This window comes from Thalassotalea sp. HSM 43 (genome assembly GCF_004752005.1).
In the GTDB taxonomy this organism is placed as follows: Bacteria; Pseudomonadota; Gammaproteobacteria; order Enterobacterales; family Alteromonadaceae; genus Thalassotalea_A.
This window is the reverse complement of sequence record NZ_CP038493.1, coordinates 2,593,410-3,054,782: the sequence shown is the minus strand read 5'-3', so window position 1 is coordinate 3,054,782 and position 461,373 is coordinate 2,593,410. Positions and strand designations below refer to the sequence as shown.

Genomic DNA, 461,373 nt, shown 5'->3' with positions numbered 1-461,373 from the left:
TACAAGGTCAGGGCAAGCGTTAAATATTCGACTGCTCACGCGACAGCGCGCAAATAACAATGTCACCCTTACCGTTAAGCAACTTAATAACCAACAAAAGACATTTGCGGTTGGCCAAGCAGATGAGCAATTTCTCGCTCAATGTGAGTTACTGATCTGTTGTGTTAAATCCTATGACGTGCTTACTGCTTTGACGCCACTTAGTAAGGTGTTAAACCCTAAATGTGCGATAGTGTTGTGTCATAATGGTATGGGTACAATTGATGCTATCAATAGCACACTAAAACTGCCGCAACCGATTCTTACCCTACTAACCACAATGGCAGCCAAACGTTTGACTGACAATGTGATCCAACATACCGGTGTTGGCAATAATCATCTTGGCTTAGTTCAAGGGCAATTACATACAAACCAAGCCAATGATATAAAGCAGCTTTTAAAAAACGCACTTCCATGTTTTGAGTTCAGCGATAACATCATCACACAGCAGTGGCTCAAGCTTGCTATCAATTGTGCGATCAACCCTTTAACAGCGATTAATGACGTCGATAATGGTGAGTTGGCAAGTGACAAATATCAGCCCCAAATAAAAGCCTGCCTAGAAGAAGTTGTTGCGGTTGCCGCCAGTCAGAATGTGACTTTCAATATTGATAGCTTAATGAAGGTTGTGAACGATGTGATAATCAAAACAGCTAACAACAGCTCATCAATGCGTGAAGATGTGAGCAATGGACGAGCTACTGAAATTGATTATATAAATGGTTACATAAAGACCTTAGGGCAGCAAAACGATATTGCCACCCCAATCAATGAGCAATTATACCGAGAGGTAGTTGCGACTAGTCATTATCCGCAGTGATCGCTGATAACGCAGGTAGTAACTTATCTTTAAGCGATTGCAACTGTTCGTCGCTGTAGGCTTGTAATGGGTGCTTTCCCCAAATAGGAGCCGGCCAAGCCGGATCATCACTGTAGCGTACGATATGATGAATATGCAGTTGCGGGGTAACATTACCTAATGCCGCTACATTCATTTTCTCACCTTCGAATACTTGCATTAGCACCTCACTTAAGGCGCTAGATTCATTCATAAATTGTTGTTGGTCTTGCCAATTTAGCTCATAAAGGTCTTTCACCCCTTCTCGCATAGGCACCATGATAAACCATGGGTAGTGATTATCATTGCATAGAAGTAATTTACAAAGAGGAAAATTAAACAGTTCGATACCATCTCGCTGCAAGTCCGAATGTAACTGAAATTGTTCTGTCATGAGGATCTTCCTTTTTAGCGTTTTTTCTTTTTCGGTTTATTTTTGCGACCTCGGCCGCGGGCTGTTTTTTTCGCTTCGCGTTCGGCAAGCTTTTTCTCATAAAGCTCAGCAAAATGAATGTTTTCTCGTTCGACTATATCAGGTGTTTCAAGAGTAATTTTACCCAGCGTTTTATCTCTGATTTCATTAACCAGAATTTCTGATGCTTTATGAAAATCAACGTGTCCACCGGCTCGAACACAACCGCGTTTACGTCCTAATTCTTCTAAAAATTCCACTTCTTGCTGTGGCAGTTCGTCAATCTTATAACGTTCTTTAAGTCGCTCAGGGTATGCCTCTAATAGATATTCAGCGGCAAAACAGGCAATCTCTTCATGATCAAAAGCGGTATCTTTCACCCCGCCGCTTACCGCCAAACGATAACCACTGTTTTCATTTGCTATGCGAGGCCATAACATGCCTGGGGTATCGTACAGATATACCCCTTCTTCTAAACGGATACGCTGTTGCGCCTTCGTCACCGCCGGTTCGTTACCAACTTTAGCCTTGGTTTTACCGACCAAGGAATTAATCAACGTCGATTTACCAACATTAGGAATGCCCATGATCATGGCATTTATTTGTTTGCCTTCTTCATCTTTATTGGGTACTAATTTTTTAATTAATGCGGCGATATTTTTTGCACCACTAGGGTCTTCAGTGGTCAAGGCGATTGCTTTAACATTATGTTGCGACTGATAATAATCAATCCACACTTTGGTTAGACGATCATCTGCCAAGTCACTTTTATTGAGGATTTTTATCAGCGGTTTATCACCGCGTATTTCGGTGATCATTGGATTTTCGCTGCTAAAAGGCAGACGTGCATCACACACTTCAATAACCACATCGATTAAATGAATTATCTCTTTAATTTCTTTCTGGGCTTTATGCATATGCCCAGGGAACCAATTGATTGCCATATAGATTTATAAACAAGGTAAGTTAACAATATTCTAGCAACTTGCTTGCGTATATACATTATTTAAACGCTTTATTTTGTGGAGAAAATTACTTTTCTAGGCTTGTCGCTGAGTTAACGTTTTATTCGAATTATTGGTTAGAGGTTAATTTAGTGGAAGTAATAGCTTAAAGCAGGCACCACTGCTCACTTTACTGCGCTCAATGTCTATCTGACCTTTATGCATAAAGACAATTTTTTGGGTTATGGCCAAACCTAACCCGTAACCGGGTTGATGTTTGTTCTTTTCAGAGCGAACAAACGGTAAAAACAGTGTCTCGATATCAGAACTTTCGACTCCTGTGCCATCATCATCGATTTGCAGAACAAGGTGGGTATCTGTCGTATATTGATGAACTCTAACACTCTGCTTAGAATACTTAATGGCATTATCAATGAGGTTTTTAATGGCTCTGCAAATATATCGTTCATTTAAATCGATACTTATATCGGCATCATTTTGATAAGAAATTTCTTTACCAGAAAAGTGTTCAACTTGCTCGATATATTCCTGCACTATAGGTGATATATAGCCGGGCGCTAAGGCAATGGTCTGTGACTGATGCTCCTGTTTGGAAAAATTTAGATGCTCTTCGACTAAAAGTGACAACTCTTCGACATCATTAGCCAATTTTTGTTTAAATTCATCGATATTATCTCTATCTAGTACAGCTACGTTAAAGTTCAAACGAGAAAGTATGGTATTGAATTCATGGGCCAAGGTATCGGAAATATCTTTTTGTAGCGCAATTAACTTGGCTATTTTATTGGTCATCCAATAGAACGCTTCATTAACCGGTTGAAAGTATTTTGACCGAGATAATTGTAGAGAATTGAGGTCACGACTATGAGCAAACTCTACGCTGGCGTTTTTTAAGCGGTACATGTCACTGAACAAAGGATATAAACCAACAAATACCAAAATGACAAAAATTCCGTAAAATACAATAGTATACCAATGGACACCGTTATGTTGATCTGCTGCAAACGGGCCTATTCGCAACAGGGTTTGTTCATTAATTTGCTTAAAATAGTAGGCCGTCTCATCATTGTGAATAACAGTGAGGATGTCACCACGATTCAACGTAGCGCTGCTCGATTCCGACATGGCAATGTCGGCAACAGGCATAATAGACAAACTTTCAAATGGTAATGCCTGCTCAGACTGGCATGAATAGTTTTGACAATATTCGTCAACCATCTGAAATGCTAAGGTCGACATGGAGTTGGCGTTATCGTAACTTTCATTCTGATACAGGTAATCGGCAATAAATATAAAACTAAAAAAACTTGCCAATAGTATGCAGTAGTAACGAATGAAGTTCTTAAGCATCGTTAACTCCCTTCAACCGAAAGCAGATAGCCTCGTCCCCACATAGATTTAATGAGTAAGTTATTATCAGAAATGCGTTGCAATTTTTTACGTAAACGACTTACCCGACCATCGACGGTTCTATCAAAACCGTCGTATTCACGACCTACAGTATTTACAAACAAATATTCACGACTGACGGTTTGCCCTGGCTTGTTAACCAGTAGCCATAACAATTCAAACTCGTAACGAGATAACTTAAATGGTTCACCCTGATATGTGACAAGACGATTTTTTTTGTGCAGCTGCAATTGACCGATGCTAACGGAATTATCTTTGGGTTTAAGTTTATTGAGTCGCAAGCTTGCATTGATTCGGGCATACAGTAAATCTGGTATTACAGGTTTACGGATGTAATCATCGGCACCTAAAGCAAAGCCTTTAAGTTCACTTTCAACATCGGTTAATGCCGTAAGAAAAAGGTAAGGACCATCAAATTCATGACGGATTGTTTCTGCTATCTCGAAACCACTTGTACCTGGCAACATCACGTCACACAAAATAAGTGAAACATTGCCACTGGAGATCAAACATTTTAAATTATCGCCGCGATCAAAATGAGTGACCGTAAACCCTTTCATTGTTAAGTATTGAGCTATGGATTTGGCCAGCTGAATATCATCTTCAATTAATAGAATGTGTTCATCTTGGTGACTCATTAGAAGACACTCCAAACACGCCTACGCACCTTACGAACATCAACACCGACAACCTGCACTAATACCTTTTGTTGCATCTCATCTTGGTCACTGACCAATCTAAATAATGTGTCATGCTCCAACTGCAATGCCAACTCAACTGACGATTTTTTTGCTAATTGGTTGCAATAAATTTTGTGTTCAACATCCTCCAACACCATAAATATGCACATATTTTTTGCCGTAGATAGGTGCCAACTGAAGATAAAGGTTTGCTCACAAGTCTCGCCTTCATCAACAATGCAATGCTTAGGCGTGATGTTGAAATACCTTTCCGACTCTCCAGCATGGCTTTCCAAGCTAATCACAGTCACTATCAAAATAAATATCAATCTATTCATATCGGCAACCTAATAAACAAACTTCATACCTAGAAAGTATGTCTGAGTATATTCTTCGGTTACGATTGGACTGTTGTATATTTCAGAGTCCAGCTTTTCAAGTTTGTAGCTACTAACCAAATACATGTGTTGGTTGATCGGATACATAGCGTCGATTTTAACATGCAGGTTAAGGGCTGCGTCAGGGCTGTAGTTAAAGAGCTCAAAGCCTTCGTCATACTCGACAGCAAAATAATACTGATTTACATCTGCGCTAAAATAACTAGCTCCTAGTTCCAATTGAATAGCAAATTCATCAAATTTGGCCGCTTGATACAGGGCGGCTTTGAGTACAAAGCCATGATGTACGTTACTAATGTCCTGACTGGCAGATAACATTGCGTCAACAAAACCATAATAGTTATATTCAACTCCCCCCATATAAGAGAGCGATCGATGCTCTATCTCAACTTCAGGCCGGGCAACTTCGTCAATTGGTAGGATAAAGTGTGACGACGAATGGCTACTAAACTGTGCAGAAAAATCTCGGTGTGACCCCGGAAACATAAGGCCAAGTAAATTTTGACGACCTATAACGTTGAACACATGACGCTGTGATTCATGCAAGCTGTACGAAACATTAAGATTTTCGATGCTAAGGTTTTTACCCAAATAGCGAATATCAGGTATAGCGATGAGGGAAATATCATCTCTTGTTTGTATATAATTTTCTATTTTTCCATAACCTAACGATACCCCGAAAAACCATTGCTCTGCAGGTAGAATCCGTTCGTCATTAGAATGCTCTGAATCGGCTGTTGCCGACACGTTTAATGAGTATACAAAAGTGACTACAGTTATTAAAAATAACACTACTTTTTTCATAGATAATTAAAAACTTTTTTTCATTTTATTAGCATAATAATTGGCCAGACTATAATGTTCGGCATTGATTGTCTACCTCTAAATCAAAATATCCAAACGCAGGCAAACCCCTTATTTTTATTGACCTACAGCGCTATTATTTTTTGTACAAATTCGTACAACTTCAGCTTTTTAATTGTGAAAACATCAGTAATTGCTTTTGTTAATACAAATGCAACATAACTATTACAAATGTTTAAAAAACATAATTTAAATTGCTTAATCTCAGAGAGAAAAAGATGATTAAAAACAAAGTAGCTATGGCTGTTTTTTATGCCGCTTACGGTCTTGGAACTGCAACTGCAGCATCCGATTCAGGGGCGACAGTTCATGCGGTGGATATTGATTCACAGCAGATCAGCCAATACACCAAGAAAGCATCTAATCAAAATACGATGTTACAAAATGATGGTCTCAATGTTCAGGTATTTAGCCAGTTAAATAAATTCAACGAAGAAGAAGGTATAACGGGTGAGCATGTCTATATTGTTCGCCTTATACAACAACCGGTGACAGTCGCAGCGCAAAATCAAAACTCAAATATCGCTCGCGCCATGAAAGCATCCGGTCAGCAAAAGCTATTTGCCCATGGCCAACCTGCTTTAGCAGAAGTACTAACCTATGAAAATGCCCTAAAAGCTAAGCAAAATGAGGTGATCAAAGATGCATCGGCTTTATTAGGTCACATTGATGTACGCTCTCAATTTACCAAAGCCATTAACGGCTTCTCGGTAAAAGTCAGCCAACAACAAGCAAAACAAATTTCACGATTGGATAATGTTGCCAATGTGGTGCGAGCCAAAAACTATGACTTGCTAACCGATCAGGGTCCAAAAACCATATCTGCCGATAAAATCTGGAGCGGTGAAGCGACTACAGACAACATGGCCTATAAAGGTGAAGGACAAATCGTCGCGATCATAGATACCGGTATCAACTCCGATCACCCGTCGTTTGCTGATGTTGGTGGTGACGGCTACGATCATATCAACCCTTGGGGACCTGGTAATTATGTTGGAGATTGTGCTGTTGAAGAACGCGCCGAGTTTATCTCATGTAATGACAAACTCATCGGTATTCGTTCTTATGAAGTGATTACCGGTGAATACAAAAACATGGGCCTGCCGATGTATGACGATGAAGGCAATCAACTCATCGACAATTGGACAGGCATGCCAATTTACACGTATCGAGACGTGCCAGAAACGGGCGAAGATTATCAAGGCCATGGGTCACATACGGCAGCGACTGCCGCTGGTAATGTGCTCATTGATGTCGATTATGTTCTTCCCGCTCCAGGCGATGAAAACGGTAAGTCTGATGGCACAATCATTAAAGAAGATTTGTTTCCTACCATCTCTGGCGTCGCTCCTCATGCAAATATCGTCGCTTATCAGGTTTGTTACCCAAATAACGAAGTAGGTATCGGTGGCTGTCCTGGTGAAGCCTTAGTTTCTGGTATTGAAGACGCTATCGCTGATGGTGTTGATGTTATTAACTTTTCGATTGGTGGCGCAGACAGTGATGTATGGTCTGACCCGGTGCAACTGGCTTTCTTATCTGCACGTGACGCTGGCATCAGTGTTGCAGCAGCAGCTGGAAATGGTGGTCAAGCATGTGGTGAAGAATGTTTAGGTGCGTTAGATAACTCATCCCCTTGGTTAGCACAAGTTGCAGCGACCACACATTCTCGTGAAATTGCCGTTGAAACACCAATTGACTATGCAGGGTTTATTGACCCAATGTTAGGTTCTTCAATACCTCCTGGCATTGATCACCCCGTTATCGCTGGCTCGATCAATGAAACCGAAATCACTGGTGTTGTTGTTTGGGCAAAAGATTACATCAGTAGTATTGGTTATAAAGACTGGGCAGGTTATTGTGCAAATGATTTTCCTGCAGGTACCTTTGATTTCTTCCACGATGGTACACCTATCCCTGGAGCTGCTGAAGGTGACACTAATGTTATCGTGGTTTGTCAACGAAACTACCCTACCGATCCAAATGCCGTTGCGAGGGTAGCAAAAGTTGCCAACGTTAAAGCCGGTGGTGCAGACGGTTTCATCATGTTTAATGCCGACCGAGCTCAAGGCACACCAGCGGTTTCTTACGAATTACCATCAGCTCATTTTACTTATGAGCAATGGGAAGGGAAAACCATTTGGTACGGCCACCCGGACAATACGGACGGTCTAGCAGACTGGTTATACTCTGGTGAAATGGGTCATCAAATTACCATCAAGCAAACCATGATCGAGCAAAAGTTCGATGAACAACGTGCAGATTGGTTAGCGCCGTTTTCATCACGTGGTCCATCGTTTTCTAATATTGAGATCTTAGCACCTACTATGTCTGCACCGGGTGTTGACATTTACGCAGCATACTCAGATGAACAGCCATTTGTATCTGCTCCTTATGGCACAGATTATGTGGCTATCAGCGGCACATCGATGGCATCACCACATGTTGCCGGTTCAATGGCATTACTTCGTCAAGCCCACCCTCAATGGTCTGCTGCTGAAGTACAATCTGCCTTGTCTATGACTGCAGATAACGTTGTGAAATATAAACGCCTTAATCGCGACAGTGAGCCAACCGGTCATGCAGAGATTTATCGTGCCGGTGCAGGCCGAATCAATGTTGCTAAAGCCGTTAAAGCGGGCTTGGTTATGGACGAGACAACCGATAACTTCATGTTAGCTAACCCATATAACGGCGGTACACCTCACAAGTTAAATCTACCAAATATGGTTGATTTCACCTGTGCTCCTACGTGTACTTGGATACGAACGGTTAAGGCAACTAAAGACGGCACTTGGAGCGTTGATTCAGAAGCAGTGAAAAGCTGGCACATGGACATGAACCTGCAAACTGAAGAAAACGGTATCGAGATTGAGGTTACTCCGAAAAACTTCACATTGAAGAAAGGTGAAACTCAAACCTTGGTGATTAAAGCTTCCATTATGGAGTCGCAAAACGTCTGGGGAGGATCCGAAGTTGAACTGCACTCGGCATTGACATTAACCAGTGACGATGAAGACACTCCGATGGCAAGAATGCCAATGGCATTTAAATATGATGGCGGCGATTTGCCAGCCAATATAGAAACAGTTGCGCATCGTGACAATGCGAGTTATCAGCTTAACGACATATATGTGCCAAAATCCGACGCTATAAATACGCGTATTTATGCACCAACTAAAGGTGACGTGGAAATTATCGCCCTACCTAAAGATGATGACTCACTGTTGCCTTGGGAACTAAATAATAGCGACACATCAAATCGAGACTTACGAATTGATGAAGCAACGTATGTGAAAATGATGGTCGTACCTGAAGGTGCCAAACGACTTGTTGCTGAATCACTAGGTACTCACTCCTCTGATTACCTAAATACTTTCAACGAAGGTCACATTCGGATATTCGTAGGTAAAGATTACAATATGGATGGTGTGGTAGATCCAACCACTGAAACAATCTGTGTATCTACGCACTGGTCGTCAGATAACATGTGTGCCATCAATGACCCTGAACCAGGAACATACTGGGCAATTTTCCACAATCAAGCAGCCGATCCATGGGCTGACGAAGAGGTTAAGTCTGCCGTAGAAGAGTTTAAAATATCGACTGCAGTCGTTACTGGTGAAATTGCGACCAACATGTCATTAGAAGCACCTTCTAGCAACGGTAAAGACCCTATCGACATTGAAGTTAAGTGGGACTTCGAAATGGACAAAGACGACATTTACTATACCGTTTTTGATCTAGGTACATCGGAAGTTAACCCAGGGAATATAGACGAAGTTGGTTTTCGACTAACTCGTGGCGATAATGATGTAACACTTAATGTATCGCAAGATCGTGCAAAAACCGGTGATATGCTTGACCTTAACTTTAGCGTGTTAGCAAACAAGTCAGGTAGTGATCGTATGTTTACCATCACAACCCAATTGCCTGAAGGCGTTGATTTAACAGCCGAAGACTTTATCTCTTCAAGCGATAACGTAGAAAGCATCACGGTTGATGGTACGCAACTGATTATCACGGGTACTCAGCCGAACACCGAAAACCAAGCGGTTGCATATGAAGTAACAACTAATGCTACTGATGAAATGTGTATGACACCAACCATCAATGACAATCCTAATCCGGGTGGTTATGTCGACTTGGCCAACTGGGGTATACCAAAAGTATTTAGTGGTTTTGATGAACTTGGTGGTCAAACGAATGCAGGTTGGAACGGAGTTGGCAACACCATCCCTACATCTGTTTTGTTTGGCGGAATGACCGATACCTACTCTTTATATGGTAATACCGAAGCTTGGAATGAAAAAGTAACGGTAATCCGAGGTAACGGTACGCTAGCATTTGATACCATGCCGATGTTCTTTGAATTCTATGCGCCACTACCTTTTAACTCATTCCCAAATCAGATCATTGCACCACTATGGCGTGGTCCAAACTGGGGTTTAACAATGGATTCATTCAATACAGAGTTAAGCTGGGAATCGGGTATATCTCTAGCCTACCTGAACAGTGGTTGGGCTATTGTTGAGTGGGATAATGCGGCGGATTACGGTTACGCAGGATCTGACTTTATTACTGGCATGACCTACTGGGATAAACGCGACAATAGTATCGACTTCCAAACGTTACTTCACAAAGATATTCGACATGGCAAAGGTGAATTTGAAATCATCATGGCTTATGACAATATTGACTGGGGTACAACAGATGGTCGTGGTTCTGTTGGTTTACAAGGTTTTGTAGGTCCACAAACATCATTCGGTCCACTATATGGCCACTTAGGTGAGCAATATGGTTTAGATGATTTACAAGATAAATTATCTGATGATTTGGTAGTTTGTTATAACTATGTTGGCCCAGAATCTTCACAGTTTACCGTATCGACTGTTGTTGACATACCGCATCATTTTTCAGGCCGTACATTAGAATTCACTTCAGTGTCTCAGATTGAAGGCATGGCTGATATAGAGATGAATCATACGGTTACCGTTGCTAGCAATATCACACTTGTTGAAATTGCAGATATGGAAGTCGATGAAAACCAATCGTTTACTGTAGATGTGACTTTTATCGATGAACATGATTCAGCCAATATGGTTTCTGTAATGGGTGAAGCTATTGCAAGCTATGAAGTGACAATGACGGATACCGGCGCACAAGTTGTTATCACACCGGTTGAAAACTACTATGGTGAGTCAATGGTCGAATTAATGGTTAGTGATATCGAGAACCCACATGATAGTGCCAGCACATCATTTGCGTTATCGGTAATTTCTGATGGTGAAGAACCTGCACAGAAACTACCTGAAGAAGAGACTGAAGAAGATGATAGTTCAGGCGGATCATTAGGTATTTTATCATTGATGCTACTTATGCTAATTCGCTTTAAGCGTCAGTTCTAATACTAAAGCTTATAGACAATTAGTTACTTGATCAAAAGCCGCTCTGGAAACAGAGTGGCTTTTTTGTGTGTGCTATGACATGCCATTATTCAAGCAAGTTCGTGACGACAGGAGGTTACGGCCTTCGCCGTAATGACGTGCAGGGACGCACTAATGCCGCGGGTGCATGGATGCACAGGAGCGGTGACGTACATGGATGTACTAATGCCGCGGGTGCATGGATGCACAGGAGTGGTAACGTATATGGATATACTAATGCCGGCAGGTTCAGGATGAACGTTTTATGCCGGTGACGTACATGGATGTACGAATGCCGGCAGGTTCAGAAAGAACGTTTTATGCCGGTGACGTACATGGATGTACTAATGCCGGCAGGTTCAGGATGAACGTTTTATGCCGGTGACGGTGCTTATTAACAGGTGAAGTTATATACATTATAGAACCTGCTCTCCGTCATCCCACAATGCTGTTGTGTGGGATCTTTATCAGGTTAGAGGTGTCTTGATTATCAAAGCTCGTTGTAATTCATAGCGGTGCGTTTTGTAAAACCACCTCGAGACGAATCGAGGTTGCGGCCTTCGCCGCAATGACGTGCAGGGACGCACTAATGCCGGCAGGTTTAGGATGAACGTTTTATGCCGGTGACGTTTATCTGTTTTAGAAAATGTGCGCCGTCATTCCGGAATCGCCACCGGCGATGTCCGGAACCTCCTTCAGGTTCGAAGAGGTTCGCAGATATAATGACAACGGGTGAACGCGGGTTACTGTTTAAAAGCACGTTATAACCTGATGGGGGTCCCGCACAAAAACACTGCGGGATGACGGTGATTTTTTCTGATAATTGTTATACGACAGAAAACGAAAAAGCCCCTAGCGTAAGCTAGGGGCTTTCTTGAATTGGAAGCCTGGCGATGACCTACTCTCACATGGGAACTCCCACACTACCATCGGCGCTACTTCGTTTCACTTCTGAGTTCGGCATGGGATCAGGTGGTTCCAAAGCGCTATTGTCGCCAGACAAAAAACGTTAAACAATTTGAAAGTGATATTAAATTCTTACTCAATTCTTATGATGCGTGACTTATATCAAACACATACAAAACCGCTTGGGTGTTGTATGGTTAAGCCTCACGGGCAATTAGTATCAGTTAGCTCAAGGCCTCACAACCCTTACACACCTGACCTATCAACGTCGTAGTCTCCAACGACCCTTTAGGGGACTTAAAGTCCCAGTGAGAACTCATCTCAAAGCCTGCTTCCCGCTTAGATGCTTTCAGCGGTTATCAGTTCCGAACATAGCTACCGGGCAATGCCATTGGCATGACAACCCGAACACCAGAGGTTCGTCCACTCCGGTCCTCTCGTACTAGGAGCAGCCCTCTTCAATTCTCAAACGCCCACGGCAGATAGGGACCGAACTGTCTCACGACGTTCTAAACCCAGCTCGCGTACCACTTTAAATGGCGAACAGCCATACCCTTGGGACCGACTTCAGCCCCAGGATGTGATGAGCCGACATCGAGGTGCCAAACACCGCCGTCGATATGAACTCTTGGGCGGTATCAGCCTGTTATCCCCGGAGTACCTTTTATCCGTTGAGCGATGGCCCTTCCATTCAGAACCACCGGATCACTATGACCTACTTTCGTACCTGCTCGACGTGTCTGTCTCGCAGTTAAGCTGGCTTATGCCATTGCACTAACCGTATGATGTCCGACCATACTTAGCCAACCTTCGTGCTCCTCCGTTACTCTTTGGGAGGAGACCGCCCCAGTCAAACTACCCACCAGACAGTGTCCCCAAGCCCGATTAGGGCCCCAGGTTAGAACATCACGCATACAAGGGTGGTATTTCAAGATTGGCTCCACTCAAACTGGCGTCCAAGTTTCAAAGCCTCCCACCTATCCTACACATGTAGGAGCAATGTTCACTGTCAAGCTATAGTAAAGGTTCACGGGGTCTTTCCGTCTAGCCGCGGGTATACGGCATCTTAACCGCAATTTCAATTTCACTGAGTCTCGGGTGGAGACAGTGTGGCCATGATTACGCCATTCGTGCAGGTCGGAACTTACCCGACAAGGAATTTCGCTACCTTAGGACCGTTATAGTTACGGCCGCCGTTTACCGGGGCTTCGATCATGAGCTTCGCTTACGCTAACCCAATCAATTAACCTTCCGGCACCGGGCAGGCGTCACACCGTATACGTCATCTTACGATTTAGCACAGTGCTGTGTTTTTAATAAACAGTTCCAGCCACCTGGTTACTTCGACCGACCGAGGCTTAGAGAGCAAGTCTCATCACCCTAGCCGGCGTACCTTCTCCCGAAGTTACGGTACTATTTTGCCTAGTTCCTTCACCCGAGTTCTCTCAAGCGCCTTAGTATTCTCTACCTAACCACCTGTGTCGGTTTGGGGTACGGTTCCTATATATCTGATGCTTAGAAGCTTTTCCTGGAAGTATGGCATCAACAACTTCAACTCCGTAGAGTCTCGTCTCGTATCTCAGCCTTAAGAGAATCCGGATTTACCTAAATTCTCAGCCTACATACTTTCACATGGACTACCAACGCCATGCTTGCTTAGCCTGCTCCGTCCCTCCTTCGCAATATATAGAAGTACAGAAATATTAATCTGTTTCCCATCGACTACACCTTTCGGTCTCGCCTTAGGGGCCGACTTACCCTGCCCTGATTAACATGGGACAGGAAACCTTGGTCTTTCGGCGGGGGAGTTTTTCACTCCCCTTATCGTTACTCATGTCAGCATTCGCACTTCTGATACCTCCAGCATGCTTTACAACACACCTTCAACGGCTTACAGAACGCTCCCCTACCACTTGCGCTATTGCGCAAATCCGCAGCTTCGGTGCTATGTTTAGCCCCGTTACATCTTCCGCGCAGACCGACTCGACTAGTGAGCTATTACGCTTTCTTTAAAGGGTGGCTGCTTCTAAGCCAACCTCCTAGCTGTCTGGGCCTTTCCACATCGTTTCCCACTTAACATAGACTTTGGGACCTTAGCTGGCGGTCTGGGTTGTTTCCCTTTCCACTTAGGACGTTAGCACCCTAAGTGTGTCTCCCGGATAGCACTCATTGGTATTCGGAGTTTGCAAAGGGTTGGTAAGTCGGGATGACCCCCTAGCCTTAACAGTGCTCTACCCCCAATGGTGTTCGTCCGAGGCTCTACCTAAATAGATTTCGGGGAGAACCAGCTATCTCCCGGCTTGATTAGCCTTTCACTCCGACCCACAGGTCATCACCGCATTTTTCAACATACGTGTGTTCGGTCCTCCAGTTGATGTTACTCAACCTTCAACCTGCCCATGGGTAGATCGCCGGGTTTCGGGTCTATGCCCTGCAACTAAACGCGCAGTTAACACTCGCTTTCGCTACGGCTCCCCTAATCGGTTAACCTTGCTACAGAACATAAGTCGCTGACCCATTATACAAAAGGTACGCAGTCACCCCGAAGGGCTTCCACTGCTTGTACGTATGCGGTTTCAGGTTCTATTTCACTCCCCTCACAGGGGTTCTTTTCGCCTTTCCCTCACGGTACTGGTTCACTATCGGTCAGTTAGGAGTATTTAGCCTTGGAGGATGGTCCCCCCATATTCAGACAGAATTTCACGTGTTCCGTCCTACTCGATTTCACGGTAAGTTTATTTTCATGTACGGGGCTATCACCCTGTATCGCTGCCCTTTCCAGAGCATTCCACTAACTTACAAACCGCTTAAGGGCTAATTCCCGTTCGCTCGCCGCTACTAAGGAAATCTCGGTTGATTTCTTTTCCTCGGGGTACTTAGATGTTTCAGTTCTCCCGGTTCGCCTCGTTAAGCTATGTATTCACTTAACGATACCCAACTTACGTTGGGTGGGTTTCCCCATTCGGACATCCCAGCCTATAACGCCTTTTATCGGCTTAACTGGGCTTTTCGCAGATTAACACGTCCTTCATCGCCTCTAACTGCCAAGGCATCCACCACATACGCTTAGTCACTTAACCATACAACCCCAAAAAGTTTCGAGTGCCTTGGTGACAAAACCAAGACCAAATGTATGTCTGACATTTTCACGCATTCAATAAGAATGTTGATAACTTACGTTATCAAACTCAAATGTTGCCATTTGAGCCTTGAGTAAGAACAACTAACACAACGAATAGTGTTAGTTATAATTTGAAACGCTTTAACACGTTTCGGTTGATAAACAACAAGTTGTTTATCGTGGTAACTTATTCAGCGCTTACGATTGGAGGTCGTAAACATAAGTTACCGGGTTTAATATCAGCTTTCCAAATTGTTAAAGAACAGAGAGTTAAAAAACTCAAACATAAACGTTACCGCTTATGTTTGAGTTTTCAGAGAAGTGCAAAATTGGTAGGTCTGAGTAGACTTGAACTACCGACCTCACCCTTATCAGGGGTGCGCTCTAACCAGCTGAGCTACAGACCTACTGTTTTGGTTCAGTAAATGGTGGAGCTAAGCAGGATCGAACTGCTGACCTCCTGCGTGCAAGGCAGGCGCTCTCCCAGCTGAGCTATAGCCCCACTACTGAGATACTTCTCTTCTAATTCGTTATCGATGCAATTTGTGTGAACACTCAACAAGTAAGCGTTTTACTTAAGGTAAGGAGGTGATCCAACCCCAGGTTCCCCTAGGGTTACCTTGTTACGACTTCACCCCAGTCATGAATCACAAAGTGGTAACCGCTCTCCCGAAGGTTAAGCTAGCTACTTCTTTTGCAACCCACTCCCATGGTGTGACGGGCGGTGTGTACAAGGCCCGGGAACGTATTCACCGTGGCATTCTGATCCACGATTACTAGCGATTCCGACTTCACGGAGTCGAGTTGCAGACTCCGATCCGGACTACGACAAACTTTGTGGGATTCGCTCCACCTCGCGGTCTTGCTGCCCTCTGTATCTGCCATTGTAGCACGTGTGTAGCCCATCCCGTAAGGGCCATGATGACTTGACGTCGTCCCCACCTTCCTCCGGTTTATCACCGGCAGTCTCCTTAGAGTTCCCGCCCGAAGCGCTGGCAAATAAGGATAGGGGTTGCGCTCGTTGCGGGACTTAACCCAACATTTCACAACACGAGCTGACGACAGCCATGCAGCACCTGTCTCAGAGTTCCCGAAGGCACTAAACTATCTCTAGTAAATTCTCTGGATGTCAAGGGATGGTAAGGTTCTTCGCGTTGCATCGAATTAAACCACATGCTCCACCGCTTGTGCGGGCCCCCGTCAATTCATTTGAGTTTTAACCTTGCGGCCGTACTCCCCAGGCGGTCAACTTAGCGCGTTAGCTACGCTACCCACAGATCAAGTCTACAGACAGCTAGTTGACATCGTTTACGGCGTGGACTACCAGGGTATCTAATCCTGTTTGCTCCCCACGCTTTCGTGCCTCAGCGTCAGTATTTGTCCAGGTGGCCGCCTTCGCCACTGATGTTCCTTCCAATCTCTACGCATTTCACCGCTACACTGGAAATTCCACCACCCTCTACAATACTCTAGCCTGCCAGTTCGAAATGCAGTTCCAAGGTTGAGCCCTGGGCTTTCACATCTCGCTTAACAAACCGCCTACGCACGCTTTACGCCCAGTAATTCCGATTAACGCTCGCACCCTCCGTATTACCGCGGCTGCTGGCACGGAGTTAGCCGGTGCTTCTTCTGTCGCTAACGTCACAGTAAGCAGTTATTAACTACTTACCTTTCCTCACGACTGAAAGTGCTTTACAACCCGAAGGCCTTCTTCACACACGCGGCATGGCTGCATCAGGGTTTCCCCCATTGTGCAATATTCCCCACTGCTGCCTCCCGTAGGAGTCTGGGCCGTGTCTCAGTCCCAGTGTGGCTGATCATCCTCTCAAACCAGCTAGAGATCGTCGTCTTGGTAGGCCATTACCCCACCAACTAACTAATCTCACTTGGGCTAATCTAAAGGCGAAAGGTCCGAAGATCCCCTCCTTTGGTCCGTAGACATTATGCGGTATTAGCAGTCGTTTCCAACTGTTGTCCCCCACCTCAAGGCATATTCCCAAGCATTACTCACCCGTCCGCCGCTCGACGCCAGAGTAGCAAGCTACTCTTCGTTTCCGCTCGACTTGCATGTGTTAAGCCTGCCGCCAGCGTTCAATCTGAGCCATGATCAAACTCTTCAATTAAAAAGTTGTTTGAAACAAATGTTTCGACTCAATGAATTCTGTTGCTGTTTCTCTTACGAAAAACATTTTTGACATAAATTGTCGTTTGCATGAGAACTCATCAAGTAAAGTCTTAAAAAGACTTAATGGTAAAACCATCTTATCTTGTGAGTGCTCACACAAATTGCATGATAACTAATTGTTAAAGAATTAAGCATTAGACGCATTCGCTAGTGCTTGTTGCTTCTGGGCTTGCCCGAAGCAGGATGTGCATTTTACCCATCCCAGATTTGTTGTCAACCGATTAATTTAAAAAACTTCAAATTAATTTGTTGTCGTTTGTCATTGTTAATTCCTAACTCTGACAAACTGCAAATCTCACTTCTACCGGTGACTGGCCGTTGGCGCATTCCCCTGTGGAAGTGGAGGCGCATTTTAGGGATTTCTGAGCTGAGGTCAACACGTTTTTTAAGTTTTTTTGAAAAAACCGTTCAAGCGGTCAACAAATAGACAAAAGTGTTGTTTTACCGCGCCAAAATGTAACTTTATGTAACCCTGCACAACCCTCACGTACAAAAATTGAACGTAGGTGGCTAGCCAGACCAGTTAATGATCTTTATAATGGCAGCTATAACTAAGGAGTTATTCTATATATAAAGTTAAAAAACACTATATAGATACTACGGAAGGCATTACACGTTTTATATTGAAGGATTCATATGACCAGTGCTTTAATAAATATATCTGCGCTTTTAGCGCTAACTATAAGTGTCACAGCGTTTGCTCAAGATGTGACGGTCTATCGCTGGGTAGATGAAAATGGTGTGGTCCACTATGGGCAACACGAACCTATCAAAGAAGATTATGAAGAAGTAAAGGTGGCAACATCCTACTCGCCGGTTAAATCACCAATGAAAGAAGTGAAGAAAGAAGGCGATGAGCAAACACCTGACTTAGCGCAAGCATCAAGCATTAATTGCAAAAATGCCCAAGCAAACCTACGTACATTAACCGAATTCGATAAAGTTGAGATGACCGATGCTGATGGTCGCTCCCGATTGCTTACCGATAAAGAACGATTAGATCGAATCGCATTAAGCGAAAAAGAAGTGGAGATTTACTGCCAGTAAATCTCCATCTTTGTTATAACGACAATTGTTAACTTAGCCCTATTCGATGGTCAGATTGCCCGCTTCATCCACATCGAGCACAATGCTGCTTTCCGGTACGAACTTACCCGTTAATATTTCCTGAGCTAATGGGTTTTCAATCTGATGTTGAATCGCTCGTTTTAACGGTCTCGCACCAAACACCGGATCAAACCCAGCTTCGGCTACCTTAGCAATAACCTTTTCGCTAATTTGTAAATCGAGTTGTTTGTCTTGCAAACGTTTCGCCAATTGACGAATTTGAATCTTAGCGATTTGCTGTATTTGCTCGGCATTAAGTGGGTGAAATACCACTGACTCATCGATACGGTTAATAAATTCCGGTTTAAAATGTTGCGCGACCACCGCCATAACCGTCTGGCGCAGCTGCTCGTAGTGTGCTTCGCTCGCCATTTCCTGAATAATATCGGAGCCCATGTTCGAGGTCATAATAATTACCGTGTTTCGAAAATCAACGGTGCGTCCTTGACCATCGGTTAAACGACCATCGTCTAACACCTGCAATAATATGTTGAAGACATCCGGATGTGCCTTTTCAATTTCATCCAACAGTATCACCGAATAAGGTTTACGACGCACGGCCTCAGTAATATAACCGCCTTCTTCATAACCAACATAGCCTGGAGGCGCACCGATTAATCTGGCAACCGAGTGTTTCTCCATAAACTCTGACATATCAACACGAATTAACGCATCTTCACTATCAAACAAAAAGTTCGCCAACGCTTTGGTTAGCTCTGTTTTGCCCACCCCTGTCGGACCCAAAAACATAAAAGAGCCGATCGGTTGATTAGGGTCAGCAAGTCCAGCGCGAGAACGACGGATTGCATTAGAGACAGCTTGCAAAGCTTCTTGTTGACCAATAACCCGTTTTTGCAGGTCTTGCTCCATATGCAATAACTTGTCGCGCTCTCCTTCAAGCATCTTAGCGACAGGGATCCCGGTGGCCTTGGATAAAACTTCGGCTATTTCTATATCGGTTACACGATTCTTGAGCAAAGTAAGTTCGCTTTGTTCGGTATCGACCGCGCCTTGCAGTTGCCTTTCCAATTCGGGGATTCGACCGTACTGCAACTCCGACATACGGTTTAGATCGCCAGAGCGTTGTGCCATTTCCAAATCAAGACGTGCTTGTTCTAAATCGGCTTTAATGGTTTGCGCACCATAAAGAGAGGCTTTTTCATTTTTCCAAACTTGTTCGAGTTGATCATAATTGCTTTGCAAACTGGCGATTTCGTCTTCCATCAGTTGTAAGCGCTTTTTAGATGCGGCATCGGTTTCCTTTTCGACCGCTTTTTGCTCAAGCTTGAGTTGGATAAGACGGCGCTCCAATCGATCAAGATCTTCTGGTTTGGAGTCCATTTGCATGCGAATACTCGATGCGGCTTCATCAATGAGATCGATGGCTTTGTCCGGCAACTGACGATCACTGATGTAGCGATGCGATAAACTGGCCGCCGACACTATCGCCGGATCGGTAATATCCACACTATGGTGTAATTCATAACGCTCTTTTAGGCCACGCAATATCGCTATGGTATCTTCTACGCTTGGCTCTTCTACCAAGACCTTTTGAAAACGTCGTTCTAACGCTGCGTCTTTTTCAACATATTGACGATATTCATCTAACGTTGTTGCGCCAACACAATGCAATTCACCACGGGCTAACGCTGGTTTTAACATATTACCCGCATCCATGGCACCATCGGCTTTACCGGCGCCGACCATGGTATGTAGCTCATCGATAAATAAGATGATTTGACCTTCTTCTTTGGCCAGCTCATTAAGCACCGCTTTTAAGCGCTCTTCAAATTCGCCACGAAACTTTGCGCCGGCAATCAACGCGCCCATGTCTAACGATAAGACATGTTTGTTTTTCAAACCTTCCGGCACTTCGCCATTGACAATGCGTTGTGCCAATCCTTCAACGATGGCGGTTTTACCAACACCTGGCTGACCAATTAACACGGGGTTGTTTTTGGTGCGGCGTTGCAACACTTGCACGGTACGACGAATTTCTTCATCACGACCAATGACCGGATCTAATTTGCCTTGTTCGGCACGCTCGGTGAGATTAACGGTATATTTTTCCAGCGCCTGTCTGGTATCTTCAGCATTCGGATCATTAACGGCTTGACCACCACGGGCTTGCTCAATTGCCGCTTTGATTTGCGCTGGCTTAATATTAACTTGCTTGAGGTAGCTGCCTAAAGGGCCTTTATCTTCTATAGCCGCTAATAAAAAGATTTCCGATGAAATGTATTTATCACCCTGCTTTTGCGCTAATTTATCGCACAGATTTAATAATGAGGCGAGTTGGTTAGAAACCTGAATTTCACCGCCGACACCATCGACCTGCACCAATTGCGCTAACATGTCATTCAATTTGCCACGTAACGCACTGACATCAACACCAGATTGTTTGAGAATAGGCAAGATGCTGCTGCCGCTTTGATTTAACAGCGCCAACATTAAATGTGCAGGTTCAATAAATTGATGATCTTTACCTAACGCTAAACTTTGTGCGTCAGCTAAAGCCTGTTGAAATTTTTGGGTAAGCTTATCTATTCGCATAAATTACTCCTAACAATAACCATAATTTTGCTAAGGTCTTGTTACTTAGATAAGAATTAAAACGAATGATTTCAAGGGGTGGTGGCTAATTTTATTTTTTCGCTTGCTTAACGCATGGCGATAAAGCTGGCCATTCGTCCAGTTTGCTGGTCTCTTCGATAAGAAAAATATTTGTCCGCAAGGGTGTATGTACAATCACTATTGCGGCTAATTTGACTAACACCAAGACGATTTAATTGCTGCTCGGCGATGGCATGCAAGTCAGCTAAATATTTGTTGTCAGACGTTGCGCTGAAACACGCCGTAAAGTCGGCGGACTGTGTTGCAAATATGCTCAATACTTCGGCGCCAACTTCAAAACAACGAGGTCCAATACATGGCCCTAGCCAAGCATAGATCTCATCGTTATCACAGCTAAAGCAAGCCAAAGTATTGGCAATAATGTTAGCAGACAAAGGACGCCAACCACCATGAATTGCCGCAATTTCAGTGCCTTGTTTGTTAATCAATAAAATTGGCAAACAATCGGCGGTCATTATTGCCAATGCGATATCGGCTTTGTTAGTAAAGGCGGCGTCAGCGGTTAATGGTTCTATTGATACGGTGTCAACACGAGCGACATCGGCAGCATGAACTTGGTTTAACCACTGTATTTGTTTACCTGGCAGTAATGGCGCAATCGTTTGCCGATTTTCGGCAACGCAGTTTGCATCATCACCGACATGATAGGCCAAATTTAAACTCGCAAACGGTGCCGTTGAACAACCACCATCACGTTGCGTGGTGAAGGCATAACTTAATGACTTTCCCTGCCAATCAAGGTTAATTGCCGCCAAAAAACACTCCTAATACTCTTCCTGATGATGCAATTGGGCATCAAGCTTTAACGCATCACATACCGAAATCATGTCATCCGGTACAGGCGCATGCCAAGTCATTAACTCGCCATTAATCGGGTGATATAGAGATAACATGGTTGCATGCAACGCTTGGCGTTTAAAGCCACGTAACAAATCAAGTAAGTCTTGTGATGCGCCTTTTGGTGGACGCGGTCGACCACCATACACAGGATCACCAACCAATGGATGAGCAATATGTGACATATGCACACGAATTTGATGGGTACGCCCTGTTTCCAAGCGCAAACGCAGTCGAGTGTGGTTGCGATACTTTTCCATCACTCGATAATGCGTTACCGATGGACGACCTGACATGGTCACTGCCATATGAGTTCGTTTTGTCGGGTGACGGCCAATCGGTTCATCAACCAATCCACCGGCAGTCATAACGCCATTAGCGATTGCTTCATATTCACGAGTAATTTCTCGAGCCTGCAATGCATCAACCAAGGCTGTCTGAGCAGCAATGGTTTTCGCGACAACCATTAAACCGGTCGTGTCTTTATCTAATCGATGAACAATACCAGCACGAGGCAATAACTCTAATTTAGAGCAGTGATGCAGCAATGCATTTAACACCGTACCATCAGGGTTACCGGCGCCTGGATGCACCACCAAACCTGCTGGTTTGTTGATTACTAGGATATCGTCATCTTCATAAACAATATTTAATTCAATATTTTGTGCTTCATAATGAACTTCAGCTTCAATTTGTGCACTAAGATGTATAGATTCACCGCCCAACATTTTTTCGCGGGCTTTGGTGATTACGTCGCCATTTACCTTAACGTTTCCAGCCAGTACCCATTCTTTTAGTCGTGAACGAGAGTACTCCGGAAATAGCACTGCTAAGGTTTGATCAAGGCGTTTACCCAAACAAGAATCAGGCACAATTTGTTGATGTTCTATAATTTCTGTCATTAATGTCTCTTTAAGTTTGTGAAAATCACAAAAGCTAGGTTAGAATGCCAACATTAGAAAATTAAAGCTATTTTACCCGTATCGGGCATCGCTTTCATAATTATTTTTAAGGTTTTAATCCCAATTACTATGAACAAGTTTACATTAAAAATTGCTGCCTTAGCGCTGTTTCTAGGATTAGCCGGTTGTTCTTCTTCACCTGACGATGTTGAAAAGGTGCCAGATAAATCAGCTCAAGCTTTGTATCAAGACGCTCGTAGCGCCTTAGATAACGGCCTTTACCAAAAAGCCATTCCGATTTTATCGGCTATCGATTCACGTTACCCATTTGGCGCAATTTCGCATCAAGTACAACTGGATCTTCTCTATGCGTATTACAAATCAGGTGATTCTGCCCAAGGTACCGCCTTAGCAGAACGCTTTTTACGCTTAAACCCAAATCACAAAAACGTTGATTACGTCCACTATATTCGTGGTTTAATTAACCAGTCGTTGGAAGAAAACCTATTTCAGGAAATGGCGGGCATTGACCGTTCTGACCGTGATCCACAACACGCACGTGCAGCATTCAATGATTTTAGAACCATTTTAACTCAATATCCTGAAAGTAAATACGCCAAAGATGCACATCAGCGCATGTTAGCGATCAAAAGTCGTTTGGCTGACTATGAGTTATCCGCTGCAAGATTTTTTATGAAGCGTAAAGCTTACGCCGCGGCAGCAAACCGAGGTCGTTATATCGTTGAGTATTTTGGCCCTGGCCCACAAGTAGAATTTGCTCTAGAGATCATGATTGAAGCATACGGTAAACTTGGCCTTACTGACTTACAAACCAACGCACGCCAGGTAATGACATTGAATTACCCTAACAATCCAAATGTAAAAGGCTTGTAAGCCTTGCTCTGAGATTTGAATATTGACACAAAAAGCCCGCATTAAGCGGGCTTTTTTATGCTGATTGATTTAAGCAATTGCCTAACAGATCTGACAAAGACATATGATTAAGACATATGATTAAGACATATGATTAAGACATCTGCCTAGGACATCTGATATGTAACGTGCTTATTTTTTATATTCGATGGTGTTGTTGGCATTTATCTCATCAAACCAAAGGTTATGATGCTGTTTCGCCCAATTCTCATCAACATAGCCTGTGGTCATTGCCGACAATGTGCCGGGTGCGAGTACGGTTGCCATAAAAATATGCACTACCGCAAAGGCTGCAATAACCAATGCCGAACTGGCATGAACGATGAGCGCTAACACACTGAGTGTTCTACTGACATCCAATTGTGCTGGAAACATTAATACAATCCCCGAAGCAACCAACAACACACCCGCTAATGCCAAACACCAGAACCATATTTTTTCGCCCGCGTTTACAAAGCCTGAATCTGGATGCTTGCCTTTCATTGGCCCAAAGTTAATATAACCACCGCCGGCCTTAAACCAGCTGATATCGTACAGTTTTGGCCATTGGTCTTTTAACCAACTAACGCAAATTAATAGCCAACCAATAACAAAAGGGTAAACCAAAACATCGTGAGATGCCTTGGCGTAATATATCATCGAATCCCAGGTGCTATTGCCGACATTCGGTTCAATATAGTAACGACCCGCTAATAACGTCATGCCCGAAAAGATCAATAAAATACAGGGTAAGGCACACAGCCAATGAATAAAGACATCATACGTTGACCAACGTTTTAGCGATTTGCCACTCATGCCCCCTTGCACTTTCGCAGCGCCATTGATAACCGAAAATAAGGTAAATACAACGATCATGCCAAAAAACGCGACAATAAAACCCGGCGCCAGCATATCACTGCGCAAATTAATTAATCGCAAATCATATGGATTAATCGCTTGTGGATGAAACACACTTTGCGACACCGTGAAGCCTGTGGTCGTGCTGCCCAACGCCGACCAATCCTGTACTTCTGTTACCCCAGTGCTTTCTAATACCGCACGTATTTCAGGGGAAATTGGCGGGTAGTTGCTCTCTGATGCCGTTGCAGTTTGCCCTGACTGTCCTTGGCTAGAGGTTTGCTCTGCCGCCAATAACACATAGTTTTCAGGCTGCTGTTGATTATTTTGTGCGTAACAGATATTGCCAAAAAGTGAGAGAATACATAACGTCTGTATCAACATCTTGCTGACAATGTTGCCTATGTTGTTCATACATCCTCCAATGTGGTGCAATGTGGTTAACCCACATTTTTAGCATTTCGAAAATTTACTCGTTGCTCAAATATGTCGCCTATGATCTTCGCGTCGCCAGCTAATAATGCTTTGGTTGCGCAAAATTCAGCACATAATGGCAATTTACCTTCGGCGATACGATTGGCGCCGTATTTCTCTTTCTCGGCCTGACTGTGATCTTCTTCTGGGCCGCCTGCGCAAAATGTGCATTTATCCATTTTACCGCGGTTGCCAAAATCACCATCTTGTTCAAACTGAGGAGCACCGTAAGGGCAAGCATACAAGCAATAGCCACAACCAATGCAGCCATCTTTGTCGTGTAAGACGATACCGTCATCCGTTTTGTAGATGACTTTAACCGGGCAGACTTGCATGCACGGCGCATCATCACAATGCATACAGGAAATACTAATCGACGCTTCACCGGGACCGCCTTCGTTGAGTGTGACCACTCGCCGACGTTGAATGCCCCATTGCAAGGCCGTATCGTTTTCATTTTTGCACGCCGTGACGCAACCGTTACATTCAATGCAACGTTCGGTATCACATAAGAATTTCATTTTCGCCATGTTACATAGCCTCTGATTTACCTGCTGTTACGCTTTTTCTATTTGGCATAACGAGCATTTGGTTTCTTGCATTTGAGTTACCGGATCATAACCATAGGTTAATGCCGTGTTGGCTGACTCACCGAGCACATAAGGAGCAGTACCATCAGGATATTTATCAATAAGATTTTCACCGCTCATGAAGCCGGCAAAGTGAAATGGCATCCACGCTAAGCCTTCTCGTACGCGAGGTGTGACCATGGCTTTGATTTTAATACGGCCACCTTCGGCCCCTTCTAACCAGACATCATCCCAATTATTTATATTGCGAGCGGCAGCATCTGTTGGGTGAATTTCAACAAACATCTCTTGTTGTAGCTCCGCTAACCAAGCATTGGTTCGAGTCTCTTCGCCGCCCCCTTCGTATTCAACCAAGCGACCAGAGCTGAGCTGAAGAGGGTATTTATCGGTAAAGTCCTGCTCTTGAATGGAGCGATACAAGGTCGGTAAGCGATGTACGCGCATATCTTCATAGGTTGGATATTTCGCCACCAAATCGCGACGCGGAGCATAAAGAGGTTCGCGATGAATCGGCACAGGATCAGGAAATGTCCAGACCTTACAGCGTGCTTTCGCATTACCATAAGGTGAGCAGCCATGCTCGAGGGCGACACGTATGATGCCGCCGGACAGATCGGTTTTCCAATTACGACCTTCGGCCTGCTGTTGTTCCTGTTCGGTTAAATCATCCCACCAACCCAATTGTTTGAGCATATCCGCACTAAACTCGGGGTAGCCATCCTTAATCTCTGACCCTTTTGAATAAGTGCCATCGGCTAACAAACTCTTGCCTTGATACTCAACGCCAAACCTAGCTCTGAAATTTGAACCGCCGTCTTTAACATGTAAATTGGTGTTATAAAGAATGGTTGAGCCTGGGTGGCCAATGTCTGGCGTGCCCCAACATGGCCAAGGTAAGCCGTAGACCTCACCTTTTGCTTCACCGCTGCTGGCGACTAAATCGTCATAACTGAACTCACCCCAATGCATGGTATGGTATTTTAACCGTTCAGGACTTTGCCCCGACATGCCAATGGTCCACATACCTTTATTGAATTCTCGGGTTATGTCTTCAATTAGAATGCCGGTATCGGTCTTGGCAATGTTTTTGGTGAACTGTTTGTCAAAACCCAAGTGTTTTGATAATAAATACATGATTTCAGTATCGGGTTTCGATTCAAAAATCGGTTCAATGACTTTTTCACGCCATTGAATACTGCGACTGGTATTGGTCACACTACCGTATGATTCATAGCAGGTACAGGCCGGTAATATATAGACCCCGTCTTTACGATTGTGTAATACCGAGGCCATGGTTGGATACGGGTCTACGACCACAATGGTTTCCAGCTTATCGAGTGCCTCTCTGACTTCATTTTGACGGGTTTCGGTATTAACTGACTGCCCCCAAAAGAACGCCAATCGAATGTTATCGGCTTGAGCGATGTTTTTCTTTTCTTCAAGCACACCGTCGTGCCATCGAGAACAAGGGATCCCTGGGCTGGTCATAGGTTGGCGACCTAGATATTCGCCTTGATTAAAGTTACCTTTTACCCACTCATAGTCTAGCCCCCATACGCGACTCCAATGCTGCCACGATCCGGTTGTTAAACCGTAATAACCAGGTAACGTATCAAATAACACGCCCAAATCTGTGGCGCCTTGCACGTTGTCGTGACCACGCAAAATATTGGCTCCACCGCCGCTGACACCTAAATTTCCTAATGCCAATTGCAAGATACAATACACTCGAGTATTGGAATTACCGATATGATGCTGCGTGCCGCCCATACACCAAGTGATGCCACCAGGGCGGTTTTCAGAAATGGTCTTAGCCGCCTCAAATAGCGTTTTTTTATCAACGCCGGTTATATCACTGACCGTATCAGGATCGTAATTTTTCACCTCTTCGCGTATATCTTCCATCGCGAATACACGGGTTTTAATAAATTCATCGTCTTGCCAGTTGTTATCAAAAATATGCCAAAGTAATCCATAAATAAATGGGATATCCGTACCGGGTCTTAATGGGCAATAAAGGTCTGCATGCACGGCGGTGCGGGTAAAACGCGGATCGGCGACGACGATTTTAGCGCCCCTTTCTTTGGCAATTAAAATATGTTTCATCGCGATAGGATGTGCTTCAGCCGGGTTTGAACCGATAAGCAAAATCGATTTAGCGTTATGCATATCATTTAAAGAATTGGTTTGCGCACCATAGCCCCAGGTATTAGCGACACCGGCAACGGTGGTTGAATGACAAATTCGAGCCGAATGATCGACATTATTGGTCCCCCACATTGCCGCTAGTTTGCGATAAAGGTAGGCACTTTCGTTAGAGAATTTGGCGCTGCCCATAAAGTAAATCGAGTCTGGTCCGGATTGCTTGCGAATCGACTTCATTTTGTCGGTCACTTCCGACAAAGCCTGCTCCCATGATAATTTCTGCCATTTGCCATCGATTAATTTTAGAGGGTATCTGACTCGACGCTTGCCTTGACCATGCTCTCGTTCAGCGGCGCCTTTGGCGCAGTGACTGCCTTTTGATATTGGGTGATCAAACGCAGGTTCTTGTCCGGTCCATACGCCATTTTGTACTTCGGCGTAAATACCGCACCCCACCGCGCAAGCACTACAAATGCTGCGTTTCACTTGTGTAGGAACATCGTGACTTACATATTCGCTCGCTTGGCTTTTGCGCATCATTGACGGTGCAAACGCAGCAGCGGTCGCCACACCCGTTGCGGTGATACCGGCTGACTTGAGAAATTGACGTCTACCCATACCCTCATCATGGTTTTGCGGGTCAACCTTGGGCGCTACCTTTCTGGTTAATTTCATCGGTGACACTCCGAATTAGTGGTCTTGTAACGACCGATAGAATTGTCGTATATGTTCCGTTTCGTGGTATCCGCTTTGAGGCGTGTTGTTATTTTTAGGCTGGGGGTCGACAACGGTTGCCGATAATTTTGGTGCGACCACGCTGGTGGCACCGGCGATACCCAAGAGTTTAAGTAAACTGCGACGTTGGGCACGTTCTGACTTTTTCATACGACCTTCTTAACCTTTACTGTTATGACTTGCATGACAAGCCTACAAATTAAGAAACCTGTAAAATACCGCCATAATCGTCACTGTATTGGCGTTAGAGGTTTAGTTTATCGACACCTGTATCCTCAGGTGATCCAACAAGGTTTGCTCTTGTTGCAAAAACACAGACGCCAGCTCACCAACACTGGCATAAAATGGACTTAAACGATTTTCGCTCAGCTTGTTACACAGCGGCTCAAACCATGGTGCGATATGTTGTTCAAAGAAGACAATCTGCTGATGCTCTGCTTTGTCCTGTATAAGTATAGCCATGACTTCACAAAGCGCTGAAATATGATCTTCGGGTTCTTTTACCTGTTCTTCACGACTAATACCAAGTTGTTGTAAATCAGCCCGTAGCCTCAATAAGGTATTCGACATCAGTTTGTTTTCACGATACCAACTGCCATAAGGGTTGATCTCCCCTTGTGATAAGCCAATAAACAACTCGAAGAAATGATGTTGCAGTTGCTCTATGTCGGCCATATTGGCTTGCTGCTTCAATCGAGCAAAACAGTTTAATAAAGCAGTATTGCGCGCTTGCTGTGTTTCTATGTGCAAGTTACCGAGCAATTGCAGCATGTCTGTTTGTGGCTCATTGCGCATTAAGGCTGCAAGCAATTGATACACATCGATTCGAAACTGGCGATCATTAAGGTATATGGTTGAGTTATCAGGCATGGTATTTATCTTAATTGTTTGTTCGGGTCATCAATGACATCTTTAACCATGTCCCTGACACGGCAGTCACCGCACATTTTCAAACGTTGCGATTGCCCTTTAAAGGCATCATGTTCAGACAACATGGTTAACATGCGCTTGACCATAGACTCGGTAGCAAACGGTTTGCCACAACTAATACAATGAAATGCAGGCTCTTGCTGCAATAATTGCGCTTGCCTGCGTTGCTGATGCTGCAAATTAATTTGCCCCTGTAAGTTAATCACTTTTTCAGGACAGGATTGCTGGCATAAACCACACTGCACACAGTTTTGCTCAACAATGCTTAATGATGGTGTGTCATTACCGGCAACCAATGCGGAAGTTGGACAGGCAGATACGCAGGCCATACACAAGGTACAATCGTTATCGACGGTGATGGTGCCAAAACTGCTGTGTTTTACCTCAATGACGCGCTCTAATTGCAAGGTTTGATGATTGATGTGATCCAGTGCTGCAAAAAACAATTGGCGTTTATTATCCGCGCCAAAATCAGCGATAGCTAATGCATTAATGACCTCGTCTTGATAGACGTATGCTGCCAAGTTGGCAATATTGTTATCATTGCATAGAGCGTTCGAGTCGATAACTTCTATACAGTTGTTTAATGACAGATTTAGCAAAAGCTCGTTTACCAAGTTGACCTGCCGTTGCAGAGCCTCGGTTACCGAAACCATTTCGGCTTCGCTATTGACGATCAGCACACGCGCCGCGCCCCAGGCTATGGCAGCGAGACAATGCTCAGCCCCAACGACACCAATCTCTTCAACCGCAATTGGCAAAATATGGCTTGGTAATTGTTTTGTCAGCGTTGCCGATTGATGTTGCTGGGCATGAAACAACAACACAGGTTTGATCTTCGTGTGTTGTATGTAGTCAGCAACGACATTCTGGATATAGGTTTGCAATGGCATAGGAGGTGGCAAGTCATATTCTATCGCTGAGGTGGGACACACACTTGCACAACTGCCACTGCCATGACATAGGTATGGGTCAATTTCGATACGAAAATCAACGCTACTGATTGCCTCCGCTGGACACACCTCAAGGCAACGTTGACAGCCTATCAAGTCGTTATTGGAGTGAGCGCACAGTTGTGGGTTTATTTTGGCATAACGTGGCTTTTCAAAATCACCGATAAAATCCGGTAGATCCTGAACCACTTGCTGCAATGTCGACTGTTGTGCTCCGACATAAAAATAACCCGCAGGCAATAGATCTTGTTGCAAAATAGGTTGCCGACTTAAGTCAATGATCAAATCAAAATGCGGTTGCCTAATGGCCACACGAGCAAGCTCGATATCCTGTTGCTGTTGATTTACGCTGACTTGAAACTGACCTAGAAACCCTTTGACGCTATTGAGTTTGCCGTAATAGACCTGACAGTGTTGGCTAACGTCCATGGCCTGTTGCAAGTGCGCTTGATCTTGATTGGTGATGGCCTCGGTAGCTAAAATGGTAACCTTGTATTGATTACTCAACAATGCGCTTGCCAAACGCGCACTATCTTCAGGACCAATCAGTAAAATATATCCTTGGGTTTGGTAAGATACGGTCGCAGGGATTAAATTTTGATAAGGCTGATGCCGTTGATACACATTTTCTCTTATTTTTTGAAAATCCAATGTCATCTCTACTCCAAGCATGACCTATGTAAATAAACCCCAAGTCCGCTTTAGTTGTAAGCTATTGAAATCTAAGTATAGACAGCTTATGGCAATTCTCTATGGCAATATATTTCTGACAATTCTTTAAGGCAGAGCAATCATTCGCTTAACTTTGTTCGTTGTTATCACTGGGTTTGCCAACATTGGTTAATTTAGATTCATGCGCAGAATTCGCTGTAGCCTCTGACTGTGATTCTGGCGTATCGATATTTGCCAAATGCTGATCTTTTGAGTCATCACCGAGTTGAGCATCGCTTAGCGCCTGGTGCTGCTGTTGTTCTTGCTTTAGCTCTTGTTGTTGCTTTTGGCTTGGCTCAGGCTCTTCTTCGACCACATAACGATAGATTTGATCCAATAGCTTTTGCTTTTCATTGGACGACAACAGTGGCTGATTTGAAAAGTCTTGGTCGCACTGCTCTAAGCCATCAAGTTGCTGAAATTGCGGTTGTTGCCAAAGTACTTTTAACGCATCAGCTTGTTGTTTAGGATCTATATCACCTCCCATAAAACAGGCAAAACTGCCGCCTTGTTTGATCGATTTAGGATCGGGTAAGGGTGCTTGCGCAGACGGTTGTTCAGCAAGCGGTTTATGCTCACTATCAACGTCTTTATCAATGTCTGTATCTATCTCTGTATCAACGTCAAGCGGCGAGTCAGCAAAGCTCGCTTGACCTGCGTTTGCAGCTGGGTTGCTGTTTTGCTTGTCGCTTAGATTGCTGTTTTGACGATTGTTTTCACTAGGTTGGTCAATGTGTTGTTTTTTTTGCAGCCAACGTCGCCAGCGCTGTCGCATCGACGTCATCGTCGTCTCCTAACACTGCCATTGCTTTGTTCTTTTTTGCGATTAACGTGTTTGCGTCGATGGGCGCAAATTTCAACTTCACCATGCAAGGTAATAAAGGCTTCAATCCAACATGCTATGGCATCAGGCATATCTAACGATAGTACCGGCGTATCGGACTCAAGGCAGGCGGTCGCGATACTCTGCTCTGCGGTCACAGACATTGGCAACCATTGGCCATCCGCTAATTCATCACAAACGATAAACAATTTCGGTTGGTCGAGATCTAAGTTAAGACGATAACTGGCACGCTCATCTTGAAACAACTCAAGGAAAACTAATTTTGCGCCCTCAGGTTTGGCCTTATCGGCACTGATAAAGGCGTCGAGTTGCCAATGAATATTGGGCCAACCTTGAAAAGTCGAGGTTTGCTTTTGCAATGATACATACAACGGCCAAACGTTATTGGTTCTTTGCATTCTATGCCCTTTTTTTAATCCAACAGTGTCGCTGAATCATATGCCTTAGATGTGAGTAGGTTGTTCTGATTATAGTAAATCAGCGATAAACATGATGTTGACTTTATGCCCCTGTTTTACGCTTTCGGTTTCAGGTGGTAATACGATGATGCAATTAGCCTGAACCATGGAGGTTAATATGCCAGACCCTTGAGGCCCGGTTAATGCAACATGCAACTGCCCATCATCACTGAGGCTATAACAGCCTCGTAAATATTCATGACGTCCCAAACGACTGCGCATCGAGCTACTCGCGGTAGCCGCAAACAAAGGCTGTTGCCAGTTTTGCTCGCCAGCCATCTTACGGATCGCAGGCTGTACAAACACCATAAAACAAATCATCGCCGCGACGGGGTTACCCGGTAAACCAAAAAATAATGCGTCATGCAATTTACCGAACGCTAACGGCCGGCCTGGGCGCATCTGCACTCGCCAGAAATCAACATTGCCAACGGCATTAATACTGTCTTTAACAAAGTCGGCATCACCAACGGATACGCCACCGGAGCTGATAATGATATCGGCTTGTTGGCTGGCTTTGACAAGGGTGTCTTGCAGACTCTGTTGGTTATCTTCGATGATACCAAAGTCGATAATGTTACAATTCAATTGTTGCGCTAACGCCATTACGGAATAGCGATTTGCATCATAGATACCGGCCTTTTGCAATTGCTGACCCGGTTGCGATACTTCATTACCGGTAGAAAACAGCGCAATGGTTGGTGCCGATGTTACCTTTAAATTAGCGAAACCCAATGATGCTAACAACCCCAAACGGGCAGCATTTAAACGCTCACCTTCGGCAACCGCCAGCTCACCTTTGGCAATATCTTCGCCATACTGGCGGATATTTTGACCAAGTTTTCCCATGTCGCTGAATGAGACTTGGGCGCTATCTGAGGTGATATCCTCTGTCGCTAGCTCTTTGGCAATAACGCTATTGGCGCCTTCTGGCAGCGGTGCGCCAGTCATAATGCGCACGGCTTGGCCTGGCTGCAATAGGTCTGAAAAAAGCTGGCCTGCAAACACCTCACCAACAATGTCATAGACACTTAATTGTTGGCTATTTTTACTCTGGTGCAATGTTGGCGCATGAATGGCGTATCCATCCATCGCTGAATTAGTATGTTGTGGCACATTGATGGTTGAATAGATATTTTCCGCTAAGACATAACCTAAGCATCGCTCTAACGCTAACGTTTCAATGTTTTGCAATCGCTTGGTTTGTGCTTCTATCGCTGTTACCGCTTGTTCTACCGATAAAGTACCCGCTGGTAATGCACCACAACTGCTTTTTTCTGCGGCAGTTGATGTCAGCTTGGTATGGGACAGAATAAAGCGGCCGATCTGTTCAATATCATCAAGGGATAACTGAGTTATATGGGTTGCTAGTTGATTGCTATCTAAAACGCTTTGCTGACAACTCGCAATAGCGACCACATTGCCATCATTAGGATATATCAAAGGGGCGCCTACCGATTGCCGGTGCAATTCGATTTTATCAAATGCGACGTGTTTAAAACCTTCCACCAAAATCAAATCGACGCTATCGCAGTCAATTCGAGCAAGCAGGCTTGGCAAATCAGGTGATTGCGTCTGCAGGTTTTCATACATATGGGCATAACGTACCTCAGAGGCAATTAACAATTGCTGAGCACCAGCTTGGCGCAACAAAAAACTGTCTTTACCCGGCTTATCAACATCAAAATTATGATGAGCATGTTTGATCACCGCCACGCGAATGCCCTGTGTTTTCAACCAAGGTATCAGTGTTGTAAGTAAGGTTGTTTTTCCTGTTCCACTGTACGCACAAATACCCAGTACTGGTACCGCCATTGTATGAATCAACTCACGGCTCATGTTTTACTCTTTAATATTTTATTGTTGTCTAGATTAGAGACTTGATCGGCACTAACGTCTCGCGGTTTTGCACAAATCGTTAATTGTTTATTCGCGAGCAGCCAATGTTGTTTACACAAGGCGGTTAAACTGTTGCTTTGATGGCTTACAATCATCAGCCCCGTCCCTTGTTGCTGCAATTGCTCGACCATGGCCAATACCAATTGTTGCGATACCAAGTCCATATTTGCTGTTGGTTCATCGAGCATTAACAAGGCCGGTTGCACTAAATAGACACGCGCTAATGCCAATCGTTGTTTCTCACCACCAGAGAGTTCAGCAGCATCTGCGGCAAGTAAATGACCTAATTGCGCCATCTCAATTGCCATTGCTAATCGCGCTTTTGCCGACGCTGAAAACCGCCAAAGTAATGGCGTTGCCATTTTTAAATTAGCCAGCACAGTACCACTATAAACGTAGGGTGACTGATGCAAATACGTAGCCTTGCCAATCAGTTTTTGACGACCTGTAAAACGCGTATTGCCTGCTGCTCGATGCTGTAGATTGCCAAATTCTGGTTTAAGTAAACCTGCTAACACTTTCATCAAACTGGTTTTACCGGCACCATTAGCGCCTTGCAGTAAAATGCTATCGCCTTGTCTAAAACTAAGCGCTTTAATATTAAAAATAATCTGTTGTTTAAAGCTGACAATAAGATTTTGACCATCAATGCGTGCCACATTGTCCTCATGTGGTGGGCTTGGTTCAATAGGAACGGTAGGCGATTCAGTCATATCAATAACTCCTCACCAAGGCTTTACCGCGCAAAGATGCTAGCGACAAGTTCAGCAATAGGCTTAAAATCAATAACACCATGCCTAAGGCTATGGCTTGTGCAAACTCGCCCTTACTGGTTTCAAGAGCGATAGCGGTTGGGATATTCCGTGTCGCGTTAAGAATGTTGCCACCGACCATCATAGAGCACCCGACTTCGGTGATGATTCGACTGAATGCGGTGATAACTGTTAGCAGTAATGGCACTTTTAGCTCTCGACAGCATAGCAACATGGTCGACAGGACATTACGCCCTAACGTGCGAGAGGTTTCCCATACGCGTTTGTCAATGTGGGTAAATGCGGCTTGTGATAGAGAAATTAAAATGGGGATGCAAATTAACATTTGCCCTATGATCATCGCTTTTTGTGTAAACAGCCAATGCAAATCTCCAAATGGGCCTTGTCGAGTTAATAAAATATAGACCAACAAACCAATAACCACGGTTGGTATTGATTGCATAGTGTGAATCAAAGACGTAATTAACCAGCGCCCTTTAAAGCGACTAAACGCCAAAATAAAACCCGCGATAACCGATGGAATAAGGGTTAATAATAATGCCATCAAAGACACACTGAACGAGACAAAGATAATTGACCACAGGGTTTTATCGAACGATAACAATAACGTAAACGCTTGGGTAAATAATGTCAGCCAACCTTCATTCATTCGCTGTAATTTGCCTTAAATAACTGCTGACCTTTAACCGTATAGTTATTGATTAACTGCTGGCCAGTTTCACCAATTAGCCAATCGCTAAGACGCTTGGCGCCTTGGTGGTTTAATTCGGGGTACTTTTGTTGATTAAGGAGAATGATTTGGTACGGGTTGGCAAGGCTTATCCCGCCTTGATAAATAATCGACAAGCTCAATTTATCGCGATAGGTGATAAAGGTACCACGATCACTCAGGGCATAAGCCTGCATTGAGTCAGCCATCATTAAGGTTTTGCCCATCCCTTGACCAACGGCTTTATAGTTTTCAAATTGATTTGAGACACCGGAGCGTTGCCATATTTGTAACTCTTTTTGCTCTGTTCCAGAGTCATCACCTCGAGAAATAAACAAGGCATTTTGCTTGGCAATCCATTGAAAAGCCTGCTCAGGGCTGGCGACATTAGCAATACCCGCAGGATCATCATCGGGGCCGACAATAATAAAGTCATTCTCCATGAAGCGCCGAGCCGAGATGCCATACCCTTGGGCGAGAAATTGCTTTTCGGCTTCTGGCGCATGGGTCATTACCACATCAACATCACCAGCGCGCGCCAAACGCAAGGCATTACCGGAGCCGGTGGCGATGACATGAACCTTGTAACCACTTTGCTGTTCAAAAATAGGCAATATATACGACAATAAACCGGAGTTTTCAGTACTGGTGGTGGTGGCCATTTTTATAATTTGTTGCGCCATCGCAGGCATTGTAAGCAACCAACCAAGCCATACAAATGCTAAAACTTTAGCCAAAGCCACGCCCCTTTTCTGTTATTTTCCAACCACCTAATGATGATTCTGGGTAAGAAGTTAATGGCTTAAGTATGATAGGCAGCGATTAAATTGCAAAAACCATGACGTTTTTCTGTGGCGTAACAAGATAACCAAGGTGAAAGGGATGCAAAGATGCTACAAGTTGTGCAAACAGCAGCGGTTAACGCACCTAGCCAATAACTGAATAACGAGTCTGGCGATGTGTTTTTGATGTGACTAAATATGGCTGAGGTTTAATATGGCTGAGGTTAGCTATGAACGACAATATTACACGCCTTTGAGGCGCCATCCACCATGATAGACATTAAAGCCTTTGCCCGAGACAAAACCGATCAAGGTGATATTAAAACGTTGAGCCACGGATATCGCCAGAGATGATGGTGCACCAACAGCGACAATCACCGGGAAACTCGCCATAAGGGCTTTTTGCACCAATTCAAAACTGATGCGCCCGCTTAAAACCACCACACGTTTACTTGATTGTTGGGTGGCGGGCAGATACAAGGACGCGCCAATCAATTTATCCATGGCGTTATGGCGGCCGACATCTTCTTTTAGCAATACCAATTCGCCATCTTCACTAAATAAGCCAACAGCATGAACCCCGCCTGTTTTTTGAAACTGCACTTGTTGTTTGCGCATGCTATCGCTTAATGCCAATACGGTATTAATATCAAGCCACGCCGGATCGGCATCTAATTTAGGTGGGCTTTTCAGTTCCAATGATTGCAATGAGGTTTTGCCACAGATACCGCAACTTGATTGCATGGTTAGGTGGCGTTGATATTGTCCCCAATCCGGTACGATACCAGCGGCGAGTTCAACATCAATTTGGTTGGCGCTTTGCTGTTCGCCATTATCTTGGTGTGTGGCACTGACGATATGCTCGGCGCGGCTGATAATCCCTTCACTGTTTAACAAGCCTATTGCCAATTGCGGGTCATTACCTGGGGTGCGCATGGTAATGGTAAATTCCTTTTCTTGGCTTTCATTGTCACTATCTTGCCAAATTAGGTTTATTTGCAAAGGTTCTTCGACGCTGACAATGTCTCTATTGGCGGTTTTGCTGGCATGTTGCTCGCCGATACTAATGCGGAACTTATTGACTTCACTGACACCGTTATGGGTATCGACCACGAAATCAGGCTCGGTTGGGGGGGCAATATCCTCAGCTGAGTGTTTGTTATTCATTGTCTTACTCCAAAACCAATATCAACGCCTTAATCATAGCCAACAGAAGCCATAAGCAGATGTTCTACCATTCTGATATTAATACAAAAATTACTAAAAGACAGGTTCGGTAAAGGAAATTAGCCTATTGCATGGCAAGATTTATTGTTGGCGATCAAAAAAGGACCCTGAGTGGATCCTTTTTTTAAATGATAAAACATCACAGATATTCTATATTGCCGCTTCGTCTTCTTCGCCAGTACGAATACGGATAACACGTTCAACTTCCGTGATAAAAATTTTACCGTCGCCAATCTTACCCGTTTGTGCGGTTTCAACGATGGTGTTGACACAACGTTCAACGTCAGCATCGCTAACCACAATTTCCAATTTCACCTTAGGTAAAAAATCGACCATATACTCGGCACCACGATACAACTCAGTGTGGCCCTTTTGACGACCAAATCCTTTCACTTCTGAGACGGTCATACCGGTAATATTAACCTCTGCCAACGCCTCACGAACATCATCCATTTTAAATGGTTTGATTATCGCTTCGATTTTTTTCATTGCCATACACCTATTCGTTGTTAATAACGTTGTTTTTATCTGAGTGAGTAAGTTAATTTTACCCGCAAAAGGCAAACTAGCGCCAGTTATTTTCAATAAAGCGCGCATAAATGAAAAAATTTAAACTGTATTCATTCGCAAATTTAAAAGCGTGTTGTTAAACTAGCTTTTTTTCTTCGGGATTGAGGTTGCGTATGAACCGCCAGGCAATTATCAACGAAATGAAAGTGTTGCCAACAATTGATGCGAAAATGGAAATTACTCGTCGCGTCAATTTCATTAAAGAACAATTAGTCGCATCAGGATTAAACCATCTTATTTTGGGGATCAGTGGCGGCGTAGACTCATCGACCTGTGGTCGCCTTGCACAACTTGCCATAAATGAACTTAATGCAGAGCATGGTGGTGGCTACAAGTTTATCGCTGTACGCCTGCCTTATGACGTGCAAGCCGATGAAGATGATGCGCAAATGGCGTTGAAATTCATTGAACCTAGCGTGCAAGTTTCGACCAATATCATGGCTGGCGCAGACGGTATTCATCAAGAAGCCGTTAGCGTGCTAGAGCAACAAGGGTTGCTGCAAGCAGATAACCATCGCCTCGATTTTTCTAAAGGTAATGTTAAAGCCCGCTCTCGTATGGTGATGCAATATCACTTAGCTGGTATTTTAGGTGGTTTGGTTATTGGCACCGACCACAGTGCGGAAAACATCACTGGCTTTTATACCAAATGGGGTGACGGGGCTTGTGATATGGTACCTCTGTTTGGCTTAAGCAAGCGCCAAGTTCGTCAACTTGCTAGTGCACTTGGGGCGCCAGAAAAATTAATCACCAAAGCGCCTACGGCGGATTTGGAAGAATTAGAGCCTGGTAAACCCGATGAAACCGCATTAGGTCTTAGCTATGATCAAATCGACGATTTCTTAGAGGGCAAAGATGTGGCAGACAATGTTGAACAAACACTGATCAACATCTACTTGAAAACCCAACATAAACGTCAGCCGATCCCAACCATTTACGATTAAGGTGCCTAACTCGCTAAACGGCTGTATTGAGCCATAAAAAAACGCCCTGCTGGGCGTTTTTTATTATCCGATTTGGATATGCTTTGGGGCAAGCTTATGGTTTAGCGTGTTACTCAGTATCTTGCGCAGCTTGTTGCTTAACTTTGGCAAAATCACCGGCAGTAAATACGTTGTAATCTAACTTACCAATATATTTAATAAAGGCTTGCTGCACGTCTTCTTTGGTTAACGCGTTAACTTGTGCGATCTGCTCATCATAAAACGCAAGATCAACCTTTGCTTTACTCGAGTTGTTAATCACACCAGCGATGGCTGCATCACTTGCCCAAGAACGTGTACGGTTACTGATAAACCCTTTTACAGCGCGTTCAAGCTCTTCATCGGTGAACCCATCGGCAACCACTTTTTGAACTTCTTCATTAAAGGCGGCGATTACCGCTTCCATGTTTTCTGGTGCTGAAATAGCCACAGCATAGAAGATACCGGTTTGGTCCAACATGTTAGCTTGCAGACCTGCACCAACAGAATAGCTGTAACCTTCTTTAACACGAATGCGAGCACCGATACGTGAGGTGAATGGGTCACCACCAAAAATGCTATTGGCGATACTCAATGCAATGTAATCCTCATCTTTAACATTCATCTGAACCGGGTTGATGATGTAAAGCTGAGCATTGGCTTTATCTGGCGTTTCCGTTTTAACTTCAGCACCTTCAATATCTTTTAAGTCTGTCGCCATATGTTCGTATGGTGTGTCATTGGTGTACGGCGCTAATACTTGATGCAGCTCGGCAGAGATCTGCTCGGCATCGACGTCGCCAACCACAGTGATATGACCGTTATTGATATTAAAATGTGTCTTATACAGGTCTTTTAATTGAGCTGAATTCACTTCTTTGATTTTAGCGATTTGCTCATCTAATTCCATATAGGCTTTCGGATGGCCTTTCGGGTAGTTGTATAAGGTTTTACGGAAGCTGTTCGAGGCGATAGCCTGCGGATCGTTACGTTGCGCTTCGATACCGGCGATGCTTGAACGACGAATAACCTCAAGCTCTTTATCAGGGAAGGTCGGCGCCGCTAATAGTTCACCTAAAAAGGCGACGGTTTGTTGTAAATTGGTTTTATCAGTTTTGATATTGATGTTGGTTGAACCAGCACCGGTACCGATAGAGATAGAGCTTTTTAACTCATCCAGTTTGGTGGCTATTTGCTCTTTGCTGTAATTGCTGTTGCCTAATTTAATCAGCGCGCCAACAAAGCCGATAGCCTGACTTTGGTTAGCCAAGGTTTGCGCTGTACCGGATGGCAAATGCATGGTAATGATAACTTCTTCACCACGTAACTGCTTCGGATACACGTTAACCTTGGTACCTTCTTGCCATTCTATGGTTTGTAAGCGTTGCTTAATATTTGTCACGGTGTTGTCAAACACTTCACCGGCAGCAATAACCGCTTTGCCTTTATAATCTTTTAGCACGTCATCCATATTTGGCGCGACAGGTATTTCAGCACGCACTGGCTTTTCGGTTGGAATAAAACGCCCCGTGGTACGGTTTGAGGTGACAAAGTACTTCTCTGCCGCAGCTTGTACTTGCTCAACCGTAACTTTTTCGACTTGATCACGGAAATAGAATGTTTGGCGATAATCACCTTTGGCGATATATTCAGACAACTCCATACCAACACCAGTCACATCACGCATCGATTGTTCAGCTTGTTTGGCTAGCTTTAATTTGGCCAGTTTTACTTCTTCTGCACTAATCGGATTGCTTTCGATGTCTTCAACAAGGCTGATCAGTTGCTGTTCCATCTCTTTGGTATCTTTGCCCTTTTCGCCTTGGGCGAATAAGAAATATTGCGAACTATCTTTAAGCATGAAGCTCATATTAAACGCTTGTGTGGCAACACCAGGTTCTACCAACTTCTTCTGCAAACGGCCACGAGTATAATCGCCAAGGATTTCTTGTAATACACGCAATGGTGCGGCATCAGGGTGCAAGCCACTTGGCGTATGATAAGCCAAACCAACGTAAGGGATATCACCCACACGACGCAGGTTTACTTCACGTTCACCATCTTGTGTCGGCTCTACCGTATACAATGGTTGGATTGGTGTTTTTGGCTTCTTAATGGCACCAAATTTTTCTTCGATATGTTTAATGGTTGCTTCTTTGTCAAAGCGACCTGCGATGGTTAACACCGCATTATCTGGACGATAGTGCTTTTTATAGAATTCACGCAAACGCTGAAATGGAAAGTTTTCCACATCTGAACGAGCACCTATGGTTGAGTTACCGTAGTTGTGCCATAAGAACGCCGTTGATGACATACGCGCCAATAACATACGAATAGAATCGTTTTCGTTACGCTCCATTTCATTGCGAACAACGGTCATTTCACTTTTCAATTGCTCTTCGGTAAACGTGGCATTGACCATACGGTCTGCTTCCATACCGATTGCCCATTGCAATGTATCAACATTGGCATCGAACACTTCGAAATAATTGGTGCGATCCAACCAGGTCGTTGCGTTCGTCGACATACCACGCTTTTTAAATTCCGTATCAATCTTCGGGTAGTTTTCAGAACCTTTAAATAGCATGTGCTCAAGTAAGTGCGCCATGCCAGTTTCACCATAATATTCGTGTACCGAACCGACTCGATAAGTCACATTAACCAAGGTTTTTGGTTGTGATGCATCGGCAAAAAGTAGTACTTTCAGGCCATTTTCTAGCGCGTATTCTTCGATACCTTCAACGGTACGAACATACGTCAATTTTTTTGGTTGAGCCGCTTGAGCTTGTTGAGCATAGGCTTCAGATTGAGTTGTATCAGTTAATGTACAACCTGACAGGCCCAGTGCCAACGACACTGACAGACCAAGAATAGTAGGCTTTAAAGATTTCATTGATTAACCTTTTCGTTTTCTTCGATACAACAGTCTTGGTTTAAAACAAGATAAGTTTAGAGTAAAAACTGCTGTGATATCGGTGAGTCCAAATGCACGTAATCGATAACCGCGCTTGGATCATTGTTATTTTTAAGTGTCGCGAACATTAACGCAGTTAAAGGTTTGCTGACAACGTATTAATTGTTAAAAACTATTAAATTCAGCGTAAATAGTTTTTGAGAATAAATTAAAATCCATCATAACTATAATTAGCCACTGATTTCTATACAAAATATTTTTTCGCAGAGATTATTTAGGCGACTCAATAATAGTCTAAATATGAGTTTTTTGCGTATCAATAAATTGCTACAATTTGTCTCTCGATTAGGAAATAACAGATAATTATGACGCTACTGGAAAAAATACGTTGCCTCTTTACCTTTGGCCAAGGTGTGGCATTGCCATTGCCGGCAATACCTGAGGATAAGAATCCGTTCGAACTGTTTTCGCAATGGTTTGAAGACGCTAATAAATCGGGGATTTTACTACCTGAATCAATGTCAGTATCAAGCTGTGATAGTGAAGGACAACCCTCTTCTCGGATGGTTTTATTAAAATCGTTCGATCAGGATGGCTTTGTTTTTTATACCAACTATGGCAGTAGAAAGTCGCAAGAACTGCAACAAAATCAAAAAGTAGCGTTATTATTTCATTGGGGCGTATTGCAGCGTCAAGTGCGTATTGAAGGCGTTGTTGAAAAAACCTCACAACAACAGTCACAACAATATTTTCATAGTCGTGGACGCGGCAGCCAGATTGGTGCCTGGGCGTCAAAGCAAAGCCAACGCTTGCAACACGCCGATGAATTAAGCCAACGTGAAGCGCGTTATGAAGAAAAATTCAAAGGCCAACAAGTGCCGTTACCAGAGTTTTGGGGCGGCTACCGAGTCAAACCCCATGCCATTGAGTTTTGGCAAGGCCGGGCCAATCGCTTACACGATAGATTATGCTTTGAACAAAGCGAAAACGGCTGGCAAACCTTCCAGTTGCATCCGTAATACAGGGTAACGGTATTGGTTAAGATATTGGCGAGCTTTGTTCGCATTGCTCGCGATATTTTGTGTACAGCGTTTGAAATTCCATTTCTTCTTCTGATGTCACGGTGCCATCGATAATTTTGGTGGCCAAATCATTCAATCGTGTTTTATTTAACTCAGACATAATTTAAAACAATGTTGTTATCTCAATATTGCTTATAGCAAACCATGACCTTAGAACAAACAACTAAATTGCTATTTAACAAACAATTAAACAATTGTTGAGTTTGATTTAACGGCGGCCACATCTAGTTAATAAACCGCTGCCCTGCTGACCTATACAAAGTGCCTGACAAATAAAAAGCACCTGACAAATAAAAAGCACCTTTGCAGGTGCTTTCTTATTAAGGTGTTTTGTATCTAGCAGCTTTATATAGCTGCTTAGGCGTCGTAAACGACAACCTAGGCTTGTCTGCTACATGTTAGGGTAGTTCGGGCCGCCAGTACCTTCTGGTGTAACCCAGGTAATATTTTGACTTGGGTCTTTAATATCACAGGTTTTACAGTGCACACAGTTTTGTGAATTAATCACAAATTGTTTTTCTCCGGCTTCATCTTCGGAAATCTCATAGACACCGGCTGGACAATAACGCTGCGCTGGTTCGTCATACTTACCCAAGTTGACTTTAATTGGGATGTCTTTATCTGCCAACTTCAAGTGGCATGGCTGCTCTTCTTCGTGGTTGGTATTAGATAAGAATACGCTGCTAAGCTTATCAAAACTCAACACGCCATCCGGTTTTGGATAATCAATTTTTTGACTTTCACTGGCCAGCTTTAATTGCTCGTGATCAAAACTGTCATCTTTAAATTCAAATGGTAATTTACCACCGAAGATATTTTGATCTAGGGTATTGTATGCACCCCCCCAGAATGTGCCGAGTTTATGCATCACCGCACCAAAGTTACGAGTATTAAATAACTCATCATACAACCAAGAGTCTTTAAACTTATCAGTAAAGGCTGTTAAGTCATTACCGCCTTGATCGTCTGCTGCTAGTGCTTCAAATATCGTTTCCGCCGCCAGCATACCTGACTTCATTGCGGTGTGATTGCCTTTGATCTTCGCGAAGTTAATCGTACCAGCATCACAACCTACCAATAAGCCACCAGGCATGGTCATTTTCGGTAATGAGTTAAAGCCACCTTTGGCAATAGCACGAGCACCGTAAGAAACACGTTTGCCGCCTTCAAGATACTGGGCATATTTTGGATGATGTTTTAAGCGTTGAAATTCATCAAACGGGCTAAGATGCGGATTTGAATAATTAAGGTCAATAATCAAACCAACAAACACTTGATTGTTTTCTGCGTGATATAAGTAACCACCGCCGGTCGTGTCACTTTCTAGCGGCCAACCTGCCGAATGCACAACCAAACCTTCTTGATGCTTTTCAGGATCGATATCCCAAATTTCTTTAAAACCGATACCATAATGTTGTGGTGATTTATCGGCATCAAGATTAAATTCTTTAATAAGTTGCTTACCTAAGTGACCACGACAGCCTTCGGCAAACACCGTGTATTTAGCACGAAGCTCCATACCCGGCATGTAAGAGTCTTTCTGGTTGCCTTCGCTATCTAATCCCATGTCACCAGTAACAACACCAGCAACCTTGCCGTCTTCAATGATCAGCTCTTGGGCTGGGAAGCCAGGGAAGATCTCAACGCCCATGCTTTCCGCTTGCTCTGCCAACCAACGACATACATTACCCATAGAGACAATATAATTGCCTTCATTGTGCATTGTTTTTGGTACCGCAATACCCGGTAACTTAGTACCTTTATTGGCATCGTTAAGTAAATAAATATCATCACCGGTGACCTTGGTATTTAATGGTGCACCAAGTTCTTGCCAGTTAGGGAACAATTCATTCATGGAGCGAGGTTCGAAAACCGCACCAGAAAGAATATGAGCGCCCACTTCGGAGCCTTTTTCGACGACACAAACCATTAATTCTTGGTCTTTTTCTTGTGCCATTTGCATTAATTTACATGCTGTTGATAATCCTGATGGGCCTGCGCCAACTATCACAACATCAAATTCCATAGATTCACGTTCCACGCTAATCCCCTTAAGCTTTTATTTCTGTTACCTTTTTAACAAGGCTTATCAAATTTTAATGCATTATTTATAGCACTTATGCGGTGTAAAACCTATGCATAATGGGCATTAATATTGCCATTTATCATAGAAAGGTCAATTTGCCATTGACCTTTGAACGGCCAGTTAGTAGTCTTTCCGGCAACTTTTACATACGTTTGAACAATCACTTTAAACAGTAAATTCAAACAAGCGTTTGACTATTATCTACAAATAAGTTTATAAATAAAGCTCTCAAGCGTAATTAACGATAAAAAAATATATATACAACAGGAATTCCCGTAACGGGAATCTTACAAGAGGTTGCTATGAAAGTACTTGTTCCTATCAAGCGCGTAATCGACTATAACGTCAAAGTACGTGTTAAGCCTGATAATTCAAATGTTGATCTGACCAACGTAAAAATGGCGATCAACCCATTCTGTGAAATCGCTGTTGAAGAAGCGGTTCGATTGAAAGAAGCAGGCGTTGCTACTGAAGTTGTTGCTGTCTCTATCGGCGACAAATCTTGCCAAGAGCAACTTCGCACCGCATTGGCTCTTGGTGCCGATCGTGCGATTCAAATCGACACAGATCAAAACTTAGATTCACTAAACGTTGCTAAGCTTCTACAAAAAGTTGTTGAAGAAGAGCAGCCGCAAATTGTATTGCTAGGTAAGCAATCTATCGATTCAGACAACAACCAAACCGGTCAAATGCTAGGTGCATTGACGGGTATGCCACAAGGTACATTCGCATCTGAAGTGAAAGTTGACGGCGACAAAGTGTCGGTAACTCGTGAAGTTGATGGCGGTTTGCAAACCGTTGCGTTAAACCTTCCTGCGATCGTAACAACCGACCTTCGTTTGAACGAACCTCGTTATGCATCATTACCAAACATTATGAAAGCAAAACGTAAACCGCTTGATGTTAAGAGTGCTGCAGACTTCGGTATCGACCTTAGCTCACGTACAAACCTTATCAAGGTAACACCACCAGCCGAGCGTCAAGCGGGCATCGTGGTTGAGACTGTTGGTGAATTAGTAGAAAAATTAAAGAATGAAGCGAAGGTGATCTAATGTCTATTCTAGTTATTGCAGAACATGATAATACAAGCCTAAAGGCTGAAACTTTAAAAACAATTGCAGCCGCTGTTGCAATTGGTGGCGACATTGACGTGCTAGTTGCTGGTAGCAACTGTCAAGCGGTTGCCGAAGAAGCGGCCAAAGCCACTGGAGTGGCTAAAGTATTGGTTGCCGATGATGCTGCTTACGAATTTCAGTTAGCAGAAAACATCTCATTGCTAGTGACTGAACTTGCCGGTGATTACTCTCACATTCTAGCTGCCGCTTCAACAACGGGTAAAAACTTTATGCCTCGCGTTGCAGCCTTGTTAGATGTTGCGCAAATTTCTGACATCATTGCCGTTGAAAGTGCCGATACATTTGTTCGTCCAATCTATGCAGGTAACGCTATCGCGACGGTTCAATCTCTAGATAGCACTAAGGTTATTACAGTACGTGCGACAGGCTTCGATGCTGTTGAAGCAACAGGCTCAGCTGAGATTGTTAGTTTGTCTATGGTCACTGATGCGGGTACCTCAAGCTACGTTGGTGCCGAATTGACTGTCTCTGAGCGTCCTGATCTTGGTGCCGCAAGCGTGGTAATATCTGGTGGTCGTGGTATGCAAAACGGCGAAAACTTCCAATTACTCGATGGTATCGCTGATAAACTTGGTGCTGCTATTGGTGCATCTCGTGCCGCTGTTGATGCGGGCTTTGTACCTAACGACATGCAAGTTGGTCAAACCGGTAAGATCGTTGCTCCAGATTTGTACATCGCAGTTGGTATTTCAGGTGCTATCCAGCATTTGGCTGGTATGAAAGACTCTAAAGTCATTGTTGCTATCAACAAAGACCCTGAAGCGCCTATCTTCCAGGTTGCCGATTACGGTCTAGTTGCCGATCTATTTGACGCCCTACCTGAGCTAGAGCAAGCGTTATAACCCAACGCTGTTTATAGTCAGTAAAAAGCCAGCATTTATCGCTGGCTTTTTTGTATCTCAAATTCAAGACATTTGTTAAAATGGCTTATATAGATTGAATTAGTCAGGCAAGAGATATTATGTCGTCATTACAGGATCAACTGTCACAACTGGTGTACTCAACCGATAAAGGTCGCATCAAAGAAGAGAAAAGCGAAGCGGATGTTACCCCAAGCGATGGGTTTGCTTACGTCCGACGTGAAACTAAAGGTCGCAAAGGCAAAGGCGTCGTCACCATTACTGGTTTAGGATTAGACCCCAAAGAGCTAAAAGCGCTAGCGAAAAAGCTCAAGCAAACCTGTGGTACTGGTGGCACCGTGGTGGGTGAAACCATAGAAATCCAAGGTGATAAACGCGATGTAATTAAAGCCGTATTAGAAAAGCACAATTATAAAGTTAAGTTTATTGGTGGCTAAACCAGCTAAGCGATGTGCGTCAGGACAGTGTTAAGACGCTGTCCATTGTGCACGAACCAACTCTTTATCCTGCTCGAAAATACGCCCTGTAAAACATGCCCCCGGCATAACCTTACCAACACCTTTTGGCGTTCCTGTCATCACAATATCACCGTCTTGTAACGGTAAGAATGTTTGTAGTTCGATAAGAATATCGTGCGGTTTATACATCATCAAAGACACCCCACCCTGTTGCATCAGTTGCTCGTTGATGGTGAGCGATAACGATAACTGCTCAAGGTTGTCAAATGCTACAAAATCGCTGAACAACGCCGACCCTACGAACGCTTTAGCTCGCTCCCACGGCAGACCTTTTTGTTTTAAGCTTGATTGCAACTGACGCTTAGTCAAATCTAACCCAAACGCTACCGCAGTAAACCGACCTTGCTGGTATAAAAAACACAGCTCGCCCTCGTAATGCAAAGGCTCTTGATGCTGACTTTGTAATGTTTCGGTTAAGCTCGAGTTAGGCTTAATAAACACCACCATATCGTCAGGAATGTCATTGCCTAGTTCTTTAATGTGTTCAACGTAATTGCGACCGATACAAATAATTTTCGACGGCGCTATGGTTTGCTCGGCAAACTTTATGGTGTTTATCATAAAATGGTTGTGACCTATTTATTGGCTTGTAAAACGAGTTGACTGTAGTCATCGCCGCTAAGTTTGGCTTCAACGATAACCGGTTGATTCATTGTAAACGCTTGACGTAACGTATCAGCAAAATCTTGTTGATTATCAACGCTTAACACCGGCACAGCAAACAAGCTGGCTTGTGTGGTTGGCAAATTAACGCCTTGTTCAATGCCATAATTTGGCAGCTGTTGTTTATCTTGCTTAATACGTATTAACGCCAATTCATCATCACTGAACAAAACAAAAACAATGGCTAAGTTTAAGCGTTTGGCAACGGATAATTCATTGGCTGTCATTAAAAATCCACCATCACCCAACACTGCACATACCGGTTTGTCTGGGCATGCAAGCTTTGCGGCGATAGCACTCGGTATGCCGTAGCCCATTGAAGACCAGCCATTACTCATCAGCTGCAACATAGGCTCGTTTACCGACCATAATTGACCAATAAGATGAGTATGAGCACCAACATCGCAGGTCATAATGCCATCGCTGGGCAATATTGAACGCAAGGTTTGCAACGCACTCACTGGACCAAAATGATCATTATATTGCTCAAACTCAAGGCTCATTGCCCGCTGCAAATCCGTTATTTGTTGAGGTTGCCAATGATGCTCTGGTAATTGCTTGTTGATACGCACCACAAGCCGATTGAGCAGGGCTGCTATGGGCTGCTGATATTGCGCAATCTCAGTATCGCTAAGGCCATCAATGGTTGTTGATACGCTATCGATGCTGATAAGTTTGGCGGCGCTAAGCCATTGAGAATAATTAAATTCAACTTCGTCATAGCCGATGGCAACAACCACATCCGCCTGTCGATAGATGTCGGCTACGCGATCGCTTAAGGCGTGAAACAGCACCCCGGCGTAACTGCTATGCTGTTCGTTTATAGCCCCTTTCGCCATAGGCGTAACCACCACGGGAATCGCCAAAATTGTCGCTAATTGTTCGATTGCTTGTCTTGATTGTTGGTCGAGTGCGCGCAAACCTATCGCCAAAAGAGGCTTCTTCGCCGCCATTAAATGCCGATGTATTGCAATGGCATCTGCGCTTATGGTTGCCTCATCGCGACGGTTGCAATCCACATCATCAGGGAGATTACTCGCTGGCGTATTTGCCCTAGCAGTTTGAGTATTTTCTGCGACGACAATGTGTTTACTGATATTGACCGGTAGGCCAATATGAACTGGGCCGGCAATACCTTGAGTTGCGATAGCAAATGCGCGTTCTATCTGCTCAGCAATATTGGCAGCACACAAACGCCAACTGGCTTTGGTTAGTGGCCCAAACAAGGCTTGATGGTCAATGTTCATCTGCATTGTCCGGCCGATATTATCATCGGCAACTTCATCGGTAAGGGCGATAACAGCTGAACGGTCAAGGAGTGCACTGCCGACGCCAGTACTTAGATTGGTGGCGCCTGGGCCAAAGGTGGCAAAGCACACCCCAGGAGTCGCCGTCAATTTGCCCATCGTTGCCGCCATAAACGCCGCCCCGCCCTCATGTGCCGTTAATACAAACTCAATGCCGTCAATATCATTGATGGCTTGCAAGTAGGGTAAGAAACCGCCACTAGGAACACCGAATATATAGCGTACGCCACGTTGCTGTAACGATTGGATTAACTGATAAGCAACACTGTGTTTTTCGATCATGGTATTTATTCGCTTGTTTTGATGCCGTATGCGCGAAGTTTCATCGCAATTTTATTATGAGATACCTGTAATCGCTCTGCCAATTTACGCGTGCTTGGATACAGGGGATATAAACGCGACAACAATTGGCGTTCAAAGTCTTGTTGTGCACACTGCCATGACTCTTGCTGTTCAACATTGCTAAATAATGCGTTGTTTGCCTGTGGCTTATTTTGCAAACTCTTTTTGTCTTGTAAAAAATGCGCGGGAGCATCAATGATATCGTTATCGGTTTGCGCCGCTAAGCGAAATATGGTGTTTTGCAATTGTCTGACGTTCCCGGGCCAATGGTAGGCAACGAGTTGTGCTTTGGTTTGTTGCGACATTGCCAATTCAGGTTGATTAACCTGCATCGCCGCATTTTTAAGAAAATGTTCAACCAACAGCTCGATGTCACCATGACGGTCTCGAATCGGTGGCAGGTCAATTTGCAACACATTGAGACGATAATATAAGTCCTCACGAAATGTTTTTTGCTCAACCATCTCATCAAGGTTGCGGTGACTGGCACTGACAATACGCACATCCACTTGCCGGTCTTTGACACCGCCAAGTCGGCGTATTTTCAAATCTTGCAGAAATCGCAATAGCTTTGCCTGCAGAGCGGTGTCCATTTCAGCAATTTCATCGAGAAATACCGTACCGCCATCGGCCAATTCCAACAAGCCGGGTTTGCCACCGCTTTTGGCGCCTGTAAATGCGCCAGCGGCGTAGCCAAACAGTTCAGCTTCTAGCATATGTTCTGGCATCGCTGCACAGTTTATGGCTAACATCGGCTTACTGGCGCGTTGGCCATTATCATGCAGCGCCTTGGCAAGTAGCTCTTTACCTGTACCGGTTTCGCCGCTGATCAGTACTGGCAAATCATTGCTGGCGTACTTGCGGGTTAGCTCTTTGATTTCCAGCATCGCCTGAGACTGGCCGATGATGCTATCAAAGCCACTGTACACCCCTTGTTGATATTGACTTAAGTGGCGACCGACATTGAGTAAGCTGCGCAAGACGATAACGGCACCACTGACTTCCTGCTCTGAGCGCACTGGCGTGATATCAGCATAATACGGGTTGCCAGCGAAGTTGATTTCCTGTGTGGTGGATTGGCCACTCAAATAAATACGCAGTTTTTGCTGAATAAACGATTGTAATGGTTGACCGACAAATTGTTCTATCGGCAATGCGACTTGAGTTAACGCCGCTCGATTGGCATTGATAATAAAACCTTTATTATCGATATCAATGATTGGCTCAGGGATATTGGCAAACAAGGCTTGCAATTGTTGTGCTGTTTTTTCACCTGGCAACAATGTAACCGGGTCGATTTTATGAACACCCTCAATGGTTAATATTTGCTTGCTGAGTTGTGTATACGCTACGCCATTATCTTTGATGTGCACATAGGTGTGATTATGTGCGACTTCCATAGCAATGATGTCACATTTCGCCTCGGCAATGACCGTTAATATTTGCTGAGTGATCCCCAGTCTGTTGGTCGATATAACATTTAGACGCATTAGATCAATTCCGAATCACGGTTAACTGGCTCGCCGTATGACGCTGCCAACAACAAATACAGCAAACAACGGACAAGGCAAACAAGCGTAATAAAATAATTACACGTAATAAATTTATTACAACCACTAAAAAAGTCAAGTAAAGATGCAATAAACAGGCGATAAAACAGTCTAAGTAAGCAGGTAAAGGTAAACGATATACATCGCCAAGCCGATTTAATCGACAGATAACAAATTTAATGTAATAAAAATATTACAAAACAATAACTAACCACTTCTAAAACAAACAACACAAACGATTAAGCCATTGAAATTATTAACAATTAAATAATCGGTAAGCATCTTGCAGTAATTACGTCAATAAGCAACGCACATAGATGTACTGGCTACTCGGCCGTTTGATAACAAACACAACAAAAAACAACACAACCGGCTAATACGAAAACCAGTGCAAACAATTGCAACAAATAATGGGGATGATGATGAAGAAACAAATGAATATGGCAACCCGCGCCATTCACGCGGGTAAGCAACACTCTGATCAATACGGAAGTCTAGCAACACCTTTGTACCAAACCTCAACCTTCGTATTCGATTCAGCAGCGCAAGGCGCAGAGCGATTTGCCGGTGAATCACAAGGGTATATATACACACGTTTAGGTAACCCAACAACCCGTGAACTCGAACTTAAAGTCGCCGCACTTGAAGATATGGATGACGCTGCAGCTACGGCAACAGGCATGGCGGCGGTATCCGCGGCGCTGTTAGCGAATGTTAGCGCCGGTGACCATCTGATTGCCAGCAAGGCTCTGTACGGCTGCAGTTACGCCTTTATTAGCCATCAGCTTACCCGTTTTGGCGTAGAGGTCAGCCTCGTTGATATGAGTTGTGCAGAGAACATCAAACAAGCGATTCAGGACAATACCAAAGCAATATTTTTGGAAACCCCTATTAATCCCAATATGGCGGTCATCGATTTGCAGATGGTTGCCGACATTGCCAAGCAACATAACCTAGTCTCTATCGTCGACAACACCTTTTTAACGCCAATGTTGCAACAACCAAAACAGTTTGGCATTGATGTCGTGATTCACAGTGCAACTAAATACCTTAACGGCCATGGTGATGTCGTTGCCGGCATAGTGTGCGGTAGCAACGAGATGATTGAACATATTAAATTGACCATTTTAAAGGACTTTGGTGGCACCATTAGTCCGCATGATGCATCGCTGATCATTCGCGGTTTGAAAACTCTTAACCTGCGCATGGAAAGACATTGTCAAAACGCGCAGACGGTTGCCGAGTTTCTGCAACGCCAACCTCAAGTTCGCAGCGTTTATTACCCTGGCTTGGCTAGTCATCCAGATCATAAATACATCGGCACGCAAATGCAGGCTGCCGGTGGTGTGATAGCGTTTGAGCTAGCAGGCAGCATTATCGATGGTGAACGCTTTATTAATAGCATGCAGCTGTTTTCAATTGCGGTAAGCTTAGGTGATGCAGAGTCATTAATTCAACACCCAGCATCGATGACCCACTCTCCCTATAGTGAAGAAGAGCGTCGCGATGCCGGTATTAGCGATACATTAATCCGAATCTCAGTGGGTTTAGAGTCCGTTGACGACATTATTGACGACCTAAAACACGCGTTGACAAAAATTGCCCAACCAACGCCGCCAAATGTTGTGAACTTTTAGTCGTTTTCACCATCATACGTAGTGGTGCCTCGAATGCATTGTCTCCCCCGCGTTCAGGCACCAAACTTTTTCTACCATTCTTGTTCTAGCTATTAACATTTACCATTAGAAGCTAATTGGCTCGCCACTTACTATTTGCATAAGGAATGGTGTTAAGCCAATGACACCAATTATCATTAACATAGTTAATATAAACAGCACCGCAGCAGCGACGATTTTTAGATTGGCATTAGGACGAGTAGACGCATAAAAATAAAGTTGCGCAGCCGCCAGTGGTAAAAGAAAACAAGCAAAGGTCCAAATAGTAAAAAATGGATCGCCAAATGCAGGTTTGGCTCCTAAAACGGTCCCTGTGATCATATAACTGAACACGCCTACACGCAGAAACCACTGTGCATTGGAGACAAGAAATAATCGTATAGCCCATTGTCTATGAGTGGCGATGTCTCTATTTATGGCATGTTTAACGGCAAGGAAGGCGAACCCCAAAATAAGAAAACCATTTATACTTGTTCCTATCGCCGACACCGTATCGGGACTCGCGCCGCGAATCCAAGATAAATAGAAGCCTGACATGGCCAAGCAAAACACGGTCGCTAGATAGATATAACCATTTATCTTGTGAAACCTTGGCGCAACCGCCCGCACTTTGGGGATCAATTGCAATGCACCGCCAAAGGCAACAATGCCAGCCCCAATAGTATGCGCTGCAAAAACCAGATTTCCGGCACTGTCACCAGCTTTATATGGGCTACTGCCTAATGCCTCCCAGCGATTCCAGATTTCCATATTATCGTTGATCACTGAAAAGCCGTAAAAGGATAAAATATAATAAAAGAACAACCATTGGCCTGCCATTATCGCCAAAAACCAAAATATTGCGGAGTACTTTAATAGATTATTGGCTAAGGCTAATGTCGATTTTTTCGTTAGCTGGTCGCTCGAAACGCTTTTTTGTTGTTCGCTTGATAACGAAATATTTTTTGATGTTGTTTGCAAATCAAGTTTCTCTATTACATGAAAAGTGTCTGCAAAGTTTCTAAAAAAAGGCCATTAATGTCGTCCGAATGGGCACATTCGGTCTAATTAGTCCGTTAACCGTCTATTATTTCGCCTACTTTTAGATTTGTGGTGCTTTTTTAAACGCGGTCGGGGTGGTGCCTACGATTTTTTTAAAAGCCGAATTAAAGGTCGATTTTGATTTAAAACCCACTTCATAGGCAATCGTTGAAACCAACATGTCGCTATCCATTAGTAGCTTTTTCGCTTCTTCAACTCGGTAGCTATTGACGAATTGAAAAAAATTGGTATTGAGAAATTGTGACAGTGTTTCTGAAATATAATTCTCACTTACTGCAATTGACGTTGATAAGCTATTTAACGATAACTCATCGTCTCTATAGAGTTGCTTTTCTGCCATGGTAGCCGATAACTTCTCAGCGATTTGATGCATTTTTTCCGGCGGAATCACCGTTGTTCTTTGTTGGGTTTGTTGAGCACTGCCCTTTTCCGACTCTCTCAGCTCCGATTGATTAAGAGCAAGGTGCGTAAATGCGATTAAGATTAACAATTCAAATAATGGCAACAGTGTAGCGACAGCAAACCATTTAACGCCAATAAACGTTGCAGCGTAGTTAGCTGCGTAAACAAGCCAAGCTAGCCCCCACAAAATCAACACAACTCGAAACCAATCCATTGAGCGTTTTTCAATGGCAGAGTATTTATCCATTAACTGCTTGCGATGTTGTGCGTGCAATTTTAACGCTGCAAACAAGTATGCAAAGGTAAAGAAAATAAAAGCTACTGCAGAAAACAAGCAGGTATATATGGCTATCTGCCATAGCTCTGGATCACGGGTTGCAGGATCCGCCAAGGCTAGTTTCTGCTCGGCAGTCATGGCGAAAATAAACGGTAACATAGCAACAATAACAACAAGCGGCCCGAGTAGCGCGGTTAAATAACTTCGCACAGAGCGTTTGCTGTCTGCTGACATCGCCGCATAGGCATAAAAATAAAGAGCCGGCCCCAATAGCATTCGAATAGGTAACTGAAAGCCAGCTAACCCAGGTGCAAATCGGTAAGCACCAGAATATATATAGAGCTCTCCTAAAATATGAATGATCAACAGTACTAACAGCCCAGACAAATACATTGTCTGTTTATGCTTAGGTTTGCTAGTGGCTTGAACAAGTGCCGATATAACGACCCCCAACATGCCTGAGTAAAGCACCGTTGGTACTACATCAATTGCCATATTAAATTCCGAATGCCTATTTTCGTGTCGATAAAGTTAACACATCAAGATGATAAACATAATTGCGAGCATAGTTGCAAGCATAGTTGCGAGCATTGATTTGGGATTGGCTTGCAACGTTTTAATATGCAAAGTATGCCATTAATAATCGTCGCGTTACAGTGACAAATATTGCTGTTCTGGTAATTGGTAACTGTAACGTTGATTTTGAAAATCAAACGCCAATGCAACGGCTCTTAACTGCAAATCGCAGGCAAAGGTTGTTGCATCGCCATATAAACGATCACCTAGAATGGCCATGTTTAGCGACGCAAGGTGTTTGCGTATTTGATGTTTACGGCCGGTATCAATTTTAACCGAGACTAAGGCTTTATTATTGATTACATCGTTTTGCAAAAGCGTAATGTGACTGACGGCATGTTTGCCATCGACATCCAAGTCGACGGTCACCTTATCGTCAGATAATTGCCATGCGGTTGAGACCACCGCTTGATAGATCTTTGCCGTTAAGCGTTGTTCAAACGCTGTCGACAACTCTCTCGCCGCGGCTTTACTATGAGCCATGACCATGATGCCGGTTGTTGCTTTATCAAGGCGATGAACAATAAATGCCGGGCGTTGCGGCTTAAGGTGGGTTTCGGCAAAACGATTGATGGTCGTGTGGTCGCCCCACTTAGACCCTTGGCACACCATGCCATAAGGCTTAAACCAAACACTGAATGCAAGCTGATCATCAATCAATATGGCGTCATCAACCTCTTGGTTGAGCACTTGTGAGTTATAATAAAAGTGTATTTCATCACCTACTTGCAAGGCTTTTTTGCTGCGCCTCAGACGCTGAGTATGCTTATTGCGCGTATGCCAAACGCAACCTTTTTGCATTGCTTGCTTAACCCATTGCGCCGACAAGCCACTGGCATTAGCCAGTAAATTTACCGCGTTATGATCAGCGCTGCTGACTGTGACGTGCCACTGCTCAGGCGTATCCATATCATTTTATTAACAATTATTGATAGAAGTGTAAGTGTACCTTGTTGTTAGGTTTTACGCGACAACAAGCGAGCAAAGGACAGGCTTTTTAGTGCTTTAAGCCAAGGCTTAAACTTGCGCTGGCGAAACGATAGCAACACCAATAACACTAAAATATAGATAGAAGGTTCAATCAGTTCGGATTTGACTGACCAATAAAAGTGGATAGTCACCAACGCCGTTAACAGGTAATTATAATTATGCAGCTTTTGCCAACTGCGGCCCATTTTACGACGAATTCGACTCCATGAGGTAATTGCCAATGCTGCGATCAATACAAACGCAATCATACCGACGGTGATATACGGCCGCTCAATAACTTCAGCAATGAATAAGCTAAAGTCCAACTGTAATTCAAATAGAAAAAAGTTAGCCACATGAAGCAATGCGTAAAACGCAGCATAAAGTCCTAACAGGCGCCTGACATTAAGCAGCCACGGCTGTTTGAAATATTTCGCAACAGGCGAGACGGCTAAGGTAATCAATAATAAATTCAATGCGCCAATGCCGGTAAAATGAATGATCGCCTCAACCGGATCTGCGCCAAATTGATCACTAATCGCGAGATAATAATAGTACACCGCCACAGGTAAAGCGGCGATGTGGATCAGCGCTTTAAGCAACCATATTTTCGTTCTATTCATCGCCATAGTTAATCGAATACCGTATTAATAATACTTAGCCAAATCCATGTTTTGGTACATCTGCGCTACCTGTTCGCCATAGCCATTAAACATTTGTGTGTCGATGCGATTGCGACTAAACAGTCCCCCGGAGGTGATTCGGCGCTCGCTTTTTTGTGACCAGCGAGGGTGATCAACATTAGGGTTAACATTCGCATAAAAGCCATACTCTTTAGGTGCCAGTTTACTCCAGGTTGTCGCGGGTTGTTGCTCGGTAAATTCTATTTCAACAATCGACTTAATGCTTTTAAACCCATACTTCCACGGTAACACCAAGCGAATCGGCGCGCCATTTTGTCGTGGTAAGGTTTTACCATAAAGCCCCACAGCCATAATAGTGAGTGGGTTCATGGCTTCATCCATGCGCAAACCTTCTTGATACGGGTACTTTATACCGCCACCTAAATAGCGATTGGCTTGTCCTGGCATTTGTTTCGGATCGTACAGGGTTTTAAATTTTACGTATTTTGCCTTGCTGGTTGGCTGTGCCAGTTTAATCAAATCGCTTAATTGGAACCCTAACCAAGGCACAACCATCGACCACGCTTCAACGCAACGTAAGCGGTAAATGCGCTCTTCTATGTCAAAGCGACTGAATAAGTCGTCATAATCTAAGGTCAGTTGTTTTTCTACTTCACCGCTTATTTTTAATTGCCATGGATTGACCTTAAACTTTTGCGCGAGCTCGGCAGGTTGGTGTTTTTGCGCACCAAATTCGTAAAAATTATTGTGCGTCGTCACTTTTGACTCAGGGGTGAGTTTTTCACTAATCGACGCTTTGTTGGTTTTGGAGAACGCTAATTCACGCAAACTGAATTCGTTTGATTCTTTGCCATTGGCCATGCTTAGGCCTGCATAAGGGGCTAATAGTCCGGCAGCGCCAACATAGCCTAACTTTTTCAACAACTGGCGACGTTGCTGATAAATTTTTTCATCGGTAACTTGGCTTTCTTTGCAGTTAAACTGCTGCTTCGATAATTTTGCCATAACGGTACTGTGCCCCAAATATAGGTTAACTTTAAACTAGGACAGATGATACGAACATAAAATTTCCTCAGTTCATCATATTCAACAACAAATATTTGTGTAAGTCATGCTATGGCTGCAGAAATACTATTAGACGATGATATGTCGAGAAGCCACGCACTCGTTGCATAAAATTACTGACAGTTCATCTCATTTACTCTTGCCAATCGACTTTTTACCAAACCACAGACACAAAAAGGCCGGAGAACCAAGCTATTGACCTTTCGTGTGCATAATACGAAAGGCCTTTTTTGGCGATTTGACATATTGCTATTAATGGGTAGATTAACAGTCTGGCAGCGGATGTTAAACTTCCGCTTTGAGCGATAAGCGGCTATACACTGTCTCTCAAAAATAACACCGTCATTGGCTCAAAGCTGCCCTTCAAAGTCACTTCGAACCTGATGGAGGTTCCCGCCTTCGCGGGAATGACGGTGCAACTTTTCTAATTATGTGCGTACTTCTTTGGTGATTTTTTAATATGTATTGTGACCGTCTCTGAATGGCACTGAGCGGACGTAAAGAACCATCCATATCCTAATAAAAAGCCTCGGCCAAATATTTGGCTGAGGCTTTTTATTTTGTATAGTTTATTGCTTAAGACCTATTGGCGATAAAATAAACACGAACGGTCAATAGCTTGCCGGAGCACCGGCTTTTTGCTGACGATATAACTATCATTGCGCGGATTTAACTTACGCGGCTTTGGCTGCCACATCATCAAGATACTTGATGATCGCAGATGACTCGTACATCCACTGACTGCTGCCATCTTGATTATCTATGCGCAGACACGGTACGGTGCGCTTGCCACCGCTTTCAATCAAGTGTTGTAAGTTATCATCTTGTTTAATGTCGACCAATTTAATGTTTAAGCCCTGACGCTTCATTGCACGACGTACTTTGACACAAAATGGGCAAGCATTAAGCTGGTACAAACTAAAACTATCGGTTGTTTGATCTAATTTTTGCTGACTGTCACTGTCACGCTGCACCGACTTTGGTGAAAAAATAAAATTAAACAATAAAATCAAACGGCCCAAAATAAAACGAATTACCGCCATTTACTACTCCTCAAAAAAATATTTAAAACTTGGCTTACCACATCAAATCATCTGGGATTTGATAATCGGCATATGGATCATCTTCATCGACCATATCATCGGCTTTGTCGTTACTAAGCAAAACCACTGACTCGTCAATCTGCGCCAGTTTCGCTGCTGTCTCCGCGGTCACCACAAAGCTATTACCATTCATCGCACAAATCGCCAAACGGCCATTAATTAACGCCTTTTGCGTTTGCGCATTAATGTACAACTTTTTCACCTTGCCGTGCTCGGTATAGTTGTACTCAAGTTCACCATCAATGTCTTTGATATGGTGATGTTCTAATATCTGCAAAATACGATGTTGCTGCTCTTTCTCGGCAAGCTGTTGCTGCTTTTGCTGATTCAGTGCTTTGTCTTTCTCAGCTTTGTCAGATTTCGCTTTGGCAAGATCTTGCTGCACTTGCTCTTGCAACGTGGCTTCAACTTTAACGCCACTGTTTTTTTGTTTTTTCTTTTTACGCCTATCGGTATTGGCTTGACGCGCTTTTTGCTTAGTCGTCAACCCAGCCTTTAGCAATTGATCTTGTAAAGAAGACATCGTTCACACCCAGTTAGTAAGTTCAATAGCATATAAATGGCGCTATCTTAACAGATTTCAAGTTTTTCGTTGACAGTTTTCCTTAAGGTTAATAGAGTAAAACCATGAATAAATTCACCAGCCGCTTCTTTTTTATCTTTTTTACCGACTGACGTTGGGGATTTTTCGTAAATAATTTTCACGAAACCTCCCCAAGCGGAGGTTTCTTTGTTTTTGCCTTTGGACAATTTAAGGTGTTGTCATGACCGACAGTTTGGATTTAAACGTAATTAGAGAACAGATCACCGATCTTGATCAGCAACTGCTTGAGCTATTTGCCGAGCGCCGAGCTTTAACCTTAAATGTGGCGAAAAGTAAGGCTCATCAGGTGCGCCCAGTGCGTGACCAACAACGCGAACAAGAACTATTAGTTCGCCTCATTCAAATAGGTAAAGAAAAAGGCCTTGATGCGCACTATGTGACCAGTGTTTTCCAAACCATTATTGAAGACTCGGTATTAAACCAGCAAGCATTTTTGCAGCAACTTAAAAACCCAAATATTAAAACACCTAGAGTTAGCGTTGCTTTCCTAGGGGATAAAGGCTCGTATAGTTATTTGGCATCCTATCGTTATTTCTCTCGCCGTGCTGAAGAAATCACTGAATATGGTTGTGACAGCTTTGCCGAAATCCTCAATCAAGTGGAGTCTGGTAACGTTGATTACGGTGTATTGCCAATTGAAAATACCAGTTCGGGTTCGATAAATGAGGTATATGATTTACTGCAACACACCAACCTTTCCATCGTCGGCGAGCTATCACAGCCAATCGATCACTGTTTGCTGACCTCGGTTAACAGTAAGCTGGAAGATATCAAGGTTATCTACGCCCATGCGCAACCTGCGGTACAATGCAGCAACTTCTTGCATAAGCAAGATGGCATTCGCATTGAGTATTGCGACTCCAGTGCGCAAGCAATGCAAAAAGTGGCACAAACCAAAGACCAAAACATTGCGGTTATTGGTTCTGAGGAAGGTGGTAAGTTATACGATTTATTGCCATTGGTAAAATCCATTGCTAATCAACAAGAAAACCATAGCCGTTTTATTTTAGTGGCGAGAAAGCCGGTTGATGTAGCAGAACAAATCCCAGCGAAAACCACGTTTATTATGGCAACGGATCAAAATCCTGGGGCGTTGGTGGACTGTTTGATTGTCTTAAAAGAATACGGCGTCAACATGACCAAACTTGAATCGAGACCGATTCAAGGGCGACCTTGGGAAGAGATGTTCTATATTGACGTTGAAGCCAATTTGCAAACGGCAGCGATGCAAGAAGTGTTGAATAAGCTGACCAAGCTGACCCGTTTCATCAAGGTACTGGGTTGTTATGCCAGTGAACAAATCAAACCGACGCAAGTTCCCGTAGAGGCATTGAAAAAATAGTCGAGGACTCTTGGTTAATTCGATTTGCCGTTAGCCAAGAGTGCATAACCTTGTTAGATAATAAACAGTTAAGCCAACCAAGACTGGTGCGCTAACTGTTTTTTATTGCCTGATTTTCGACTCGAATTGATTTTTTGCCTTTAAAGTCGTCATACAGTTGCTGGTGCGCACGATATGAGAATGTATCATCACGACGTGTATAGGCTGAAATCCAGTCTATCAACATCGCTAAATTTTCATCTTGCGCTTGTTTTGATGGGTATTTATGAGGTTCCCATGGGCGACGTTTGGCGTTTTCAATACAGGCGTGAATAGGTAAGTTTAAGAAAATCACCTCGTCAGCATCAGCCATCACCATGTCTAATAAATCCGCGTAACAGCCTTCAATCACCCAATCTTGATTACGCGCTAAAAATTCATCAATCAATTGCCGAGACTGACTAAGCGGTTTGCGTTGTGGCGGCACCACAGCTTGCCAAGCGATAGTATCTAAGTCTAAGTGTGCACACGCACAGCTATCGCGTAGCTGTTTTGCCAGCGTTGATTTGCCAGAGCCTGAATTGCCAAAAACCACGACTTTAGTCATTAACGACCCTTTGTATTTTAAATTATCGAATTAGCAAATGAGTAAGTTAGCGCAACAAACCGCGACAGCCCCATATTACTTGTATGATGATGCTCACTTACGACTTCTTAACGAACTTAGCGGTCACCATCATTTCGCCGGCACCATCGACCTTACAGTCGAGTTGATGATCTTTGCTGTCTTGAATACGTCTAATCAATACTTTTGTACCAATCTTAATAACCTGTGAACTGCCTTTAATTTTTAAATCTTTAATGACCGTTGCTTTGTCACCCTCATTAAGCTGTGCTCCATTGGCATCTTTAACGATGACCGCGTCGTCATCAATGACCGCCTGTTCGGGGTTCCATTCGTGGCCACATTCAGGACAAATTAATTGATTTTGATCTTGGTAAACGTATTCAGATTTGCATTCAGGGCAAGGAGGAAAAGACATAATATTGGCTTCTTTTGACGGCTAAAATATAAACATTTGGCATCCATCTCAGTCTAGTTTAAAGGCTGCAATGCCGTTGTCATTATAGGGAAAATTAATGACAGCTCAAATAAAAACGCTTATCACGCAGATAAAAAAAGCCGCACCTATTAACCGTGCGGCTTATTCGTTATGTAACAGAGATTAGCGGTTAGCTTTGCTCATCGATTTGCTTGGCGATAAATTCTGGTGATTTGGTATTACGACACAACCAGTAGTACGCGCCCGGAACAACAAACAAGGTAAAGATAGTGGCGATACTAACCCCAGCAAAAATAACCACACCAAGTACCATGCGGCTTTCCGCACCAGGGCCTATGGCAATAACCAAAGGAATAGCACTCATTACCGTGGTAAACGATGTCATCACAATAGGTCGTAATCGTTGCTGCGACGCTTGTACAATGGCGTCACTAAACTCGATTCCTTTATCACGTAATTGATTGGCAAATTCAACAATTAAGATACCGTTTTTCGCCGCCAAACCAATCAACATCACAATACCAATTTGACTGTAAATGTTAAGACTCATGCCCATGAGGTATAAACCTAATAGACCACCAACCAAAGCAAGCGGTACGGTCAGCATGATCACAAATGGGTGCACAAAGCTTTCAAACTGTGCAGCTAGAACCAAATAGGTAATCAACAATGCCAAAGCAAAAATGAAGGTCATCGAACTGGCCCCTTCTTTTAGCTTCAATGATTGTCCTGTGTAATCAACGGAGGCTTCAACAGGCAGCTCTTCCTTAACCACATTATTTAAAAAGTCTAATGCTTCACCTAAGGTATAACCTTCAGCTAAATTACCTTCCAGGGTAATACTGCGCAGTCGGTTATGGCGGTTCAGTTGTTTGGAGCGGGCATTTTCAGAAAAGCTGATCAAGTTAGACATAGGGATCAGCTGATCTGTTGCTTTTGAACGCACATAAATATTATCAATGGCGCTAGGGCTACGATAATCACTTTCGTCACCTTCTAAGATGACATCGTATTCCTCACCGCGATCAATGTATGTTGTAACTCGACGATTACCCAACATGGTTTCCAGGGTTTTACCGATATCGCCAACAGAAACACCTAGATCGGATGCGCGCGTGCGATCGATGTTCACCAATAACTGTGGCGAGGTTTCTTTATAGTCGCTTTCTAAGCCGATGATACCTGGGTTTTGTTGCGCACGAGTCATAATGATGTCGCGCCAGCGCGCCAACTCTTCATAACTATTACCTTGCAGAACAAAACCGATTGGACGACCACCGCCACCACGACCACCTAAACCACCACGACTCATCACAAAGGCACGTACATCGGTTACCGTCGATAGCTCACGGTTGAAATCACTGATAAACTCTTGAGTAGAGATGTCACGCTGATCCCAAGCCGGCAGACCAATAATGGCGATACCACCGGTATCTCGAAAACCGGGAACACGAACAATAACGCGTTCTAATGTACCTTCTTGATAATGACGTAATAGCTTCTGCTCAATTTGACGCATATTACTGACATTACTTTCGTAACTTGCCCCTTCAGCCCCACTCATAATCAAAAAGGCGCCGCCACGATCTTCTTTTGGCGCGTATTCATTCGGCAACTTATTGAAAATAGTCACCAGTAACGCAAATGCTAAGATCATAATAAAGGTCAACATAACCGGCTGTTTAATGGTCGAATGCAATAAGTTGGCATAGCCCACTTCAAGCTTGGCAAAGCCTTTATCTAACAGTTGTCCAAATGACGAGCTACGTTGGCGATGTTTCAATAATTTTGAACACATCATTGGTGTCAATGACAGTGCGGTGAGACTGGAAAAGATAACCGCTGCAGCAATGGCAAGGGCAAATTCGGTAAATAAACGGCCGATATCGCCAGACATAAACACCAATGGCACAAATACCGACACCAATACCAAGGTTGTTGCAATAACCGCAAACGCCACTTCACGGCCACCATTGTATGCCGCCAGCAAAGGCGCTTCACCGTTTTCAATTCGACGGTAAATATTTTCGAGCACAACAATCGCATCATCAACCACCAAACCTATGGCAAGCACCAACGCCAGTAAGGTTAACAAGTTAATGGAAAAGCCAAAGGCACTGAGCACCATCATTGAGCCAATCAAAGCAACTGGAACCGTAACCGCCGGGATCAAGGTTGCCCGAATATTACCAAGGAAGATAAAGATAACCAGCACCACCATAAACATGGCAATACCTAAGGTATTGTATACTTCGTCGATAGACTCTTTGATAAAAATAGACGAATCATAGCTTGGTACGATAGTGGTACCGGAAGGCAGATTGTCTTTGATGATATCCATTTCCTTGCGCGCCGCATCAACCACAGAGATGGTGTTCGCGGTAGATTGCTTGATAATACCAAGACCAACCATGTTTCGGCCATTGCCTTTAAACATGGTTTCATCGTCTTCGGCCATGACCTTGACCTGAGCTACATCAATTAGACGTACCAATGAATTATTATCACCACGGGCAATAACCATATTGGCAAAGTCTTGTTCGTTCTTATAGCTACGTGCAACACGGACGCTAAAATCTCGGTCGACCGATTCAATTTCACCGGCAGGTAATTCAACGTTTTCTGCTCTTAAGGTATCTTCTACGTCAGTTACGGTGATATTACGTGCCGCCATGGCTTTGCGGTCAAGTAATATTTTCATCGCATAGGTTCGGCCACCACCGACCATCACTTCGGCGACACCATTTACCGTGGCGAAACGATCGGTAATATAGCGATTGGCGTAATCGGTTAATTCAAGTGTGTTAAACACATCACTTTGCAAGGTAAACCAAGCGATAACATCGCCATCATCATTGGCTTTTAGCACCTCTGGCGGATCGGCTTGATCTGGTAAGCGTCGTACTTCCGCTGAAATCTTGTCACGCACATCATTGGCAGCACCATCAATATCGCGACCTAGTTCAAATTCAATGGTAATACGCGAACGACCATCAGTTGATGTCGAGGTGATTGATTTAACCCCTTCGATACCGCTAATTTTGTCTTCCAACAATTGCGTTATCTTGGTTTCGACAATAGCGGCGGATGCGCCAGGGTATGACGTCTGTACCGTTACCACTGGTTTGTCGGTATCTGGGTATTCACGTAACGGTAAGGTTAAGAAGGCAACGATACCAAACGTAACGATCAATAGGTTAAGTACGGTTGCAAAAACCGGACGTTTAACTGATAAATCCGATAAAATCACCCGTCGTTACTCCGTATCCAGCTGCGTTTTGATCATCGCGCCATCGCGCAATTTCAACGCACCTTCAATAACAATTTGCTCACCTTCAGCAATGCCCGAGAGAATTTCAACGGAACCCGGTTTACGACGACCAATAACCACGTCAATTCTTTTAGCCACACCGTCACGGGCGATAAACACAAAGTGCTTATCTTCAAAAGGAATAATGCCACTTTCAGGTATTTGCAATAACTGCTCAACATCACGCTGTAAAATGATGCTCATCAACATGCCCGGTCGTAGCTGTTTTTGTGCATTTGGAATTTCAGCGCGAATTTGTACGGTACGAGTTACCGCATCAACACGTGGTGAAATACCGGTCACTTTACCGACGAACAATTTGTCAGCGAAAGCAATATTACTGGCACTGATTGACTGACCTAATTCAATGGTATTGATAAAACGCTCTGGAATATTAAAATCGACTTTGATTGTGCTTATATCGTCAAGGGACGTGATTTCTTCGCCTTGTGAGACCAAGGCACCCGCCGAGACTTGACGAAAACCTAGTTGCCCGTCGAAAGGCGCTTTAATGGTTAAATTTGAGAGTATCGCTCGCGCACTTTTTAATTGTGCTTCTAATGCTTTAACCTTGGCTTTTTGCTCGTCACGTTGTGATACCGAACCAACGCCCTTATTTAATAGTTCGCGGTAACGCAATAATTGCGCTTCAGCAATTTCTAAGTTGGCTTGCAACTCAGCAATTTTTGCCTCTTCTTCATCTTTAGACAGTTCGACCAATATCTGGCCTTTTTTAACTTCATCACCGTCATTAAAATGCACCGACTTAATAATGTCAGTGTACTGTGCGGTTAATACCACTTCCTCGTTGGCTTTGGCGGTACCCAATGCTTCAAATTCGTCACTGAAATCGGCCATCACAACCGGTGTGGTGATGACATTAATAATACGCGCACCACGAGATGCCTTGTTTTGCTCCTGTGGCCAATTAATGTAGGCTAGTAAGGCAATCAAAACGAGCGCTAGAAATATAATCGGCCAACGCGAAATTTTATTATTTTCCATGAAAATCAGATATCCAAAGTTACAGCTAGGTTAAATTAGCGGCACTATATACGAATTTACATCCCTATACGATTTCTAAACGTTGAATTACACATTTTTCAGGTTAAATAAAACGCAAGCATGTCTATAATAAAAACATAGATATAAAATGTGTTAACTAAGCTTAGGAAAATTATGAATAAACTTGCAATTGTAGCTGCCACCTTGTTGTTGATCTTTGGTGGTGTGTTGTGGTTTCTCGCCTCAGTCGACTGGAATGGTTTTATTCGCAGTCAAATTGAAATCGTCGGCAGCAAACTGACCGAAAATACCGTGACCGTTGATAAGGTCGATTTAAAACTTACCCAAGGTTTTGGCGGTATTTACGGTATCGCCTTTAATAACCCAAGTAAGTATCAGCAAAAAAATGCTTTTTATCTTGGCGAAGTGTCGTTAGATATCGACCTAAAAACCATCACCAAGCAACCTATCGTATTGGAGTCGGTTAAATTAATTGACCCGCAAGTGTTTGTTGAATTTGAAAAAGATGGCAGTAACAACATCAGTGACTTGATGAAAATTATCAACAGTAAGTTTGATAAAAATGGCCAGCCTAATGAAGATGTACAAACTGATCGCCCTGCCAAGCAAGGCGAAGAAAAGCGCATTGCCATCTCTAACTTGGAATTGGCAGGTATCGCCTTAACGCTTGATTTAACCAAAGTTAACGGTAAAACCATGGACGTTGAAATTCCAGCGTCTAAGCTCGGTAATATTGGCGGTAGCGAAGGTTTGCCGGCGAGCCAAATTGGCGCCGTGGTTGCCAAAGAAGTGTTTAGTCAAATCAGCAAAGAAACGAAAAAGCAGTTCGAAAAGGCCGCGAAGCAGCAATTAAAAGACAAAGTTGAAAAAGAAACCAAGGGCTTCCTCGATAAGTTGCGCGGTAAAAGCAAAGATGAAGAACCGGAAAAGCAAGGCAGTTAAGCCGTTATTCTGGCAACCGTTATGACGTCCAATAACAAAACACAAAGTTTTGGCCAACAAATTAAACAGCACATGATAGCAATAATCTCGATGATTATTGCTATCACCTCTTTGTCTTATAATACCTGGCGTAATGAAGTTACCGAACATAACCGTAATGTCAGAACCTCGTCGTTTGAAATACTTAAATCACTGGCCGATCTGCAACTTTTAGTCGACAGTGCGTATTACGATAAAACCCCACTGGATAACATTCGTGGCTGGCGCTTTGTTTTGTATATCAATGATTTATCAAAAACAGTTAATGTCGCCGTAGAAAGCGACGCGGCACAGTTGCACAATCTATGGGGTGATCATTGGCAGCATTTAGAAACCAAGTCAGACAGTAACGAGCAGGTTAATAAAGCGATAGAAGAGGTGCGCTCAGAAGTTCTGAGCACACTGAATGAGTTGGATTAGCTATTTTGCTTGGGCAAAAATAGCAAGAATATCTTCACCATTGGTCGTCTTTGGTCTTTCCACAACACGGCCAATTTCCTGACCATCTTTGATAACCACAAAAGTCGGCGTGAACTTTATGTTAGCCGCTTTAGCTTCACCGTGAGCATCAGACTTTTTAGTATCCAATGCGATTAAACGAATCTTTGCCGGTGAATCGACAAATGCTTTTAAAAATCTTGGTACTTCACGTTGGCTGTCATGGCACCATGAACCAAAGTAAACATCAATACTGACATTATCAGCAATCTCGGCAACAGCCGTTAATTCTGTTTCTGACGGTGTATAGTTTTGATAGTTTTCAGCAAATTCAGGCTGTTGCTCTAGCAACACCTTGGCTGAAATTGGTCCCGTTGATTCATGCTCGCCAGCAAAAGATTCATCCATATACAAGGCCGCGGCGAACACAATCCAAGCGATGATGGCAAGTGCCATAATCTGCTTTTTGTATTTGCTTAAAAAACCAATTTTATTATCTTCTTGCTCGCTCATTATTCACGCTCTTTTGCTTTATCTAACATTATCGATGACTCTTCAAGAAACGCTTTGGCATCGTCTCCAAACCAATTCGCCACTTGATTAAACTTTTCAATAAAGCCTTGTTTATCATTGGCTTTAACATCAACAAGCATATCACGAAAACGGTCAATAAAACGTTCCATCATGGCGACATTATCTGCATTGGAAAATATGATATCAGCGTAAAGCTGGGGATCTTGAGCAAACAAGCGCCCTACCATTGCAAGCTCCAAACGATAGATTGGTGAACTCATCGCCAACAACTTTTCCAAGTCTGCCTGCTCATGCATTAAATGATAACCGTAACAGGCGGTAGAGAAATGTCGCATGACCTGAACCATGGCCATGGCATTGTCATGCTCTGCGGCCTCTACCTGATAATTATTCGCGCCCCAAACCTGAAACTGCTGCAATAGCCATTGGTATTTATCGGCCATACGACCATGACAAATAATAATGGTTTGCTTGATAAAACCGGTTACACCAGGACCAAACATCGGGTGCAAGCCCAATACAGGCCCTTTGTGCACCGCAAGCATGGCCGCCAAAGGCTGCTCTTTGATACTGGTTATATCCGCCAAAATACATTGCTCTGGCAAATAAGATAATTGCTTAATGATTTCGTCGGTGATGTTGATTGGCACCGCAACGATAACCAAGTCGGCATCCATCAATATCGCTTTCGCCTGCTGCCATTGGTGTTTTTCAATAATGTGCACCGGATAGCCAGTGCGGGTAAATAAATCAACAAATACCGAGCCTAATTGGCCGCCACCACCGATGACGACGACCTTATTGATGTCGGGATTTACACAGCGGTAACCTTGTTCATCTTGCGATTTATAAGAATCACGCATAATGCGACGAAATACGTCTTCAACCAATTGCGGGTTTATTGCTTTGGCGTCGGCTCGTTGTTTTAAACTGTCTAACAGCTGTTGCTCACGCTCTGGGGCAAAAATTGGCATACCCACTTGGCTTTTCAATTCGCCAACACGCTTGGTCACCTGACGACGTTTGACCAATAGTTCAAGCAATTGCTTGTCTATTTGGTCTATTTCGTCGCGACATTGCCCTAGTCGCTGTTCAAAATCCTTCATATTTGCAGATTACTCGTAGTCTATTCGCCACTGATTCGCTCAGGTAATACCGAGCGCAGTTTATGGTATGTATTGTCCATCAAGGTTGCAGTTGTTTGCCAGTCAATACATGCATCGGTTACCGATACACCATATTTTAATTGGTGCTTAGGCAGGTTAGTACTCTGATTGCCTTCATGCAAGTGACTTTCCAACATCAAGCCTATGATAGAAAGGTTACCTTCACAAATTTGATTAACCACATTATCCGCCACCAAAGGTTGGCGATTATGATCTTTGCTTGAATTAGCGTGCGAGCAATCGACCACTAAAGCTTGAGGTAAATTGGCCTTTTGCAATTGCTGCTCACATAACGAGACATTAACAGAATCGTAATTTGGTTGCTTACCGCCACGCAAAATTACGTGACCATCTGGATTACCCGAGGTTTTAATTAAGGCCACCTGACCTTCGCGGTTTATGCCCATAAAACGGTGTGATGAAGCCGCTGATTGCATAGCATTAATTGCCACATCTAACGAGCCATTGGTACCATTTTTAAAGCCGATTGGCATCGACAAACCACTGGCCATTTCACGATGCGTTTGCGATTCTGTGGTTCGCGCCCCTATGGCCGACCAACTGAATAACTCAGCCATATATTGTGGTGAAATTGGATCCAATGCTTCGGTGGCCAAAGGCAAGCCAAGCTCGGTTAAGTAAATCAGCAATTCACGAGCGGTTTCAAGACCATTGCTGACATCAAAGCTGCCGTCCATATTTGGATCGTTAATCAGGCCTTTCCATCCGACAGTGGTTCTTGGCTTCTCAAAATATACACGCATAACGATATACAAACTGTCTTGATACTTGTCATGCAATTCTTTTAACTTGCGACCGTATTCTTTTGCCGCATCCACGTCGTGCACTGAACACGGACCAGAGATAACCAATAAGCGATGGTCCTGCTTGTGAATGATGTTGGCGATGTTTTGTCTTGCTTGCAAAATGAATTCACGGTTCGCGTCAGTAAGCGGTAACTTCGCCTTTAGCGCATTAGGTGTAATCAGTACTTCTTCGGAGTTAACGTGAATATCGCTAAGCTTAATCGTTTGCGTCGTCATAATAAAATGATCCCAGTTTCTTTTTAATGTGTGTTTGTTAGGTGTTGCGAGTGTGTTTTTTATCTGCCGGGCAAGGCAAGGGTTACCAGATGTTTCTAGTAATAAAGATAGGTGTAGCGATAATATCGAAAAGAAATTGCTAGTAGTGTCATACTTTTATCGCAAAAAGAAAAAAATAATGCAAGGCCGCTGTTTTGTGGTTTCAGCGATTACTTGCTGCCCTATGCAGTTATTTGTAACAGCTATGGCTTCTGTTTGGCAAGTACTAATTTTCAACAATTTGTTATCTTTTATAACAAAAGCGACAAATGCCCATTTAAAAGCGATTAATTACCGGTAAGTTCCCACCTTGAACAAGATAATTGCCCGGTGAGAACTTATCGATGCGTTCACTAGAAGTAATGACGCACACCTATCCAGGCTTGGGTTTGCCATTCACTTGGGACACTACGATTGAATACATCCACTTCGGTTTTACTGACATCGTAGCGGGTATTTAGCCACCAACTTCGGCCTTTATTTAAAGGCACATTCAGTGAGGTTTTTACCGATAAACTGTGCATGTCGATATCATCACCTGTTAAGTCTTGCCACTCAGGGACAACCGTTACATAGGCGCCATTTGTACCAAGGTATTTTGCGCTTATGACACTCAAAGAGTACCCCATGACATCGTCATAGCCGTCGGAGACACCGTTCACTTTCATGGTGCCTGTGGTTAGACCAAACCTTGGGTATAGCAATAAACCAGAGGTGTGCTCTGGATTAATGGCAAATACACCACCAATTGATAATAAGTCGGTTTTTATCTCGCTATTGGTTTTGATGTAATCAACAGAGATGCCGACCTTGGGAATATCTTCACTGTTGGCATCAAACACATGAAAATATTGCAAACGACCAGCGCTAAAGCGCGTGCCAAACTCATTATCGTCGCGCTGCGCAACGTTTTGTTCATCGGTTAACGTTAGCTCGCCTAACAGGGCAAATTGACGTCCATCTTCGAGACTGCCAGAGAATTGCCCTTGCAGCTGCGTATCAGAGCTGCCGTTTAGCATAATAGCGCCTTGGGTATAGACGTTAGTCACATCCGCGGGATCGATTTCCTTGCTTTGCGTTGCCAACACAGGCGCAGCGAAAAGCAGTGCCATAGGCACCAATAAAGTAAATTGTTTCATAATTAAAAAGCTTAAGAAGTGCTTCGTCCCTGAAGCGAGTTAAATAACGGTTAGAATTGACGTTCTAAGGTGATAAGAGCCTTACTTACCAGCGAGTTGTTTGGCTGCTGAGCGCATTAGTGCTGGCGCCTTACTTTCACCAAAGCCCGAATGGTAAGGATTGGTTGAGAACACCACTCCGACAAAGTCTCTATCTGAGTCTATGTATAGGAATTGCCCCAAGTTGCCGCTTTTACCAATGGCGCCATCAGCGAAAATAAAATCAAACTGATAAGACTGTGACGATGTCATTTCATTGAAGATACCGACAGAACTTAACTGTTTAGATGAATTTTCATGGGTTTTCTCGTCACCACTTGTTTTAATGGTGTGCAACACATCTGCCGATACCACTTGCTCAGTGGCCACCGCAGGCCAACTTGGGGTGAACAACGTGCCATAACGCGCCATGTCCTCCAATGTGGTAGACATCAAGCCTACAGGCAGCGCCATGCCATCTGGTGTTAGGTTAAACAACGCCGGTTGTCTGGCGGTCATTTTGCTCCACACACGATCTTCAAATACTTTAACCCAGCTGGTGTTTTCAATATTCTCGACCATTTGCGTTAATACCGTGGTGTTCAATGAGGCGTAACGAAAATGCTCGCCTGCTTTTTCGCCGGGCAGTTTCTCGGTATCTAAAGCAACATCCATCCAGCTTTCCACTTGTCCTGTGGAATGTCTTGGCGAACCAAATCCAGCGGCAAAAAAGCGCACCACAGGGGAGTCTGGATTTAAGATAGATTGCAAAGTCTCTTCATTGTCTAAACCTGTGGTGTGGTTTAGTAAATCTAACACCCTGACATCTTCCCATACCGTGCCTTTAAGCTCCGGTACATAAACCGGCACCGGCTTTTGTGGGTCGATCTTACCCTCATCGACAAGTTGTGCGACCACTAGCCCTACGCTGGTTTTTGCTGCCGAAGTCCAGATATGACGATCGCTTGGTTTCATACCCGGGTAGCTTTCATAAACCACCTCACCTTTGTGAATGAGCATAAAGCCTTGGGTACGAAACTGTGGATCAGCTAAGTACTGTGCCATTGTCATTTCGCCTTTAGCACTGGTTTGCACTTTTAAATCGTCAAGTTCGGCATTAATGTTTCTTGGCAAAGGCTTGTAATCAACATGTGGTGAGGCGATAGCCGTTGGCATAAACTCGTTCATGTGCATGTTGTAATACAAGGCGTGATCGCCACCCATTTGCCAGTGAAAGTTACTGAAATTTGCACGTGCTGCATCAATAAACTCTGGCGTGTAAGCATGTTTTGCTGCTTCAACACTGAGGTTGACTTTGGCACCATCGACTTGCAGCGCTGCCTCCATTGGGTTTTGTTCAGCCAGTGCTTTAACAATAAAGAATGAGCTTGATGCGACAATAATTGATGTCAGTAGTGATAAACGTTTGATGTTCATAATGGTCTCCTAAATAAGTTGAGCACATTATATTGAGCTACACTGATATCGTTAGGTCATTTCACGACATTTGCTATGCATTGACATCTGGCTTGGCAGAATATGTCGACAAGGAGCTATATGAAATCCACGGCTGCAACGAGCCAATTGCTGATATCGTCGACGGTTAACATTAAGCCGTTTATAGACTACTGCCAGCGCCATAAACTCGACTGGCAAGCTTTGGCAAAGGAGTGTCGGTTGCCGTTAGATTTAATGGCAACGGATAACTGGTTACCAACCAGAGACTTATTAAATTTTATTGCCGCAATCGATCGACATTATGGTTATCAAGTTGCCATTGATGTTGGCCGTTTGGTCACGGTTCGTCATTTATCCGTTGAGTTGGATGAAAAACTCGACCAATGCCAATCATTAATTCAGGGCATATCAACGCTAATCGATGAAATGCCTCAGCTCAGCAACCACGTAACCATATGGGTCGAGCGATTTGAACAACAATGCTGGTTATGCCATCGCAGCGCATATCGGCCAACCCTACCGGGATTTGAACAAGCCGAGTGGTTTCGCACCTTGGCGCTTATTAACTTTTGCCGAAAATATTTAGGCCAAGCATGGCGACCAGACAAAGCTAAGCTGATCTCATCAGATAAAAACCAAGACAGGTTACCTATTCACTTTAAGCAGTCAGAGATACAATTTGGTTATTTATTTGGCGCGATAAGCATTGACCTGAACGATGATTATCCGCTGCATAATGTCGTCAATAACACCCCAAACTGGCACGATGCCATGGTCAAATTAATTCGCACCTACGCGACACTGCCTTGGTTTAGTATCGAATGGTTTGCCGATAGATTGGGTATGACCTCACGCACATTGCAGCGCAACCTCAAGCAAAAAGATATCACCTTTAAAGACGTCAAAGAGCAAACAAAACGCGATACAGCACTGGCGTTATTAGCAGACGCGCAATACAGCATTGATGATATCGCCTGGCAAGTCGGCTATAACGATCTGAGTAACTTCAATAGAGCCTTTAAAAAATGGACAGGGACAACGGCGCCGGCATATCGACGCTCACTTATTGGCAATTGAATCAGCGAATTTTATCGATAAAGGCATGTAAAATGCCTGCAAGAAAAACATGTATCATAAAAAAACCGAGGCTAAGCCTCGGTTTTTTCATACACAGCGAGCGTATATAGCACTAACGAATCAGACGTTGTTCAATCAGGTTTTCAACAACACTCGGGTCAGCTAACGTTGTGGTATCACCTAAGTTTGTTAACTCGTTCTCAGCAATCTTACGCAAAATACGACGCATTATTTTACCTGAGCGTGTTTTAGGTAACCCCGGCGCATATTGAATCAAATCAGGTTTAGAGAAGCTGCCTAACTCTTTTGCGACCAACGCTCTTAAATCACTGATTAGCGCATCACTTTCTTGTTCACCTTGCATTAACGTGACATACGCATAAACACCTTGGCCCTTAATATCATGTGGGTAGCCAACAACCGCCGCCTCTGAAACAGCTGGGTGTAACACCAATGCACTTTCGATTTCAGCAGTACCTAAGCGATGGCCAGATACGTTCAGTACATCGTCCAATCGACCTAAGATCCAGTAGTAACCATCACTATCGCGTTGTGCGCCGTCACCGGTAAAATAATAACCGTCAAATTGGCTAAAGTAGGTTTGATGAAAACGTTGATGATCACCATACACAGTGCGCATTTGGCCAGGCCAACTGCCTGACATCACCAAACCGCCACGGGCTTCACCTTCAAGAATCTCACCTTCTTTATTGATAATGGCTGGCTTAACTCCAAAGAATGGCAAGCCTGCGGCACCAGGTTTACTGCCAGCAGAACCAGGCAAAGAGGTGATCAGTACACCACCGGTTTCGGTTTGCCACCAAGTATCGACAATTGGGCATTTTTCTTTACCAACAATTTCATAATACCAATGCCATGCTTCTGGATTAATCGGCTCGCCAACGGTGCCAAGCAAACGCAAAGACGATAAGTCTTTATCATTGACAAAGTCATCACCTAAGCCCATTAACGCGCGAATCGCAGTAGGTGCGGTATAAAACACATTGATTTTATGACGCTCAACCATATCCCAACAGCGTGAGGCATCAGGGTAAGTTGGCACACCTTCAAAGACTAATGTGGTTGCGCCATTGGCAAGAGGCCCATAAAACACGTAGCTGTGACCGGTGATCCAGCCTGCATCTGCCGTACACCAGTAAATGTCACCATCACGATAATCAAACACGTATTTGTGCGTCATCGCGGTATACAAGATATAACCACCGCAGGTATGCAGTACCCCTTTCGGACTGCCTGTCGAGCCAGAGGTATAGAGAATAAATAACGGGTCTTCGGCGTCCATTACCTCAGGTTCGCACTCTGCAGATACGGTTTTCACAATGTCATCGTAACGAACGTCAATATCATCATTCCAGGCAACATCGGCGCCGGTACGGTTAACAACGATTACAGAATGAACATTGGCACAATCGGCGACAGCGGCATCAACATTAGCTTTCAATGGAATAATTTTGCCACCACGAACACCTTGGTCGGCGGTGATCACCACCTGACAATCCGCATCGAGAATGCGAGACTTAATGGACTCGCTACTAAAACCACCAAACACAACAGAATGCACGGCGCCGATGCGAGCACAAGCCAACATGGCATAACCGGCTTCAGGCACCATTGGCATATAGATACAAACACGGTCGCCTTTTTTAACGCCACGAGCTTTTAATACATTGGCAAACTTACACACCTGTTGGTGCAGTTCGTTGTAACTGATGTGACGAGTATCATCAACTTCGTCACCTTCAAAGATGATCGCTGTTTGTTCACCTTTGCTGGCTAAGTGACGATCAATACAGTTATAGCTGACGTTTAATTTACCGCCCTCAAACCAATTAATATTGGCACTATGAAAGTCCACTGAGCTGACTTTCTCAAACGGCGTAAACCAGTCGATGTGCTGTTTCGCCTGCTCGCCCCAAAAACCGTCGGGATCTTCAATAGATTGCTGGTACATGGCTTTATAGGTGTCGGCGTCAAGATAACTGCGGCTTGCTGCCACATCTTTTACTGGATAATACTTTTGTAATGGATTCATAGTGTTGCCTGGTTTTATTAGAATAATTTTTACTTTATTTAACTAATTTATTTAACTATCAATTAGGGCCAAAAGGCAAGATGCTTACTGTCTAAGTTATACACCTTTTCCGCAAATTCGCCTATAGAATTGACTTAATAGGACAAATAAAAACACAAAATGACAGCGCTGTCATCTATTTATTTAACATTTTTGCAAAATATCAGCATTACGCAACTACGTACCTATGAAGGCTGTTTGAGCAATATGCACTCCAACTCCCCCGCCATTCTCCTATATAAATCATTGATTTATAATTGAATAACTTTAATATTAACGAGATAACAAAACAGACGACTATCTGCTAACAGCTGTAAGTTCAAGCGATGAACATCAATAGCATCACAGTTTTTATCAAGTGCAGCTAACAAGTAACTAAAAAAATAAAAGGAAATTCGAATGAAAACGATAAGTTTATTATTATTAGCAACTTTTGTGTTTAGTGTACAAGCGGCGACAATAAAAGCGGTGCAATGCGGATCTAAATTTGTACGAGTTTCAGATGATAAATTTATGTTGCTTGAACGATGTGGAGCGCCAAAAAGTTCTGAAAAAATTTCAGGCGATTCTGAAGAGTTAGTCGAAAGAATGTATTACACATTACCTAATAAAGCGCCGATGGTGTTTACCGTAAAGCAAGGCAAGATAGTAAAAATAGAAGAGTTACGATAGAGTTTAGTTATTGAGTTTGTGGCAAACAGTTATACTCAAAGGCTGTAATGAGCGAATTGCAATCTAATCAAGTTCCGAACATTCGTACTGTTATTCTGGCGCTATTTCGGTAGTCTTGTGTGCGCATATAACTGGCAAATAACTGGCAAATAACTACAGAAACAAAAAAGGCTGCCCGTGGGCAGCCTTTTTTATGAGTAAGTAATAAATTACTTAGCCAACTTTTCCTTGATACGCGCTTTCTTACCAGAAAGTTCACGTAGGTAGTAAAGTTTAGCTTGACGTACATCACCGCGACGCTTAACGTCGATTTCCGCTACTAACGGGCTGTGTGTCTGGAATACACGTTCTACACCTTCACCGTTTGAGATTTTGCGAACAGTGAAAGAAGAATGCAAACCGCGGTTTTTCTTAGCGATTACAACACCTTCAAAAGCCTGAAGACGTTCTTTGTCGCCTTCCTTAACTTTTACTTTAACTACTAAAGTGTCACCAGGGCCGAACGCTGGTACGTCTTTTTTCATTTGCTCTTGTTCAAGAGCATTGATGATATTACTCATAATATTACCTTTTTTTCCTAGATTACACCGAACCGATCAAGAGTTATGTTTGGCCTTAATGGCTTTTAACATTGTCTCCTGCTCCTCAGTCAGAGCTAGGTTTTCTAAAAGTTCAGGACGTCGAGTCCAAGTTCTCTGTAATGACTGCTGCATGCGCCATTGACGTATGTGTTGGTGATTACCGCTTAGCAACACTTTTGGTACAGACTTATCATCTAATACCTCTGGCCTGGTGTAATGTGGGCAATCAAGTAAGCCATCAGAAAATGAATCCTGTTCAGCTGATTGATTGTGTCCTAATACACCGGGCACAAATCGTGCTACCGCGTCGATTAAGGTCATCGCTGGCAATTCACCACCGGTTAACACAAAATCGCCGATTGACCATTCTTCGTCAACTTCTGACTCGATCAATCGTTCATCTATCCCTTCATAACGGCCAGCAATTAATACCAGCTTTTTATGTTGAGACAGTTCACGTACACCCGCCTGGTCAAGCTTTCGTCCCTGCGGTGATAGGTAAATCACATGAGCATCATCACCTGCTGCCGATTTGGCCGCATGAATCGCATCACGTAAAGGTTGAACCATCATCAGCATCCCTGGGCCACCGCCATAAGGTCGGTCATCCACAGTACGATGTCGATCATGGGTAAAGTCCCTAGGATTGATACAATTAAAATCAATCAGGCCTTTACGAATCGCCCTACCAGTCACCCCAGACTCAGTGATTGCAGTAAACATTTCTGGAAACAGGCTTATCACCTCTATCCGTAATTTACTTTCACTCATTGAGTTAGAAACCTGGGTCCCAGTCCACGTTAATCTGTTTAGACTCAAGTGAAATATCTTTAATCACTTGGTCTTCTAAGTAAGGAATCAAACGTTCCTTTTTGCCAAACGCATCAGTGCGATTAGCTTTAACAACTAATACATCATTAGAACCGGTTTCCATGATGTCCGTTACTTTGCCAAGGTTATAACCCGACTCATTAACCACATCCATACCGATCAAATCACGCCAGTAGAACTCGCCTTGCGGAAGTTCTGGCAAAACGTCACCTGTTACCGTAATTTCCGCACCAGTGCGTAACTGGGCATCATTGCGATCACTAATATCAGCAAATTTGACGATTAAACCGTTATTATGACGGCGCCATTCACTGATTTCGACGTTTAGTTGTTTGCCATTGAGATTTAACACCCAAGGGCTGTATTCAAATATTGCTTCAGGATTTTCAGTATAAGAATGAATCTTCAACCAACCTTTAATACCGTAAACGGCACCAATTTTTCCAAGGATTACGTTGTTTTCCATCTTTATCTAAATCTCTCTCAACAATGACCAGTTAATTAAGCTTGCGCGTCTTTAACTAGCTTAGCTACACGATCAGAAACGTTAGCGCCTTGACCAACCCAATGGTTGATACGATCTAGGTCTAAACGAAGCTTCTCAGCGTTGCCTTGTGCAGTTGGGTTGAAAAAGCCAACTTTCTCGATGAAACGACCATCGCGAGAGTTGCGGCTGTCAGCGACAACTACTTGATAAAATGGACGCTTCTTAGCGCCACCACGAGCTAAACGAATGGTTACCATACCGTCCTCTATATGTAAGTTATAAAACGAATTTTCCAGACACTTTCCTAACCCACAGGGTTGGAAAAGCTCGCAGATTTTACGCTTTTACAGGGAAAATGCAACCTTAATAGAAAAAATCGACTAAATTATTCCAAAAAATTCGGGCTAAACCACAATTTCTGCGCTAAAATCGCGCTCCGTTTACAGGTTTATCCATAATTAAGCCTATATATTAACAGATCCCCTTTTAACAGGACACTACATCGATGTCGGCATCATCTAGTAATAACATGACAGGTTTGCTGTTAGCTTTGGTTACCGCAGTCATGTGGGGCTTACTGCCGTTAGCCTTAATGAGCGTTTTGCAATTAATGGACTCTTATACCATTACTATGTACCGCTTTTTGTTTGCTGCTGTCTTTGTTTCTTTCATATTGTACAACAATAAAAATATCCCAACGGCGATTTTCAAAAACAAAGGTTTGTTTAAACGTTTATTTTTTGCCGCCATATTTTTGTCGCTAAACTACATACTGTATTTATCATCACTGTACTTTGTGCCTGCTGAAACCGCGCAGATGTTAATTCAAATGGCACCGTTTATGATGCTGATTGGTTCTGTTGTGTTTTTAAAGGAAAGTTTTACTCGCGGACAAATGGTCGGTTCGGTTGTCTTGATCAGTGGCTTATTGTTGTTCTTTAACCAGCAATTCAGTCAAGCTGGAGATATTGCTAATGATGACTTTATTACTGGCTTTATTATTATGCTTGGCGCCTCATCGACCTGGGCTATTTACGCCATATTACAAAAGAAGATGCTTAACCACTTTAGCTCAAACCAAATCATGTGGTTTATCTATCTTTTCTCTAGCCTATTCTTTTTGCCACTGTCAGCACCGGCGGATATCGGTAGTTTAAATATTGTGGCTTTATTATTGTTGCTGTTTTGCTGTGCTAATACCTTAGTGGCCTATGGCACGTTTGCCAAAGCAATGGAGTATTGGCCTGCCAGCAAAGTAAGTGCGGTATTGGCTATTACGCCATTATTAACCGTGTTGTTTGCGACCATCGCTGAATCTATATGGCCACACCTGTTCTCTGCACAAGAATTAAACGGCTTGGCGTATATCGGTGCTTGTCTGGTGGTAACCGGCTCGATGTTAACGGCATTGGGTAATAAAATCTTAACCAAAGAAAAGTTTCGTTCGTTAAAACGTATGGTGCGATTGTAATAACCAAACCGTTAAAACCTTATCCACTAAAAAGGCGGTAATTACCGCCTTTTTTTATCTGCGTAATTTAACTCATTAACCATGCGGTAAGACAATATTCCAATTTAAATGAATGCTGTCTTTCGCCATGTCAGGGCTATTTTTTGCCGGCGACGCGACCACAAGCTTTTGCCCGTCACCTAAACGTTTAAAGATGATGTCTTCTTTATTACCCGGCTCATCCGGGAAATACATTTGCGTCACTAAGCGATCGACCTTGCCTGCCACATCAAAATGAATATGAGGAGGACGTACATTATCAGGGTTGACAGGGTTTATTGGGTAAGCCCCCGGTTTAATGGTTTTAAAACGATAGCGTCCCTGTTCATCGGTGATTTGCTCGCCATAGCCCTGAAAGTTTGGATCCAGTGGCGCAGGATTTATATCACCCTTATGATCATAGCGCCCATTGACATTGGCTTGCCAAACTTTAATCACCGCATTAGCTACGGGTTTACCTTCACTGTTAACCACTTGGCCACTTAGTTCAATCACTTGTCCTTTGGCGACACCATCTTTACCTTTAACTTGAGTCAGGTCCATATCACTATCAAGTGGACGAGCGACAGGAAAAAATGGCCCCATGGTTTGTGATGGTGTGGAATGTTCAAACGGTGATGCTTTGGCTTGAGCCAGTACCGACAAACTGGCTACCGATGCGATTAACTTTAATGTTGTACGTTTATCGCCTGGCTTGGTTGGGTCACTCATGATGCACCTTTGCAGGGGTTACTGGTGCTTATTAATATTAGTCCAACGAGATTAATTTGCTGATCTTTATCATAAAAAAGCCGTTATGCGATATCACATAACGGCTTTTTTTGACGCTATAAATAGGCTTAATTAGCCCAATCAATATACTCAGGATGCGAGTTAAGTGCTTTTTGTGAGCCTTTTAATGAAAAGTTATAACCACATAAACCAAAATTGCCGCGACGTGCTAACAAGCTAACAACTTTTGCACTGTCTAATGGCGAGAAGTTAGCATAGTAATCACCACTGTTTTCGACGGTAACGTTTATGGTTCGGATTTTATCGCCTTTATTAAATTCGATTATTTGACAACTATCATCACCTTGAGCGGTTAATTGCGACCATATTTCACCATCTGTGGTGCGATCCGCTTTCCAGTGGATAATCAAACCGTGATTATCATCAAGTAACAGATAATAATCATCTGGCATCGACAATTTATGCGCTCGTTGAGTATTGGCAGCAACAACCATTTTATTCGCTTGTTGCGCCTGCTCAGTGACCACCACTTGCTCGGTCGTTGTCGACAATAACATTGGTAACGCAACAGAGCTGATTGCCATTAGCGCCGATATAGCAACAATGGCCTTGGTCGCGCCATGATTATGCTGCATCCAGCGCTGTAACAACTCAGCAAAATCATTCTTTGCCAATTTAGCTTGTAATGAGGTGGTCACAGGGACTTGCTGTGCTTGAGCAGCAGCGTGTGCATCGTCAGCGTCTAACGATTCACCAAATAAACTTGGTTCAACTCGGCGATTCACCTGTTGACGTTCGTTTTGCTCAATTTTGGTTAACTCAGTCAAATCGACTGGCCCTTGGTAACCGGTAATATAGATACGCGCTTGCTGTGATGGTCGAGCAAATAAAAACAAACTTAATAAAAGAGGTAATAATACACTCAGCAGACTTAGCTTACTGTCAATGAAGCTAACAATCAGCAAGGTGAGTAACATGACCGCTGATACGGCAATGGCATTATATGAACGCATGCCGCTGTCACGGCAACGACGTATCGCTGAGGTGAAAAATATGGCGAAAGACAAAATCGCAAAGACGACTTTCGCGACCGTTGACTCTAACAGTAACGCATTGATAAAAAAGCCGCCAAATAACGCACTCAAAGACAAGGTTAAAAACCTGTCGGCATTATCGTGACCACGTAAACAGAATAAAGACTTGATGAACTGCACGAACGATTTCCCTTTATTATTATTGTTCGCTAAAACGTAAAACAATTTTCACTGCATGCTAACCTCGAGCTAGGTTACATATACAAGTGTACTAAAACGATATTAACCAAGGGGCGGGTTGAGCACAATAAAAAAGCCAGATAAATCTGGCTTTTTCGTCATTTTTTTCATTATCGGCGGAACATTCCGCCCATACCACCGGCGCCACCTGGTGGCATCATGCCTTTCATTGAGCGCATCATTTTCTGCATACCGCCCTTACCAGACATTTTTTTCATCATCTTCTGCATTTGCGTAAACTGCTTAAGCAACTTGTTGACGTCTTGAATTTGCGTTCCAGAACCCGCAGCGATTCGACGCTTACGCGAACCTTTGATGATATCAGGTCGGGCTCGTTCAGCTGGTGTCATCGAATTGATGATGGCTTCCATACGAACCGTGAGTTTATCATCTAACTGGCCTTTTACCTGTTCTGACATATTGCCCATGCCCGGCAATTTATCCATTAGCCCCATCATGCCGCCCATGCTTTTCATTTGCACCAGCTGCTCACGGAAGTCTTCTAAGTCAAATCCTTTACCAGATTTTACCTTCTTCGCTAACTTTTCCGCTTTTTGTTTATCAACTTTATGCTCGACTTCTTCGATAAGTGACAAAACATCACCCATACCAAGAATACGACCAGCAACGCGATCAGGGTGGAATGGTTCTAATGCGTCGGTTTTCTCACCAACACCTAAAAACTTAATCGGCTTACCGGTAATGTGACGAATAGATAACGCCGCACCGCCACGTGCATCACCATCAGTTTTGGTAAGAATAACACCGGTTAAAGGCAATGCATCGTCAAACGCTTTCGCCGTATTGGCAGCATCTTGACCGGTCATGGCATCAACAACGAATAAGGTTTCTACCGGCGTAATGCTGGCATGCAATTCCTTAATCTCGTCCATCATTTCGCCGTCGACATGCAGGCGACCTGCGGTATCGACAATAACAACGTCTATAAATTGTTTTTTAGCGTGCGCTATCGCCGCATCGGCAATGGCTTTCGGCTTTTGACTAATGTCACTTGGGAAAAACTCTACGTCAATTTCATTGGCGAGGGTTTCCAACTGTTTGATCGCTGCTGGACGATAAACGTCAGCACTGACCACTAACACTTTTTTCTTTTCACGCTCTTTTAGAAACTTACCGAGTTTGGCAACAGAGGTGGTTTTACCGGCACCTTGCAAGCCCGCCATCAAGATGACCGCTGGTGGTGTCGCTTTTAAATCAAGCTGCTCATTGGCTTGACCCATAGCCGATTCAAGTTCAGTACGAACGATTTTTACGAATACTTGGCCTGGGGTTAAACTTTTACTGACTTCTTGGCCAACTGCGCGCTCTTTAACTTTGGCAACAAACTCACGAATAACCGGAAGTGCCACATCAGCTTCAAGTAACGCCATGCGCACTTCACGCAACGTTTCCTTGATGTTGTCTTCAGTAAGGCGACCACGGCCACTGATATTCTTCAACGTTTTCGATAAACGGTCAGATAAATTCTCAAACATAAATTTCTTTCTTGCTCATTGCTAAGTCTGACATTGCAGACCTGATGAAATCGGAATCTGGCAACATTATACCCCGACCGGAGTACAGTAAAAGCATAATTTGCCTAATATGACGATAAAACGCCTGTTTTTTGTAACCATATGCAAAACCCCAGGGTAATTATTGGGTCGTTGCAATAACTAGGTTACAATAGCAATCTGATACCGATAAAGTTTTTCGTTACCGTTGCAGGTAGTACTGATATGGATACGCTGGTGATATTTTTCAACAACTTACTCGATCTAACCAATGAAGCGAGCCCTTGGCTATTGCTTGGTTTGATTATTGCCGGGTTGATGAAGTCGTTCGTGCCAACCAAGATACTCAGCAAGCATCTCGGCGAAGGTCGTTTCGCCGTGGTAAAAGCGGCGTTTATTGGCGCGCCGTTACCGTTATGCTCCTGTGGCGTCATTCCGGTGGCAACACAATTGAAACGCTCTGGTGCCTCATCGCCGGCAACCTCATCATTTTTAGTGGCGACGCCAGAAACCGGCGTCGACTCGGTAAGCGTGTCTTATGCCTTGCTTGGCCCTATTATGGCGATTTATCGTCCTATTGCCGCAATAAGCTCAGCGATCATCACCGGCATGCTGGTCAGCACGGATAAATCTGCCTACGTAAGTGCTGCCCAACAACATGAGTCATGTTGCACTAAGCAAGCGCAAAAACCCAGTTGTTGCGCCAGCAAGCAACAAAGCGCCAGCGAGCAATTCTTTGCTAAGCTAACTACTGGGGTACGGTATTCGTTTACCCAGTTAATCGACGACTTAATCAAGTGGTTGGCATTGGGTCTGTTGTTTGCGGCGTTAATTCGCACCTTTGTACCGACGGAATTTTTAACCCAATACGGCAGTGGCCTGCCAGCCATGATGTTGATGATAGTGATATCCGTGCCGATGTATATTTGCGCTACGGCCTCTACCCCTATCGCCGCAGGTTTTATCTTCGCAGGCATCTCGCCTGGCACCGCTTTAGTCTTCATGATGGCAGGACCGGCAACCAATATTTCTACCTTAGGTGTGATTAAAACAGAAATGGGTACAGGGGTATTGATACGCTACTTAGCTGGGCTGATTCTGTCGGCTGTCGCGTTTGGTTTTTTACTGGATTATTTATTAGCGGCATATCAAATAAACATCATTGACCAGATGAGCCACTCTCACCAAATGCTGCCTGGTTGGTTCGCCTATTTATGTTCGGCAATTCTCGTCTGTGCGGCGATTAAGCCACTGCGCTCGTTGATACTGAAATAGCGCTAGCGACAGCCGCTAAATTTTTGTTAGTATTGGTAAATCAAAATAAAAACCGAGCAATAAAGGAGTAAAGTATTGGACTTGGTAAACATCCTGACACTGTTGGCCGTTACCTTTTATTTAGGCGCCGCACTGTCAATATCACTGAAGCTATTTGATGCTCAGGGACCAAATCCCAAACTTTACCTAAGCCTAGGCACCTTCGCGGTACTTTGTCATTGTGTATTATTGTCGAATAATTTTTATTTTCAGCAACAACTCGACTTCAGTCTAATAAATGTTGTGTCCTTGGTAGCGGTGAGCATTTCTGGTGCGGTAACGGCCATCTCGTTGCGCTATAAAACCAATTTAATATTACCTGTGGTTTATGGTTTTTCAGCGGTTTTACTGGCTATTTTGTTTTTTCTACCTGAAAAACGACACCTAGTTATTGATACCAGCACCATGGTTTTAGTCACCCATATCACCTTTGCTTTGCTGTCCTATGGCATATTGGTTATTGCGACTTTGTATTCATTCCAGGTGAACTACATCAACTTTAAATTGAAGTCGAAAAACATAGCCGCGGTTAATCACTTACCGCCATTGATGCAAGTTGAAGGTCAATTGTTTGCCATCATGTTTACCGGCACCGTGTGTTTGGCGCTATCGCAGTTGATTGGCATGATGTTTATTGACAACTTTTTTGCCACCGAAAACGTTCATAAAACGGTATTATCTGTGATTGCCTTGGTGATGTATTCGGTGATCCTTTGGGGCCACTTCCGTCTTGGCTGGCGCGGTCATCGGGTGATGATATTGTCGATTATTGCAACCACAGTGCTTACTTTGTCGTACTTTGGCAGTAGATTTGTAAAAGAAGTTCTTTTATCTTAAGAAATGCTGTATATATACAAACTGTGAATTAAGTAATAAAGGATCCCCTTTTTGGACGACATATCAACCAGTACGCTGCTCAGCATACTTGGTATTCTAATTTTCATTTCCGCTTATTTTTCTGGTTCTGAAACAGGCATGATGTCACTTAATCGTTATCGATTACGACACATGGAAAACAATGGCCATAAAGGTGCTCGTCGAGTCAGTAAATTGCTCGATCGCCCTGATCGTCTTATCGGCTTGATCCTTATCGGTAACAACCTTGTCAATGTATTTGCCTCACTGGTCGCGGGTGTTATATTTTCGCGTTTCTATGGTGATGCCGGTATCTTTTACGCCGGCTTAGTATTAACCCTTATCATTTTGATTTTCGCCGAAGTTACGCCAAAAACATTAGCGGCATTGCATCCTGAGCGCATCGCGTTTCCGAGCTCGATCATATTAAGCGTGTTATTGAAGATCCTGTTACCGTTTGTCATTGCCGTGAATTGGATAACCAATGGCTTGTTAACCTTATTACGCATCAGTCCTGAAGATAGACAAGAACATAGCCTGAGCAGTGAGGAGCTGCGCACGGTGGTAAATGAATCAACCGCATTGCTGCCTGAAAAAGATCAGGATATGTTGGTCAGTATTCTTGATTTAGAAAAAGTCACCGTTGAAGACATCATGATACCGCGCAGTGAAATCCAAGGTATCGATATCAACGATGACTGGAAAGTCATCCAGAAACAATTAACACAAGCCAACCATACCCGCGTTATTTTGTATCGTGACAGCATTGATGATGTTGTTGGTTATGTGCATATGCGTGACGCAGTGAAAATGCTATCTAAAAGCCAGTTCACCAAAGCGACGTTGCTAAGAGCGGTGCGTGAAATGTACTTTATTCCAGAAGGTACACAACTCAATGTGCAGCTTTTGAAATTCCAACACGCCAAAGAACGATTAGGTTTAGTTGTTGATGAGTATGGTGATATTCAGGGGCTGGTAACCTTAGAAGATATTCTCGAAGAGATTGTCGGTGATTTTACCACGACGATGGAACCAACGCCGAGCGAGGAAGTTCACAAGCAACCGGATGGCAGTTATTTGGTTGATGGTAGTGCAAACGTGCGAGACATAAATAAAGAGATGTCTTGGCATATGCCTATCGATGGGCCAAAAACAATGAATGGATTGATTTTGGAGTACCTAGAAGATATTCCTGAGCCGAACATAAGTATGCGTATAGCTGGGTATCCAATGGAAATCATTGATGTCACCGAGAACATGGTGAAAACCGTTCGCATCATGCCTGAGCATTATCGCAAATCAAGAACTGAATAAGAAAAGCCCGCTTAGCGGGCTTTTTTGTATCGAGCAAATGTTATTGCGATGTCATCATAGACATTAAAGAGCGAGTTAATAAAACAAGGCTCGCCATAACCAGCTGCTGTCGAGCTCTTCCTCGCAGGTCTTTAATTGACTGCCATAAATTTTGGCTCGGCTTTCTACTTTGCGTGCAACTTTTGCTAACCAAGCTTTTTTGGTGTAAGTCTTGCGTTTATAACCGCCCCAACCTTCATGGTAATTTAGATATTGGTTATATGGGTCCCATTTCGACACGCCATTGACCTTTTGCGTCTTATATATAAACCAGCCCATAAAATCGATGGCATCATCAAAATCATCACGATCTGCGCCGCTATTGTCGGTCTCACGGGTATAGTCATCCCAAGTCAGGGTTTTCGCCTGAGCAAAGCCATAAGCACTGCTGACACGCCCCCAAGGAATAAAACCAAACAGATAATCTCTAGGCGGTAAAGCGTCCCCCCGGAACGAGCTCTCTTGATACATCATGCTCATTGGCACATGTATAGGCACGCCCCAGCGTTCCTGCATATCCTTAGCGCCTTCATACCAAGAATGATGCTCACGGAAAATATCACAGATATTTTCTGGATTTTCAGGTGGTGGCGCCATGCATCCCGCTAAAGATGTGGTTAAAACCAACGCTGTAATACTTGTTTTTATTTTCATAACAGAGTTTTAATGTGTGTTGTTAGAATCAGTGTGCCAGATTTTTTAAATTTTTTTAATCAGTTTTGAACTTTTTTACGTAATCATGCTCTTAACTTATGAAGTTTTTATTTCTCCTTGGATTATTTATTTTTGAGCACCTCATTTAGGTGCTCTTTTTTTTGCCTGTAATTTATTGCCTGACCAGACAAAGTCAGACGTTTAAAGCTAATTTAATGTTCGATTTGGCAGAGTTGGTTTGGTAGAGCTAATAAGGGATGCGACAGATAATTGTGCTCAAATAAGCAGCGCCACTAAATTTTGGGCAAAAAAAAGCGCGTTACCACTAATACGCGCTTATAGAGTCAAAAGCAGTCCAGGGAAAAATTGCTTTCATTAAATAGGACGCGCCAATAATCAAAAGGTTCAAAAAAATTCTAATATTTTTTTAACAAATCGATTTCTTTAGCGTAAAGCCAAGTTAATCCACTGAATTTTATACAGTAAAAATAATAATGTTTTTTCAACCAATCTTTAAATACTGGGCAAAACCTGCCATGTCAGCCGCTAGACAGTCACCAAACGAAAAACCGAGCAAGCAGCAATTAAATCAAGCAGTAAAGCATCAACTGGAAAAAATTAATGATGCGGCGATGGCCATCATGATCAGACCAACAACAAACTCTAAAACCTTCCAAGCTTTGGCTCGAGCAAATATAGGCGCTAAAAATCGAGCGCCATAGCCAAGACTGAAAAAGAACACAAAAGATGCCGAGACAGCGCCAAAACCGAAGGTGAACTCTTCACCTGGGTATTGGCTGGATATAGAGCCGAGCAACACTAAGGTATCAAGATAAACGTGTGGGTTTAACCAAGTAAAGGCAAGACAAATACTGGCGGTTTTAAACGCTGAGCTAATGTCACTACCTGCAGCTTGTAACGCATGATTTTTGGTGAATGCGGAATAAAAACTTAAGATGCCATAAACAAACACAAAGGCCGCTCCACCGTAACGAGCCCAAACTTCTAATTGAGGATACTTTTCAACGACGATGCCAAAACCGCCGACGCCAAGGGCAATTAAGAAGGCGTCAGACACCGCGCAAATAGCACACACTAAAAATACATGGTGTTTTTTAATGCCTTGTTTAAGAACAAACGCATTTTGCGCACCGATGGCAAGAATCAAAGAAAGGCCTAGCAAGAAACCGCTAACAAAAGTCATCATAAACAGCAATACTCTATTAGATTAACCGCTTATAACTCTTTGGCGGCAGTACATTTATTCAAATATGAATAACACCTAGCATTATCTTAACTGAAAAAAAAAGCGCATCCAAGATGCGCTTAAAAACGTGTGTCATTCATAAGGAATTTAAATGTCTTACCTTCCTTATGAGTCTCAACTAAGATGAAAGTTCCAAAAAACGTGATTATTTTATTTACTAAAGTAATCCGCTAAAAAGTCATCGAAATTGAGGGTATCGGATTGTTCTATTTGCTGTTGTTGTTGCAACGAGGTCTGTGCCATGTCTTTAAAGCACTGCTCACTGAAAACCTGATATGGCTGTGCTTGAGTTTGCTGCATAAAGGCGCTGGCTTTAATTAAAGACCAACCAACAATACCGCGTTCGCCATTGACCAAATCATCTAAGATTTGCGCCGAAGGTGTTTTGCTCGCATCGTTTATTTTCGCTAGCTCTATCGCCAAAGCCGTTTGATAATCATTGTTTTGATGCGCTTGATCAAACAAGTCTGCAATATGCTGCAATTCCGCAAATATTTCGTTGCCCCATTGCTCAATGGTCTTATCTGTTCCCTTATCGTTCAACAACAATCCCGGTCTACGCCCTTCAAGAATCACCTTGTCGGTATTGTCAGTGAATACCTGCATTTCTTGCGCACTGGTTTGCGGGCTATCTTGCAACAAACAATAAGTTAAAAACAAATCCAAAAATTGCATCTGCTGCTTACTGATGCCGGTACTCACAAATGGATTAACATCCATCGCGCGAACTTCAACGTATTCAACTCCACCATCTTTGAGTGCTTGTGACGGTTTCTGCCCCGATTTAGCCACTCGCTTAGGTCTGATTGGCGCGTACAGTTCGTTTTCGATTTGCAAAATATTACTGTTAAGTTGCTGGTAATGACCGTCAACTTTGACACCTATCTTGGCGAATTCGGGGGATGGCAAAGAAATCGCGTTTTCTACCGACTCGACATAGCTTTGCAATGAGTTATTGCATATCTGCAATGCCGACTGTGACGAATTAGTATAGCCCAAATCACTCATCCGCAACGATGTTGCGTATTCAAGATACAAACACCCTTTGGGCGCTTTCTTAAAGGGAATTTGATGCTCTCTGCCCTGCAAAAATGTCGGACATAACGCTGGCGAACTGCCAAACAAGTATGGAATTAACCAGCCGTAACGTTTGTAGTTACGTATCAAGGCAAAGTAACGTTCGGAAATAAACTCTTGCAATGGTTGCTGATCGTTGCTGATCGTTTGCAAGCTAGCAAAAAATTTCTGCGGAAAAGAAAAGTTAAAGTGAATGCCGGCAATCACCTGCATCATTGAACCATAACGATTCTTTAAGCCTTGACGATAGACTGTTTTCATTCGACCAATATTGGATGAACCATATTGTGCCAATTGAATTTGCTCTTCATCCTCAACCACACACGGCATACTCATCGGCCAAAACCAATCACCATCAATATTTTCTAAGGTGTATTTTTGGATATCTTGTAATTGTGCCAGTGTGGTGTCGATTGATTCTGTTGCCGGCGTAATAAACTCCAACAAACTTTCAGAATAATCGGTTGTGATGTAATCATGGGTTAGTGCGGAGCCAAGTGCCGCATTATGGCCTTGGGTAGATAATTTACCATTGGCTTGAATGCGTAAGGTTTCCCGTTCAACTCCACGTTTAATTGAGGTCAGAGACTCTGGGTTTTCCTTGCTCAATGCCAAGGTAAGATCTGCAATAGTTAAAGCCAAAATTGCTCCTGCAAGCGTTGCTAACAAAAACGACCAAGGAAGACTGACAGTCAATCTGTGCCCTGAGCCTTTGTTTTGCAATTATAGTCGGTAAACTCTATATGCGACTAAGTATACAGAAATTCAATTGTTTCAAATACTTTTTTTTGAACAGGCGACAGCAAGGGCGAATACATGGCAAGATTAATGGTGATTCGGGCTATGCCTGTTTAACATTACCATTGTCTAAGCCAGCAACAATCGCATAACAATTGCACAACCCTGCTCTTAACAGCGTATCAGTTTGTAAATTAAGCGATAAAAACTCAACTATACTTTGAACTTATCTTTTAGCCCTTGTAGAGTTAGCACTATTATTTGTTAATCATGTCTTAATCTATGCAGGAATCAGCGTTATCTTTAATCCCACCTTTTGCGGCGATTGCCATTGCGATCTGGCGTAAAAACGCCACGTTAGCGCTTATTTGTGGGTTATTCCTTTGCTATCTATTGGTGGGTATGTACAACCCTTTCACCGCTGCGGTTGATAGTGGTCTTGGCATAGCAACCATCTTTACCTCGACTTACAATGCACAAATTATCGCCTTTAGTTTATTAATAGGTGCATTGGTTGAGTTAATGAACCGCTCTGGAGCGGTACAAGGCTTTATTGATAACTTGGCACAATTATCCTTAGTTAAAACCCGTCGTCAGGCAAGTTTATTGCCTACCGTGGTTGGCACCAGTATTTTTACCGATACCAACCTGAGCATGTTTTCTGCCGGCATGGCGTCGCAAAAGCTATTCGACCAACACAAGCTAAGCCGAGCCAAGCTGGCGTTTTTGCTTGATTCAACCTGTTCACCAATCAGTGTGTTGTTTTTAATCAACGGTTGGGGCGCTTACCTACTCGGGTTGCTTGATGGCTATAATTTATCCGATCCCGTTGGTGTATTAATTGGCACCCTAAGCTATAACTTTTATGCCATTATTGCCGTTCTGATTGCCTATTACACTGCTTATACAGGCAAGCTGTTTGGACCAATGGCACAAGCAGAAGCTAAAGCTTTAGAGCAAGTCAGTGACGATCACATCACCCCAGCCAAAGCCCGTGTGATGTGGTTACCTATGTTGACTCTATTAGGGCTGACATTGACCATCATGTACATTACAGGTAACGGTGATATCCGCCGTGGTTCAGGTGCCTTTTCAGTATTTACCTCGATTTGTACGGCAATAACATTGCTGGTGATCATGATCTTGACCTATCGATTGATGACAGCAAAAGAAATAGCCAAAGGCTGTGTCAAAGGCATCAAAAATATGGTGCCTGCGGTAACGATCTTAGTATTATCATTCGCCTTTGGTGACGCCATTAACGCGTTAGGTACGGGCACTTATGTAAGTAACCTATTAAACCCTGACTTTCCGGTGATATTTATCGCGCCATTGATATTCCTTGCTGCGGGTATTATGGCATTCTCAACGGGCACCTCATGGGGTACCTTCGCCTTACTTATCCCTATTGCCGTGCCGATCGCCCTTGATGCGAATTTACCGGTCTCGTTCTTGGTTGCCGCGGTATTAAGTGGCGGTGTGTTTGGCGACCACGCGTCACCGATATCTGACTCAACAGTCGTCGCCTCGATTGCCTCGGGTTGTGATCACTATGAACACGTCAAAACGCAGTTGCCATACACCATTGTTGCTGCCGTATTAACCATCATTGGCTTCTTAATTGTTGGCGCTACCTTTTAGCGCCAATGGCTGACCATTTTAGTCATATGCATATTGATATCGTATTTGAACACGCAGATTTCCTGCTGATTAATAAACCCGCTGACAGCAATTTTCACGACGAAGGCGCGTTAGGCCAAGGTGTATTCAATCAAGTCAAAAAGCAATGCAACTTAGCTGAGCTTTACCCTGTGCATCGCCTCGATAAAATGACATCCGGTTTGTTGCTGTTTGCTAAAACAAGCGACGCGGCAAGTCAGTTTGGTCAATTATTCAGTAAGCGACGTATAGATAAATATTATCTGGCGATCAGCAAAATCAAGCCAAAGAAAAAACAGGGCTTGATCCAAGGTGATATGGAAAAGAGTCGTCGTGGCAGTTTTAAGCTTTTGCGCACCTGTCACAACCCTGCGAAAACGCGATTCTTCAGTTATAGTCTTGGCGCAGGTCTGCGCTTGTTTGTATTAAAACCGCTTACTGGCAGAACCCACCAGTTACGTGTTGCACTTAACAGCTTAGGCAGCAGTATTGCTGGTGATCCTTTGTATAACAGTCAGGATCAAAGCGATCGGGGCTACTTGCATGCCTGGGGCTTGCGCTTTCATTATCAAGGTGAGGCGTTTGAGTTTATTTGCCCGCCGGATCAAGGCGAGCTGTTTGCCAGCGCCAACTCACGATTGCAAGAAATTGCTAAGCCTTGGTTATTAGACTGGCCGGGTGCCTAGCTAGCGATTACCCGCTAACTTATATCGACAATCCTTAATCACTTAATGAGGAACACATGAAGACATTAATAACCATGGCCACTGGCGCTGTTTTATTTGCCTCACTCAACACAATGGCAGAGGAAAAGTATCAACACTTTGCCTCACTCGATGCGCCAAATACTGAAGTCGCCTTGTGTAATCTGCAACAGTTTAACGCCAAATTAGCGGCATTGACGAGTAAGCAGCAGTTAACGGCAGAAGATATGGTGAAAGTGCATGAATTGACCTACACCCTTGAAAATGCGGTTATTCGCTTACAAAAAGACTTAGATAACATTGCCGTAGAGCTTGAGAAAGTGCACTTAGCGTCGGAAAGCTTAGATCAGAAAACGATTCAAGCGTCTGGTGATAAATATCTTAATGCAACAAACTTAATTATCGCACCGTCGAGCTGCGAATAGACAAAAAAATCCCCGCACAGATGCGGGGATTTCATCAATCTTTCTAACTCGACAAATTACTTATATTTTTGCAATACAAGTGTTGAGTTAGTACCACCAAAACCAAAGCTGTTAGACATTGCTAAGTTGATTTCAGCGTCTTGCGTTGCAGTTACGATGTTTAAGCCTTCAGCTTTCTCATCCAATTCTTCAACGTTTACTGATGGCGCGATGAAGTTGTGCTCCATCATCAGCATAGTATAAATCGCTTCATGAACACCTGCAGCGCCTAAAGCGTGACCAGTCATCGCTTTCGTTGCAGAGATAGCTGGAGAGTCATGACCGAATACTTCTTGAATAGCGCCAAGCTCTTTAACGTCACCAACTGGAGTCGATGTACCGTGTGTGTTTAAGTAATCAATCTTACCGTCAACACCTTCCATCGCTTGTTGCATACAACGAACAGCGCCTTCACCACTTGGGGCAACCATGTCGTAACCGTCAGAGGTCGCACCGTAGCCAACGATTTCAGCATAGATATGTGCGCCACGAGCCAATGCATGCTCAAGTTCTTCAACGACAACCATACCGCCACCGCCAGAGATAACGAAACCGTCACGGTTTGCATCATAGGTACGTGAGGCATTTTCAGGGTTGTCATTATACTTAGTCGATAATGCGCCCATGCCATCAAACATCATAGCCAATGACCAATCTACTTCTTCACCACCACCGGCGAAAACGATATCTTGCTTACCTAATTGGATCAATTCAGCAGCGTGACCAATACAGTGTGCTGATGTCGCACATGCAGAGCTGATAGAGTAGTTATTACCTAGAATCTTGAACGGTGTCGCCAAACATGCAGAACATGTTGAAGACATTGTCTTAGGCACGGCATAAGGACCAACGCGCTTTACGCCTTTGTTGCGCAAGGTGTCAGCTGAATTAACAACATTCAATGACGATGCACCACCAGAACCAGCAATAAGACCTGTACGATAGTTAGATACTTGATCGTCCGTTAATTTTGCGTCTTTAATTGCTTCTTCCATAGCAATATATGAATAGCCTGCTGCATCACCCATAAAGCGGAAAACTTTACGATCGATATGCTCTTTTGGCTCGATGTTTGGTTTACCCCAAACTTGAGAACGCAAACCATACTCAGCGAAGCTCTCTGAACGAGAGATACCTGAACGACCTTCTTTAAGTGAAGCCAGTACTTCTTCGGCGTTGTTACCAATACTAGAAACAATACCTAAACCTGTAATTACGACACGTTTCATTAAAAAATAACCATGTTAATTGATTGAACTGGGGCTATGATACACCGTTTACAGTAACATCTGGTCTGTCCAGTGTACAGGTGTACGCTGTTTTTACAAAACAGCCACTGGCATATCATTTTCCAAGTCTATAAAATAGCAGCTCATTATGAACTATTTATGATAATAGAGTTTATCCTGTGTCAGATAAAGCCACTGAAATTAAAACCGCTAAGGTCAAATTCGATGAATTTGGCGCGCCCTATTCAGATCAGTTTGATGACATCTATTTTGACAACAAACATGGCTGCCTACAAAGTGAACAAGTGTTCATCGAAAACAATGGTTTACCTGATCGTTGGCATCAATTTGACGGCAAAAGCTTTGTTATCGCCGAAACCGGATTTGGCACTGGACTAAACTTTTTAATTACCGCCGCTAAGTTTACCGAATTTAAAGCCAATACCAAATCAGACCTCCAGTTAAATTTCATCACAGTAGAAAAATTCCCGCTGAGTAAAGACGATCTTTGCCAGGCACTCAAACTGTGGCCACAATTTAGCGATATCAGTAATTTATTATTGCGTGATTACCAACTTGAGCAATCCCAACTGAACATTCGCTTTGCCAATGACATCACCCTTACTATCTATTTTGCGGATGCACTGCAAAGCTATCGGACGTTAGCGGATGATAATGGCGCCATGATCGATGCGTTTTTCCTCGATGGCTTTGCGCCGCGCAAAAATAGCGATATGTGGTCAGAAACCTTGTTCGCAGAATTCGCGCGACTTGCCAAACCAGACGCCACGCTTGGCACCTTTACTGTTGCCGGCTTTGTCCGCCGAGGGCTTGAAGATGCAGGGTTTAAGGTCAGTAAGCGCCAACATCGCAACCGTTTAACTAACGATGTAGAGCAAAACCCAGTTAAAGCTGAATCGCTTATGGCCAATTACGTGGGTAAAGATAAGGCAAAGCCGATTAATGGCTTTAAAGTGCGCAGTAAAACCGAAGCCTCGCAACATGCGACAATAATCGGCGGCGGTTTAGCCAGTGCCTGTGTCGCCCATGCGCTGGTCAGCAAAGGCATTCGTGTAACTTTATACTGTAAAGATGAGCACCTTGCTCAAGGGGCATCATCCAATGCTATTGGGGCGATTTATCCGTTATTGCATGTTCAGCGCGACAATATTAGCGATTTTTATCAGCAAGCATTTGATTTCGCCATGCCGTTTTATCAGCAACTATTAGACAAGGGTTACCAATTTAGCCACGGTTTTGATGGTTTGTTAGAGGTCGCATATAAAGAGCCGTTAATAAAACGTCAGCAAAAATTTGCCGAGCAACAAAGCTGGCCTGAAGATCTAATACGCAGCGTTTCGCCAACCCAAGCGAGCGAGCTGAGCAATATAAGCCTCGAATACGGTGGCTTATTTATGGAACGCGCCGGCTGGGTTTGCCCACCGGAATTGGTTAATGCCATCAGTAAGGCAGCTATCGATACAGGGTTGCTGACCATAAAGTACAACCGTCACCTTAAACACGTTAAGCAAGCTGATAGTGGCCGTTGGCATATCACCACAAACAAAGAAAGCAAAACGGTGCAGAATCTTATTTTTTGTATCGGTGCGGATTCGCTAAATATCGACATCCTAAACGATTTGCCATTGACGGCAGTTCGCGGTCAGGTCAGTCAAATGCGCAGTAACGAGGTTATAAAACCGCTAAAAACCGTGCTCTGTCATAAGGGGTATGTCACCCCAGAGCACAATGGTAGCCATTGTATCGGTGCTACATTTGATAAACATAGCGTCGAACAAACACCAAATCGTCACGATGACATCTTTAATTTAACGACGTTAAATAGCTGTCTTGGTGAATTTCATCGCTGGCAACAAGCTGATGTGGTCGCCAGCAAAGCGAGGTTAAGGTGCTGTACACCGGATCATTTGCCTATGGCAGGACGTATGCCAATCATGGAGCGACATATCGACGCCTATGATCATTTACGTTATGACAAAAATTGGTTTTTCGATACGCCTGCGCCACTAAAATCAGGATTGTATGTATTAACAGGATTGGGCGCGCGAGGGTTATGTTCGGCGCCGTTGCTGGCCGACATCATTGCCGCAGAAATTAGCAATAGCGACTATCCGGTAGACAATGACATGCTATTTAATCTCAGTCCAAATCGATTTATCGTTAGAAATCTGATTCGAGGTGACGTTTAAATTAGGCGAATGCTGGTTGTAACGTTTGCCAAAAATGACTGACGATTTGTTGATCATTTGGGTTTAATTCTGAACGGGCAATTTGCAACTGCTCACTGACCTTTTGCGCTAAGCGTTCGCTTAACGGCTGCTCATCATCGCCAAAATCGACTGCGGCGACCTCAATAAAACCGCGTAAATAACTGCTGGCAAATAACAAGTCATCGTTTTCTAATTCAACGATGCTGTCAAAATACTGGCTTAACTGTTCCAGTGTGTTTACATTTTCTAAAAGCATAATTTTTCTATTAGCGCTAAGCGCCCTTTCATTTGTTCGTTTGTTATTCAAGCCCTGGACTGGCTACTGGATATAATACTTGATCATGGAAACCGGTAATAACCGGTATATAACCACTAAGCTCGGCATCCAATTGTTTGTCACCGGTATCCACTATCAATGGCCGTTGCTCAAGCCCCTGAAGTTTGGCTTTGGTCGCCACCACAATAATGTTTTCTTTACCGATTGCGCGGATAACTCTAGGGCTAAGTTGTTGATTGCCTCGACCAAATATATGGCCTTGCCCACCAATCACGGTAATGACCAGTTTCACGCCGTGCTCAGCTTGTTCAATCGATTGCATAATTTGCGACTCAATTACGTCGATGGCGAGTAATTCTTGCTCTTGCACTAAGTCGACCCCTAATAGGGTATTATCAAGCGCCAATTCGTCCATGACAGCAGCAACTGTCGAACCAGAGCCAATGATAAACAGCTGTTCTTCCATCAGCTCAATAACATGTGCGGCGATATCCATAAGCAGCAACTCATCAGATTCTTTGCCGCCAGCTTTTACCGCTTGAATGTATTGCAATTGGCTTGGGATCTGCATTTCACCATAACGACGGGCTTTAACCACACCGCTGCGAAATGCTTGCTCGTCTATATCCATCACATCGGCGTCAGTAAAAGAGACCAATTCATTATTGACCATTTGCTCAACCACTCGGCCAGCGGCACTTGGGGTTAAGGCATAGACACCTGAATGTATTTTACAGCCCGCAGGAATACCCAACACCGGAAAATAACCATCAACCTGATGACTGACATTACGCGCCGTGCCATCACCGCCGGCAAACAACAGCAGGTCGACCCCTTGTTGTTGCAACAATTGCACTAACTGCTCACTGTCTTGAGGTGTGGTTTGCGCGTTATCCGTGTGATAGACGACCTCAACATCAAATCCTAATTGTTTGGCACAAGACTCGCCCATGTCACCACTGGCGGTATATATTTTAATACGATCTTGGTAAGGGACTAACACTTCCAGCGCTAACGCCGCGCGTAAATTTGCCTTGGGCTTCGCCCCTAATGCCAGAGCTTTTTGCGGTGTATCAATACCGTCGCTGCCTTTAAGGCCAACGCTACCACCGATACCGGCAACCGGGTTGACTAAAAATCCAAGTTTAAACTGCGTCATAATGATGAAAATTCTTGTTGTCTTGAAGCTGTAATGGATTTGCAAACGCAAAGTCCTGCTCGGTTAAAGTGGCCCCAGGTCGATAATGGCCTAGTAACGCATCAATAAACATTTGTGCTCGCTTAGGAAAGCCATGCTGTAAAAAGCTCATGACTTGCTGATGCACTCGACTTTGAAAACCATAACGGTCAACATCGATACCCGATAGATTATCCGCCGAAACATTGAACTGAAAACCACTGGCGACACAAAACGCCCATTCGATTGCTTGCGGTTTAATTTCAACATTTTCAAATTCCACTTGCTGCTGCGCATCACGACCATCCGGCGCATACCAGTAACCGTAATCCTCGAGCAAACGACGCTGGGCGCCGGCAATACACCAATGCGCGATTTCATGAAAAGCACTGGCATAAAAACCATGAGCGAATACCACTTGATGGTACTCGGTCTGATCAGACGCCGGTATATATATTGGCTCATCCGTGCCTTTAACTAAGCGCGTATTGTAGGTCTGAGAAAATGTATTCGAAAAAATTCGAATCAAATCTTCATAACAATGTATCGGTTGCACCATCATCTTAACGTTTTGCGGAAATTGTCGATATTTTAACGAATATACGCAGTAAAATTAATCTAATATTCGGTTAATACGTTATTTTTTACTAAATAATTTTATAGCGGACTGATTTTTTGGATATAGTAGATAGATTAACGACAAAATAACAAAAGCAATGACATGAAAAAACTCGATGACATTGATCAGCAAATTTTAACTTTATTGTTTAAAGATGCAGATATCACCAACAAAGACCTTGCAGCACACATTGGTATCGCACCATCAACCTGCCTCGAGCGGGTAAAGCGCATGAAAGCCTCAGGTGTTATAAAAGGCTCTTTTATTGATGTGAATTACAACACCATCGGAGGCAACATTCAGGCCATCGCAGCGATTCAGTTGCAGCCGTACTCCGAGCAAATCGTCAATAATTTACGCGATGAGTTATTGCCATTACCCGAAATCGTTTCGATGTTTCATATGGGCGGCGCGTTTGACTTCTATATCCATATGTCAGTAAAAGACACTGAACATTTGCGTCGCTTTGTGTTTGAAGCGATTACCTCCCGAGATGAGGTCACCAACGTCGAAACCGCTTTGGTATTTGAGCACAGTCGAAGTCCAGTCATTCCTAATTTTAGTGAATAAAAAAACGGGCTAATGCCCGTTTTTATTTATCATTGTCAATTGAACTAACTTATCCGCGACGCCAAGTCGTCTTGCCGGCACTGTCTTCAAGAATAACATTCATTGCTTTTAACTTGTCTCGGGCATCATCCGCTGCCGCCCAATCTTTATTGGCGCGCGCGCTGTTGCGTTGTTCAATCAATTGCTCAATCAAAGCCGCATCATCGTCTTGTGCATCACCCATAAAGAAGCTTTCTGGATCATTTTGAGCGATACCAATAATCGCGCCAAGTTTGATCAGGATATACGCAAGTTGCGCCGCTTTAACCGGTTCCGCTTGTTTAATACGATTCACTTCTTTGGCTAATTCAAAAATAACCGGCAACGCTTCTGGGGTATTAAAGTCATCGTTCATCGCTTTTTCAAAACGATTAACATAGTCATTACCGTTTAACTCAACCGCAACAGGCTCAACACCTCGTAACGACGTGTAAATACGCTCAAGAGACGATCGCGCTTGGCCAAGATTTTCTTGAGAGTAGTTCAGCTGACTGCGGTATTGGCTTGAAATCAAGAAATAACGTACTGTCTCAGCATCGTATTTTTGTAATACATCACGCAAAGTAAAGAAATTGCCTAATGACTTAGACATTTTAACTTTATCTACCTGTACCATACCGCCGTGCATCCAATAATTTACATACGGGGTATTAAAAGCACAGCAAGATTGTGCGATTTCATTTTCATGATGTGGAAACTGTAAATCACTGCCACCACCATGAATATCAAAATGCGGACCTAAGTGTTTAGAGTTCATTGCCGAACATTCAATATGCCAGCCTGGACGGCCTTCACCCCATGGCGATGACCAGCTTGGTTCACCTGGCTTGGCCATTTTCCACAACACAAAATCAAGTGGGTTACGTTTGGCATCGTCAACATCCACTCGGGCGCCGGCTTGCAACATATCGAGATTTTGCATGCTTAATTGACCGTAATCTTTATACGATGACACATCAAACATCACATCACCGTTGGTGGCGACGTACGCATGTTCATTAGTAATTAAACGCTCGACGATTGCGATGATCTCTGGCATATGAGTGGTAACAGTCGGTGCGATATCCGGTCGCTCGACATTTAGCGCATCCAAATCGGCGTACATTTCGGCGGTCATGCGATCAACTAACGACTCACAGGTCTCATTATTTTCTGCGGCACGTTTAATGATCTTGTCATCAACATCGGTAATGTTGCGCACATGCGTCACGTCATAACCTACATGGCGCAGGTAACGAGTTATCACATCAAATGCAACATAGGTACGCGCATGACCGATATGGCACAAATCATAAATGGTAATACCACAAACATACATACCCACCTTACCAGGATTGATAGGTTTAAATTCTTCCTTTTGACGGGTTAATGTATTGTATATCTGAAGCATCGTATCTCTCGTTTGATAAAGTTAATTAAGGTGCGTGTTACACTATAAATTCGCTGGCAATTCTACCGTAACTGGATTGATTTCACTAGTTTAAGGCGCGACTTTCACATTGTATCTGTTCTAGAGGCTAGATATTGTGACAGATTCTTTATATTTCAAGGCTCTGCCCTTTACAGAGGCGCTTAAAAGGTTACAATTTAGCGGTAATGTTAAGACAAGAATCTGTGTAGGAAGAAAAATGATCACATTTAAGACCAACTTGGGTGATATTAAAATTGAATTGGATTTTGATAATGCCCCAAAAACGGCAGCAAATTTTAAGCAGTACTGCGAAGAAGGATTTTACAACGGTACGATTTTTCATCGTGTAATCAAAGGTTTCATGGCTCAAGGCGGTGGTTTTGAATCAGGCATGGGTGAAAAGACAACGCGTGCAGCTATCGATAACGAAGCCAACAATGGCCTAAGTAACGTTCGTGGCAGCCTAGCCATGGCACGTACGCAAGACCCTCACTCAGCATCAGCGCAATTTTTTATTAACTTGGTAGACAATAACTTCCTTGATTTCAAAAATGAAAGCATTCAAGGCTGGGGTTACTGTGTATTTGGTAAAGTTGTCGAAGGCATGGATGTGGTTGATAAAATGACACTTGCTGAAACCGGTCGTTACGGTTTCCACGATGACGTACCAAAAGAAGATATCGTTGTTGAGTCAGTTGAGGTAGCGTAATTGCTCACCTATTTTATTGCTGATTTGCATTTAACTCAGGAGCGTTCGGACATCACCGAATGCTTCCTGAGCTTTATCGAAGAGCAAGCTCCCATTGCCGACCGCCTGTATATACTCGGAGATTTTTTTGAGTATTGGATTGGTGATGACGATGACAATCCCTACGTGTTAAATATTGCCGCAAAGCTGAAACAACTCAGTGAAAAAGGCACCGAAATATTTTTCATTGTTGGTAATCGTGACTTTCTTATTGGCGAGCGCTTTGCAGCTAATTGCGGCATGACGCTCTTGCCTGACAGCAAAGTCATCGACTTATACGGTCAGCGTGCGCTTATCATGCATGGTGACACCTTATGCACCAATGATATTGAGTATCAAAAGTTTCGTAAGAAATCTCGCTCTTGGTGGTGGCAATTTATTATTAAATCCCTGCCATTAAAGACTCGTCGAAAAATGGCGCAAAACTACCGTCAAAAGGCCGACAGTAGCGAAAAGATGCAAGCCAAAGAGATCATGGACGTCAGTCAAAGCGAAGTGGAAGCACAAATGCGCGAGCATGACATCGACTTATTGATTCATGGTCATACTCATAGACCAAATGTACATCAATTTGAACTAGACGGTAAACCAGCAACGCGCATTGTCTTGGGTGACTGGTACGAGCAAGGTGCGTGGTTAAAGTATACCGAACAAGGGTTTGAGTTGCTCAACAGACCGCTATAAACACTCGCTAATTATTAACAGAGCTGTTTAGTAGACATAAAAAAAGGAAGGTTACCCTTCCTTTTTTATTGGCTAATGCACAGCCTTAGCTTTGCTCTTTAACCCATGTTTTAACGCGACGTTCAAGTATGTCTAACGGCATAGCACCACCACCAAGAATGGTATCGTGGAAACCGCGGATATCGAACTTATCACCTAATTGTTTTTCAGCGTAAGCTCTTAGCTCTTGAATCTTCAGCATACCAATCTTATATGCGGTCGCTTGGCCAGGCCATACGATATAACGACGCACTTCAGAGACAACCGCCTCTTCAGCAACTGGCGCATGCTTTTTGAAATACTCAACCGCTTGTGACTCGGTCCAATCTTTAGAGTGTAGGCCGGTATCAACCACCAAACGCACAGCACGCCAAATTTCGGTGATTAGACGACCAAAATCTGAATATGGGTCTTTGTAGGCACCCATTTCTTTGGCCAGTAGCTCAGCGTATAAACCCCAACCTTCAGAATAGGCGGTAAAGCCCGCTTGAGTACGAAACTGTGGTACTGAGGTCAGCTCTTGAGCGATAGAGATTTGCATATGGTGCCCTGGGTTACCTTCGTGATAGGCGATGGCTTCCATTTCATTTTTCGGCATTGCTCGCATGTCTGACAAATGCGCGTAGTACACACCTGGGCGTGAACCGTCAGGCGTGCCTGAGCTGTAGTGCTGTGCCGCACCGTCTTGCTCTCTAAATGGTTCTACACGTTTAACCACCAAATCAGCTTTTGGCAAAATGCCGAAGTATTTAGGTAGTTGCTCATTAATGAAGGCTAGATACGTCTCGGTATCGGTGATGTAACCTTGACGACCTTCATCGGTATTCGGGTAGTAGAAACGGTCATCTTCTTTAATGAACTTGAAGAAGTCCTGCAATGAACCTTCAAAACCCACTTGTTTTTTAATCGCTTCCATTTCACCGGTCAAACGTGCCACTTCATCTAAACCGATTTTATGAATTTCATCGGCGGTTAAGTTGGTGGTTGTGCTTGCCGCTAAGCGGAAGTTATAAAAGTCAGCGCCGTTTGGCTGTTTGCCAACACCGGTTGGGTTTTCGGCGGTATTGCTGATGTCTTTTTCAAACCAAGCAATCAAGGCTTGATAGGCTGGACCCCAGTCTTCTTTCAATGCTTTCTCAGTACCGGCAATAAGTTCATCAGCGGTTTTCTGATCGATTGTTTCGGCTGTTAATAATGCATCAACTTTGCGTTTAGCATCACCATAAAGCGCTGATGGATCGCCTTCGGTAAATGGGGCACCGGTAACCAGGTTACGCGCTTGCTCAATGACACCTTCGTAGGCAAACCTTGGTGGTCTAACGCCTTTTTCAGCATGCAATTTGGCACGCTCTAATAAAGTAGAAATAGCATTTGCCATACCACTCACGCGCTTATTATATGCCTGCATATCAGCTACATCATCAACACGATGGAAGCTAATTAAAAATTGTGCCGCCAATGCTTGCATACCCTGCATCTGCGTGAATACATAGTTATTATGACGGAAAGGCATGCCTTGTTTGGCTTGCTCATATTGGTAAATCCAAATGTCATAAGATATTTTCGCTTCATCGGTCAACTTGTCGTAATCAAAGCTGGCTGTTAGCTCTTTAACCGACTGCTCACGCCATGCAAAATCGATGTCTTCAGCTTGCTCTGATACATCGTCAATTTGGTCGTATTTATCTTTACGCCCCAACATGGTCATCCATAAAGGACTGCGTTGTAATTGCTCTTCATACTTGGCCGCAAACCATTGGTTTAAACGTTCTGTTTCTGAAATTTCGGCTTCAGTTTCAACGTATGGGGTTTCTACGGCAGGTGCGCTGGCTTCAGCGGTAGTGAGGGTTTCAGCTTCTTGCTCTGAACAAGCAAATAAAGCAACGCTAAGCATTAGCGCAATCGGTGTCTTTTTCATTTGGATCCCTGTGCTTATTATTATTAACCGATCAAATAATAAGCACAGTGAAAGAAAAACGCAAAATTTGTCAATGACTTATTTTGTTTCAAAATGATGCAGGTGTGCCGCTGTGAAATTTAAAGTCGGTATCAGGGCTGCTGATAAGCTCCGCTTCAACCTGACCAAACATAGCAACCCGTTCGCTAATATCAACGTCAGAGATTTGCTGTGCCAGTTCAAGATAATCTTGATAGTGGCGTGCTTCAGAGCGTAATAAGCTGACGTAAAACTTGTTCAGTTCATCATCTAGAAACGGCGCCAGTTTGGCAAAACGCTCGCATGAACGTGCTTCTATATAAGCACCGCAGATCAACTTATCAATTAAGGTATCCGGCTCATGGGTTTTCACATGGCGCATCATACCTTTCGCGTAGCGACCCGCGCTGATGTTTTGGTATGGAATATCGCGATTATGCATAATTTCCAACACTTGATAAAAGTGATGCAATTCTTCCTTTATAAGCAAGACCATCTTATCAACCAAATCTTGGCCATATTGCGACTGTGCTTTCGGCACTATAGCTTTGGATAACTTATTGGCCTTGGCTAAATCGGTGATACTGCCATTCTTTTTATAAATAAATTCTTCAAATGGTTTTAACCAAGCCAATAATGCATCGCCACTGTCTTTATCTACCGCGTATTTACGAATCAGCCACATCGCAGTTTGCGCCGCTTTAAGCTCGCATACCATGTGGTCTGTCAGCAATACTTGCAGGTTTTCTGGCTTTTTCGCTTGCTCAATCCATGACTCAGGCGTTTCACATTGTAAAAATTCTTTTATAGGGGCTAATAATTGTTCGTACATCAGCATAATTACCGCAAAAATTTATGGCGCAAGTGTAGCATAGAGGACGATGAAAATGTGTATTACATCGATTTTCATTGGCTAATAACTAATTTTCATAAATTATGAAAAAACGGTTATAAAATGTCGAATTATGTTGACAAACAGCACGGTTCTAGTACGTTTGTACAGTGAAAATTATTTGCTAAATTCAATTGTAACATTTATGTTAACCGCTTAATCGTTAAGCGTATGCAATTCTCATTGCAAGCAGTTGAAAAGCACGGGAAATATATGGAAGCAGTTAAAGTAACACGACGCGCCAAAGGTGAAAAAACTCGCGAAAAGATTCTAAAAGCGGCTATAGAAGTTATTGCCTCGGTTGGAATTAAAGGGACTACGCACCGAGCTGTCGCTAAAAAAGCCGACGCTCAACTATCGTTAACGACCTATTACTTTAAAGACATCAAAGAGTTAATTCGCGAAGCTATCATATTGAGTTCGACTATTTTTATTGAAAGCTCGTCAGGTATTTGGCACAAGGTTTTCGCTTACCTAGATGAATTTGATGCTACGTCGATGCGCAAAGTCACCACTCGCGAAGAGATTTGCCACAAGGTTACTGATGCCGCGACACAGCATATGTATGAAAATATTATTCATCGCCCTGTCGGCCTCGCTGTTGAACAAATATTTTTCACCGAAATGATGTACCAGCCAGAATTGCAAGATTTGGCAATAGCACACGTTGAAAAGTTACGTCAGCCGTTTATTAAACTTGCTTCATATTTTAATAAAGTTGACCCGGAAATTGACGCAGAATTGGCCTTGATGACCATCACCCGTATTCAGTATCAATGTTTGTCACAAGACAAAAATGACGTTGATATCGAACAAATTCGCAAGCTTGTATACCGTCAACTTGCGTGGGTATTAAAACTCAAGCGCTAAGTAACCATAATTGGGAATGAAGTTTGAACTACCAAGCGATACTTGATGGCCAAAAAGCCTACTTTAATAGCAATGTCACTCGTGACTATCAATGGCGTAAGCAACAGCTTTTACAAATTAAAAAGTTGGTTGTTGAAAACGAACAGCAGATCCTAGCGGCAATTAATGCAGATCTTAACAAGCCTGCGCAAGAAGCTTGGACCACAGAGCTGTCTTATATAACCGGCGATGTTGATCATGTCATTGGCAAATTAAAAAAATGGATGAAGCCGCGAAAAGTACGTACGCCATTGGTCGTTCAACCTGGTAAATCCTTTGTCCAGCCAGAACCTGTTGGCTCTGTGCTTATCATGGGGGCTTGGAATTATCCGTTTCAATTAGTCTTTGCACCGCTCGTTGCGGTGATTGCCGCTGGTAATTGTGCGGTATTAAAACCATCAGAGCTCGCTCCCTCAGTATCAAACATTATTGCCCAGTTGGTACCTCAGTACCTTGATAAGCAAGCATTTACGGTTGTCGAAGGTGCGATTCCTGAAACCACCGCATTGCTCGAGTTACCTTGGGATCATATTATGTATACCGGTAATGGCATGGTGGCGCGCATCGTAATGAGTGCCGCAGCAAAACATTTAACACCGGTAACCTTAGAGCTCGGCGGTAAAAGCCCAGTTTATATCGACAACTCTGCTAACCTAGCGATCAGTTGTCAGCGTATTGCCTGGGGTAAATGGATGAACGCAGGGCAAACGTGTATTGCACCTGATTACATCATCACCACAAAGGACATGGTTGAACCAATAGTCGCCGAGCTGAAGCAGCAGATCACCGCGATGTTCGGTCAAGACCCGCAGCAAAGTGACAGTTATGGGCGTATTGTAAATGAACGTCATACCAGTCGCATTGCCGCCTATCTAGAACAACAAAATGTTGTTGCTGGTGGCAAGGTTGATATTGAAAATAAATACATAGAGCCAACGATCGTTGTCGATGCAGCATTAGATTCGGCAATAATGAAAGAAGAGATTTTTGGTCCCGTAATGCCGATAATTATCGTCGACAATTACCTGCAAGCAAAAGACCATATCATCGCTGAAGATAAACCTTTAGCGGCGTATTTGTTTACTAAGAACACGGTTCAACAGCAAGATTGGATACACACCATCAGCTCTGGTAGTCAATGTATTAACGATGTGATCATGTTTAATGCGGTACCGGAATTGCCTTTTGGTGGCACCGGGCCAAGTGGCATGGGCCAATACAGTGGCAAAACAGGTTTCGATAATTTCAGTCACTTAAAGTCGGTTTTAAAACGTCCATTCTTAAAAGACTTACCGGTACGTTTTGCCCCCTATACGGATTTAAAATTCAGTTTGCTGCGCAAAATACGATAGCTTGCTGAAAACATAAAAGGGCCTAATGAGGCCCTTTTAATATTTTGGAGTGTACCCTTAATGGATAAAGACAACAAAAAATTGTTGGCCAATCACGACAAGTTGGTGCATAGCGAAAACCGTAAAGTAGTTTCTCATGTGCAGCGCCAAGATGGTGAGTGGTTTCTAAATACTATTATGCTCGAAGGCATTGATACACCATTTAAGTACAAACGTAAAAAAGCATATCAGACTCTGCAAGGTAGCCGAGTTAACCTTACCTATTACCCTGACAGTGAAGACATTGCAGGGCTGCAATTTGAATACATGAAAGTGGTGCGTATACGTCGCAGTTAGACGCCAAGATATCCCTTTTATTCCCCTTGTAGTAGACATGCAACTGGCGTTGCTGAATTGCCACATTTAGTACTCTCTGGACAGATAGATGTCCACAAACCTCAATATTAACAACCCATTTACATCGAATAGATCAATATTAGTGATTATTTTTCACTCAAGTCTTGACGAATAGTTCAACATATTACATAACTAGATCAAGCAACTTAAAAAATAATAACAAAAACAGATCGTAAGTTGTCTAAAAAACGTTCAAATAATAACATCTATAATGTTTTTTTGAACATGGGGATAGCGAAAGAGGAAGTGAAAGATGATACTAAATCATATCTGGGGATTGTACGCTCACCCGAAAGACGAGTGGACTGAAATAGATAATCGTCACGAAAACATGATGTATGGCCTAAGCCATATATTGCTTGTGGCGCTCATTCCTGCCATTTGCGGTTATTACGCAGCAGCCCACATCGGCTGGAGCATTGGTGCAGGCGATCCAATTAAAATTACCGAACAAAGTGCCTTACTGTTGGCGATGAGTATGTATGTTGCCATCATTGGAGGCGTATTTTTACTGGCTTATCTGATCCAATGGATGGCTATCACATTTGACTCAAAACCCACCTTTACACAATGTATCGAACTGGCAGCCTATGCAGCGACACCGGTACTGATGGTTGGTGTTGCAGCATTATATCCAGTGCTATGGTTTGTCGCCTTGGCAGGTTGTGCGGCCATCGCTTACTCAGTCTACCTATTGTATTCAGGTATTCCGATTATGATGCATATTCCTGAAGAGAAAGGCTTTATTTACTCGAGCTCAGTGGTAACTGTTGGTTTGGTTTTATTGGTCTGTGTATTAGCAGGTACTGCTATTCTTTGGACTAACTTCGGTTTTATCCCTGAATTCAGATAAGCAATTCAAATATAAACATCAGATAAAATAAACTGAATGAAACAAAAAAGGCCGCTGATGCGGCCTTTTTATTTGTCTTTATAATCTGACTCGATTAGTAAAGTTGTGCCGGAGCACTTGTTAAATTACGAGTTATTTCAGATTTTTCTTTTAAGTTAGCAACATAACTTTCTAATGCTGACTGCGCTAATTGCGACATTTGCATTTGCTTCATGCGCTCATCCAATTCTTCAACAGAACCTTCATTTACCGCTTGAACTTGAATAACAGCATAGTCACCATTTTGCAGCACAGTACTGGCTACAGAAGCAGACTTTGAGCTTGGGTGTGCCATAGTAAATGCTTGCGAAGCGATATTTCTGTCAACATCGGCACCATTACGAGCCAACGCTTTCACTTCAACAAACTCAGCGTTGTTAGCCGCCAACAAGCTTGCGGTATCAGAGCCAGTATTAACTGCTGCAACCAACTCATCAGCTGCAGCCTTAGCCGCTTCAGATGCTTTCTTAGCAATAAGTTGCTCAGAGATTTGCGCAGATACTTCAGCAAGTGGCTTAGTCGTAGCAGGCTTATGCTCAGCTAGACGTACAACCATAACCATTTCATCGCTAGCCACTTCAATCACATCTGAATTTAGGCTATCTAGCATAACTTCATCAGAGAATGCCGCTTCAACTAGACTGCTGTTATTAAATGGAGCTGGGTTATTAGCACGAGAAATCCAATCACTGGTTTGCACTTGTGCATTTGCAACGGTAGCGACTTCGTCAAGAGAATCCGGAGATTCAAATGCGATGGTTGCCATCTCACCTTGCATTGCATAGAACTTTTCAAGAGCTTCATCAGTCACTAACTGTTCACGAATTTCGTCAGCAACTTCAGCGAATTCTTTGGTTTTCACTTCTTCGATGTCGGTAAGTTTGATGATATGGAAACCAAAATCAGACTTAACCACACCAGATACTGCGTTATCCATTGTTAACGCAAACGCTGCATCTTCAAAAGCTGGGTCCATGACACCACGGTCAAACCAATCAAGGTCACCACCATTCTCACCTGAGAACGTATCAGCAGAATGTGCTTTGGCTAGCTCAGCGAAATCTTCACCGGCTTGAATTTTTGCTAACAAATCTTGTGCTTGCTGCTCAGCCGCTGCTTCATCATCGGCAAACTCAATTAAAATATGAGAAGCACGACGACGCTCTTCCGTTGAATATGAGGCTTTATTGTCTTCATAGTACATTTCAACGTCTGCATCACTAATATCGCTCTCAGCGCGTAATTTAGCGATATCTAGCACCACATATTGCAACTTAACTTGCTCAGCAACAGCAAAATTGCTCTTATTCGCTTCGTAGTACTCACTAATTTCACTGTCTTCAACAGTAACTGTCGCTTTAAATGGTTCTGAAGCGATAGTCGCATAACGTACATCACGGCTTTGATTGCCAAGCTTGGCAGCCAATTGCTGTTGATATGGTAAGCTAAATTCGGTCGCCATTACGCCAGATTGCAATTGACGACGCGCCATATCGGTACGCAAGTAATCACGAAATGCAGACGGTTGGTAAAAACCAGCCTGATTAATAAGCATGATGTAGCGATCATTATTGAACTGACCATCTACCTGGAACTCAGGCATGGTACGAATAGCTTGCTTGATCTGCTCGTCGCCTACCTTAATTTTTAGCTCGGCTACTTGCTGATCCATCAATTCTTCATTGATCAATTGCTCAAGTACATTAGTGCGAAGCGATTGCATGTATACGTCATTGTTTGCTAATTGGGCAAACATTTCACCGTATTGCTGCTCCATACGAGCGCGTTGGTTACGATAGGCAGTTTCAAACTGTTGTTGAGTGATTTTTTCACCATTAACAATTGCTACCGACGTATCAACCGAGTTGTTGTATGTGCCTACACCAGCAAATACAAAAGTCAGGATTACTAATCCTAGGATCGCTTTTGCAGTATAGCCTGTAGAGCCTTCTCTTATTCTTTCTAACATGTGTCTCTCGTTAAAACATCAGGACATAAATTTTCGATGCCCGATTGTAACAGACCCACGCCCTACCTTGAAGTTAATTTAAGCAAAAATAAATGAAAAATAACGGAGTGTGGAATGGCGTGGCTAAAACGAAAAAAGCTGGCAAGAGCCAGCTTTTTTAAACAAGAATCTAATTCTTAGTTTACAGCGTCTTTAAGAGCTTTACCTGCTTTAAACGCTGGAACTTTAGCTGCTGCAATTTCAATAGTCGCACCAGTTTGTGGGTTGCGGCCTGAACGTGCTGCACGGTCACGTACTGAAAAAGTACCGAAACCAACAAGAGCAACTTGCTCACCAGCTTTTAGTTCATCAGAAACTGCGTCGATAAAAGAATCTAGTGCACGACCAGCTGCTGCTTTAGAAATATCTGCGCCTTCAGCGATTTTTTCGATTAGTTGAGACTTATTCACTATGTCTTCCCCTTTAATTGTTATTATTTGGAGCTTGTCAAAATTTGCTCGATTAGTTTTATAACAAGCATTTTTAACAACTGCAAGCCCCGAACCAGCAAAATTGAAAAAAATGTTAATAAATTTGCAAAACCCTTGCTGTTATTAGCCTGTAGAGCAGTTTTGCTAACTTTCGATATCCAGACTACCACAGTTTCAGCGTTTGAAAACCCCTTAATTGCGTTTTTTTTTGATTTTTTTTCACTTTTTTGTTTAAAAAACCAACAAACACGCCTTGAAGGGTGCATTTTAACTAGCGACTGACCACTTTGATGGTGACTCAGCTAAAGCCAGTTCAAGTACTTCATCTATCCATTTTACCGGGTGAATTGACAAATCGGCCTTCACATTTTCTGGAATTTCTTTCAAATCACGCTCATTATCCTTTGGAATAATGACGGTTTTGATGCCACCTCGATGCGCCGCTAACAGTTTTTCTTTCAAACCGCCGATCGCAAGTACTTCACCACGAAGGGTAATTTCACCTGTCATCGCCACATCAGCACGCACAGGATTACCTGTTAGACTTGAAACTAACGCCGTACACATGCCAATACCAGCGCTTGGACCATCTTTTGGTGTCGCACCTTCAGGAACATGGACATGAATATCACGTTTTTCATTAAAATCGCTATTAATGCGCAATCCTTCGGTACGACTGCGAACAACCGTCATCGCCGCCTGAATGGACTCTTGCATTACTTCACCTAATGAACCAGTAAAGCTTAATTTACCTTTGCCTGGTACCGATGCAGCTTCAATGGTAAGTAACTCACCACCGACTTCGGTCCATGCTAAACCGGTTACTTGACCAATGCGATTCTCATCTTCGGCTTTACCGTAATCAAAACGCTGTACACCAAGGAACTCTTCAAGATTTTCTTGATTAATGGTAACCGCTTTAATGTCATCGCTTAGCAAGATTTTCTTAACCGCTTTACGACATAGTTTTGAAATTTCACGTTCAAGGCTACGCACACCCGCTTCCCGGGTGTAGTAACGGATAATGCCAATAATGGCGCTATCTTCAATCTCAATTTCTTTCGCTTTAAGACCATTACGCTTAATTTGTTTGGTCATCAAATGACGTTTAGCAATATTAAGCTTTTCATCTTCGGTGTAACCCGACAAGCGAATGACTTCCATACGATCCAATAATGGCCCAGGAATATTCATACTGTTTGAGGTGGCGACAAACATTACATCAGATAAATCGTAATCGACTTCTAAATAATGATCGTTAAAGGCATTGTTTTGCTCTGGATCCAACACCTCCAGCAATGCAGACGCAGGGTCACCGCGCATATCAGACGACATCTTATCAATCTCATCTAATAGGAATAGAGGGTTCTTAACCTCTGCTTTCGCCATTTTTTGAATAAGCTTGCCTGGCATAGAGCCAATATAGGTTCGACGGTGACCGCGGATTTCCGCTTCATCACGCACACCACCTAACGCCATACGCACATATTTACGACCCGTTGCACGAGCAATTGATTGCCCTAGTGAGGTTTTACCAACACCTGGAGGACCAACCAAACACAAAATAGGACCGCGTAACTGAGTAACACGTTGTTGTACCGCTAGATACTCAATAATGCGTTCTTTAACTTTTTCTAGGCCGTAATGATCTTGCTCAAGAACATCTTCAGCCAATTTTAAATTACGTTTTAATTTACTGCGTTTTTTCCATGGCACAGAAATCATCCAGTCGATATAGCTGCGCACAACAGTCGCTTCTGCCGACATTGGCGACATCATTTTCAGCTTTTGCAACTCCGCCATGGTTTTCTCTTTGGCTTCCGCTGGCATTTGTGCTTCTTCGACTTTCTTGGTCAACTGCTCGCCTTCATCAGGCACGTTGTCCATATCGCCAAGTTCTTTCTGAATCGCTTTCATTTGCTCATTCAGATAGTACTCGCGTTGCGATTTTTCCATTTGTTTTTTAACGCGACCACGGATTTTCTTCTCAACCTGTAATAGATCGATTTCGCCTTCCATTAACGCCATTAAATATTCAAGACGCTCAGCCACATTGGTAATTTCTAAGACATGTTGTTTGTCTTGCAACTTCAATGGCATGTGTGCTGCCATGGTATCCGCCAATTGCTCGGCGTTATCGATGCCCGACACAGAGGTTAAAACTTCTGGTGGGATCTTTTTATTCAGTTTCACATAACCTTCAAATTGCGATACCGCTGAACGAACCAATACTTCGTGGTTTTCAACACCACTATTGTCTGCCTCTATAAAGTCGACATTGGCAATAAAAAAGTCATCGGTTTCAGTAAAGTCAGCAATTTTCGCACGCTGCATACCTTCGACTAATACCTTTACGGTACCGTCAGGCAGTTTCAGCATTTGCAAAATCGTCGCCACTGTACCGATTTCAAATAAATCAGTCTCTGCAGGGTCATCTACCCCGGCGTCTTTCTGCGCTACTAAAAATACTCTTTTATCGCTTTCCATAGCTTGGTCTAAACAGCGAATTGATTTTTCGCGACCAACAAACAGTGGGATCACCATTTGTGGATAAACAACGACATCACGCAAAGCGAGTACGGGGGTTTCAATCTGTCCTGAATGCTCTTTAGTCATGGGAAAATCTCTTGAAAGTGATGTGCTTCATTCAGAATGTTTTTATCATTATTCTGAATCGTATAACTCAGTATATGGGGATTGAAGTTTAAGATTCAACAGCTAATTGCTAAAAGCTGCTGTTGATAACGCATGGCCCCAATAATTGATTATTTAAAAAGCAAAAACCAGCATCGACAGCTGGTTTTTTGATTATATGAAAGCAATCAAGCAAACCGATTATTCGTTTGCTTGTTTTTCTTCTGGTGCTTCAAACAAGATAATTGGGTTCGATTCACCTTTAATAACAGATTCATCGATAACCACTTTGGTCGCGTCAGTTAATGACGGTAACTCGTACATGGTTTCCAATAACACGCCTTCAACAATCGAGCGTAAGCCACGCGCGCCGGTTTTACGGATCATCGCTTTGTTGGCAATCGCTTTCAGTGCATCTTCTCTAAACTCAAGTTCGACACCTTCCATATCAAATAGCGCTGTGAACTGCTTAGTCAGCGCGTTTTTCGGCTCTTGTAAGATTTGGATTAATGCACCTGCATCGAGTTCGCTTAACGTTGCTACGACAGGTAAACGACCAATGAACTCAGGGATCAGGCCGTATTTCACCAAATCTTCAGGCTCAACTTCTTGGAAACGTTCGGTTAGCGACTTTTCAGCGTCTTTACCTTTAACCTCGGCACCAAAACCAATACCGGTACCCGTCACCACACGTTGCTCGATGACTTTGTCTAAGCCAGCGAAAGCACCACCACAAATAAACAGTATCTTTGATGTATCAACTTGCAAGAATTCTTGTTGAGGGTGCTTTCGGCCACCTTGTGGTGGTACCGCAGCAATCGTGCCTTCAACCAGTTTCAATAATGCTTGTTGTACACCTTCACCAGACACATCACGAGTGATGGATGGGTTATCTGACTTACGTGATATTTTGTCAATCTCATCGATATAAACGATACCACGCTGAGCTTTATCAACGTCGTAATCACATTTTTGCAGAAGTTTTTGAATGATGTTTTCGACATCTTCACCTACATAGCCTGCTTCTGTTAGCGTCGTCGCGTCTGCCATTGTGTAAGGCACATCAAGCATACGCGCTAATGTTTCTGCTAGTAAGGTTTTACCTGACCCAGTAGGTCCGATAAGTAGAATATTCGATTTTCCTAGCTCAACACCATTATGGCTATCGCCATTTTTAAGGCGCTTATAGTGGTTATAAACCGCAACACTAAGCACTTTTTTGGCATGTTCCTGACCGATTACATAATCGTCAAGGTGAGAGCGAATCTCCTTCGGCGTCGGTAACTTTTCCGTATCAGCCTTCGGTGAAATATCTTTTATTTCTTCGCGAATAATATCATTACAAAGCTCGACACATTCATCGCACACAAACACAGATGGACCTGCAATAAGTTTACGCACTTCATGTTGGCTCTTGCCGCAAAACGAGCAATACAATAACTTTTCGTTGTCACCGCTACCTTTTATTTCATCGGTCATACGGTATATACCTCAATATTCATTCTTTCTGATTCAATTAGCAGTCAGGATTGATAATTAATTATAGCCCTAATTATCGGGCTAAATGCCGGCCACTTTAAATTAGCTGAAAATCCTCTCAACACATTGGCGCCGGCATCGGATGTTTTAGCGCTTGTTTAAAATACCATCAACCAAACCGTAGTCGATTGCATCTTGTGCACTCAAAAAGTTGTCACGGTCAGTGTCTTTAGCAACTTGCTTCAGGTCTTTACCTGTGTGCTCAGCCATCAAACGATTCAACTTGTCTTTAATAGACAGGATTTCTTTCGCATGAATTTCAAAATCCGATGCTTGCCCTTGGAAACCTCCAAGCGGCTGATGGATCATCACGCGAGCATTTGGCAAACAAAAACGCTTACCCTTTTCACCTGCAGATAATAGGAAGGCACCCATACTGGCTGCTTGTCCCATACAAACCGTACTAACGTTTGGCTTGATAAATTGCATGGTGTCATAAATTGCCAAACCAGCGGTTACGCTGCCACCTGGCGAATTGATGTACAAATAGATATCCTTTTCAGGATTTTCTGATTCCAGAAACAAGAGTTGGGCAACGATAAGGTTTGCCATGTGCTCTTCTACCTGACCGCACAAAAATATCACTCGCTCTTTCAACAAGCGCGAATATATATCATACGAACGTTCGCCCTTGGAAGTTTGCTCAACCACCATAGGTACTAATGCATTTTCAATTGGTGCGTTATTATTGGAATGAATCAATGAAAATATCCTTAAAAAAATAAAAATGGCTTATATGATCCCATATAAGCCATTTAAGCCATTGCCATTGATATTGTCAATGGATAAGACGTGTAAAACCGCTAATTATTGTTGATTTGCGCAACAATTAAGCTTGTGGGTTCATTACATCTTTAAAAGCTGTTTCTTTTTCAGCTACATCAGCGTTAGCAAGAATGAACTCTACAGCTTGCTCTTCTAGAGCAACATGCTGCATTTGTTGGTTCAATTCTTGGTTGTTCATGTAGTAATCAACAACTTCTTGCGGATCTTCGTATGCAGATGCAGCCGTTTCGATCAACGCTTTCACTTTGTCTTCGTCAACTTTCAATTCGTTAACTTTGATTACTTCACCTAGAAGTAGACCAACTTTTACACGACGCTCAGCTTGTTCAGTGAACATTTCAGCTGGAAGCTGTGGCATGTTGTTTGGATCAACTTGGTTGCCAAAGCGCTGCATTGCCTGTTGACGTAATACGTCAACTTCTTGGTCAACAAGTGCTTTTGGAAGGTCAAGATCGTTTGCTTCAACAAGGCCGTTAAGAACTTGCTCTTTAACCTTACCTTTAACAGCTTGGCTAAGTTCACGTTCCATGTTTTTCTTAACTTCTTCACGTAGTGCGTCAACACCGCCGTCTTCAACACCGAACAATTTCGCGAATTCGTCATCGATTTCAGGAAGTACAGGACCTTCAGTCTTGTGAACTGTGATTTCGAACTCTGCGTCTTTACCTTTCAGGTTTTCAGCGTGGTAATCTTCAGGGAAAGTAACTGTGATAGTTTTCTCTTCGCCAACTTTCATACCAGTGATTTCTTTTTCGAAACCAGGGATCATGCGACCTGAACCTAGTTCAAGTTCAAAACCTTCAGCTTTACCGCCTTCGAATTCTTCACCGTCAACACGACCTAGGAAATCGATAGTAAGCTTGTCACCTTTTTTGGTTTTACGCTTATTTTCTTTCCAAGTTTTGTGTTGGTTTTGCAAAGTCTTGAACATTTCTTCAAGATCTGTATCGGTTACGTCAACAACTGGCTTCTCAACTTTAATTTTGTCTAAACCAGAAATAGCTACTTCTGGGTAGATTTCAAATGTTGCTTCGAACGCTAGCTCTTTACCTTCTTCATTGCTCTTAGCAACGAACGCAGGACGACCTGCTGGGTTTAGTTTCTCAGCAACGATAGCTTCAACAAAGTGACGCTGCATTAGCTCACCAGCTACTTCTTGACGAACAGATGCGCCAAAACGCTTCTGGATTACATTAGCTGGAACTTTACCTGGACGGAAACCTGGTGCTTTATAAGTCTTAGCGAATTGACGCAGACGGTTTTTAACTTCTACATCTACTGTTTCGGCAGGAACGGTAATAGAAACCTTGCGCTCCAAACCTTGAGTAGTCTCAACTGAAACTTGCATTTTTATACCTCAATTTACGGCGTGTTTCGCCTTTAATGCATCTCTATATTCACCAGTAAACAATCTGTTTACCGTCTTATCACCACCTGAATCAGCTTGAATCAGGCTGTGACCTAAAGCCATTTCCACAGCTTTAGTCTAAAAAGATGGTTCTAGGCCCAATAAATATGGGCTCAATTTAAATGTGACGCGGAATTATAGCGGTGTAGTCGGTTGCTGTAAATACCTGTTGAGCAACAATTACACGGTTAATAAAAAGCCAAGCGGTTGGACATCAAACGTCAGCAAGGCACAGATGCCCTAAGCGCAGACTAAAACGCTGATAGATAACAACAATTATTGGCGTTTATATGGATAACACAGCGGCATTTAGCGGGTTAAAAGCAGTACACAAAAAATCGCATTAATTTGTAATCAAATCGCTAAAATTAGCGCAATAGGCTTCGCCTTAATGACCTATAAACACCCGACTTATGGCTAAATTGACGCGGTAATATTGTTAATAAAACGACTTTATTAGCTGAAAAGGCGCATCTTAAAAGATTGAGATACCTGTTTTGCTGGTGAATAGTTCCAATGCTTTGGTGCCTACCAAAGAGTTGCCATTATTATTTAAAGCAGGCGAATATACCGCTATCGACATCTCTCCAGGTACGATGGCAACGATGCCGCCGCCCACACCACTTTTGCCTGGTAAACCAACGCGAAACGCAAAATCCCCTGATGCGTCGTAATGACCACAGGTTAACATTATCGAATTGATACGCTTTGCTTGCGCTTCGCTGATAAAGGTTTTCCCTGAGATTGGGTCAACACCATCGTTGGCCAAATACAGCATAGAACGTGACAATTGGCTGACATTCATATCCGCAGAGCATTGTTGAAAATAGGTCTGTAACACCTGATCGATATCGTTATCGATATTACCAAAGCCTTTCATCAAATTGGCCAAGGCAAGATTACGAAAGCCACATTGCATTTCCGACTCGGCGACGGTGTGATTAATCGCGATGCTATGGTCATCACAGCATTCTCTGATAAAGGTCATGATGTCATGCAAAGCTTTTTTCGGATCGGCAAAATGCGATATCAAGCTATCACAGACCACAATCGCGCCGGCATTAATGAATGGATTGCGGGGGATGCCATCTTCGTATTCTAATTGCACTAACGAATTGAATGGATCGCCGGATGGCTCTCGCCAAACACGTTTAAAAAGCTCATCTTGGTAATAGCGTAGCGCCAAGGTATAACTAAACACTTTAGAAATACTTTGAATTGAAAACGGTTTTTCGAATGAGCCGACACCAAAAGACTCGCCATTGGTTAAGGTGACCGCCATGGCAAACTGATTTGGATCGACTTTGGCTAACTCAGGAATATATTGAGCAACCGTACCCTGCCCGAGTAAAGGCGTAACCTCTTGTTGTACTTCATTTAAAACCGCTAACACATCCATAATTGCAACTCACATTGGCAAATCAATCACGCATTGTAACTGTAGCAAAGGTAACCACCAATCGATACGTTAGATCAAAAACAGCTAACCTAGCTAACCGAATTGCTTTGTTATTGGACTTATATTGAGGGGCTAAGGAGCTAGGGACTAGGGGCTAAGGACTAAGGACTAAGGACTAAGGACTAAGGACTAAGGACTAAGAAGTATTTTAAAAATTTGAGAGTTTTGAAAAGAGAGAAAGTGGTCGGTGATGCAGCAATCAAACCTGCGACCCGTTAGATCTAGAGCACCCAAACCAATTGGTTTGCGATTAGGCGTTTAGGCGTTTATTGAGAAACTAGAAAGAAAGAGAAAGTGGTCGGTGATGCAAGATGAATCAAATACATCCTGTATTTTCCCCTTCGGGCGAACTTCGTTCGTTAAAAATTGTTCCATACAATTTTTTAAAACTTGCTTCGCAAGTTCGAATTCAGAATTAAGTTAAGAAATTTGAATACTGTGAAGTTTTAGAAATTGGGGAGAAAGTGGTCGGTGATGCAAGATTCGAACTTGCGACCCCTTGGACCCAAACCAAGTGCGCTACCAAGCTGCGCTAATCACCGACTATATAAGGATAAGTGGGGTGGCTGATGGGATTTGAACCCACGACAACCGGAATCACAATCCGGGGCTCTACCAACTGAGCTACAGCCACCACTGAATGGCACGCCCTGCAGGAGTCGAACCTGCGACCTACGGCTTAGAAGGCCGTTGCTCTATCCAGCTGAGCTAAGGGCGCACAACACCTTACAGGTTATATCAACTTATCTAAGATGAAAAGTTAATAATGCTAATGCAAGAGAAAGTGGTCGGTGATGCAAGATTCGAACTTGCGACCCCTTGGACCCAAACCAAGTGCGCTACCAAGCTGCGCTAATCACCGATTTTCTCTAGTGTTGGAAACACTGTTGTGTCTCTCAACGGATGCGCATATTACCTATGTGTTCCGAGGTCGTCAATTGTTTTTTGCGATATTTTTATCGTTCGTACAATTTTACATCATTTAATAAAAAAAGGCGCAAAAAATAGCCATAAAGTCATATTCTATTAACGATCATGGTATTAACTCAGATCAGTTATTTATGCTTTGCACATTTTTATTTAGTGATTACGAATGTAAGCACTACACGGCATGTCGAAATTATGAGAAAATAGCGCCGAATTTTATGCCAATTACTGTTAAAAGAACCTATGTCTGCGAAAATTATTGATGGTAAAGCCATCGCCCAGCAAATTCGTACCGAAGTGAAACATAAAGTAGCGCAACGTCTGAGTGAAGGTAAAAGAGCGCCCGGCCTTGCTGTTGTTCTTGTCGGTCAAGATCCGGCCTCTCAAGTCTATGTCGGCAGTAAACGTCGTGCATGTGAAGAAGTAGGCTTTATCTCTAAGTCATATGACATGCCTGCTACAACCACACAAGATGAGCTTTATCAGTTAATTGATAAACTTAATAACGATGCTGAGATCGACGGTATTTTGGTGCAATTGCCACTACCAGAAGGCTTAGATGCCAACTTGATTATTGAGCATATTCACCCTGACAAAGATGTCGACGGTTTCCACCCATCAAATGTCGGTAAACTGTGTCTACGTCAACCGGGTCTGCGTCCATGTACACCAAAAGGTATCATGACGTTAATTGAGTCAACCGGTGTTAAGCCACACGGTTTAGAAGCCGTCGTTGTAGGCGCTTCAAATATTGTTGGCCGACCAATGACGTTAGAATTGCTACTGGCTGGCTGTACAACAACAACAACACACCGCTTTACCAAAGACCTAGAGCAAAAAGTTCGTAATGCGGATTTGGTAGTGGTTGCGGTTGGTAAACCAGAATTTATTCCTGGCAGTTGGATCAAAGAAGGTGCGATTGTCATCGATGTTGGTATTAACCGTCTTGAAACAGGCAAACTTGTCGGTGATGTAGAGTATCAAGTAGCAAAAGATCGCGCTGCATACATTACCCCTGTACCAGGTGGTGTAGGACCAATGACTGTGGCCAGCTTGATTGAAAATACATTAATCGCCTGTGAGCAATTCCACAGCTAATCGCTGGCAATAGCTCGCACACAAAAACGCAGCCATGAGCTGCGTTTTTTTATGACTCGTTACTAAGGTTTCTCTCGCGGCTTCTCTCGCGGCGTCTTTCGTAGCTTCTTTGCCAGTTTTTGGGGTGGCATTATGGGTAGATGATTATTAAGCTCATATTGCCTTGCTTGTATAACGCCAAGAAGCAGGCATACTATGGCCTATTGAAGATGATATTTTCAAATCATATAACACTGTGTAAATAAGGATGATTTATGGCTGGCACCAGCCTACTGGCACTGATTGATAAAATAGCAACGGCACTCGACGACGTTGCGTTAATGACTAAGGTCGCAGCAAAGAAAACCGCTGGCGTGTTAGGCGATGATTTGGCTCTAAATGCACAGCAAGTTTCCGGGGTAAAAGCCGACCGAGAATTACCCGTCGTTTGGGCTGTGGCAAAAGGCTCTTTTATAAATAAGCTGATTCTCGTGCCATCGGCATTGTTGATAAGCAGCATTGCCCCATGGCTAATTACGCCGTTATTAATTGTCGGTGGTTTGTTCTTATGCTTTGAAGGGGTCGAAAAAATCGCCCACAGTATGTTTGCCGATAAAGCGCAAACCGACAGCGAGCATCAACAAGACTTAGCGGCCTTAGCGGATGAATCCGTGGATATGGTCGACTATGAAAAAGATAAGATTAAAGGCGCGATAAAAACCGACTTCATTTTGTCGGCAGAGATAATCGTTATTGCACTTGGCACAGTGCAAGATAAAGCCTTTGTTGACCAAGCCAGTGTTATTTCATTAATCGCGGTACTGATGACCATAGGTGTATATGGTTTGGTGGCGGCGATTGTTAAGCTCGATGATCTAGGCTTACACCTTATTAAAGATCAAGCGACAACCGCCATGGCAGGATTAAAGCGCAGTATTGGTCGGGGCTTATTAGCATTTGCGCCAAAACTAATGAAAACGTTGGCGATTGTCGGTACTGCCGCGATGTTTTTAGTGGGTGGTGGCATCATAGTTCATGGCACGCCGATACTGCATCATGGCTTGCAGTGGTTAAACTCACAGGTGTCCGGTTGGTCATTGCTTATTGACCCGCTATACAACGGCGTCAGTGGTGTCATTGCGGGCGCAATCGTATTAGCGGTCGTCAGCATGGTACAAAAGCTACGTGGCAAAACCGCTTAGACTGTTATCTTGAGCTACTAAAAATAGATATAAAAAAGCCGGATTAAGTCCGGCTTTTTGTTGTTAACGATATACGTTTTGCTATTCAGCAATATACTCAACGATTTCTAAACCAAAGCCGCCTAATGAATGGTACTTGGTTTGCGACGTTAATAAGCGCATTTTGCCAACACCTAAATTAGCCAGAATTTGTGATCCGACACCGACATTGCGTGAACCAACGTGTTTGATAATCTCATTGACTTCTTCGCCTGAATCTTGAATCGCATATTTCTTCACTTGCTCAAGCAACTGTTGCGGCGATTCATGTTTACCAAGCAATACCAATACACCGCCTTCGTTGCCAATTTTTTCTAACGCATTGTGAATTGGCCAGGTATTTTTGCTGTCTCTGGTAGAGAACAGTAAATCACGGAAGGTGTTTTCAAGATGAACACGCACTAACGTTGGCTGATCGGCATTGATCTCACCTTTGCTTAGTGCAAAATGTGTCATGCCATCGATGGTATCGGTAAATGCAACAAGGTCAAACTCACCGTATTGAGTTGGCAGTTTGCACTCACTAACGCGACTGATGGTGGTTTCAGTCTCATTACGATATTCGATAAGGTCGGCAATGGTACCCATCTTCACATCATGCTTTTCGGCGATGACTTCTAAGTCTGGGCGACGTGCCATGGTGCCGTCTTCATTAAGAATTTCAACAATCACCGCCGCAGATTCGTAACCAGCCATGCGAGCCAAATCAACACCGGCTTCGGTGTGCCCTGCACGATTTAATACGCCACCGTCTTTGGCGATTAACGGGAAGATATGCCCAGGTTGGACAATAGAGCGATGGTCCGCTTCTGGATCACAGGCGGCAAGTACTGTTGTCGCACGGTCCGCAGCGGAAATACCGGTAGTGACACCGCGAGCGGCTTCAATAGATACCGTAAAGTTGGTGGTAAACTGAGCGTCGTTCTTATCAACCATCAAAGGTAACTTCAGCTTTTCACACTTTTCACGTGACATTGGCATACAAATCAAACCACGACCATGAGTGGCCATAAAGTTAATCGCCTCTGGCGTTACTTTTTCTGCTGCCATGATGAAATCGCCTTCGTTCTCACGATCTTCATCATCCATCAAGATAACCATTTTACCCTGTTTGATATCTTCAATGATTTCTTGTGGTGTATTTAACTTCATAAATTTAACCTTTCATAAAACCGCTGTTGATCAGCAATTCTTCTGTTACGCCAGAGGTTTTGCTTGCTGATTCATTTTGACAAAACAGCAAACGTTCTAAATATCGAGCAACCACGTCAACTTCAAGGTTCACCTGGCTACCAACTTGATAGCTACTAATAATAGTCTCTTCAATGGTATGCGGCACAATTGTTAAGCGAAATTGATTATCTGCAACTGAGTTAATGGTCAATGAGGTACCATCAACAGTAATAGAGCCTTTCTCTGCCGCATATTGTTTTAGGCTATGTGGCAATTCGAGCCAATATTCGGTTGCGTTGCCAACTTGCTGTATGCTTTGAATGGTGGCAACACCATCGACATGCCCACTGACAATATGGCCACCGAATCGGGTGGTCGGTAACATCGCTTTTTCAAGGTTTACCTTATCGCCAGCTTGATAATGAGCAAAGCCAGTTCGCTTTAATGTTTCCATAGAAACATCGGCACTGTAACTTTGTTTGTCATAGTCAACCACAGTTAAACAAATGCCGTTGGTGGCGATTGAATCGCCCAGTTTGACATCACTCATATCCAATTTGCCGACATTAACTTTAATGCGAGCACCTTGTGAGTTAACGCTAATCGAAGCAATAGATCCTATGGCTTCAATAATTCCGGTAAACATACTATTTCCTAATAAATTTCGAAACTAAGCTGTTAAATTAGTCTTTAACAATATGGCAAATAAAACGTACATCCTGGCCTATTTTACGGATGTCTTTGATATTAAGATTTATCGCCGCTGACAACGAGTTCAAACCCGGAATCTGCAATAATCCCATCGCATCATCCGATAGCAATTTAGGTGCTTGATACAGGATCAGTTCATCAACCAGATTTGCCGCAAAAAATGCGCCGGCTAAACGCCGTCCGCTTTCGAGCCAGATTTCATTTAAGCCACGCTCTGCAAGCTTTAGCATCAGATCAGACAAATCAGCAAAGTCATTAGCTTTCTTAACTTGCATCTGTTCAACAAAATGAGGCCAGTTGTGCCCAGTTTCAAGCTCTGTACGAATTAAAATTATTGGTGCATCAATGGAGAATAACGCTAAATCAGGCGTTAAACGATGCTTTGTGTCAATGATGACTCTTACAGGTTGCCTTAAATCGCTATCATTTGAGCCATTAACGTTGCTAAGCTCCTGATAACGTACATTTAATCGCGCATTGTCGGTAATTACCGTGTCAGCACCACTAATGATGGCACAACTTTGTGCGCGATAAGATTGCACATCACGGCGCGCCGCAGGTGAGGTTATCCATTGACTTTCACCACTGGCCATTGCGGTTTTACCATCAAGGCTTGCGGCGAGTTTGCAACGCACTAAGGGTAACCCTTGGGTCATGCGCTTTATAAAGCCTGGGTTAAGTTGCTGAGAGGCGTGTTCAAGTACCGGGCCGATACAATCAATACCGGCTTGTTGCAGCATCTTAATGCCGCGACCACTAACCAAGGGATTTGGATCCTGCATGCCAAACACCACCTGACGCACACCGGCGTCAATCAAACCTTGCGCGCACGGTGGCGTGCGGCCAAAGTGACTGCAAGGCTCTAAGGTGACATAAGCCGTTGCGCCGGAGGCTTTATCGCCGGCATCTTTAATGGCGTTAACTTCGGCATGACCAAGACCCGCTTTAACATGGAATCCTTGACCAACAATTACCGAGTCGCGCACCAATACACAACCAACTCTTGGGTTTGGTGATGTGGTGTATCGTCCTTTGTCGGCAAGCTTTATTGCCAACTGCATGTAATATTCGTGGCTATCTATCATGATTTGATAAGTGTAGGTTATTACCCTGAATTTTTATCATCACCTAAACGAGCAATCTCTTCGCCAAACTCTCTAATGTCCTCGAAAGAACGATAGACAGAGGCAAATCGTACATAAGCGACCTTATCCAGCAGCTTTAGCTCATCCATAATGATGTTACCGAGCAATTCACTGCTCACTTCGCGCTCGCCTGTTGCTCGCAATTTTGACTTAAGTTTGTTAATTGACGCTTCAATTTCTTCAATGCTAACTGGGCGCTTTTCTAATGCACGTAATAAACCACTGCGCAATTTGTCTTCGTTAAAAGGTTCTCTTGAACCATCACGTTTAATGATTCTTGGCATCACCAGTTCAGCCCCTTCAAAGGTGGTAAACCTTTCACGGCATTCCAAACATTCACGACGGCGACGTACCTGATGGCCATCACTGACCAAGCGTGAATCAATTACCTTAGTTTCTGTAGCGGAACAGAACGGACAATGCATAGTTTTCCAGAATTATTTAGAGTTATAACGACACTTTAACAAAATAAAAAATGGTCGCAAAGTGCGACCATTTTTTTATCACGATTTACGACAATTTATGCGTAAACAGGGAAACGAGAACAAAGCTCGATCACTTTCTCGCGAACCGCATCAATTGTTTGCTCATTATTGATGTCATCAAGAATGTCACAAATCCAACCGGTCAGCTCTGCAGTTTCTGCTTCAGCAAAACCACGACGAGTGATTGCTGGTGTACCTAGACGCAAACCAGAGGTTACGAATGGTGAACGCGGGTCATTTGGAACCGAGTTCTTATTCACAGTGATAAACGCACGACCTAGTGCCGCATCAGCGTCTTTACCAGTAATGTCTTTGTCAATTAGATCTAACAACAATAAGTGGTTTTCAGTACCGTTTGATACCACCTTGTAACCACGTTCTTGTAAAACACGAACCATAGTTTTGGCGTTATCTAATACTTTTTGCTGATATTGTTTAAATTCAGGCTCAAGTGCTTCTTTAAAAGCAACAGCTTTGGCAGCGATGATGTGCATCAAAGGACCACCTTGACCACCAGGGAATACCGCTGAGTTAAGCTTTTTGTAAATAGCTTCATCACCACATGCAGAAAGAATAAGACCACCACGAGGACCGGCAAGAGTCTTATGGGTCGTTGTAGTAACAACGTGTGCATGTGGAAGTGGGTTCGGGTATAGACCCGCAGCGATAAGACCAGCAACGTGAGCCATATCAACCATAAGGTAAGCGCCAACTTTGTCAGCGATCTCACGGAAACGAGCCCAATCAACGATACCAGAGAATGCAGAGAAACCTGCAACGATCATTTCTGGCTTGTGTTCAACCGCTAAACGCTCAACTTCGGCGTAGTCAATGTCGCCAGTTTCTGGGTGCAAACCGTATTGGATTGGTTCGTATAATTTACCAGAGAAGTTAACACCACTACCGTGCGTCAAGTGACCACCGTGTGCAAGGCTCATACCTAACACTTTGGCACCTGGCGTACACAATGCCATGAATACGGCAGAGTTTGCTTGCGAACCAGCGTGTGGTTGTACATTGGCATAATCGGCATCGAATAATTCACAGGCACGTTTGATGGCTAACTCTTCTGCGATGTCAACAAACTCACAACCACCATAGTAACGCTTGCCCGGGTAACCTTCGGCGTATTTGTTGGTTAATTGTGAACCTTGTGCTTCAAGAACGCGCGGACTGGTGTAGTTTTCAGACGCGATCAACTCAATGTGATGCTCTTGACGCTCTACTTCATTAGTCATTGCTTCGTACAATTCTGCATCGAAATCAGCAATGTTCATATCACGAGTTAGCATGGAATTTCCTCTGATAATTTGGATAGAAAAAAAATTGGCTTTATTTTGCCCGAATGAACCGTTGTTGTACACGGTCTTTTTAGACTTATTTAGCGAAAAAATGCGCTTTTTGTGATGAAAGCGGCAAGTTCGACAAAAAATACCTTTTTTAACAAACAATACAAACAATAAAGGCCCTTTCGGGCCTTAATAAACAGTTTGCTTTACGTACCGGCTAGCTAGTGATTTTCAGACACCATATTCACCGTGTATTTTGGTATTTCAACAACCAAATCTTCATCGGCAATAATGGCCTGACAACCCAAGCGAGATTCAGGCTCTAAGCCCCATGCTTTATCAAGCATATCGTCTTCAAGTTCATCGCTTTCTTGCAATGAATCAAAACCTTCACGGATGATCATATGACAGGTTGTACAGGCACACACTTTTTCACAAGCGTGTTCTACTGGGATGTCGTTTTTTAGCGCGACATTTAATACCGTCTCACCGGTATCAGCTTCGACTGCTAAACCGTCTGGACATAATTCCTCATGAGGAAGAAAGATAATTTGTGGCATGATTAAACCTCATCTACCGAATGGCCAGCCAACGCCTCGCGAATGGACGAGTCCATGCGACGTTCAGCAAATATGGCCGTAACTTTATCAACCGACTCAATTGCTGCTTCAATGGCGGCAATATCATCACCTTGACTGATTTTAATTAATTCGATTAATGCTCCGTTGATGGCATTTAGCTCATCTTCGGACAGTAATCGACTCGCATCTGCGGCTACCGCGGCCGTCACGCTCTCGTGTACTCGGGCAGCTTCGACTTGCTGTTCTTTCAGCATTCGTGCGTCCATATCCCCTTTGGCGTGAGCCATAGAGTCTTTTAACATTTGCACGATGTCATCTTCTTGCAAACCAAACGAAGGTTTCACTTCAATAGACGCTTCAACACCGGTCGATTTTTCCATGGCGCTAACACTTAGCAAACCATCCGCGTCGACTTTAAAGGTGACACGAATATGTGCGGCACCGGCGGTCATTGCCGGAATATCACGCAATTCAAATCGCGCTAATGAACGACAGTCTTCAACCAGTTCACGCTCACCTTGAACAACATGAATCGCCATCGCCGTTTGACCATCTTTGAAAGTGGTAAATTCTTGTGCTCTAGCAACCGGAATGGTGGTATTGCGAGGAATAACCTTCTCAACTAATCCACCCATGGTCTCTAAGCCTAAACTTAATGGCGTCACATCAAGCAATAACATGTCGCTTTCAGGTTTGTTACCCACTAAGATATCTGCTTGTATCGCCGCACCTACCGCGACCACTTTGTCTGGGTCAATCGAGGTTAAGGGTTGGCGTTGGAAAAACTTGCCGACTTCTTCACGCACCAATGGTACTCGTGTTGAACCACCAACCATAACGACTTCAAGCACTTGCTCATTGCTAACGCCGGCATCTTTTAATGAACGACGACAAGCACGCAAGGTTTTGCTGACCAAAGGTTTGACTAGCTCATCAAATTGACCACGAGTTACCTCAAATTGACACGACTCGCCGTTTTCTAAGGTAAGCTGGCATTCGGTCACAGGTGCTGCAGACAAACGCTCTTTTACCGACGTTGCTTGCATCAATACCTGACGTTCCATTTCATGTGAAAGTGGACGGGTTAAACTAGCTTGGCTGACAATAAAATCAGATAAAGCATGGTCAAAATCATCGCCGCCTAGCGCAGAATCACCGCCGGTGGCCATCACTTCAAAGACACCTTTATTTAGGCGCAAAATGGAAATATCAAATGTACCACCACCAAGGTCATAAACGGCAATAACGCCTTCTTGACCACTATCAAGACCGTAAGCGACGGCAGCCGCCGTCGGTTCATTAAGCAGTCGCAGTACATTTAAACCCGCTAGGGTTGCTGCATCTTTGGTACTTTGTCGTTGCGCATCATCAAAGTAAGCAGGCACGGTAATAACCACACCTTGTAATTCACCGCCTAACGACATCTCGGCACGTTCAGCCAAGGTCTTTAATATGTCAGCCGATACCTGCACAGGGTTTTTGATCCCTTGGCGGGTTTCAATTGACGGGTGAGATGCATCGCCACAAAAGTTATATGGCAATGATGGATACTTTTGCTGAATATCTTGCAACGAGCGACCAATCAAGCGTTTCGCCGAAACAATGGTGTTTTGTGGGTCATTAATAGCTTGTGCTTTGGCTTTATCACCAACCAAAACACCTTTGCTTTGATAGCTCACAATCGACGGTAAGATATCGTTTCCTTGGGAATCAACCAAGGTCTTCGGTAGACCACTCATAACACTGGCGACCAGTGAATTCGTCGTACCTAAATCGATACCTGCTGCCAGTTTGTGTTGATGCGGAACACTGCTTAGTCCCGGTTCAGCGATTTGTAATAATGCCATAGCTAATATTCGTACTCTTTGCCGTTCTAATCGAACAGCTTGTCTTCAATTCGTTCAAGCTCTATCTGTAATTTTTGATAAAACTTTAGCTTTCTCAGGGTTTCAGCCGCTGCTTTGTTATCGCTTTCGCTGTTGCTAACAATGCTCGCCTTAAGCTGCTGCCATAAACTTTGTGATTGGATATCGAGCGTTTCTTGTGCGGCAAACAACGCCGAATCAGGATCACTGGCGTGTTCGACCTCACCAAGCATTTCCCTTAGCTCCATTTGCTGCATCAAAAATTCAACATCAGCAAAGCTTTGTTGTTCCGACGGCAGTTCGACACCACGTTGGGTCAGCAAATATTCACCGCGAGCAATAGGTTGCTTTAAGGTTTGGAAAGCATCATTGATTTCTGCAGACTTTTGCACCGCAATCATTTGTTCTTGTGCAGACGAATGTGCAAAACGGTCCGGGTGGACCGTTTTTTGTAGTGCTTGATAAGTTGCAGATAGCTCTGCCAGATCGAGCTCAAAGTTGGCCTCAAGACCAAACAATTGAAAATAATCCAAAGTGTTATTCTCTTTTACAGAATAAAATCAACTGAAAGTTGCGATTTCATTACACGCTGAAGCTTTCACCACATCCACATTCGCCTTTGGCGTTTGGATTGGTAAATTTAAAACCTTCGTTCAAACCTTCTTTGACGAAGTCTAATTCAGTACCATCAAGATGAACTAATGACTTACCATCAATGATGATTTTAACGCTGTCTATATTAAACACAGCGTCATCTGGGTTAACTTCATCAACAAACTCCAACACATAGGCCAGACCTGAACAGCCTGTCGTTTTTACACCAAGACGCAGGCCTACACCTTTGCCTCGGTTTAGCAAAAACGTTTTTACGCGCTCAGACGCCGCTGGCGTCATTGAAATTGCCATAACTTAGTCTTCTTTCTTCGCTTTGTAATCGTCGATTGCTGCTTTGATTGCATCTTCGGCTAAAATCGAACAATGAATTTTAACTGGTGGTAACGCTAATTCTTCAGCGATTGCGGTGTTTTTGATTTCCGCAGCTTCGTCAATAGACTTACCTTTAACCCACTCAGTAACCAATGAGCTAGAAGCAATAGCAGAACCACAACCGTAGGTTTTGAATTTTGCGTCTTCAATGATACCTTGCTCATCAATTTTTAATTGCAACTTCATTACGTCACCACATGCTGGTGCGCCTACCATACCGGTTGCAACGCTAGGGTCGTTTTTATCAAATGAACCTACGTTACGTGGATTCTCGTAATGATCGATAACTTTTTCACTATAAGCCATAATTTACCTCTGAATTCTTTTCACTAATTACCTAGTGACCAACCCACTCTACTTTGTCTAAATCAACACCGTCTTGGAACATTTCCCATAGTGGTGACATGTCACGTAAGTGATTAATTGCATTTTTAATAAGTTCTATTGCGTAATCCACTTCTTCTACCTTGGTGAACCGACCAAAGCTGAAACGGATTGAACTGTGTGCTAATTCGTCGTTAAGACCAAGAGCACGCAGTACATAAGATGGTTCTAAACTTGCTGACGTACAGGCTGAACCTGACGATACTGCCAAGTCTTTCAATGCCATAATTAATGATTCGCCTTCAACAAAGTTAAAGCTCACATTCAGGTTACCTGGGTAACGTTGACTGAAATCACCGTTAACGAATACTTGGTCCATTTCTTTGATACCAGCCCATAAACGATCACGCATAGCCGTTACATGCTCAAGATCTTGTTGCATATCTTCTTTGGCAACTCGACATGCTTCACCAAAACCAACGATTTGGTGAGTCGGCAATGTACCACTGCGCATACCACGCTCGTGACCACCACCGTGTGTTTGTGCTTCTAAACGGATACGAGGCTTACGACGAACAAACAATGCACCGATACCTTTTGGACCGTACATTTTGTGTGCCGAAATCGACAGTAAATCAACTTTCAATGCTTGCATATCTACCGGAATTTTACCGACTGATTGTGCCGCATCTACATGGAATACGATTTTACGAGAACGACATAACTCGCCAATTGCTGCGACGTCTTGAATGACACCGATTTCATTGTTTACGTGCATGATAGAAACAAGCACGGTGTCATCACGCATTGCCGCTTCTAACTTAGCTAAATCGATTAGACCATCAGCTTCTGGGTCTAGGTAAGTTACTTCAAAACCTTGACGCTCAAGTTCACGACAGGTGTCAAGTACGGCTTTATGCTCAGTTTTACAGGTAATAACGTGCTTACCTTTTTTGCTGTAAAAATTAGCAGCGCCTTTAATCGCTAGGTTATCTGATTCTGTTGCACCAGAGGTGAATACAATTTCACGAGGATCGGCATTGATTAAATCAGCAATTTGATTTCGAGCGATATCAACTGCTTCTTCTGCTTGCCAACCAAACTTGTGCGAGCGAGACGCTGGGTTGCCAAAAATGCCATCATTGGTCATGTATTGCACCATCTTATCAGCAACACGTTTGTCTACTGGCGTTGTTGCTGAATAATCTAGGTAAATAGGTAACTTCATCAAAAATTCTCTCTTACGTAAACGGGTGTATTACCACTCGTTAATAATGCTTTTCGTTGATATCACGGTTCCGACGGGTTTTTGCTGGTGATTACTAATGTATTCAGCATCCTGACGTTCCGAAACTTGCTGTACATCGCCTTGATTTACGAGCTCACTTAAGGTGATACCGCTTAGAAAATCGGCAATGCGTTCACTTAAATCGTTCCACAAATTGTGGGTTAAACATTTATGGCCGCCTTGACAGTTGCCTTGGCCTTGACATCGAGTCGCATCGACACTCTCATCAACGGCACTTATCACATCGGCAACAGCAATCTTTGCTGAACAGCGACCTAGGCGGTAACCGCCACCAGGACCTCGCACACTGCTAACCAAGCCATGTTTACGTAGCTTTGAAAACAGCTGCTCTAAATAAGACAGCGAGATACCTTGCCTTTCAGATATATCCGCCAAAGGCACAGGACCACTTTCAGCATGGATAGCAACATCCAGCATAGCGGTAACGGCATAGCGACCTTTAGAAGTCAGTTTCATGTTCTCAACCTGAAGTAAAATGCTCTAACCATAGCAATTTTGCTATTACATTATTGTTACAGTTAAAGGGGGTATTTAGCGCAAAAAATGTGGCAAAATGTAGCCTGTATGTATTAATCACAGCGCATTTTACTTATCCATACAAAATAGTCAACTAAATACCCACATAAAATAGTCAAACTAATACCTGACTATTTTACTAAGGAATTATTGTTACGGCAAGTTTAAATTTTAGGATCAAACTTTTCTTGTTCGGATTGACGACGTTTGGCGGCACTCTTTTCAGCTTCGGCAAACTCGGTGACATGTAATTCAGGCAGTTCGTCTTCGCAAACATTACCACCTAATTTATTTAATTCGCAGGTCATTTCCTGCAATTTTGCGTCCATCAGATTGACGTGATCAAGCACTCGACCAATGGCTTTGGCAACCGGATCTGGATTATCTTCTGATACAGCGTAGGCATCAAAACCATATTTACTGGCTAACTCATTACGCTTGTCTTGCTCGGCATCATGACCATTGCTAACCACACGCCCGGGAATACCGACCACGGTCGCGCCGCTTGGCACATCTTTAACAACCACGGCGTTAGAACCAATTCTGGCATTCGCGCCAACACTTAACGGCCCTAAGACTTTTGCGCCAGCACCAATCACCACATTATTACCTAAGGTAGGATGACGTTTACCGGCATCCCAACTGGTACCACCTAACGTGACGCCATGGTAAATCGTGCAATCATCGCCAATCTCAGCGGTTTCACCAATAACGATGCCCATGCCGTGATCAATAAAAAAGCGACGACCAATGGTTGCACCTGGGTGAATTTCGACACCGGTAACCCAACGTATTAGCGTTGAAACTATGCGCGCCAGTAATTTAAGATTTTTTTGCCATAACCAAGACGATAGACAATGCCCCCAAATGGCATGAAGCCCCGGATAGTTGGTAAGCACTTCAAACGTGGTTCGAGCCGCTGGGTCGCGGTCAAATACGCTTTTTATATCTTCTCTGATTCTAGCAAACATAGTTGTCCTAATTTAGTTGCTGCTTATTTTACCGACTTATCGATTGACGCTAAAATGCCGCGAAGCATTTTTAGCTCTTTGCCATCAGGTCGGGCACGGTTAAACAAACGACGTACTTTCGTCATGATCATGCCTGGATGCTTCGGCTGAATAAAGCCGGTCTTTTCCATCGCTGATTCAAAATGCTGATAAAAACGTTCCGTTTCATCGACCAAAGGATACTGCTCTTCGCTGTCTTGCTCTGGCTTAGGTTGATGCTGAGCGTCAACACTTTGCAAATAGTTCACGCGCACTTCATAACTTAACGTTTGTACTGCCATCGCTAGATTCAATGAGCTGTATTCAGGGTTTGCCGGAATACATACATGATAATGACAAAGTTGTAATTCATCATTGGTTAAGCCACTGCTTTCGCGACCAAACACCAAAGCGACAGGGTATGTCTGCCCTTCTTCGACCATTTTGGCACCGCACTCTCTTGGCTCAAGCATAGGCCAAGGTAAGGTGCGCGAGCGAGCACTGGTGCCAACAACCAAACCACAATCGGTGATTGCTTCTTCCAATGTGCTTACCACTTTAGCATTGGCTAATACATCTGTCGCACCCGCCGCCAAAGCTTGCGCTTGGCCGTTCGGCATCTCCATAGGGTCAACCAAATACAGGTTTTTCAGGCCCATGGTTTTCATCGCCCGAGCAGCGCTGCCCATATTGCGGCAATCAGAGGTGTTTACCAGTACAATTCGAACGTTATCTAACATAATTTGTTTCTTGATTTGGAAAATTGCCGCGATTTTAACACAGCACAAGATTTCCTGTCGTTAAAATTAGCATATTTCGTTAACAAAAAAGATCAAAATTATTTGCTCTTATTAGAGCATTTATTTATGACACCTTGCTTTTGTTTATAAAAAGTAAAAGCCTTGTTAGCAAAGGGGTTAAGTTGAAAATAGCTATGATTGAACTATAACTATTAGCCAACTTCCAACAGTTTTGATCCTCTATCGCTTTTTTAATTCGCATTTGTTATACTGCGCGCCGTTTTGCAGACCAGCGAATGAGACTGGTCAAAATTGTTCTTTCTAAAATAAGGTAGTCACACATGCATCCAATGCTGAATATCGCTGTGCGCGCTGCGCGTAGTGCCGGTAACGTTATTGCTCGCACTTTTGAGCAAACGGACAAGATAGAAATAGAAGCCAAAGGTAGCAACGATTTTGTTACTAATGTTGATACACAAGCTGAGCAGATCATCATCGATACTATTTTAAAGTCGTATCCTGATCATTCTATTATTTCCGAAGAACGCGGTATTATTGCGGGTAAAGATGCTGACTACCAATGGGTCATCGATCCTCTTGATGGTACCACCAACTTTGTTAAAGGCATTCCTCACTTTGCCGTATCTATTGCCCTTAAAGTTAAAGGCAAACTAGACCAAGCCGTTATTTACGATCCAATCCGTGGTGAATTATTCACCGCCAGCCGTGGTAAAGGCGCACAACTAAATAATGTGCGTATTCGCGTAAACAATATGAAAGAATTAAACGGTACCGTATTGGCTACCGGCTTCCCTTTCAAGCAAAAAGCCAGCATTGATGCCTACCTTGGTATGTTCAAAGACTTATTCGCGAAAACCGCTGACATGCGTCGAGCAGGTTCTGCGGCGCTTGATTTAGCTTATGTTGCGGCAGGTCGTATTGACGGTTACTTTGAACTTGGTCTAAAACCTTGGGATACCGCTGCTGGTGAACTATTGGTTATTGAAGCGGGTGGATTGGTTTGCGACTTTGCCGGTGGCAACAACCACGCTAAAAGTGGTAATACCGTTGCAGCAAACGCTCGCGTATTAAAGAATATCCTAACCGATATTCGTCCTCACCTTACGCCGGCGATGAAAAAGCTGTAATCACAAAATAGATTCAATAAAAAAGGCTGCATCTGCAGCCTTTTTTTTATTTGTAGTTAATTAAAATTAGATTGTTTTGCCTTGGCACCAAATACTCAACTTTATCGCCATTATAAAAAGCGTTTTCTTCGAGCATTATCATCACGTCTTTTTGCCACTCCTTAACAAAGGTTGTGACATTCAATTCAATTGAATACGCCGCATCAGGATATATCTTACGGTCGCCATCGCCCGCGACACCATGCTGAGAATCCCACTTGCCTATAGTGGTACCTGCACCATGGCCATGATAGCCAATTGGATGGGTATAGATCATAGGGCGCAAGCCAGCAAGTAAAGCCTGTTCTCTAGCACGGGATAAAATTTCATTACCACTGCGACCGGGTTTAAATTGCTTTAATAACAGGTCTTGTAATTTATTGCCTTCTCCCAGCGCCTGCTTTAGGTATCGCGGCGCGGTTTTTTCTTGCGCTTTTAATACATAGGCATGTTGCTGAATATCGCTGTTGAGGCGTAAATAATGAATACCAAAATCTACATGCAACAAATCACCTGGCATAATGATTTCGTCAGGGTCTTGGCTTACCCCCATTTTTTTGTATTTGCGCTGCAAACGAATCGCAGGTTGAAACCAAGTATCGAGCCCTAAACCATTTACGCGCTCACGAAACCACCAGACTAAATCACCAATGGTGGTTTTACGTGGACGTATGACCTTGGTCGAAAAGCCCTCATGAATAATCGCCTTGGTTAAGCCAACCAAATTGCGATGCATTTCGACCTCTTCATCAATACGGGTATCTAGCCAGCTCACCGCCAACTCTTCTGCCGATACCAAACGTTGCGATAAATTCGCGGGTAAATGACGCTGCAATAATTGTTTATCACTTGCTGCTAAACCATCGGCAAGACCATATGTATCTGACACATTAATACCAATGCGATTTGGTTGATAGCGGTCTATCAGTTTTACCAGCGCTTGCATTTGATTGGGCTCGGTGGTTTTATCCCATGCCTTTTTAAACACCCCTGATACATCATAGGTAGATATCGCTTCAGCACGCACGCCCTGCTCTTTACCTAGGTCGGTAAACACTAAAATGGTTCTGCGACGGGCACCAAACCAATCGCCCGGTAGCATGGTTTCTAAAACAGGATCTTCGTTATATTCACGAGAGATTAATACCCACATATCAATATTTGAACGGCGCATTAATTGTGGCAACAAGGTATCAACGCGTTTTTGCAAGATTTGATCAACCACTTCAGCGCGTTGCTGTAATGGCAAGATGTTGAATTTCTTAACTAAGTCATCACTTTGCTGGGCTATGGAGATAAAACTAAGTGTCAGCAAAGCAACGACACTTAATAACTTTTTAACATATAAAAGCACAATACGATTCTTTATGGTTATTAATATCAAGGTATAGTTACCCCAAGATTAACAACTTCAACACATATTGCAATGACCGGCACCGCATAGCCTGTCTTAAGATGACTAATGGATTCATTAACTAAAATTCAGGCTAAATCACAATTTGTTGCTGGCGAAGTCGCACTGATAGGTGCCGGCCCAGGCGACGCCGAATTATTGACCATAAAAGCGATGCGTTTTTTGCAGCAAGCTGACGTCATTATTTATGATCGTCTGGTTAGTCGTGAGATTGTCAATTTGACCCCAGCCAATTGCCAGCGTTTATACGTAGGCAAGGCGGTACACAAGCAATGTGTGAGTCAACAACAGATCAACGACACGCTACTAACCAAAGCCAAGCAAGGCCTCAAGGTTGTTCGCCTTAAAGGCGGTGATAGCTTTATTTTTGGACGTGGCTCTGAAGAAATTGATCATCTGCTCGAGCACGATGTGAACTGTCATGTTATCCCGGGTATTACCGCCGCAAGTGGGGCAACGAGTTATGCTGGTATCCCTTTAACGCATCGCGATGTTGCCTACAGCTGCAGTTTTATCACTGGCCATTTTAAACACGACGGTGAACTTGATTTACCTTGGCATGAATACGTCAATAGTAAGCAGACGCTAGTGTTTTATATGGGTATAGGCAATGCCGGCATTATAGAATCTAAATTGCTAGAGCACGGGAAAAGCCCTGATACACCCGTGGCGATTGTTTATCGAGGTACACAAAACAGTCAACAAGTGTGGCGCACCACACTTGCAAAAATCAACCAGTGCATTGATGACAACAACATCAAAGCACCAAGCCTTATCGTGATGGGTGCGGTTGTAGACGTTTTACAACAGCATCAACTATCAAGCAAACAACCAGCATACTTTTTAAGTAAAGAGGCTGAACACGCCAAGAACAGAACTTCCAAAATCGCATCAATGAAAAATTATGCGTAACTTTTTGCCAGGGTATTAACCCTGGCTTTTTTTTATACAGGGATGTATTTATGCCCGGAAGGCAGGATAGCCTGAGAGGGTATTTATCAGGGATGTATTTATGCCCGGAAGGCAGGATAGCCTGAGAGGGTATTTATCAGGGATGTATTTATGCCCGGAAGCAGAACAAATAGCACCGCCACAAAGACACAACCTTCATCCATGAAGCCAATTGCATTGGCACATCCTGTGCGTCATCTAATATAGCCCCCCTAAGTACTTACTCTCATAAAGCTGTTAAAACGGAAAATGAATAGATAACACAATAAATACTGACGCGAGTAGCAGGATTTTAACCATTAACGGCATGATAAATCGTAACCAAGCGATGTAAGGTACTCTGCCTAATGCAAGTCCGCCCATAAGAAGAGCACTGGTTGGTACAAACATATTCGTAAAACCATCGCCAAACTGAAATGCCAGCACCGCAGTTTGCTGTGGGACACCTGTTAATGTAGCGAGAGGCGACATGATTGGCATGGTCACAAACGCCTGACCAGAGCCCGAAGGAATAAAGAAATTACATAGCGATTGCACAAGTAACATGCCAATACCTGATACTTCAGCCGGAACACCCTGCAGTAATTGCGCAACACTATTTACAATACTATCGAGAATTTGCCCATCGGCTAAAACTACGGATATGGTGCGGGCAAAACCTACAATTAAAGCTGCACCAATCATAAGACTTGCACCTTTGAGGAAAGCTTCACTGGTGTTTGTAGCACCCAATCGACCTATCATTGCTGCAACTAAACCAATACCTAAGAATATGGTATTTAACTCGGTGATATACCAACCATATTTAGCGGAGCCCCAAATAAAGAGCCCTATTCCAGCCATAAAAACAATGAGTATCATTGTTCGTGTAAGATTCATTTTGGTGTCATCGGGCGGTGTAAAACCTTCGTCATAATTAACGTCGCTAAGTAGGCTTTTACTGGGATCATTTTTAACTCGCATGGCATAACGATAAGTATGATGAAATCCCAGAGCCAAGAAAGCCAACATCATTAAAGCACGAATTTCCCAACCTGATGTTAATGGGATACCGGCAATGTTTTGCGCAATTAATACATTAAAAGGGTTTATACCGGCACAGCCCCAGCCTATACCATAAGGGATCCAAACCATCGCCATTGCGACCATCGCATCCATTCTCATCACCAAAGCCATAGATACAAGAATAGGTATTAATGGTACATATTCCTCCCCCATACCTATGGTAAATGAACCAAGACCAAACATGGCAAAACAGCCCAATATTAATACACTTGGATTGTGTCCCATCTTGTGAACAGCCGACATTAATGCTGCATCGATGGCGCCGGTTTTACGTACCACTTCAATCACGCCACCGACAATAAAAATCAAAAATATAATGTCTTGTGCTTCAGCCATTCCCTTAGTAATCGCATCCAGAAAATGCCATAAAGGTAAGCTTACATGCTCATCTGCTGGCAGCATATCATAGGTACCAGCGACGACAATTTCATGGCTAGGATTCTTTGCAAATGGTTCACGCTCAAAGCTGCCTTGGGGAATAACAAAGGTGAGTAACTGGGCAAAAATAATAAAGGAAAAAATTAGAACCAAAGAGTCTATTTTAATGCCTGTAGCTTTCATAGTTATTCCAATGACTGTGCGTAATTTATAATTATTAAATACACTATACCCACCATAATCATTGTGTAACAAGCTTTACTTGGACTGCTATCATGAAGCCATTTAAATTAGCGTTAGCACATCCTGTGCGTCACCCGTCTTATTTTTGGGTCGGTTCTTCATCAGATTTGAGGTGATTTTGAAGGGAAGCTTAGTGCCAAAGGAGGTCATTCACTTTACCTATTATTTTCACCGTCATTGCGGCGAAATTCAATGTTTAGTCCTTTAACTAATAGACTCTTGGTGAAGGAAACTTCAATAAAATTGGAGTGTAGTTTTTAAAAGTACCTGACTCTTCCAAGATAGAGTTCACTTTAGCGATATATTCCAATGAATCATCACTTTCATACAAGAAAGTAATACGAGCATTATCACACCCCTTAGGCAGAGATTTTAATATTGAGACTAAATAATCTTCCGTAATAATTGAGTTGTATGCATACATCGTATTATGCAGATCTATTGTTAGGCGAATAGGGAGGACTTTATTTTCACCTGCGCACGAGTTATTAGAATCGAATAACTTATCTACGTTAGACAAGGAACGCTCGTTCTCGCTTGCGGTTTGTTCCAGTTTCGCTTTAGTGGATTTATCATTTGTATCAACTGAATCGCAACCAATTAAATTGAGTGTCCCCACTAACAAAAGAAAAGCTAGAGTAAAATCTATTTTATTCATTTCATATCCTTGATGTCGGTAACTACCCGACAGCTCACCTCTCTTACGATACACTAACTTTTTCAATAAGTTATCGTCAATACCGAGTTGAACACAGGCATTTCATGGCAGACAAAACCATTTACATTTAATCTTTGAATATCGATGCAGCTATCAAGTACAGTAAAGGTAATACAACATTAGGTCTTAGATGCTCATTATGGACAACAACAAAAATACAATTTATCTCGTCACCACTGCTAGTTTCATCTATATCTGGTCGACCTTGTTATGGCAATATTTTAATGGCGGCATCGAAGCTCATTACTTATTACACAACAAAGACTTACCAAGAATATCAAATGCTTGGGGTGGTATCGTCTTACCGTTAATCACCTATGTGTTGATGAATTTAATTTATAAGCGGACCCCAGTATCAAAATACGTGTGGTGGCAAGCCACTGCGGCGTTTATCTATGGAGTGATTTTATCGATTACCTTTAGTATGGGCTTAACCGCCATATCTTCGATGTTGGCGCCGCTCATTTTTGCTATCGCTATCTTTGTGCCTATCTATAAACCGCAGTTTATACTGGGTTTTATCCTTAGCATGTCGTTCACCTTTGGTACCATATTACCTGCCATATTTGCCACGGTGTTTGCGCTATCAGGCTGGGTTATTTATAAACTTGTGCGGTTCGTTTGGTCTAAACTGACGGCAACTAAACAGGCTTAGCCTGTTAATGCATTGCAGGTAACTTGATATGAAAACTGTCGGTTTATTAGGTGGCATGAGCTGGGAAAGTACGCAAACCTATTATCAGCTCATTAACCAGGGGATTAAACACCAGCTTGGTGGCTTACATTCGGGCAAAATCATTTTATACAGCGTCGACTTTGCCGAGATTGAAGCACTACAGCACAGCGGTGATTGGCTGCAAGCTGCCAAGCGTCTTAGCGATGCCGCGATGGGTGTGCAAGCTGCCGGTGCCGACTTTTTAATGATTTGTACTAACACCATGCATAAAGTGTTTGATCAGGTGCAAGAGAGCATCGATATCCCAATGTTGCATATTGCAGATGCTACCGGTGAGCGCTTAACGGCTATGGGCATTGATAAAGTGGGCTTATTAGGTACGGCATTTACCATGGAGCAAGATTTTTATAAATCGCGACTTACCAATAAGTTCGCCATTGATGTGGTGATACCCGATAAAAACCAGCGGGATTTGGTACACAATGTCATTTACCAAGAACTGTGTCAGGGCATTATCAACCATGATTCCAAACAGCAATACTTGCGCATTATCGAAGACTTAGCGAAACACGGTGCACAAGCAGTGATTCTCGGCTGTACGGAAATAGGTTTACTGATACAGCAAGACGATTGCAACACCCCTCTGATAGATACCACAGACGTGCATGCTAATGCGGCAATAACAGCAATGCTGACACCATAATCGAATACATTTAAGTCTGCCTATATAACTTTAAGCTATTGACAATTAACTGCTTTCAAACGAATATGAATGAGAATTATCACTAATACAATAACACACGGATGTCGTTCAAAAAGCTTATTTCAATTTGCCTTTGCTGCACTATCAGCCTATTAAGTGGCTGCGTATCTTCGTCTTATGTCGCCAGTTTTGGTGCCAAATCATTACATGGTTCAGTGCTAAACGATGAGCCGCAACAAAGCATTGAAATGGCCATCAAAGATTCCGACCGGAAAGTTTCTGGATTTCTGTTTGCACACGGTCATTTTTTTCCGTACAGCAACCTCATTCATGAGCAAGACGGTGAGCGAGTCGGCACACTTGAATTTGGATACGACGATATTGTCTGGTTATCAGACAGCAAAGGTTATTTATTAACAGAGCTAAACAGTAAGCCTATTCGCTTTGAAGTGATTAAAAGCGGTGCTCGACTGCAATTTATTCATGATTATCGCGCTTGGCATGGATACCCGGCACAAAGCTTAATGTTATTTACTATACCCGCAGATATCATTTTTAGTGTTGCTGTTGTGCCAGCGATGATTATTGCCACTCCATTTATCGATGAAGAGTCATCAAACCCGCCACAAAGTTAATTAAAGGATAAACAGATGTTAGATGTTAAACACAGTCGCTATGCTGTGCTTTTAGCCGTGTTATTAATGACAGGATGCTATGCAGAGAAAAAAGATGTTGAAGACATTAAAGAAGATGACAGCGTACATCTAGATTGGCAAATTAGTCGTGTCTACGACAGTTCAACTAATCAACAACAAGATCAACAACAAGATCAACAACAAGAGCAACAACAAGAGCAAGAGCAAGAGCAAGAGCTGGATGAAATATCCTTTTCTTTTAGAGTCGAAATAAAAGTAGGCAGCTTATATGTAAATGCCTACCTCAATGATGGTTTGCTGTTGCATTTAGATGACCAACAAATCGATCTTGGTAAATACAACGTCAACGAACCGTATGATGATTATGTTTATTATGAAGTTGCCATCGACGATGCTGATGATTTTGAGCATGTCGAGATTTCGTTAAAAACACCAGAGAAAACATTTCGCAGTAAACTTAAATTACCTGAACGGTTTACTGTTGAAAACTCAGCAACGGCGGAAAGTTATGACCCTATATTGGATGATATTCATTTAACTTGGGATTCTGAGTTACCCTTTGCAACCGTTAAAGGGAAATTACATTACCAATATGAGCAAGGTGTTGTTGGTTGTGAGCGAGAGGAATTCAGTGACGCAATCGAAAGCGGCAATGCCTACAGCATTATGATGGAAGATTTGCACACAGGTTGCGACATAAAGGACTTATATACGGAAAATATCCGTACCAGTATTAGTCTCGGTGGTGGTGACACGTTAACACCACAAATTAATGACTTTGAATACTATATCATTGATTTTAAACAAGGTTATAACTGGACTCGTAATATCCCAATGGATTAACCTTATTGCATTATAAAAAAACGGCCTGCTGGCCGTTTTTTTATATGCGATGATTCATTAGCCGCCTACGCTCACGGTGGTAAATTGAAATATCACTTGCGAATTAAGGTTTTCATTAATTTTCATTAATGTTTTGCGCTGTGCATTAACCAAATCGGCAGAACATAGGTTACCTGGCGTTGTATCATTAACAAAACGCTTAACGGTTAACACATTACCTTCTTGTTCATAGCTTGCCTTAAACTCGATGTGGTTCTCATTGATGGCAAAGTTGTCTGGTTTTGCTAAAATTTTCAAGTTTTGTGGTAACTCATACACTAACTCTTCCTCAGAAAAACCATTCATACAGGCGATAACGTCTGTCACCAGCTCTTCTTGTGAATAATCTAAGTAATTAAATAACGCTCCAGAGGTTAGCACGAACGGGTACACATGAAAGCCACCGGCACCTGAACTTTGGATAAATTCTGGGCGTTCAAATTCAAAAGAGTAATTGAAATCGCTCTTCAGCGGCTTCGGATCATCTTTTGTAAGGGTCGCTTTACCAAGTTGGTTACGAGAACTAAAGGTACGTTCTAACCACTCTTTTTCTTGCTGCTCGGTGATCATCCGAAAGCTCGCGCGCAAATCTATAGCGGCTCGACCTTGGGCGGAAATTTGCAAATCGCCAGTTACCGAACCATTGGCATTAATGGTCATTTTTGAGGTGAGCGATTGCTTGTTTTCACCAACTTTTGTCGCTGGCGTTTTCGCAACTTTATAACGCTCATCAATCATGATCACCGGTTTATCAGCAATGTTAAACGCTAAGCTTTCAAATGGCATGTGTGGGTTAGTTGAATCGATGAACATGTCCCACTCTGGTAAATAAGTAATTACGTGATTCACCGCAGATACCAGCGCCACATCAGGTAATACATATTGATTACCTGAGTTGATTAAAGCTTGGCTGCTATCGATGCCTTTGGCTTTGTAAAATGCCTCTAATAAAGTGGCATGGTCTTTACAATCCCCCATACGATTATCAAGGATAAAATTGACATGATGTGGCACCACAGCGCCAACACCAATACAGTTTCCGGCATAAGAAATATTAGTAGCTACCCACTCATACAGAGCTTTCGCCATTTGCTTTTTATCAACTAAATCGGCGGTAATTTCATCCGCCAGCTTTTGTACTCGATCGGTCACTTCAGCTTGCGGTAAGGCTCTTTTGGCATAGGCATCTGCAACCTCTTGGTAAGAGGCAAACGTTGAAACAATAAAGCCTTTCGATGTATTGGCGTTCCATGTTGAATAGTCGTTGCGTTTGCCTTTAATCGGCTTAGGGTTGCTGTAGCTGACACGAATCACTTTGCTATCCCCATCTTTACTCACTGACTTTTCAACACCGTTAAACTGTTGATAAATGACGACATCATCCGGCATGCGAATGGTGATATTCAGTTCATCGTATGCGGTATGATCCCAAACACTCTCGGCAATGGCAAAATGCCCCGGAAACATAGGTTCGATTTCAACTATTTTCGATTTGACGTAAATTGCATCATTGGCGTCTAACTCAGGAAAGACAACGGTTAGCGAGGTGCGATCAGAATATATTGCCTGGTTGTCATTGTGACCGCGATTGATGCTTTCCTGATAATTGCCTTCAGGAACCATAACTTCACTGCCATCAGCATTGATGGTCTTGGCTTCAATGACCTTTAATTTTTCAATACTGGTACTGTAGTTAAAGCTATAATTTTTCAATTCTTTAGCGACATTATCATTTAATGCCACCACTTCAAGTTCAGTCGTACGCTCAACAGTAAAGTCTTCATTTACCGTATACTCGACGTTCAGCTTTTTAATTTTTGACTGTAATTCAAGGTATTCAACAGGCTCTGCAGCAAGACCAAAGCTAGCGCTCAAGGTAAGCGCACAACATAGCTGGGATTTTTTCACGTTTGCATCCTTTCTTATTGTTATTATTGCTAAATCAGCATATAACGCGGGTGCTTATTTGAAAAGCCAAAACCGTAAAATCCATAAGATTTTTGTACTTAACAGCAATCGAATTTCTTCACCGTCGCACCATTCATCGCTACAGCCCTCATATAACAGGCATAAAAAAACCAGCGCAAGCGCTGGTTTTTGGCAATCAATTGGGCTTATGCCTATAACCGTTGGTTATAGTGGAAAGCCTTCTTGGTCTTCGCCTTCTTTCTCGATAACTTCAGGGATCAGATCTTCTTTAGAAATACCTAAACCTAACGCTACGGTTGAAGCAACGTAAATTGATGAGTAGGTACCAATGATGATACCGAACAATAACGCTGTCGCAAAACCGTGAATCAAGGCGCCGCCTTTAAAGAACAAGGCCAACAATACCAAGAACGTGGTCAATGAGGTGATCATCGTACGTGATAGAGTCTGGGTCAGTGAAATATTAATCACTTCCTCAGGAGTGCCTTTACGAAGTTTACGGAAGTTTTCACGAATACGGTCTGATACAACAATGGTATCATTCAATGAATAACCTATTACCGCCAACACCGCCGCCAGTACGGTCAAATCAAACTCTAAGCCCAATATTGAAAACAAGCCTAAGGTTAGAATCACGTCATGTGCCAAGGCCGTTACCGAGCCCAAAGCAAAACGCCATTCAAATCGAAACGCAACATAGATAAGAATACAGATAAGTGCCGTTAGCATCGCTAAGCCACCTTGTTCTGTTAACTCTTCACCTACTGACGAACCAACAAACTCGATACGACGCATTACCAATTCTTGGCCTGTGCCTTCGTTTAACATGTCCATGATTTGATTGCCTAGCATTTCTGCTTTGACATCATCACGATAACCTAAACGAATAAGTACATCATTTGAACTACCAAATAGTTGTACTACCGCATCGTCATAACCGCCAGCTTCTAATACGCTGCGGACTTGTTTCAAGTCAGCAGATTGTTCAAAACCAACTTCAATTAATGTACCACCAGTAAAGTCGAGTCCCCAGTTAAGCTTGTTAACAGACAGAGACACAAGTGATGCCACAACCAGCAGTAGACTGATCACTGACGTCACCTTACGGTAGGACATAAAGGCCACGGTTTCTTTAAGTTTTAATAATTGCATAACTTACTCCAGGCCTATATCGACAATTTATTCAAACGCTTACCACCCCACACGGCATTGACGACAGCGCGTGTACCAACGATAGAAGTAAACATTGAGGTGATAATACCGATAGATAGGGTTACCGCGAATCCTTTAATAGGACCGGTACCCACGGCGAATAAAATAATGGACGCAATCAAGGTGGTGATATTGGCATCAAGAATTGTTGAGAATGCCGAATCATAACCACGATGAATCGCTTGTTGTACTGATTGCCCTTCGCGCAGCTCCTCTCGAATCCGCTCAAAGATCAGTACATTGGCATCAACCGCCATACCAACGGTCAAAACAATACCTGCCATACCCGGTAAGGTTAGCGTTGCGCCAGGAATAAGTGACATGACACCAACGATAAGAATCAAGTTTGCCGCCAATGCCGTATTGGCAACTAAACCAAACTTTCTGTAGTAAATGACCATAAACGCCAAGACCAGTACAAAGCCCCACATGATGGCTTGCATACCTAGTTCAACGTTTTCGGCACCTAGAGATGGACCAACAGTACGCTCTTCAACAATAGCAATCGGTGCAATCAAGGCACCTGCACGAAGCAATAATGCTAGGTTATGTGCTGCAGCCGGAGACTCTTGACCGGTGATACGGAAACTCTTACCAAGACGAGCTTGAATTGTCGCAACACTGATCACTTCCAATTCTTTTTCAAACTTGATGCTGCCATCTGGGTTTTTACCCACGGCTTTACTTTCAATAAATACCGTTGCCATAGGCTTGCCGATATTATCTTTCGTCGCATTTGAAAATAAGCTACCGCCTTTGTTATCCAAGTCGATGTTTACTTGTGGGCGGCTGGTTTCTTGGTCTAGTGATGATTTGGCGTTAACAATGTGCTCACCACGCAACATAATGCGCTTTTTAAGCAATTGTGGACGACCATCTTGATCGTTAACTATAAACGAGCCTGGCGGTACACGACCATTGACCGCAGACATAACGTCGCGCTCCTGATCAACCATATGGAATTGTAGGGTTGCTGTTGCACCCAAAATTTCCTTGGCGCGTGCAGTATCTTGAATACCCGGTAATTCAACAACAATGTGCTTAGCACCTTGACGTTGTACCAAAGGCTCCGCAACACCCAATTCGTTTACACGATTACGGATGATGGTGATGTTTTGCTGTAGTGCATACTCACGAGTTTCTTTTAATTTGGCATCGCTCATAGTCACTTTTAATGACATACGATCTTCGTTATCAGAAAACAAGTAGTCAGCGTAAGTGCGCTTTATTACCGTTTCAGCACGTTCGATATCTTCAACATTGCGAAATACAATTTCAACGCCGTTGCCAGATTCTTTGACACTACGGTAGCGAATTTTTTCAGCACGTAATTGAGTGCGGAAATCACCAACCATATTTTCCTGCGCACGGCTCATCGCCGTCGCCATGTCAACTTCCATCAAGAAGTGAACACCACCGGATAAATCCAGACCTAGTTTCATTGGCGCGCCGCCAAGGCTTGCCAACCAATCAGGTGTTGCAGGTGTTAGGTTTAATGCCACTGAGTATTCACGGCCAAGATGCTCGGCAAGTGATTCATTAGCAACTTGCTGATCGGTGTAATCGCTAAAGCGCACCAATACTTGACCATTTTTCAGTGCCGCACTTGAATAGGCTATGCCCTGCGAGTTTAGATGCTCAGTTACCGCATCCAATGTCGCCGCATCGGCTTGCACACCTTTGGTACCAGAAACCTGTACCGCTGGGTCTTCACCGTAATAGTTGGGCAACGCATACAGAGCTGCGATGGCGACGATAAACACCACCATCAAGTTTTTCCATAATGGATATTTGTTTAACACAACAAGTCCTTATAGAGACTTCATAGTCCCTTTTGGTAGTACAGCTGAAATTGCCGCTTTTTGTACTGTAAGTTCAATGCCATCAGCAACACTAACAATAACGAAATCTTTTTCTGCAGAAACTTTGCTGATTTTACCAACAACACCGCCTTGGGTTAGGACTTCATCGCCTTTTGATAGAGCTTCCATTAGGTTCTTGTGCTCTTTCACACGCTTAGCTTGTGGGCGGTAGATCATAAAGTAAAAAACCACACCGAAGATCAAAAGCATAATAAGCATTTCAAAACCACCACCTTGTTGTGGGGCGTCTGCTGCGTGTGCCTTACTGATTAAAAAGTCCATAAATTCCTCTTACTACTTATATTAAAATTTAAAATGATGCCTTTAAAAGACTATTGTTGTTCTTTTTCGGCTTTTAAAGGTGGCACTTCCATATCTCGAAGAGCATAAAAGTCTGCCACAAATTCGTCTAATTTACCCTGCTCAATGGCATCACGCAAACCCTGCATTACACGTTGATAAAAACGCAGGTTGTGCATGGTGTTTAATTGCGAACCAAGTATTTCATTACACTTGTCCAAATGATGCAAATAAGCTCGGGAATAATTGTTACAGGTATAGCAATCACATTCTGGATCCAATGGCCCTGTATCTGTTTTATGTCTAGCGTTGCGTATTTTAACCACACCGGTGGTTACAAACAAATGACCATTACGGGCATTTCGGGTCGGCATAACGCAATCAAACATATCAATACCGCGGCGCACACCTTCAACCAAGTCTTCAGGCTTACCAACTCCCATTAGATATCGGGGCTTATTTTCAGGAATCAAGTCAGGTGTGTGATCCAATATGCGAATCATCTCATCTTTTGGCTCACCGACCGATAAACCACCAATTGCGTAGCCGTCAAAATCAATGTCTTGTAGACCCGCAGCAGAGATTTCACGAAGATCTTCATACATGCCGCCTTGTACGATACCGAACAACGCATTCGAGTTACCCTGATGCGCTTTTTTCGAACGTTTAGCCCAGCGCAATGATAGCTCCATTGACTCTTTGGCTTCCTGATGTGTCGCTGGGTATGGCGTACACTCATCAAATATCATCACAATATCAGAGCCAAGGCTGCGTTGAACTTCCATTGAACGTTCAGGGGTAAGCATAATTTTTTCGCCATTTACCGGCGAACGAAACTCTACACCTTTTTCGGTGATTTTGCGCATTTCGCCCAAACTGAATACCTGAAAACCACCGGAGTCAGTCAAAATTGGCTTATGCCAATTCATAAAGTCATGCAAGTCACCATGCTGTTCGATGATTTCAGTACCAGGACGCAACATTAAATGAAAGGTATTACCGAGTAGGATATGCGCACCTGTCGCCTCCACTTCATCGGTGGTCATGCCTTTCACGGTGCCATAAGTACCAACGGGCATGAATGCCGGTGTTTCAACCACACCGCGATCGAAAACAAGACGGCCGCGACGCGCTTTACCGTCTTTTGTCATTAATTCGTATTTCATATCTATCCTTTGTTGCAGCGAAACAGGCCACAAGCAGTATTTAAAGGTTAACCACAAAGAATCTGTCTAAGTATTAACCATAATGCTAATAATGCCTTTGATGGCAGCATCAGCGTACGTTATTTGCTTTCCTGACGGGTCAGGAACATAGCGTCGCCATAAGAAAAGAAGCGATATTTTTGTTCAATCGCAATCTTATAGCCCGACATAATATTGTCATAGCCGCTAAACGCACTCACCAGCATCAATAATGTTGATTCTGATAAGTGAAAATTAGTAACCAAGGCATCAATCAATTCAAATTGATAACCTGGGGTAATGAAGATGTCGGTATCTCCATAAAAGGCAGTCAATGGTTGGTCATTATCTTTGGCATGTTTTGCCGCGCTTTCTAATGAACGAACCGAGGTAGTACCTACGGCAATAACCCGATTACCGGCAGCTTTAGTCGCCTTGATTTGCTCGACAACCTCATCACTCACCTCAACGTATTCAGAATGCATGATGTGCTCATCAATATTATCAACACGCACAGGCTGAAACGTGCCCGCACCAACATGCAGAGTAATAAACGCTAAGTTAACGCCTTTCTCTGTTAACTGTGCTAATAATTGCTTTTCAAAATGCAGACCTGCCGTTGGCGCGGCTACCGCACCAGGCTTTTCATTATAAACGGTCTGATAACGTTCTTTGTCTGAGTCTTCATCGGGGCGGTCGATATAAGGTGGTAGCGGCATGTGACCGATTTCTTCGAGCACCTCAAGCACACTTTGCTCGGTGTTGAACTGCAATTCAAATAAAGCATCGTGGCGGGCTAGCATGGTTGCCTTAACTTTACCTTCCAAAAGCAATTCGGCACCTGGCTTGGGCGTCTTAGATGCACGCACATGCGCCAGCACTCGATTGTCTTCTAAAATACGTTCAACCAGAATTTCGACTTTGCCGCCGGTAGACTTGGTAGCAAAAATGCGAGCAGGAATAACACGGGTGTTATTAAACACCAGTAAATCACCGGGATTAATCTTGTCGATTATTTGATTGAAGTTTAAATGCTCAATAACGCCACTATTACCATCGACACTCATCAGGCGACTCGCAGAGCGCTCAGCCTGAGGGTAACGAGCAATTAACTCGTCTGGTAATTCAAATGAAAAATCGGAAACTCGCATGACCGTGCTGTTAACCTTGTCCAAAGCCTAAAAAAAACGGCTAATTTTAAAACCGTGGCGGGCAATAGGCAAGGAAATTCACCAAGTTCAACACTTGGTTACAGGTGAAATGGCATAAAATACCGGAAATAAAGCAAGAATCGACACATTCATTGAATTTTAGGCATCAAAAAAGGCCGCTACTGCCGCCTTAAGTAATTCATCTGTATTGTTGCTAAAGGGTAAAAATAGCTTAAGCGATTTCCGTTTCAGATTGCTTTTGTTTATCGCAATCCATTTTTTGTTCAGCTGTTGCTGCGTCTTCTGATTCGCCAAACACACTATCTGCATGGGCATAACTTTGAACGTAATTTAAATCAACCTGAACTTTTTTATTTTCTGTTTTTGCTGGTTTGGCAAAAAACTTGGTCACGGCTTTGATTATCTTCACACTTAAACTCCTTTTAAGTTGATTGCTGTCATCGAAAAACGTCTTCGTTCAAGCAATGCATATTATTGACTCATGTCGCAAGCAATCATCTTAGTAATACATTGACTAAAATTCAATCACTAAGCGTTATAAATGTAAACAATTTGTTATTTGCAAAGCTGTAAACTGTTGATTCGTTCCACTATAGCGCAATAAAAATCGAGGTTTTCGCTAATTTTTTGTTAATATTGTTGATAATTTATCCATTTAAATATTTTTTTAAAAATTCCTCTTTACAGGCGATCAAGCATAGGTATAATGCTCAGCCATTGCAGGGGTGTAGTTCCAATTGGTAGAACGGCGGTCTCCAAAACCGACGGTTGGGAGTTCGAGTCTCTCCACCCCTGCCATCTTCCTTCTCTTTCTTTGTAAATCTCCATTTTTAAATCTGTTTTCATTAAATAAGTTCGCCGCATCTGCTTATATATTTCAGCCTTATGCGCACCGTTTTCAGTTAGACGTTGCTAATAGCTGCGGCTAGTGTTTGAGTCAGTTAACACAATCTGTCATCATAGTCTTACGTCGTCAGGCCATACCGCTAGTTAACGCTTGCACGCTAAAACAGCATACAAAAGCAAAAAAATGACATTAACCGCAAAACAGTTTTCACATTTATCGCATATGGGCATTGCCGTTTGGCAGCGTCGTCAAGGTGCGTTTGCTGAACCATCACAGGCAGAAACGGTGGTTCAACAGCCAGCCCAGCCGTCAGAGCAAGCACCTAAACAACAAACAGAAACCCCAAATGATGCGCTAACAACGGTTGAGTCAACACACGATGCCGCGCCACAAACGGCAAAAACGGCGCACATTGCACAGGCAGCGCAACAACCTCAACAGCCAGAAAAAGCAGAGCCGGCGATAAACCTGCAGATGCTATTGGCTAATCGATTATTGACCGATGTACTTCACGTATTGCAAGTCCAAACCCAAGACATTGCTCTTCAACAAGACGGTCTACAATTGCAAAAGCTCACTTGGAAATTTGCCGACAATGCAGATGTGAGCTATCAGCAGAACACCCTAATAACACCCGATATCAATAATTTAGAGTCCTCTTCGACATTAAAGCGAAAGCTGTGGCAGGCTTTGTGTCAGCACATTTCTGGCCAGAACTAAGATGACATCACACAGCCATTGCATTAGCGACTTTACTAAAGATGATATCGAGCCTGTATACGCCATAGAATTGGCCAGTAACCAACACCCTTGGAGCAAAAAAATTCTTGCCAGCTGTATTGGCGGGCGCTATCAGTCGCGACAAATACGTGACAATGAGCAGCTTTGCGGGTTTTATGTTGCCGACGTGGTTATCGATGAAATGACCTTAATGGAAATCTGTATCCACCCAGATGCACAAGGTCAAGGCCTAGGTCAGATATTGCTTGATGACTTACTCGATATTGCTAAGCACAAGCAGGTCAAAACCATTCACTTAGAAGTACGCGCCAGCAACTTAGCAGCTCATATGTTGTATATTAAAAATGGTTTTACTGAGACCCACCGACGCACCGGCTATTACCCATGTGCAACGGGTTACGAAGATGCCATTGTTATGCAGCGTCGCTTATAACTGCCCCACTGATCGATATTTCCAGCCAAAAAGCTGAAAAAAATACAAATTTTATCCGCAAAGATACTGCTCTTAATGGTTGTTTTCTGTATAATGTTGCGCCTTTGCACAAGTGCAAAATTTAACCGTCGACGCCAGCTACAATTTGTTGCGTCACGGCCAATATATTAATCTAGATTTTTTGGTAAGCGTAACGTATGTCAATCCAACAGCAGGAAGTAAACAAGCGTCGAACATTTGCGATCATCTCGCATCCCGATGCTGGTAAGACAACCATCACAGAAAAAGTACTGTTATTCGGTCAAGCGATTCAATCCGCAGGTACCGTAAAAGGTAAAAAATCAGGGCAACATGCCAAGTCTGACTGGATGGAAATGGAAAAAGACCGTGGTATTTCAATTACTACCTCGGTAATGCAATTTCCATATGACGATTGTTTGGTCAATCTACTTGATACTCCAGGTCACGAAGATTTCTCGGAAGATACCTATCGTACGCTTACCGCCGTTGACTCTTGTTTGATGGTTATCGACACCGCTAAAGGTGTTGAGGATCGAACCATTAAGTTGATGGAAGTTACCCGCTTGCGCGACACGCCTATTATTACCTTTATGAACAAGATGGACCGCGATGTGCGTGATCCTATCGAGGTAATGGATGAAGTCGAAGACGTCTTAAAAATAAAATGTGCGCCAATTACCTGGCCAATCGGTATGGGTAAAGAGTTTAAAGGCGTCTACAACCTGCTAACTGACGAAACCATTTTATACCAAACAGGCCAAGGCCATACGATTCAAGAACGCATCGTCATTAAAGGTTTGGATAACCCGGAACTTGATCAACGCATTGGTCATTTCGCCGAAGATTTCCGTGAAGAAATGGAGCTAGTGCAAGGTGCTTGTCACGAGTTTGATCTTGACGAGTTTTTAGCCGGTGAGCTTACACCTGTCTATTTCGGTACCGCATTAGGTAACTTTGGTGTCGACCATATGCTAGATGGTTTGACCGAGTGGGCTCCTGCACCACAATCGCGCCAAACCAATACTCGCACCGTTGAAGCCGCTGAAGAAAAGTTCTCAGGTTTTGTGTTTAAAATACAAGCCAACATGGATCCAAAACATCGTGACCGCATCGCCTTTATGCGTATTTGCTCTGGTAGCTACAGCAAAGGCATGAAAATGCGCCAAGTTCGTATTGGTAAAGATGTCAAAATAGCCGATGCCGTAACCTTTATGGCTGGTGACCGCTCCAACGTAGAACAAGCGTTTGCCGGTGACATCATTGGTTTGCACAATCACGGCTCGATTCAAATTGGTGACACCTTTACCGATGGTGAAGAAATGAAGTTCAGCGGTATTCCAAACTTCGCACCGGAAATGTTCCGCCGTATCCGACTGAGAGATCCGTTAAAGGCCAAGCAATTACAAAAAGGCTTAATTCAGTTATCTGAAGAAGGTGCTGTGCAAGTGTTCAGACCTTTGGCTAACAACGACATGATTGTTGGTGCCGTTGGTGTGCTACAGTTTGAGGTGGTTGTACACCGCCTAAAAACCGAATATAACGTTGATGCGATTTATGAACCGATTTCGGTTGCTACTGCACGTTGGGTTTATTGTGATGATGACAAGATCATGGCGACTTTTGAGAAGAAAGCATATGATAACCTAGCCTTAGATGGTGGCAATAACTTAACCTATATCGCGCCTACTATGGTTAACCTGAACTTGACTCAGGAACGTTACCCGGAAGTACAATTCCAGAAAACCCGTGAACATTAATGCCATCGCAATATTTGCATTGAGAGATTATTAAAGACAATGAACATTCGTCATTTACTAACTGAAAAAGTACACGCAGCAATGATTGCTGCCGGTTTGCCTGAAGAGACTAACCCAGCGGTGAGCATGTCATCTCGCCCACAGTTTGGTGATTACCAGGCCAATGGTGTCATGGGTGCCGCGAAAAAGTTAAAAACCAACCCAAGAGAGCTTGCACAAAAGGTTGTTGAAAACCTTAATCTTGAAGGCATTGCCGACAATATTGAACTAGCAGGCCCAGGTTTTATCAATATTCACTTAGACAAAGATTGGTTAAGTGCACAACTTGGCAGCGTCAGCAACGACGCAAAATTAAACGTTAGCCAAGCCGAAACACCAAAAACAGTTGTGGTTGATTACTCAGCGCCTAACTTAGCCAAAGAAATGCACGTTGGTCATTTACGCTCCACCATTATTGGTGATGCCGTGGTTCGCGCATTAGAGTTTCGTGGTGAAAAAGTTATTCGCCAAAACCATATGGGTGACTGGGGTACTCAGTTTGGTATGTTGTTGGCACACTTAAGCGATAAGCTTGCCAGTAATGAAGTGGCAGAAACCGCGCTTGCTGACTTAGAGAACTTCTACCGTGAAGCAAAAGTGCGTTTTGATGAAGAAGAAGGTTTTGCTGATCGCGCCCGTGATTATGTGGTGAAACTGCAAGGTGGTGACGCTGACTGTTTGGCCTTATGGCAACAGTTTATCGATATCTCTATTCATCATTCAGAAGAAATTTACGACAAACTAAACGTCACCTTAAGCCGTGATGACATCATGGGTGAAAGTGCTTATAACCCAGATTTATCGGCAGTGATTGACGATTTAATGGCGAAACATATCGCTGTTGAAGACCAAGGTGCAAAAGTTGTATTTATTGAAGAGATGGCCAATAAAGCCGGTGATCCTTCGGTATTTATCGTGCAAAAATCTGGTGGTGGTTACTTGTACGCAACCACAGATTTAAGCGCTTGTCGCCATCGTGCTGGCACGCTTGGTGCCGATCGCATCATCATCTTTACTGATGCTCGCCAAGCCCTGCATTTTAAGCAAGTAGAAATCACAGCTCGTAAAGCCGGTTATTTACCAGAGACGACTGCCTATGATCATTGCCCGTTTGGCATGATGATGGGTGATGATGGTAAGCCATTTAAAACCCGTACTGGTGGCACCGTTAAATTAGCGGAGCTATTAGAAGAAGCAGTAACTCGTGCCGAGCAATTGATGGCCGACAAAATTGCGGATTTTTCTGAGCAAGAACGCAAAGAAGTTGCCCGTAAAGTTGGTATCGGTGCGGTTAAGTACGCTGATTTATCAAAAAACCGTACCTCAGATTACATCTTTAACTGGAAAACCATGTTGAGCTTTGAAGGCGCTACCGCACCTTACTTACAATATGCGTTTACCCGTGTGCAAAGTATTTTCAAAAAAGCCGGTATAGATGCAACATCTATTACGAGTGATATTGTCGTTGCACAACCACAAGAAAAAGCCTTAGCGGTTAAGTTACTGCAATTTGAAGAAGTACTTGATCAAGTTATCGCCGAGTGTACGCCTAACTTATTGTGTAGCTACTTATATGAATTAGCCAGCTTGTACATGAGCTTCTACGAAGCCTGCCCTATCTTAAAAGATGGCATTGACGAGTCAGTTAAGTTATCTCGCCTACATTTATGCCATGTTATTGCTCGTACATTAGAGCAAGGCTTGGACTTACTTGGCATTGAAGTGATGGATCGCATGTAAGCCAAATACCACATCAACACATTAAAGGGTAAGCTTAGCTTACCCTTTTTTTTGGGCGGTTCTAATTAAGTTAATTGTTGCTCGATGTATTTGGTTTGACTTTAAGCTTTTAATCGGTAAATTACGAAAGATGTAGAGGATGCAACTTCCGTATTGAGCGAGCAGCAGGCATAAAGGTGTTAACTTTGAAATTAAATGAAACCCATTTTTATTACATATTAATGTTTGGTTCTATGGTTGGTTTTATTGCTAGCCTCCAACTCGGTTGGTATCTTTCAGAAACAAACGATTGGTTTTTCACAGTATGGGATGAATCTACCTTTAATCGCATTTTCCTCGCAGCTATAACAACCTTTATACCTCTATATTTTGCCTATAACTTTTATTCTTACTACTGGGGAGCGAAAAAAAGAATCCGAACTTTTAAAGAAAGAGAGTTAGTAAGTTTATCTAATTGTAAGTCAGGCGAAATAGTCCGCATCCAAAATAAACTTATTCCTTTGTCAGATGATCTAACCTCACCTATTACAAATCGGTCATGTAGTGCCTATATTGTTACGGCCAAACAAGAAGTCGAACGGGTTTCCCATAATGGTAATAATGTAACTACAAATACAGGATGGGAAACAATTAAAACCGTCAATAAAGGGGTGAACTTCATGATCGAATGCGGCGAGCATTTTGCGTATATTTCATACGAAAACGCAAACGTAAGTATCCACAATGATCATCACTACGAAAAGTTATCATGCCAATCTTTTAATCCCAAAGACAAAGAAATGGCCATAAATACGTTAAAAGAAATGGATGTCCTGCACCATTCATTTATTAATTATCATGAAGCAATTCGTTTTGATGAAGGTGTTCTTGAGCAAGGAGAACAAGTAGCTGTCGTTGGTGCTGGTAATTGGAAAAATACAGACGATATTGCAGATTTCCCAAGCAATTTGGAGCACATAAAAAAAGTGTTTTTTATTACGGCTACTGAAAGTAAGCCTGTTTATATCAGCGACTCAAAAGATATATTAGAAAAACAATATTAAACTGCACTTAATTGAATGCTGCGATTGGCACAAAGTCGGCATTTATGCCCACAAGCCAGGATAGCTCTATGAGTGGTTAAGCAAGCGAAAAATTTTGTGCTAGCTTTATAGATAGTTATTTTAATTAACCGAACCAATCTATAAGAGGCCGATTTATGCTAGGTGAAAGCCACTCCTTGAAGAATGAATTCCCAGAATATCTAGATACATTAAAATCACTGATCAAAAGCGATGCAAAATTTGCCGCTGATGCGCAAAAATACGACCAACTCGATAAAGAAATTCGTGAGCTTGAACTTAATGCGGCACCGATTGATGACGAAAATATGCATCAAATGAAGCATGATCGTGCGGTATTAAAAGACTATTTATACGCAAAACTCAAAGACGCTTAACGCTCACTTAAAAAGTTTACTTATTGTTAAGCAAAATAAACTCGCGTTTATTGGGCATGGCTTTGTTGGCATCAACTTGGCGACCTGAGCGATTGGCCAACTTGCTGAAGTAGCCAAGCCAATACTCAACAGGTGGCTACGATGATCTTTGGATGATCAATGCCTGCCAAACATCTTTTGCCGATGCATTGCTCTTAGCTCTTAGTTCTTAGCCCTTAGTTCTTAGCACTTAGCTCTTAGTTCTTAGTTCTTAGTTCTTAGTTCTTAGTTCTTAGTTCTTAGTTCTTAGCTCTTAGCTCTTAGCTCTTAGTTCTTAGTTCTTAGCTCTTAGCTCTTAGCCCTTACTCACCAACCACAGAAACAATTTGTCACCAACAAATTGAACACAGAACATATTATAATCCGCTGATTTTATTATAATAAATACAAAATAATGTGGCATAGCAAACGACATTTTACCGCTTTACTGTCGAGAATGGTCAGTCTTTGCTACATTGAAACAATAGCCTTTATCTTGCCGGAGTTCGCCATACACTATGTTTACCGATAGCCATTGCCACCTAGATTTTAGAGAATTCGATGATATTCGCGATGACCTTATGTTTCAGTGCCAACAATTGGGCATTAAACGCTTTATCGTCCCTGGCATCACCCGTAAACGCTGGTCGCGCGTTTTGGGCTTGGCGCAACGCTATCAAGGCATTACCCCATGTTTAGGCTTACACCCTTGGTGGATAGAAAAAGCCACAGAGCAAGATCTTTGGTTATTGCAAGAACTGGCGGTTGAGCATAACATCGCCGCGATTGGTGAGATAGGTATCGACGGTGCCGTAGAGCATCTGGAAAAACAACAGGAGTATTTTGCAGCGCAACTGGCTATCGCCAAGCAGCTCAATTTACCGGTAATCGTTCATCATAGAAAAAGTCATCACTTGATAATGCCTCATTTGCAACGCACCGGATTAGAAAAAGCCGGTATTGTCCATGCATTCTCAGGAAACTACCAGCAAGCCAAAGCCTATATTGATTTAGGCTTTAAGCTGGGTATTGGCGGCACCATTACCTACGACCGTGCGGCGAAAACGCGTGATGCCGTAAGTAAAATTCCACTGCAGCACATTGTATTGGAAACTGATGCGCCAGCAATGCCATTACAAGGTTTTCAAGGGCTCGATAATTCACCTAAGTATCTACCCAAGGTTTTTGAACAACTGCTCAGTTTGAGAAGTGAATCAGCCGAGGTGATCGCCGAGCAAATCGAGGCGAATGTTAATCAATTTCTTGGGGATTAATACCAAGTTGCTGTTTCGCTAAAGCGACAATATTGTCATCTACCGGCGGCGGACTGATATCAACGCCTGCTGATAAGGTATCGACTAAGTACTTAAGCACACTGATGCGTGCGCTCCATTTATGATTACCACTGATCACTTGCCATTGGCTGTGATTGGTGGATGTTTGGCGAAACATGTCATTTATCGCCTGATGATAGTCAGGCCACTTTTCCCGATTACGAATATCTTCTTCGGTTAATTTCCAACGTTTATACGGGTTTTGTAAACGTTCTTCAAAGCGCTTTAGCTGCTCATCTTCACTTATGTGCATGAAAATCTTAATAATGCGAGCACCGTCATCGCTTAGTTGGCGTTCAAATTCATTGATTTCCTGATACGCTCGTTGCCATTGCTTTTTACTGGCAAAGCCTTCGACTCGCTCGACTAACACGCGTCCATAATAAGAGCGGTCAAAAATGCCAATACGCCCAGCAGGTGGCAGTCGTTTTTGGAAACGAAACAGGTAATGCTTGCTCTGCTCTTCCTGATTTGGTGCAGCAATGGGATATACGCGAAAGCCACGCGGGTCGAGCTTCTCAGTAACGCGTCTGATCGCGCCACCTTTACCGGCCGCGTCCCAGCCTTCAAACACCAATATGGCTCGATGGCCTTGATGAAAATAGGCTTGTTGGACGATCAACAATTGCTTTTGCAGTTTGGCTAAGGTTTTTTGATACTGTTTTTTACCGTCTTCAAAGCTGTTATTTAAATCAACATCTTCTAAGCAGGCAGGGTTGTCTATTAACTGAATTGGTGATGGTTTATGCATACTATTCTCTTATTCGAATACATACATAAACCATAGTAGACAATTGACAACTAAGGGGAGTTTCTCTGGCGAGATTTAATCGGCAAACGTAGGCCGTGACGTGAAAATCGACTTAAGCCGCGAGTTAATAAGAAACCGGCCACAACCGCTGTAATCAACATGATGCGAAACAATTCAAATTGCGAATAAATCTGACCTTGCATCTGTTCAGTGACGTTTTGCTTAACCAAATTCATGCGCAAATAGCCATACAACTTTTGCTCACGAATTTCTTCTATAAATGGCACATAGTCAGCGGCTTGAGACTCGCTGCCAAGTGACAAACCGTACAATTGTTGGATACTGGTTTGATTGTCAGAACTGGCAATCGCCTCACCTTTACTGTCATACAGTACCGCTTGCTCGACAAAGTCAGCGTCGGCTAGAGAACTGACAAAGGCTTGTATTTGTTGTTTGTTTTTATCCGCCAATAACACCTTACTGGTGTTGACCGCTTGCAGTAGATGTTGCTTGGCAACCGCATCAAAATGCTTGTCTAACAAATCTTCACTATCATCGACGCCCATAACCGATAGGTTAAGGATCATCAACAGCAAAATAACAGCTACGCCAATTTGCATTAATTTGACGTAGATCGGCGTGACTTGTGGGTAAATTATTTCGTTTGGATCGTCCATTACAGCTTAACTATTAAAAAGTTATAATTATTTCGATAAAGCTCTATACACTATAGAGGGTTATTTGCGATTATAGAATCAATTTTTTAGTATTACTGTAAATATAACATGTCTGAATTTGCCGCTCTTTCCCGAATCGAGTTTAGTCAATCACAACTCATCGACCAGGTTTTTAACCAGTTTAGCCAAGCCGTTAATCTGCCGTTTGACTTTGATGTTACCCAAGATGAAATCGTCTTTAGTGACGTTGCCATCAACAGCGACGTTGAGTTGGTATTATTTGCAGATACCAGCATGGAAGATTTTGTCGAACTGATTAATCTGTTGCAAATCGATCAGCTTAGCTTGGTCGCCTGCAATGACCGCGGCGGAAGAGTCAGTTACCGTTTTAAAGTCGACGCCATCGCGCTCGATAAAAAAGCATTGCTTAATGATTTTGCTCTCGATGCTGGGCTAGAGTTAGCGCTAATAGAGCACGCACCAAGTATCGATGAGCCAGGTCTTTTGGTTATGGATATGGACTCAACCACCATTCAAATTGAATGTATTGATGAAATTGCCAAACTGGCAGGCGTTGGTGAAGAAGTCAGTGCGGTCACCGAACGAGCAATGCAAGGTGAACTAGATTTTGCTGAGAGTTTACGTGCCAGAGTGTCAACCTTAACAGGCGCCAGCGAAGACATTCTCGCTCAAGTTGGTCAAAACCTGCCATTAATGCCGGGGCTTGAGATCTTAATTGCTGAATTGCATCGTCGTAATTGGAAAGTCGCGGTTGCTTCAGGCGGCTTTACTTACTTCACCGACATTCTCAAGCAGCAATTGAGCCTAGATGCGACACAAGCCAATGTTCTGGAAATTGAAAACGGCTTACTAACCGGTAAAGTGGTTGGTGATATTACCGACGCTCAGGTTAAAGCGGATACCTTGGTTAAGCTTGCCGAGCAGTACCAATTACCAATTGCGCAGACGGTTGCCATGGGTGATGGCGCCAATGACTTACTGATGATGAATGCCGCCAATCTTGGTGTCGCTTTTGAAGCCAAGCCTATCGTATTGCAACAAGCAAGTGCAGCGATTAACACCTCAGGTCTCGACACACTTTTACATTACTTAAAGTAACTTCTTTTGCCAGTTATGCGCTCGAGCTTGCCAATGGGTAAGCTCGGCAGTACACTGTATATTTATACATAACAACGAAACACAATACTCATTATGGCTAAAACAAAAACAGCATATGTATGTAATGATTGCGGCGCTGATTTTCCTCGTTGGATGGGGCAATGCACAGAGTGCAAAGCTTGGAATACAATAAGTGAAATCCGCTTAGCGAAAGCGCCAGGGCGCAATGGTAACTTAGCGGGTAACTTGAGTGGTTATGCCGGTCAGACCGAGGCAAAAGTTCAAGTATTAAACGCTATAGACCTTACCGATTTACCACGTTTTAGTTCGGGTTTCGTTGAATTTGATCGTGTATTGGGTGGCGGTATTGTACCAGGTAGCGCCATTTTGATTGGTGGTGAACCTGGAGCCGGTAAATCGACCTTATTATTGCAAACCATGTGCGAATTAGCCGATAGCATGGGTGCCTTGTATGTCACCGGTGAAGAATCACTGCAACAAGTTGCTATGCGTGCCAATCGTTTAGGTTTGAAGACCGATAAATTGAAAATGCTATCGGAAACCTCGGTAGAAAACATTTGTAATATTGCCGAAAAAGAAAAACCTAAACTGATGGTTATCGACTCGATTCAAGTCATGCATATGAGCGATATCCAATCGGCACCCGGCAGTGTCTCGCAAGTTCGAGAATCGGCAGCCTACCTAACACGATTTGCCAAACAACATCATGTGGCCATGTTAATTGTTGGTCATGTCACCAAAGATGGCTCGCTCGCTGGACCAAAGGTTTTAGAGCATTGTATTGACTGTTCTATCATGCTCGAAGGCAGCACGGATTCACGCTATCGTACTTTACGAGGTCATAAAAATCGCTTTGGCGCGGTTAATGAGTTAGGCGTGTTTGCGATGACCGGTGAAGGATTAAAAGAAGTCAAAAATCCATCGGCAATATTTCTCTCGCGCCAAAATGAACAAGCCCCCGGTTCGGTGGTTATGGTGTTATGGGAAGGTACTCGCCCCTTGATGGTGGAAATCCAAGCACTGGTTGATTATTCCGCACTGGCGAATCCACGCCGAGTGGTCGTAGGCGCAGAACAAAACCGTTTGTCGATGTTATTGGCGGTACTAAATCGTCACGGCGGGCTGCAAATGAATGATCAGGATGTATTCGTCAATGTCGTCGGTGGTGTTAAAGTCAGCGAAACCAGTATCGATTTAGCCCTTATTTTGGCGTTAGTTTCAAGCTTTCGCGATCGCGCTCTTCCTCGGGATTTGATGGTGTTTGGTGAAATAGGCTTATCTGGTGAAATACGCCCAGTCCCATCTGGGCAAGAGCGTATCAATGAAGCTGCAAAACATGGCTTTACCAAAGCTATCGTGCCGCAAGCGAATATGCCTAAAGACGCCATTGAAGGCATGGAAATTATAGGCGTGACGAAATTAGTTGAGGCACTCGAAGCGATATAACGGTGCCAGTGATTGGCGCAAATTCTCAATCGTTTAATTATGGTTACAATTTTTATCGGCAAAACCGTTACCAAATTGTAATCAAGTTTCGACAGTATGTATTTGGCAGGGTAGAATATCGGCAATTTATTTTGACGAGAATTTTACCTTGGCACAGATTCATACCTATGTGCGTCGCCTGCTTAGCACGGTGGCTATTGCCGCTTTTGCAAGTTCAACGGCCGCACAAGACATGTATGCCACTGAAGAAGTGGACACAGAGCAAAAGCAAGCTCTCAATAACCCTATCAGTATCGAACGCATCTATTCGGCGCCTTCTTTACAGGGCCCAGGCACCAAACAGCTAAAGTACAGTCCTGATGGCAGCAAAGTCACTTACCTAAAAAGCAAGGACAGTGATAGCAATCGTTATGACTTGTGGCAATACGATATCGCCAGCAACAAGCATTCTTTGTTGGTAGACTCTGATTCGATTCACAGCGGTAAAGAAGAACTCAGCGACGAAGAAAAAGCCCGTCGAGAACGCATGCGCGTCTACGGCTCAGGCATTATGGAATATGTATTGTCAGCAGATGGTACGCAAATTTTGTTCCCGATCAACGGTGATTTATACCTATACACCCTTGCCAGCGGAAAATCTCGTCGTTTGACCTTAGACCAAGCCTACGAAACCGACATTAAGTTCTCGCCGACTGGTCGTTACGTATCTTTTATTAAAGATCAAGATATCCATATTATCGACCTGCAGGAAAACCGCGAAAGTAAGTTAACCGAAGACGGTGACGGCACCATAAAAAATGGTATGGCGGAGTTTGTGGCGCAAGAAGAAATGGATCGCATGACGGGCTACTGGTGGTCACCAGATGATAAGCATATCGCGTTTCTAAAAGTCGATGAGTCAGAAGTGAAAACCGAACTGCGCAATGAGATATATGCAGAGCAAATCAAACTTTATGAGCAACGCTACCCCGCGACCGGCACCAACAACGTTAAAATATCCCTGCACAGCGTTAAAGTAAGCAATGGTAAAATCAGTAACTATAACTTGGGCTCAGAACAAGACATTTATATCGCTCGGGTAAACTGGACACCTGATTCAAAGAGTATTGTCTATCAATGGCAAGACCGTTCACAGCAAACCTTAAAACTGGTTTTGCAAAGTTTAAAGAGTAAGCGTGGTCGCACGATTGTTGAAGAATCATCAAAGCATTGGATCAACCTGAATAATGATTTGAGATTCCTTAAAAAAAGCAGACAATTTATTTGGGCCTCAGAAAAAGACGGATTTAAACATCTCTATTTATATAACTACAGTGGCGAGCAAATAGCGCGATTAACGCAAGGTAATTGGGTTGTCGACGAAGTTGTCGCGGTAGACGAAGATAAAGGCTTTGTTTACTTCACTGGTCGTGAAGATACACCACTGGAAAAGCACTTATATAAAGTGACCCTTGATGGTAAGTCGCCAGAGCATGCCATTCGCATCAGTAAGCGCAATGGATTTCATAAAATCACCTTTGCCAGTGATAAGAGCAGCTACATCGATAACTTCAGCAATATTGATACGCCGCCGCAAGTAAGTTTGCATTCGCTTAATGGCAATGTAAAAACCTATTTGCAAGAAAACAAACTGGACAGCAGCCACCCTGCTTTCCCGTACATTGATGATATGGTGAAACCTAAGTTTGGCTCAATCAAAGCCAGTGATGGTGAAACCGCCTTATATTACAAACTGTATCAACCGAGCAATATGCAACCGGGCAAGAAATATCCGGTCATTGTTAAAGTGTATGGTGGTCCACACGCACAACGTGTCACCAATAAATGGGAAGGTATGGACTTTACCCAATATCTTGTGCAACAAGGTTATGTGGTATTTCAGCTCGACAACCGCGGTTCAAATTACCGTGGCACCGCGTTTGAATTTGCGATCCACAAGCACCTCGGTAAAGTAGAGCTTGAAGACCAAATTAGTGGTGTTGAGTTTTTGCATACCCAGCCGTTCGTCGACAAAGAACGCATTGGTATTTATGGCCACAGTTACGGTGGTTACATGGCCATTATGGCAATGTTTAAGGCCGGTGATTACTTTAAAGCTGGCGTAAGTGGCGCCCCGGTAACTGATTGGTTGCTGTATGACACCCATTATACTGAGCGTTATTTATCTCACCCGAACAGCAATGCACAAGGTTATGAAGACAGCTCTGTATTCCCTTATGTGAAGGATTTTGATGACAACAATGATGCTCTATTTTTGTATCATGGTATGGCTGACGACAATGTGTTGTTTACCAACACCACAAAGTTAATCAAAGCAATGCAAGATGAGAACAAGCAATTTGAATTGATGACCTACCCTGGCAGCAAGCACAGCATGCGTGGCAAGGCAGTTAAAACACATTTAAATTATTCAATCGTTGATTTCTTTAATCGCCGATTAAAACAATAATCCATAGTTATTGTTAATAAAAAAAGCTCCGCAATTAGTGACCTAACTGCGGAGCTTTTTATTGTTATGCTTAGCGTGGTTATTTATCCAAATCGCTAATTAAGGTCTTGAGCCAACGCTCTTCGGTGATAAAATTCCAACCCCAGTCTTTGTATTCCTCACCAATACCATAGGCAAGAATGTCTTCACTGGTTGCGCCTTCTTTTAAAGCCGCTTCAACTTTGTTAACTGAAAATTCAATCATATCAATAAAGCGCTGTAGCTCTTTCTTATCGCTTAGCACACCATGACCTGGAATAATCGCCACATCATCTGGAAACGACTTGGCAATGGCCTTGATATTAGCCAAATAGCCTTTCACGCTACCGCCACCTTTTAAGTCCACATATGGAAAACGACCTTGAAAGAATAAGTCTCCCATATGCAATACATTGGCATTTTTAAAATAAACCACCGAGTCGCCATCGGTGTGACCGCTAGGTAAATGTTTTAATTGAATGGTTTCGCCGCCTAAGTAGATGCTTACACCGCTATCGTAAGTAACGACAGGCAAATCAGCTTCAGTTTGTTTTTCGTTTGCGGCGACACGCTTACGAACATTTTCATGGGCAAATATTGGTGCTGATTTACCAAAGTGGGCATTAGCACCGGTATGATCACCATGATAATGGGTGTTAACCACATACTTAACAGGCTGATCTTTAATTGACTTCATCGCTGCTTCGATTTTTGCTGCCAGCGGTGCAAACTGGTCATCAACTAAGACCAAACCCGCATCTGTTGCCAACACGCCAATGTTACCGCCTGAACCTTCAAGCATATACACATTGCCAGCAACCTTGGTTGTTTTTATTTCTACGTTTGAAAAATCTCGAGCAGCTTGCGTTACAAAACTACAAAGTGATAAACAAAACGCAATTAACGTTAATCTTTTCATAAACTTATTCCCACTAAAAATGACACATTAAATATGACTGTTTGTGCAGAAAAGATCAAAGATATCGTTATTATTTTAAATCGAATGACAATTGCGGTTCATTTATCTGTACCACCTGTTGCGATTTAAAGCCCATATGTAAGCCAATTAGACGCACTTTTTTGCCCTCGCCTCGCTCTAAAGCTTTGTGCAATTGCGTTGCTAACATGCCCTGTTGCAATTCATCGCAGCTGTTTTCAACGGTGGTTTGGCTAAAGTCATCAAATTTCACTTTAACCCCTTGAGATTTAATTTGCCGATCTTCGACTTTGCTTAAGCGTTCTTTGAATTTTGGTAGCAGCTTTTCCACCACTTGCATGCATTGCTCAAAACTTTCGATGTCTTCCATTAACGTGGTTTCTATGGCTAACGACTTACGTTCACGTTCAGTCTCAACTTGACGATCATCAATACCGTGCGCACGGCGATACAAGCTAGTACCAAACTTACCGAATTGACGCACCAGTGTTTTAATATCCGCTGCACGCACATCGGCGCAGGTATTAAAGCCTTTGCGGTTGAGCTTTTGCAGGGTCTTGGGGCCAACGCCAGGAATTTTTTTGAGCGGCAAATGTTCAACGAATGACTCTACTTGATTGGGGGCGATAACACACTGTCCATTAGGTTTGTTTTCATCAGACGCTATTTTGGCTAAAAACTTATTGGGTGCGACCCCAGCAGATGCGGTTAACTGCAACTCATTGAATATATCTTGCCGAATTTTCTCAGCTATTCGTGTCGCACTGCCATTGCATAAACTGCTATCACTGACATCGAGAAACGCTTCATCGAGCGACAGTGGCTCTATCATTTGTGTATAACGACTGAATATCTCTCGAATTTTTTGTGATGCTTGTTGGTATTGCGCCATTCTTGATGGCACCAAGGTTAAATGCGGACAAAGCTGCAATGCTTTTTTCACCGACATCGCCGAGCGCACACCGTATTCCCGCGCAGGATAATTACAAGTAGAGACGACACTGCGTTCACTGCGGCCGGCAATTGCGATAGGAATATTGCGCAAACTGGGATCATCACGCATTTCAACCGCTGCAAAAAAGCAGTCCATATCTATGTGAATAATTTTTCTGCTACGTTGTACTATTTTCATGAATTATACAACCTAATTCTAATATTGAACTCTTTAATATAAAATACTCAACACCAATAACCAATAACCAATAACCAACAATAAGAGGTACTGTATATGCGTACAGTGACAATAACATCAATCCAGTAATAATTCCATACCAACGGGTAAGCTCAATGCGTCAGGTGTCTGGTGATGGCTCAGATGGCATCGCGCGCCAAAAGAGAAAAACTCTAGAGTCTGCGCAACGTCTGGCCGATGAACATGGGTATGAGATTCTCTCGTCTGTTACTGATTCTGGTATATCCGCATTTCACAAATCTAACTTTGATGGTGAAGCTGGCATGGGGCTAATACGTTCCATGGTCTTGAATGGTGAAGTAGCTAAAGGGTCAATAGTCGTATTTGAACAATTTGATCGCTTTTCTCGTGGAGAACCAATGTGGGTACTCCGACAGATGAGTGATTTACTTGAGAACGGCTTACATATTCACATCGCTCATATGGATAGAACCTTTACGTACGAAAGTATGAACTCAGACATGGGTCAACTCATGATGGCAATTGCTTTTATATGTGCCGCTCATGCGGAGTCCTTGACTAAGCAGAAGCGTACTAGAAGTTCCATTGCTCATCAGGTTAAGCTGGCTAAAGAACAAGGAATTCCAGTGACGTTCGGTATGCACCCACCTTGGCTTCGACGTACTCCAACTCATTGGGAAGTAATACCAGAACGAGTTGAGTTGATTAAACGTTGGGCTGAGTTGACAGTTCAAGGTTATGGTGGAACTAAAATTGCTGGCATTATGAATGATGAGAATCAGCCAACATGGGACAATAAGCGCAAGGTTAAGCCTAAGAAGTGGTACAACAAAATAATTCTGGACACATTGGCGTCAGACTCATTGATAGGAGTTGCACACTTCAAGACTCACGATGGTGATACTACTATCAATGGTCACTACCCAAAAATCATTACTGATGAGCAATACGCATACATTCAAAGTCAAATAGCTAAGCGTAAACATAAGACTATCAATGTCGGTGGCTCTAAATCTGGGTATGTTTCATTCGTCACTGGGATTGGCGTCACGTTCTGTCCGTACTGTGGCTCATCGATGATTGCTAAACAAATGAAACGCAAGCTAAAAAGTGGTGAAGCTGTTATTGACCGTTTCGTTGCATGCTCAGGTGCTCATCAACAATACACAGATTGCACTACTTCACGCTCGCTTCTTCGAATAGTGGAAAGAGTACTAGTTGAATTTTGCTCTGACCGTATCAACTTTGAAGATGTTTTTGGTCAAGCAAATCCTAGAAATGAGATTAAGGAGTTAATAGCAAGCAAAGAGCAAGAGTTGGCCATATTGACTAAATCGCGAAAGAGGTTAATGAAGCTGTTTGCCATGATGGACGAAGACGAAGACGATACCGAATTAGAAGAACAGATAACTGACAATCGTAGAGAATCGAGGATACTACATGATTCACTTGACGAGCTTAATAAAGAGCTGCTTTCAACCAAAGATTCAGTCGGTGATGAATTCCTGTTACTGGTGCAGCAGGTTCGAGACAATGACATTCATGAGGATATTAGGCTCCGACTGCGGGAACTGATACCAATGTTCGTAGAACGGATTGAGATTGCTAATCGCGGATTCCACTGGGTTAGAGCGCCTGAACGTAAGGCCAAGCTTGATAAACTTTTGTCAATTATGGGTGATGATGTAGATTATGACTTTCTGGCAGAGTTCAAGGCAAAAATGGAGTCTACGAGTTTGAATAATTTAAGTTACGGCATTCGGTTCAGGTCTGGTGCTTATAGGTATTTTGCGGTTAATCGTAAATCTGGTGATTGGCAAGTTAAGACTGATATCGGTGGCGGTTAGGAATATTATGCAGGGTATAGATGTTCCAGTGGATACCTTTTTCATCTGGACGGTCGAGAGCCACTAACAGCAGGCACGGCAGGGAAATATATATTACAGGGTATAGATGTTCCAAAGTGACATTTTTGGCTCTGGATGGTTAGGACTGCTCTGGATGGTTAGGACTGATTAGGTCAATGCCAACCGCGGGCAAAGTGTCAAAAACCCGTCTGGTAAATACTGACCCTAAAAACGTCTGACGCCCAGAACCTGTAATAAATTTGCCGATGTCGGTGGCGCTACGCGCTCTAGTATTCATAGCGACGACCTACGTAACGCTTGACGCGTCGAAATCGATTATACGTTTAACTGTAGTAGCGTACCATTTACCTTTTCCAGTAGTTGGTACTCCCAATCCATTGAGCATATCAGCGACTTGAGACATAGTGCGGCCTTGATTGTAAAGTGATTTCACTTGTGGCTGTAGGTGTGCCATCCTAGCAGCTTTATTCTGCTTGACCGTTTGAACACCACGTTGAGCATCTTCTCTATTGAATGTGCGACGACGTTTGGTTCGGTTACCACATTTAGCTCCATTAGCAATGGCGTTATTGACTCCATCTGATATGCGTTTACGGATAGTAGCTAATTCCCATTGTGACATTAACGCTCTCATTCCCAACATAATGTTGTCTGCATCTGGCATATCAGCTGATTTCAAATCAACCGTATCTGCAATTATGTGGTAGTCCTTAGCTGAGCGAGTGAGTCTATCTAATTTAGCTATAAGCAAAACTGCGTTGTGGCGCTTACAGTCGATAATCGCTTGCTGGAGCATTGGCCTCTTATCGATAGATGCTCCACTAAACTCTTCCTCATATGAGTTTACGATATAAGCGTCAGGTGCAGTGTCTAAGTATGATTTGATTATGCGGTCTTGGACTTCAAATGAATGCTCTTGGATTTCTCGTTTGGTGGATAATCGCTTATAGATAATGAACTTCTGCTTCATTGCTGCTCCTGTAACCTTTTGGTCATTCTGAACCACATGGAATGTAGGTTTGTTATAAGAATTTTGGTATAAGGTTATTATATCAAACGGGTAATGCATTGACACATAAGGTTATTTTGATTGTTGATGGGCGCGTACGCGCCATTATGAGTTAGAAGTGGGTTCTGATTCGTCGAATGGCCTTGGTGTGTTGGTGTAACTGTCACATTTGGATATAACGTGATTTTGCTTGGTATCTAACTAGCCAATACTAACCACCCAATTATCAGGTTCCTCGAATGACCATTTGATGTGAGTCGGATGGCAGTTAGCAAAAAAAAAGGCCAGCCCATTTAGGACTGGCCTGTGTTGTACGTTACGTAATCATTATATTGGGTTTATGTTCAATAATGTCTTTAAGTCGTCGCTGATTACCTTGGCCCAATTAGTTGCTTCGGCAATGTTGAAATTGTATATGATTGCAGTTAAGTCGAGCCATTCGAGTTCATAAAATTCGGTTGGTCGTCCGTCTAAGTCGTTGTCGTATGGACGGGCTGAATCTAATGTTGCTTCAACGTAAAAATATTTCTGGCACTTTGATATTTTGATGTAGATACAAGCAGTTGAGTTCATAGTTGAGTTTGAGCTTTCGTTCGTAGTGTCAATGGACATTAGGTAGCGAATTAATGCTTCAGGATCACGGTTGAACTTTACGTGGCTTAGTGGAGTTAAGTCACATTCGGACGTACCAAAACTTACTCTTGGTTGGTTGTGTTCATGCTTGGTTCCTTATTAGGTTGATGTCAGTTAATGTGATTGCGTTAGGTCATACGTCGATCGGAGCGCCCTTATGGGCTTCAGACTGGGCTTAGAAGTGAATTTGCTGTTCTAGGTGAATTTGGAAGATTGATATTGTCAGTAAATGGTTTTTGACGTTGATTTGGCTGTATCGCGTATTAGTCGTTGTGGGCTTAGTAGGCTTTAGCCGTGTTTGCATTTTAATTTACTGCTCTGGCTATATATAGGTGACTGATATTAAGTTGTAAATTCAAATTGTATAGGTGGGTATAAGCAGGTTTATATATTTAGGTAGGATTTACATTAGGGGTAATAGCAGGTTTATAGATAGGGGTAATAGCAGTTGCAGTAAGCGAAGAAATGATAATAACCAGATTGGATCGCCAGAATTGAAATGTGGACCGTTTGACGACAAAGAAGCGGACTGGTAGCACTAAGTGTACATTTTGATCGACTTGGGGCCTTTAGGACCTGAGTACGCTAGAAAAGCTGATATTGTCGATTAGTTGTGATCGTTGGGCGTTAACAATGTATCCAGTGTATTACCCTGTATACACTCTATTTACTGGGGCTTGGATTGACTTTGATGTGTTTGTACTGGCTTGGACGAGTTATTGTCTCAGGTAAAACTTGCATCATCAGGGCTGTTCTGGACTAATGGCACATCACATTTGCTTACCGTAATGTTTTCGTCGCTTAGCGATGAGTGTCTGCAATGATATGTTGGTGTCGACGGGTTAGGGATTTCAGGTCGTGTCGGACGTATGATGCTGGCTTTAAATAGGCTTTAGCCATGTCGGGTGCTATTCCAAGGATTTTAGCTGCGGTTGTTAGTGAGTCAGTGAATCCTACTAGTCGGTTAAATTTGTAGCAGGTGTATCTATGATTGGTAGATGGATTTTGTATTTGTGAATTTAATATTTGTGTCATTGATTAAGTCCTTATTTAAGTTGGTTAATAGCGGAATTATAGATTTGGGTTATAGATTGAGTAATAGCTGAATCAGCAAAGGAAGAAATGATAATAACCAAATTGGATTGCCAGAATTGAAATGCTGGCCTTTGGATAGGCTTGGGACTACTCCAAGCCCTTGTTGGTGGCTAAGAGTATATTTTGCTCAGATGGTCAGCTTCAGACATTAATGCGCTCGCGATACTGTCCAGTATTTTGCTAAATGTTGAGTTAGAATTTTTGTCGGTGAATGTTAGTCCTGAATTTTTACTGTTAGACTGAAACCAGGTTTTACATTCACTAAATACGATGGCTTTTTCACGAAGTTGCTGCTTGTATTGAGTTATGGCGGTTGTATCAACTGCATTCGATTCCACTAGAGTCACCAACGCGGTCGTAGTCCGTTTGATATTGCCAATATAATTAGTAGTAAAACCTGCTTGTATGTCTATCGGCATTGTACCAAATACGTCTGTTATCCAGTTGTGCCATTGGTTGGTTGTGCTCATTCTGCTGTACCGTCTAAAAGTTGCTGCTGATACTGAGTTAATGACACTTTAATTCCTCGATTTGAAAACCATGTGATAGCGCCTTTGAGATATCTTCGTTGGTTGAAACCATCTCCTAATTCCACAGTTGCTACACCAACATAATCTGGAAGTTTTGATTGACGGTATTGAGTTCTAGTTATGTGTCTAGTTTCAGTTCTTGGAATGCCTTGATTGTCCATTGGTTATCCATTAGTTGATTAAAAAAACAATAGTAATCAATGGGTTCATCATGTACATATATCGTTGGACCTAAAATCCCTGAAAGCTAAAGTTTGGTATACGTTCAGGGGAAAAGTTCTTAAAATGCCCCAAAAACAGCCAAAAAAGTGTAATAGTGGTAATAACTTAGGAACTTATATTTGAGCGTAAATGCCACTTTTGGCTAACAGGGTATAACTATACTGTCAGTGTTCTTTTTAGTTGCTTTTGAGCGTTAGGTTGAGGTTGGTCCCCTCATTCGAGGGGAACCGTAATTAACAAGTGGTTGCAAATGGGTTACGTCGAAGTTCACATTTACGCTTCAAATCATCAGTCCAACAACGTGGCTTTTGAATTGATGCGTCAAGACCCATTGATTCCAGCTTATCTTTAAGAAGCGATAGTAAAACTAGGTCACTTCCTGAGATAATTGGATTGTCACCATATCCAGAAATCAAATTTACTGATAGCTCGATTTCAACGTCAAGGGCCGTTACGCAAAATATTCGTTCGCAATCCTCAACATCAACTAATTGAGTGCCAGTCATAATTGAATGCCATTCGGTTGAGATTGATTTTGCAATATTGTTAATTTGTTGATTTACAGATAATGAGTTTGTAGTCATAGGAAGTTCCTAAATACCACTAACACCATTGTTAGTGGGCCTGTTTTGGCCCCAACAGTTAAATGGTATCAGGAAATTCCTGAATTGAAACTGAATCAGTGTAAAGAGTTGTTACTGATCACAGCGTTTAACTAGCTTTTGATATTGAGTATGGAGTAAACCAAAAAGATTAATAACTAAAATAGATATTTATGATTAAGCTAGCAGAGACAATGCAACTCAGCGATATCTCAGCTAAAAAATAGCCCTAAACAATGCTAGGGCTATTTTTGATAATCTAGAATAATTGGGGAGAATCGTAAACCAAATTATTGACTGTGCTTTGTGCTAAAGCCCTTGCATCTAGGTCGCTCATTCGAAGGCAAGAGGCTACAGATAAAGCTGTTGAGCATGCAATGACGAATTTATCACCCATGCTTAAATGACGATTAACCAGTCCAAAGCGTTCTACATAACTATTGAACCGGCTCTCAATCTCAGTATTAGCATCTTCAATTACTGGAGGTGTTCTTTCCTTCTTGCATACAAGAATTGCATCTAAATTAATTGGTTCTTTAGATAAACTCTTAGGCGTAGCAACTGCCATTTCAGCTTTAACAGGGTGAGCTGCCACTATATCAAAACCAGCTTGGGTCACTGCACTGTAAACAGCCATCCAGCCATCAATGGTTGAATGATGGTAGCTAAAGCTCATTAGTCCTTCATTAACTAATACCCTATGGCATTCTTCGAAAATACTCTGAATCTTTCTAGCAAAACTAGCATTATCTTTATCTTGAACCTCATTCTCATGTGATGAATCAGGTCTTGCAAGATATACATATTTATCGCCAAGGGCATTACTCAACCAAGCATAGAAGAAGTCACTTAACTCACTGTAATGAACAAAGTCAAAATACGGAGGATCGGTAACTACTGCATCAACTGAGTTACTTGGTATTGGTAAGTTTGAACTATCGCCATTAAGAACTAATGCGGCTCTGTCATGCTGAACAAAATCTTCGTATTCAGAGCACAATGCGTGGTTAATTGGATCGCTGCATACTTTCTTTGAACTCTTCTTCTTTCCATCAGTTTCTTCTATCACGATATCAAAGGGAGCATCCAAATAAGTTTTTGCTTTGATGAGGCGGCTCTTAAATAGGCCAGAGAATGAACCACTACTTTTACCATTAACGCCCCAAACAGTATTCTCAAGAGGTGTGCGTTCAGGCTTTAAAATATGATTAGAGAACATATGGCGCACTGCACCTGTTCCTTCTCCTTTGAACGAGCAAAATAAGTTATTGAACTCAAGCGTTCCACTGAATAAGCAGACAAAGTGGTCACGTATAACCACATCTTCAATTTGTAAGATTCGTTGCAGTAAAATACCAAGAGTCAGTAACTGACGTTCATTGAAGAATTCTCTCCAATGGTTATAGTTATACCCTTTTGCTTGGTTAGTATTGTGGCCTGCTCTAACCTCCATTGTAGGTAATGGAAGTTCATGATCTAGTTCAGCAAGTCTAGTTGAAGCTTGATTAAGTAAGTCGAAATCATACTGAGTAGGCTTAATGTAAACCTTCTCTCCATCAGCGTTCAGAGCCATAATTGCATATAGCTTATGCTCTGGTGCATGGTCGGTAGCTTTTATTAAGTCCCTAATTTTATGCTTATTGCCTTGACTGTCAGTTACCGTAGTTCGTTCTACAGGTCCAATCTGAGGGTTAAAATGCTGTTCACAACCGGGACATATCTCATCTATTGAGTCATACCTTGCCGTGAATACTTCACCGCAATTTGGGCATAAAATCTGTGCTACGGGCTTCTTCTTAACATAAGCGTTTTTACTAAACACGTAACTACTGAGTAAAGGAATTCGTTCACCTGTTGGCGTGACTACTTCTTTAACCCAGAAATAATATAAGGCTTGTGTGGGTTCATTTGAACCAGGAACCATTGTCGTGTAGAAACCGAGTATTTCATCTCGCACATCTGCTTCAATTGAATTGAACTCTTGCTGAAGAAGTTCTGTATCTACATTGGTAAGAGCTTGGCGAACAAGAAACGTACTGACAGGGTTTACATCACAACCAATGACTTTAGCGCCAAGTTTTGCTGCTTCACCCAAAGTCGTACCAGAACCCATAAATGGGTCTAGTACCACTGAGTTTTGGTAATTTTGGTTTGTATGGAAATCTGGCCATTCACCTTGTGCTAGTGAGCCAGACACAATAGAGCGAAAAACACTACCTAGCCTCTTGGCCCACCACTTGTGGATATGATAGATCGGTCGATTGATCTCTTTCCTATAACTTTCATTTTCAGCAATTGGGTCTATGACCTCAAATGGAAAATTATTCTCTATAACTTTCATTAAATCTCATCAAGGACAACCATTGAGGCAACATTCCTATGCTTAGGCTTTCGTGCCTTCACTTTATCAAATAGGTCGTCAATCTCTCTAATGTTGTCGTTATTTGTAGGTTTATCATTATCCAGAACCGTAAAGCTGAACTGATTACCTTGGATATCTTTTCGTATTATAATCTCACTAGTCAAATCATCATAGGACAATTCGCTTGCAGCCTGTGTTGGCATGACCAAAACTCTCCGCTCAAAGAAGCAATCAAGTTTACTATTCAATGGATTTGCATATGTGTACATTGCTCTGTGGCGAACTGAACCTTCACCATATGAACCATGACCGTACTCACTCTGGTTAGCTAATTTTGCATGCTTATGCAGATCAAAATCATTATTGATAAAGTCACCATCAATAATCGAAAGAGTTTTAATGCTAGTGCTATCGTTCGACAGTAATGCAAAGAAGTAGTAAACAGGTATTGCCGTTACTTCATTGCCAACTTTAATCTCCATTGTTCCACATGGTAAGCAGCTATTATAATCGATTGTTAATCCACGAGAATCAGCGCCATTAGCCTTCTGAATCAGTTTTTTAACTTCTAGTCCAACAATAACGCCTGTATTTCGATCACGAATTACAACATCAGGTGTTGTTAATTTGCCTGCACTTACGACTTCTAAATTTGGGAAGGCATTTTTAATGGTATCCAGAATTAGATTATCGAACGGGTCATCTTGTGTTGTACCTACTATAGATGGCGCTCTTAAATTAATTGGAATTTCACCATTGACTGCCATTCCATGAAATAAGTCATATACCGATTTTACGATTGAGTGTACTTGTGTAGCCATTACCTTTCCTTCACTTCAGTTACGATGTACACAAATCGTAACTGAGAACCCGGCAAAGATAAAGGCCGTTATCTTAAAATAAAGGCCGTTATTTAGAGTAATTTATCATAAAGGCCGCTATTTTTACACAGCTTGGTTATAACGGCCTTTATTTTTTACTAGGATATATCAAATACCTATCATAGAATAGGTGGTAAGATTTAATCAATTTACGAACAATTCAGACTGGAAGTTACCCAGTTAAGGCTAGTTATGAACATAAATTTAGTACAAGGCGAAAAGCTAGAGCTTGGTGATGGAAAGATTCCTGAAGTCACTATGAGTGATGACGAAATCAATAAGAAGTATCTTGACGGTGAAATCCGCATAGTTACTGAGCAAGCACGATACCCATTGAATGCGATAGCTTCAATGGTGAAAAACACTGAAGAGTATAAGATGAACCCTGAATACCAGAGGCGTCATCGTTGGTCTAATGAAAAACGGTCAGCATTGATTGAGTCGCTAATAATGAACGTCCCATTACCACCAATTTTTCTATATGAGTATGACTATTCGTGTTATGAAGTTATGGACGGGCTTCAACGGCTAACAGCTATTTCATCTTTCTATGAAAATGAATTTGCTCTTGAAGGGTTAACTAAATGGCCTGAACTAAACACGAAACGTTACCATGAATTACCAGAGAAAGTTCAAAAGGGTATCGACCGTCGATATATTTCAGCAATCATTCTTTTGAAAGAAACAGCTAAAACTGAAGTACAAGCTGACCAACTAAAACAGATGGTCTTTGATCGAATTAATAGTGGTGGAGAAAAATTAGAACCTCAAGAGAAGCGCAATGCGAACTTTGACGGCAAGTTAAATAAGCTATGCATTAAACTTTCTGAAAACGAGTCGTTGAGCAAAACTTGGGGAATACCACCTCATATTGATGGAGCTAACGGTATACATACAGAGCGAGCGGCCAACAAGCTATTTAAAACTATGTACGATGTTGAATTGGTTTTACGTTTTTTTGCTTATCGTCAAAAACATGAATTGCATTCAGGTTCACTTGAAAGTTATTTAGATCGTTACCTTGAGCAAGGTAATTATTTCGAAGACGAAGTCAGAAATGCTTTGGCTGATTTGTTTAATCAAACTATTGACCTTGCATATGAGTTGTTTGGTGAACAGGCATTTTATATGTATAGAGAACGCCAGGGGAAATGGGCTTGGTATGAACGAGCGACTGTTGCAATCTATGACCCTATGATGTTAGTTCTAAGCCAAAACCTTGATAATAGAGTAAACCTTATCGCCGCTAAAACCGATATCCAAGCAGCACTAGAAGAGTTTTACCAGACAAATTATGATGCCTTTGGTGGTCGTAATGTTAACGAGGCAGCACTTAAAGAGCGTGAAGAACTATTAGCTAATTTCATTGCAAGGTTTATCTAATATGTTCACATGCAGTGGTGAGTTTTCTGGCAACATAGATGAGCTGATACTACATCTTAATTATGAGAAACAAAAGAAATCGTTTTTTCTTCAGATAGTAAAGGAGTCTGATGCTGATAATCCGCTAAATGATATGATTCTGGCTCAATTTGAAAACGTTGTGAAGCCTTCAAATACATCATCAAAAGAGTCAACATTTACTAACTCGATCATTTCATTATATGGATATCTTGAAAGTTATCTAGAAAAACTAGCAGAAGAATTCATAACGAAAATAAATGAAGCTAATATACCAAAATCAGCTTTGCCACCTGCTATCCGAGGGCGGCATCTAGAACTATCAATGAGCTATCTTCAGAGAGTTGCTAGGTATAAGTTGAAAGAAGGGGCCGATAAACTCGATTGCGAGAAAGAGGTTATTGCAGGTCTTTATTCATTCTTGCAAGAAGAAGAAGAAAGTTACACTCTCAATAGTAAAGCATTCTCTGCCCATACCAACTTCAACTATGACTCTATTCAGAACTTCTTTGCCCAAGTCGGTATCGAGAAAATCACAGATAGAGTCATTGGTTTTGAAAGCGTTACAGATCAACTTGCTTTAAGGCAGCAACAAGAACCAACTGAAGATAATACAGTTCATAAAGGTTGGCTCGAATCTGAATTGCGAGACCTTGCTCAATTGAGAAATGAAATTGCTCATGGTGCTTTTGAAGGTCCTTATGATAGCACTGAACTCATTATTGAACGGGCTGAGTTCCTAAAGTCTTTTGGTCTTGCTATAGCCGAAATATTGCATCGTACGTTTGATGAAATAGTTTTTAACTGTAAGGATCGAAATACTTTGGGAAAGCCTAAGCACGCCTTTGCTGAGCATAACTGCTTTGGCTTTTTAGGGCGTGCATTAGATGGAACGGAAGAGCGATTTACAATTAAGGCTGGTGATGAGATTTTTGCAAAAAACCAAACCTCATTAATTAGTGGATACATTGATTCGTTGATGCTTGATAGAAATCCAGTTGATGAGGTTCAATTCCCAAGTGAATTAGATATTGGCATCAAAGTAAATTTTGATGTGACCAGCTCTATGACTCGTCGTGAAATATCTGTAATACGGTAATTGATATTTGATGCCTAGTTCAACCCTGCTTTTGACTGGAACTAAACCGCCCATGGTTGAACTAGCTAATTAAAAATAGTCTTAATTAATAATAGATACCCTAACTCCATCTAATACTAACTGAGAATATTACCTAATCAGCAGATTCATTCTCAATAGCTCCGTTCAACCGCAGTTAGACTCGGCAAGCCGTTCGGCAATGATGCTCCACTTTGAAAACATTTTATTCTTTATGGATTACGGTCGCATACTCAAGCCCATATCTAGCATCAAATTTACTTTCAATCTCGTACAGAACATTATCTGATATCGGTTTAGCTGTAACAGTAAACCCATCGTGGATAATTGCGGCTAGCTCTATTCCCATCTCACGTATAATTGTGATTACGTCTGCTTCGAGTTGAGTTAGGATAAATGCACGTCTTGACCGTAATCGTTCGGCTCGTCTGAATTCTGGTAATTGATCGTCATCTGATATAGATTCTGGGTATTCCAGACTATGAAAGTTATGATTACTCCACCATATTTCCAACATTGGCGTGAATATATCAATCTCAGTTTTTAACCCTTGTAGGAATGACGTTGTTTTTGCATCTAGTGATTCCATTATTTCGTCGATCGGTCTAATCGAGTAAATTGGCATAGTTTCAATATATTCGTGCTCAGAATCAAATGAAACAGCTTTTGCTGCTGGGCCTTTATTCAGTCCCTTGCCATAGATTATTGACGTTACTAGCGACTTAGCCTCGTTCATTGTTATTTTGGCAGTATTAGCAATATGACGTCGAACACCATGTTTGTTTTGAATAAGTTGCTCCCAATGGGGTAAACGCATGCCCATGGACTTAGCTATAGCCACTAAAAACCTTGGGTGAGCAGTACTTAAATCGTAACTATAGTGACCTGACAGTAGAGCTTTGCGTAGTTCACGTTTAATAGTGTGCAGGTTGAAATCATTACCTAAGAGGTTTAATCGGCCAAATTGGTGTCGCCAATATGTCCAAGTGTATGAGCCATTGTTTTCAGCTAGGATTCGGCAATAATAGTCATATTGTTCCAATAGAATGTTATTGGTTTCTCCGTTTGACGTGATTGTCTCAATGAATATGTCTCGGTAACGTTTCAGATGTTCTATGTCAAAATCAATTGTGCATGTAACCGTTTCGTCGTTGTATTTGGCAAGTTTATTGACTGCTGGGCTGTACGTTGAACGGTCTGGCTTGAAGTTAGCATTTGAAGTAAACATAGGCTCTCCTGATATTTGAAACAATGGGTTTAGTTTGATTATTGAAACGGTATGGCCTTTGGCCGCTAGTTTGCGCTTTGGTAGAGGCGGAAGTAGTTCGGAGCCACTAACAGCAGGTATAGTAGGAATATTATTACTAGGTATAGATGTTCCAAAGTGACATTTTTCAGCTGATGGCTCGCCTGAAGCTCCACTAACAGCAGGTATAGTAGGAATATTATTACTAGGTATAGATGTTCCAAAGTGACATTTTTGGTTCCAATCTCTAAGTTGTTTCTTACTTGGTGCGTCAGCGCCTAACCGTGAACTTAGATATTGATTGACCTCTTTAAGCCCAATCAGGGCAACGGTATGGCCACCATTAACCTGAACTTCATATATCTGCTCAGCTGTCAATCTTACTCTTTGCTCTAACTTTGGATGATACTGCCCATTCAAATCTGACATTACTGCTTCAAGCTGAGAATCAGGTTTGTACTTTATGCCAGCACACCAACCATGGGTTTTGCTGGGTTCGAATATACTGAAAGTTTGACGTATGACATCATCCGAAAGCACTAAGCCACCATTCTTGGCATTGCCAAAAATCTGCCTCATAGTTGTGCCATTGATTGCAGCATATGATTTATCTTCGTTGTGACGTTGACCTGTACCGACGTGCTGAATTAATTCCATAAGTCCAAGCCAATTTACTGCACTTAATCCATCTGGAAGTTCAACTGAACCGAGCATTGATGAGCGAATATCATAAGTTTTATGCCGGGCTTGGTTGCCTCTCTTACTTTGCTGTGGCTTTGGTGCGTTTGATAAATTCATTTAATGAGTCCTTATCGGCTGTAACCGTGTCGAGGAAATATTGATTAATGTGGTACTGAATTTGCGACAGAGTCATATCTGCTAATTCTGGCAACGCGTTGCCTATCGATGTCGCTTGAGCTGGTTGAAGTGATACTTTTGGTCTTTTATCTTTGCCTGACATAGGTATGTCTCCTGTTTGATTTTTGAACAACAAAACCTCGTACAGGTAAATTCTGCACAAGGTCAAGGTAGGTAAGTTAAAGTTGTAGTTAGTTGTAGCTAATCAGGGTTCAGCTACGTCACGAAAACAATTGTGCCAGCTGGCTTGCCGTCTGAATCTACTGGGTCTGTACTGCTCACGACGTACTCAGGCGATGTAACTTTAAAAGCTCGATCTAGACCTGATACTACGACTTGAGAAATGACTGCATCAGGCACATCTAGACCAACTGAGTAATGATGCTCTGGTAATGTACGAATGGAACCAACTGGTGCGTCAATAACGGAAGCTATATCACCATCAGCCATTCGCCCGACGTCGGGTACTGCACCACCAATAAAACCAGTGACGAGTGATATACTTGAAGCTTCGACACCATTGCTGAGTACTACGACTCCACCGTCGGCAGAAATTGAGTTGTCAGTACCTCTGCTTTCGACTGGTTGAATACAAAGTGTCGGCAGTAAAGTATCATCGACCAAGCTAAATTGGATTAAAGTGTTAGCTTGAGTGATGAGCACGTTTATTAGCGTTTCAATTTCATCTGCATCAGGAATATCAGGGTTAGAGAATCTTTCAGCAATCCAAGTATTTCTTAATTCGGCTAAGCCGTCAGAGATCGATTGAACGCTAGAATAGCAATTAGGATAAAACATAATTTTTGCTGACTCTAACGCTTCAAACGTCTGCGGAATTGATTGCTCAAACTTGGAAATCATGGCCACGTAGTCAAGTGCTACCTTTTTAGTTGAACGTTGGATATTGCGGTTAATCATTAGCTACGCTCCCAAATGTTGATGTAAGTACCATTAGCGTCTTTGACAAATGCCTTTTGCGCAGGAATTAAAGCACCTGATTGATATGTTTGAATATCAGTAGGAATTGCATATGTGACGTCATTAACTTTGTACGTTAGATTTGCAAAGGCACCACCAGCGTCAGGCTTCAGACTTCTGATTAGACCCGTTTGCGACGTACTATATGTGTCGTCGTAAGCGTCAAAAGCTAAAAGCTCATGCGGAGTAGATAACAGATACCCAAACTGAGTCGGTGATACATATCCACGTGGGTTATATATCTCACCAACAGCCTCAAAGTCACCCGTATCGAGGTTACGGCCTAATACTAGAATTGAGTTTGCCGTGTCGGTTGTGGCAACAGTAGTTCTAACAAAAATATATCCGTTATGATAAGCAGAGTGCCATTGAGTATTAGACGATGTAACAGAGTATGGGTCTAGCGCGTTAGAGTTAACTCGCGTCAGTTCATATTCAGCACCGTTAAAGGACCACTCTTCCAAATCGTCTGAGGACAGGATAACGAATGAATCTGTAGCATCGTCGAAAATACACTGGCTAACGCTACTAAAATTAATGTCTATTTTTTGCTTTTGAGACCATGTACCTGCTCCGTCGTTGGCAAAAACAAACAATGTATCGGCAGTGCTACCGTCAACGTCGGCAGTGAACAGTAATTCGCCTTTTGGAGATTTCATAAGCTTGGTAGCAAATCCATCGTTGCCGTGGATATTTGATACAGTTAAGTCGTTAGCTCTATTCCATACGCCTGCTCCGTCTCGTTCATAGTGATAAATCAACTGGTCGGTGTCGTTATTATACGGGTCATAAGTGATAAAAAGGCTATCGCCGATAATTACAACCAAATCACCGAAGTGATATGGATACGTAGTTCCAGCTGGGTGTCTATTATGTAATTTTGCTTCGAGCATATAGTTTGCTGCTGATACTCGACGATATACTAGAACCACACCATCCTCGTACGTCGATTCGGTGGCGGTATGCATTGAAACAGCAATGTAATTACCTGATATGTCAATGTGCGATGGCGATCCGTCGTAGCCTTCGGCGCTGTAGTCGAGCAAGCCTTCAAACTCATAACTAGTGCCGTTGTGAAAATAGATCGGCAAGTAATCTCTATAATCTACATAGCCAGAGCGTTGAGCGACTGCAAGCAAATCTCCATCAGCTGCGGATATGCCATAGTCTCCTAGATTATCAATGAATCTGTCATAGGGAGTTCCACTTGGGTACGGTAATTCATCCCAACTGACTGGAAGCTGGAGTTGAGGTTTTATTTGGGACATGATGTTGTCTCCTGTTGAATTTGTGAATTAAAGTGCCTAGAGCCGTCTCGAAATTTTTGGGCGCACTAATCCCAACTGCCTAGGCGGTGCTATAACTGGTTCAAGTAAAATTTATTTAATGATGTGCTTGTGGATGCTATTGCTGGTTCCTGACGAGTATCAGGTTTAATAGAAATGGCTTAGATATGGTTATATAAGTACGTTTTTCTGTGTATCAGAGGTTAACCTAGGAATTCCATTAACTGGTTCGTCGGTGGATTGTGACGTAGCTTGATCATTGGCTCGGCTAGATATTCAAAGTCGCCATCGCCTATCGCAACGTACAGATTGAAAAACTCAACGAGTAGTTGAACCTCATCTGGTGACGGTAACCTGTAATCCAACTTCTTGGCCCAATCCGTTGCGCTATGATTTGACATTAGAACGTCGGTGAACCAAGGTGTGGAATCGGTATGGCGGTTGAACCAAGAGCTGAGACCGTTACCGTTAGAGCTAACTTTGCCAGGTTCACCCATTGCGGATAGAAACCAGTTGGTTACCCAGTTCAGTTGATGACAAGATGATGACTCATCGTTGGCCATAGTATTTACACGCTTTAAATTATTTGGATTAGAACCGTCTGATATTTCTTCATGGCGTCCATGTCTGATTTCCGTCTCATTGTAAATATTCCACAACGTTGGAGCTAAATAATATTGCATCAGTTGGTGACGTTGCTTACACATACCATGGTTCCAAGGCGCTTTGGCTTGGGTAGAGCCATTCACTGGAACTCTATTAATCAGCTTATGCCCGTAGCGACGCATTAACTTATGGCACTGGTGCTCTAAATGATAAACCGTCACTGGATCGTCAGGTGTCTCATAGTGATTGAGACCTTTGATCACGCCTACCACAGCCCATTTACGTCTAGGATCGTAGTAAGCGTCAGTACGTCCTTTAGCTTCAACATCCGTTGCTCGTTCAGGGTTTGAGACTGCATTGTTGGCACCTAAGTAATATTCGTCAAAAACTGAATCGTAATGCAGATACAAGCAACCGACGTTGAGATAGTTTAGCTCATCACTATTAACGGCAAATGAGTTAAAGATGGCCTCGGCACTCGGAATAGGGTCTCCGTACAGGTCAGTTTGGCTTGAGAGTGGGTCTAAATTTAATTTAGTCATTGCCCTGCTCCTGCTTGGTGGTATCAGCCGTTAAATCTGTCATAACGCGTTTATACGTCAATAGGCCGACGCAGTTGCTCTCTTCGTATGCTTTTCTCACCTGAAGCATAAAGGCAGCAGACGGTCTGTAAATCTCAGAAGTGAGTCCATTTGGCATGCGCTGACATACGTAGCCGCTGGAACTAAATAGTAGATTGATATTGTCTTTCTTCGATGAAGTGTTAATGACTTCGGCAAATTCATCGAAAGATAGGCGGTGCACTAGCATTGTCACCGCCACAGCGGTGGCTACGGTGTTAAATCTCATCTGTCTCATTTTGTTTCTCCTAATAGAGGGTATATGTGGTATATGTACCAGTTAAAAATCCAGTACCTTACGGGTATCTATTAGGTATATTTAATAAAAGAATTGAGAGTGTGAGTGGGCCAGAAAATTGAAAATGCAACGGGTAAACAATGCACATATTACATTTTTGACTGCCAGATATGAGAATAAAATTGCCGATGTTGGTGGCGCTAGCGCGCTAAGTGGATCGATGTCAGTCGATGTGGCTCTGAATAGCTTGAGCCAATGGAAGTTATACAACCTATAACGATAACAATTATCTTGCGCATAAGATGTTAACTCGGCACCACTAACTGTATGTATAAACAGTGTAATCATACTGACAGACAAATGACATGGCAAGTAACTTTAGTAATGATAAATCTGTGACTATTATTTATCTATCACTTACAATAACGACAAAATCTATTGTTTGACTTAATTTTCCAATAAAAACAATTACTAACTGCGTTATTAAAGGCTGGGTATGTACCATTATCTAAAACTGTTAACAAAACGACGTCGCAAAGTATTCTTTAATGAATTCACTGTCGACTATGACGTTAACGGCATAAAAGACAAACATTTAAGCGCGTTTCGCCGCTTTTACAGCCTCGAAGAGCAACAAACCTTGCCTGTAAGTTATGCCTTTATCGCGGGCTTTAAGCCGATGATGAAGGCACTCGGTCACAAACATTTTGCCTTCTCACCGATAGGGCTTATTCACCTAACCGCAGATTTTCGCCAATCCAAGCCCATAGATTATCGACGCCCATTTAAAGTAGACATCAAAGTGAAGCAAAACCGTCGACATCCTTTGGGCAAGTTAATACAGGTAGAATCTAAGTTTTATCAAGACGAGCAGCTATGCGTGATCAATACCAACAGCATGCTGAAAAAGCTCAAAACCATGGATAACAAAGCGGCCAGTAAAAACATGCAAAGTTTTAACGAGCCAACGAGTATGCATATAAACGCTGACTTAGCACGTAGTTACGCCAAGATAAGTTACGACTATAACCCGATCCACATCAGTAAACATTTGGCGAAGCTATTTGGTCTGCCAGGGACCATTATGCACGGTATGTATTTTGCGCATTTATTGCTTATTAACCATGATGTTGATAACAATCGGGTTAAATTTGAATTTAAGAAGCCATGCTTATTACCTACCGATATTGGCTTTGCCAAAGTTGATGAGCAATATCAGGTATTCTCTGGCTGTGATGATTTGCACTTAAACCTAAAGCTGTTTAGCAGCAGCTAGGCGTCGTCCAACTTAGGTTTATAGAAAGTGAGGTTTTCATTGACCAACAATTGATTAATCGCAGCAATGTTTTTGATGTAAATCTTACCTCGCACCAATTCAATATACTGTTGTTTTTCAAAATCCTTTAAAACCGCATTTACTCGTTGCCGAGTAACATCAGATAGGTTTGCTAATTGTTGTTGGGTGATCTCAAGCATGATCATAGTGCCAGCCGGTGTGGTTTGTTTACTGGCTAAATCCAATAAGGTGTATGCGACTTTTATCGCCACTGAGAACTTTTGATTAAGTAAGCCTTTTTGCAGTAATGGTAAGGTACGCATCTTCAGCAATGAGAACATGAATTTATAAAATTCCGGTTGTTGCTCACTCAGTCGTATAAGGTGTTGCTCCGATAGTTTTAACATCTGGCAATCTTGCAATACTTCGGCGGCAATAGACTCTTGCAAACGATAATCAAAAAATTGTCCGTAATAGAGGAAGTCGTCTTTACCTAACAACTTATAAGTAAAATGATCAAAATCAGAGGTACGAATGGATAAAATTAAACTGCCCGTAAAAAGGTAGTTTAGGCCGTCTTTGGTGTCTTCTGTAGAGAGAAAATAATAGCCTGCCTTTAATGACTGAATACTGCCCGCCGACAAGAATGCACGCTTGAATTGTTCAGATAACTGACAAGGCCAGTCTATTTTTTGTTCTAATTCGACAATTTTTAACTTAGTTAATGGCAATGGTTACCTCCCCTCAAAAGTTAATGTGATACTATCACACCCGTATTAACAGAAGATCACAAGCCATTACAGCTAACATCATATTAACATTTACAAGTGTCCTGTAGAGGACAAAACTCGCCTTCATATTCTTCAATAATAGCTCCATCAAAACACGGCGCAAATTAAACACTTTGTTCCGTCTAAGTTTTTAAGCTTAATTTAGGAGCTAATCATGACATTGAAGAACCTTACTAAAGTTGCAGCATTTGTTTCTGCGGCATGTTTATCAACCGCAGCAATCGTGCCTACAGCAATCGCAGCTGGCGGCAGTGCTCCTGCTGTAGATCAAAACTTTAAAGTTGAAGCAAGTACCACCTTATTTAAAAACGTTAACGTATTTAATGGTACTGACAATAAGCTTTACAAAGGTCTTAACGTTTTAGTTGAAGGTACCACCATTACCAAAATCAGTGATGACGATATCACCGTTAATGGCGATGCTCGTATCATCGATGGTCAAGGTAAAACCTTAATGCCAGGCCTTATTGATGGTCATGCGCACATCATGATCAACAACAACTTTGGTAACGTTGAAAGTGATATGGACTTAACCGATATGTCTTATCGTGCGTCGATTGTCGCTGAACGTTTTCTTATGGATGGCTTCACCACAGTGCGTGACATGGGTGGCCCAGCATTCGGACTGATGCGTAACATCAACTCTGGTCATATCATCGGCCCTAAGATTTTCCCTTCAGGCACTTTTATTTCGCAAACCTCTGGCCACGGTGATTTTCGTGACCGCGGTGATGCCGGCTTCTCACCGACCAGTGCACACGATGCATCAAACTTCGAACACTTTGGTATTGGTGCGGTAGCTGATGGCCAAGCAGAAGTATTAAAAGCAACGCGCACCAACTTACGTAACGGTGCGACACAAATTAAGATCATGGCAGGTGGCGGTGGCTCATCAAAGTATGACCCAATCGATACAGTACAGTTTTCTAAAGAAGAAACCTGTGCCATCGTTGAAACCACCAAAGACTGGAATACCTACGTCGGCGCCCATGTATTTAACGACCGTGCGATGAACCGTCTAATGGATTGTGGTGTGAAATCATTCGAACATGGCTTTTTCATGAACGAAGAGACCATGAAGCGTATCTCTAAAGAAGGTGTCTATGTGGTACCGCAAATGTGGGGTCTGTCACCGGATCTAGCGAAAAACCCGCTAATGCCAAAAGACAAACTGCCGCTAATCAAGGTACTTCGTGAAAAATACGGTAACTACGGTAAGCAACTACTTGCTAACAACGTAAAAGTTGTCTTCGCATCGGACTACGTTGGTACCTTTGCTGACGCGGAACGTGCGCGTCGTTACGAAATCTGGTGGCGTGGTGAAGCGTTCGGCGATAACTTCGAAGTATTGAAGCAAATGACCTCAACCGCTGGTGAATTAATGGCTTTATCAGGTCCACGTAACCCATACGCTGCATCAGGTAAACTCGGTGTGGTTGAAGTAGGCGCTGCCGCTGACCTTATTCTTGTCGACGGTAACCCACTGAAAGACTTAAGTGTTATTGGTGGTAACGACAAATGGTTCGACGCGGATCCTGAATACAAGAAAATCGACACACTTCACATTGTTATGAAGGACGGTGTTATCTACAGAGACGAACTAAAGTAAATTGATAAATCTGGATAACTCCCTTAAAAAAACAGCGGCATTAGCCGCTGTTTTTTTATCTATAAATGGCAAGACATCTATAATTTATCTATACCTAATGTTGAAGATAAATAATAAGGTGCTGTTATGAAAGCTGTTTTTGTACATTTTTGGGGTCCACTGCTGGTGGGTTTGATGCTATTAACCGGTTGTAAATCAACACCATCGAACGTTGATTACGATACCGAGACGAATTTCAGTCAGTTTAGTTTTTATCAATTCGTAGACTCCAAAGAAGAACAAGCTGCTGAACTTGATGATTTAAGTAAAGATCGCATTGAACAAGCGATCAGTAGCGAGCTGAGTAAAAAATCGTTAAATGCCACCGATGATGCTGCCGATCTGCAAGTCAGTTTTTACACCACCGAAGAGCAAAAAGAGAATAAGTCATCGTTTAGCATTGGCTTTGGCGGCACCAATTACGGCGGCAATTCGTCCACCGGTGTTGGCGTCGGCACCACCATTCCAATCGATCGTGGTTATGATGTCTACACGCAAATTACTATCGACTTTTATCATCAAGGCAAAATGATTTGGCGCGGCTTTGATGGGTTCACCGCCGAACCTGATATGACACCGGAACAACGTCAAGTGGAAGTGAATAGCGTGGTCAGTAAAATTCTGAGTCAGTACCCACCAAAATAAGGCAAGCAAAGATTATCTAAATCGGTTGGTAAATACATATAACCAACTAATATAAATAACCGGCCTGATATGCTCTATCATTATGCTTCGACAGAAAAGCATACGTGGAGCGTATTTTGGCCCAAACCGATGTAAACAACACATCCCCTTTAAAGCAGCTTTATGAGTTGTGGCAACGAGCAAGTATTGTCCTTGCCTCGGTATTTATGACAAGCATAATCGCAACTCTAATTTGTGCCGCATTAGGTGAAGCCAATACCTTGGTGATTGTTAGTGCGCTGTTATTGGGTATTGGTCACGGATTAAGAGCATTACGTAACATAGAAGCAGGCATTGGTTTGCAAAAACACCTGCAAAAACGTAAAAAGTTCGACATTTAGCCACACCATCTGTAAAGATAATGTTGCATATTCCAGCCTATTTAGGGCTGCCAACCGAGCAAACCCACTCACCTTGGATTTTAGCGACATATACCCACCTATTCACCTAACTTATCGACATTTAAAAGCTGTTCCCGACAGAGACCTCTAAAGTTTAACGAGTTGTACTTATTTGTCAGATTATGTATATTCACTCGAAATTTTGCTTTAAAGCCAATAGAGTTGTTAGTCTTGAGCGTGCGTCTGCAGATCTAAACAGCCTTGACGGTTAATTTTGAACTAACAACAATAATTCTTCATCATTGGCTCTGCAGTAGAAATAAACCCAGAAGTTAGGAAGTAAGATGTCGAACGATTTAGTGCAAGAACAAAAGGAGCCACCAAAGCACTCCTCCGCCTTTAATCGCTTTTTAGCGGGCGTGGAATGGCTTGGTAACTGTTTACCGCACCCTATCACCCTATTCGCGTTATTTTGTGTATTTATCATTGTTATCAGTGGTGTTGCCAGTTTATTCGATTTAAGTGTTATTGATCCCCGCCCTGAAGGCACCGCGGGTCGCGCAGCAGATGGCGTGATCAGTGTTGTTAATTTATTCAGTGGCGACGGTTTGCAGATGATTGTCGCAAACTTGGTCACCAACTTTACCGGATTTGCGCCATTAGGAACCGTTTTGGTCGCCTTATTAGGTGTCGCTATTGCCGAAAAGTCAGGACTACTTGAAACCGCAATGCGCACACTTGTGATGGGCTCATCAAAGAAGATGGTGACATTCACTATCGTCTTTGCCGGTATCATTTCTAACACCGCATCCGAACTTGGTTATGTGGTTTTAATTCCACTTGCGGCGATGATCTTCCACTCGTTAGGTCGCCACCCATTAGCAGGCCTTGCAGCAGCGTTTGCCGGCGTATCTGGCGGATACAGCGCCAACTTATTACTAGGAACCGTGGATCCGTTACTCGCTGGTATCACCACCGCGGCAGCGCAACTTATTGAGCCAGGTTACAATGTCGGTCCAGAAGCAAACTACTACTTTATGTTTGTCTCAGTATTTCTTATCTCTGGTGTTGGTACCTATGTTACCGAGAAAATCGTTGAACCTCGCCTTGGCAAATACAACGAGCAAGAAGCATCTATAGACCTTAACGCTCAAAAGATTACAGAAGTTACCGCGAAAGAGAAAAAAGCGCTGAAAATGGCTGGTATTGCCTTTGCTGTGCTATGTGGTGTGCTAGCGTTGACCATCGTTCCAGAATGGGGCATTTTACGTCATCCTGAAACCGGAGAAGTGAAGAACTCGCCGTTTTTAAAAGGTATCGTTGCCTTTATCTTTGTCACATTCGCAATCCCAGGTTATGTCTACGGCCGTTATGCTGGCACGATGCGTACTGACCGCGATGTCATTAAAGCCATGAGTGACAATATGGGCACCATGGGTATGTATATTGTATTGGTATTTTTTGCCGCACAATTTGTTGCCCTATTCAAATGGTCAAACTTAGGTACCATCCTTGCCATCAAAGGCTCGCAACTGATTCAAGCCATGGGCTTAGCGGGTCCTGAGCTGTTTATCATCTTTATTTTAATGTGTGGTTTTATCAACTTAATGTTGGGAAGTGCCTCGGCACAATGGGCCGTAACCGCGCCGATTTTTGTACCCATGTTGATGTTGGTAGGTTACTCACCAGAAGTCATTCAAACCGCGTACCGTATTGGTGACTCGGTAACAAACCTGATTACCCCAATGATGAGTTATTTTGGCTTAATATTGGCGGTTGCGGTGCGTTACAAGAAAGACTTGGGCATAGGTACGTTAATTGCCACCATGCTGCCTTACACAATATTTTTTGTGATTGGTTGGTCTACCCTGTTCTATTTATGGGTGTTCTTATTCGGCATGCCTGTGGGGCCTGGTTCACCGACCTTCTACCCAATCGGCTAAAACCAATGACTCTCGAAAAAGGCTTAACCACTAGTGCAGTGGTTAAGCCTTTTTTATTGCCTCTGACTCTCACTTTATCGCGTTCAATGGCACGTACTAACGCCACGTACTAAAGTCTAGTAGTGCTTAGTAGTGCTTAGTAGTGTTTACATTAATTGGCGCAAAACCCGCTATAACGAATACCGCTTAACTTTGCCATGTCATGATGCCACGTGGCTAAATCATCGCGGTTAAATTTTGACAATGCGTTGTGCCCACAAGCTTGTGCCATTACCTGCATCAAAGAGACCGAGGCTTTGACTTCATCAATCGACTGCGACAACATCAGGACCTTCTTTACCTTTATCACTGGCATTGAATTGCTTATGTGAGCCATCACAAAATGGCGGGTTCAAGCTGTGTTTGCATTGGCAAAAGTATTGGTCACCATCTTGCTCAGCAGTATAACGCTGAGGCTTAAACGACGTACCGGCATGCGAGCCATCACAAAACGGTTGCGATTTAGAACGACCACAAGTGCAGAAGAAATAATCGCTATCTTTTTCAAGCTCTACTTTGATTGGTTTATTGTCGGCGATAACGGGCTTGGACATTTGCCCCCCAGAGTTAAGTTACTTGGATTCACTTAACTATAGGTGGGCAATAACACTTTAGACAAATTAACGGGGCAACTGCGTGTTCACCCTATTTAACACCTAAAGAAGTTAATAATAAGCGCTATGATCAGCGATCCCATTCAGTATCTAGCCAAGTATACATAGTCAGACCGTAACTCGCGGCTAGCAACACCTGTTTTGCGTCTTCCGTTAAATCGTCTTTTAACCAAATTTTGGGGTCACCGACCAAAGATATACTTGCCAATTGTTGCTGGTCTTTAAAAACATTTAAGCCGGCGTAGGGTTGCACAAAATCAGGAAAGGAATGCTTCTCGATACCCTGTTGCCCTTGTACCAAGGCGATTCGCTCATCGACACCGCTTACATTGAACGCTTGTTGCTCACTTTTTAAGGCGACCTGCAACTCTTGTTTGGCACCATGGTTTAATGTTAGTTGCCATTGCTTGTCTTGTTGATTAATCAAACAAGATAGAGTGGTTGATAAACGTTGTTCACTTGTGGTTTCCCTATCAAGAGCATCACCATTTTTATCGAGATGTTGCGCATTTACGTCTTTTGATAATATATCGCAAGTTACATCAATTTGCGCTTGCTGAAATTTACTCAACGCAAAGGAAAATGTTTGCTCAGTCATAACCTGTTGCTTTTTAATAAAGTAAGCACTATCGCCGTTAAGCATTGACAGCACGAGGTTTACTTGTGCCTCATCAATATCTTCATGAAGGGGCGTTATCTTACTTTCCCCATCTTTGTGCTCTCGGCTGCTCACTTGCGCGTTACTTATTGCGTATATATCACTCAACTGAGTATTGTAAACAGAGTCAGGAACTCGCCATGTCGGGGTCTTAAAATGATACAGCTGAGATTGATTTTGCATTTCTGCAGTTAAAGGGATGGTGATATCTATGACATTGGCGCAACCTGAAACCAATGTTAACGCGGCGGCAATGACGCTCGTTCTAATCATCGTTATTCCTTATTATTATCCGATGTTGGTAATCGCGGAGGCGTTATTACCTGTTTCAATCCTTGAGGATGATTTCGATAATCATATCGTGATTAGCTCAGCAATATCAAATTGGCGGTGAAGCTTTGTTTGGACATAAAAAAAGCCCAGATAAACATGTTTATCTGGGCTTTCTCATTAACGAATAATTAGATGTTTTTTACATCAATAGCATTTTCTTTAAGTGCCGCTTTACGCTCGCGCTCTTGACGCTTTTCGCATGGATTGTCGCAATTACACTCTTTGTCGATACCAACCGTAGCTAAACCACCACAGCTACCCGCCAAGGTTTTTTGTTGAACAATATAACCAACCGCCATAGCCGCGGCGATAACCACAAAAAAACCAAAAGTTAATAAAAATAATGTCATCACTTTTCTCTCTTTACTTTAACCAAGAGCGAGCTTATTTCTCGGCTAAATACTGCTTAAACTGTTCTGTCATTTGTTCAGTAAAGCCATCGTCCGACTTACTGATCAAATACACCGCAACATTTTGTTGCTCGGCAAACGCTAGGCCCTTGTCTGGGCCCATGACCTCAATCGCTGTCGCTAAGCCATCGGCGGTCATCGCTGATGGATGCAAGACTGTAACCGAGACCAGTTTGTGATCAATAGGCCAGCCTGTGTCAGGATCTATGGTATGAGAATAACGTACACCGTCTTCTTCAAAATAATTGCGATAATCACCTGATGTCGCTACCGCATTATCGCCGGGAATTATAACCTTTTGTACGGCTCGTGTCCCAGAAATTGGCTTCTCTACGGCAATTCGCCAATCCTTACCGGATAGCTTATTGCCTTTAAGGCGCATTTCGCCCCCTATATCGACAATATAGTCGTTATAACCTTGTTGTTCCAAATAGTCTGCGACCATATCAACCGCAAAACCTTTCGCGATTGCCGAAAGGTCGACATAGACTTTGACATCATTCTTGGCAAGCTTACCGCCTTCAAGAGAGATCTTGTTTATACCAATATGCTGTTTGGTACTGGCAATAAGCTCTTTCGCAGGAACAGACTCAGGACGCTTTTCTGGACCAAAGCTCCATAAATTAACCAGCGGGCCGACGGTAACATCAAATGCGCCATCCGTTATCTTGGCCAGACGTATAGATTCGGTCAGCACGCGATCTAGCTCAGCGGAAATGTTGCGACTCTCCATGCCTTGATATCGATTGAATTTAGACAATTCCGATTCGGCATCGTAAGTCGACATTTGTGCGTTAATTTTCTTCAGTAATTTATCAACATTTTCAGCCAGCATTTGTTGCTCAACGCGCTGTTTTTCACCAACAACTTTTACGGTGTAAACAATGGGCCCCATTGTACGCCCGGTTAACACGAGCTCTTCAACACCTTGTGTTGCCTGAAGCGTTTGTGCCGCTTGTTTATCGGCTTCACCGCAAGCAATAACGGCTAACGACATAACAGATATAACAAAATACTTTACTGTTTTTCTCATCTGAAGGTTTATCCTGATTAAAAACTGCCCGCATTATACAGACTTCAAAGGGTCAGATCACTTGAAACTAGCTCAGTTACCCGTTAATTCACTGCTTTGCTGCTTTGCAATAAGCTGGTAGAAACAAAAAGAGCGCCAATTAGGCGCCCTTTAATTAGCAGATGTTTCGATTAACCACCGAAGTCATCTAGCATGATGTTTTCGTCTTCAACACCCAAATCTTTTAGCATACCGATAACAGCAGCGTTCATCATTGGAGGACCACACATGTAGAACTCACAATCTTCTGGTGCTTCGTGGTCTTTCAGGTATTGTTCAAACAGAACGTTGTGAATAAAACCAGTTAGGCCATCCCAGTTATCTTCTGGTTGTGGGTCAGATAGAGCCACGTGCCAATCGAAGTTATCATTTTCATCCGCAAGCATGTTGTAATCATCTTCATAGAACATCTCACGCAATGAACGTGCACCGTACCAGAAGCTCATCTTACGCTTAGACTTAAGACGTTTAAGTTGGTCAAAGATATGAGAACGCATTGGCGCCATACCTGCACCACCGCCGATAAATACCATTTCAGCATCAGTGTCTTTGGCGAAGAACTCACCAAATGGACCTGAAATCGTTACTTTATCGCCTGGCTTAAGGTTAAAGATGAACGATGACATTTTACCTGCAGGTAAGTGTAAACGACCAGGAGGCGGCGTAGCGATACGCACGTTAAGCATGATAATGCCTTCTTCTTCCGGGTAGTTAGCCATTGAGTAAGCACGTAATGTTGGCTCATCAACTTTTGACTCTACGTCGAAGAAACCAAAGTGTTCCCAATCGCCACGGTATTGCTCTTCAATATCAAAATCAGAGTATTTAACGTGATGTGCAGGTGCTTCGATTTGAATGTAACCACCAGCGCGGAAAGGTACTGACTCGCCATCAGGGATACCAAGTTTAAGCTCTTTAATGAAGGTAGCTTTGTTATCGTTAGAGATAACTTCACATTCCCATTGTTGAACACCGAAGATTTCATCTTCTACTTCAATATCCATGTCTTGCTTAACAGCAACCTGACATGATAAACGACAACCTTCTTTGGCTTCACGTTTAGTAATGTGACCCATTTCAGTAGGAAGAATATCACCACCACCTGAATGAACGTGTACACGACATTGGCCACACGTACCACCGCCACCACAGGCAGATGGTATGAAAATACCTTGGTCAGCTAATGCGCCAAGGAGCTTGCCACCCGCAGCAGTTGTTACTGCTTTTTCAGGGTCGCCGTTAATTGCAATTGTAACATCGCCTTCCGCTACTAGTTTTGACTTGGCAAATAAGATTACCAATACCAAAGCAACAACGATTGCGGTGAACATGCCTACGCCTAGAATAATCTCTTGCATAGTTGTTTTCCTTTAATACTTGATGCCTGGGAGTTTTCACTCCCAGAGCGCATTAACCTTATAACGAGATACCACCAAATGATAAGAAGCCAAAAGCCATCAAACCAGTGGTGATAAACGTAATACCTAAACCTTTCAAACCTGCTGGTACGTCAGAATACTTCATTTTCTCGCGTAAACCCGCAAGTAAAACAATCGCCAACGCCCAACCACAACCTGAACCAAGACCATAAACAACTGACTCACCTAACGTAAGGTTTTTAGCTACCATGAAAGATACCGCACCAAATATTGCACAGTTAACTGTGATAAGTGGTAAGAAGATACCTAATGCTTGATACAAAGCTGGGAAAAATTTATCTAGTACCATCTCAAGGATTTGTACTAACGCCGCGATAACACCGATAAAGGTAATGAACGACAAGAATGATAAATCGACAGTCTCAGTCGGGTCTGTGATACCTAACATGCCGTCAAGTGCACCAGGCGCTAAGATTGCTTGGTAAATGATTTGGTTAACAGGAACCGCAATACCTAGTACTACAATTACCGCTACACCAAGACCCATCGCCGTGCTGACTTTCTTAGATACCGCTAAGAATGTACACATACCTAAGAAGAAACTTAGGGCAATGTTTTCGATAAAAATCGTTTTTACAAATAAGCTAATGTAATGTTCCATGTGCTTAGTCCTTCTCAACTTGCTCTGGCTTGAACTGGCGAATTGCCCAGATAATCAAACCAATGATGAAGAATGAGCTAAATGGTAATACAAGAAGACCATTAGCTTGATACCAGCCGCCATTTTGAATTAGAGGTAAAATCTCAATACCAAATAGCGTGCCGAAACCTAGAAGTTCACGGAAGAATGCAACTAGCATAAGGATAAGACCGTAACCTAAACCGTTACCGATACCATCCATAAAGCTCACTACTGGCTTCTCTTTCATCGCGAATGCTTCAGCACGACCCATTACGATACAGTTAGTAATGATTAGACCAACGAATACCGATAGCTCTTTTGAAAGCTGGTAAGAGAATGCTTTAAGCACTTGGTCAACAACGATTACAAGTGATGCAATGATTGCCATCTGTACGATAATACGAACACTAGATGGAATATGATTACGTATAATAGAGATAAACAGGTTAGAAAACGCTGTTACCAAGATTACCGCAATAGTCATAACCAATGCGTTAGCCATTGAGCTGGTTACAGCTAGCGCTGAACAAATACCCAATACTTGCAATGCGATCGGGTTGTTATCAACGATTGGTTTCGTTAATACATCTTTTGAAGATACTTCACTCATTAGTTAAGCCCCTTTTCGCGAGTTTTAGCGATGAACGGACCATAGCCCTCTTCACCTAACCAAAAGTGGATTGTTTTCTCAACACCAACACTTGTTAACGTTGCACCAGATAGACCATCAACACCGTGAACGTCATCTGCTTTAGCACCGCCTTTAACCATGCGAATCGCAATGTCACCATTGTCGTTGAACATTTTCTTACCAGGCCATAAAGCTTTCCACTTAGGGTTCATAACTTCCGCACCTAAGCCCGGAGTTTCTTTATGATCTGAGTAAACAACAGACTTAACTGTGTTTAAATCTGATTCAAGACCGACAAAACCGTACATTAAGTCCCAAAGACCTGAACCTACGATTGGCAGAATAACTGTTTCAATAGTACCTGCGCCGTTCTTTACGAAGTAAACAACTTGCGTATTTGCACGACGGTTGATGCCAGCGATATCATTTACAGGCTTAGACGATTTGTTTGCATCACGAGCATCACGACGCTCGTCAAACATGTCTGGGTTGCCGTCAATGACTTCACCGGTTGCTACGTCAATCATTTTTGCTTCAACAAATTGATTGTAGGTAGCAACAATGTTGTTACCAGCCATATCTAATAGGCCAGCAGCTTCAAGAATTTTCGTTTGCTTATCAAGTAGCTTGTTTGCCGTTTGTAAAGGCTTAAGCTGAACAGCAGAAACTGATACTAGCGCCGCACAAACCAAACATACTGCTACAACAAAACCAACGGTTTTGCCAAAAGTTTCTTTTTTACTAGACACGTGCAAGTCTCCGTTTGATGTTTGACTGAACGACGAAGTAGTCGAATAGTGGGGCAAACAAGTTAGCGAAAAGAATTGCCAACATCATGCCTTCAGGGAACGCTGGGTTCACAACACGAACCAGAACAACCATGACACCAACTAAGGCACCAAAGAAGTATTTACCGGTGTTGGTGAATGACATCGTTACAGGGTCTGTTGCCATAAACATCATACCAAAGGCAAAACCACCTAATACTAAGTGCCAGTACCAAGGCATAGCAAACATAGTGTTGGTGTCAGAACCAATCGCATTGAACAAGAATGCTGTTGCAACCATACCGCCGAACACACTCAAAACGATACGCCATGAAGCGATTCCTTTATAGAGGATGTACGCGCCGCCAAGGAAAATCGCTAACGTCGATACTTCACCTACAGAACCTGGGATGAAACCGTAAAATGCGTCTAACCAAGCTTGCGAGAAGATTGGTGCGTATTCTAGAGCGCCAGTCGCCGCTGCACCTAGTGCTGTTGCACCAGAGAAACCATCAATAGCAACCCAAACGGTGTCGCCTGAGATTTCAGCTGGGTATGCAAAGAATAGGAATGCACGACCTGCTAATGCCGGGTTAAGGAAGTTTTTACCTGTACCACCAAAGATCTCTTTGGCGATTACAACACCAAAGGTAATACCTAGCGCAGCCTGCCATAAAGGAATGGTTGCCGGTAAAATCAATGCAAATAAGATTGAGGTTACAAAGAAACCTTCGTTAACTTCATGCTTACGAACAGCTGCGAATAGTACTTCCCAAAAACCACCTACAATAAACACTGTTATGTAGATAGGTAGGAAGAAAAAGGCACCATAGGCCATTTTCGCAATCCAGCCGGATTGAGCCGTTAGCTCACCACCAAATAAGCTAAATAAGCTTACTTGCCAGCTATCAGGTAGTGCATAACCTGCCGCTAATGCATCAACAGCTTGATGACCGATATTGAACATACCAAAGAACATGGCAGGGAAAACCGCTAGCCATACAGTGATCATGATACGTTTCAAGTCGATACTGTCACGAATGTGAGTTTTACCCTTGGTTACATAACCTGGGGTAAATAAGCCCGTAGCAACGGCTTCGTATAACGCGAACCATTTCTCGTGCTTGCCGCCTTTCTCAAAATGCGGCTCAATGTCTTCAATAAACTTTTTCAAGCCCATGACTAACCTTCCTTCTCAATAATGGTTAGGACGTCACGCAACATTACGCCGTAGTCTGTTTTACCAGGACATACGAATGTACATAATGCTAAATCTTCTTCGTCAAGCTCTAGCGCACCAAGCAATTGTGCACTGTCAGAGTCTTTCGCGGCTAAATCGCGCAATAACAACGTCGGAAGAATATCAAGCGGCATAATGCGCTCGTAGTTTCCGATTGGCACCATCGCACGAGGAGAACCATTGGTGGTGGTCGTCATGCTGAATAGCTTGCCTTTAAAGAAGTGTGACATGTAAGCACGGGTAACCGAGAATTTGTTCGGACCTGGGTACATGTAACCGATGAATTCTTTTTCACGGCCTTCTAAAAGCGCTACGACTTGTACGTGGTAACGACCTAAGAATGCGTGAACACCTGCTGCCGTAACACCTTGAAGAGGTGAACCAGAAATAACGCGTACATCGCCTTGTTCCAATTCGCCGGCAATCAACTCATTGGTATTAACACCTAACACAGTGCGTACCAAACGAGGATTCTTTACCGCAGGACCCGCTAGAGCGATAACACGAGTAGAGTCAAGCTTACCAGTAGTGAATAACGTACCGATGGCAATAACGTCTTGGTAACCAACATGCCAAGCCATTTTCTCAGCAGATACTGGTGCTAAGAAATGAATGTGCGTACCAACAAGACCTGCAGGATGAGGACCGGCAAATTCATTTACCGCCGCATTACCCGCTGGGATATCAGCACCAGGTGCTTTTGATACGAACACTTTGCCTTCGGTTAGGGCTGACAATACAGTCAAACCATTAACAAAAGCATCTTTTTGCTCAGCGATGACGACTTGTGGATCAGCGGCTAATGGGTTGGTGTCCATAGCACTAACAAAAATGTTAGTTGCAACACTGCCTAAGGCAGGGATTTTGCTGTATGGACGCGTACGCAAAGCAGTCCACAAACCAGAGTTAACTAGGTTTGTTTCAGCATCTTCGCGAGATACAGACGCTAGCTGATCCGCACTGTAAGCACTAAATGTTTCTTCTTCGTCGTCATTGATTTCAATAACAACAGATTGCAAAACACGCTTTTCACCACGGTTAATTTCTTTAACAACACCAGAAGCCGGAGCTGTGAATTTAACGCCAGGGTTTTTCTTGTCTTCAAAAAGAACCTGACCTTTTTTAACGCTGTCACCTGCTTTTACAAACATGGTTGGGCGCATACCCACAAACTCTTCGCCTAGTGCCGCAACGGTTTTGATGGCCGTACCATCATGGATTACTTGCTGGGGAGCCCCTTTTACAGGAATATCCAGACCTTTTTTTATTGTAATCATAAACACATGCACTTGTTGACAGGAGTTATAGTCACCGAAAATCAACGGCGACCCAGTTTCTTGCCCTGGTAAATTGCTACAACAATTTCCTTTTGGGCAAGGCTTTTAGTTCAAAATTTTTTCGGCGCGAATTTTATCACATAAGGCTATGCAATTTCTATTGATTTGGTGACAATAAGTAACATTTTCGCATCGGACACAAATAACTTTCCTCAGTACGCAAAAAAAACCAATAAAAACAGTAGCTAAGAGAATTGTAATTTTAGTAATAAATTATAGTAGAAAATGAAAAAATAAACGCCCAAAATCGTCAATTTAACGACCTTGGGCGAATATTAAGAATTGAGTAAGAAAACTTATAACAAGTTGTTAATTGGCGCTAGAGGGCTAACGTCAGCGTCGTAATCAACACCATCAACTTCAAAGCCAAACAATTTCATAAATTCATGGTTATAACCAACATAATCGGTTAATTCATCAATAGAGTCCGTATCAACCTGGTCCCAAATCGCTTGCACACGATCTTGTACCGAGTCTTCAAGCTCTTTTAAATTTTGCATGATGCGATTGTGCTCATCCAAATCACGAGACGCTGAATATAGGTTATCGCGGAACAAACCTTGAATTTGCTGAATTGGGTTTTCCTGAGTGCCATCTTGCTTCATCACCTTGAACAGGCCAGAGATGTACAACGGCATAATTGGAATCGCAGAGCTTGCTTGGGTAACAACCGCGTTAAGCGATGTGACAAAAGCTTCACCATCAAGATCAGCCGTTACGTTGCGGATTTCAGTTGCCGCGCGGTCAAGATCTTCTTTGGCACGACCGATAGTAGCTTTACCATATAACGGCCATGTTAATTGCTTACCAATATAGGTGTATGCCACGGTTTTACAGCCTTGAGCAAGAACACCGGCCTCGGTAAGAGCTTTCATCCAAAGCTCCCAATCTTCGCCGCCCATGACTTTGATGGTGCCGTCAATTTCTTCTTCGCTGGCTGGCTCTACTGCCACTTCTTCGATAACACGTTTTGATGTGTTTAACGACTTGGTGGTAAAACCATTGCCGATTGGCTTAAGCGCTGACGCGTATACTTCACCGGTTACAGGGTCAGTACGACGCGGTGCTGCTAGTGAATAAACAACAAGGTCTACTTGGCCAAGATCTTCTTTGATGGTCGCAATGGCACGTTCTTTCAATTCATTTGAGAACGCATCACCGTTAATGTTTTTAGAATAAAGGCCAGCGTCGTCTGCTGCTGCTTCAAATGCAGCGGTGTTGTACCAACCTGCAGAGCCGGTACGTTTTTCAGTAGGTTCTTTTTCAAAGAAAATACCTAATGTTGATGCACCGCCACCGAATGCCGATGTAATACGAGATGCCAGACCGTAACCCGTTGACGCACCGATAACCAATACTTTTTTCGGCATGTTGTCAGCTTGCGGCTGAGACTTTACATAATCGATTTGCTCTTGAACGTGCTGAGCACAACCCGTAGGGTGAGCATTTGTACAAATAAAACCACGTACTTTTGGCTTGATAACCATAGTTAAACCTTTTATTTATTCCGTTACAGGTGACAAACATTGCCACTTATATAAAAAATTGCCGCTATTGTACCTGAAAATCATCGAAATGAGGTCAGAGCAGCAATGGTTTTCATTATTTCATGTGCATCAGATGCTAATCCGGCTACTGACGATTTTGCAGATACGCTTGCTCACTGATTTCATGATAACTCTTGATTGAGTCATAAAAACGCTTATATGAGGTCCACACTTCATTGACCTGTTCGTCATTTGCCGCCATTTCCTCGATAACCACTTTGGTGGTGCTTTTTAGCACTTCAATGACTTGCGGAGGAAAGGTTTTCACTTCGACGCCATGTTCTTCAACCAAGGTTTTTAGTGCCGCGCTGTTACGCGCGGTATATTCACTAAGCATGTCGTCATTAACCGCTCGGGCAGCGACAAGCACGATTTCTTGAAGGTCAGATGGTAAACCATTAAACGCTTTTTCGTTGATTAAAAACTCTAAGGTTGCCGTCGGCTCTTGCCATGCAGTGGAATAGTAATATTTAGCGGCTTTGTAAAAACCAAACGCTAAATCATTGTACGGGCCAACCCATTCCGATGCGTCCAATGCGCCGCTTTGCAGCGATGGGAAAATTTCACCACCCGGCATAGTTACCGGTAACGCACCTGCTCGACTCATAACTTCGCCACCGATGCCACCGATGCGCATTTTTAAGCCTTGTAGATCTTCAACCGAGTTGATTTCTTTGTTGAACCAACCCGCAAACTGCGCGCCGGAGTTACCGCCAGCAACAGGAATAATACCAAACGGTTTATACAGTTGTTGCCAAAGCTCTAAGCCACCGCCGTAATGCAACCAGGCATTAGTCTCTACGGCGTTCATACCAAATGGTACCGCGGCAAAAAATGATGCTGCGGGGATTTTGCCTTTCCAGTAATAGGCACCAGAGTGGCCCATTTCAGCCGTGCCTTCTGCAACGCTGTCGAATACTTCAAAGCCAGGGACTAATTGACCTGCACCGAATACCTCAATGGTTAGACGGCCATTACTCATTTTATTGACATGTTGTGCGAATTTTTCTGGGGCAATGCCTAATCCAGGGAAGTTTTTCGGCCAAGACGTGACCAGTTTCCACTTAAATTTTTGTTGTTTAACTTGAGCTTGCGAGGTTTCGCTTTTCTCTCCACAGGCACTGATAAACAGCAATGAGGTTGCCATCAACACGATACGACTGAATGCTTTCATAATCTCCCTTTCCACACTTACGCATTAAAATTACACTGCATTACGCTGCGCCGAGTCGTCATCCGTCAGTCCACACTAATGCACATAACGGCAAGACCTAGGCAACGTTGCATGTTTTATTGAATATGTATTAGTACCATACTTTTATGGATAAATCTTATCAGGTAGCCAAGTCACTAACTCAGGCCAAATTGACAACGCCAACAGCAATAACAACTGCATAACGATAAACGGAATCACCCCTTTATAGATTTCAGCGGTTTTGATTGCTTTATCGGCGACGCCGCGCAAATAAAATAAAGCAAAACCAAAAGGTGGTGTTAAGAACGAGGTTTGCAGATTTACCGCGATCATGATGCCCAACCACAATGGATTGATATCCATCATCAATAAAATCGGTGCAACAATTGGGATCACCACAAAGGTAATTTCAATAAAATCGAGAATAAACCCCAATAAAAAGATAACCACCATCACCACCAGCATGGCACTAACGGCTCCGCCGGGCAGTTGGTTAAAGAAACTCTGTATTAACTCTTCACCACCGAGTCCGCGAAATACTAAGGAAAACAAACTGGCGCCGATCAGTATTAAGAATACCATGGAAGTTATTTTTAAAGTCGATGTCATAACCGCCTTTAAATTCGTCAGAGTCAATGCGCCATTGAGGGCCGCTAAAATCAACGAGCCAAATGCGCCAACGCCAGCGGCTTCAGTTGGTGTTGCATAACCACCTAAGATAGAGCCTAACACCAAGACAATAAGAATAAGTGGTGGTAACAAGGCGCGCAATAAGCGGCCAATCTGAAGCTTTTCCTGCTCATTACTCACGGTTATGTTGCCAGGACGTAATAGCGTAACGGCAATAGAATAAACAATATACATCGCCACTAAAATCAAACCTGGGATGACCGCGCCGGCAAACAAATCGCCAACACTGATGGTGTCAGGGTTGAAGTTACCTTGCTTTAGCTGAGCCAGTTGATACGAATTCGATAATACGTCGCCTAACAATATTAAGGCAATGGAAGGTGGGATGATTTGCCCTAACGTGCCAGTCGCACAAATAATGCCAGTTGAAAATCGTTGATCGTAACCACGTTTGATCATGGTCGGCAATGACAAAAGCCCCATGGTGACCACCGTCGCGCCAACAATGCCGGTACTGGCGGCTAACAACATCCCCACTAAGGTAACCGATATGGCTAAGCCACCACGAAAGCGACCAAATAACTGTGACATTGAGGTCAGTAGCTCTTCGGCAATTCTAGCCCGTTCTAAGACGGTGCCCATAAACACAAACAAAGGCACAGCCAATAAGGTTTGATTGTTTAAAATACCATAATAGCGCGATGGCAATGCCGATAAAAATGAGCCATCAAAAGCACCAAACACGCTGGCAACAGCAGCAAAGATCAACGCCGTACCGGCCAAAGAAAACGCCACTGGGTAGCCCAGCAGCAACACCAAACAGACGCAAACAAACATCAACAAGGCGAGATATTCCATTACAATAGCTCCTTGTTGGCTGCGCTGTTATTGTGGCGGTCAGCATCACCCTGATGATCTGCACCATTTGCGTTTTGGTCGCATATAATCAACCAATTTCGACCTATTTCGGCCAATCCTTGCAGCGTCAAGGTGAGCACTAATAACCAAATAAGGGTTTTATTGAGATACACCGCCGGCAAACCACCTGGCTCTTTCGAGCTCTCTAATAGCTGCCAAGACAACAAGACGTAATCGATACTAACGTAGAATACAAACAGGCAAACCGGTAACAACAAAAATACCGTACCGAGTAAATTTACCCAGGCTTTTTGTTTAATAGAGAATTGTTGATAGAAAATATCGACCCGCACATGGGCATCATGTTTTAGGGTAAACGCGGCGCCGAGCATAAATACCGCACCATGGGCGTAGAGCACCATTTCTTGCATGGCTATCCAGCCAAGATTGAAACCATAGCGCAACAACACAATCGCAAATGTTAGTACCACAACCACGACAGTTAACCACGCGATTAACTTACCAGTGTATTCCGTGAAGACATCGGCGAGAGAAACAAACCGCCGAACTGCATCTAACTTCATGACGCCTCAAAACCAATATTGTTATTATTATAAAAGCCTATTGATAACAAAATTTTAACCATTAAACCATATCAAAATTACCTGAGCAGCATGTAAAAACGCAAAAAGGAGCCACTGAGGACTCCTTTTTACTGCAAGGCTAACGATTAGCGTTTGCTGCCACCCAAACAATCAGGTGAGTTAGGCACGGCTTGCGCATTCATTTGCTGCCACTGCTCGAGTGTATAGGTGTGCATCGCCAGCGCGTGAATGGCATTTTCTAATTCATCACTTAACACACTGTTGACCTGACGGTGACGGGCAAGCAATCGCTGACCATCAAATTTATCGGAAACAACAACCACCTTAAAATGCGACTCGCTGCCTTCTGCGACGTTGTGCATATAGCTTTCATTGATCACTTGCAGATGGTGAGGCTGAAAATATTCGTTTAGTTTTTTCTCGATAATGGCTTGCACAGTCATGTAAATAGTTCTCTCGTATTATTCGTCAGCGGGTTGTTTAATCATGCGGTACGTTAAATTGATGCGCCCAGCCATGGCTTTAGTTGATTTTGGCACAGCGTGTTGCCATTCGTTTTGCACATTACCGCGCATCAATAACAGACTTCCTGATTTTAAAGCTATTTGCAGCTTTTCACCACTGCTTTTGTTGCGTAAACAAAAGCGACGTGGATGACCAAACGACAAAGAGGCAATAACCGGTTTGTCACCCAGTTCTTTTTCATTATCACTATGCCAGCCCATCGAATCTTGCTGATGACGATACCAATTGGCCAACACCGAATTAAAGCGACATTTTGCCACTTGCTGGCATTGTTCTTTTATTCCCACCAAACTCCAATGCCATGGATGCGGTTGCATTATCACCCCAGAATATTTATATCGCGCATCGGCGTCACCATACCAAGCTTGCAACCTAGGAATGGTGACCATCTTACCAAACATCTTGATTTGCCACTCTTGCCAAGCCAACTGTTGTTGCAACAACTGATAGATAGACTCGGCATTGGTGGCGAAAAAATTGGGGAAATAAAGCAACTGGCCATCCAATAAGCGCAAACAATCGGACACATCAGGGCTAATAGCGTTAAGCTTTTCTGGCGTATCTATAGTTAATTTGTCATAGGTTTGCGATAATACACTCATCAAACTTTTACCATTTAATTACGTCGAATATTAATCATGCTAAGCCCATTTATTGTTAATGACTCGCCGGTTCACTTACATCGTTTCCCATTAGCCCAGGTTAATCGTAGCCTGCAAGCATGGGACGCGGCAGATGAGTATATCATTAACCACCTTAAAGATAGTGGCACACTCGAACGACCATTAAATATTGTCATTTTTAACGACAGTTTTGGCGCACTAACGTTGAATTTAACCGAGCATACACTGCAATTGGTGAATGACTCTTATATTTCCCAACAAGGAATCAAATATAATCTAGCGGATAATAACTTGGACCATAGCAAGGTCAGCTTGTTGTCTAGCATAGACGATATTAGCCAACCGGTAGACTTGGTGTTATTGAAAATCCCTAAGACCAATAGCTTGTTAGAATTTCAATTGCAGCAAATTCAACAAATCGCCAGTAAAGAGACGCAAGTTATCGCCGCTGCGAGAGCCAAGGATATTCATACCTCAACGTTAAAGTTGTTTGCCAAACACCTTGGTGAGACAACAACCTCATTAGCGGTGAAAAAGGCACGATTGGTGTTTAGTAAGGTTGATAACGCTAAAAAAACAGCGCCAATTGCTGATAAAGTCTGGCCACTACCGGGCTTTGATATGCACATAAGTAATCAAGCCAATGTGTTTTCAAGAGATAGCATCGATATCGGTGGGGCATTTTTATTACAACACTTGCCGACCTTAAAAGCCGGTGACCAAGTCGCGGATTTGGGTTGTGGTAACGGTATACTAGGTTTGGCCTTATTAGCCCAAAATGATGGTATTAAAATGGGCTTTTTTGACGAGTCTCATATGGCCATTTCCTCGGCAAAACAAAATGTTATGAACAATCTGCCAGAGCAGCTGTCAAACTGTCGATTTGTGGTAGGTGACTGCCTCGAAGGTTGCCCTGAAAACAGCTTAGATTTGGTTGTTTGCAACCCACCTTTTCATCAACAACAAGCAGTTACCGATCATATTGCTTGGCAAATGTTTAAAGAGTGTTACAAAACTTTGAAAAAAGGTGGCGAATTAAGGATAATAGGGAACAGGCAGTTGGGATATCATATAAAACTCATGCGACTGTTTAATAATTGCCAAACATTGGCAAGCAATAAGAAATTTGTCATTTTATCGGCCAAAAAATAATGAAACAGAATATAATTGCCGTTGCGCTATCGGCACTGTGCCTTGTAGCTTGCGCTCAAGAGCCAAATACAATCAGTTTAAATCCAAAAGTGAATGCACACGCAAATAAGGTATATGACGACCTGAATGCGAAGATTTCAGTTTACGATCTACGCTCTACTGCACACATCGTTGAAGTGCTTTCAGCCGATCGACCATCAACCTTGATCAGCAGTGCAGACTCACTGAAAGACGTATTGAATAGCGAATTTAGTGATCAACTGGCATTGCAGGGACTGAAATTAAATAGTGGTTCTGATTTACAGGTGCAATTTCAAGTTGAAAGAGCTCGTACCTATGTCAATCAGGACGTTTTAGATTATCGTGCTAATACCATCATTAAATTGCGCGTCAAAGTAGAGAATCCGGCACAAACCTTGTCGAAGACTTTTACCTTGCGAGCAACCACTCGTGGTGCGTTATCAGCAGATATCGATGAATTGCAAAAAGACTTTAACGTGCAATTGGCTAAGTTGATCATCCAAGTGGTCGAAGATGAACAACTGCAACAGTTTATAAAAGGTTAATTTATGGTTCGCACCCTAGTCGCGCTGATGCTGACATTATTGATGTCGGCACATGTTATGGCAGCTAAACAAAAAATTATTGATGCCAATAATTTGTACCCTCAGGTTAAATTAGAAACCTCTATGGGTGTGATCATCATTGAATTAAATCGAGTGAAAGCTCCGCTGGCAGTCAATAACTTTCTTTGGCATGTGGTGAGTAAGGAGTATGACAACACCATATTCCATCGTGTCATCGAAGATTTTGTGGTTCAAGGTGGCGGTTATGACGCCAACTTTATCCCACGAAAAGAACGCGACTCGATTTTCAATGAATCCGGTAATGGCTTAAAAAACACTTATGGTACTGTAGCAATGGCTCGTCAGCATGATCCACACAGTGCGAAACGCCAATTCTTCTTTAACGTTGGCGAAAATACCGAACTAGATCCTGGTCGCAATTGGGGTTATACGGTTTTTGCTCATGTGACATGGGGCGATGAAGTTCTTGAAAAAATGGCGATGGCTGAAACCGACTTTCACGAAGGTCAAAGCTGGCCTGACGTACCAATTGAACCCATTATCCTGATCAGTGCATCCTTGCTACCTGCCGACTACATTCACGAACCATAAAATTAATTCAGGCGCTATAGGCGTCTGATTTATTTTGACATTTTTGATCGTTTCGTTTTATTATTCTGCAACTTTTGCTTGGAAAATTGTCCAAGTATTAACTAGATTTAAATTAACGTAATTTAAAAGAAGTCTTAAACACGGAAGAGACAATGCTAACAAGGATATGAAAGCATTTGGAGTTGTTGTGTACGTGGAAAGCTTTATTAATGACAAAATTTCACAGCTGGTTTATTACCTACAAGCGCTATTAAAAAATTCAGTTCATTACACTGAAGTTGATAACTTTATTTGGGATTGTTTAGAAGAATGGTCACAGTTAAACGTAACTGATGACACCCCTTCGAGTGCCAAAGAACGTGTCTTTTGGCATTTGATTCATGAGATCAAATTATCGTCATTGGTTAATCTCCAAAAGGACTTACCACTATTCGCGGAAATCCAGACCTGTCTAGATTTTTTAACGGATAGAGGCAGTTACCCGATCCATTGTGTTGGTTGGCGTCCAGTCGCAGATTTTTAATCTGCGATTCGCTTTTTTTAAATCTTCGATTGGCTTTTTTTAATGCCCGCTATCTGTTAGCCTAGCGCCATAACAACAAGTTTTAGGTCGCTGTTTCATGCCCGCCTCAGAAGCGCATCAACAAGATTCTCCCGGTATCATAGATACCATTTTCAACAAACGTATGCTGATCTGCATATTTACCGGCTTTAGCTCGGGCATGCCGCTATTTTTCCTTTATCAGTTATTACCTGGTTGGTTAAGAAACGAAGGCGTCAGTTTGGCCGAGATAGGTTTGTTTTCCCTTATCGGCATTCCCTATGTATGGAAGTTTATTTGGTCGCCAGCGATGGACCGATATACCTTGCCATTTTTGGGGCGACGACGTGGCTGGATGTTATTAACGCAAGTGGCATTATTGGTGTCTATAGCGATGTTTGCCTACATAGACCCGACCATGGATATCTGGGCAGTCGCCTATTTAGCCGCAGCCGTCGCATTTTTCAGTGCCAGTCAAGACATCGTACTCGATGCCTATCGACGAGAATTATTACCAGATCATGAGCTTGGCTTGGGCAACTCCATTCACGTGCAAGCGTATCGTTTATCCGGTTTGGTGCCGGGTTCACTCGGCTTTATTCTTGCCGATCAAATGCCTTGGTCTATGGTGTTTATCGTTGTCGCCGCGTTTATGCTAATCGGTGTGGTGATGACATTATCGGTCAAGGAAGCCCGCATAGAAGCCAATGCGCCTAAATCATTGCATGACGCGGTGGTATTACCTTTTAGAGATTTCATCGATCGCGAAGGCGTGAAATCGGCGCTGCTAATTTTATCATTTCTGTTCTTATATAAGCTTGGCGACAATATGGCAACGGCTTTGCAAACGCCGTTTTTTATTGACCTAGGCTTTAGTAATACTGAAATCGGTGGTATTGCTAAAGTCGCGTCTTTGGTCGCCATGACCATAGGGTTAGCGGTTGGCGGCATCATCATGATCAAGTTATCAATCAATCGCGCCTTGTGGATATTTGGTGTCGTGCAAATCGTTTCGATTTTAGGATTTGCGGCGCTGTCAGAAATAGGTAACAACAATTATGCCTTGGCATTTGCCATGGGCTTTGAATATTTAGGGGTCGGGTTAGGCACCGCCGCGTTTACCGCATTTATTGCGAAAAACACCAATCCAACCTTTGCTGCAACCCAATTTGCGCTATTTACCGCGCTAACCGCGTTGCCACGCACCATTGCCAATGCCGGTACTGGCTTTATTGTTGAGCATATAGGCTGGACACCGTTTTTCCTAGTATGTACCGCACTGGCTGTCCCTGGAATGTTGATGCTATTTAAAGTCGCCCCTTGGCATGAAAAGCACTAACTCGAGCAAAGCGTAAATATGGCATTAACAAGATAGCGAAATTGTTCTATAGTAAAGAGCATAAACCGTTCCACTTTATTAATAAAAATCAAAAGGTTTGCCATGTTGTTACGTTTATTTTTCATACTACCTGTGATTATGTGCCTGATTTGGTGGTGGTATTTAAAATCGAACAATTACAGTATGAAGCAAGGGCTTAAAGGTTTTGCTTACATAATCGCCTTTAACCTTATTCTGGTGGGCTTTTTCTCGATAATGATCCACATTACTCGCTGATCGTTCGCTAATTAATCGCTACTTTGATTGCATAGACCTACACTATACTGTACATTGCGCTCGCCCTCGGCTTAACCTTGAATATAGGCTAAGCCATTAATTTTCCAGCAATCAGAGAGTGACTATGAGTTTTGAAACTCTAGGCTTAAGCCCACAAATTTTATCTGCACTACAAGATAAGGGTTACACCACCCCATCGCCTATTCAAGAAAAAGCCATTCCAGCGGTATTATCTGGACAGGACGTTATGGCGGCCGCGCAAACCGGTACCGGCAAAACCGCAGGTTTTACCCTACCGATATTGCAAACTCTAGATAATGGTAAGCAAGTCAAACCAAATCACATTAGAACCTTGATTCTAACCCCGACCCGAGAGCTTGCAGCACAGGTCGGTGATAATGTTGCGACCTATTCAAAGAATCTCAATCTCAGCAGCTTTATCATTTACGGTGGCGTTAAAATCAATCCGCAAATGATGCGTCTAAGAAAGGGTATAGACATTTTGGTTGCCACCCCTGGACGTTTACTGGATTTGTATCAACAAAACGCAGTGAAGTTTAGCCAGGTTGAAGTCTTGGTGTTGGATGAAGCGGATCGTATGCTGGACATGGGCTTTATCAATGATATTGAAAAAATTATTAGACTATTGCCGAAGAAACGACAGAACTTATTATTCTCTGCGACATTCTCCGATGATATACGTGCATTAGCCAGAGGCTTGGTTAAAGATCCGGTGGAAATTTCCGTTAGTCCGGCCAATACCACCGCTACCACCGTAGAACAAAAGATTGTCACCACCGATAAGAAGAAGAAGCCGCGCTTATTATCTTATTTAATTGGTCATAATAACTGGCAACAAGTGTTGGTATTCACGAAAACCAAACACGGTGCCAATCGCTTAACCCGTCACTTAGAAGAAGATGGTATCAAAGCGTTAGCCATTCACGGCAACAAAAGCCAAGGTGCGCGCACCAAAGCGTTAGCGCAATTTAAAGATGGCGGGATCCGCGTCTTGGTTGCCACCGATATCGCAGCTCGTGGCATAGACATCAATGAATTAGAGCAAGTGGTGAACTTTGATTTGCCGCATGTTGCTGAAGATTACGTACATCGTATTGGTCGTACCGGTCGAGCGGGTAAAGACGGTAACGCCATCTCATTGGTGTGCTCTGATGAGTACAAACAATTGGTTGCCATTGAACGACTCACGCAAAAGCTGTTAGAACGTGAAGAAGTGGCAGGCTTTGAAGCGGCTAACCCGGTTCCTAAGTCGCACGACATCAGACCGTTTAAAGATAAAAAACCAAAGAAACCGAAAAAGCCAAAAGCAGAACACCATGACGGGCAAAAAAGTTCTGACAATGCGCGTGGGCATAAGCCGGTCGGTAAGAATAAACGCCATACCAGTAAAGATAACCCTTACGCGAAAAACACCAGCGGTAAAGCGAGACGTCGTCCGGCAAAATCATCAAACCAAAAGTCGTCTAGTTCGAACTCATCTAAGCAAAAATCGACTGGTCAAGGCCGAGGCGGAAGTCGCGTCGCAGGATAAAAACCTCGTTAATGATCAGCCAGCGCATCGCTTGACGACGTCGTTGAACGATGCGCATTGTCAGGAACATTCAGTGCAACAAATGATTATTTAACTATCAGTAGATGGCACAAACAACAATTTGTGGAACCTACTCGGGTGTATGTGACTTGGTAATTGCATACCAAACAGTTCCAGCATCACCTGTCGATAATCACGTTCATCGCTAATATCTCGGCGTGTTTTTTGGCCATTTTTAGTGATGATCAATTGCCCATTAGATAGCGTTTGTCGGCCAGTTGCATTGGCAATAGTACATACCGAACTGGTGGAAAAATGTGATTCAGGCGAGGTTTGCTGATACACACACATATCGTTAAACGCACTAATTGGATAAGGCGTTAGGGTGAATTTATATTGTTTGAAGCATTCGCCTTTAACCTTGGTTTGCCGCAGCACGTAAAAACCGTGTTGTTGTCTCAGTTGATAACGATTAAACCCATCATCAACGCTACTGCCAGACAAAGGTACTAGCGTTCTAAAACTGTCACCAAAGCCAACATCAACGATAAAATCTTGATCACAAAGACTAACTTGCAATAATAAATGGTCAAAATCAGGGCCGTAGCTATCCTTTGACCACACATTGGCCGCCAACATTTTTGCGTCGTAACCTAAGCCAGTAAGCAATTGATAAAACATATAATTTAGTTCATAACAAAAACCACCTCGGCGGTTTTCGACGATTTTATGATACAAATCAGGCAAGCTCAGAGAAATCCCGTTATCTAAAGCAATATCTAAATTTTCAAACGGGACATGATACAAGTGAGCGGTAAAAAGTTGCTGTAAATAGGCTTGATCAGTAGTCTCAGGCGCCACCATCCCTATGCGCTGCAAATAACAGTCTAGTTGTTGTTGTGTTAACGCTTTCATTGCTGAATCGTTTGGCAAGTGTGTCTCCTTCAATTTAATCAGGGCGCCGGCCATTAATACGCCGGCTTATGTTTACATAAGTCGGCATGCTACAACCTCAAGCTAAGTTGAGGTCAACAGTTTTTTGCCACTGCTTTTTCCACTACTCTGACCAAATAGCCAGTTCGTTGCCACCGGGGTCACAAAAATGAAAACGTCGGCCTCCGGGAAAGGAAAATATTGGTTTTACAATAACCCCACCGTGGTTAATCACTTTTGCCAAAGATTCTTCTAAATGACTGGAATATAGCACCACTAAAGGTGCACCTTGTTGATAGCTGGCGGTTTTATCGTGCAGGTAAAAGCCACCATTAAATGAGCCGTCGTTAAACGCCGTATAGTCCGGGCCATAGTCAGTAAATTGCCATTGAAATGCCTGGCTATAAAACTGTTTAACTTTGCTTATGTCTGTGGTTGGTAATTCGATATAATTGATTGTTTCCGCTACCATTATTTGCTCTCCTGTTTGCTGGCAACTTTTTGATAGCAAACATCAAGATTGCCGTTTCCTTTGTGATGGTAAAAGTCATGGGAATACTTGCGGCGTTGCGCTAATTTGTTTTGAAAATAGTCGCTTGTAGTATCTTCGATGAGCCAATGTTGCTGCTCATTTTTTGCCAATTGAGAGCCAAGATATGCCTTGATAATAAAACTTGGCTGTTTTGCATCACTAAACGCACCACTCAATAAGTCATCGCCTCGCTCTATTTTATACAGCGCTTGCCAACCATCAATAACCCGGCCAAACACGCTCATATTGCGATCAAGATGACGCGGTGAGACGCCAAACATAATGGCAAAGTCTGTGGTGCCAGAATGAATGTTATTGCCCCGGGCTAAGTTGATCACCCCTGGACAATGTATTAACCATTCTTTGTTTTCACTGACAGAGCGCCCTACCGCAAAACCTTGGATAAAGCCGGTCTGCTCTGCTAATAAGTCAGCAGACTGAACTAAGGTAAATGGCGACTCTTTATTGATGTCCCGCTCAATTTCAGCCTGCATTGAGGTTTTGACTTTACTGGTTTTGCTGCCGCTGGTATCGCCGCCTTGCACCACAAAGTTTTCGATCACCCGATAAAACGGTAGGCCATCATAAAAGCCTTCTTGTACCAACTTACGCATGTACTCAACATGGCGAGGCGCAAAAAACTGTGCCAACTCAATGGTCACAGTGCCTTGATTGGTTTGCAGGTAGAGCAGATTCTCTTGTTCAACTTTTCGCCATGATGGTTGATTGGCCAAAGCGGTTAATGAAGTAAATAACAGTACGATTATAGCGATGCTACGTAACATAATAAGTCCCTGATATTGCGTTTATCAATTAACCATAAAGCAATTATGATAAAAATTACAGGCATAAAAAAACCACGCTTGAGCGTGGTTTTTTCAATATAGATTAATCGTTTAACCAACTAAGGCTAACAATACACCTGCAGCTACCGCCGAGCCAAGGACACCCGCGACATTTGGTCCCATCGCATGCATTAACAAGAAGTTATGTGGGTTTGATTCAAGACCTACTTTATTGACCACCCGTGCGGCCATAGGTACAGCAGACACACCGGCTGCACCAACCAACGGGTTAATTGGGTCGGTAGAGAATTTAGCCATTAATTTCGCCATTAATACACCTGCTGCGGTACCGATTGAAAATGCCACAGCACCTAGACCTAAAATGCCTAAGGTTTCAACATTCAAAAACGATTCAGCGCTTAGCTTGGAACCAACACCTAAACCTAGGAAGATGGTGACGATGTTAATCAACTCGTTCTGCGCCGTTGAGCTTAAACGATCCACAACACCACATTCACGCATCAAGTTACCTAAACAGAACATACCCACTAGCGGCGTGGCTGCTGGTAGAAAGAAAATGGTCATCATCAAAACAGCTAATGGGAACAAAATCTTTTCAATTTTGGTGACATGACGCAATTGCTTCATTTCAATCTTGCGCTCTTCTTTATTGGTCAGCGCTTTCATGATTGGTGGTTGAATAATCGGTACGAGCGCCATGTATGAATAGGCTGCTACCGCAATGGCACCGAGTAATTCTGGGGCAAGCTTCGAGGCTAAGAAAATAGCCGTTGGGCCATCAGCTCCACCAATAATGGCTATCGCTGAGGCATCTTGCAGACTGAAATTAAAACCCGGAAGTGCATTTAAGGCAATGGCACCAAACAGTGTGGCAAAGATACCAAACTGCGCTGCCGCACCGAGCAATAACATACGAGGATTGGCGATAAGCGCGCCAAAATCCGTCATCGCACCAACACCCATAAAAATCAATAATGGGAAGATACCGGTATCAATGCCAGCGTAGTAAATGTAGTGCAATACACCACCGACTTCGCTAAAACCAGCAACCGGTATATTGGTTAGGATTGCACCAAAACCAATTGGCAATAACAATAAAGGCTCAAATTTTTTCGCAATAGCTAAAAATAGCAAACCAAGGCCGACCAACATCATGATCACCTGGCCCAACTCAAAGTTAGCCAGACCTGTGGAATTCCACAGGATATTCAAGGAGTCCATTTGCTACTCCTACAACGTCAGCAACGCGTCGCCTACAGCAACGCTATCGCCTTCTTTTACATCAACACTCGATACCGTGCCCGTTGCCGTTGCGCGAATTTCTGTTTCCATTTTCATCGCTTCCATGACAACAACCACATCGCCTTCAGTAACCATATCGCCAGCTTTCACCAACAATTTGAAGATGTTTCCTGCCAATGGTGCATCAACTGTCGTGCCACCAGACGCCACTGCAGGCGCTGCAGAAGCGCTAGGCTTAGCAACCGCAATGTTTTCAATGCTGCCACCTGGGGCGACAACCACATCGTAAACATGACCGTCTACTTGTACCGCATAGCTTTCGGCTTTACCTTTAGCAGGCGCTGCTTGAGCCGCTGCCGGTTTAACATCGTCGGCACTCGGTACCGGTTCAAACGCGTCTGGATTGTTACGATTCTCTAAGAACTTAAGGCCAATTTGCGGGAATAGTGCGTAGGTTAATACGTCGTCGATAACCGCTTCAGCAAGATCAATATTTTTCTCTTTTGCTAAATCCATCAGTTCGGTTTCGAGTTTATCTAACTCAGGCTCAAGGAAATCCGCAGGACGACCAGTAATCGCCTCACCACCATCTAACACGCGCTTTTGTAAATCGCCGTCAACAGGGGCTGGTGTCGCGCCATATTCGCCTTTAAGAACACCAGCGGTTTCTTTCGTGATCGACTTATAACGTTCACCAGTGAGCACGTTTAGTACCGATTGGGTACCAACAATTTGTGATGTTGGCGTAACCAAAGGAATGTAACCTAACTCTTTACGAACACGTGGGATCTCTTCCAACACTTCGTCAAACTTGTCTGCTGCGCCTTGCTCACGCAGTTGATTTTCCATATTGGTTAACATGCCACCAGGCACTTGTGCTAACAATATACGTGCATCAACGCCTTTCAAGCTGCCTTCAAACTTGGCGTATTTAGCTCGCACTTCACGGAAGTAAGTTGCAACTTCAGCCAGCTTTTCCATATCAAGACCAGTATCTCGGTCACGACCTTTAACCGTAGAAACGATAGATTCTGTTGGTGAATGACCATAAGTCATCGACATTGATGAAATGGAAGTATCAATCACATCAACACCGGCATCAATGGCTTTCATGTGAGTGGCCATGCTTAGACCAGTTGTCGCATGACAATGCAATGAAATAGGTAAACCAACCTGATCTTTTAATTTGCCAATCAACTCTTCGCCGTCGTACGGGTTAAGTAAACCTGACATATCTTTAATACATAACGAGTGAGCACCCATATCCTGCATGCGCTTGGCCATATCAAGCCAGGTATCGATGGTATGCACTGGAGATTCGGTGAATGACAACGTACCTTGAGCGTGTGCTCCAACTTTAACCGCCGCTTTGATCGCGGTTTCTAAATTGCGGGTATCATTCATGGCATCAAAAATTCGGAACACGTCAACGCCATTTACATGGGCTCGCTCTACAAATTTTTCGACAACGTCATCAGCATAGTGACGATAACCAAGGATATTTTGGCCACGAAACAGCATTTGTTGCTTGGTATTAGGCATCGCCTCTTTTAATTTACGAATGCGCTCCCATGGATCTTCACCTAAATAACGAATACAAGAGTCGAACGTAGCGCCGCCCCATGATTCGATAGACCAATAGCCGATTTCATCCATTTTTTTGGCTATTGGCAACATATCTTCTAAACGAAAACGAGTAGCCAATAATGATTGGTGACCATCACGTAAGACTAACTCAGTGATCCCCAACTTATTTAATGACTCGGACATAGTTTGCTCCTAAATTTGTACGTTATTCTTGCGATAGTGAGCGATAGCAGTGCTAATTGCAGCAACAACCCCTGGCGCGATTTGATCACTCTTGGCAACAGAGGTGTTTACTTTTTTGCTCTGCGGTGCAGTCTCTGGAAAATGGCTGCCAATCTTGGCCAGCAGTTTGATGGCATAAATCAAAACAGTTAAAAATGCGAAAACAAACCCCATACCAACTAATAAAAGCATACCAGCTTCAATAAATACTTGTGATAGGTTTTCCATAGTCGATCTCATTAGCGTAATAAAGAATTTAGAATAATCACTCAAATTCAAAATGGCAATGATAAAATGTCAATTAGATGTAAATATTCACTGTCAAGAGGCAAAATGAGTAAAAAACAGTGATTTTTAGATAAAAACCGCATAACTATGCAGATTTTCTATTTAGTGTGAATTTTTATTCCAACCTTACCAATAAAAAACACCATGGTTTTGTATAGCAATTAGCCAATCCATTGGTTATTTCAAGCAATAATGCGGCATTTACAGCGAAAATCCGCTCCTTCTACGGCACTATTTTGGGATTTATGTGCTGCTGTGCTAGAACAACACTTAAAAGCGACGGAAATTACGCTGCTGTGTATAGCCCAATTTATAGCCCAATGTATAACCCAATCTTTCGCGATGTGTGGTAACTGCGTCAATCAATAGCCGCAATGACAAATGCGCATTAAATGGTCTGCATGCTTTCGACAAAACAGCCATTAAGCTATCACAAACATGCTAATGACAACCCTTACCCGCAAAATCCGTTCTATACTTAATTTCAGTTAAATCAGGCTTTTATATAACAAACTAGATATAAACAAGAATTCCTATATCGATAACACGTGAAGCCTGACTCAATGTTAAAAATTTATTAAATCATGCAGATGCATACGCAGTAGTGATCAACTTGTATCTGCACCCGAATGGAAAGCCATGATGAAAATAAAAAATCAACCTCGAACAACAGCGTTTATTAGCGCCATTTGCCTTGCTGCCCTAACCTATGCGGCAAATATCCTTGCTGCCGGTGGCGGTGCTCCGGTGGTCGACCAAAACTTTAAGATTGAAGCCGGTACCACCTTATTTAAAAACGTTAACGTGTTTAATGGTACTGACAATAAGCTTTACAAAGGCATTAACGTATTGGTTGAAGGTACCACGATTACCAAAATCAGTGATGACGATATTGCCATAAATGCTGACCACAGAGTCATCGATGGCCAAGGGAAAACCTTAATGCCAGGCCTTATTGATGGTCATGCGCATGTAATGATTAATAATGGTTACGGTAAAATAGAAAGCGATATGGACTTAACCGATATGTCTTATCGCGCGACGATTGTCGCTGAACGTTTTCTTATGGATGGTTTCACCACAGTACGTGACATGGGTGGCCCAGCATTCGGACTGATGCGTAACATCAACTCTGGTCATTTACTCGGTCCTAAGATCTTCCCTTCAGGTGCTTTTGTATCACAAACCTCTGGCCACGGTGATTTTCGCGATCGCGGTGATGTTGGTTTTTCACCTGCAACCTCTGGCGATATAGCTAACTTTGAAAAATTTGGTATCGGTGCGGTTGCTGACGGTAAAGCTGAAGCGCTAAAAGCAACGCGAATTAATTTACGCAACGGTGCGACACAAATTAAGATCATGGCAGGTGGCGGCGGTTCATCTAAGTATGACCCAATCGATACGGTGCAATTTTCCAAAGAAGAAACCTGTGCCATCGTTGAAGCCGTTAAAGATTGGAATACCTATGTAGGTGCCCACGTATACAACGACCGTGCAATGAACCGTCTAATGGACTGTGGCGTGAAATCATTCGAACACGGCTTTTTCATGAACGAAGAAACCATGCAGCGTATCTCTAAAGAAGGTGTCTACGTGGTACCACAAATGTGGGGACTATCGCCGGACCTAGCGAAGAACCCATTGATGCCTGCAGACAAAATCCCATTAGTGGCGAAACTACAACAACAGTTTGGCGACTATGGGAAAAAACTCATCGCTAATGATGTAAAAGTTGTCTTCGCATCGGATTACGTCGGGGTTTTCGCTGATGCTGAGCGTGCACGTCGTTACGAAATCTGGTGGCGCGGTGAATCGTTTGGCGATAACTTCGAAGTATTGAAGCAAATGACCTCAACCGCTGGCGAATTAATGGCTTTATCAGGTCCACGCAACCCATACGCTGCATCAGGTAAACTCGGTGTGGTTGAAGTAGGCGCTGCCGCTGACCTTATTCTTGTCGACGGTAACCCACTGAAAGACTTAAGTGTTATTGGTGGTAACGATAAATGGTTTGATGCAGATCCAGCATACACTTTAATCCCAACCATTCACATCGTGATGAAGGATGGTGTAATTTATCGCGATGAGCTCTAACTCATTAAAATAATTAACAAAAAGGTTGGCGGCAGCGAAGCCAACCTTCCCTCCCCGCAAAAAGTGTCAGAAATTTATACAGTTTTCAACAGCTTACCTTGATTTCCCAAACAAAATAATGTGGTTAATTTTTAGTAATAATAAAGTTTTGAGCTAGACTAAAATCATCTCTGCATCTTAATAATAGAGGGGTTAACTATGCTTAAACACAAGTTTATTGCATCAATAGTAATAACATTTTCCACCTTTTTTACATCGCTCAGCTTTGCCGCTGACAAACCGAACATTTTGGTTGTTTGGGGTGATGACGTCGGCATTTGGAACATAAGTGCTTATTCGAACGGTATGATGGGGTATCAAACCCCGAATATCGATCGCATCGCAAATGAAGGTATGCGCTTTACTGATTACTACGGTGAACAGTCTTGTACCGCAGGCCGTTCATCATTTATTACTGGTATGTCCGTATTTCGTACCGGCTTGTCTAAAGTTGGCCTGCCAGGCGCTGAACTTGGCATGTCAGAAAAAGACATAACCATTGCTGCGGTATTAAAAGAGCAAGGTTATATGACCGGTCAGTTTGGTAAAAACCACTTGGGTGACCAAGATAAGCACTTACCAACCAATCACGGCTTTGATGAATTTTTTGGTAACCTGTATCACTTAAATGCGGAAGAAGAACCAGAGAATAGAGATTACCCAAAAAATCCTGAATTTCGCAAGAAGTTCGGTCCTCGTGGCGTAATCAAGTCTAGTGCCGATGGCAAAATCGAAGATACTGGCCCATTGACGAAAAAACGTATGGAAGTTGTTGACGATGAAACCGTTGCTGCAGCGTTAAAGTTTATCGACAAAGCTCATAAAGCCGACAAGCCATTTTTTGTATGGTGGAGCGGTACGCGTATGCATTTTCGTACCCATGTCAAAGACGAGCTAATGAACGACCCTAAATATGCAGAATATGATGAATATACCGTTGGTATGATTGAACATGATATGCATATTGGTATGTTTTTGAAGAAGCTTGATGATTTGGGTATCGCAGACAATACCATCGTCTTTTACTCTACCGATAATGGTCCGCATATGAACACATGGCCAGATGCGGCTATGACGCCATTTAGAGGCGAGAAGAACACTAACTGGGAAGGTGGCTGGCGTGTACCAGCAGTGATTCGCTGGCCTGGCAAAATCAAACCTGGTTCGATTACCAATGAGATTGTACATCATATGGATTGGTTGCCTACCTTCGCCGCTGTTGCCGGCAATGACGAGGTGAAGGAAGACCTATTAGATGGTTACAAAGCCATAGGTCGTACCTACAAAAACCATTTAGATGGCTACAACTTAACGGATTTACTTACTGGTAAAAGTGATAAGTCGGGACGTAATGAAATATTCTACTTCTCAGACGACGGTGATTTAACCGCACTACGCTATCAACAATGGAAAATCATCTTTATGGAGCAACGCGTAGAGGAGACCCTCGAAATTTGGGCGAATCCATTTACGCCATTGCGTGTACCGTTGATTTTTAATTTGCGCCGAGACCCATTTGAACGCGCGCAAAAAACATCTAACACCTATTATGATTGGCTGATAGACCGCGTATATGTTTTGGTTCCAGCACAGACCTATGTTGGTCAATTCCTAGAAACCTTTAAGGAATACCCGCCATCGCAAAAAGCAGCGAGCTTTAGCTTGGATCAAGTTATGGAGAAACTGCAAAAAGGTGGTGGTAGTAAATAGCTACTGGCATTAAGTAAAGATAAAAAGCCCGATTTGTATCGGGCTTTTTTGTCTTAGATCGGCTAGGTGCTAGGTGCTAGGTGCTAGGTGCTAGGTGCTAGGTGCTAGGTATGAAGGACTATAAAAGCGTGAGACTTAAAATCAACCACCGCGAACATATTCTTATTTTTGTGCGCTATAAACTGTAGAAAGCAAAAAACCGACCATAAGGTCGGTTTTTCGCAAATAGTGGCGATTACTTCATGAGTCGAACCTGCGACCTGTCATCCCGGGCTTGACCCGGGACCTCTTAGCCCCAACGGGAGCCTATAAACCAGTAACGACGAACTTCACGAGGTTGCGGCATGCGCCGCAATGACGGCGCATATATCCTTATTCTTGTTAGGTTTTAAGTGCAGAAAGCAAAAAACCGACCATAGGGTCGGTTTTTCGCAAATAGTGGCGATTACTTCAGGAGTCGAATCTGCGACCTGTCATCCCGGGCTTGACCCGGGATCTCTTAGCCCCAAAGCGAGCCTATAAACCAGTAACGACGAACTTCACGAGGTTGCGGCATGCGCCGCAATGACGGCGCATATATCCTTATTCTTGTGAGGTTTAAACTGTAGAAAGCAAAAAACCGACCATAAGGTCGGTTTTCGCAAATAGTGGCGGACACGGCAGGAGTCGAACCTGCGACCGCCTGGTTCGTAGCCAGGTACTCTATCCAGCTGAGCTACGTGTCCGCGGTCGGTAGTTTTAAGTGATACCTCACTTCAAAAATTTATGGTTCGCTTTTGATTAGCGAATAAAAAACCGACTTATACAAAGTCGGTTTCTCGTAATAGTGGCGGACACGGCAGGAGTCGAACCTGCGACCGCCTGGTTCGTAGCCAGGTACTCTATCCAGCTGAGCTACGTGTCCGCGGTCGGTAGATTTAAGTGATACCTCACTCTCATTTATTTAACCACTTTGAGAAAAGTGGCGGACTTGGTTGAGTCAAACTGCAACCGTCTGGGCTCTTATATTAGCGCCAGGTAACACCTGGATAACCAGCTTTAAAGTCCCTCAATTATTTATCCACTCTGAGAAAAGTGGCGGACACGGCAGGAGTCGAACCTGCGACCGCCTGGTTCGTAGCCAGGTACTCTATCCAGCTGAGCTACGTGTCCGCAATCTAGTATCGAATGGCGGTGAGGGAGGGATTCGAACCCTCGATACAGCTACAAACTGTATACTCCCTTAGCAGGGGAGCGCCTTCAGCCTCTCGGCCACCTCACCGTTTCGATGGCGTGCATATTAATGGATTGGAAAAATATGTCAACGGATTTTTTCGTCTTTTTTACTGATTGCTGATATTTCAAACAGACAGCATATTTTTCGAGCCCAAATGCATGAAAGGGTTACAACGCATTAACGTAATGTAACGTGACGCCCTTTGCTATTGAGAAAGATTATTGGTTACCTACAGAATCCGGATCGCCCTTTTCGGCTTGGATTCTCATGTAGATTTCCTCACGATGTACAGAAACTTCTTTCGGCGCATTGACACCAATGCGAACTTGGTTCCCTTTGACCCCTAGAACGGTGACAGTTACATCATCACCTACCATAAGAGTTTCACCAACTCTACGTGTTAAAATAAGCATCCTACTGCTCCCTTTTCATTTTGTCAGAAATCAAGCGGTATATTAACAAGAATCAGTAGCCGATGAACAGCACTGATTTATTTTCCCTACCACTAAGAGTAAATTTAGCAAAAATATCCTAAAAGCCTAATAAAACTAGTCATTTAAATTAAACTTTTTAGTTAATGAGCTAATCGCAAGCGGCGCATCGCCTTGTTTCATCAGTACCGACAATTTTATTTCTGCGGTAGAGACTAAAAACACATCGATGGCCTGTTGCTGCAAAGTCGCGAACACACCTGCCGCTACGCCACAATGAGAACGCATACCGTTACCTATCACAGATACCTTGCTCAATTGTTTAAGACAGTGGTAAGCACTAATAAGTTTCACGCTGACGAATTCTTTACAGATATCCTCTGCGGCTACCAAGTCCTTACGTGCGATAGTGAAATTAAGATCCTTTGATTGCGCATTAGCTTGATGAGAAATCATATCAATTTCGACATCAGCTTCGGCCAACTCGGCGAACAAACGTGTTCTGAGCTCACTAAGTGGCAGCATTGATTTAACCGAGAACAGTATTTCATCGTCTTGACATGCAATCGCTGTGACCGGATGTTGACGATCAACTTCTGGCTCATAACAAATCTGCGTACCATCGCTATCGCCATCGGTAAAACTCGACAGCACCCGCAACGGCATTTTATTTTGTCCGGCAAATTCTACCGCTCGAGGTTGTAGTACTTTTGCACCACAACTGGCCATTTCCAGCATCTCTTCAAAACTAACATGGTCGAGTTTTTTCGCGCTGGCTTCAATTCGAGGATCTGTGGTGTAGACGCCATCAACATCGGTAAATATTTGGCACTCTTTAGCACGTAATGCACTGGCAATTGCTACCGCCGTTGTATCTGAACCGCCGCGACCTAACGTGGTGACATTGCCTTCACTGTCCATGCCTTGAAAACCAGCGACGACCACCACATGGCCTTGCTGAAGTTCGATTAACATGCGCCTAGTATCGATGTCTTTAATGCGCGCTTTATTGAATCGGTTATTGGTATGAATCCCCGCCTGATGTGCTAGCAACGAGATTGCTGAATAACCTCGCTTAATAAGCGCCATCGACAGCAGCGAAATAGACACTTGCTCACCTGCGGCAAGTAACATGTCTAATTCTCGAGGAGATGGGTTTTGGTCGACTTGAGACGCTAAATCAACTAGGCGGTTGGTATCTCCAGCCATGGCAGAAACGACCACGACCACAGAGTGCCCTTGATTTTTCGTGGCAATGATTTGCTCTGCCACTTTCTCTATACGAGAAGGGGAACCTACAGAGGTTCCCCCATATTTTTGTACAACGATTGCCATTAAGCAGTTACGTCCATTACAACTTGTCTGCTAGCCAAGACTCAACACTGGCAAGCGCTGGCGCTATATTCTCAGGTTGACTACCGCCGGCTTGAGCCATATCAGGACGTCCACCGCCTTTACCACCAACTTGCTCGGCAACCATTTTCACTAAATCACCGGCTTTTACTTTGCCGATTAGATCTTTGGTAACACCAGCAATAAGGTTCACTTTGCCGTTATTGGCCAGTGCCAACATAACAACGCCGGATCCCATTTTATTTTTCAGATCGTCAACCATATCTCGCAATGCTTTTGGATCACTGCCTTCAACATCGGCAATCAATGCTTTAACACCATTGATATCAATCGCTTGAGAGAGCAAATCAGAGCCTGCTGCGGCGGCTAGTTTTTGCTTCAAGGTGGTGATGTCTTTTTCCAGCTGTTTTGATTTGCTAATAACCTGCTCGACCTTGGTCAAGGTGTTCGCTGCATCTGACTTAACCATGCCAGCAATCGCGGCTAATTTGTCAGCTTGAGCATCAATAAAATCAAGAGCCACATCCGCGGTTACCGCTTCGATACGACGAATACCGGCGGCGATACCACCTTCAGATACGATTTTAAAGACACCAATATCACCGGTACGCTCAACATGCACACCACCACACAGCTCAGTAGAGGTGCCGCCTAAGGTGACAACTCGCACTTCATCTTCATACTTTTCACCAAATAAAGCCATCGCGCCCTTTTCTTTGGCGGTATCGATATGCATATTTTCAGCGTGTTGCGGGTGATTGTTACGAATCTCTTCATTAACCATACGTTCGGCTTGACGCAATTCTTTAGCGGTTACACCTTCAAAATGTGAGAAGTCAAAACGTAATTTTTGATCATCAACCAAAGAGCCTTTTTGCGTCACGTGATCACCCAATACGGTGCGTAATGCTGAGTGCAATAAATGTGTCGCTGAGTGATTTTTGATGATGTTACTGCGACGCTCAGAGTCAATGACGGCTTCAGCAGCAGCATTGAGCTGAATATCCGCTTGCGCTTGACCATGATGGGCAATGGCATTGCCTAACTTTTGCGTATCGCTAACAACAAATACACCAGCATCGGTCGTGATGGTACCCGTATCGCCAACCTGACCACCAGATTCTGCGTAGAACGGCGTGTTATCGAGAACCACGACACCTTTCTCACCGGCTTTAAGTGTATTTACTACGCCATCACTGTTGAACACTTCAACAATCGTGGCGTTATAACGGTGCTTGTCGTATCCCTCAAACTGTGAGGTTTTATCTGACTTTAACGACTCATTGTAATCGGAACCAAAGTTACTGGCTTTTTGCGCACGTTCGCGCTGTGCCTGCATTTCTTTGTCGAAACCTGGTTGGTCGATTTCAATGTTGTTTTCGCGGGCGATATCGGCGGTTAAATCCGCTGGGAAACCATAGGTGTCGTAAAGTTTGAAGACATCTTTGCCATCAATGGTTTTGCCTTTAAGGTTGGCAATGACATCGCTTAATAAATTCATACCACGGTCAAGGGTTCTGCGAAATTGCTCTTCTTCCACCTTAAGGATTTTTTCCAACACACTGCGTTGCTGAATTAGCTCTGGGTATGCGTCAGCCATTTGCACGATAAGAGCAGCAACTAACTTATAGAAGAAGACATCTTTGGCCCCCATGATGTGACCATGACGAATTGCACGACGAATAATACGGCGCAATACATAGCCGCGACCTTCGTTTGATGGCATCACACCATCAGCGATTAAAAAGCTACATGAACGAATGTGATCGGCAATAACGCGCAATGATTTGTTATCTAAATCATCGACATTTAGCAACTCGGCGGTGGCTTTAATCAAGCCTTGAAAAATATCAATTTCATAGTTGGAGTGAACGCCTTGCATAATGGCAGCAATACGCTCAAGCCCCATGCCGGTATCTACTGACGGCTTTGGCAGTGGTTCCATGGTGCCATCAGCATGGCGATTAAACTGCATAAATACCAAGTTCCAGATTTCGATGAAACGGTCACCGTCTTCTTCAGGTGTACCTGGAGGACCACCCCAGATATGTTCACCGTGATCATAGAAGATTTCAGTACAAGGACCACATGGGCCAGTATCACCCATCGACCAGAAGTTATCAGATTCAAACTTCTTACCACCTTGCTTATCACCAATGCGAATGATCCTGTCCGCTGGCACGCCAATGTCTTCGTTCCAAAGAGCAAACGCTTCGTCATCGGTGTCATAAATGGTGACCAATAGTTTATCCACTGGCAACTGCAAGGTTTCCGTTAAGAATGACCAAGCAAAACGAATCGCATCATGTTTGAAATAGTCACCAAAACTAAAGTTACCTAACATTTCAAAAAAGGTATGGTGACGAGCGGTATAACCGACGTTTTCAAGGTCATTATGTTTACCGCCGGCGCGAACACAGCGTTGCGACGATGTTGCGCGAGTATAACTGCGCTGTTCCGCACCCAGGAAGGCATCTTTAAATTGCACCATTCCAGCGTTGGTAAACAACAAGGTTGCGTCATTACCCGGCACCAGTGAGCTGCTTGCTACTACTTGGTGTTGCTCTTTAGCAAAATGGTCTAAAAATGCCTGTCTTATTTGGGCACTGGATTTAATCATTTTCATCGTCCAATTTAGTCTAGTGTCATCGCGGCACTGATTTGTTCGAAATCAAAACCACGATATTGCAAAAATCTTACTCGTTTGGCTTTATCTTTTTGATCACGAATTGGCACATCGCCAAAACGCTTATGATAAACCTGTTGTGCCAATTCAAACCAGTCTACTGGTTCGCTGGCAAAGGCCTGACTTGAGATATCTGAAGCAAGCCCTTTTTGTTTTAATTCGTTACTGATATAGGTACGACCGTAGCCTTTTGCAAGGCGTTGCCTGATAACACATTGTGCATATCGAAGATCGCTTTGAATATCATGTTCAATCAGTTTTTCTAAAACAAGGTTAATATCATCCAATTCAAAATCTTTCTGTTTGAGCTTTTGCCTAAGCTCATGACATGAATGTTCTCGCCTTGCCAAATAGTTATACGCGGCTTTTTTGACTTCCTTGTTAATAACTGGCGCTGAATCGTCTGACACGAGTATCCTGTTTTTATGATTGAAAACTGGCCTATTTTACCTACATAAAAATAAAAAAACAGGTAGCGCCGCCATGCTTTTGCTACTTGGCAGAGAAAAAATGTAAAAAACCTTTAATTTTTGACAAATTAACGACTTTACAAGCTACAATCGGGTCAATAAAAATTCACTATTACAATCAGCGCTAAGCGCTCAAAATAACAAGAGATCGTTTTTAAGGGATATTATGAAATTGAAAAAATCAATCGCCCTATGTTTGATGGCATTCGCCTCAGCCACTACCGCAGCCGACAATAAACTAGGCTATTTCAGCGCACCGAGCATCCATGATAATTCTGTGGTTTTTACTGCCGAAGGTGATTTATGGCACACCTATACCAATGTAGGAACAGCCAAACGTTTAACCACTCACGAAAGTGAAGAGACCATGGCCAGCATTTCCCCTGATGGCCAGTCTATTGCGTACATTGCCAATTACCAAGGAACGTTTGAAGCCTACACAATGCCAATCAATGGTGGTCAACCAAAACGGTTGACCTTTGAAAATGCGCGCGTTCGTGTACAAGGTTGGAGTCACGATGGCGAAGTGATTTATGCCACCACATCAGGTTTTGGCCCTGCCAATTATTGGACCCTTAAAACCGTTAATCCAAACACCTTAAAAACCACCGAACTGCCATTGTCTGATGCCATTGAAGGTGCGGTGAGCAGCGATGGTAAATATCTATTTTTTACCCGTTTTGGTTTGCAAGTAACTGGCGACAACTCACGAGTCTACCGAGGTGGTGCACAAGGTCAAATCTGGCGTTGGGCATTAAACTCGAAACAAGAAGCCACACCGTTGACCAAAGATCATATGGCATCGGTACGCGAGCCTATGGTGTATAAAGACAAAGTTATCTTTATCTCCGACATCAGTGGCAGTGATAACTTGTGGTCAATGGACTTTGATGGCAATAACAAACAACAACTGACCAAACATCAAGATTGGGAGATTCGCCTCGCCTCAAATCAGGGCAACCAAGTTGTCTATCAATTAGGTGCGGATATCCATCAGTTTAATCTGGATAACAGCACTGACAAAACCTTAGATATTTCTCTTGTATCAGATTTTGCCGAGCGCCAAGAGCGCTGGGAAAACAAGCCGATGAAGTACTTTAATAACGCCGCCATTGCAGGCAAGGCTAAAAAAGTCGTTATTACCGCTCGTGGCAAACTGGCGGTGGCTGGCTTAAATAATACGCGTTTGGTTGAAATCGATACGCCAGCGCAAAGTCGCACGCGTTCCGCAGTTTTATCCGTTGATGGCAAATACGTTTACGCCATTAATGATGCCAGCGGCGAAAACGAAATCTGGCGCTTTGCCGCTGATGGCTCTGGCCAAGGCAAACAATTAACCAAAGACGGTGGTAGCTTTCGTTGGAATCTTTACCCATCACCAAATGGTAACTATTTAGCCCATGATGACCGTGATGGTAACTTGTGGTTGCTTAACCTGAAAACACAAAAGAACCAAAAAATAGCGGAAAATGGCGGCGGTTTTAGCGCCTTTGATTCGGTCACCTGGTCTGCAGATAGTAAGCTAATTGCCTTTGCTGGCAGTCATGTTGATCGTCAACGCTCAAGCATACGCTTGTATTCACTGGCGGGCGATAAAGAGCAATTTCTTACTTCCGATAAATACGAAGCTTTCTCGCCGACCTTCTCAGCTGATGGTAAATGGTTGTACTTTATTTCCAACAGACACTTTAGCTCTAATCCGCGTTCACCATGGGGTGATCGTAATATGGGACCAGCGTTTGATAAGCGCGGACAAATATTCGCCTACGCCTTAACCAAGGATGACAAATTCCCATTTAGCAAACCAACGGAATTAGACAAGGTTAATGGCAGCAAAAACAAAGATGCTAAAGACGACAACAAAGACAGCAAAAAACAAAGCAAGAGTGTCAGCATCAACTGGGACGGCATAACCGATAAGTTGTATCAAGTGCCTGTCGCGAACAATAATTACTCGTCACTTGCGGCAAGTAAAAAAGGCTTGTATGTACTAGAGAGCGCCGGTTCGGCGAAAAACATTAAGTACATTAAGTTTGACAACATCGAGCCGAAGCCTGAAACCTTTGCTGGCGGTGTACTTGGATATCAACTGGCTGCTAATGGTGAACAAATCTTGTTTGCCAAGCGTGCAAAAGATGTGATGGAAACATACATCGTTGATGCCAATGCCAAAGCCCCTAAAGACCTGAAAAAATCGAAAATAAACTCGAATCACTGGCAAATGGCGTTCTCTCCAGCGGATGAGTGGCAACAAATGTTTCAGGATGCATGGCTAATGCACCGAGAGTTTTTGTTTGATGCCAATATGCGCGGTCTAGACTGGGCAGCAACCAAGAAAAAGTATCAACCATTAGTTGACCGCATTACCGCACGTAGTGAATTAAATGATATTTTTGCGCAAATGATGGGCGAGTTAAACGCTTTGCACTCACAAGTGCGTGGCGGCGATGTGCCAGTCGATAAAGACTCCGCCAAAGGCAGTACCTTAGGTGCTCGTTTTGGTGAAGTGAAAAACGGTGTATTGATTGACGACATTTACGATGGCGATAAAGACTTACCAGCCTTTGCCGCACCGCTTGCCAAGGCTGAAGTAAATGCCGCTGAAGGGGATGTCATTACCCACATCAACAATAAAAAAGTGAATAGCTTGGTTGAGATGCACCAAGCGTTGCGTAACCAGGCGAAAAAACAAGTACTGCTGACACTAGAGCGTAACGGTAAGACGCACAAAACAGTCGTGGTGCCAACTTCGGCGCGCACGGATGCCGCTCTGCGCTATCTTGATTGGGTTGATCACAATCGTAATAAAGTTGCTAGCAGCAACAGTGATATCGGTTACCTGCATATGAATGCGATGACCGCCAATGATATCAACAGTTTTGCTCGTGAGTTTTATGCTAATTTTGATAAAGACGCCTTGATCATTGATGTGCGTCGCAACCGAGGTGGTAACATTGACAGTTGGATTATTGAAAAGCTACTACGTCAAGCGTGGATGTTTTGGCAAGAGCGCAATAGTGCTCCTTACACAAATATGCAGCAAACATTCCGCGGTCACCTTGTCGTGCTAACCGATCAGTTAACCTACTCTGACGGTGAAACCTTTTCAGCGGGCATTAAATCACTAGGGCTTGCACCGCTTATTGGTAAACAAACCTCTGGTGCTGGTGTATGGCTAACCGGTCGTAACCGTTTAACCGACAATGGTATGGCTCGTGTTGCCGAACTGCCACAATACTCACTGCAAGGTGAATGGGTTGTTGAGGGAACGGGTGTATCACCTGATATTGAAGTGGATAACCTGCCATATGCAACGTTTATGGGCAGTGACGCTCAACTAGATGCTGGTATCGAATACTTATTGAACAAGCTTAAAAGCGAACCAATTAAGCCGCTTAGTGCCAAGCCTATGGCAAAACAAGGTCCAGCAGCGGATATCAATAAAATTAACTAGTCACAGTGAAAAAGTAAGACAACAAAAAGGGCATCATTCGATGCCCTTTTTTACTGCGTGATTGCTTGATTTTACTTTCAAGGGGTCAGATCACTTGAACGTATGACATTTTCAATGTTTTTCAAGTGATCTGACCCCATGAAAAATGATGTTACTGCCCGTAATCCAAGTTAGGCGCTAGCCACTTTTCCGCCTCTGTTAAGCTCATCGATTTTCTATCGGCATAACTTTGTGCTTGTTGCTTGTCGATTTTCGCGACAGCAAAATATTTACTGTCTGGGTGGGCAAAGTACCAACCGCTCACCGCAGCACCCGGCCACATGGCAAAACTAGAGGTCAGCTCCATACCGATATTGGTCTCAACATCGAGCAACTCCCATAAGGTACGTTTTTCGGTATGTTCTGGACAAGCGGGATAGCCCGGCGCAGGGCGTATGCCTTGATACGATTCGCGAATAAGCGCTTCGTTATCAAAGTTTTCATCGCTGGCATAACCCCAAAACTCTTTGCGCACACGTTCGTGCAAATATTCGGCTGATGCTTCAGCTAAACGATCTGCCACTGCTTTTAATAAAATGGAATTGTACGTATCGTGCTTAGCATCATATTCAGCCACCAACTCATCCGCACCAAAGCCAGAAGACACCGCAAAGGCACCAATGTAATCGTCAATAGCGCTGTCTTTACTGGCAATATAATCACCTAAACAACGGTTATATTGCCCTGCTTTCTTTTTCGTTTGTTGACGAAGGTTGCGCAATGTAGTCAATCGATGGTTTTTGTCATCATCACTATATACTTCTATATCTTCACCGATACTGGCTGCTGGAAACAAACCAATAACCGCCTTGGCTTGCAGCTTCTTATCGGCAATAACCTGATCTATCATCGCATTTGCATCGGCGAACAGCTTTCTTGCTTCTTCGCCGATAAGCTCATGTTCAAGAATTTTCGGGTACTTGCCAGACAATTGCCAAGTTAAGAAAAACGGTGTCCAGTCGATGTACTTTCTGACTTCATTTAAATCGAGATTATCTAAAACCGTGACACCGGTTTTGTTTGGTTTGCGTGGAGTGTAGTGGTCGAAAGATAAGGCAAATTTGTTGGCTTTCGCCTCATCAAAGGTCGACAAATCGCTGCGCGGCCCTTTTTTATTGTGGCGTGCACGTACGGTTTCGTATTCTTTGTTGATTTTAGCGACCAGATCGCCTTTCAATTCTGGTGTCAGCAAGGAGTTAACCACGGATACCGAGCGAGATGCATTTGGCACATAGACCACAGGATGTTGATATTGCTGCTCTATTTTAACGGCAGTATGGGCTTTAGATGTCGTTGCGCCACCGATCAATAAAGGTAAGTCAAAGTCGAGACGCTGCATCTCTTTAGCAACGTGAACCATTTCATCTAAGCTTGGTGTGATCAAGCCAGAAAGACCGATTATATCGACGTTTTCATCTCTTGCTACCTGCAATATCTTATCGCAGGACACCATCACCCCTAAGTCGATAACCTGGTAATTATTGCATTGCAACACCACACCGACGATGTTTTTACCAATATCGTGCACATCGCCTTTAACGGTGGCTAACAGCACTTTACCATTGGTTGAGGCTTCGGTTTTTTCGGCTTCAATATACGGTTGCAAGTGGGCAACAGCTTGTTTCATAACACGAGCGGATTTTACCACCTGCGGTAGGAACATTTGCCCTTCACCAAATAAATCGCCTACTACGTTCATGCCATCCATCAATGGCCCTTCGATAACGTCCAATGGTCTGCTCGCTTCAACACGAGCTTGTTCGGTATCTTCGACGATAAACTCATTAATGCCTTTGACTAAGGCATGCTGCAAACGTTCTTTAACGGGCAATTCACGCCATGCTAAATCAACCACATTGGTTTTGCTGCCAGCTTGACCGCGAAACTCCTCGGCGACATCAAGCAAGCGCTCGGTTGCGCCGTCATCACTGTTTTGAACAACGTCTTCAACCGCCTTTAATAGGTTTTCAGGAATGTCTTGATATATGGCTAATTGGCCAGCGTTAACAATCCCCATGTCCATACCATTTTTAATGGCATGATATAAAAACGACGCATGAATCGCCTCTCGCACCGGGTTATTACCACGAAACGAGAAAGACACATTAGATACACCACCAGACACCATGGCATAAGGCAAGGTGTCTTTGATAACTTTGGTTGCTTCAATGAAATCGACAGCGTAGTTATTATGCTCTTCGATACCTGTGGCAATGGCGAAAATATTGGGATCGAAAATAATATCTTCCGGCGGAAAGTTCAGTTCATTAACCAAAATATTGTAGGCTCGAGTACAAATTTCCACTTTGCGTTGTTTCGTATCCGCCTGACCAACTTCATCAAAGGCCATGATAATAACCGCCGCACCGTAACGACGAATAAGCTCCGCTTGGTGGCGGAATATTTGCTCGCCTTCTTTTAATGAAATGGAATTAACGATGCCTTTACCTTGAATACACTGCAACCCGGCTTCAATGATTTCCCATTTAGACGAGTCCAACATGATAGGCACTTTAGCAATATCAGGCTCACCGGCAATTAAGTTCAAAAACTTAACCATGGCGCCCTGACTATCGAGCATGCCTTCATCCATATTGATATCGATGATTTGAGCGCCATTCTCAACTTGTTGTAAAGCAACCGAAATCGCTTCGTCGTACTTTTCTTCGGTAATCAGGCGTCTAAAAATCGCCGAGCCGGTGACGTTGGTGCGCTCACCTACGTTTACGAACAAACTGTCTTGATCAATGGTTAATGCTTCTAAACCTGATAATCGACACGCCGTTTTACGAGGCGAAATAGGTCGTGGTTTGATGTTTGCTACGGTATCCGCGATGCCTTTAATGTGCTCAGGCGTGGTACCACAACAGCCACCTACAATATTTAAAAAGCCAGACTCGGCCCATTCTTTGATGTGCGCGTTCATGTCCTCAACGGTGAAGTCATATTCACCGAAAGCATTAGGCAAACCGGCATTTGGATGGGCACTGACCGCGTAATCAGAGATATTACTTAACTCTTCAACATATTGACGCAGCTCAACGGGACCGAGCGCACAGTTAAGACCAAACGATATCGGATTGGCATGACGCATAGAATTGTAAAATGCTTCGGTCGTTTGTCCCGACAGGGTGCGACCCGATGCATCGGTGATGGTTCCTGATATCATTATTGGTAGTCGCTGACCACGTTTGGCAAACACTTCTTCAATGGCAAAAATGGCCGCCTTGGCATTCAGGGTATCAAAGATGGTTTCTATCATAATGATATCGGCGCCACCCTCAATCAATGCTTCGGTCGACTCTACATACGCCTCGGCCAACTCATTGAATGAGACGTTACGAAATGCCGGATTGTTGACATCAGGAGAAATTGAACAGGTACGGTTAGTAGGCCCTAACACACCGGCAACAAAGCGAGGTTTATGAGGCTGCTGCGCTGTCACTTCATCCGCTACACGTCTTGCTATCTGTGCTGATACCAAGTTGATCTCACGACTTAACGACTCCATGTCGTAATCCGCCATAGCGATGGTGGTTGAGTTAAAGCTATTGGTCTCAATAATATCGGCACCGGCCAATAAATACTGGCGATGAATATCAGCAATAACTTCAGGTTGGCTAAGTACCAATAAATCGTTATTACCTTTTACGTCACAGTGCCAATCGGCAAAACGCTCACCGCGATAATCACTTTCTTCAAACTTATGCTGTTGGATCATCGTGCCCATGGCACCGTCCAAAACTAAGATACGCTGTGCTAATTGTTGCTCTAATAAAATGCTGGTTGCTGATTTCACTGTTACTTCCGAAAAGCAGGTAAAAGGCTACGCCTTGAGTTAATTATTAAGTTCGTATGGGGTAATTTGGTATACATAGTAGTTTAGCCAGTTACTAAACAATAAACAGCCATGGCTGCGCCAACTATTGCTTGGCTTTTGCTCGAAATCATTATTGATAAAATAGTTAACTGGAACAAAGGCATCGATACCCGCGCTGATGTCTCGTTGATATTCATCCTTTAAGGTACTTGCATCATACTCCGGGTGGCCAGTAACAAATACATGTTTTTTATCATCACTGGCGGATAAATAGACACCGGCTTGGTGCGATTCGGCAAGCACATTCAAGCCATCAATAGAATGATAATCTGCTATTGGCACTTCACCATATCGAGAATGTGGTACTTTAAATTCTTCATCAAAGCCGCGTGTTAGCGGCTCTAAATCGTCAAGCGTTTGATGCAAATAGACCCCGGATAACTTCTGCTCTCTCAACTCACGTTGCAAGCCATAATGGTAATACAACGCCGCATGAGCCGCCCAGCATGAATACATAGTCGACGTCACATTGGCATCCGCCCACGCGAATACCTCTTCGATTTTGGGCCAATACGTCACTTGTTGATAATCGAGCTGGCCAAGTGGTGCCCCTGTGACAATTAAACCATCATATTTTTTGTGTTTAATGTCTTCAAACAATACGTAAAACGCATCCATGTGTGCCTTAGGCGTATTCTTCGACTCGTTTAAATGCAACCGCACTAAATCAACATTGATCTGTAGTGGTGTATTAGAAAGCATGCGCAATATTTGCACTTCGGTTTCTATCTTATTTGGCATCAAATTGAGAATAGCAACCTGCATCGGGCGAATATCTTGGTTTATCGCTCGGTTCTCCGACATCACAAAAATGTTTTCATTGGCCAGTACCGCTAACGCTGGCAACTGATCCGGTATCTTTATTGGCATCGACTATTTCCCATATTGCATTGTGCTTAATACTACTTAACCATCTGGAAATGTCAACATCTAAACGTTTAGACGTCTATAAAAATAATTACACCGTCAATTTGTAAAGAAATGTTAAATGTGTGTAAAATCGAAACACTTTCTTGAAGATTTCAAGAATACAATCACATTCCAAAATAATAAAAAGGGAAGTTATGAAGAAGTTTATTACCCTATTCTTGTTTATGTTCATAGGAGCACAGGCATCGGCAGCCGATCTAGAAGAGCTTGCTAAGTATGCCAAAAAGCCTATGTACACCTCCGCAAAAATATCTCCAGATGGAAAACACTTGGCCGTTAGAACCTATCATGAAGGCGAATATGTATTGGCATTTATGGAAACAGAATCCAAAAAGCTGGTATTTACCTTAATCATGGGTGGTAAAGAAAGTGTCGGTAATTACCACTGGGTGAATAACGAGCGCGTCGTCGTCTCGCTATTGACTGAGACCGGTGCGTTAGGCGTAGAGGCTCTGACAGGTCGTTTATTTGCCATAAACTACGATGGTAGTAGACGTGAACCTATCTTCTCAAATAATCATAACGGTGACGTTGGTTCAACATCAAAGCGTAAAACCTTCAGTGGTTACGGTACGGTCGTTGATACTCTAGATGGCGACGACGATAACATCTTAATCATGGTTCGCCCTTGGTTAAGAGCAAGACATCAAGAACAACGTGCACCAGAGTTAGTTCGTCTTAACGTTTATACCGGTGCGCAAAAACGCATTATGAAATCACCAGGTCGTGGTAATAGATTCTGGCTTGATCACGATAAAGAAGTTCGTTTTGCCAAAGGCACGGTCGGTTATGACGATACGTTGCTTTATTACCGCGAACCTGGCGGTGAATGGGGCGATTTCCCATTTGATATCGATGTGGATTTTGCCAAAGACAAAGTCGACGTCTACGGTTTTAGCGCAGACAATAACAAGCTTTACTACACCCTCTTTGATGATGGCGACAACGGTACCTTGTACTCGTATAACTTTAAAAAGAAAAAATCTAGTAAGGTTTTTAAAAGTGAGACCGCCGTTATAAGCCGTATGCTTTATGACAGAGACCGCGTACCTTACGGCATTAAAATTGATGAAGATTATTCAAATTACCTAATGTTTACTAAAAAAGTACCATTAGCCAATGTTCATCAAATTCTTTATAAGTCTTTCAAAGGTGACTCTGTTGATATCACGAGTACCACACAAGACGGTTCAACCGTCGTTGTATTAACACACGGCGATAGAAACCCTGGTACCTTCTATTTATACGATACGGTTGAAAACAAAGCGAAGTTCTTGTTCAAGAGCTATGAGTGGTTGGAGACAAAAGAACTATCGGCAATGGAACCGTTTAGGTTTAAAGCAAGAGATGGTGTTGAATTACTAGGCTATATTAGCTTGCCGAATAATATTGACGGTAAAAACTTACCATTGGTGGTTATGCCACACGGTGGCCCAAGAGCACGAGACTATTGGGGTTATGATTCTCACGTACAAACCCTAACCTCTAACGGTTTTGCCGTATTACAAGTTAACTTTAGAGGGTCAGACGGTTTCGGCGAAAACTTCATGCACATGGGTGATAAAAAATGGGGTACCGAAATTCAATATGACATCATCGATGCGACAAAGTGGGCTGTAAATAGCGGTATCGCAGATGCCAACAAACTGTGTATCTACGGTTGGAGTTTTGGCGCTTACTCGGCGCTACAAAGCTCTATAGTGGAACCGGACTTGTATAAGTGTTCTATTGCAGCAGCTGGTATCTTTGAACTAGAAGCGGCTTATGATCGAGGTGACATTCCTGACTCAGCCTATGGTGCAGATTATCTAAATGAAGCGATCAGTGATGATGAGAAAACATTACGTAGCCAATCGCCATATTACAATTTAGACAAACTGAAAACACCAGTGCTATTAATTCATGGTTCTGAAGATGATCGCACACCAATCGAGCATGCTGAAGATTTAGCCAGTCGATTAGAAGATATGGATCGTAAAGTGGAAACCTTGTTTGTGGATGATGAATACCATGGTTTTAGAATCGAATCTAACCGTGTTAAAGCAAACAAAAAAGTCATCGACTTTCTTAATCAACACATTGGTGGTTAATGGTTACACCACTAAATAAGACATAAAAAAACCGCTCTTAAGAGCGGTTTTTTTTATCTGTAAGATTAAGCGTTAATGTTATTCAACTTCAACCGCTTCTTCTTCACTGTCCTTAACTGTCGTTAACAACATAGCGCGTAACTTAGCATCAAGATCTTTTGCCATTGCGGTGTTTTCTTTCAAGAATTTACATGCATTAGCTTTACCTTGACCAATACGTTCACCGTTACAGCTATACCAAGCACCGGCTTTTTCAACCAGCTTATGTTGTACACCTAGGTCAATCAACTCACCAATGTTGTTGATACCTTCACCGTACATGATTTGGAACTCAGCTTGTTTGAATGGTGGTGCAATTTTGTTTTTAACAACCTTAACACGCGTTTCGTTACCGGTAATTTGGTCACCCTCTTTTACCGCACCGATACGACGAATATCTAAACGTACTGACGCGTAGAATTTTAGTGCGTTACCACCGGTCGTCGTTTCTGGGTTACCGAACATTACACCAATCTTCATACGGATTTGGTTAATGAAAATCATCATGGTGTTTGATTGTTTCAAGTTACCGGTAAGTTTACGCATAGCTTGTGACAGCATACGAGCTTGTAAACCCATGTGACTATCACCCATATCACCTTCGATTTCAGCTTTTGGCGTTAACGCCGCTACCGAGTCAACCACGATAAGGTCAACCGCGCCTGAACGAGTCAGCATGTCACAAATCTCTAGCGCTTGTTCACCCGTATCTGGTTGTGAAACAAGTAAGTCATCGATATTAACGCCAAGCTTTTCAGCGTAAATAGGGTCTAGTGCGTGCTCAGCATCAACAAACGCACAGACTTTGCCGTTGCGTTGTGCTTCAGCAATAACTTCTAGCGTTAATGTGGTTTTACCACTTGATTCTGGACCGTAGATTTCAATGATACGACCCATAGGTAAACCGCCAGCACCTAATGCAACGTCTAACGATAATGAACCAGTCGATACTGTTTCAACGTCCATGCTGCGGTTCTCACCTAATTTCATGATTGAACCTTTACCGAATTGACGTTCGATTTGGCCTAATGCTGCGGCTAACGCCTTTTCTTTATTCGCATCCATTGTTGTCTCCAGTAATTTTTATAATTTATCCAGTAGTTGAGAAATAGTATACTGTATAATCGTACAGTATCAACACCTTTTTCTTTAAATCGTTCAAAATACAACCTAAGACGTTGATATATAACAATATAAAATACGCATCAAGTTTATCAAAAAGTGCTAAAAGACGATTTAATACAGTGTTTACAACAGTGGAATTCAGTATTTATACAGTAGTTTTACTTGGCAAAGTTTACGCGTTGTAGAGCAAAACAACTTTGCGCTTTACTGCAGATTATTTTAACATCTTTAGATTACCAATTTCACTAGATATTTCTCGGCCCCGTAGCGCGATTCCTAAGCCTTTGCCGGCATTAACAATTTAGGGCCAAGCCAATAAAAATAAGTTAATAAATGACAGACGATCTCTTAAAAAATACCAATCCGACGCCGATGATGCGGCAGTATTTGACCATAAAATCTGAATTTAAACACATTCTGCTATTTTATCGTATGGGTGACTTCTACGAGTTATTTTATGATGACGCTAAAAGAGCCGCAGACTTACTTGATATCTCACTGACCGCACGTGGTAAATCCGGCGGCAATGCCATCCCCATGGCCGGTGTCCCTTATCATGCGGTAGAAGGTTATTTAGCGAAATTAGTGCAATTGGGCGAGTCCGTTGCTATCTGTGAGCAAATAGGCGATCCAGCAACTAGCAAAGGTCCGGTCGAACGCAAAGTGGTGCGCATCATCACCCCAGGCACTATCTCAGATGAGGCCTTGCTTGAAGACAAGCATGATAATCTATTGGTCTCGGTATTTGAGCACCAAGATAGCTATGGTGTTGCTTATTTAGATATGAGCTCAGGTCGCTTTGTTATCTGTGAACCCAATACAGAAGAACAATTACAGGCGGAATTGCAGCGATTGAATCCTGCCGAGTTGCTGTATCCAGAATCATTTAGTCAACAAGCACTTATTGAACAAATCAAAGGCAGTCGACGTCGACCAGAGTGGGAATACGATTTAGCAACGGCTAAAAAAGTGCTAAATGAGCAGTTTTCAACAACGGCATTATCAGGCTATGGCGTTGACGATTATCCGCTTGGCTTGTGCGCTGCAGGCTGTTTATTGCAGTACGTTAAAGATACTCAACGTTCGGCGCTGCCACATATTCGCAGTATCAAAGCTGAAGCCTATTCACAAGGCGTTATTCTTGACGCAGCAACTCGTAAAAACCTTGAATTAACCGTCAACCTATCGGGTACGGTCGATAACACTTTGGCATCGGTACTTGATAAAAGCGCCTCGGCTATGGGCTCTCGTTTACTAAAACGCTGGCTACATTTTCCGTTACGCGATATCGATACCTTAGCGCAACGTCAAGACGCCATTAGTAGCATCCTAGATATCGATGTCCAAGAAGACTTGTTTGATGTCATTAAAGGTATGGGCGATATTGAACGTATTGTCTCACGCATCGCCTTGCGCAGTGCACGCCCACGAGACTTTGCACGATTGCGTAATGCACTGACCTTATTACCCGAGCTCAATGAATTGAGCGGCCTATGTCAATCTACATTGATGCAGCAATTATCAGAGCAAGTCACACCGATAGACTATGTTCAGCAATTGTTGAGCGAAGCGATTATCGATAACCCACCGGTATTAATACGAGACGGCGGGGTGATTGCCGAAGGTTATCACAGCGAGTTAGACGAATTACGTGGTTTAAGCAAAGGCGCTAGCGAGTTCCTTGCGCAATTAGAAGCCAAAGAGCGAGAGCAAACCGGTATCTCTACCTTGAAGGTTGGCTACAATAAAGTTCATGGTTTTTATATTGAGATCAGCCGCAACCAGTCACAAGATGTGCCCGATCATTATATTCGCCGGCAAACCTTAAAGAATAACGAACGCTTTATTACCCAAGAGTTAAAATCACACGAAGAAAAGGTTTTAACCGCGCAAAGTCGTTATTTGGCCTTAGAAAAACGCCTCTATGATGAGTTATTTGATCTTATCGCTGATCATATCGAACAATTGCAAACATGTGCGCAATCGGTCGCTACACTCGATGTTCTCAATACCTTTGCTGAACGTTCGCAAACATTAAATTATCAAAAGCCAACATTGACCAATGAACCCGGCATACACATTAATGCTGGTCGTCATCCAGTGGTTGAGCAAGTCAGTAAAGACGCCTTTATCGCCAACCCGGTGGAATTAAATAATGAGCGTCGAATGTTGATCATTACCGGTCCAAATATGGGTGGTAAATCAACCTATATGCGACAAACCGCATTGATCACCCTACTCGCTCATGTTGGCTGCTTTGTCCCTGCCGACAGCGCGACCATAGGCATAGTGGATCGCATCTTTACCCGTATTGGCGCCTCAGATGATCTGGCAAGTGGCCGCTCAACCTTTATGGTCGAAATGACCGAGACAGCCAATATTTTAAATAATGCCTCGGATAAGTCATTGGTACTGCTCGATGAGATTGGTCGTGGTACATCCACCTACGATGGCTTATCGTTAGCCTGGGCTTGTGCTGAATATCTGGCTTTAAACTCAAAAGCATTTACCTTATTTGCCAGTCATTATTTTGAATTAACCGAATTGGCCGAGCAAATGGATAATCTTGCCAATGTGCATTTAGATGCCATTGAGCATGGCGACTCTATTGTCTTTATGCACGCAGTGCAAGAAGGGGCAGCGTCGAAAAGTTTTGGTTTGCAAGTTGCGCAATTGGCCGGTGTACCTAAAGTCGTCATAACTCGCGCGAAGCAGCGTTTAGGTGAGCTAGAAAGCCAAGCAAAACCAACAATATTGTCGCAAGCGCCAAGCGATACGATGCAGGTCGATATGTTTAATGAGGCACACCCAATCATAGAGCAGCTAGACAGCCTAGATATCGATGATTTGAGCCCCAGACAAGCACTTGATTTACTGTATCAATTAAAAAAATCGTTATAGCGAAATAGCTACGATAAGCTGCAAAAGAAAGAGCCGCCAGTTCAATAAACTGGCGGCTCTTTTTTGTTCAATCTAGTGTGCTTGAGCTTACTGCTGAAACAATGACTCGATAGACAAGTTTTGCGCAGATAAGATATCACGTAAGCGTTTTAATGCTTCTACCTGAATTTGACGAACGCGTTCACGGGTTAGGCCAATCTCATGACCAACATCTTCTAATGTTGCCGGCTCATAGCCAAGTAAACCGAAACGACGAGCTAATACTTCACGTTGCTTAGAATTTAGTTCATTCAACCAATGTACAATATTTTGACGAATATCTGAGTCTTGTAAATCAGATTCAGGGCCTTGGCTCTTCTCGTCGGCAATAACATCTAACAATGCTTTGTCTGATTCGCCACCAAACGGAGTATCAACTGACGTAATACGCTCATTTAGCTTAAGCATCTTGCTGACATCAGCAACAGGCACTTCTAATTTACTGGCAATTTCTTCGGCGGTTGGCTCATGATCTAACTGTTGCACCAATTCGCGGGCAGCACGTAAATATACGTTTAGCTCTTTAACCACATGGATAGGTAAGCGAATGGTTCGGGTTTGATTCATAATGGCCCGTTCAATGGTTTGACGGATCCACCAGGTTGCGTAGGTAGAGAAACGGAAGCCGCGCTCTGGGTCGAATTTTTCGACTGCGCGAATAAGGCCCAAGTTTCCTTCTTCGATTAAGTCTAATAATGGTAAACCGCGATTGTTATATCGTCGTGCAATTTTGACGACTAGTCGGAGATTACTTTCAATCATTCGAGCTCGGGATGCTTCACAGCCTTTAAGTGCCTTTCTGGAGAAGAAAACCTCTTCTTCTGCACTTAGTAGCGGAGAAAAACCTATCTCGCTCAAATACATCTGAGTTGCATCTAAATTTGATGCAGTGTCTTCGCTGCTGATTTTCTTTTCAGTAGTCTTAGTTGCTTCTGCAACTGCAGCGCCTGTAGTACTTTTTGCATTATCCATCGACATCTCCCAATATCCGCGGAATTATTATTAAACGTTCACTCGTGCCTCTTTTTTTTATTAACTTATTAACGATTATTTCGGTAAATAACGCATTGGATTTACCGATTTGCCCCTAAATCTAATTTCGAAGTGCAACATAGTACGATCTGTACCAGTATTGCCCATTCTCGCGATCACACTTCCTGCTTTTACTGTTTCTTGTTCTTTTACCAGTAACTCATCATTGTGAGCGTAAGCACTGAGATAGTCATCATTATGTTTGATGATTATCAGGTTGCCATAACCGCGTAACGCACTGCCGGAATAGACTATCAAACCATCGGCTGCAGCTTTGACGGGTTGCCCCTTCTTACCTGCTATATCGATGCCTTGATTTCCTTTTTCGGCACTTGAAAAGTTTGAAATTACCGGCCCTTTAACAGGCCATATCCAACGATTCACTTTTTGTTTTAATGATGGTACTTTCACCGCAGTGAATTTCCCACCCTTAACTTCACCATACTCCTCGGCTTTATCATTTGCAACAGTTTTTTTGCTGTTTTTTTGCACAGTTTTAACGATTGGTTTACTGGCGTTTGTTGAGCCGTTATTTTTACTGGCTTGCGCTGTCAAATGTAAAGTTTGATTTGGATAGATTTGATATGGCGGCTTAAGGTTATTATATTGTGCCAAAGTGCGCACATCGGTCCCCGCGCGAAAGGCGATAGAATATAAGGTTTCGCCTTTTTTAACCTTGTATGTCTTATCTTGGATCGGAGATTGAGCCTGGCGTGAACTGCTGTTTGTTTCTAGGTTTACGACCGGTGCTGGGCGTGTTCTTTCCGCGCACGCCGATAACGCCATGATCACGGTGATCATCACTGCAAAAGTGTAAGAGTTGTTTTTTCGTTCCCGCCAATTCATAAAAATATTTATTGTTATTCAGTTAGTTAACAGTTTTTATTGGTTATTATCTCAGTATAAAATATAACGCTATTGCTGCAAAGACCACAGCCCAACCGATAATATCGACGCTGTTTCTGAGTTTCGCTTCCATTTTTTCACCGCCTGCTTTAATCAATCCTGCGACCAAATAAAAGCGCATTCCTCGACCTATTGCCGATGCCAAAAGAAACGGTAAAAACATCATTTGTAAAAAGCCAGCACTTAACGTGAATACCTTATAAGGTATTGGTGAAAAGCCCGCTAAGAACACCACCCAGACCCCATAGTCGGCGAACCAATCCATGGCGTGTTGGAATTTATCCATGTAATTAAACTCTATCAATAATGGTTTAATTACCGGTTCAAATAGCCAAAAACCAAGCAAGTATCCGAGTACGCCACCAACCACAGACGCTAAGGTGGTGATCATTGCTAAACGCCAAGCATTTTCAGGTTTCGATAACACCATAGGCGCCAGTAATACATCCGGTGGTATTGGGAAAAATACCGACTCAGCAAACGACAATACCGCCAACACTTTAGGAGCGGCAGTATGGGTAGCCCATCGCATCGTCCATTGATACAAAGGCGAGAATATCTTCACAGCAATTCTCCAGGTACCAAAGGCACAAAACGCACAGCTTCAATTTGGCTAACATTAAACGTATCACCTTGGCGCTGGATAAGTTTAAGTACTTGCGCATCTTGGCCCACTGGAATGATCAACTTGCCACCATCGGCCAGTTGCTCAAGTAATTTTTGCGGTACTTCAGTGGCGGCTGCGGTTACGATAATTGCCTTAAACGGAGCTTTGCTCGCCCAGCCTTTCCAGCCATCGCCATGCTTCATTTGTACATTATGTTGATCAATGCTTTGCAAACGACGTTTGGCCTGAAATTGCAACGACTTGATGCGCTCAACCGAATACACTTTACCAAAAAGTTGCGCCAAAATGGATGTCTGATAGCCCGAACCAGTACCTATTTCTAAAACATTTTCAGCGTCATTGCCTGCCAATAATAGTTCCGTCATCTTAGCGACAATGTAAGGTTGTGAAATGGTTTGCCCTTGCCCGATTGGCAATGCGGTGTTGTCATAAGCCTTATGAGCTAAAATTTCCGGAACGAAAATATGACGAGGGCTACTGGCGATGGCGTGTAAGACTCGCTCATTGCTTATGCCCTGGCCGTGTAATTGCCGTGCTAATAATTCGCCACTGCGCAATGATTTGCCACTTATACTTCGAGTTGCATTCATATGTCTAATTCACTTATCCAGTCTTTTATTTCGCTCATGCTGTTATAGGCTGTCATATCAACGGTTAATGGTGTCACAGATGCATAGTTATTGGCAACCGCATAAAAATCTGTTCCTGGTCCAGCATCTAGCTCTGATCCTAGCGTGCCATACCAGTAAATATCACGTTGCCATGGATCTTGGCTACGTTTCATCGTTTCGGCTTTATGGCGATGACCCAAACGCGTCACGCTGATACCTTTTAACTGCTCAAGAGGTATATCAGGGACATTTATATTGATGATTTGATCACTTTTCAGTGGGTGTTGCTTTAATCGAGCAATAAACCGACTCACCACGACGGCTGCGGTATCAAAATGTTTGTACTCTTTACCTACCAACGATACCGCAATGGCCGGTAAGCCCATATGACGGCCTTCGGTTGCCGCAGCCACTGTGCCTGAATACAACACGTCATCACCAAGGTTGGCACCGTGATTGATACCGGCAACAACCAAGTCTGGCTCTTGCTCATACAACTGACTAATCCCCAGATGCACGCAATCCGTTGGCGTACCGTTTACGCTTATAAAACCATTATCAAGGGTCTCTGTACGCAGCGGATTTAACAAAGTAAGTGAGTTACTGGCACCGCTACAGTTGCGATCTGGTGCCACGACCTTGGTATTGGCAAACTGACTTAAATGCTGATGTAAAACTTTAATGCCTTTGGCGCTAACGCCATCATCGTTACTTATCAGAATGTTCATTTTCACGCTCTTTTACGCTGATGTCGGTATAATCGAGTAATTCTCTTAACACAGTTGTCGCGAAACAGCCTGACGGTAAGACAAAGCTTACCGTGGCATTGTCACCATCAACCGTCATTTTTGCCGCTTGTACATATAGACTTATCGCTCGACGCTCTTGTTTTAAGGCAAACTTCTCAAGGCCGTCGCAGTAATCGCTTAGTTGTTCAGCAATGGCCAATTCAAACTGTTTGGCTTGATCACTGCTCATTAGCTCGCCTTCGCCCCACAATGGTAAGGTCGCGGCAATATCTTGCTCAGCTAGGCGCTGGATAATCTGATCATCTATCTTATCGCAGTGAAACACACTGCGACTGCCACTTAGCATAAACACATCACCATCAACGGGGTTGCTAAAATGGCCGTTTTTAATACGCGCATCGAGCATTTGGTTGAACACATGAGAACGCGCCGCTGATAAATAAAAGCCACGTTTGTTTCTGTCATGAATGCGTTTACCGGCAAACAGTTGCTTGGCGCCATTTAGGTTATTGCCATCAATACCAAATCGTTGCTCGCCAAAATAGTTGGCAACACCGGTTGCGGTGATCTTTTGCCATCTTTGTTGTAATGCCTCGATGTCGGTGACATTGCGTAAGGTGATTTCAAAACGATTGCCCAGTAAGGCGCCGGTTTTAAGCTTCTTATTATGTCGCTGCCACGATAAAACTTCGACACCGTCACAATCAAAGTCACTTAAATCGTATTGTTTTTTACCTGGTACATGAACGCCAAAAAATTGCTCGGTAACGGCATTTCGATCTTTCAGACCGGCGTAGGTAACCATGTGTGGTTTCACTTTAAAGTACTTGGCTAATTGCTTGGCTACATACACCGTATTGGCACCGGTCTTGCGAAGATTAACCAGTAAGTGCTCACCTTCACCACTGGCCGAAAAGGGTAATAGCTCAGTTACTTTAAAGTCTTCAGGGCGACTGCGTAAGTCGCCAGTGCTTAGCGGCTTGCCATAGACATAAGCAAGTTCATCGAGGTTATGCATCTTTTAATAGTGCTACCGCATGAACGGCAACCCCTTCTTTGCGACCAACAAAACCAAGCTTTTCGGTTGTTGTAGCTTTGACGTTGACATTATCAATGTCGGTTTGTAAATCGCTGGCGAGAATTTCGCGCATCGCGAGCAAATGCGGCGCTATTTTAGGCGCTTGGGCAACGATAGTTATATCAACATTGCCAACTTGATAATGCTTGCTTGTCATTAACGACACCACATGGCGCAATAAAATACGCGAGTCGATGTTTTCATAATCGCTGTCGGTATCAGGAAAGTGATTACCAATATCGCCTAACGCCAAGGCACCTAATATGGCGTCGCACAAAGCATGAATCGCGACATCACCATCGGAGTGAGCAACAAAGCCTGCACTGTAATCTATTTGCACACCCGCGAGAGTAACCGGGCCTTGTCCACCAAATTTATGAACGTCATAACCATGACCTATTCGCATGATGACTCCTGTTGGCTAAGAATAAACGCCGCCAAGGGTAAATCCGCTGGCCGAGTTATTTTAATATTATCTTCGCGCCCTGAGACTAAGTGGGCCGATTGACCGGCATACTCTAGCGCAGACGCTTCATCGGTTATTGCTGCATTCTCTGCCAAGCCATTGGCCAATGCGTCAATAAGCAGACGATGAGGGAACATTTGTGGAGTTAATGCGTGCCACATATTTTCACGCTCTTCGGTATAGGCGATTTGACCGCTGCTATTGGCACGTTTCATGGTATCACGCACCGGTGTTGCCAAAATGGCGCCTTCTTGGCTTTGTTCGCAAAATTCAATGAGGCGTTCAATATCGTCATGGCTGACACAAGGTCTTGCGGCATCATGCACTAATACCCAGTCTTGCTCTGACATTGCTTGCAAGCCGGCCAACACCGAGTCGGCACGCTCTGTACCACCAACGGCGGTGTGCACGTTCGGGTGACTTGCGATGGCTAATTTACTAAACAGTTGGTCATCTTTACTTAAGACGACAATCACTTGGCTTATTTTATCGCAGCTTAGTAAGCGATTTAAGGTGTGCTCTATGATGCTACTGCCGTTGATTTGTAGATATTGCTTGGCAAGGGGTTGTTGCATACGAGAACCAACACCGGCGGCCGGCACAACAACGGTATACCCAAGCGGAGTAGATGTTAAAGTCAAAATTATTTCTCTTGCGGAATTACGCGGATGAAGGTTTCGCCATCCTTTATCATACCTAGCTCATTGCGAGCTCTTTCTTCAACAGCTTCTAAACCATGACGTAGGTCTTTAATATCAGCCCAAACCAGTTGATTTCGCTGACTTAATTTCTCATTGATTTGCTGTTGTGCCTCAATGCGTTCCACCTGTTGCCAATAATCAGGCACACTGTTTTTGCCAAACCATAAACGGTATTGCAGCAAAATGAAAAACAGAACCAAAATGGCGGTGATTATACGCATGCCTTGCACTAATTTATTATAGGTATTAACCACATTATAAAATGCGATTAACACAAGTCCATCATTAAAATCGTTTAATGTGAATTTAATGGCGAAGTTGACGCATTAGCGCTCGAAGATGGGCTATTTTAGTGAAAAAAAGCCTGATTTTAAAGATGCCGTGGCACGCATATTTTGCCAATTAATCTGGCAAGACAATAATAACTCGCGTAACGACAAAGGATGAGGCTGTGTTCTTGCAACGCCGCGCCATTGATGGCCACTGCAAGCGGCGGCAAATGCTTTTTTACATGGCTTAAGCAGAGTAAAACGCGAGTCTTTATTGACAGGGACAGGCTCGAGCTCAAACCAACCACTGTAGTTCAATCGGATGCGCTGCTGTTCGATGTCGACGCGATCAATGCAATCGATGGCGATTCGCTGCAAGCCATCCTCATTCACCAAAACAGGCACCACTAAGCCCAAAGGTAACGCTGCCTTTAGGTACCATTGGCTAACTTGTTGCTCGCTTTGGCCTGTTAATGGCAGTTTATGTGATTGCTTTTCACTCCAACTGGCATTTTGCAAATCGAGTCCCAGTGGCGTTTCACTGGCCAACATCGAGCCGGCGGTTTGTTTGATATAGTGAGGTAGACTTTTAAGTCGCGCTTGAATGCTTTGCGCAAAATCTTTTGGCTGATTGGCAAGTAATTGAATTTCCCGCTCATACAAAGCACTGCACAGTTCTGAGAACTGTGACGAGTGTTCAAGCGCGTCCGACAACAAATCTTGCATGTTAGTAAATCCTATTCAAAATCACGGACTTGAATTAGGCCTTTATATCCAATAAATATAACGAGTGAATAATAAACTAAATTTGATTATTTAAAAAGCACCGATTTCTCAGGCTTACTATTCTGGTATAGCACATTTTTGCCAGCGCATCTGAATGACGGCGAATTAGTCCGCAGATAAATGCTTTGCCATTGCCTAAAGGCACATACAAAAATGCCGATGACCTTAGCAATCGCTAGTGTCATCGGCATCATTATGCTTGTTCAATCAAAGGGTAAAATTACTGACCTTTGATTTCACTGCGGCCGTTAAATACCGCTTTGTCACCTAGGAACTCTTCAATACGAAGCAGTTGATTATACTTGGCGACACGGTCTGAACGACACAATGAACCGGTTTTGATTTGACCTGCAGCTGTACCAACCGCTAAATCAGCAATAGTTGCATCTTCGGTCTCACCACTACGGTGTGAAATAACCGCAGTAAAGCCAGCGTCTTTCGCCATTTTGATCGCGTTCAAGGTTTCCGTTAAAGAACCAATTTGGTTGAACTTGATAAGAATTGAATTACCAATACCTTGCTCAATACCACGGGCTAAGATTTTGGTGTTAGTAACAAACAAGTCATCACCAACAAGCTGTACTTTCTCACCAATTTTGTCGGTAAGAACTTTCCAACCATCCCAATCACTTTCATCCAAACCATCTTCAATTGAAATGATAGGATAGCGAGCCGCAAGATCGGCTAGATAATCAGCAAAACCTTCAGAGTCGTACTTCTTACCTTCACCAGATAGGTCATAAACACCATCTTTATAAAACTCAGACGCGGCACAATCTAGTGCCAAGGTAACGTCAACGTTCATTTTATAACCGGCATTACCAACAGCTGTCTCGATAATCGACAAGGCTTCTTCGTTAGAAGCAAGGTTAGGTGCGAAACCACCTTCGTCACCAACGGCAGTATTTAAGCCTTTCGCGCCCAATTCTTTCTTCAATTGATGAAAGATTTCAGCACCCATACGTAACGCTTCCTTAAAAGAAGGAGCGCCGACAGGTTGTACCATGAATTCTTGAATATCAACGTTGTTATCGGCGTGTTCGCCACCGTTAAGAATATTCATCATAGGCACTGGCATTGAATATTGACCAGGCGTGCCATTTAGATCAGCAATGTGTTCATATAATTCGACACCTTTGCTATTTGCAGCAGCTTTGGCAACCGCGAGAGATACGGCAAGAATGGCGTTAGCACCAAAGCTTTCCTTGTTCTCAGTACCATCTAGATCGATCATAAGCTGATCAACTTCAGCTTGATTTTCAGCGTTTTTACCAAGTATAGCAGGAGCGATTTTATCGTTAACTGCAGCAACGGCTTTTAATACACCTTTGCCCAAGTAACGTGACTTGTCTCCGTCACGTAGCTCAAGAGCTTCACGTGAACCAGTCGATGCACCAGATGGTGCGCAAGCACGACCAAATGCACCTGAAGCCAAACGAACATCCGCTTCGACTGTAGGGTTACCACGAGAATCCATCACTTCACGGGCAATAACTTTAACTATTTCCGACATGTTTACCTCTACGTTATAAATATAAAAATTGACGCTATTTCGAGTCTCCCCGAAAAAAAAGCCGTAACTTGTGTGGCAAATTACGGCTTAGTTTGGTTATTTATTATCGCTTTGTTGATGCGTAAACGCTGCAGCAATAAAGCTTTCGAACAACGGGTGACCATCACGCGGTGTCGACGTGAACTCTGGGTGGAACTGACCGGCGACAAACCAAGGGTGAGTTGGTATTTCGATCATTTCAACTAACTTCTTGTCTTGTGACAATCCAGAGAATACCAGACCAGCTTGCTCTAGTTGGTCGCGGTAATGATTGTTTACTTCATAACGGTGACGGTGACGTTCATAAACGCTCTTGTCGCCGTAAATGCTTTCCGCTTTGGTGCCGGCAATCAGGTGACACTGTTGTGAACCAAGACGCATGGTACCGCCAAGATCAGAGTTTTCACTGCGAGTCTCAACATTGCCTTCTTCATCTAACCACTCTTCGATTAGACCGACTACTGGGTATTGTGTGGCTTTGTTAAACTCAGTCGAATGTGCTTGCTCAAGACCAGCAACATTTCGTGCAAACTCAATCAGTGCAACTTGCATACCCAGACAAATACCAAAATATGGAATGTTATTTTCACGGGCGTATTGTGCGGTAAGGATTTTGCCCTCAACACCACGTTCACCAAAACCGCCAGGTACCAGAATCGCGTCCAAGCCTTGTAACTCTTCAGCACCTTTTGCTTCGACATTTTGCGAATCAACGTATTTAATGTTGACGGTTAATTGATTTTTTAAACCCGCATGCTTAAGCGCTTCGTTAACGGATTTGTAGGCATCAGGCAGTTCAATATACTTACCAACCATACCTATGGTCACTTCGCCTTTTGGATTCGCTTCTTGGAACAGCACTTGTTCCCATTCGTGCAAATCTGCTTCAGGCGCATCAATACCAAAGCGTTGACATACTAAGTTGTCAGTACCTTGTGATTTCAGTAACGCTGGAATTTTATAAATGCTATCTACGTCGCGCATCGACACAACAGCTTTTTCTTCGACATTACAGAATAACGCGATCTTAGCTCGCTCATTTGCTGGAATCGCGCCTTCGCTACGACAAACCAGAATGTCTGGGAAGATACCAATAGAGCGTAACTCTTTTACAGAGTGTTGCGTTGGTTTGGTTTTGATTTCGCCACTGGCTTTTAAGTAAGGAACCAACGTCAAATGCATGAACATCGCACGTTCACGGCCTAATTCAACACCTAACTGACGAATTGCTTCTAAGAATGGTTGTGACTCAATATCACCAACCGTACCACCAATCTCAACCATAGCAACATCATAGCCTTCAGCGCCTTCTATAACGCGACGTTTGATGTCATTGGTGATATGTGGAATAACCTGAATAGTTGCACCTAAGAACTCACCACGACGCTCGCGAGCTAGAATGTCTTGGTAAATACGGCCCGTTGTGAAATTGTTCTTTTTGGTCATCTTGGTGCGAATAAATCGCTCATAGTGACCTAAGTCAAGATCGGTTTCAGCACCATCGTCAGTAACAAATACTTCACCGTGCTGAATAGGACTCATGGTTCCCGGGTCAACATTAATGTAAGGGTCCAGTTTAAGCATGGTCACTTTCAGACCTCGCGCTTCAAGAATCGCTGCCATAGAGGCCGCAGCAATACCTTTACCAAGGGATGATACAACCCCACCTGTTACAAAAATATATCTCGTTGTCATGTGAAACCCGGAATTAAGGAATTAACAGAAATCGTGTGTCTATAACTAGCGTTAATACAGAAAATCAAATGCTTAGTTAAAGTTAGCTACCCAAGTAGCAGGACGGGGCGCTATTGTAACAAAAGCCGACTTAGACAACAATATGCTTTTTACATATCTGGTCATGTAATTCTTACAACGTTATTTTGTCTGTATTGGTTTGCCGTTTATACACGTTTGCGTCAAATCAACAAGGTAATCGTTAAGTCTGTGCAAACAAATTAAATTACTGTTTGTTTCAACAAAATTTGTCTTCGAAAGATAAACATGTCCTAGCATAATAGTAGACCGAACCGCTTGTGTAAAAGTTAAACAAGGAATTTAGAATCTATGTGGCAACAAAATATCATTCAACTTTCGGCCATGGGTCGTGGTTTTCATTTGATCACCAATCAAGTGATACAACAATGTCCACAAATACATAACCTTGATGTGGGCTTATTGCATTTATTTTTGCAGCATACGTCGGCGTCTATCACCGTCAATGAAAACGCCGACCCAACCGTACGCTATGATTTAGAGCAACACTTTAATCGTTTTGTGCCGGAAGATGCGCCCTATTATCAGCACGACTATGAAGGCAGTGACGACATGCCTGCTCACATCAAATCAACGACCATAGGTTGTGAGTTAACCCTACCGATTCGCGATGGGCAATTGGCGTTAGGCACATGGCAAGGGATCTATTTATGCGAACATCGCAATCAAAGCGGTGGCCGACGCCTTATCGCCACCATCCAAGGTCAATAACTTGCACTAACAACCAAGCGACAAAGACATTTAAAAACAAAAACAGGGCCAAATCGCCCTGTCTTAATTACCTTTGATGGCGATTAACTATTATTCGTTTTACTCGGAATCGAGTACATCAAATGCTGATGAAAACGCAATACGATGCTGTCTTTGACTTGACTGTAGTTTAATTCATTTGCCAATTGGCGTACCGCTTCACTTAGATGGTTAACAAAACGCCCATAACCATATTTGTTGATATCATTTTGCGATGCGATAAATACCAAACGTATACTATCAACTAGATTTTTACTATCCCACTGACTCACGTACAGCCCTTCGGTGCCGACCGGTTTAAAGCCAAGATTCAGTAACTCACCTTTTGGTAGTACATAGTTTTCATTATCACGGCGAATGATAGGTATTTTGCCATTGGCGATAATCGCCAATTGGTTGAGGTTATATTGCTTGGCAATTTTGACAAATTTGTCACTGACAAAGGTATACAGTGGATTGTAGGGATCCGGCGCAGCTTCATCTATCTCACAAAATTGCAATAATTGTCGATGAATAGGTAAATTCACCACCGCAAAGGTCATGTCGTTGTTTTCAGCCGGCAATAACAATGATTGTTGCTGATAGCGTTTGATGATCGGGCGGAAACTGTGCGTTACCGACTTATCACAACCCTTTTTTCTAGCAAACACGTCGTAAGTCAGATGCTGATGATCGCGCACTTTAAAGTTACCCACATCAACTTTCAATAAATTGGCAAACTCTTCGATTAAGGCGGTAACACCGGCGTGAAATTCTGGGGCATTAAACCGTAACTCATCACCTGTAGCTAAAAATAACAGCTGGATTTTATCAGCTAATACATCGGCATTAAAAAAGGTGGTCAAGCCGGTATGCATGCTCGGATCGTACATAAACAGGATTTGTTGGTCCGTCTCCAAAACCTGCTGTTCTTGCGCATACATAACACGCACTAATTTATTTTTGCCAATAAAGCTGACATTTTCGAAACCATGGCGTTCACACAGATTGAAAAAGCTATGTGATAGGTTACGATAAAAATCGGTAAAATATACGCCATGGCCATGACTGCCGGCAATCAATTCCAGTAGTGCTAGATTTGGCTTAAATTCGACTAATATGTATTGGTTTTCTCTGACGTTGGCTGGCACCAACACCTTATGCTGGGCACTGCGCTTGCGGATTAACCCAATTCTCGATTGACTTTGTAGCATAACCTTCGCTCCTTGTGTCTTAGATACGAGCTAAGGTTAATTGTCTAAAATGTCAGCAAGGTGACAGAATCAAGATCGTTTCATGACAGCCTTTTCGCCTGCAGCCAAAGTGATTCAAGGTATTGCAAACTGGATTGACGAATATCCATATCATTATCAATATGATGTTGTTCGATATATTGAAAACGGCGGGTAAACTTTTTGTTTGCTTGGCGCAATAACTGTTCAGGGTCATATTTACCATGACGCGCTAAGTTCACCACGGCAAACAATAGATCACCAATTTCCTCAGCCAATGCCTCGTTGTTGATATCACTATGGTTCAGTTCTTGTTCGACTTCATCAACTTCTTCTTTAACTTTTGCCAATACATCACGGATGTCATGCCAATCAAAGCCAACGTGAGCGCAACGTTTTTGAATTTTTGCCGCCTGCATTAACGCAGGTAATGCCTTAGGGATATCGTCAAGTAACGATTGCTGCTGATTCTTATTGGCTCGCTCTTTGATTTTTTCGTTTTCCCAATTGGCTTTAATTTCCTGCTCATTGGCAAATTGTTGTTCAGTAAAGACATGGGGATGACGGCGGATCAGCTTTTCGCAGATGCTAGACACCACATCGGCAAAATCAAAGCGCTGCTCTTCTTCGGCGAGACGTGAATAAAACACCACCTGAAATAACAAGTCGCCAAGCTCTTTTTCCAGCTCAGGATAATCTTTATTTTCGATTGCTTCGGCCACTTCAAACGCTTCTTCCAGGGTATATGGGACGATACTCTGGTAACTTTGTTTGAGATCCCATGGACAGCCGCCATCAGGGTCTCGTAATTTACTCATGATCCACACCAATTTATTGATGCTGTCAGGTTGGTTAAGCATATGCTGCAGGTTAGTTTGAGTCATTAATTGCGCATCCGTTTGACACTGATAATATCGTCAAGTTGATCCAATTTATTGAGCAAACGAGACAACACATCGGAATTCGCCACTTGCAGTTTAAACATCATCTCGTTGCAGCTTAACTTGGTGTCGTTGCGCGAAGACATGTCTAAAACATTCACTTTTTCATTGGCTATGATTGTGGTCACATCGCGCAATAAACCTTGTCGCTCTCCGGTAATAATTTTGATCGCCACTTGATAGCTCTGCTCTGAGGTTTTGCCCCATTGCACTTCAACCTGACGCTCAGGTGATTGTTGCAAGGCATGTTTTAACTGTTCACAATCGTTGCGATGGACACTGATACCACGCCCTTGTGTAATAAAACCAAGAATGTCATCGCCAGGTACTGGCTGACAGCATTTGGCCATATGCGTTAATAAGTTACCCACACCAGATACGGTAATGCCATTTTTGTCGACCCGTGATTTTTCATTGCTTTGACGAATCTGCAATTTAGGATCGACTTCATCCTTAGCTTTTTTGCGATTAACGATGGCATTTAGCAGGTTAATCACCTGAATGGTTTTAACATGACCAGAGCCCACTGCGGCTTGCAAATCCGCTAAGGCTTTAACATTAAATTTCTTAAAGGCCGGTTTTAAGTCAGCGTCTTGCAGGTTATTTTTCAGTAACTCTTGCTCTAATTGCTCTTTACCGATTTGTTGATGTTTGTCGCGATCTTGTGATTTAAAGAAACTTTGTACTTTTGAGCGAGCTCTCGCGGTATGGATATAACCCAAAGATGGGTTAACCCAATCCGGACTCGGATTTGGCTTTTTACTGGTTAATATTTCCAGCTGCTCACCGGTATGGAGTTTGTAGGTAAACGGCACGATACGACCATCGACTTTGGCACCAATACAGCAATGCCCGACATTAGAATGAATGTAATAAGCAAAATCTAATGGCGTTGAGCCGTTTGGCAAATCAATGACATCACCATTTGGGGTGAATACATATATGCGATCCTCAAACACTTCATTGCGGATCTCATCCACCAATTCTTCAGAGTTCTGTACGTCTTCTTGCCACTGCAACAACTTGCGTAGCCAATTAATTTTTTCGTCAAAACCGCCGGCTTTGCCTGACGCTGAGCCTTCTTTATAACGCCAATGTGCCGCAACACCGAGTTCGGCATCATCATGCATTTGCTGGGTTCGTATTTGCACTTCAACCGGTTTACCCGCCGGACCCAACACCACGGTATGTATTGACTGATAGCCGTTCGCTTTTGGCGTCGCGACATAGTCATCAAACTCACTTGGCAAATGTTTCCATGAGGTATGTATTGCGCCAAGTGCGCCGTAGCAATCTTGTAACTGGTCGACGATGACGCGAATCGCTCTGACATCAAACAGTTGATCAAAATCGAGCGACTTTTTCTGCATTTTTTTCCAAATGCTATAAATGTGTTTTGGCCGACCATAGACGGTGCCTTTGATCGAAAGGTTGTCTAGTTGTTGCTGTACGCCGGCCACAAAATCAAGCATATATTGCTCGCGATCAAGACGCTTTTCATCGAGTAATTTGGCGATGGTTTTATAGGTCTCAGGGTGCAGATAGCGGAACGAGATATCTTCTAATTCCCACTTAATTTGACCGATCCCTAGGCGGTTGGCTAACGGCGCATAGATATTGGCGGTTTCTTTGGCGGTCAGTACCTTAACGTCTTCCTCAGAATTTTTCACATCTTTAAGGTTACATACGCGTTCAGCGAGCTTGATCACCACCGCTCTGACATCTTCAACCATAGACAATAGCATCTTACGAATATTATCTATTTGCCCACTAGCAAAGCGCGTACCTGAGGGTTGCTGTAAACTGCGAATGGCGTCCATTTGATGCACGCCGCTTGCTAAGGTATGAATGTTGTTACCAAACTGCTCTTGCACCCACTCGAGGTTTATTACCTGATGCTCCAACAAGGGAACCAACATGGCAGCGACTAATGAATCACTATCCATATTTAGGCCTGCGAGGATCTCCACCATTTCCAGAGCTTTGCTTTGGCAGGATAGATGCTCAGCAAATAATGGCTTGAGCTTACTAAAAGCCGATTCCAAACTGGCAGCCTTGTCCTTCGCTAGGGCTAAATCAGACAAGTAACTTTCAAAATTTTCGGCTGATAGCTGATGAGATTTACGAACAGATACCATTGGTGTTCCTATTTATTCTTTACAAATAACGCCATGGTTTCGACATGACGGGTTTGCGCAAACATATCCATAAGCGCAATTTTCTCGAGGCGATAGCCATTGTTAAGTAATTCGTCGCTGTCACGACTCATGGTCGCGGCATCGCATGAAACATAAACAATCAGCTCTGGCGCCATGCTGACGATTCGTTTTATTGCCCCAGGTGCACCGGCTCGCGCGGGATCAAGTAGCAACTTATTAAAATGCCCGACAGGGTATTGCTCAAGCCACGGCCACGGCACGTTTTCATCGTTAAGGTCTGCCTGAAAAAAATCACAATGGCGCAAATCATTGGCCTCGGCATTTTTTTGAGCCCGCTCAACCATGCTGTCGACACCTTCAACGCCCACTAACTGCTGGCATTGTTTTGCCATCGGCACACTGAAATTACCAAATCCACAGAACAAATCAACCACCCGATCGTCTTGCTCAAGTGCTAACCAGCTGATGGCTTGCTGCACCATTGTCGCATTTAGTTCGCCATGCACCTGTAAAAAATCGTTATGCGAAAAAGACAATTGGCAACCGTGCATTTGAAACCACAAATCAGCCACATCCTCGCCATCGAGGGTGCTGATGCCTTGCTCATCTTGCAAAATAATTTGCAGCTGCTGCTGTTGGCCGAATTCCGATAACAAGGCGATGGATTTCGCTGGCAATTTTTTTAATGTACGCAATACCAAGACATTACGATCGGCAGCGATAAACTCACAATGACCAATGGCTTTGGATGGGCTTATTTTTTGCAATACCTGTTGCAACGGCACAAAAACATCACTGACGTCTTGGGGCAATACCAAACACTGCTTGATTGGCGTTAATACATTCGATTGTTTTTTACGAAAGCCTAAGGTTACTTGGCCTTGTCGATCATATTGCACACCAATTCGCGCTTTGCGGCGATAATGCCACGGCTTGGCAACTAACGGTGCTTGCCAAGGCAATTGCTCAAGCTTGGTATTACGACGAAATAGCTCGCTTACTTTTTGTTGTTTAAAATCAAGCTGCGCTTGGTACTCGAGATGCTGCAAATTACAGCCACCACATTGATAAAAGTGGCGACATTCAGGGCTAACCCGCTGTGCATTTGAGGTGAGTATTTTTTTACTGTCAGCTCTGAGGTATTTCGATTTTTGCTCAATAACCTTCGCCTCAACCACTTCTAAGGGCAAAGCATTACTGACGAATACAGGCTTTCCCTGATGACGGGCAACACCATCGCCATTGATATCAAGCCGCTCGATTGTCAGCTGCAGAGTTTGCTTATCAAGGGCCTTGGCGTTTTTCGGTTTATAAATTTTAACCATTTAATTTTACGAAGTATTTTTGCTATGACTTTGCTGCAAAAACTGTCATTATAGACTCGCAGCTAAAAGTATCAGTTTAACACGTATAGAGTAAAATTATTATGAAAATAACGCTCAGGGATTGGGTTATCCTGTTTACCGTTATTCCTTTGCTTTTTGTCGGCTCCGGGCTTAGTTTGTTTTACGCTTGGGACCGTTATGTCACCGTTGATGAACATATCGAAGACAAAGCCGGAGCCTTGGTTGATGTATTGACCATGCAGACCCGTTTGATCATAGAATCAGGCAAGCTAGAAAATTTACATCCGATCTACCAATACGTGTTATCTCGTCACAGTGGTATCCTTAAAAACTTGGCGATTATCGCCGATGACGACACCGTGTTATACAATGCAACGCCGACGTTCCACCCTGAAGAACATCTTATGGTTCGTGCCTTTGGCGAACCAGAACCTGGTAATTATCAAAACAGCCGCGTTTATCAAACCCCAAACAGTTATCTCTACTACGTACCTATGGTAAAAGAAGGTTTAGGTGAAGGCCGACTCGACTTTCGCTATAACTATCTAGGCTACGTGGTTTTTGAAGTCAGTAAACTACCGTATCAGGCGGAGATGCGCGCCGCCTTTGCATTTTCATTTGCCGCATTCGTTGTTACCGTCCTTATCTCTATCGCCTTTGGTCATAATATCGTTCGCTTTGTATCAAGGCCGGTGGAAGAGCTAAACAAAGCGATTCTCAATATTCGCCATGGCGAGGCCGGAACAAAAATTTCCGGCAAGTTCGAGGGGGAAGTCGATCTATTAAGGCTAGGTCTTAATAACCTGTCGCAAACCATGGGTGACTTCCAACGAGATATGGAAATGAACATCGAGTCGTCTACTCGTGAAATGCGACAAAACTTATCGCAATTTGAAACACAAAACGTGCAGCTTGAACTTGCTAAGCGTCGCGCGGTTGAAGCGAGCCAAGTAAAGTCTGAGTTTCTTGCCAATATGTCGCACGAACTGCGCACCCCATTAAATGGTGTTATTGGTTTCACCAGACAGCTGTATAAAACGCCACTCGATACCAATCAGCAAGAATTCTTATATACCATTGAAAACTCAGCCAACAACCTATTGTCGATTATTAACGACATTCTCGACTTTTCAAAACTCGACTCGGGTAAGATGGCGCTGGAAAAAGTGCCATTTAGTTTTCGTGAAGCCATTGATGAAGCCACGGCATTGTTAGCAGAGTCAGCCAACAACAAGGGCTTAGAATTTTCGATTAATATCAACCCAACCATGCCCAACTCATTGATTGGTGATGCGCTGCGTATTAAGCAGGTACTTATCAACCTGATCAGTAACGCCATCAAGTTTACTGAGCAAGGCCATGTCGCTGTCGATATTGATTATGAGTTGCTTGACGAAGAAGACATTTTTATTACCGCCGACATTCGCGATACCGGTATTGGTATTTCTGACAAGCAAGCCGAAACGTTATTTGAGGCGTTTAACCAAGCCGATAAGAGTATCACTCGCCTATATGGTGGTACCGGTTTAGGCTTGGTTATTGCCAAACGGTTGGCCAATGAAATGGACGGTGATATTAATTACATCAGTAAAATTCACCAAGGGTCCACCTTTAAGTTCAGTTTCCACAGTAGCATTAACCAGTTGCCGGTTGATGCCATTATCGAGCCGTTTGAGCTTGAGCAAAAACGCATTCTCTTTTACGAGCCGCAGCACAATACCCGCTCAGCAATCACGCGCCAACTCAAGCATTGGCATATGGATGTTGTTGAAGTCAGTGAGATGTCTCGTTTAGTGGAAATACTGCACGCCCATAAATACGATTATGCTTTGATTGGTACCCAAGTATCGCCGGTCAATATCGGCGATATTAAGGCGCTAACAGAATCCATTGCCAGCGTGATACCGCGTACCACGTTAGCGATTAACTCGTCATCGCTTAAAATGAAAGAGACCTTTATCAAAGCCGGCGCTCGCGACGTGATCAGTAAACCAATAACCTATAAAAACTTACGCCGTGCCTTGCTTGGCGTGCCAGACACGGATGTAGAAGCCATCGCCTTAGGTGATAACAACAGCGAAGATTTAACCCATATGAAGGTATTGGCGGTTGATGATAACGAAGCCAACCTTAAACTGTTGATGAGCTTACTTAAGCAAAAAGTCAGTGACTTAGATACCGCCACTGATGGCCGTGCGGCACTGGAGTTATGTCGTTTCCATAAATACGACCTGATCCTAATGGATGTACAAATGCCGATTATGGATGGCAGTATGGCGATGGAAAAAATCCGTGATAACACGCTTAATGTGGATACGCCAATCATCGCTGTTACCGCGCATGCACTGCCCGGTGAAAAAGAAAAGTTCATTAAAGATGGCTTTGATAGCTATTTAGCAAAACCCATCGATGAAGGCTTACTCGAACACATCATTTTTGAATACGCACCGACGTTTGCTGCGCCACGTATGGAACGGACCATGGTTGAGCATGAGCAAGGTATGGTCGATGTTGGGCCAACTTCACCAGTGTTTGATTGGCCGTTAGCATTGCAACGCAGTGGCACCAATCCACAATTGGCGCTGGAGATGTTTAAGATGTTGCTCGATTCATTAGAGCAAACCACGGTTGAGTTGCGCCACTATATCGACGTCGACGATTTGACCAGTATTGCCAGCTTGGTTCACAAGCTTAATGGCGCCTGTTGCTATGTAGGTATTCCGCGACTTGAAAAGGTCGTCAATGATATTGAAACGCAAATTAAGAAAGGCGCGATATTAGCGGATCTAGAGCCGGAGTTTTTTGAGTTGTTTGATCAAATCGAATCGGTCATGACCCATCAACAAGACTTTTTACAAAAAGTCGAAAAGAGTATCGAGTCGCATAAGCACAAACCCTAATCGCTACGGTTATGATTTGTGTTGCTGCAGGTTGTATTGGCTGTTGTTAGCGTATTCTGCTGTTTAACGGGAAAGCACCACAAACGCCATGGCGTAGTGCTTTTCATCGGACAAACTAATGTGCACTGACGCAACACCCATCTGCGTTGCAATTTGCTCAGCGCGACCGGTTAAGTGCAGTGTTGGTTGCCCCGAGTCAAGACTGACAATATCAAAATGCTGAAAGGAAACGCCGTCGGCAATGCCACGGCCAAGGGCTTTCGCCGCCGCTTCTTTGCCCGCCCAGCGTTTCGCTAAATAAGGTGCCTTAAAATTAAGAGACAGGTAGCGCTGATATTCACGCTCGGTCAGCACGCGTTTGGCCAGTCGCTCTTGCGCCGCCTCACTCATCGATGCAATGCGTTCAATTTCAACAATGTCATTGCCTATGCCCAGTACTGACACCTGCGTCTCCTTAATTATAGGTTTTGGCTACGAGCTTCAACCATCAAACGTTTCATATCGCGTACCGCTTTGTCCATACCATCAATGGCGGCACGGGCAATAATCGCATGACCAATATTTAGCTCAATAATATCTCTTATGGCAGCAATCGGTTTAACGTTAAAGTAATGCAAACCATGTCCTGCATTGACCTTTAAGTCCAAAGACACGGCGTAATCCACACCTTGCTCAATCTTCGCCAGTTCCGCCATTTGCTCAGCTTCCGTTTCTGCATCTGCATAATGACCGGTGTGAATTTCAATAAAAGGTGCACCACTTTGCTGACAGGCATCAAGTTGCGCGGTATCTGCATCAACAAACAAACTGACGGTAATACCTGCATCCGCTAAACGTTTAACCGCGGCGCTGACTTTATCCAGTTGCCCTGCGACATCTAAGCCACCTTCGGTGGTTAACTCTTCACGCTTTTCTGGTACTAGGCAAACAAACGCAGGTTTAATGCGACAGGCGATATCGAGCATCTCGTCGGTTACCGCCATTTCCAAGTTCATGCGCGTTTGAATGGTATGCGCCATCACGTCAACATCACGATCACAGATATGACGTCTGTCTTCTCTAAGGTGAATGGTGATACCGTCAGCGCCCGCATGCTCAGCAACAGCCGCGGCATGTGCCGGATCAGGATAGGTTGTACCGCGCGCCTGACGCAAGGTTGCAATATGATCTACATTAACACCTAATAAAATATCGTTCATTTTTTGCCTTTGTTTAAATGACTGGCGAACAAACTGCGACTGTGCAGTGGTTTATCGCCCAATTGTTGATTTAATACTTGTCGCATCAAACGCTTACACGTCAATAATACGTCTGGTTGGGATAAATTACCAAGCCCAATTTGTTGCAAGTGTGAGCTGGCATAGCGGGCTTCTTTGCGGTTATCCGCCACCACAAAACCACTTTGTGAGCGGTAATGATAAAATAATTCATTGCCTGATGAATAGCCGGCATCAGGCTGAGCAACCTGCTCATCTGTCGGCATGGCAACAGCCTCTGCCATCGGCTGTAACTCAGAGAAATCGATGCCCTGCCCTAACTCTTGCAACAAGGTCATTTCAAAACGACGCAATAATGGCTCCATCGCCTGACCATCAGCGAGGGCCTTTAGGGTTTGCGCGTAAAGATAGAAAAGTTCGTTAGCGGCTATATTTTCAGGAAGTAAGCGAACCAAAAGTTCGTTTAAATAAAAGCCGCTGTATAAATACTCTTGCTGCAGCATCAGGCTTTTTTCAGCGCGCTCTACTTTGGATAAGGTTTTTAGCGATGCATCGCCTTTGAGCTCAAGTTCGAGCGCTGCAAAGGGTTGCAGCTGCCCTGCTTTGGCATTCTTGCCACTGGATGAGGTATAGGCGATGACGCCGATATGGCCATCATTTTCGGTAAACAGATTGAGTAAGCGGCTGTTATCGCGATATGGTCTGGAATGCAGCAAATAAGCTCGCTGCAATTGCACTGGCTTACTCCTCATCTAAATTAACCGGAGTAATCGTCCCCGTAGCCCAAGCTACGCAGCGCACGCTCGTCATCAGCCCAACCGGATTTCACTTTAACCCAAGTTTCTAAATAGACTTTTCGCTCGAATAGCTCTTCCATGTCACGGCGTGCTTCACGACCAATAACTTTCATCTTTTCGCCTTTGTTACCGATCACCATACGCTTTTGTGAATTGCGCTCAACCAAAACTAAGGCGTTGATATGCAATATGCCTTTTTCATCGGAACGAAACTGCTCAATTTCAACGGTCGTTGAATACGGTAATTCGTCACCGGTAAATCGCATCAGCTTTTCACGCAGAATTTCTGACGCCATAAAACGAGACGAACGATCGGTAATGTAATCTTCTGGGAACCAAAAATCACTTTGCGGTAGGCTTTGCAGACAAATCTCACGAATGCGACCAACTTTATCACCTTTGGTGGCACTGATTGGTACAATTTCTTGGAAGTCATAGCGAGCTGCGAGCTGTTGCAGATGAGGTAATAACTCTTCCTTATCCTGAACATTATCGACTTTATTTACCGCAAGAATGGTCGGGCGCTTCGATTGCTGAATTTTGCCCAGCACCATTTCATCGTCATCAGTCCAATTCGTGCCTTCGACCATAAAGATGATCAATTCAACTTCGGCAATTGAACTCGATGCAGCACGATTCATTAAGCGGTTAATGGCGCGCTTTTCTTCTTGGTGTAAACCTGGGGTGTCTACCAATACCGCCTGACGATTGCCTTCGGTAAGGATACCAAGAATGCGATGACGGGTGGTTTGTGGTTTACGCGAGGTAATACTCACTTTCTGCCCTAACATGGCATTAAGTAGTGTGGACTTACCTACATTTGGTCGGCCGACAATTGCCACCAGACCACAGTAATTTTCATTATTTGACATTCAACTGCTCCAGCGCCTGCTCTGCGGCGGCCTGTTCAGCCTTACGGCGAGATGTGCCTTTGGTAATAATAGCATTTTTGATCGACTCGACCTGACAACTGACCGTGAACTGCTGATTATGAGCTTGACCACTGGTGTCGATAACGTCGTATTTAGGCAAGGCTAATTTTCGTCCTTGTAGGTATTCTTGCAAGCGTGTTTTCGGATCTTTTTGCGATTGTCCCGGACTAATTTGTGCCAGCCTTGGTGCAAACCAACTGAGCACTAAGTCGCGGCAAGTGTCCATATCAGAATCAAGGAACACCGCGCCGATAATAGCTTCTATGGCGTCCTCGAGTATCGAGTCACGGCGAAAACCACCGCTTTTTAGCTCCCCTGGACCAAGCACCAAACTTTCACCTAACTCAAAGTCGCGGCCAAGTTCTGCCAAGGTTACGCCTCGCACTAACGTTGAGCGCATGCGAGTCAATTCACCTTCCGATGCTTTCGGAAATTGATCAAATAACGCTCTGGCGATGATATAGCCTAAAATAGAGTCACCAAGAAATTCCAGGCGTTCATTGTTGTCGCCTTTGGCGCTGCGATGCGTCAGGGCTGTGACCAGTAACTTCTGGTCATTAAACTGATAACCTAGTTTTTTTTGCAGTTGCTGCATTAACAATGATTTGCTCAAGTTATTCAATACCGCCAATTCGAGAAAAACGCACGCCAGTTGGGATCCATGCCGGCAAGAAATCACTTTCATTGCGTTCAAAGTCAAAGCTCATCCAGATTGCTACCGCTTCACCTACTAGGTTTTCTTCAGGCACAAAGCCCCAGAAACGACCGTCAAGAGAATTATCGCGATTATCACCCATAACAAAGTACTCGCCTTCTGGTACCAGCCATTCGCCTTTATTGCGGCCAGGCTGATTGAAAAAGCGCATGGTTTGCGCCGGCGTGTTGTTGTTGATCAAAATCTCATGGGTTTTCTCACCCATGCGCGACTCATAACGAGTCAGTGCCATACCGTTGTGGAAGTATTCACCGGTTTGTTTAAAGTCGGTTAATACCTGCGTCATTTTCGGGCATGGTTGGCTTTTATCAACACACTTTGGCTGAATATATAGCGATTTGTTTTTGTAAATGATGCGGTCGCCTGGCAAACCAATAACACGCTTGATGTAATCTATTTGTGGCTGCATTGGGTATTTGAATACCACAACGTCGCCGCGCTCTGGTGCGCCCATTTCGACGAATTTATTTCTGGCGATTGGATCACGCAAACCATACGTGTGCTTATTCACCAGAATAAAGTCGCCATCCAATAACGTTGGCATCATCGAACCCGACGGAATTTGGAACGGTTCCCACAGGAACGAACGCAAAACCAAAACAAAAGCAATAACCGGAAATACCTGTACTGAGGTATCTATCCAAGCATTGGGCGTTAAAATTTTATCAACGGCAGCCTGATCTAAAGGCTGTGAGCACTGCTGCTGTGTCGCTTTGAGATTTTCTTTGCGTTTAGGTGCATATAGCATTTTGTCCAACACGTAAACAAAACCGGTGATCATTGTCACCACCACCAACAAAATTGAAAAATAGGCTGCCATATTGTTTTATTTCCCTAATTTTAATACTGCCAGAAACGCTTCTTGAGGTACTTCAACGTTACCTACTTGCTTCATGCGTTTCTTACCTTCTTTTTGTTTTTGCAACAATTTCTTCTTACGAGAAACGTCACCACCGTAACATTTTGCAATAACGTTTTTACGCAGTTGCTTGACCGTTGTTCTGGCAATAACGTTGTTACCAATTGCAGCTTGAATTGCGATATCAAACATTTGACGGTGAATCAGCTCTTTCAACTTGTCCACCAACTCACGACCTCGTGATACCGAATTGGTACGGTGAGTAATCATTGCTAATGCGTCAACGCGATCGCCATTGATTAGAATATCGCAACGCACCATGTCTGATGCTTGGAAGCGAACAAAGCTGTAATCCAACGATGCGTAACCACGACTGGTAGACTTCAATTTGTCGAAAAAGTCCATGACCACTTCGGCCATTGGCAATTCGTATTTAACGGAAACCTGATTGCCATGATAAGTCAGGTTTTTTTGCACACCACGCTTCTCAACACACAAGGTAATAACATTACCAAGGTGCTCCTGTGGTACCAAAATATTGGCCTCAACAATTGGCTCACGAATTTCATCGATGTTATTAACCGCAGGTAAATCACCCGGGTTATCTATGGTCAATACCTGACCATCTGTGGTCAAAATCTCATAGTTTACCGTTGGTGCTGTGGTAATAAGGTCAAGGTCGTATTCACGCGCCAAACGTTCTTGAATAATTTCCATGTGCAACATGCCAAGGAAACCACAACGGAAACCAAAACCAAGGGCACCAGAACTTTCCGGTTCAAAGAATAATGACGCATCATTCAGACTTAACTTGTTTAACGCATCACGGAAATTTTCAAAGTCATCAGAACTTATCGGGAAAATACCGGCGTATACTTGCGGCTTAACGGTTTGGAAACCCGGTAGTTGTTGCTCTGCCGGATGACGCGTTAAGGTCAAGGTATCACCAACCGGTGCACCATGAATCTCTTTGATACCCGCGATAATAAAACCAACTTCACCGGTTTTTAAAATGCCCGTATCGGTTTGCTTTGGTGTGAAAATTCCGACTTTATCAATGATGTGACTTTGACCCGTCGACATAACGGTCATCTTGTCACCTTTTTTGATTTCACCATTCACAACACGAACCAAGGACACAACGCCTTGATAGTTGTCAAACCAAGAATCGATGATCAGCGCTTGCAGATTATCTTCTGTCTCGCCAACTGGTGGTGGAATATTTGCAACAATGCTTTCTAGAACTTCTTCAATACCAATGCCGGTTTTTGCTGAACATTGCACAGCGCCAGTGGCATCAATACCAATAATATCTTCGATTTCTTCACTGACACGATCAGGATCGGCTTGTGGCAAGTCAATCTTGTTTAGAATCGGAACAACTTCCAAGTCCATTTCGATGGCAGTGTAACAATTGGCAAGGGTTTGCGCTTCGACACCTTGACCGGCATCGACAACCAACAGCGCGCCTTCACAGGCTGCTAATGAACGCGATACTTCGTATGAGAAGTCAACGTGACCGGGTGTGTCGATAAAGTTAAGTTGATAAGTTTCACCATCTTTGGCTTTGTAGTCTAAGGTGACACTTTGCGCTTTGATGGTAATTCCACGTTCACGTTCGATATCCATGGAATCAAGAACCTGAGCTTCCATTTCGCGATCCGCTAGGCCACCACAAAATTGAATCAAACGATCGGATAACGTTGATTTACCATGGTCAATGTGGGCGATAATTGAAAAGTTGCGTATATGCTTCATTTACATTAATTTTTTCATATTAGCTTTTAAGACCATAATATTTTTAAAGCGTTCGATTTAATCGACAAAAACCATTCTGGAGGTAAGATTTTGTCTCGCTATCGTCTTAAAATAGGTTAATAAATATTCTTAGCGCGAATTTTACATTAATTATCAACAGGGCGCTAATTAAAAGTTTGTAAGTATTTATTGATAAGCAACGCTGGCGAGGCGTTAATTAGATTGCTTTATCGCTGTTGGCGGGTTCAATTTTGACCTTTGTGATCAACTTGTCATGACAACGACGCAGTATTTTGGGTTGTAAGTTTTGCTGATTTAATTTGCCGCGCTGTTGTCGCCTAGCTAAAGACCAGCCCATATAGGCGCAGCTTAACGCCATCAATAATGCCCATGGCTCAGCCATACCAAGTTGCTCTACCAAATACAGTTGCGCCACGGCAGCGCCTAATATTAATGCCATTAATGGCCATAAATAGACCACCGCGGCACTGCTGATTAAAGATTTTTCATCAAGGGCGATAACCACTTCATCTCCGACCTGAAGATCGTTGATATCATGTTCAACGGTAAGCGTCATACGGCGATGAGGAAACGCTTTAGCAACCTGGCCACTGCCACAATTATCTTGTTGCTGACAGCCATGACAACTCGATTTCACCTGACTTTCAACGTCAGCACGAGCGCCATCAATACGGGTGACAAATGCGGTTTCTTCAATCATTAAGGTTTGTTTAGCCAGTTCGCGTTGTGTTGCAGATGCGCTAGTTTAACATAAAATCCGTGATTTAATTAAAAACCACGGACTCTGCAATATGCGCTGCTGTTTTCGCAGGGATTTTACCAATCACGGTTATTTCATGGCCTTCGCGTAACAAAGACAATAATACCGTCGCGCCAGTTTGATTTACCGTCGCCGCTCTTGGTTGTTCCGCACTTGGTGTAACGTACACTGAAACATCGACTAAGCCGTCGTTAAACATCATCGCTTGTACGCGCTCACCAATTTTGGCGATGTATCTAATTTGTGAGCTGACCTGCTCAAAGCCTTTGGGTAGATAGGTTACCGTCCACGGCAGACTCACGTCGGCGCTATTGTCGTTAACCAATTTAGGTAAGCTGATTTCCTGCATTTGTGCGAACAGTTCTGTGGCATCGTCTTTTAGTTGCAAATGGGTAAACTGAATCTGCTCTAAAATCTCAGCGTCCTTGGAGACGACCGCAATTTTCAACATCAAACCTGTTTCGGCGTCGAGCCATAGCCAGTAACCAAAGCGATTTTTATCTTTGCTTTCAAGGCGAATTAACTGCGCCTGACGTCCTAAAATGCGACTTTTGCCGACTAAGATAAATCGATAAGTCTGTTGCAATAGGCTGTAATCGGTATACAAAGACGCAGGTATCGGCCCACGAATCGTATTGCTTTGCACCGAATAGGGAACACGATCAGGTTCAAAGTAACTCACCGTTGAGTTATAACGGATTGCCTCTTGTCGAGCACCATTGAGTAAGGTGATCAACTCCAATTGCTCCCCTTCTTTGATGCCGTGAAGCCAACGGTATGGCTCAGCTCGGTTGTTGCGGACAACAACAAATGAGGTATCAAAATTGAGTGTACGCATCGCTTGATTTAAGCGTTCCATCCACTGCTGGGCAGTGGCTTTGCTTTCTTCGCTAGCGTCGTTATTCGGTTCGTTTTCTGATTCTGAGGTTGCAGGTTGTGGAAGAGAAGGCGCCTGCTCGGCATGCGCGTTGGCGGCCAGTAGCGCCGCCGTCAGGAAAATATAAAGTTTTTTCATTAATTAATGGCCAGCGCCTTCCGGATTAACGGTTTGTTGCTGCTCCGCAGTTTCGCTGTTTTGAATTTTTATTTGCAGTTGATGATCATTTAGCAATGACTGCAGCTTTTTGTGATGCTCGGCTGCTTGCTGGCGTTGTTCACCAATGCTTGGTTGTGGGTAGTTATAACTTACCGGGTCAGCGACACCACCAATAGGTAATGGTTGCCATACCTGAGTTGGAGTAAGTGGCTTATCATCGCTGGTATTGGCCTGTTGCACACCTAGCACCATCAAACCGGCAGCTGATGCGGCAATCGCCATTTGGCCGACAGGTTTGGCCAATTGAACAACCTTAGCTTTCGCCCACTGTTGTAGGCTTGAGGATTTTCTCGGAGCCAACACTGTAGGCTCGGCAGCAATTGCCATAGCAATGTCATCGGCCAATTCATTATCGATAAAATCAGCGCTTTCATTGCGCATGATATCACCATACAGCTGATAACGACCGTAGGTCTGCGCCAGTCTATCATCGTGTTTTAATTGATCGAGTGTATCTGTATCGACACTCTGCTCATCAAGTAACGATGATACTGTTTCAAACTTATTATCACTCATACCTATACTCACATATATAGTTGCTTAAATCATACTGCGTTTTCGTTAAAAAGTTAACCAGCAGTTTAGCAACCGTTACCTTTATTGTTATCTGCAAAGGCGATTTTGTCACCTTTGCACGCTAAATTTACACTCATTCGCTAGCTATCTTTGCATTAACGGACGAACTTTCTTATCAATTGCATCTCGAGCTCTGAAGATTCGTGAACGAACCGTGCCCACTGGGCAATCCATAACTTCGGCTATCTCTTCATAGCTCAGACCATCCATTTCCCTTAGATTAATTGCAATGCGCAATTCTTCAGGTAATTGCTCTATGGTCTTAAAAATCATTGATCTGATTTCTTCCGTTAAAAGCAAGCGCTCTGGTGATGCATTTTCTCTTAGGGCATCTCCGCTATCGTAAAATTCGGCTTCCTCTACTTCGACATCGCTGCCTGGTGGTTTGCGACTGCTTGCCATTAAATGGTTTTTAGCCGTATTCACCGCAATGCGATATAACCAAGTATAGAATGCACTGTCGCCCCGGAAGTTTGCTAAGGCACGATAGGCCTTTATAAATGCTTCCTGAGTTACATCAGCCACATCGGCCTGATTCTTTACATAACGCGACACCAGATTCATCACTTTCTGCTGGTATTTTCGAACTAACAGGTTGTAAGCGTTCTTATCACCCTGTTGAACCTGCTCTACCAACATCTGGTCGACATTCTGTTTGCTCATCCGAGCCGTTTCTCCTTACTTCTGACTGGCCAAGCCGTGCAACCTGTTACCCATTATTATTTGTTAACGTTCTGGGTGTGGCCACGGTACTACTTTGCTACTGGCTTTTATCAACTTAGCTTGTTGGCTCATCACAAACACATTGGTTAGGACTGGGCATTTTTGAAAAAGTTCGCTAAAGCTGAAATTTTTTTATTTTCGATGACCTATACTGTGTGTTTTTGCCTTTAGCGCTTAAAGTAAGTTAAAATTGCCTCGATCACAAGTAACGATAATAAAACCGTATGAAACAGCAACATAACTGCGATGTTCTGATAATTGGAAGTGGCGCTGCCGGAATGACTTTGGCATTGAAACTGGCTGCCAGCGCCGATGTCATTTTATTAAGTAAAGGGCCGATTAACGAAGGCTCTACTTTTTATGCCCAAGGCGGTATTGCCGCTGTTTTTGATGAAAACGACTCGATTGAATCCCATGTCGAAGACACTTTGATTGCCGGTAACGGTATTTGTGATCGTGATATCGTCTCTTTCACCGCACAAAATGCTAAGTCGGCAATGGAATGGCTTATTGATCAAGGTGTCGACTTTGATCAACAAACCGATGAGCTAGGACAAGCACAATATCACTTAACGCGCGAAGGCGGTCATAGCCACCGTCGCATTCTTCATGCGGCAGATGCAACCGGCAAGACAGTACAGCTGACATTAGCGGAGCGGGTAAGTAAGCATTCACGTATCCGTGTGTTTGAGCGTTTTAATGCCGTTGATTTGATTCAAAAAACAATTCAGGGCGAGCGCCAGTGCATAGGCGCCTATGTATGGAACCGTAACGCTGAAAAAGTAGAAGCGGTGCATGCGCAAAAGACCATCTTAGCGACAGGTGGTGCATCTAAGGTGTATCAATACACATCCAATCCAGACATTGCCAGTGGCGATGGTATCGCTATGGCATGGCGAGCAGGATGTCGAGTCGCCAATATGGAATTTAATCAATTTCACCCAACGTGCTTGTTCCATCCACAAGCCGGTACCTATTTACTTACCGAAGCCTTACGTGGCGAAGGCGCTATTTTACGCCGCCCAGACGGCTCTCGTTTTATGCCCGAATTTGATGAGCGTGCCGAACTTGCGCCTCGTGATGTGGTTGCGCGAGCGATTGATTATGAAATGAAACGTCTTGGTGCAGACTGTATGTACCTCGACATCAGTCATAAAGATGAAGACTTTATTAAGTCGCATTTTCCAACCATATATAAGCGCACCGAGAAACTTGGCTTTGATATGACCAAACAGCCACTGCCAGTGGTGCCTGCGGCGCATTATACCTGTGGTGGTGTAATGACCGACCGATTTGGCCAAACCGATGTCAGCAATTTATACGCAATTGGTGAAGTCTCATACACCGGTTTGCATGGTGCGAACCGCATGGCCAGTAATTCATTGCTTGAATGTGTGGTCTTTGCACGCTCTGCCGCTGAACAAATCAAAAACCAATTGAACGTCAAAGCCAAAATTCACAAAATAAAAGCCTGGGATGAAAGCCGTGTTGCCAACTCTGATGAAGAGGTTGTCATTCAACATAACTGGCACGAACTGCGATTATTTATGTGGGATTATGTCGGCATTGTTCGTACCACAAAACGCTTAGAACGAGCGCTAAATCGAGTCAATTTATTACAAACCGAGATTCACGAATATTATAAGAATTTCCGAGTCAGTAATAATTTGTTAGAGCTACGTAACTTGGTGCAAGTGGCTGAGCTGATCATCTTAAGCGCGATGGAACGCAAAGAATCGAGAGGTTTGCATTATACCCTTGATTATCCTGAGCAGTTTAGCGAGTCGGGGCCAACCATTTTAGCCAGCAATAATGGTGACATCGCCCAGCCAACAAAAGTAGACGACGCCAGTAGTTAACGACAATTACTGTTATTTTACTTGTCTAGTTTGTTTGCGGCCCTCGCTGCGCCAATCACTAAACGACATAAATGCCGATATTCAGCCAGAGATAGGGCATCGCGAAAGACATAATAGCGATGCATGGCATGCCCCTTCGACTCGCTCAGAGACGAGATAGATGAGGTAGACGAGGTAGAGGTTGTCTGGTGCAACAAAAGTAAGCAGCCATAAGGTAATACTCGACTACCAGGGGCAATGCTAAACTGTTGATCTAGTTTATGATCTAGTGCGCGTAAATGACCGGAATCATCGGCATAAAAAACACCGTTAAGGCTAGCGTTAGAGACGATATAAAAGCACATGGCGGCGCTGGTTATTGCCACAATAAACGCCATGGCAAATGTGATAGTCAAAGATTGTAACGGCTGGCTGGTTGCTAACAAGGCAAAGGTGGTGATAAAAAACCCGCTCATCACCACCGCTATAAATCGTCTCGAATTGACCGATTTTTGGAAATTAAGCTTATACTTTAACTCGCTTGAGAATGTGTTGTACCATGGCATTGAGTGCTTCATCCTTGCATTCCTCATGTCCCATAAACCAGGCAAACAACTCAGGATCGTCACATTCAAGTAAACGGTCGAAATCCACTTTTTGCTGGTCGTTTAAATTATCCCAGGCTTCGTCTACAAAAGGTAAAAACAGCACGTCTAGTTCCAACATGCCACGACGACAAGCCCAACGTAATCTTGCTTTGTTATGTGATAAAGACATTGTGCCCCCACTGCGAAGAGAAAAATTGGCGCTATTGTAGCCCTTGCTATGCTTTATGACTACAAATATCACCAACATCCTTGATTTTTATGACTATCGCCCCTATTAATAGCCACAGTAGTTAAACAAAGATAACCAAAGCAAGTTATCATAACCTTAGTATATGCCTATGAATCTTCAATCTCAGCACCCAGCGCTAGAGCAGTTACCCGAAAGTTTCGCCATCGTTGCCGATAATATCTCAGCGATTCGCGTTAGTGGTGATGATGCCAACAGCTATTTGCAAGGCCAGCTTACCTGTGACCTTAGTCAGCTCGTTGAAAAACAGCTATTAATCGGTGGTCATTGTGATGCCAAAGGCAAAATGTTTTCAGCATTTAGGCTTATCACCCACAATCAGGATCGTTTAATGATCCAAAGTAAAGGTTGTTTACCAAGCTCGTTAACGCAATTGCAAAAATACGGCGTATTTGCCAAAGTAGACATTAATGAAGCTGATGATTTAGCGTTTCTGGCGCTGGTAGGCCAACAAGGTGTGGCTTTTTTAGAGCAACAGTTTGGCAAAGTACCTGACTCGTTTAACCCGGTCGTTGCTGAGCATGGCACCAGTATTGTCTATCTTCCCGGCAGCCTTGACCGCTACCTAGTGGTGAGCGATAAAGCGCAACTGAACGATATTGCTAAGCAATGTCAGTTACCGATTTATGATCATACCTTGTGGACGGCGATAGAAATTCAATCGGGTTTTGTCCACTTAAATGAGCTAGCCGCAGGCGACTATGTACCGCAAATGGTCAATCTGCAATTGGTTAATGGCATCAGCTTTTCTAAAGGTTGTTATATGGGCCAAGAAACAGTGGCACGTATGAAATATTTAGGTAAAAATAAACGTGCATTATTTGCTTTGCAAGGTCATACCGACCAAGTTGTAACTATTGCAGATGACGCGATGCTAGAGCTACAAATGGGTGAAAATTGGCGCCGTGGTGGCAATATTATCAGTCATTATCAAGCAGACAGCGGTGAGCTATATATACAAGCGGTACTCGCTAGTGATACCGAGCAAGACGCGGTATTTCGCTTAAAAGAACACACGGATGTCACCTTTAAGCTGATGTCTTTACCTTATTCATTAGCCGAGTAACCGGCATAATTAACATTGGATCTAATATGAAAATTGCAAATAACAAAGTTGTCAACATGCACTACGCGGTTATGGATAAAGATGAAAACCTAATCGATAGCTCGTACGATCACAAACCATTGGCGTTTATCCATGGTTCAGGTTTCCTTATTCCAGGTCTGGAAAGTGCACTAGAAGGCAAGCAAGTTGGTGACAGCTTTATCGTCGATATTGCCGCTGAAGACGCATACGGTGAGCGCCATGACGGTTTAGTACAAACAGTACCTAAAGCGCTATTTGCTAGCATTGACGATCTTGATGTTGGTATGCAATTGCGTGCCCAAACGGACCAAGGCGAACAGACAGTTATCGTTATTGGTATGGACGAAGAAGAAATCACCGTTGATGGTAACCATCCTTTGGCCGGTATGGACTTGAAATTTGATGTTGAAATCATCGAAGTACGTGACGCCAGCGAAGACGAGCTAGCGCACGGCCATGTTCATGGTGAAGGCGGTTGTGGCCACTAACGCCATTACTTAAGTCATTACTTAGGTCATGCTTAGGTCATCAATGACGCCAGATAAACAGCTGAGCGCAGAATAAGTAAAAGGGGTGGTTCATCCACCACCTTTACAGCGTAACAACGCAGTTCACATACTAAAAAATCCCGTACAGGGTTACTGTACGGGATTTTTTCATGTGCTATTAATGCATCAACGGCTAGGCTAACGCACTAGCGATGTTAAGCATGGCCGACATCAGTCGATAAATGGCCTAAATCGATACCCAGTTTTTCTGCCGCTTTTTGCCAGCGTAACTCGACCGGTGTATCAAATAAAATTTCTTTATCTGCCGGTGTAATCAACCAAGAATTGTCTTTAATTTCCTGCTCTAATTGACCAGCGCCCCACCCTGCATAACCTAAGGTCACCAAAAATTGATCCGGTGCACTTTCTGTTCCTAAGGCTTCAAGAATGTCTTTCGAGGTGGTGATCATAATATCTGAGCTCAGTTCCATTGAGCTGTTCCAACCGCCTTGGCTATTGTGCAATACAAATCCACGGTCAGGTGCAACAGGACCACCGGCAAGAACCCGCTGCGTTAATCGGCCAGCGGTGACTTTTTCAGCGTCTATTTGTTTTAACAATTCACTAAGGGTTATGCGCACAGGTACGTTAATAACCAAGCCCATAGCGCCTTGGTCATTGTGTTCACAGATGTAGGTTACTGTCTTGTGAAAATAAGGGTCTTGCATGTTTGGCATGGCAATCAATAGATGGTTTTCCAAACTATCCATGTCCCCTCCTTAAATGCTAGGCATTGTGTTTTGAAATTATCTTATAGAGAGTATGACCGGCTAATATCGATGACAATTCTCTCTGCCTATTAATAAACATGGCGCTAAAAACAGATTTTTTCAAGCTGCCTGTTTTAAGGCAAAACAGGCAAAAAAACACAAACCCTATACGTTACTTGGCGTTAGCGACTATTTCTTCGATTGCATCAAATAATTTACCGCTAATATTTATTGGATAGGCCTTTTCAATTTCGCGAATACAGGTTGGACTGGTGACATTAATTTCAGTGATTTTATCGCCAATAACATCAAGACCAACAAAATATAAGCCGCGTTTTTTCAATTCTGGGCCTATGGTCTCAGCAATTAATTTATCCGACGCCGATAACGGTCGAGCTTCGCCACGACCACCTGCGGCAAGATTGCCTCGGGTTTCGCCTTGTGCTGGAATACGCGCTAAACAATACGGCATTGGCTCACCATTAACGATAAGAATACGCTTATCACCATCGACAATCTCTGGCATGTATTCTTGCACCATGGCATACATAGAGCCATGCGCGGTTAAGGTTTCGATAATGACCCCGACATTGGCTTCACCGTCTTTCATACGAAAGATTGATGAGCCACCCATGCCATCTAGCGGCTTGATGATCACATCTTTGTGTTGCGCGTGAAAATCGCGAATACGCGTTGCATCGCGAGTGACTAAGGTTTTAGGTGTGAACTCTGCGAACCAAGCGGTAAACAGCTTTTCATTACAGTCACGCAGACTCTGTGGCTTATTAACGATTAATGTGCCTTGCTCTTCTGCTCGCTCAAGCATATATGTTGCGTAAATAAACTCAGTATCAAATGGCGGATCTTTGCGCATTAAAATCGCGTCCATATCGGCCAGAGCAACATCATCTGTCGACTCAATATCATACCAATGCTTGGCGTCATCAAAGACAGTCACTTTGCTAACACTTGCGCGAGCTTCGCCGTGCAACATATACAAATCCTGCATTTGCATGTAGTACAACTCATGGCCGCGACTTTGTGCTTCCAACATCATCGCCAGACTTGAGTCTTTCGCGACATTAATGTTTTCAATCGGGTCCATAACCACGCCAATTTTTAACGTCATAATAATTCCTAACTAGGGTTGGCTTGTATTTATAAATCGCCAAACTTGCATTGTAATGCGGTAATCGCGGTAAGAGCCGCGGTTTCCGTTCTTAATACTCTAGGGCCAAGCAAAACATCGGTGAATCCGGCATGTCCTGCGTCACTGATTTCATCATCTGAAAGACCACCTTCCGGACCGATAAGTAATCTTACCGCATCCGCTTGCATCGGTAGTGTCGAGATAGAGTATTGTGCTTTGGGGTGTAGATTTAGTTTCAATTCATCGGTGTTCTCGCTCAACCATTGCGATAACGGTTGCGCCGGCATCACTTCTGGCACTTGAGCACGACCACTTTGTTCACAAGCACTGATGACAATCTTTTGCCATTGTTGACGCTTTTTCTCAAGGCGTTCGCCACTGAGTTTGACACCACAACGCTCGGTAAACAATGGGGTAATTTGATTGACCCCCAGTTCAACAGACTTCTGTAAGGTAAAGTCCATTCGATCGCCACGAGAAATGCCCTGACCTAAATGAATGCGCAATGGTGACTCATTATCCACGGCAACCGAGTTTTCTATACTGGCAAAGGCCTGCTTTTTACTTACTTGGGTCAGCTTCGCTTGGTAGTCATGACCATCGCCATTAAACAGATAAATAATATCGTCGGTTTTTAAGCGCAGTACCCTGATCACATGGCCAAAAACATCATCGCTAAGGGCGACTTCGCTGCCGGTTGTTAATGCTCCAGGTTGGTAGAATCGATTGTTGCTCACTGAATTGGCACTTATTGCTGCTATCTGCCTTACAAGATAGGGGCGATGGATGCAAAAAACAAGAGATGGCGCGGCAAATATATGAATAGATTAAAGACAAAAAAATAAGCCAGATATGAATCTGGCTTATTTAAAACAATGATATATTTTAACGGCTTACTTTAAGCCGGCAGCATCGCGTAATGCATCTGCCTTATCGGTTTTTTCCCAACTAAAGGCGGTGAAGCTGTCATCACCCACCGTCATTTCAAATGGTTCGCGACCAAAATGGCCATACGCTGCTGTCATTTGATACATCGGATGCAGTAAGTCCAACATTTTGGTAATGCCGTATGGACGCAAGTCAAAATTCTCTCGTACCAATTTAATCAATGTATCTTCATCAACCTTACCGGTGCCGAAGGTTTCAATTGAGATAGAGGTCGGTTCTGCGACACCAATCGCGTAAGACACTTGAATCTCACAACGCTCGGCAAGGCCTGATGCAACAATGTTTTTGGCAACATAGCGACCAGCGTAGGCGGCACTGCGATCAACTTTAGATGGATCTTTACCTGAGAACGCACCACCACCGTGACGAGCCATACCGCCGTATGTATCAACAATGATTTTACGACCGGTTAAACCACAATCACCTACCGGACCACCAATAACAAAACGTCCTGTTGGGTTGATGAAGTATTTGGTTTGCTCGGTTAGTAGCTCAGCTGGTAACACATGCTTAATGATGTTTTCCATTACCGCTTCATACAAATCTTCTTGGCTGATATCAGGGTTATGTTGGGTTGATAATACAACCGCATCAATGGCCACTGGCTTGTTATCTTCATAAACAAACGTTACTTGCGATTTTGCATCTGGGCGCAACCAAGGTAGCACACCAGATTTGCGCATTTCAGCCTGACGTTCTACCAAGCGATGCGAATAATAAAGCGGAGCTGGCATAAGTGATGGCGTTTCGCTGGTTGCATAACCAAACATTAACCCCTGATCACCTGCACCTTGTTCTTCTGGCTTAGCACGATCGACACCTTGCGCAATCTCAGGTGATTGCTGGCCAATCAAGTTCATGATGCCACAGGTTTCACCGTCAAAACCAACATCTGATGAGGTATAACCGATATCGGTAATCACTTTACGGGTGATAGACTCCAAATCAACCCACGCTTCTGTGGTGACTTCGCCAGAAATGATTGCCACACCTGTCTTAACCATGGTCTCACAAGCAACGCGAGCGTGCTTATCCTGGGCGATTATCGCATCAAGTACTGCATCAGAAATCTGATCAGCAATTTTATCAGGGTGACCTTCAGATACAGACTCAGAAGTAAAATAATGTTTAGCCATGACGCCTCTTTTTAAAAACTATACATTCAGCAGGGATAACGTCGTTACGTTTGCCTGCTGACAAATGCCTAAATAATAGACAAGGAATTCGGAATTGAGAGAATTTTACCTTGCTTTCTTTCATAAATCTACACTTTTACGTCTAGACGTCTAAACTTTTTTCTGGAAAAAATTTTCTCTGATTGTTTTTCATTTCAAGGGGTCAGAACACTTGATCTCTTTTTCAAGTGTTCTGACCCCTTGAAAGAAGCAAAAGAGCACCCTAAGGTGCTCTTTTAATTACTATGTTAAGACCAGTATGGATCAGTGTTTATTCAACGCCGTCCAGTGTTGCGCCTTTTAAGCCACCAATACCGGTTTGATCGTTACTGCGAAGTTTGATCATTAAGCGTAGATCGTTTGGTGAATCGGCGTGATGCAATGCATCGGTGTAACTGATATCACCGGATTCATACAAATCAAACAGCGCCTGATCGAAGGTTTGCATGCCCAATTCACGAGACTTCGTCATTACCTCTTTGATCTGACCGACATCGCCTTTTTTGATTAACTCAGCGATATAAGGTGAGTTCAATAGAATTTCGATAGCAGCGCGGCGACCATGACCGTCACGGGTCGGTACCAACTGTTGGGCGACAATGCCGCGTAAGTTCAAGGCTAAATCAAACTGTAATTTTTGATGTTGCTCAGCGGGTACCAAGTGCATAATTCGGTCAATTGCTTGGTTGGCGTTGTTAGCATGCAGTGTAGCAATACATAAATGGCCGGTTTCAGCAAAGCTTAGTGCATGCTCCATGATTTCTTGCGAGCGAATCTCACCAATCAGAATAACATCTGGCGCTTGTCGCAATGAGCTCTTCAAAGCAGCATCAAAGGATTCAGTATCCATGCCGACTTCGCGTTGAGTGATCATTGAACGGGCATGCTCATGAACAAATTCCACCGGATCTTCGATGGTTAATATGTGACCACGCGCATTACGGTTACGATAACCAATTAACGACGCCATTGACGTTGACTTACCCGTACCGGTACCACCGACAAACAATACCAAGCCACGTTTTGACATCACCAAGTCTTTCAATACCTGTGGCAAGCCTAGCTTGTCGACATCCGGTATATCGGTAACGATGCGACGAACAACCATGCCGGGCATTTCGCGTTGCCAAAACGCTGAAATACGAAAACGGCCAATACCATCTACGGCGATAGCGTAGTTACATTCTTTGGTGGCTTCATATTCAGCTTTGTTCTTGTCATTCATCGAGCTTAAGACAAGATCAAGTGCCTCATCATAACTGAGAACCTTTTCATCAATGGCGACTAGCTCGCCATTGATTTTGGCACTGGCAGCTAGATTAACGGTTATAAATAAATCCGATGCATCTTGGCTGACCATATTGCTTAACAGTTCGTGTAAATACATCTCTCAACCTTAGTAAACTTTAAACTGATTCTTATCAGCTGCTTTTGCCATAGCGTCTTCACGGGTGATCAGGCCACGACTTAATAAGCCTTGTAAACATTGATCCATGGTTTGCATACCATGTGACATACCGGTTTGAATTGCCGAGTACATTTGCGCAATCTTATCTTCACGAATCAGGTTACGAATCGCCGGGATACCGACCATGATTTCGTGTGCAGCAACTCGGCCACCACCTACTTTCTTAATCAGTGTTTGCGAAATTACCGCACGCAATGATTCAGACAACATAGAGCGAACCATGTCTTTTTCTTCACCAGGGAATACATCAACAATACGGTCAATGGTTTTTGGTGCCGAGGTGGTATGCAAGGTACCAAATACTAAGTGACCGGTTTCTGCCGCGGTCATCGCAAGACGAATGGTTTCAAGGTCACGCATCTCACCAACCAGAATAACATCGGGATCTTCACGTAGCGCACTACGCAACGCGTTGCTAAAGCTTAACGTATCACGGTGCACTTCACGTTGGTTAATCAGACATTGCTTGTTGTCGTGCACGAATTCGATTGGATCTTCGATGGTTAGAATGTGATCGCGCTTAGATTCGTTGATGTAATCTACCATCGCTGCCAAGGTTGTTGATTTACCCGAACCCGTTGGACCGGTGACCAATACTAAACCACGAGGGTTTTCAGAGATTTGGCGGAAAATATCTGGGCAACCCAACTCATCCAATGATAAAATTTTACTTGGGATGGTACGAAATACAGCAGCAGGGCCTCGGTTCTGATTGAACGCATTTACCCTGAAACGAGCTAGGTTTGGCACTTCAAAGGAGAAATCCACTTCAAGATTTTCTTCGTATTCTTTGCGCTGACGATCGGTCATGATGTCATACACTAGAGCATTTACATCTTTGTCTTCTAGCGGTGGAATGTTAATCTTACGTACATCGCCATCAACACGAATAGCGGGTGGCATACCAGTGGAAAGGTGTAAATCTGATGCGTTGTGTTCAACACTAAACGCTAAAAGTTCGGTAATATCCATAATATTCCTAATTAATTATTGTTATCCAGAATAAAAACTATGAGTCTAATCGCTGATAATCTGCGCAAGGTTTTGACATCTATTGAGCAGTCATGCTGCCAGTCTAACCGCCAGGTTAATTCTGTAAATTTATTGGCAGTAAGTAAAACCAAACCTGCTGAAAACATCGCCGCGGCTTATTCTGCGGGGCAACGCCATTTCGGCGAAAACTACGTTCAGGAGCTTGCGAGTAAAGCCGATGAATTATCCGATTTGGATATCATCTGGCATTTTATCGGTCCTATTCAGAGTAATAAAACTCGTTTGATAGCAGAGCATGCCGATTGGGTGCACTCTATTGACCGAGAAAAAACGGCAAAACGCCTTAACGAACAACGTGATATTAACATTACCCCGCTGCAAGTTTGTTTACAAGTGAATATTAGTGCTGAGGACAGCAAATCGGGTACAAGTGTCGAACAATTAAACGCCCTTGCCGCTTTTGTCGATGGTTGCCCTAATTTGGTATTACGCGGCTTAATGTGCATCCCGGCAAAAGGCGATGTTGAGCAAACCAAACAAAGCTTTTTAAAAATGGCTGAGTTATTTGCGCAATTACAACAAACATATAGCAGTGTCGATACATTATCTATGGGCATGAGCGGTGATATGGATATTGCTGTAGAATGTGGTTCAACTATGGTGCGAGTCGGTACCGCGATATTTGGAAGTAGAGATTAAATAATGAAAAAAGTAGCTTTTATTGGTGCTGGTAACATGAACCGCTGCATATTAATTGGTATGGTTAAAGCGGGGTTTGATGCGGCATTAATCACCGTCACCAACCCAAGTCCAGAAAAGCGTGTTGCCTTGGCAAATGACTATGGTGTCAATCAAAGTGCCGACAATATTGAGGCGGCCAAGCAAGCAGATATCATCATTCTTGGCGTGAAGCCGCATTTGATCAAAACCGTATGCCAACAACTGGCCGATGCGATGGATATCAGCGACAAATGTTTTGTTTCTGTTGCCGCTGGAGTGTCTATGGCGCAAATGCGCAGTGTACTTGGTGAGCAAGCAGGTCTTGTGCGTTGCATGCCAAACACACCGTCGCAACTTGGTGTCGGTATGGCAGGCTTATTCGCTGACGACAGCGTAAGTGATGAGACCAAAGCGTTTATCGATGCCATGTTTGTCGCGGTAGGTAAGACATTATGGCTTGCCAATGAAGCAGAGATTGATAATCTGATCACGGTATCGGGATCAGGTCCAGCTTACTTTTTTGCCTTTATGGAAGCCATGCAAAAACAAGCGATGGCGTTTGGTTTTGATCAACAAACTGCACGTGAGATGGTACAACAAACCGCATTAGGTGCGGCTCAAATGGTCATCGAAAACCCTGAATCTATCGCCACCTTGCGCGAAAATGTCACCTCCAAAGGCGGCACCACGCAAGCAGCGCTAAACACATTTTTTGACGGTGGTTTAACAGATTTAGTCGCTAAGGCGATGATTAACTGTAAAAAACGTGCTGAAGAAATGACAGAAAGTAACAACTAATTTTGCCGCCATGGTATAAGATTAAAAATAAGCTTTTTAACAATAGCTTTTAACAAAAACTAAAAAACAATGCATTTGCGCATGGAGTAATAATGGAAGCATTGCTGATTTTACTGAACTTTTTATTTGACGCTTTTTTTATGGTGTTAATTTTACGAGTTTGGTTGCAAGCGGTTCGCGCTGATTTTTATAACCCGTTAAGTCAATTTGTGGTCAAGGTAAGTAACCCGGTGGTGGTGCCTTTTAGGCGCTTTATTCCAGGCTTTGCCGGTGTTGATGTGGCCACCATTCTCGTCGCCTATATAGTCGGTACGTTAAAACTGTATACCATGTCTAGCTTACAAGGCGGCATTATTGAATTCGGCTTATTGTTGTATCTTGGCTTATTGTACCTGATCAAAGAAAGCGGCTACTTGCTGTTTATGGTGATGTTGATCATGGCGCTGATGAGCTGGGTCGTACAAAATCCAACGCCAATTCGTTTAGTGTTTCACCAACTGACCGAACCATTTTTACGTCCTATTCGACGTATATTGCCTGATCTAGGTGGTATTGATTTGTCTGTCGTCATTGCGTTTTTGGCGCTGAGCATGCTTAATGCGTTTTTAAATACCACAGTGCCTTATTGGTCTGTGTTACGCATGTTCTAACGCGCAAGCAATCATCGTTACCGACAACAAACGTCTATACTTAGTATCACTTGTACATCAATGTACAAAATAGAGAGGCAATTATGCTTAAACGAATAACCCAAGTTGTTGCAACAGTTCTGTGTTTTTGTTTAATGAGCGTTGCTGTCCACGCCGAACAAATGAAGAAGCTTGGTGATTTAGAAGTACACTATATTGGCTTATCAACGTCAATTTTACAGCCTGAAATCGCCAAGAGTTATGGTATTGAACGCAGCCGTTACAAAGGTTTTGTCAATATTTCTGTGCTCGATGGCAGTGCCGACGGTAAGCCGGCAAAAGCGGTTGGTATTTCCGGTAAAGCAATCAACTTAGTTGGCCAGTCAATGAACCTTGAATTTCAGCAAATTAAAGAAGGTGATGCAATTTATTATATTGCTATCGTTGATTACCCCAATGACGAAACCTATAAGTTCGACATTTTAATTAATGACAATGGTCAGCAACACACCTTAAAATTCACTCAAAAGTTTTATGTAGAACAGTAGAGTTTGAATTCTATAACTAGGTATCAAAAGTGCGCTTAGTCGCACTTTTTCATTTAATTAACCCAAAAGATTATTGATAAATCCCTATGCAAAAAATCGTTTTAGCTACCGGTAATAAAGGTAAAGTAAAAGAGTTGGCCGAGTTATTAGCCAAACAACATATCGAGGTATTACCACAAAGTGATTTTAACGTCGCTGATGTTGCTGAAACCGGCACCACGTTTGTTGAAAACGCCATCATTAAAGCACGTCATGCGGCGAAAATAACTGGCCTGCCGGCAATCGCTGACGACTCAGGTTTAGAAGTCGACTATTTACAGGGCGCACCTGGCATCTACTCTGCCCGCTATGCTGGCGAAGGCGCTAATGACCAAGACAACAATGCCAAGTTGCTGCAGGCATTACATGGCGTGCCTAGCGAACAAAGAACAGCACGTTTTCAATGCGTTTTGGTGTTTATGCGCCATGGCGATGATCCGACACCAATAATTTGCCAAGGCACTTGGGAAGGTGAAATCACCAGCGAAGCACACGGCGAGCAAGGTTTTGGTTACGACCCACTATTTTGGGTTGCGCAACACCAACAAACATCAGCGCAATTGCCGCGCGAGATAAAGAATACGTTAAGCCACCGCGGTAAAGCGTTACAACAATTGGTCAAAGCCTTACAGGCGTAGAGAAAACTCGTGTTAAAAACGCCCCCATTATCCTTATATGTGCATATCCCATGGTGTGTGCAAAAGTGCCCTTATTGTGACTTTAATTCGCACGCGCTAAAGGCTGACATAGATGAAGTTGCTTATGTGCAACATTTGTTGGCCGACTTAGATAGCGATATGCAACGCTTTGCTATTGATCGCCCGCTGTATTCGATTTTCATTGGTGGTGGCACACCAAGCTTGTTCTCAAGTGAGGCCATTGACAGCTTATTGCGCGGCATAAAACAGCGCTTTCGCCACAGTGAGGATATGGAAGTTACCATGGAGGCGAATCCAGGTACCGTTGAAGCGAAAAAATTTGCGGGCTTTGCCGAAGCAGGCATAAATCGTTTGTCGATTGGCGTGCAAAGTTTTGCCTCAGATAAATTGCTAAAGCTTGGCCGTATTCATGACAGCCAACAAGCTATCCGTGCCGCCGAAATTGCCAAGCAATGCGGTATCAACAGCTTTAATCTGGACTTAATGCACGGTTTAGAACAACAAAATGTCGCCGGCGCGCTCGATGATTTAAAACAAGCCATCGCCTTGTCACCGGATCATTTATCTTGGTATCAATTAACCATTGAGCCTAATACGTCGTTCTATTCAAAACCACCCACCTTGCCTGAAGATGACGTGCTTTGGGATATACAAGAGCAAGGTTTTGCCTTGTTGCAAGCGGCGGGCTATCAGCAATATGAAGTATCAGCCTTTGCCAAACATGAGCAAGTTCGCTGTCGTCACAACCTAAATTATTGGCAAAATGGTGATTACCTTGGTATCGGCTGTGGTGCGCACGGCAAAATAACCCATGGTGAAAGCGACCGTATTACTCGCACCGTTAAAGTCAAACACCCGAAAGGATACATGCAAGAGGGACGCGACTATCTTGACCAGATACATGACGTTGCGCAAAGTGAGCGGTCGTTTGAATATATGATGAATCGCTTACGCTTATTTAGTGCCTTTAGCCAAGCTGACATTGAAGCAGCCACTGGCCTGCCCATCTCTCATATTGATGGTGCACTAGCAACTGCCGTTAACAAGCGGCTATTGCAGCAACAGGATGATGGCTGGCAAATAACCGACTTAGGTCGACGTTACCTCAATGACTTGTTGACCCTATTTTTATAGGGTCACAGCGTACGTTTGAAGACAATAAAACGCCTATAGAGACAGGCTATAGGTCGTCTATTTCTTGCTTTAAGTCATAGCCTTTGTCGGTAACAATTTTTTCCAGTACCACCAATCTCTCTTTAATATTGGTCAGCTCACTTTCTAAGTCACCGGTCACTTTTTCATGTTTAATGCGTTCTTGCTGAAACTTTTGACGTTGTTTTAAATACTCAAAAATGCCATAGACCACAGTTATAACAATAATAAATTCAAATACCCGCACTGTTTACTTCCTCTCACGCTTAGCTATCATTAACTTTTTATATCACCTAATCTAAATTAAGCAAGTTACAGACCATATAATAAAGGCAATGATTTTCAATAACTTGTATAATTGCACTTAATAAGCACTGACCGTTTTTGACGATTTATTAGTAAAATCCACAATTTTTTATGAGCCAAGATAAGCAATCACAAGCCGAATTAGATCAATTCTACATGCAATACGCTTTGCAGTTAGCCGATAAGGCCGAGCAGCAAGGTGAGATCCCTGTTGGTGCAGTAATTGTGCGTGATCGACAAATCATTGGCGAAGGTTGGAATCAATCGATTCAGCTCAATGACCCGTCAGCGCATGCTGAAATGCAGGCGGTGCGTCAAGCCGGGGCAAATATTGCTAACTATCGTATGTTAGATACGACCTTGTATGTGACGTTAGAGCCTTGCCCTATGTGCGCGGGCTTGCTCGTTCACAGTCGGGTAAACAGAGTGGTATTTGGTGCGAATGATTTAAAAACAGGGGCTTGTGGTAGCTTATTTAATTTGGCTCAGGATGAACGCCTAAACCACCAACTAGAGGTAGTTTCTGGGGTACTTGAAGAGCCATGTGCGAGCAAGCTGTCGAATTTTTTTAGACGACGTCGTGCCGAAAAAAAAGCCTTGAAGAAAGCCTTAAAAGAAGCTCAGCAACACGCTTTACAGAATGACGATAACGACGGTTAATCGTCTTTGTTAGATAACACCACGCGATAGTATACGCGATAACGACCGTTTACCTTGCGCTGATTGACACGCATCATACGGCGACGTTGATTGTTTTTACAGGTTCTAGCTCTCATTTTTGCCATTGATTAATACAGTTTGCCATAGCTTAAAGTGTGTTTATGACACTTTAATGACACTGTCCTCGTTATTATTATTATTATTATCAATACAGCAACACCGGCTAAGAGCTTACTCTGCGCTGGCGTTAACAATCACTTTTTTTTCGTCCATAAACACCAGGGTATCAAAATAAGCGCGAATATTTTCGACGTAGCGAACCGGCTCATCGCCTCTGGCATATCCATATTTAGTATTTTTATAATACTTCTGTTGTTTTAGCAACGGCAGGCGCTGTTTGACATCAACCCAGCGATCCGGATCGCCGCCTTGTTTTTGGGTCAATACCCGCGCATCTTCCATATGGCCCCAACCGATATTGTATGCGGCTAACGCAAACCAACGACGATCAGGGTTAGGAATACGCGCAGGAATACGCTCAATTAACTGATTTAAATACTTGGCACCACCACGAATGCTTTGCTCAGCATCAAGACGGCTTTCAATACCCATTTGTTTGGCGGTAGGCAAAGTCAGCATCATCATACCTCGCACACCGGTATATGAGCGTGCATGAGGTTCCCAATGTGATTCTTGGTAGCTTACTGCGGCAAGAAAACGCCAATCTAATGTTTTGCCATAGCGTTGGAATAAGTGTTGATATTTAGGCAGCTTTTCGTCGATGGCCTGAATAAAGGTACGCGTATTTACATAATTGAACTCTTGGATATGACCATAGTATTTGTCATCAAGGGTTAATATGGTGCCGTCGGTGTGAGTATCACCAAAAAACTCAACCAAAGACGCTAACAATGAATCATGACTTTGTTTGCTGACCATCCACGCAATTGGCTGTGGCTCTTCGACGGTAAAGGCCACCGAAATATCAGGGTAGTAACGACGATTCAACGCCAAGGTATTACTGTCGGCAATGGTAAAATCGAGGCGACCTTCAACCACTTGTAACAGCAATTCATCGGCATCCATTTCTTCGGTTACCGTCCACGTTAAATCGGCATGTTGTTGCTTTAAGCGGATTAAGTTTTCTTCATGGCTGGAATTTTTAATGACTTGCAGACTGCCTTGCACATCTTCTATTTTGCGAGGCCATTCACGGCCCTGTTTGAACACCATTTTTTGGCTGATATTTTTGTAGCTTGGTGCAAAACGGTATTTTTGTAAGCGCTCTTGAGTGACCGATAAGCCAGCGGCAAGAAAGTCCACTTCACCGGATTCAAGTTTGAGAAATAATTCATCTAAAGAATAGGTTGGCACGATATGAAGTGATACGCCGATGCTGTCGGCATACGCCTTGGCCAGCTCGTATTCAAAGCCTTTTGCGCCTTCGGCACCAAGGTAATAACTGTTCGGGCCAAACAGGGTACCAACATTGACCTGTTCACGTTCGATTACTTGCTGCAAGCTTACCTGTTGTTGATCTTGTTGGCAGCCGGATATAAGGCTCAACATGACAATAAAAAACAGGCGCGACAATGTAAATAAGTTCTGAATTTTGTTAATTATTCTTATCATAACGATTTCATTGTGAATGCATTTATACAAATTTTACAGCTTTTTTTTTCAATAAGTATGTAATCCATCTGTTTTGCTCTTACTAAATGGCGCGTTTTCTTTTATAATGCGCGCGAAAAAACAGCACCTTTACAAGAATATTTCGCCTTTAGCATGATAAGTATTTATTCCATTGCGATTTACCGAAAATTGCAATCGAATTGGTATTTAATTAATAACTATGGTGAGACAAACTATGGAAATCTTACGTGGCGCTCCTGCGCTTTCCGATTTCAGAATTAATAAGCTGTTAACACAGTGCGCCCAGCTGGATCTGCCGGTAACTGAGATCTACGCCGAATTCATGCACTTTAGTCATCAGTCTGCGGCATTGTCTGCGGATGAGCTGAGCAAATTGGAAAAGCTGCTGACCTACGGTCCAAGCATTGAAGAGCACACTCCTGCTGGCACATTTTTGCTAGTAACTCCACGTCCAGGCACTATCTCACCTTGGTCATCTAAAGCGACTGACATCGCTCACAACTGTGGCCTAGATAAAATCATTCGCCTTGAACGCGGTTTAGCATTCTACGTGCAATCATCAGCTGAATTAAGCGAACAGCAAAGTGCTCAACTTGCTGCATTGATTCACGACCGCATGATGGAAACCATCTTCACCGACACCAACGACGTTGACGTGTTATTTGCAACAGCAGAACCTGGTGAATTGAAGTCAGTTGATATTTTAGCCGGTGGCCGAGACGCCCTAGTTAAAGCAAACCTTGATTTGGGTCTGGCGCTTGCTGAAGATGAAATTGACTACTTAGTCGAGAATTTCAACGCCCTTGGCCGCAACCCACACGACATTGAGTTATACATGTTTGCTCAAGCAAACTCAGAACATTGTCGTCACAAAATTTTTAACGCCGATTGGACAATCGATGGTCAGACGCAGCCGAAGTCGCTGTTCAAAATGATCAAAAACACCTACGAAACCAATCCCGACAATGTATTAAGCGCTTACAAAGATAACGCCGCGGTTATGGTGGGTTCTGAAGCCGGTCGTTTCTTCCCAGATCCTGACAGCAAAGAATACGCTTACAATGTTGAAGACATCAACATTTTGATGAAAGTTGAAACCCATAACCACCCTACTGCTATTTCACCATTCCCAGGTGCTGCAACAGGTTCAGGTGGTGAGATTCGTGATGAAGGCGCAACCGGTATTGGTTCAAAACCAAAAGCAGGTTTGGTTGGTTTTTCGGTATCAAACTTACGCATCCCAGGTTTTGAACAACCTTGGGAAACGGATTTTGGTAAGCCAAGTCGCATCGTAACCGCCTTAGATATTATGATGGAAGGCCCACTTGGTGGTGCAGCCTTTAACAACGAGTTTGGTCGTCCAAACATTCTTGGTTACTTCCGTACTTACGAAGAGCAAGTTAACTCGTTTAACGGTGAAGAAGTTCGTGGTTACCACAAGCCAATTATGATTGCAGGTGGTTTAGGTAATATCCGCGGCGAGCACGTTGAAAAAGGTGAAATCGTTGTTGGTGCAGCACTAATCGCCCTTGGTGGTCCAGCAATGAACATCGGTTTAGGTGGCGGTGCAGCATCATCAATGGCATCAGGCCAATCTGATGAAGACCTAGATTTTGCTTCAGTACAACGTGACAACCCAGAAATGGAACGTCGTTGTCAGGAAGTTATCGATCGCTGTTGGCAGATGGGTGATGACAACCCGATTCTATTTATCCACGATGTTGGCGCAGGTGGTTTGTCTAACGCATTCCCTGAGTTGGTATCTGATGGTGGCCGTGGTGGTAACTTTGAACTGCGCAACGTACCAAACGATGAACGCAGCATGTCACCATTGGAAATTTGGTGTAATGAATCACAAGAACGTTACGTATTAGCGGTAGCACCAGAGCGTGTTGACGAATTCCGCGCATTGTGTGAGCGTGAGCGCGCACCATTTGCAGTCGTTGGTTACGCCACCGAAGAAGAACACTTAACACTAACCGACAGCCATTTTGCTGACAACGAAGCGTTAGCTAAGCCTATCGACCTGCCGTTAGACGTATTACTAGGTAAAGCACCTAAGATGCACCGAGACGTAGCGTCGAAAACAGAAACAGGTAAAGCGCTTGATCTTAGCAACGTTGATTTAGCCGATGCAGCCGATCGTCTATTGCGTCTACCTACTATCGCAGAGAAAACCTTCTTAATCACCATTGGTGACCGCACGGTTACCGGTATGGTTGCTCGTGATCAAATGGTTGGTCCATGGCAGGTACCTGTAGCAGATTGTGCTGTTACCGCAGCGGCTTTAGACAGCTACCACGGTGAAGCGATGTCTATGGGTGAGCGTACACCGGTTGCGTTACTTAACTATGGCGCGTCAGCTCGTCTTGCCGTAGCTGAATCACTAACCAATATTGCCAGCGCCGACATCGGTGACTTAAACAACATTAAGTTGTCTGCAAACTGGATGGCCGCAGCCGGTCACCCAGGTGAAGATGCAGGTCTATACGAAGCGGTTAAAGCCGTTGGTGAAGAGTTATGTCCAACCCTAGGTTTGACCATCCCTGTTGGTAAAGACTCTATGAGTATGAAAACCAAGTGGGAAGAAAACGGTGAAGAGAAAGCGGTAACCGCACCTCTATCATTGGTTATCACCGCTTTTGGTCGTGTTGAAGACATTCGCAAAACAGTTACTCCAGAGCTACGCACTGATAAAGGCGATAGCCGCATTGTTGCCATCGATTTATCAAAAGGTAAGAACCGTTTAGGTGGTTCTTGTATCGCTCAGGTATACAAGCAATTGGGTACTGACACCCCAGACGTTGATAGTGCAGAAGATCTGAAAAACTTCTTCAACTTGATGCAACACTTGGTTCGTGATGAGAAGCTACTTGCTTACCATGACCGTTCAGACGGTGGTTTATTCACAGCGGTTGCTGAAATGGCGTTTGCCGGTCACACCGGTGTAGATATTGACATCAGCAAACTTGCTGGCGACAACCTAAGTGCACTATTTAGTGAAGAGCTTGGTGCGGTTGTGCAAATCCGTGAAGACGACGTTGACGCCGTTCACGCGATTATCGAACAATACGGCTTGATGGAATGTTTCACTGATATTGGTCGCATCAATAACGAAGACATGATCCGCTTTAGCCGCGACGGTGAAGAAATTTTGGCAAATAGCCGAACTTACTACCGTACTGTTTGGGCAGAGACGACCTTCAAAATGCAATCTATGCGTGATAACCCAGAGTGTGCAGAACAAGAACACACCTTGAAGTTTGATACTGAAGATCCAGGTCTAAATGCAGAACTTACCTTCGACATTAACGAAGATATCGTTGCCGACCTAATCGCCAAAGACGCCGACGCCGAGACCAACCCTAAAGTGGCTATCTTGCGTGAGCAAGGTGTTAACTCACACGTTGAAATGGCCGCCGCATTTGACCGTGCTGGTTTTATCACCGTTGATGTGCACATGTCTGATATTCTTGGCGAACGTGTTGATTTAGCCGATTTTAACGGCTTAGTAGCATGTGGTGGTTTCAGTTACGGTGACGTATTGGGTGCTGGTGAAGGTTGGGCAAAATCAATCTTGTTCAATGACAAAGCGCGTGAGATGTTCAAGACCTTCTTCCACCGCGAAGACACTTTCTCATTAGGTGTTTGTAACGGTTGTCAGATGCTGTCTAACTTGAAAGAAATCATCCCTGGTACTAAGAACTGGCCACACTTTGTGCAAAACCGCTCAGAACGTTTTGAAGCACGTTTCTCATTGGTTGAAATCCAAGAGTCACCGTCTATCTTCTTCAAAGGTATGGAAGGCAGCCGCATGCCAATCGCTGTTTCACACGGTGAAGGTCGCGCAGAATTCAAATCAGAAGAAGCCATTGGCGCAGCCAATGATTCTGGTACCGTATCGATGCGTTACGTAGACAACTACGGTCAAGTGACTGAGACATACCCGTCGAACCCGAACGGTTCACCAGATGGTATTACCTCACTAACCACAACTGACGGTCGCGTTACTATCATGATGCCTCACCCTGAGCGTGTATTTAGAACCGTTGCTAACTCATGGCACCCTGATGAATGGTTAGAAGATTCACCATGGGTACGTATGTTCCGCAACGCCCGTAAGTTTATTGGTTAAGCCATAAACACACTACTCATAAAAAAGCGCCGCAAGGCGCTTTTTTCTTTTTCGACAACCAAATAACGACTTAATACTTACTAAGCGCTATCAATTGGGCTGCGTATTCCTGATGAATGCTGACCTATAACATGCGTATATATTTGTGTGGTTTTCAAATCGGAATGACCGAGTAATTCTTGTACCGTGCGAATATCGGTGCCATTTAAGAGTAATTGAGTGGCAAAACTGTGTCGAAAGGTATGGGCAGTAACATGCTTGTGTACATCCGCTTCACGCACAGCAGCACGAAGTACTTTGGACAAAGCTGTCCAGTGCAAATGATGACGACAAAAATAACCATCGGTCGGATGCTTACAACGAACCGAGGCCGGAAACAGGTATTGCCATTTTAAATCAGTGATTACATACGGATACTTTCTTGCCAGCCCTATTGGTAAACTGGTTTTGCCCTCGCCTTCAGCAAGATCTTTAGCATGTACTTTTTTCACTTTCTCGATTTGGAGTTTTACATCATCAATTAGTGAGCTAGGTAGCACCGTTACCCTATCCTTGCGACCTTTACCGCGAAAAACATAAATAGACTGCGCAGAAAAATCGATATCTTTGATTCGCAAGCGTAGTAATTCAGCTTTGCGCATTCCTGAACCAAACAATAGGCTAAACATTAAGGTATAAGGAAATTTCATCTTGCTTATAATTCTTTTTGCTTCTTCTTTCGATAAGACCGTTGGCACGCGCTTAGGTGGCTTCGCTCTAACGGTTTCATCGAGTAACGTCAACTCGCGATTAAAGACATGCTTGTACATAAACACAATCGCACACAAAGCCAAGTTTTGCGTAGAAGATGTCACCCTGCGATTGACAGCCAAATAGGTTAAAAAGGCACTGACCTCTTGCTCCCCCATATCTTTAGGGTGACGCTTATTGTTAAACAAGATAAAACGCTTAATCCAGACTAAATAAGCCTTTTCAGTTTGAATACTGTAGTGCTTAGTTCTTAAAATTTGTCGAATTGATTCAAGAAATGGTGATTTGCTCACACACCCTCCAACTGTATAAATAAACAGTATAGGTAATATTTAGCTAGAACCACAAATAAGACGTTACTGAGCCGGCTCAGTAAATTATCTATCCAACCCAAACAAGCAGATAAGCATTTGAAAATATGTAAAATTATTAAAACTTAAAGAAAGGACATTACTGAGCCGGCTCAGTAAATTCTCAAAAAATAAAAAAAGGAACCTAAAACCTCTTTTTAAGCTATTGAATTTATGTGATATTAACGCTTTATATTAAAACAATTATGAACCGGACATTATAGAGCCGGCTACATAATATACTGTTATATGCACATGGAAAGTATGCTCGAATCTATTAAATCACTAGCCACAGAAATTGCTTTAGACTTGCGAACGCATGATCTATTAGAACAAGCTTTAATGCTTGAGTCTCAAATAGATTTGCTTGACCAAGCTGACAATCAAATTAATGCTTTAAATGAGATCGAAGGCTTGTGTCATGTGAAAGCTTTTGGGGATCTTTATCTAGAGTCTTTTGAAGGCTGGGATTGGCCAAGTAAAGTTTGTAAATTAGGTCAGGCTTGTAAAAAGCACCGATTAAAAATTGAAAAGTGCATATAACAAGCTGTTAAACAAGGACAAAATACAGTTGGCTTTTGCTCCTTGGTCGCTTATTTTAGCCAACTATATTTTGCCTGTTAACAGGGCGTTATATGCACATGGAAAGTATGCTCGAATCTATTAAATCACTAGCCACAGAAATTGCTTTAGACTTGCGAACGCATGATCTATTAGAACAAGCTTTAATGCTTGAGTCTCAAATAGATTTGCTTGACCAAGCTGACAATCAAATTAATGCTTTAAATGAGATCGAAGGCTTGTGTCATGTGAAAGCTTTTGGGGATCTTTATCTAGAGTCTTTTGAAGGCTGGGATTGGCCAAGTAAAGTTTGTAAATTAGGTCAGGCTTGTAAAAAGCACCGATTAAAAATTGAAAAGTGCATATAACAAGCTGTTAAACAAGGACAAAATACAGTTGGCTTTTGCTCCTTGGTCGCTTATTTTAGCCAACTATATTTTGCCTGTTAACAGGGCGTTATATTTCTAGGGGAGTTTGGTGAAAATAGTTGTAGCAAGGTTAAACAAAGAGCCTTACCACTCTCTAACAGCTAAGGACGTTAAAAAAATCTTTGCCCTAGTGCCCAAAGAGTGGAAAAATCAAATAAATCAAGTTGTTCTCGGAGCAGAATTATTTTCAAATTCACGTTTTGATCGCCCCGTTATTCATAGTTCTATCAGTGCTCGACTAAATGTATTGTCTAGAGGCTTACCAAAAGAACGAATGGTGAAAGAGGTTTTACGAGAACTAGCATTAAATGGTGGCGTAGCAGAGTCTCGTTTTGTAAATCATGTACCTAAAGCTGAATTGGTTAAACTTGATAGAACAATAGGTTCATACATCACACGATTTTTTGAAAACGAAATATAACAAGCCAATTAAGGCGGGACTGCTAAAGCTTGGCTTGGTTCCGCTGCGCTACACAGCATAGCCAAGCATTATCAGCCCCTTATTGGGGCGTTATACGACTAGTCAGAGATGAGTATAGACTTTCAAAATATATACCATGAGTTTAAGAAGTATCCTTTAAAAGAAAAAATTGAAGGCTGCCCACACTGTGAACTCGAAAATGCAGAAACGAGCCTTCATTCGAAAGCACTTGGTTTGCTTTCTTGGGATGACTTGCAGATATTCGTTTTTAAATCTATGACTACATTTGGCGATGTTGAAGACTTTAAACATTTCTTGCCTAGAATATTTGAGTTGTATATCTCGGACTATTGGAATGCACCTTATGATTTCGGTCTGTTTCTATCCAAGCTTGAATATGCCAAGATAGAAACTTGGGTGCCTCAAGAAAAGAACGCTGTAATTAATTTATATGAGAATTGGGTTAATCAATTAAAAAGTGCGGGTACTGAAACTGACTTAGAGATTCTTGAAGACATTGAAACTGATATCGAGTGTTTTAAGGTGCAATTCGTCGTATAACAAGTTAATCAAGTCGGACGCCTAACAGTTGGCTGCGTTCACTTCGTTCACAATTATAGCCAACTGTTATCCGCCGCTTATTGGGGCGTTATATTTCATGAGAACATTTGGCGATCTATTCAGAAAAAATCTACTGGCATTTTTGTTAGGGCCATTAGCTGTTATTCCTGCAACGATATTGTATGCGGTTGCTTTTAAATTTATTGATCCCGTAGCTAACTACGATCAAGGTTCAGTAGCACCGTTATTTATTATTTTCGGCCTGCTAATCGCTTATCCTGTTACTTTAATTATTGGATTACCATGTAGTGTTTTATTGGAAAAACTTGGTAAGTTTAACTTAATTAATCTACTACTGGTTTCTGCTTTGGTGGTTTCTATTTATGCATTAATTATGGGCGGTTCATTTCTAGGCTATCTATTTATGTTGTACTTTGCAGTATGGGTAGCATGTGGTTGTTGGTTTTTTTATAGAGCTGCACAATAGAAATATGACAAGATGATAAAGGATAAGGATGTCTAAACGTTGGCTAGATGTTCGTTCCTCACAGATTTTAGCCAACATTAATACGCCTCTTATCATGGCGTTATATGCAAGGAGCACATTATGCGATTACTTTTGGTTTTGGTGTTAATTTCTTTAAATGTAAATGCAACAGTAGTTCCAAAAATCACAACATTCTTACAAGATGTTGATGAAGCATGTAAACCTGATGTTGAGCGGTATAACACTGAAATAACTAAAGACTTTCATCGTCACATTATTTTAATGGAAATGGATAATATAGATTCAGATTTAAACTTAAGAGAACTACTTATCGATGAAGGTGCTATCACTTCTCAGAGGGTCTTGGATGCAAATTTATTAATTAAAATTAACTCTATTCTCAAGTATGAGAAACTGGATGATAATATAAAAAAATCATTTACTGCCATTAAGCAAAAGCTTGCAACACACCCACTAGCAGTAGACCTGAGTTAAACCAAGAGCTAAGAGAAACGTTCCTTGAGCTTGGTTTGTAATTCCATATAACAAGCTGTTTAAGACGGGACTGCTAAAGTTTGGCTCAGTTTCGCTCCGCTACACATTTTAGCCAAACATTAATCAGCCCCTTAACAGGGCGTTATATTCTATGCAGAGTTTGGTGCAACAATTGAGAAGATTTGCCTTATTACTATTTTTTGCTTTATATAGTGCTTCAAGTTATTCAAGCTCTTGTTATGTCGCTAAGGATGACTTAAAAAAGTGGAGCGATGAATATCAAGACTTAATCAACATTACGGTTGATGCATACGGCTCTGATTTTTTTGTTACTGTTAGCTTTCCAACGAAAGTTGAAGGCAAAAAATTTCATGGTGCGTTGCTATTAAAAGGGAATAATTGGGACAAACCTGAATTATTAATTCCCTTAGCAACCACCCAAGAAGATAATAAAGTTTTTGTTTCATACTCGATTAGTGCAGATTTATCTTCCGATAGCTACGTTACTGGATCATATGGAGCAGAATGCGGTATTGAGGTCATTTACCCAATAGAATATAACAAGGCAATAAAGTCGGATTCGTAACAGTTTGCTCGGTTCCACTTCGTTTCACATTATAGCAAACTATTACTCTCCGCTTATTGCGGCGTTAGGGTTAATTCATGAAATCGCTTATAACTGCCTTTATCATTCTTCTATCTCTCCCCGGATACACGGTAGAACTTTGCGGTAAATACGAAAATAAGATTGAGCCTGATCACCAGTGGAAAGAAAGTGACTTTACGAAACACAACGCAGAGTTAGCAATTAAAAGGTTATCAGATTCGGTGGCGGGGAAAGCAAAATTAGATTGGTACGAATACCCTAATTTATCGGCATATATTGAAGGGTATTTACTTAAGGTTAAAGCATTAGAAAGTAACAGTAATCATAATATTCGGCGTTTCTGTAATTTCATAATCAATACCGCGGTGGTAGATTAACCCTAACAAGTCGATGAAGTAAAAGGACATAAAATCATTGGCTTGGCGCTCGTACCTCGCTAAAGTATAACCAATTATTTTATTGCCTCTTATCGAGGCGTTAGGGTTAATTCATGAAATCGCTTATAACTGCCTTTATCATTCTTCTATCTCTCCCCGGATACACGGTAGAACTTTGCGGTAAATACGAAAATAAGATTGAGCCTGATCACCAGTGGAAAGAAAGTGACTTTACGAAACACAACGCAGAGTTAGCAATTAAAAGGTTATCAGATTCGGTGGCGGGGAAAGCAAAATTAGATTGGTACGAATACCCTAATTTATCGGCATATATTGAAGGGTATTTACTTAAGGTTAAAGCATTAGAAAGTAACAGTAATCATAATATTCGGCGTTTCTGTAATTTCATAATCAATACCGCGGTGGTAGATTAACCCTAACAAGTCGATGAAGTAAAAGGACATAAAATCATTGGCTTGGCGCTCGTACCTCGCTAAAGTATAACCAATTATTTTATTGCCTCTTATCGAGGCGTTATATGCCTTGAGGAATTATGCATACCACTCTAAATCAATGGCTCAATGAACTAGAGGTTGAAACAGAAATAGTCCAGTCAACTGACATTAATGAAGAAGCTAATTCAAATTTAGTAACCTTTGGAATTAACGAAAGCTTGCTTAAAGAATGGGGGCGTGGCTCTCTTGAAGATTTCATTGGTAAATGTGCCGAACTGTTTAATTCAAAAAATACGAAAAAAACCATGATCTTTTACTCGTGGTTCGATGATATGGCTGGGCAGATTAGGATATCGGCGGTAAGTGAGTCCCATGGAAAGCTTCCGTTTGGTTGCATCATTCACGATGTCAAACTTAATGAGTTAATTAAAAATATTAACTTTGAAACTTCAGATGTTGCGGAGCCGTATACGTTAAAAGTTTGGCAAAAAGGCATATAACAAGTCGCTCAAGTGGGAAAATTTACAGTTGGCTTTTTCTCACTCCGTTCGTTATTTTAGCCAACTTATAAATTTCCCCTTAGCGGGGCGTTATATGTACAGGATAGTAATTGCGCAATTTCCCACTATTAAAACCTAAATCACCTGAGCAAAATATCGATATTATTCGTTTTTCTGCTAATGGTGATAGAGCTCTTGTTAATGAAGCCTTAGCTTTAGGTTGTGATATTAATGTATCTGATGCAAACGGGGTTACTGCTCTTATTGTTGCTAGTCGTACAGGTCATATTGAAGTTGTCAAATTACTTGTATCAAAAGGTGCTGATCTCAAACTGAAAGATAATTTCGGTTATGATGCATATCACATTGCAATGTTTGCGGGTGATTTTAAAGGTATGACATTAGAGCCTTTTAAAACAATAATGTCAGTAGTAAAGTACATATAACAAGCAGTTAAAGCGGGAATTTTTACAGTTGGCTCGGTTTCGCTTCGCTACACATTTTAGCCAACAGTTAATCAGCCCCTTATTTGGGCGTTATATGCCCATGGAGTCATGCAATTGAAATGGAACTTGGTATCAAAAAAGACTTTTTCACAGTTTGATGCTGTAATTGTTCTTTGCTTGTATTTTTGTTCGGATTATCTTCTTGATGCATATTTTAGTGGTGAAATTTATTTAAGAGCTATATCTATTTCCAAAGAGCTGAATCCAGTAGGTTTTTGGCTTACTTTTTTATTTACTGCCTTAGTGCTTATAGCTGCGTTGTTTTATTTGTTATTTTATGACTTCAAAGCTAGTAAGTTTTATTTTAGAAATAGAGGCATATAACAAGCTGTTTAAGTGTGGGACTGCTAAAGTTTGGCTCGGTTCCGCTTTGCTTCACATTTTAGCAAGCTATTATCAGCCCCTTAAATGGGCGTTATGTGGTTCATAGGGTTGGCATTCAGAATCACTGTATTTTATTAATAACAAGTATGGTCTTCACATGAAACGTATTATAGGAATTTTTATAGCAATACTTTTACTTGGATATGGTCTAGTGAGGATTGGCGTAGGCGCTTCTTTGTTAGCTCAAGCTTTAGACGTAGTCAATTTTCCTGATTTAGCTGATGGAGTTGCAGAGGTTAAAGTATTCATTGACGCTCGAGTAAATGATCAAATACTCCCGTTTAGTTTAAATGGATACTTTAGTTATATATTTGCTATGGGCGTTTTGTTATCGACTGGCGCAGCAGGAGCTATTGCTCGCAAGAAATGGGGATACGATACTCTTGGTGTTTATTTGGCAATGCACGCTGCTCTCTTTATTAACTTTCAAGAGATTAATCCAAAATTGATAGGTCTTTTATTACAGATTGTAATGCTATTTTTATTATATTACTTGATACCACCAATCTCAGAAAATCAGAAAAAGCCACATAACAAGTCACTCTAAAGAAAAAAAACAGTTGGTTTTTGCTCCTGCGTCGCTTATTTTTAACCAACAATTATCAGCCCCTTAATGAGGCGTTATGTTTTTGCAGAAGCTTGTAGCTCTAAAATTTTTACTTTTATTTTTTCAGCTTCAGCAGTGATCATTGCGTATGATTTTATATCACCATTACGCTGGGCATGCATAGCTTCTTCAAGTTTACTTGCATATACTTTGTCTAGTTTTTTAATTGGGTCTTTCTTAAATATTGAAAACATATTTTTTAACCTTTAGCTTAATATCTAAGTAACTACGTTATGTAATGTGTTTGGGTTTTGAATAACGTGGTCCAGTGTTAATAACAACATAACAAGCGCATTAAGAATAGAGCGTTAAGTGCCTAGGTAGTTTGAGCACCTGCACCTTTATTAACTCTTATCAGTCGATGTAATGACTTTAATTAAAAAGGCAAAGAATGAAAATCTTAATCACTATTTTACTTGCAACGGCATTGCTTGCTACAAATGCGATAGCTGAACCTGCCAAGAAAGTCCTAATCGTCGTATCGAACAAAGTAGATATGGGTGATCCTGAAAAGCATGATGCGAGAAATAATTTATGGGAATTTGCGCCTCCTTATCACATTTTTATTAGTCACGGATTTCAAGTCGACTTCGTATCACCCAAAGGTGGCAAAGTTGAATTTATGATGGAACCTCTAGGGATAAGTAGTTACACCATCAAACATGAAGGTTTCCTAGAAAAAGCTAACAGTTCATTCTCACCGGATGAAATTGACCCTAATGATTACTGGGGCGTATTTATTGGTGGTGGCTACGGTGTAATGTTCGACGTTGCAGATAACAAAGACATCCATTCTATTATCAGTAGTGTGTATGAGTCAGGCGGTGTTGTAGGTGTTGGTGGTCATGGTGCTGCAGGTATTACCAACGTCACATTATCTACCGGGGAATTTTTGGTTAAAGGGAAAAAAGTAGCTGGATTTCCTAATTCGACTGAAATATCCAAGCCCTGGGCTAAACAAGGCACACTTTTGCCTTTCTTTATTGAAAGTCAACTTAATAAGAATGGCGCTTTGGCTCAAAATAAACAGACACTAAAAGATAAACACGAAGTGGTCACAGATCAACGTATTGTATCAACAATGTTTCTCCCTTCAGCTGCCCTAGTCGCAAAAGACATGATTATATTAAATGGATTGTAAAGGCACATAACAAGCGCATAAAGACGACACTGGTATCTGTTTTATCGGTTGCGCTTTGAACCACATTTTAGCAAGCAATGATCAGCCCTTTAGTGGGCGTTAGGTATACGACAAAGGATTGTGATTAGATGAAATTTATCAGCTGTATTTTATTATGTTTTACTATGACGGCTTGTTCTTCTACCAAGGTTCACCTGTACACTCGTTATTTAACTGACTCTGAAATTAAAACAATCAGTGAAGAATTAGAAAGTGCTGATTTTGAAGTCATTCCAAATAACCTAACATTCCCCGATACAATTCATCAATCTACCTTACTTTATTCTCCATTTATTCAAGATGAGGATAGCTTGGAAAGTATCACCAACACGCTTACTAAACTCGGTTGGATTGTGCCGAGTGTACAATCGCTTGTTTCAGGTAATCATTGGTACAAAAAAGATAGTGTTGGTTTATTTCTGCTTCCGGAGGGAGTAAAACAGAATGATAAAGTTGCGCAACAAGACCTAGTAAATGTATATGAAAGTAGAAATTGCACTACTTCTGTTAAAGTTTATTTGAAAGCTGATCATAGTTACCAATTCGTGTTTGCTAATAAAGATCAAGAACAAACTGATCATCTTAGCGGAACATGGAAAATGAGAAGCTACCCGTACATTGAATTAACATCAGATAATCAAATATGGTGGTTTTATTTTAATATCGAGAAAAAACAAGAAACTGATAAAGTAAGCAATATAGAAATTGTAGAGCTACACCCTGAAGACAAATATAAGTTTTTCCCAAATTGTAGCTTTGCCTACGGTATCAGAAAGTAGCCGAGCTACCTTCATTTAAATAAGGTATAAATGCAAAATATGCCTTATCCAAAGACATTGCAGCAAGCTAAAAAGTTTGCGGTTCAATCGCCTCATAAAAAGTAGCTAAAGCGGGACAATATACAGTTCGCTGTTTTCGCTACGTCATACATTTTAAGCTACTCATACTCCTTCCCCTCTGCAGTTTTTATGTGTTTCTAGAGATTCTCTCTACAATTAAACACAGCATCGAGTTGTTCTGATTACTATCCCCCACCTTGAAGATTTAAGGAGATTTTCCGATGTCTGAAAAAAAATGCCCTGTAATGCACGGTGGTGCCACAGAAAGTGGTGCATCTGTGATGGAATGGTGGCCTAAAGCTCTTAACCTCGACATTCTGCATCAACATGATGGCAAGTCCAACCCACTTGGCGCGGATTTCAACTACCAGCAAGAAGTAAAAAAACTGGATATTGCAGCACTGAAACAAGACCTGACGGCTGTTATGACCGATAGCCAGCCATGGTGGCCCGCGGATTGGGGGCATTACGGTGGTTTGATGATTCGCATGACCTGGCACGCGGCGGGTTCCTACCGTATTGCCGACGGACGTGGTGGTGCGGGTACTGGCAATTTGCGTTTTGCTCCACTCAATTCTTGGCCAGATAACGGCAACCTTGATAAAGCCCGCCGCCTACTTTGGCCTATTAAACAAAAATACGGCAATAAACTAAGCTGGGCAGATTTGATTGCCTACGCCGGTACCATTGCCTATGAATCTATGGGCTTAAAAACCTTTGGTTTTGGCTTTGGACGGGAAGATATTTGGCACCCTGAAAAAGACACTTATTGGGGTTCAGAGAAAGAATGGCTAGCACCGACAGGCAGTGAAGGTAATCGTTGGTCAGGTGAACGAGACCTCGAAAATCCGCTAGCGGCGGTGATGATGGGACTAATCTATGTAAACCCTGAAGGGGTCGATGGTAAGTCTGATCCTTTGCTAACGGCGCGTGATATGCGGGTAACGTTTGAACGCATGGCGATGAATGACGAAGAAACCGTGGCTTTAACCGCAGGTGGTCACACCGTTGGTAAAGCACATGGTAATGGTGATGCTGCATTATTGGGGCCAGAGCCTGAAGCTGCGCCATTAGAAGATCAGGGCTTTGGTTGGGTTAACAAGACCAAGCGAGGCATTGGCCGTGATACGGTAACCAGCGGTCTAGAAGGTGCTTGGACCACAAACCCGACGCAATGGGATAACGGATTTTTCGATATGCTGCTGAATCACGAATGGGAACTTAAAAGCAGTCCAGCTGGTGCAACGCAATGGGAGCCAGTGGATATTAAACAAGAAGATATGCCGCTCGACGCTGAAATTGACGGCAAGCGTGTAATGCCAATAATGACCGACGCTGACATGGCTCTCAAAGTAGATCCTGATTATCGCAAGATCTCTGAACGATTCTCCAAAGATCCTCAATACTTTGCTGAAACATTCGCACGCGCTTGGTTTAAATTAACCCATCGTGATATGGGGCCAAGAGTACGTTATGTCGGTCCCGATGTGCCGAGTGAAGACTTGATCTGGCAGGACCCTATTCCATCTGGTAACAATGCTTACGATGTGCAAGCCGCTAAGGACAAAATAGCCAGCAGCGGTTTAAGCGTGGCTGAAATGGTGGCGACAGCTTGGGATAGTGCACGCACTTTCCGTGGCTCTGATAAGCGCGGAGGGGCCAATGGTGCACGTATTCGACTAGCACCTCAGAAAGGCTGGCAAGGCAACGAACCTGCTCGCTTAAATAAAGTGTTGGCGATACTTGAGCCTATTGCTGCCGAGAATGGTGCCAGTGTCGCAGATATGATCGTGTTGGCGGGTAATCTTGGTATTGAGCTCGCGGCAAAAGCTGCTGGAGTTGATATTGAAGTGCCGTTCTCTGCTGGACGAGGGGATGCGAGCGACGAGATGACCGATGCAAATTCCTTCGATGTATTGGAGCCGCTGCATGATGGATATCGCAATTGGTTGAAAAAGGATTATGCGGTTAGCCCTGAAGAAATGCTGCTGGATCGCACCCAATTGATGGGACTAACGGCACCGGAGATGACCGTATTGCTTGGTGGAATGCGTGTCTTAGGCACGAACCATGGAGCTAGCAAGCATGGCGTATTCACGAGTCGCGAAGGCGCGTTAACGAACGACTTTTTCATTAATTTGACCGATATGGGCAACCATTGGCAACCGGCTGGTGAAAATCTGTATGAAATCCGCGATCGCGACAGCGACGAACTCAAATGGACCGCTACTCGGGTCGACTTGGTATTCGGTTCTAACTCGATTCTTCGTGCCTACGCAGAAGTGTATGCACAAGACGATAACAAGGAAAAGTTCGTTGAGGATTTTGTAGCAGCCTGGACCAAAGTGATGAACGCGGATCGATTCGATCTAAATTAATATCCGCAGCACGCCCCCACAGCAAAAATTTATGCGGTGTGGGGGCTCCTAATAAATCACCAAAGCCCCTTCGACTGCGGAAATCGTGGTCACTTGGGTCAGCCTGCAATGCGGTTGGCTAATGCGTTTGCCTAATGCGATTGGCTAATGCAGTTGCGCTTTGTAAAGCGTTAAGACGAAACATTCAAGGTAGGAGAAAATATGAAGCTTATATCCTCAGTCTCTCTAGCTCTAACAACTTTGCTTTTGGTTGCAGGTTTGAGCAAAACAACTGACGCCCAAGCGCAAACACAAGCGCAAACAAAAACAGCGAAACAGCAACCTACATCCACCATCATCTATGGCGGTGAAATTATCACCATGGAAAAACAGCAACCGTCAGTCGAAGCTGTCGTCGTATCAGAAAGCAAAATTGTCTTTGCTGGCAGCTTGAATGACGCCAATAAACAACACCCTAGTGCTAGCTCGTTTGATTTAAAAGGTAAGGTGTTAATGCCAGGCTTTATTGAACAGCACATGCACCCATTCTTAGGGGCATTGACGTTGCAAATGGTGGTCATTGCGCCCGAGCCATGGCAGCTTCCAGATAAAACCTGGCCTGCCGCTAAGGATGAAAAAGACTATATCACTAAGCTAAAGGCTGCAGAGAAAGCCTTGAAAGACCCTTCGCAGATATTATGGAGTTGGGGTTTTAATAACTTTTTTCATGGCCAACTGTCGCGAGAAAAACTAGATCAAATCAGTTCTACTCGCCCTATTGTCGTTTGGCATAGAAGCTGTCATGAGTTCTATTTTAATAGTGCCGCAGTTAAGTTGTTTGGCTTAAAGCAAGCCGATATTGACGCCAGTGGTGCCGACGTCGCCGCGCAATCTGATCTAGACAAAGGCCATTTCTATGAGGCCGGTGCGATGGTTTATTTACTGCCGCGGGTTTTTCCCAAAATGGCAACGCCTGAACGCATGAAAGCAGGCCTGTTACAAATGCGTGAAATGCTACATCAAAACGGAATTACCGCCTATATGGAACCCGGCGCCTTTATCGCACCGGGTACCGAACAACTTTACATGGATATTTTAGGCTCAGAGCAGACACCTTTTTACTCATTCTTTATCCCCGAAACCAAAACGCCATTACTGCAATATGGTGCTGACGGTATGTTAGCTGGCATGGAAGAAATCAAATCGATTTTCCCCCAAGATGGAAAGGTTCGCTTTCTCGATAAGCAAGTTAAAATCCTTGCCGATGGCGCCATTATTTCGCAGCTTATGAAAATGAAAGATGGTTACTTAGATGGTCATAAAGGTGAATGGATTCAACCACCTGAAGAAATGGAAACGATCAGTAAAGTGTTTTGGGAAGCCGGCTATCAAATTCACGTTCATGTCAACGGTGATGAAGGCTTAGAAGAAGTGCTAGATATGTTCGCGCGCCGCATGAAAAGCTTTCCTCGTGAAGATCATCGTGGTGTGATTATTCACTTTGCCAATTCAACGCCAGAGCAAGTGAAACGTATCAAGCAACTTGGCCTGATTGTTTCTGCTAACCCTTATTATGTCACCGGTTTTGCTGAAAAATTTGCGCAAGTTGGACTTGGTAAAGAGCGTGCTTATCACATGGTTCGTCTAGCCCCCCTAGAAGACCAAGGTACATCAATTTCCTTACATTCAGACTTGCCCATGGCGCCTGCAGACCCATTATATTTGGCTTGGTCAGCGGTTACTCGTCAAACACTTTCTTTTAATCCTATACAACCTGAACTTGCCCTAAGCGTTGATGCCGCAATACGCGCAATTACCATAGAGGCCGCTTTCTCCTGGGGTATGGAAGATACGCTCGGTAGTATTAAAACGGGAAAAATAGCCAATTTTACGTTAATTGATCAAAACCCTTATACGGTGAAACCAAGCACGATCAAAGACATTAATGTCGAAGGTACCTTTTTTCAGGGCAAGTACTTCCCTATTGAACCGAGTAATAGGCCAACAGAATGAGCCGGTGTATTCTGCTGAATACGCTGACTTAAATGGCAATGGTTTAGAAGACGCATTGGTTTTGCTGAGCTCAGGGCAATGGTACGGCTCTGGTGCGGCTCTTGTAGCAGCACGCTCATGATTTTTGAATGAAAAAATGACCTAACAGTGCCAATAAAACTTGGCTGTTGTCACGCGGTGACGATATAGCCAAGTTTTATTTGCCCGCCAGTGCTACGCTGTAGCTGCTAGAACTATTGGCTATTTTGTGCTTGGCTTAACGCCATTTCTTTATAAAACCCGGCTCGCCAATTAATACCGTCCTCTGAACGCCAAACGTCATTTAAAATGCTGTCCTTGCCTTGTAAGGTCACATAACCTTCGCCACCTGTGCCGCCGGTAATATACAACGCATCATCATGAACCACGGCTTGAAAGTTTTGACGTTGTTCAAATGGAGCGTGCTCAGTAACTAGCGTCCATGTTAAGCCATTGTCATCAGACATCCAGATATCGTTTGCCTCATAAACCGTGGTGTCTTCATAAACAAGGGTTTCATGATAGTTAGCGCGGCCGGCAATAATCCATAATTTATCATCGAAACTGACCATTTGATGATAGGCACGTTTATCCATCTCGCCCATGTTGCTGTTGACCAATGTCCAATTAATCCCGTCTGCGGATTTCCATAGGTCATCAAGATAAAAGCCATCCTTGTTTTTACCCGCACTGAGGTATAGCTCATCATTGTGAATGGTTATCGCATGACCTGTTCGTGGGCCAAAAGGCGCCTCACTTGTCAGCTCAGTGAAACCCATAAGATAGGCTCCATAGGTACCCAAATCAGGGCGACTGTCCCAGGTATCAGCGTTACCGCTAGACCATACATCGGCATAATATTGACTGTTAAAATTACCACCAATAATCAGCAATTCACCGTTGAAGTTGATGGCGGCAAAGCCTTCTCTGGCATCGAAATAATCGTCAGTATTAGGAACAACTTCGCTCCATACGATTCCACCATCTGTTGAACAGGCAATATCGTCAAATACCCCATAAACTTCAAATAAGATTACGTGTAAAACGGAACCTGCCGGATCAGGATTTTGCACCGTATATGGGTCTCTATAGCCACTGGCGGTAGCAAATATTTTTCGACCATAGCCACCAAGGTAACAAAGCTTGTCACCCATACTAACCAATTGATGCCCCGCTCTAGCTCTAAATGTTGCATGTTGGTCTTCAACTAGGTTCCAATTCACAGCATCGGCTGAGCTCCACACATCCGCTTGATACGGCGCGGCGGTGCTGATGTTGTCACTGGCAACGCCTCCGGTCGACACAAGTAAACCATCATGACTGACCATGGCATGAGAGTGACGAGGGCCGTATAACCCACCTAATGTGTGCTCAACCCACAATACACCATCGATTGTTGACCACACCTCATTGGTATATTCGAGAATTTCGGCACGCCCACCGACAATAAAAATCCGATCTTTAAAGGCAATAGGCTTGGCCTCACGGGCAACGAGGTTACCAAGATAAATGCCACCTTTTATCGTTTGCCAATTTAAGGCATCGTTACTTTTGAATATACGAGATATGTTTTTGTATCCGCGACTACCAAAATACTCAAAGCTGTAGGTAAACAGCCAAATTTCACCATCTATAACGGCAGCTTCTCGGTTGTCAAAGCCGGCAATAATCGGGGCATCATCAATTTCTGTCCAAACCGAGCCATCGGTCGAACTATAAATTTTATCGCCTAATAAGTAGGCGGTTTGTGCTGCTGCATCACCAAGCACCACCACCGGCGAGTTACTCGCTTGAGCGAATGAAAAATCGGTAACCGCTGACCAATTTTTACCGTCCGTAGAACGCCACAAATCATTAAGCTTTTCACCATGTGTGGTATAGCCACCGGCGATAAAAAATTCATTATTTAACGTAAATACCTCAAAATGGCTGCGCGTGCTAAAACGCTGTTCTTGCTCTAGCTGAGTCCAATTTTTGCCATCTTCAGATACCCAAACATAGTTGTGTTGAGTCGCTCCATTAGCGCCTCCTAATAACCAAAGCTTGTTGTCACGAACAATTAATTGATGCCCAGAGCGCGGTGAAAAGTTAGCGGCTTCGTTAATTTCAAGCCATTCGTCGCCGTCTTTACTTATCCATACATCGTTTTTATATTCACGAGGGTTGTTTACATCACCGCTTGTGTAACCACCTATAAGGTACAGGTTGTTGTTAAATACTATGGTTGCTTCACCGGAGCGAACTTCAAATTTTTCGGCACTTAACATGGATGTGGCCGCCGTATTTTGGCCAAACGTAAAGTGATAAAAGCCTGGCGAATCAAGAGTCGTAATGGCGTCGGTTATGGCATCACCTTCAAGGACATCGGTTTCATACATACCACAATCTATTAGTGGTATTGGCTGGCAGTTTTCTTCTGTTGAGCGAATAAAGGACAACCCGGTGAGTGAGTCGTTGACATCAATTAGGCTATCGTCTGCGCCAACCCAAGAGGTGAAATGAAAATCCGCATCTTTGGCGTATAAGGCAATATTAGTAACTTCGGCGTTATTCGAGTCTTCGGCAGTCAGTTCAGCAAAGCCTGCTTTGTGAACACTAACTTGGCCTTGTTCATCAACCGTTGCAATGGTCTCATCGCTAGAACTAAATGTGTCGGCATTTAAGGAGAATTGTGCATTGATGTTGTAGGTTTCGCCAACAATGCGTTTACTGTTTTCAAAGTGTTTGGGAGGTGTGTCATCGGTATCATCATCTGAGCCGGCATCATCGTCATCCGAGCCCGCATCATCAGAGTCTGAACCTTGGTCGTCAGAACTGTCATCGCTACTATCGTCAGCGCCCGAATCATTGTCGGTTGAGCCAGAACCATCACTTACCGCTGGTACAGAAGCTTTAGAACTGCCACCACCGCAACTAACCACAAGCAATGACATCAAAAGGATACTTAAAAGCTTATTCATTATTATTTTACTTCCGTACAACTATTAAAATCGTCACTCCTTCGCCATTACTCCATTGGCGAAAAAGTATAAACAAGCCAATAACTTAAGTAAACGAATGTTGCATAAAAACAGGTCTGACAAGCGCAATTAGGCAACAGCAATTGATACGTTTTATGGTAGTCGAAATTGCTCTAAGCAAGCGCACTAATGCCTCGGTTCAAGGTTGTCCTGCTAACGCTTTGTTTTGACCTTTATAAGCAATACCTAGCGCAGCAAATCGGCCGACGTTAATCGCAAATTATGGTGGCCAGCAAAGTTGACAGCTAAGATGGGAAAATAAATGGCCGATGACAAGACATTGACTCGAAAGTACGTATAATGCGCGGCTGATTTTCCCTTTAGATGTATGAACGTGATCAGCGAATACCTTACCTACGCCAGCATGTCAGCGTTAGTTGCCGCCCTGCCTGGCCCTTCAAATTTTATTGCCGCCGAAAATGGCGCAATGGCTGGTTTACGTAAATCAGGTGTCGCCATAACCGGTCACTTGACGGCGCTATTGGTTTTAGCGGTAATGTCGGCGATGGGATTAACCAGTCTACTGATTGCCTCACCGTTGGCGTTTAATGCGGTAAAATTGATGGGCTGTGGCTATCTTTGTTATTTGGGCATAAACATCATTCGTTCAGCCAATACAAATGCGCTAGGTCGTGACATACAACCGCGCTCGGCTCGTCGCCGCCATATGTGGCGCAAACACTTTACGGTAGCCATTACTAACCCAAAAGCGTTATTGTTTTTTAGCGCGCTGTTACCACAATTTGTCGATGCTAATCAGCCCATTGGTGAGCAGTTTTTGCCTTTGATGATGATCAGTATGTGCTCTGCATTTACTTTTCCAATGCTGTACGCCTTGATAGGTAAGAAATCGACTCAACTGCCATTTAATGAACGTCACAAACAATTTATCAAACGACTGTTTGGCGCGAGTTTTATCATCTTTTCAATATCATTGTTGATATCGTAACAGCTACCTAACCGATGCTTGTAATTGGTAACCAATTTTATCAACAAACTGGCTGGCAATAAGCGAGCACGCGGCGAGGCCAGCACCGGCGAAAAACACCAGCGATGGGTTGTATAACCAAATCAAACCAAATAAGGCTGGGATCACCACCGCAGCAATATGATTGATGGTAAAGCTTACCCCTGCTGTTGATGCGATATCTTTCGGATCGGCAATTTTCTGGAAGTAAGTTTTAATGGCAATTGCCATGGCGAAAAATACGTGGTCAATCACATACAAGGCGGCGGCAAAGTAACCGTTGTCAACCAGAGCATAACCACTGAACACCAAAATAAGCCCTATGTACTCCATAGTAAGTGCTTTACGCTCGCCGACGTGCCCTATCCATTCACCAATTTTTGGCGCCAGATATATATTTAAAAGGTGATTAACCATATACAGTAAGGTGATATCAGCAACCGAGTAGCCGAACTTTTCGACCATCATAAACCCAGCAAATACCACAAAAATCTGTCGTCGAGCGCCACTTAAAAAGGTCAATAGGTAATAGAGCCAATAGCGTTTACGCAATATCAGATTTTTATGCTGAACCACCTTTTGTTCAAACTGCGGCATCACTAGCCACATCCACACGGTGATCATAAAGCCAAGCCCACCTAGAATCAGGTAGGCTGTGGAAAACTGCATCGAATAAACACTAAACGCTAACCAAATAAAACCATAAACAACCAATGCAGCGATGGACTTTATTGATAATAATCGACCTAATTGTTTTGGTGCTTCATCTTTGGAAAACCATTGCAGCGATAACGATTGATTGACCGTTTCAAAATAGTGAAAACCTGTCGACATCAAGACTGTGGTTGCATACAAGCCCAACTCGAATGGAAACAAGCCGGTAAGAGTGACGCCAATGGTCAATAAACATAATGACACCAAAGCAAAGGTCTGCTCTTTTAACACCAGAAGCACAAACACCGCGGTAAACGCCAAAAAGCCAGGCACTTCACGTAATGACTGCAAAATGCCTATTTCGCGCCCAGTAAAATTAGCCGCTTCAATGGTGAAATTATTCAATAGCGCCATCCACCCAGAAAACGCCAAGGTCATCACAACCGAAGACATGGCTAGAAAAACAAATGGGGATTTAAACGAACTCGTAGGCGCAGACATAAGGAATTTAATACAGCAAAGATAGATACCTTTAAGATTAACAAAATTTTTACTTGAGCGATATTAGAGTTTAGTATGGCTAATATTCGAAATATTAGAATTACAACGAGACAGAAAAATGCAACAACATGATTGTTCCCCTTTAGACGATTTTATCGAATACCCACCAGAAGAAATGCTGCAGCGTTCAAGACAGTTCTTAGCCGATATCAAACGCCGTCATTCGATTCGCAAATTCAGCGATCGCGAAGTCGAAAGAGAAATCATTGAAAACTGCATTAAAGCCGCAGGTCGAGCGCCAAGTGGCGCAAACCATCAGCCTTGGCATTTTGTCGCGATTCACTCAAGTGATGTGAAAAAACAAATTCGAGAACAAGCGGAGCTGCACGAACGCGGTTTTTATGATGGCCGTGCCGGTGACGAATGGCTTGATGCATTAAAACCATTAGGCACCGATGCAGATAAACCTTACCTAGAGACTGCGCCATGGTTAATTGCCATTTTCAGTCAGAAGAAAGGCGGTTTAGATGTTGAAGATCGCAATACCAATTATTACGTGCATGAGTCTGTCGGCATTGCCACAGGCTTTTTAATCACCGCACTGCACAACGCGGGGTTGGCAACCTTAACGCATACGCCAAAACCTATGTCGTTCTTAAACAAGGTCTGCAACCGAGGTGACAATGACCGGGCTTATATGTTGTTGATTGCCGGTTATCCTGCCGATGACGCCACAATTCCTGCACATGCGCAAACCAAAAAGAACATAGATGATATCGCTACGTTCTTATAGGTCACGATGAGAAATTCAGGCAAGAAAAAGGCGGGATAACCCGCCTTTTTTGTCGCTATTGAAAGCTATGTATTGTTAACGCTATTTGTTTTTGACTACGATGGTTGCCGTTAATATTTCCAGCTTCTCGGCAGTTTGTCCTCGAGCAGAACCACTTTGTTCAAGTGCGCTTAATGTTTCCAAACCGCTGATCACTTTTCCAAATACAGTATGACGACCATCTAAAAATCGCGTTTCTTTAAAGGTGATAAAAAATTGCGCGCCGTCGGTGCCAGGGCCAGCATTTGCCATCGATAAAATACCGGCTTGATCATGGCTGGCATCTTTATGGTATTCACCGTCATAGCGATACCCAGGGTTGCCACGTCCGGTGCCGGTCGGATCGCCACCTTGAGCCATAAAGCCAGGAATGACACGGTGAAATGTCAAACCATCATAAAAACCTAGCTTAGTTAAATACATAGTGCTTGAGACATGCATCGGTGCGTATTGTGGCCACAACTCAATGCTGATAGGACCTTTAGTGGTCACCATTTCCCAGATGTATTGTTTGCTTTCGGCAAAAGGCGCTTGCGTTGGTTTAGGTAATTTTTGTTTCCAGTCGGCATCGCTTTTATCTATTTTTTGTTCAGCGATAAAGCGCTCGACATGATGCAACGCTGGATCGTCATCGGCGAGAAAGCCAATAATCAATGCGGTAATGCAGACAACGTATACAGTGATAATTTTCTTGATAAAAGAATTCATTCATTCTTCCTATGATTGGCGCCAGAATATGTTCTGATTTTTAACGTATATGCGCGCCAGTATATAGAATAGTAAAAAGCACCACAATCATGCTAGCTTATTGCAAATCAAAAACTTGCCATATAATTGCATCATCTTTCTACTGTTCTTTATTTTTCTGATTAACATGGCGACATAGCTCGGGGAAAAATGCCAAAAAGTTATGTTCGAACTGTTGATAGTGCAGTTCAACTTCTTCAATTGCGCCAGCCAAGGTGTTTTTAAAGCGGATGCGTTTTGACATTGAATCAATCGCCCTGCCGGTAAGCGCCATATCATGATAACCACCAAGCCAATCATCATTGATCATTGACCTGACCACGTGCGGCATACGTCCCGGCAACGGGTGCGGATAATTCTGCAGATGCAAATACACTTGCTGACAAAACTGCTCTAAGCTCAAATGATGAAATCGTTGCCAATGCTTGGCAAGAAAATGATCGAACGCCACATCACTGATAAGGCCGGCAAAACGGCGTCGTTTGTCACTAAGTAAAGGTTTTAACTGTCTGACTAAGTGATGGTTATCGGTGAACTTATCAATCATACGGTGGGTGTGAATACCATTGGCAGTGGCCTCTGGCAGGCTGACAATATTGACCCCTTTCATAAAATCGCCCATTAAATTGCCAACCACAGAGTGGCTGTTATCTTTGGCAAAATATAAATGGGCAAGATAATTCATCGCGTACCGATTAACCGTCAGCCTATATCAAGCTCAATATCAGTACAGCCCGCTTTACAGCGAACACGAGCGGCAGAATTTGTGGTTTTCGCCACAAACTGAATCTCTTTTCGACAGGATTTGCATTGCATAGGACGACCAAGAAGCACCTTTTTAATCAGTGCTTTTTGGTCATTATAAGATTTGGCCGTGAGCTTGCTAAAGCTTTTCAGCCTAGATGTATCGATATCGGACATACTACTTTCCCGATAGAAAAATTAAAGTTAACCTTGCGGTGGACAATACCAACCATCGTAAATGCCATCAAACTTTCTGGCATGTGTTTCTAACAATGTTTGATAAGCAACAACATTGTCATAACTGGCGGCCATTTCTGGGTAGGCTGTTATTTCCCAAGGGTGTTCAGGGTTTTCTAAATAAGGACAAAATGACAATTTTTGATTATTTGCTAGCAACACATTACCAAATTTTATCGCTTGCTCTTGTGAAGGGAAGATAACCGAAAATTGAATTTCTCTCGGTCTGTTTAAGTCGTCCCCTTCTAGCGCCATATGCCACAGCATATTACCATTGGCATCGCTAGGAAACTTGGCTAAATCTCTGTTTTGTTCGAAAATTTTTGTCGTTTGTTCCATTGGGGGCACCTAACTGATTGGCCTTAAGTTATTAACAAATAAGATATTAATGTTAAGTTTAGCATGTATTTAAAATTCTACTCAATCGCCCTGCACCCTAGATAGGGTATAGCTTTCGCCTGTAATCACATGCTGGTAGGTGAATTCATCATCCGTTAATTTAATAATTTTATACGCTTGGTAATTGTCTTCGTCTTCAAGGTTTGCAGGGTATTCATTGTTGCCAATAATTTCGGCTTTGGTAATGGTAAAATGGATATTACCCACCACGCCCCAGTCGCCACGCTCAGTCATTTCTTCAATTAACGTGCCGTCAGCTTTGTATGTATAGAAAGTAAAAGAAAAGCTACCGTCAGCAAACATTTGTGCAAACTCGCTGTAATTCTCGTCGCTATCTTTATCGCTACGATGCCAATTTCCGATAAGTTGTTGTCGGTGAAACATGTCAGTAACCGTTGAACAGTGATATTTGCCGCTACGATAACCTATTTGTCGCCAAAATTCTGCAACTTAGCTTGAAATTAGTTGATTTAGATGTGCTGACAGGGATAATCAATATCAACATCAGGAAAACAATAAAGACTATGAAAACATTACCCCTTAATAAATGGTCAAAAATGGCTTTAGCCATTTCCCTGACATTCAGCACTCAAGCGTTGGCTGTTGAACAACGTCCGTTACAAGTAACGGATGTGATGAAGTTTAAAGAAATCAAAAAACCAACACTAACCGACAATGGTGAGTGGTTATCCTATACCGCACAAATGGATCGAGGCGATAGCAGCTTTCACGTCATCAATACCGATGGTAAAACCCGCTTTGATGTCGAGCTAGGCAATGGTGGTCAAGTTTCAGCTGATGGCAAATACGCTGCGGTATTAATAAAGCCGTCATTACTGAGTAATGAAAAAGCGAGTAAAAAAGAGAAAAAGGACCTTAAAAGCAACCTTAAGGTTATCAATCTCAGTACCGGTGCCGAGCAAGTATTTGAAGCTGTCGAAGATTACCAGCTGAGTGATACTGGCGGTTTTGTTGCATTCAGTCAAATACAAGACGATAAAACTGAAGATGCTGACGCAGCAAAAGACAAAGCGGATGACAGCAAGGCTGAAGCCAAAGATGATGAGAACGACGTCGCTTTGCACAATAGAAAGCGCATCAAATACAACCTAACGGTAGTCAACCTACAAGACAGCAGCAGCCAGGTTATTGAAGACGTCGACAATTTTAGCTTTTCAAGCAAACGTGCGGTTTTGGTATACAGCGTCAGTGTTGAAGATGGTAGCAATAATAGCCTTAAAGCGATCAATCTAAATGGCGATAAAGCATTCACTATTGTCAGTCAAGGCAGCAGCAGTTTTGATCATCTAAGTTGGAGCCACAACGGCGACAAGCTAGCATTTATTGAAGGTGACTTTAGTAAAAAAGATGATTCTCGTCGCCATAAATTAAAAATATGGAACAGCGATAAGAACTCGATTAAAACCGTAAAAACGTCGACTGAGCAACAACAAAAATGGTTTATCTCCAGTACCAATAAACTGACTTGGTCAGCGGATGATGAGCGTTTATTCTTTGGATTCAAGCCGGTTATCGCCAAACCTGAAGAAATTGATAGCAAACCAGAAGATCAAGCGGACTTGTATAACGTTGACAAAATCGTTGCAAAACGCAATCTCCAAATCTGGCATGGTAACGATCCGCTGATCAAAACCAATGAAAAATTCCAGTACAACCGTGACAAAAAAGCGTTTTACACCGCGGTCTACCATGTTGATGACAACGAGCTTGTTCGCTTAGCAAACAAAGACATTTTTAATGTTGTCGCCAGCAATAATGAAAACGCGGTATTAGGTCAAACGGATTTAAACTATCGCCGTATTCGCACATGGGAAGGTTTCTTCTCTGACTTTTACATTGTTGACCTTGATGATGGTGAAAAGCACCTTGTTGTCGAAAAACTCAGCTCATACACACCGGTTAAACTCAGTGAATCTGGTCGTTACGCAGCGTATTATCAAGACGGTCATTACTGGGCCTATGACAGCGATAAAAACCGTCGTGTTAACTTAACAAAGAACATTGATGTCAGCTTTGCTAATGAAGATCACGATTACCCATCAGCAGCACCAGGATACGGCATTGCCGGTTGGTTAGCAGACGATGAAGGTGTGTTGGTATATGACAAGTTCGATATCTGGTTATTAGCCACCGATGGCGAGGACAGCCAATGTTTAACCTGTAGCCTTGGTCGTCCTAATAACCTGCAATTTCGCATAAATGATCTTGATAAAGATAATGACATTATCGATGAAGACGCGACGTTATTGCTGACCAGCTATAACGATGATAAGAAAAACTTTGGTTTTTATCAGCTTGCCCTTGGTCAAGACAAAGCACCAGTAAAACTTGTTGAAGACAATAAAAAATATAAGTTTATTGGCAAAGCTAAAGATGCTGACAAGATTTTATTTAGTCGTGAAGATTTCCAAGAGTTTCCAGATTTATGGGTGTCGGATTTAAACCCTGCCAATGGCAAGAAATTGACCGATGTAAACCCACAAGTTGATGACTTTTTATGGGGCCAACCTGAACTGGTTGATTGGCGCTCTAGCAATGGTGAAAGACACCAAGGCATTCTGATCAAGCCAGCAAATTATGTTGAAGGCGTGCAATACCCCGTTGTTGTTTACTATTACCGTTTGTTCTCACAACGTATGTATGAGTTCAACCAAATGAAAGTAAACCACAGACCGAACTTCCCTCTGTACAGCTCAAATGGTTACGCCATATTCTTACCTGACGTACACTTTGATGTTGGCACACCGGGTCACTCAACCAACAAATCGATCTTACCAGGTTTGCAAAAGATCATTGATATGGGTGTTGCCGATCCAAACGCCATTGGTTTGCATGGACATAGCTGGAGTGGTTATCAAACTCTGCATTCCATCACCGAAACCAATATGTTCGCCGCTGCTGTCTCAGGTGCGCCCGTTGCCAATATGACCAGCGCTTACTCAGGTATTCGTCTAGGCACTGGTTTAGCGCGTCAATTCCAATATGAAATGGGCCAAAGCCGCATTGGTGCCTCGATGTTTGAGCGCCGTGATTTGTATATTGAGAACTCACCAGTATTTTTTGCTGACCGAATCACCACACCTTTGTTAATGCAGTTTGGTGATATTGATGATGCGGTACCGTGGCAACAAGGGGTCGAAATGTACTTGGCGATGCGTCGTCTTGATAAAGAGGTTATCTTACTGCAATACGAAGGTGAGCCGCATCACTTGAAGAAATACCCTAATAAGGTCGATTACACCATTAAAATGATGCAATACTTTGATCATTATCTAAAAGGTAAACCGGCACCTGAGTGGATGACGCAAGGCGAAGCCTACCGCGACAAAAAAGCAGACTAAATAGTCGAATTATTAGCGCGATAAAAAGCCCTATTCAACCAGCAAAAAGCACGACTAAGGTCGTGCTTTTTTTATTTAAAGCTGCGGCTTAGTTATTGCTGCAGATGGACTGTGGTACCATTTTGCACCACTCGATGAATCGATTGAGTATGCTTAATATCGAGCAACGGGTTTTTATCAAGAACGATAAAATCAGCGATATAACCGGTTTTTAATAGACCAAATTTCGCGTCTTTATCTATCACATAAGCGCCATTGCGCGTCGCCATTTGCAATACCTTTTGCTCACTAATGCCCGCCTCGACCATAAGTGCCATTTCTTGATGTAAGCTAATGCCCGGAATAGTCCATGGGTTGCCCACATCCGTGCCTATTGTTAATGTCACGCCTGCTTGATCAAGCATTTTGACAAACTCAAGTACCTTTGGCCAAACCGCCTGAGCACGTTTAAAGTCTGCATCCGTCCAACCTAGGTTAAAAGTGAAAAACGTTTGCCAGTTGGTTAACAAACTGGGGTGAACTTCACTCAAGGCTGGGTGCTTGGTTACCGCATCCTGATCGCCAAAAAAGGCGTTATAAAACACAATCAAAGTGGGATCTACACTGACATTGTGCTCGCGTAAACTGTTGATCATTTGCGCAACTTCCGCGCTTTTTAGATCAACTAATTCGTACCATTCAAAAAAGCGAAAGCTGCCCGGTCGAGCGCTTTTGTCAAAGCTTTGCTTGTGTGGTTCAGGTAGCAGTTCGGCTGATAAAGGCATGGCATGGACGATATGATCAATGCCTAATTGTGCGCCGGTTTGCCAATTTACTTTTTCAAGGTGAGCGATAACCTGCAGATCGTAACTGTCGGCATGGCGCACTGCGCTTTTTAATTGTTGCTCTGTTAAGCCGGTATACAACTTTACGTAATCAACGCCTAACTTGCTTTGCTGTTCAATGCTATTGGCAATAGAGAGCTCATCGTCAACCACAGTAACCAAACCGGCAAAGGCTAAATCATTGAGTAAATGCCCCGCAACAAAGGCTTTAGGCCCTTTGACTTGACCTTGTACCTGACTCTGCTTGTAGTTCACATTAGCCTGACTATCACCGCCAGGATTGCGAATGGTGGTAATGCCCCAACGCAACATGCTATTGGCGTTAACGGCCGCAATGTCGGCACCGTTATAAGCACTTAAATGAACTTGTTTATCGCGAACGGTGGCGCTCACTGCCCCTAATGACATATGGGCATGACTGTCAATCAACCCCGGCATAACGAAACGATGCTCTAGGTCGATAACTTGTGTGTCTTGGTTTTGCTCGGGCTTGCCCGAGCCAATATAGACAATGTGTTGGTCTTCAACCAAGATGTATTGCTTGCCGTGCTGCTGCCCTGTGTCGACATCAAGCACCGTCGCATTGCTATATAAACTGCTCTTTGCCCACAACATTGGACTGCCAAGCAAGCATACCGTTAAGGTTGTTATCATTCGCCATTTCGACATGGTTGTCTCCTATAAAAATGTCGTTGCGTTACTTGTCAGTCAGCGGTGAGATGAAATTCTTACAAAAATTTTTAGCAAATATGTATTTAAAGGCGGGGTGTTGCGATATTTGCGCAGCAGAAAACAAAACGCCTCACTAAATAGCGAGGCGTTTTTTATCGAGATATGCGAACAAATTTAGATGGTTGAGCGTTTGTATTGACGATACTCAGGCATCCAGAAATTACTTTCGATATTAGCCAGCAATTGCTCATCGCTTAGCTCTAATGCCAAACCTTGTTGCATTGCCAATTTACCAATTTTAAAGGCGATTTTTTTACTGATATCTGAAATTTGCGTCAATGGCGGTAACAAACCACCTTTACCGGTATTCGCCAATGGTGACTCAGCCGCTAAGGTTTCACTGGCGATCATTAGCATTTCATCACTGATGAATTTGATGTTCGCAGCAACAACACCCAAGCCTATACCTGGGAAGATATACGAGTTATTGCACTGCGCTATGTGATAAGACTCGTCTTTATATTCAATCGGGTCAAATGGGCTACCCGTGGCGATCACCACGTCACCATCAGTCCATTCAATAACTTGTTGTGGGTGTGCCTCAACCTGTTTTGATGGGTTTGATAGTGGGAAAACAATCGGTGTTTTTGTCCCTGCGTGCATGGCTTTAATGACTTGTTCAGTAAACAGCCCTGCTTGGCCAGAAACACCGATTAAAATATCAGGTTTTGCACAGTGCATAACGTCAAGTAACGAGGCAAATTCACCAGAGAACGTCCACTCTTTAAGTGCTGATTTTTGTTGTACCAACTTTTGTTGGAAATCACGCAGATCTTCCATACCTTCAGTCAATAAACCGAAACGGTCAATCATATAAACGTGCTGGCGAGCTTGTTCATCACTTAACCCTTCGCTGATCATTTGCGCGATGATTTGCTCGGCGATACCACAACCGGCGGAACCAGCACCAACAAAGGCGACGTTCATTTCTGATAGCTTCTTGCCTTTAATACGACATGCGGCCAACAATGTACCGACGGTTACCGATGCTGTGCCTTGAATATCATCATTAAAACAACAGATCTCATTACGGTAACGCTCCAATAACGGCATTGCGTTTGGTTGAGCAAAATCTTCCCATTGCAATAAAACGCCTGGCCAACGACGGTTTACGGCTTGAATAAACAATTCAACAAACTCGTCATATTCTTCCTGGCTGATACGTTTATGACGAGCGCCCATATACATAGGATCGTTTAACAACGCTTCGTTATTGGTACCCACATCAAGCATAATAGGCATAGTGTAAGCTGGACTAATACCACCACATGCGGTGTATAACGATAGCTTACCAATTGGAATACCCATACCACCGATACCTTGGTCACCTAAGCCAAGAATACGCTCACCATCGGTCACAACAATAACTTTAACTTTGTGCTTGGTGGCATTTTGCAGAATGTCGTCGATCTGATGACGCTCGGAGTAAGAGATAAATAGACCACGATTTGAACGATAAATGTCAGAGAATTTTTCACAGGCATCACCGACCGTTGGGGTGTAAATAATCGGCATCATTTCTTCAAGATGTGCCTGTACTAAGGCATGAAACAAGGTTTCATTTTTATCTTGAATATTGCGTAAATAAATATGCTTGTTCAGACCACTGCGAAAACATGAGTATTGCATGTAGGCACGCTCAACTTGTTCTTCAATGGTTTCAAAACGCGGTGGGATCAAACCGGTTAAGTTAAAATTAACACGTTCTTGAGCACTAAAAGCACTGCCTTTATTCAGCAAAGGGGTTTCCAATAAGATTGGCCCTGCATAGGGAATATATAAAGGTCGTTTTCTGCTTTCGTTGCTCATTTTTTGTTGTCCGAAAATTGTAAAATGGCGCGTATTGTATAGTCTTTTTAGACACTTGGCTAATGTCAGTTACAGCTGGTGACAAAATAGATCAGAATCGGGGGGCGAAATTAATCCGCCTCATCAATCCAAGCTAATTGAATCGCCTCAAGAATGCGCTCGCCGCAATGATCGGCATCATCATCAAATCGCTCAAGTGCTAAAACCCACTGCATCAAATCGGTAAACCGTATTTGGGTGGGATCAACATCAGGATGCTGCTCGATTAAATCCAATGCAATTTCCAAAGAATCAGTCCATTTCAATGACATGTAACAATACCCAAGTAACCTAACGTACAGCTAAATATAGATGATTTTTAACCACTACGGCGGTAAATGGCAAAGGCTAATATACAAAAAAGCCCTGCAGGCACTGCCTACAGGGCTTTGATATCATGCCATAGTAACCGATGACTAGTTCATCAAGGCAAAGCCACCTGGTACATGGTATACATTTTCAAAGTGCATACGTTTTAGCGTTTTCGCTGCAGCATCCGAACGATTTCCGCTACGGCAAACACAAATAAACGCTTGCTGTTCTTTATCTTTGACGTGGTTATGAACAAAGTTAGTTAGCTGTGTTAGAGGTACATTGACCAATTTTTGTTGACGTAAGTACTCTTCACGGAACGCTTCAAATTCTTGTGGTTCACGCACATCAATCACCATCACATTTGGGTGCTTGGTGATAAAGTCATTTAGCTTTTCTGGGTGTACATCGATGCTTGGCTCAATATTTTGTCTGATATTGCCACAGTAATTAGGCTCACAGTCCTCGCCAATGGTGTTATCAAGTTCAGCTTTGGCTATAACGAACGCCGCTTTAGTCACTGCATTTTTGCACACCTCAGCCAACAATGTGTTATTGCTTTGTTCAAGAGCAAAGGTGGTTGTGAACAACTGCTTGTAGTCATGTGCCGGACACAGCAAGGTCTCTTCATTGACCAGAGCGTACAGGTGTTGAATAGAATCGTATAAGTTCTCAGCATTACTGTTATTGAAATCAGAACGACCAATACCACCAATTTGAATGGTATCGCCTGCGAATACGTAATCGATATCATCCGCTGCCAATTTACCCGCTTTGGCGTCACCTAATAAATAGGTCACACTATTATTGGTATGCCCTGGTGTCGCAACCTTGACCAATACCTTGTCACCCAAGGTAATACAGCTAGCCAGTGATTCGTCGTTTAGCTCAACGGTTTGTGCAATCTCGGTTGGCCAGCCATTTTCATCAACGGCCGTTGATGCCATATTGTCACGTACAATTTCGCGCAACATGCCGGCACAGCTTTCTTTGTCGCTGTGATCATGAGTGGTCAAAATGGCACGTATTTCGTAATCACGGCAACGAATAAATGTTTCAAACTTTTCCGATAGCTCTGCTACTGGATCAATTAAAATCACTTGTTTGGCCTGTTTATCAACATAGCACCAGGTGCATTGTGAGTCGTAAACCCATTGCTGTAAGCCATCAAATTTACTGTCGATATCTTCCTGAGTATCGGATATCACTAAGCAACTGTTACGCATCGCCGACGCAGCTTTTAATATAGCGGCACAAGCATTGTCAATTTCTTGCTGTGTGGTTGCCGGACCAAATGACATGCGAATCGCACCTTCACTTTGCCAAGTTGGTTTACCCATAGCATCAAGGACAAAACTACCGGTGACTTTCGAGCTACAAGCAGAACCCGCACTTACGCGAATCTTACCGGCATCAAACACATCCATGATGTCTTTGCTGCTTAAGCCTTTAACGGCGAAATTTAACGTGGTTGGCAATGAATAATCAAAGTCATGGTTATACACGATTGCCGGGAATGCGATTTTTAACGTACTCGCCAATTGTGCGCGGTATGACTCTAATACTTGGTGTGACTTAAAGGTGTCATCATTGTCGTCACTCAATAGATTAAAAATCGCGTTAAGAGCAGCAATGCCAGGTAGGTTTTCGGTACCGGAACGCAAGCCGCTTTCTTGACCACCGCCAGCAATAAATGGTGTGTAAGGCGCACCATGGCGGACGTACAAAACGCCGATACCTTTAGGACCATATAATTTATGACCACTAAAAGGTGCGTAATCAATGGTTGTTTTTGACAGCTCTAAGTCAATCTTACCTAGCGCCTGTACACAGTCGACCATCCACAACACATCAGGGTTATTATCACGGATAACTTTTTCGAGCGCGGCTAAATTTTGAAACACACCGGTTTCGTTATTCGCAGCCATGGTACAAATCATTAGCGCATTGCTGGCATGTTCGGCGATAAATTCAAAATCAAGAATACCGTTTTCATCAACAGGAATCGCCACAACGTCTGCGCCAACCCCCAACATTTTGTTCCAATGTTTTAATGTTTCGGGTACCGCTTTGTGTTCGGTTGCGCCATAGAGCAACACCGGATTTGCCGAATGAATGCCCTTTTCTTTAACCGCGTTTAACGCAGAAATAATTGATGTTTGAATACCTTCTGTCGCCCCAGAGGTAAAAATAATTTCACCATCCGTTGCACCGGTCACCTGACGAGTCAAAGTACGGGTTGATTCAAGGATATACTTTGCCTTGATCCCGGTTGAATGCGATGAGCTCGGATTACCGTAACACATGTTCATGGTATGAATCGCAGCTTCGGCTGCTTGCGGTAATACTGGCGTTGTTGCGTTGTTATCTAGATAGATCTCATTTTGAGTTACCTGGATATCTGTTAAGTTCAACATATTCGACTTCTTCTCTGATGACCCTGAATATGCTTTATATTCTAACCAATTATATCTTGTAGCTCTAGGTTATAAGGGCGTAAAAATTTGTTAATTGCATAAAATAGTGTTTTTTTTTCGACAATAAATGTTTACGCAGCCTGCTTAGCCATTGATTTAAGTTAAAATTTTGTTAATTAACAAGAAAAATTAAGATCTTTGCATATACTTGATTATTAATAACCATAAAAAATTGACTCATTGACGAGGAGTTCAGGTATGAAAACAAAGCTGTCCTTAGCGGTTGCTGCGATCGCGTGCGCCCTTTCTTCTACAACACAAGCCATTGAAATTTATAAAGATGATAAAACATCAGTGGCAACTCGTGGTTACTTACGATTAACCTTTGAAAGCAATAACAATAGTGATGAACTCACTGACGGTGGTTCTCGTTGGGGTCTTGATTTTACGCGTAAGATTCAAGGAGGCTGGACTGCTGGTGTCACTACCGAGTGGGCGATGAACTTTGAAAGCAATAAAGATTTCTCAGTTAGTTTTCGTGGTAATGATTCAAACGTTGCTACAGGTGATGCGGGCGACACTTTATCTTCGCGTCTCGGCTATATACACATGACCCACGATACGTGGGGTAGCTTTGGTTTCGGCAAGCAATGGAGTGTCTACTATGATGTCACGGGCGTTACCGATTTACTTGATTACTATGGTGGTAGCGCATTAGGTGTCTATAACCTTGGTGGCGATGGTGGTTTGTCTGGTACAGGTCGTGCGGAGCAAGCCATTACATGGCGCAAATCCTTCGGCAACTTAAATGTCGGCTTACAATACCAAGCGCAAGATGAGGACATCACATTAGATTTACCCGATTGTGCGGGTATAACCGATACCCAGGCTGCCTTTGATTTATGTGAATCTCTCAATGGTGTTAGTTTAGGTACCATTGGCGACGGTTACGGTGCTTCACTGTCCTATCGTTTCGGTAAATTTTGGGCGGGTGTTGCCCACAACGTAACCGAAATTGAAGGTAACAGTACAGCGGATGCCATAGGATTAGGCAACGCTGAAGATGACACCATCTCAGCGGTAGCGGCAACTTACGGTACATTATTAGATGGATTATATATTGCAGTTGGCGCTGCAACGTCAGAATTTCATGAACTGGATGACACCGGCAACTATTTAGATACTATGGGTTATGAAGCGATGATCCGATATAACTTTAATAGTGGTTTTGGTTTTTATGGTGGCATGAACTATCTAGAATCTGACGAAGATGACAATGATTTTGAAATCAGCTATCCATTTCTTGGTGCCGATTACGTATTTATAGATGATATTGGTTTTGTTTTTGCTGAAGTGAGAATGAATGACAATGTCAATGCCGATGGCAGTGACGGTAATGACAATACCGATGTTGCAGTAGGCATTCGTGTCAATCTCTAAGTGATAATGTTGGCAACACTCATTGTTAATGTACAACAAAAGGTCGGCTCAACGCCGACCTTTTTTATGTCTGTTTAGGTTGAACCCCTTGCAGCATAAGCAAATAGCTTTTTAACTCAAAAGCGATTACCTTGGATCTGTGGTAATCACATCTTCGCGCTGTTGATGCTGTTGATGAAACGCTGATAAAGAGTGAAACTTGCTGACATCATATAACTCTCGAAAGCTCATCCAATCAAGTAAGCAAAATAAACAAATGCTTGGATAGTGCCAGTCATTAAATTGCCCTGCCTTACAATGCACTTCTAAACTGTGCATCGCCTTATCTATGCGTTGTTTTTGCAAATTAAAAAACAACGCGTCTTGGTCGCTATCAATATCACTGCGACTTAACAAAAACATACTGACTAGCGAGTCATTAATAGAATCAACCAAGGTCAGTAAATTTTCTTGCGGCCAAGAAATCGGTGTAAGTTCAAACTTTTGCGTTAAATACCTGAAGATAACGCGAGAGTCGAAAATACACTGTTCATCATCAACTAAGAATGGAATCTTTAAGGTTGGATTTTTAGCAATCAGCAGGTTGCGGTCATCGTCATTGAAAATATCCATCGCGATAAACTCGAGAGGAATGCTATGGGCGAAAATACGAATACGTCGTGCATAAGGCGATGTGGTTGAACCGTAGAGTTTCATTGATTTATCCAAATATGAGACAAGTTCTGTCGTCTCTTGTGTTCTAGTTATCCATTGGCAATTAAGCCTTCCAGACCTTTACGAGCAAAGTTTGGCAAGCTAAACGCCGCTTTATGTACCGCACAATTGTAATAATCAAACTCTAGGCCAGAATTGTGCACGCGAGAAAGATTAAAGTCTTGTAGTGGGTGATATTTTTTCGATGCAAAGGTAAAACTCCACAAGCCGCCTGGGTAAGTGAGGTTGCTAAAGTTATACAAAAAGCATTGTGGAAAGACACTGTTTAGGACATGTAATAATGATTGCTGAATATCCATTGCGTACCATGATGACTCCCCTTGTGATACCACCACACCATCATCCGTCATACAGTTGAATACATCTTGGTAAAACTCTGGGCCAAAAAGCGGCGCTGCGGGGCCGATAGGGTCGGTGCTATCAATGATCACGACATCAAACTTTTCGTTGGTTTCTTTGACAAATTTAACGCCATCGGCAATCAGTAGATCAAGGCGAGGATTATCAAGTTCACATGATGTTTGTGGAATATGCTCTCGACACGCCTTAACGACCATAGCATCGATTTCAACCATGGTGCATTTCTCAACACCGCTATGACGCAGTACTTCACGCGCGGTTCCGCCGTCACCGCCACCAATGATTAATACGTTTTTAGGATTGGGGTGCACAAATAACGGCACGTGAGCAATCATGTCATGGTAGGCGAACTCATCACGTTCAGTCACCATAATCAAACCATCGTTCAGTAACATTTTGCCGTGCCCTCGAGTTTCCACAACATCCACGGTTTGGTGGTCACTTTTACCAGAAAAAAGTACTTTTTCGACTTTGATTTTCAGGCTCAAAAAGTCCTGAAACTTCTCTTCTATCCATAACTCAGAGTGCATGGTTTTCTCCTGTTGCATCAAGCACCGCAGGCTTGGCAAATTGTTGTTTTGGGGCAATATAGTTTACAAAGCTTAGCTGATAACCGTTTGACATGGTTTCTGCCACTTTCGATTGGCAGACATAATGTTGCGGAATGTATTGGGTAATCAGTTGTTGCAGGTCAGGCTCATTAAAGGTCAGCAAATCAAACGAGGCTGGCTCTAATATGGTTAAAATGCTTGGTGCTAAACGGATCAAGTTTAAATTAGACTCAAAACTTACGTAGCTAATGCCTGCTTGCGGGGTAATGTGGATGGTAAAGTAATCGCTACCCTTAATCGCATTGACTGAGTAGCCATATGGGTCAAACACATAATCATCAAATTCAAACCCGGGCAATAATTGCTCTAACTGCAAATAACTGCGAATTTGTTCAGGTTGCAAGCCAGGTAAGGTCAACATCGTTGAGGCTTTGTCACTGATTTGATAAGCCAATAATTCATAAGTTTTGTCTTCACTATCAGCCTGATAATCACTGATTTGATGAAACACATAATTATGATGGCCGTCGAGTTCACCAAAACGATAGGCTTTGCCTGGCATATAATCTGACAACAAGCTGATATCATCACCAAACGAGCTAAATTGCGCCTGCGCGAAATATTCGTTTTTGCGTTGATAAAACACGTGTTGAATATTGTCCATACCGAAATGTTGGATGACGTACTCGACAGAGTTTACCAAACGGGTAACACCACAGGTCAATATCATCAGTCGATCCTTCCAAACAAAGAGACTCGATTCAGACAACAAATAGGCTTTGCAGTCGGCGTTTTTAACACTCGACAATATTTGCGCATTACAGCGACCAACCATTTCAGCCCAAAAGTTATCATCTACATCGTCAAGCAGTGACAACTGATCACTCACAATCACTTCTGCTTTTTTTTCAGAACCTTCGAAAAACAATAGTTAATCCTTAAAGACTTTATCCGATCGAAGCCAAAGGTATATGGCCACATCACGAATAATACATGCAATAATAGTGTTCGATATTTTACGTTCAACTGATAGAAAAACAATAGTCTAACCAATAACTAACACATTAACTGAAAACACTGCACTGATATAAGCCGGTAGCTAATGAGTGTTTTTTTATCGTTTTATTAGGTTCGTCGAAAACGCTTATTTGACGGCGCTTATGCTGCCATAACTATAAGTAGTATAGATGAAAAAAAACACTATACTTTAATGAAAATTTAAGCATAATTGTGGCAATTTTTTGCTATCAAATGATGCAGATAATAAGCAAATATTCGTTTTTTGTGTCAGCCTGCATATGTCCATTAAATTATCGCTCAATTGGTAAGCAAACAAATCAGCAATAGATGCAACTTATTGATTTTTTTAACGACTAAAATGCTGGCCTGACCGATTTAAACCTTGAATAACTGAGAACCAATGATGACTGACGAAAAAGAGTTTCAAGAAAACCCAGAATTAGAAAAACAAGAACAGTTAGCACGAGAGCGTGTTGGTGACGACAAAGTTGACGAACGCATGGAGCAACTGGCGAATATGAGCATAGAAGATACTATGGCTCTAAAGGACAAAGCCGAATCAGTGATGAGCAAAATCAGCGATTGTCAGACCCTTGCAATAGACTCAGAAGAGATGCAATTAATTGTTAGAGAGTACCTTATGTACAGTAACTTCGCATTGACCAAGTTGCAGGGAAAGTCAGTGTTGATAAACAAAGAGCGCTTCTTAAAAATGGCCGACTCAATTGCCAACGACGAACACCAAAAAGCGGCGTTTGAACAGCATGGTGCCGGTACCGCTGAACATTTCGCTAACGCCATCAAAATTTACGCTGAAGCCAACTTATAACCCGCCTCAATACAGGCCCTGTTCACAACAGGGCTTGATGTACTTCATTCGTTTAGATACCTATATCAACTCTACCTTTTAAGCACGACAACAGCACAGTATGTAATGGATAATAGATTGACGTTAACCTATTGAAAACGTTATGGTCTTATATTGCATATGGGTTGGATAATTTCATTGGTCAGCCAAATCGATAACGTTTTACCGTTGCATGCTAGCGCCTTATTTAGCTTGCGACCCAAATAATACTGCACGACATTATCAAATAATAATTGGGCTAAGGAGAGTTAATATGAATCTAAAACTGATAGGGATAGCAGCACTGTGTTCATTTTCTGCGTTCGCGGAACCAGAGTTAAAAGGCAGCCCCAGTGAGCTAAAGAGTTTTTTTCATCCTGACGTTAAAACCATTTCAATTACACAAAGTGCTGAAGAAATAGCTTTTAAAGATGTGGCGGTAATAAGCATGCTGATCACAACCGAAGATAAAAAATTAGCCATGTCTTTACAAAAAAACAGCAAGCTAAGGAATGACATTTCAGCCACTTTAACCGCTGATGGTATTCATTCTGATCAGATTAAAAACTCAAAGTTTTCAACGTCTCCAGATTACGGCTGGTTTGGTGATAAGCCAGATAACTATAAAGTGGCGAACACCGTCACTGTGCGTATTGACAATGAATTGGGCTTCCAAAGTATTGCCAAAATAGTCGACGCTCACGATGAAGTCACGTTAATAAATACCGATTTTGAGCACTCTGAAAAAGACGCTTATATACAAAAAGCTAAACAAAGCGCCCTCAATAAAGTGTTAGCGCAAAAAGATTTTTACGCACAATCATTGGGCATCGATTTAAAAGCGATATCTTTTAATGATCGTTCCTCTTTTGAAGAAGATGATATTGAGAGAATAGAAATAACCGGAAGCCGAATAAAACAAGCGAGCTTATCCGACTCTTACCAGCAACAATCTGCGGACTCATCTTTTGAGAAGGTCACCTACTCAGCGAACGTAACCGTGACGTTCGTCGTACAATAACGATAACTTAGTTCCTGAACATCTTAGAATGGAAAATTAATGCCACATTTTGTTATGGACTGCTCTGATAGCGTCCTTAAATCTTACGATGAACAGTTTATTCTGCAACAACTGCATCGAGTCGCAAGCGCTAGCGGCTTATTTGAAGAGAGCGATATCAAAGTAAGACTAACCACGTTTAAAACCTACTCGGTAGGTAATAAACGAGACGATTTTATTCATGTATTTGCTCATATCATGCAAGGCCGCACGACGGAGCAAAAAGCCACGTTATCACAAAACATGGTGGCTAAGCTTGTCAGCTTGTTTCCTGAGATAGCCAATATTGCGATGAATATTAGCGACTTTGAAAAAGCAACGTATTGCAATAAAGCAATGCTTATAAAATAACCGACGGCTGCCAATTAGCGGATTGAAAATATATCAGCGTTAAATCAATAAGTGTTATGAATACAAAAAAGCCTGCGAGTGCAGGCTTTTTTTATTCGCGAATCAATCTAGCTGATTATTCCCACTCGATAGTCGCTGGTGGCTTACCAGAGATATCGTAAACAACACGTGAGATACCGTCGATTTCATTGATGATTCGGTTAGAAACCAGACCTAAGAAGTCGTACGGTAAATGTGCCCAGTGAGCGGTCATAAAGTCAATGGTTTCAACGGCACGAAGTGATACAACCCAGTCGTATTTACGACCGTCACCCATAACACCTACTGAACGTACCGGTAAGAATACGGTAAATGCTTGGCTGGTTTTGTTGTACAAGTCGTGGTTGTGCAGCTCTTCGATAAAGATAGCGTCGGCGCGACGCAGTAGATCGGCGTACTCTTTCTTCACCTCACCTAAAATACGAACACCTAAACCAGGACCCGGGAACGGGTGACGGTATAGCATGTTGTAAGGCAAGCCTAGCTCTAAACCAATCTTACGTACTTCATCTTTAAATAATTCACGAAGCGGTTCAACAAGACCAAGCTCCATATCTTCAGGCAGACCACCAACGTTATGGTGTGATTTAATAACGTGGGCTTTACCTGTAGCAGATGCCGCAGATTCGATAACATCTGGGTAAATGGTACCTTGTGCTAACCACTTAGCATTGGTTAGTTTGCTCGCTTCTTCGTCAAAGATTTCAACGAACACATTACCAATGATTTTACGTTTCGCTTCAGGATCATTTTCACCCTTAAGGCGATCTAAGAAACGATCTTCAGCATTAACGTGGATAATATTTAGACCGAAATGATCACCAAACATTTCCATTACTTGCTTACCTTCGTCTAAACGCAATAAACCGTTATCGACGAATACACAAGTAAGCTTGTCACCAATTGCGCGGTGTAAAAGCATGGCAACAACAGACGAGTCAACACCACCAGATAGACCAAGCACAACTTCATCGTCGCCTACTTGCTGTTTCATTTTGGCAATGGCATCTTCAATAATTGATGCTGATGTCCAAAGTTTTTCACACTGACAAATATCAATAACAAAATGCTCAAGCATACGCATACCTTGTTTGGTATGGGTTACTTCAGGGTGGAACTGAACACCGTAGAATTGCTTTTCTTCATTGGCCATTGCCGCATGTGCACAGCTTGACGTTTGTGCGATGGTGCTAAAACCAGCTGGAATCGTCGCAACTTTATCACCGTGACTCATCCAAACATCTAACGTTGCGTTACCGTTAGCGGCAATCGCATCTTCGATGTTTTTAAATAATTCTGATTTTTTAATCACTTCAACCGCGGCATAACCAAACTCTTTATGCTCAGAGCTTTGTACACTGCCGCCAAGTTGCTCGGCCATGGTTTGCATACCGTAACAAACACCTAATACCGGTACACCAGCATCAAATACATATTGTGGTGCACGAGGCGAGTTGTCTTCGGTTACAGATTCTGGACCACCAGCAAGGATAATACCGCTCGGAGCAAATTCTTTGATTTGCTCTTCGGTTACGTCCCATGCCCACAGTTCACAGTAAACACCTATTTCACGAACGCGACGGGCGATAAGTTGGGTGTATTGAGAACCGAAATCTAAAATTAGAATTCGACTGTCATGAATGTCTCTGCTCATTATCTTTTCTCTTTGCTAAGAAGCACCGCCCTCATATAGGCCATGCTTATATATTTTTAAACCAATAAAAACTAACGACAGGTTAACCTAAACGATAGTTTGGCGCTTCTTTGGTGATGGTCACATCATGTACGTGAGACTCACCCATACCAGCACTGGTTACGCGAACAAACTGTGGCTTAGTACGCAATGTCTCAATGTCAGCAGAACCGGTTAAACCCATAGCACTGCGAATACCACCTAGTTGCTGATGGATAATATTTGAGATTGGACCTTTATAGGCAACGCGACCTTCGATACCTTCTGGTACCAATTTGTCGGCTTCGCCATCACTTTTCTGGAAGTAGCGATCTGATGAACCTTCTTTTTGGCTCATCGCACCTAAGCTACCCATACCACGGTATGATTTGTAGTAACGACCTTGGTACAGTTCAACTTCACCTGGTGCTTCTTCAGTACCAGCAAGCATTGAACCCACCATGACACAGTGAGCGCCTGCGACTAGGGCTTTAACGATATCACCAGAGAAACGAATACCACCATCGGCAATGATGGTGACGTCCATACCTTGTGTGCCTTTTACTGCTTCAGAGATAGCGGTAATTTGTGGAACACCACAACCGGTTACGATACGCGTGGTACAGATTGAGCCTGGGCCGATACCAACTTTAACCGCGTTAGCACCTGCTTCTGCTAGTGCTTTTGCACCTTCAGCAGTCGCGATATTACCGGCAACAATTTGCAACTCTGGGTACTTAGTGCGAGTTTCTTTAACGCGATCAAGTACACCTTGAGAGTGACCGTGAGAGGTATCGATAAGGAGAATATCAACGCCAGCTGCAACCAGAGCATCAATACGCTCATCGGTACCGGCACCAACACCTACTGCCGCACCAACGCGTAAACGACCGAACTCGTCTTTACACGCATTTGGTTTGCTTTCAGCTTTTTGGAAATCTTTTACGGTGATCATACCTTGCAAGGCAAAATGTTCATCAACCTGTAGGATTTTCTCAATGCGGTTTTCATGCATTAGGTTGAGAATATCTTCACGACTGGTACCTTGCGTCACGGTTACTAGCTTGTCTTTGCCAGTCATCAACTCAGATACTTTCTTATTTAAGTCTGTTTCAAAGCGCAGGTCACGAGAGGTGATAATGCCAACTAAACTGTCGCTATCATCAACAACAGGGAAGCCTGAAAACTTAAGTTCGTCAGCTAGTTTCAATACTTCTAGAATACTAACGTCTGGACGAACAGTTACTGGATCTGTCACAATGCCAGACTCAAATTTCTTAACTTGACGTACATTTGCCGCTTGCTCTGCAGCGGTCATATTTTTGTGAATAAAACCAAGGCCACCTTCTTGCGCAAGAGCAATAGCAAGGCGCGCTTCTGTCACGGTATCCATAGAGGCAGACAGAATTGGCACATTCAATTGAATTTTGCTAGTCAGTTGGGTTTTTATATCTGCAGTGTGAGGTAACACTGTCGAGTGGGCAGGTACTAGTAGTACATCATCAAAGGTTAAGGCTTCTTGAGCTATTCTTAACATGGCAACATTCTCGCTTATGTGGGAGTAGTAAATATTGCGGTCGGATTTTATCGCCTTTGTTATCTAAGGTAAACCGAAATTTGCGAAAAACTTGCGTTTTTTATGAAAAATTAACATCAGCGAAAGAATAAACATGTTTAATAACCCCAAACAGCATATATTACAGGTCAGCGAGCTTACTAAAAAAGTACGTTATATTCTCGAATCTGAGCTCTCTGTCGTATGGTTATGTGGTGAAATATCGAATTTTATCGCCGCAAGCTCCGGTCACTGGTATTTATCGCTAAAAGATGCAAAATCTCAAGTCCGCTGTGCAATGTTTAAAGGCAATAACCGCAGCGTGCGCATTAAGCCTGCAAACGGTAAACAAGTGCTGGTGAAAGCGCGGGTGTCACTGTATGAACCTCGCGGCGACTTTCAACTGATTATTGAGCAAATGCAAGACGCGGGTGAAGGCGTACTGCAACAAAAATACGAGCAACTTAAAGCACAACTGCAAGCCGAAGGCTTATTTGAGCAACGCTACAAACAACCGATTCCAGAGTATGTGCAAACCATAGGTGTGGTCACCTCGCCAACCGGCGCCGCGGTTCATGATATTTTGCAGGTATTAAAACGTCGCAACCCTGGCATCAAAGTCATCATCTACCCAACCTTGGTACAAGGTGAAGGCAGCAGCGAGCAAATTGCCGATGCGATCTATACCGCTTACGAGCGAGACGAAGTTGACGCGCTTATTGTCGGTCGAGGCGGTGGCTCGTTAGAAGACTTATGGTCGTTTAATGAAGAAGTGGTGGTCAGAGCGATCTTTGACTGTGATATTCCAATCATCAGTGCGGTCGGTCATGAGGTCGATACCAGCTTGTCGGATTACGTCGCTGACATGCGTGCGCCAACCCCTTCGGCAGCCGCTGAGCTGTTGTCTAAGGATACCAGTGTTCAACGCCGACAAATTCAAACCATGCAACAACGCTTGCAACTGACCGCGCAATCGGTAGTGCACCGTTACCGCCATCGCCAGCAACAATTATTGCAGCGACTGTCTTTATTAAGCCCTATCGCGCAATTAAGACTGCAACAGCAAAAGTCTGACGACCTACATATCCGCTTGGTTAATTTAATTAAAGATCGCCAACAACAACGAGCCAATACTCAGCAGATGTTAGCGCAGCGATTACTTTTTGCAACGCCAGCGAGACATTTCGCGCTGCATGCCAATCACCTTGACGATCTTAGCGCGCGTTTGAAAAGTGCTTTGTTCAACAGCAAAGATAATAAGCAAATGCGTTTGTCGATGTTGGCGCAAAACCTAAACTTAGTGAGCCCACTTGCCACCATAGGTCGAGGCTATAGTATCAGTCGTGATCAGCAAGGTCAGATTGTTCGCCGCACCGATCAAGTCAATGCCGGTGATATCCTCAATGTACAAGTTGAAGATGGGCACATCGTTACCGAAGTTAAAAACAAAATCAGCGATTAATATTCACTTAGCCCCCTCTTTAGCCATCTGAAATTTTAGAAACCTGTGACAAGGTCTACACTTGTTACAGGTGAGGTAAAATGCGAATTAATTGTTGGCTTAACAGTCGACTCCACGACTGTCTAAAAAAGATATGTGTTATCGGCTTAGTGTTGCTGCTGATAGCGTGTGGTTCCGATGATGGCTCAAGCCAAGCGGATAACATTAACACCAAACAACTTAGCGATGGCGTGTGTGACAACCTTGGCGTCGACCCCAGTTACGCTTTTGAGCCGATGATTTATACACAGCCGGGTATTCACTTATTGGTGATGGGCGACACAGGCACTGGCGGTGAACAACAAAAACAAGCGGCGCAGTTGTTTGAAAACTTCCATATAAACTACCCTTTCGATGCGATTATACATACTGGAGATGTGTTTTATCCTTCCGGCATCTCATCAAGTGACCACCCTTATACCGACAGTCGATTTAAAGATATTTACTTTACCAAATCCTATGGTGGTTTACCTTGGTACCTTGTTGCCGGTAATCATGATTACGATGGCAGCATAGGGGCGCTAAAAGGCTTCTTTGCACAACACGACAACTTAAACTTTGCCAATAATTATTATCATCAGCGCTTAACACAAGACGGTGTAGTCATTGATTTGCTTGCTCTGGATACCGATCCGGTTATCAAAGGCGCAGTCCAAGCAGAGCAAATAAGCTGGTTAGCGGATACCTTTGCTACAGTGAGTAAACAACAATCGGTGATCATTGCCTTTGGTCACCATCCTATTTTCTCTAATGGCTCACATGGCAATAACGATGCATTAACGGGGATTTTTTACGACATGTTAAAGCAATATCAAACAGCGCTTTATTTGGCAGGCCATGACCATAATTTGGAATATTTAGTGAAAGACAATGTGCCGCAGTTTGTTATCAGTGGCGCCGCGGGTAAAACATTGCGCGATATTGACTGTGGTAAGCATAGCTATTATGCCGCATCTAAAGCCGGAGGATTTGCGCTCTATGTACAGCGAGCACAAATTTGGATCATTCCTTTGACCAGCAGCTCTGAACAGATCATGTTTAAGCTGGCTCTTTAATTAACCAAAGCTACATAGACAAGGGCTACATAAACAAATGCTATATAAATAAATGTCCTAGCAACACTAGCTAAAAGCGAAAATGCGCTTCGATATTATAGCGATTGGTATCATGGTTGAATTTATTGTCATAGCCAAGTTCGGTTAACAAACGTAAGCGCCAATGATGGTTTAATTGATATTGATAAGACAAGCCAATATCGTATCGGTCATTGTCAAAAATTTGATAATAACGAAAGCGCAGGCCTGCATAGTGATTGTCGCTAATCGCGTATTCGCTTTCTAATTGCGCTAAAAATGAGGAGTCGTTTTCTTCACTATCAAATTCTACACCGTCAAAGTCGAGTTGTTGATGATGACCGCCGAGGCTCAGCGTCCACTGCAGCGCAATGGGCCAATTAAAATGATAGCTAACACCCCATAACTGCCGTGACAGTGTGAAATCGTTATTGTCGACTTCCTCTTGCAAGAATTCAAAGTCGGCAAACAATTGCCAGTGCTGTTTGATGTCGTATTTTGCGGCAAACAGTAAACCATCAAATTCGACATGTTGATTAAGCGGCACGTAACGCTGCAAACCAATTGCCACCTCAGTGCCATGACTGACTTTGCTATTGGCAGCCATAAAAATCACCAATAACAATACTAGATTTAATTGTAAGCCATTGAATTTCAGCACAAACAAGCCCTGTTAGATAACCACCTTGTCAGTAGTTAAGTGTAATACGCCTTCGCTTAGCTTGCTGAGATTTGTTGACTTGCCCCCTTTACAGCCAACGCCTTACCTGCCGACAATATTGCTCGTAATCGGCGCCAAATTTTTGCCGCAAAAAGCTTTCTTCAGGCATGATCTGCCAACGCGTCAGGTAAACGATAAAAGCAATCGCTATGGGGATTATGCCCAGCGTATTAAGCCACAAGCCAAAAGCAATAAGCAGCAACAAAAACGCCAGATACATCGGGTTGCGACTCAAACGATAAATACCATTGACCACCAAGGCCTCGGTTTTATTTGGCTGTGTAGGGTCGACTGTCGTGTGTTGTTGCCTAAAGCCGAGTACCGCTAACAAGACAATCGTTAGTGCTAACACCGACAACACAATGGCCGCAACATGTAAGTAATGTAGCGCAGTCGTTGAGGCCGCTAATATCGAGATATCAGGCAATATGTATAAGACGATCATAGCGATAATTAAGACCAGCAACGGCGGTATTTTTAATTCCAATTGTTTTAGCAATGTCGACTCCTTTGTTATTGTCGAGATATGGACACATATTTCGCTTTGCTACAGACAATGATACACTTTCGCCAATTTTACAATGCATTGATGGACTGAGTATGAGCAAACCATTTCCACGGGCAGGTTTCAGACGCCGACTGGGCTCTTACATTTATGATTTTTTAATGGCTGTTGCCGTCTACATGTTGGCAGGGTTTATTGTCTCTGTCCCCTATCTGTATTTGTTTGATCAAGGCATTATTGACTCGCAAGGCTATGCACATGCGATTGATTTGCTCAATTCGCATTGGTTTTACGTTACCTTAAACGAAGCATGGAAGTTGTTTTGGGTGGGCTTCTTTTTTGTCTATTTTTGGGCCAAAGCGGGGCAAACCATAGGGATGCGCGCATGGCGATTACTGGTACAACATCAAGATGGTTCGCCAATAAATAAAGCCACTGGCTGCAAGCGCCTGTTATTTACCTTATTAGGGCTGGGTAACTTTTGGGTGTTATTTGATCGTAAAAACAAATTGAGTTTACAAGACCGAATGACCGACACCGAAGTTGTCGTGCTCAGCGTCGAAGCGAATCGCGCGGCTATGGGCTAGTCAGACGATGTGCTAAACGTTTGGTTTAGAACATAAAAAAGACGGCATTAGCCGTCTTTTTTTGTCGCTTAAAGCAATTAACTCACGCCGGCTAACGCTACACTTTTCGCCTCAGTAAATATACGGCAATAACCACAAACAGTAAGCTGGGTAATACCGCTCCCAAAAATGGTGGCATATTGAAGGTTTGGCTAAACGAGCCAAACATACGATTAATAAAATCATATGCGATGCCGGTACCAATACCCATCATGATACGTGCCCCCATAGACACACTTCGCAACGGTCCGAAAATATACGACAAGGCAACCAATAACATCACCGCCACGGTAAATGGCTGCATTAACTTGCGCCAAAATGCCAACATATAACGACTGGTATCTTGTTTGTTTTCTTCTAGATAATCTAGGTAGCTAACCAAGCCTTGTAACGATAACGCTTCAGGTTTTACCGTCACCACACCTAACTTTTCTGGCGTCAAACTAGACTGCCACATTTGAGAGTCTATATGTTCGGTATCAATTTTTTCCTCGCCAAAGGTGGAAACTTCGATCTCATTAAGTTGCCATTGTTCATTGAGCCAACTGGCACTTTTCGCACTCAACCAACGCTCCATCTTGCGCTCATCACTGAACTTGTACATCGACAAGTTTTTTAAAGTGCCGGTATCTGCGACTTCAGTAATATGCACGATTAACTCGCCATCTTTGGCCCATACGCCATTTTTCGCCGATATCAGGCTGCCCTCCGATATCGCTTGGGCACGTATTTCACGAGCTTTGGCTTCACCCTGCGGCGCTAAAAACTCACCAATAGCCATACTTAATACAATCAATACCGCCGCACTTTTCATCACCGATTTAATGATTTGTAGCTTCGATAAACCAGCGGCTTGCATAACCACCAACTCTGAATTGCTGGCCATCATACCAAGACCGATAAGACCACCCACGAGTGCCGCCATTGGAAAGAAAATTTCCACATCACGAGGGACTGAATAAAAGGCAAATAATGCCGCATCAAGCAAGTCATAATTACCACGACCAACGGCACGCATTTGTTCAACAAACTTGATGATGCCACTGATGCTGACCAATACTGATAAGGTTAAAAACGTGGTCATGGCAATGACGCGACCTATGTATAAATCTAGGATCTTCATTATGCGTTGCCTCGTTTCAATCGAGCTTTTAATTTTTTACCGCTACCTCGACTTTTCAGTAACAACATCCAACCAACAAACAACGCCGTTAGATGAATGGGCCACAAGCCAACTGCCGGGGCAATTTTGCCATCATCCATTGCCGAGCGGGCACTGGTAAGCAGCAAATAGTAAATCAAAAACAGCATCAAAGCGGGGAACATTTTGGCGAACTTACCCTGCCGTGGATTGACCACACTCAAAGGCACCGCTATTAGGGTTAAGATAAGTACCGTAATTGGAAATGACATCCGCCATTGCAATTCAGCTTGGGCTTCAAAATCATCGCGACCGATTAGATCCGAGGTTGGTATGGCACTGAGTTTTCGCCGTTTTTCTTCGACTTTTTGGTCTTGTATTTTCATCTGATAACCGGCAAATTCCATACTTTCGAATTCTGTGGTCAGATTATTTTTCTGGTAGCGATTACCTTCGCTCATGATCAGCTTTTGCGCGCCGGTTTCGTCTTCGGTTACTTTACCGGTTTTGGCAAAGATAACGTTAATCATGTCTTGTCTGCCGCTTTCGTCTTTTGGCAATTGCGCGACAAATACATTTCGCAGTTCATTTTTATCGTTAATATCTTCAATAAAAACAACGGCTTCATCGTTGCTGGTTTTTTGGAACCGACCTGCGGTCAACGCGGTCAAACCGATATCTTTAGACAGCTGTTCTTTGACTTGGTATTCCTTTTCTTGCGCTAATGGCGACAAGTACAAGGTAAATAGCCCAGTGACCAAACTTGTCACCACCGCCAACACTAAGGTGATGCGAACCACATACCATTCACTGACCCCGCAGGCATGTAAAACCGTCATTTCGTTTTCGGCATAAATACGCCCATAAGCGAGTAAAATACCAAGAAACAGACTAAGAGGCAGCATCACACCCATTAAGTGCGGAATTGTCAGCCCCATGAAAGTCAAAATCATCTCTGCAGGAAAATCCCCATCAGAGGCATCGTCGAGAATACGTACAAATTTTTGACTGATAAAGATGGTCATTAATACAAAAAATACACCCAATTGAGTGCGACCAACTTCATTTAATAAATATCGAAAAATAATCACAAAATTAACCCAAAAAACTTTGTTTTTTTCTGACAACCGCTCAAATTTTGAGTAAACTACTCATTTTTATAAGTCATTCGTTTTTGGCCGTTGTCTCAATAATTCCTAAAGACGCGTAATATCTAGCTATAATTACTAGATCTAATAATAGCGCAAAGAATTTAAAATGACGCTAAATAGTCTATCGTTTCCACGTTGTTTTTAGCAAGTTGATAAACAAAAAAGTGGTCAAAAACCAACAATTAAGCATTAAATAGGAGTGTTCATGGAGTTCAGTGTAAAAAGTGGCAGCCCGGAAAAGCAGCGTAGTGCCTGTATTGTCGTCGGTGTATACGAGCCACGTCGCCTAAGTGCGGTTGCTGAGCAACTAGATGACATTAGCGGTGGCTACATTTCTAATTTGTTACGCCGCGGTGACCTGGAAGGTAAACCAGGGCAAATGTTGTTATTACACCAAGTACCAAATGTCCTGTCTGAACGAGTTCTTTTGGTTGGCTGTGGTAAAGAGCGTGAATTGGACGAGCGCCAGTATCGCCAAATCATCAGCAAAACCATCAACACCTTGAATGAAACAGGTTCAATGGAAGCGGTTTGCTTCTTATCTGAGCTGCACGTTAAAGGTCGTGATACTTATTGGAAAGTACGCCAAGCGGTCGAAGCGACACAAGATTGTCTGTATAGCTTCAATCAGCTGAAAACGCGTAAAGAAGAAGCCCGTCGTCCTCTACGTAAAATCGTATTTAACGTCCCGACTCGTCGCGAATTGCCTATTGGTGAACGCGCAGTCGCACATGGCTTAGCTATCTCTAGCGGCATGACATCGTGTAAAGATGTTGCCAATATGCCACCAAATATTTGTAACCCTGCGTATCTTGCCGAACGTGGTCAGCAGTTAACCGAGATCAACGACAAAATCAGCGTTGATGTTATCGGCGAACAACAAATGGAAAAACTGGGTATGGGTTCATACCTAGCCGTTGGTCGTGGCAGTGTCAATGAATCCTTGATGACCATCATCAATTACAAAGGCGCTAACGATGACAGCAAACCAATTGTGCTGGTCGGTAAAGGTCTAACCTTTGATTCTGGCGGTATCTCTATCAAGCCTGGTGAGGCAATGGATGAGATGAAGTACGATATGGGCGGTGCTGCCGGTGTATTAGGTGCTATGCACGCATTGGCCGAACTTGACCTGCCAATCAATGTTATTGGTGTTTTGGCCGGTTGTGAAAACATGCCTGGTGGCAATGCCTATCGTCCAGGTGACATCTTAACCACCATGTCTGGTCAAACGGTTGAAGTGTTAAATACTGATGCCGAAGGTCGCTTGGTTTTATGTGACGCATTAACCTATGTTGAGCGCTTCGAGCCAGACACGGTCATCGATGTTGCTACCCTAACCGGCGCCTGTGTTATTGCCTTAGGTGCTCATGCAACCGGTCTATTGAGTTCACATAACCCACTTGCTCACGAATTGCTTAACGCATCGGATCAAAGTGGCGACCGCGCGTGGCGTTTACCGTTATGGGATGAATACCAAGAGCAGTTAGAAAGCCCATTTGCTGATTTCACCAACCTAGGTGGACGCGCAGCGGGTACCATTACTGCCGCTTGTTTCTTAGCTCGATTTACCAAGAAATATAACTGGGCCCATCTTGATATTGCAGGTACAGCATGGCGCGGTGGTGCGAAAAAAGGTGCAACCGGTCGTCCAGTAAGCATGTTGACTCAATTCTTGTTAAACCGCAGCGGTCAGGAACAAGGTGAGTAATATGACGACTCAGGTAATCTTTAGCGTACTCGATGCAAGCGCCCAAGATCACCTGCGTCTGGCGTGTGAAAAAGTCGCCAGCCTATACAGGCAAAATAAGCGAGTGTTTATTTTTTGTGACTCACAAGGTGATGCGCACAAAATCGACGAGCTGTTGTGGTCGTTTGATAGCGACAGCTTTGTTCCTCACAACCTGCCTGGCGAAGGGCTGGAGTCTGGTTCTCCCGTCGAAATCAGTTGGCAAGCGCCAACCAATCAAAGACACGTATTAGTAAACCTGGCCACAAACGTTCCCGCGTTTGCTGGCCAGTTCAAACAAATTTTAGATTTTGTCCCTGCCGACGATGGCTTAAAGCAACAAGCTCGCCAGCGATATCGCAGCTATCAACAAGCGGGTTGCCAATTGGCAACTGAGTCGGCCTAACAAGCAAAGAATTGTAAGAAAATCATGGAAAAAACGTTTAATCCTTCGGCTATTGAACAGGCTATGTATACAGCCTGGGAAGAAAAAGGTTATTTTGCACCAACCGGTAAAGGTGATGGCTACTGTATTGCTATCCCACCACCAAATGTTACTGGTAGCCTGCATATGGGCCACGCCTTCCAACAAACCATTATGGACTCATTGATTCGCTATCAGCGCATGCAAGGTAAAAACACCTTGTGGCAATCGGGTACCGATCACGCCGGCATCGCCACGCAAATGGTGGTTGAGCGCAAAATTGCGGCAGAAGAAAATAAAACTCGCCACGACTATGGACGTGACGCCTTTATCGATAAAATCTGGGACTGGAAAGCGCACTCAGGTGGCACCATTGGTCAACAGATGCGTCGCTTAGGTAACTCTATCGATTGGTCTCGTGAACGCTTTACCATGGACGACGGCATGAGCAATGCTGTACAAGAGGTGTTTGTTCGACTTTATCAAGACGATTTAATCTATCGTGGTAAGCGACTGGTCAACTGGGATCCAAAATTGCACACCGCAATTTCTGATTTAGAAGTTGAGAACAAGGATAAGAAGGGCCACATGTGGCATTTCCGCTACCCGCTTGCGGATGGCGTAAAAACTGCTGATGGCAAAGACTACATTGTGGTTGCAACAACGCGACCAGAAACCATGCTGGGTGACACCGGTGTTGCGGTAAACCCAGAAGATCCGCGTTACCAAGATCTTATCGGTAAGAATATCCTATTGCCTATCGTTAATCGTTTGATTCCAATTGTTGGTGATGAACACGCTGATATGGACAAAGGCACAGGTTGTGTAAAAATCACCCCTGCCCATGACTTTAACGATAACGAAGTCGGTAAGCGTCATAACTTACCAATGATCAACATTTTTGATGTTGATGCCAACATATTGAGCAAAGCTGAAGTATTTGATGTAAACGGTGAAGCCTCAGACGCATGCAGCGATGCATTACCAGAATCTTATGCTGGCCTTGAGCGCTTTGCAGCGCGTAAGCAAATCGTTGCCGAATTTGAACAGTTGGGCTTGCTTGATGAAATTAAAGACCATGATCTGACGGTACCATACGGTGACCGCAGTGGTGTTGTGATTGAACCATTTTTGACTGATCAGTGGTATGTACGAGCTGATGTATTAGCCAAGCCTGCGATAGATGCCGTTGAAAAAGGCGATATTGAATTTGTACCTAAGCAATATGAAAATATGTATTTTGCTTGGATGCGCGATATTCAAGATTGGTGTATCTCACGTCAATTGTGGTGGGGTCATCGTATTCCGGCTTGGTATGACGAACAAGGCAATGTCTATGTTGGTCGCAGCGAAGACGAAGTACGCAGCCAAAACAACCTGTCTGCTGATGCTGTATTGCGTCAAGACGACGATGTACTGGATACCTGGTTCTCGTCAGCACTTTGGACCTTCTCAACCTTAGGTTGGCCAGAAGATACCGATGCGCTAAAACAATTCCACTCAACGGATGTACTGGTAACCGGTTTCGATATTATTTTCTTCTGGGTTGCCCGCATGATCATGATGACCATGCACTTTGTTAAAGACGACGAAGGTACACCGCAAGTGCCATTTAAGAAAGTCTATGTAACCGGTCTTATTCGTGATGAGAACGGCGACAAGATGAGTAAATCAAAAGGTAATGTCATCGATCCTCTGGATATGATTGACGGTATCGAGCTTGATGATCTACTTGAAAAGCGCACTGGCAACATGATGCAGCCAAAGTTAAAAGAAAAGATAACTAAGCTGACCAAAAAAGAGTTCCCTGCTGGTATTGAAGCCCATGGTACCGATGCCCTGCGTTTCACCTTAGCTGCGGTTGCGTCTACAGGACGTGACATCAACTGGGATATGAAACGCTTGGAAGGTTACCGTAACTTTACCAACAAGCTGTGGAACGCCAGTCGCTATGTATTAATGAATACTGAAGAGCATGACTGTGGTCTTGAAAATAAAGACATGGTGTTGTCACTCGCGGATCGCTGGATCATTGGCCAGTTTGAAAATACCGTTAAAGCCGTGCATCAAGCATTTGATAGCTTCCGTTTTGATATTGCCGCCCAGGCATTATATGAATTCACTTGGAACCAGTTCTGTGATTGGTATCTTGAATTAACCAAGCCGGTCATTTTCAAAGGCAGTGAAGCCGAGCAACGTGGTACTCGCCATACCATGGTCAACGTGTTAGAAGCGTTATTGCGTCTTATGCACCCAATCATGCCGTACATCACCGAAACCATTTGGCAACGTGTTGCACCGCTTACCAAGGCTGACGTTAACGACGACAGCATCATGGTACAAGCGTACCCGCAATTTGATGCAGCACAGGTTGATGAGCAAGCGATTAGCGATGTTGAGTGGCTTAAGCAGTTTATCGTAGCGATTCGTAATATTCGCGGTGAAATGGATATTGCGCCAAGCAAGCCATTACCGGTATTGGTGAAAAACGTTAACGCTGACGATGAGCGCCGCTTGCAACAAAACAGCCAATTCTTAAGCGCCTTAGCCAAGCTAGAAAGCATTGATATTCTAGCCGATGACGAGCAAGGCCCAGCATCTGCAACGGCTGTTGTTGGTGAGATGAGCGTACTTATTCCGATGGCAGGCTTAATTGATGTCGAAGCCGAGCTTGCACGTCTTAATAAATCAATTGAGAAAATTGAAAAAGACGTTCAGCGCACACGCGGCAAACTAAGCAATGACAACTTCGTCAGTAAAGCACCTGAAGCGGTAATTGCTAAAGAGCGCGACAAACTGGCTGAAGCGGAAGCGACATTGGCCAAGCTTGAAGAACAAAAGCTGTCTATCGCCAACATGTAACATCAACGCGATTGCAACCATTGAAAAGTCAGCATTTTATATGCTGACTTTTTTTTGCCCATTGCAAGTGCTACATTAAATTGAGTGACCATAATAAAATATAATAACTGAGTTTGTCGTATGAACGCTTTAGCTACATTGCTAGGTACGTTACTGATCATATTTGCGCTTTACTCGCCATCATCAAACGCTTTCCAAGAACAGACAACCGACAATAAACCGGCTGTACCAGATTGGCCTATTGACGTGCCAGCTATTCCGCAAAAATGGGACTGGATACTGCTTAAAAAAGGCGAGCTATTAGGCGGCGAACTGATTTCCATGTATCAAGACACCGTCGAATTTGACAGTGATGAAGTTGGTCTCGTTAATATCAAGATGAAGGATATTGCGCAAATCCGAACCAATTCAGTGATGAGCATTCGTATGGACGATGGCCTTATCGCCCACGGCCAATTATTGATCACCGAAGATAAAATCAAATTCATCAATCAACCTGACGTAAGCTTTCCACGCATTATGTTACTGTCGATAGCCCCTTCAGAGAAAAGTGGTGATAGTTTGTGGGATGGTGATATCAGCATCGGTATGAACTTTAAAAGCGGTAACTCGGAGCGCTTTGACTACACAGCGCAGGCCAGTGCGACTCGTTTAACCTCGATTACCCGAACCTTGCTAGCCTATACCGGCATATTTTCAGAAGTCGAAGATCCTGACACCGGTAGCAATGTAAAAACCGAAGAAAATCATCGCTTTAATGCGTCATTTGACTGGTTTTATTCGCGCCGATTCTTTTTTCGCTTACCATCTTTTGAATACTATACCGACGAATTTAAGAACATTGAATACCAAGTAACCACCGGTGTCGCTGCTGGTTATATTCTCTATGATGAAGCGGATTTCAAATGGGATATCTATGCTGGTCCAAGTATCCAGTACACTCGGTTCAATAAAGTTGATGAGGGCGAAAAAGACGATGATACCTCACCGGTTATTTTGCTTGGTACCATGTATGAGCGGGACCTCACCGATGACATTGAATATGTATTTATTTACAGCGCCAAATTTGTCTCTGAAGAGTCAGGTAAAGTTATACATCATTTAGAAACGGGCATCGAAATCGAAGTACTCAGCGATTTCGACATTGATTTAAAGGCCATTGTTGATCATGTTGACCAGCCGATACCAGATGAAGACGGCAATATACCTGAGCAAACTGACATACTGTTTATTGTCGGCTTGAGTTACGATTTTTAAGCAATAAAAAAGGCTGTAATAACAGCCTTTTTTATGATGCTAGGATTGCAATTATTCTTCGAAATAGGTGCCCCAGCCATCGTAATCAATATTACAACGTTGGGCGAATTCAAACATGTGCAGTGTTTCTTTCTTCAGCACGTCATCATCAAGATATTGTTCTGTAATCACGTCGAAAGCAAACACACGAGCGCCGTTTTCAAGCTCCGCTTCTTCCGGCTCTTCAACTTCCATGCCCTCTTTAAAGGCACTGATAGCCGCTGCTTCTAAGGTATCAAAGTTTGAACAGGAAAAGTGATGTTCTATGGTATGCACCGCATCATCATTCGTGCCATCTTCTAGCAGCTCATTAATCAAGGCATCGGTATGGGCATACCATTCTTGCAGTTCAGCTTTTTGCTCGTCGGTTAAATCCACGCTTGTTTCGCTCATTACACTATCCTGCTTTTTTCTCTACCACGGGTAGATTCTCAAATGGGTTACCGGCTTCGACGCTCAGCTCTTTAATTCGTTCCATCATCAAGACACGAGTGTCATTGGCAAAGTGACGTATGTATTCACGTTGGCTGCCTTCGACATTGATTGGCTCTTGAAATTCAATGATCATCTTACCGTTATTCCAACGATTAAGTTTAACCATATCATGGGTGTTACTGACACATACTGGCACCACAGGCACGTTCGCTAAAGCCGCTGTGTGGAATGCGCCCGCTTTAAATGGTAGTAGACCGCGACCGTAACTGCGAGTCCCTTCTGGAAACAACCATACCGAGATATTTCGTTCTTTAATTTTTTCTGCTGATGATGCAATCGTACCGTGCGCTTTTGAGCGATTACCACGATCAATCAAGATGTTACCGGTAAACCAATACATTTGTCCGAATAATGGAATCCACTTAAGGCTCTTCTTACCAATGCTTACCGTACCTTTTGGCAATGACGCACTAACGGTAAACACATCGTAGGAATTTTGATGGTTGGCAACGTAAACAACCGGACCGATTTTATCAAGACTTTTAGGTCGTCTTATCTCAACTTTAATACCAAGAATAATCGCAATTTTGCCGATAAATGATGCGGTATCGTGAACGTTATTTCGGTGAAAAGGACGAACAACACAAAGCACCATTGATGTAAGAAAAATCACCACCAAAGCAATACAAATAAAGATAACGCGCAATACAGCCAGCACAGAAAAAACCTCAAAAGCTAAATTTCAGGTTGCGAATTATACACATATTTAGGGTTCGTTGCGAAACCCTATTAACAATTAGTGATTAATTGCTGCACAAAATAAAAAGGGCAGCGACGCTGCCCTTATTCACTTGACGTGTTATATCAGTCTTCGACACCGACAATTATTCGTTCAACGCGCTGCAATCCACGAGGTAATTTGTTACCACGTCGACCTCTTTCACCACGGTAATGCTCTAAATCGGCAGGTTTTAAGGTTAGCTTGCGCTTACCCGCAAATAAGGTCACCGGTTGTTCATTATCGACCACGGCCAATATTGTCACAAACTCTTCACGACTCTTAGCACGAGCCGACGGAATATTAATGATCTTATTACCTTTACCTTTACTTAGCTGCGGTAAATCCGCCAACGGAAACAATAGCATGCGCCCTTCAGTGGTGATCGACAAACACAGTTGTTCATCAATGTTTTCCACCACAGAAGGTGGGATGACTTTGGCACCTTGTGGCAAACTCAATAAGGCTTTACCGTTTTTATTGCGCGACACCATATCGGCGAACGAGCCGATAAAGCCATATCCACTATCAGAGGACAGCAAGAATTTTTGCTCATCGTTACCCATAACCACCTGAGTAAAGGTTTCACCAGCGCTCAAATTAAAACGGCCTGTTAATGGTTCGCCTTGTGAGCGAGCCGATGGCAAAGTATGCGCATCGGTGGCAAAGGCTCGACCAGATGAGTCAATAAACACCGCCGGGTTATTACTGCGGCCTTTGGCACTGCATAAGTATGTGTCACCCGCTTTATAACTTAACGCAGCTGCATCGATATCATGGCCTTTTGCAGCCCTTGCCCAGCCTTTCTCTGAGACCACAACCGTCACTGGCTCTGATGGCATCAAGTCTTTTTCATTTAATGCTTTAGCTTCACTGCGCTCAACCAGCATACAGCGTCGGTCATCACCATAGTCTTCAGCCGCCTTTAAGATCTCTTTTTTCATCAGCGTATTAAGGCGTGCTTTTGAACCAAGAATTTTTTCAAGGTGTTCGCGTTCTTTAGCAAGCTCATCTTGCTCACTGCGAATCTTAATTTCTTCCAGTTTGGCAAGTTGACGTAACTTGATTTCGAGAATGGCGTCGGCTTGAATTTTACTCAAACCATAGCGCGACATTAACTCACCCTTGGCATCATCGTATTCACGTATAATGGCAATGACTTCATCAATGTTTAGATAAGCAATCAATAAGCCATCTAAGATATGTAAACGCGCTAATACTTTGTCTAATCGGTACTGCAAGCGACGACGAATGGTTTCACGTCGAAACTCCAACCATTCTGACAAGATTTGCTTTAAGTTCTTAACCGCAGGACGGTTATCCAAACCTAGCATGTTTAAGTTAACGCGATAGTTCTTTTCCAAGTCTGTAGTGGCAAATAAATGCGCCATCAGTTGCTCAACATCAACTCGGTTTGACCGCGGTACGACAACCAAACGAGTCGGATTTTCATGATCTGACTCGTCGCGTAAATCGACAACCATAGGTAATTTTTTGGCTTGCATTTGCTGCGCGATTTGCTCAAGAATCTTGGCGCCAGAAGCTTGATGTGGCAACGCGCTAATAACGATATCGCCCTGCTCCATATCGAACACGGCACGCATTTTAATGCTGCCGCGACCGGTTTGATAAATCTTAGCAATCTCTTCGCTTGGGGTAATGATTTCCGCATCAGTTGGGTAATCAGGTGCCTTTACGAATTGCAATAAATCGCTTATTTCGGCTTTAGGTTGCTCAATTAAATGCACACACGCATCGGCCAATTCACGCACATTATGTGGCGGAATATCTGTCGCCATACCAACAGCGATACCGGTTATGCCGTTTAACAGAATATGAGGTAAACGCGCTGGAAGGGTTTTAGGCTCCTTCATGGTGCCATCAAAGTTTGGCGACCAATCAACTGTGCCTTGACCTAATTCAGATAATAAGACTTCGGCAAATTTTGATAATTTGGCTTCGGTATATCGCATCGCTGCGAATGATTTAGGATCATCAGGCGCACCCCAGTTACCTTGGCCATCAACCAAAGGGTAACGATAAGAGAACGGTTGCGCCATTAACACCATGGCTTCATAACAGGCAGAATCACCATGTGGGTGAAATTTACCCAACACATCACCAACGGTACGGGCTGATTTTTTATATTTCGCCGCAGCATTTAAGCCAAGCTCACTCATCGCATAAACAATACGACGTTGTACCGGCTTCAAACCATCACCAATGTGTGGCAAAGCACGATCCATAATGACGTACATGGAATAATTCAGGTAAGCATCTTCGGTAAAGCGTCTTAATGGCAGTTGCTCTACGCCATCTAAACTCATTTCGATTGCATCAGACATAATACATGGGGTCCCGAATCCTGACGAAAACTCGTCAAAGTATCTGTATAAATATGATTATTATTATGATTTCTAGAATATCGAAAAAACAGCAAGTTAAAAACTGTTTTTTCTGGTTTACAAGATTTTAACCACTATTTTGAATAATTTACGTCCCAAAAGCTGGCTTCGATGCGATGCCCATCTAAATCGATAACAAAGCAACCATAATATGGATCACCGTATTCAGGGCGAGGTCCTGGTTTGCCATTGCATCTAGCACCATGCGCTATCGCCACACGATAAAAGGCATCCACTTGCTGTTTACTGGTTGCCATAAAACCAATATGTGAGCCATTAGCGACCGTTGCCACGCCTTGATCAAAGGGGATTTGCAACCAGAAGGTAGGGTAACCTTTACCATAGGCGACAGATTGCTCATGCTCGGTCACTCGATGAATATTTAATGTTGCTAAAACCGCATCGTAAAATTCACTGGCGTTGGTTAATTGATTGGTACCCACAGAAATATGACACAGGGTCTTCGCTTGTTGTTGAGATTCACTGATATTCATGACTCGTTTATTGCTCGTGCCGAGAGTGGTGATTGAGAAAACTAGTGTAAATTATTATTTTGCCAATAGCGACCTGACTGGATAGCAATAGGCTGATAACTGCCATCTTCTGCAACCAGATAAGCGTTCACGCTGCCAGGTTGAAACTGATAGTTTTGCTGCTCTGGCAGATCATCGATGTCATCAAATGTTTTCGCTTGGCTAATGAACGCCATCATGTTGCTGTGACTGTCAAAAACAAACAGTAAGCGTTGGCTCACATCATTTAATGATGGTGTTTGCGCGAGCATAAAAACATTTTCACTGTTTTGCTGATTTCGTAATACGCCAACAGCCATATCGCTTGGAAACGGTAGTTTGTCGTTTGCGGCAAGGCCAAACACTGCATAGCCAGCTTGACGCTTGATGGATGCGGCAAAGCTATGATCGTATTCGCTAATGTCGGCAATGGTTTGATCACGCAAGCTTAGAATTTCAGCGCGCACATGAGTCGCCGGTACGCTAGCGCTACACGCGTTGAGCAAGCACATTATAATAATGACCGAGATACTGCGAAAGATGTGGCTATTTTTCATGTCTAACTCATTAGTTTACATGGTGTTTATAGGTATTTACTTAGCATAGTAGAAATTTTATCGCTCAGCGTAACAATAAACTGCACGCATAAAAAAACACCCTAGTGACAAGTCAGGGTGTTTTTCGGGAGTAATTAATAGAATGTTTAAATCAAATTAATTCAATTCATCATTCTTCGAGTATTTAGTACCTTTCAACGTCGCTTGCAGAGCCAAACCAGCTTCAGTCAATTGATAGACAGTAATGTCACCGATGGTCACACCACCGCTTGCTTGACCGCCTTTATCGTTAGCTTTTGCCGCAGCATCGGCTTCAGCACCGAACGCCCAGCCTTTTTCAACGAAGTTATTGAACGCTTCGGCCGTGTGAAAGACAAATAACACATCAAAATCTTTTGCGCCTAAACCTAAACCTATGCCACCTTCATACATATCCATATAGGTTTTCTTACCACCACTACTGGTCGCAACACCAAAGCCACTGCCTGCGGCGAAGAATATCAAGTTAACCTGACCATTTGTGAATGTCGCATAACCACCAGCGGCTGATTTTGCTTTGGCAGCAGCGCCAGGGCTTTCTTTATCGACTTTGGCAAGAACTTCATTGTTTATATTGTCAATCGTTGCGCGTTGCTGCGCAGGGGTATCGCCACTTGCAGAACAAGCAACCAAGACAACACTTAGCATTGCAATCAGTAGTTTTTTCATGACACCTATCTCTAGTTTTTTGCACAGAATTATCTCAAGTATAGGCTAATATTTTTTATTTGCAGGGAGATTTTGAAGTTCTTGTCTGATATAAAAAATAGGCATTAATTCAACCAGTTACCCGGACAAAAGGTAATAAAAAACGCAGTAAAGACTGCGTTTTTTATGTCAATATGAGAGGTTTATTAAGAATAATTAGGTCAGGTTAACCAAATTACCTTTTTCTTGTAGCCATTCTTTACGGTCACCTGCACGTTTTTTCGATAACAACATATCCATAAGTTCCATCGTTGTATCAAATTCATCTACCGTTAGCTGCACCAAACGTCGTGTATTTGGATCCATGGTGGTCTCTCGAAGTTGCAGTGGGTTCATTTCACCCAGACCTTTGAAGCGCTGTACGTTGACTTTGCCTCGCAGTTTTTCCGCTTCAATGCGATCTAACACACCGTCTTTTTCCTGCTCATCAAGCGCGTAAAATACTTCTTTACCGACATCAATACGATATAACGGTGGCATGGCTACATGCACATGACCCGCTTGAACTAAAGGCAAAAAGTGCTGCATAAACAATGCACAAAGTAAGGTTGCGATATGCAAACCATCAGAGTCAGCATCCGCCAAGATACAGATTTTACCGTAACGTAAGCTTGATAAATCTTCAGACTCAGGATCGATTCCTAAGGCGACGGAAATATCGTGAATTTCCTGTGACGCAAGGATTTGTCCTGATTCTACTTCCCATGAGTTTAGGATTTTACCACGCAGCGGCATGATCGCCTGAAAGTCACGGTCTCGAGCCTGTTTAGCACTACCACCAGCAGAGTCACCCTCTACTAAGAATAATTCGGTGCGCTCTGGCTCTTGTGAGCCACAATCGGTCAACTTGCCTGGCAGGGCTGGACCTTGTGTGACCTTTTTACGGACCACTTTTTTGCTGGCACGCATGCGACGTTGTGCATTGGAAATACAAAACTCAGCTAAGGCTTCGGCGATTTCAGTATGCTCATTCAACCATAAGCTGAATGAATCTTTGACCACACCAGACACAAACGCTGAACACTGCCTTGATGACAAACGCTCTTTGGTCTGTCCGGCAAATTGTGGGTCTTGAATTTTTACCGACAAGATATAAGAACACTTATCCCAAACATCATCGGGCGTCAGTTTAACGCCACGCGGAATAAGGTTTCTAAATTCACAAAACTCACGCATGGAATCCAATAACCCCTGACGTAAACCGTTGACATGGGTACCGCCTTGAATGGTCGGGATAAGGTTTACATAGCTCTCACCAACATTATCACCGCCATCTGGTAACCAAGTTACAGCCCAGTCGACGGCTTCATGCTGTGATGAAAAACTGCCAATAAATGGCTCTTCTGGAAGATTGGTAAATTTATTTACTGCTTCTTTTAAATAGTCTTCAAGGCCGTTTTCATAGCACCACTGATACTTTTCATTACCAACTTTATCGTGAAACTTAATCGATAAACCAGGGCAAAGTACCGCTTTGGCCTTAAGGATGTGTGCCATTTTAGCCACTGAAAACTTATGTGAATCGAAATAGCCACCATCGGGCCAAAATCGCACTCGTGAACCTGTATTTCTTTTACCTACGCTACCGGTGACGGTGAGATCAGAGACTTTTTCACCATTCTCAAATGCCATTTCAAACACTTGTTGATTACGACGAACAATGACTTCTACTCGTTTGGACAAGGCATTAACAACGGAAATACCAACACCATGCAAACCACCAGAGAATTGATAGTTTTTATTTGAGAATTTACCACCGGCGTGCAATCGAGTGAAAATCAGTTCAACCCCAGGCACCCCTTCTTCAGGGTGGATATCTGTGGGCATGCCTCGACCGTCATCAATAACCTCAAGTGACTGATCTTCATGTAAAATAACTTGGATATTACTGGCATGACCGGCCAGGGCCTCATCGACAGAGTTGTCGATAACCTCTTGCCCCAAATGGTTTGGGCGAATGGTGTCAGTGTACATACCCGGTCGTCTGCGTACCGGATCGAGACCACTTAATACTTCAATGGCTTCAGAATTATATTGATCAGTCATAAACGTCTATCGTGAAAGAAGTTGAATTATTGTTTTTATCGTTTTGATGACAGGGGGCGTGTTGTTAAACACTGAAAATAAATCAGTTTTACGCCCTCTCGCTATGCCCATTATTCTCTAATTGGAAGAATTTAACAATAACAGGCAGCATTTTTTCAAAGTCGATAAAACTATGGTCGCCTCCTTGCTGCACAATTAAGTGGCTGTGCTGGTACTTTTCGACGGCTTGACGGTAATCCAATACCTCATCGCCAGTTTGTACCATTACCATATAATTGTTAGCGTCGATGCGATTTTGATACATATCTTGCAATTGTTGCATATGCTGCGGCAACACATGATAGGTTTCATTGGTATAAGGATTGGTTTGCTCACCAATCACATCTTGCAGCAGCTCAAACGGCCTAACCGCTGGGTTTATTAACACCGCTTTGTGGCCATATTGCTCACTCAAGTAGGTGGCAAAAAAGCCACCTAATGATGAACCGGTAATATACCAGTGTGCATTTGGTTGGGATGCAATGATGTCCTGTAATTGCTGTAACGCTTGTAACGGCGACGATTTTAATTGCGGCGCATGCACTTTAATATGAGGAAAGTGTTTGTCGAAATACGCCATAGTTAACTGCGCTTTCATCGAGCCGGGAGAGCTATTAAAACCATGAATAATTAGCAATCGTTGCAAGCGCATCAATCCAGATAGACCAGTGTCGTGGTAATAGTGCCATCGTGATGCAACATAAACTGTCGATAGCCAGCGCCTTTCGGTAAAGCCTTTACGCCGTCAAAGTCTGGATCAAATTGAATCGAGGTTGCCGGGCAAGCATACACATGCACGTTTTTAGGGCCTTGGTATGTCTGGCCGCGATGAATATGACCACAAGCAACAGCTCTTATGCTTTGGTTTGCCTCAACGGCTTGCCAAAAGTCAGCTTGATTATTAAGGCCATGACGGTCGATAAAATACCCCACATCAACTGGGTGATGATGCATAAATAACAACGTATGCTCTACCCTATCAGCAACATGTGCTAATTGCTGTAAATGATGGCTATCGACAAAACCTGCCGGCGTTTCGCTTTTGCTGCGCGTTAGCAATAACTGCCAGTTGCCGCGCTCAATGTGTTTTTTATGATTTATCGTTGACGCCGTTAACGTCGTAGCCATGACGTGCTCGTCATCATGATTACCCGCCAATACATACAATGGACATGAGAGCTTGGCATCAATAATTAATTGGTTAAACAATTGATACGAGCCAAGACTATGATCTTGGGTTAGATCACCGGTAAAGACGATGGCATCTAAATGCGCTAATTTACCAAGCTCATCGAGAATACGTTGTAAATTGTCAAACACATTGGCGCCATAATGCAATGCACTTTTATCTTCATAGAGGTGGCAATCTGAGATTTGCGCGACGGACATTGTTGGCATTAACACAGCGTCCTTTTACTTGGTTGTGAAAGTGACATTGGCTTTACCTTGTTGCAGACACAACTGTAGCCATTCAACTAAAAACACCAATGTCTGGCGTTTTTCATCGGGTTGGTGCATGCGCTGATTGGGGTAATCATAGCGTGGTTTAATTTGTCGCATATTTTGACTTTCGACCACTTCAACAATACGAGCATCGTGATAAACACGGATTGTCATTGCCGGCTTGGGCAAATAGACCTTGCTTGCTAAGGATTCTTTGGCATTAATTAATTGTTGAAACTGTACCATTTGCGTATATCGAGTTTTTTCCAATATCGACATACGATAAGACAATGACTCGCTTATATGAAATTCGCGCACTTGCCCCTGCTCATCAATACCACCAAGTAATCGAATAAGCATCATATAGCTGGTTTCAGCTAAATTAATGAGGTTTTTAATATCAGGACGATAACGTGCCATAAACAGCCTGTGTTTTCATTTTAAATACGACAGTTAAAGTTATCCACCAAACTGCAGAGCCAACCATTGTAACCCAATAATGCTGGAGGCGTTATTTACTTTGCCTTGTGCTTGCAACGCCAACGCCTCAGTTAAGGGTAGCTTATGCACCAGAATATCTTCATGTTCATCGGCAAGGCCATGATTTTGACCATCTTGGTACGCTGATAAGTCGGTATAAGCAACATACATATAAATTTTTTCAGAGGTACCACCTGGGCTCGGCAGAAATTCGCAAACAAACTGACACTCATCAGCCGTAATATCAATATTGGCCTCTTCTTTGGCTTCGCGAATGGCGACATCAATTGGCTGTTCGTCTTGATCAAACATGCCAGCAACAAATTCAAGCAACCATGGATTATCTTGACTGCGGATCGCACCGACTCGAAATTGCTCAATCATTAACACTTGTCGTTGTTTTTTATCAAAGATAATTAACACAACCGCATCACCACGCTCAAACACTTCACGGCGTATTAACGCACTTTCACCACCTGCAAATAACTTATGCTTAAGTTGATATTGATCAATGCGAAAAAAGCCCTGGTACTTAACATCGCGGCCTTCGACAATATAATCGTCAGAGTTAAATTGTTTGATTTTGTAAAGTTTGTTCATATTGTGTAATTCTTTTGAGCGAATACAATGTGTTAGAGAAATTTTCTGTTACACTTTAACTAGGCTGGATACCCCTATTTTTGTTCAGCATAGCATTAAATACCGATACAATTACCAAATAAAATATCAGCATTGGTAAATTAAGGGAAAGTAAACTCATGATAAAAAAATTAAATTCTGTTGTTGCGGGTTTAGTGTTGGCTGGTTTCAGCTCACTTACTAACGCGCAAGACCTACAACAAATTTATCAATTAGCGCTAGATAACGATCCAACTGTACTTCGTGCACAAGCTCAATTTAACGCCTCGCAAGAGACTATTGAGCAGGCTCGCTCTGTTTTGCTGCCTCAATTGAATGCCACCGCCACCTACTCGCAAACTGAAGTAGAACGTGATGACCAAGATTTCCTAGAACCAGAAACCACTGAGCTTGCATTGCAACTTAATATGCAGCTGTACCATCACAACAGTTGGTTGAGTCTAGATATTGCCGAGAAGAACGCGCATCGTTTTGACATTAATTATCAGTTTGTAAAACAACAATTGATCACCCGTGTCACCGAAGCGTACTTTAACGTTCTAGCCGCTTATGATGGCCTAGAATTTGCTCGTGCAGAAAAAGCCGCTATCGAACGTCAATTAGAGCAAACCAAGCAACGATTCTCCGTTGGCTTGACCGCGATTACCGATGTTCATGAAGCACAAGCACAATTTGATACCGCAGTAGCCGATGAAATTGCAGCAGAAAACCAAGTTTATACTGCAGAAGAATTACTGCGCGAAATTACCGGTGTTTACCCACGCGATCTAAGTGTTTTAAATACCGAGCGATTCAGCCCTTACTCGCCGACGCCGAGCAACGCCGACGAATGGCAAAAATTGGCTGAAGCGAAAAACTTACAATTGCTAGGTCAAAAAGTTAACTTGGATATTGCTAAAGAAAGCATCGATTTAGCCAGCTCAGGTCATTTACCTACGCTGAGCTTATTTGGTAGCTTATCTGCCACCGATACCGATGATGACTTCCTAGATATTGATGGCCAAGAAGACGATACGCAAATAATTGGTTTGCAATTGAATGTGCCGATTTACTCTGGTGGCAACACAAGTTCACAGGTACGTGAAGCGCAACAAAATTACGTTGTTGCTAGCCAAGATATGGAATTGATTTATCGTTCGATTATTCGTGAATCACGAAATGCCTATAACACCATCAATGCCACTATCTCAGGTGTTAAAGCCCTAGAGCAATCGGTTATCTCTGCAGAGAGTGCATTAAAAGCGACCGAAGCAGGTTTTGAAGTTGGTACTCGTACCATCGTTGATGTCTTGGAAAGTACCCGTAACTTGTATAATGCCAAGCGTCAGCTTTCAACAACACGTTACGCATATATCGTTAATATGCTGCGTTTGAAAGAAGCTGCAGGTACGGTATCCGAAGCCGATATATCAGCCATCAATCAGGGTTTGACCGCACCAACACAGCCACAAACTCCGTAGGCTAGATATCGCGGCTCTCTATTTGAGGCGAACACGATAAATAAAAAGGCGACCTTAGGTCGCCTTTTTTAATTGCCTAATGTGTCTAGATGAACGCTTACTTGTCTTTATCTAGATTCCAACCCTGAGTCGCTCGGGCTCGTTTCTTTTGTTCTGTGTATGTTAACTTACGTTTGTTAGCAAATGGGTTCATGGTGCCTCTAAAGTCGACTTTGATTGGCGTACCCATTATCTTCAACGACTTGCGGAAATAGTTAATCAAATAACGTTTATAAGACGCTGGTAATTGATTGACCTGATTACCATGAATAACAATCAATGGTGGGTTATAGCCACCAGCGTGCGCGTATTTAAGTTTAATGCGACGTCCGTTCACCAATGGTGGTTGATGATCAAAAACGGCCATATCAAGAACTTTGGTCAGCATCGCCGTCGAGGTACGTCTGGTTGCAGAATCGAACGCTTCTTCAACCGACTCAAAGATATGACCGACACCAGTACCATGTAATGCAGAAATAAAATGCAATCGAGCAAAATCGATAAAGCCTAAACGGCGGTCAATTTCAGATTTAATACGATCTTTAACGTCGTTATCTAAGCCATCCCACTTATTAACAACCAACACCAAAGAGCGACCTGAATTTAACACGAAGCCCAGTAAGCTCAAATCCTGATCAGTAATGCCTTCACGGGCATCCATAACCAATAACACCACGTTGGCATCTTCAATGGCTTTTAAGGTTTTAATTACCGAAAACTTTTCCACCGCTTCATGCATATTTTTACGACGACGAATACCGGCGGTATCGATAAGCGTATATTCACGCTCGTTACGCTCCATTGGGATGTACACACTGTCACGGGTGGTGCCTGGCATATCATAAACCACAACGCGTTCTTCACCGAGAATACGATTGGTTAATGTAGACTTACCAACATTTGGCTTACCAATGATGGCGAGTTTGATATTATCATCGGCAGCGATTTCATCGCTGTCATCAAATTCTTCACCTTCAGCCAACTCGACAACATCATCGTCGCCTTCGTAAAGGCTATCGTCTTCATCAATCTCATTTACACTGCGAGCAAACGCTTCAACATGCGGTGCGAGTGCAACATACATAAGTTGGGTAACACCACGGTTATGTGCCGCGGCAATCTGATGTACCGTCTCGCCAAGGCCAAGAGAGTAAAACTCAGCAATAGCAGAATCTGCATCGATACCGTCGATTTTATTGGCAACCAAAAACACCTTTTTGCTTTGCTTGCGTAAATGGTTGGCAATCGCTTCATCGGCTGATGTTAGGCCAGCACGAGCGTCCACCATAAACAGCACCGCATCGGCTTCTTCTATCGCCAGCAGAGATTGCTCCGCCATTTTTGCATCAATACCTTGCTCATTGCCCTCAATACCACCGGTATCGATAACAATAAAATGCTCACCGTCCACTTCGGCTTGACCGTATTGTCTATCACGTGTCAGTCCAGGAAAGTCAGCAACCAACGCATCTCGAGTGCGGGTTAGACGATTAAACAAAGTTGATTTACCCACATTAGGGCGCCCAACTAGGGCAACAACAGGAAGCATGGCCACCTCAATAGTACTTCGTTAAAAAAACGAGGAAAATGAAACAAATAACGGCCCCATTATATAATGGGACCGTTAATAACTTTAGCAACTCGGACGATTTTTTGCCGAGTTTAGGGCGTATTGCCCTTACATTGTTTTATTCAGCTGCAGCTGGTTCAGGTGTTTTAACCACCTCTAAGTCACCATCGCGACTCATTACATAAAGCAAGCCGTCAACAACCGTTGGTGTGACATAGATACCGCTCGAATCAACTTCGTGGCGTGCAACTATGCTGCCATCGGTTTTATCAAACCAATGCAAATAACCTTCAAAGTCGCCAACCACAACGTATTTACCAACGCTTACCGCACCGGTTGTACGACGATTGGTCAACAGCAGGTTACTCCATTGCTCCATACCACTATTGCGGTCGATAGCATAAACGTGGCCTTGCACATCGGTTGCGAAAATTTGGTTGCCACTGATGGTCAATTGACGATAAGACGAGTATTTACGTTTCCAAAGTTCACGACCACTGCGTAAGTCAATTGCCGCTAAATTACCATTCGTAGAAATAGCGTAAATTTTATCACCCACCACGATCGGGGTGACGTCAACATCAACAATACGTTGTAATTCAGTCGCACCGCTTGGCTCACCGATTTCGGTTGCCCAACCTTGCTGACCACTTTCAATGATATAAACACCAACTTCACCAGATGCTAGACCAAGGAAAATACCACCAGAACTGGCAACAACACCACTAACACCGCGTAACGTTAATGGCGGCACCGATTGCTCGGCTTTCCAAACTTGTTCACCGGTATTTGCGTCAAGTGCAATCAAGGCACCAGAGCCGGTGTTGGCAATCAGCAAGTTGCTTTCAAAAATTGGCTTTGAAATGACTTCACCTGACACTTTAGCGTGCCAAACAAGCTCACCAGTATTAGCGTCTAAGGCAAAAACGTCACCGTTTTCACTGCCCCATACCACCTTGTCATACCCTAGCGTCGCGCCGCCTGCGATACGAGCAGAAATAGGATCATCAAAAAAGCCTAGTTCATCGTTAATGTCGAAAAGGTCAACAGACCAAATTTCATCACCGGTTTTTTGGTCAAGCGCGTAGGCTTCACCAAAACGGCTCGCTGCGAATACTTTATCGTAACCAATGGCAGGTTTTAGACGAGAAAAGTAATGTGCCACACCGTCACCAATGCTTTCGTCCCAAACCACTTCTGGCTCAAACAATGCATCAATTTCGGTAAGCTCTGCCACCTTATCTTCTTCTTCTTCGTCGTCTGATGAACAAGCGAATAACGCGCTTGATAACAGAACAACACTTATTAGGCGTTTATTAAAAAATCTCACGGAGATCTCCAATTATTGGGCTAAAGTAACAGCCAGATCATCCAGTTTCATTTGCAATGTCGGGTTGCCTTGCAAGCCACCTGCATCGGCAGCGGCTTGGTACGCTGCGCGCGCTTGCTCTTTATCGTCTTGCAATAAGTACGCATCGCCTTTGGTTTCTTCAACATTTGCCTTAAAAGACTCAGGGAAGCTCGTTGCTAACGTTTGTAACGCCGCATCAAACTGCTGTTGCTGAATTTGTACACGAGCTAATCGTAAGTTGGCGATCGCTGTTAAGTCATCGCTTACGGTTAACGCCAAAGCAGCATTTAATTGCTTTTCTGCTTCTGCATAATCTTCTGATTGCACAGCATCTTGCGCTAACGCAAATGCAGCAAACGTGGCATAGACTTTATCAGAGTTGGCATCGATAAAGGCTTGAGTATTACTACGAAAGTCTTGCTCTTTGCTCGCAAACGACTCCATAGTTTGCTGATACTCATAGGAGGCTACATACTGCGACTCCAGCTGGCTGTCCTGATAATAGTTCCAGCCAATAAACCCGCCTAAACCTAGTACTAGACCAGCAATTAACGAGTTACCATTTTCTTGCCAAAACGACTTTATCGCTTCAACTTGTTGTTCTTCAGTTTGAAATGCTTCCACAACACTACCCTTTAAATTAATTCTTCAAGCAATTTAGCGACACCATCGAACGGTACCGTTTGTTGCTCTTTTTTCTCACGCAAATATTTGATTGTTGCCTGTTGCTGCTCAATTTCACTGTCACCTAAGATGATTGCAACTTGAGCACCAGACTTATCCGCGCGTTTTAATTGTTTATTAAATTTGCCACCACCACAGTGACATTGAATACGTATATCTTTTACTTGATCTCGCCATTGCTCTGCAAGTGCGACACCTGTAATTTCTGCCTGCTCACCAGCCATAACGATGTAAGCATCTACCGATGAACGAATATTGCCGAGCTTTTCCAGTTCAGTCAACATAAGAACCAAACGTTCGATGCCTAAAGCAAAACCAACACCTGGTGTACCTTTACCACCGAGTTGTTCCACCAAACCGTCATAGCGACCACCAGCACATACCGTGCCTTGTGCGCCCAGACTGTCAGTGACCCACTCAAACACAGTGCGATTATAATAATCTAAGCCACGAACCAAACGCTCGTTGATACGATAACTCACCCCAGCTGCATCTAAACGTTTACACAATTCATCAAAATGCTGCTTTGATTCAGGATCAAGGTGCTCTGATAAACTTGGTGCATCTTTTAACAATGCTTGCACGTCAGGGTTCTTAGAATCCAACACCCGTAGCGGGTTAGAATACATACGACGTTTGCTGTCTTCATCAAGAATATCTTGATGTTGCTCTAAAAATGCAATCAATGCATCTCGATATTGAGCACGCGCCTCATTAGAGCCTAATGAATTCAACTCTAGTGTGACAAACTCACTGATACCAAGTTCCCGCCATAAACGAGCACTAAGTAAAATAACTTCGGCGTCGATATCAGCGGTGCTGATACCAAAGCTTTCAATACCAAATTGATGGAATTGACGATAACGACCTTTTTGTGGGCGCTCATGGCGGAACATTGGTCCCATATACCATAGACGTTGTTCTTGGTTGTATAACAAACCATGCTGATTACCGGCACGCACACAACTTGCCGTTCCTTCTGGACGCAAGGTTAAGCTATCACCGTTTCTGTCGTCAAAGGTATACATTTCTTTTTCAACGATATCGGTCACTTCACCAATACTGCGTTTAAAAAGATTGGTAGACTCAACAATCGGCATGCGTATTTCTGCATATCCATAATTGCTGGCTACTCGACGCAACACGTCTTCTACCATTTGCCACTTATTGGTTTCACCTGGCAAACAGTCGTTCATGCCGCGAATTGCCTGAATCGCTTTGCTCACAAAAATTGTCTCTTCAAAGTGTTTAAAATAAAGGCTGGCATTATAGGGGATTTTTGCTCAATCTTACAACAAAATCCCCTAAAAACAGCGTGATCAGGATTGTTTTATGTCGATTCGATTATTGCTATCCATCATTTGTGCTTTAGCACGAATTTTACGTTCAAGCTGATCAACAATATCAAGGTTGTCAATTCGCTCTCTTTGGCGTTCGCCATCGACGTAAAAACCCGACTTTTTCGCACTACCGGTTAAGCCTAAATCAGAAATTGTAGCTTCCCCAGGACCATTAACAACACAGCCGATAATAGACACATCCATAGGCGTGATAATATCTTCCAAACGTTCCTCTAGCGCATTGACGGTAGAGATGACATCGAATTCCTGACGTGAGCAGCTTGGACAGGCGATAAAATTGATACCGCGGCTTCTCAAACGCAACGATTTTAGAATATCAAAACCAACTTTAATCTCTTCAACCGGATTTGCCGCTAACGAGACGCGCAACGTATCACCAATACCTTCCGCTAACAGCATGCCCATGCCAACCGCCGATTTTACCGCACCGGAGCGAAACCCACCGGCTTCGGTGATCCCCAAATGCAATGGATTGTCGATTTGTTTCGCCAACAAACGATAGGCGCCGACCGCTAAAAAGGCATCCGAGGCTTTCACACTGACCTTAAATTGATCGAAGTTAAGTCGATCTAGGATATCAACGTGGCGCATGGCCGATTCAACCAGAGCTTCTGGCGTCGGTTCACCGTACTTTTCTTGTAAGTCACGTTCTAACGAACCACCATTAACACCGATACGAATGGGAATATTTTTATCACGAGCGGCATCAACCACTTGGCGAATTCGGTCTTCTTTACCAATGTTACCTGGGTTAATGCGCAAACAATCAACACCGTACTCTGCCACTTTAAGGGCGATACGATAATCAAAGTGTATATCGGCGACTAAAGGCACTTTGACCTGTTGTTTAATCAGTTTAAACGCTTCTGCGGCATCCATAGTCGGCACACTGACTCGGACAATATCGGCACCGACATTTTCCAGAGCACGAATTTGTGCCACCGTCGCATCAACATCGGTAGTCTTGGTGTTGGTCATCGATTGCACAGAAATAGGCGCATCACCACCGACGGCGACATCACCAACCATAATTTGTTTTGACTTACGGCGTTTAATAGGAGATTCACTAAACATAATTACTTACTTGTCACTTCGGCATTAATTTAAAAAGGCCGCCATAGTTTAACACGGCGGCCATTGATTATCTTGATATCGATTGATTATCGGCCCATTTGTTGGCTATGGCATTTGTGCTGTAGGCAAATTAAATTTAGCAATTTGACCTATTTGGTAGCCACTTAAATCAACCGACTCTTGGTTGTAGCTTAGCTCAACCAATTCTGGCTTGCCTAAGGTGATTTTAAACGGCGCCTGACCGTTTAAGTTCATCACATAGCCGGCTTTCTTTACACCCCAAGCCAGTCGCTTACCATTAGCGTCAAATATATTGACCCAACAATCGCCTTTAAAGGTGAATTGTAAATTTGATTCAGGTGCATCATTAGCAACCGGTTGGGCAGCCTCTGGTTGTTGGCTAGCAACGGTTTCTACAGGCGCTTCAGGCTCTGCTTGCGGCTGTTGCGGTGCCGTTTGTTGCATATGCCTTTCGAATACTTGATCTTGGGTTTCGATCTCGTCTGGCTTTGCGGCAACCTCTTGGCTGACAGGCTCTGCATCGGCGCTTTCGTTGCTTTCAACAATGGTTTGCTTTATTGCTGGCTCGCTTGTTCGCTGCGCATCGTCGTTTTGTGTAGCGACGGTTACCGTATTTAACTCTGGCGCCAATGACAATGCAGTGGTGCTTGAAGTTTGCTGCCACCACCAAACGATGGTCAATACAAACATACTGAAGATCAATAAATAGATCACCAACATCAAGCGATTATTCTCGGCCTTTTTACGAGTACTTTGCGAGAAGCTTTTCATGTCGCCAGTACCTTGCAAACCATGATCAACACGGTCAAAACGAGCGACTATGTCATTATCATCAAGATTGACTAATTTCGCGTAGTTCCGGATGTAACCGCGAATAAAGGTTTTCGGCGTCTTACCTGAATATTGATCTGATTCTATTTCTTGCAACAGACTCACTCTCAGGTTCAGTTGGTCACCGATTTCTTCCTGAGATAACTGCATTAGCTCTCGTGCCTGACGCAGCATGGCGCCAGGACCTATTTTGTCAACACCCTGTTGTTCGATGTTGTCCGCTTGTTCACTCATAATTCTATTCTGGTTTCGTTAATCTAAGCACCTGCCCTAGCTGGATCTCTTCGTTGGTCAAATTGTTCCAACGACGCAGGGTGGAGATGGTAATGTTGTATTTTATCGAAATTTGGTAAAGGTTATCACCTTTTTGCACCACGTGGACCGGGCTTGCCATGTCCGCAACCCGTATTTTAACAGGTTTTGCCGGCACTGTGGCAGCAGATGTTGGCGGCGTTACCGCCGGCGTTGCTGCTTGCGTAACCGGTTTGCTTACAGGTTGTGGTTTTGTCACCGCTGCCGTTGCCCCGCTATTTTGCGCTAACTGTGCGTTATTATTCGCTTTTGGTTTGGCTGCGGTTACCGGCGCTGTGGTTTGTGCTTGACTCGCCTGGTTAGCGACCAAACTGTTTTGATCAATGCTTTGACCCGTCTGTTTGGCAATTGTTGCATCATCAACCAGTTTGTTATTGCTAAAATCGACTTTCGGCTTTTCGGTCCTCAAGCCATCAGATGGCAATTGCTGCTGTTTGTTTTTATTGACGACCACAATCGGCTTTTTGTTTACTTTGGCGCCGGATTTAAGCAATTTATATTTTTTATAGTCCTTGGCCATATCATCAGCACTAATATGACTCAATTCGTTATCTAAATATTGTTTTGATTCCACCGACTCTGGAAACATATTAAGCAACATGGTGGCATAGTTATTGGCAATTTCGTCATTACCAAGATTCTTTTGCACCTTAAAGCTTAACGCTATCGCCTGAGGCGTGAATCGGCGGGTAGCCAACTCAAAGCGACTTAAGAAATTTGCTGCTTGTTCATAATCTTTTTTCGCGTATTGCAACTGCGCCATTTGCATCAAACTCGATGCACTATTCGGACTGTGCAAAATACTACGACGCAATGCATCTTCAGCCTTATCAAACTCAGGCTCTTTCAAATAGCATAACGCGATATTTTCGTAGGTTTCCGAGACACGAATATAGGTAGGCACGCGAATGGCTTGTTTAAAGTAGACTTCCGCTTCTTCAACACGACCGCGTCGACATAAAAATACACCAAAGTTATTAAGCGTATTTGCGTCATCTTCAGCGAGTTCCAACGCCGCCAAATACGACTCTTCGGTTTGCTCGTACTCACCTACGGTTTCATAGTAATGTGCAAACGCAGTATAAACATCGACGAGATCAGGTGAAAACTGACGGGCTTTTTCTAGATTGTATTTTGCCTGGGCGGTATTGCCCATATCCAAATAGCCAAGCGCTAGTGAGATACGGGTTTTTGCCAGTTGATTATCACTATAATCTTTTTCAACTACAGGGGTATCGTCGGCGAAATTTTGGGTAACACAGCCGCCAAGACCGGTAAATACAGAAAGTGATAACAAGGTGAGGGCTACTTGCCCTGCCGAGTGTAGACGTTTGCTCATATCTTCAGCTCTATGATTGTTATTATTGCCAACAAGGTAATCTAACTGCCTAGATTACCTTGCCTGACGACAAATTACACCACTTTAACTGAAATTTCTTCGTTGTCTTTAAGTTGTTTCTTCAGGGCACGCTTGGTTCTGTCCTTGATATCGCCAGCCAGTTGTCCACAAGCGGCATCGATATCGTCACCACGGGTACGACGAGTAATAACAGTAAGACCATAACTTTGCAGGACTTTATCAAAACGATCGATACGCGAATTGCTTGAACGACCGTATGGTGATCCCGGATATGGATTGAACGGAATTAAATTGATTTTACTTGGCGTGCCTTCTAATGCTTTGGCTAAATCGTGCGCTTGATCGGTTGAATCGTTAACATGATCGAGCATGACATACTCAATAGTCACCTGTTTGTTGGCTTTTGAACCATCGATATAACGACGACTCGCAGCTAAGAATTCTTCCAATGGGTACTTTTTATTGATTGGCACTAATTCGTCACGCAAGGTGTTATCCGGGGCATGCACTGAAATAGCCAAGGCACAATCTACCTCTTTCTTAAGCATATCTAACGCAGGAACCACACCAGAGGTCGATACCGTTACACGACGTTTTGATAAACCATAGCCCAAATCATCTAAAAAGGTTTTCAATGCCGGGATCAGATTTTTCATGTTCAATAATGGCTCACCCATACCCATCATAACGATGTTGGTGATAGGACGAGTACCGGCAATACGAGTCGCACCAATATCATTGGCAACACGCCATACCTGACCGATGATTTCAGACACCGATAAGTTACGATTAAAGCCTTGTTGTGCGGTTGAGCAGAACGTGCATTCTAATGCACAACCAACTTGTGATGAAACACACAGCGTCGCGCGACCGTTTTCTGGGATCCACACCGTTTCAACTTCTTGACCACCTTCAAGCTTAATGGCGTATTTAATGGTGCCATCATTCGACACTTGTTTTTCTGAAATTTCTGGTGCTTTAATTTCAGTCAAGCGAGCTAACTTTTGACGCAATGCCTTATTTAAATTGGTCATTTTTTCAAAGTCATCGTAACCAAAATGATAAATCCACTTCATCACTTGATCGGCACGGAATGGTTTTTCGCCTATCGAGGCAAAATATTCGCGCATCATCTGATGATCAAAATCCAGCAGGTTTACCTTTTTTACAGCAGTGTCAGTCATTAAATTGGCTCACTTTCATTTACACGGGGACAGATTGTACAATTTTTAAACAAAGCAAACAATTTTACATTGTTATGAATTTGTTAATGGACTGTATTGTCAGTCGACTAACAAATTCACAACCGCTCACTTAGTCGGTCACATTAAGACAAAAAAGGATTTCACTGATAGCAGCAAAATCCTTCTTGTTTACAGGTCGCAATGCGACCTGTTATACGTCATTCGCTAAATTAGCGAGTACGTGGGCAGATTTCTTCGTCAGAGAAGAAGTATGCGATTTCACGAGCAGCTGACTCAAGCGCATCTGAACCGTGAACAGCATTTTCGTCGATTGATTCAGCGTAGTCGCTACGAAGAGTACCGGCTAGAGCTTCAGCTGGGTTAGTAGCACCCATGATTTCACGGTTCTTAAGAACAGCGTTTTCGCCTTCTAGAACTTGAACCATAACTGGACCAGACGTCATGAAGTCAACTAGAGCACCAAAGAATGGACGCTCGCTGTGCTCAGCGTAGAAACCTTCAGCTTTTTCACGGCTCAAGTGAACCATTTTAGAAGCGATGATTTTAAGACCAGCAGATTCGAAACGGTTGTAGATTGCACCGACAACGTTTTTAGCAACTGCATCTGGTTTTACGATAGAAAAAGTACGTTCGATAGCCATGATAAGCCCTCAATAAATTGTTATATAAAAATTTTGGCGCGATTATAGAGGAAATAATGGAAAAACACACGCTAAAATTTCCCCTGTGTCGGCTTTTACCTGATCCAAGAGACAATTAATGCTAGTTTGGATATATCGATGTTGCAATTTTGTTGTTTATAAAGAATGACTAAACCAAGTTTTAAGATAAAAAGCGAACTCCCCAGTGCGTTGCTAGCTGCATTATTACTGCTGCTGACGTGCTGTTTGTTGTTTCGCTTATCGCCAGCCAGCGCTGATGATGGCAAGGCAAGCAGTAAAGAATTACTGGACAAGACCCTGTGTCGTGAAGCCACCGCAAAGTATCAACTTGCCGATGAAAACGGTTACTTACATTGGTATCAAGGACAGGTTCAGGTGCATGTAAAAGTCGTCAGTATCATCGGCGATGATACCATTCGAATCCGTATTTTAAGTTGGTATGCCCATGACGAAACTCTGCGCCAATGGCAACCGTATTTAAAGAAACCACCGTTGCTCGACAACTTAGTATTAGAAACCGGCAGTTATCACTCAGTTAAACTTAAGCAATGGTATTTGTGCGCCGATAAACCGGTTACGTCTGTCTGAGTTATTTAAGTCATCGATAAAATAGCAAGCCAATAAAAAAGCCCGAAGTAAATTCTTCGGGCTTTTTAATAACACATAGGTCTAGGTGTTTATGGTTTATTTCACCGCTTTGTTAGCACGAACTAGCGTGCTTAGTAGTAATAATGCCAATAACATAAAGGCCAAAGAACCACCTGAACTGTCGGAGTCTTTTTCAACTTCGAGTGAACCAGAACCTGACTCTGATTCGTTTTCAGACTCGCTTTCGCTGTTACAATCAGCATTCGCTGTAAAACCATTTACCGGCTGTACATTAACCAAGAACGAGGTACTGGCTTTATCATCGGCGTTATCCATGTCGGTTACTGTCACCTCGACTTGTGTCGTGCCAGCAAAGTCACAACGGGCGTCAATAGTTAATATCGAACCAGGGCTATGACCAGATAGTTCGGTCACTAATGAATCGGCAACCACACTAATTTGGTTGTTGCTATTGGCAATGTCATTATAAATAACAGGTATCTCGACACGCTCACCTTGATTAATAACCACATCATCGATATCACTGATGCTGATATTGCCAGCCACTGTCATCGTATTAGTCACTGACTTGGTGATTCGATCGAGCTTGGTTTTAACCGTAAACTCAATCTCTTCACCTGCAGCGGCCTCATCGACTTTTAGCCAAAAACTAAAGTTTGATTTACTGTAATCATCACCGACAAAGTCAAAACAAATAACCAGATCATCATGCAATAATTGGTCGATGTTATTGTAACCAATTGAGCGGTTGCGATAGCCGCCTACCGGACCAAAAGTGGTACGCAAGCCAGCCATTCCATGGAAGCCTATCGAACCTAAGCTGTGGGTTGTTTGAATGTTGTCATAAGCAAAAATCAATTCATAGCTGCCCACTTCATAGCTGTATTCAAGATCAATCATCGCCATAAAGTCGAAACTATCGCCTTGCGGTGTGCCTTCGCTACCAAAGTTGTATCGATCACCTTTGACAGTGTAGGCATTGTCCCACTCGATGATGACGTTCTTGTTGCTCTCACTTCTAAATGCCGCCAAGGTAATGCCTTGTGCATCATCGGCCAATAACGCATCGGCAGGTGCTTTCTTACCTGTGGTTAATTGCGTATCGGCGCTACCAACCGTCAGTGCTGCTAAACGAATGTCCGGTAAAAAGTGCATGCTGGTAAACGGGTCGCCATAAGGCACGCCAAACATAGGGTAATCAGCACCCGAGTCAATATAACCCATAGGGCTAATACGCAATTCATGGTATGCGTTTGGTGCATTGAACATATTGAAATCAGCATCGGTACCAAAGCCAAATAATTGCTGGGTATTTAGACGGATCATATCGCGCCATGAGTCCATTCGATTTGGCTGCTCAGAACCATAAGGCGGGTTCGCCAAGCGCCAATTCAAGCGCGCTAAATCAATATAGCCACCATTTGGATGTGAGCCATCAATGTATGAGCCAACATTTGGTGTTGAACATTGCGCACTATAGGCCGCGGCTAATGGGTGATCTTCAAAACCTTCTTTATCAGGGTTGACGTTGCTGCTGATTTGGTAAAACGGCAGCATACGATAACTGTTAGGCTGATAACCACTGATGGTCAATTTGTTTGCTTGTTCCTGATAACCGGTAACAAAACGTGGATCACCACCAACACTATAAGGGATGTAGGTTAACCCCTCTGGTAGTTCGACATCTAATTCAAAGGTACGCTGATAGCCGGTATGGTTAGGCGCATAAGCGACATCGACACGAACATAATTTCCGGCTTTAACCTCTGTATCGGACACTTCAACGGTAAATGAATCTTCACCACGCTCAAGTTTGACAGGCATCGCACCTAAATTATTTAGGTTGTTTTCAGAGCTGCCCAACTCGACAAAGCCATATACCGCATCACCTTGATTAAGGGCGATATCGTACGCCACATCCAAGGTAAACGATTGCGTTCCTTGGTAAGACTCAGGGGCGATAACGGTCATCTCATTTGACGCCTCATCGCTGATAACCGACAGTGCGTACTTAAAGGTGTCTTTGACTTCGGTAAAGCGGCTGGTGCCAACATTTTGCAGATGAATCCAGTATTTGCCTGGCTCAGGATAATGAATCAAACAATGGTTTAAGCTCAACTCGGTCGACGACACACACATGCCTTCTTGTTTGTAGTCCAGCTCTTGGTTGTTGTCATTGTCTCGTCCAACAACCACCAGTAAATCGCCGCGTTTCCAGATATCATCAGGCAGACCGCTGGCTTCAGTTGAGCTTGCGACATGCTCTAATACATCTATGGCCAGTAACTTAGTATTGGCAGGCACATCAACCCATAACAAGTGCAACGAGTCTTCAGCGATAGAGAACTCTGCGGCTTGCTGAGTAAGGTCACCATGGTTAGGGCTTTGGTCAACGACCAGCTCTGTTTGGCCAATAAGTGTTGAGTTATGGCTAAACTCGCTGCTGTCGAAGAAAAATTGTCCTGCGCCTTGGCTAACAAGTTGTCCGTCACTATCGGTAGCGATATATGACACGCCGCCTTGATGATAAATATTCGCTTGTAAGTCGTCAGTCGACCCCCACGGCGCTATGCCTTTTAATGGGAATTGGCCAACATCTTCAGACGCCTTACCTTGTCCCATAAGGGGTAGTCGTGACGGCGTTAAGGCGATGCCGACAGGTAGATGCGCCGACACCACACCCGGTGTTTGCGCGATCAAATTAACCACACCATCGACCATACCTGAACCATCTGAGCTGGCACTGGTTGAACGCTTTATTCTTGCCGTAAAGAATACTGTCGCAGATTCACCTTTATTGAGCGTAAAGCTGTCTTTTGAGGCTTCTAAGGTAATCGACTCTTCACTGGTTTCAACATCAATTACCCAGGTATTAGTGCCGGCAACAGTTGATGTAAAAGTACGGGTAAAGTAACACTCGCCGCTGCACTCACCGTTAAATAAATACGGTAAATTTAACTGAGTAATGTCACCCCCTTTGTTTGGATCGGCGGCCATATAATTGTCGTAGCTCTCATCCATGATAAGACCAGAATGCAGCGCTGCTTCGACATTAACCAAGCCAGAACCGGCTTCCCACGAACGAGTTTGCTGACGTTCAAAGTAGCTTTTAAATACTTTTTGCAAGATCTCATCGTTTTCATCAACGGCATAGTCACCGGTTTCAACATCAATATACGGTGCCTCATAAACAAATTCTTGATGGAAAATATTGTCTTCATCGTATTCCGGACAAACCACATCCGCATCTTGATTGTAATCAGTGAAATCTTGGTTATTGACGATGTCCAAACCAGAACAGTCAATACGTAACCATGAACCACCGGTGACCGTACCTGCGGTCAGCATCACTGCCGATTCACGTTCAGTTGCGGTCCACTCATCGCCACGCACTTGTGCCAATAGTGCCATAACACCCGCCATATGCGGTGCGGCCATAGAGGTACCGGTATCAAAAGCATAATCCGCTGAATTTGCACGGGTGGTAAAGGCACTGTCATTGGTGAAAGGCGCTAGGATATTTTCACCTGGTGCCACCAATGATGGCCCCATAAGGCTTGGATAATATTTGTTTGGACCTTTCGAAGAAAAACCAGCCAAGTCGCGAATACGCTTTGGATCATAAGATATCGATTTTTGCACCGAGTTAATCTGTAGATGCAACTCACTGTTTTCAATAAACATCTGACGTAACGTTGTTCGACCAACACCACGCTTCCAAGAACCATTACCGACATGAATGTATGGGAAGTTTTTATATTCGATGATTTCGGTTTGCTCTTCATCAGCATAAACCGGGAAGTTTAATGCGGTCGCATAACGATAATTGTATGGATACTCTTTGGTGGTGTTATATAACACCATACCAGCGGCATCACGATAAAACGCGTCTTGGGCTTTATTAATACGTGAGACATTGCCAATAACTGAATCATCACCACGACCACACACTAAAATTTTATCAGTAAAATCAAAATCAACGTTTGGCTGGTTCGGATCTTTCCAGCTGTCTAAATCAAGACAATATGGGTCGCCAGCAAATATTTTCATTTGTGGCAGAACAGGCACTGGCGTGGCAGAGATATCTGCTGCATTTGCACCGTCATGTTTACCTTGGTACGCGGTCAATTTGCTGGCAACATTACCGGCGGTTTCAATCGACTGGGTAAAATCCGATTGCAAGCTGGTGTTGTTAGCACTTAACGGACCATTATTGGCAAAATGTTGACCTTGCGGCGAATGACACGCGCCGTGAAAACTGTCTTCGATAAAGAATGGGTGACCCGGCCAGATTTTCTGATTAGCCACATCTGGGTTATCAATCACACCGTATGAACAACACATACCGTCAGAAGCTCCGCTGAAACCTCTGTGGTCTGTAGGACAATCGTCGTACTTAATGGTTGGGCAGATATAACCTTGATGTTCACCTTTGATCAGTTCGCCATCAATGATGGTGCCGTCCAATTCTGGGTAAAGAGCAATTTCACCACCTTCACAAATACTTTCCCAACTAGATGGTCCATGGACGTGATCAGGCAGACACATACCCAAGACATTTTGTTCGCCAATAAGACAACCATCATCTTGTGAGCCACTGCCTGAACCGGCAATAAATTCACATTCTAAAGTTTCTGCATTACGACGTTGCTCTTCAGTACATTGTAGATAGCAATAGCCGTCAATTAATTCGGAGCCCTGCTCACATACTGGTGCTGGCGAACAATCACTGTTGATACATTCCCCCATGTTAGCGCCCAACGCCGCCAACCCCGATGCATGACCCGAAATACTGTAAGCGCGCTCTCCGCCCAGCTCGATAGCATCAAAATCGTTACCATCGACACTGTATAGTAAGGTGGCAGAACCAACATTTTCATTGTCACGACCAAGAGAGGTAGCGCCAACCGTCAATGACCACGGTGTAACGTTTGACACGTCTTCATAACCACCGGTGTTGCCCGCTGCGGCAGTGACATGAACACCATGTTCTTTTAAGGTCAAAAAGCCTCGCAAAATTGGGTCACCCCAAGGGTCGCGGGAACCACCACCAATTGACCAGTTAAGGACATCAATGCCATCTTCAACGGACTGCTCTAATGCGGCAATCATGGCGGTTTCTAAACAACCTGCTAGGGCATCGCTGCCACCACCGGGTAAACACACCTGATAAGAAATAACATTCGCGTGCGGGGCAATACCCGATAAATCACCAATTGGCTCTTCCATGGCTGCAACACCAGGGCCTTTTAATAATTGGCGATAGAGAAAATCGACATCTTTAACGTAATTACCGGCAGCAATACCACTGGTGTGGCTACCATGACCAACATAATCTATGCCGTTGGCAGGTCGTATCATGCCATCGTTAGATAGATCGACCTCTTCGCCTCGATCTTCTGTGACTTTGTGAGCCAGTTGAGAACGGTAATAGCTGGTGATTTCTTCATAAGAGTAAACACCAATAAGTTTGTTATTACATAAGTGGCGCCATTCTTGGTTTGCACAATCACCAAGATAATTGCCATCACCTAAAGGGTTGGTATGCACGTAACCGTCACCACCAACGTCACTAAATGAGGCACTGCTGGCATTGATACCGGTGTCGGCAACACCAACAATCACCCCCTCACCTTTGTAGCCCCAAGCATTCCAGACCGGTTCAACCGCAATCACGTCACTCGAGCCAAGCAGCTCACTGTTTACCAATTCTTGTAATTGGAACGTTCTTACCGGCGAAATCGACAGCACATTAGCAAACGAGGCCAATTGCTGTGCTTGCTCCTGGGTCATCACCGTCGAAAAACCATTAATGGCATTGGTGTATTGATAATTGAGCTTAATGTTTACGCCAATAGACGCTGCCGATTGCACAAATTGCTGTTGGCTAGCGACTAAATAATCTTGGTAAGCATCAATACGTGATTGGTATTGGCTTGATGTTTTCAACGCGCGTAATGTACTGCGTTCCATCGGTGCGGAATGACCATCGGCTTGCAAGTGACTGCCAGTTTGTTGCTGGGCAAAGGTCTTTAAATGCGTTGCCTCAAGGCCAGCGACACCACCTTTGTAGGTAGCGACAGGCTCTTGCGCCAAGATCACGACAAATTCATGCTTGCCGCTTATCTCGGGGTCGTAGCTGAACTTCTCTGTGCGCGTTATTTGTTGGTTAACGACATTGTTGACACTTGGCATGCCATTAAAGCGATTAACTTTTGCTTTGACGCTATTGGTCGTCGATACCGCGGTTGCCGGAATATCAATTTGTTGGCGCACATTAGAGTCGAGTAAATGAGCCGGTAGCTCGGTTTTCTCAAGATCCCAAATCTGCGCGGCGGCCATTGCACTACTAACATATAGTGCACCACCGGCGGCGAAAATGAATTTTTTGGTATTCATGTTTTAACCCTTTATTCTTTTATTAAACCGCGTCCATGCGAGTTAATGTATTAATGCTTAAAACTGATGACTTAGCTGAATAAAATATTCGCGTCCCAGTGCTGACCCTGAATAGCTATAGATGTCGTACCAAGGCCACTCGGTTGCCATAAAGGTGTCATCTTTAGGTGCTTGTTCATCAAAAACGTTCTGTACGGTAAGCGACACATTGGTATCACCTTCATTGAACGAATATGCGAGTACTAAATTGGCGGTAATAAATGGGTCAAGGCGCTTTTGCGAACGCTTGGTCTCCCCCACTAAACGCGCATCCTGGCCTTCGAAATAACCGTCTTCGATTATGTATTCACCGTCATCATTGATTTGGTAGTTCAGGGTATCGCCGTATTGATCAAAGAAAAGCACGTCACCGTTTTCATCTTTTTTCGGCAGTATGCGGTGCGGAGCCAATTCACTCATGTAACGCGCCGACAAGGTTGCGGCAAAATTCTCGTAGAAATAGCTCACCGATGCGGTAACAATGTCTTGCGGCTCGCGGTTAGCAATGTTGTCGCTAAAGCTATAAGGCGCTTGATCATCATCCGCTAAAGCATCGTATTCTGTGGTTAATATACCGGTGTGACTGGCGGCAAAACGCAGATCGCCCCAGCTGCCAACATCCAATAAATATTCAATGGACGAATCGATACCGGTTTGACGATAGGAGGCCAAGTTAAAGGCGGTGGTATTTACCGTTTCTAAACTGCCACCAGCAAGGGGGTCATCGCTGTTGTTGTTTTCATTACGGATAACCAAGCCTTGGCGGTCCTCGGTACCTGTGACGATGTCACAACCAAAAATAGGCGCTGATTCGCCGGTGCCATAACGACAATGGAAGTCTTCGATAAGGATTGACGAAATATCGCCACGCTGCACCTGATTACGGATTTCTACATCGTAATAATCAAACTTAATGGTCAACTCAGGCATAGGTGAATAGACAAAGCCTAAACCGATCGAGGTGCCTTCTTCGTTTTCCAATTCGGTGTTAGGTAACTGCTCAGCATTAAATGTGCTGCCTAAACATTGACTGTAATATAGTGAATCTTTTACAAACTCACTTGGGCTAACACTGCCAGCAAAGAATTGCTCGTAACACGATACGTAATCGGTACCAAAACTAAAGGCTCTAGAGCGAGTGAAAATAGCCTGCATATCCGGCGCTTTAAAGGAGCGCGAGTAACTGGCTCTGAACAGCCATTCATCATTAGGACGAAACTCTACGTTGTAGGCCGGTGTGTACTGACCGTCGTTTGAACTTGATGCACTGTCATATTGGTCATAGCGAATGGCAAAGCCAAAGTTAAGATAATCTGAAATCGGCAGTTTGGTTTCCAAGCCTGCGGATGAACGAGAACGCTCACCAAAGCCGCCAAAACCTGCTAATCCCCACCAACCTTCACCTTCTGGTCGAGTCATCAACTCGTCTGGTTGATATTCAAACTCTTCGTTTACGTATTCCAATACTGCCGCATATTGAGCAGCACCAGCTGGCATATCGAATAAGTCACCGGTGATAACGGCACTGGCCATTTGCGCTTCGGTTTTATTATTGGTGGTGGTGGTGCCCACTAAACGACGAATGTCTTCAGGGCTTAGGCGATCATAAACCGTGTGTGTGCCGGTTCCGTCGTAGACTTTGATACCGAGCTGTTCTTTGACATAGTTGCCAAAAAACATTTCTTCCGTTTCTTGATATCTCAGCGCCTGCTGTTCGGTATCAAGCTCATAACGCGAATCAGTAAAGTACACTTCCCAACTATGATCGCCAAGCTCCCCCTCAATACCTAGGGTAATGCTCAACGACTCTTCATCAAAATGGTATGCGGTATCACCGATCTCTTGAGTCGGTAAAATACGACCTAAAGTGTGCCAGTCTGGCATTACCAAATATTGGCCATTGCCATCTTTTACTTTAAGTTGGTTGGCACCGGTTTCTAATTCTACCGTCCCACCGTTAACAGCGATGTGACCATGGTCGGTTTCCGCGGTATTTTGCGTATAAAGCAAATCAATAAAACCACTAACGTCTCCACCCATGTCATGATTGGCTGAAATCATAAATGCGAACTTTTCAGTTTCAGGTCTTAGGGTGCGATATTTAGCGCTATCAAATCCGCAATAATGTCCCCAAGAACCGCCGGTTTGGCCGAGTGCTTCTGCCTCTGGCAACTGACTGCGATACTGGTAACTGGTCCAAGGTAAATCGGCACAACCGTTTTCGCCTGGATCTATGTAGCTTGGCTCACCAGTTGGATTAAGTAGGTAATCATAGGCTGCCCAATTGTCGATTTGAACCGCACCACGCGCCATGACAGGATCGCCGTATGGGTAATCAAAAGCAGAGTCTATATCGTCTAAATCACCGCCTTTAACGTAATCGCTAGAGGCGTATTCACCAATTAAAGTGATATTGCCCTGATCAAGGTCAATACCATGGGTCAACTGCAAACGATAGTTATCCTGGCCGTGCTCTTCACCAGTACCGTAGGTTAAAGCAACATTGGTGCCTTCAACGTCTTTTTTGAGAATAACGTTAATAACGCCAGATACCGCATCACTACCATAAATGGCCGACGCGCCCGTTGTTAGCACTTCCACACGTTCAATGGCGGCGGTTGGAATGGTACCGATATTAACCACCGAGCTATTTGACTGATAGGCGGCAGGATAATTAGCTAAACGGCGACCGTTAATCAGAGTTAAGGTGTATTGCGGACCAAAGCCACGCAAATTAACGACATTGGCATTCGGCGTAAAACCGCTCGCGCCCACTTCGTTGGTGTCAACCAAACCGGTATTTTGCGACAGGTCTTGTAATGCATCGAACAAGGTTATGTGCCCTTGTCTTGCCATGTCTTCACCGGTAATTACGGTAACCGGATTAGGCCCCTCAAATGAGGTTTGACTGATACGCGAGCCAGTGACTTGAAATACTTCAATGTCTTCGTCAGTTTGTTGCTGCTCTGCTTCTTGTTCAACCGTCGTTTCGGTTTCTTGTTCAGCAAAGGCATATTGAGATACAGGCACGCTCAGCACGGATGCTAACAGCGAATAGCGAATGCTTTGTGCCAGTAAATTAACAGATACTTTCATCTCTTGATTACCACTTGTTATTAGTATGTCTGTCGCCCCAGTAAATGAAATAGCGCAGAAAGGGGCGAGTTTTTATAGCACACGAGAATGCAACTCAAGCGTTAAAAAGTGTTAATAGTAGGTACTGATGATGTGTTGTCAGAGTTAACTTAATGCGCCATAAGGCAAACGTAAAAGTGGACAATATAGGCAGCTGGTAAGACTTAAAAAACAGCCAAAAACATGGCTAAAATCAAGCTTATAAAAGGGTCATTGCTTGCTATAAAAGAGGATGTTTGAGTAACGCATTAGAGCGACATGTTAGTGGTTATTGGTGGTATCTATTGTGACTAAAAAATTGGCAAAAAAAAGCCGGCCATAAGCCCGGCGTTTTGTCGTTGATAACTAGGTTTATGCAGTAACCGCTTGGCCTTGCATAGGGATATCGATTTCACCTTCAGATTTCGCAACGATGGTATTGATAGCCGTGTCACCAACCACGTTGGCTGTGGTACAGAACATATCACAAATACGATCAACGGCAGCAACGATAGCCAATGCTTCTACTGGCAAACCGAATGTATGCAAACAGATACCGATTGATACGATACCACCACCTGGCACACCACCGGCACCTATTGATAACAACAATACCGTAAATCCTAACGGCAACATTTGCTCCACCGTCATTGGCATACCATAGGCATTGGCAACAAAAATTGTCGCAATCGTGGTATAAATCGCCGCGCCTGACATGTTCATAGTTGCCCCAAGCGGAACACCAAATCCGGCAACCGAACGACTAACACCAAGCTTTTCTGTAACCGTACGCATGGTCACTGGGATGGTCGCATTCGAAGACGCACTCGACAGAGAAAACATGATTTGCTCACGAATGTGCTTTATAAAGGTTACCGGTTTAATACCTGTGGTGATAAACACCAGCATCGGGTAAACCACCAAGAACATAAAGATGAACATGGAAACCACTAACGCGATATAACCCGCAACCGCTAACATCTTAGATGAGTCTAATGTTGCACCTAATGAAATCATCAGGAAGAACACACCGTAAGGCGCTAAAGACATTACCAAGGTAATAAGCTTCATCATGATTTCGTTCGCCATTTTGAACGAACGGATCGCTGGACCACCGCGCTTATCTAACGCTTGAATCGCAATACCTGTCATGATCGCCATAAAGATGATTTGCAACATATTACCTTCAGCAAACGCTTGGAAAGGGTTTGACGGGATAATGTTGATCACCATTTGCCACATATTCGGCGTTTCAGTTGCGGCAAGTGTGACGTTTTCGGCCATCGCACCAAGGTTTACACCGACGCCAGGCTGAAGCCACATAACAATTGCCATCGTTAAGGCGATAGCAGCAATGGTATTAATAATATAGAAACTGAATGTTTTAGTACCTAAGCGACCAAAACTTGATAAATCTTTTAATTCACAAATACCGCAGGTAATGGAAATAAAGACTAATGGTACGACGATAAGTTTGATCATCGAAACGAACATACCACCTAGGCCTGTCGATGCCTCAGTTGCAAAACCGGCAGCAGCCCATGATGGTGGGATAACATATTGGATCATAGTACCAATAATGAAACCCAAAACTAGACCAAGAAAAACCTTGGCTGATAGTGAATTTTTAATTGCATTCATTATTTAACTCTTACTTCTCGATTTACTTCTCTTGCTGTAATTTACCAATCGAGTTAACTCACCAAGCTAGCGATATCTTGGTCAGTTAACCGGATTGAGCAGCAATCATAATGAAATCGCCTTGGATCACTAGGAAAAACCCGTCGATTTTACAAATCAAAACCGCGTATTCACACTTGCTTACCAAGAGGCAACAGCCTAGATCAAAGATGTGCTAAGTCATCACAAACTTACCGCAAATAGTGACAAAATAGAGATGCTAAGCAGGCACCAAGGAAACAGTCGATTAAAAAATCAACACACGGCTTTTATGCTGTTTTTTCTAAAAATTAACCGCTTTGTATATAAATGCAGCGCTTTGCTCATCCAAGGGGCAATCTTTGTTCTATAGTTAATAACATTGGTAGCAACGACTAATGAGGACGCGCGTGAAAAATGAATGAAACAATTGAAGTTGGTGCGATTGAATCACTTGTCATCGCAATACTCGTATTGTTTATAGGTCGCTTTATCAATCATATTGTCAAACCTATTCAAAAGTTTAACTTTCCAGAGCCCATCCTTGGCGGTCTGGCAATTGCCATCGTAATAACTTGGTTACACGCTGAAGGCGTAAGCATCGAGTTTAACCTGCCCTTGCAAAGCACCTTTATGTTGTTGTTCTTCTCTACCGTAGGTTTGTCGGCGAATTTTAAATTGCTGGCACAAGGTGGTGCTAAGGTGTTTATCTTTCTCGGTGTCGCGACGCTTTATATTATTGTGCAAAATGGTTTAGGGGTAACGCTCGCCAGTTTGCTCGGCCTTGAACCTATCATGGGATTGATTGCCGGCTCTATTACCCTAAGTGGTGGGCACGGTACTGGGGCTGCTTGGTCGGCCACGTTTCAGGAAATGTATGGCATTAACACCTTAGAGCTGGCCATGGCGGCGGCAACCTTTGGTTTGGTCATGGGTGGTATTATTGGTGGCCCAGTTGCACAGCGCATTATTGATAAGAACGGCTTTGAATCAGAATACGGCCGTGGTGCTCATCATCACGATACCCATCCAGATTTGGTAACTTATAACCAGTTGGAAGAAGACAAAGTAACCGCTAAAAAAGTGTCAGAGACGCTGTTTATCATGCTTATTTGTGTCGCTGGGGCAAAATATTTTAAAGAGTTTGTCGACTCCTTCGACATCAGTTATCTGAAAATACCGGATTTTGTTTACGCTTTATTTATTGGTGTGATCATCACCAACATTTGCGAAATCTCCAACAAATACAAAATCAATAGTGAAACCGTCGATATCTTAGGTACCGTGTCGTTGGCGCTGTTTCTATCGATGGCATTAATGAGTTTGAAACTGTGGGAAATATTTGATCTTGCCATTCCTTTATTGGTGATTTTGGTTTGTCAGACCATAACGTTGGCTCTGTTTGCCTACTTTATTACCTTCCGTCTAATGGGCAGAGACTATGATGCTGCGGTTATGGCCGGTGGTCATTGTGGTTTTGGTATGGGGGCAACGCCAACAGCGGTAATGAACATGGGTACTTTAGTATCGCGCAATGGTCCGTCACCAAAAGCGTTTATGGTGGTGCCAATTGTCGGTGCGTTCTTTATCGATATTACCAACTTGATTATCTTGCAAATGTACCTAGCCTTTATCGGCTAATAGCAAGCTAATGTACCGCAACAGTTAACCTTAATTCAGTCGGCCTGTTATCATACAGACCGACTTTTTTATTTCCTTTAACTCATACAAGGATGCAGCATGTTAACAATCAAGGACTCCGCCCGCCTTAGCTACCGCTTTATCGGCTTGAATGACACCAAGGTGTTGCAAGAACTCGACAGCGATCCACAGGTCATGAAATACATTAATGGTGGCAAGGCCAATAGTATGCACACCATAGAAAGTGTCTTTATCCCTCGTTTAGCAAAATATCGAAATGCCGATAAAGGCTGGGGTCTGTGGCAAGTTGATGAAAAACAAAGCGGTCAATTTCTCGGTTGGGTATTAATCAGGCCGATGTATTTTTTCAGCGAACAACCGCATTGGCGTGATTTAGAAATTGGCTGGCGATTTAAGCAAAGTGCATGGGGTAAAGGCTTTGCCAGTGAGGCTGCTAAACAGGTGATGAATGCGTTAATCGCAGAAGGTGAAGTCGATTATTTTAGTGCCATTGCCGATGCTAAAAATCTGGCATCAATCGGGGTAATGAAAAAGCTCGGATTAGATTATCAAAAGACTGACCAGCACCCGGACGTTGCAGGTGAACAAGTGGTGTTTTATCAACTTAAGGTAACCACAGATAAGCCATAGCGCTAGAGGATGTGACAATAAAAAAGACCAATAATTATTGGTCTTTAATCATCCAGACTTTAGTAAAGCCGATTCGCGCAAACTCCTTTTGCCTAAAATTTTTCATAATGCCTTGGCCACGGCTAACCATTTCCAGTTGCTGCTCCATAGCAAGAATGGACTGGATATCGATACCTTCCGCCGCCGCTACCGCTTCGTACATATCGCGATGTTGAGAATAAGAAAAGGCAATTTTCTTGGTTTTACCTCGATAGATGTACTCTACAAATCTTGCCATGTATGACTCCTAGGTTAGGCCAATCGTGCGCTGATCCAGTCAGCGATATCACTAATTTGCTCTGCACAAACCGCATGCGGCATGGCGTAGGTTTTCGACTCTACCTTGTAATCTAATTGGCGCAAATTCTGCTTCGCTTGTTCACCGAGTACCGGCAACACCACAGGATCTTGACTACCATGCATCACCATAATATCGATATTGCGATTCGCCGCCGATAAGTTAATACAATCTTTAGTCGCAAAGTAGGTCGACATCGCCAACAAACCTGCCAAAGGCTGGGCAAATCGAAGCGCGGTTTCATAGGCCACCGCACCACCTTGAGAGAAACCTGCAATAATGATTCGTTGCGCAGGAATGCCTTGCTCAATTTCCCGTTGAATTAATGCATCGATAGCGTCTGCTGACTGTTTAAGTTGCGCCGCATCAACTTTGCGATCCACGCTCATATCTAAAATGTCATACCAAGCAGGCATCACCATGCCGCCGTTAATGGTGACTGGAATTTTTGGTGAATGGGGAAAGATGAAGCGAATGTGCATGTTCTCTGGAAACTTCATCATAGGAACAACTGGCTCAAAATCGTGGCCGTCGGCACCTAATCCATGCAACCAAATAACACTGGCATTGGCCTGCTCTTGTGGCTCAATCACCACACAATCAAGATAAGACATAAATTCTCTCGCTATAAATTATTGCCATATGATACCGAATATCGCCGTGAGAAACATACTTGATAGCAGAAAAAATCACTGGAGCGGTGATTCAATTGCTGTTAGCTTGCCTAACACGCACGATAAAAATAACAGCGTAATGCAAGGAACGCCCATTAATGTTTAAAAAATATATACGCCCGGTTAAAATCGGCATTAAAACCCGTCTTGAACAAACCGTACTGGAATTGGCTGCGAGTATTATATGCGCGGTATTCAGTTATCAGGGATACCTCGCAGATATCGCCCTGTTGGCGATACCATGCGCTATCGTTAGCGTCGTCAGCTTTGTGTTGTTTTTGCAAAACCTATATTTGCAATTAAACGACTGGCGCAGCAATTAGTAGCAAACCATTTTTGTACCGCCAATTTTTAGCAAATACCTATAAATCTCTTATAGTTAAGTTAGTTAAATTGTTGCTTGGATAACAATGTGATGCAAGCGATGCAATAACAACATCTTCAATCTTAATAAGAGGTGGTGATGAGAACCTTACTCACAACATTACTGTTGCTGTTAACGTTATTTGGCTGTGCGAGTCCGCCCGAAACACTCGACATTGAGGTTAATGCCGATGGTGAGGTTAATCGTGCTGATTACAAGACCTTTAGCTGGATAAATGATCATTACGCCTTAAATCACAGCAGCAATGTCGAACCACAAATCGTCAAAAAAGTTGCTAAACAAATCACATCGACTTTAATTGCCATGGGCTATACCCCTGCTCTATCGGTATTTGATGCAGATTTTACTGTCGGCTTTACCCTGGGGGCTAGAGATAAAATGCCCGCTAATGCCTACCCGAGTGGTTACAACAAAGAAGACTGGTTGGTGGGGCCACTAGGCTACGCCTGGGCACCGAGTGACTCAAACGCTGGTCGCGCCTACAAAGAAGGTGAATTAGCCATTGATATTTTTGACGGTAAGCAAAAGAAACCGGTTTGGCACGGCTATGCTAAAACCATAGTCACCCAAGACGACAATGTGGATGCCGTGGTCGAAGAAGTGGTGGCTGCAATTTTACAACAATTTTAATCGCTATCGCGGCCACAGCCGTGACAAATTAGTGACCATAAAAAACGGGACCGATATCGACCCCGTTTTTTATGACATATTCGCTAGCATGTTAGCTGACATTAGAACAAAACATTAGCACAAGACATTAGCACCAGAAATTAAACACTGCGATTGGCGGCGATATTTGCCAGAGCAATCAATGCTTGCTTATATACACTGTCATCTAGAGTCGCTAATGCTTCTATGGCTTTTTGCGCTTCCTGCTCAGCCATTTGTTGGGTATAGGTTAATGCGCCGGTTTGTTGCATCGCCACAAGAATATCATCAAGGTGAGCCATACCATCGCCATTTTCGATAGCGGAGCGGATCATCGTGGCTTGTTGCTCATTACCATGGTGCATAGCATAAAGTAGCGGTAAGGTTGGTTTACCTTCGGCTAAATCGTCACCGACATTTTTGCCCATTTTTTTGGCGTCAGCGGTGTAATCCATCAAATCATCGATAAGCTGAAAGGCTGTACCTAAATGCATACCATAGGCTTTCATTGCCGCAATAACATCATCCTTTTGCCCTGTCACCACGGCAGCTAATCGAGTCGCCGCTTCAAACAACTTAGCTGTCTTTGAGTAAATGACCTGCATATAACTTTCGACAGTGGTATCTGGGTCGTTGCAGTTCATAAGCTGCAAAACCTCGCCTTCGGCAATGACATTGGTCGCATTAGACAACACTTGCATAACCGTCATGTCGTCAAGCGTCACCATCATCTGGAACGAACGGGTATATAGGAAGTCGCCGACTAAAACACTGGCACTGTTGCCGAACATCGCATTGGCGGTTTCTCGACCACGTCGTAATTCCGATTCATCAACAACGTCATCATGTAACAAGGTAGCCGTATGGATAAACTCGATGATCGCTGCTAAACAAATGTGCTTGTCGCCTTGATAGCCGAGCGCTCTAGCAGCCAATACCGTCAACAAAGGACGAATTCGCTTACCACCAGCGTTAACTATATACATACCTAACTGGTTAATAAGCACCACGTCAGATTCGAGCTGCTTATATATAAGGCTGTTGACGTCGGCCATATCCTTTTCGGCCAAGGATTGAATCTCAGTAATATTCATATATATCGGTTTGATCCCAGAGGATCCTTTATTTAAAGCCGAAGTTGGCTAAAAATCTATTGCTATAATTGTTGTTGCTGATTTTACACTATTTTACGCAAGAGCAAAGACACTTAATGAAAATTTGGGTAAAATATCATCGCTTTATCAACACTTTTGATCTAGCGCAGAATAATGTCGCAACGCCTTGTAAGTCTGGATTTGCTGTGAAATCTCTATGTGTGATTTTATGTAATCTGTATTTCTTAAAAAATTACAGGAAAAATTCATCTTAAGGCTTGCGAATCCAATAATCTTAGCGTAGAATCCGCGACCTATTATTTTAATTTGTGCGTCACATGAAGATGGCGTGTATCGGAGTAGCAAATGTACGCGGTATTCCAAAGCGGTGGTAAACAACATCGTGTAAGCGAAGGTCAAGTTGTTCGCTTAGAAAAATTAGAGCAAGAAATCGGCTCTTCAATTGAATTTGATAATGTTTTAATGGTTGCTGATGGCGACGACATCAAAGTAGGTGCTCCTTACGTTGATGGTGGCAAGGTTACAGCTGAGATTGTAGCTCAAGGCCGTGGTGACAAAGTTAAAATCGTTAAGTTTAAACGTCGTAAGCATTCACGTAAGCAGCAAGGCCACCGTCAGTGGTACACTGAAGTGAAAATTACTGGCATCAACGGTTAATAGGAGTAGTTAACGATGGCACATAAGAAGGCAGCAGGTAGTACTCGTAACGGTCGCGATTCAGAAGCTAAACGTTTAGGCGTTAAACGCTTTGGTGGCGAGACAGTATTAGCGGGTAACATCATCGTTCGTCAACGTGGTACTAAGTTCCACGCTGGTACAAACATGGGTATTGGTAAAGACCACACTCTATTTGCTCTAACTGACGGTAAAGTTCAGTTTGAAGTAAAAGGTCCTCAAAACCGTAAGTTTGTATCTATCGTCGCTGAATAATAGCGATTAACGACACAGATTGAAAAGCCTCGCTTCAAGCGAGGTTTTTTTTTGCATAAGAGTAAGGGCCTAGCAGCCAGTGAAATACTGTGCTGATAAAATATCTACGCTGAAGTTTTATGACTTAAGCGGGATTGCGTTTATAATTAGGTTCTTATTGCCAAAACATTGTTCCCCAGATTGGAGCTTGATTAAAGCTAATGAAATTTGTTGATGAAGTAGAAATTCGCGTAGACGCCGGTGACGGTGGTAGTGGTTGCGTCAGCTTTCGCCGCGAGAAGTATATCGAATACGGTGGTCCAGATGGTGGCGACGGTGGTGATGGTGGCGATGTCTACCTCGAAGCCGATGAAAACCTAAACACCTTAATAGATTATCGCTTTGAGCGTTTTCACAATGCCCAGCGCGGTGAAAACGGTAAAGGTCGTAATATGACCGGTCGACGCGGAAAAGACTGTACTTTGAAAGTACCAGTTGGTACTCGCGTTCTTGACTGCGATACAGGTGAGCAAATTGGCGACTTAACCAAGCACAAGCAAAAGTTAATGGTTGCTAAAGGCGGCTGGCATGGTCTAGGTAATACTCGCTTTAAAAGCAGTACCAACCGAGCACCACGTCAAAAAACATTAGGTACTCCTGGTGAGATCCGTAACTTGCAACTAGAGCTGATGTTGCTTGCTGATGTCGGTCTACTTGGTTTACCGAATGCCGGTAAGTCGACACTGATTCGCAGTGTATCAGCGGCCAAACCAAAAGTTGCTGACTATCCATTTACGACGTTAGTACCAAACCTAGGTGTTGTGCGCTTAAACCAACAACGCAGTTTTGTTATTGCTGATATACCGGGTCTAATCGAAGGTGCATCTGAAGGTACCGGACTTGGTATTCGCTTTTTAAAACACCTTGAACGTTGTCGTATTTTATTGCACTTGGTTGATGTATTGCCAGCAGACGAGAGCGATCCTGCGGAAAATGCCGCCACTATCGTTAAAGAGCTTGAGCAATATTCAGATAAATTAGCGAATAAACCACGCTGGTTGATCTTCAACAAATTGGATTTGTTGCTTGAAGACGAAGCGCAAGAAGTTATTCAACGTGTTGTTGAAGCTCTTGATTGGCAAGGTGAAGTTCGTACGATTTCGGCGTTTAATCGCGAAGGTACGCAACAGCTAACCCAAGACATTATGAACTTTATCGAGACATTACCAGAAGAAGATGTTGTTGAAGAACAAGAATCTGAATCTGTTGAGTTTAAATGGGATGATTATCATAAAGAGACAGTCGAGAACTACGACTATGATGATGACCTAGATGATGAAGATTGGGATGACGACGATTACGACGTAGAAGTCGAATATCGCAAATAAGCTGCAATCTGTAAGCTAATAAAATAAAACGCCAGAGCAACGTCTCTGGCGTTTTTGTATCTGACTATTTTTCAACGCTGTCAGCACGGTTGCGAAAATCTTGCAATTTTCTCTTACTTTCTCTTATATAGGTCAACGATGATGCTAGCCAAAGCCTTAAAAGCCCTTTAGAATTGCCTAATTCAGTGCGCAATAGTGCGATGCCTTTGGCTGCTATCATCGCCAGCTAGCAAGGCACGTACGGCTATGCAGATAAACCCGTGCTCATACGATATAGAGCGAAGAGATAAAGAGACTCACATGACTATTCTTTCGATGATTGTTGCTCACGCCAACAATCGTGTTATCGGTAAAGACAATGATATGCCTTGGCATATGCCAGCAGATCTAAAATACTTCAAAAAAACCACCTTGAAAAAGCCAGTGATCATGGGCCGCAAAACGTTTGAATCAATCGGTTTTCCGCTGCCGGGTCGCCGTAATATTGTCATTACTCGAGATGCCAATTACCAAGCTGATGGCATTGAAACTGTCGATAGTGTCGATGCCGCATTGGCGTTAGTGACCGATGTAGAAGAGATCATGGTGATTGGTGGCGGCAGTATTTACCAACATTGCTTACCGGCGGCAGACCGACTGTATATTACCGAAATCGATCTTACCACAGACGGCGATACCTTCTTCCCAGACTATAATGCCGATAACCAGTGGCAGTGCGTTAGCGAAGATGCGCAGCCTGCGGATGAAAACAACGCCCACCCGTATAATTTTAAGGTTTACGAGCGCAAGTAATAAGTAGGGTCAGAACAAAAAACAAGGGGTCAGAACTAAAGTTCTGACCCCTTGTTTTTTGACCCTTGTTTTTTTCCGTTGTAACTTAATTATGGTTTTCTGCTGCCACAGGCGTTGATTCACTGCGCTGTTGCGGGTCGCCAGAGGCGATATTAAACCAGCGACGAAATACCGCTTTAATATCTTCAAACAACACGTACAGACATGGAATCAACATCAAGGTTACGACGGTTGCGAACAACACACCAAAACCAAGTGATACCGCCATTGGCACAACCAATTTAGCTTGCATGCTGGTCTCAAAGAACATTATTGGCGCTAAGCCGATAAACGTCGTTAACGAGGTCAGCAAGATAGCACGGAAGCGATAACAACCGGCATCAACCACCGCATCTTTGGCGCGTACACCCGCATCACGAGCTTTGTTGATGTAATCAATCATAACCAAAGAGTCATTGACCACAACACCCGCTGCCGCTATCAGACCAAACAATGACAGTACCGACAAGTCCATGCCGAGTATCATATGTCCACCAACGGCACCGATAATACCAAATGGAATCACCGACATAATAATCAATGGCTGTGAGTACGACTTTAATGGAATCGCTAACAAGCTAAAGATGATCATCATCGAGATAATAAAGTCACGTATTTGCGTGTTCGCACTTTGCATCTCTTCTTGGATTCGACCCGATAATTGACTCTTCACCAAAGGATACTTTTTCAACAGTTGCGGGATATAGTTATCGCGAATATCCGCTGCAATTTTAAATGGTTCGGCTTGCATCGCATCGACTTTGGCCCAGACATTAATGGTGCGGTTACCGTTTTCACGACGGATTTGATTCACACCATTGGTGACCTTTATCTCGGCAATTTCTGATAGTGGCACTTCACCGCCATTTGGCAATTGCACCATAACATCATCAACGTGACCAATTGAGCTACGGTCTTTCAATGGGTAACGCACCATAACTTTGATTTCTTCACCGTTTCGCAATATGCGCTGTGCTTCCAAACCATAAAAGCTGTAACCTACTTGAGAGGCAACATCCGCTAAGGTTAAGCCCATGCTGTAAGCCAAAGGTTTAAGCTCAAACTGGACTTCGCGGGCACTGTTCATACGCGAATCAGTGACATCACTGACACCAACCAAGGAGTTTAATTTCTCTTTTAAGTCGCGCGACGCTAACAATAACTGTTGGTCATCATTGGCTTCTAGACGGAAACTGATATCCCCATCATCACGATCGTTACCAAATAAATTATCCTGCGTATCAAGGCGTTTAACCCCTGGGATCAATGGCATATTGGCGCGCCACATTTCCGCTAATTCAAAGGTATTCATTGGGCGCAATTCTGGCTCAATCAACTTGACCATAATTTGCGCTTGAGTTCGTTCACGCAAGTCAACTTGCATATCAGAAATCATGCGTACACCATGCTCTTGCTCAATTTTGTCATCAACCGCATAAAGCGATTTTTCGATGGCGCGAGCCGCATCTAATGTTGCCTGTTCCGAAGAATCCAAGTTCATTTCCAAGTTAATACGTGGAAAGTCATGTGGGATTTTAGGCTGGCCAACAAAGCGCACTAAACCACTTTCAAATAAGCCAACACAAATCATCACCATGGCGATAAACAAACAGGTCACGCCGTAACGATATTTAACTGCTTTTTGTAGGGTTGGGCGGTATTTGTTTTCAACAAAGTACTTTAATCCCGAATCAATCTTCGCTCGAAAACGTGACATCGGATTTTTTGGGTTTGGCTCGGTCACTTTCATACGCGCTAAATGCGCTGGTAATATCAGTTTTGACTCTACCAATGAGAAAAACAGACACAAGATAACCACAAAACCAATGGCGTGGTTCCACGCTGACGCTGGTCCATCGCTGATAACCAATGGCATAAACGCAGCGATGGTCGTTAGAACACCGAAGGTTGCCGGCATAGCGACGCGTTTTACACCACGAATAACGTTATCAACACTGTGCCCTTTATTTTCGATTTCGGTATAAGCGCTCTCGCCCATAACGATGGCATCATCAACGACGATACCGAGCACCAATATAAAGGCAAATAACGAGGTAATGTTGATGGTTACATCAATCATGCTCATTGGCATCAGTAATAATGTACCAAGGAAACATACCGGTAGACCCATCATTACCCAAAACGCTAAACGTACACGCAGGAATATCGCCAGCATTAAGAAAACTAACACCGCACCTGTCACCAGGTTAGACATCATCATATCCAAACGCTGCTCTAGATACTGGGTTAAATCAACCCAGGTTTCTAAATGCATGCCTTCAGGTAAGGTGTTTTGCTTATCGGCAACATAGGCTTTGAGGACTTTGGCAACATCGGTAATGGACTGATCATTGGCAGCACCAATGAAGAATGTCACCGAGTTTTGACCATTAAACTTAGAATATTGAATACCTTCTTCAAATTCATCGGTTATGGTTGCCACCTCACCAAGCATAATTTTACTGCCGTCTTCACGGGTGATCAGTGGCAGGTTTTCAAATTCGTGACCAATGTAGGCTTGGTTTTCAACGCGTAAATTTATATAGCCATTTTCTGCACGGATTTGCCCCGCTGACATATTACGGGACCAGTTACGTACCGCATTGGCGACATCAACAAATGACAATTTGTATTCACGCAGCTTGTCCTTGCTGACTTCAATGGCAATCTCGTAATTCAGGCCACTGTAATATTCAGAAATATTGATCAGTGGTAACTGCTGTATCTCATCATGTATTTTGCGACCGAATTCTTTCAGTTGCTTTTGTTCCATATCCCCGTAGAGGCTGATATACATAACCTCCTGTCGCATTTTAATGCGCTCCACCGTCGGCCTTTCCATGCCGGCAGGAAATGAGGATATTGAATCAATTTGCGATTTTACTTCTTCAAGAACGACTTGTGGGTCGTAAGCTTCATCAACGCGAAACCAACCGTAAGAAGCGTTTCGACCCGAGTAAGTAATTACTCGCTCTAAGCCTTGTACAGACTCTAGGGCCTCTTCGACTTTGATGGTAATGCCTTCTTCCACTTCTTGTGGCGCGGCACCAGGATAGATAGTGCGATATTCAAGCCAGTTAATTTCCACTTGCGGGAAAAACTGTTTGCGGATGGTGCCCATAGTCAACAAACCGCCGATGATGATCACCGCCATCAACAGGTTTGCTGCTACTGGATTTCGAGCAAACCAGGCAATGAGGCCCTTGTTGGTATCAATCATTACTCACCTTCCTTGAGAGCGATTTGGGTGTCGGTGTCGTCCTCTTCTGTCGCAGGAATATCAGCGTCAGCACCTAGTACTGAAACTGCCATGCCATCGACTGGGAAGTCTAGTGCTGAGGTAATGATCATGTCACCTTGCTCTAATCCATTGGTGACCACGACGCGGTTACCTTGTTGACGTAAGATTTCAACGTTGCGGTAACGTAATTTATCATCATCACCAATAACGGCTACTTGACGATTATCAATTAGATGGCGTGGCACAAGTACCGCACTATTTACCTCAAGACCGGAAATAGTAGCATTCACATACGTACCAAAACGAATAATAGGCTTGTCGGTTTCACGGCCATACGGATCTTCGATTTCAGCAACTAAGTAGTTCATGCGAGATACTTTATCGATCACCCCTTCAGAGCGAGAGATATTGGCTTTCCATTGACTTTCTTGACCCGAAAACTTGCTGCTTAATAGCACCTCAGCATTGACACCACTGTCGAGTAGGAACTGCAATTGGTTATCAGCAACCGGTAAACGAACTTCGGCAATATCGGTACTCAATAGATGACCAATTCTATTACCCACGTTCACAAATGAACCCAAACCAATGTCACGGGCGTCAACCATGGCATCATATGGGGCAACAATTTTGGTACGTTCCAGGTTACGTTTTGCACGTTTTACTGCCGCTTCAGCCGCATCAACTCGCGCCATCTCTTGCGCTAATTGCGGCTTACGTAAGCTCAACTCGGTTGGTGTAGAATTTTGGATACGTTGCCATTCACGTTCAGCAACTTTACCTTGTGCCTTTTCTTGTTCAAGAGAGGCTTTTGCAGATGCTAGATTTGCATGTGCTTCAATTAATGCCGCTTCATAATCGTTTGGATCGATTTCAGCCAAAAGCTGACCTTTACTAACAAAACCACCGCGCACAAACGTATCAGACAAGGTAACAATTTGTCCTGAGATTTGCGCGACTAATTCTGTTTGATACTTAGGTTCAACCAGTCCATACGAGCTGACATCTAACGTTAACGGTTGTAAGTCAACTGTTTGTACCGATACAAATGGAGTTGTATCGATTTCTTTTTTCTCTTCGGGTGGCTTTTTCATTGCACTTAGTGCTTGAAAACCGCCAATGCCTGCGACTAATACGAGAATAGGTATGAAAATTTGCTTTTTACTTGCCACTTTAGTTTCCCCCCGGAAATTCTTTTCTACGTAATAGATTAACAAAGCGATTACAATCTTGGTGTGTCAATATGTTACGAGTTATTACAATTGGAATATAGGTGCCAATTTACGCCTTTCACAGGGCCAAAAAAATTACTACCAGCCTGCAAAAACAAACAAAACAATCTTTATATTCAATCACTTAAAACAAAAGCCATTTTGCGCCGCATAAAATGTAACAACATATTCACAACCGTCTATTACGATAATAAATGCGCGACACCATAGCACAGATTAATGGCTATTTTTAGGGCGATTTTTACAGTTTTTAACAGTTATTTTCGACTTTACCGCTCATTTATGCCGCTGCATCGCTGAAATCGACAAAATCTAGCGTAAATCACTTGCATTCTAAGTGTTATAAAGTAACAATACATGACATTATGTTACATTATAACAATACTTACTTGAGGACTTACTATGGCTACCGCTAAAACTTGGGGGCTAGCACTGATACCTATGCTTGTCTCTGCTTCACTCGCAGCGCAAGATATTACCGGCATCGTTGTCGATAAAGATGGCAATGCAGTGAAGAACGCCAAAGTAAAATTAAAAAGCCAAACCATATACACGGATGAGCAAGGTCGATTTTCATTTACCGATCTTGATGCGAAAGATCATGAAATCCATATCAGTGCCACCGGTTATGGTCATATCAGTAAACAAGTACTCGCGGCCAACAACGCTGAAATAAACGTTACATTATCTCCTTCATCAATTGAAGTTGTTGACGTTTACGCGACACCTTTACATACCTCAAACATAGAATCGGCATTGCCGGTTAATGTGTTGGCTGCAGACGAGTTGCGCCGCAAACAAGCAGCTACTTTGGGTGATACCCTAAAAGGTGAAGTTGGCGTTCACTCAACCTCTTACGGCAGTGTCTCTAGTAGCCCAGTGATTCGTGGCCAAGATGGTCCTCGTGTGCTGATCACGCAAAACGGCCTAGATGTTGCCGATGCATCACGGGTTGGTCCGGACCACATTGTCGCGGCAGAGGCGAGCACCGCACAACAAATTGAAGTGTTAAGAGGTCCATCAACCTTATTTTACGGTAGCGGTGCTATCGGTGGTGTGGTCAACGTTGTCGATAATCGTGTACCTACCAACAGTGACAACCGAGTTGATTACATGGCCTCGCACGATTCGGTTAATGACCAAGATGCGGCATCACTCGCCATTAACACCGGCTCAGACAGCTTTGCCTTGCATGTAGATGGCTTTTGGCGCGAATCAAATGACGTTGATATTCCCGATTATGCCGAATTACATGATGACCATGATGAAGATCACGACGAAGGTCACGATGAAGGTAATGACGAACACGAAGAGCATGATGAGCACGAAGGCGAAGCCAAAGGCACTATCGAAAATACCGCAGCCAAATCAAGTGGCTTTAATATCGGCACAAGTTATTTACTCGATAATGGTTACATCGGTATATCCTATGGCCGTTTAGATCGTGAATACGGTATTCCAGGTCACGCACATGGTGAGGAGCATGAAGAGCACGATGAGCTCGAAGGCCTTGATGAACACGATGAGCATGAAGAGCACGAAGAAATGGTCAGTGGTGAATTAGAGCAAGATCGCTACCAAATGCTCAGTGACTTAACATTCGATGACAGTTTTATAAACCGTGTTGCCACCAAGCTTGCCTATACAGACTACGAACACCGTGAAATTGAAGGTGGTGAAGTAGGTACACAATTTAACAATGAAATGTTTGAAGCAAGAACCGATTTATACCATCACGAAGTGAATGGCTGGAAAGGCGCATGGACATTACATTACAAAGACCGTGATTTTGAAGCCATTGGTGATGAAGCATTTAGCCCACCATCAGAGACAACATCGGTCGCGTTTGGTTGGTTAGAAGAGAAACACTTTGGCGATGTACTTTGGCAAATTGGCGCGCGTATTGAGTACGTTGAGTTATCTGCAGATGGTGACTTTTTCGCGCATGATGAAGAGCACGAAGAACACGAGGAAGAATTCGATGAACATGAAGGCGAAGAACACGCCAGTATCGATGATCAAGATTTCACCCCGGTTAGCTTGTCCGTTGGGGCGGTATGGGATTACCAACCAGGTTACAACCTAGGTTTTTCAGTATCGTATTCACAACGTGCTCCATCTGCGGCGGAGTTATTCTCTAATGGCCCACATATCGGTACCAACACTTTTGAAGTTGGCGCCATTTATGATGTCGAACAACATGACGATCACGTCGATGTTGAGGTCGGCTCACAAAATGTCGACCTGGAAACATCGTATAACTTAGATTTGACCTGGCGTAAATTCGAAGGTGACTTTGGTTTCGTACTAAGTGCCTTTTACAACCAAGTTGAAGATTACTATTACCAACAAAACACAGGTTTTTTTGCCGAAGACGGCCACGAGCATGAAGACGAAGTCGACATGATGGAAGAAGACGAGCACGGCGATGAAGAAGGTTTACCGATTTACGCTTACCGTCAAGCTGATGTTGATATGTATGGTGTGGAAGCTGAGTTTGTATATCAAATATCTCAACCGTTACAATTATCGGTGATTGCCGATTACATTCGTGCCGAATTATCTGATGGTGGAAACCTACCACGTATTCCACCGATGCGTATCGGCTCTGAACTTGCCTACGAGCAAGACAGCTACGTAATTTCAACCGGTGTAACTCACTACTTTGAACAAGACGATGTTGCAGAGATGGAAACATCGACCGACAGCTATACCATGGTCGATGCCAATGTAAACGTCTATTTAGATAACATCGGTGACGATTTTGTAATCTTCTTTAAAGGTCAAAACTTAACGGACGAAGAAGGTCGAGTGCACGGTTCTTTCTTAAAAGATATCGCCCCACTGCCAGGCCGCAATTTTTCTGTCGGTATACGCGGTAGCTTTTAAGCTCAGCGTCCTCCAATTAAAAAGCCCGCATCAATAGCGGGCTTTTTAGTTTTGTATAAAACGGTAGTCGTTCTTAATCAGCGAAAAACGCTGTTAGCACTACACTTTTATGAAAATTTTGTGGCGGTACATCCAAGCCAACAACAGCCACTGCACAGCCAATAGAAATACAATAAATATCAATGCCTGCCATGCCTCAGGCAATGCAGCCAAAATGCCACCAAATAAGCTGTTCACCAAATACTGCCAATTGACCAACGCCGTTGCCAAATAGATGATGATTGAATTCATGCCAATGATAGCAAATGGTTTCGCCATTTTTTGGTAGTCACAGATATCAATTAAGAAATAAAACAAGGCCAGAAATAGTAAGCTCCAACCACTGGTAACCAAAACAAAACTTGGCGTCCATAAGGTTTTATTCACCGGGACAAGATTGTCTAACCCCCAACCAATCAGCAAAGTCACTAGGCCAGCAAGCAGCAAGTATTTCAACAGTGTATAGGGTTGGTGCTTAAACTGAACAATTAAACGACCAACAAACACACCGGCAATGGCATTTAATATAGAGCCTAAATTAGACAATAAACCTTCCGGGTCGACCGCTAGATTCTGGTAGCGAATGCCCGGTAGCAGCGTTTGATCAACCCAAGCATTGAGAGAATAGTTAACCGAGTAATTACCGCCATAATCGCCAATGGTCGGCACCGCTAATAACAACCAATAAGCAAAAAATAGCAGTGCAGCAACCGCAAGTTGGGTTTTTAAATTGCAATGCCAAACCAACATGGCAGCGACGAACCACGCCAAGCCAATACGACCTAAGACACTGACATAACGTACACCTTCACTGTCCATTGGGATGCCACCACCCCAGCCATGGTTATAGACAATGCCTAATAGAAACAACAATCCGAGCCGCTTTAGCGCATGCTGATATTTACCCTTGCGCTGTTGCGCGGTAAGACTTGCAATTGGCTTTGCCGCAAGACCTAAACTGACGCCCGATAAAAAGATAAACAGCGGAAAGATCAGATCATAAAAGGTAAAGCCATGCCATTGACTATGCAGCATTTCAGCCGCGGCCAGTTTGAAAAAGCCAATACCGGTCAGGGTAAATAGAGCAGCAAACAAGCCTTCGGCACCTAATATCCAAAACATATCGAAGCCACGCAGCGCATCAATTGACAGCAATCGTTGCTTAGCCTGTGGTTGTTTTATTTCTGTCGTCATAACCAACTAATTATTGTAAGAAAAAGTTTATTACCCCACTCTAGCACAACGATAAAGTGACGATAAGCAGTTTTTGACAGCGCTGTCATACAAGCTATCTGTAGCTTAAGGTAACGATGCGCAACAAAGCGTAAACACGAGCTTGTGACGTTGACCAGAAAAATGCATTATCTGCCAATTACGGCTATTATTAGCAAATCAGAATTATAAATCCTAAACGCTATGATCAATCGAATTCGAGTATTTATTAAGACCCTGCAAGTAGACACTGTTGTTGCTAACACCATCTCACTGGAAATTGCCACGGCAGTGTTATTATTTGAAGTTATGCGCGCTGACCAACAAATTGAAGAGCAAGAAAAACAGCTTGTCGTCGATGCCTTGCAACAGCATTTTGATTTATCAAAAACCGAAGTCATGGATGTGCTTTCACTGGCTGAAGATGAATCCGCGCATGCCCATGATTTATACAAGTACACGTCATTAATAAATCAGCAATTTGAGCTCGGTGATAGAATCAAAATCGTCGAATTGCTGTGGCAAGTTGCGTACAGTGATGGTCACCTTGATGTTATTGAAGAACATGTCATTCGTCGAATAGCCGACTTATTGCATCTACGACACGGTGAATATATTCAGTGCAAGTTAAAAGTACAAAATCAACACGGCATTGAAAGTTAAAATGATGTAGAATACCACGCTCTTTTTTCCCTCAGTTGAATAGCAGGATTCGGCATGGCTGATATTGGCAAAATAAACACATTAACGGTTGCAAAACTAACCGAACAAGGCGCGTATCTTGACGCCAATGATCTAGGTGAAGTTTTATTACCTAATCGTTATATGCCTGAACAATTAGCCGAAGGTGATGCAATCGAGGTATTCATTTACTTTGATTCAAACGATCGGTTAATCGCCACCACCGAAACGCCAAAAGCACAAATGGATGAATTTGCCAGTTTGAAGTGCTTGGCGGTTAATAAGATTGGTGCTTTCCTCGACTGGGGCTTACCGAAAGATTTATTGGTTCCATTTAACCAGCAACACCATAAAATGGAAGTCGGTAAATATTACTTAGTTAAGGTCTATAAAGACCAATACAGTGATCGTATCGCCGCAACCAGTAAAATCGATCGATTTTTGGATATCTGGCCAGCAAACTATGAGATTGGTGATCGGGTCGATTTGATCATCGCCAATAAAACCGATTTAGGTTTTAAAGCAATCATCAATGAAAAGCATTGGGGTCTGATTTTCCACACCGATATTTTCCAACCACTAAGATCAGGGTTGAAAACTCAAGGTTATATTAAGCAAGTACGTGAAGATGGCCGCGTCAATCTAACCCTAACACGTAGCGGCATGGGTAAAATCAATGATTTTGCGCCACATTTTTTAAGCTATTTACAAGAGCACGATGGCGTTTGTACCATCAATGACAAAAGCTCTCCTGAGCAAATCAAAGACGCGTTTAATGTCAGTAAAAAGACCTTCAAAAGCACCGTTGGTAACTTATTAAAGCACGGTAAAATTCGCATTGATGGTGACAAGATATTGTTAGAGAAAAGCAAACCTCAAAGCGCTAAAAAACGCCCTACAACAGCAGCGAAAAGTAACCACAAAAGCAAACCTAAAAAACGCTAGCATTTGCGCTTTTTAGCCTACCAACATACAATGGGTTAACCTAATAAAAGGGGTTAACCCTATGACAAGCAACATTATTCTTCCTGTTTTAGCACTGTTATTACTGACCATAATCGTTTGGCTGTACATGTACTACAAACGACTTTCTTACCTCTTTAAACACAACATAGACGCGCAAGACTTAGTGAGCCCTGAGCAGCTAAAAGCGATTATTCCCGAGACCGTTAATCGACCGGCTAATAACTTGGCGAACTTATTTGAAATGCCAGTGTTATTTTATGTGTTGATGCTACTGGCAATGCAACAGCAATTTGATAAACCAATATTCATCGCCTTGGCATGGGGTTTTGTCGGTTGCCGAGCCATACATTCTTTGATTCATTGCAGCTATAACCGAGTCATGCACCGTTTCGCTTGCTATTTTCTGGCCAGTTTGTGTTTGATTGGCCAATTTGTCCTGTTCGCGTTGGAGATACTGACATGATCGATGTTCGCTACCAAGACAATATCGCTATTGTCACCCTTAACCGACCCGACAAGATGAATGCTTTAAATATCGAGTTATTTGAAGCTATCGATAAGGTGTCAAAACAGCTGCGTAAAAACCGTCAAATACGAGCCATCATCCTGACCGGTTCTGGTAACAACTTTTGCGCCGGCATCGATATTAAGTCGGCGCTTGGTAGCAAAACCGCGGCGATAAAACTGCTGTTTAAATGGTGGCCTGGGCAGGCGAATCTAGCGCAAAGAGTCAGTCACAACTGGCGTACAATTCCGGTCCCAGTAATTGCCGCTATTGAAGGCCATTGCTTGGGTGGCGGTGTGCAATTGATTTTAGGGGCGGATTTTCGTATCGCCAATCACAATGCCCAGTTTTCCGTCATGGAAGGAAAGTGGGGCATCATCCCCGACATGAGTGGCAATATGGGCTTAGCGCAGCTGATGCCAAAAGACCAAGCATTGAAGTTGGTGATGAGCGCAGAAACCTTTGATGCTAAGCAAGCTCTGCAGTATGGTCTGCTTACCGAGCTAGATGACAAGCCACTGCAACGTGCCATCGAATTTGCGCAATCCTTGTGCCAGCGCTCACCAGATACATTGGCCGCCAGCAAAAAGCTCTATCATAAATCATGGACTGACAAACCGTGGCGCTGGTTGATGCGCGAATCTTGGTACCAAATTAAAATCTTGCTTGCCAAGAATCAGCGTATTGCGGTTAAGCGTCAGCAATCTATCGACAAAGGTGAACAAGCAAGCCGAGACTTTGTCCCTCGTCAGCGTTGGTAATGACTCAAATTAGATATCCGCTACAAACATAAAGGGCTTGTTAAACAAGCCCTTATTATATTTATTCGCGGTAGAGCGCGAGCTTACAACTCGAAATAATTGGTGAAGACTTTATACAGTTCGGTGCCTAAATTGACGCTTGCCGAGGCAAAATGCAAAATAGGAATAGCATCTTCTTCTAACTGGATATAATGCAACGCATCACCATCTCCGTAGTTGTCCATACGTAAGATGCGCGCCAACGGTGAGCCAGCTTTTAGTTCTTCACCAAATTGCGCAAGATAGTCGACCATACCGCCCATCGGCGAATAAAATATCTTGTAATCTTTTAAGTAACAGGCGTAACGAGTGATGTTTTGCGGTACAAATTCGTCACTGGCAATGACCTGCTTATATTGTAAGTAAGACAAGATTGACTTGGCATCGTATAAGGCTTCATCCAGATCGATTAGCTCTTGTGAGCCAAGTTCTACGGTAAAACTTTCCTTACCAAAATCGAGTTCGCGGCCATTTTCGGCAAACTTCTCGGCTAGCGTCCACCATGGACAAAACGTCGCTTCGTCCATTGCCCCAGCAAAATCATTGGGGATCAATATGGTATGTGGAATATTGAAAAAGCTGGCACTATTGCGTGCGTATTCCGGACAATAAATATGTTTTGATGATATTGGCCCGGTATGTAAGTCCAAAACAATATCGTGCTGGTGCGCTAATTGTTGTAATCGATAAGCAATACGTCGGCCAGTACTTAACCCGTAATTGTTGTGATCCAGCTTTTGCTCAATATCATCTAACATCAATTGCTGAAAATATTGTTTGATGGTATCAACATCACTGTTGCTGTGCTCTTGCATGACGTGTTCAATCAGCTGTTCATTATGATGGAACATGCGATTCCAGTTCACACCGGTAATCGGGTCAAATCGACCTAAGGTGTACTCACCATTTTTATGATTACAGCCGACAGGGTTGGCGTAAGGCACCAACGTGATATCACCAAGCAGAGATTGCTTTTGCAATAGCTCTAGTAATTGATAGATTACCGCATTGCCCTGCACTTCAGCGCCGTGAATATTGGCTTGAATATAGACTGACGGTCCTTGTCCATTGCCTTTTAAGCGATAAACAGGAATGGTCAATGACACGCCACTGGCCATCTCACCGACGGTTAATACTTGCTTGGTAAACAACTCTGTCATAATTGCTATTAAAGGTTATTGCGGCTATTGCACAACCACTCAGTGATTGCTGTATCCGCCGCCAAAACTTTGCTATCAGAAGCCAGTTCCAGATGGGTTAGTGGTGCACGCAATACAGGCGATGAGATAACCCCTTGCTTGTGCATTAACACTTTGACTGGAATTGGGTTGGCAACCTCAAACAACGGGCTGATGGCGTTATACCAAACAGGAAATAAGCTAGCACCTTGGCCAGTCAATGCTTGACGCACATACAAATGAGTCGCCTCAGGCCAAGCGTTGGCGCAAACCGACACCAAACCGACAGCACCAGCCGAGGCAAGGTATGGGATCAGAGCGTCTTCACCTGAGTACATTTTCATGTTCGGCGCTGCTTCGACAAAACCTAAAAACTCATTGATGTCGCCACTGGCTTCCTTCATTGCCCACAAGTTTGGATGCTCGGCAAGATTTTGTACGGTTTCAACGGGGATACTCACGCCAGTTCGCGAAGGCACGTTGTAAATCATGCACGGTTTTGTGGCGATATCCATCAGTGCTTTAAACCAATTGGTTTGACCGATGATGCCAGGTTTAGTGTAGAGCGGCGCGGTGAGCAAGTAACTGTGTATTGGCAACGAATTGCATTGTTCAATCCAAGCCGATTGTGCTGCTAGGTTAGCACCACCAACGGCAACCATAAGCGGCACCTGCGGCTGTAAATCACAAATAAATTTAACAATTTGGTATTGCTCTTGTTGTTCGATAGCCAAGCCTTCACCGGTGCTACCGCAAATCAAAATACCATTACCAGCTTGTACTTGATCCTCTACGATTTTAGCTAGGCTGTCATAATCTATCTCGCCAGCGTCGTTGAACGGCGTGACTAAGGCTGTCCATAGAGGAAAATCATCAAGTTGAAAAGTTGTCATGTTACGTCTCGTTACTGCGTGCGATGTGTTTATCTTAATCGCGATATTTATTATTCGAGCGTAAATAGAAAGACTGGAGCCAGCAATATGATGCTGGGGCCAGAAGCTCTCCACTTAAACTCATGTTAAGCGACAGCTGCAGGGATTCAACCCATACAGCCGACAGTATACCTACCTTTTTTGGTATCTGCCTCGGCGATAATCCCCCTGATTATCCTTTATACGGGTAAGGCCCTAAGGATAACTGCCTGGTTAACGCTCCTCTTCTGATCCTCGGAAGGATGAGACACATATTTAATGTGTCGGAATGTCGCGTATTTAACCACTTTAGCAAACGCAATGCAAACCACAAAACCGCATTTATATAGTCAGCCTAAGTTCTCGCATCTGGCTTGCCTAAAATGATAGCTGCATTGGCAATAAGGTATTGTGTTAGCTCGGCTAAATTTATGCTTTTTTCCATAGTCATAACATGCGAAAATAGCGTTTTTACGACATCACGGTAACTTATGGCTGTTAGTAATCCATCACAACTATTACTCAGAAATACTGACTTATTGGACAGTAAACACCCCTTAGTTGTCGGTTGCCCTGATGTAGAACTGATCAAAGAACTGACTCAACTGTATCCTGATGCCAAGGTTACCAGTTACCAGATAAATTATGCGCAACATCAAGCGATAAGCAAAGCCTGTCAAAATGTGCACTGTGAATTTGGCGAACAATACCAAAGCAAGCAGCAACATGATCTGGTTATCTTTTACTTCCCGAAATCTAAACCTGAATTTACCATGCAAATGGCCATGCTCTCGAACAGCCTAAGCGACAACGCCATTGTATTGTTCGTTGGAGAAAATAAAGGTGGGGTTAAATCGGCGGCGAAACTGGCAGCAGACTATGCCTTGCGATGCGATAAAGTTGATTCAGCAAGACATTGCCTTTTGTATGAGATGGTGTTTAACAATAACCGTTCAGCATTTGTGCTTGATGATTGGTATCGCCAATATCAGATACAGCAAGGTGATACGGCATTGACCATTTGCGCTTTGCCGGGCGTGTTCTCTCATGCAGAGCTTGATATCGGTACCCAGTTATTATTGCAGCATATACCAGACAAAGTGACCGGTAAGGTGCTTGATTTTGGTTGCGGCGCGGGCGTTATTGGTTGTTATATTAAGATGGCCAATCGCGATGCCGATATCGAAATGATTGATGTCAACGCCTTAGCGATTGCCAGCGCTGAAAAAACACTGGCTGTTAACAAGCTTAGCGGTAACGTCTATGCCTCAGACGGTTTATCTAATGTCGGCCAAGGTTATCAACTCGTGGTATCTAATCCGCCATTTCATCAAGGCTTAAAAACCCACTACCAAACCACCGAAGTGTTTTTGCAAAGCGTTAAAAACAAAATCAACAAAAATGGTAAATTGACCATAGTTGCTAACAGCTTTTTAAAGTATGCACCGATTATTGAAAAGCAATTTGGGCATTCAAACTTGCTCGCTAATCACAAAGGTTTTGCGATTCATCAAGCGCAAAAGCGTTAACACAGAGGTAAATGTTAAACGCAGCAAAACACAGGGTAAATACAAGGTTAATATTGACAACAAATTAACCTACCAGTAATGCTTTTTTGTCAATTTTCATTTGTTACTAACCTAACAAATGGCCAAGGATTACAATTTGTTGCAAAGCCGGCTTTTCCTCTCCCACATAACCACCAACACCTATCTATATAATAATCAATAACTTACAAAGAGACACAGGTGTTTTGTTTACATTTTGTCACTTACATTTTTACAACAATTTCACCATTGTTTACTTTCTGACATTCACTATCATATGCAACATAAATTTTAATCTTGAGTTTGCAGCCAAAAATGCAGCGACTCTATACGCCCTTATGTTTTCATGCTCGCTGACATTTGGGTATTAACTGTTGAGGTATATATGATCAACCAACCGCAAGCCAAAGTTCTCATCGTTGAAGATGAAGAAGTAACACGTTTAAATCTGAAAAATCTGTTTGAAGCTGAAGGTTACTTAACCTACGTAGCGGCAAATGGTGAAGAAATGGAGCGTCAACTACAAGATCGTAATATTGACCTTGTTTTGATGGACATTAACTTACCAGGTAAAAACGGTCTGTTATTAGCTCGTGAAATCATCGAGAAAGACGACAAAGGTTTGATCTTCATCAGTGGTCGTGACAGCGATGTGGACAAAGTATTGGGCTTAGAGATCGGTGCGGATGATTATATCACTAAACCTTTTAACCCACGCGAGTTAACTATTCGTGTACGCAATCTACTTAAGCGTATTAGCCAAGTAGAAAAAGCGGCACCAATGGCAGCAACTGAGTTGATTCATTTCGACAACTGGCAGTTAGACCCTAACTCTCGTCAAATGACATCACCAAATGGCATTACCTTCCCAATTCCTCGTGGTGAGTATCGTGCCCTACGTCTATTAATGGCGAATCGCGGTAAGATTGTTACCCGTCAGGCGTTAATTCAAGAAATGACCGGTCGTGACCTACGTGAAAATGACCGTACTGTTGATGTAACCATCCGTCGTTTGCGTAAGCATTTTGAATCAGACGACGCTAGCCCTGAATTCATTAATACCATTCACGGTGAAGGTTACCGTTTTATCGGTAATATTGAATTATAAGCGTACGGCTTTTAGAACAAGACAATGGCTAGCATTATGCTAGCCATTTTTTTAATTCGACTAATGATAGCTGATGCAGTTCGCGCATTTTCAGCAACTCATTATTGAGCTGACTAAAATCATCTTTGCTGTACTCTACCGAGCCCAACAATTGATGTAAGCTGTTTAATCCAACATTGCCTGCCGCTGACTTCATTATGTGACAATGTTGTTGCCATGCATGGTAATCGGCTTTTGCAACAGCCTCTGCTAAATGCGTGAAATACGTTGCCGCCTGCTGTTCATATAAATCGATGGTCTGCAAAAACACATCCTTACCTAAGGCTTTGGTGTATTCGCTGATGATTTGTGTATTCAAATGTTCCATAACGGCTACGTGCTATTGAGTATATGTTGCAAAAACTATCATGTTTTTTGCAAAAAAAAACAAAAAACAGGCAAATTAACAAACAAACTACATGAGTCACACATGATACTTACGCAAGCAACAGAAATGGATCAATAAAACCGCGAATATATTCGGGCGAAACGCTTGTTTAATTGCTTTTCGTCCCCATTTACTGCAGAATAGCCGACCATTTTACTCGGACTTTATCGGCGTAAAACAGGGTTTGCCGTCACTTTTTGCCGAAAACGGCGAAAAAAAAGTAAAAACCTGCGCGGTTTTTCGCTAGAATATGCGCCCTTAATTGCCTTTGATGAATTTCATGATGCTATTCATTATAGGAAATGAATTGCAAACAGTTGTAACAGGAAACCAATTAATAATGCCAACATCAATGCCAGATATCGCAAACCAGACCGCGGCCCAAACTGAGGGTACGCTCGATAGAGTCGGTATGGGAAATATCGAAATGCCAATTATGGTTGCGGCAAAAGATGAAGCTGAACGTGTCGTCTCGGCTCATATCGATGCATTTGTAAATTTAATGCAACCAAAAGCGAAAGGCATTCATATGTCTCGCTTGTATTTAGCATTAGATGATTTGGCCAGCAATAACGTGCTGACCTATCAGACGTTGGTTACGTTATTGAAAGAATTCATTGCCTCGCACGAAGATCTAAGTGATACCGCATACGTTAAATTCAGTTTTGACTACCCGATGCGCCGCGAAGCGTTAATCAGCGGTAAGAAAGGCTGGCGCGTATATCCAGCGTCTATCGTTGGTAAATTGGAAAAAGGTGAGTTTGATATTGAACTGAGCGTTGATATTGCTTACTCATCCACTTGCCCTTGCTCTGCCGCGTTGGCTCGCCAGTTAATTCAAAAATCATTTGCTGAGAAATTCGCTGAGCAAGACCAGGTTAGCAGTGAAGAAATTCACACTTGGTTGGGCACCACTGAAGGCATCGTTGCTACCCCGCACAGCCAACGCTCGATTGCAGAAATTAAAGTTAAGCTTAACTCTTTAGTTAACTCATTTCCGATCACAGACATCGTTGATACCGTAGAAGCTGCATTGCAAACACCAGTTCAAGCGGCAGTAAAACGTGAAGATGAGCAAGAATTTGCCCGTCTTAATGGTCAAAATTTAATGTTTTGTGAAGATGCCGCTCGCCGTGTTCAACACGCGTTAAACCTAATTGAAGGTTATGATGATTTTTGGGTAAAAATAAACCATTTAGAATCATTACACGCGCACGATGCGGTTGCGGTTACCACTAAAGGCATCGAAAATGGTTATCAGCCTTAATTGATACCATTAAATATTCCAAAAAAAGCCGGTGAAGCCGGCTTTTTTTTATTAGCATAACTTTCTCGCTACGATTTACCCTGCAAAAATATCTTTTTTGCATAAATATCAACTCTCTAAACCGACAAATAAAAACAAAAATGAAAGTTTTCAGTTGTCACAACAAAGTCTCTAGCCCCTTATATTTATTAGTGATTTACAAATACTGGCAAAATTCTTTTATTTTTCCTGTGCTTTTTATTGGTTGAAAAGTTAAGAGTAATAGCTCTATTTTTCATTGACCTTTGCTCAACATCCTTATATCTTAAAAAGTTCCCCTATTGGGAAAACGCTATATTTATTCATTTTTCAGCTTTATTTATTCTATTTCAGGGCGTTTTAACCGATAGATATGAATACAGGAGAGAGACTGCATGCAATTATTTGATCCCAATTTTCAAAAAGACAATTGCGGATTTGGCCTTATTGCCCATCAAGAAGGTGAGCCAAGTCATAAGCTGATCAAAACAGCGATATCGGCACTGGATCGTATGCAACACCGTGGCGGTATTAATGCCGATGGTAAAACCGGTGACGGCTGTGGTTTGCTGATGCAAAAGCCAGACAGTTTTTTTAGAGACATTGCCAAAGAAAATGATTGGAACCTGAGTGCTAAATACGCCGTCGGTATGGTTTTTGTAAATCCAAACCCAGACGAAGCAAGTATTAGTAAGCAGATTCTTGAACAAGAGCTAACCGAAGAAACATTAGAAGTTGTTGGCTGGCGTATTGTGCCAACCGATATCAATGTACTTGGTCCTATTGCCAAAGGTAATTTGCCAGGTATCGAACAGGTATTTGTTAACTGCCCTGCCGGTTGGCGCAGTCAAGATTTCGAACGTCGCCTATTTATGGCGCGTCGTCGCGCTGAAAAACGCATCAAAGATAATCGTTTTTATATTGCTAGTTTGTCCTGTTTGGTCACCATCTACAAAGGTTTGGTGATGCCGAAAGACTTACCAAACTTTTATAAAGACTTGGCAGATATTCGCCTGCAGTCGGCGATTTGTGTATTCCATCAGCGTTTCTCAACCAATACATCACCGCAATGGCATTTAGCACAGCCATTTCGTTATCTTGCTCATAATGGTGAGATTAATACCATTCGCGGAAACCGTGAGTGGGCAAAAGCGAGAACCTATAAGTTCAAAACGCCATTAATCCCAGATTTAAAAGATGCCGCGCCGTTCGTTAATGAAAGCGGTTCAGACTCTTCCTCATTAGATAATATGCTGGAATTGTTTTTAGCCGGTGGTATGGATTTGTATCGTGGTATGCGTTTGCTTATGCCACCAGCATGGCAAAACAACAATGCCATGGACGATGAGCTTAGAGCATTTTACGAGTTTAACTCGATGCACATGGAACCTTGGGATGGCCCGGCTGGTATTGTTATGACCAATGGCCGTCATGTTGCATGTAACCTAGATCGCAATGGCTTGCGCCCTGCCCGTTATGTTCGCACCCGCAATGGTTTTATTACCTTAGCGTCTGAAGTCGGCATTTGGGACTACGGTGAAGATGAAGTCGTTGAGAAAGGCCGAGTAGGTCCTGGTGAAATGCTCAGTGTCGATACCTATACAGGTACGGTATCTAAGTCCAACGAGATAGATAAGAACTTACAATCGCGCCATCCATATAGAAAGTGGTTAGATAACAATATCCGCCGCCTAGTTCCATTTGAAGAACTCGAAGCGGAACTTGTTGGTAAGCGCGCTTTCGATGATCAGCAGATGAGCCAATACCATAAGATGTTTAATTACTCTTATGAAGAAATTCATCAAGTTATTAAGATCATGGCGGAGAACGCTCAAGAAGCGACCGGTTCAATGGGTGACGATACACCAATGGCTGTGTTATCGAGTAAATCTCGTACTATGTACGATTACTTTCGCCAGCAATTTGCCCAGGTTACCAACCCGCCTATCGATCCACTGCGTGAACGTTATGTAATGAGTTTGGCAACCTGTATTGGTCGTGAGCACAACGTATTTAATGAAACAACCGGTCTTGCGGATCGCGTGGTATTTGATACGCCAATCATGATGTATACCGGTATCAAACAATTACGTGAATACGATGACAAACATTATCGCTGCGATACCATTGCACTGAACTATAAACTCAATGAAGGTCTACAAGCAGCCATTCAACGAGTATGTGACGAAGCGGTACAAGCAGTACGCGATAATAATGCGGTTATCATTATTCTTAGTGATCGTCATATCAGCAAAGACAGTTTACCTATTCCAGCGGCAATGGCTGTTGGTGCGGTGCAAAAGCGCTTAGTCGCGGAAAACTTGCGTTGTGATTCGAACATTGTGGTTGAAACCGCATCGGCTCGCGACCCACACCACTTTGCCGTGCTATTAGGTTTAGGTGCGACCGCAATTTACCCGTTCTTAGCTTATGAAACCATTGAAACCTTGGTTGAGCAGCAACAACTCGACATGCCACCGAAAAAGGCACTAGAGAATTATCGTAATGCCATTAACAAAGGTTTATTGAAAATCTTGTCGAAAATGGGTATTTCCACCATTGCCAGTTATCGTTGCGCCGGTTTATTTGAAATTGTCGGTCTCAATGAAGAAATCATGGACCTTTGTTTTGACGGCATTCCAAGCCGCATTCAAGGTACTGATTTTAGTGACGTAGAACAAGATACTATTAACCTAGCTCGTCGTGCATGGTTACCGCATCAAAAAGTCACCCACGGTGGCCTATTAAAATACGTACATGGTGAAGAGTACCACTGCTTTAATCCAGACGTGGTATCGAGCCTACAAAGATCAGTGCAAAGCGGTGATTACAGCGCTTATAAAGTATTTGCCGATGCCGTGAATACCCGACCACCAGCTACCTTACGTGATTTGCTCGCTCTTAAAGAAGATCAAGAAGCGATTAAACTGGATAAAGTGGAAGCCGCTGAAGAAATGTTTAAACGCTTTGATAGTGCGGCAATGAGTATCGGTGCATTGAGCCCTGAAGCTCACGAAGCACTAGCAATCGCGATGAACCGTCTTGGTGGTTATTCAAACTCAGGCGAAGGCGGTGAAGACGCCAATCGTTTTGGTACGGTGCGTAATTCACGCATCAAGCAAGTTGCCTCGGGACGATTTGGTGTTACACCACACTACCTAGTCAATGCCGATGTATTGCAAATTAAAATTGCCCAAGGTGCTAAGCCTGGTGAAGGTGGTCAATTACCGGGTGATAAAGTGACGCCACTCATCGCTAAATTGCGTTTTTCGGTACCAGGTGTCACCTTGATTTCACCACCTCCGCATCACGATATTTATTCTATCGAAGATTTAGCGCAACTTATCTTTGACCTAAAACAGGTCAACCCTAAGTGTATCGTCTCGGTAAAACTGGTCTCTGGACCAGGTGTCGGCACGATCGCATCAGGTGTGGCAAAAGCGTACGCTGACTTTATCACCATCTCAGGTTATGACGGCGGTACTGGTGCCAGTCCATTAACCAGCGTGAAATACGCCGGTTGTCCATGGGAGCTTGGTTTATCCGAAGCGCATCAATCGTTAGTTGCCAACGGTTTACGCCATAAAGTGAGATTGCAAGTAGACGGTGGTTTGAAAACCGGCGTTGATATTATCAAAGGCGCGATTCTTGGCGCCGAAAGCTTTGGTTTTGGTACCGCGCCAATGGTCGCTTTAGGGTGTAAATTCTTACGTATTTGTCACCTTAATAACTGTGCCACCGGCGTTGCCACGCAAGACCAATTATTGCGTGATGAGTATTTTAAAGGCTTGCCAGAACAGGTGATGAATTACTTTAAATTTGTTGCCGAAGAAGTACGTGAAATCCTAGCCAAGCTTGGTGTCGCGTCACTGCAAGACTTGATTGGTCGTACTGATTTACTTGAACAATTACCGGGTCAAACCGCGAAACAGCAAAAACTGGATCTGTCGGCGATTATTGCGCCGGTTAAAGCAAGTGAACATACCGGTTTATATCAAACCGAAAGCAATGAACCATTTGATAAAGCAGTACTGAATAACAGTATCCTTGATCAGGTATCAGACAACATTGTCAATAAAACCCCTGGTGAGTTTTATTTTAATGTTCGTAATACCGACCGTTCTGTAGGTGCTTTGATTTCTGGCGAGATTGCCCGTCATCACGGCGACCAAGGTATGGCAGCAACACCGATTCACTTAAACTTAAATGGTACGGTTGGACAATCGTTTGCCTGCTTTAATGCTGGCGGACTAAACATTACCTTAACCGGCGATGCAAACGACTATGTCGGTAAAGGTATGGCTGGCGGTAAAGTGACGGTTATGCCACCTAAAGGTGTAACCTACCAAACACATTTAACGCCGATTATGGGTAATACCTGTTTATACGGTGCAACCGGCGGTAAGCTATACGCAGCGGGTCGTGCTGGAGAGCGCTTTGGCGTTCGTAACTCAGGCTGTCACGCGGTTATTGAAGGCGCAGGCGATCACGCATGTGAATACATGACCGGTGGTGTTGTCACCTTCCTAGCCGACGTTGGTCTAAACTTTGGTGCCGGTATGACCGGTGGTTTTGCCTACGTTTTAGATGAACAAAATGATTTACAACAACGTTTGAATGGCGAGTCCATTGAAGCCTTGGAGTTGGTTGATTTACGCATTCATCAAGAACATTTACGTGGCATCATCAATCATCATCTTGAAGAAACAGGTAGCCCAAGAGCCGCCTATATTCTAGAAAACTTTGGCGAATTCAGTAGCAAATTTAAATTGGTTAAACCCAAAGCAACTGATGTTAAAACCTTGCTCGGACACCGCAGTCGAAGTGCGGCAGAGCTGAGAGTGCAAGCGCAATAAACTAGCAGGACAGTGTTATGAGTAAGAATGTTTATCAATTTGTTGACGTTAAGCGCATCGATCCGCCAAAGAAAGCTATCGATGTACGCAAAGCCAATTTCGTTGAAATTTATCAGCCGTTAAGTTCAGATCAAAGTGCCGGTCAGGCGGATCGCTGTCTTGATTGTGGTAATCCCTATTGTGAATGGAAATGTCCTGTTCATAATTACATTCCGCAATGGCTGGAATTAGTCACCGAAGGCAAAATCCTTGAAGCGGCTGAGCTATGTCACCAAACCAACTCGCTACCAGAGATGTGTGGTCGAGTTTGTCCACAAGACAGATTATGTGAATCGGCGTGTACGCTGAATGATGAATTTGGCGCCGTGACCATAGGTAATATCGAAAAATATATTACCGATCAAGCATTTGCCATGGGTTGGACACCTGATTTAAGTCATGTTGTCGATACCGGCAAGAAAGTCGCCGTCATAGGTGCAGGCCCTGCTGGGTTAGCGTGTGCTGATGTACTAACTCGCCATGGCGTTAAAGCGACGGTATATGATCGACAGTCAGAAATTGGTGGCTTGTTAACCTTCGGTATTCCATCGTTTAAATTGGAAAAAGAAGTTGTTATCCGCCGTCGTAAAATATTTGAAGGTATGGGCATTGAGTTTGTATTAAATACCAATGTCGGTACTGACATCAGCTTTAGCGAGATCAGCGAACAATACGACGCGGTATTTCTTGCCTTAGGTACCTATACCGATATGACCGGTGGCTTCGATAATGAAGGGGCAAAAGGCGTTTATAATGCCTTGGATTATCTTATTGCCAATACCCAAAAGACCATGAACATCAGCGAAAATGTCAAACCTTACACCAGTTTTCAGAATAAGAAAGTGGTTGTACTGGGCGGTGGTGATACAGCGATGGATTGTGTTCGTACCGCAATTCGCCAAGGCGCTACACAAGTCACATGTGCTTATCGTCGTGATGAAGCCAATATGCCTGGTTCACCGCGCGAAGTGCAAAATGCCAAAGAAGAAGGGGTTAAATTTGAATTTAACATCCAACCTTTGGATATCGCCGTTGACGCTGATGGCAATGCCGTTGGTGTAAAATTTGTTAAAACTGAATTAGGTGAGCCTGATGCCAATGGTCGACGCAGTCCACAACCTGTCGCTGGCAGCGAGTTTGTGATGGATGCGGATGCCGTGGTTATTGCCTTTGGCTTTTTACCTAGTCCACCAAAATGGATGCAAGACGCGGGTGTTGAAATTGACAGTCGCGGCCGTGTTGTGGCCACTGAACATTCAGCCTTTGCAATGCAAACCAGTAAGCAAAATATCTTTGCCGGTGGTGATATGGTGCGCGGTTCCGATTTAGTGGTTACCGCTGTTGATGAAGGTCGCAAAGCGGCGATTGGTATTCTTGATTTCGTCATGAACGAAGAATTACTGCACATTCAACAAGCCTAATATCGAAAAATTTGAATTGGCCAGGCGCAATGTCTGGCCTTTTTTATGTCTAAACAAACGCGCCTTTGTCAGCCTCTCTATCTACATTCAGTCATAACGCCACGTAGTCATTCAGCAAAAGCACTAACTTGCAAAAACGACCGACTCACAAGTAGCACAGTTATGTTATCCGCTCATGTAATGCACCAAAGTGGCGCACCAAAACGGTGCAAGCATTTTCGGTTACTGTCCTCGGATCGCTTATAAACAGCTAAATTAGCGCTAATAGCCCTTATATCTGCTTATTTTTCATTCTGGTACACATGTTGCATTTTCTATTGTAATGATAAATATAGGAGACATCATCGTGGACAAACACTACATCATAGCAACCGATTTGGACGGTACTCTGCTTGATCACAGTACATATAAGTTTCACAAAGCGGTACCGGCACTCGAATATTGCCAACAGCAAGATGTCCCAATTATTTTCAACACCAGTAAGACGTATGCAGAAACAGAACATCTGTGCCGCGTGTTAGACAATAATCACCCGTTTATTATTGAAAACGGCTCCGCGATGTACATTCCTAAAGACTACTTCGCAAAAGAATTAGACAGTGATATTGAACGATTTGATGCCGGCGCATATTGGTTATACAAGTTTGGTTTAAATCGTAATGAAATCCTATCGCGATTAACCCGATTTGCGAAAACACAAAGTTTTCAATATCAAGGCTTCTCAACCATGACCACTCGTGAGCTTTGCCGTTGTACCGGCTTATCGCTACCTAAAGCCGCAGAAGCCAAAGAGCGACAATTTTCAGAGCCTTTGTTATGGCTGGATAACAGTGAAAACCAAGCCTCATTTGCCAAGCATTTAAAATTGCTGGGATTAAACGTGATCAAAGGTGGTCGTTTTGTGCATGTCTTAGGGCAGAGTGACAAAGCCAAACCGCTTGAGTATCTAAAGCGTTTGTATGAACTCAACAGCGGTTCTGAGCATACCTTGATTGCCCTTGGCGACAGCGCCAACGACAAAGCCATGCTAGAAACCGCCGATATTGCCGTGGTGATTGAATCACCGGCGCATCAAGATCCAGTTATCGATATTCATCCGCATCTGATCCGCTCTCGTTTTCAAGGGCCCATCGGCTGGAATGAAACGGTGCTCGACATCCTGCAACGATAACCACAAAGACAACAACTAGCGCACAACAGAATAGGCAATTTAAGGAGCAATATAATGGGCGATTTTTATCAAAACGGTATAATCACGACGCTACACAACTTATCCTCACGTCCTATCGAAGATTTGGAGCAAGAACTATCGAGCTTTAGCAGTAAACGTCCTATGGGCTTAGTCCTGCCAAGCCTGTACTCGGAATTAAACACCGAGGCATTACCTAACATCGTTAATGAATTAGCCAAAGTACCGTATCTGTCGCAAATCGTTATCGGTTTAGACAGAGCCGATCAACAAGAGTATCAACACGCTTTAAAGTTTTTCTCAAAGCTACCACAGCCGCACCGCGTGTTATGGAATGATGGCCCTCGTCTGAAAGCCATTGATGCGGAATTAAAGGAACTAGGTTTAGCACCAGAGCATTTAGGCAAAGGTCGTAATGTTTGGTACTGTTTCGGTTATACCTTAGCCTGCAACCAAGTCGAATCGATTGCCTTACACGATTGCGATATTCTTACCTACGATCGCAAAATGTTGGCGCGACTCATTTACCCCGTCGCCAACCCCAAATTTAACTACGAGTTTTGCAAAGGTTTCTACTCTCGTATCGCCAATGGTACGCTCAATGGTCGAGTATCACGATTATTAGTAACGCCATTAATTCGCGCCTTGAAAAAATTGGTTAAAGACGATGATTATCTCGATTACCTCGACAGTTTTCGCTATGCATTGGCCGGTGAGTTTTCATTTCGAATCGATGTATTAAATGACCTGCGTATACCAAGCGATTGGGGTTTAGAAATCGGCGTGTTAGCAGAGATGTATCGTAACTATTCAACCAACCGATTGTGCCAAGTGGATATTGCTGACGTTTATGACCACAAGCATCAGGAGTTAAGCCTCGATAATGAGCAAGGTGGTTTGTCAAAAATGTCGATAGACATTGCCAAAGCCTTGTTCCGAAAACTCGCGATTCAAGGCACGGTATTTGATGCTGGTACCTTCAGAACGATTAAGGCAACCTACTACCGTATTGCCTTAGACTTTATCGAAACCTATAAAAACGATGCCATTATTAATGGTCTCGAGCTGGACATTCACAAAGAAGAGCAAGCGGTAGAAATGTTTGCTGAGAATATCATTAAAGCCGGTCACACCTTTCTTGATGATCCAATGGAAACACCGTTTATTCCTAGTTGGAACCGTGTCGTGAATGCCGTGCCAGATATATTTGAGCGCATAAAAGATGCTGTTGAGCAAGACAACTTAGAATTTGGTGAAGCGGCAAAATTAGCCAAAACAGCCTAATGGCAACCGCTTTAGCCAGCGTTTTTCATTAAACTGTTTTCACTAAACCGTTTTCATTAGAACAAAGGTTAATACATCACAGGGTTGAATTGATGACAAATTACGCGAATCATAAAAATACTATGCAGGTTTATGAGGCAACGAATAGCGAGGCGATGCAACAGCTTATCAGTCGCCTGCAAAGTCATATCTATAGCGTGTACGGCGAACAAGTCGGTGAGGTTTTATGCCAAGACTTGATTGCACAAATGGGCATCACCAATGAGTGTCAGCCACCTGCGGCGTATACCAACCACTGGGATCAAAATGACGTATTTGTGATCACCTACGCGGACTCTATTGAAAACAAACCAGAGCCACCACTGCAAACCCTACATCACTTTTTAAGTGACTATTTAGGTGACAGTGTCTCCTCGGTACATATTTTGCCATTTTATCCTTACAGTTCGGATGATGGCTTTGCGGTTATTGATTATTACCAAGTCAATCAATCGGTTGGCGACTGGCCCGACATTCAAGCGCTGACAAAAGACTATCGAGTCATGGCTGACGTAGTGATTAACCACTGCTCGGCACGAAGTGGTTGGTTTGAAAACTTTAAACAAGGTAAACATCCGGGCAAGGATTACTTTTATTGTGTTGATAAAGATACCGATACCAGTCAAGTGGTTCGTCCGCGCACACATGATCTGTTGCGACCGGTTGAAACCCAAGATGGTGAACGCTACGTTTGGTGTACATTCAGTCATGATCAAGTCGATTTTGATTTTACCAACCCCAAGGTGTTGTTAGAGTTTGTTTCGGTTATTAAGTTTTACCTAGACCAAGGTATTCGCATATTTCGCTTTGATGCTGTGGCGTTTATTTGGAAGGAGGAGAATTCAAGCTGTATCAATTTGATGCAAACCCATGAAATCATTAAGTGTTTACGATTGTTGGCTGAACATTACTGCCCTGGTTCGGTGATTATTACCGAAACCAATGTGCCAAACAGGCAAAACTTAATGTATTTTGGTAACGCCAATGAAGCCCATGCGATTTATAACTTCTCGCTACCACCATTGTTATTGAATACCCTTATTAGTGGCGATTGCAGTCACCTAAAAACATGGCTGATGTCACTGCCTCCTGCCCAACATGGTACCACTTACTTTAATTTCATTGCCTCACATGACGGTATTGGTTTACGCCCTGTGGAAGGTATTCTCAGCCAGCAGCAAATCGATTCACTGATCAATACCATGGTCAATTTTGGCGGCAAAGTCAGTTGGCGAGCGCTAGAGAATGGTCAAAACCAGGCATACGAAATAAACATTGCCTTATTTGAAGCGTTACAAGGCACCAGCAAAGGGCCAGATAACTTGCAAAAAGAACGGTTTATTTGTGCCCATGCGATCATGCTCGCCATTGAAGGCATCCCAGCGATATATATTCATAGCTTTGTTGGCACGTTAAATGACCATGAGCGAGTAAAGCACACCGGTCAAAACCGTGCTATTAACCGCCATAAATGGCATTACCCTAGCCTTACCGCCCAGCTCGATGATTCCACCAGTAAAGAGCATCAGGTGTTATCGGCTTTACAAAACATGATTGCTATACGCAAAGCACAATCGGCGTTTCATCCCAATGCGACGCAATATACCTTGCACCTTGGTACCAGCTTGTTTGCTTTTTGGCGACAAAGCCCAGACCGACAACAAAGTATTTTTGCCATCAACAATATTAGCGACCAAGAACAAATATTGCGCCTAGGCGATCTTAATTTGATAGAACTGGATACTTGGGTCGATTTGATCAGTGACACGCAATTCGACGATTTATACCAGACCATTACCTTGGCTCCATATCAAACGCTATGGATATCCAATAAACGGCACTAATTTGACGCGCAAACATTGGTCAATGTGTGTCTATAATTAGAATATGAAGATATTGCACTTACTGCGTCACGCAAAATCCAGTTGGCAGCAGCCAGAATTGGCTGATGTGGATCGAGGGCTTAACGATCGAGGTAAGCGCAATTGCGCCAGCATGGCACGAGAAATTGCCCAAGCAGGTTATGATTTTAAGCATGTCTACACAAGCCCTGCACAACGGGCGCAAAAAACCATCGAGTTAATCGCCGAACATTTGACTAATGATCAAACCATTGAAGATTTAAGCTGGCAAACCGCCACGGCCTTGTATACCTTTGATGCGGAACAACTAGCTCGCTTTGTCGAATCCCTTGATGATGCCATCAATGAGGTCATGCTGGTTGGCCATAACCCGGCGCTGACATTATTTTGTAACCAATTAACCAATGCCAATATCGACAATATTCCCACCTGCGGTTATGCTCAAATAAAAGTAAACGCACTGAGTTGGCAGCATATTGCTGATGCTCCGGCGCTATTAATGTATTTTGTCACCCCAAAAATGCTTACCGCCAGTTAACCAACAGCACATAAACAACAGAGTCCCCTTATACAAATGAACAGTATCCGTTTTTTAGTCTTTGGCAATGCCATGCAAGTTAAGCGAGTTGCTCAACAATGGCAGTTATTTGACGATCCGCAAACCGGCATTGGCCGCCGTATTTATGATGTTTATATTCCTGATGATCTTAATCAAGAGCAGTTAACCCGCTTTTTAGCGGACATGTTTCATGAGTCGGCGACCGTTGAACACCCGGATGTCATTGTTCGATAAATAGCCGCACATATTTGCCACTTTATTAGCACAGCGATTAACGCTAAACTAGCCACTAAGTAACTGTTATAAAATGATATTCAGGGAACGAAAATGAGAAGTATATTAATTATCGCGGCGTTTATTAGCCTAACCTCTTGTGCCCATTTAAGAATCAACTCCAACGCAAGTCCATTTATCCAAGGCCAAATATCATCTTCAGGCGTTGCGATTTATAGTATGAATGAGGTGCTCCGCTACGATGCAGAATACCTAGCTAATGTGCAATCATCATATTGTCAGGAAATAGATGATGCGGAAGCAAGACGTGAACAAAGAACACGAACCCCCTACAGCCCACAGGGGCATTTACTGCGACAATTACAAGTGGAAACGCAATTAGCTGGCGGCAATGGCTTGGTTGCACATCAATGTCACAACACCTATACCAACCGTTGTTCTCCTAACGTGCAGTGCTCTGGTAGTGCCTATTGGGTCGAGCAAGGCAAATAAAGCCCCCGCAGTACATGACGACAAAAAAGAATGGTTAACGCAGTAAAAAAATGACCGAGTTGCTGATTATTAACTCTGTATTTTACCCTCTGTTTCGGGCAAACTATGAGCCATTAGAATAATTAGTTTTTTGTAGGAATTTTCATGTCTGAATTATCAACAGCAATTAAGCAAATTAAGCAAATGCTTACCATGCAAGATGCAATGAATACCCGAGTCAGTGATACCTGGCGCACCAATAATTTTGAATGGTATCGTGCTATTTGGGTTGAGTGTGCAGAAATGCTTGATCACCATGGTTGGAAATGGTGGAAGCATCAAGAATGTGACATCCCGCAAGTGCAACTTGAGTTAGTTGATATCTTCCACTTTGGCTTGTCACTGCGTTTGATGCAAGAAGACAACGTTGACGTTATTGCTGAGACCTTAGCCAATGAAATCAGTCGCCAAACATCGCACATTGACTTTAAACTGGCATTAGAAGACTTAGCGTCAGCTGCGGTAAGCAACAAAGATTTTGACGGCCTTAGTTTTGCCGCCTGCATGCGTTTGATGAACATGGATCTTGACGAGTTATTCCGCCAATACGTAGGCAAAAACACGCTAAATTTCTTCCGTCAAGATAACGGCTATAAAACCGGTACGTACATAAAAATTTGGCATGGTAAAGAAGACAATGAAGTACTTGCTGATTTGGTCGCAGGTTTAGACACCAGCAGTGATGACTTCCAACAAAATGTCTATCAAGGTCTAAAAGACGCCTACCCAGCCTAAGCGTTATCGCGCCAGATTGATGTCTGGCGCGCAATCTCTCAACAGCAATGCGCCAACCTCTCACGGATAGTTTGCTTTGCCGCTCTTTAGAAGGCTTGTTTAGAACGCTTACAAGGACTTCAGCAAAACAACGTAGATATCCTATTATTAAGGTAGTGATGCAAAGTTATCGTTATGACATCAAATAATCGCAATACCGTTCAATTCCAGCAAAAACCAGCCAAAGCAGGCGGGATAAAATCGCTGCAATCTACGCTTAAGAGTATCATTAAATCTCAGCAGCCAAGTACCAACATCAAAAGCCTGTTAAAAGCGAATCAAGATAAAGGTTTTGATTGCCCTGGTTGTGCTTGGGGAGATGAAAAGCAAGGCCTGATCCAATTTTGCGAAAATGGCGCGAAAGCCATTGCGTGGGAGTCAACCAGTAAAACCATTGACGCCGCGTTTTTTGCAGAGCATACGGTAAGCGAACTGAAAAAACAAAGCGATTATTGGTTAGAATATCAAGGGCGATTGGCTGAACCTTTGCGCTACAACGCTGAGTTAGATAAATACCAAGCGATATCTTGGTCTGATGCATTTGCGTTGATTGCCAGTCACCTAAATCAACTTGAACATGTTGATCAGGCAGAGTTTTATACCTCAGGTCGTGCCTCGAACGAAGCAGCGTTTATTTATCAGTTATTTGGTCGCCTTTACGGTACCAATAACTTTCCAGATTGCTCCAATATGTGCCACGAAGCCAGTGGTGTCGCGTTAAAAGAAGCGATTGGTGTCGGTAAAGGTACGGTAACCCTTAAAGACTTCTCCTTTGCCGATGCGATTTTTGTATTCGGTCAAAATCCCGGTTCGAATCACCCGCGGATGATGAACGCATTGCGTAAATCAGCACGCAATGGCTGTAAAATTGTCACCTTTAACAACCTCAAAGAAGTGGCTTTAGAACGCTTTGCCAGCCCGCAAGATGCGGTGGAATTGCTGACTCCGAGCGCAACGCAAATCAGTCATGCCTATTTCACCCCTAAATTAGGTGGTGATATGGCGGCGGTAAGAGGCATCGTCAAAGCTTTACTTGAACGCTATCCGCAAAGCCTAGATCGCAACTTTATTGAGCAACATAGCCAAGGGTTAGAATCTTATATCGAGCTGGTCGAACAAACCTCGTGGTCAAAAATATCTGAGCAAAGTGGCTTAACCCAAAACGATTTAAGACAAGCTGCCAGTGTTTGGGCCAATAGTGATAAAGTGATCTGTTGTTGGGCCATGGGTTTAACGCAACACAAGCATTCGGTTGCCACCATACAAGAAATCACCAATCTGCAGCTGCTGGGGGGCCATATTGGCAAACCTGGCGCTGGCTTGTGCCCGGTGCGAGGTCACAGCAATGTTCAGGGCAATCGTACCGTTGGCATCAACGAAAAACCGCCAGAGGCGTTCATTGATAGCCTAAGTAAGGTTTTGCAAACACCTTTACCTAAAGCGCCTGGACACAATGTCTATCATGCGTTGAAGTCGCTGTTGTCTAAAGACAGTAAAGTGTTGGTTTGTTTAGGCGGTAATATTGCCCAAGCAGCCCCGGATAGTGAGCGTACATATCAAGCGCTCGCCAACACCGAGCTTAATGTACAAATCGCCACTAAATTAAATCGCAGTCATTTATACATGGGTAAAGACGCACTTATTTTACCTTGCTTAGGGCGAACCGAAATCGACAGGCAAACCAGCGGTGACCAATACATCACCGTAGAAGACACTTTTTCAATGGTGCATGCCTCGATGGGTAATGTCGAACCGGTATCACGCCAGCTAAAATCAGAAGTAGCAATTATTGCCGGTATTGCCCAAGCAACGCTAGGCAATGATGCAATCGATTGGTCAAATCTCACTGCTGATTACAGCAATATTCGCGCCTTGATCAGCGCCTGCTTACCTGAATTTAACGATTTTGAGCAACGCCTTGATCATGTCGGTGGTTTCTATTTAGGTAATAGCGCCAGCGAACATCGCTGGTTAAACGTCGCAGGTAAAGCGTTATTTAACAGCAACCCATTACCGGATGAGCTGGTGCCCATTAGCCAGATTGCATTAGAAGACAGTAAGCGAGAACGCCTACTGACGATGCAAACAATGCGCTCTCACGACCAGTACAACACCACAGTTTACGGCATGAATGATAGATATCGTGGTGTGGTTAATGGCCGAAAGGTTCTATTTATCAACGCTCAAGATGCGAAAAGACAGCAATTATCAGATGGTGATTTAGTGACCATCACTTCGGTTTGGCAAGACAACATTGAACGACAAGTAAGTGATTTTAAAATACACCTTTATGATATCCCTGAGGGAAATGTTGCTGGCTATTACCCTGAAACAAACCCATTAGTACCGATGGATAGTGTGGGCGACAAGTCATTTACACCGACCTCAAAAGCGGTTGCTGTGTATCTACAAAAACAAGTGAGCGATCGTATTCTTTAGACCCACCGCATTACCGCTAAGGTGTTGTTAAACCATAAGTTTCAGCGCAATATACGGTGCTAAATTAAAGACATATATGGCAAGTTTGTAATAGCCAAAGAATTTAAAATAGACGCATTGTAAGGTTTCATCATCGAGCGTAAACATGCGTCGGTGCAATGCTTTAATCGGTTCTGCAAATACTTGCATAATAAGCCAAGCTAGAATTAAAAATATCGCATTGATGACGGTACACCAACCAAAAAATTCAGCCAATTGTTGCACGTCCATATCAACCTCCTACCTTAGCCAGGCCAAGGCTTTATCTTCGTCTTCAAAATAAGCGACCTCACCACTTATAAACCAACCACCAATTTTGGCCACCATCTGTTGCCAGTCTTTATTGCCAAGAATGGCGACTTTTTCAAATTCGCTGCCGTGTTTGAGGCCAAGCTTAAAATCATCCCATGCGGCGCGCAGCTCCCAGCCTTGCATCTCAGTCGCATTGATAAGCATTTTTACTTTCGGCTGTTTCACCGCCGCCAATGCATTATCGAGCATTGGTGTTATCACCTGATAATCGGCGTGGGTCAGAGTGCCTTGCGCTGTAAGCGTAACGAAAAACTGATCATCAATACGTTCAATACCTATGGCTAAGCCATGTCGCTTAATGGTCATATTTAACCTCCTGATTGTCGCTTAGTTATGGTCTATATCTTTAAGCCTAAATCACCAGCATCTACGACGCGAATATTTCGCATTAACTTTTGATTAACATCAACAAACGCCGAGTCCGAACAAGCAGTTGGTGAATAAAAGTTGTTTTAGTTTTTGCGCTAACTCACTATAATTGCCGCATCTTATGCAATGGCAGGAATAAAAACGATGAAAGCAGGTATTATCGGCGCAATGGAGCCGGAAGTTGCAATTTTAAAAAGTAAATTGGCAGACTTTGCCGAACACCAATATTTTGGCTACCGTTTTTTCACCGGTAACATCGATGGCAATGAGATCGTATTGGTGCAATCTGGTATAGGTAAAGTTGCTTCGTGTATAGCAACAGTGCTGATGATTGAGAAGTTTGCACCTGACTACATCGTCAATACTGGCTCTGCAGGTGGCTTTGATCAATCCTTGCGTGTCGGTGACATCGTGATCAGCTCTGAAGTACGACATCACGATGCTGATGTTACCGCATTCGGCTATGAAGTTGGCCAACTGCCTGGCATGCCGGCAGCATTTACGCCGCACCCAACCTTGGTTAGCGCAGCCCAACAAGGCATTGATACATTGCAAGGTATTCAAACCATGACCGGTCTTATCACCACTGGCGATACTTTCATGACCAAAGATGATGATATTGCTAAGGCTCGTGCAAACTTTCCAACCATGGCCGCGGTGGAAATGGAAGGCGCCGCGATTGCGCAAACCTGCCATCAATTAAGCGTACCATTTGTGGTTATTCGTTCAATGAGTGATATCGCCGGTAAAGAGTCGCCAGAGTCGTTTGAAGCCTATTTAGAAACCGCATCAGTGAACTCATCAGAGCTGGTGATGAATATGCTGACCGCCTTAAAGGGCAAAAGCTTAAGCTAAGTCCGGTATAGCCTAGTGATCAAATCCCGGCTAAGTCCGGGATTTTTTATTGGCTTAAATAGCTAATAACACGCATAATTATCAACAAGTTAATCGATATAACGAGTCGCCTGTGTCGACTTGATTTTAAGGTGGAAGTGATGTTGAAAAAGTTAATGTATTTAAGCTGTATGCTCGTCATGTTTAACGCTAACGCATACGATGAACAACAGCCTGTTAGTCCCCTTGCTGCAGACATTGAGCAACAGCAACTTATTGATTTGCAACAAAGTGATGAGCAATTTTTATTGCTGGACGTGCGCACTGCAGAAGAATTTCAAGAAGGTCATATTCCAGGTGCCGTGAACATCTCCCACACCGAACTGGCGGCAAACTTGCAAAAGCTCGAGTCATACAAAGATAAAAATATCATTGTCTATTGCCGTTCAGGCAGACGCGCCGGCATCGCTATTGAGGAGCTTAAGCAACAAGGTTTTAAGCACCTGACTCACTTACAAGGTGATATGAATCTTTGGCATGAAAACAACAGGCAGGTAGAAAAGTAACATGGCAGAAAGTGTCGCCGCCAATCCTATCAGCACCTTTATCTATTTTGCTGATATTTTTGGCGTTATCGTGTTTGCATTATCCGGCGCGTTAATGGCCGGCCGTTATCGTCTCGATCCATTTGGCGTTATGGTGCTTGCGGCAATAACAGCGGTTGGTGGCGGTACCATACGCGACATTATTCTTGGCGCACCGGTATTTTGGACGGTGCAATCCGAGTATGTGGTGATTATCTTTTTCACCTCGTTGTTAACCATTTTTCTCATTCGTGAACCTAAACATGTGCCAAAGCGTTTTATGCACATTTCTGATGCTTTTGGTTTGGCATTGTTCGCGGTATTAGGCACACAAAAAGCGCTAATGTATGAACAGTCCATGTTGACCGCAATCATTATGGGCACCATCACTGGCGTCGCCGGCGGTATGATACGTGACATTATTTGTAATCAAATACCGTTAATTTTACGTCAGGAAATTTATGCCACAGCGGCGATGTTAGGCAGTGTATTATTTGTTGGCTTAAGTACGCTAGGCTTTAGCGAATTAATTGCTGGTTCTATAGCGATGCTAGGCGCTCTGGTGTTACGCCTTGCTGGCATTTATTGGAAGGTATCTTTACCTGCATTCAAGTTTGACGACGAGATATAGACTCAATACTTAGCAATAATAAGGGCAGTATTGCACTGCCCTATTAATCGCATTTAAGTAGCCGCATCAATGTGCAACTAATCTTCGAAATGCACGCCCCAACCGTCGTTATAACCATCAAATTGACGAGCTAACTTTTCAAAGGTTTGCTCCATCTCAACGATATTGTCGTAACTTGGGATCATCTCCAATCTGCAATCAACGTCCCAGACACCTGGGCTTTTATCTGGGTGCACAGTCACGGTGGCCTGCATCTCGCTTTCTTCAATATGCTTAGCGAGTGCGTTGGCATTGTCTTCTTGTTCAAATAACTGGAAAAACTCAACAACAATCGGCTTGCTTAGATCAATGCCGGCTTGTTCCATTTCAGCCAAGACTTGGCCATGTTCATCATTTGGGTAGCTCATTTATCTCTCAAGCTGTAGCAGTACCATAATTAACGCTATTGTACTGTATTTGACGGTAATTGGCCTAGGATTTGATCCACAGCGGCAATTATTTCTTGCTGATTTTCATCGCTGCTGTTTTCAATATCCAAATCAACCTTTACAAAGCCACGAAACACACTGCGACGTTTAACACTATCGAGTACGTCAATCACCAGCATTGAGGAACGTATGTCTTGGTTAAGTCGTTGCTGCTCTGCCTGGGCACAGCCCAAACATGCACGCACTAACTTATTGTAGGTTTGCAGCTCTCGCAAACTGCGACCAACTAAGAAATAGCTGATTACCACGTCCGCGTCTTCCAATGGTTTGTAATCAAATCCTGATTCTTCCATTTTTTGTTCAATGGCCAATTCAATACGATTACGCTCATAATCACTCAGGCTCTGAATATCACTAAATCGAGATTCTCGAGGAAACAGACTGAAGGTCTTAACCTGAGTAAAATTAAAATCAGGGTTAACACTAGACGTAGGTTCACTGGCACAGCCGAGCATTAAGCTAAGGCCAAACACCATGGATAGTAGACGTAAAATCATTTGCTCTCTTATGTTTTTTGTTGTCAATGGCAAACACAGTTAATACTGTACGCTAATTACAAACAAAAATGCCAGTCATTTGACTGGCATTGTCGGTGTAACTTGCAATTAAACCAATGTCACTTTAGCAAATTTGCGTTTACCGACTTGGTAAATAGCCGTGCTACCGGCAACACATGCTTGCTTAGCATCGGCAACTTTTTCGCCGTCAATTTTAACCGCACCTTGTTTAACCATGCGCATGGCATCTGAGGTACTGCCAACCAAACCGGCTTCTTTTAGTAAGTTTGCTAGTGCCAATTCACCATCAACGGTATTGATTGTCTTCTCTTCAATATCCGTTGGCATAGCGCCTTTTTGGAAGCGATTAATAAATTCTTGATGCGCAGCGTCAGCATCTGCTTGGCTGTGGAATCGAGCAATAATTTCTTTTGCCAATTCAATTTTGATATCACGAGGGTTCGCACCATCTGCAACTTGTTGTTGGAACGCTTCGATCTCAGCAATCGGACGGAAGCTTAACAAGTCATAGTAACGCCACATCAATACATCAGAGATAGACATGATCTTACCAAACATATCGCTTGGCGTGTCAGTTATACCGATGTAGTTGCCAAGTGACTTAGACATCTTTTGTACACCGTCTAAACCTTCAAGCAATGGCATCATCAGTACCGTTTGCGGACGTTGACCTTCCGATTTTTGTAATTCTCGGCCCATCAACAGGTTAAACTTCTGATCGGTACCGCCCAGTTCAACATCAGACTCTAATGCAACTGAATCCCAGCCTTGAACCAGTGGGTACATAAATTCGTGAATAGCAATAGACTGGCCTTCTTTGAAACGCTTTTTAAAATCGTCACGTTCCATCATACGGGCAACGGTTTGACGTGCCGCCAGCTTTAACATACCTGCGGAACCAAGCTTTTCCATCCAGGTCGAGTTAAATTCAACACGGGTTTTCGCCGGATCAAGAATTTTGAACACTTGCTGTTTATAGGTTTCAGCATTGGCCAATACATCAGCTTCGGTAAGCGGTTTGCGCGTTACGTTTTTACCTGTTGGATCACCAATCATGCCGGTAAAATCACCGATCAAGAAAATGACTTCGTGTCCCAATTGTTGGAACTGACGCATCTTGTTGATCAAAACCGTATGCCCCAAATGCAAATCAGGTGCTGTTGGATCAAAGCCTGCTTTGATTTTTAATGGTTTACCAGATTTTAACTTCTCGAGTAATTCATCTTCCAACAGAATTTCTTCTGCACCACGTTTTAACTCGGCAAACGCTTGGTTAGTATCGGTCATTATTGTGCCTTTTGACTTAAACAGGATTTGTCCTGCGCAATTGCTACTACTTTATTCAAGAACAGCTGATTTTACTGCAAAACTAAGGGTTGTGAAAACCCCGGGGTTGTGAGTTTTTTTAATTTTTTGGTATAGTCTTATCTATAAGTATCAAATAATTATCAGTCTGTATCGGTAACACCTTGACAAATTTAAAGAATTTATATTTAGAACTGCCTAAAAAACACCGTATGTTAATCATCGGCTGCAGTATTTTTCTAGTTATTTTGCTGGTTTTGCCATCAGAACAAGCTGTCGCATCAAAAAATAGCGGCAAACCTGCAATTGAAGTGGGAAAAACTTACGATTTGTCCATTCCGGAGCAAACTAAGAAAAAACTACAGCAAGTTGCCGAGCAAAAACCTGCAACCCAGTCATGGCAAACCGCCACTGTTAAAAGCGGCGATACCTTGGCAAAAATCATGAAACGTTTTGGCCACGGTGCGACAACAACGCACAAATTAACCAAAACAGAGCATGGTAAAGAGCTTAAATCGTTGCGTGTTGGCGAGCAAATTCAACTCGCCAGCAATGATGATGGTGAACTTGTTGGCTTACAGTACAAAATGTCGATGACCGAAACATTGCACATTGCTGTTGAACAACAAAACTTCACTAGCCGTATCGCTGAAAAACAAGTCGAAGTTCGCACCGGTTATGCACAGGCGACCATCACCAGTAACTTCTGGAATGCTGGCCTTAAAGCCGGCATGAGCAATAAACAAATCATGAATTTAGCCAACATTTTTGGTTGGGATGTCGATTTCGCATTAGACATTCGTGAAGGTGATGCCTTTGCGGTGATGTTTGAAGACAAATACATCGACGGTGAATTTGTTGGCCATGGCAATATTTTGGCTGCGGAATTTATTAACCAAGGCGAAACCTTTAAAGCGGTACGTTTTAAAGATGGTGAATACTATAACCAAAAAGGCGATAGCATGCGTAAGTCGTTCTTACGTGCGCCGGTTAGCTTCCAGTACATTAGCTCAAATTTCAAACCAAAACGTTACCACCCAATTCTTAAACGCTATAAAGCCCACAATGGTACCGATTATCGAGCCCCTAAAGGCACACCAGTGAAGGCAGCGGGTAATGGTCGAGTTATTTCATCGACTTACAATAAATACAATGGTCACTATGTATTCATTCAACACGCGAATAACATCGTCACCAAATATTTGCACTTCTCTAAGCGCAAAGTAAAAAAAGGTCAACGAGTGAAACAAGGCCAAGTGATTGGTTTGGTTGGCTCAACCGGACTGTCACAAGCACCACATCTGCATTATGAATTTTTGCTCAATGGCGTGCACAGAAACCCACGTACCGTTAAATTACCTGATGCACAGCCTATCGCTAAAAAGCACAAACAGGAATTTACCAAATTAGCGAGCCGTGTATTAGAGCAACTTGAAGGTTCGAAGCAAACATTAATTGCGGCAACCCTGGATGAGTCAGAAGCACTTGCCGAATAACAACGCAGAACTCTATATTGGCTTAATGTCTGGAACCAGTGCTGATGGTATTGATTTAGCACTGGTTGAATTTAACGACAAATCTCATGTTTTGCACGCCAGCTTTTATCAGCCTTATTCGCCTCAATTAAAACAGCAGATCCAAAGTTTATACACCCCAGGCGATAATGAATTAGACCGCCTAGCCGCCCTTGATAAGCAACTTGCGCAACATTTTGCCAGCGCCGTACTGGCGTTTCTTAAACAGCAACAGCTCAATAGTCATGATATCAAAGCAATCGGCAATCACGGCCAAACCATCCGTCATCGTCCATCGCAACAACACAGCTTTACCTGCCAAATTGGTTGTAGCCAAACCTTAGCGGTGTTGACTGACATCCCTGTAATCGGTCGCTTTCGTGAAAAAGATATGGCATTGGGTGGTCAAGGTGCGCCATTGGTACCGGCATACCATAACGCCATGTTTCGCGATAAAGAAAAAGATGTATGTATTGTCAATATTGGTGGCATTGCTAACATCACCTACTTAGGTGCCAGCGATAACTCGGTAATTGGTTTTGATACGGGGCCGGGCAATGCCTTGCTAGATGACTGGTATACTCGTCACTACCCAAGTTGCACAAAAGGCATTGATGAAGATGCTAAATGGGCGAAAACAGGTCAGGTTAATCAACAACTGTTGACCTTGATGTTGCAAGATTCGTATTTTGCCAAGGCTTTTCCAAAAAGTACTGGCCGTGAATATTTTCATGATGCGTGGCTGCAACAGTTTATCGCTCAACAACAACATAAAGACTTAGCACCTGCAGACATTCAAGCCACGCTAACTGCGCTAACAAGTCATAGCATTGCCGAAGCCATCGGGCATTTAAATCCTCAGTCCGAGGTGGTTATCGTTGGTGGTGGCGCCCATAACCCATTGTTAATGACCATGCTAAAGCAATTACTTGCTGACGCCAATGTGCAGACAGGCAATCAATATGGTATTGACAATGACGCCTTAGAAGCGTTGATATTTGCTTGGCTGGCCTATGCTTTTGAGCACAATTTAGCCTCAAACTTACCGTCGGTAACCGGCGCTAGCCGTGCCACGACCTTAGGCACGTTATTTACCCCTTAATTATTTCTCGTATATTGGGCAACCAAGTGTCATGTGAAACGACAGCGATTGCTTGCTTTCACTATCGCCACACCATCCGCGTGTCGCCACAATTAATTCATTGACTTGCTCTGCAACACCACTATTATGGATTGCACATATGTACCACAAAGCATTGAGTAAACTCTAAATTCGGAGTAAATTTAATCGCTGCTAGGACATCATTTAAATGGAATTTTTATGAAACAAACACTTTTGTTATTACTCTGCTTATGCCTTATATCGTGTAGCGATGACTCCGATGAAGAGTACCGTGATCTGAGCGCATTAATCTTGAAAAACCAAGCTATTTGGAAGGCAACTGAGATTAGCGATTATTCATTTTCATACAGTGAACAAGGCAGCGACTGCCAAGATAGCGGGGACCAATATTACTTAAATCGAACGATAACCGTAGAAGATAATGTTGTCGTATCTGTTTATACTGCTGCCATAAACCATTATGAACCTGAATTAACCCTGCACCTTTATTACACCATAGATGATGTATTTGACTTAATGTTGCAAACTAATTTACAGCAACCTAAGCGCTTTTCTGAATCTAAAACGTCGAAATCCGTGCCTTTATTTCATGATGTCTATGGTTATCCCGTTTCTTTTTATATTGATTTAACCAGTCAAAGTTGTGATTCAATAACGTACAAGATTGATGATTTTCATTAATCATTACAATCACTTTTGGCTGATAAATATTCCTTACATAGGGTAAAAATCGCCGTATCAAATGGCGTTAAATTAATATTACCCGATTGCGCGTCAATCTCTATTGGAACTCACCACGTATAATAGTGTCTATATCTTAGTCTACAGGCGAGTACCTACTTGCCTGACAAAGGATGTCAGCTAGGCTTACAACACCTTAATCAATGTTGGGAGGCATAATGGATATCGATAACATCAAAGTTGGTATGATTTGTACGTCACGCAAAGGCAGTGGCCGAGTCAGTTGGGTAGATGGCGCAACGCAAACTGTGTATATGACTGATTTAATGGACAACAATTCAATTCAGGTTGGCATAGAAGAAATCGTCGACGATCCGCAAGTTCACACACACGAAGACTATTACTATTAATGCTCTGATAATTCATCGATGATCAGCCGGCGATAACCGTCGGCTTTTATTTGCCCGCTAATAAATCTCAGCCGTTAAATTTTTGCCGGCCATTATCAACCTTATGTTTTTCACTATCTGAACTACAATTATTGTTTGTTCATATAACCTTATGGCAGCACCTAAAGATTAGTCGTTGTTGTTTTTAATTATGCTGCGCTGCCTGTTGCGATAGAGACGATTATGCAAGAGAGTGAAAATTCCCAGCACAACAGCGATGATTCGACTCCCTATCATCAGGCTCACCGTCCAGCCAATGAATTTTCAAGTCGTTCAGATTATCTAGATCATGAATTAAAAATCATGAAGCCCCGTCGTTGGGGATTGAACTTACCCGGTCGAGATTTCAATTTTGAGTGGGAAGACTTAGTGCCAGCCATCGCCGGAACCATAGGCATTACGGTGATGTATTCTGCGGTAATGTCTGCGTGGGCCATTGGTTTAACAGAAAAGTGGGATGAGGTTAATCTAGGGGCTGATTTTATTATCTCCGTCGTGCGGGTAGAAATGCTTATCCCTGCCCTGTTGTTTTGTATTATCAGTTCTGGCTTTATCAACCCAAGAGCCAACTTAGCCGGTAACCATGGGCCGATGATTCCGCTTATTGGTGCCATCGCCCTTGCCGGAGCGCACCCGTTAGCATTGGCCATTTTACTAGGCATTTTTGGCATATTAATGAGTTACTTTAAAGGTGGCTCGCGGCTGGTAAACCTCACCGGTGATGGGGTCGCTGGCGGCCTTTTGGTGTTCCTCGGCTTTGGTGGTGCGGTTAGCCAAATCACCTCGTTATTCAGTTGGGCAGAAAGCCTGCAGAGCAAGCACAGCTTAGATTACAGCCTCAGTCATGTGGCGTTTATCATTCTTATTGCTAATGTCGTGCTGTATTCATACTTAGCCAGAATCGGCAAGCGTTGGCTGGCGATTCCCTTGTGTTCCATCGTCGCTATTGTTATCGCCTTTTTATTTGGTGCGGGGTTTGATTTAGTCTTTGTAACCGAACCTGGCATTCCCAATTTAAACCCGGTTTATTGGTGGGGCAGTACCAGTGAAGGTTGGATGCTAGGCTTACCTAATCTGTCACATTTTATTGCCTCGTTACCGTTTGCCATTCTTGCCGTGGCGATGTGGCCACCAGATTTTCTTGGCCACCGGATTTTTCAGGAGCTTAACTACCCCAAAGGTACAGATAAAGTATTGATGGACGTGGACGACACCATGACCACTTGTGCGTTTCGACAAATAGTGGGTACCGCAGTAGGCGGCGGTAATATTACCTCCAGTTGGGGCACATATATGATCCCAGCGGCTATCGCCAAACGACCGATACCAGCCGGCGCCATATTGTTAGGCGCAATGTGTATCGTCGTCGCCGTGTCAGGTTACCCGATGGATGTTGCGGTATGGAAACCGGTGATGTCTATTGCATTGCTGGTTGGCGTGTTTTTGCCATTATTAGAAGCTGGGCTGCAAATGGTGAAAGAATCCAAAGATGCGCAATCGGCGGGTATCTGTATTTTTGCCGCCTTTGTCGCTAACCCTGTTCTGGCATGGTCACTGACTATGCTGTTGGATAACAACGGCATGATAGGTGATAAAGATAGAGCCAAACAGCTGTCGTTTGCCGACAGAGTTATTATACCGGGATTAGCATTTATCATCTGTTTAATTGCCATGTTAGCAGTGGGTATGCTGCCTGGCATACCAGCGCTATTGTAGCAAACTAGGTCAGCGGGAGACATTTATGACAGTACAATTTATCGCGACCATCCTAGGTGAAGAGCGCTCCGGTGTGATGCGCAGCCTTGCCCAACAAACAAATCAGTTGGGCGGTATTTGGCTAGACTCGCGGGTGAGCCAACTCGGCGGTCGTTTTGTTGGTTTGATTAAGATTGAGATTGGTGAGGATAAAGCTGATGAGTTAAAGGCCTTTTTCGAACACCATGACGGCCTGATATCTCACTTTAATGATTGCAACGACTTACAGCAAAGTTTTGCGCTGTGGTCATTAACCTATGAGGCGCGTGATAAGTCAGGTTTAATCGATCAGATCACCCAAGTATTGGCGGAATTCGCTATAGATATTGATGATATGGAATCACATCGCTACGCCGTTGTTGAATTAGGACAAAGCGTACTGAGTGCTTATTTTAGTTTGAGGACACCGATAGACTTTTCACCTGAGCCACTGCAAGAGAAATTGCAACATATCGATCAACAGGCGTTAATCGAAATAACACAAATGCAGTGACGCTGCGGGATTAACCAAACTCAATACCGGCGATTCGCTGATGGTTTAGATTGTACACCGCAAAACCATCTGCATCTAATATGCCGTAGCTTTGCTCGAAACCGCCTTTCGCTAACGTTATTGAGCCGGGGTTTAATAAATAGCGCTGCTTTGAATATTCCGCTTTTGGCAGATGACTATGGCCAAACAAATAGACGTCACCATCGCTAAAAAAATCATCGCTCGCATCGTCACTATATAAATGCCCATGGCTGAGCACTATGCGACGATCTTTTAGATACACTATCGCCATATCCGACATCATCGGAAAGTTAAGCAACATTTGATCAACCTCACTGTCGCAATTGCCACGCACGGCAATAATCTGCGGCGCGAAAGCGTTTAATAGCGTTGCACATTTGCGCGGCGAATACTCATCAACCATTGGATTTCTTGGGCCATGATTCAATATATCGCCCAGCACAATAATGCCTTTGATTGGCTGTTGCGAATATTTGTCTAATACGGTTTTAAGGTTGCTGATGCAACCATGTATATCCGCTAAAACAATAAACATAAACACTCTCTTACACTAACGATAACAGCAGCCTGTGCCGAGATTTTGTAAGCAATCACGTTAACAATTGACTAACAAAAATTACATTAATCACCAAGATTATTTGATTGCAATTAACTATTATCTTTATAGGCCATGAAATTAGTTGTTTTTAACATATAATTTTATAACAGCAATTGGGTAATTGCTGGTGCAATTACCAAGAGCACGCCATGCTCTTAAAACAATGACGCACATATTTAAAGTTATGGTGTCGATATATCTTCTGTTTGACACGGTAACTGGCCTTTCTAAAATTTGGAGACCGAAATGGTTAGTGATAGCAAAACAAACGCGTGGAGCGACTTCACCCCAGGTGACTGGCAAGAACAGGTGAACGTTCGAGACTTTATCCAGCAAAACTATACTCCATACCAAGGTGACGACAGCTTTTTAGCTGGTGCAACAGATGCAACCAAAACGCTATGGCAACAAGTCGCTGAAGGTATCAAGCAAGAAAACGAAACCTTAGCGCCCGTCGATTTTGATACCGATGTTCCCTCAACAATTACTTCCCATGGCCCTGGCTACATCAACAAAGATTTAGAAACCATTGTTGGTTTACAAACGGATGCTCCACTTAAGCGCGGCATCGTATGTAACGGTGGTATTCGTATGGTCGAAAATAGCGCCAAAGTTTACGGCAAAGAGCTATCGCCTCAGGTTAGCGAAATATTCCACAAATATCGTAAGACCCATAACCAAGGGGTATTCGATGTTTACACCTCTGACATTCTTAAAGCCCGTAAGTCCGGTATTATCACCGGTTTACCTGATGCCTATGGCCGTGGTCGTATTATCGGTGATTATCGCCGTGTAGCTTTATATGGCATTGACTTTTTAATGCAAGATAAAGCCGCGCAGCACAAATCACTAGAGCAAGAGTTAACAGATGCGCCAAGCAGCGAAGAGCTAGAGCGTATCATTCGTTTACGTGAAGAGATTTTTGACCAACATCGCGCCCTTAATGATATGAAAACCATGGCACAAAGCTATGGCTTTGATATTTCAAAACCAGCACTTAATGCGCAAGAAGCGGTGCAATGGACTTACTTTGCCTACTTAGCAGCAATTAAATCGCAAAACGGTGCGGCAATGTCGTTCGGTCGCGTGTCAACCTTCTTAGATATCTATATTGAACGTGATATTGAACGTGGTGTGCTTGATGAAGAGAAAGCTCAAGAGCTGATTGACCACCTTGTGATGAAACTGCGTATGGTGCGTTTCTTACGTACCCCTGATTACGACGAGTTATTCTCTGGCGATCCGATATGGGCGACCGAATCTATTGGTGGTATGGGTCTTGATGGCCGTACATTGGTGAGTAAAACCAACTTTCGTTTTCTTAATACTTTATACACCATGGGTGCCAGTCCAGAGCCGAATATGACGGTGCTTTGGTCTGAGCATTTACCGGAAAACTTTAAACATTACTGTGCCAAAGTATCTATAGATACCAGCTCAATTCAATATGAAAATGATGACTTGATGCGCGCTGATTTTGATTCAGATGATTACGGTATTGCCTGCTGTGTAAGCCCGATGATCCTCGGCAAGCAAATGCAGTTTTTTGGTGCGCGTGCCAACTTAGCCAAAGCGCTACTTTATGCCATCAATGGTGGTGTAGATGAAAAAATGCAAACTCAAATTGGCCCTAAAATGGATCCAATCACCGATGACGTGCTTGATTACGACACGGTCAAAGCCAATTTTGATCAGGTTACCGATTGGGTTGCCAAACAGTATGTATTGGCATTGAACTGCATCCATTTTATGCACGACAAATACAGTTATGAAGCGTCATTAATGGCATTGCATGACCGAGATGTTGAACGCACCATGGCCTGTGGTATCGCCGGCCTATCGGTGACCGCCGATAGCTTATCTGCGATAAAATACGCCAAAGTAAAACCTATTCGTAACGAAGACGGTGTTGCCATTGATTTTGAAATTGACGGCGACTTTCCAGCGTTTGGTAATAATGACGCTCGAGTTGATGACATTGCTTGTGATTTGGTCAGTGAGTTTATGGCGAAAGTCGAGAAGAGCCCAATTTACCGCAAAGCGACGCCGACTCAATCGGTGTTAACCATCACTTCAAACGTGGTTTATGGTAAGAAAACAGGCTCAACGCCAGACGGTCGCAAAGCGGGTATGCCGTTTGCACCGGGCGCAAACCCGATGCATGGTCGTGATACCAAAGGCGCACTTGCGGTGATGCAATCTGTCGGTAAACTGCCGTTTAAAGACGCCAAAGATGGTATTTCATATACTTTCTCAATGGTGCCTGGCGCGTTAGGTAAAGACGATAGCAGCAAACAGCAAAACTTGTCAGCCTTGCTTGATGGTTACTTCCACCACGATGATAGTATTGAAGGTGGGCAACACATCAACGTCAACGTTCTTGACCGAGAAATGCTGTTGGATGCGATGGCACACCCAGAGCAATACCCACAGTTAACCATTCGAGTGTCTGGTTATGCGGTGCGCTTTAACTCGCTCACCCAAGAGCAAAAACAGGATGTTATTAATCGTACTTTTATCGATCGTATGTAATAACCTAAACAATAAGGATGGCTTCTGCCATCCTTATTTGTGTTAGGCGCTTGAGGATTATATGGTTACGGGTCGTGTTCATTCAGTAGAGTCTTGCGGAACCTTTGATGGTCCCGGCATACGTTTTATTGTCTTTATGCAGGGTTGTCTTATGCGCTGCAAATACTGTCATAACCGTGATAGTTGGGACGAAGATGCTGGCGATGAAATGACCGTTGAGCAAGTTTTAGAACAAGTACGCCCCTATAAACACTTCTTTAAATCCTCTGGTGGCGGCATCACTGTCTCTGGTGGTGAGCCTATCTTACAAGCCGAATTTGTTACCGCTCTGTTTACCGCTTGCAAGCAAGAAGGCATACATACCACACTCGACACCAATGGCTTTATTCGCGGTCAAGACGAGAAGATGGATGCCTTAATGCAAGTCACCGATCTGGTGTTGCTCGATCTGAAACAGATTCAGGATAAAATCCATATTGATTTAACCAAAGTCAGCAATCGCTATGCGTTGAGTTTTGCCCGCCACCTGCAAAAGATCAACAAACCGGTTTGGATTCGCTATGTGGTTGTGCCTGGCTATACCGATGACCAATTATCGGCGCAGTTATTGGCAGAATTTCTGCATCCAATGGACAATGTAGTACATATCGAATTGCTGCCCTATCATTCTATTGGTGCTTATAAATGGCAGCAATATGGCGACACCTATGAATTGGCTCATATCCACCCACCGAGTCAATTAACCATGCAGCAATTAAAGAAAACCTTTAATATTTACGGACTTAAAGTCGTACTTTAAGCTGTAGTTGACCTTATTGTTGCGAGTTGTCGCACAAAGTTGGCGGTTTATCGTAGCCGCTTTTGACATTACCCCATCAACTCTGTTGTATTAGAGCTACACTCAATAAACAATTCTAAAGAACAATCGATTATGAATGTTAACAAATCGGCCTTAGCGATAGGCTGTGGTCTGTCGCTAACGTTGGCAGCCTGTAGCTCAACTATGCAAGACAACAATGATTCAGAACCACAAGACCCACGTTTGGTTTACGTTGGCGAAGACAATACTAAGCAAGTTATGATGCGCGAAGATGGGCGTGGCGATCGTGTTGTCAGTGCACCTTGGGCAACTCGTTCAGCAGTACTGGGCAGCAACGGCATGGCAGCAACATCGCACCCGCTTGCGAGCCAGGTTGCCATTGATATTTTAAAGCAAGGTGGCAGTGCGGTTGATGCCGCGATTGCCGCCAACGCAGCGATTGGTCTTATGGAGCCAACGGGCAACGGCATTGGCGGTGATTTATTTGCCATTGTTTGGGATCCAAAAACCGAAAAACTCTATGGCCTAAATGGCTCAGGGCGTTCGCCTAAAGGACAAACCTTAGCGCAGCTAAAAGCAAAAATTGGTGATGTCAGTGAAATACCTAATTGGGGTAGCTCACCTGTCACCGTGCCGGGTACCGTCGATGCCTGGTATGAGCTGCATGCTAAGTTTGGTAGCTTAGAGATGAGCGATAACCTGCAACCTGCTATCGATTATGCCAATCAAGGTTTCCCTGTCACTGAAGTCGTATCCTATTACATGGGCATATATCAAGAGCGTTATCAGCGCTTACATAAAGCTGGCGAGATAGAAGAAATTGATAACTATAAAGCCACCTACTTAGTCGATGGCGAATACATTAAAGAAGGTCAAATTTTTAAAAACCCAGACCTGGCCAACACCTTAAGCAAAATAGCCAACGGCGGTCGAGACGCGTTCTATCAAGGCGAAATTGCCGACACCATGGACGCCTACTTTAAACGCATAGGCGGTGCCTTGCGCAAAGAAGACTTTGCTAGCCACACCAGCACTTGGATAGAGCCCGTGTCGGTAAATTACCGTGGTTATGACGTGTGGGAATTGCCACCAAACGGTCAAGGTATTGCCGCATTGCAAATGCTTAACATTCTTGAAGGTTACGATCTTGCTAACATGGGTCACAACAGTGCCGATTACCTGCACGTGATGACCGAAGCAAAGAAACTGGCATTTGAAGATCGCGCGCGTTTTTACGCTGACCCAGAATATTATGACATTCCTCTTGATGGCTTATTATCAAAAGATTATGCCGCTAAGCGTCGCGAGCTAATTGATATGAACAAGGCGGCCAATCAGGTCGAGCACGGCGATCCGAAATTAATTGATGGTGACACCATTTACCTTACCGTCGCAGATAAAAACGGCATGATGGTCTCGTTAATCCAAAGTAACTACCGTGGTATGGGCACCGGCTTAGTCGCCGATGGTTTGGGTTTTATTTTTCAAAACCGCGGCGCACAATACTCGTTAAGCGAAGGGCATCCTAATGTCTATGCTCCGGGTAAACGCCCTTTCCATACCATCATTCCGGCATTCTTAACCAAAGACGGTCAACCGTTGATGAGTTTTGGCTTAATGGGTGGTGCTATGCAGCCGCAAGGTCACGTTCAGATGGTGGCTAATATCATCGATTTTGGCATGGGCGTACAGCAATCTGGTGATGCTGCTCGTTACCATCATCGCGGTTCAACTGAGCCAACATGGCAAGGCCGCATGCAAGACGGTGGTGTACTTGAATTAGAAAGCGGTGTCAGTGCTGCTGTCGTCAAGGAGTTACAACAACGTGGCCACAAAGTCGATATAACCTCTGGTCCATTTGGCGGCTACCAAGCGATATGGCGCGATCCTGACACCGGCGTTTATTATGGTGCCAGTGAAATGCGCAAAGATGGTATGGCAATAGGTTACTAACCCGCCTTGCATCAACTTAAAAAGCCACCTCATCATAAGGTGGCTTTTTTGTATCTAACGCTGTCTTTACAGCACATTTGCGTTGACTTGGATCAACAGCAACGCAGATTAGCATTGGCGTTTATTTAACCAATGCGTAAGATAGCAAGGTCGAACAATGTCTCTGTTTATGGATTTTATTGGGGTGCTCTTATGACCGAACAAACCATCTTAAAAATCTGTGTTTTCACTACCGCAGCCTTTGCCATTTTAGGGGTATGCTGGGGTCTGTATGCCGGTTCAGGCATGGTGTTGTTTGACGGTATTTATTCGACCATCAGCTTATTACTAAGCTTGGTGTCTTTACTGGTGCTAAAGCAAATTCAGTCAGCCAATGAAGACATGCGTTTTCCCTTTGGTAAGGCGCATTTTGAACCTTTGATCATCCTATTTAAATCGTTAATCGTTATCGGTGTCTGTCTGTTCTCAAGCATCGATGCGGTACTGGTGGTATTAGAAGGAGGTCGAAACGTTGCCATCGAATCAGCATTAATTTACGCGATAATCAGCACCATTGGCTGTTTTATCATTTTTATGTTTTTGCTTATCAAGAATCGAAGCATTGGTTCAAAGTTACTTAATGCCGAAAAAAATCAATGGTTTGGAGACACTGTACTGAGTGTTGGTGTGCTGGCCGGTTTTAGTGTGTCATTGCTGCTAAGAGATAGCCAATATAGCCAGCTGATCCCTTATGCAGATCCGGTTATGGTGGTTATCGCATCGTGCTTGTTTATTTTAATGCCGATGAAAACCTTACTCGCCGCCGGCAAAGAAATCTTGTATTACCAAGTGAGCGACGATCAATTGCAACCAATTGATGACGAAGCGAGCACCATCGCCAAACAACTCAATGCGCAATACAAATTACGTATGGTCAGTATCGGCAGAGAAGTAAATATCGAATTGAATTTTCTTATGTCAAAAGGCTTACTTAGCATTGCCGAGATGGATGCGATTCGCAATCGCATTAGCCAAGCGGCAGAGCAACTTAATGAACAACATTGGGTCAATGTCAATTTCACCGCCTGCAAAACATGGTTGTAAAACGTAGCTAAAAACAGAGCGCCGTCACTAATATAAACCTTCATCCTGGAAGCAATTTGCATTAGCACAACCTGTGCGTCATCCCATCGTGTTTTTGGATGGGATCCCCATTATGTTAAAGGTGACTTTGAAGGGCTGCTTTGTGCCATTAGCCGCCATAACACCCTTTGTATTCGGCTGTGCTCTGTATGTCATATTAGATAGGGTGGCTTGGTCCATACGTCATGCTAACAATATTGTTGTTGTCCAAGGTGATGTGGCAGATGTTACGAGCAAAATTAAACACGCTGTAAATGAAGACTCTGTCAAGCTCATCACTTGCCTTCTGGTCACTTACTTGGCTGAATAAACTATCCTCTACCTTTAAAGATAGCTGCTGGTATGTCTTGATTGAGTTGCTTGATTGGCAAAGTGCTTCAACCTCTGATGAGGACCAGTTAGCAAATAAAGAGATTGGTGCTATAACCAATGTAAAAGCGATGATTAGTGTTTTGAGAGTTTGCATTTGTTCTTCTTGTTGGTTGTCTTTTTGTCTGTATTACTGCTTCAAGGGGTCAGATCACTTGAAACTAATTATTTCCGCTTTGTGCCATAAGCAGACTAAACACTATACGCTTTCGATAAGGAGCTTTTTGTACGCAACTGCATCATTGTATAAAGGCTCATATGCTGAAAGCTCATGGCCACCTTTGATATAGATTAGAATGCAGTTTTTTCTGGCCTCAATAAATACACCTTCTTTTTCTTCTAACATCTTCATTAGCTTTTGTGGAAAGCTCTTTTCGACTCTTTCCTTATCTGAAGATTTTAGAGCGTATTTATTAGAGAATTTCTTAAAGTCATCAAAGTCGATATCTTCAAAACCAATTGCTTGTTTAATCTTGTCAAAATAGCTTTCAGGTTTGAGATCAAAGCTATATAGCAAATCATTGTTTAGCTTAATAAAGGCGACACGTTGCGTAGCAGATTGAGAACTTCTACCACCATCTTTTATTGAATATTGGAAATCAAAAAGATAAACATCACTCGAAGCATTAGTCTTTAAAAGTATATTTTCTAATAAGCCATCTTCGTCTAGATCGAAAATGCTAAACCCATGCCTATGAAGCTCAGAGGAAATAGAGGTTACCCTTTTAAACCCATAGGCGGATATGAATTTGTCAGCCGATTCTTTAAAGTCTGCTTTCTTTTTGGTGGCTAATTTAGAGGTGAACACACCGACAACTAGGATGACAATTAAAAAAACTAAATCTACTTCACTCATTATTTTTTATACAACTATTCTCTGTCTACTTCTCACTCAAACCAGACATTACCTTTACAGACAATGAGCGTCAACCTTGCGCCATACGCAGATAACCGCAATCCCTTACAATTAATATAATTTGTATATTAAGCGAAAGCTCAGAATCTTCGCAAAAAAATCTTGAACCAGCCCCCACCTGCAGAAAGCTAAACGGGGTAAAAATCATGATAATTGAAAGACTTGAGTGCTACTGCTAATCTGTAGATACAGGCTTTACCGCCACCAATTGAGAAGAATAAAATGAAAAAAGTTATCTACCTGATTGTTTGTTTGATTGTCTCTTATGACATAGCTGCCAACGAAATACCGACTTTAATTCAAGCTAAATCCTATGTGGATGTTGATAAAGGTAGACTAGTTTCCCCTGCTAATATTCTTATCGAAAATGGCCTGATTAAAGCGATTAACCCTGAACAGCTTCCCGATAAGGTACATCGTATTGATTTAAAGAATAAAATCCTTCTGCCAGGATTGATTGATATGCATACCCACCTTGATCTCGATTTTGACGGAAGTTTTGATCACATATTAACGAAAGAAAACGCCAGTAAAGGCGCGATAAGAGCAGTTAGAAACGCTGAATTAACCCTAATGGGTGGTTTCACAACAGTTCGCAATGTGGGTCAGGGCCACATTACTAAAGATTTAACAAATGTCGCATTATCGGAAGCGGGTAAAGAAGGTTGGGTGAAAGCACCAAGCATTTTTCCGGCTGGTCATATGGTTACCATAGAAGGTGGTCATGGTGATCTGACAATGGGATTTGCGGAAGGGTTGATTGAAATCGGCCCAAAACACGGCGTAGTTAATAGCGTTGATGATGTGGTTAAAGCAGTAAGATATCAAATTAAACATGGTGCTAAAGTGATAAAAATCCACGCAACTGCTGGGGTTTTATCGTTAGAAGATTCGGTAGGAGCACAACAATTGACGGATCTAGAAATGAAAGCCGCTGTAGATGAAGCACACCGTCATGATATAAAAGTCGCCGCTCATGCGCATGGGACGCAAGGTATTATTGCTGCGATTGAAGCGGGTGTTGACTCAATAGAACATGGATCGTTAATTAATGATAAAGCCATAGAATTAATGAAATCGAATGGCACTTATTTAGTTCCCACGACGGGGTTAGTTGAGTACCTACAGCCGTTGTTAGAAAAAATGCATCCAAAGTTACGTGAAAAAGCGGAGTATGTACTGCCGTTAGGGAAAGAGCGTTTAATCCAAGCAATCAAATCAAATGTGAAAATAGCTATGGGTAGTGACGCCCCTCTAATACCTCATGGAGAAAATGCAGCAGAAATTCTGGCATTAGTCGCTCGTGGTATGACCCATTCTCAAGCGTTACAAGCTGCGACCATTAATGCCACTGAATTATTAGGGGTGGAAGATCGAGGAAGAATAAAAGTAAACCTTCTTGCCGATATCATTGCGGTCGATGAAAACCCGTTAGAGAATATTGAAACAGTGATGAATGTATCATTTGTTATGAAATCAGGAGCGGTAGTAAAACATACCGATAAAGAACAATAACGATTAAAACTAAACGCTAGATTTCTCCGGCATTACTGAGGCTTCTCTGTAATGTCGTCAATAAATTTAGTTAACCGGATTGATTCAAGGCCGGAGGTATTAACTTGGCCTAACACGCATAAGCTCGAGAGTAAGCGAGGAGAGTAAGATACTTATACGTGTCAGACCAAATCAATAGAAGATTAGAAGGTTCCTAAGGAAAATGTTTTTGAGACTGAGAAGTTAATGGCGTTGTCATTACGGAATGCGGAATTACTGCCAATTTCATCCTCGTCATCAATGTCATTAACCATGTAGGCTACTTTAAAGTTGAAGCCTTTGATGTCGGTTGCGACACCGACTGAATAGTCTGAGTAAGAGCCAATATCGTATTCGTCCCAGTAATCACCAGAACTATGACCAGCATGCAACTCAATGGCAATATTTTGCGCAAAGCCTAACTCTTCAATCACTACTTTTTGATAATCAATGGCGACATACGTTGCCGACTCATCGGTATTGGCAAAATCATCGCTGTAGGCCATTTGAATACTAAAGTCTTTGTAAAATAAGGTTGTCGCGATTTCACCATAATCACTGTCATAATCTAAGCCCGGATAGGTGTAGTATGAATAGCTAACATCTATACCTAAGTCATCGGTAATATCGGTGTAGTAGCCAATGTAATAATCGACTTCAGTATCGCCATCGCCACCAAAATCTATATTACTGGCCCAAGCACCAACATAAACGCCGTTATCAAAGGCTACATCTAAACTGCCTTGCAATGCCGCATCGCCAGCGGATTGAGAGATACCGCGAAAGCGATAATCATCGGTTGCACTGATGGTTGTTGACACTTCAGCAGCCTGTGTTGCTGCGCCTGTTAACAGGGCGGCCCCCATCAACAATTTAATACCCGTTTTCATATGTACTCCATAGTGCTGGCTTGACAACAACCGCAACGTCATCAAGCCACACACATATTAATTAACCATTAGGCGTAGACTGTTTGCTCGCAATCTTTCAACACCGTGGTGCCAGCATCGCCGTTAAGCATTGCCTTAGCATTTTCCAATGAACCGATACAGGCTAAGCCGCCAGTTGCTTGCGCAAATTCAATTGCCGCTTCAACTTTGGGTCCCATAGAACCTGCCGGAAAGCCAAATTCAGACATGGCTTGAGTGGATGCTGTACGAATTTCTTTTTGCTCATCCGTACCCCAATTTAGGTATACCGAATCAACATCGGTTAATACCAATAAGGCGTCTGCATTTATCTCTCGTGCCAATAAAGAGGCCGTTCTGTCTTTATCAATAACCGCTTCAACGCCGGTTAACGTGCCATCTTCTTGATACATGGTTGGGATACCACCACCGCCAGCACAGGTAACGATCACGCCTTGCTCTATCAACATTTCAATAACCGATATTTCAAAAATTCGTTTAGGCAATGGTGACGGCACAACACGGCGATAATATTCGCCATCGGGCTTAAACGTGAAGCCACGTTCTTTGGCGATAAGGTCGGCTTGTTCATAACTGTAAACAGGACCGATAAATTTGGTCGGGTCAGCAAATGCAGGGTCATTGGCATCCACTTCAACTTGGGTCAGCAAGGTGGCATATTTTTGTTCAAACGGCAGTATATTGCCCATTTGCTGTTCAATCATATAACCTATTTGACCCACACTTTCGGCACCTAAAATATCCAAAGGATACGGGGCAACCGTTTCATAAGATGCAGCCTGTAAAGCCAGCAAGCCAACTTGCGGACCATTGCCATGAGCAATAACAATTTCGTGCTCTTTGGCAAGCTCTGCCAGAGCGCTAGCGGCAATTTTGACATTACACAGTTGGTTTTCAGCGGTCATAGCTTCGCCACGTTTTAGCAAAGCATTACCACCAAGAGCGACAACGATTCTCATAACTCACTCCAATTCAATCTCAATTTAAACTCAGTGTTTCGGCTATGCCGAAACACTGTTGTTTGCTAACAAGGCATTAAAGCTTGGTTAAGAAATCGCCGATAATGGCGTCGTGATCAGCAGCAATCGCATCGTCTGCCGGTTTGGTGTGCTTGTGAGTAAAGTACACAAGTAACGCCATTTGCGCTGTTAGACGGTTTTCTGCTTCGTCAAAGATTAGCGAGTTGTCGCCATCCATCACTTCACGCGTCGTTTCACGCTCATCATTTGCTGGTAAGCAATGCATGAACATAGTGTTAGGTCCAGCTTTATCCATAAGTCTTTGATCAACTACGTACTCAGGAATAAACGTCGCTAAACGATCATCTTTTTCTGCTTCTTGACCAAACCAGTAAAAGCTATCGGCAACTAAAATGTCACAGCCTTCCACCGCATTAGTGTCTTCAGTGATGGTCAATGTACCGCCGGATAAGCTGCAGTTTTCTTCAGCAATATCGATCCACTTTTGTGGTACTTGGTATTTCGCAGGACCAATGTGTTTGTAGTCCATACCAAACTTGGTACAAATGAACATAAGCTCTGAGGCAACATTGGTCGCGTCACCAACAAAGGCAACACTCAAATCGCTTAAGTCTTTGCCTGCTGGCAAGTGTTCCATCATGGTAAAGATGTCAGCCATCATTTGTGTTGGATGCAACCAGTCACATAAACCATTGATGACCGGCACCGTGGCATGTTCAGCTAAATCGGCAACCGTCTTATGGTCATCGACTCGCGCCATCATGATATCTACCATGCGAGAAAGCACGCGAGAGGTATCGGCAATATTCTCTTTACCGCCAAGGTGAATGTCTTTTGGCGAAAGAAATAGCGCATGGCCACCTAAAATTGTTGCAGCTGTTTCAAACGACACTCGAGTACGAGTCGACGGCTGTTCAAATATCATTGCAACAGATTTGCCTTTGAACAATTGTGGAACGGCATTGTCCTTACGCGCCTGCTTTAACAGCGTCATTAGATCAAGAATTTCAGTCAATTCTTGTTTAGTGAAATCTTGAGTTTTCAAGAAGTGACGAAGGCCTGGTTTGTTTAGGTCGGTTGCTGTAGCTGATGGTAGTTTCATAATAACTGCTCCAATAAAACATAATCTATATTGCGGAAATCGGTAATTCAGAAAGTGATATGCCGAAAGCCAAAAAACAGATTTAAATCGATTGATTCAAAACTTGCGGCCAGTGTAGTGAGGATTTACGCCAAGGAATTGATCTAGGTCAAACTTCGATAATTATCGGGTATTTATGCCGATATTTATCGGCTTTAATTGCCTTTTAATACCATTCATTTACCACAAACAGCTAACATTAAGCACAACTAAACAAAGCAATTACAATGAGTTACAAGGTTACAGTTTTTAACCCATAAAACCACACCCATTAACAGTTAAAACGCCCAAAATGATAATTTTATAGATATTTATCCATTTAAGATGCATTCGTTGATCTACATCAAATTTCGATATTTATCGAGAATGTAGCATCCACCTCGATTTGAATCACTTGACGTTTACGAACACACTTGGTCGCTCACTTAACAACGACATAAGTAAGGCAAACGACAAGATTCAGAAAATATTGTTACATTAAGTGGAGTAGCGTCATGTCTAAAGAAACAAGTGGAAAGATGGGCTTACCCAGCCTCACCCTTTTCAGCGTTTGTGCGGTACTGGTTATCGATACCTTAACCGCCTCAGCATCTCTTGGCCCATCAGCGATAACCTGGTGGCTGATCACATTATTCGTTTTTGTCATCCCTTATGGTTTGATTTCCGCCGAGTTAGGCACGACCTATCCAGGTGAAGGTGGTATTTACGATTGGGTTAAGCGTGCATTCGGCACTAAATGGGCGGTTAGAACCACCTTTTATTATTGGATAAACGTTGCTCTATGGATGCCGGCGGTATACATAATGTTTGCTGGTATGTTTGCTGAAATGTATTTCCCAGGTCTGGGTTTATGGTGGCAAATTGCAATTTGCGTACTGTTAACCGCAATCACCATAAACATCTGTAATATTTCGGTAGACGCCGGTGTGTGGGTAACCAACCTCGGTGCGTTAGCCAAGGTAGTTGTTATTCTTGTTTTAGGTGTCGGTGGTTTTATGTACGCCATGGAACATGGCGTTGCCAATGAATTTAGCTTAGCGACTATGACGCCAAGTTTTGATTCCGCATTGGGTTTCTTACCTGTTATTGTCTTTAACCTATTGGGCTTTGAACTTGTTGCTTGTATGGGCAATGCCATTAAAGATCCACAAAAAGATATCCCTAAATCGATTATGTTATCGGCTGCCGTTGTGACCGGTTTATACATCTTTGGTACGCTTGGTATCTTGCTAGCTCTGCCAGTAGAAGATGTCGGTCTTGTCTCTGGTATCATCGCCACTTTGAAAACATTATTTGGTAATGGTCCTGTTGGTACTGCAATGGTCTACATCATTGGTACATTGGCGTTATTAACGTTTATTGCCAATATGGTAACCTGGACAATGGGTGCCAGTCGTGCGGCAATGGAAGCAGCGCAGCAAGGCGAGTTACCTGATGCGGTTGCTAAAGAACACCCTGTTCACAAAACACCGGTTGGTGCGAACAACATTACAGGTATCATTTCTGCCATTGTTATCATTCTGTATGGTTTAACATCAGGTGAAAGTGACGCATTATTCTGGTCAGTATTCGCATTTTCTTCATGCATATTCTTATTACCTTATTTATTGATGTTTCCTGCGCACGTTAAATTACGCAAATTGGATCCAAACAAACCACGTCCGTACAAAGTGCCTGGCGGTATGAAAACACAATACGCTATCGCTGCGGTATGTACCTTCTTTATCGCTCAAGCTGTGTTGTTGTTCATTTTCCCTGAAATTTTCTCAGGTGTGATTGATTGGACATACACAACACCAGTAGCAATAGGCATTGTCATTACCATAGCTGTTGGTGAATACCTACTTGCTGGGGCAATGAAACGCCTTGCCAAACAACCGGCCAGCGCCCCTGCTGCCTAACCTCAACTATGCGCCTGCTGATGGTTTTCGTCAGCAGGCCAACCTAGTAGACAAATTACTGGAGAATCACATGAGTATGTTATTGAAGTCTATACCAGCAGCCGATGGTTTCCGCATGCCTGGTGAGCACGAAGCACAAGATGAAATTTGGATTGCCTGGCCAGAGCGCTCGGATAATTGGCGCAATGGTGGTAAATCCGCTCAAAAAACATTTATTGATGTCGCAGAAGCAATCGCCGAAGTAACACCGGTAACCATGGCTGTTTCAGCGGATCAATACGACAACGCTAGAAGCCGTCTATCAGACAAGATTCGCGTTGTTGAAATGACCACTGATGACGCTTGGATGCGTGATATTGCGCCAAGCTATGTCATCAACACGCAAGGTGAACGCCGTGGTGTAGATTGGGAATTTAATGCTTGGGGCGGCTTGGTCGATGGGTTGTATTTCCCTTGGGATAAAGATGATCAAGTAGCGAGTAAAATATGCGAAGTGATGAGAAATGATCGCTATCGTGCTCCTATCGTTCTCGAAGGTGGATCAATACACGTTGATGGTGAAGGCACTTTATACACCACAGAAGAGTGTTTATTGCACCCAAGTCGCAACCCTGATTTGAGCAAAGAAGAGATTGAGCAGGTATTAAAAGACCACCTTAGTATTGAAAAAGTTATTTGGATCAAAAACGGTTTGTATAACGACGAAACCAATGGTCATGTCGACAACCTGATTCATGTAGTTAAACCTGGCGAAGTGGTCTTGTCTTGGTGCAACGATGAAAACGACCCGCAGTACGCTATTTCTCAGGCCGCATACAAAACCTTAACCAATGAAACCGATGCTCAAGGTCGCCAAATAAAAGTGCACAAAGTGCACATTCCAGGCCCTCTTTTTATCACTGAAGAAGAAGCGCAAGGTATCGATAGTTGTGACGGTATGGAGCGCGAAGCAGGTGAACGCCTTGCAGGCTCTTATGCGAACTTCCTGATCACCAATCAGCGCATCATCCTGCCATTGTTGGATCCGAAATACGATGACGACGCGAAAGCTGTGTTGCAACAAGCGTTCCCAGGCTACGACATCGTTGGTGTACCAGCTCGAGAGATTCTGCTTGGCGGTGGCAACATACATTGCATAACTCAGCAGATTCCCGCGGTAGCATAAACCGAAAAAGCCAGAAGGATCTGGCTTTTCTTCGTTATTTGCCCGCAAATCATGCATTAGCAGCGCACACTGCCTTTTAAGTCGAGAGTCATTATGGTTAACAAGCTTACGAAAAAAGAGATCACCCTTTTCACAATCAGTGCGATATTAACCATCGATGGCATTGCTGCAGCCGCGGCTATTGGCGTTCAATCATTAACTTGGTGGGTATTGTCGTTTATCTGTTTTGCCATTCCTTATGCGTTAATCAGTGCCAAACTAGGTACTCAATTTCCGTCAAAAGGTGGCATTGTACATTGGGTAAAATTAGCCCTCGGTGATAAATGGGCTGCACGCACCAGCTGGCTTTATTGGATTAACGTCGCCTTATGGATGCCGGCTGCTTTTATTATGCTCGCCGGATTCAGCGCCGAATTATTCTGGCCTGGCATGCCGCTATATTGGCAAATTATTATCGCCCTTATTGCCACTTGGATTTCTGTTGCAGTGTGCATCATTTCACCGGATTCAGGCAAGTGGGTGCCAATAATCGGCGCTTGGTGCAAAATGCTGGTGGTGCTATTACTGGGTATTGGCGGGGTGATGATGGCTTTTGAACAAGGTGTCGCTAATACCATAAATATAAGTAACTTAACGCCAAGTTGGGATGCAGGGTTACAGTTTTTTCCGGTGATTATATTCTCATTAATGGGTTTTGATCTAATCTGTTGTTCCGGCGATGAAATGGAAAATCCCAAGCGCGATCTTCCGATATCCTTGCTGGTCGCAGGGGTGATCATTACGGCGTTATATCTATTTGCAGTGTTGGGGATATTAGTAGCGATTCCGGTTGAAGATATCGGCCTAGTTACCGGACTATTACAAACCTTTGAGCGTATGCTCGCACCACTGCCGTTTGGCGATATATTGTTGTACATGGTTGGTTTTATGGCAATTTTTAGTTTTATAGCCAATATTGTCACTTGGGGCATGGGTGCCAACCGAGCAGCCAGTGAAGCCGCTCATGACAACGAACTACCAGCGGTATTTGCCATCGACCACAAAAAGTACGGCACGCCTGTCGGCGCCAGCTTACTTACCGGTGTGGTTTCAACAACCGCGATTTTATTGTACGGCACTATGGCGTCATCAGCGGAAGGGTTATTTTGGGCGTTATTTTCGTTTGCCAATCTGATTTTCTTATTGCCCTACTTGGCGCTATTTCCTACCTATATGATTCTACAAAAATCAGCGGGTAAAAAAGCTCTATCTAAGCAATTGCTATTGGTGGTACCGGCGATGGCCTTCTTGGTACAAGCCATTGTATTTTTTATCTTTCCGCCAGGTGGCTTTAATATCAACGACTTCCTAGTAACCAGTTTAGGTCTTGCTACTGTTTTGCTGATTGGTGAATACGTCATTCATCAACCATTACGCAAAACGTTAACGGAGCAAGTAAGCGTCAGTTAAGCCAATATTAAGAATGCTGCCATGTATGCTCAAATGTTGTAGATAATAACAACAACATGTTGTTTATATTGACGCTATTTTCCTATAATGACAGTGTTCAAAAATGCCTAGCAATGACAAATGAGATGAAATCGTGACGGAACAGGAAAAGAAAACTCGAAAAGTACAGCAGCGGCGTCTCGACCGACAAGAAAAGATTCGCGAAGCAACTATCGAACTATTAAAAACAAAGGACGTCAATGACTTGTCTTTGTATGATGTTGCGGCAGAGGCTGAAATCCCGCCATCATCGCTCTATCATTTCTACCCTAAAATTGATGATTTACTCACCGATGTCATGCTTAGTGTGCGCGATCGTTTGAATTCACTCTATCAAGAAACATTAAAAAATAGCGATATAACTGAATGGCGCCAATTGAGTGAATTATTGTTTAAATCCAGTCAACAATTTCATAATACGCATCCCTATGCGCCCAAACTGATGTTAGGTTTGTTGCCATCAACCAGCATCGCAAAGGCGAGACTGACACGCCTGCATGATGAGCGAGTACGCGACTTTGAAATTTTTGACTACTACTTCCATTTGCCGCCATTACCGGACGATAAAAACCTATTTGAAATCGCCGAAGTCATCGGTAATGTGGTGCTGTCGTTAGGTTATATGGCCAAAGGCACCGTCACCGATAGTGCCTGCCGTGAAGCGATATTGGCCGTTAATGGATACTTAGCCAATTATTTCCCGCCGTATATGACGTTAAAATCACAAGATGATAAAGAATAACTGCGGCATCTATTTTCTTTCGCGATAAAAAAACGGGGCCTGAGTCCCGTTTTTATCATCTAAATTAACCAAGCTTATTTTTGTCTTGCCAAGTTCAGAGCGACATCTTCAATCATGTCTTCTTGACCACCGACGGTTTTCATCCGCCCTAGCTCCATTAAGATTTCTTCAGAACGAACGCCGTATTTGGCTGCAGCACGTTTGGCGTGTAATAGGAATGATGAATAAACACCGGCATAACCCAGCACAAGCGAGTCGCGGTCAACACGTATCGGTTGCTCCATCATAGGCACGACAATCTCTTCAGCCGCGGCCATCAATTTAAACACATCAACACCGGTATTGGCGCCCATGCGTGTCGCTACCGCATTAAACACCTCTAAAGGCGTATTCCCTGCGCCAGCACCAAGCCCTGCCGCTGAACCGTCAATGCGCGTTGCACCGGCTTCTACCGCGGTTAGCGAGTTGGCCACACCAAGTGCAAGGTTGTGATGACCATGGAAGCCAATTTCAGTGTCACTGTTTAAACCTTCGCGTAAGGCACTAATGCGGCTGTATACATCCTCTTGCAACATGTAGCCGGCTGAGTCGGTACAGTAAATACAATTCGCACCATAGCTTTCCATTAATTTGGCTTGTGCCAGCAATTGCTCAGGCTCTAGCATATGTGCCATCATCAAAAAGCCAACGGTATCCATGCCCAGTTCTCGCGACTTAGCAATGTGCTGTTCACTCACATCCGCTTCGGTACATTGGGTTGCTACACGAATGGTGTTGACGCCATGCTCGTAGGCCATTTGTAAATGGTCGATGGTACCGATACCTGGTAATAGCAGCGCCGATACTTTCGCTTGTTTCATCTTTGGGATCACTGCCGATAAATACTCTTCATCGCTGTGCGCAGGAAAACCGTAATTCACCGATGCGCCGCCTAAGCCGTCACCGTGTGTCACTTCAATTAATGGCACGCCCGCATCATCTAAAGCAGTCGCAAGACTAACCATTTCATCCAACGAAATTTGATGGCGTTTCGCATGCATACCATCGCGCAAACACATATCATGCAAGGTTATGTTTTTGTTGCGTAAATTCATAGTATTCATCCTTAACTTGCGCTATCAATGGCGAGCTTGCTTGCAATCATTTCACCGGTCTTTAATGCCGCCGCTGTCATGATATCGAGGTTACCGGCATAGCTCGGCAGATAGTCGCCAAGACCAGCCACTTCTAAAAATACCGAGACTCGGTTGCCATCAAATACCGGGCCATTCTTTAAGCTATAACCAGGTACATATTGTTGAACACTTTCTATCATGCTCAATACAGATTCGGTAATGGCTTGCTCATCGGGGGTATCTGGCAATAAACAATGCACGGTATCACGCATCATTAATGGTGGTTCTGCCGGATTCATAACAATGATGGCTTTACCTTGCTTGGCACCGCCTACTTTTTCCAGCGCGCCAGCGGTTGTGCGGGTAAATTCATCGATATTTTTACGGGTACCCGGACCTGCCGACTTTGATGCAATAGTGGCAACAATTTCGGCATAATCAACATCTTGAACACGGGAGATGGCATGAACGATTGGAATCGTCGCTTGACCGCCACAGGTCACCATATTGACGTTGGCTAAGTTAGCTTTAATCTGTTCTTCTAAATTGACCGGCGGTACACAAAATGGGCCTATCGCCGCAGGCGTTAAATCAATCACCTTAACGCCTTTGCTTTGTAATTTAGCGTTATTTTCACCATGTACGTATGCCGAGGTGGCATCAAATGCAATTTGAATATTATCAGCGTCGATGTGTTCGAGTAGGCCATCTATGCCATTGGCGGTGGTTTTAAGACCGGCATCGCGAGCTTTTGCCAAGCCATCAGAATCTGGGTCTATGCCAACCATCCATACGGGATTTATGATGTCACTGCGCAATGCTTTGATCATCAAATCGGTACCAATATTACCGGAACCAATTAAAGCAACATTAATCTTGTTAGTCATAACGTGTTCTCTTTATCTGCCTTGATACAGACTGTTTTTATTATTCATTTGCGTCATCAACAAATTGATAGCTGGCACTGCCAACACCATCAATATGCATGCGCATGTTGTCGTCCGCTTTACAGGGGATCATCGCCGCCAAAGAACCTGACAATATGATCTCACCAGCTTTGAGACTTTCACCATAATCGCCTAATACATTTGCTAGCCAGGCAACACAGTTTAAGGGTGAGCCTAACGCGGCACTGCCCTGACCTTCAGCAATAAGTTGGTCATGGTTGTGGATTTGCATCTGACACTGTTCAAAGTCTACCTTGCGTGGGTCTACTCGCTCGTCACTCAACACAAAAATGCCACAAGAGGCGTTATCCGCAACGGTGTCAGTAATTGTAATGCGCCAATCAGCAACCCGAGAGTCAACGATCTCAAAACAGGCCGCAACCGATTCGGTGGCATTTAGGACATCGTCAGGTGTGACCCCAGGCCCTTGCAAATCATGCTTAAGAATAAAGGCTATTTCACCTTCCGATTTCGCTTGTATCAGCTCTTTGCTAAACGGTATTTTGGCACCACTTTGATAAATCATGGTATCGGTTAAAAAACCAAAATCCGGTTGATGCACACCTAACATGTCCTGCACAACCTTGCTGGTTAAACCGATCTTTTTACCAATAACCTTTTCACCACGTTGCAGACGTTGTTGTAAAAACAATTGCGACACTTTATAGGCGTCATCTAAGGTAAATTCACCTTCTCGTTCGCTGATAGGTGTGATTGTCTGACGTGACGTTAATGCGCTGTATAGCTCATCTGCCAGTGCTTGTAATTGTTGCTGTTGCATAACGGCTGAGAAACCCTTTTATTCAATAATTTATTGCCAAACTAACTCTACTTGATAAAATTAAATAAAAATAATTGAATTAAGTTAAGCTAATCATTCAAATCTTGAATATTTAGTATAATCACAGCGAAAGAAAGGCACCTATGGATCTTGCCAAAAGTCAGCTCAATATCAGTCATTTAAAAATGATCAGTACCATCGCTGAGTCAGAAACAGTGAAAGAGGCTGCTGAACGTTTGTTTATCACCCAACCGGCGTTAACCAATCGCATCAGAGAAGCCGAGCGACGCTTGAATACCGAGTTATTCGTAAGACGAGGACGCAAACTGATCATCTCTTCTGCCGGTAAACGCTTATTGCATTCAGCCAATAAGATATTAGAAGAGCTGGCACGGGTCGAACACGATATTGCGCGTTTAACCGACGGTGTTGAACAAGTGGTTCGCTTAGGTTTACCAAACTATTCATCTTTTAAATGGTTGCCAGAAACCATTCAGGCATTTGCCAAGCATATGCCACAGGTTGAATTGGAAATTAATGCCAACGCGCAGCTGCAACCACTAAATGCGCTATATAACGGTGATATTGATATCGCCTTGATTTGCAGTGATAACCAAAACCTAAAAATCGATGAAAGCCAATATCAGTCGATGTTTATTCATCGCGATGAGCTTATGGTGTGTTTGAGTAATGACAACCCATTGGCGAGTAAAAGACACTTAGACATTGAAGATTTTAAACAGTCAACCTACATCACCAATTCAACGGTACCCGAGAAACACCGCGAATATGAGCTGTTCTTCAAGCCCAATAACATCATTCCTAAAAAGGTAATGCAGGTTGGTTTTAATGACGCCATTATTGAGCTGGTTAATGTTAACTTGGGTATTTCCATCATGTCGAAGCACTTGCTATTACCATACAAGAATAGCCACAACATTCGCACCGCTAAGGTTAATAGCGATGGATTGCATGTGTATTGGCATTTGGCATTCGCCAAACGTGAAAACATTCAGGCGCCAGCGAATTTATTAGCAACGGCTTTAAGTCATTTCAGCTCGTAAGCCTAATAGCTGAATAGCTGAATAGCTGAATAGCTGAATAGATGTTGTGGCCGGTTTCGTTACCTAAGCCAACTGCATTTGCTTAATCACCTGCTGACACAATGTCGAATTGGCATCACTAAGTTCCATGATCACATCAAAGTGATTGCATCGCGCAACTTGCAAACTTGCACAGTCTAGTCGACGCGCCATGTCATCACTTTGGCGTTTAAATTCGCTGGTTTCATTGTCACCATAGGCAATAATGACCTGACATTGTGGCGTTGATAATCGTATCGGGCTTAAGGTTTGAATTTCTTGCTCGCTTAGCTGCAGCGGCTCATTGATATAGGTATGGGCAATAGGCTCGAGATCATATATGCCACTGACTGCGCATATTCCTTTGATAAAATCGCCATTCTCAATACCGTATTGTCGCCAGTCGGTTTGCGCCATCAGCATCGCTAAATGACCACCAGCAGAGCTACCAGACAAATATATTTGTTCAGCATCATAACCAAACTTATCAGCATTTAAGTAGAGCCAGGCAATGGCACGACGGTTTTGTTCAACAATATCCGCTAGACGCACTTTAGGCGCCAGCGCATAGTTGATCACAGCAAAGTGACAGCCCAGCTGCTGAAAATTATTCGCAGCAAAGGCACTCTCATCCTTGGTTAATTGTTGCCAATATCCGCCATGAATATATACCTGTAATTTACCTTTGGCTTGCTTAGCCGTTGGTAAATACATATCAATCAGTTCATCCTCACTGTCGCCATAAGCTAAGTTGCTGCGCAGGCTTTGATGTTGCTCAGCCCATAGCGCCGAGGACTTACTGTCATCAACATAACGCTGAATAAACACGTTAATATCGTCAATACAGCTACTCGGTGAGTATTGAGTTTCTAATTGTTCAAGGTCAAATTCACGGTACAACATGGCAATATCCGAAACGTTGTTAAAGGTTATTATTATTGTTTTCAAACGTCAGCTAAAAACTATAGACCCGAATTGGCATTTCGATAAATTGAATTAATTATCACTAAAGATAAATATTTTGAATATAAAAGCATTCACAATATTTATTAAAAACGTAATTTTTTAAAAATTTTGTTATTTAATAAAACGCGCTAGAGTTAATCATTATTTGTTAACACCGTGTTTACTATGTCCAATATTCAGGATTTATATTGCTATGTTGACGGCGAATTTGTCGAAACAAGGCAATGTTTTGACAACATCAACCCGGTCGATGGCAGCAAGATTGGCGATATTTATCAAGCCGACAAGCCTTTGATTGACCAAGCCGTACATGCCGCTCGTCATGCCCAGCAACATAGCTGGGGCAAAATGACCGTTAATCAACGCTGCGCCTTATTACATAAAGTCGCTGACCGAATGGCCGAGCGAGAGCAAGAGTTTATTGATGCGGAAATGCGCGACACCGGTAAGTCATTGCATCAATTAAAAACCATTGATATTCCGCGTGGCACCGCAAATTTTAGAACCTTTGCTGATATGGTTAAGTTTCAGGGCGGTGAAACCTTTATCACCGAACAAGCCAATGGTGATAAAGCCCTAAACTACACCGTCAATAAACCCTTAGGTGTGGTTGCTATTATCTCTCCGTGGAATTTACCGTTATTGTTAGCGACATGGAAAATCGCGCCAGCGATGGCCTGTGGCAATTCAGTTATTGTTAAACCCTCAGAAGAAACCTCGTCGACCATGTATTTATTGGCGCAGATCATGGATGAAGTCGGCATTCCAAAAGGTGCATTTAACCTCATATTGGGTCGCGGTACAGATATCGGCGATGCCATAACCGCGCACACCGGCATTAATGCGGTTACCTTTACCGGTGCATCAAAAACTGGCAAACACATTATGAACAGTGCTGCCAATACCGTTAAACCTTTATCGTTTGAACTAGGCGGTAAAAACGCCGCGATTGTTTTCGCCGATGCCGACCTAGCCAAAGCCGTCAAAGGTGTTGCCCGCTCTACGTTTACCAATTGTGGCCAAGTGTGTTTGTGCACCGAAAAAGTCTATGTGCAGCGCAGTATTTTTGCCGAATTTGTCGACGGATTAAAACGCGAAGCAGAAAACATCACCATAGGTTACCCAACCGATGAAAAGGTTTTTATGGGTCCTTTGGTATCGCAAGCTCATCAACAAAAAGTGTTGGCATGCTACCAGTTAGCCAAGGATGAAGGGGCGACGTTTATTAGTGGCGGTGGTGTACCAAAATTTAACGATGAACGCGATAACGGCTATTTCATTGAACCCACCATCATCACCGATTTAGACGATACCTCTCGCACCAATCAGGAAGAGATTTTTGGCCCGATTTGTCATGTCTCAGTATTTGACGACGAAGATGAGGTTCTACAACGTGCTAATAATACCGAATACGGTCTCGCCGCCTCGATATGGACAGAAAACTTAAGCCGAGCGCATCGCACAGCAGCACAATTAGATGTTGGCTTGGTATGGGTTAACACCTGGTTTTTACGGGATTTACG

At 43.3% G+C, this 461,373-nt stretch carries 410 protein-coding genes, 11 tRNA genes, 3 rRNA genes and 1 riboswitch (2 of these 425 running past the window's edge); of the genes, 161 read left to right on the top strand and 263 right to left on the bottom strand.

Annotation, left to right across the window (positions count from 1 at the left end; all coding sequences use genetic code 11):
* Window positions 1–859, top strand: partial view of a ketopantoate reductase family protein gene (locus E2K93_RS13270; protein ID WP_135439559.1) — the 3' portion only. It extends 77 nt beyond the left edge of the window; only the last 859 of its 936 coding nucleotides appear in the window; its start codon lies beyond the left edge, outside the window; the stop codon is at window positions 857–859.
* Here E2K93_RS13270 and E2K93_RS13265 read toward each other — a convergent pair.
* The 6 genes from E2K93_RS13265 to E2K93_RS13240 all read right to left on the bottom strand — a co-directional run bounded on the left by E2K93_RS13265 (window position 840) and on the right by E2K93_RS13240 (window position 5,546).
* Entirely contained in the window at window positions 840–1,271 is a 432-nt protein-coding gene (locus E2K93_RS13265) for an HIT domain-containing protein (protein ID WP_135439558.1), read from the bottom strand. The two genes, E2K93_RS13270 and E2K93_RS13265, sit on opposite strands and share 20 nt — an antisense overlap.
* Before the next feature lie 14 nt (window positions 1,272–1,285).
* Window positions 1,286–2,233: a ribosome biogenesis GTPase YlqF gene (gene ylqF / locus E2K93_RS13260; RefSeq protein WP_135439556.1), complete on the bottom strand. Its 948-nt coding sequence runs from the start codon at window positions 2,231–2,233 to the stop codon at window positions 1,286–1,288.
* Between the two features lie 144 nt (window positions 2,234–2,377).
* Complete coding sequence (locus E2K93_RS13255) at window positions 2,378–3,604, bottom strand: sensor histidine kinase (RefSeq protein WP_135439555.1); 1,227 nt, start codon at window positions 3,602–3,604, stop codon at window positions 2,378–2,380.
* Between the two features lie 2 nt (window positions 3,605–3,606).
* A complete protein-coding gene (locus E2K93_RS13250; RefSeq protein WP_135439554.1) occupies window positions 3,607–4,302 on the bottom strand; it encodes a response regulator transcription factor in 696 nt (231 codons plus the stop codon).
* On the bottom strand, window positions 4,302–4,682 hold the full coding sequence (locus E2K93_RS13245; RefSeq protein ID WP_135439553.1) for a DUF3019 domain-containing protein: 381 nt from the start codon (window positions 4,680–4,682) through the stop codon (window positions 4,302–4,304). The genes E2K93_RS13250 and E2K93_RS13245 overlap by 1 nt, the downstream gene beginning before the upstream one ends.
* Window positions 4,683–4,691: 9 nt before the next feature.
* Window positions 4,692–5,546, bottom strand: a complete 855-nt coding sequence (locus E2K93_RS13240) for a MipA/OmpV family protein (RefSeq protein ID WP_135439552.1) — start codon at window positions 5,544–5,546, stop codon at window positions 4,692–4,694.
* 278 nt (window positions 5,547–5,824) lie between these two features.
* On the opposite strand from E2K93_RS13240, the gene E2K93_RS17865 reads away from it, so the two are divergent.
* Window positions 5,825–11,014 (top strand): S8 family serine peptidase, encoded by a 5,190-nt coding sequence (locus E2K93_RS17865; RefSeq protein ID WP_135439551.1) that lies wholly within the window; start codon window positions 5,825–5,827, stop codon window positions 11,012–11,014.
* A gap of 903 nt (window positions 11,015–11,917) precedes the next feature.
* Here the strand turns inward: E2K93_RS17865 and rrf are convergent.
* The 5 genes from rrf to E2K93_RS13210 form a co-directional block, all read right to left on the bottom strand.
* Window positions 11,918–12,032, bottom strand: a 5S ribosomal RNA gene (gene rrf / locus E2K93_RS13230).
* Between the two features lie 99 nt (window positions 12,033–12,131).
* Window positions 12,132–15,018: ribosomal RNA gene (locus E2K93_RS13225) — 23S ribosomal RNA — on the bottom strand.
* Between the two features lie 371 nt (window positions 15,019–15,389).
* Window positions 15,390–15,466 (bottom strand) — tRNA-Ile (locus tag E2K93_RS13220).
* A gap of 19 nt (window positions 15,467–15,485) precedes the next feature.
* Window positions 15,486–15,561, bottom strand: a tRNA-Ala gene (locus E2K93_RS13215).
* A gap of 79 nt (window positions 15,562–15,640) precedes the next feature.
* Window positions 15,641–17,182: ribosomal RNA gene (locus E2K93_RS13210) — 16S ribosomal RNA — on the bottom strand.
* The 16S, 23S and 5S rRNA genes sit together here with 2 tRNA genes alongside, the layout of an rRNA operon.
* Before the next feature lie 698 nt (window positions 17,183–17,880).
* On the opposite strand from E2K93_RS13210, the gene E2K93_RS13205 reads away from it, so the two are divergent.
* Window positions 17,881–18,291, top strand: a complete 411-nt coding sequence (locus E2K93_RS13205; protein ID WP_135439549.1) for a DUF4124 domain-containing protein — start codon at window positions 17,881–17,883, stop codon at window positions 18,289–18,291.
* A 39-nt stretch (window positions 18,292–18,330) separates the two neighbouring features.
* On the opposite strand, the gene clpB is transcribed toward E2K93_RS13205, so the two are convergent.
* The 3 genes from clpB to rluD all read right to left on the bottom strand — a co-directional run bounded on the left by clpB (window position 18,331) and on the right by rluD (window position 22,724).
* Window positions 18,331–20,904 carry an ATP-dependent chaperone ClpB gene (clpB, locus tag E2K93_RS13200; RefSeq protein WP_135439546.1) on the bottom strand — a complete coding sequence of 858 codons (2,574 nt, stop codon included), beginning with the start codon at window positions 20,902–20,904 and terminating at the stop codon, window positions 18,331–18,333.
* Between the two features lie 107 nt (window positions 20,905–21,011).
* Complete coding sequence (gene pgeF / locus E2K93_RS13195; RefSeq protein ID WP_228445305.1) at window positions 21,012–21,740, bottom strand: peptidoglycan editing factor PgeF; 729 nt, start codon at window positions 21,738–21,740, stop codon at window positions 21,012–21,014.
* A gap of 9 nt (window positions 21,741–21,749) precedes the next feature.
* Window positions 21,750–22,724, bottom strand: a complete 975-nt coding sequence (rluD, locus tag E2K93_RS13190; protein WP_135439545.1) for a 23S rRNA pseudouridine(1911/1915/1917) synthase RluD — start codon at window positions 22,722–22,724, stop codon at window positions 21,750–21,752.
* Window positions 22,725–22,853: 129 nt separating this feature from the next.
* Here rluD and E2K93_RS13185 point away from each other — a divergent pair, with 129 nt between their 5' ends.
* The gene (locus tag E2K93_RS13185) at window positions 22,854–23,618 is read left to right on the top strand and encodes an outer membrane protein assembly factor BamD (protein WP_135439544.1); all 765 of its coding nucleotides are present in this window, start codon (window positions 22,854–22,856) and stop codon (window positions 23,616–23,618) included.
* 171 nt (window positions 23,619–23,789) lie between these two features.
* Here the strand turns inward: E2K93_RS13185 and E2K93_RS13180 are convergent, their stop codons facing one another.
* The 14 genes from E2K93_RS13180 to glnB form a co-directional block, all read right to left on the bottom strand.
* The gene (locus E2K93_RS13180) at window positions 23,790–24,908 is read right to left on the bottom strand and encodes a formate dehydrogenase subunit gamma (protein ID WP_135439543.1); all 1,119 of its coding nucleotides are present in this window, start codon (window positions 24,906–24,908) and stop codon (window positions 23,790–23,792) included.
* 26 nt (window positions 24,909–24,934) lie between these two features.
* The gene (gene fdh3B / locus E2K93_RS13175) at window positions 24,935–25,498 is read right to left on the bottom strand and encodes a formate dehydrogenase FDH3 subunit beta (protein WP_135439542.1); all 564 of its coding nucleotides are present in this window, start codon (window positions 25,496–25,498) and stop codon (window positions 24,935–24,937) included.
* A gap of 27 nt (window positions 25,499–25,525) precedes the next feature.
* Window positions 25,526–28,378: a formate dehydrogenase subunit alpha gene (locus E2K93_RS13170; RefSeq protein WP_135439541.1), complete on the bottom strand. Its 2,853-nt coding sequence runs from the start codon at window positions 28,376–28,378 to the stop codon at window positions 25,526–25,528.
* 15 nt (window positions 28,379–28,393) lie between these two features.
* Window positions 28,394–28,588: a hypothetical protein gene (locus E2K93_RS13165; RefSeq protein ID WP_135439540.1), complete on the bottom strand. Its 195-nt coding sequence runs from the start codon at window positions 28,586–28,588 to the stop codon at window positions 28,394–28,396.
* 102 nt (window positions 28,589–28,690) lie between these two features.
* Window positions 28,691–29,308 carry a TorD/DmsD family molecular chaperone gene (locus tag E2K93_RS13160; RefSeq protein WP_135439539.1) on the bottom strand — a complete coding sequence of 206 codons (618 nt, stop codon included), beginning with the start codon at window positions 29,306–29,308 and terminating at the stop codon, window positions 28,691–28,693.
* Between the two features lie 5 nt (window positions 29,309–29,313).
* The gene (locus E2K93_RS13155; protein ID WP_189637775.1) at window positions 29,314–30,978 is read right to left on the bottom strand and encodes a 4Fe-4S binding protein; all 1,665 of its coding nucleotides are present in this window, start codon (window positions 30,976–30,978) and stop codon (window positions 29,314–29,316) included.
* A gap of 142 nt (window positions 30,979–31,120) precedes the next feature.
* The gene (locus tag E2K93_RS13150; protein ID WP_135439537.1) at window positions 31,121–31,816 is read right to left on the bottom strand and encodes a DUF3306 domain-containing protein; all 696 of its coding nucleotides are present in this window, start codon (window positions 31,814–31,816) and stop codon (window positions 31,121–31,123) included.
* The gene (locus E2K93_RS13145; protein ID WP_135439536.1) at window positions 31,813–32,274 is read right to left on the bottom strand and encodes a DUF3305 domain-containing protein; all 462 of its coding nucleotides are present in this window, start codon (window positions 32,272–32,274) and stop codon (window positions 31,813–31,815) included. Before E2K93_RS13145 ends, E2K93_RS13150 begins: the two co-directional genes overlap by 4 nt.
* 69 nt (window positions 32,275–32,343) lie before the next feature.
* Complete coding sequence (locus tag E2K93_RS13140) at window positions 32,344–34,173, bottom strand: bifunctional molybdopterin-guanine dinucleotide biosynthesis adaptor protein MobB/molybdopterin molybdotransferase MoeA (protein ID WP_135439535.1); 1,830 nt, start codon at window positions 34,171–34,173, stop codon at window positions 32,344–32,346.
* On the bottom strand, window positions 34,170–34,946 hold the full coding sequence (locus tag E2K93_RS13135) for an energy-coupling factor ABC transporter ATP-binding protein (protein ID WP_135439534.1): 777 nt from the start codon (window positions 34,944–34,946) through the stop codon (window positions 34,170–34,172). Before E2K93_RS13135 ends, E2K93_RS13140 begins: the two co-directional genes overlap by 4 nt.
* A 1-nt stretch (window position 34,947) precedes the next feature.
* Window positions 34,948–35,655 carry an ABC transporter permease gene (locus E2K93_RS13130; protein WP_135439533.1) on the bottom strand — a complete coding sequence of 236 codons (708 nt, stop codon included), beginning with the start codon at window positions 35,653–35,655 and terminating at the stop codon, window positions 34,948–34,950.
* Window positions 35,652–36,407, bottom strand: coding sequence for a substrate-binding domain-containing protein (locus E2K93_RS13125; protein WP_135440504.1), 756 nt, complete (start codon window positions 36,405–36,407; stop codon window positions 35,652–35,654). The genes E2K93_RS13130 and E2K93_RS13125 overlap by 4 nt, the downstream gene beginning before the upstream one ends.
* Window positions 36,408–36,740: 333 nt before the next feature.
* On the bottom strand, window positions 36,741–37,664 hold the full coding sequence (fdhD, locus tag E2K93_RS13120) for a formate dehydrogenase accessory sulfurtransferase FdhD (protein ID WP_135439532.1): 924 nt from the start codon (window positions 37,662–37,664) through the stop codon (window positions 36,741–36,743).
* Between the two features lie 210 nt (window positions 37,665–37,874).
* On the bottom strand, window positions 37,875–38,213 hold the full coding sequence (gene glnB, locus E2K93_RS13115) for a nitrogen regulatory protein P-II (protein ID WP_135439531.1): 339 nt from the start codon (window positions 38,211–38,213) through the stop codon (window positions 37,875–37,877).
* A gap of 194 nt (window positions 38,214–38,407) precedes the next feature.
* Between glnB and nadE the strand changes: the two genes are divergently transcribed.
* Complete coding sequence (gene nadE / locus E2K93_RS13110) at window positions 38,408–39,238, top strand: ammonia-dependent NAD(+) synthetase (protein WP_135439530.1); 831 nt, start codon at window positions 38,408–38,410, stop codon at window positions 39,236–39,238.
* Between the two features lie 109 nt (window positions 39,239–39,347).
* Here nadE and E2K93_RS13105 read toward each other — a convergent pair whose 3' ends face one another.
* Window positions 39,348–42,149: a M16 family metallopeptidase gene (locus E2K93_RS13105; protein ID WP_135439529.1), complete on the bottom strand. Its 2,802-nt coding sequence runs from the start codon at window positions 42,147–42,149 to the stop codon at window positions 39,348–39,350.
* A gap of 386 nt (window positions 42,150–42,535) precedes the next feature.
* On the opposite strand from E2K93_RS13105, the gene pdxH reads away from it, so the two are divergent.
* Entirely contained in the window at window positions 42,536–43,189 is a 654-nt protein-coding gene (gene pdxH, locus E2K93_RS13100) for a pyridoxamine 5'-phosphate oxidase (protein WP_135439528.1), read from the top strand.
* A gap of 19 nt (window positions 43,190–43,208) precedes the next feature.
* Here pdxH and E2K93_RS17720 read toward each other — a convergent pair whose 3' ends face one another.
* On the bottom strand, window positions 43,209–43,352 hold the full coding sequence (locus E2K93_RS17720; protein ID WP_169130759.1) for a hypothetical protein: 144 nt from the start codon (window positions 43,350–43,352) through the stop codon (window positions 43,209–43,211).
* 291 nt (window positions 43,353–43,643) lie between these two features.
* A complete protein-coding gene (locus E2K93_RS13095) occupies window positions 43,644–45,278 on the bottom strand; it encodes an electron transfer flavoprotein-ubiquinone oxidoreductase (RefSeq protein WP_135440503.1) in 1,635 nt (544 codons plus the stop codon).
* 362 nt (window positions 45,279–45,640) lie between these two features.
* Here E2K93_RS13095 and E2K93_RS13090 point away from each other — a divergent pair, with 362 nt between their 5' ends.
* The 3 genes from E2K93_RS13090 to E2K93_RS13080 all read left to right on the top strand — a co-directional run bounded on the left by E2K93_RS13090 (window position 45,641) and on the right by E2K93_RS13080 (window position 47,771).
* Window positions 45,641–46,390, top strand: coding sequence for an electron transfer flavoprotein subunit beta/FixA family protein (locus E2K93_RS13090; protein ID WP_135439527.1), 750 nt, complete (start codon window positions 45,641–45,643; stop codon window positions 46,388–46,390).
* A complete protein-coding gene (locus E2K93_RS13085; protein WP_135439526.1) occupies window positions 46,390–47,316 on the top strand; it encodes an electron transfer flavoprotein subunit alpha/FixB family protein in 927 nt (308 codons plus the stop codon). The genes E2K93_RS13090 and E2K93_RS13085 overlap by 1 nt, the downstream gene beginning before the upstream one ends.
* Before the next feature lie 119 nt (window positions 47,317–47,435).
* On the top strand, window positions 47,436–47,771 hold the full coding sequence (locus E2K93_RS13080; RefSeq protein WP_135439525.1) for a stress response translation initiation inhibitor YciH: 336 nt from the start codon (window positions 47,436–47,438) through the stop codon (window positions 47,769–47,771).
* A 30-nt stretch (window positions 47,772–47,801) separates the two neighbouring features.
* On the opposite strand, the gene E2K93_RS13075 is transcribed toward E2K93_RS13080, so the two are convergent.
* The 3 genes from E2K93_RS13075 to E2K93_RS13065 are packed head-to-tail and all read right to left on the bottom strand — an operon-like array spanning window position 47,802 to window position 51,654.
* Window positions 47,802–48,410: a fumarylacetoacetate hydrolase family protein gene (locus tag E2K93_RS13075; protein ID WP_416316111.1), complete on the bottom strand. Its 609-nt coding sequence runs from the start codon at window positions 48,408–48,410 to the stop codon at window positions 47,802–47,804.
* A gap of 17 nt (window positions 48,411–48,427) precedes the next feature.
* Complete coding sequence (locus E2K93_RS13070) at window positions 48,428–50,104, bottom strand: thiamine pyrophosphate-binding protein (protein ID WP_135439523.1); 1,677 nt, start codon at window positions 50,102–50,104, stop codon at window positions 48,428–48,430.
* A 5-nt stretch (window positions 50,105–50,109) separates the two neighbouring features.
* Window positions 50,110–51,654 carry a sigma 54-interacting transcriptional regulator gene (locus E2K93_RS13065; RefSeq protein ID WP_135439522.1) on the bottom strand — a complete coding sequence of 515 codons (1,545 nt, stop codon included), beginning with the start codon at window positions 51,652–51,654 and terminating at the stop codon, window positions 50,110–50,112.
* Window positions 51,655–52,133: 479 nt separating this feature from the next.
* Between E2K93_RS13065 and megL the strand changes: the two genes are divergently transcribed.
* Window positions 52,134–53,351: a methionine gamma-lyase gene (gene megL, locus E2K93_RS13060; RefSeq protein ID WP_135440502.1), complete on the top strand. Its 1,218-nt coding sequence runs from the start codon at window positions 52,134–52,136 to the stop codon at window positions 53,349–53,351.
* A 105-nt stretch (window positions 53,352–53,456) separates the two neighbouring features.
* Here megL and E2K93_RS13055 read toward each other — a convergent pair whose 3' ends face one another.
* The 8 genes from E2K93_RS13055 to E2K93_RS17860 form a co-directional block, all read right to left on the bottom strand.
* Window positions 53,457–54,350 carry a DUF2306 domain-containing protein gene (locus tag E2K93_RS13055; RefSeq protein ID WP_228445303.1) on the bottom strand — a complete coding sequence of 298 codons (894 nt, stop codon included), beginning with the start codon at window positions 54,348–54,350 and terminating at the stop codon, window positions 53,457–53,459.
* Between the two features lie 121 nt (window positions 54,351–54,471).
* The gene (locus E2K93_RS13050) at window positions 54,472–55,605 is read right to left on the bottom strand and encodes a helix-turn-helix domain-containing protein (protein WP_135439521.1); all 1,134 of its coding nucleotides are present in this window, start codon (window positions 55,603–55,605) and stop codon (window positions 54,472–54,474) included.
* A 156-nt stretch (window positions 55,606–55,761) separates the two neighbouring features.
* Entirely contained in the window at window positions 55,762–56,595 is an 834-nt protein-coding gene (locus tag E2K93_RS13045) for a pseudouridine synthase family protein (RefSeq protein ID WP_135439520.1), read from the bottom strand.
* Between the two features lie 47 nt (window positions 56,596–56,642).
* Window positions 56,643–57,278 carry a protein-methionine-sulfoxide reductase heme-binding subunit MsrQ gene (gene msrQ / locus E2K93_RS13040; RefSeq protein ID WP_323368247.1) on the bottom strand — a complete coding sequence of 212 codons (636 nt, stop codon included), beginning with the start codon at window positions 57,276–57,278 and terminating at the stop codon, window positions 56,643–56,645.
* A 24-nt stretch (window positions 57,279–57,302) separates the two neighbouring features.
* Window positions 57,303–58,304, bottom strand: a complete 1,002-nt coding sequence (gene msrP / locus E2K93_RS13035; RefSeq protein WP_135439518.1) for a protein-methionine-sulfoxide reductase catalytic subunit MsrP — start codon at window positions 58,302–58,304, stop codon at window positions 57,303–57,305.
* A 734-nt stretch (window positions 58,305–59,038) separates the two neighbouring features.
* Window positions 59,039–59,407: a glutaredoxin family protein gene (locus E2K93_RS13030; protein ID WP_135439517.1), complete on the bottom strand. Its 369-nt coding sequence runs from the start codon at window positions 59,405–59,407 to the stop codon at window positions 59,039–59,041.
* Between the two features lie 34 nt (window positions 59,408–59,441).
* Window positions 59,442–59,990, bottom strand: coding sequence for a DUF2058 domain-containing protein (locus tag E2K93_RS13025; RefSeq protein ID WP_135439516.1), 549 nt, complete (start codon window positions 59,988–59,990; stop codon window positions 59,442–59,444).
* 47 nt (window positions 59,991–60,037) lie between these two features.
* Window positions 60,038–60,172 (bottom strand): hypothetical protein, encoded by a 135-nt coding sequence (locus tag E2K93_RS17860; RefSeq protein WP_267128074.1) that lies wholly within the window; start codon window positions 60,170–60,172, stop codon window positions 60,038–60,040.
* Between the two features lie 59 nt (window positions 60,173–60,231).
* Here E2K93_RS17860 and pheA point away from each other — a divergent pair, with 59 nt between their 5' ends.
* Window positions 60,232–61,413 (top strand): prephenate dehydratase, encoded by a 1,182-nt coding sequence (gene pheA, locus E2K93_RS13020; protein ID WP_135439515.1) that lies wholly within the window; start codon window positions 60,232–60,234, stop codon window positions 61,411–61,413.
* A 91-nt stretch (window positions 61,414–61,504) separates the two neighbouring features.
* Here the strand turns inward: pheA and E2K93_RS13015 are convergent, their stop codons facing one another.
* The 4 genes from E2K93_RS13015 to E2K93_RS13000 form a co-directional block, all read right to left on the bottom strand.
* Entirely contained in the window at window positions 61,505–61,999 is a 495-nt protein-coding gene (locus tag E2K93_RS13015) for an AAA family ATPase (RefSeq protein ID WP_135439514.1), read from the bottom strand.
* 97 nt (window positions 62,000–62,096) lie between these two features.
* Entirely contained in the window at window positions 62,097–62,435 is a 339-nt protein-coding gene (locus E2K93_RS13010; protein ID WP_135439513.1) for a zinc ribbon domain-containing protein YjdM, read from the bottom strand.
* A gap of 190 nt (window positions 62,436–62,625) precedes the next feature.
* Complete coding sequence (locus E2K93_RS13005; protein WP_135439512.1) at window positions 62,626–65,706, bottom strand: efflux RND transporter permease subunit; 3,081 nt, start codon at window positions 65,704–65,706, stop codon at window positions 62,626–62,628.
* A 6-nt stretch (window positions 65,707–65,712) separates the two neighbouring features.
* Window positions 65,713–66,771, bottom strand: coding sequence for an efflux RND transporter periplasmic adaptor subunit (locus E2K93_RS13000; RefSeq protein WP_135439511.1), 1,059 nt, complete (start codon window positions 66,769–66,771; stop codon window positions 65,713–65,715).
* Window positions 66,772–66,945: 174 nt separating this feature from the next.
* On the opposite strand from E2K93_RS13000, the gene E2K93_RS12995 reads away from it, so the two are divergent.
* Together E2K93_RS12995 and E2K93_RS12990 are read left to right on the top strand one after the other, a co-directional pair.
* Entirely contained in the window at window positions 66,946–67,734 is a 789-nt protein-coding gene (locus E2K93_RS12995; RefSeq protein ID WP_135439510.1) for a hypothetical protein, read from the top strand.
* Window positions 67,735–67,755: 21 nt separating this feature from the next.
* Complete coding sequence (locus E2K93_RS12990; RefSeq protein WP_135439509.1) at window positions 67,756–68,193, top strand: hypothetical protein; 438 nt, start codon at window positions 67,756–67,758, stop codon at window positions 68,191–68,193.
* Here the strand turns inward: E2K93_RS12990 and E2K93_RS12985 are convergent, their stop codons facing one another.
* From E2K93_RS12985 to E2K93_RS12965, 5 genes are all read right to left on the bottom strand, one after another.
* On the bottom strand, window positions 68,194–68,724 hold the full coding sequence (locus tag E2K93_RS12985) for a thioredoxin family protein (protein WP_135439508.1): 531 nt from the start codon (window positions 68,722–68,724) through the stop codon (window positions 68,194–68,196).
* Window positions 68,724–69,851, bottom strand: a complete 1,128-nt coding sequence (gene tyrA, locus E2K93_RS12980; RefSeq protein ID WP_135439507.1) for a bifunctional chorismate mutase/prephenate dehydrogenase — start codon at window positions 69,849–69,851, stop codon at window positions 68,724–68,726. The genes E2K93_RS12985 and tyrA overlap by 1 nt, the downstream gene beginning before the upstream one ends.
* Before the next feature lie 20 nt (window positions 69,852–69,871).
* On the bottom strand, window positions 69,872–70,954 hold the full coding sequence (locus tag E2K93_RS12975; protein ID WP_135439506.1) for a 3-deoxy-7-phosphoheptulonate synthase: 1,083 nt from the start codon (window positions 70,952–70,954) through the stop codon (window positions 69,872–69,874).
* Window positions 70,955–71,346: 392 nt separating this feature from the next.
* On the bottom strand, window positions 71,347–72,132 hold the full coding sequence (locus E2K93_RS12970; protein ID WP_135439505.1) for a hypothetical protein: 786 nt from the start codon (window positions 72,130–72,132) through the stop codon (window positions 71,347–71,349).
* An 81-nt stretch (window positions 72,133–72,213) separates the two neighbouring features.
* Window positions 72,214–73,587: a serine hydrolase domain-containing protein gene (locus E2K93_RS12965; RefSeq protein WP_135439504.1), complete on the bottom strand. Its 1,374-nt coding sequence runs from the start codon at window positions 73,585–73,587 to the stop codon at window positions 72,214–72,216.
* Between the two features lie 120 nt (window positions 73,588–73,707).
* Between E2K93_RS12965 and E2K93_RS12960 the strand changes: the two genes are divergently transcribed.
* Window positions 73,708–74,685 carry a helix-turn-helix domain-containing protein gene (locus E2K93_RS12960; RefSeq protein ID WP_135439503.1) on the top strand — a complete coding sequence of 326 codons (978 nt, stop codon included), beginning with the start codon at window positions 73,708–73,710 and terminating at the stop codon, window positions 74,683–74,685.
* Window positions 74,686–74,797: 112 nt separating this feature from the next.
* Here the strand turns inward: E2K93_RS12960 and acs are convergent, their stop codons facing one another.
* Window positions 74,798–76,738, bottom strand: coding sequence for an acetate--CoA ligase (gene acs, locus E2K93_RS12955; protein WP_135439502.1), 1,941 nt, complete (start codon window positions 76,736–76,738; stop codon window positions 74,798–74,800).
* Between the two features lie 438 nt (window positions 76,739–77,176).
* On the opposite strand from acs, the gene E2K93_RS12950 reads away from it, so the two are divergent.
* Window positions 77,177–77,449 (top strand): DUF2845 domain-containing protein, encoded by a 273-nt coding sequence (locus E2K93_RS12950; protein WP_135439501.1) that lies wholly within the window; start codon window positions 77,177–77,179, stop codon window positions 77,447–77,449.
* Between the two features lie 209 nt (window positions 77,450–77,658).
* Here the strand turns inward: E2K93_RS12950 and rplS are convergent, their stop codons facing one another.
* Genes rplS through rpsP form a run of 4 tightly spaced genes read right to left on the bottom strand, consistent with a single transcriptional unit; the run spans window position 77,659 to window position 79,605 of the window.
* Window positions 77,659–78,009: a 50S ribosomal protein L19 gene (gene rplS / locus E2K93_RS12945; protein WP_135439500.1), complete on the bottom strand. Its 351-nt coding sequence runs from the start codon at window positions 78,007–78,009 to the stop codon at window positions 77,659–77,661.
* Window positions 78,010–78,045: 36 nt separating this feature from the next.
* Entirely contained in the window at window positions 78,046–78,801 is a 756-nt protein-coding gene (trmD, locus tag E2K93_RS12940) for a tRNA (guanosine(37)-N1)-methyltransferase TrmD (RefSeq protein ID WP_135439499.1), read from the bottom strand.
* 4 nt (window positions 78,802–78,805) lie between these two features.
* Window positions 78,806–79,327 carry a ribosome maturation factor RimM gene (gene rimM / locus E2K93_RS12935; protein WP_135439498.1) on the bottom strand — a complete coding sequence of 174 codons (522 nt, stop codon included), beginning with the start codon at window positions 79,325–79,327 and terminating at the stop codon, window positions 78,806–78,808.
* A gap of 35 nt (window positions 79,328–79,362) precedes the next feature.
* Window positions 79,363–79,605 (bottom strand): 30S ribosomal protein S16, encoded by a 243-nt coding sequence (gene rpsP, locus E2K93_RS12930; RefSeq protein ID WP_135439497.1) that lies wholly within the window; start codon window positions 79,603–79,605, stop codon window positions 79,363–79,365.
* A gap of 248 nt (window positions 79,606–79,853) precedes the next feature.
* Between rpsP and E2K93_RS12925 the strand changes: the two genes are divergently transcribed.
* The gene (locus E2K93_RS12925) at window positions 79,854–80,819 is read left to right on the top strand and encodes a DMT family transporter (protein WP_135439496.1); all 966 of its coding nucleotides are present in this window, start codon (window positions 79,854–79,856) and stop codon (window positions 80,817–80,819) included.
* 75 nt (window positions 80,820–80,894) lie between these two features.
* Here E2K93_RS12925 and E2K93_RS12920 read toward each other — a convergent pair whose 3' ends face one another.
* The 3 genes from E2K93_RS12920 to ffh all read right to left on the bottom strand — a co-directional run bounded on the left by E2K93_RS12920 (window position 80,895) and on the right by ffh (window position 84,360).
* The gene (locus tag E2K93_RS12920) at window positions 80,895–81,569 is read right to left on the bottom strand and encodes a protocatechuate 3,4-dioxygenase (RefSeq protein ID WP_135439495.1); all 675 of its coding nucleotides are present in this window, start codon (window positions 81,567–81,569) and stop codon (window positions 80,895–80,897) included.
* 128 nt (window positions 81,570–81,697) lie between these two features.
* Window positions 81,698–82,804, bottom strand: a complete 1,107-nt coding sequence (locus E2K93_RS12915; protein ID WP_135439494.1) for a hypothetical protein — start codon at window positions 82,802–82,804, stop codon at window positions 81,698–81,700.
* 170 nt (window positions 82,805–82,974) lie between these two features.
* A complete protein-coding gene (ffh, locus tag E2K93_RS12910; RefSeq protein ID WP_135439493.1) occupies window positions 82,975–84,360 on the bottom strand; it encodes a signal recognition particle protein in 1,386 nt (461 codons plus the stop codon).
* Window positions 84,361–84,603: 243 nt separating this feature from the next.
* Between ffh and E2K93_RS12905 the strand changes: the two genes are divergently transcribed.
* The 3 genes from E2K93_RS12905 (at window position 84,604) to E2K93_RS12895 (ending at window position 87,861) form a co-directional block, all read left to right on the top strand.
* Window positions 84,604–85,653: an SO_0444 family Cu/Zn efflux transporter gene (locus tag E2K93_RS12905; RefSeq protein WP_135439492.1), complete on the top strand. Its 1,050-nt coding sequence runs from the start codon at window positions 84,604–84,606 to the stop codon at window positions 85,651–85,653.
* Window positions 85,654–85,728: 75 nt separating this feature from the next.
* Window positions 85,729–86,529 carry a cytochrome C assembly family protein gene (locus E2K93_RS12900; protein WP_135439491.1) on the top strand — a complete coding sequence of 267 codons (801 nt, stop codon included), beginning with the start codon at window positions 85,729–85,731 and terminating at the stop codon, window positions 86,527–86,529.
* A 51-nt stretch (window positions 86,530–86,580) separates the two neighbouring features.
* Complete coding sequence (locus tag E2K93_RS12895) at window positions 86,581–87,861, top strand: HlyC/CorC family transporter (protein ID WP_135439490.1); 1,281 nt, start codon at window positions 86,581–86,583, stop codon at window positions 87,859–87,861.
* Between the two features lie 75 nt (window positions 87,862–87,936).
* Here E2K93_RS12895 and E2K93_RS12890 read toward each other — a convergent pair whose 3' ends face one another.
* From E2K93_RS12890 to gshA, 3 genes are all read right to left on the bottom strand, one after another.
* Entirely contained in the window at window positions 87,937–88,554 is a 618-nt protein-coding gene (locus E2K93_RS12890) for a hypothetical protein (protein ID WP_135439489.1), read from the bottom strand.
* A gap of 604 nt (window positions 88,555–89,158) precedes the next feature.
* A complete protein-coding gene (locus tag E2K93_RS12885) occupies window positions 89,159–89,761 on the bottom strand; it encodes a LysE/ArgO family amino acid transporter (RefSeq protein WP_135439488.1) in 603 nt (200 codons plus the stop codon).
* 210 nt (window positions 89,762–89,971) lie between these two features.
* Window positions 89,972–91,540 carry a glutamate--cysteine ligase gene (gshA, locus tag E2K93_RS12880; RefSeq protein ID WP_135439487.1) on the bottom strand — a complete coding sequence of 523 codons (1,569 nt, stop codon included), beginning with the start codon at window positions 91,538–91,540 and terminating at the stop codon, window positions 89,972–89,974.
* A 378-nt stretch (window positions 91,541–91,918) separates the two neighbouring features.
* Here gshA and E2K93_RS12875 point away from each other — a divergent pair, with 378 nt between their 5' ends.
* Genes E2K93_RS12875 through E2K93_RS12865 form a run of 3 tightly spaced genes read left to right on the top strand, consistent with a single transcriptional unit; the run spans window position 91,919 to window position 94,424 of the window.
* The gene (locus E2K93_RS12875; RefSeq protein WP_135439486.1) at window positions 91,919–93,277 is read left to right on the top strand and encodes a Na+/H+ antiporter NhaC family protein; all 1,359 of its coding nucleotides are present in this window, start codon (window positions 91,919–91,921) and stop codon (window positions 93,275–93,277) included.
* A 5-nt stretch (window positions 93,278–93,282) separates the two neighbouring features.
* Window positions 93,283–93,981, top strand: coding sequence for a TIGR01621 family pseudouridine synthase (locus E2K93_RS12870; RefSeq protein WP_228445300.1), 699 nt, complete (start codon window positions 93,283–93,285; stop codon window positions 93,979–93,981).
* 56 nt (window positions 93,982–94,037) lie between these two features.
* Complete coding sequence (locus E2K93_RS12865; RefSeq protein WP_135439485.1) at window positions 94,038–94,424, top strand: DUF6746 family protein; 387 nt, start codon at window positions 94,038–94,040, stop codon at window positions 94,422–94,424.
* 56 nt (window positions 94,425–94,480) lie between these two features.
* Here the strand turns inward: E2K93_RS12865 and fabB are convergent, their stop codons facing one another.
* Complete coding sequence (fabB, locus tag E2K93_RS12860) at window positions 94,481–95,692, bottom strand: beta-ketoacyl-ACP synthase I (RefSeq protein WP_135439484.1); 1,212 nt, start codon at window positions 95,690–95,692, stop codon at window positions 94,481–94,483.
* Window positions 95,693–95,871: 179 nt separating this feature from the next.
* On the opposite strand from fabB, the gene mnmC reads away from it, so the two are divergent.
* Entirely contained in the window at window positions 95,872–97,902 is a 2,031-nt protein-coding gene (mnmC, locus tag E2K93_RS12855; RefSeq protein ID WP_189637774.1) for a bifunctional tRNA (5-methylaminomethyl-2-thiouridine)(34)-methyltransferase MnmD/FAD-dependent 5-carboxymethylaminomethyl-2-thiouridine(34) oxidoreductase MnmC, read from the top strand.
* A gap of 1 nt (window position 97,903) precedes the next feature.
* Here mnmC and E2K93_RS12850 read toward each other — a convergent pair whose 3' ends face one another.
* From E2K93_RS12850 to E2K93_RS12840, 3 genes are read right to left on the bottom strand one after another with little or no spacing between them, the layout of a single operon-like run.
* Window positions 97,904–98,179, bottom strand: coding sequence for a YfcL family protein (locus E2K93_RS12850; RefSeq protein WP_135439482.1), 276 nt, complete (start codon window positions 98,177–98,179; stop codon window positions 97,904–97,906).
* Between the two features lie 43 nt (window positions 98,180–98,222).
* The gene (locus tag E2K93_RS12845; RefSeq protein ID WP_135439481.1) at window positions 98,223–99,359 is read right to left on the bottom strand and encodes an ATP-NAD kinase family protein; all 1,137 of its coding nucleotides are present in this window, start codon (window positions 99,357–99,359) and stop codon (window positions 98,223–98,225) included.
* The gene (locus E2K93_RS12840) at window positions 99,346–99,924 is read right to left on the bottom strand and encodes an elongation factor P hydroxylase (protein WP_135440499.1); all 579 of its coding nucleotides are present in this window, start codon (window positions 99,922–99,924) and stop codon (window positions 99,346–99,348) included. Before E2K93_RS12840 ends, E2K93_RS12845 begins: the two co-directional genes overlap by 14 nt.
* A gap of 174 nt (window positions 99,925–100,098) precedes the next feature.
* Here E2K93_RS12840 and E2K93_RS12835 point away from each other — a divergent pair, with 174 nt between their 5' ends.
* Entirely contained in the window at window positions 100,099–100,566 is a 468-nt protein-coding gene (locus E2K93_RS12835; protein ID WP_135439480.1) for an Lrp/AsnC family transcriptional regulator, read from the top strand.
* Window positions 100,567–100,615: 49 nt separating this feature from the next.
* On the opposite strand, the gene cysS is transcribed toward E2K93_RS12835, so the two are convergent.
* Entirely contained in the window at window positions 100,616–101,995 is a 1,380-nt protein-coding gene (gene cysS / locus E2K93_RS12830; protein WP_135439479.1) for a cysteine--tRNA ligase, read from the bottom strand.
* Between the two features lie 238 nt (window positions 101,996–102,233).
* Here cysS and E2K93_RS17715 point away from each other — a divergent pair, with 238 nt between their 5' ends.
* On the top strand, window positions 102,234–102,725 hold the full coding sequence (locus E2K93_RS17715; protein ID WP_189637773.1) for a peptidylprolyl isomerase: 492 nt from the start codon (window positions 102,234–102,236) through the stop codon (window positions 102,723–102,725).
* Window positions 102,726–103,448 carry a UDP-2,3-diacylglucosamine diphosphatase gene (locus E2K93_RS17710; protein WP_189637772.1) on the top strand — a complete coding sequence of 241 codons (723 nt, stop codon included), beginning with the start codon at window positions 102,726–102,728 and terminating at the stop codon, window positions 103,446–103,448.
* Between the two features lie 85 nt (window positions 103,449–103,533).
* Here E2K93_RS17710 and E2K93_RS12820 read toward each other — a convergent pair whose 3' ends face one another.
* Together E2K93_RS12820 and miaE are read right to left on the bottom strand one after the other, a co-directional pair.
* The gene (locus E2K93_RS12820; protein ID WP_135439478.1) at window positions 103,534–105,405 is read right to left on the bottom strand and encodes a DUF885 domain-containing protein; all 1,872 of its coding nucleotides are present in this window, start codon (window positions 105,403–105,405) and stop codon (window positions 103,534–103,536) included.
* An 88-nt stretch (window positions 105,406–105,493) separates the two neighbouring features.
* On the bottom strand, window positions 105,494–106,261 hold the full coding sequence (miaE, locus tag E2K93_RS12815) for a tRNA isopentenyl-2-thiomethyl-A-37 hydroxylase MiaE (protein WP_135439477.1): 768 nt from the start codon (window positions 106,259–106,261) through the stop codon (window positions 105,494–105,496).
* A gap of 267 nt (window positions 106,262–106,528) precedes the next feature.
* Here miaE and E2K93_RS12810 point away from each other — a divergent pair, with 267 nt between their 5' ends.
* The 4 genes from E2K93_RS12810 (at window position 106,529) to E2K93_RS12795 (ending at window position 109,825) form a co-directional block, all read left to right on the top strand.
* Entirely contained in the window at window positions 106,529–107,185 is a 657-nt protein-coding gene (locus tag E2K93_RS12810; protein WP_189637771.1) for a TetR/AcrR family transcriptional regulator, read from the top strand.
* Window positions 107,186–107,208: 23 nt separating this feature from the next.
* On the top strand, window positions 107,209–108,576 hold the full coding sequence (locus E2K93_RS12805; RefSeq protein ID WP_135439475.1) for an aldehyde dehydrogenase family protein: 1,368 nt from the start codon (window positions 107,209–107,211) through the stop codon (window positions 108,574–108,576).
* A gap of 60 nt (window positions 108,577–108,636) precedes the next feature.
* On the top strand, window positions 108,637–108,912 hold the full coding sequence (locus E2K93_RS12800; protein ID WP_135439474.1) for a hypothetical protein: 276 nt from the start codon (window positions 108,637–108,639) through the stop codon (window positions 108,910–108,912).
* Window positions 108,913–109,225: 313 nt separating this feature from the next.
* Window positions 109,226–109,825, top strand: coding sequence for a Yip1 family protein (locus E2K93_RS12795; RefSeq protein ID WP_135439473.1), 600 nt, complete (start codon window positions 109,226–109,228; stop codon window positions 109,823–109,825).
* A gap of 94 nt (window positions 109,826–109,919) precedes the next feature.
* Here the strand turns inward: E2K93_RS12795 and E2K93_RS12790 are convergent, their stop codons facing one another.
* From E2K93_RS12790 to E2K93_RS12740, 11 genes are all read right to left on the bottom strand, one after another.
* A complete protein-coding gene (locus E2K93_RS12790) occupies window positions 109,920–111,833 on the bottom strand; it encodes a SurA N-terminal domain-containing protein (RefSeq protein ID WP_135439472.1) in 1,914 nt (637 codons plus the stop codon).
* 176 nt (window positions 111,834–112,009) lie between these two features.
* Window positions 112,010–112,300 carry an HU family DNA-binding protein gene (locus E2K93_RS12785; RefSeq protein WP_189637915.1) on the bottom strand — a complete coding sequence of 97 codons (291 nt, stop codon included), beginning with the start codon at window positions 112,298–112,300 and terminating at the stop codon, window positions 112,010–112,012.
* A gap of 270 nt (window positions 112,301–112,570) precedes the next feature.
* Window positions 112,571–114,919, bottom strand: coding sequence for an endopeptidase La (lon, locus tag E2K93_RS12780; RefSeq protein ID WP_135439470.1), 2,349 nt, complete (start codon window positions 114,917–114,919; stop codon window positions 112,571–112,573).
* A gap of 219 nt (window positions 114,920–115,138) precedes the next feature.
* A complete protein-coding gene (gene clpX, locus E2K93_RS12775) occupies window positions 115,139–116,416 on the bottom strand; it encodes an ATP-dependent protease ATP-binding subunit ClpX (RefSeq protein ID WP_135439469.1) in 1,278 nt (425 codons plus the stop codon).
* 147 nt (window positions 116,417–116,563) lie between these two features.
* Entirely contained in the window at window positions 116,564–117,178 is a 615-nt protein-coding gene (gene clpP / locus E2K93_RS12770; RefSeq protein WP_282434746.1) for an ATP-dependent Clp endopeptidase proteolytic subunit ClpP, read from the bottom strand.
* 127 nt (window positions 117,179–117,305) lie between these two features.
* Window positions 117,306–118,610: a trigger factor gene (gene tig / locus E2K93_RS12765; protein ID WP_135439468.1), complete on the bottom strand. Its 1,305-nt coding sequence runs from the start codon at window positions 118,608–118,610 to the stop codon at window positions 117,306–117,308.
* A gap of 535 nt (window positions 118,611–119,145) precedes the next feature.
* Window positions 119,146–120,063 (bottom strand): glutaminase, encoded by a 918-nt coding sequence (locus tag E2K93_RS12760; protein WP_228445603.1) that lies wholly within the window; start codon window positions 120,061–120,063, stop codon window positions 119,146–119,148.
* 531 nt (window positions 120,064–120,594) lie between these two features.
* A tRNA-Pro gene (locus E2K93_RS12755) sits at window positions 120,595–120,671 on the bottom strand.
* A gap of 16 nt (window positions 120,672–120,687) precedes the next feature.
* Window positions 120,688–120,763, bottom strand: a tRNA-His gene (locus E2K93_RS12750).
* 7 nt (window positions 120,764–120,770) lie between these two features.
* Window positions 120,771–120,847: transfer RNA gene (locus E2K93_RS12745), tRNA-Arg, on the bottom strand.
* A 67-nt stretch (window positions 120,848–120,914) separates the two neighbouring features.
* Window positions 120,915–120,991, bottom strand: a tRNA-Pro gene (locus E2K93_RS12740).
* Window positions 120,992–121,299: 308 nt separating this feature from the next.
* Here E2K93_RS12740 and folD point away from each other — a divergent pair.
* Both folD and E2K93_RS12730 read left to right on the top strand, forming a co-directional pair.
* Window positions 121,300–122,154: a bifunctional methylenetetrahydrofolate dehydrogenase/methenyltetrahydrofolate cyclohydrolase FolD gene (gene folD, locus E2K93_RS12735; protein ID WP_135439466.1), complete on the top strand. Its 855-nt coding sequence runs from the start codon at window positions 121,300–121,302 to the stop codon at window positions 122,152–122,154.
* 254 nt (window positions 122,155–122,408) lie between these two features.
* The gene (locus E2K93_RS12730; protein WP_135439465.1) at window positions 122,409–123,335 is read left to right on the top strand and encodes a DUF808 domain-containing protein; all 927 of its coding nucleotides are present in this window, start codon (window positions 122,409–122,411) and stop codon (window positions 123,333–123,335) included.
* Window positions 123,336–123,416: 81 nt separating this feature from the next.
* On the opposite strand, the gene ribBA is transcribed toward E2K93_RS12730, so the two are convergent.
* From ribBA to trmJ, 14 genes are all read right to left on the bottom strand, one after another.
* Entirely contained in the window at window positions 123,417–124,526 is a 1,110-nt protein-coding gene (ribBA, locus tag E2K93_RS12725; RefSeq protein ID WP_135439464.1) for a bifunctional 3,4-dihydroxy-2-butanone-4-phosphate synthase/GTP cyclohydrolase II, read from the bottom strand.
* Between the two features lie 4 nt (window positions 124,527–124,530).
* A complete protein-coding gene (locus E2K93_RS12720; protein ID WP_135439463.1) occupies window positions 124,531–125,193 on the bottom strand; it encodes a riboflavin synthase in 663 nt (220 codons plus the stop codon).
* A gap of 37 nt (window positions 125,194–125,230) precedes the next feature.
* The gene (gene ribD, locus E2K93_RS12715) at window positions 125,231–126,343 is read right to left on the bottom strand and encodes a bifunctional diaminohydroxyphosphoribosylaminopyrimidine deaminase/5-amino-6-(5-phosphoribosylamino)uracil reductase RibD (protein ID WP_135439462.1); all 1,113 of its coding nucleotides are present in this window, start codon (window positions 126,341–126,343) and stop codon (window positions 125,231–125,233) included.
* A 20-nt stretch (window positions 126,344–126,363) separates the two neighbouring features.
* Window positions 126,364–126,828: a transcriptional regulator NrdR gene (nrdR, locus tag E2K93_RS12710; RefSeq protein ID WP_135439461.1), complete on the bottom strand. Its 465-nt coding sequence runs from the start codon at window positions 126,826–126,828 to the stop codon at window positions 126,364–126,366.
* A gap of 95 nt (window positions 126,829–126,923) precedes the next feature.
* Entirely contained in the window at window positions 126,924–128,180 is a 1,257-nt protein-coding gene (gene glyA, locus E2K93_RS12705; RefSeq protein WP_135439460.1) for a serine hydroxymethyltransferase, read from the bottom strand.
* A 218-nt stretch (window positions 128,181–128,398) separates the two neighbouring features.
* On the bottom strand, window positions 128,399–128,737 hold the full coding sequence (gene fdx, locus E2K93_RS12700; protein WP_135439459.1) for an ISC system 2Fe-2S type ferredoxin: 339 nt from the start codon (window positions 128,735–128,737) through the stop codon (window positions 128,399–128,401).
* 2 nt (window positions 128,738–128,739) lie between these two features.
* Entirely contained in the window at window positions 128,740–130,605 is a 1,866-nt protein-coding gene (gene hscA, locus E2K93_RS12695; protein WP_135439458.1) for a Fe-S protein assembly chaperone HscA, read from the bottom strand.
* A 26-nt stretch (window positions 130,606–130,631) separates the two neighbouring features.
* Window positions 130,632–131,156: a co-chaperone HscB gene (hscB, locus tag E2K93_RS12690; protein ID WP_135439457.1), complete on the bottom strand. Its 525-nt coding sequence runs from the start codon at window positions 131,154–131,156 to the stop codon at window positions 130,632–130,634.
* Between the two features lie 49 nt (window positions 131,157–131,205).
* Window positions 131,206–131,529, bottom strand: coding sequence for an iron-sulfur cluster assembly protein IscA (gene iscA / locus E2K93_RS12685; protein ID WP_135439456.1), 324 nt, complete (start codon window positions 131,527–131,529; stop codon window positions 131,206–131,208).
* 3 nt (window positions 131,530–131,532) lie between these two features.
* Entirely contained in the window at window positions 131,533–131,916 is a 384-nt protein-coding gene (gene iscU / locus E2K93_RS12680; protein WP_135439455.1) for a Fe-S cluster assembly scaffold IscU, read from the bottom strand.
* A gap of 31 nt (window positions 131,917–131,947) precedes the next feature.
* Window positions 131,948–133,162, bottom strand: coding sequence for an IscS subfamily cysteine desulfurase (locus E2K93_RS12675; RefSeq protein WP_135439454.1), 1,215 nt, complete (start codon window positions 133,160–133,162; stop codon window positions 131,948–131,950).
* Between the two features lie 30 nt (window positions 133,163–133,192).
* Window positions 133,193–133,699: a Fe-S cluster assembly transcriptional regulator IscR gene (iscR, locus tag E2K93_RS12670; protein WP_135439453.1), complete on the bottom strand. Its 507-nt coding sequence runs from the start codon at window positions 133,697–133,699 to the stop codon at window positions 133,193–133,195.
* Window positions 133,700–133,923: 224 nt separating this feature from the next.
* Window positions 133,924–134,730: a serine O-acetyltransferase gene (cysE, locus tag E2K93_RS12665; RefSeq protein ID WP_135439452.1), complete on the bottom strand. Its 807-nt coding sequence runs from the start codon at window positions 134,728–134,730 to the stop codon at window positions 133,924–133,926.
* Between the two features lie 23 nt (window positions 134,731–134,753).
* A complete protein-coding gene (trmJ, locus tag E2K93_RS12660) occupies window positions 134,754–135,488 on the bottom strand; it encodes a tRNA (cytosine(32)/uridine(32)-2'-O)-methyltransferase TrmJ (protein ID WP_135439451.1) in 735 nt (244 codons plus the stop codon).
* A 341-nt stretch (window positions 135,489–135,829) separates the two neighbouring features.
* Here trmJ and suhB point away from each other — a divergent pair, with 341 nt between their 5' ends.
* Window positions 135,830–136,636, top strand: coding sequence for an inositol-1-monophosphatase (gene suhB, locus E2K93_RS12655; protein ID WP_135439450.1), 807 nt, complete (start codon window positions 135,830–135,832; stop codon window positions 136,634–136,636).
* A gap of 46 nt (window positions 136,637–136,682) precedes the next feature.
* On the opposite strand, the gene E2K93_RS12650 is transcribed toward suhB, so the two are convergent.
* The gene (locus E2K93_RS12650; RefSeq protein ID WP_135439449.1) at window positions 136,683–138,029 is read right to left on the bottom strand and encodes a M24 family metallopeptidase; all 1,347 of its coding nucleotides are present in this window, start codon (window positions 138,027–138,029) and stop codon (window positions 136,683–136,685) included.
* A 108-nt stretch (window positions 138,030–138,137) separates the two neighbouring features.
* Here E2K93_RS12650 and cobA point away from each other — a divergent pair, with 108 nt between their 5' ends.
* On the top strand, window positions 138,138–139,001 hold the full coding sequence (cobA, locus tag E2K93_RS12645; protein WP_135439448.1) for a uroporphyrinogen-III C-methyltransferase: 864 nt from the start codon (window positions 138,138–138,140) through the stop codon (window positions 138,999–139,001).
* A 276-nt stretch (window positions 139,002–139,277) separates the two neighbouring features.
* Here cobA and E2K93_RS12640 read toward each other — a convergent pair whose 3' ends face one another.
* Window positions 139,278–140,666, bottom strand: a complete 1,389-nt coding sequence (locus E2K93_RS12640; protein ID WP_135439447.1) for a YfcC family protein — start codon at window positions 140,664–140,666, stop codon at window positions 139,278–139,280.
* 268 nt (window positions 140,667–140,934) lie between these two features.
* A complete protein-coding gene (locus tag E2K93_RS12635) occupies window positions 140,935–141,384 on the bottom strand; it encodes a hypothetical protein (RefSeq protein WP_135439446.1) in 450 nt (149 codons plus the stop codon).
* A 199-nt stretch (window positions 141,385–141,583) separates the two neighbouring features.
* Here E2K93_RS12635 and E2K93_RS12630 point away from each other — a divergent pair, with 199 nt between their 5' ends.
* The 4 genes from E2K93_RS12630 to E2K93_RS12615 all read left to right on the top strand — a co-directional run bounded on the left by E2K93_RS12630 (window position 141,584) and on the right by E2K93_RS12615 (window position 144,322).
* Window positions 141,584–142,099, top strand: coding sequence for a hypothetical protein (locus tag E2K93_RS12630; RefSeq protein ID WP_135439445.1), 516 nt, complete (start codon window positions 141,584–141,586; stop codon window positions 142,097–142,099).
* Window positions 142,100–142,127: 28 nt separating this feature from the next.
* Complete coding sequence (locus tag E2K93_RS12625; RefSeq protein WP_135439444.1) at window positions 142,128–142,823, top strand: aspartate/glutamate racemase family protein; 696 nt, start codon at window positions 142,128–142,130, stop codon at window positions 142,821–142,823.
* Window positions 142,824–142,924: 101 nt separating this feature from the next.
* A complete protein-coding gene (locus E2K93_RS12620) occupies window positions 142,925–143,458 on the top strand; it encodes a hypothetical protein (RefSeq protein WP_135439443.1) in 534 nt (177 codons plus the stop codon).
* A 15-nt stretch (window positions 143,459–143,473) separates the two neighbouring features.
* Window positions 143,474–144,322, top strand: a complete 849-nt coding sequence (locus E2K93_RS12615; protein WP_135439442.1) for a hypothetical protein — start codon at window positions 143,474–143,476, stop codon at window positions 144,320–144,322.
* A 57-nt stretch (window positions 144,323–144,379) separates the two neighbouring features.
* Here the strand turns inward: E2K93_RS12615 and E2K93_RS12610 are convergent, their stop codons facing one another.
* The 7 genes from E2K93_RS12610 to E2K93_RS12580 form a co-directional block, all read right to left on the bottom strand.
* The gene (locus tag E2K93_RS12610) at window positions 144,380–146,269 is read right to left on the bottom strand and encodes a DUF3857 domain-containing transglutaminase family protein (protein ID WP_135439441.1); all 1,890 of its coding nucleotides are present in this window, start codon (window positions 146,267–146,269) and stop codon (window positions 144,380–144,382) included.
* Window positions 146,270–146,494: 225 nt separating this feature from the next.
* On the bottom strand, window positions 146,495–147,442 hold the full coding sequence (gene secF / locus E2K93_RS12605) for a protein translocase subunit SecF (protein ID WP_135439440.1): 948 nt from the start codon (window positions 147,440–147,442) through the stop codon (window positions 146,495–146,497).
* A 14-nt stretch (window positions 147,443–147,456) separates the two neighbouring features.
* Window positions 147,457–149,304: a protein translocase subunit SecD gene (gene secD / locus E2K93_RS12600; RefSeq protein WP_135439439.1), complete on the bottom strand. Its 1,848-nt coding sequence runs from the start codon at window positions 149,302–149,304 to the stop codon at window positions 147,457–147,459.
* 9 nt (window positions 149,305–149,313) lie between these two features.
* The gene (yajC, locus tag E2K93_RS12595) at window positions 149,314–149,646 is read right to left on the bottom strand and encodes a preprotein translocase subunit YajC (RefSeq protein WP_135439438.1); all 333 of its coding nucleotides are present in this window, start codon (window positions 149,644–149,646) and stop codon (window positions 149,314–149,316) included.
* A gap of 50 nt (window positions 149,647–149,696) precedes the next feature.
* Window positions 149,697–150,830: a tRNA guanosine(34) transglycosylase Tgt gene (gene tgt, locus E2K93_RS12590; protein ID WP_135439437.1), complete on the bottom strand. Its 1,134-nt coding sequence runs from the start codon at window positions 150,828–150,830 to the stop codon at window positions 149,697–149,699.
* Window positions 150,831–150,949: 119 nt separating this feature from the next.
* Window positions 150,950–151,999: a tRNA preQ1(34) S-adenosylmethionine ribosyltransferase-isomerase QueA gene (gene queA, locus E2K93_RS12585; protein ID WP_135439436.1), complete on the bottom strand. Its 1,050-nt coding sequence runs from the start codon at window positions 151,997–151,999 to the stop codon at window positions 150,950–150,952.
* Between the two features lie 232 nt (window positions 152,000–152,231).
* On the bottom strand, window positions 152,232–152,429 hold the full coding sequence (locus E2K93_RS12580) for a hypothetical protein (RefSeq protein WP_135439435.1): 198 nt from the start codon (window positions 152,427–152,429) through the stop codon (window positions 152,232–152,234).
* A gap of 312 nt (window positions 152,430–152,741) precedes the next feature.
* Here E2K93_RS12580 and E2K93_RS12575 point away from each other — a divergent pair.
* The 8 genes from E2K93_RS12575 to E2K93_RS12540 all read left to right on the top strand — a co-directional run bounded on the left by E2K93_RS12575 (window position 152,742) and on the right by E2K93_RS12540 (window position 160,328).
* Window positions 152,742–152,818: transfer RNA gene (locus E2K93_RS12575), tRNA-Trp, on the top strand.
* Window positions 152,819–153,050: 232 nt separating this feature from the next.
* Window positions 153,051–153,587 carry a hypothetical protein gene (locus E2K93_RS12570; RefSeq protein ID WP_135439434.1) on the top strand — a complete coding sequence of 179 codons (537 nt, stop codon included), beginning with the start codon at window positions 153,051–153,053 and terminating at the stop codon, window positions 153,585–153,587.
* Between the two features lies 1 nt (window position 153,588).
* Window positions 153,589–154,041: a ribosomal protein S18-alanine N-acetyltransferase gene (rimI, locus tag E2K93_RS12565; protein WP_135439433.1), complete on the top strand. Its 453-nt coding sequence runs from the start codon at window positions 153,589–153,591 to the stop codon at window positions 154,039–154,041.
* 197 nt (window positions 154,042–154,238) lie between these two features.
* Window positions 154,239–155,819: a peptide chain release factor 3 gene (gene prfC / locus E2K93_RS12560; protein ID WP_135439432.1), complete on the top strand. Its 1,581-nt coding sequence runs from the start codon at window positions 154,239–154,241 to the stop codon at window positions 155,817–155,819.
* Between the two features lie 39 nt (window positions 155,820–155,858).
* Window positions 155,859–157,598, top strand: coding sequence for an arginine--tRNA ligase (argS, locus tag E2K93_RS12555; RefSeq protein WP_135439431.1), 1,740 nt, complete (start codon window positions 155,859–155,861; stop codon window positions 157,596–157,598).
* Between the two features lie 185 nt (window positions 157,599–157,783).
* Window positions 157,784–158,641, top strand: coding sequence for a hypothetical protein (locus E2K93_RS12550; RefSeq protein WP_135439430.1), 858 nt, complete (start codon window positions 157,784–157,786; stop codon window positions 158,639–158,641).
* 155 nt (window positions 158,642–158,796) lie between these two features.
* Window positions 158,797–159,036, top strand: a complete 240-nt coding sequence (locus tag E2K93_RS12545) for a YdcH family protein (protein WP_135439429.1) — start codon at window positions 158,797–158,799, stop codon at window positions 159,034–159,036.
* A gap of 536 nt (window positions 159,037–159,572) precedes the next feature.
* Window positions 159,573–160,328 carry a TatD family hydrolase gene (locus E2K93_RS12540; RefSeq protein ID WP_135439428.1) on the top strand — a complete coding sequence of 252 codons (756 nt, stop codon included), beginning with the start codon at window positions 159,573–159,575 and terminating at the stop codon, window positions 160,326–160,328.
* On the opposite strand, the gene E2K93_RS12535 is transcribed toward E2K93_RS12540, so the two are convergent.
* On the bottom strand, window positions 160,306–161,139 hold the full coding sequence (locus tag E2K93_RS12535; RefSeq protein ID WP_135439427.1) for a polyphosphate kinase 2 family protein: 834 nt from the start codon (window positions 161,137–161,139) through the stop codon (window positions 160,306–160,308). The two genes, E2K93_RS12540 and E2K93_RS12535, sit on opposite strands and share 23 nt — an antisense overlap.
* A 50-nt stretch (window positions 161,140–161,189) precedes the next feature.
* Window positions 161,190–161,816, bottom strand: coding sequence for an AhpA/YtjB family protein (locus tag E2K93_RS12530; protein WP_135439426.1), 627 nt, complete (start codon window positions 161,814–161,816; stop codon window positions 161,190–161,192).
* A gap of 108 nt (window positions 161,817–161,924) precedes the next feature.
* On the opposite strand from E2K93_RS12530, the gene serB reads away from it, so the two are divergent.
* From serB to E2K93_RS12515, 3 genes are all read left to right on the top strand, one after another.
* Window positions 161,925–162,935, top strand: a complete 1,011-nt coding sequence (gene serB / locus E2K93_RS12525; protein WP_189637770.1) for a phosphoserine phosphatase SerB — start codon at window positions 161,925–161,927, stop codon at window positions 162,933–162,935.
* A 93-nt stretch (window positions 162,936–163,028) separates the two neighbouring features.
* On the top strand, window positions 163,029–164,402 hold the full coding sequence (gene radA, locus E2K93_RS12520) for a DNA repair protein RadA (protein WP_135439425.1): 1,374 nt from the start codon (window positions 163,029–163,031) through the stop codon (window positions 164,400–164,402).
* A gap of 232 nt (window positions 164,403–164,634) precedes the next feature.
* Entirely contained in the window at window positions 164,635–166,851 is a 2,217-nt protein-coding gene (locus E2K93_RS12515; RefSeq protein ID WP_135440496.1) for a S9 family peptidase, read from the top strand.
* Window positions 166,852–166,930: 79 nt separating this feature from the next.
* On the opposite strand, the gene E2K93_RS12510 is transcribed toward E2K93_RS12515, so the two are convergent.
* Together E2K93_RS12510 and dinB are read right to left on the bottom strand one after the other, a co-directional pair.
* Window positions 166,931–167,788: an MBL fold metallo-hydrolase gene (locus tag E2K93_RS12510; protein WP_135439424.1), complete on the bottom strand. Its 858-nt coding sequence runs from the start codon at window positions 167,786–167,788 to the stop codon at window positions 166,931–166,933.
* A 70-nt stretch (window positions 167,789–167,858) separates the two neighbouring features.
* Complete coding sequence (gene dinB / locus E2K93_RS12505) at window positions 167,859–168,938, bottom strand: DNA polymerase IV (protein WP_135439423.1); 1,080 nt, start codon at window positions 168,936–168,938, stop codon at window positions 167,859–167,861.
* 80 nt (window positions 168,939–169,018) lie between these two features.
* On the opposite strand from dinB, the gene E2K93_RS12500 reads away from it, so the two are divergent.
* Window positions 169,019–170,806: a recombinase family protein gene (locus E2K93_RS12500; protein WP_323368257.1), complete on the top strand. Its 1,788-nt coding sequence runs from the start codon at window positions 169,019–169,021 to the stop codon at window positions 170,804–170,806.
* Between the two features lie 307 nt (window positions 170,807–171,113).
* On the opposite strand, the gene E2K93_RS12495 is transcribed toward E2K93_RS12500, so the two are convergent.
* The 7 genes from E2K93_RS12495 to E2K93_RS12465 all read right to left on the bottom strand — a co-directional run bounded on the left by E2K93_RS12495 (window position 171,114) and on the right by E2K93_RS12465 (window position 178,101).
* Window positions 171,114–171,797 (bottom strand): recombinase family protein, encoded by a 684-nt coding sequence (locus tag E2K93_RS12495; protein ID WP_189637769.1) that lies wholly within the window; start codon window positions 171,795–171,797, stop codon window positions 171,114–171,116.
* A gap of 366 nt (window positions 171,798–172,163) precedes the next feature.
* Window positions 172,164–172,409, bottom strand: coding sequence for a hypothetical protein (locus tag E2K93_RS12490; protein ID WP_135439420.1), 246 nt, complete (start codon window positions 172,407–172,409; stop codon window positions 172,164–172,166).
* 1,265 nt (window positions 172,410–173,674) lie between these two features.
* On the bottom strand, window positions 173,675–174,034 hold the full coding sequence (locus tag E2K93_RS12485; RefSeq protein WP_135439419.1) for a hypothetical protein: 360 nt from the start codon (window positions 174,032–174,034) through the stop codon (window positions 173,675–173,677).
* Window positions 174,031–174,255 (bottom strand): hypothetical protein, encoded by a 225-nt coding sequence (locus E2K93_RS12480; protein ID WP_135439418.1) that lies wholly within the window; start codon window positions 174,253–174,255, stop codon window positions 174,031–174,033. The genes E2K93_RS12485 and E2K93_RS12480 overlap by 4 nt, the downstream gene beginning before the upstream one ends.
* A 294-nt stretch (window positions 174,256–174,549) precedes the next feature.
* Complete coding sequence (locus E2K93_RS12475; protein ID WP_135439417.1) at window positions 174,550–174,900, bottom strand: hypothetical protein; 351 nt, start codon at window positions 174,898–174,900, stop codon at window positions 174,550–174,552.
* 277 nt (window positions 174,901–175,177) lie between these two features.
* Window positions 175,178–177,259, bottom strand: a complete 2,082-nt coding sequence (locus tag E2K93_RS12470) for a DNA methyltransferase (protein WP_135439416.1) — start codon at window positions 177,257–177,259, stop codon at window positions 175,178–175,180.
* Window positions 177,259–178,101 (bottom strand): hypothetical protein, encoded by an 843-nt coding sequence (locus E2K93_RS12465; protein WP_135439415.1) that lies wholly within the window; start codon window positions 178,099–178,101, stop codon window positions 177,259–177,261. The genes E2K93_RS12470 and E2K93_RS12465 overlap by 1 nt, the downstream gene beginning before the upstream one ends.
* Window positions 178,102–178,353: 252 nt before the next feature.
* Between E2K93_RS12465 and E2K93_RS12460 the strand changes: the two genes are divergently transcribed.
* Window positions 178,354–179,544: a DUF262 domain-containing protein gene (locus E2K93_RS12460; protein ID WP_135439414.1), complete on the top strand. Its 1,191-nt coding sequence runs from the start codon at window positions 178,354–178,356 to the stop codon at window positions 179,542–179,544.
* Complete coding sequence (locus tag E2K93_RS12455) at window positions 179,528–180,661, top strand: HEPN domain-containing protein (RefSeq protein WP_135439413.1); 1,134 nt, start codon at window positions 179,528–179,530, stop codon at window positions 180,659–180,661. Before E2K93_RS12460 ends, E2K93_RS12455 begins: the two co-directional genes overlap by 17 nt.
* 223 nt (window positions 180,662–180,884) lie before the next feature.
* Here the strand turns inward: E2K93_RS12455 and E2K93_RS12450 are convergent, their stop codons facing one another.
* The 6 genes from E2K93_RS12450 to E2K93_RS12425 form a co-directional block, all read right to left on the bottom strand.
* Complete coding sequence (locus E2K93_RS12450; protein ID WP_135439412.1) at window positions 180,885–182,723, bottom strand: hypothetical protein; 1,839 nt, start codon at window positions 182,721–182,723, stop codon at window positions 180,885–180,887.
* On the bottom strand, window positions 182,686–182,886 hold the full coding sequence (locus tag E2K93_RS12445; RefSeq protein WP_135439411.1) for a hypothetical protein: 201 nt from the start codon (window positions 182,884–182,886) through the stop codon (window positions 182,686–182,688). Before E2K93_RS12445 ends, E2K93_RS12450 begins: the two co-directional genes overlap by 38 nt.
* A 113-nt stretch (window positions 182,887–182,999) precedes the next feature.
* Window positions 183,000–183,701 (bottom strand): hypothetical protein, encoded by a 702-nt coding sequence (locus tag E2K93_RS12440; RefSeq protein ID WP_135439410.1) that lies wholly within the window; start codon window positions 183,699–183,701, stop codon window positions 183,000–183,002.
* The gene (locus E2K93_RS12435) at window positions 183,701–185,029 is read right to left on the bottom strand and encodes a hypothetical protein (protein ID WP_135439409.1); all 1,329 of its coding nucleotides are present in this window, start codon (window positions 185,027–185,029) and stop codon (window positions 183,701–183,703) included. Before E2K93_RS12435 ends, E2K93_RS12440 begins: the two co-directional genes overlap by 1 nt.
* 221 nt (window positions 185,030–185,250) lie before the next feature.
* On the bottom strand, window positions 185,251–186,195 hold the full coding sequence (locus tag E2K93_RS12430) for a hypothetical protein (protein ID WP_135439408.1): 945 nt from the start codon (window positions 186,193–186,195) through the stop codon (window positions 185,251–185,253).
* Entirely contained in the window at window positions 186,188–186,511 is a 324-nt protein-coding gene (locus tag E2K93_RS12425) for a hypothetical protein (RefSeq protein ID WP_135439407.1), read from the bottom strand. The genes E2K93_RS12430 and E2K93_RS12425 overlap by 8 nt, the downstream gene beginning before the upstream one ends.
* A gap of 496 nt (window positions 186,512–187,007) precedes the next feature.
* On the opposite strand from E2K93_RS12425, the gene E2K93_RS12420 reads away from it, so the two are divergent.
* Window positions 187,008–187,787 carry a MaoC/PaaZ C-terminal domain-containing protein gene (locus E2K93_RS12420; RefSeq protein WP_135439406.1) on the top strand — a complete coding sequence of 260 codons (780 nt, stop codon included), beginning with the start codon at window positions 187,008–187,010 and terminating at the stop codon, window positions 187,785–187,787.
* On the opposite strand, the gene E2K93_RS12415 is transcribed toward E2K93_RS12420, so the two are convergent.
* Window positions 187,784–188,518 carry a Crp/Fnr family transcriptional regulator gene (locus E2K93_RS12415; RefSeq protein ID WP_135439405.1) on the bottom strand — a complete coding sequence of 245 codons (735 nt, stop codon included), beginning with the start codon at window positions 188,516–188,518 and terminating at the stop codon, window positions 187,784–187,786. The genes E2K93_RS12420 and E2K93_RS12415 overlap by 4 nt on opposite strands.
* 214 nt (window positions 188,519–188,732) lie before the next feature.
* On the opposite strand from E2K93_RS12415, the gene E2K93_RS12410 reads away from it, so the two are divergent.
* The 4 genes from E2K93_RS12410 to E2K93_RS12395 all read left to right on the top strand — a co-directional run bounded on the left by E2K93_RS12410 (window position 188,733) and on the right by E2K93_RS12395 (window position 193,194).
* The gene (locus E2K93_RS12410; protein WP_135439404.1) at window positions 188,733–190,187 is read left to right on the top strand and encodes a metal-dependent hydrolase family protein; all 1,455 of its coding nucleotides are present in this window, start codon (window positions 188,733–188,735) and stop codon (window positions 190,185–190,187) included.
* A gap of 126 nt (window positions 190,188–190,313) precedes the next feature.
* Window positions 190,314–190,871 carry a DUF4136 domain-containing protein gene (locus tag E2K93_RS12405; RefSeq protein WP_135439403.1) on the top strand — a complete coding sequence of 186 codons (558 nt, stop codon included), beginning with the start codon at window positions 190,314–190,316 and terminating at the stop codon, window positions 190,869–190,871.
* Between the two features lie 116 nt (window positions 190,872–190,987).
* Window positions 190,988–191,251, top strand: a complete 264-nt coding sequence (locus E2K93_RS12400; RefSeq protein ID WP_135439402.1) for a hypothetical protein — start codon at window positions 190,988–190,990, stop codon at window positions 191,249–191,251.
* Between the two features lie 344 nt (window positions 191,252–191,595).
* Window positions 191,596–193,194 (top strand): AbgT family transporter, encoded by a 1,599-nt coding sequence (locus E2K93_RS12395; RefSeq protein ID WP_135439401.1) that lies wholly within the window; start codon window positions 191,596–191,598, stop codon window positions 193,192–193,194.
* Between the two features lie 151 nt (window positions 193,195–193,345).
* On the opposite strand, the gene E2K93_RS17705 is transcribed toward E2K93_RS12395, so the two are convergent.
* From E2K93_RS17705 to E2K93_RS12315, 17 genes are all read right to left on the bottom strand, one after another.
* Window positions 193,346–193,519 carry a hypothetical protein gene (locus E2K93_RS17705; protein WP_189637768.1) on the bottom strand — a complete coding sequence of 58 codons (174 nt, stop codon included), beginning with the start codon at window positions 193,517–193,519 and terminating at the stop codon, window positions 193,346–193,348.
* A complete protein-coding gene (locus E2K93_RS12390; protein WP_135439400.1) occupies window positions 193,500–193,787 on the bottom strand; it encodes a CDGSH iron-sulfur domain-containing protein in 288 nt (95 codons plus the stop codon). The genes E2K93_RS17705 and E2K93_RS12390 overlap by 20 nt, the downstream gene beginning before the upstream one ends.
* 130 nt (window positions 193,788–193,917) lie before the next feature.
* Window positions 193,918–194,778 (bottom strand): hypothetical protein, encoded by an 861-nt coding sequence (locus E2K93_RS12385; protein ID WP_135439399.1) that lies wholly within the window; start codon window positions 194,776–194,778, stop codon window positions 193,918–193,920.
* Between the two features lie 188 nt (window positions 194,779–194,966).
* Complete coding sequence (nqrM, locus tag E2K93_RS12380; protein WP_135440495.1) at window positions 194,967–195,188, bottom strand: (Na+)-NQR maturation NqrM; 222 nt, start codon at window positions 195,186–195,188, stop codon at window positions 194,967–194,969.
* A 34-nt stretch (window positions 195,189–195,222) separates the two neighbouring features.
* The gene (locus tag E2K93_RS12375; protein WP_135439398.1) at window positions 195,223–196,281 is read right to left on the bottom strand and encodes an FAD:protein FMN transferase; all 1,059 of its coding nucleotides are present in this window, start codon (window positions 196,279–196,281) and stop codon (window positions 195,223–195,225) included.
* 170 nt (window positions 196,282–196,451) lie between these two features.
* Complete coding sequence (nqrF, locus tag E2K93_RS12370) at window positions 196,452–197,678, bottom strand: NADH:ubiquinone reductase (Na(+)-transporting) subunit F (protein WP_135439397.1); 1,227 nt, start codon at window positions 197,676–197,678, stop codon at window positions 196,452–196,454.
* 58 nt (window positions 197,679–197,736) lie between these two features.
* Entirely contained in the window at window positions 197,737–198,360 is a 624-nt protein-coding gene (gene nqrE / locus E2K93_RS12365; protein WP_135439396.1) for an NADH:ubiquinone reductase (Na(+)-transporting) subunit E, read from the bottom strand.
* A gap of 4 nt (window positions 198,361–198,364) precedes the next feature.
* The gene (locus E2K93_RS12360) at window positions 198,365–198,991 is read right to left on the bottom strand and encodes an NADH:ubiquinone reductase (Na(+)-transporting) subunit D (RefSeq protein WP_135439395.1); all 627 of its coding nucleotides are present in this window, start codon (window positions 198,989–198,991) and stop codon (window positions 198,365–198,367) included.
* A complete protein-coding gene (locus tag E2K93_RS12355) occupies window positions 198,991–199,761 on the bottom strand; it encodes a Na(+)-translocating NADH-quinone reductase subunit C (RefSeq protein WP_135439394.1) in 771 nt (256 codons plus the stop codon). Before E2K93_RS12355 ends, E2K93_RS12360 begins: the two co-directional genes overlap by 1 nt.
* Entirely contained in the window at window positions 199,754–200,959 is a 1,206-nt protein-coding gene (locus E2K93_RS12350; protein WP_135439393.1) for an NADH:ubiquinone reductase (Na(+)-transporting) subunit B, read from the bottom strand. The genes E2K93_RS12355 and E2K93_RS12350 overlap by 8 nt, the downstream gene beginning before the upstream one ends.
* A 2-nt stretch (window positions 200,960–200,961) precedes the next feature.
* Window positions 200,962–202,296: a Na(+)-translocating NADH-quinone reductase subunit A gene (locus E2K93_RS12345; protein ID WP_135439392.1), complete on the bottom strand. Its 1,335-nt coding sequence runs from the start codon at window positions 202,294–202,296 to the stop codon at window positions 200,962–200,964.
* A gap of 356 nt (window positions 202,297–202,652) precedes the next feature.
* Complete coding sequence (fabV, locus tag E2K93_RS12340) at window positions 202,653–203,843, bottom strand: enoyl-ACP reductase FabV (protein WP_135439391.1); 1,191 nt, start codon at window positions 203,841–203,843, stop codon at window positions 202,653–202,655.
* A 145-nt stretch (window positions 203,844–203,988) separates the two neighbouring features.
* Complete coding sequence (locus tag E2K93_RS12335) at window positions 203,989–205,077, bottom strand: TRAP transporter substrate-binding protein (RefSeq protein WP_135439390.1); 1,089 nt, start codon at window positions 205,075–205,077, stop codon at window positions 203,989–203,991.
* Between the two features lie 144 nt (window positions 205,078–205,221).
* Window positions 205,222–206,586 (bottom strand): TRAP transporter large permease, encoded by a 1,365-nt coding sequence (locus E2K93_RS12330; protein WP_135439389.1) that lies wholly within the window; start codon window positions 206,584–206,586, stop codon window positions 205,222–205,224.
* Entirely contained in the window at window positions 206,586–207,170 is a 585-nt protein-coding gene (locus E2K93_RS12325) for a TRAP transporter small permease subunit (RefSeq protein ID WP_135439388.1), read from the bottom strand. The genes E2K93_RS12330 and E2K93_RS12325 overlap by 1 nt, the downstream gene beginning before the upstream one ends.
* A gap of 146 nt (window positions 207,171–207,316) precedes the next feature.
* Entirely contained in the window at window positions 207,317–207,634 is a 318-nt protein-coding gene (locus tag E2K93_RS12320; RefSeq protein ID WP_135439387.1) for a BolA family protein, read from the bottom strand.
* A gap of 18 nt (window positions 207,635–207,652) precedes the next feature.
* Entirely contained in the window at window positions 207,653–208,318 is a 666-nt protein-coding gene (locus E2K93_RS12315) for an alpha-ketoglutarate-dependent dioxygenase AlkB family protein (protein WP_135439386.1), read from the bottom strand.
* 36 nt (window positions 208,319–208,354) lie between these two features.
* On the opposite strand from E2K93_RS12315, the gene E2K93_RS12310 reads away from it, so the two are divergent.
* From E2K93_RS12310 to E2K93_RS12285, 6 genes are all read left to right on the top strand, one after another.
* A complete protein-coding gene (locus E2K93_RS12310; RefSeq protein ID WP_135439385.1) occupies window positions 208,355–209,491 on the top strand; it encodes a methyltransferase in 1,137 nt (378 codons plus the stop codon).
* Window positions 209,491–210,057 carry a YajG family lipoprotein gene (locus E2K93_RS12305; protein WP_135439384.1) on the top strand — a complete coding sequence of 189 codons (567 nt, stop codon included), beginning with the start codon at window positions 209,491–209,493 and terminating at the stop codon, window positions 210,055–210,057. The genes E2K93_RS12310 and E2K93_RS12305 overlap by 1 nt, the downstream gene beginning before the upstream one ends.
* A 3-nt stretch (window positions 210,058–210,060) precedes the next feature.
* Window positions 210,061–210,669 carry a peptidylprolyl isomerase gene (locus E2K93_RS12300; RefSeq protein WP_135439383.1) on the top strand — a complete coding sequence of 203 codons (609 nt, stop codon included), beginning with the start codon at window positions 210,061–210,063 and terminating at the stop codon, window positions 210,667–210,669.
* 166 nt (window positions 210,670–210,835) lie between these two features.
* Window positions 210,836–211,192 carry a hypothetical protein gene (locus tag E2K93_RS12295; RefSeq protein WP_211183546.1) on the top strand — a complete coding sequence of 119 codons (357 nt, stop codon included), beginning with the start codon at window positions 210,836–210,838 and terminating at the stop codon, window positions 211,190–211,192.
* A 97-nt stretch (window positions 211,193–211,289) separates the two neighbouring features.
* Complete coding sequence (locus E2K93_RS12290) at window positions 211,290–212,549, top strand: AmpG family muropeptide MFS transporter (RefSeq protein ID WP_135439382.1); 1,260 nt, start codon at window positions 211,290–211,292, stop codon at window positions 212,547–212,549.
* 400 nt (window positions 212,550–212,949) lie between these two features.
* The gene (locus E2K93_RS12285; protein WP_135439381.1) at window positions 212,950–214,377 is read left to right on the top strand and encodes a DEAD/DEAH box helicase; all 1,428 of its coding nucleotides are present in this window, start codon (window positions 212,950–212,952) and stop codon (window positions 214,375–214,377) included.
* Window positions 214,378–214,467: 90 nt separating this feature from the next.
* Here E2K93_RS12285 and E2K93_RS12280 read toward each other — a convergent pair whose 3' ends face one another.
* The 6 genes from E2K93_RS12280 to E2K93_RS12255 all read right to left on the bottom strand — a co-directional run bounded on the left by E2K93_RS12280 (window position 214,468) and on the right by E2K93_RS12255 (window position 219,927).
* Window positions 214,468–215,310 carry an arylamine N-acetyltransferase family protein gene (locus E2K93_RS12280; protein ID WP_189637767.1) on the bottom strand — a complete coding sequence of 281 codons (843 nt, stop codon included), beginning with the start codon at window positions 215,308–215,310 and terminating at the stop codon, window positions 214,468–214,470.
* A gap of 124 nt (window positions 215,311–215,434) precedes the next feature.
* Window positions 215,435–215,782 (bottom strand): VOC family protein, encoded by a 348-nt coding sequence (locus tag E2K93_RS12275; protein ID WP_228445296.1) that lies wholly within the window; start codon window positions 215,780–215,782, stop codon window positions 215,435–215,437.
* Complete coding sequence (locus E2K93_RS12270) at window positions 215,782–216,627, bottom strand: peptidylprolyl isomerase (protein WP_135439379.1); 846 nt, start codon at window positions 216,625–216,627, stop codon at window positions 215,782–215,784. Before E2K93_RS12270 ends, E2K93_RS12275 begins: the two co-directional genes overlap by 1 nt.
* 111 nt (window positions 216,628–216,738) lie before the next feature.
* The gene (locus E2K93_RS12265) at window positions 216,739–217,869 is read right to left on the bottom strand and encodes a sodium ion-translocating decarboxylase subunit beta (protein ID WP_135439378.1); all 1,131 of its coding nucleotides are present in this window, start codon (window positions 217,867–217,869) and stop codon (window positions 216,739–216,741) included.
* Between the two features lie 9 nt (window positions 217,870–217,878).
* Window positions 217,879–219,660, bottom strand: a complete 1,782-nt coding sequence (gene oadA / locus E2K93_RS12260) for a sodium-extruding oxaloacetate decarboxylase subunit alpha (protein ID WP_135439377.1) — start codon at window positions 219,658–219,660, stop codon at window positions 217,879–217,881.
* A gap of 9 nt (window positions 219,661–219,669) precedes the next feature.
* Complete coding sequence (locus E2K93_RS12255; protein WP_135439376.1) at window positions 219,670–219,927, bottom strand: OadG family protein; 258 nt, start codon at window positions 219,925–219,927, stop codon at window positions 219,670–219,672.
* A 699-nt stretch (window positions 219,928–220,626) separates the two neighbouring features.
* Between E2K93_RS12255 and E2K93_RS12250 the strand changes: the two genes are divergently transcribed.
* Window positions 220,627–222,081 carry a metal-dependent hydrolase family protein gene (locus tag E2K93_RS12250; RefSeq protein ID WP_228445294.1) on the top strand — a complete coding sequence of 485 codons (1,455 nt, stop codon included), beginning with the start codon at window positions 220,627–220,629 and terminating at the stop codon, window positions 222,079–222,081.
* A 198-nt stretch (window positions 222,082–222,279) separates the two neighbouring features.
* On the top strand, window positions 222,280–223,830 hold the full coding sequence (locus E2K93_RS12245; protein WP_135439375.1) for an arylsulfatase: 1,551 nt from the start codon (window positions 222,280–222,282) through the stop codon (window positions 223,828–223,830).
* 648 nt (window positions 223,831–224,478) lie between these two features.
* Here the strand turns inward: E2K93_RS12245 and E2K93_RS12240 are convergent.
* The 8 genes from E2K93_RS12240 to E2K93_RS12205 all read right to left on the bottom strand — a co-directional run bounded on the left by E2K93_RS12240 (window position 224,479) and on the right by E2K93_RS12205 (window position 229,926).
* Window positions 224,479–224,555: transfer RNA gene (locus E2K93_RS12240), tRNA-Arg, on the bottom strand.
* Between the two features lie 102 nt (window positions 224,556–224,657).
* Window positions 224,658–224,734, bottom strand: a tRNA-Arg gene (locus E2K93_RS12235).
* A 171-nt stretch (window positions 224,735–224,905) separates the two neighbouring features.
* Window positions 224,906–224,982, bottom strand: a tRNA-Arg gene (locus E2K93_RS12230).
* Window positions 224,983–224,998: 16 nt separating this feature from the next.
* A tRNA-Ser gene (locus E2K93_RS12225) sits at window positions 224,999–225,091 on the bottom strand.
* Window positions 225,092–225,264: 173 nt separating this feature from the next.
* Window positions 225,265–225,459, bottom strand: coding sequence for a carbon storage regulator CsrA (gene csrA, locus E2K93_RS12220; protein ID WP_135439374.1), 195 nt, complete (start codon window positions 225,457–225,459; stop codon window positions 225,265–225,267).
* A 135-nt stretch (window positions 225,460–225,594) separates the two neighbouring features.
* Window positions 225,595–226,812, bottom strand: a complete 1,218-nt coding sequence (locus E2K93_RS12215) for an aspartate kinase (protein ID WP_135439373.1) — start codon at window positions 226,810–226,812, stop codon at window positions 225,595–225,597.
* A 16-nt stretch (window positions 226,813–226,828) separates the two neighbouring features.
* Window positions 226,829–229,450: an alanine--tRNA ligase gene (gene alaS / locus E2K93_RS12210; protein ID WP_135439372.1), complete on the bottom strand. Its 2,622-nt coding sequence runs from the start codon at window positions 229,448–229,450 to the stop codon at window positions 226,829–226,831.
* A 14-nt stretch (window positions 229,451–229,464) separates the two neighbouring features.
* Window positions 229,465–229,926 (bottom strand): regulatory protein RecX, encoded by a 462-nt coding sequence (locus E2K93_RS12205; protein WP_189637766.1) that lies wholly within the window; start codon window positions 229,924–229,926, stop codon window positions 229,465–229,467.
* A 226-nt stretch (window positions 229,927–230,152) separates the two neighbouring features.
* On the opposite strand from E2K93_RS12205, the gene E2K93_RS12200 reads away from it, so the two are divergent.
* The gene (locus E2K93_RS12200; protein WP_135439370.1) at window positions 230,153–233,440 is read left to right on the top strand and encodes a S41 family peptidase; all 3,288 of its coding nucleotides are present in this window, start codon (window positions 230,153–230,155) and stop codon (window positions 233,438–233,440) included.
* Window positions 233,441–233,591: 151 nt separating this feature from the next.
* On the opposite strand, the gene metH is transcribed toward E2K93_RS12200, so the two are convergent.
* Both metH and metA read right to left on the bottom strand, forming a co-directional pair.
* Window positions 233,592–237,278 carry a methionine synthase gene (gene metH / locus E2K93_RS12195; RefSeq protein WP_135439369.1) on the bottom strand — a complete coding sequence of 1,229 codons (3,687 nt, stop codon included), beginning with the start codon at window positions 237,276–237,278 and terminating at the stop codon, window positions 233,592–233,594.
* Between the two features lie 39 nt (window positions 237,279–237,317).
* Complete coding sequence (gene metA / locus E2K93_RS12190; protein WP_135439368.1) at window positions 237,318–238,229, bottom strand: homoserine O-acetyltransferase MetA; 912 nt, start codon at window positions 238,227–238,229, stop codon at window positions 237,318–237,320.
* Window positions 238,230–238,423: 194 nt separating this feature from the next.
* Here metA and E2K93_RS12185 point away from each other — a divergent pair, with 194 nt between their 5' ends.
* Window positions 238,424–240,379 carry an alpha/beta hydrolase family protein gene (locus E2K93_RS12185; RefSeq protein WP_135439367.1) on the top strand — a complete coding sequence of 652 codons (1,956 nt, stop codon included), beginning with the start codon at window positions 238,424–238,426 and terminating at the stop codon, window positions 240,377–240,379.
* A gap of 78 nt (window positions 240,380–240,457) precedes the next feature.
* Here E2K93_RS12185 and recA read toward each other — a convergent pair whose 3' ends face one another.
* Window positions 240,458–241,483, bottom strand: a complete 1,026-nt coding sequence (gene recA, locus E2K93_RS12180) for a recombinase RecA (protein WP_135439365.1) — start codon at window positions 241,481–241,483, stop codon at window positions 240,458–240,460.
* 393 nt (window positions 241,484–241,876) lie between these two features.
* Between recA and mutS the strand changes: the two genes are divergently transcribed.
* Window positions 241,877–244,444 (top strand): DNA mismatch repair protein MutS, encoded by a 2,568-nt coding sequence (mutS, locus tag E2K93_RS12175; RefSeq protein WP_135439363.1) that lies wholly within the window; start codon window positions 241,877–241,879, stop codon window positions 244,442–244,444.
* Window positions 244,445–244,531: 87 nt separating this feature from the next.
* Here the strand turns inward: mutS and rpoS are convergent, their stop codons facing one another.
* The 12 genes from rpoS to E2K93_RS12115 all read right to left on the bottom strand — a co-directional run bounded on the left by rpoS (window position 244,532) and on the right by E2K93_RS12115 (window position 254,956).
* The gene (rpoS, locus tag E2K93_RS12170; RefSeq protein ID WP_228445292.1) at window positions 244,532–245,455 is read right to left on the bottom strand and encodes an RNA polymerase sigma factor RpoS; all 924 of its coding nucleotides are present in this window, start codon (window positions 245,453–245,455) and stop codon (window positions 244,532–244,534) included.
* A 75-nt stretch (window positions 245,456–245,530) separates the two neighbouring features.
* Window positions 245,531–246,301 carry a peptidoglycan DD-metalloendopeptidase family protein gene (locus E2K93_RS12165; protein ID WP_228445599.1) on the bottom strand — a complete coding sequence of 257 codons (771 nt, stop codon included), beginning with the start codon at window positions 246,299–246,301 and terminating at the stop codon, window positions 245,531–245,533.
* Between the two features lie 106 nt (window positions 246,302–246,407).
* Entirely contained in the window at window positions 246,408–246,986 is a 579-nt protein-coding gene (locus tag E2K93_RS12160; RefSeq protein WP_135439360.1) for a YqaA family protein, read from the bottom strand.
* The gene (locus E2K93_RS12155; protein WP_135439358.1) at window positions 246,983–247,639 is read right to left on the bottom strand and encodes a protein-L-isoaspartate(D-aspartate) O-methyltransferase; all 657 of its coding nucleotides are present in this window, start codon (window positions 247,637–247,639) and stop codon (window positions 246,983–246,985) included. Before E2K93_RS12155 ends, E2K93_RS12160 begins: the two co-directional genes overlap by 4 nt.
* Window positions 247,636–248,388, bottom strand: a complete 753-nt coding sequence (surE, locus tag E2K93_RS12150) for a 5'/3'-nucleotidase SurE (protein WP_135439357.1) — start codon at window positions 248,386–248,388, stop codon at window positions 247,636–247,638. Before surE ends, E2K93_RS12155 begins: the two co-directional genes overlap by 4 nt.
* Window positions 248,369–249,427 (bottom strand): tRNA pseudouridine(13) synthase TruD, encoded by a 1,059-nt coding sequence (truD, locus tag E2K93_RS12145; RefSeq protein ID WP_135439355.1) that lies wholly within the window; start codon window positions 249,425–249,427, stop codon window positions 248,369–248,371. Before truD ends, surE begins: the two co-directional genes overlap by 20 nt.
* Window positions 249,420–249,893: a 2-C-methyl-D-erythritol 2,4-cyclodiphosphate synthase gene (ispF, locus tag E2K93_RS12140; protein ID WP_135439354.1), complete on the bottom strand. Its 474-nt coding sequence runs from the start codon at window positions 249,891–249,893 to the stop codon at window positions 249,420–249,422. Before ispF ends, truD begins: the two co-directional genes overlap by 8 nt.
* The gene (gene ispD / locus E2K93_RS12135; RefSeq protein WP_228445290.1) at window positions 249,884–250,594 is read right to left on the bottom strand and encodes a 2-C-methyl-D-erythritol 4-phosphate cytidylyltransferase; all 711 of its coding nucleotides are present in this window, start codon (window positions 250,592–250,594) and stop codon (window positions 249,884–249,886) included. The genes ispF and ispD overlap by 10 nt, the downstream gene beginning before the upstream one ends.
* Before the next feature lie 2 nt (window positions 250,595–250,596).
* Window positions 250,597–250,875, bottom strand: coding sequence for a cell division protein FtsB (ftsB, locus tag E2K93_RS12130; RefSeq protein ID WP_135440490.1), 279 nt, complete (start codon window positions 250,873–250,875; stop codon window positions 250,597–250,599).
* Window positions 250,876–250,998: 123 nt separating this feature from the next.
* Entirely contained in the window at window positions 250,999–251,649 is a 651-nt protein-coding gene (locus tag E2K93_RS12125) for a hypothetical protein (protein WP_135439353.1), read from the bottom strand.
* 280 nt (window positions 251,650–251,929) lie between these two features.
* Window positions 251,930–253,222 carry a phosphopyruvate hydratase gene (gene eno, locus E2K93_RS12120; protein ID WP_135439352.1) on the bottom strand — a complete coding sequence of 431 codons (1,293 nt, stop codon included), beginning with the start codon at window positions 253,220–253,222 and terminating at the stop codon, window positions 251,930–251,932.
* Window positions 253,223–253,318: 96 nt separating this feature from the next.
* Window positions 253,319–254,956 (bottom strand): CTP synthase, encoded by a 1,638-nt coding sequence (locus E2K93_RS12115; RefSeq protein ID WP_135439351.1) that lies wholly within the window; start codon window positions 254,954–254,956, stop codon window positions 253,319–253,321.
* A 369-nt stretch (window positions 254,957–255,325) separates the two neighbouring features.
* On the opposite strand from E2K93_RS12115, the gene E2K93_RS12110 reads away from it, so the two are divergent.
* Window positions 255,326–255,745 (top strand): secondary thiamine-phosphate synthase enzyme YjbQ, encoded by a 420-nt coding sequence (locus E2K93_RS12110; RefSeq protein WP_135439350.1) that lies wholly within the window; start codon window positions 255,326–255,328, stop codon window positions 255,743–255,745.
* 83 nt (window positions 255,746–255,828) lie between these two features.
* Here E2K93_RS12110 and E2K93_RS12105 read toward each other — a convergent pair whose 3' ends face one another.
* The 4 genes from E2K93_RS12105 to rlmD all read right to left on the bottom strand — a co-directional run bounded on the left by E2K93_RS12105 (window position 255,829) and on the right by rlmD (window position 261,420).
* Complete coding sequence (locus tag E2K93_RS12105; RefSeq protein ID WP_135439349.1) at window positions 255,829–256,977, bottom strand: DUF3083 family protein; 1,149 nt, start codon at window positions 256,975–256,977, stop codon at window positions 255,829–255,831.
* An 80-nt stretch (window positions 256,978–257,057) separates the two neighbouring features.
* Complete coding sequence (gene mazG, locus E2K93_RS12100) at window positions 257,058–257,879, bottom strand: nucleoside triphosphate pyrophosphohydrolase (RefSeq protein ID WP_228445288.1); 822 nt, start codon at window positions 257,877–257,879, stop codon at window positions 257,058–257,060.
* Entirely contained in the window at window positions 257,879–260,074 is a 2,196-nt protein-coding gene (relA, locus tag E2K93_RS12095) for a GTP diphosphokinase (protein ID WP_135439348.1), read from the bottom strand. The genes mazG and relA overlap by 1 nt, the downstream gene beginning before the upstream one ends.
* Before the next feature lie 8 nt (window positions 260,075–260,082).
* Window positions 260,083–261,420 carry a 23S rRNA (uracil(1939)-C(5))-methyltransferase RlmD gene (rlmD, locus tag E2K93_RS12090; protein WP_135439347.1) on the bottom strand — a complete coding sequence of 446 codons (1,338 nt, stop codon included), beginning with the start codon at window positions 261,418–261,420 and terminating at the stop codon, window positions 260,083–260,085.
* Window positions 261,421–261,521: 101 nt separating this feature from the next.
* Here rlmD and barA point away from each other — a divergent pair, with 101 nt between their 5' ends.
* Window positions 261,522–264,341: a two-component sensor histidine kinase BarA gene (gene barA / locus E2K93_RS12085; protein ID WP_135439345.1), complete on the top strand. Its 2,820-nt coding sequence runs from the start codon at window positions 261,522–261,524 to the stop codon at window positions 264,339–264,341.
* A gap of 63 nt (window positions 264,342–264,404) precedes the next feature.
* Here barA and acpS read toward each other — a convergent pair whose 3' ends face one another.
* The 11 genes from acpS to rpoE form a co-directional block, all read right to left on the bottom strand.
* Entirely contained in the window at window positions 264,405–264,785 is a 381-nt protein-coding gene (gene acpS / locus E2K93_RS12080) for a holo-ACP synthase (RefSeq protein ID WP_135439344.1), read from the bottom strand.
* Window positions 264,786–264,799: 14 nt separating this feature from the next.
* On the bottom strand, window positions 264,800–265,540 hold the full coding sequence (pdxJ, locus tag E2K93_RS12075; RefSeq protein WP_135439343.1) for a pyridoxine 5'-phosphate synthase: 741 nt from the start codon (window positions 265,538–265,540) through the stop codon (window positions 264,800–264,802).
* Window positions 265,537–266,295 (bottom strand): DNA repair protein RecO, encoded by a 759-nt coding sequence (gene recO, locus E2K93_RS12070; RefSeq protein WP_189637765.1) that lies wholly within the window; start codon window positions 266,293–266,295, stop codon window positions 265,537–265,539. The genes pdxJ and recO overlap by 4 nt, the downstream gene beginning before the upstream one ends.
* A 20-nt stretch (window positions 266,296–266,315) precedes the next feature.
* Entirely contained in the window at window positions 266,316–267,227 is a 912-nt protein-coding gene (gene era / locus E2K93_RS12065) for a GTPase Era (RefSeq protein WP_135439340.1), read from the bottom strand.
* Window positions 267,217–267,882: a ribonuclease III gene (gene rnc, locus E2K93_RS12060; protein ID WP_145988269.1), complete on the bottom strand. Its 666-nt coding sequence runs from the start codon at window positions 267,880–267,882 to the stop codon at window positions 267,217–267,219. The genes era and rnc overlap by 11 nt, the downstream gene beginning before the upstream one ends.
* Window positions 267,883–267,901: 19 nt before the next feature.
* Window positions 267,902–268,822 (bottom strand): signal peptidase I, encoded by a 921-nt coding sequence (lepB, locus tag E2K93_RS12055; RefSeq protein WP_135439337.1) that lies wholly within the window; start codon window positions 268,820–268,822, stop codon window positions 267,902–267,904.
* 6 nt (window positions 268,823–268,828) lie between these two features.
* Window positions 268,829–270,619 carry a translation elongation factor 4 gene (gene lepA, locus E2K93_RS12050; protein ID WP_135439336.1) on the bottom strand — a complete coding sequence of 597 codons (1,791 nt, stop codon included), beginning with the start codon at window positions 270,617–270,619 and terminating at the stop codon, window positions 268,829–268,831.
* Between the two features lie 217 nt (window positions 270,620–270,836).
* Window positions 270,837–271,340, bottom strand: coding sequence for a SoxR reducing system RseC family protein (locus tag E2K93_RS12045; RefSeq protein WP_135439335.1), 504 nt, complete (start codon window positions 271,338–271,340; stop codon window positions 270,837–270,839).
* 64 nt (window positions 271,341–271,404) lie between these two features.
* Window positions 271,405–272,415 carry a MucB/RseB C-terminal domain-containing protein gene (locus E2K93_RS12040; protein WP_135439333.1) on the bottom strand — a complete coding sequence of 337 codons (1,011 nt, stop codon included), beginning with the start codon at window positions 272,413–272,415 and terminating at the stop codon, window positions 271,405–271,407.
* Between the two features lie 3 nt (window positions 272,416–272,418).
* Complete coding sequence (locus E2K93_RS12035; protein WP_135439332.1) at window positions 272,419–273,012, bottom strand: sigma-E factor negative regulatory protein; 594 nt, start codon at window positions 273,010–273,012, stop codon at window positions 272,419–272,421.
* Window positions 273,013–273,156: 144 nt separating this feature from the next.
* On the bottom strand, window positions 273,157–273,735 hold the full coding sequence (gene rpoE, locus E2K93_RS12030; RefSeq protein WP_135439331.1) for an RNA polymerase sigma factor RpoE: 579 nt from the start codon (window positions 273,733–273,735) through the stop codon (window positions 273,157–273,159).
* 284 nt (window positions 273,736–274,019) lie between these two features.
* Here rpoE and nadB point away from each other — a divergent pair, with 284 nt between their 5' ends.
* Entirely contained in the window at window positions 274,020–275,654 is a 1,635-nt protein-coding gene (gene nadB / locus E2K93_RS12025; protein WP_135439329.1) for an L-aspartate oxidase, read from the top strand.
* A 17-nt stretch (window positions 275,655–275,671) separates the two neighbouring features.
* On the opposite strand, the gene E2K93_RS12020 is transcribed toward nadB, so the two are convergent.
* Together E2K93_RS12020 and E2K93_RS12015 are read right to left on the bottom strand one after the other, a co-directional pair.
* Entirely contained in the window at window positions 275,672–276,199 is a 528-nt protein-coding gene (locus E2K93_RS12020) for a protein YgfX (protein ID WP_323368256.1), read from the bottom strand.
* The gene (locus E2K93_RS12015; protein ID WP_135439326.1) at window positions 276,159–276,410 is read right to left on the bottom strand and encodes a succinate dehydrogenase assembly factor 2; all 252 of its coding nucleotides are present in this window, start codon (window positions 276,408–276,410) and stop codon (window positions 276,159–276,161) included. Before E2K93_RS12015 ends, E2K93_RS12020 begins: the two co-directional genes overlap by 41 nt.
* A gap of 169 nt (window positions 276,411–276,579) precedes the next feature.
* Here E2K93_RS12015 and ygfZ point away from each other — a divergent pair, with 169 nt between their 5' ends.
* Together ygfZ and E2K93_RS12005 are read left to right on the top strand one after the other, a co-directional pair.
* Window positions 276,580–277,554, top strand: coding sequence for a tRNA-modifying protein YgfZ (gene ygfZ, locus E2K93_RS12010; RefSeq protein WP_189637764.1), 975 nt, complete (start codon window positions 276,580–276,582; stop codon window positions 277,552–277,554).
* Window positions 277,555–277,580: 26 nt separating this feature from the next.
* Window positions 277,581–278,063, top strand: a complete 483-nt coding sequence (locus E2K93_RS12005; protein WP_135439324.1) for an FKBP-type peptidyl-prolyl cis-trans isomerase — start codon at window positions 277,581–277,583, stop codon at window positions 278,061–278,063.
* Window positions 278,064–278,278: 215 nt separating this feature from the next.
* Here the strand turns inward: E2K93_RS12005 and E2K93_RS12000 are convergent, their stop codons facing one another.
* The 6 genes from E2K93_RS12000 to E2K93_RS11975 form a co-directional block, all read right to left on the bottom strand.
* A complete protein-coding gene (locus E2K93_RS12000; protein ID WP_135439323.1) occupies window positions 278,279–278,833 on the bottom strand; it encodes a YqgE/AlgH family protein in 555 nt (184 codons plus the stop codon).
* Window positions 278,834–279,005: 172 nt separating this feature from the next.
* The gene (gene gshB, locus E2K93_RS11995) at window positions 279,006–279,962 is read right to left on the bottom strand and encodes a glutathione synthase (RefSeq protein ID WP_135439322.1); all 957 of its coding nucleotides are present in this window, start codon (window positions 279,960–279,962) and stop codon (window positions 279,006–279,008) included.
* A gap of 29 nt (window positions 279,963–279,991) precedes the next feature.
* Window positions 279,992–280,720, bottom strand: a complete 729-nt coding sequence (rsmE, locus tag E2K93_RS11990) for a 16S rRNA (uracil(1498)-N(3))-methyltransferase (protein WP_135439321.1) — start codon at window positions 280,718–280,720, stop codon at window positions 279,992–279,994.
* Between the two features lie 156 nt (window positions 280,721–280,876).
* On the bottom strand, window positions 280,877–282,067 hold the full coding sequence (gene metK / locus E2K93_RS11985; protein WP_135439320.1) for a methionine adenosyltransferase: 1,191 nt from the start codon (window positions 282,065–282,067) through the stop codon (window positions 280,877–280,879).
* Window positions 282,068–282,377: 310 nt separating this feature from the next.
* The gene (locus tag E2K93_RS11980; protein WP_135439319.1) at window positions 282,378–283,493 is read right to left on the bottom strand and encodes a PilT/PilU family type 4a pilus ATPase; all 1,116 of its coding nucleotides are present in this window, start codon (window positions 283,491–283,493) and stop codon (window positions 282,378–282,380) included.
* Window positions 283,494–283,502: 9 nt separating this feature from the next.
* Window positions 283,503–284,546, bottom strand: coding sequence for a type IV pilus twitching motility protein PilT (locus tag E2K93_RS11975; RefSeq protein ID WP_135439318.1), 1,044 nt, complete (start codon window positions 284,544–284,546; stop codon window positions 283,503–283,505).
* Between the two features lie 39 nt (window positions 284,547–284,585).
* On the opposite strand from E2K93_RS11975, the gene E2K93_RS11970 reads away from it, so the two are divergent.
* From E2K93_RS11970 to hemW, 6 genes are all read left to right on the top strand, one after another.
* The gene (locus E2K93_RS11970) at window positions 284,586–285,266 is read left to right on the top strand and encodes a YggS family pyridoxal phosphate-dependent enzyme (protein ID WP_135439317.1); all 681 of its coding nucleotides are present in this window, start codon (window positions 284,586–284,588) and stop codon (window positions 285,264–285,266) included.
* Window positions 285,267–285,269: 3 nt separating this feature from the next.
* Window positions 285,270–286,085 carry a pyrroline-5-carboxylate reductase gene (gene proC, locus E2K93_RS11965; RefSeq protein WP_135439316.1) on the top strand — a complete coding sequence of 272 codons (816 nt, stop codon included), beginning with the start codon at window positions 285,270–285,272 and terminating at the stop codon, window positions 286,083–286,085.
* Window positions 286,086–286,177: 92 nt separating this feature from the next.
* Window positions 286,178–286,735, top strand: a complete 558-nt coding sequence (locus E2K93_RS11960; protein ID WP_135439315.1) for a YggT family protein — start codon at window positions 286,178–286,180, stop codon at window positions 286,733–286,735.
* 83 nt (window positions 286,736–286,818) lie between these two features.
* On the top strand, window positions 286,819–287,262 hold the full coding sequence (locus E2K93_RS11955) for a DUF4426 domain-containing protein (protein ID WP_135439314.1): 444 nt from the start codon (window positions 286,819–286,821) through the stop codon (window positions 287,260–287,262).
* An 86-nt stretch (window positions 287,263–287,348) separates the two neighbouring features.
* On the top strand, window positions 287,349–287,939 hold the full coding sequence (locus tag E2K93_RS11950) for an XTP/dITP diphosphatase (protein ID WP_135439313.1): 591 nt from the start codon (window positions 287,349–287,351) through the stop codon (window positions 287,937–287,939).
* A 9-nt stretch (window positions 287,940–287,948) separates the two neighbouring features.
* Entirely contained in the window at window positions 287,949–289,094 is a 1,146-nt protein-coding gene (gene hemW, locus E2K93_RS11945; RefSeq protein WP_135439312.1) for a radical SAM family heme chaperone HemW, read from the top strand.
* Between the two features lie 46 nt (window positions 289,095–289,140).
* Here hemW and E2K93_RS11940 read toward each other — a convergent pair whose 3' ends face one another.
* On the bottom strand, window positions 289,141–289,359 hold the full coding sequence (locus E2K93_RS11940) for a hypothetical protein (RefSeq protein WP_135439311.1): 219 nt from the start codon (window positions 289,357–289,359) through the stop codon (window positions 289,141–289,143).
* 170 nt (window positions 289,360–289,529) lie between these two features.
* Here E2K93_RS11940 and tadA point away from each other — a divergent pair, with 170 nt between their 5' ends.
* A complete protein-coding gene (gene tadA, locus E2K93_RS11935; protein WP_135439310.1) occupies window positions 289,530–290,078 on the top strand; it encodes a tRNA adenosine(34) deaminase TadA in 549 nt (182 codons plus the stop codon).
* Here tadA and E2K93_RS17855 read toward each other — a convergent pair.
* Window positions 290,075–290,203, bottom strand: coding sequence for a hypothetical protein (locus E2K93_RS17855; protein WP_267128062.1), 129 nt, complete (start codon window positions 290,201–290,203; stop codon window positions 290,075–290,077). The two genes, tadA and E2K93_RS17855, sit on opposite strands and share 4 nt — an antisense overlap.
* Before the next feature lie 106 nt (window positions 290,204–290,309).
* Window positions 290,310–291,710, bottom strand: a complete 1,401-nt coding sequence (gene mltF / locus E2K93_RS11930) for a membrane-bound lytic murein transglycosylase MltF (RefSeq protein ID WP_135439309.1) — start codon at window positions 291,708–291,710, stop codon at window positions 290,310–290,312.
* A 235-nt stretch (window positions 291,711–291,945) separates the two neighbouring features.
* Between mltF and purL the strand changes: the two genes are divergently transcribed.
* Window positions 291,946–295,866: a phosphoribosylformylglycinamidine synthase gene (gene purL, locus E2K93_RS11925; RefSeq protein WP_135439308.1), complete on the top strand. Its 3,921-nt coding sequence runs from the start codon at window positions 291,946–291,948 to the stop codon at window positions 295,864–295,866.
* 80 nt (window positions 295,867–295,946) lie between these two features.
* Here the strand turns inward: purL and E2K93_RS11920 are convergent, their stop codons facing one another.
* Window positions 295,947–296,909 (bottom strand): integron integrase, encoded by a 963-nt coding sequence (locus E2K93_RS11920; protein ID WP_135439307.1) that lies wholly within the window; start codon window positions 296,907–296,909, stop codon window positions 295,947–295,949.
* Between the two features lie 312 nt (window positions 296,910–297,221).
* On the opposite strand from E2K93_RS11920, the gene E2K93_RS11915 reads away from it, so the two are divergent.
* From E2K93_RS11915 to E2K93_RS11855, 13 genes are all read left to right on the top strand, one after another.
* Window positions 297,222–297,509, top strand: coding sequence for a hypothetical protein (locus tag E2K93_RS11915; RefSeq protein WP_135439306.1), 288 nt, complete (start codon window positions 297,222–297,224; stop codon window positions 297,507–297,509).
* 98 nt (window positions 297,510–297,607) lie between these two features.
* The gene (locus tag E2K93_RS11910) at window positions 297,608–297,895 is read left to right on the top strand and encodes a hypothetical protein (protein ID WP_135439306.1); all 288 of its coding nucleotides are present in this window, start codon (window positions 297,608–297,610) and stop codon (window positions 297,893–297,895) included.
* Between the two features lie 109 nt (window positions 297,896–298,004).
* Window positions 298,005–298,376: a hypothetical protein gene (locus tag E2K93_RS11905; RefSeq protein ID WP_135439305.1), complete on the top strand. Its 372-nt coding sequence runs from the start codon at window positions 298,005–298,007 to the stop codon at window positions 298,374–298,376.
* Between the two features lie 108 nt (window positions 298,377–298,484).
* Window positions 298,485–298,937 (top strand): hypothetical protein, encoded by a 453-nt coding sequence (locus tag E2K93_RS11900; protein WP_135439304.1) that lies wholly within the window; start codon window positions 298,485–298,487, stop codon window positions 298,935–298,937.
* Window positions 298,938–299,034: 97 nt separating this feature from the next.
* Entirely contained in the window at window positions 299,035–299,424 is a 390-nt protein-coding gene (locus E2K93_RS11895) for a hypothetical protein (RefSeq protein ID WP_135439303.1), read from the top strand.
* 120 nt (window positions 299,425–299,544) lie between these two features.
* Window positions 299,545–299,919, top strand: a complete 375-nt coding sequence (locus E2K93_RS11890) for a hypothetical protein (protein ID WP_135439302.1) — start codon at window positions 299,545–299,547, stop codon at window positions 299,917–299,919.
* Between the two features lie 172 nt (window positions 299,920–300,091).
* Complete coding sequence (locus E2K93_RS11885) at window positions 300,092–300,505, top strand: hypothetical protein (RefSeq protein ID WP_135438649.1); 414 nt, start codon at window positions 300,092–300,094, stop codon at window positions 300,503–300,505.
* A 77-nt stretch (window positions 300,506–300,582) separates the two neighbouring features.
* Complete coding sequence (locus E2K93_RS11880; RefSeq protein WP_135439301.1) at window positions 300,583–300,903, top strand: hypothetical protein; 321 nt, start codon at window positions 300,583–300,585, stop codon at window positions 300,901–300,903.
* Between the two features lie 113 nt (window positions 300,904–301,016).
* Window positions 301,017–301,337: a hypothetical protein gene (locus tag E2K93_RS11875; RefSeq protein ID WP_135439301.1), complete on the top strand. Its 321-nt coding sequence runs from the start codon at window positions 301,017–301,019 to the stop codon at window positions 301,335–301,337.
* A gap of 119 nt (window positions 301,338–301,456) precedes the next feature.
* A complete protein-coding gene (locus E2K93_RS11870; protein ID WP_135439300.1) occupies window positions 301,457–301,858 on the top strand; it encodes a hypothetical protein in 402 nt (133 codons plus the stop codon).
* A 110-nt stretch (window positions 301,859–301,968) separates the two neighbouring features.
* The gene (locus tag E2K93_RS11865; protein ID WP_135439299.1) at window positions 301,969–302,304 is read left to right on the top strand and encodes an ankyrin repeat domain-containing protein; all 336 of its coding nucleotides are present in this window, start codon (window positions 301,969–301,971) and stop codon (window positions 302,302–302,304) included.
* A 108-nt stretch (window positions 302,305–302,412) separates the two neighbouring features.
* Entirely contained in the window at window positions 302,413–302,688 is a 276-nt protein-coding gene (locus tag E2K93_RS11860; RefSeq protein ID WP_135439298.1) for a hypothetical protein, read from the top strand.
* Window positions 302,689–302,845: 157 nt separating this feature from the next.
* Window positions 302,846–303,295 (top strand): hypothetical protein, encoded by a 450-nt coding sequence (locus tag E2K93_RS11855; protein ID WP_135439297.1) that lies wholly within the window; start codon window positions 302,846–302,848, stop codon window positions 303,293–303,295.
* A 74-nt stretch (window positions 303,296–303,369) separates the two neighbouring features.
* Here the strand turns inward: E2K93_RS11855 and E2K93_RS11850 are convergent, their stop codons facing one another.
* Window positions 303,370–303,549 carry a DUF6435 family protein gene (locus E2K93_RS11850; RefSeq protein ID WP_135439296.1) on the bottom strand — a complete coding sequence of 60 codons (180 nt, stop codon included), beginning with the start codon at window positions 303,547–303,549 and terminating at the stop codon, window positions 303,370–303,372.
* Window positions 303,550–303,746: 197 nt separating this feature from the next.
* Between E2K93_RS11850 and E2K93_RS11845 the strand changes: the two genes are divergently transcribed.
* The 5 genes from E2K93_RS11845 (at window position 303,747) to E2K93_RS17700 (ending at window position 309,865) form a co-directional block, all read left to right on the top strand.
* Window positions 303,747–304,496, top strand: a complete 750-nt coding sequence (locus E2K93_RS11845) for a type 1 glutamine amidotransferase domain-containing protein (protein ID WP_135439295.1) — start codon at window positions 303,747–303,749, stop codon at window positions 304,494–304,496.
* 128 nt (window positions 304,497–304,624) lie between these two features.
* Window positions 304,625–305,314 (top strand): hypothetical protein, encoded by a 690-nt coding sequence (locus E2K93_RS11840; RefSeq protein WP_135439294.1) that lies wholly within the window; start codon window positions 304,625–304,627, stop codon window positions 305,312–305,314.
* Window positions 305,315–305,595: 281 nt separating this feature from the next.
* On the top strand, window positions 305,596–307,752 hold the full coding sequence (katG, locus tag E2K93_RS11835) for a catalase/peroxidase HPI (RefSeq protein WP_135439293.1): 2,157 nt from the start codon (window positions 305,596–305,598) through the stop codon (window positions 307,750–307,752).
* Between the two features lie 201 nt (window positions 307,753–307,953).
* Window positions 307,954–309,744: an amidohydrolase gene (locus E2K93_RS11830; RefSeq protein ID WP_135439292.1), complete on the top strand. Its 1,791-nt coding sequence runs from the start codon at window positions 307,954–307,956 to the stop codon at window positions 309,742–309,744.
* Window positions 309,716–309,865 carry a hypothetical protein gene (locus E2K93_RS17700; protein WP_189637763.1) on the top strand — a complete coding sequence of 50 codons (150 nt, stop codon included), beginning with the start codon at window positions 309,716–309,718 and terminating at the stop codon, window positions 309,863–309,865. Before E2K93_RS11830 ends, E2K93_RS17700 begins: the two co-directional genes overlap by 29 nt.
* A gap of 112 nt (window positions 309,866–309,977) precedes the next feature.
* On the opposite strand, the gene E2K93_RS11825 is transcribed toward E2K93_RS17700, so the two are convergent.
* Window positions 309,978–312,722, bottom strand: a complete 2,745-nt coding sequence (locus E2K93_RS11825; protein WP_135439291.1) for a hypothetical protein — start codon at window positions 312,720–312,722, stop codon at window positions 309,978–309,980.
* 388 nt (window positions 312,723–313,110) lie between these two features.
* On the opposite strand from E2K93_RS11825, the gene E2K93_RS11820 reads away from it, so the two are divergent.
* Window positions 313,111–313,731, top strand: a complete 621-nt coding sequence (locus E2K93_RS11820) for a LysE family translocator (protein WP_135439290.1) — start codon at window positions 313,111–313,113, stop codon at window positions 313,729–313,731.
* A 3-nt stretch (window positions 313,732–313,734) separates the two neighbouring features.
* Here the strand turns inward: E2K93_RS11820 and E2K93_RS11815 are convergent, their stop codons facing one another.
* Window positions 313,735–314,904, bottom strand: a complete 1,170-nt coding sequence (locus E2K93_RS11815; RefSeq protein WP_135439289.1) for an MFS transporter — start codon at window positions 314,902–314,904, stop codon at window positions 313,735–313,737.
* 118 nt (window positions 314,905–315,022) lie between these two features.
* On the opposite strand from E2K93_RS11815, the gene E2K93_RS11810 reads away from it, so the two are divergent.
* A complete protein-coding gene (locus E2K93_RS11810) occupies window positions 315,023–315,697 on the top strand; it encodes a nitroreductase family protein (RefSeq protein ID WP_135439288.1) in 675 nt (224 codons plus the stop codon).
* An 81-nt stretch (window positions 315,698–315,778) separates the two neighbouring features.
* Here the strand turns inward: E2K93_RS11810 and E2K93_RS11805 are convergent, their stop codons facing one another.
* The 5 genes from E2K93_RS11805 to E2K93_RS11785 form a co-directional block, all read right to left on the bottom strand.
* Window positions 315,779–316,444 (bottom strand): peptidylprolyl isomerase, encoded by a 666-nt coding sequence (locus E2K93_RS11805; RefSeq protein ID WP_135439287.1) that lies wholly within the window; start codon window positions 316,442–316,444, stop codon window positions 315,779–315,781.
* Between the two features lie 139 nt (window positions 316,445–316,583).
* Window positions 316,584–317,168, bottom strand: coding sequence for an ACP phosphodiesterase (locus tag E2K93_RS11800; protein ID WP_135439286.1), 585 nt, complete (start codon window positions 317,166–317,168; stop codon window positions 316,584–316,586).
* A gap of 17 nt (window positions 317,169–317,185) precedes the next feature.
* Window positions 317,186–317,404, bottom strand: a complete 219-nt coding sequence (locus E2K93_RS11795; protein WP_189637762.1) for a hypothetical protein — start codon at window positions 317,402–317,404, stop codon at window positions 317,186–317,188.
* 27 nt (window positions 317,405–317,431) lie between these two features.
* Entirely contained in the window at window positions 317,432–317,803 is a 372-nt protein-coding gene (locus E2K93_RS11790) for a ribonuclease E inhibitor RraB (protein ID WP_135439285.1), read from the bottom strand.
* 81 nt (window positions 317,804–317,884) lie between these two features.
* The gene (locus tag E2K93_RS11785) at window positions 317,885–318,247 is read right to left on the bottom strand and encodes a hypothetical protein (protein ID WP_135439284.1); all 363 of its coding nucleotides are present in this window, start codon (window positions 318,245–318,247) and stop codon (window positions 317,885–317,887) included.
* A gap of 140 nt (window positions 318,248–318,387) precedes the next feature.
* On the opposite strand from E2K93_RS11785, the gene E2K93_RS11780 reads away from it, so the two are divergent.
* A complete protein-coding gene (locus tag E2K93_RS11780; RefSeq protein ID WP_135439283.1) occupies window positions 318,388–321,225 on the top strand; it encodes a prolyl oligopeptidase family serine peptidase in 2,838 nt (945 codons plus the stop codon).
* 92 nt (window positions 321,226–321,317) lie between these two features.
* Here E2K93_RS11780 and E2K93_RS11775 read toward each other — a convergent pair whose 3' ends face one another.
* From E2K93_RS11775 to E2K93_RS11760, 4 genes are all read right to left on the bottom strand, one after another.
* Window positions 321,318–322,718: an amidohydrolase family protein gene (locus tag E2K93_RS11775; RefSeq protein WP_135439282.1), complete on the bottom strand. Its 1,401-nt coding sequence runs from the start codon at window positions 322,716–322,718 to the stop codon at window positions 321,318–321,320.
* Between the two features lie 177 nt (window positions 322,719–322,895).
* Window positions 322,896–324,590: an NAD-dependent malic enzyme gene (locus E2K93_RS11770; protein WP_135439281.1), complete on the bottom strand. Its 1,695-nt coding sequence runs from the start codon at window positions 324,588–324,590 to the stop codon at window positions 322,896–322,898.
* A gap of 110 nt (window positions 324,591–324,700) precedes the next feature.
* Entirely contained in the window at window positions 324,701–324,901 is a 201-nt protein-coding gene (gene iscX / locus E2K93_RS11765) for a Fe-S cluster assembly protein IscX (RefSeq protein ID WP_189637761.1), read from the bottom strand.
* 144 nt (window positions 324,902–325,045) lie between these two features.
* Window positions 325,046–327,358, bottom strand: coding sequence for an aminotransferase class V-fold PLP-dependent enzyme (locus E2K93_RS11760; RefSeq protein ID WP_135439280.1), 2,313 nt, complete (start codon window positions 327,356–327,358; stop codon window positions 325,046–325,048).
* 258 nt (window positions 327,359–327,616) lie between these two features.
* On the opposite strand from E2K93_RS11760, the gene E2K93_RS11755 reads away from it, so the two are divergent.
* Window positions 327,617–328,798 (top strand): porin, encoded by a 1,182-nt coding sequence (locus E2K93_RS11755; protein ID WP_135439279.1) that lies wholly within the window; start codon window positions 327,617–327,619, stop codon window positions 328,796–328,798.
* A 126-nt stretch (window positions 328,799–328,924) separates the two neighbouring features.
* On the opposite strand, the gene E2K93_RS11750 is transcribed toward E2K93_RS11755, so the two are convergent.
* Genes E2K93_RS11750 through E2K93_RS11740 form a run of 3 tightly spaced genes read right to left on the bottom strand, consistent with a single transcriptional unit; the run spans window position 328,925 to window position 331,351 of the window.
* Entirely contained in the window at window positions 328,925–329,494 is a 570-nt protein-coding gene (locus E2K93_RS11750) for a glutathione S-transferase family protein (protein WP_135439278.1), read from the bottom strand.
* A 47-nt stretch (window positions 329,495–329,541) separates the two neighbouring features.
* Complete coding sequence (speE, locus tag E2K93_RS11745) at window positions 329,542–330,402, bottom strand: polyamine aminopropyltransferase (RefSeq protein ID WP_135439277.1); 861 nt, start codon at window positions 330,400–330,402, stop codon at window positions 329,542–329,544.
* Window positions 330,392–331,351 (bottom strand): adenosylmethionine decarboxylase, encoded by a 960-nt coding sequence (locus E2K93_RS11740; RefSeq protein ID WP_135439276.1) that lies wholly within the window; start codon window positions 331,349–331,351, stop codon window positions 330,392–330,394. The genes speE and E2K93_RS11740 overlap by 11 nt, the downstream gene beginning before the upstream one ends.
* Before the next feature lie 492 nt (window positions 331,352–331,843).
* Here E2K93_RS11740 and E2K93_RS11735 point away from each other — a divergent pair, with 492 nt between their 5' ends.
* The 3 genes from E2K93_RS11735 (at window position 331,844) to E2K93_RS11725 (ending at window position 333,701) form a co-directional block, all read left to right on the top strand.
* A complete protein-coding gene (locus E2K93_RS11735; RefSeq protein WP_135439275.1) occupies window positions 331,844–332,272 on the top strand; it encodes a TipAS antibiotic-recognition domain-containing protein in 429 nt (142 codons plus the stop codon).
* A 292-nt stretch (window positions 332,273–332,564) separates the two neighbouring features.
* A complete protein-coding gene (locus tag E2K93_RS11730) occupies window positions 332,565–333,311 on the top strand; it encodes an SIMPL domain-containing protein (protein ID WP_189637758.1) in 747 nt (248 codons plus the stop codon).
* A 39-nt stretch (window positions 333,312–333,350) separates the two neighbouring features.
* The gene (locus E2K93_RS11725; protein ID WP_135439273.1) at window positions 333,351–333,701 is read left to right on the top strand and encodes a 5-carboxymethyl-2-hydroxymuconate Delta-isomerase; all 351 of its coding nucleotides are present in this window, start codon (window positions 333,351–333,353) and stop codon (window positions 333,699–333,701) included.
* A 115-nt stretch (window positions 333,702–333,816) separates the two neighbouring features.
* On the opposite strand, the gene guaA is transcribed toward E2K93_RS11725, so the two are convergent.
* Both guaA and guaB read right to left on the bottom strand, forming a co-directional pair.
* Complete coding sequence (gene guaA / locus E2K93_RS11720; protein ID WP_135439272.1) at window positions 333,817–335,394, bottom strand: glutamine-hydrolyzing GMP synthase; 1,578 nt, start codon at window positions 335,392–335,394, stop codon at window positions 333,817–333,819.
* A gap of 82 nt (window positions 335,395–335,476) precedes the next feature.
* Window positions 335,477–336,949 (bottom strand): IMP dehydrogenase, encoded by a 1,473-nt coding sequence (gene guaB / locus E2K93_RS11715; RefSeq protein ID WP_135439271.1) that lies wholly within the window; start codon window positions 336,947–336,949, stop codon window positions 335,477–335,479.
* 133 nt (window positions 336,950–337,082) lie between these two features.
* Between guaB and xseA the strand changes: the two genes are divergently transcribed.
* A complete protein-coding gene (gene xseA, locus E2K93_RS11710; RefSeq protein WP_135439270.1) occupies window positions 337,083–338,429 on the top strand; it encodes an exodeoxyribonuclease VII large subunit in 1,347 nt (448 codons plus the stop codon).
* Window positions 338,430–338,509: 80 nt separating this feature from the next.
* The gene (locus E2K93_RS11705; protein WP_135439269.1) at window positions 338,510–339,523 is read left to right on the top strand and encodes a metallophosphoesterase; all 1,014 of its coding nucleotides are present in this window, start codon (window positions 338,510–338,512) and stop codon (window positions 339,521–339,523) included.
* A gap of 70 nt (window positions 339,524–339,593) precedes the next feature.
* Here E2K93_RS11705 and E2K93_RS11700 read toward each other — a convergent pair whose 3' ends face one another.
* The gene (locus E2K93_RS11700; RefSeq protein ID WP_135439268.1) at window positions 339,594–340,202 is read right to left on the bottom strand and encodes an outer membrane beta-barrel protein; all 609 of its coding nucleotides are present in this window, start codon (window positions 340,200–340,202) and stop codon (window positions 339,594–339,596) included.
* 88 nt (window positions 340,203–340,290) lie between these two features.
* A complete protein-coding gene (locus E2K93_RS11695) occupies window positions 340,291–340,761 on the bottom strand; it encodes a methyltransferase family protein (RefSeq protein WP_135439267.1) in 471 nt (156 codons plus the stop codon).
* A 101-nt stretch (window positions 340,762–340,862) separates the two neighbouring features.
* Here E2K93_RS11695 and E2K93_RS11690 point away from each other — a divergent pair, with 101 nt between their 5' ends.
* On the top strand, window positions 340,863–341,354 hold the full coding sequence (locus E2K93_RS11690; RefSeq protein ID WP_189637757.1) for an RDD family protein: 492 nt from the start codon (window positions 340,863–340,865) through the stop codon (window positions 341,352–341,354).
* A 97-nt stretch (window positions 341,355–341,451) separates the two neighbouring features.
* On the opposite strand, the gene lptG is transcribed toward E2K93_RS11690, so the two are convergent.
* The gene (gene lptG, locus E2K93_RS11685; protein ID WP_135439266.1) at window positions 341,452–342,519 is read right to left on the bottom strand and encodes an LPS export ABC transporter permease LptG; all 1,068 of its coding nucleotides are present in this window, start codon (window positions 342,517–342,519) and stop codon (window positions 341,452–341,454) included.
* Complete coding sequence (gene lptF, locus E2K93_RS11680; RefSeq protein WP_135439265.1) at window positions 342,516–343,625, bottom strand: LPS export ABC transporter permease LptF; 1,110 nt, start codon at window positions 343,623–343,625, stop codon at window positions 342,516–342,518. The genes lptG and lptF overlap by 4 nt, the downstream gene beginning before the upstream one ends.
* Before the next feature lie 265 nt (window positions 343,626–343,890).
* Between lptF and pepA the strand changes: the two genes are divergently transcribed.
* The 4 genes from pepA to E2K93_RS11660 all read left to right on the top strand — a co-directional run bounded on the left by pepA (window position 343,891) and on the right by E2K93_RS11660 (window position 349,957).
* Complete coding sequence (gene pepA / locus E2K93_RS11675; RefSeq protein ID WP_135439264.1) at window positions 343,891–345,396, top strand: leucyl aminopeptidase; 1,506 nt, start codon at window positions 343,891–343,893, stop codon at window positions 345,394–345,396.
* Between the two features lies 1 nt (window position 345,397).
* Window positions 345,398–345,820: a DNA polymerase III subunit chi gene (locus E2K93_RS11670; protein WP_135439263.1), complete on the top strand. Its 423-nt coding sequence runs from the start codon at window positions 345,398–345,400 to the stop codon at window positions 345,818–345,820.
* A gap of 24 nt (window positions 345,821–345,844) precedes the next feature.
* Window positions 345,845–348,700 (top strand): valine--tRNA ligase, encoded by a 2,856-nt coding sequence (locus tag E2K93_RS11665; RefSeq protein ID WP_135439262.1) that lies wholly within the window; start codon window positions 345,845–345,847, stop codon window positions 348,698–348,700.
* Window positions 348,701–348,820: 120 nt separating this feature from the next.
* Window positions 348,821–349,957, top strand: a complete 1,137-nt coding sequence (locus tag E2K93_RS11660; protein WP_135439261.1) for a DUF481 domain-containing protein — start codon at window positions 348,821–348,823, stop codon at window positions 349,955–349,957.
* A gap of 51 nt (window positions 349,958–350,008) precedes the next feature.
* Here the strand turns inward: E2K93_RS11660 and rraB are convergent, their stop codons facing one another.
* From rraB to E2K93_RS11605, 11 genes are all read right to left on the bottom strand, one after another.
* Window positions 350,009–350,389, bottom strand: a complete 381-nt coding sequence (gene rraB, locus E2K93_RS11655) for a ribonuclease E inhibitor RraB (protein ID WP_228445286.1) — start codon at window positions 350,387–350,389, stop codon at window positions 350,009–350,011.
* 4 nt (window positions 350,390–350,393) lie between these two features.
* Complete coding sequence (locus E2K93_RS11650; RefSeq protein ID WP_135439260.1) at window positions 350,394–351,149, bottom strand: 1-acylglycerol-3-phosphate O-acyltransferase; 756 nt, start codon at window positions 351,147–351,149, stop codon at window positions 350,394–350,396.
* A gap of 146 nt (window positions 351,150–351,295) precedes the next feature.
* Entirely contained in the window at window positions 351,296–353,554 is a 2,259-nt protein-coding gene (parC, locus tag E2K93_RS11645; RefSeq protein ID WP_135439259.1) for a DNA topoisomerase IV subunit A, read from the bottom strand.
* A 134-nt stretch (window positions 353,555–353,688) separates the two neighbouring features.
* Window positions 353,689–354,108 (bottom strand): VOC family protein, encoded by a 420-nt coding sequence (locus tag E2K93_RS11640; RefSeq protein ID WP_135439258.1) that lies wholly within the window; start codon window positions 354,106–354,108, stop codon window positions 353,689–353,691.
* Between the two features lie 41 nt (window positions 354,109–354,149).
* Complete coding sequence (locus tag E2K93_RS11635) at window positions 354,150–354,683, bottom strand: hypothetical protein (protein ID WP_135439257.1); 534 nt, start codon at window positions 354,681–354,683, stop codon at window positions 354,150–354,152.
* A gap of 156 nt (window positions 354,684–354,839) precedes the next feature.
* Window positions 354,840–355,391, bottom strand: a complete 552-nt coding sequence (locus E2K93_RS11630; RefSeq protein ID WP_135439256.1) for a YSC84-related protein — start codon at window positions 355,389–355,391, stop codon at window positions 354,840–354,842.
* A gap of 195 nt (window positions 355,392–355,586) precedes the next feature.
* Entirely contained in the window at window positions 355,587–357,476 is a 1,890-nt protein-coding gene (parE, locus tag E2K93_RS11625; protein ID WP_135439255.1) for a DNA topoisomerase IV subunit B, read from the bottom strand.
* An 88-nt stretch (window positions 357,477–357,564) separates the two neighbouring features.
* Window positions 357,565–358,161, bottom strand: a complete 597-nt coding sequence (locus E2K93_RS11620; protein ID WP_228445284.1) for a YqiA/YcfP family alpha/beta fold hydrolase — start codon at window positions 358,159–358,161, stop codon at window positions 357,565–357,567.
* Between the two features lie 5 nt (window positions 358,162–358,166).
* A complete protein-coding gene (locus E2K93_RS11615; RefSeq protein WP_135439253.1) occupies window positions 358,167–358,913 on the bottom strand; it encodes a metallophosphoesterase in 747 nt (248 codons plus the stop codon).
* Window positions 358,914–358,928: 15 nt separating this feature from the next.
* Window positions 358,929–359,378 (bottom strand): DUF1249 domain-containing protein, encoded by a 450-nt coding sequence (locus tag E2K93_RS11610; protein WP_135439252.1) that lies wholly within the window; start codon window positions 359,376–359,378, stop codon window positions 358,929–358,931.
* Between the two features lie 39 nt (window positions 359,379–359,417).
* Entirely contained in the window at window positions 359,418–360,038 is a 621-nt protein-coding gene (locus tag E2K93_RS11605) for an NUDIX domain-containing protein (RefSeq protein ID WP_135439251.1), read from the bottom strand.
* A 158-nt stretch (window positions 360,039–360,196) separates the two neighbouring features.
* Between E2K93_RS11605 and tolC the strand changes: the two genes are divergently transcribed.
* Window positions 360,197–361,537, top strand: coding sequence for an outer membrane channel protein TolC (gene tolC / locus E2K93_RS11600; protein WP_135439250.1), 1,341 nt, complete (start codon window positions 360,197–360,199; stop codon window positions 361,535–361,537).
* A gap of 97 nt (window positions 361,538–361,634) precedes the next feature.
* Here the strand turns inward: tolC and der are convergent, their stop codons facing one another.
* The 9 genes from der to ndk form a co-directional block, all read right to left on the bottom strand.
* Complete coding sequence (der, locus tag E2K93_RS11595; protein ID WP_135439249.1) at window positions 361,635–363,125, bottom strand: ribosome biogenesis GTPase Der; 1,491 nt, start codon at window positions 363,123–363,125, stop codon at window positions 361,635–361,637.
* Between the two features lie 139 nt (window positions 363,126–363,264).
* A complete protein-coding gene (gene bamB, locus E2K93_RS11590; protein ID WP_228445282.1) occupies window positions 363,265–364,476 on the bottom strand; it encodes an outer membrane protein assembly factor BamB in 1,212 nt (403 codons plus the stop codon).
* Between the two features lie 12 nt (window positions 364,477–364,488).
* Entirely contained in the window at window positions 364,489–365,121 is a 633-nt protein-coding gene (locus E2K93_RS11585) for a YfgM family protein (RefSeq protein ID WP_135439247.1), read from the bottom strand.
* Between the two features lie 11 nt (window positions 365,122–365,132).
* Window positions 365,133–366,407 (bottom strand): histidine--tRNA ligase, encoded by a 1,275-nt coding sequence (gene hisS / locus E2K93_RS11580; protein ID WP_135439246.1) that lies wholly within the window; start codon window positions 366,405–366,407, stop codon window positions 365,133–365,135.
* A 93-nt stretch (window positions 366,408–366,500) separates the two neighbouring features.
* Window positions 366,501–367,616, bottom strand: a complete 1,116-nt coding sequence (gene ispG, locus E2K93_RS11575) for a flavodoxin-dependent (E)-4-hydroxy-3-methylbut-2-enyl-diphosphate synthase (RefSeq protein WP_135439245.1) — start codon at window positions 367,614–367,616, stop codon at window positions 366,501–366,503.
* A gap of 105 nt (window positions 367,617–367,721) precedes the next feature.
* A complete protein-coding gene (locus tag E2K93_RS11570; RefSeq protein ID WP_135439244.1) occupies window positions 367,722–368,702 on the bottom strand; it encodes a RodZ domain-containing protein in 981 nt (326 codons plus the stop codon).
* 4 nt (window positions 368,703–368,706) lie between these two features.
* Window positions 368,707–370,119: a type IV pilus biogenesis/stability protein PilW gene (gene pilW / locus E2K93_RS11565; protein WP_135439243.1), complete on the bottom strand. Its 1,413-nt coding sequence runs from the start codon at window positions 370,117–370,119 to the stop codon at window positions 368,707–368,709.
* A gap of 74 nt (window positions 370,120–370,193) precedes the next feature.
* Complete coding sequence (locus E2K93_RS11560; RefSeq protein WP_135439242.1) at window positions 370,194–371,324, bottom strand: bifunctional tRNA (adenosine(37)-C2)-methyltransferase TrmG/ribosomal RNA large subunit methyltransferase RlmN; 1,131 nt, start codon at window positions 371,322–371,324, stop codon at window positions 370,194–370,196.
* A 230-nt stretch (window positions 371,325–371,554) separates the two neighbouring features.
* Window positions 371,555–371,986, bottom strand: a complete 432-nt coding sequence (gene ndk / locus E2K93_RS11555) for a nucleoside-diphosphate kinase (RefSeq protein WP_135439241.1) — start codon at window positions 371,984–371,986, stop codon at window positions 371,555–371,557.
* Between the two features lie 165 nt (window positions 371,987–372,151).
* On the opposite strand from ndk, the gene E2K93_RS11550 reads away from it, so the two are divergent.
* Window positions 372,152–372,595 (top strand): hypothetical protein, encoded by a 444-nt coding sequence (locus E2K93_RS11550; RefSeq protein WP_135439240.1) that lies wholly within the window; start codon window positions 372,152–372,154, stop codon window positions 372,593–372,595.
* A 96-nt stretch (window positions 372,596–372,691) separates the two neighbouring features.
* On the opposite strand, the gene E2K93_RS11545 is transcribed toward E2K93_RS11550, so the two are convergent.
* The 3 genes from E2K93_RS11545 to E2K93_RS11535 form a co-directional block, all read right to left on the bottom strand.
* Window positions 372,692–379,015, bottom strand: coding sequence for a S8 family serine peptidase (locus E2K93_RS11545; RefSeq protein ID WP_135439239.1), 6,324 nt, complete (start codon window positions 379,013–379,015; stop codon window positions 372,692–372,694).
* A gap of 57 nt (window positions 379,016–379,072) precedes the next feature.
* Window positions 379,073–382,150 (bottom strand): TonB-dependent receptor domain-containing protein, encoded by a 3,078-nt coding sequence (locus E2K93_RS11540; protein WP_135439238.1) that lies wholly within the window; start codon window positions 382,148–382,150, stop codon window positions 379,073–379,075.
* A gap of 390 nt (window positions 382,151–382,540) precedes the next feature.
* Complete coding sequence (locus E2K93_RS11535) at window positions 382,541–383,800, bottom strand: dicarboxylate/amino acid:cation symporter (RefSeq protein ID WP_135440483.1); 1,260 nt, start codon at window positions 383,798–383,800, stop codon at window positions 382,541–382,543.
* 444 nt (window positions 383,801–384,244) lie between these two features.
* On the opposite strand from E2K93_RS11535, the gene gltS reads away from it, so the two are divergent.
* Both gltS and E2K93_RS11525 read left to right on the top strand, forming a co-directional pair.
* Window positions 384,245–385,468, top strand: coding sequence for a sodium/glutamate symporter (gene gltS, locus E2K93_RS11530; protein ID WP_135439237.1), 1,224 nt, complete (start codon window positions 384,245–384,247; stop codon window positions 385,466–385,468).
* Between the two features lie 99 nt (window positions 385,469–385,567).
* Entirely contained in the window at window positions 385,568–386,119 is a 552-nt protein-coding gene (locus E2K93_RS11525; protein WP_135439236.1) for a GNAT family N-acetyltransferase, read from the top strand.
* Window positions 386,120–386,153: 34 nt separating this feature from the next.
* On the opposite strand, the gene E2K93_RS11520 is transcribed toward E2K93_RS11525, so the two are convergent.
* Complete coding sequence (locus E2K93_RS11520) at window positions 386,154–386,396, bottom strand: DUF2960 family protein (protein ID WP_135439235.1); 243 nt, start codon at window positions 386,394–386,396, stop codon at window positions 386,154–386,156.
* Window positions 386,397–386,410: 14 nt separating this feature from the next.
* A complete protein-coding gene (locus E2K93_RS11515) occupies window positions 386,411–387,070 on the bottom strand; it encodes an alpha/beta hydrolase (RefSeq protein WP_135439234.1) in 660 nt (219 codons plus the stop codon).
* 158 nt (window positions 387,071–387,228) lie between these two features.
* Here E2K93_RS11515 and E2K93_RS11510 point away from each other — a divergent pair, with 158 nt between their 5' ends.
* Window positions 387,229–387,453 carry a hypothetical protein gene (locus E2K93_RS11510; RefSeq protein ID WP_135439233.1) on the top strand — a complete coding sequence of 75 codons (225 nt, stop codon included), beginning with the start codon at window positions 387,229–387,231 and terminating at the stop codon, window positions 387,451–387,453.
* A gap of 140 nt (window positions 387,454–387,593) precedes the next feature.
* Window positions 387,594–388,145, top strand: coding sequence for a DUF4136 domain-containing protein (locus tag E2K93_RS11505; RefSeq protein WP_135439232.1), 552 nt, complete (start codon window positions 387,594–387,596; stop codon window positions 388,143–388,145).
* A 140-nt stretch (window positions 388,146–388,285) separates the two neighbouring features.
* On the opposite strand, the gene ispB is transcribed toward E2K93_RS11505, so the two are convergent.
* A complete protein-coding gene (gene ispB / locus E2K93_RS11500; protein WP_135439231.1) occupies window positions 388,286–389,257 on the bottom strand; it encodes an octaprenyl diphosphate synthase in 972 nt (323 codons plus the stop codon).
* Between the two features lie 366 nt (window positions 389,258–389,623).
* On the opposite strand from ispB, the gene rplU reads away from it, so the two are divergent.
* The 4 genes from rplU (at window position 389,624) to folA (ending at window position 392,367) form a co-directional block, all read left to right on the top strand.
* Window positions 389,624–389,935: a 50S ribosomal protein L21 gene (gene rplU, locus E2K93_RS11495; RefSeq protein ID WP_135439230.1), complete on the top strand. Its 312-nt coding sequence runs from the start codon at window positions 389,624–389,626 to the stop codon at window positions 389,933–389,935.
* 15 nt (window positions 389,936–389,950) lie between these two features.
* Window positions 389,951–390,208, top strand: coding sequence for a 50S ribosomal protein L27 (gene rpmA / locus E2K93_RS11490; protein WP_135439229.1), 258 nt, complete (start codon window positions 389,951–389,953; stop codon window positions 390,206–390,208).
* A 200-nt stretch (window positions 390,209–390,408) separates the two neighbouring features.
* Window positions 390,409–391,575, top strand: a complete 1,167-nt coding sequence (gene cgtA / locus E2K93_RS11485; protein ID WP_135439228.1) for an Obg family GTPase CgtA — start codon at window positions 390,409–390,411, stop codon at window positions 391,573–391,575.
* 300 nt (window positions 391,576–391,875) lie between these two features.
* The gene (gene folA / locus E2K93_RS11480; protein ID WP_135439227.1) at window positions 391,876–392,367 is read left to right on the top strand and encodes a type 3 dihydrofolate reductase; all 492 of its coding nucleotides are present in this window, start codon (window positions 391,876–391,878) and stop codon (window positions 392,365–392,367) included.
* Window positions 392,368–392,452: 85 nt separating this feature from the next.
* Here folA and E2K93_RS11475 read toward each other — a convergent pair whose 3' ends face one another.
* Both E2K93_RS11475 and E2K93_RS11470 read right to left on the bottom strand, forming a co-directional pair.
* Window positions 392,453–395,626 (bottom strand): efflux RND transporter permease subunit, encoded by a 3,174-nt coding sequence (locus E2K93_RS11475; protein WP_135439226.1) that lies wholly within the window; start codon window positions 395,624–395,626, stop codon window positions 392,453–392,455.
* Window positions 395,626–396,819, bottom strand: coding sequence for an efflux RND transporter periplasmic adaptor subunit (locus E2K93_RS11470; protein WP_135439225.1), 1,194 nt, complete (start codon window positions 396,817–396,819; stop codon window positions 395,626–395,628). Before E2K93_RS11470 ends, E2K93_RS11475 begins: the two co-directional genes overlap by 1 nt.
* A gap of 462 nt (window positions 396,820–397,281) precedes the next feature.
* Here E2K93_RS11470 and E2K93_RS11465 point away from each other — a divergent pair, with 462 nt between their 5' ends.
* Entirely contained in the window at window positions 397,282–399,768 is a 2,487-nt protein-coding gene (locus E2K93_RS11465) for a TonB-dependent receptor (protein ID WP_135439224.1), read from the top strand.
* 99 nt (window positions 399,769–399,867) lie between these two features.
* On the opposite strand, the gene nagX is transcribed toward E2K93_RS11465, so the two are convergent.
* Window positions 399,868–401,001, bottom strand: coding sequence for a transmembrane glucosamine N-acetyltransferase NagX (gene nagX, locus E2K93_RS11460; RefSeq protein WP_135439223.1), 1,134 nt, complete (start codon window positions 400,999–401,001; stop codon window positions 399,868–399,870).
* 222 nt (window positions 401,002–401,223) lie between these two features.
* On the opposite strand from nagX, the gene E2K93_RS11455 reads away from it, so the two are divergent.
* From E2K93_RS11455 to E2K93_RS11440, 4 genes are all read left to right on the top strand, one after another.
* Window positions 401,224–401,682: a TerB family tellurite resistance protein gene (locus tag E2K93_RS11455; protein WP_135439222.1), complete on the top strand. Its 459-nt coding sequence runs from the start codon at window positions 401,224–401,226 to the stop codon at window positions 401,680–401,682.
* Window positions 401,683–401,736: 54 nt separating this feature from the next.
* Entirely contained in the window at window positions 401,737–402,645 is a 909-nt protein-coding gene (locus tag E2K93_RS11450; RefSeq protein ID WP_135439221.1) for a S1 RNA-binding domain-containing protein, read from the top strand.
* Window positions 402,646–402,706: 61 nt separating this feature from the next.
* Window positions 402,707–403,129 carry an MAPEG family protein gene (locus E2K93_RS11445; protein WP_135439220.1) on the top strand — a complete coding sequence of 141 codons (423 nt, stop codon included), beginning with the start codon at window positions 402,707–402,709 and terminating at the stop codon, window positions 403,127–403,129.
* A complete protein-coding gene (locus E2K93_RS11440) occupies window positions 403,126–403,932 on the top strand; it encodes a crotonase/enoyl-CoA hydratase family protein (protein WP_135439219.1) in 807 nt (268 codons plus the stop codon). The genes E2K93_RS11445 and E2K93_RS11440 overlap by 4 nt, the downstream gene beginning before the upstream one ends.
* A gap of 83 nt (window positions 403,933–404,015) precedes the next feature.
* On the opposite strand, the gene E2K93_RS11435 is transcribed toward E2K93_RS11440, so the two are convergent.
* Window positions 404,016–405,131: a succinylglutamate desuccinylase/aspartoacylase family protein gene (locus E2K93_RS11435; protein ID WP_135439218.1), complete on the bottom strand. Its 1,116-nt coding sequence runs from the start codon at window positions 405,129–405,131 to the stop codon at window positions 404,016–404,018.
* Window positions 405,132–405,139: 8 nt separating this feature from the next.
* Window positions 405,140–406,042, bottom strand: coding sequence for a 4-hydroxy-tetrahydrodipicolinate synthase (gene dapA / locus E2K93_RS11430; RefSeq protein WP_135439217.1), 903 nt, complete (start codon window positions 406,040–406,042; stop codon window positions 405,140–405,142).
* A gap of 95 nt (window positions 406,043–406,137) precedes the next feature.
* Window positions 406,138–406,316, bottom strand: a riboswitch (Lysine riboswitch).
* 235 nt (window positions 406,317–406,551) lie between these two features.
* Between dapA and E2K93_RS11425 the strand changes: the two genes are divergently transcribed.
* Entirely contained in the window at window positions 406,552–407,589 is a 1,038-nt protein-coding gene (locus E2K93_RS11425) for a methyltransferase (protein WP_135439216.1), read from the top strand.
* A gap of 403 nt (window positions 407,590–407,992) precedes the next feature.
* Complete coding sequence (arcA, locus tag E2K93_RS11420) at window positions 407,993–408,715, top strand: two-component system response regulator ArcA (RefSeq protein WP_135439215.1); 723 nt, start codon at window positions 407,993–407,995, stop codon at window positions 408,713–408,715.
* Between the two features lie 34 nt (window positions 408,716–408,749).
* Here arcA and E2K93_RS11415 read toward each other — a convergent pair whose 3' ends face one another.
* Window positions 408,750–409,082 (bottom strand): Hpt domain-containing protein, encoded by a 333-nt coding sequence (locus E2K93_RS11415; RefSeq protein WP_135439214.1) that lies wholly within the window; start codon window positions 409,080–409,082, stop codon window positions 408,750–408,752.
* A gap of 400 nt (window positions 409,083–409,482) precedes the next feature.
* Here E2K93_RS11415 and folE2 point away from each other — a divergent pair, with 400 nt between their 5' ends.
* The 11 genes from folE2 to E2K93_RS11360 all read left to right on the top strand — a co-directional run bounded on the left by folE2 (window position 409,483) and on the right by E2K93_RS11360 (window position 425,654).
* Window positions 409,483–410,409, top strand: a complete 927-nt coding sequence (gene folE2, locus E2K93_RS11410; protein WP_135439213.1) for a GTP cyclohydrolase FolE2 — start codon at window positions 409,483–409,485, stop codon at window positions 410,407–410,409.
* Window positions 410,410–410,822: 413 nt separating this feature from the next.
* Window positions 410,823–415,283, top strand: coding sequence for a glutamate synthase large subunit (gltB, locus tag E2K93_RS11405; protein ID WP_135439212.1), 4,461 nt, complete (start codon window positions 410,823–410,825; stop codon window positions 415,281–415,283).
* 17 nt (window positions 415,284–415,300) lie between these two features.
* Window positions 415,301–416,743 (top strand): FAD-dependent oxidoreductase, encoded by a 1,443-nt coding sequence (locus tag E2K93_RS11400; RefSeq protein WP_135439211.1) that lies wholly within the window; start codon window positions 415,301–415,303, stop codon window positions 416,741–416,743.
* Between the two features lie 346 nt (window positions 416,744–417,089).
* Window positions 417,090–417,914: an HAD-IIB family hydrolase gene (locus E2K93_RS11395; RefSeq protein WP_189637756.1), complete on the top strand. Its 825-nt coding sequence runs from the start codon at window positions 417,090–417,092 to the stop codon at window positions 417,912–417,914.
* A 54-nt stretch (window positions 417,915–417,968) separates the two neighbouring features.
* Window positions 417,969–419,216, top strand: coding sequence for a glycosyl transferase (locus E2K93_RS11390; protein WP_135439209.1), 1,248 nt, complete (start codon window positions 417,969–417,971; stop codon window positions 419,214–419,216).
* Between the two features lie 122 nt (window positions 419,217–419,338).
* Window positions 419,339–421,099 carry an alpha-amylase family glycosyl hydrolase gene (locus E2K93_RS11385; RefSeq protein ID WP_135440482.1) on the top strand — a complete coding sequence of 587 codons (1,761 nt, stop codon included), beginning with the start codon at window positions 419,339–419,341 and terminating at the stop codon, window positions 421,097–421,099.
* Window positions 421,100–421,142: 43 nt separating this feature from the next.
* The gene (locus tag E2K93_RS11380; protein WP_135439208.1) at window positions 421,143–421,655 is read left to right on the top strand and encodes a SixA phosphatase family protein; all 513 of its coding nucleotides are present in this window, start codon (window positions 421,143–421,145) and stop codon (window positions 421,653–421,655) included.
* A gap of 36 nt (window positions 421,656–421,691) precedes the next feature.
* Window positions 421,692–421,910 (top strand): hypothetical protein, encoded by a 219-nt coding sequence (locus E2K93_RS11375; protein WP_135439207.1) that lies wholly within the window; start codon window positions 421,692–421,694, stop codon window positions 421,908–421,910.
* A gap of 93 nt (window positions 421,911–422,003) precedes the next feature.
* Window positions 422,004–422,402, top strand: a complete 399-nt coding sequence (locus E2K93_RS11370; RefSeq protein ID WP_135439206.1) for a hypothetical protein — start codon at window positions 422,004–422,006, stop codon at window positions 422,400–422,402.
* Between the two features lie 144 nt (window positions 422,403–422,546).
* Window positions 422,547–423,176 (top strand): dUTP diphosphatase, encoded by a 630-nt coding sequence (locus E2K93_RS11365; RefSeq protein ID WP_135439205.1) that lies wholly within the window; start codon window positions 422,547–422,549, stop codon window positions 423,174–423,176.
* A gap of 174 nt (window positions 423,177–423,350) precedes the next feature.
* Window positions 423,351–425,654 (top strand): FdhF/YdeP family oxidoreductase, encoded by a 2,304-nt coding sequence (locus E2K93_RS11360; RefSeq protein WP_135439204.1) that lies wholly within the window; start codon window positions 423,351–423,353, stop codon window positions 425,652–425,654.
* 27 nt (window positions 425,655–425,681) lie between these two features.
* Here the strand turns inward: E2K93_RS11360 and E2K93_RS11355 are convergent, their stop codons facing one another.
* Together E2K93_RS11355 and E2K93_RS11350 are read right to left on the bottom strand one after the other, a co-directional pair.
* Entirely contained in the window at window positions 425,682–425,924 is a 243-nt protein-coding gene (locus E2K93_RS11355) for a DUF6868 family protein (RefSeq protein ID WP_135439203.1), read from the bottom strand.
* A gap of 9 nt (window positions 425,925–425,933) precedes the next feature.
* Window positions 425,934–426,311 carry an STAS/SEC14 domain-containing protein gene (locus E2K93_RS11350; protein ID WP_135439202.1) on the bottom strand — a complete coding sequence of 126 codons (378 nt, stop codon included), beginning with the start codon at window positions 426,309–426,311 and terminating at the stop codon, window positions 425,934–425,936.
* A 207-nt stretch (window positions 426,312–426,518) separates the two neighbouring features.
* Between E2K93_RS11350 and mtnN the strand changes: the two genes are divergently transcribed.
* The 3 genes from mtnN to E2K93_RS11335 all read left to right on the top strand — a co-directional run bounded on the left by mtnN (window position 426,519) and on the right by E2K93_RS11335 (window position 428,423).
* Window positions 426,519–427,229 (top strand): 5'-methylthioadenosine/S-adenosylhomocysteine nucleosidase, encoded by a 711-nt coding sequence (gene mtnN, locus E2K93_RS11345; protein ID WP_135439201.1) that lies wholly within the window; start codon window positions 426,519–426,521, stop codon window positions 427,227–427,229.
* Window positions 427,230–427,369: 140 nt separating this feature from the next.
* Complete coding sequence (locus E2K93_RS11340; protein ID WP_228445278.1) at window positions 427,370–427,774, top strand: rhodanese-like domain-containing protein; 405 nt, start codon at window positions 427,370–427,372, stop codon at window positions 427,772–427,774.
* 28 nt (window positions 427,775–427,802) lie between these two features.
* A complete protein-coding gene (locus E2K93_RS11335; protein ID WP_189637914.1) occupies window positions 427,803–428,423 on the top strand; it encodes a trimeric intracellular cation channel family protein in 621 nt (206 codons plus the stop codon).
* 77 nt (window positions 428,424–428,500) lie between these two features.
* Here the strand turns inward: E2K93_RS11335 and E2K93_RS11330 are convergent, their stop codons facing one another.
* From E2K93_RS11330 to tyrS, 3 genes are all read right to left on the bottom strand, one after another.
* Window positions 428,501–428,830, bottom strand: a complete 330-nt coding sequence (locus E2K93_RS11330; protein WP_135439199.1) for a ribonuclease E inhibitor RraB — start codon at window positions 428,828–428,830, stop codon at window positions 428,501–428,503.
* Window positions 428,831–428,865: 35 nt separating this feature from the next.
* Window positions 428,866–429,408 (bottom strand): DUF4136 domain-containing protein, encoded by a 543-nt coding sequence (locus tag E2K93_RS11325; protein WP_135439198.1) that lies wholly within the window; start codon window positions 429,406–429,408, stop codon window positions 428,866–428,868.
* A gap of 108 nt (window positions 429,409–429,516) precedes the next feature.
* The gene (gene tyrS, locus E2K93_RS11320) at window positions 429,517–430,716 is read right to left on the bottom strand and encodes a tyrosine--tRNA ligase (protein WP_135439197.1); all 1,200 of its coding nucleotides are present in this window, start codon (window positions 430,714–430,716) and stop codon (window positions 429,517–429,519) included.
* A 230-nt stretch (window positions 430,717–430,946) separates the two neighbouring features.
* Between tyrS and E2K93_RS11315 the strand changes: the two genes are divergently transcribed.
* The 6 genes from E2K93_RS11315 (at window position 430,947) to E2K93_RS11290 (ending at window position 436,749) form a co-directional block, all read left to right on the top strand.
* Window positions 430,947–432,230: a peptidoglycan DD-metalloendopeptidase family protein gene (locus E2K93_RS11315; RefSeq protein WP_135439196.1), complete on the top strand. Its 1,284-nt coding sequence runs from the start codon at window positions 430,947–430,949 to the stop codon at window positions 432,228–432,230.
* On the top strand, window positions 432,205–433,350 hold the full coding sequence (locus E2K93_RS11310) for an anhydro-N-acetylmuramic acid kinase (RefSeq protein WP_135439195.1): 1,146 nt from the start codon (window positions 432,205–432,207) through the stop codon (window positions 433,348–433,350). Before E2K93_RS11315 ends, E2K93_RS11310 begins: the two co-directional genes overlap by 26 nt.
* Before the next feature lie 219 nt (window positions 433,351–433,569).
* The gene (locus E2K93_RS11305; protein WP_135439194.1) at window positions 433,570–434,052 is read left to right on the top strand and encodes a DUF6174 domain-containing protein; all 483 of its coding nucleotides are present in this window, start codon (window positions 433,570–433,572) and stop codon (window positions 434,050–434,052) included.
* A 218-nt stretch (window positions 434,053–434,270) separates the two neighbouring features.
* Window positions 434,271–434,462 (top strand): hypothetical protein, encoded by a 192-nt coding sequence (locus tag E2K93_RS11300; protein WP_135439193.1) that lies wholly within the window; start codon window positions 434,271–434,273, stop codon window positions 434,460–434,462.
* 222 nt (window positions 434,463–434,684) lie between these two features.
* Window positions 434,685–436,217, top strand: a complete 1,533-nt coding sequence (locus E2K93_RS11295) for a DUF3360 family protein (protein WP_135439192.1) — start codon at window positions 434,685–434,687, stop codon at window positions 436,215–436,217.
* A 25-nt stretch (window positions 436,218–436,242) separates the two neighbouring features.
* Window positions 436,243–436,749: a glycine cleavage system protein R gene (locus tag E2K93_RS11290; RefSeq protein WP_135439191.1), complete on the top strand. Its 507-nt coding sequence runs from the start codon at window positions 436,243–436,245 to the stop codon at window positions 436,747–436,749.
* A 10-nt stretch (window positions 436,750–436,759) separates the two neighbouring features.
* Here the strand turns inward: E2K93_RS11290 and yfcE are convergent, their stop codons facing one another.
* Window positions 436,760–437,305, bottom strand: coding sequence for a phosphodiesterase (gene yfcE / locus E2K93_RS11285; RefSeq protein ID WP_135439190.1), 546 nt, complete (start codon window positions 437,303–437,305; stop codon window positions 436,760–436,762).
* 309 nt (window positions 437,306–437,614) lie between these two features.
* Between yfcE and pflB the strand changes: the two genes are divergently transcribed.
* From pflB to E2K93_RS11265, 4 genes are all read left to right on the top strand, one after another.
* Window positions 437,615–439,900, top strand: a complete 2,286-nt coding sequence (gene pflB / locus E2K93_RS11280; RefSeq protein ID WP_135439189.1) for a formate C-acetyltransferase — start codon at window positions 437,615–437,617, stop codon at window positions 439,898–439,900.
* Between the two features lie 61 nt (window positions 439,901–439,961).
* Entirely contained in the window at window positions 439,962–440,699 is a 738-nt protein-coding gene (gene pflA / locus E2K93_RS11275) for a pyruvate formate lyase 1-activating protein (RefSeq protein WP_135439188.1), read from the top strand.
* 279 nt (window positions 440,700–440,978) lie between these two features.
* Entirely contained in the window at window positions 440,979–442,673 is a 1,695-nt protein-coding gene (gene ggt, locus E2K93_RS11270; RefSeq protein ID WP_135440480.1) for a gamma-glutamyltransferase, read from the top strand.
* A 192-nt stretch (window positions 442,674–442,865) separates the two neighbouring features.
* Window positions 442,866–443,756 carry a cation diffusion facilitator family transporter gene (locus tag E2K93_RS11265; RefSeq protein ID WP_189637755.1) on the top strand — a complete coding sequence of 297 codons (891 nt, stop codon included), beginning with the start codon at window positions 442,866–442,868 and terminating at the stop codon, window positions 443,754–443,756.
* Between the two features lie 196 nt (window positions 443,757–443,952).
* On the opposite strand, the gene E2K93_RS11260 is transcribed toward E2K93_RS11265, so the two are convergent.
* Both E2K93_RS11260 and E2K93_RS11255 read right to left on the bottom strand, forming a co-directional pair.
* Window positions 443,953–444,261, bottom strand: a complete 309-nt coding sequence (locus E2K93_RS11260) for a hypothetical protein (RefSeq protein WP_135439186.1) — start codon at window positions 444,259–444,261, stop codon at window positions 443,953–443,955.
* Between the two features lie 102 nt (window positions 444,262–444,363).
* Entirely contained in the window at window positions 444,364–445,020 is a 657-nt protein-coding gene (locus E2K93_RS11255; RefSeq protein WP_135439185.1) for a hypothetical protein, read from the bottom strand.
* 282 nt (window positions 445,021–445,302) lie between these two features.
* On the opposite strand from E2K93_RS11255, the gene E2K93_RS11250 reads away from it, so the two are divergent.
* Window positions 445,303–446,595: a metal-dependent hydrolase family protein gene (locus tag E2K93_RS11250; protein ID WP_135439184.1), complete on the top strand. Its 1,293-nt coding sequence runs from the start codon at window positions 445,303–445,305 to the stop codon at window positions 446,593–446,595.
* Window positions 446,596–446,777: 182 nt separating this feature from the next.
* On the opposite strand, the gene E2K93_RS11245 is transcribed toward E2K93_RS11250, so the two are convergent.
* From E2K93_RS11245 to ptcA, 3 genes are all read right to left on the bottom strand, one after another.
* Window positions 446,778–447,503: a TorF family putative porin gene (locus tag E2K93_RS11245; RefSeq protein WP_135439183.1), complete on the bottom strand. Its 726-nt coding sequence runs from the start codon at window positions 447,501–447,503 to the stop codon at window positions 446,778–446,780.
* A gap of 68 nt (window positions 447,504–447,571) precedes the next feature.
* On the bottom strand, window positions 447,572–448,501 hold the full coding sequence (gene arcC, locus E2K93_RS11240; RefSeq protein WP_135439182.1) for a carbamate kinase: 930 nt from the start codon (window positions 448,499–448,501) through the stop codon (window positions 447,572–447,574).
* A gap of 76 nt (window positions 448,502–448,577) precedes the next feature.
* On the bottom strand, window positions 448,578–449,624 hold the full coding sequence (gene ptcA / locus E2K93_RS11235) for a putrescine carbamoyltransferase (RefSeq protein ID WP_135439181.1): 1,047 nt from the start codon (window positions 449,622–449,624) through the stop codon (window positions 448,578–448,580).
* A 533-nt stretch (window positions 449,625–450,157) separates the two neighbouring features.
* Between ptcA and E2K93_RS11230 the strand changes: the two genes are divergently transcribed.
* The 4 genes from E2K93_RS11230 (at window position 450,158) to E2K93_RS11215 (ending at window position 454,959) form a co-directional block, all read left to right on the top strand.
* Window positions 450,158–451,564: an APC family permease gene (locus E2K93_RS11230; protein ID WP_135439180.1), complete on the top strand. Its 1,407-nt coding sequence runs from the start codon at window positions 450,158–450,160 to the stop codon at window positions 451,562–451,564.
* Window positions 451,565–451,634: 70 nt separating this feature from the next.
* Window positions 451,635–452,729, top strand: coding sequence for an agmatine deiminase (gene aguA / locus E2K93_RS11225; RefSeq protein ID WP_135439179.1), 1,095 nt, complete (start codon window positions 451,635–451,637; stop codon window positions 452,727–452,729).
* Window positions 452,730–452,822: 93 nt separating this feature from the next.
* The gene (locus E2K93_RS11220) at window positions 452,823–454,178 is read left to right on the top strand and encodes an APC family permease (protein WP_135439178.1); all 1,356 of its coding nucleotides are present in this window, start codon (window positions 452,823–452,825) and stop codon (window positions 454,176–454,178) included.
* 133 nt (window positions 454,179–454,311) lie between these two features.
* The gene (locus tag E2K93_RS11215; RefSeq protein ID WP_189637754.1) at window positions 454,312–454,959 is read left to right on the top strand and encodes a TetR/AcrR family transcriptional regulator; all 648 of its coding nucleotides are present in this window, start codon (window positions 454,312–454,314) and stop codon (window positions 454,957–454,959) included.
* Window positions 454,960–455,033: 74 nt separating this feature from the next.
* Here E2K93_RS11215 and dmpG read toward each other — a convergent pair whose 3' ends face one another.
* The 3 genes from dmpG to E2K93_RS11200 are packed head-to-tail and all read right to left on the bottom strand — an operon-like array spanning window position 455,034 to window position 457,802.
* A complete protein-coding gene (gene dmpG / locus E2K93_RS11210) occupies window positions 455,034–456,053 on the bottom strand; it encodes a 4-hydroxy-2-oxovalerate aldolase (RefSeq protein ID WP_135439176.1) in 1,020 nt (339 codons plus the stop codon).
* Window positions 456,054–456,064: 11 nt separating this feature from the next.
* A complete protein-coding gene (locus E2K93_RS11205) occupies window positions 456,065–456,961 on the bottom strand; it encodes an acetaldehyde dehydrogenase (acetylating) (RefSeq protein WP_135439175.1) in 897 nt (298 codons plus the stop codon).
* 40 nt (window positions 456,962–457,001) lie between these two features.
* Window positions 457,002–457,802, bottom strand: coding sequence for a fumarylacetoacetate hydrolase family protein (locus E2K93_RS11200; RefSeq protein WP_135439174.1), 801 nt, complete (start codon window positions 457,800–457,802; stop codon window positions 457,002–457,004).
* A 143-nt stretch (window positions 457,803–457,945) separates the two neighbouring features.
* On the opposite strand from E2K93_RS11200, the gene E2K93_RS11195 reads away from it, so the two are divergent.
* The gene (locus E2K93_RS11195) at window positions 457,946–458,866 is read left to right on the top strand and encodes a LysR family transcriptional regulator (protein WP_135439173.1); all 921 of its coding nucleotides are present in this window, start codon (window positions 457,946–457,948) and stop codon (window positions 458,864–458,866) included.
* A gap of 63 nt (window positions 458,867–458,929) precedes the next feature.
* Here E2K93_RS11195 and E2K93_RS11190 read toward each other — a convergent pair whose 3' ends face one another.
* A complete protein-coding gene (locus E2K93_RS11190; protein WP_135439172.1) occupies window positions 458,930–459,832 on the bottom strand; it encodes an alpha/beta hydrolase in 903 nt (300 codons plus the stop codon).
* Between the two features lie 183 nt (window positions 459,833–460,015).
* Between E2K93_RS11190 and E2K93_RS11185 the strand changes: the two genes are divergently transcribed.
* Window positions 460,016–461,373 carry the 5' portion of a 2-hydroxymuconic semialdehyde dehydrogenase gene (locus E2K93_RS11185; RefSeq protein WP_135439171.1) on the top strand. The gene runs 112 nt beyond the window's last position, so only the first 1,358 of its 1,470 coding nucleotides appear in the window; the start codon lies at window positions 460,016–460,018; the stop codon falls past the right edge of the window.

Bases quoted from the DNA above. Each gene is read 5' to 3' on its own strand.
- E2K93_RS13265 (WP_135439558.1), bottom strand. From the start codon at position 1,271: ATGACAGAACAATTTCAGTTACATTCGGACTTGCAGCGAGATGGTATC.
- ylqF (WP_135439556.1), bottom strand. From the start codon at position 2,233: ATGGCAATCAATTGGTTCCCTGGGCATATGCATAAAGCCCAGAAAGAA.
- E2K93_RS13255 (WP_135439555.1), bottom strand. From the start codon at position 3,604: ATGCTTAAGAACTTCATTCGTTACTACTGCATACTATTGGCAAGTTTT.
- E2K93_RS13250 (WP_135439554.1), bottom strand. From the start codon at position 4,302: ATGAGTCACCAAGATGAACACATTCTATTAATTGAAGATGATATTCAG.
- E2K93_RS13245 (WP_135439553.1), bottom strand. From the start codon at position 4,682: ATGAATAGATTGATATTTATTTTGATAGTGACTGTGATTAGCTTGGAA.
- E2K93_RS13240 (WP_135439552.1), bottom strand. From the start codon at position 5,546: ATGAAAAAAGTAGTGTTATTTTTAATAACTGTAGTCACTTTTGTATAC.
- E2K93_RS17865 (WP_135439551.1), top strand. From the start codon at position 5,825: ATGATTAAAAACAAAGTAGCTATGGCTGTTTTTTATGCCGCTTACGGT.
- E2K93_RS13205 (WP_135439549.1), top strand. From the start codon at position 17,881: ATGACCAGTGCTTTAATAAATATATCTGCGCTTTTAGCGCTAACTATA.
- clpB (WP_135439546.1), bottom strand. From the start codon at position 20,904: ATGCGAATAGATAAGCTTACCCAAAAATTTCAACAGGCTTTAGCTGAC.
- rluD (WP_135439545.1), bottom strand. From the start codon at position 22,724: ATGACAGAAATTATAGAACATCAACAAATTGTGCCTGATTCTTGTTTG.
- E2K93_RS13185 (WP_135439544.1), top strand. From the start codon at position 22,854: ATGAACAAGTTTACATTAAAAATTGCTGCCTTAGCGCTGTTTCTAGGA.
- E2K93_RS13180 (WP_135439543.1), bottom strand. From the start codon at position 24,908: ATGAACAACATAGGCAACATTGTCAGCAAGATGTTGATACAGACGTTA.
- fdh3B (WP_135439542.1), bottom strand. From the start codon at position 25,498: ATGGCGAAAATGAAATTCTTATGTGATACCGAACGTTGCATTGAATGT.
- E2K93_RS13170 (WP_135439541.1), bottom strand. From the start codon at position 28,378: ATGAAATTAACCAGAAAGGTAGCGCCCAAGGTTGACCCGCAAAACCAT.
- E2K93_RS13165 (WP_135439540.1), bottom strand. From the start codon at position 28,588: ATGAAAAAGTCAGAACGTGCCCAACGTCGCAGTTTACTTAAACTCTTG.
- E2K93_RS13160 (WP_135439539.1), bottom strand. From the start codon at position 29,308: ATGCCTGATAACTCAACCATATACCTTAATGATCGCCAGTTTCGAATC.
- E2K93_RS13155 (WP_189637775.1), bottom strand. From the start codon at position 30,978: ATGACATTGGATTTTCAAAAAATAAGAGAAAATGTGTATCAACGGCAT.
- E2K93_RS13150 (WP_135439537.1), bottom strand. From the start codon at position 31,816: ATGACGTCGATGCGACAGCGCTGGCGACGTTGGCTGCAAAAAAAACAA.
- E2K93_RS13145 (WP_135439536.1), bottom strand. From the start codon at position 32,274: ATGCAAAGAACCAATAACGTTTGGCCGTTGTATGTATCATTGCAAAAG.
- E2K93_RS13140 (WP_135439535.1), bottom strand. From the start codon at position 34,173: ATGAGCCGTGAGTTGATTCATACAATGGCGGTACCAGTACTGGGTATT.
- E2K93_RS13135 (WP_135439534.1), bottom strand. From the start codon at position 34,946: ATGACTGAATCGCCTACCGTTCCTATTGAACCAAGCCCACCACATGAG.
- E2K93_RS13130 (WP_135439533.1), bottom strand. From the start codon at position 35,655: ATGAATGAAGGTTGGCTGACATTATTTACCCAAGCGTTTACGTTATTG.
- E2K93_RS13125 (WP_135440504.1), bottom strand. From the start codon at position 36,407: ATGCCTGCGATGGCGCAACAAATTATAAAAATGGCCACCACCACCAGT.
- fdhD (WP_135439532.1), bottom strand. From the start codon at position 37,664: ATGAATAACAAACACTCAGCTGAGGATATTGCCCCCCCAACCGAGCCT.
- glnB (WP_135439531.1), bottom strand. From the start codon at position 38,213: ATGAAAAAAATCGAAGCGATAATCAAACCATTTAAAATGGATGATGTT.
- nadE (WP_135439530.1), top strand. From the start codon at position 38,408: ATGAACCGCCAGGCAATTATCAACGAAATGAAAGTGTTGCCAACAATT.
- E2K93_RS13105 (WP_135439529.1), bottom strand. From the start codon at position 42,149: ATGAAATCTTTAAAGCCTACTATTCTTGGTCTGTCAGTGTCGTTGGCA.
- pdxH (WP_135439528.1), top strand. From the start codon at position 42,536: ATGACGCTACTGGAAAAAATACGTTGCCTCTTTACCTTTGGCCAAGGT.
- E2K93_RS17720 (WP_169130759.1), bottom strand. From the start codon at position 43,352: ATGTCTGAGTTAAATAAAACACGATTGAATGATTTGGCCACCAAAATT.
- E2K93_RS13095 (WP_135440503.1), bottom strand. From the start codon at position 45,278: ATGGAATTTGATGTTGTGATAGTTGGCGCAGGCCCATCAGGATTATCA.
- E2K93_RS13090 (WP_135439527.1), top strand. From the start codon at position 45,641: ATGAAAGTACTTGTTCCTATCAAGCGCGTAATCGACTATAACGTCAAA.
- E2K93_RS13085 (WP_135439526.1), top strand. From the start codon at position 46,390: ATGTCTATTCTAGTTATTGCAGAACATGATAATACAAGCCTAAAGGCT.
- E2K93_RS13080 (WP_135439525.1), top strand. From the start codon at position 47,436: ATGTCGTCATTACAGGATCAACTGTCACAACTGGTGTACTCAACCGAT.
- E2K93_RS13070 (WP_135439523.1), bottom strand. From the start codon at position 50,104: ATGATCGAAAAACACAGTGTTGCTTATCAGTTAATCCAATCGTTACAG.
- E2K93_RS13065 (WP_135439522.1), bottom strand. From the start codon at position 51,654: ATGCGTCTAAATGTTATATCGACCAACAGACTGGGGATCACTCAGCAA.
- megL (WP_135440502.1), top strand. From the start codon at position 52,134: ATGATGAAGAAACAAATGAATATGGCAACCCGCGCCATTCACGCGGGT.
- E2K93_RS13050 (WP_135439521.1), bottom strand. From the start codon at position 55,605: ATGGCAATTGATGTAGTACCAACGGTGCTTTACTCAGGCATGTTGGGG.
- E2K93_RS13045 (WP_135439520.1), bottom strand. From the start codon at position 56,595: ATGGATACGCCTGAGCAGTGGCACGTCACAGTCAGCAGCGCTGATCAT.
- msrQ (WP_323368247.1), bottom strand. From the start codon at position 57,278: ATGAATAGAACGAAAATATGGTTGCTTAAAGCGCTGATCCACATCGCC.
- msrP (WP_135439518.1), bottom strand. From the start codon at position 58,304: ATGGCAAAATTATCGAAGCAGCAGTTTAACTGCAAAGAAAGCCAAGTT.
- E2K93_RS13030 (WP_135439517.1), bottom strand. From the start codon at position 59,407: ATGGCGGTAATTCGTTTTATTTTGGGCCGTTTGATTTTATTGTTTAAT.
- E2K93_RS13025 (WP_135439516.1), bottom strand. From the start codon at position 59,990: ATGTCTTCTTTACAAGATCAATTGCTAAAGGCTGGGTTGACGACTAAG.
- pheA (WP_135439515.1), top strand. From the start codon at position 60,232: ATGACCGACAGTTTGGATTTAAACGTAATTAGAGAACAGATCACCGAT.
- E2K93_RS13015 (WP_135439514.1), bottom strand. From the start codon at position 61,999: ATGACTAAAGTCGTGGTTTTTGGCAATTCAGGCTCTGGCAAATCAACG.
- E2K93_RS13010 (WP_135439513.1), bottom strand. From the start codon at position 62,435: ATGTCTTTTCCTCCTTGCCCTGAATGCAAATCTGAATACGTTTACCAA.
- E2K93_RS13000 (WP_135439511.1), bottom strand. From the start codon at position 66,771: ATGGAAAATAATAAAATTTCGCGTTGGCCGATTATATTTCTAGCGCTC.
- E2K93_RS12995 (WP_135439510.1), top strand. From the start codon at position 66,946: ATGAATAAACTTGCAATTGTAGCTGCCACCTTGTTGTTGATCTTTGGT.
- E2K93_RS12990 (WP_135439509.1), top strand. From the start codon at position 67,756: ATGACGTCCAATAACAAAACACAAAGTTTTGGCCAACAAATTAAACAG.
- E2K93_RS12985 (WP_135439508.1), bottom strand. From the start codon at position 68,724: ATGAGCGAGCAAGAAGATAATAAAATTGGTTTTTTAAGCAAATACAAA.
- tyrA (WP_135439507.1), bottom strand. From the start codon at position 69,851: ATGAAGGATTTTGAACAGCGACTAGGGCAATGTCGCGACGAAATAGAC.
- E2K93_RS12975 (WP_135439506.1), bottom strand. From the start codon at position 70,954: ATGACGACGCAAACGATTAAGCTTAGCGATATTCACGTTAACTCCGAA.
- E2K93_RS12970 (WP_135439505.1), bottom strand. From the start codon at position 72,132: ATGAAACAATTTACTTTATTGGTGCCTATGGCACTGCTTTTCGCTGCG.
- E2K93_RS12965 (WP_135439504.1), bottom strand. From the start codon at position 73,587: ATGAACATCAAACGTTTATCACTACTGACATCAATTATTGTCGCATCA.
- E2K93_RS12960 (WP_135439503.1), top strand. From the start codon at position 73,708: ATGAAATCCACGGCTGCAACGAGCCAATTGCTGATATCGTCGACGGTT.
- acs (WP_135439502.1), bottom strand. From the start codon at position 76,738: ATGAATCCATTACAAAAGTATTATCCAGTAAAAGATGTGGCAGCAAGC.
- E2K93_RS12950 (WP_135439501.1), top strand. From the start codon at position 77,177: ATGAAAACGATAAGTTTATTATTATTAGCAACTTTTGTGTTTAGTGTA.
- rplS (WP_135439500.1), bottom strand. From the start codon at position 78,009: ATGAGTAATATCATCAATGCTCTTGAACAAGAGCAAATGAAAAAAGAC.
- trmD (WP_135439499.1), bottom strand. From the start codon at position 78,801: ATGAGTGAAAGTAAATTACGGATAGAGGTGATAAGCCTGTTTCCAGAA.
- rimM (WP_135439498.1), bottom strand. From the start codon at position 79,327: ATGGAAAACAACGTAATCCTTGGAAAAATTGGTGCCGTTTACGGTATT.
- rpsP (WP_135439497.1), bottom strand. From the start codon at position 79,605: ATGGTAACCATTCGTTTAGCTCGTGGTGGCGCTAAGAAGCGTCCATTT.
- E2K93_RS12925 (WP_135439496.1), top strand. From the start codon at position 79,854: ATGTCGGCATCATCTAGTAATAACATGACAGGTTTGCTGTTAGCTTTG.
- E2K93_RS12920 (WP_135439495.1), bottom strand. From the start codon at position 81,569: ATGAGTGACCCAACCAAGCCAGGCGATAAACGTACAACATTAAAGTTA.
- ffh (WP_135439493.1), bottom strand. From the start codon at position 84,360: ATGTTTGAGAATTTATCTGACCGTTTATCGAAAACGTTGAAGAATATC.
- E2K93_RS12905 (WP_135439492.1), top strand. From the start codon at position 84,604: ATGGATACGCTGGTGATATTTTTCAACAACTTACTCGATCTAACCAAT.
- E2K93_RS12890 (WP_135439489.1), bottom strand. From the start codon at position 88,554: ATGAAAATAAAAACAAGTATTACAGCGTTGGTTTTAACCACATCTTTA.
- E2K93_RS12885 (WP_135439488.1), bottom strand. From the start codon at position 89,761: ATGATGACTTTTGTTAGCGGTTTCTTGCTAGGCCTTTCTTTGATTCTT.
- E2K93_RS12875 (WP_135439486.1), top strand. From the start codon at position 91,919: ATGCAGGAATCAGCGTTATCTTTAATCCCACCTTTTGCGGCGATTGCC.
- E2K93_RS12870 (WP_228445300.1), top strand. From the start codon at position 93,283: ATGGCTGACCATTTTAGTCATATGCATATTGATATCGTATTTGAACAC.
- E2K93_RS12865 (WP_135439485.1), top strand. From the start codon at position 94,038: ATGAAGACATTAATAACCATGGCCACTGGCGCTGTTTTATTTGCCTCA.
- fabB (WP_135439484.1), bottom strand. From the start codon at position 95,692: ATGAAACGTGTCGTAATTACAGGTTTAGGTATTGTTTCTAGTATTGGT.
- E2K93_RS12850 (WP_135439482.1), bottom strand. From the start codon at position 98,179: ATGCTTTTAGAAAATGTAAACACACTGGAACAGTTAAGCCAGTATTTT.
- E2K93_RS12845 (WP_135439481.1), bottom strand. From the start codon at position 99,359: ATGACGCAGTTTAAACTTGGATTTTTAGTCAACCCGGTTGCCGGTATC.
- E2K93_RS12835 (WP_135439480.1), top strand. From the start codon at position 100,099: ATGAAAAAACTCGATGACATTGATCAGCAAATTTTAACTTTATTGTTT.
- cysS (WP_135439479.1), bottom strand. From the start codon at position 101,995: ATGCTTCAGATATACAATACATTAACCCGTCAAAAGGAAGAATTTAAA.
- E2K93_RS17715 (WP_189637773.1), top strand. From the start codon at position 102,234: ATGATCACATTTAAGACCAACTTGGGTGATATTAAAATTGAATTGGAT.
- E2K93_RS12820 (WP_135439478.1), bottom strand. From the start codon at position 105,405: ATGAAAAAGACACCGATTGCGCTAATGCTTAGCGTTGCTTTATTTGCT.
- miaE (WP_135439477.1), bottom strand. From the start codon at position 106,261: ATGCTGATGTACGAACAATTATTAGCCCCTATAAAAGAATTTTTACAA.
- E2K93_RS12810 (WP_189637771.1), top strand. From the start codon at position 106,529: ATGGAAGCAGTTAAAGTAACACGACGCGCCAAAGGTGAAAAAACTCGC.
- E2K93_RS12800 (WP_135439474.1), top strand. From the start codon at position 108,637: ATGGATAAAGACAACAAAAAATTGTTGGCCAATCACGACAAGTTGGTG.
- E2K93_RS12795 (WP_135439473.1), top strand. From the start codon at position 109,226: ATGATACTAAATCATATCTGGGGATTGTACGCTCACCCGAAAGACGAG.
- E2K93_RS12790 (WP_135439472.1), bottom strand. From the start codon at position 111,833: ATGTTAGAAAGAATAAGAGAAGGCTCTACAGGCTATACTGCAAAAGCG.
- lon (WP_135439470.1), bottom strand. From the start codon at position 114,919: ATGACTAAAGAGCATTCAGGACAGATTGAAACCCCCGTACTCGCTTTG.
- clpX (WP_135439469.1), bottom strand. From the start codon at position 116,416: ATGACCGATGAAATAAAAGGTAGCGGTGACAACGAAAAGTTATTGTAT.
- tig (WP_135439468.1), bottom strand. From the start codon at position 118,610: ATGCAAGTTTCAGTTGAGACTACTCAAGGTTTGGAGCGCAAGGTTTCT.
- folD (WP_135439466.1), top strand. From the start codon at position 121,300: ATGTCTGCGAAAATTATTGATGGTAAAGCCATCGCCCAGCAAATTCGT.
- E2K93_RS12730 (WP_135439465.1), top strand. From the start codon at position 122,409: ATGGCTGGCACCAGCCTACTGGCACTGATTGATAAAATAGCAACGGCA.
- ribBA (WP_135439464.1), bottom strand. From the start codon at position 124,526: ATGAAGTTAAATACACCACAAGAAATCATTGAAGATATCAAACAGGGT.
- E2K93_RS12720 (WP_135439463.1), bottom strand. From the start codon at position 125,193: ATGTTTACCGGAATTATTGAAGCCATAGGATCTATTGCTTCGATTAGC.
- ribD (WP_135439462.1), bottom strand. From the start codon at position 126,343: ATGATAGATAGCCACGAATATTACATGCAGTTGGCAATAAAGCTTGCC.
- nrdR (WP_135439461.1), bottom strand. From the start codon at position 126,828: ATGCATTGTCCGTTCTGTTCCGCTACAGAAACTAAGGTAATTGATTCA.
- glyA (WP_135439460.1), bottom strand. From the start codon at position 128,180: ATGCTAACTCGTGATATGAACATTGCTGATTTCGATGCAGAATTGTAC.
- fdx (WP_135439459.1), bottom strand. From the start codon at position 128,737: ATGCCACAAATTATCTTTCTTCCTCATGAGGAATTATGTCCAGACGGT.
- hscA (WP_135439458.1), bottom strand. From the start codon at position 130,605: ATGGCATTATTACAAATCGCTGAACCGGGACTAAGCAGTGTTCCGCAT.
- iscA (WP_135439456.1), bottom strand. From the start codon at position 131,529: ATGGCAATTTCAATGACGCCAGCGGCGTCTGAGCGCGTAAAAACGTTT.
- iscU (WP_135439455.1), bottom strand. From the start codon at position 131,916: ATGGCTTATAGTGAAAAAGTTATCGATCATTACGAGAATCCACGTAAC.
- E2K93_RS12675 (WP_135439454.1), bottom strand. From the start codon at position 133,162: ATGAAGTTACCTATTTACCTAGATTATTCAGCAACAACGCCAGTAGAC.
- iscR (WP_135439453.1), bottom strand. From the start codon at position 133,699: ATGAAACTGACTTCTAAAGGTCGCTATGCCGTTACCGCTATGCTGGAT.
- cysE (WP_135439452.1), bottom strand. From the start codon at position 134,730: ATGTTTGCTAGAATCAGAGAAGATATAAAAAGCGTATTTGACCGCGAC.
- trmJ (WP_135439451.1), bottom strand. From the start codon at position 135,488: ATGTTAGATAACGTTCGAATTGTACTGGTAAACACCTCTGATTGCCGC.
- suhB (WP_135439450.1), top strand. From the start codon at position 135,830: ATGCATCCAATGCTGAATATCGCTGTGCGCGCTGCGCGTAGTGCCGGT.
- cobA (WP_135439448.1), top strand. From the start codon at position 138,138: ATGGATTCATTAACTAAAATTCAGGCTAAATCACAATTTGTTGCTGGC.
- E2K93_RS12640 (WP_135439447.1), bottom strand. From the start codon at position 140,666: ATGAAAGCTACAGGCATTAAAATAGACTCTTTGGTTCTAATTTTTTCC.
- E2K93_RS12635 (WP_135439446.1), bottom strand. From the start codon at position 141,384: ATGAATAAAATAGATTTTACTCTAGCTTTTCTTTTGTTAGTGGGGACA.
- E2K93_RS12630 (WP_135439445.1), top strand. From the start codon at position 141,584: ATGGACAACAACAAAAATACAATTTATCTCGTCACCACTGCTAGTTTC.
- E2K93_RS12625 (WP_135439444.1), top strand. From the start codon at position 142,128: ATGAAAACTGTCGGTTTATTAGGTGGCATGAGCTGGGAAAGTACGCAA.
- E2K93_RS12620 (WP_135439443.1), top strand. From the start codon at position 142,925: ATGTCGTTCAAAAAGCTTATTTCAATTTGCCTTTGCTGCACTATCAGC.
- E2K93_RS12615 (WP_135439442.1), top strand. From the start codon at position 143,474: ATGTTAGATGTTAAACACAGTCGCTATGCTGTGCTTTTAGCCGTGTTA.
- secF (WP_135439440.1), bottom strand. From the start codon at position 147,442: ATGCAATTATTAAAACTTAAAGAAACCGTGGCCTTTATGTCCTACCGT.
- yajC (WP_135439438.1), bottom strand. From the start codon at position 149,646: ATGGACTTTTTAATCAGTAAGGCACACGCAGCAGACGCCCCACAACAA.
- tgt (WP_135439437.1), bottom strand. From the start codon at position 150,830: ATGAAATACGAATTAATGACAAAAGACGGTAAAGCGCGTCGCGGCCGT.
- queA (WP_135439436.1), bottom strand. From the start codon at position 151,999: ATGCGAGTTTCCGATTTTTCATTTGAATTACCAGACGAGTTAATTGCT.
- E2K93_RS12570 (WP_135439434.1), top strand. From the start codon at position 153,051: ATGACATTAACCGCAAAACAGTTTTCACATTTATCGCATATGGGCATT.
- rimI (WP_135439433.1), top strand. From the start codon at position 153,589: ATGACATCACACAGCCATTGCATTAGCGACTTTACTAAAGATGATATC.
- prfC (WP_135439432.1), top strand. From the start codon at position 154,239: ATGTCAATCCAACAGCAGGAAGTAAACAAGCGTCGAACATTTGCGATC.
- argS (WP_135439431.1), top strand. From the start codon at position 155,859: ATGAACATTCGTCATTTACTAACTGAAAAAGTACACGCAGCAATGATT.
- E2K93_RS12545 (WP_135439429.1), top strand. From the start codon at position 158,797: ATGCTAGGTGAAAGCCACTCCTTGAAGAATGAATTCCCAGAATATCTA.
- E2K93_RS12540 (WP_135439428.1), top strand. From the start codon at position 159,573: ATGTTTACCGATAGCCATTGCCACCTAGATTTTAGAGAATTCGATGAT.
- E2K93_RS12535 (WP_135439427.1), bottom strand. From the start codon at position 161,139: ATGCATAAACCATCACCAATTCAGTTAATAGACAACCCTGCCTGCTTA.
- E2K93_RS12530 (WP_135439426.1), bottom strand. From the start codon at position 161,816: ATGGACGATCCAAACGAAATAATTTACCCACAAGTCACGCCGATCTAC.
- serB (WP_189637770.1), top strand. From the start codon at position 161,925: ATGTCTGAATTTGCCGCTCTTTCCCGAATCGAGTTTAGTCAATCACAA.
- radA (WP_135439425.1), top strand. From the start codon at position 163,029: ATGGCTAAAACAAAAACAGCATATGTATGTAATGATTGCGGCGCTGAT.
- E2K93_RS12515 (WP_135440496.1), top strand. From the start codon at position 164,635: ATGTATGCCACTGAAGAAGTGGACACAGAGCAAAAGCAAGCTCTCAAT.
- E2K93_RS12510 (WP_135439424.1), bottom strand. From the start codon at position 167,788: ATGAAAAGATTAACGTTAATTGCGTTTTGTTTATCACTTTGTAGTTTT.
- dinB (WP_135439423.1), bottom strand. From the start codon at position 168,938: ATGAAAATAGTACAACGTAGCAGAAAAATTATTCACATAGATATGGAC.
- E2K93_RS12495 (WP_189637769.1), bottom strand. From the start codon at position 171,797: ATGAAGCAGAAGTTCATTATCTATAAGCGATTATCCACCAAACGAGAA.
- E2K93_RS12490 (WP_135439420.1), bottom strand. From the start codon at position 172,409: ATGAACTCAACTGCTTGTATCTACATCAAAATATCAAAGTGCCAGAAA.
- E2K93_RS12485 (WP_135439419.1), bottom strand. From the start codon at position 174,034: ATGAGCACAACCAACCAATGGCACAACTGGATAACAGACGTATTTGGT.
- E2K93_RS12480 (WP_135439418.1), bottom strand. From the start codon at position 174,255: ATGGACAATCAAGGCATTCCAAGAACTGAAACTAGACACATAACTAGA.
- E2K93_RS12475 (WP_135439417.1), bottom strand. From the start codon at position 174,900: ATGACTACAAACTCATTATCTGTAAATCAACAAATTAACAATATTGCA.
- E2K93_RS12470 (WP_135439416.1), bottom strand. From the start codon at position 177,259: ATGAAAGTTATAGAGAATAATTTTCCATTTGAGGTCATAGACCCAATT.
- E2K93_RS12465 (WP_135439415.1), bottom strand. From the start codon at position 178,101: ATGGCTACACAAGTACACTCAATCGTAAAATCGGTATATGACTTATTT.
- E2K93_RS12460 (WP_135439414.1), top strand. From the start codon at position 178,354: ATGAACATAAATTTAGTACAAGGCGAAAAGCTAGAGCTTGGTGATGGA.
- E2K93_RS12450 (WP_135439412.1), bottom strand. From the start codon at position 182,723: ATGAATTTATCAAACGCACCAAAGCCACAGCAAAGTAAGAGAGGCAAC.
- E2K93_RS12445 (WP_135439411.1), bottom strand. From the start codon at position 182,886: ATGTCAGGCAAAGATAAAAGACCAAAAGTATCACTTCAACCAGCTCAA.
- E2K93_RS12440 (WP_135439410.1), bottom strand. From the start codon at position 183,701: ATGATTAACCGCAATATCCAACGTTCAACTAAAAAGGTAGCACTTGAC.
- E2K93_RS12435 (WP_135439409.1), bottom strand. From the start codon at position 185,029: ATGTCCCAAATAAAACCTCAACTCCAGCTTCCAGTCAGTTGGGATGAA.
- E2K93_RS12430 (WP_135439408.1), bottom strand. From the start codon at position 186,195: ATGACTAAATTAAATTTAGACCCACTCTCAAGCCAAACTGACCTGTAC.
- E2K93_RS12425 (WP_135439407.1), bottom strand. From the start codon at position 186,511: ATGAGACAGATGAGATTTAACACCGTAGCCACCGCTGTGGCGGTGACA.
- E2K93_RS12420 (WP_135439406.1), top strand. From the start codon at position 187,008: ATGTACCATTATCTAAAACTGTTAACAAAACGACGTCGCAAAGTATTC.
- E2K93_RS12410 (WP_135439404.1), top strand. From the start codon at position 188,733: ATGACATTGAAGAACCTTACTAAAGTTGCAGCATTTGTTTCTGCGGCA.
- E2K93_RS12405 (WP_135439403.1), top strand. From the start codon at position 190,314: ATGAAAGCTGTTTTTGTACATTTTTGGGGTCCACTGCTGGTGGGTTTG.
- E2K93_RS12395 (WP_135439401.1), top strand. From the start codon at position 191,596: ATGTCGAACGATTTAGTGCAAGAACAAAAGGAGCCACCAAAGCACTCC.
- E2K93_RS17705 (WP_189637768.1), bottom strand. From the start codon at position 193,519: ATGTTGTCGCAGTCGATTGATGAAGTCAAAGCCTCGGTCTCTTTGATG.
- E2K93_RS12390 (WP_135439400.1), bottom strand. From the start codon at position 193,787: ATGTCCAAGCCCGTTATCGCCGACAATAAACCAATCAAAGTAGAGCTT.
- E2K93_RS12385 (WP_135439399.1), bottom strand. From the start codon at position 194,778: ATGATTAGAACGAGCGTCATTGCCGCCGCGTTAACATTGGTTTCAGGT.
- nqrM (WP_135440495.1), bottom strand. From the start codon at position 195,188: ATGACATTATTTTTATTAACTTTTGGTTTTTTTGTGGTTATCGCCGCG.
- E2K93_RS12375 (WP_135439398.1), bottom strand. From the start codon at position 196,281: ATGAGAAAAACAGTAAAGTATTTTGTTATATCTGTTATGTCGTTAGCC.
- nqrF (WP_135439397.1), bottom strand. From the start codon at position 197,678: ATGCAAGAGATTATTCTAGGCGTAGGCATGTTCACCGCAATCGTTGTT.
- nqrE (WP_135439396.1), bottom strand. From the start codon at position 198,360: ATGGAACATTACATTAGCTTATTTGTAAAAACGATTTTTATCGAAAAC.
- E2K93_RS12360 (WP_135439395.1), bottom strand. From the start codon at position 198,991: ATGAGTGAAGTATCTTCAAAAGATGTATTAACGAAACCAATCGTTGAT.
- E2K93_RS12350 (WP_135439393.1), bottom strand. From the start codon at position 200,959: ATGGGCTTGAAAAAGTTTATTGAAGACATTGAGCCGCATTTTGAGAAA.
- E2K93_RS12345 (WP_135439392.1), bottom strand. From the start codon at position 202,296: ATGATTACAATAAAAAAAGGTCTGGATATTCCTGTAAAAGGGGCTCCC.
- fabV (WP_135439391.1), bottom strand. From the start codon at position 203,843: ATGGTTATCAAGCCAAAAGTACGTGGTTTTATTTGTACAAATGCTCAC.
- E2K93_RS12335 (WP_135439390.1), bottom strand. From the start codon at position 205,077: ATGAAAGCATTCAGTCGTATCGTGTTGATGGCAACCTCATTGCTGTTT.
- E2K93_RS12330 (WP_135439389.1), bottom strand. From the start codon at position 206,586: ATGGAATATCTCGCCTTGTTGATGTTTGTTTGCGTCTGTTTGGTGTTG.
- E2K93_RS12325 (WP_135439388.1), bottom strand. From the start codon at position 207,170: ATGAAGTTAGATGCAGTTCGGCGGTTTGTTTCTCTCGCCGATGTCTTC.
- E2K93_RS12320 (WP_135439387.1), bottom strand. From the start codon at position 207,634: ATGACTGTGCAAGCCATTATCGAGAAAAAACTAAACGAATATTTTCAG.
- E2K93_RS12315 (WP_135439386.1), bottom strand. From the start codon at position 208,318: ATGAGTGTATTATCGCAAACCTATGACAAATTAACTATAGATACGCCA.
- E2K93_RS12310 (WP_135439385.1), top strand. From the start codon at position 208,355: ATGCTAAGCCCATTTATTGTTAATGACTCGCCGGTTCACTTACATCGT.
- E2K93_RS12305 (WP_135439384.1), top strand. From the start codon at position 209,491: ATGAAACAGAATATAATTGCCGTTGCGCTATCGGCACTGTGCCTTGTA.
- E2K93_RS12300 (WP_135439383.1), top strand. From the start codon at position 210,061: ATGGTTCGCACCCTAGTCGCGCTGATGCTGACATTATTGATGTCGGCA.
- E2K93_RS12295 (WP_211183546.1), top strand. From the start codon at position 210,836: ATGAAAGCATTTGGAGTTGTTGTGTACGTGGAAAGCTTTATTAATGAC.
- E2K93_RS12290 (WP_135439382.1), top strand. From the start codon at position 211,290: ATGCCCGCCTCAGAAGCGCATCAACAAGATTCTCCCGGTATCATAGAT.
- E2K93_RS12285 (WP_135439381.1), top strand. From the start codon at position 212,950: ATGAGTTTTGAAACTCTAGGCTTAAGCCCACAAATTTTATCTGCACTA.
- E2K93_RS12275 (WP_228445296.1), bottom strand. From the start codon at position 215,782: ATGGTAGCGGAAACAATCAATTATATCGAATTACCAACCACAGACATA.
- E2K93_RS12270 (WP_135439379.1), bottom strand. From the start codon at position 216,627: ATGTTACGTAGCATCGCTATAATCGTACTGTTATTTACTTCATTAACC.
- E2K93_RS12265 (WP_135439378.1), bottom strand. From the start codon at position 217,869: ATGGACTCCTTGAATATCCTGTGGAATTCCACAGGTCTGGCTAACTTT.
- oadA (WP_135439377.1), bottom strand. From the start codon at position 219,660: ATGTCCGAGTCATTAAATAAGTTGGGGATCACTGAGTTAGTCTTACGT.
- E2K93_RS12255 (WP_135439376.1), bottom strand. From the start codon at position 219,927: ATGGAAAACCTATCACAAGTATTTATTGAAGCTGGTATGCTTTTATTA.
- E2K93_RS12250 (WP_228445294.1), top strand. From the start codon at position 220,627: ATGATGAAAATAAAAAATCAACCTCGAACAACAGCGTTTATTAGCGCC.
- E2K93_RS12245 (WP_135439375.1), top strand. From the start codon at position 222,280: ATGCTTAAACACAAGTTTATTGCATCAATAGTAATAACATTTTCCACC.
- csrA (WP_135439374.1), bottom strand. From the start codon at position 225,459: ATGCTTATTTTAACACGTAGAGTTGGTGAAACTCTTATGGTAGGTGAT.
- E2K93_RS12215 (WP_135439373.1), bottom strand. From the start codon at position 226,812: ATGGCAATCGTTGTACAAAAATATGGGGGAACCTCTGTAGGTTCCCCT.
- alaS (WP_135439372.1), bottom strand. From the start codon at position 229,450: ATGATTAAATCCAGTGCCCAAATAAGACAGGCATTTTTAGACCATTTT.
- E2K93_RS12200 (WP_135439370.1), top strand. From the start codon at position 230,153: ATGAAATTGAAAAAATCAATCGCCCTATGTTTGATGGCATTCGCCTCA.
- metA (WP_135439368.1), bottom strand. From the start codon at position 238,229: ATGCCAATAAAGATACCGGATCAGTTGCCAGCGTTAGCGGTACTGGCC.
- E2K93_RS12185 (WP_135439367.1), top strand. From the start codon at position 238,424: ATGAAGAAGTTTATTACCCTATTCTTGTTTATGTTCATAGGAGCACAG.
- recA (WP_135439365.1), bottom strand. From the start codon at position 241,483: ATGGATGCGAATAAAGAAAAGGCGTTAGCCGCAGCATTAGGCCAAATC.
- mutS (WP_135439363.1), top strand. From the start codon at position 241,877: ATGACAGACGATCTCTTAAAAAATACCAATCCGACGCCGATGATGCGG.
- rpoS (WP_228445292.1), bottom strand. From the start codon at position 245,455: ATGGATAATGCAAAAAGTACTACAGGCGCTGCAGTTGCAGAAGCAACT.
- E2K93_RS12165 (WP_228445599.1), bottom strand. From the start codon at position 246,301: ATGGCGTTATCGGCGTGCGCGGAAAGAACACGCCCAGCACCGGTCGTA.
- E2K93_RS12155 (WP_135439358.1), bottom strand. From the start codon at position 247,639: ATGAATGCAACTCGAAGTATAAGTGGCAAATCATTGCGCAGTGGCGAA.
- surE (WP_135439357.1), bottom strand. From the start codon at position 248,388: ATGAACATTCTGATAAGTAACGATGATGGCGTTAGCGCCAAAGGCATT.
- truD (WP_135439355.1), bottom strand. From the start codon at position 249,427: ATGCATAACCTCGATGAACTTGCTTATGTCTATGGCAAGCCGCTAAGC.
- ispF (WP_135439354.1), bottom strand. From the start codon at position 249,893: ATGCGAATAGGTCATGGTTATGACGTTCATAAATTTGGTGGACAAGGC.
- ftsB (WP_135440490.1), bottom strand. From the start codon at position 250,875: ATGCGTATAATCACCGCCATTTTGGTTCTGTTTTTCATTTTGCTGCAA.
- E2K93_RS12125 (WP_135439353.1), bottom strand. From the start codon at position 251,649: ATGCAAGATTTGTTGTCGGACGCGCTTGAACACTCGTCACAGTTCTCA.
- eno (WP_135439352.1), bottom strand. From the start codon at position 253,222: ATGTCGGAAATAGTTAAAGTTATTGCCCGTGAAGTGATGGATTCTCGT.
- E2K93_RS12115 (WP_135439351.1), bottom strand. From the start codon at position 254,956: ATGACAACGAGATATATTTTTGTAACAGGTGGGGTTGTATCATCCCTT.
- E2K93_RS12110 (WP_135439350.1), top strand. From the start codon at position 255,326: ATGTGGCAACAAAATATCATTCAACTTTCGGCCATGGGTCGTGGTTTT.
- E2K93_RS12105 (WP_135439349.1), bottom strand. From the start codon at position 256,977: ATGCTACAAAGTCAATCGAGAATTGGGTTAATCCGCAAGCGCAGTGCC.
- mazG (WP_228445288.1), bottom strand. From the start codon at position 257,879: ATGACTCAAACTAACCTGCAGCATATGCTTAACCAACCTGACAGCATC.
- relA (WP_135439348.1), bottom strand. From the start codon at position 260,074: ATGGTATCTGTTCGTAAATCTCATCAGCTATCAGCCGAAAATTTTGAA.
- rlmD (WP_135439347.1), bottom strand. From the start codon at position 261,420: ATGGTTAAAATTTATAAACCGAAAAACGCCAAGGCCCTTGATAAGCAA.
- barA (WP_135439345.1), top strand. From the start codon at position 261,522: ATGAAAATAACGCTCAGGGATTGGGTTATCCTGTTTACCGTTATTCCT.
- pdxJ (WP_135439343.1), bottom strand. From the start codon at position 265,540: ATGAACGATATTTTATTAGGTGTTAATGTAGATCATATTGCAACCTTG.
- era (WP_135439340.1), bottom strand. From the start codon at position 267,227: ATGTCAAATAATGAAAATTACTGTGGTCTGGTGGCAATTGTCGGCCGA.
- rnc (WP_145988269.1), bottom strand. From the start codon at position 267,882: ATGCAGCAACTGCAAAAAAAACTAGGTTATCAGTTTAATGACCAGAAG.
- lepB (WP_135439337.1), bottom strand. From the start codon at position 268,822: ATGGCAGCCTATTTTTCAATTTTGTTGGTGGTGGTGACAATGATCACC.
- lepA (WP_135439336.1), bottom strand. From the start codon at position 270,619: ATGAAGCATATACGCAACTTTTCAATTATCGCCCACATTGACCATGGT.
- E2K93_RS12045 (WP_135439335.1), bottom strand. From the start codon at position 271,340: ATGATTGAAGAAACCGCATTTGTCACCCGTATTGATGGCGCTCGTGCT.
- E2K93_RS12040 (WP_135439333.1), bottom strand. From the start codon at position 272,415: ATGAAAAAACTTTATATTTTCCTGACGGCGGCGCTACTGGCCGCCAAC.
- E2K93_RS12035 (WP_135439332.1), bottom strand. From the start codon at position 273,012: ATGAGTGATAATAAGTTTGAAACAGTATCATCGTTACTTGATGAGCAG.
- rpoE (WP_135439331.1), bottom strand. From the start codon at position 273,735: ATGAGCAAACAGAATGTCGACCAGATGTTGGTAGAGCAGGTTCAACAG.
- nadB (WP_135439329.1), top strand. From the start codon at position 274,020: ATGAAACAGCAACATAACTGCGATGTTCTGATAATTGGAAGTGGCGCT.
- E2K93_RS12020 (WP_323368256.1), bottom strand. From the start codon at position 276,199: ATGCCATGGTACAACACATTCTCAAGCGAGTTAAAGTATAAGCTTAAT.
- E2K93_RS12015 (WP_135439326.1), bottom strand. From the start codon at position 276,410: ATGTCTTTATCACATAACAAAGCAAGATTACGTTGGGCTTGTCGTCGT.
- ygfZ (WP_189637764.1), top strand. From the start codon at position 276,580: ATGAATCTTCAATCTCAGCACCCAGCGCTAGAGCAGTTACCCGAAAGT.
- E2K93_RS12005 (WP_135439324.1), top strand. From the start codon at position 277,581: ATGAAAATTGCAAATAACAAAGTTGTCAACATGCACTACGCGGTTATG.
- E2K93_RS12000 (WP_135439323.1), bottom strand. From the start codon at position 278,833: ATGGATAGTTTGGAAAACCATCTATTGATTGCCATGCCAAACATGCAA.
- gshB (WP_135439322.1), bottom strand. From the start codon at position 279,962: ATGACGTTAAAAATTGGCGTGGTTATGGACCCGATTGAAAACATTAAT.
- metK (WP_135439320.1), bottom strand. From the start codon at position 282,067: ATGGCTAAACATTATTTTACTTCTGAGTCTGTATCTGAAGGTCACCCT.
- E2K93_RS11980 (WP_135439319.1), bottom strand. From the start codon at position 283,493: ATGTATTTACACGAACTGTTAAGCAATATGGTCAGCCAAGATGCATCG.
- E2K93_RS11975 (WP_135439318.1), bottom strand. From the start codon at position 284,546: ATGGATATTACCGAACTTTTAGCGTTTAGTGTTGAACACAACGCATCA.
- E2K93_RS11970 (WP_135439317.1), top strand. From the start codon at position 284,586: ATGAGTCTAATCGCTGATAATCTGCGCAAGGTTTTGACATCTATTGAG.
- proC (WP_135439316.1), top strand. From the start codon at position 285,270: ATGAAAAAAGTAGCTTTTATTGGTGCTGGTAACATGAACCGCTGCATA.
- E2K93_RS11960 (WP_135439315.1), top strand. From the start codon at position 286,178: ATGGAAGCATTGCTGATTTTACTGAACTTTTTATTTGACGCTTTTTTT.
- E2K93_RS11955 (WP_135439314.1), top strand. From the start codon at position 286,819: ATGCTTAAACGAATAACCCAAGTTGTTGCAACAGTTCTGTGTTTTTGT.
- E2K93_RS11950 (WP_135439313.1), top strand. From the start codon at position 287,349: ATGCAAAAAATCGTTTTAGCTACCGGTAATAAAGGTAAAGTAAAAGAG.
- tadA (WP_135439310.1), top strand. From the start codon at position 289,530: ATGAGCCAAGATAAGCAATCACAAGCCGAATTAGATCAATTCTACATG.
- E2K93_RS17855 (WP_267128062.1), bottom strand. From the start codon at position 290,203: ATGGCAAAAATGAGAGCTAGAACCTGTAAAAACAATCAACGTCGCCGT.
- mltF (WP_135439309.1), bottom strand. From the start codon at position 291,710: ATGATAAGAATAATTAACAAAATTCAGAACTTATTTACATTGTCGCGC.
- purL (WP_135439308.1), top strand. From the start codon at position 291,946: ATGGAAATCTTACGTGGCGCTCCTGCGCTTTCCGATTTCAGAATTAAT.
- E2K93_RS11915 (WP_135439306.1), top strand. From the start codon at position 297,222: ATGGAAAGTATGCTCGAATCTATTAAATCACTAGCCACAGAAATTGCT.
- E2K93_RS11910 (WP_135439306.1), top strand. From the start codon at position 297,608: ATGGAAAGTATGCTCGAATCTATTAAATCACTAGCCACAGAAATTGCT.
- E2K93_RS11900 (WP_135439304.1), top strand. From the start codon at position 298,485: ATGAGTATAGACTTTCAAAATATATACCATGAGTTTAAGAAGTATCCT.
- E2K93_RS11895 (WP_135439303.1), top strand. From the start codon at position 299,035: ATGAGAACATTTGGCGATCTATTCAGAAAAAATCTACTGGCATTTTTG.
- E2K93_RS11890 (WP_135439302.1), top strand. From the start codon at position 299,545: ATGCGATTACTTTTGGTTTTGGTGTTAATTTCTTTAAATGTAAATGCA.
- E2K93_RS11880 (WP_135439301.1), top strand. From the start codon at position 300,583: ATGAAATCGCTTATAACTGCCTTTATCATTCTTCTATCTCTCCCCGGA.
- E2K93_RS11875 (WP_135439301.1), top strand. From the start codon at position 301,017: ATGAAATCGCTTATAACTGCCTTTATCATTCTTCTATCTCTCCCCGGA.
- E2K93_RS11870 (WP_135439300.1), top strand. From the start codon at position 301,457: ATGCATACCACTCTAAATCAATGGCTCAATGAACTAGAGGTTGAAACA.
- E2K93_RS11860 (WP_135439298.1), top strand. From the start codon at position 302,413: ATGCAATTGAAATGGAACTTGGTATCAAAAAAGACTTTTTCACAGTTT.
- E2K93_RS11855 (WP_135439297.1), top strand. From the start codon at position 302,846: ATGAAACGTATTATAGGAATTTTTATAGCAATACTTTTACTTGGATAT.
- E2K93_RS11850 (WP_135439296.1), bottom strand. From the start codon at position 303,549: ATGTTTTCAATATTTAAGAAAGACCCAATTAAAAAACTAGACAAAGTA.
- E2K93_RS11845 (WP_135439295.1), top strand. From the start codon at position 303,747: ATGAAAATCTTAATCACTATTTTACTTGCAACGGCATTGCTTGCTACA.
- E2K93_RS11840 (WP_135439294.1), top strand. From the start codon at position 304,625: ATGAAATTTATCAGCTGTATTTTATTATGTTTTACTATGACGGCTTGT.
- katG (WP_135439293.1), top strand. From the start codon at position 305,596: ATGTCTGAAAAAAAATGCCCTGTAATGCACGGTGGTGCCACAGAAAGT.
- E2K93_RS11830 (WP_135439292.1), top strand. From the start codon at position 307,954: ATGAAGCTTATATCCTCAGTCTCTCTAGCTCTAACAACTTTGCTTTTG.
- E2K93_RS11825 (WP_135439291.1), bottom strand. From the start codon at position 312,722: ATGAATAAGCTTTTAAGTATCCTTTTGATGTCATTGCTTGTGGTTAGT.
- E2K93_RS11820 (WP_135439290.1), top strand. From the start codon at position 313,111: ATGAACGTGATCAGCGAATACCTTACCTACGCCAGCATGTCAGCGTTA.
- E2K93_RS11815 (WP_135439289.1), bottom strand. From the start codon at position 314,904: ATGTCTGCGCCTACGAGTTCGTTTAAATCCCCATTTGTTTTTCTAGCC.
- E2K93_RS11810 (WP_135439288.1), top strand. From the start codon at position 315,023: ATGCAACAACATGATTGTTCCCCTTTAGACGATTTTATCGAATACCCA.
- E2K93_RS11805 (WP_135439287.1), bottom strand. From the start codon at position 316,444: ATGAATTCTTTTATCAAGAAAATTATCACTGTATACGTTGTCTGCATT.
- E2K93_RS11800 (WP_135439286.1), bottom strand. From the start codon at position 317,168: ATGAATTATCTTGCCCATTTATATTTTGCCAAAGATAACAGCCACTCT.
- E2K93_RS11795 (WP_189637762.1), bottom strand. From the start codon at position 317,404: ATGTCCGATATCGATACATCTAGGCTGAAAAGCTTTAGCAAGCTCACG.
- E2K93_RS11790 (WP_135439285.1), bottom strand. From the start codon at position 317,803: ATGGAACAAACGACAAAAATTTTCGAACAAAACAGAGATTTAGCCAAG.
- E2K93_RS11785 (WP_135439284.1), bottom strand. From the start codon at position 318,247: ATGTTTCACCGACAACAACTTATCGGAAATTGGCATCGTAGCGATAAA.
- E2K93_RS11780 (WP_135439283.1), top strand. From the start codon at position 318,388: ATGAAAACATTACCCCTTAATAAATGGTCAAAAATGGCTTTAGCCATT.
- E2K93_RS11775 (WP_135439282.1), bottom strand. From the start codon at position 322,718: ATGTCGAAATGGCGAATGATAACAACCTTAACGGTATGCTTGCTTGGC.
- E2K93_RS11770 (WP_135439281.1), bottom strand. From the start codon at position 324,590: ATGAGCAACGAAAGCAGAAAACGACCTTTATATATTCCCTATGCAGGG.
- iscX (WP_189637761.1), bottom strand. From the start codon at position 324,901: ATGTCATTGAAATGGACTGATTCTTTGGAAATTGCATTGGATTTAATC.
- E2K93_RS11760 (WP_135439280.1), bottom strand. From the start codon at position 327,358: ATGTTGAACTTAACAGATATCCAGGTAACTCAAAATGAGATCTATCTA.
- E2K93_RS11755 (WP_135439279.1), top strand. From the start codon at position 327,617: ATGAAAACAAAGCTGTCCTTAGCGGTTGCTGCGATCGCGTGCGCCCTT.
- E2K93_RS11750 (WP_135439278.1), bottom strand. From the start codon at position 329,494: ATGAAACTCTACGGTTCAACCACATCGCCTTATGCACGACGTATTCGT.
- speE (WP_135439277.1), bottom strand. From the start codon at position 330,402: ATGCACTCTGAGTTATGGATAGAAGAGAAGTTTCAGGACTTTTTGAGC.
- E2K93_RS11735 (WP_135439275.1), top strand. From the start codon at position 331,844: ATGATGACTGACGAAAAAGAGTTTCAAGAAAACCCAGAATTAGAAAAA.
- E2K93_RS11730 (WP_189637758.1), top strand. From the start codon at position 332,565: ATGAATCTAAAACTGATAGGGATAGCAGCACTGTGTTCATTTTCTGCG.
- E2K93_RS11725 (WP_135439273.1), top strand. From the start codon at position 333,351: ATGCCACATTTTGTTATGGACTGCTCTGATAGCGTCCTTAAATCTTAC.
- guaA (WP_135439272.1), bottom strand. From the start codon at position 335,394: ATGAGCAGAGACATTCATGACAGTCGAATTCTAATTTTAGATTTCGGT.
- guaB (WP_135439271.1), bottom strand. From the start codon at position 336,949: ATGTTAAGAATAGCTCAAGAAGCCTTAACCTTTGATGATGTACTACTA.
- xseA (WP_135439270.1), top strand. From the start codon at position 337,083: ATGTTTAATAACCCCAAACAGCATATATTACAGGTCAGCGAGCTTACT.
- E2K93_RS11705 (WP_135439269.1), top strand. From the start codon at position 338,510: ATGCGAATTAATTGTTGGCTTAACAGTCGACTCCACGACTGTCTAAAA.
- E2K93_RS11690 (WP_189637757.1), top strand. From the start codon at position 340,863: ATGAGCAAACCATTTCCACGGGCAGGTTTCAGACGCCGACTGGGCTCT.
- pepA (WP_135439264.1), top strand. From the start codon at position 343,891: ATGGAGTTCAGTGTAAAAAGTGGCAGCCCGGAAAAGCAGCGTAGTGCC.
- E2K93_RS11670 (WP_135439263.1), top strand. From the start codon at position 345,398: ATGACGACTCAGGTAATCTTTAGCGTACTCGATGCAAGCGCCCAAGAT.
- E2K93_RS11665 (WP_135439262.1), top strand. From the start codon at position 345,845: ATGGAAAAAACGTTTAATCCTTCGGCTATTGAACAGGCTATGTATACA.
- E2K93_RS11660 (WP_135439261.1), top strand. From the start codon at position 348,821: ATGAACGCTTTAGCTACATTGCTAGGTACGTTACTGATCATATTTGCG.
- rraB (WP_228445286.1), bottom strand. From the start codon at position 350,389: ATGAGCGAAACAAGCGTGGATTTAACCGACGAGCAAAAAGCTGAACTG.
- parC (WP_135439259.1), bottom strand. From the start codon at position 353,554: ATGTCTGATGCAATCGAAATGAGTTTAGATGGCGTAGAGCAACTGCCA.
- E2K93_RS11640 (WP_135439258.1), bottom strand. From the start codon at position 354,108: ATGAATATCAGTGAATCTCAACAACAAGCGAAGACCCTGTGTCATATT.
- E2K93_RS11635 (WP_135439257.1), bottom strand. From the start codon at position 354,683: ATGAAAAATAGCCACATCTTTCGCAGTATCTCGGTCATTATTATAATG.
- E2K93_RS11630 (WP_135439256.1), bottom strand. From the start codon at position 355,391: ATGAAAAAACTACTGATTGCAATGCTAAGTGTTGTCTTGGTTGCTTGT.
- parE (WP_135439255.1), bottom strand. From the start codon at position 357,476: ATGACTGATCAATATAATTCTGAAGCCATTGAAGTATTAAGTGGTCTC.
- E2K93_RS11615 (WP_135439253.1), bottom strand. From the start codon at position 358,913: ATGCCAACAATGTCCGTCGCGCAAATCTCAGATTGCCACCTCTATGAA.
- E2K93_RS11610 (WP_135439252.1), bottom strand. From the start codon at position 359,378: ATGGCACGTTATCGTCCTGATATTAAAAACCTCATTAATTTAGCTGAA.
- E2K93_RS11605 (WP_135439251.1), bottom strand. From the start codon at position 360,038: ATGAACAAACTTTACAAAATCAAACAATTTAACTCTGACGATTATATT.
- tolC (WP_135439250.1), top strand. From the start codon at position 360,197: ATGATAAAAAAATTAAATTCTGTTGTTGCGGGTTTAGTGTTGGCTGGT.
- der (WP_135439249.1), bottom strand. From the start codon at position 363,125: ATGCTTCCTGTTGTTGCCCTAGTTGGGCGCCCTAATGTGGGTAAATCA.
- ispG (WP_135439245.1), bottom strand. From the start codon at position 367,616: ATGTTTAGTGAATCTCCTATTAAACGCCGTAAGTCAAAACAAATTATG.
- E2K93_RS11570 (WP_135439244.1), bottom strand. From the start codon at position 368,702: ATGAGTGAACAAGCGGACAACATCGAACAACAGGGTGTTGACAAAATA.
- pilW (WP_135439243.1), bottom strand. From the start codon at position 370,119: ATGAGCAAACGTCTACACTCGGCAGGGCAAGTAGCCCTCACCTTGTTA.
- E2K93_RS11560 (WP_135439242.1), bottom strand. From the start codon at position 371,324: ATGACTGACACTGCTGTAAAAAAGGTAAACCTGCTGGATTTTGATCAT.
- ndk (WP_135439241.1), bottom strand. From the start codon at position 371,986: ATGGCTATCGAACGTACTTTTTCTATCGTAAAACCAGATGCAGTTGCT.
- E2K93_RS11550 (WP_135439240.1), top strand. From the start codon at position 372,152: ATGACTAAACCAAGTTTTAAGATAAAAAGCGAACTCCCCAGTGCGTTG.
- E2K93_RS11545 (WP_135439239.1), bottom strand. From the start codon at position 379,015: ATGAATACCAAAAAATTCATTTTCGCCGCCGGTGGTGCACTATATGTT.
- E2K93_RS11540 (WP_135439238.1), bottom strand. From the start codon at position 382,150: ATGAAAGTATCTGTTAATTTACTGGCACAAAGCATTCGCTATTCGCTG.
- gltS (WP_135439237.1), top strand. From the start codon at position 384,245: ATGAATGAAACAATTGAAGTTGGTGCGATTGAATCACTTGTCATCGCA.
- E2K93_RS11525 (WP_135439236.1), top strand. From the start codon at position 385,568: ATGTTAACAATCAAGGACTCCGCCCGCCTTAGCTACCGCTTTATCGGC.
- E2K93_RS11520 (WP_135439235.1), bottom strand. From the start codon at position 386,396: ATGGCAAGATTTGTAGAGTACATCTATCGAGGTAAAACCAAGAAAATT.
- E2K93_RS11515 (WP_135439234.1), bottom strand. From the start codon at position 387,070: ATGTCTTATCTTGATTGTGTGGTGATTGAGCCACAAGAGCAGGCCAAT.
- E2K93_RS11510 (WP_135439233.1), top strand. From the start codon at position 387,229: ATGTTTAAAAAATATATACGCCCGGTTAAAATCGGCATTAAAACCCGT.
- E2K93_RS11505 (WP_135439232.1), top strand. From the start codon at position 387,594: ATGAGAACCTTACTCACAACATTACTGTTGCTGTTAACGTTATTTGGC.
- ispB (WP_135439231.1), bottom strand. From the start codon at position 389,257: ATGAATATTACTGAGATTCAATCCTTGGCCGAAAAGGATATGGCCGAC.
- rplU (WP_135439230.1), top strand. From the start codon at position 389,624: ATGTACGCGGTATTCCAAAGCGGTGGTAAACAACATCGTGTAAGCGAA.
- rpmA (WP_135439229.1), top strand. From the start codon at position 389,951: ATGGCACATAAGAAGGCAGCAGGTAGTACTCGTAACGGTCGCGATTCA.
- cgtA (WP_135439228.1), top strand. From the start codon at position 390,409: ATGAAATTTGTTGATGAAGTAGAAATTCGCGTAGACGCCGGTGACGGT.
- folA (WP_135439227.1), top strand. From the start codon at position 391,876: ATGACTATTCTTTCGATGATTGTTGCTCACGCCAACAATCGTGTTATC.
- E2K93_RS11475 (WP_135439226.1), bottom strand. From the start codon at position 395,626: ATGATTGATACCAACAAGGGCCTCATTGCCTGGTTTGCTCGAAATCCA.
- E2K93_RS11465 (WP_135439224.1), top strand. From the start codon at position 397,282: ATGGCTACCGCTAAAACTTGGGGGCTAGCACTGATACCTATGCTTGTC.
- nagX (WP_135439223.1), bottom strand. From the start codon at position 401,001: ATGACGACAGAAATAAAACAACCACAGGCTAAGCAACGATTGCTGTCA.
- E2K93_RS11455 (WP_135439222.1), top strand. From the start codon at position 401,224: ATGATCAATCGAATTCGAGTATTTATTAAGACCCTGCAAGTAGACACT.
- E2K93_RS11450 (WP_135439221.1), top strand. From the start codon at position 401,737: ATGGCTGATATTGGCAAAATAAACACATTAACGGTTGCAAAACTAACC.
- E2K93_RS11445 (WP_135439220.1), top strand. From the start codon at position 402,707: ATGACAAGCAACATTATTCTTCCTGTTTTAGCACTGTTATTACTGACC.
- E2K93_RS11440 (WP_135439219.1), top strand. From the start codon at position 403,126: ATGATCGATGTTCGCTACCAAGACAATATCGCTATTGTCACCCTTAAC.
- E2K93_RS11435 (WP_135439218.1), bottom strand. From the start codon at position 405,131: ATGACAGAGTTGTTTACCAAGCAAGTATTAACCGTCGGTGAGATGGCC.
- dapA (WP_135439217.1), bottom strand. From the start codon at position 406,042: ATGACAACTTTTCAACTTGATGATTTTCCTCTATGGACAGCCTTAGTC.
- E2K93_RS11425 (WP_135439216.1), top strand. From the start codon at position 406,552: ATGGCTGTTAGTAATCCATCACAACTATTACTCAGAAATACTGACTTA.
- arcA (WP_135439215.1), top strand. From the start codon at position 407,993: ATGATCAACCAACCGCAAGCCAAAGTTCTCATCGTTGAAGATGAAGAA.
- E2K93_RS11415 (WP_135439214.1), bottom strand. From the start codon at position 409,082: ATGGAACATTTGAATACACAAATCATCAGCGAATACACCAAAGCCTTA.
- folE2 (WP_135439213.1), top strand. From the start codon at position 409,483: ATGCCAACATCAATGCCAGATATCGCAAACCAGACCGCGGCCCAAACT.
- gltB (WP_135439212.1), top strand. From the start codon at position 410,823: ATGCAATTATTTGATCCCAATTTTCAAAAAGACAATTGCGGATTTGGC.
- E2K93_RS11400 (WP_135439211.1), top strand. From the start codon at position 415,301: ATGAGTAAGAATGTTTATCAATTTGTTGACGTTAAGCGCATCGATCCG.
- E2K93_RS11390 (WP_135439209.1), top strand. From the start codon at position 417,969: ATGGGCGATTTTTATCAAAACGGTATAATCACGACGCTACACAACTTA.
- E2K93_RS11385 (WP_135440482.1), top strand. From the start codon at position 419,339: ATGCAGGTTTATGAGGCAACGAATAGCGAGGCGATGCAACAGCTTATC.
- E2K93_RS11380 (WP_135439208.1), top strand. From the start codon at position 421,143: ATGAAGATATTGCACTTACTGCGTCACGCAAAATCCAGTTGGCAGCAG.
- E2K93_RS11375 (WP_135439207.1), top strand. From the start codon at position 421,692: ATGAACAGTATCCGTTTTTTAGTCTTTGGCAATGCCATGCAAGTTAAG.
- E2K93_RS11370 (WP_135439206.1), top strand. From the start codon at position 422,004: ATGAGAAGTATATTAATTATCGCGGCGTTTATTAGCCTAACCTCTTGT.
- E2K93_RS11365 (WP_135439205.1), top strand. From the start codon at position 422,547: ATGTCTGAATTATCAACAGCAATTAAGCAAATTAAGCAAATGCTTACC.
- E2K93_RS11360 (WP_135439204.1), top strand. From the start codon at position 423,351: ATGACATCAAATAATCGCAATACCGTTCAATTCCAGCAAAAACCAGCC.
- E2K93_RS11355 (WP_135439203.1), bottom strand. From the start codon at position 425,924: ATGGACGTGCAACAATTGGCTGAATTTTTTGGTTGGTGTACCGTCATC.
- E2K93_RS11350 (WP_135439202.1), bottom strand. From the start codon at position 426,311: ATGACCATTAAGCGACATGGCTTAGCCATAGGTATTGAACGTATTGAT.
- mtnN (WP_135439201.1), top strand. From the start codon at position 426,519: ATGAAAGCAGGTATTATCGGCGCAATGGAGCCGGAAGTTGCAATTTTA.
- E2K93_RS11340 (WP_228445278.1), top strand. From the start codon at position 427,370: ATGTTGAAAAAGTTAATGTATTTAAGCTGTATGCTCGTCATGTTTAAC.
- E2K93_RS11330 (WP_135439199.1), bottom strand. From the start codon at position 428,830: ATGAGCTACCCAAATGATGAACATGGCCAAGTCTTGGCTGAAATGGAA.
- E2K93_RS11325 (WP_135439198.1), bottom strand. From the start codon at position 429,408: ATGATTTTACGTCTACTATCCATGGTGTTTGGCCTTAGCTTAATGCTC.
- tyrS (WP_135439197.1), bottom strand. From the start codon at position 430,716: ATGACCGATACTAACCAAGCGTTTGCCGAGTTAAAACGTGGTGCAGAA.
- E2K93_RS11315 (WP_135439196.1), top strand. From the start codon at position 430,947: ATGTTAATCATCGGCTGCAGTATTTTTCTAGTTATTTTGCTGGTTTTG.
- E2K93_RS11310 (WP_135439195.1), top strand. From the start codon at position 432,205: ATGAGTCAGAAGCACTTGCCGAATAACAACGCAGAACTCTATATTGGC.
- E2K93_RS11305 (WP_135439194.1), top strand. From the start codon at position 433,570: ATGAAACAAACACTTTTGTTATTACTCTGCTTATGCCTTATATCGTGT.
- E2K93_RS11300 (WP_135439193.1), top strand. From the start codon at position 434,271: ATGGATATCGATAACATCAAAGTTGGTATGATTTGTACGTCACGCAAA.
- E2K93_RS11295 (WP_135439192.1), top strand. From the start codon at position 434,685: ATGCAAGAGAGTGAAAATTCCCAGCACAACAGCGATGATTCGACTCCC.
- E2K93_RS11290 (WP_135439191.1), top strand. From the start codon at position 436,243: ATGACAGTACAATTTATCGCGACCATCCTAGGTGAAGAGCGCTCCGGT.
- yfcE (WP_135439190.1), bottom strand. From the start codon at position 437,305: ATGTTTATTGTTTTAGCGGATATACATGGTTGCATCAGCAACCTTAAA.
- pflB (WP_135439189.1), top strand. From the start codon at position 437,615: ATGGTTAGTGATAGCAAAACAAACGCGTGGAGCGACTTCACCCCAGGT.
- pflA (WP_135439188.1), top strand. From the start codon at position 439,962: ATGGTTACGGGTCGTGTTCATTCAGTAGAGTCTTGCGGAACCTTTGAT.
- ggt (WP_135440480.1), top strand. From the start codon at position 440,979: ATGATGCGCGAAGATGGGCGTGGCGATCGTGTTGTCAGTGCACCTTGG.
- E2K93_RS11265 (WP_189637755.1), top strand. From the start codon at position 442,866: ATGACCGAACAAACCATCTTAAAAATCTGTGTTTTCACTACCGCAGCC.
- E2K93_RS11260 (WP_135439186.1), bottom strand. From the start codon at position 444,261: ATGCAAACTCTCAAAACACTAATCATCGCTTTTACATTGGTTATAGCA.
- E2K93_RS11255 (WP_135439185.1), bottom strand. From the start codon at position 445,020: ATGAGTGAAGTAGATTTAGTTTTTTTAATTGTCATCCTAGTTGTCGGT.
- E2K93_RS11250 (WP_135439184.1), top strand. From the start codon at position 445,303: ATGAAAAAAGTTATCTACCTGATTGTTTGTTTGATTGTCTCTTATGAC.
- E2K93_RS11245 (WP_135439183.1), bottom strand. From the start codon at position 447,503: ATGAAAACGGGTATTAAATTGTTGATGGGGGCCGCCCTGTTAACAGGC.
- arcC (WP_135439182.1), bottom strand. From the start codon at position 448,501: ATGAGAATCGTTGTCGCTCTTGGTGGTAATGCTTTGCTAAAACGTGGC.
- ptcA (WP_135439181.1), bottom strand. From the start codon at position 449,624: ATGAAACTACCATCAGCTACAGCAACCGACCTAAACAAACCAGGCCTT.
- E2K93_RS11230 (WP_135439180.1), top strand. From the start codon at position 450,158: ATGTCTAAAGAAACAAGTGGAAAGATGGGCTTACCCAGCCTCACCCTT.
- aguA (WP_135439179.1), top strand. From the start codon at position 451,635: ATGAGTATGTTATTGAAGTCTATACCAGCAGCCGATGGTTTCCGCATG.
- E2K93_RS11220 (WP_135439178.1), top strand. From the start codon at position 452,823: ATGGTTAACAAGCTTACGAAAAAAGAGATCACCCTTTTCACAATCAGT.
- dmpG (WP_135439176.1), bottom strand. From the start codon at position 456,053: ATGAATTTACGCAACAAAAACATAACCTTGCATGATATGTGTTTGCGC.
- E2K93_RS11205 (WP_135439175.1), bottom strand. From the start codon at position 456,961: ATGACTAACAAGATTAATGTTGCTTTAATTGGTTCCGGTAATATTGGT.
- E2K93_RS11200 (WP_135439174.1), bottom strand. From the start codon at position 457,802: ATGCAACAGCAACAATTACAAGCACTGGCAGATGAGCTATACAGCGCA.
- E2K93_RS11195 (WP_135439173.1), top strand. From the start codon at position 457,946: ATGGATCTTGCCAAAAGTCAGCTCAATATCAGTCATTTAAAAATGATC.